General features: G+C 68.2%; 421 protein-coding genes, 5 tRNA genes and 7 pseudogenes (2 of these 433 running past the window's edge). 147 read left to right on the forward strand and 286 right to left on the reverse strand.

The genetic code is table 11. The annotated features are described in order from the left end of the window. The 4 genes from ACQCSX_RS09370 to hemE form a co-directional block, all read right to left on the reverse strand. Positions 1–927 carry the 5' portion of a ferrochelatase gene (locus tag ACQCSX_RS09370; RefSeq protein ID WP_427018714.1) on the reverse strand. The gene continues 300 nt to the left of window position 1, outside the view, so 927 of the gene's 1,227 nt are visible here — the first part of the coding sequence; its start codon is at positions 925–927; its stop codon lies off the left edge, out of view. Beyond that, entirely contained in the window at positions 924–1,646 is a 723-nt protein-coding gene (gene hemQ / locus ACQCSX_RS09375; protein ID WP_427018715.1) for a hydrogen peroxide-dependent heme synthase, read from the reverse strand. The genes ACQCSX_RS09370 and hemQ overlap by 4 nt, the downstream gene beginning before the upstream one ends. 84 nt (positions 1,647–1,730) lie before the next feature. Then, complete coding sequence (locus ACQCSX_RS09380; RefSeq protein WP_427018716.1) at positions 1,731–3,269, reverse strand: protoporphyrinogen/coproporphyrinogen oxidase; 1,539 nt, start codon at positions 3,267–3,269, stop codon at positions 1,731–1,733. A 31-nt stretch (positions 3,270–3,300) separates the two neighbouring features. Further along, positions 3,301–4,362, reverse strand: coding sequence for a uroporphyrinogen decarboxylase (gene hemE, locus ACQCSX_RS09385; RefSeq protein WP_427018717.1), 1,062 nt, complete (start codon positions 4,360–4,362; stop codon positions 3,301–3,303). A 151-nt stretch (positions 4,363–4,513) separates the two neighbouring features. On the opposite strand from hemE, the gene ACQCSX_RS09390 reads away from it, so the two are divergent. Then, positions 4,514–5,860: a glutamyl-tRNA reductase gene (locus ACQCSX_RS09390; protein ID WP_427018718.1), complete on the forward strand. Its 1,347-nt coding sequence runs from the start codon at positions 4,514–4,516 to the stop codon at positions 5,858–5,860. A 246-nt stretch (positions 5,861–6,106) separates the two neighbouring features. On the opposite strand, the gene ACQCSX_RS09395 is transcribed toward ACQCSX_RS09390, so the two are convergent. After that, positions 6,107–7,099, reverse strand: a complete 993-nt coding sequence (locus ACQCSX_RS09395) for an SDR family NAD(P)-dependent oxidoreductase (protein WP_427018719.1) — start codon at positions 7,097–7,099, stop codon at positions 6,107–6,109. Between the two features lie 108 nt (positions 7,100–7,207). Further along, positions 7,208–8,443, reverse strand: coding sequence for a molybdopterin-synthase adenylyltransferase MoeB (gene moeB, locus ACQCSX_RS09400; RefSeq protein ID WP_427018720.1), 1,236 nt, complete (start codon positions 8,441–8,443; stop codon positions 7,208–7,210). A 100-nt stretch (positions 8,444–8,543) separates the two neighbouring features. Between moeB and ACQCSX_RS09405 the strand changes: the two genes are divergently transcribed. The 3 genes from ACQCSX_RS09405 (at position 8,544) to ACQCSX_RS09415 (ending at position 9,817) form a co-directional block, all read left to right on the forward strand. Next, on the forward strand, positions 8,544–9,173 hold the full coding sequence (locus tag ACQCSX_RS09405; RefSeq protein WP_427018721.1) for a TetR/AcrR family transcriptional regulator: 630 nt from the start codon (positions 8,544–8,546) through the stop codon (positions 9,171–9,173). 65 nt (positions 9,174–9,238) lie between these two features. Then, positions 9,239–9,463 (forward strand): DUF3107 domain-containing protein, encoded by a 225-nt coding sequence (locus ACQCSX_RS09410; protein ID WP_427018722.1) that lies wholly within the window; start codon positions 9,239–9,241, stop codon positions 9,461–9,463. A gap of 48 nt (positions 9,464–9,511) precedes the next feature. Further along, positions 9,512–9,817 carry a hypothetical protein gene (locus ACQCSX_RS09415; RefSeq protein ID WP_427018723.1) on the forward strand — a complete coding sequence of 102 codons (306 nt, stop codon included), beginning with the start codon at positions 9,512–9,514 and terminating at the stop codon, positions 9,815–9,817. Positions 9,818–9,844: 27 nt separating this feature from the next. Here the strand turns inward: ACQCSX_RS09415 and ACQCSX_RS09420 are convergent, their stop codons facing one another. The 4 genes from ACQCSX_RS09420 to thiO are packed head-to-tail and all read right to left on the reverse strand — an operon-like array spanning position 9,845 to position 12,899. Continuing rightward, positions 9,845–10,510, reverse strand: a complete 666-nt coding sequence (locus ACQCSX_RS09420; RefSeq protein WP_427018724.1) for a 4a-hydroxytetrahydrobiopterin dehydratase — start codon at positions 10,508–10,510, stop codon at positions 9,845–9,847. 31 nt (positions 10,511–10,541) lie between these two features. Next, on the reverse strand, positions 10,542–11,348 hold the full coding sequence (locus tag ACQCSX_RS09425) for a thiazole synthase (RefSeq protein ID WP_427018725.1): 807 nt from the start codon (positions 11,346–11,348) through the stop codon (positions 10,542–10,544). 16 nt (positions 11,349–11,364) lie between these two features. Continuing rightward, positions 11,365–11,604, reverse strand: coding sequence for a sulfur carrier protein ThiS (thiS, locus tag ACQCSX_RS09430; RefSeq protein ID WP_427018726.1), 240 nt, complete (start codon positions 11,602–11,604; stop codon positions 11,365–11,367). Then, a complete protein-coding gene (gene thiO / locus ACQCSX_RS09435) occupies positions 11,601–12,899 on the reverse strand; it encodes a glycine oxidase ThiO (protein WP_427018727.1) in 1,299 nt (432 codons plus the stop codon). Before thiO ends, thiS begins: the two co-directional genes overlap by 4 nt. A 167-nt stretch (positions 12,900–13,066) precedes the next feature. On the opposite strand from thiO, the gene thiE reads away from it, so the two are divergent. Further along, complete coding sequence (gene thiE, locus ACQCSX_RS09440; protein WP_427018728.1) at positions 13,067–13,729, forward strand: thiamine phosphate synthase; 663 nt, start codon at positions 13,067–13,069, stop codon at positions 13,727–13,729. A gap of 153 nt (positions 13,730–13,882) precedes the next feature. Here the strand turns inward: thiE and ACQCSX_RS09445 are convergent, their stop codons facing one another. Both ACQCSX_RS09445 and ACQCSX_RS09450 read right to left on the reverse strand, forming a co-directional pair. After that, positions 13,883–16,501, reverse strand: a complete 2,619-nt coding sequence (locus tag ACQCSX_RS09445; RefSeq protein ID WP_427019019.1) for a PEP/pyruvate-binding domain-containing protein — start codon at positions 16,499–16,501, stop codon at positions 13,883–13,885. 299 nt (positions 16,502–16,800) lie between these two features. Beyond that, the gene (locus ACQCSX_RS09450) at positions 16,801–17,496 is read right to left on the reverse strand and encodes a TetR/AcrR family transcriptional regulator (protein WP_427018729.1); all 696 of its coding nucleotides are present in this window, start codon (positions 17,494–17,496) and stop codon (positions 16,801–16,803) included. A gap of 134 nt (positions 17,497–17,630) precedes the next feature. Here ACQCSX_RS09450 and ACQCSX_RS09455 point away from each other — a divergent pair, with 134 nt between their 5' ends. Together ACQCSX_RS09455 and ACQCSX_RS09460 are read left to right on the forward strand one after the other, a co-directional pair. Then, complete coding sequence (locus ACQCSX_RS09455; protein WP_427018730.1) at positions 17,631–18,566, forward strand: NAD-dependent epimerase/dehydratase family protein; 936 nt, start codon at positions 17,631–17,633, stop codon at positions 18,564–18,566. A 21-nt stretch (positions 18,567–18,587) separates the two neighbouring features. Then, the gene (locus tag ACQCSX_RS09460; protein ID WP_427018731.1) at positions 18,588–19,310 is read left to right on the forward strand and encodes an AAA family ATPase; all 723 of its coding nucleotides are present in this window, start codon (positions 18,588–18,590) and stop codon (positions 19,308–19,310) included. Here the strand turns inward: ACQCSX_RS09460 and ACQCSX_RS09465 are convergent. Next, complete coding sequence (locus ACQCSX_RS09465; RefSeq protein ID WP_427018732.1) at positions 19,307–19,825, reverse strand: MarR family winged helix-turn-helix transcriptional regulator; 519 nt, start codon at positions 19,823–19,825, stop codon at positions 19,307–19,309. The two genes, ACQCSX_RS09460 and ACQCSX_RS09465, sit on opposite strands and share 4 nt — an antisense overlap. A gap of 73 nt (positions 19,826–19,898) precedes the next feature. Between ACQCSX_RS09465 and ACQCSX_RS09470 the strand changes: the two genes are divergently transcribed. After that, entirely contained in the window at positions 19,899–21,062 is a 1,164-nt protein-coding gene (locus tag ACQCSX_RS09470; protein WP_427018733.1) for an FUSC family protein, read from the forward strand. A gap of 90 nt (positions 21,063–21,152) precedes the next feature. On the opposite strand, the gene ACQCSX_RS09475 is transcribed toward ACQCSX_RS09470, so the two are convergent. The 6 genes from ACQCSX_RS09475 to ACQCSX_RS09500 form a co-directional block, all read right to left on the reverse strand. Further along, positions 21,153–22,193 carry a LacI family DNA-binding transcriptional regulator gene (locus ACQCSX_RS09475; RefSeq protein WP_427018734.1) on the reverse strand — a complete coding sequence of 347 codons (1,041 nt, stop codon included), beginning with the start codon at positions 22,191–22,193 and terminating at the stop codon, positions 21,153–21,155. Positions 22,194–22,234: 41 nt separating this feature from the next. Then, positions 22,235–23,119, reverse strand: coding sequence for a glycerophosphodiester phosphodiesterase family protein (locus ACQCSX_RS09480; protein WP_427018735.1), 885 nt, complete (start codon positions 23,117–23,119; stop codon positions 22,235–22,237). 7 nt (positions 23,120–23,126) lie between these two features. Then, the gene (locus ACQCSX_RS09485) at positions 23,127–24,902 is read right to left on the reverse strand and encodes an ABC transporter permease (protein ID WP_427018736.1); all 1,776 of its coding nucleotides are present in this window, start codon (positions 24,900–24,902) and stop codon (positions 23,127–23,129) included. 17 nt (positions 24,903–24,919) lie between these two features. Continuing rightward, entirely contained in the window at positions 24,920–25,996 is a 1,077-nt protein-coding gene (locus ACQCSX_RS09490; RefSeq protein ID WP_427018737.1) for an ABC transporter ATP-binding protein, read from the reverse strand. 70 nt (positions 25,997–26,066) lie between these two features. Continuing rightward, a complete protein-coding gene (locus ACQCSX_RS09495) occupies positions 26,067–27,137 on the reverse strand; it encodes an extracellular solute-binding protein (RefSeq protein ID WP_427018738.1) in 1,071 nt (356 codons plus the stop codon). A gap of 264 nt (positions 27,138–27,401) precedes the next feature. Next, positions 27,402–28,394: an LLM class flavin-dependent oxidoreductase gene (locus ACQCSX_RS09500; protein ID WP_427018739.1), complete on the reverse strand. Its 993-nt coding sequence runs from the start codon at positions 28,392–28,394 to the stop codon at positions 27,402–27,404. Between the two features lie 104 nt (positions 28,395–28,498). Here ACQCSX_RS09500 and ACQCSX_RS09505 point away from each other — a divergent pair, with 104 nt between their 5' ends. Continuing rightward, a complete protein-coding gene (locus ACQCSX_RS09505) occupies positions 28,499–28,810 on the forward strand; it encodes a hypothetical protein (protein ID WP_427018740.1) in 312 nt (103 codons plus the stop codon). 80 nt (positions 28,811–28,890) lie between these two features. Here the strand turns inward: ACQCSX_RS09505 and ACQCSX_RS09510 are convergent, their stop codons facing one another. The 4 genes from ACQCSX_RS09510 to ACQCSX_RS09525 all read right to left on the reverse strand — a co-directional run bounded on the left by ACQCSX_RS09510 (position 28,891) and on the right by ACQCSX_RS09525 (position 32,352). Further along, positions 28,891–29,967: an NAD(P)-binding domain-containing protein gene (locus ACQCSX_RS09510; protein ID WP_427018741.1), complete on the reverse strand. Its 1,077-nt coding sequence runs from the start codon at positions 29,965–29,967 to the stop codon at positions 28,891–28,893. A gap of 174 nt (positions 29,968–30,141) precedes the next feature. After that, positions 30,142–30,579 carry a DUF2809 domain-containing protein gene (locus ACQCSX_RS09515; protein WP_427018742.1) on the reverse strand — a complete coding sequence of 146 codons (438 nt, stop codon included), beginning with the start codon at positions 30,577–30,579 and terminating at the stop codon, positions 30,142–30,144. Positions 30,580–30,700: 121 nt separating this feature from the next. Further along, entirely contained in the window at positions 30,701–30,949 is a 249-nt protein-coding gene (locus ACQCSX_RS09520; RefSeq protein WP_427018743.1) for an SCO4226 family nickel-binding protein, read from the reverse strand. A 140-nt stretch (positions 30,950–31,089) separates the two neighbouring features. After that, entirely contained in the window at positions 31,090–32,352 is a 1,263-nt protein-coding gene (locus ACQCSX_RS09525; RefSeq protein ID WP_427019020.1) for a Y-family DNA polymerase, read from the reverse strand. Positions 32,353–32,521: 169 nt separating this feature from the next. Between ACQCSX_RS09525 and ACQCSX_RS09530 the strand changes: the two are divergent. Further along, positions 32,522–32,776 (forward strand): annotated as a pseudogene (locus ACQCSX_RS09530) (RHS repeat-associated core domain-containing protein); the annotation flags it as partial. A gap of 161 nt (positions 32,777–32,937) precedes the next feature. Here ACQCSX_RS09530 and ACQCSX_RS09535 read toward each other — a convergent pair. From ACQCSX_RS09535 to ACQCSX_RS09555, 5 genes are all read right to left on the reverse strand, one after another. Then, positions 32,938–33,948 (reverse strand): glycoside hydrolase family 68 protein, encoded by a 1,011-nt coding sequence (locus tag ACQCSX_RS09535; RefSeq protein ID WP_427018744.1) that lies wholly within the window; start codon positions 33,946–33,948, stop codon positions 32,938–32,940. 54 nt (positions 33,949–34,002) lie between these two features. Next, a complete protein-coding gene (locus tag ACQCSX_RS09540) occupies positions 34,003–34,842 on the reverse strand; it encodes a carbohydrate ABC transporter permease (RefSeq protein WP_427018745.1) in 840 nt (279 codons plus the stop codon). Positions 34,843–34,886: 44 nt separating this feature from the next. After that, the gene (locus ACQCSX_RS09545) at positions 34,887–35,852 is read right to left on the reverse strand and encodes a carbohydrate ABC transporter permease (RefSeq protein ID WP_427018746.1); all 966 of its coding nucleotides are present in this window, start codon (positions 35,850–35,852) and stop codon (positions 34,887–34,889) included. Between the two features lie 84 nt (positions 35,853–35,936). Then, positions 35,937–37,277, reverse strand: coding sequence for an extracellular solute-binding protein (locus ACQCSX_RS09550; RefSeq protein WP_427018747.1), 1,341 nt, complete (start codon positions 37,275–37,277; stop codon positions 35,937–35,939). Between the two features lie 126 nt (positions 37,278–37,403). Continuing rightward, complete coding sequence (locus ACQCSX_RS09555; RefSeq protein WP_427018748.1) at positions 37,404–38,447, reverse strand: LacI family DNA-binding transcriptional regulator; 1,044 nt, start codon at positions 38,445–38,447, stop codon at positions 37,404–37,406. Between the two features lie 255 nt (positions 38,448–38,702). Here ACQCSX_RS09555 and ACQCSX_RS09560 point away from each other — a divergent pair, with 255 nt between their 5' ends. Then, positions 38,703–39,011, forward strand: coding sequence for a DUF4190 domain-containing protein (locus tag ACQCSX_RS09560; RefSeq protein ID WP_427018749.1), 309 nt, complete (start codon positions 38,703–38,705; stop codon positions 39,009–39,011). 142 nt (positions 39,012–39,153) lie between these two features. On the opposite strand, the gene ACQCSX_RS09565 is transcribed toward ACQCSX_RS09560, so the two are convergent. Together ACQCSX_RS09565 and ACQCSX_RS09570 are read right to left on the reverse strand one after the other, a co-directional pair. After that, the gene (locus tag ACQCSX_RS09565; RefSeq protein ID WP_427018750.1) at positions 39,154–39,291 is read right to left on the reverse strand and encodes a hypothetical protein; all 138 of its coding nucleotides are present in this window, start codon (positions 39,289–39,291) and stop codon (positions 39,154–39,156) included. A 39-nt stretch (positions 39,292–39,330) separates the two neighbouring features. Further along, positions 39,331–39,966 (reverse strand): GntR family transcriptional regulator, encoded by a 636-nt coding sequence (locus ACQCSX_RS09570; RefSeq protein ID WP_427018751.1) that lies wholly within the window; start codon positions 39,964–39,966, stop codon positions 39,331–39,333. Between the two features lie 126 nt (positions 39,967–40,092). On the opposite strand from ACQCSX_RS09570, the gene ACQCSX_RS09575 reads away from it, so the two are divergent. The 4 genes and pseudogenes from ACQCSX_RS09575 to ACQCSX_RS09590 all read left to right on the forward strand — a co-directional run bounded on the left by ACQCSX_RS09575 (position 40,093) and on the right by ACQCSX_RS09590 (position 43,890). Further along, positions 40,093–41,151: a succinylglutamate desuccinylase/aspartoacylase family protein gene (locus tag ACQCSX_RS09575; protein ID WP_427018752.1), complete on the forward strand. Its 1,059-nt coding sequence runs from the start codon at positions 40,093–40,095 to the stop codon at positions 41,149–41,151. A gap of 43 nt (positions 41,152–41,194) precedes the next feature. Next, positions 41,195–42,094, forward strand: coding sequence for an ABC transporter substrate-binding protein (locus ACQCSX_RS09580; protein WP_427018753.1), 900 nt, complete (start codon positions 41,195–41,197; stop codon positions 42,092–42,094). Between the two features lie 44 nt (positions 42,095–42,138). Then, positions 42,139–43,089, forward strand: coding sequence for an amino acid ABC transporter permease (locus ACQCSX_RS09585; protein WP_427015461.1), 951 nt, complete (start codon positions 42,139–42,141; stop codon positions 43,087–43,089). Beyond that, positions 43,086–43,890, forward strand: a pseudogene (locus ACQCSX_RS09590) (amino acid ABC transporter ATP-binding protein). The gene ACQCSX_RS09585 and the pseudogene ACQCSX_RS09590 overlap by 4 nt, the downstream one beginning before the upstream one ends. A 137-nt stretch (positions 43,891–44,027) precedes the next feature. Here the strand turns inward: ACQCSX_RS09590 and ACQCSX_RS09595 are convergent. The 3 genes from ACQCSX_RS09595 to ACQCSX_RS09605 all read right to left on the reverse strand — a co-directional run bounded on the left by ACQCSX_RS09595 (position 44,028) and on the right by ACQCSX_RS09605 (position 47,838). Beyond that, on the reverse strand, positions 44,028–45,086 hold the full coding sequence (locus tag ACQCSX_RS09595) for a tellurite resistance/C4-dicarboxylate transporter family protein (protein WP_427018754.1): 1,059 nt from the start codon (positions 45,084–45,086) through the stop codon (positions 44,028–44,030). Then, entirely contained in the window at positions 45,086–46,810 is a 1,725-nt protein-coding gene (locus ACQCSX_RS09600; RefSeq protein WP_427018755.1) for a molybdopterin-dependent oxidoreductase, read from the reverse strand. The genes ACQCSX_RS09595 and ACQCSX_RS09600 overlap by 1 nt, the downstream gene beginning before the upstream one ends. A 137-nt stretch (positions 46,811–46,947) precedes the next feature. Then, positions 46,948–47,838, reverse strand: coding sequence for a hypothetical protein (locus ACQCSX_RS09605; RefSeq protein WP_427018756.1), 891 nt, complete (start codon positions 47,836–47,838; stop codon positions 46,948–46,950). Positions 47,839–48,016: 178 nt separating this feature from the next. On the opposite strand from ACQCSX_RS09605, the gene ACQCSX_RS09610 reads away from it, so the two are divergent. Continuing rightward, positions 48,017–48,706 carry a helix-turn-helix domain-containing protein gene (locus tag ACQCSX_RS09610; protein WP_427018757.1) on the forward strand — a complete coding sequence of 230 codons (690 nt, stop codon included), beginning with the start codon at positions 48,017–48,019 and terminating at the stop codon, positions 48,704–48,706. Positions 48,707–48,857: 151 nt separating this feature from the next. After that, positions 48,858–49,517 carry a hypothetical protein gene (locus ACQCSX_RS09615; RefSeq protein ID WP_427018758.1) on the forward strand — a complete coding sequence of 220 codons (660 nt, stop codon included), beginning with the start codon at positions 48,858–48,860 and terminating at the stop codon, positions 49,515–49,517. A gap of 100 nt (positions 49,518–49,617) precedes the next feature. Here the strand turns inward: ACQCSX_RS09615 and ACQCSX_RS09620 are convergent, their stop codons facing one another. Then, positions 49,618–50,031, reverse strand: a complete 414-nt coding sequence (locus ACQCSX_RS09620) for a LexA family protein (RefSeq protein WP_427018759.1) — start codon at positions 50,029–50,031, stop codon at positions 49,618–49,620. A gap of 111 nt (positions 50,032–50,142) precedes the next feature. Here ACQCSX_RS09620 and ACQCSX_RS09625 point away from each other — a divergent pair, with 111 nt between their 5' ends. Then, a complete protein-coding gene (locus tag ACQCSX_RS09625; protein WP_427018760.1) occupies positions 50,143–50,667 on the forward strand; it encodes an AAA family ATPase in 525 nt (174 codons plus the stop codon). 42 nt (positions 50,668–50,709) lie between these two features. Here the strand turns inward: ACQCSX_RS09625 and ACQCSX_RS09630 are convergent, their stop codons facing one another. Next, on the reverse strand, positions 50,710–51,135 hold the full coding sequence (locus ACQCSX_RS09630) for an Lrp/AsnC family transcriptional regulator (protein WP_427018761.1): 426 nt from the start codon (positions 51,133–51,135) through the stop codon (positions 50,710–50,712). A 69-nt stretch (positions 51,136–51,204) separates the two neighbouring features. On the opposite strand from ACQCSX_RS09630, the gene ACQCSX_RS09635 reads away from it, so the two are divergent. Beyond that, on the forward strand, positions 51,205–51,828 hold the full coding sequence (locus ACQCSX_RS09635; protein ID WP_427018762.1) for a LysE family transporter: 624 nt from the start codon (positions 51,205–51,207) through the stop codon (positions 51,826–51,828). 42 nt (positions 51,829–51,870) lie between these two features. Here ACQCSX_RS09635 and ACQCSX_RS09640 read toward each other — a convergent pair whose 3' ends face one another. Then, positions 51,871–52,569 carry a ferritin-like fold-containing protein gene (locus ACQCSX_RS09640; protein WP_427018763.1) on the reverse strand — a complete coding sequence of 233 codons (699 nt, stop codon included), beginning with the start codon at positions 52,567–52,569 and terminating at the stop codon, positions 51,871–51,873. A 52-nt stretch (positions 52,570–52,621) separates the two neighbouring features. Here ACQCSX_RS09640 and ACQCSX_RS09645 point away from each other — a divergent pair, with 52 nt between their 5' ends. The 3 genes from ACQCSX_RS09645 (at position 52,622) to ACQCSX_RS09655 (ending at position 57,288) form a co-directional block, all read left to right on the forward strand. After that, positions 52,622–54,190, forward strand: a complete 1,569-nt coding sequence (locus ACQCSX_RS09645) for an RNB domain-containing ribonuclease (protein ID WP_427018764.1) — start codon at positions 52,622–52,624, stop codon at positions 54,188–54,190. 303 nt (positions 54,191–54,493) lie between these two features. Then, the gene (locus ACQCSX_RS09650; protein ID WP_427018765.1) at positions 54,494–56,320 is read left to right on the forward strand and encodes a DEAD/DEAH box helicase; all 1,827 of its coding nucleotides are present in this window, start codon (positions 54,494–54,496) and stop codon (positions 56,318–56,320) included. 20 nt (positions 56,321–56,340) lie between these two features. After that, positions 56,341–57,288 carry a DNA-methyltransferase gene (locus ACQCSX_RS09655; protein ID WP_427018766.1) on the forward strand — a complete coding sequence of 316 codons (948 nt, stop codon included), beginning with the start codon at positions 56,341–56,343 and terminating at the stop codon, positions 57,286–57,288. Between the two features lie 203 nt (positions 57,289–57,491). On the opposite strand, the gene ACQCSX_RS09660 is transcribed toward ACQCSX_RS09655, so the two are convergent. Together ACQCSX_RS09660 and ACQCSX_RS09665 are read right to left on the reverse strand one after the other, a co-directional pair. Then, positions 57,492–58,337 carry a PHP domain-containing protein gene (locus ACQCSX_RS09660; RefSeq protein ID WP_427018767.1) on the reverse strand — a complete coding sequence of 282 codons (846 nt, stop codon included), beginning with the start codon at positions 58,335–58,337 and terminating at the stop codon, positions 57,492–57,494. A 66-nt stretch (positions 58,338–58,403) separates the two neighbouring features. Then, positions 58,404–59,522: an NAD(P)/FAD-dependent oxidoreductase gene (locus ACQCSX_RS09665; RefSeq protein ID WP_427018768.1), complete on the reverse strand. Its 1,119-nt coding sequence runs from the start codon at positions 59,520–59,522 to the stop codon at positions 58,404–58,406. A 148-nt stretch (positions 59,523–59,670) separates the two neighbouring features. Here ACQCSX_RS09665 and ACQCSX_RS09670 point away from each other — a divergent pair, with 148 nt between their 5' ends. Further along, positions 59,671–60,120 carry a MarR family winged helix-turn-helix transcriptional regulator gene (locus ACQCSX_RS09670; RefSeq protein WP_427018769.1) on the forward strand — a complete coding sequence of 150 codons (450 nt, stop codon included), beginning with the start codon at positions 59,671–59,673 and terminating at the stop codon, positions 60,118–60,120. Continuing rightward, positions 60,062–61,735 (forward strand): aminopeptidase P family protein, encoded by a 1,674-nt coding sequence (locus ACQCSX_RS09675; RefSeq protein WP_427018770.1) that lies wholly within the window; start codon positions 60,062–60,064, stop codon positions 61,733–61,735. The genes ACQCSX_RS09670 and ACQCSX_RS09675 overlap by 59 nt, the downstream gene beginning before the upstream one ends. 165 nt (positions 61,736–61,900) lie before the next feature. Here ACQCSX_RS09675 and ACQCSX_RS09680 read toward each other — a convergent pair whose 3' ends face one another. Continuing rightward, complete coding sequence (locus ACQCSX_RS09680) at positions 61,901–62,698, reverse strand: general stress protein (RefSeq protein ID WP_427018771.1); 798 nt, start codon at positions 62,696–62,698, stop codon at positions 61,901–61,903. A gap of 166 nt (positions 62,699–62,864) precedes the next feature. Between ACQCSX_RS09680 and ACQCSX_RS09685 the strand changes: the two genes are divergently transcribed. The 3 genes from ACQCSX_RS09685 to ACQCSX_RS09695 are packed head-to-tail and all read left to right on the forward strand — an operon-like array spanning position 62,865 to position 65,958. After that, on the forward strand, positions 62,865–64,145 hold the full coding sequence (locus tag ACQCSX_RS09685) for a magnesium transporter MgtE N-terminal domain-containing protein (protein ID WP_427018772.1): 1,281 nt from the start codon (positions 62,865–62,867) through the stop codon (positions 64,143–64,145). Continuing rightward, positions 64,138–64,821, forward strand: a complete 684-nt coding sequence (locus ACQCSX_RS09690; RefSeq protein WP_427018773.1) for a DUF1003 domain-containing protein — start codon at positions 64,138–64,140, stop codon at positions 64,819–64,821. The genes ACQCSX_RS09685 and ACQCSX_RS09690 overlap by 8 nt, the downstream gene beginning before the upstream one ends. 9 nt (positions 64,822–64,830) lie before the next feature. After that, positions 64,831–65,958, forward strand: coding sequence for an Mrp/NBP35 family ATP-binding protein (locus tag ACQCSX_RS09695; RefSeq protein WP_427018774.1), 1,128 nt, complete (start codon positions 64,831–64,833; stop codon positions 65,956–65,958). Between the two features lie 60 nt (positions 65,959–66,018). On the opposite strand, the gene ACQCSX_RS09700 is transcribed toward ACQCSX_RS09695, so the two are convergent. From ACQCSX_RS09700 to sigE, 3 genes are all read right to left on the reverse strand, one after another. After that, complete coding sequence (locus tag ACQCSX_RS09700; protein ID WP_427018775.1) at positions 66,019–66,435, reverse strand: twin-arginine translocase TatA/TatE family subunit; 417 nt, start codon at positions 66,433–66,435, stop codon at positions 66,019–66,021. Positions 66,436–66,576: 141 nt separating this feature from the next. Then, a complete protein-coding gene (locus tag ACQCSX_RS09705; protein WP_427018776.1) occupies positions 66,577–67,422 on the reverse strand; it encodes a hypothetical protein in 846 nt (281 codons plus the stop codon). 8 nt (positions 67,423–67,430) lie between these two features. Further along, a complete protein-coding gene (gene sigE / locus ACQCSX_RS09710; RefSeq protein WP_427018777.1) occupies positions 67,431–68,099 on the reverse strand; it encodes an RNA polymerase sigma factor SigE in 669 nt (222 codons plus the stop codon). 176 nt (positions 68,100–68,275) lie between these two features. On the opposite strand from sigE, the gene ACQCSX_RS09715 reads away from it, so the two are divergent. Beyond that, a complete protein-coding gene (locus ACQCSX_RS09715) occupies positions 68,276–68,908 on the forward strand; it encodes an O-methyltransferase (protein WP_427018778.1) in 633 nt (210 codons plus the stop codon). Between the two features lie 65 nt (positions 68,909–68,973). Continuing rightward, on the forward strand, positions 68,974–70,662 hold the full coding sequence (locus tag ACQCSX_RS09720) for a S53 family peptidase (RefSeq protein ID WP_427018779.1): 1,689 nt from the start codon (positions 68,974–68,976) through the stop codon (positions 70,660–70,662). An 80-nt stretch (positions 70,663–70,742) separates the two neighbouring features. On the opposite strand, the gene ACQCSX_RS09725 is transcribed toward ACQCSX_RS09720, so the two are convergent. From ACQCSX_RS09725 to ACQCSX_RS09745, 5 genes are all read right to left on the reverse strand, one after another. Beyond that, complete coding sequence (locus tag ACQCSX_RS09725) at positions 70,743–70,910, reverse strand: DUF3117 domain-containing protein (RefSeq protein ID WP_427018780.1); 168 nt, start codon at positions 70,908–70,910, stop codon at positions 70,743–70,745. 222 nt (positions 70,911–71,132) lie between these two features. Further along, complete coding sequence (locus tag ACQCSX_RS09730) at positions 71,133–72,395, reverse strand: hypothetical protein (protein ID WP_427018781.1); 1,263 nt, start codon at positions 72,393–72,395, stop codon at positions 71,133–71,135. Next, a complete protein-coding gene (locus ACQCSX_RS09735) occupies positions 72,388–72,984 on the reverse strand; it encodes a DNA-3-methyladenine glycosylase I (protein WP_427018782.1) in 597 nt (198 codons plus the stop codon). Before ACQCSX_RS09735 ends, ACQCSX_RS09730 begins: the two co-directional genes overlap by 8 nt. Continuing rightward, on the reverse strand, positions 72,981–73,328 hold the full coding sequence (locus ACQCSX_RS09740; protein WP_427018783.1) for a DivIVA domain-containing protein: 348 nt from the start codon (positions 73,326–73,328) through the stop codon (positions 72,981–72,983). Before ACQCSX_RS09740 ends, ACQCSX_RS09735 begins: the two co-directional genes overlap by 4 nt. 78 nt (positions 73,329–73,406) lie before the next feature. Continuing rightward, on the reverse strand, positions 73,407–74,162 hold the full coding sequence (locus ACQCSX_RS09745) for a TIGR00730 family Rossman fold protein (protein ID WP_427018784.1): 756 nt from the start codon (positions 74,160–74,162) through the stop codon (positions 73,407–73,409). Between the two features lie 185 nt (positions 74,163–74,347). Here ACQCSX_RS09745 and ACQCSX_RS09750 point away from each other — a divergent pair, with 185 nt between their 5' ends. The 4 genes from ACQCSX_RS09750 to ACQCSX_RS09765 all read left to right on the forward strand — a co-directional run bounded on the left by ACQCSX_RS09750 (position 74,348) and on the right by ACQCSX_RS09765 (position 77,622). Then, positions 74,348–75,103 carry an amino acid ABC transporter ATP-binding protein gene (locus ACQCSX_RS09750; RefSeq protein ID WP_427018785.1) on the forward strand — a complete coding sequence of 252 codons (756 nt, stop codon included), beginning with the start codon at positions 74,348–74,350 and terminating at the stop codon, positions 75,101–75,103. A gap of 73 nt (positions 75,104–75,176) precedes the next feature. Beyond that, positions 75,177–76,049, forward strand: a complete 873-nt coding sequence (locus tag ACQCSX_RS09755) for a glutamate ABC transporter substrate-binding protein (RefSeq protein ID WP_427018786.1) — start codon at positions 75,177–75,179, stop codon at positions 76,047–76,049. An 80-nt stretch (positions 76,050–76,129) separates the two neighbouring features. Continuing rightward, positions 76,130–76,780 carry an amino acid ABC transporter permease gene (locus ACQCSX_RS09760; protein ID WP_427018787.1) on the forward strand — a complete coding sequence of 217 codons (651 nt, stop codon included), beginning with the start codon at positions 76,130–76,132 and terminating at the stop codon, positions 76,778–76,780. After that, positions 76,777–77,622, forward strand: a complete 846-nt coding sequence (locus ACQCSX_RS09765; RefSeq protein ID WP_427018788.1) for an amino acid ABC transporter permease — start codon at positions 76,777–76,779, stop codon at positions 77,620–77,622. The genes ACQCSX_RS09760 and ACQCSX_RS09765 overlap by 4 nt, the downstream gene beginning before the upstream one ends. Before the next feature lie 71 nt (positions 77,623–77,693). Here the strand turns inward: ACQCSX_RS09765 and dapE are convergent, their stop codons facing one another. Continuing rightward, positions 77,694–78,767 (reverse strand): succinyl-diaminopimelate desuccinylase, encoded by a 1,074-nt coding sequence (gene dapE / locus ACQCSX_RS09770; RefSeq protein WP_427019021.1) that lies wholly within the window; start codon positions 78,765–78,767, stop codon positions 77,694–77,696. Positions 78,768–79,031: 264 nt separating this feature from the next. Between dapE and ACQCSX_RS09775 the strand changes: the two genes are divergently transcribed. From ACQCSX_RS09775 to ACQCSX_RS09800, 6 genes are all read left to right on the forward strand, one after another. Next, positions 79,032–79,697, forward strand: coding sequence for a fasciclin domain-containing protein (locus ACQCSX_RS09775; RefSeq protein ID WP_427018789.1), 666 nt, complete (start codon positions 79,032–79,034; stop codon positions 79,695–79,697). A 97-nt stretch (positions 79,698–79,794) separates the two neighbouring features. Next, complete coding sequence (gene sigK, locus ACQCSX_RS09780; protein WP_427018790.1) at positions 79,795–80,343, forward strand: ECF RNA polymerase sigma factor SigK; 549 nt, start codon at positions 79,795–79,797, stop codon at positions 80,341–80,343. An 11-nt stretch (positions 80,344–80,354) separates the two neighbouring features. Then, on the forward strand, positions 80,355–81,134 hold the full coding sequence (locus ACQCSX_RS09785; RefSeq protein WP_427018791.1) for an anti-sigma factor: 780 nt from the start codon (positions 80,355–80,357) through the stop codon (positions 81,132–81,134). Positions 81,135–81,173: 39 nt separating this feature from the next. Next, positions 81,174–82,763 (forward strand): molybdopterin-dependent oxidoreductase, encoded by a 1,590-nt coding sequence (locus ACQCSX_RS09790; RefSeq protein WP_427018792.1) that lies wholly within the window; start codon positions 81,174–81,176, stop codon positions 82,761–82,763. A gap of 48 nt (positions 82,764–82,811) precedes the next feature. Beyond that, positions 82,812–83,798: a 2,3,4,5-tetrahydropyridine-2,6-dicarboxylate N-succinyltransferase gene (gene dapD, locus ACQCSX_RS09795; RefSeq protein WP_427018793.1), complete on the forward strand. Its 987-nt coding sequence runs from the start codon at positions 82,812–82,814 to the stop codon at positions 83,796–83,798. A 12-nt stretch (positions 83,799–83,810) separates the two neighbouring features. Then, positions 83,811–84,686: a hypothetical protein gene (locus ACQCSX_RS09800; protein ID WP_427018794.1), complete on the forward strand. Its 876-nt coding sequence runs from the start codon at positions 83,811–83,813 to the stop codon at positions 84,684–84,686. Here the strand turns inward: ACQCSX_RS09800 and ACQCSX_RS09805 are convergent. Beyond that, the gene (locus tag ACQCSX_RS09805; RefSeq protein WP_427018795.1) at positions 84,683–85,294 is read right to left on the reverse strand and encodes a hypothetical protein; all 612 of its coding nucleotides are present in this window, start codon (positions 85,292–85,294) and stop codon (positions 84,683–84,685) included. The genes ACQCSX_RS09800 and ACQCSX_RS09805 overlap by 4 nt on opposite strands. 49 nt (positions 85,295–85,343) lie before the next feature. Further along, positions 85,344–85,973 carry a TetR/AcrR family transcriptional regulator gene (locus tag ACQCSX_RS09810; RefSeq protein ID WP_427018796.1) on the reverse strand — a complete coding sequence of 210 codons (630 nt, stop codon included), beginning with the start codon at positions 85,971–85,973 and terminating at the stop codon, positions 85,344–85,346. 124 nt (positions 85,974–86,097) lie between these two features. Between ACQCSX_RS09810 and galE the strand changes: the two genes are divergently transcribed. Beyond that, positions 86,098–87,129, forward strand: a complete 1,032-nt coding sequence (gene galE / locus ACQCSX_RS09815; protein ID WP_427018797.1) for a UDP-glucose 4-epimerase GalE — start codon at positions 86,098–86,100, stop codon at positions 87,127–87,129. A gap of 265 nt (positions 87,130–87,394) precedes the next feature. Here the strand turns inward: galE and ACQCSX_RS09820 are convergent, their stop codons facing one another. The 3 genes from ACQCSX_RS09820 to fdxA all read right to left on the reverse strand — a co-directional run bounded on the left by ACQCSX_RS09820 (position 87,395) and on the right by fdxA (position 90,376). Next, positions 87,395–88,678, reverse strand: coding sequence for a citrate synthase (locus ACQCSX_RS09820; RefSeq protein WP_427018798.1), 1,284 nt, complete (start codon positions 88,676–88,678; stop codon positions 87,395–87,397). Between the two features lie 204 nt (positions 88,679–88,882). Beyond that, the gene (dapC, locus tag ACQCSX_RS09825) at positions 88,883–90,043 is read right to left on the reverse strand and encodes a succinyldiaminopimelate transaminase (protein ID WP_427018799.1); all 1,161 of its coding nucleotides are present in this window, start codon (positions 90,041–90,043) and stop codon (positions 88,883–88,885) included. Positions 90,044–90,052: 9 nt separating this feature from the next. Continuing rightward, entirely contained in the window at positions 90,053–90,376 is a 324-nt protein-coding gene (fdxA, locus tag ACQCSX_RS09830) for a ferredoxin (RefSeq protein WP_026555626.1), read from the reverse strand. Positions 90,377–90,484: 108 nt separating this feature from the next. On the opposite strand from fdxA, the gene ACQCSX_RS09835 reads away from it, so the two are divergent. Next, positions 90,485–90,721: a hypothetical protein gene (locus ACQCSX_RS09835; protein WP_427018800.1), complete on the forward strand. Its 237-nt coding sequence runs from the start codon at positions 90,485–90,487 to the stop codon at positions 90,719–90,721. Between the two features lie 10 nt (positions 90,722–90,731). Here ACQCSX_RS09835 and ACQCSX_RS09840 read toward each other — a convergent pair whose 3' ends face one another. After that, the gene (locus ACQCSX_RS09840) at positions 90,732–92,006 is read right to left on the reverse strand and encodes an MFS transporter (protein WP_427018801.1); all 1,275 of its coding nucleotides are present in this window, start codon (positions 92,004–92,006) and stop codon (positions 90,732–90,734) included. A gap of 88 nt (positions 92,007–92,094) precedes the next feature. On the opposite strand from ACQCSX_RS09840, the gene ACQCSX_RS09845 reads away from it, so the two are divergent. After that, the gene (locus tag ACQCSX_RS09845; RefSeq protein WP_427018802.1) at positions 92,095–92,637 is read left to right on the forward strand and encodes an ArsR/SmtB family transcription factor; all 543 of its coding nucleotides are present in this window, start codon (positions 92,095–92,097) and stop codon (positions 92,635–92,637) included. On the opposite strand, the gene ACQCSX_RS09850 is transcribed toward ACQCSX_RS09845, so the two are convergent. Both ACQCSX_RS09850 and typA read right to left on the reverse strand, forming a co-directional pair. Next, a complete protein-coding gene (locus tag ACQCSX_RS09850; protein WP_427018803.1) occupies positions 92,634–93,953 on the reverse strand; it encodes a PIG-L family deacetylase in 1,320 nt (439 codons plus the stop codon). The two genes, ACQCSX_RS09845 and ACQCSX_RS09850, sit on opposite strands and share 4 nt — an antisense overlap. An 84-nt stretch (positions 93,954–94,037) precedes the next feature. Beyond that, positions 94,038–95,954, reverse strand: coding sequence for a translational GTPase TypA (typA, locus tag ACQCSX_RS09855; protein ID WP_427018804.1), 1,917 nt, complete (start codon positions 95,952–95,954; stop codon positions 94,038–94,040). 289 nt (positions 95,955–96,243) lie between these two features. Here typA and ACQCSX_RS09860 point away from each other — a divergent pair, with 289 nt between their 5' ends. Next, entirely contained in the window at positions 96,244–97,167 is a 924-nt protein-coding gene (locus tag ACQCSX_RS09860; protein ID WP_427018805.1) for an SGNH/GDSL hydrolase family protein, read from the forward strand. Positions 97,168–97,254: 87 nt separating this feature from the next. Here ACQCSX_RS09860 and ACQCSX_RS09865 read toward each other — a convergent pair whose 3' ends face one another. The 5 genes from ACQCSX_RS09865 to ACQCSX_RS09885 form a co-directional block, all read right to left on the reverse strand. Beyond that, positions 97,255–98,982 carry a dipeptide ABC transporter ATP-binding protein gene (locus ACQCSX_RS09865; RefSeq protein ID WP_427018806.1) on the reverse strand — a complete coding sequence of 576 codons (1,728 nt, stop codon included), beginning with the start codon at positions 98,980–98,982 and terminating at the stop codon, positions 97,255–97,257. Continuing rightward, positions 98,979–99,938, reverse strand: a complete 960-nt coding sequence (locus ACQCSX_RS09870; RefSeq protein ID WP_427018807.1) for an ABC transporter permease — start codon at positions 99,936–99,938, stop codon at positions 98,979–98,981. The genes ACQCSX_RS09865 and ACQCSX_RS09870 overlap by 4 nt, the downstream gene beginning before the upstream one ends. Beyond that, on the reverse strand, positions 99,931–100,857 hold the full coding sequence (locus tag ACQCSX_RS09875) for an ABC transporter permease (protein ID WP_427018808.1): 927 nt from the start codon (positions 100,855–100,857) through the stop codon (positions 99,931–99,933). The genes ACQCSX_RS09870 and ACQCSX_RS09875 overlap by 8 nt, the downstream gene beginning before the upstream one ends. A gap of 125 nt (positions 100,858–100,982) precedes the next feature. Next, a complete protein-coding gene (locus ACQCSX_RS09880) occupies positions 100,983–102,632 on the reverse strand; it encodes a peptide ABC transporter substrate-binding protein (protein WP_427018809.1) in 1,650 nt (549 codons plus the stop codon). A 260-nt stretch (positions 102,633–102,892) separates the two neighbouring features. Then, positions 102,893–104,752: an ABC transporter ATP-binding protein gene (locus tag ACQCSX_RS09885; protein WP_427018810.1), complete on the reverse strand. Its 1,860-nt coding sequence runs from the start codon at positions 104,750–104,752 to the stop codon at positions 102,893–102,895. Positions 104,753–104,836: 84 nt separating this feature from the next. On the opposite strand from ACQCSX_RS09885, the gene ACQCSX_RS09890 reads away from it, so the two are divergent. Next, on the forward strand, positions 104,837–105,469 hold the full coding sequence (locus tag ACQCSX_RS09890) for a PH domain-containing protein (RefSeq protein WP_427018811.1): 633 nt from the start codon (positions 104,837–104,839) through the stop codon (positions 105,467–105,469). 27 nt (positions 105,470–105,496) lie between these two features. Here the strand turns inward: ACQCSX_RS09890 and ACQCSX_RS09895 are convergent, their stop codons facing one another. From ACQCSX_RS09895 to ACQCSX_RS09925, 7 genes are all read right to left on the reverse strand, one after another. Continuing rightward, positions 105,497–106,603 (reverse strand): ABC transporter permease, encoded by a 1,107-nt coding sequence (locus ACQCSX_RS09895; protein WP_427018812.1) that lies wholly within the window; start codon positions 106,601–106,603, stop codon positions 105,497–105,499. Beyond that, positions 106,603–108,141, reverse strand: coding sequence for an ABC transporter permease (locus tag ACQCSX_RS09900; protein WP_427018813.1), 1,539 nt, complete (start codon positions 108,139–108,141; stop codon positions 106,603–106,605). The genes ACQCSX_RS09895 and ACQCSX_RS09900 overlap by 1 nt, the downstream gene beginning before the upstream one ends. 196 nt (positions 108,142–108,337) lie before the next feature. Then, positions 108,338–110,110, reverse strand: coding sequence for an ABC transporter family substrate-binding protein (locus ACQCSX_RS09905; RefSeq protein WP_427018814.1), 1,773 nt, complete (start codon positions 110,108–110,110; stop codon positions 108,338–108,340). 212 nt (positions 110,111–110,322) lie between these two features. Beyond that, complete coding sequence (locus ACQCSX_RS09910) at positions 110,323–110,853, reverse strand: DinB family protein (RefSeq protein ID WP_427018815.1); 531 nt, start codon at positions 110,851–110,853, stop codon at positions 110,323–110,325. Positions 110,854–111,164: 311 nt separating this feature from the next. Next, complete coding sequence (locus ACQCSX_RS09915; RefSeq protein WP_427018816.1) at positions 111,165–111,566, reverse strand: hypothetical protein; 402 nt, start codon at positions 111,564–111,566, stop codon at positions 111,165–111,167. Then, complete coding sequence (locus tag ACQCSX_RS09920) at positions 111,563–112,186, reverse strand: nucleotidyltransferase domain-containing protein (protein ID WP_427018817.1); 624 nt, start codon at positions 112,184–112,186, stop codon at positions 111,563–111,565. Before ACQCSX_RS09920 ends, ACQCSX_RS09915 begins: the two co-directional genes overlap by 4 nt. Positions 112,187–112,414: 228 nt before the next feature. Further along, on the reverse strand, positions 112,415–112,765 hold the full coding sequence (locus ACQCSX_RS09925; protein WP_427018818.1) for a hypothetical protein: 351 nt from the start codon (positions 112,763–112,765) through the stop codon (positions 112,415–112,417). Between the two features lie 217 nt (positions 112,766–112,982). On the opposite strand from ACQCSX_RS09925, the gene ACQCSX_RS09930 reads away from it, so the two are divergent. Together ACQCSX_RS09930 and ACQCSX_RS09935 are read left to right on the forward strand one after the other, a co-directional pair. Next, a protein-coding gene (locus tag ACQCSX_RS09930; RefSeq protein WP_427018933.1) for an IS5 family transposase occupies positions 112,983–113,826 on the forward strand; the annotation gives its coding sequence in 2 pieces (ribosomal slippage) (positions 112,983–113,288 and positions 113,290–113,826; 843 coding nt in all). A gap of 397 nt (positions 113,827–114,223) precedes the next feature. Then, positions 114,224–115,315 carry an IS630 family transposase gene (locus ACQCSX_RS09935; protein ID WP_427018819.1) on the forward strand — a complete coding sequence of 364 codons (1,092 nt, stop codon included), beginning with the start codon at positions 114,224–114,226 and terminating at the stop codon, positions 115,313–115,315. 539 nt (positions 115,316–115,854) lie between these two features. Here the strand turns inward: ACQCSX_RS09935 and ychF are convergent. After that, positions 115,855–116,940 (reverse strand): redox-regulated ATPase YchF, encoded by a 1,086-nt coding sequence (ychF, locus tag ACQCSX_RS09940; protein ID WP_427018820.1) that lies wholly within the window; start codon positions 116,938–116,940, stop codon positions 115,855–115,857. 212 nt (positions 116,941–117,152) lie between these two features. Between ychF and ACQCSX_RS09945 the strand changes: the two genes are divergently transcribed. Continuing rightward, complete coding sequence (locus ACQCSX_RS09945; RefSeq protein ID WP_427018821.1) at positions 117,153–118,412, forward strand: DNA recombination protein RmuC; 1,260 nt, start codon at positions 117,153–117,155, stop codon at positions 118,410–118,412. Positions 118,413–118,444: 32 nt separating this feature from the next. Here ACQCSX_RS09945 and ACQCSX_RS09950 read toward each other — a convergent pair whose 3' ends face one another. The 4 genes from ACQCSX_RS09950 to ACQCSX_RS09965 all read right to left on the reverse strand — a co-directional run bounded on the left by ACQCSX_RS09950 (position 118,445) and on the right by ACQCSX_RS09965 (position 122,177). Beyond that, entirely contained in the window at positions 118,445–118,723 is a 279-nt protein-coding gene (locus tag ACQCSX_RS09950; RefSeq protein WP_427018822.1) for a hypothetical protein, read from the reverse strand. Between the two features lie 40 nt (positions 118,724–118,763). Continuing rightward, positions 118,764–120,203, reverse strand: coding sequence for an amidase (locus ACQCSX_RS09955; RefSeq protein WP_427018823.1), 1,440 nt, complete (start codon positions 120,201–120,203; stop codon positions 118,764–118,766). Positions 120,204–120,272: 69 nt separating this feature from the next. After that, entirely contained in the window at positions 120,273–121,358 is a 1,086-nt protein-coding gene (locus ACQCSX_RS09960; protein ID WP_427018824.1) for a 4-hydroxy-3-methylbut-2-enyl diphosphate reductase, read from the reverse strand. A 9-nt stretch (positions 121,359–121,367) separates the two neighbouring features. Then, a complete protein-coding gene (locus ACQCSX_RS09965; protein ID WP_427018825.1) occupies positions 121,368–122,177 on the reverse strand; it encodes a hypothetical protein in 810 nt (269 codons plus the stop codon). A 238-nt stretch (positions 122,178–122,415) separates the two neighbouring features. On the opposite strand from ACQCSX_RS09965, the gene xseA reads away from it, so the two are divergent. Further along, positions 122,416–123,660 (forward strand): exodeoxyribonuclease VII large subunit, encoded by a 1,245-nt coding sequence (gene xseA / locus ACQCSX_RS09970; RefSeq protein WP_427019022.1) that lies wholly within the window; start codon positions 122,416–122,418, stop codon positions 123,658–123,660. A gap of 46 nt (positions 123,661–123,706) precedes the next feature. Continuing rightward, positions 123,707–123,934, forward strand: a complete 228-nt coding sequence (locus ACQCSX_RS09975; RefSeq protein WP_427018826.1) for an exodeoxyribonuclease VII small subunit — start codon at positions 123,707–123,709, stop codon at positions 123,932–123,934. 15 nt (positions 123,935–123,949) lie between these two features. Here the strand turns inward: ACQCSX_RS09975 and ACQCSX_RS09980 are convergent, their stop codons facing one another. The 4 genes from ACQCSX_RS09980 to ACQCSX_RS09995 form a co-directional block, all read right to left on the reverse strand. Next, positions 123,950–124,804, reverse strand: a complete 855-nt coding sequence (locus tag ACQCSX_RS09980; protein ID WP_427018827.1) for a polyphosphate kinase 2 family protein — start codon at positions 124,802–124,804, stop codon at positions 123,950–123,952. A 116-nt stretch (positions 124,805–124,920) separates the two neighbouring features. Beyond that, complete coding sequence (locus ACQCSX_RS09985) at positions 124,921–126,138, reverse strand: pyridoxal phosphate-dependent aminotransferase (RefSeq protein WP_427018828.1); 1,218 nt, start codon at positions 126,136–126,138, stop codon at positions 124,921–124,923. Between the two features lie 83 nt (positions 126,139–126,221). Then, positions 126,222–127,187 (reverse strand): ABC transporter substrate-binding protein, encoded by a 966-nt coding sequence (locus tag ACQCSX_RS09990; RefSeq protein WP_427018829.1) that lies wholly within the window; start codon positions 127,185–127,187, stop codon positions 126,222–126,224. A 29-nt stretch (positions 127,188–127,216) separates the two neighbouring features. After that, entirely contained in the window at positions 127,217–129,079 is a 1,863-nt protein-coding gene (locus ACQCSX_RS09995; protein ID WP_427018830.1) for a glycoside hydrolase family 35 protein, read from the reverse strand. 217 nt (positions 129,080–129,296) lie between these two features. Between ACQCSX_RS09995 and ACQCSX_RS10000 the strand changes: the two genes are divergently transcribed. Further along, a complete protein-coding gene (locus tag ACQCSX_RS10000) occupies positions 129,297–130,316 on the forward strand; it encodes a LacI family DNA-binding transcriptional regulator (protein ID WP_427018831.1) in 1,020 nt (339 codons plus the stop codon). Positions 130,317–130,378: 62 nt separating this feature from the next. On the opposite strand, the gene ACQCSX_RS10005 is transcribed toward ACQCSX_RS10000, so the two are convergent. Further along, entirely contained in the window at positions 130,379–131,308 is a 930-nt protein-coding gene (locus ACQCSX_RS10005) for an N-acetylglucosamine kinase (RefSeq protein ID WP_427018832.1), read from the reverse strand. A 17-nt stretch (positions 131,309–131,325) separates the two neighbouring features. Between ACQCSX_RS10005 and ACQCSX_RS10010 the strand changes: the two genes are divergently transcribed. After that, positions 131,326–132,333: a nitronate monooxygenase gene (locus ACQCSX_RS10010; RefSeq protein ID WP_427018833.1), complete on the forward strand. Its 1,008-nt coding sequence runs from the start codon at positions 131,326–131,328 to the stop codon at positions 132,331–132,333. Between the two features lie 9 nt (positions 132,334–132,342). Here ACQCSX_RS10010 and ACQCSX_RS10015 read toward each other — a convergent pair whose 3' ends face one another. Beyond that, positions 132,343–133,308: a LysR family transcriptional regulator gene (locus tag ACQCSX_RS10015; RefSeq protein ID WP_427018834.1), complete on the reverse strand. Its 966-nt coding sequence runs from the start codon at positions 133,306–133,308 to the stop codon at positions 132,343–132,345. 102 nt (positions 133,309–133,410) lie between these two features. Between ACQCSX_RS10015 and ACQCSX_RS10020 the strand changes: the two genes are divergently transcribed. Beyond that, on the forward strand, positions 133,411–134,667 hold the full coding sequence (locus ACQCSX_RS10020) for an MFS transporter (RefSeq protein WP_427018835.1): 1,257 nt from the start codon (positions 133,411–133,413) through the stop codon (positions 134,665–134,667). Here ACQCSX_RS10020 and ACQCSX_RS10025 read toward each other — a convergent pair. Beyond that, positions 134,659–135,822 carry a trans-sulfuration enzyme family protein gene (locus ACQCSX_RS10025; RefSeq protein ID WP_427018836.1) on the reverse strand — a complete coding sequence of 388 codons (1,164 nt, stop codon included), beginning with the start codon at positions 135,820–135,822 and terminating at the stop codon, positions 134,659–134,661. The two genes, ACQCSX_RS10020 and ACQCSX_RS10025, sit on opposite strands and share 9 nt — an antisense overlap. Before the next feature lie 167 nt (positions 135,823–135,989). Here ACQCSX_RS10025 and ACQCSX_RS10030 point away from each other — a divergent pair, with 167 nt between their 5' ends. Further along, complete coding sequence (locus tag ACQCSX_RS10030) at positions 135,990–136,508, forward strand: Lrp/AsnC family transcriptional regulator (RefSeq protein WP_427018837.1); 519 nt, start codon at positions 135,990–135,992, stop codon at positions 136,506–136,508. A gap of 87 nt (positions 136,509–136,595) precedes the next feature. Here ACQCSX_RS10030 and ACQCSX_RS10035 read toward each other — a convergent pair whose 3' ends face one another. The 3 genes from ACQCSX_RS10035 to ACQCSX_RS10045 all read right to left on the reverse strand — a co-directional run bounded on the left by ACQCSX_RS10035 (position 136,596) and on the right by ACQCSX_RS10045 (position 138,812). Beyond that, on the reverse strand, positions 136,596–136,793 hold the full coding sequence (locus ACQCSX_RS10035; RefSeq protein ID WP_427018838.1) for a hypothetical protein: 198 nt from the start codon (positions 136,791–136,793) through the stop codon (positions 136,596–136,598). Continuing rightward, on the reverse strand, positions 136,790–137,455 hold the full coding sequence (locus tag ACQCSX_RS10040) for an ArsR family transcriptional regulator (RefSeq protein WP_427018839.1): 666 nt from the start codon (positions 137,453–137,455) through the stop codon (positions 136,790–136,792). The genes ACQCSX_RS10035 and ACQCSX_RS10040 overlap by 4 nt, the downstream gene beginning before the upstream one ends. Before the next feature lie 124 nt (positions 137,456–137,579). Then, positions 137,580–138,812 carry an MFS transporter gene (locus ACQCSX_RS10045; RefSeq protein WP_427018840.1) on the reverse strand — a complete coding sequence of 411 codons (1,233 nt, stop codon included), beginning with the start codon at positions 138,810–138,812 and terminating at the stop codon, positions 137,580–137,582. A 216-nt stretch (positions 138,813–139,028) separates the two neighbouring features. Between ACQCSX_RS10045 and ACQCSX_RS10050 the strand changes: the two genes are divergently transcribed. The 3 genes from ACQCSX_RS10050 to ACQCSX_RS10060 all read left to right on the forward strand — a co-directional run bounded on the left by ACQCSX_RS10050 (position 139,029) and on the right by ACQCSX_RS10060 (position 141,531). Beyond that, the gene (locus tag ACQCSX_RS10050) at positions 139,029–139,493 is read left to right on the forward strand and encodes an Lrp/AsnC family transcriptional regulator (protein WP_427018841.1); all 465 of its coding nucleotides are present in this window, start codon (positions 139,029–139,031) and stop codon (positions 139,491–139,493) included. A 22-nt stretch (positions 139,494–139,515) separates the two neighbouring features. Next, complete coding sequence (gene corA / locus ACQCSX_RS10055; RefSeq protein WP_427018842.1) at positions 139,516–140,511, forward strand: magnesium/cobalt transporter CorA; 996 nt, start codon at positions 139,516–139,518, stop codon at positions 140,509–140,511. Positions 140,512–140,730: 219 nt separating this feature from the next. Continuing rightward, positions 140,731–141,531 carry an aldo/keto reductase gene (locus ACQCSX_RS10060; protein ID WP_427019023.1) on the forward strand — a complete coding sequence of 267 codons (801 nt, stop codon included), beginning with the start codon at positions 140,731–140,733 and terminating at the stop codon, positions 141,529–141,531. A 126-nt stretch (positions 141,532–141,657) separates the two neighbouring features. Here ACQCSX_RS10060 and ACQCSX_RS10065 read toward each other — a convergent pair whose 3' ends face one another. The 3 genes from ACQCSX_RS10065 to ACQCSX_RS10075 all read right to left on the reverse strand — a co-directional run bounded on the left by ACQCSX_RS10065 (position 141,658) and on the right by ACQCSX_RS10075 (position 145,522). Further along, entirely contained in the window at positions 141,658–142,959 is a 1,302-nt protein-coding gene (locus ACQCSX_RS10065) for an ATP-binding protein (protein WP_427018843.1), read from the reverse strand. Between the two features lie 125 nt (positions 142,960–143,084). Further along, positions 143,085–144,506, reverse strand: a complete 1,422-nt coding sequence (locus ACQCSX_RS10070; protein WP_427018844.1) for an MFS transporter — start codon at positions 144,504–144,506, stop codon at positions 143,085–143,087. Positions 144,507–144,544: 38 nt separating this feature from the next. After that, positions 144,545–145,522 (reverse strand): aldo/keto reductase, encoded by a 978-nt coding sequence (locus ACQCSX_RS10075; protein ID WP_427018845.1) that lies wholly within the window; start codon positions 145,520–145,522, stop codon positions 144,545–144,547. A 160-nt stretch (positions 145,523–145,682) separates the two neighbouring features. Here ACQCSX_RS10075 and ACQCSX_RS10080 point away from each other — a divergent pair, with 160 nt between their 5' ends. From ACQCSX_RS10080 to ACQCSX_RS10095, 4 genes are all read left to right on the forward strand, one after another. Beyond that, a complete protein-coding gene (locus ACQCSX_RS10080) occupies positions 145,683–146,033 on the forward strand; it encodes an ArsR/SmtB family transcription factor (protein ID WP_427018846.1) in 351 nt (116 codons plus the stop codon). Next, entirely contained in the window at positions 146,030–146,491 is a 462-nt protein-coding gene (locus ACQCSX_RS10085; protein WP_427018847.1) for an SRPBCC family protein, read from the forward strand. Before ACQCSX_RS10080 ends, ACQCSX_RS10085 begins: the two co-directional genes overlap by 4 nt. Positions 146,492–146,617: 126 nt before the next feature. Continuing rightward, positions 146,618–147,247, forward strand: a complete 630-nt coding sequence (locus ACQCSX_RS10090) for a malonic semialdehyde reductase (protein WP_427018848.1) — start codon at positions 146,618–146,620, stop codon at positions 147,245–147,247. Between the two features lie 912 nt (positions 147,248–148,159). After that, positions 148,160–149,230: a fibronectin type III domain-containing protein gene (locus tag ACQCSX_RS10095; protein ID WP_427018849.1), complete on the forward strand. Its 1,071-nt coding sequence runs from the start codon at positions 148,160–148,162 to the stop codon at positions 149,228–149,230. A gap of 507 nt (positions 149,231–149,737) precedes the next feature. On the opposite strand, the gene ACQCSX_RS10100 is transcribed toward ACQCSX_RS10095, so the two are convergent. The 5 genes from ACQCSX_RS10100 to ACQCSX_RS10120 all read right to left on the reverse strand — a co-directional run bounded on the left by ACQCSX_RS10100 (position 149,738) and on the right by ACQCSX_RS10120 (position 154,511). After that, positions 149,738–150,091, reverse strand: coding sequence for a zinc ribbon domain-containing protein YjdM (locus ACQCSX_RS10100; protein ID WP_427018850.1), 354 nt, complete (start codon positions 150,089–150,091; stop codon positions 149,738–149,740). Between the two features lie 130 nt (positions 150,092–150,221). Then, on the reverse strand, positions 150,222–151,424 hold the full coding sequence (locus ACQCSX_RS10105) for an acetyl-CoA C-acetyltransferase (protein WP_427018851.1): 1,203 nt from the start codon (positions 151,422–151,424) through the stop codon (positions 150,222–150,224). A gap of 27 nt (positions 151,425–151,451) precedes the next feature. Further along, the gene (locus ACQCSX_RS10110) at positions 151,452–152,696 is read right to left on the reverse strand and encodes an acyl-CoA dehydrogenase family protein (protein ID WP_427018852.1); all 1,245 of its coding nucleotides are present in this window, start codon (positions 152,694–152,696) and stop codon (positions 151,452–151,454) included. An 89-nt stretch (positions 152,697–152,785) separates the two neighbouring features. Next, positions 152,786–153,544: a TetR/AcrR family transcriptional regulator gene (locus ACQCSX_RS10115; RefSeq protein ID WP_427018853.1), complete on the reverse strand. Its 759-nt coding sequence runs from the start codon at positions 153,542–153,544 to the stop codon at positions 152,786–152,788. 67 nt (positions 153,545–153,611) lie between these two features. Continuing rightward, positions 153,612–154,511: a LysM peptidoglycan-binding domain-containing protein gene (locus ACQCSX_RS10120; protein WP_427018854.1), complete on the reverse strand. Its 900-nt coding sequence runs from the start codon at positions 154,509–154,511 to the stop codon at positions 153,612–153,614. On the opposite strand from ACQCSX_RS10120, the gene ACQCSX_RS10125 reads away from it, so the two are divergent. After that, on the forward strand, positions 154,501–154,644 hold the full coding sequence (locus ACQCSX_RS10125) for a hypothetical protein (RefSeq protein WP_427018855.1): 144 nt from the start codon (positions 154,501–154,503) through the stop codon (positions 154,642–154,644). The genes ACQCSX_RS10120 and ACQCSX_RS10125 overlap by 11 nt on opposite strands. A 109-nt stretch (positions 154,645–154,753) precedes the next feature. Here ACQCSX_RS10125 and ACQCSX_RS10130 read toward each other — a convergent pair whose 3' ends face one another. From ACQCSX_RS10130 to ACQCSX_RS10170, 9 genes are all read right to left on the reverse strand, one after another. Further along, positions 154,754–155,731 carry a matrixin family metalloprotease gene (locus ACQCSX_RS10130; RefSeq protein ID WP_427018856.1) on the reverse strand — a complete coding sequence of 326 codons (978 nt, stop codon included), beginning with the start codon at positions 155,729–155,731 and terminating at the stop codon, positions 154,754–154,756. A gap of 273 nt (positions 155,732–156,004) precedes the next feature. After that, complete coding sequence (locus ACQCSX_RS10135; protein WP_427018857.1) at positions 156,005–156,652, reverse strand: dihydrofolate reductase family protein; 648 nt, start codon at positions 156,650–156,652, stop codon at positions 156,005–156,007. A gap of 54 nt (positions 156,653–156,706) precedes the next feature. Continuing rightward, positions 156,707–157,477 (reverse strand): alpha/beta fold hydrolase, encoded by a 771-nt coding sequence (locus tag ACQCSX_RS10140; RefSeq protein WP_427018858.1) that lies wholly within the window; start codon positions 157,475–157,477, stop codon positions 156,707–156,709. Positions 157,478–157,543: 66 nt separating this feature from the next. Then, positions 157,544–158,104, reverse strand: coding sequence for a dihydrofolate reductase family protein (locus ACQCSX_RS10145; RefSeq protein WP_427018859.1), 561 nt, complete (start codon positions 158,102–158,104; stop codon positions 157,544–157,546). Positions 158,105–158,214: 110 nt separating this feature from the next. After that, positions 158,215–159,810: an ABC-F family ATP-binding cassette domain-containing protein gene (locus ACQCSX_RS10150; RefSeq protein ID WP_427018860.1), complete on the reverse strand. Its 1,596-nt coding sequence runs from the start codon at positions 159,808–159,810 to the stop codon at positions 158,215–158,217. Positions 159,811–159,922: 112 nt separating this feature from the next. Continuing rightward, the gene (locus tag ACQCSX_RS10155; RefSeq protein ID WP_427018861.1) at positions 159,923–160,954 is read right to left on the reverse strand and encodes a methyltransferase; all 1,032 of its coding nucleotides are present in this window, start codon (positions 160,952–160,954) and stop codon (positions 159,923–159,925) included. 233 nt (positions 160,955–161,187) lie between these two features. Then, entirely contained in the window at positions 161,188–162,384 is a 1,197-nt protein-coding gene (locus ACQCSX_RS10160; RefSeq protein ID WP_427018862.1) for a CynX/NimT family MFS transporter, read from the reverse strand. 158 nt (positions 162,385–162,542) lie between these two features. Then, a protein-coding gene (locus tag ACQCSX_RS10165) for an IS5 family transposase (RefSeq protein WP_427018933.1) occupies positions 162,543–163,386 on the reverse strand; the annotation gives its coding sequence in 2 pieces (ribosomal slippage) (positions 162,543–163,079 and positions 163,081–163,386; 843 coding nt in all). Positions 163,387–163,489: 103 nt separating this feature from the next. Next, a protein-coding gene (locus ACQCSX_RS10170) for an IS5 family transposase (protein WP_427018933.1) occupies positions 163,490–164,333 on the reverse strand; the annotation gives its coding sequence in 2 pieces (ribosomal slippage) (positions 163,490–164,026 and positions 164,028–164,333; 843 coding nt in all). Between the two features lie 210 nt (positions 164,334–164,543). Here ACQCSX_RS10170 and ACQCSX_RS10175 point away from each other — a divergent pair. Together ACQCSX_RS10175 and ACQCSX_RS10180 are read left to right on the forward strand one after the other, a co-directional pair. Continuing rightward, complete coding sequence (locus ACQCSX_RS10175; RefSeq protein ID WP_427018863.1) at positions 164,544–164,900, forward strand: VOC family protein; 357 nt, start codon at positions 164,544–164,546, stop codon at positions 164,898–164,900. A 128-nt stretch (positions 164,901–165,028) separates the two neighbouring features. Then, positions 165,029–167,431: an ATP-binding cassette domain-containing protein gene (locus ACQCSX_RS10180; protein WP_427018864.1), complete on the forward strand. Its 2,403-nt coding sequence runs from the start codon at positions 165,029–165,031 to the stop codon at positions 167,429–167,431. A gap of 101 nt (positions 167,432–167,532) precedes the next feature. On the opposite strand, the pseudogene ACQCSX_RS10185 reads toward ACQCSX_RS10180, so the two are convergent. The 5 genes and pseudogenes from ACQCSX_RS10185 to ACQCSX_RS10205 all read right to left on the reverse strand — a co-directional run bounded on the left by ACQCSX_RS10185 (position 167,533) and on the right by ACQCSX_RS10205 (position 174,179). After that, a pseudogene (locus ACQCSX_RS10185) lies at positions 167,533–168,134 on the reverse strand (NADPH-dependent FMN reductase). A gap of 197 nt (positions 168,135–168,331) precedes the next feature. After that, positions 168,332–170,716 carry a phosphoenolpyruvate synthase gene (gene ppsA / locus ACQCSX_RS10190; RefSeq protein ID WP_427018865.1) on the reverse strand — a complete coding sequence of 795 codons (2,385 nt, stop codon included), beginning with the start codon at positions 170,714–170,716 and terminating at the stop codon, positions 168,332–168,334. 142 nt (positions 170,717–170,858) lie between these two features. Beyond that, positions 170,859–171,674 (reverse strand): pyruvate, water dikinase regulatory protein, encoded by an 816-nt coding sequence (locus ACQCSX_RS10195; RefSeq protein WP_427018866.1) that lies wholly within the window; start codon positions 171,672–171,674, stop codon positions 170,859–170,861. A gap of 127 nt (positions 171,675–171,801) precedes the next feature. Next, positions 171,802–172,800: an agmatinase gene (gene speB / locus ACQCSX_RS10200; protein ID WP_427018867.1), complete on the reverse strand. Its 999-nt coding sequence runs from the start codon at positions 172,798–172,800 to the stop codon at positions 171,802–171,804. Then, positions 172,797–174,179, reverse strand: coding sequence for an MFS transporter (locus ACQCSX_RS10205; protein WP_427018868.1), 1,383 nt, complete (start codon positions 174,177–174,179; stop codon positions 172,797–172,799). The genes speB and ACQCSX_RS10205 overlap by 4 nt, the downstream gene beginning before the upstream one ends. Positions 174,180–174,353: 174 nt before the next feature. Here ACQCSX_RS10205 and ACQCSX_RS10210 point away from each other — a divergent pair, with 174 nt between their 5' ends. After that, positions 174,354–175,880, forward strand: coding sequence for a PucR family transcriptional regulator (locus ACQCSX_RS10210; protein WP_427018869.1), 1,527 nt, complete (start codon positions 174,354–174,356; stop codon positions 175,878–175,880). Positions 175,881–175,907: 27 nt separating this feature from the next. Here ACQCSX_RS10210 and ACQCSX_RS10215 read toward each other — a convergent pair whose 3' ends face one another. Next, positions 175,908–176,612, reverse strand: coding sequence for an alpha/beta fold hydrolase (locus ACQCSX_RS10215; RefSeq protein ID WP_427018870.1), 705 nt, complete (start codon positions 176,610–176,612; stop codon positions 175,908–175,910). Between the two features lie 98 nt (positions 176,613–176,710). Beyond that, positions 176,711–177,103 carry a nuclear transport factor 2 family protein gene (locus tag ACQCSX_RS10220; protein WP_427018871.1) on the reverse strand — a complete coding sequence of 131 codons (393 nt, stop codon included), beginning with the start codon at positions 177,101–177,103 and terminating at the stop codon, positions 176,711–176,713. A 182-nt stretch (positions 177,104–177,285) separates the two neighbouring features. Between ACQCSX_RS10220 and ACQCSX_RS10225 the strand changes: the two genes are divergently transcribed. Both ACQCSX_RS10225 and ACQCSX_RS10230 read left to right on the forward strand, forming a co-directional pair. Then, positions 177,286–177,885, forward strand: a complete 600-nt coding sequence (locus tag ACQCSX_RS10225) for a TetR/AcrR family transcriptional regulator (RefSeq protein ID WP_427018872.1) — start codon at positions 177,286–177,288, stop codon at positions 177,883–177,885. Beyond that, positions 177,882–178,850: a DMT family transporter gene (locus tag ACQCSX_RS10230; protein ID WP_427018873.1), complete on the forward strand. Its 969-nt coding sequence runs from the start codon at positions 177,882–177,884 to the stop codon at positions 178,848–178,850. Before ACQCSX_RS10225 ends, ACQCSX_RS10230 begins: the two co-directional genes overlap by 4 nt. Before the next feature lie 24 nt (positions 178,851–178,874). On the opposite strand, the gene ACQCSX_RS10235 is transcribed toward ACQCSX_RS10230, so the two are convergent. The 5 genes from ACQCSX_RS10235 to galU form a co-directional block, all read right to left on the reverse strand. Next, positions 178,875–178,947, reverse strand: a tRNA-Ala gene (locus ACQCSX_RS10235). 80 nt (positions 178,948–179,027) lie between these two features. Further along, on the reverse strand, positions 179,028–179,807 hold the full coding sequence (locus ACQCSX_RS10240) for an SDR family oxidoreductase (protein ID WP_427018874.1): 780 nt from the start codon (positions 179,805–179,807) through the stop codon (positions 179,028–179,030). A 38-nt stretch (positions 179,808–179,845) separates the two neighbouring features. Next, complete coding sequence (locus ACQCSX_RS10245) at positions 179,846–180,841, reverse strand: hypothetical protein (RefSeq protein ID WP_427018875.1); 996 nt, start codon at positions 180,839–180,841, stop codon at positions 179,846–179,848. 88 nt (positions 180,842–180,929) lie between these two features. Further along, entirely contained in the window at positions 180,930–181,529 is a 600-nt protein-coding gene (locus ACQCSX_RS10250) for a GNAT family N-acetyltransferase (RefSeq protein ID WP_427018876.1), read from the reverse strand. 19 nt (positions 181,530–181,548) lie between these two features. After that, a complete protein-coding gene (gene galU / locus ACQCSX_RS10255; protein ID WP_427018877.1) occupies positions 181,549–182,451 on the reverse strand; it encodes a UTP--glucose-1-phosphate uridylyltransferase GalU in 903 nt (300 codons plus the stop codon). 97 nt (positions 182,452–182,548) lie between these two features. On the opposite strand from galU, the gene ACQCSX_RS10260 reads away from it, so the two are divergent. From ACQCSX_RS10260 to ACQCSX_RS10270, 3 genes are all read left to right on the forward strand, one after another. Beyond that, positions 182,549–183,160, forward strand: a complete 612-nt coding sequence (locus ACQCSX_RS10260; RefSeq protein WP_427018878.1) for a 5-formyltetrahydrofolate cyclo-ligase — start codon at positions 182,549–182,551, stop codon at positions 183,158–183,160. A gap of 92 nt (positions 183,161–183,252) precedes the next feature. Beyond that, entirely contained in the window at positions 183,253–183,540 is a 288-nt protein-coding gene (locus ACQCSX_RS10265; protein WP_427018879.1) for an FmdB family zinc ribbon protein, read from the forward strand. Between the two features lie 112 nt (positions 183,541–183,652). Beyond that, positions 183,653–184,420: an RcpC/CpaB family pilus assembly protein gene (locus ACQCSX_RS10270; RefSeq protein ID WP_427018880.1), complete on the forward strand. Its 768-nt coding sequence runs from the start codon at positions 183,653–183,655 to the stop codon at positions 184,418–184,420. 7 nt (positions 184,421–184,427) lie between these two features. Here ACQCSX_RS10270 and ACQCSX_RS10275 read toward each other — a convergent pair whose 3' ends face one another. The 7 genes from ACQCSX_RS10275 to ACQCSX_RS10305 form a co-directional block, all read right to left on the reverse strand. Then, complete coding sequence (locus ACQCSX_RS10275) at positions 184,428–188,447, reverse strand: DUF4011 domain-containing protein (protein WP_427018881.1); 4,020 nt, start codon at positions 188,445–188,447, stop codon at positions 184,428–184,430. Between the two features lie 109 nt (positions 188,448–188,556). After that, positions 188,557–190,146, reverse strand: coding sequence for a glutamine-hydrolyzing GMP synthase (gene guaA, locus ACQCSX_RS10280; protein WP_427018882.1), 1,590 nt, complete (start codon positions 190,144–190,146; stop codon positions 188,557–188,559). Positions 190,147–190,221: 75 nt separating this feature from the next. Next, positions 190,222–190,698, reverse strand: a complete 477-nt coding sequence (locus ACQCSX_RS10285; RefSeq protein ID WP_427018883.1) for a DUF3817 domain-containing protein — start codon at positions 190,696–190,698, stop codon at positions 190,222–190,224. Beyond that, positions 190,699–191,586 (reverse strand): SURF1 family protein, encoded by an 888-nt coding sequence (locus ACQCSX_RS10290; protein ID WP_427018884.1) that lies wholly within the window; start codon positions 191,584–191,586, stop codon positions 190,699–190,701. It lies immediately after the preceding gene. A gap of 52 nt (positions 191,587–191,638) precedes the next feature. Continuing rightward, the gene (locus ACQCSX_RS10295; RefSeq protein ID WP_427018885.1) at positions 191,639–192,130 is read right to left on the reverse strand and encodes a PTS sugar transporter subunit IIA; all 492 of its coding nucleotides are present in this window, start codon (positions 192,128–192,130) and stop codon (positions 191,639–191,641) included. Positions 192,131–192,181: 51 nt separating this feature from the next. Next, positions 192,182–193,921, reverse strand: coding sequence for a glycerol-3-phosphate dehydrogenase/oxidase (locus ACQCSX_RS10300; RefSeq protein ID WP_427018886.1), 1,740 nt, complete (start codon positions 193,919–193,921; stop codon positions 192,182–192,184). Between the two features lie 114 nt (positions 193,922–194,035). Further along, positions 194,036–195,160: a GuaB3 family IMP dehydrogenase-related protein gene (locus ACQCSX_RS10305; RefSeq protein WP_427018887.1), complete on the reverse strand. Its 1,125-nt coding sequence runs from the start codon at positions 195,158–195,160 to the stop codon at positions 194,036–194,038. A 230-nt stretch (positions 195,161–195,390) separates the two neighbouring features. Here ACQCSX_RS10305 and ACQCSX_RS10310 point away from each other — a divergent pair, with 230 nt between their 5' ends. Further along, entirely contained in the window at positions 195,391–196,965 is a 1,575-nt protein-coding gene (locus tag ACQCSX_RS10310) for an IS1182 family transposase (RefSeq protein WP_427015623.1), read from the forward strand. 198 nt (positions 196,966–197,163) lie between these two features. Here ACQCSX_RS10310 and ACQCSX_RS10315 read toward each other — a convergent pair whose 3' ends face one another. After that, positions 197,164–198,198 (reverse strand): BtrH N-terminal domain-containing protein, encoded by a 1,035-nt coding sequence (locus tag ACQCSX_RS10315; protein WP_427018888.1) that lies wholly within the window; start codon positions 198,196–198,198, stop codon positions 197,164–197,166. 9 nt (positions 198,199–198,207) lie between these two features. Then, a complete protein-coding gene (locus tag ACQCSX_RS10320) occupies positions 198,208–199,140 on the reverse strand; it encodes a DMT family transporter (RefSeq protein ID WP_427018889.1) in 933 nt (310 codons plus the stop codon). Between the two features lie 72 nt (positions 199,141–199,212). Between ACQCSX_RS10320 and ACQCSX_RS10325 the strand changes: the two genes are divergently transcribed. Further along, positions 199,213–200,157 carry a LysR family transcriptional regulator gene (locus ACQCSX_RS10325; protein WP_427018890.1) on the forward strand — a complete coding sequence of 315 codons (945 nt, stop codon included), beginning with the start codon at positions 199,213–199,215 and terminating at the stop codon, positions 200,155–200,157. A gap of 126 nt (positions 200,158–200,283) precedes the next feature. On the opposite strand, the gene guaB is transcribed toward ACQCSX_RS10325, so the two are convergent. The 3 genes from guaB to ACQCSX_RS10340 all read right to left on the reverse strand — a co-directional run bounded on the left by guaB (position 200,284) and on the right by ACQCSX_RS10340 (position 206,130). After that, the gene (gene guaB, locus ACQCSX_RS10330) at positions 200,284–201,798 is read right to left on the reverse strand and encodes an IMP dehydrogenase (RefSeq protein ID WP_427018891.1); all 1,515 of its coding nucleotides are present in this window, start codon (positions 201,796–201,798) and stop codon (positions 200,284–200,286) included. Between the two features lie 152 nt (positions 201,799–201,950). Beyond that, positions 201,951–204,050, reverse strand: coding sequence for an acyltransferase family protein (locus tag ACQCSX_RS10335; protein WP_427018892.1), 2,100 nt, complete (start codon positions 204,048–204,050; stop codon positions 201,951–201,953). 1 nt (position 204,051) lies between these two features. Next, positions 204,052–206,130: an acyltransferase family protein gene (locus ACQCSX_RS10340; RefSeq protein ID WP_427018893.1), complete on the reverse strand. Its 2,079-nt coding sequence runs from the start codon at positions 206,128–206,130 to the stop codon at positions 204,052–204,054. A gap of 279 nt (positions 206,131–206,409) precedes the next feature. Between ACQCSX_RS10340 and ACQCSX_RS10345 the strand changes: the two genes are divergently transcribed. Further along, entirely contained in the window at positions 206,410–206,625 is a 216-nt protein-coding gene (locus ACQCSX_RS10345) for a hypothetical protein (RefSeq protein ID WP_427018894.1), read from the forward strand. Next, positions 206,622–207,386 (forward strand): DUF389 domain-containing protein, encoded by a 765-nt coding sequence (locus ACQCSX_RS10350; protein ID WP_427018895.1) that lies wholly within the window; start codon positions 206,622–206,624, stop codon positions 207,384–207,386. The genes ACQCSX_RS10345 and ACQCSX_RS10350 overlap by 4 nt, the downstream gene beginning before the upstream one ends. Before the next feature lie 55 nt (positions 207,387–207,441). Here the strand turns inward: ACQCSX_RS10350 and groL are convergent, their stop codons facing one another. The 3 genes from groL to ACQCSX_RS10365 all read right to left on the reverse strand — a co-directional run bounded on the left by groL (position 207,442) and on the right by ACQCSX_RS10365 (position 210,803). Next, the gene (gene groL / locus ACQCSX_RS10355) at positions 207,442–209,055 is read right to left on the reverse strand and encodes a chaperonin GroEL (protein ID WP_427018896.1); all 1,614 of its coding nucleotides are present in this window, start codon (positions 209,053–209,055) and stop codon (positions 207,442–207,444) included. Between the two features lie 81 nt (positions 209,056–209,136). After that, positions 209,137–209,433: a co-chaperone GroES gene (groES, locus tag ACQCSX_RS10360; protein ID WP_427018897.1), complete on the reverse strand. Its 297-nt coding sequence runs from the start codon at positions 209,431–209,433 to the stop codon at positions 209,137–209,139. A 248-nt stretch (positions 209,434–209,681) separates the two neighbouring features. After that, complete coding sequence (locus ACQCSX_RS10365; RefSeq protein WP_427018898.1) at positions 209,682–210,803, reverse strand: hypothetical protein; 1,122 nt, start codon at positions 210,801–210,803, stop codon at positions 209,682–209,684. Positions 210,804–210,885: 82 nt separating this feature from the next. Between ACQCSX_RS10365 and ACQCSX_RS10370 the strand changes: the two genes are divergently transcribed. Then, positions 210,886–212,106 carry a THUMP-like domain-containing protein gene (locus ACQCSX_RS10370; RefSeq protein ID WP_427018899.1) on the forward strand — a complete coding sequence of 407 codons (1,221 nt, stop codon included), beginning with the start codon at positions 210,886–210,888 and terminating at the stop codon, positions 212,104–212,106. A 78-nt stretch (positions 212,107–212,184) separates the two neighbouring features. Here the strand turns inward: ACQCSX_RS10370 and ACQCSX_RS10375 are convergent, their stop codons facing one another. Then, the gene (locus ACQCSX_RS10375; protein WP_427018900.1) at positions 212,185–212,997 is read right to left on the reverse strand and encodes a shikimate 5-dehydrogenase; all 813 of its coding nucleotides are present in this window, start codon (positions 212,995–212,997) and stop codon (positions 212,185–212,187) included. 180 nt (positions 212,998–213,177) lie between these two features. On the opposite strand from ACQCSX_RS10375, the gene ACQCSX_RS10380 reads away from it, so the two are divergent. Then, positions 213,178–214,329 carry a glutamate--cysteine ligase gene (locus tag ACQCSX_RS10380; RefSeq protein ID WP_427018901.1) on the forward strand — a complete coding sequence of 384 codons (1,152 nt, stop codon included), beginning with the start codon at positions 213,178–213,180 and terminating at the stop codon, positions 214,327–214,329. A 109-nt stretch (positions 214,330–214,438) separates the two neighbouring features. On the opposite strand, the gene tsaD is transcribed toward ACQCSX_RS10380, so the two are convergent. From tsaD to alr, 5 genes are read right to left on the reverse strand one after another with little or no spacing between them, the layout of a single operon-like run. Next, the gene (gene tsaD, locus ACQCSX_RS10385; protein WP_427018902.1) at positions 214,439–215,527 is read right to left on the reverse strand and encodes a tRNA (adenosine(37)-N6)-threonylcarbamoyltransferase complex transferase subunit TsaD; all 1,089 of its coding nucleotides are present in this window, start codon (positions 215,525–215,527) and stop codon (positions 214,439–214,441) included. Continuing rightward, the gene (gene rimI, locus ACQCSX_RS10390) at positions 215,524–215,985 is read right to left on the reverse strand and encodes a ribosomal protein S18-alanine N-acetyltransferase (RefSeq protein ID WP_427019024.1); all 462 of its coding nucleotides are present in this window, start codon (positions 215,983–215,985) and stop codon (positions 215,524–215,526) included. Before rimI ends, tsaD begins: the two co-directional genes overlap by 4 nt. 23 nt (positions 215,986–216,008) lie before the next feature. Beyond that, complete coding sequence (gene tsaB, locus ACQCSX_RS10395) at positions 216,009–216,737, reverse strand: tRNA (adenosine(37)-N6)-threonylcarbamoyltransferase complex dimerization subunit type 1 TsaB (RefSeq protein WP_427018903.1); 729 nt, start codon at positions 216,735–216,737, stop codon at positions 216,009–216,011. A 9-nt stretch (positions 216,738–216,746) separates the two neighbouring features. Further along, on the reverse strand, positions 216,747–217,352 hold the full coding sequence (gene tsaE, locus ACQCSX_RS10400; protein ID WP_427018904.1) for a tRNA (adenosine(37)-N6)-threonylcarbamoyltransferase complex ATPase subunit type 1 TsaE: 606 nt from the start codon (positions 217,350–217,352) through the stop codon (positions 216,747–216,749). Continuing rightward, entirely contained in the window at positions 217,349–218,494 is a 1,146-nt protein-coding gene (alr, locus tag ACQCSX_RS10405; protein ID WP_427019025.1) for an alanine racemase, read from the reverse strand. Before alr ends, tsaE begins: the two co-directional genes overlap by 4 nt. A 205-nt stretch (positions 218,495–218,699) precedes the next feature. On the opposite strand from alr, the gene mshA reads away from it, so the two are divergent. Beyond that, positions 218,700–219,959, forward strand: coding sequence for a D-inositol-3-phosphate glycosyltransferase (gene mshA / locus ACQCSX_RS10410; RefSeq protein WP_427018905.1), 1,260 nt, complete (start codon positions 218,700–218,702; stop codon positions 219,957–219,959). Between the two features lie 29 nt (positions 219,960–219,988). On the opposite strand, the gene ACQCSX_RS10415 is transcribed toward mshA, so the two are convergent. Continuing rightward, complete coding sequence (locus tag ACQCSX_RS10415) at positions 219,989–221,143, reverse strand: ROK family protein (protein WP_427018906.1); 1,155 nt, start codon at positions 221,141–221,143, stop codon at positions 219,989–219,991. Between the two features lie 127 nt (positions 221,144–221,270). On the opposite strand from ACQCSX_RS10415, the gene ACQCSX_RS10420 reads away from it, so the two are divergent. From ACQCSX_RS10420 to ACQCSX_RS10435, 4 genes are read left to right on the forward strand one after another with little or no spacing between them, the layout of a single operon-like run. Beyond that, a complete protein-coding gene (locus ACQCSX_RS10420) occupies positions 221,271–223,460 on the forward strand; it encodes an alpha-galactosidase (RefSeq protein WP_427018907.1) in 2,190 nt (729 codons plus the stop codon). Between the two features lies 1 nt (position 223,461). After that, on the forward strand, positions 223,462–224,751 hold the full coding sequence (locus ACQCSX_RS10425) for an ABC transporter substrate-binding protein (protein WP_427018908.1): 1,290 nt from the start codon (positions 223,462–223,464) through the stop codon (positions 224,749–224,751). Between the two features lie 2 nt (positions 224,752–224,753). Continuing rightward, positions 224,754–225,692: a carbohydrate ABC transporter permease gene (locus tag ACQCSX_RS10430; RefSeq protein WP_427018909.1), complete on the forward strand. Its 939-nt coding sequence runs from the start codon at positions 224,754–224,756 to the stop codon at positions 225,690–225,692. After that, positions 225,692–226,585, forward strand: a complete 894-nt coding sequence (locus tag ACQCSX_RS10435; protein WP_427018910.1) for a carbohydrate ABC transporter permease — start codon at positions 225,692–225,694, stop codon at positions 226,583–226,585. Before ACQCSX_RS10430 ends, ACQCSX_RS10435 begins: the two co-directional genes overlap by 1 nt. Before the next feature lie 67 nt (positions 226,586–226,652). On the opposite strand, the gene ACQCSX_RS10440 is transcribed toward ACQCSX_RS10435, so the two are convergent. The 6 genes from ACQCSX_RS10440 to glmS all read right to left on the reverse strand — a co-directional run bounded on the left by ACQCSX_RS10440 (position 226,653) and on the right by glmS (position 235,321). Next, entirely contained in the window at positions 226,653–227,738 is a 1,086-nt protein-coding gene (locus ACQCSX_RS10440) for an inositol-3-phosphate synthase (protein WP_427018911.1), read from the reverse strand. 171 nt (positions 227,739–227,909) lie between these two features. Further along, positions 227,910–228,944 carry an L-glyceraldehyde 3-phosphate reductase gene (mgrA, locus tag ACQCSX_RS10445; RefSeq protein WP_427018912.1) on the reverse strand — a complete coding sequence of 345 codons (1,035 nt, stop codon included), beginning with the start codon at positions 228,942–228,944 and terminating at the stop codon, positions 227,910–227,912. Between the two features lie 61 nt (positions 228,945–229,005). Beyond that, the gene (glgX, locus tag ACQCSX_RS10450) at positions 229,006–231,159 is read right to left on the reverse strand and encodes a glycogen debranching protein GlgX (protein WP_427018913.1); all 2,154 of its coding nucleotides are present in this window, start codon (positions 231,157–231,159) and stop codon (positions 229,006–229,008) included. Between the two features lie 62 nt (positions 231,160–231,221). Next, positions 231,222–232,769 (reverse strand): NAD(P)H-hydrate epimerase, encoded by a 1,548-nt coding sequence (locus ACQCSX_RS10455; RefSeq protein ID WP_427018914.1) that lies wholly within the window; start codon positions 232,767–232,769, stop codon positions 231,222–231,224. A gap of 1 nt (position 232,770) precedes the next feature. Next, positions 232,771–233,118, reverse strand: coding sequence for a holo-ACP synthase (locus ACQCSX_RS10460; protein ID WP_427018915.1), 348 nt, complete (start codon positions 233,116–233,118; stop codon positions 232,771–232,773). A gap of 301 nt (positions 233,119–233,419) precedes the next feature. Next, a complete protein-coding gene (glmS, locus tag ACQCSX_RS10465) occupies positions 233,420–235,321 on the reverse strand; it encodes a glutamine--fructose-6-phosphate transaminase (isomerizing) (protein ID WP_427018916.1) in 1,902 nt (633 codons plus the stop codon). A 140-nt stretch (positions 235,322–235,461) separates the two neighbouring features. On the opposite strand from glmS, the gene coaA reads away from it, so the two are divergent. Both coaA and mscL read left to right on the forward strand, forming a co-directional pair. Beyond that, positions 235,462–236,433: a type I pantothenate kinase gene (coaA, locus tag ACQCSX_RS10470; protein WP_427018917.1), complete on the forward strand. Its 972-nt coding sequence runs from the start codon at positions 235,462–235,464 to the stop codon at positions 236,431–236,433. A gap of 137 nt (positions 236,434–236,570) precedes the next feature. After that, a complete protein-coding gene (gene mscL / locus ACQCSX_RS10475; protein ID WP_427018918.1) occupies positions 236,571–236,960 on the forward strand; it encodes a large conductance mechanosensitive channel protein MscL in 390 nt (129 codons plus the stop codon). Positions 236,961–237,052: 92 nt separating this feature from the next. On the opposite strand, the gene glmM is transcribed toward mscL, so the two are convergent. The 13 genes from glmM to ACQCSX_RS10540 all read right to left on the reverse strand — a co-directional run bounded on the left by glmM (position 237,053) and on the right by ACQCSX_RS10540 (position 248,144). After that, positions 237,053–238,405, reverse strand: coding sequence for a phosphoglucosamine mutase (glmM, locus tag ACQCSX_RS10480; protein ID WP_427018919.1), 1,353 nt, complete (start codon positions 238,403–238,405; stop codon positions 237,053–237,055). 235 nt (positions 238,406–238,640) lie between these two features. Continuing rightward, the gene (rpsI, locus tag ACQCSX_RS10485; protein WP_026555750.1) at positions 238,641–239,156 is read right to left on the reverse strand and encodes a 30S ribosomal protein S9; all 516 of its coding nucleotides are present in this window, start codon (positions 239,154–239,156) and stop codon (positions 238,641–238,643) included. Positions 239,157–239,193: 37 nt separating this feature from the next. Continuing rightward, positions 239,194–239,637: a 50S ribosomal protein L13 gene (rplM, locus tag ACQCSX_RS10490; RefSeq protein ID WP_427018920.1), complete on the reverse strand. Its 444-nt coding sequence runs from the start codon at positions 239,635–239,637 to the stop codon at positions 239,194–239,196. A 300-nt stretch (positions 239,638–239,937) separates the two neighbouring features. Then, positions 239,938–240,828, reverse strand: a complete 891-nt coding sequence (gene truA / locus ACQCSX_RS10495) for a tRNA pseudouridine(38-40) synthase TruA (RefSeq protein WP_427018921.1) — start codon at positions 240,826–240,828, stop codon at positions 239,938–239,940. A gap of 47 nt (positions 240,829–240,875) precedes the next feature. Further along, entirely contained in the window at positions 240,876–241,385 is a 510-nt protein-coding gene (rplQ, locus tag ACQCSX_RS10500; RefSeq protein ID WP_427018922.1) for a 50S ribosomal protein L17, read from the reverse strand. Between the two features lie 83 nt (positions 241,386–241,468). Beyond that, positions 241,469–242,479, reverse strand: coding sequence for a DNA-directed RNA polymerase subunit alpha (locus tag ACQCSX_RS10505; RefSeq protein ID WP_026555754.1), 1,011 nt, complete (start codon positions 242,477–242,479; stop codon positions 241,469–241,471). A 154-nt stretch (positions 242,480–242,633) separates the two neighbouring features. After that, entirely contained in the window at positions 242,634–243,035 is a 402-nt protein-coding gene (gene rpsK, locus ACQCSX_RS10510; RefSeq protein WP_014922380.1) for a 30S ribosomal protein S11, read from the reverse strand. Between the two features lie 40 nt (positions 243,036–243,075). Continuing rightward, complete coding sequence (gene rpsM, locus ACQCSX_RS10515) at positions 243,076–243,453, reverse strand: 30S ribosomal protein S13 (protein ID WP_026555756.1); 378 nt, start codon at positions 243,451–243,453, stop codon at positions 243,076–243,078. 183 nt (positions 243,454–243,636) lie between these two features. Then, positions 243,637–243,750, reverse strand: coding sequence for a 50S ribosomal protein L36 (rpmJ, locus tag ACQCSX_RS10520; protein ID WP_011775570.1), 114 nt, complete (start codon positions 243,748–243,750; stop codon positions 243,637–243,639). Between the two features lie 29 nt (positions 243,751–243,779). Further along, positions 243,780–244,001: a translation initiation factor IF-1 gene (gene infA, locus ACQCSX_RS10525; RefSeq protein ID WP_009358723.1), complete on the reverse strand. Its 222-nt coding sequence runs from the start codon at positions 243,999–244,001 to the stop codon at positions 243,780–243,782. 266 nt (positions 244,002–244,267) lie between these two features. Then, positions 244,268–245,251, reverse strand: a complete 984-nt coding sequence (locus ACQCSX_RS10530) for a P1 family peptidase (RefSeq protein ID WP_427018923.1) — start codon at positions 245,249–245,251, stop codon at positions 244,268–244,270. A 40-nt stretch (positions 245,252–245,291) separates the two neighbouring features. Then, on the reverse strand, positions 245,292–246,521 hold the full coding sequence (locus tag ACQCSX_RS10535) for an ABC transporter substrate-binding protein (RefSeq protein WP_427015285.1): 1,230 nt from the start codon (positions 246,519–246,521) through the stop codon (positions 245,292–245,294). Positions 246,522–246,734: 213 nt separating this feature from the next. Then, a complete protein-coding gene (locus ACQCSX_RS10540; protein ID WP_427015286.1) occupies positions 246,735–248,144 on the reverse strand; it encodes an ABC transporter permease subunit in 1,410 nt (469 codons plus the stop codon). Here ACQCSX_RS10540 and ACQCSX_RS10545 point away from each other — a divergent pair. From ACQCSX_RS10545 to ACQCSX_RS10555, 3 genes are all read left to right on the forward strand, one after another. Beyond that, positions 248,100–249,401 (forward strand): transposase, encoded by a 1,302-nt coding sequence (locus ACQCSX_RS10545; RefSeq protein ID WP_427015287.1) that lies wholly within the window; start codon positions 248,100–248,102, stop codon positions 249,399–249,401. The genes ACQCSX_RS10540 and ACQCSX_RS10545 overlap by 45 nt on opposite strands. 107 nt (positions 249,402–249,508) lie before the next feature. Beyond that, on the forward strand, positions 249,509–249,991 hold the full coding sequence (locus ACQCSX_RS10550) for a helix-turn-helix domain-containing protein (RefSeq protein ID WP_427015288.1): 483 nt from the start codon (positions 249,509–249,511) through the stop codon (positions 249,989–249,991). After that, positions 249,880–250,662 (forward strand): IS630 family transposase, encoded by a 783-nt coding sequence (locus ACQCSX_RS10555; protein ID WP_427015289.1) that lies wholly within the window; start codon positions 249,880–249,882, stop codon positions 250,660–250,662. Before ACQCSX_RS10550 ends, ACQCSX_RS10555 begins: the two co-directional genes overlap by 112 nt. Before the next feature lie 246 nt (positions 250,663–250,908). On the opposite strand, the gene map is transcribed toward ACQCSX_RS10555, so the two are convergent. The 29 genes from map to rpoB all read right to left on the reverse strand — a co-directional run bounded on the left by map (position 250,909) and on the right by rpoB (position 277,057). Continuing rightward, the gene (map, locus tag ACQCSX_RS10560; protein ID WP_427015290.1) at positions 250,909–251,745 is read right to left on the reverse strand and encodes a type I methionyl aminopeptidase; all 837 of its coding nucleotides are present in this window, start codon (positions 251,743–251,745) and stop codon (positions 250,909–250,911) included. A 145-nt stretch (positions 251,746–251,890) separates the two neighbouring features. Next, the gene (locus tag ACQCSX_RS10565) at positions 251,891–252,460 is read right to left on the reverse strand and encodes an adenylate kinase (RefSeq protein WP_427019026.1); all 570 of its coding nucleotides are present in this window, start codon (positions 252,458–252,460) and stop codon (positions 251,891–251,893) included. A gap of 5 nt (positions 252,461–252,465) precedes the next feature. Then, positions 252,466–253,791: a preprotein translocase subunit SecY gene (gene secY, locus ACQCSX_RS10570; RefSeq protein WP_427015291.1), complete on the reverse strand. Its 1,326-nt coding sequence runs from the start codon at positions 253,789–253,791 to the stop codon at positions 252,466–252,468. A 204-nt stretch (positions 253,792–253,995) separates the two neighbouring features. Beyond that, positions 253,996–254,478: a 50S ribosomal protein L15 gene (gene rplO, locus ACQCSX_RS10575; RefSeq protein ID WP_427015292.1), complete on the reverse strand. Its 483-nt coding sequence runs from the start codon at positions 254,476–254,478 to the stop codon at positions 253,996–253,998. Positions 254,479–254,480: 2 nt separating this feature from the next. Then, positions 254,481–254,693 (reverse strand): 50S ribosomal protein L30, encoded by a 213-nt coding sequence (gene rpmD, locus ACQCSX_RS10580; protein WP_427015293.1) that lies wholly within the window; start codon positions 254,691–254,693, stop codon positions 254,481–254,483. After that, positions 254,693–255,382 (reverse strand): 30S ribosomal protein S5, encoded by a 690-nt coding sequence (gene rpsE / locus ACQCSX_RS10585; RefSeq protein WP_427015294.1) that lies wholly within the window; start codon positions 255,380–255,382, stop codon positions 254,693–254,695. The genes rpmD and rpsE overlap by 1 nt, the downstream gene beginning before the upstream one ends. A gap of 26 nt (positions 255,383–255,408) precedes the next feature. After that, positions 255,409–255,780: a 50S ribosomal protein L18 gene (gene rplR, locus ACQCSX_RS10590; protein WP_427015295.1), complete on the reverse strand. Its 372-nt coding sequence runs from the start codon at positions 255,778–255,780 to the stop codon at positions 255,409–255,411. 2 nt (positions 255,781–255,782) lie between these two features. Next, complete coding sequence (rplF, locus tag ACQCSX_RS10595) at positions 255,783–256,319, reverse strand: 50S ribosomal protein L6 (protein ID WP_427015296.1); 537 nt, start codon at positions 256,317–256,319, stop codon at positions 255,783–255,785. Positions 256,320–256,337: 18 nt separating this feature from the next. Then, complete coding sequence (gene rpsH / locus ACQCSX_RS10600) at positions 256,338–256,736, reverse strand: 30S ribosomal protein S8 (RefSeq protein WP_427015297.1); 399 nt, start codon at positions 256,734–256,736, stop codon at positions 256,338–256,340. A 59-nt stretch (positions 256,737–256,795) separates the two neighbouring features. Next, positions 256,796–257,377: a 50S ribosomal protein L5 gene (rplE, locus tag ACQCSX_RS10605; protein WP_427015298.1), complete on the reverse strand. Its 582-nt coding sequence runs from the start codon at positions 257,375–257,377 to the stop codon at positions 256,796–256,798. After that, a complete protein-coding gene (rplX, locus tag ACQCSX_RS10610) occupies positions 257,377–257,736 on the reverse strand; it encodes a 50S ribosomal protein L24 (RefSeq protein ID WP_427015299.1) in 360 nt (119 codons plus the stop codon). The genes rplE and rplX overlap by 1 nt, the downstream gene beginning before the upstream one ends. Before the next feature lie 3 nt (positions 257,737–257,739). Further along, complete coding sequence (gene rplN, locus ACQCSX_RS10615; protein ID WP_005267743.1) at positions 257,740–258,108, reverse strand: 50S ribosomal protein L14; 369 nt, start codon at positions 258,106–258,108, stop codon at positions 257,740–257,742. A 402-nt stretch (positions 258,109–258,510) separates the two neighbouring features. Continuing rightward, the gene (rpsQ, locus tag ACQCSX_RS10620; RefSeq protein ID WP_427015300.1) at positions 258,511–258,798 is read right to left on the reverse strand and encodes a 30S ribosomal protein S17; all 288 of its coding nucleotides are present in this window, start codon (positions 258,796–258,798) and stop codon (positions 258,511–258,513) included. Next, positions 258,795–259,121: a 50S ribosomal protein L29 gene (gene rpmC, locus ACQCSX_RS10625; RefSeq protein ID WP_427015301.1), complete on the reverse strand. Its 327-nt coding sequence runs from the start codon at positions 259,119–259,121 to the stop codon at positions 258,795–258,797. Before rpmC ends, rpsQ begins: the two co-directional genes overlap by 4 nt. A gap of 2 nt (positions 259,122–259,123) precedes the next feature. Beyond that, complete coding sequence (gene rplP, locus ACQCSX_RS10630) at positions 259,124–259,540, reverse strand: 50S ribosomal protein L16 (protein ID WP_427015302.1); 417 nt, start codon at positions 259,538–259,540, stop codon at positions 259,124–259,126. Then, positions 259,541–260,377, reverse strand: coding sequence for a 30S ribosomal protein S3 (gene rpsC, locus ACQCSX_RS10635; protein WP_427015303.1), 837 nt, complete (start codon positions 260,375–260,377; stop codon positions 259,541–259,543). After that, positions 260,378–260,743, reverse strand: a complete 366-nt coding sequence (gene rplV, locus ACQCSX_RS10640) for a 50S ribosomal protein L22 (RefSeq protein ID WP_427015304.1) — start codon at positions 260,741–260,743, stop codon at positions 260,378–260,380. It lies immediately after the preceding gene. A gap of 38 nt (positions 260,744–260,781) precedes the next feature. Continuing rightward, positions 260,782–261,063: a 30S ribosomal protein S19 gene (rpsS, locus tag ACQCSX_RS10645; RefSeq protein WP_003803803.1), complete on the reverse strand. Its 282-nt coding sequence runs from the start codon at positions 261,061–261,063 to the stop codon at positions 260,782–260,784. Positions 261,064–261,075: 12 nt separating this feature from the next. Further along, positions 261,076–261,915, reverse strand: coding sequence for a 50S ribosomal protein L2 (gene rplB / locus ACQCSX_RS10650; protein ID WP_427015305.1), 840 nt, complete (start codon positions 261,913–261,915; stop codon positions 261,076–261,078). Between the two features lie 30 nt (positions 261,916–261,945). Beyond that, positions 261,946–262,251, reverse strand: a complete 306-nt coding sequence (gene rplW / locus ACQCSX_RS10655) for a 50S ribosomal protein L23 (RefSeq protein WP_026555775.1) — start codon at positions 262,249–262,251, stop codon at positions 261,946–261,948. Beyond that, positions 262,248–263,081 (reverse strand): 50S ribosomal protein L4, encoded by an 834-nt coding sequence (gene rplD, locus ACQCSX_RS10660; RefSeq protein ID WP_427015306.1) that lies wholly within the window; start codon positions 263,079–263,081, stop codon positions 262,248–262,250. Before rplD ends, rplW begins: the two co-directional genes overlap by 4 nt. Positions 263,082–263,085: 4 nt before the next feature. Then, positions 263,086–263,736: a 50S ribosomal protein L3 gene (gene rplC / locus ACQCSX_RS10665; protein WP_427015307.1), complete on the reverse strand. Its 651-nt coding sequence runs from the start codon at positions 263,734–263,736 to the stop codon at positions 263,086–263,088. Positions 263,737–263,754: 18 nt separating this feature from the next. Further along, entirely contained in the window at positions 263,755–264,063 is a 309-nt protein-coding gene (gene rpsJ / locus ACQCSX_RS10670) for a 30S ribosomal protein S10 (RefSeq protein ID WP_003803825.1), read from the reverse strand. Between the two features lie 627 nt (positions 264,064–264,690). Next, positions 264,691–265,881 (reverse strand): elongation factor Tu, encoded by a 1,191-nt coding sequence (tuf, locus tag ACQCSX_RS10675; RefSeq protein ID WP_427015308.1) that lies wholly within the window; start codon positions 265,879–265,881, stop codon positions 264,691–264,693. A gap of 158 nt (positions 265,882–266,039) precedes the next feature. Beyond that, positions 266,040–268,154, reverse strand: a complete 2,115-nt coding sequence (gene fusA / locus ACQCSX_RS10680) for an elongation factor G (RefSeq protein WP_427015309.1) — start codon at positions 268,152–268,154, stop codon at positions 266,040–266,042. 66 nt (positions 268,155–268,220) lie between these two features. Then, complete coding sequence (gene rpsG, locus ACQCSX_RS10685; protein WP_427015310.1) at positions 268,221–268,691, reverse strand: 30S ribosomal protein S7; 471 nt, start codon at positions 268,689–268,691, stop codon at positions 268,221–268,223. A gap of 1 nt (position 268,692) precedes the next feature. After that, a complete protein-coding gene (gene rpsL, locus ACQCSX_RS10690) occupies positions 268,693–269,067 on the reverse strand; it encodes a 30S ribosomal protein S12 (protein WP_011692814.1) in 375 nt (124 codons plus the stop codon). Between the two features lie 409 nt (positions 269,068–269,476). Then, complete coding sequence (locus tag ACQCSX_RS10695) at positions 269,477–273,379, reverse strand: DNA-directed RNA polymerase subunit beta' (RefSeq protein ID WP_427015311.1); 3,903 nt, start codon at positions 273,377–273,379, stop codon at positions 269,477–269,479. A 159-nt stretch (positions 273,380–273,538) separates the two neighbouring features. Continuing rightward, positions 273,539–277,057, reverse strand: coding sequence for a DNA-directed RNA polymerase subunit beta (gene rpoB, locus ACQCSX_RS10700; RefSeq protein ID WP_427015312.1), 3,519 nt, complete (start codon positions 277,055–277,057; stop codon positions 273,539–273,541). A gap of 438 nt (positions 277,058–277,495) precedes the next feature. Between rpoB and ACQCSX_RS10705 the strand changes: the two genes are divergently transcribed. Both ACQCSX_RS10705 and ACQCSX_RS10710 read left to right on the forward strand, forming a co-directional pair. Then, the gene (locus ACQCSX_RS10705) at positions 277,496–278,689 is read left to right on the forward strand and encodes an acetyl-CoA C-acetyltransferase (protein WP_427015313.1); all 1,194 of its coding nucleotides are present in this window, start codon (positions 277,496–277,498) and stop codon (positions 278,687–278,689) included. A gap of 3 nt (positions 278,690–278,692) precedes the next feature. After that, positions 278,693–279,181 (forward strand): aminoacyl-tRNA deacylase, encoded by a 489-nt coding sequence (locus ACQCSX_RS10710; RefSeq protein WP_427015314.1) that lies wholly within the window; start codon positions 278,693–278,695, stop codon positions 279,179–279,181. A 55-nt stretch (positions 279,182–279,236) separates the two neighbouring features. Here ACQCSX_RS10710 and ACQCSX_RS10715 read toward each other — a convergent pair whose 3' ends face one another. The 11 genes from ACQCSX_RS10715 to ACQCSX_RS10765 form a co-directional block, all read right to left on the reverse strand. After that, a complete protein-coding gene (locus ACQCSX_RS10715) occupies positions 279,237–280,175 on the reverse strand; it encodes a hypothetical protein (RefSeq protein ID WP_427015315.1) in 939 nt (312 codons plus the stop codon). 190 nt (positions 280,176–280,365) lie between these two features. Next, entirely contained in the window at positions 280,366–280,740 is a 375-nt protein-coding gene (gene rplL / locus ACQCSX_RS10720) for a 50S ribosomal protein L7/L12 (RefSeq protein ID WP_427015316.1), read from the reverse strand. Between the two features lie 159 nt (positions 280,741–280,899). After that, positions 280,900–281,493 carry a 50S ribosomal protein L10 gene (gene rplJ, locus ACQCSX_RS10725; protein WP_427015317.1) on the reverse strand — a complete coding sequence of 198 codons (594 nt, stop codon included), beginning with the start codon at positions 281,491–281,493 and terminating at the stop codon, positions 280,900–280,902. Positions 281,494–281,839: 346 nt separating this feature from the next. Then, the gene (locus tag ACQCSX_RS10730; protein ID WP_427015318.1) at positions 281,840–282,931 is read right to left on the reverse strand and encodes a GNAT family N-acetyltransferase; all 1,092 of its coding nucleotides are present in this window, start codon (positions 282,929–282,931) and stop codon (positions 281,840–281,842) included. After that, entirely contained in the window at positions 282,928–284,034 is a 1,107-nt protein-coding gene (locus ACQCSX_RS10735; RefSeq protein WP_427015319.1) for a GNAT family N-acetyltransferase, read from the reverse strand. Before ACQCSX_RS10735 ends, ACQCSX_RS10730 begins: the two co-directional genes overlap by 4 nt. Before the next feature lie 11 nt (positions 284,035–284,045). Next, positions 284,046–284,588 carry a GNAT family N-acetyltransferase gene (locus ACQCSX_RS10740; RefSeq protein ID WP_427015320.1) on the reverse strand — a complete coding sequence of 181 codons (543 nt, stop codon included), beginning with the start codon at positions 284,586–284,588 and terminating at the stop codon, positions 284,046–284,048. A 114-nt stretch (positions 284,589–284,702) separates the two neighbouring features. Continuing rightward, positions 284,703–285,410 carry a 50S ribosomal protein L1 gene (gene rplA, locus ACQCSX_RS10745; protein WP_427015321.1) on the reverse strand — a complete coding sequence of 236 codons (708 nt, stop codon included), beginning with the start codon at positions 285,408–285,410 and terminating at the stop codon, positions 284,703–284,705. A gap of 159 nt (positions 285,411–285,569) precedes the next feature. Next, positions 285,570–286,001 carry a 50S ribosomal protein L11 gene (gene rplK / locus ACQCSX_RS10750; protein WP_427015322.1) on the reverse strand — a complete coding sequence of 144 codons (432 nt, stop codon included), beginning with the start codon at positions 285,999–286,001 and terminating at the stop codon, positions 285,570–285,572. Positions 286,002–286,133: 132 nt separating this feature from the next. Next, entirely contained in the window at positions 286,134–286,937 is an 804-nt protein-coding gene (gene nusG / locus ACQCSX_RS10755; RefSeq protein ID WP_427015323.1) for a transcription termination/antitermination protein NusG, read from the reverse strand. An 88-nt stretch (positions 286,938–287,025) separates the two neighbouring features. Continuing rightward, positions 287,026–287,304 (reverse strand): preprotein translocase subunit SecE, encoded by a 279-nt coding sequence (secE, locus tag ACQCSX_RS10760; RefSeq protein ID WP_427015324.1) that lies wholly within the window; start codon positions 287,302–287,304, stop codon positions 287,026–287,028. A 177-nt stretch (positions 287,305–287,481) separates the two neighbouring features. Continuing rightward, a tRNA-Trp gene (locus ACQCSX_RS10765) sits at positions 287,482–287,554 on the reverse strand. 217 nt (positions 287,555–287,771) lie between these two features. Here ACQCSX_RS10765 and ACQCSX_RS10770 point away from each other — a divergent pair. Continuing rightward, positions 287,772–289,004 (forward strand): pyridoxal phosphate-dependent aminotransferase, encoded by a 1,233-nt coding sequence (locus tag ACQCSX_RS10770; protein ID WP_427015325.1) that lies wholly within the window; start codon positions 287,772–287,774, stop codon positions 289,002–289,004. Between the two features lie 125 nt (positions 289,005–289,129). On the opposite strand, the gene ACQCSX_RS10775 is transcribed toward ACQCSX_RS10770, so the two are convergent. Together ACQCSX_RS10775 and ACQCSX_RS10780 are read right to left on the reverse strand one after the other, a co-directional pair. Beyond that, positions 289,130–289,810 carry a LuxR C-terminal-related transcriptional regulator gene (locus ACQCSX_RS10775; protein ID WP_427015326.1) on the reverse strand — a complete coding sequence of 227 codons (681 nt, stop codon included), beginning with the start codon at positions 289,808–289,810 and terminating at the stop codon, positions 289,130–289,132. Continuing rightward, entirely contained in the window at positions 289,803–291,173 is a 1,371-nt protein-coding gene (locus tag ACQCSX_RS10780) for a PspC domain-containing protein (protein WP_427015327.1), read from the reverse strand. Before ACQCSX_RS10780 ends, ACQCSX_RS10775 begins: the two co-directional genes overlap by 8 nt. Positions 291,174–291,297: 124 nt before the next feature. On the opposite strand from ACQCSX_RS10780, the gene ACQCSX_RS10785 reads away from it, so the two are divergent. The 4 genes from ACQCSX_RS10785 (at position 291,298) to ACQCSX_RS10800 (ending at position 295,179) form a co-directional block, all read left to right on the forward strand. Beyond that, a complete protein-coding gene (locus ACQCSX_RS10785) occupies positions 291,298–292,803 on the forward strand; it encodes a PspC domain-containing protein (protein WP_427015328.1) in 1,506 nt (501 codons plus the stop codon). Further along, on the forward strand, positions 292,800–293,150 hold the full coding sequence (locus tag ACQCSX_RS10790; protein ID WP_427015329.1) for a hypothetical protein: 351 nt from the start codon (positions 292,800–292,802) through the stop codon (positions 293,148–293,150). Before ACQCSX_RS10785 ends, ACQCSX_RS10790 begins: the two co-directional genes overlap by 4 nt. A gap of 211 nt (positions 293,151–293,361) precedes the next feature. Next, the gene (locus ACQCSX_RS10795) at positions 293,362–294,387 is read left to right on the forward strand and encodes a 6-phosphofructokinase (RefSeq protein ID WP_427015330.1); all 1,026 of its coding nucleotides are present in this window, start codon (positions 293,362–293,364) and stop codon (positions 294,385–294,387) included. Between the two features lie 93 nt (positions 294,388–294,480). Further along, positions 294,481–295,179: a GNAT family N-acetyltransferase gene (locus ACQCSX_RS10800; protein ID WP_427015331.1), complete on the forward strand. Its 699-nt coding sequence runs from the start codon at positions 294,481–294,483 to the stop codon at positions 295,177–295,179. Here the strand turns inward: ACQCSX_RS10800 and ACQCSX_RS10805 are convergent. The 4 genes from ACQCSX_RS10805 to ACQCSX_RS10820 form a co-directional block, all read right to left on the reverse strand. Continuing rightward, positions 295,139–296,683, reverse strand: a complete 1,545-nt coding sequence (locus tag ACQCSX_RS10805; RefSeq protein ID WP_427015332.1) for a DHA2 family efflux MFS transporter permease subunit — start codon at positions 296,681–296,683, stop codon at positions 295,139–295,141. The genes ACQCSX_RS10800 and ACQCSX_RS10805 overlap by 41 nt on opposite strands. Positions 296,684–296,732: 49 nt before the next feature. Continuing rightward, positions 296,733–297,830, reverse strand: coding sequence for a YgfZ/GcvT domain-containing protein (locus ACQCSX_RS10810; RefSeq protein WP_427015333.1), 1,098 nt, complete (start codon positions 297,828–297,830; stop codon positions 296,733–296,735). 114 nt (positions 297,831–297,944) lie between these two features. Further along, the gene (locus ACQCSX_RS10815; protein ID WP_427015334.1) at positions 297,945–298,544 is read right to left on the reverse strand and encodes an FABP family protein; all 600 of its coding nucleotides are present in this window, start codon (positions 298,542–298,544) and stop codon (positions 297,945–297,947) included. Positions 298,545–298,733: 189 nt separating this feature from the next. Beyond that, on the reverse strand, positions 298,734–299,468 hold the full coding sequence (locus ACQCSX_RS10820; RefSeq protein ID WP_427015335.1) for a permease: 735 nt from the start codon (positions 299,466–299,468) through the stop codon (positions 298,734–298,736). A 160-nt stretch (positions 299,469–299,628) separates the two neighbouring features. Between ACQCSX_RS10820 and ACQCSX_RS10825 the strand changes: the two genes are divergently transcribed. The 8 genes from ACQCSX_RS10825 to asd all read left to right on the forward strand — a co-directional run bounded on the left by ACQCSX_RS10825 (position 299,629) and on the right by asd (position 309,384). Next, a complete protein-coding gene (locus ACQCSX_RS10825; protein ID WP_427015336.1) occupies positions 299,629–300,327 on the forward strand; it encodes a winged helix-turn-helix transcriptional regulator in 699 nt (232 codons plus the stop codon). Positions 300,328–300,669: 342 nt separating this feature from the next. Continuing rightward, entirely contained in the window at positions 300,670–301,656 is a 987-nt protein-coding gene (mshD, locus tag ACQCSX_RS10830; RefSeq protein WP_427015337.1) for a mycothiol synthase, read from the forward strand. A gap of 57 nt (positions 301,657–301,713) precedes the next feature. Continuing rightward, the gene (locus ACQCSX_RS10835; protein WP_427015338.1) at positions 301,714–303,957 is read left to right on the forward strand and encodes an RNA degradosome polyphosphate kinase; all 2,244 of its coding nucleotides are present in this window, start codon (positions 301,714–301,716) and stop codon (positions 303,955–303,957) included. After that, complete coding sequence (locus ACQCSX_RS10840; protein WP_427015339.1) at positions 303,957–304,937, forward strand: NUDIX hydrolase; 981 nt, start codon at positions 303,957–303,959, stop codon at positions 304,935–304,937. The genes ACQCSX_RS10835 and ACQCSX_RS10840 overlap by 1 nt, the downstream gene beginning before the upstream one ends. Before the next feature lie 41 nt (positions 304,938–304,978). Then, entirely contained in the window at positions 304,979–306,709 is a 1,731-nt protein-coding gene (locus ACQCSX_RS10845; protein ID WP_427015340.1) for a hypothetical protein, read from the forward strand. A 70-nt stretch (positions 306,710–306,779) separates the two neighbouring features. Continuing rightward, positions 306,780–307,601 (forward strand): thymidylate synthase, encoded by an 822-nt coding sequence (locus tag ACQCSX_RS10850; protein WP_427015341.1) that lies wholly within the window; start codon positions 306,780–306,782, stop codon positions 307,599–307,601. Then, on the forward strand, positions 307,598–308,188 hold the full coding sequence (locus ACQCSX_RS10855; protein WP_427015342.1) for a dihydrofolate reductase: 591 nt from the start codon (positions 307,598–307,600) through the stop codon (positions 308,186–308,188). Before ACQCSX_RS10850 ends, ACQCSX_RS10855 begins: the two co-directional genes overlap by 4 nt. 53 nt (positions 308,189–308,241) lie before the next feature. Continuing rightward, a complete protein-coding gene (asd, locus tag ACQCSX_RS10860) occupies positions 308,242–309,384 on the forward strand; it encodes an aspartate-semialdehyde dehydrogenase (RefSeq protein WP_427015343.1) in 1,143 nt (380 codons plus the stop codon). Between the two features lie 88 nt (positions 309,385–309,472). Here asd and ACQCSX_RS10865 read toward each other — a convergent pair whose 3' ends face one another. From ACQCSX_RS10865 to ACQCSX_RS10895, 7 genes are all read right to left on the reverse strand, one after another. Then, positions 309,473–310,567, reverse strand: a complete 1,095-nt coding sequence (locus ACQCSX_RS10865) for a winged helix DNA-binding domain-containing protein (protein ID WP_427015344.1) — start codon at positions 310,565–310,567, stop codon at positions 309,473–309,475. Positions 310,568–310,777: 210 nt separating this feature from the next. Beyond that, complete coding sequence (locus ACQCSX_RS10870) at positions 310,778–311,875, reverse strand: fatty acid desaturase family protein (protein WP_427015345.1); 1,098 nt, start codon at positions 311,873–311,875, stop codon at positions 310,778–310,780. 115 nt (positions 311,876–311,990) lie between these two features. After that, positions 311,991–313,061, reverse strand: coding sequence for a UDP-N-acetylmuramate dehydrogenase (locus ACQCSX_RS10875; RefSeq protein WP_427015346.1), 1,071 nt, complete (start codon positions 313,059–313,061; stop codon positions 311,991–311,993). 9 nt (positions 313,062–313,070) lie between these two features. Next, a complete protein-coding gene (locus tag ACQCSX_RS10880) occupies positions 313,071–314,360 on the reverse strand; it encodes an MFS transporter (protein ID WP_427015347.1) in 1,290 nt (429 codons plus the stop codon). Next, positions 314,357–314,782 (reverse strand): MaoC family dehydratase, encoded by a 426-nt coding sequence (locus ACQCSX_RS10885; protein WP_427015348.1) that lies wholly within the window; start codon positions 314,780–314,782, stop codon positions 314,357–314,359. Before ACQCSX_RS10885 ends, ACQCSX_RS10880 begins: the two co-directional genes overlap by 4 nt. Continuing rightward, positions 314,782–315,231, reverse strand: a complete 450-nt coding sequence (locus ACQCSX_RS10890; protein WP_427015349.1) for an FAS1-like dehydratase domain-containing protein — start codon at positions 315,229–315,231, stop codon at positions 314,782–314,784. The genes ACQCSX_RS10885 and ACQCSX_RS10890 overlap by 1 nt, the downstream gene beginning before the upstream one ends. 36 nt (positions 315,232–315,267) lie before the next feature. Then, on the reverse strand, positions 315,268–315,819 hold the full coding sequence (locus ACQCSX_RS10895) for a TetR family transcriptional regulator (RefSeq protein WP_427015350.1): 552 nt from the start codon (positions 315,817–315,819) through the stop codon (positions 315,268–315,270). 126 nt (positions 315,820–315,945) lie between these two features. On the opposite strand from ACQCSX_RS10895, the gene ACQCSX_RS10900 reads away from it, so the two are divergent. Together ACQCSX_RS10900 and ACQCSX_RS10905 are read left to right on the forward strand one after the other, a co-directional pair. Further along, entirely contained in the window at positions 315,946–317,484 is a 1,539-nt protein-coding gene (locus ACQCSX_RS10900; protein WP_427015351.1) for an MFS transporter, read from the forward strand. 47 nt (positions 317,485–317,531) lie between these two features. After that, complete coding sequence (locus tag ACQCSX_RS10905; protein ID WP_427015352.1) at positions 317,532–318,485, forward strand: endonuclease/exonuclease/phosphatase family protein; 954 nt, start codon at positions 317,532–317,534, stop codon at positions 318,483–318,485. A gap of 205 nt (positions 318,486–318,690) precedes the next feature. Here ACQCSX_RS10905 and ACQCSX_RS10910 read toward each other — a convergent pair whose 3' ends face one another. Genes ACQCSX_RS10910 through ACQCSX_RS10925 form a run of 4 tightly spaced genes read right to left on the reverse strand, consistent with a single transcriptional unit; the run spans position 318,691 to position 323,914 of the window. Further along, positions 318,691–318,918 (reverse strand): DUF3188 domain-containing protein, encoded by a 228-nt coding sequence (locus ACQCSX_RS10910; protein WP_427015353.1) that lies wholly within the window; start codon positions 318,916–318,918, stop codon positions 318,691–318,693. 32 nt (positions 318,919–318,950) lie between these two features. After that, positions 318,951–319,865: a DUF2797 domain-containing protein gene (locus ACQCSX_RS10915; protein WP_427015354.1), complete on the reverse strand. Its 915-nt coding sequence runs from the start codon at positions 319,863–319,865 to the stop codon at positions 318,951–318,953. An 8-nt stretch (positions 319,866–319,873) separates the two neighbouring features. Then, on the reverse strand, positions 319,874–320,743 hold the full coding sequence (locus tag ACQCSX_RS10920) for an HpcH/HpaI aldolase/citrate lyase family protein (RefSeq protein WP_427015355.1): 870 nt from the start codon (positions 320,741–320,743) through the stop codon (positions 319,874–319,876). Between the two features lie 57 nt (positions 320,744–320,800). Continuing rightward, positions 320,801–323,914, reverse strand: coding sequence for a hypothetical protein (locus tag ACQCSX_RS10925; RefSeq protein ID WP_427015356.1), 3,114 nt, complete (start codon positions 323,912–323,914; stop codon positions 320,801–320,803). A gap of 751 nt (positions 323,915–324,665) precedes the next feature. Between ACQCSX_RS10925 and ACQCSX_RS10930 the strand changes: the two genes are divergently transcribed. Beyond that, a complete protein-coding gene (locus ACQCSX_RS10930) occupies positions 324,666–324,950 on the forward strand; it encodes a BBE domain-containing protein (RefSeq protein ID WP_427015357.1) in 285 nt (94 codons plus the stop codon). Here the strand turns inward: ACQCSX_RS10930 and ACQCSX_RS10935 are convergent. Next, entirely contained in the window at positions 324,947–326,392 is a 1,446-nt protein-coding gene (locus tag ACQCSX_RS10935) for an aldehyde dehydrogenase family protein (protein ID WP_354217968.1), read from the reverse strand. The genes ACQCSX_RS10930 and ACQCSX_RS10935 overlap by 4 nt on opposite strands. Before the next feature lie 485 nt (positions 326,393–326,877). Between ACQCSX_RS10935 and ACQCSX_RS10940 the strand changes: the two genes are divergently transcribed. The 11 genes and pseudogenes from ACQCSX_RS10940 (at position 326,878) to ACQCSX_RS10990 (ending at position 336,934) form a co-directional block, all read left to right on the forward strand. Next, positions 326,878–327,465 (forward strand): recombinase family protein, encoded by a 588-nt coding sequence (locus tag ACQCSX_RS10940; protein WP_427015358.1) that lies wholly within the window; start codon positions 326,878–326,880, stop codon positions 327,463–327,465. After that, positions 327,462–328,913, forward strand: coding sequence for a Mu transposase C-terminal domain-containing protein (locus ACQCSX_RS10945; protein ID WP_427015359.1), 1,452 nt, complete (start codon positions 327,462–327,464; stop codon positions 328,911–328,913). Before ACQCSX_RS10940 ends, ACQCSX_RS10945 begins: the two co-directional genes overlap by 4 nt. Positions 328,914–328,931: 18 nt before the next feature. Beyond that, entirely contained in the window at positions 328,932–329,822 is an 891-nt protein-coding gene (locus ACQCSX_RS10950; protein WP_427015360.1) for an AAA family ATPase, read from the forward strand. 149 nt (positions 329,823–329,971) lie between these two features. Next, positions 329,972–331,030, forward strand: coding sequence for an ABC transporter substrate-binding protein (locus ACQCSX_RS10955; protein ID WP_427015361.1), 1,059 nt, complete (start codon positions 329,972–329,974; stop codon positions 331,028–331,030). Between the two features lie 2 nt (positions 331,031–331,032). Then, positions 331,033–331,765 (forward strand): annotated as a pseudogene (locus ACQCSX_RS10960) (ABC transporter ATP-binding protein). Next, a complete protein-coding gene (locus ACQCSX_RS10965; RefSeq protein ID WP_427015362.1) occupies positions 331,765–332,664 on the forward strand; it encodes an ABC transporter permease in 900 nt (299 codons plus the stop codon). The pseudogene ACQCSX_RS10960 and the gene ACQCSX_RS10965 overlap by 1 nt, the downstream one beginning before the upstream one ends. Before the next feature lie 45 nt (positions 332,665–332,709). Further along, positions 332,710–333,263 (forward strand): annotated as a pseudogene (locus ACQCSX_RS10970) (TauD/TfdA dioxygenase family protein); the annotation flags it as partial. 10 nt (positions 333,264–333,273) lie between these two features. Beyond that, positions 333,274–334,560, forward strand: a complete 1,287-nt coding sequence (locus ACQCSX_RS10975) for an NtaA/DmoA family FMN-dependent monooxygenase (RefSeq protein WP_427015363.1) — start codon at positions 333,274–333,276, stop codon at positions 334,558–334,560. Positions 334,561–334,593: 33 nt separating this feature from the next. Further along, on the forward strand, positions 334,594–335,247 hold the full coding sequence (locus tag ACQCSX_RS10980) for a dihydrofolate reductase family protein (RefSeq protein ID WP_427015364.1): 654 nt from the start codon (positions 334,594–334,596) through the stop codon (positions 335,245–335,247). 440 nt (positions 335,248–335,687) lie between these two features. Beyond that, entirely contained in the window at positions 335,688–336,149 is a 462-nt protein-coding gene (locus tag ACQCSX_RS10985) for an NAD(P)-binding domain-containing protein (RefSeq protein WP_427015365.1), read from the forward strand. Further along, positions 336,146–336,934, forward strand: a complete 789-nt coding sequence (locus tag ACQCSX_RS10990) for a hypothetical protein (RefSeq protein ID WP_427015366.1) — start codon at positions 336,146–336,148, stop codon at positions 336,932–336,934. Before ACQCSX_RS10985 ends, ACQCSX_RS10990 begins: the two co-directional genes overlap by 4 nt. Positions 336,935–336,996: 62 nt before the next feature. Here the strand turns inward: ACQCSX_RS10990 and ACQCSX_RS10995 are convergent, their stop codons facing one another. Beyond that, a complete protein-coding gene (locus tag ACQCSX_RS10995) occupies positions 336,997–337,185 on the reverse strand; it encodes a universal stress protein (protein ID WP_427015367.1) in 189 nt (62 codons plus the stop codon). A 267-nt stretch (positions 337,186–337,452) separates the two neighbouring features. Further along, on the reverse strand, positions 337,453–338,559 hold the full coding sequence (locus ACQCSX_RS11000; RefSeq protein ID WP_427015368.1) for a YeiH family protein: 1,107 nt from the start codon (positions 338,557–338,559) through the stop codon (positions 337,453–337,455). 108 nt (positions 338,560–338,667) lie between these two features. Between ACQCSX_RS11000 and ACQCSX_RS11005 the strand changes: the two genes are divergently transcribed. After that, positions 338,668–339,636, forward strand: coding sequence for a LysR substrate-binding domain-containing protein (locus ACQCSX_RS11005; protein ID WP_427015369.1), 969 nt, complete (start codon positions 338,668–338,670; stop codon positions 339,634–339,636). Positions 339,637–340,248: 612 nt separating this feature from the next. Here the strand turns inward: ACQCSX_RS11005 and ACQCSX_RS11010 are convergent. Both ACQCSX_RS11010 and ACQCSX_RS11015 read right to left on the reverse strand, forming a co-directional pair. Beyond that, positions 340,249–341,164: pseudogene (locus tag ACQCSX_RS11010) on the reverse strand (aldo/keto reductase). Between the two features lie 98 nt (positions 341,165–341,262). Then, entirely contained in the window at positions 341,263–342,921 is a 1,659-nt protein-coding gene (locus ACQCSX_RS11015; RefSeq protein ID WP_427019027.1) for a glycoside hydrolase family 13 protein, read from the reverse strand. A gap of 151 nt (positions 342,922–343,072) precedes the next feature. On the opposite strand from ACQCSX_RS11015, the gene ACQCSX_RS11020 reads away from it, so the two are divergent. Continuing rightward, a complete protein-coding gene (locus tag ACQCSX_RS11020) occupies positions 343,073–344,260 on the forward strand; it encodes an ROK family protein (RefSeq protein WP_427015370.1) in 1,188 nt (395 codons plus the stop codon). A gap of 136 nt (positions 344,261–344,396) precedes the next feature. Here ACQCSX_RS11020 and ACQCSX_RS11025 read toward each other — a convergent pair whose 3' ends face one another. From ACQCSX_RS11025 to ACQCSX_RS11055, 7 genes are all read right to left on the reverse strand, one after another. Continuing rightward, positions 344,397–345,968 carry a Na+/H+ antiporter gene (locus ACQCSX_RS11025; RefSeq protein ID WP_427015371.1) on the reverse strand — a complete coding sequence of 524 codons (1,572 nt, stop codon included), beginning with the start codon at positions 345,966–345,968 and terminating at the stop codon, positions 344,397–344,399. Between the two features lie 175 nt (positions 345,969–346,143). Beyond that, a complete protein-coding gene (locus ACQCSX_RS11030; RefSeq protein ID WP_427015372.1) occupies positions 346,144–347,757 on the reverse strand; it encodes an amidohydrolase in 1,614 nt (537 codons plus the stop codon). 48 nt (positions 347,758–347,805) lie between these two features. Then, entirely contained in the window at positions 347,806–349,158 is a 1,353-nt protein-coding gene (locus ACQCSX_RS11035; protein WP_427015373.1) for an aldehyde dehydrogenase family protein, read from the reverse strand. Then, positions 349,158–350,825, reverse strand: a complete 1,668-nt coding sequence (locus ACQCSX_RS11040) for a thiamine pyrophosphate-binding protein (protein ID WP_427015374.1) — start codon at positions 350,823–350,825, stop codon at positions 349,158–349,160. The genes ACQCSX_RS11035 and ACQCSX_RS11040 overlap by 1 nt, the downstream gene beginning before the upstream one ends. 71 nt (positions 350,826–350,896) lie before the next feature. Continuing rightward, the gene (locus ACQCSX_RS11045; protein WP_427015375.1) at positions 350,897–351,655 is read right to left on the reverse strand and encodes an amino acid ABC transporter ATP-binding protein; all 759 of its coding nucleotides are present in this window, start codon (positions 351,653–351,655) and stop codon (positions 350,897–350,899) included. Beyond that, the gene (locus ACQCSX_RS11050; RefSeq protein WP_427015376.1) at positions 351,655–352,557 is read right to left on the reverse strand and encodes an amino acid ABC transporter permease; all 903 of its coding nucleotides are present in this window, start codon (positions 352,555–352,557) and stop codon (positions 351,655–351,657) included. The genes ACQCSX_RS11045 and ACQCSX_RS11050 overlap by 1 nt, the downstream gene beginning before the upstream one ends. After that, positions 352,554–353,486 (reverse strand): ABC transporter substrate-binding protein, encoded by a 933-nt coding sequence (locus ACQCSX_RS11055; protein WP_427015377.1) that lies wholly within the window; start codon positions 353,484–353,486, stop codon positions 352,554–352,556. Before ACQCSX_RS11055 ends, ACQCSX_RS11050 begins: the two co-directional genes overlap by 4 nt. 165 nt (positions 353,487–353,651) lie before the next feature. On the opposite strand from ACQCSX_RS11055, the gene ACQCSX_RS11060 reads away from it, so the two are divergent. The 3 genes from ACQCSX_RS11060 (at position 353,652) to ACQCSX_RS11070 (ending at position 356,997) form a co-directional block, all read left to right on the forward strand. Continuing rightward, positions 353,652–354,332: a TetR/AcrR family transcriptional regulator gene (locus ACQCSX_RS11060; protein ID WP_427015378.1), complete on the forward strand. Its 681-nt coding sequence runs from the start codon at positions 353,652–353,654 to the stop codon at positions 354,330–354,332. 19 nt (positions 354,333–354,351) lie between these two features. Further along, positions 354,352–355,671, forward strand: a complete 1,320-nt coding sequence (locus ACQCSX_RS11065; RefSeq protein WP_427015379.1) for a M20/M25/M40 family metallo-hydrolase — start codon at positions 354,352–354,354, stop codon at positions 355,669–355,671. A gap of 99 nt (positions 355,672–355,770) precedes the next feature. After that, on the forward strand, positions 355,771–356,997 hold the full coding sequence (locus tag ACQCSX_RS11070; RefSeq protein WP_427015380.1) for a PLP-dependent aminotransferase family protein: 1,227 nt from the start codon (positions 355,771–355,773) through the stop codon (positions 356,995–356,997). An 82-nt stretch (positions 356,998–357,079) separates the two neighbouring features. On the opposite strand, the gene ACQCSX_RS11075 is transcribed toward ACQCSX_RS11070, so the two are convergent. The 5 genes from ACQCSX_RS11075 to ACQCSX_RS11095 all read right to left on the reverse strand — a co-directional run bounded on the left by ACQCSX_RS11075 (position 357,080) and on the right by ACQCSX_RS11095 (position 362,330). Then, entirely contained in the window at positions 357,080–358,756 is a 1,677-nt protein-coding gene (locus ACQCSX_RS11075; protein WP_427015381.1) for an amidohydrolase, read from the reverse strand. A 46-nt stretch (positions 358,757–358,802) separates the two neighbouring features. Further along, complete coding sequence (locus ACQCSX_RS11080) at positions 358,803–359,849, reverse strand: C-terminal binding protein (RefSeq protein ID WP_427015382.1); 1,047 nt, start codon at positions 359,847–359,849, stop codon at positions 358,803–358,805. 10 nt (positions 359,850–359,859) lie between these two features. Next, positions 359,860–360,669, reverse strand: a complete 810-nt coding sequence (locus ACQCSX_RS11085) for an amino acid ABC transporter ATP-binding protein (RefSeq protein ID WP_427015383.1) — start codon at positions 360,667–360,669, stop codon at positions 359,860–359,862. Continuing rightward, complete coding sequence (locus ACQCSX_RS11090; RefSeq protein WP_427015384.1) at positions 360,666–361,400, reverse strand: amino acid ABC transporter permease; 735 nt, start codon at positions 361,398–361,400, stop codon at positions 360,666–360,668. The genes ACQCSX_RS11085 and ACQCSX_RS11090 overlap by 4 nt, the downstream gene beginning before the upstream one ends. 66 nt (positions 361,401–361,466) lie before the next feature. After that, positions 361,467–362,330, reverse strand: coding sequence for a transporter substrate-binding domain-containing protein (locus ACQCSX_RS11095; protein WP_427015385.1), 864 nt, complete (start codon positions 362,328–362,330; stop codon positions 361,467–361,469). A 287-nt stretch (positions 362,331–362,617) separates the two neighbouring features. Here ACQCSX_RS11095 and ACQCSX_RS11100 point away from each other — a divergent pair, with 287 nt between their 5' ends. After that, positions 362,618–363,529 (forward strand): Lrp/AsnC family transcriptional regulator, encoded by a 912-nt coding sequence (locus tag ACQCSX_RS11100; protein WP_427019028.1) that lies wholly within the window; start codon positions 362,618–362,620, stop codon positions 363,527–363,529. 93 nt (positions 363,530–363,622) lie between these two features. Here ACQCSX_RS11100 and ACQCSX_RS11105 read toward each other — a convergent pair whose 3' ends face one another. The 14 genes from ACQCSX_RS11105 to ACQCSX_RS11170 form a co-directional block, all read right to left on the reverse strand. Further along, positions 363,623–364,273, reverse strand: coding sequence for an SDR family oxidoreductase (locus ACQCSX_RS11105; protein ID WP_427015386.1), 651 nt, complete (start codon positions 364,271–364,273; stop codon positions 363,623–363,625). Between the two features lie 130 nt (positions 364,274–364,403). After that, positions 364,404–364,477: transfer RNA gene (locus tag ACQCSX_RS11110), tRNA-Met, on the reverse strand. A 62-nt stretch (positions 364,478–364,539) separates the two neighbouring features. Beyond that, positions 364,540–364,611, reverse strand: a tRNA-Thr gene (locus ACQCSX_RS11115). Positions 364,612–365,238: 627 nt separating this feature from the next. Next, a complete protein-coding gene (locus ACQCSX_RS11120; protein WP_427015387.1) occupies positions 365,239–367,281 on the reverse strand; it encodes a DEAD/DEAH box helicase in 2,043 nt (680 codons plus the stop codon). Positions 367,282–367,668: 387 nt separating this feature from the next. Continuing rightward, positions 367,669–368,319, reverse strand: a complete 651-nt coding sequence (locus ACQCSX_RS11125) for an MOSC domain-containing protein (RefSeq protein WP_427015388.1) — start codon at positions 368,317–368,319, stop codon at positions 367,669–367,671. Between the two features lie 96 nt (positions 368,320–368,415). After that, complete coding sequence (locus ACQCSX_RS11130; protein ID WP_427015389.1) at positions 368,416–369,885, reverse strand: MFS transporter; 1,470 nt, start codon at positions 369,883–369,885, stop codon at positions 368,416–368,418. Beyond that, a complete protein-coding gene (locus ACQCSX_RS11135) occupies positions 369,882–370,502 on the reverse strand; it encodes a PadR family transcriptional regulator (RefSeq protein ID WP_427015390.1) in 621 nt (206 codons plus the stop codon). Before ACQCSX_RS11135 ends, ACQCSX_RS11130 begins: the two co-directional genes overlap by 4 nt. 61 nt (positions 370,503–370,563) lie before the next feature. After that, a complete protein-coding gene (locus ACQCSX_RS11140; RefSeq protein WP_427015391.1) occupies positions 370,564–371,241 on the reverse strand; it encodes a response regulator in 678 nt (225 codons plus the stop codon). Further along, the gene (locus ACQCSX_RS11145) at positions 371,238–373,823 is read right to left on the reverse strand and encodes a DUF4118 domain-containing protein (RefSeq protein ID WP_427015392.1); all 2,586 of its coding nucleotides are present in this window, start codon (positions 373,821–373,823) and stop codon (positions 371,238–371,240) included. The genes ACQCSX_RS11140 and ACQCSX_RS11145 overlap by 4 nt, the downstream gene beginning before the upstream one ends. Before the next feature lie 346 nt (positions 373,824–374,169). Further along, positions 374,170–374,793 (reverse strand): potassium-transporting ATPase subunit C, encoded by a 624-nt coding sequence (locus ACQCSX_RS11150; RefSeq protein ID WP_427015393.1) that lies wholly within the window; start codon positions 374,791–374,793, stop codon positions 374,170–374,172. Positions 374,794–374,813: 20 nt separating this feature from the next. After that, complete coding sequence (gene kdpB, locus ACQCSX_RS11155; protein ID WP_427015394.1) at positions 374,814–376,889, reverse strand: potassium-transporting ATPase subunit KdpB; 2,076 nt, start codon at positions 376,887–376,889, stop codon at positions 374,814–374,816. Further along, positions 376,886–378,529, reverse strand: a complete 1,644-nt coding sequence (gene kdpA / locus ACQCSX_RS11160) for a potassium-transporting ATPase subunit KdpA (protein ID WP_427019029.1) — start codon at positions 378,527–378,529, stop codon at positions 376,886–376,888. The genes kdpB and kdpA overlap by 4 nt, the downstream gene beginning before the upstream one ends. A 13-nt stretch (positions 378,530–378,542) precedes the next feature. After that, positions 378,543–378,647, reverse strand: a complete 105-nt coding sequence (kdpF, locus tag ACQCSX_RS11165; RefSeq protein WP_427015395.1) for a K(+)-transporting ATPase subunit F — start codon at positions 378,645–378,647, stop codon at positions 378,543–378,545. A gap of 279 nt (positions 378,648–378,926) precedes the next feature. Continuing rightward, positions 378,927–379,664 (reverse strand): SDR family oxidoreductase, encoded by a 738-nt coding sequence (locus ACQCSX_RS11170; protein WP_427015396.1) that lies wholly within the window; start codon positions 379,662–379,664, stop codon positions 378,927–378,929. A gap of 148 nt (positions 379,665–379,812) precedes the next feature. Here ACQCSX_RS11170 and ACQCSX_RS11175 point away from each other — a divergent pair, with 148 nt between their 5' ends. Continuing rightward, positions 379,813–381,027 (forward strand): amidohydrolase family protein, encoded by a 1,215-nt coding sequence (locus ACQCSX_RS11175; protein WP_427015397.1) that lies wholly within the window; start codon positions 379,813–379,815, stop codon positions 381,025–381,027. Positions 381,028–381,105: 78 nt separating this feature from the next. On the opposite strand, the gene ACQCSX_RS11180 is transcribed toward ACQCSX_RS11175, so the two are convergent. The 4 genes from ACQCSX_RS11180 to ACQCSX_RS11195 form a co-directional block, all read right to left on the reverse strand. After that, positions 381,106–381,510, reverse strand: a complete 405-nt coding sequence (locus tag ACQCSX_RS11180; protein WP_427015398.1) for a hypothetical protein — start codon at positions 381,508–381,510, stop codon at positions 381,106–381,108. Positions 381,511–381,806: 296 nt separating this feature from the next. Further along, a complete protein-coding gene (locus ACQCSX_RS11185) occupies positions 381,807–382,985 on the reverse strand; it encodes a cystathionine gamma-synthase (RefSeq protein ID WP_427015399.1) in 1,179 nt (392 codons plus the stop codon). A gap of 91 nt (positions 382,986–383,076) precedes the next feature. Further along, the gene (locus tag ACQCSX_RS11190) at positions 383,077–384,462 is read right to left on the reverse strand and encodes a cystathionine beta-synthase (protein ID WP_427015400.1); all 1,386 of its coding nucleotides are present in this window, start codon (positions 384,460–384,462) and stop codon (positions 383,077–383,079) included. A gap of 189 nt (positions 384,463–384,651) precedes the next feature. Beyond that, entirely contained in the window at positions 384,652–388,086 is a 3,435-nt protein-coding gene (locus ACQCSX_RS11195; RefSeq protein ID WP_427015401.1) for a proline dehydrogenase family protein, read from the reverse strand. Between the two features lie 155 nt (positions 388,087–388,241). Here ACQCSX_RS11195 and ACQCSX_RS11200 point away from each other — a divergent pair, with 155 nt between their 5' ends. The 4 genes from ACQCSX_RS11200 (at position 388,242) to ACQCSX_RS11215 (ending at position 391,648) form a co-directional block, all read left to right on the forward strand. After that, a complete protein-coding gene (locus ACQCSX_RS11200) occupies positions 388,242–389,180 on the forward strand; it encodes a LysR family transcriptional regulator (protein ID WP_427019030.1) in 939 nt (312 codons plus the stop codon). A gap of 142 nt (positions 389,181–389,322) precedes the next feature. Further along, positions 389,323–390,282, forward strand: coding sequence for a DNA-3-methyladenine glycosylase family protein (locus tag ACQCSX_RS11205; protein ID WP_427015402.1), 960 nt, complete (start codon positions 389,323–389,325; stop codon positions 390,280–390,282). A gap of 57 nt (positions 390,283–390,339) precedes the next feature. Next, complete coding sequence (locus ACQCSX_RS11210; RefSeq protein ID WP_427015403.1) at positions 390,340–390,618, forward strand: putative quinol monooxygenase; 279 nt, start codon at positions 390,340–390,342, stop codon at positions 390,616–390,618. A 186-nt stretch (positions 390,619–390,804) separates the two neighbouring features. Beyond that, positions 390,805–391,648, forward strand: a protein-coding gene (locus ACQCSX_RS11215) for an IS5 family transposase (protein WP_427018933.1) whose coding sequence is annotated in 2 segments (ribosomal slippage) — positions 390,805–391,110 and positions 391,112–391,648 — 843 coding nt in all. Because the reading frame shifts where the segments join, the coding sequence is not laid out codon by codon here. Here ACQCSX_RS11215 and ACQCSX_RS11220 read toward each other — a convergent pair. The 3 genes from ACQCSX_RS11220 to ACQCSX_RS11230 form a co-directional block, all read right to left on the reverse strand. After that, positions 391,645–392,016, reverse strand: a complete 372-nt coding sequence (locus tag ACQCSX_RS11220; protein WP_427015404.1) for a thioredoxin family protein — start codon at positions 392,014–392,016, stop codon at positions 391,645–391,647. The two genes, ACQCSX_RS11215 and ACQCSX_RS11220, sit on opposite strands and share 4 nt — an antisense overlap. 63 nt (positions 392,017–392,079) lie before the next feature. After that, positions 392,080–393,297: an MFS transporter gene (locus tag ACQCSX_RS11225; protein ID WP_427019031.1), complete on the reverse strand. Its 1,218-nt coding sequence runs from the start codon at positions 393,295–393,297 to the stop codon at positions 392,080–392,082. An 81-nt stretch (positions 393,298–393,378) separates the two neighbouring features. Next, positions 393,379–393,816 carry a MarR family winged helix-turn-helix transcriptional regulator gene (locus tag ACQCSX_RS11230; protein WP_427015405.1) on the reverse strand — a complete coding sequence of 146 codons (438 nt, stop codon included), beginning with the start codon at positions 393,814–393,816 and terminating at the stop codon, positions 393,379–393,381. A gap of 175 nt (positions 393,817–393,991) precedes the next feature. On the opposite strand from ACQCSX_RS11230, the gene ACQCSX_RS11235 reads away from it, so the two are divergent. Next, positions 393,992–394,231 carry a hypothetical protein gene (locus ACQCSX_RS11235; RefSeq protein ID WP_427015406.1) on the forward strand — a complete coding sequence of 80 codons (240 nt, stop codon included), beginning with the start codon at positions 393,992–393,994 and terminating at the stop codon, positions 394,229–394,231. 117 nt (positions 394,232–394,348) lie between these two features. On the opposite strand, the gene ACQCSX_RS11240 is transcribed toward ACQCSX_RS11235, so the two are convergent. The 6 genes from ACQCSX_RS11240 to ACQCSX_RS11265 all read right to left on the reverse strand — a co-directional run bounded on the left by ACQCSX_RS11240 (position 394,349) and on the right by ACQCSX_RS11265 (position 397,538). Further along, entirely contained in the window at positions 394,349–395,035 is a 687-nt protein-coding gene (locus ACQCSX_RS11240; protein ID WP_427015407.1) for a hypothetical protein, read from the reverse strand. 99 nt (positions 395,036–395,134) lie between these two features. Next, on the reverse strand, positions 395,135–395,755 hold the full coding sequence (locus ACQCSX_RS11245; protein ID WP_427015408.1) for a hypothetical protein: 621 nt from the start codon (positions 395,753–395,755) through the stop codon (positions 395,135–395,137). Positions 395,756–396,026: 271 nt separating this feature from the next. After that, the gene (locus ACQCSX_RS11250; RefSeq protein WP_427015409.1) at positions 396,027–396,440 is read right to left on the reverse strand and encodes a sigma factor-like helix-turn-helix DNA-binding protein; all 414 of its coding nucleotides are present in this window, start codon (positions 396,438–396,440) and stop codon (positions 396,027–396,029) included. 3 nt (positions 396,441–396,443) lie between these two features. Then, positions 396,444–396,638: a hypothetical protein gene (locus tag ACQCSX_RS11255; RefSeq protein WP_427015410.1), complete on the reverse strand. Its 195-nt coding sequence runs from the start codon at positions 396,636–396,638 to the stop codon at positions 396,444–396,446. A 346-nt stretch (positions 396,639–396,984) separates the two neighbouring features. Beyond that, positions 396,985–397,066, reverse strand: a tRNA-Tyr gene (locus ACQCSX_RS11260). Between the two features lie 121 nt (positions 397,067–397,187). Then, positions 397,188–397,538, reverse strand: coding sequence for a hypothetical protein (locus ACQCSX_RS11265; protein ID WP_427015411.1), 351 nt, complete (start codon positions 397,536–397,538; stop codon positions 397,188–397,190). A 178-nt stretch (positions 397,539–397,716) separates the two neighbouring features. On the opposite strand from ACQCSX_RS11265, the gene ACQCSX_RS11270 reads away from it, so the two are divergent. The 3 genes from ACQCSX_RS11270 (at position 397,717) to ACQCSX_RS11280 (ending at position 399,921) form a co-directional block, all read left to right on the forward strand. After that, a complete protein-coding gene (locus tag ACQCSX_RS11270) occupies positions 397,717–398,205 on the forward strand; it encodes a YajQ family cyclic di-GMP-binding protein (RefSeq protein ID WP_427015412.1) in 489 nt (162 codons plus the stop codon). Positions 398,206–398,279: 74 nt separating this feature from the next. Continuing rightward, complete coding sequence (locus ACQCSX_RS11275; protein WP_427015413.1) at positions 398,280–399,050, forward strand: VOC family protein; 771 nt, start codon at positions 398,280–398,282, stop codon at positions 399,048–399,050. A 79-nt stretch (positions 399,051–399,129) separates the two neighbouring features. After that, a complete protein-coding gene (locus ACQCSX_RS11280; protein ID WP_427015414.1) occupies positions 399,130–399,921 on the forward strand; it encodes a VOC family protein in 792 nt (263 codons plus the stop codon). A gap of 129 nt (positions 399,922–400,050) precedes the next feature. On the opposite strand, the gene ACQCSX_RS11285 is transcribed toward ACQCSX_RS11280, so the two are convergent. From ACQCSX_RS11285 to ACQCSX_RS11305, 5 genes are all read right to left on the reverse strand, one after another. After that, positions 400,051–400,725, reverse strand: a complete 675-nt coding sequence (locus ACQCSX_RS11285; protein WP_427015415.1) for a response regulator — start codon at positions 400,723–400,725, stop codon at positions 400,051–400,053. A 49-nt stretch (positions 400,726–400,774) separates the two neighbouring features. After that, the gene (locus tag ACQCSX_RS11290; RefSeq protein WP_427015416.1) at positions 400,775–402,034 is read right to left on the reverse strand and encodes a sensor histidine kinase; all 1,260 of its coding nucleotides are present in this window, start codon (positions 402,032–402,034) and stop codon (positions 400,775–400,777) included. Beyond that, positions 402,027–402,656 (reverse strand): histidine phosphatase family protein, encoded by a 630-nt coding sequence (locus tag ACQCSX_RS11295; RefSeq protein ID WP_427015417.1) that lies wholly within the window; start codon positions 402,654–402,656, stop codon positions 402,027–402,029. The genes ACQCSX_RS11290 and ACQCSX_RS11295 overlap by 8 nt, the downstream gene beginning before the upstream one ends. Positions 402,657–402,701: 45 nt before the next feature. Beyond that, the gene (htpX, locus tag ACQCSX_RS11300; RefSeq protein ID WP_427015418.1) at positions 402,702–403,571 is read right to left on the reverse strand and encodes a zinc metalloprotease HtpX; all 870 of its coding nucleotides are present in this window, start codon (positions 403,569–403,571) and stop codon (positions 402,702–402,704) included. Positions 403,572–403,668: 97 nt separating this feature from the next. Further along, the gene (locus tag ACQCSX_RS11305) at positions 403,669–404,940 is read right to left on the reverse strand and encodes an MFS transporter (RefSeq protein WP_427015419.1); all 1,272 of its coding nucleotides are present in this window, start codon (positions 404,938–404,940) and stop codon (positions 403,669–403,671) included. Between the two features lie 213 nt (positions 404,941–405,153). Here ACQCSX_RS11305 and ACQCSX_RS11310 point away from each other — a divergent pair, with 213 nt between their 5' ends. From ACQCSX_RS11310 to ACQCSX_RS11320, 3 genes are all read left to right on the forward strand, one after another. After that, on the forward strand, positions 405,154–405,582 hold the full coding sequence (locus ACQCSX_RS11310) for a Fur family transcriptional regulator (protein ID WP_427015420.1): 429 nt from the start codon (positions 405,154–405,156) through the stop codon (positions 405,580–405,582). Positions 405,583–405,677: 95 nt separating this feature from the next. Next, positions 405,678–407,117, forward strand: coding sequence for a catalase (locus ACQCSX_RS11315; RefSeq protein ID WP_427015421.1), 1,440 nt, complete (start codon positions 405,678–405,680; stop codon positions 407,115–407,117). Between the two features lie 231 nt (positions 407,118–407,348). After that, complete coding sequence (locus ACQCSX_RS11320) at positions 407,349–407,984, forward strand: DUF2461 domain-containing protein (RefSeq protein ID WP_427015422.1); 636 nt, start codon at positions 407,349–407,351, stop codon at positions 407,982–407,984. A 76-nt stretch (positions 407,985–408,060) separates the two neighbouring features. On the opposite strand, the gene ACQCSX_RS11325 is transcribed toward ACQCSX_RS11320, so the two are convergent. Together ACQCSX_RS11325 and ACQCSX_RS11330 are read right to left on the reverse strand one after the other, a co-directional pair. Then, positions 408,061–409,599, reverse strand: coding sequence for an APC family permease (locus tag ACQCSX_RS11325; RefSeq protein ID WP_427015423.1), 1,539 nt, complete (start codon positions 409,597–409,599; stop codon positions 408,061–408,063). A gap of 229 nt (positions 409,600–409,828) precedes the next feature. Beyond that, on the reverse strand, positions 409,829–411,256 hold the full coding sequence (locus ACQCSX_RS11330) for an FAD-dependent oxidoreductase (RefSeq protein ID WP_427015424.1): 1,428 nt from the start codon (positions 411,254–411,256) through the stop codon (positions 409,829–409,831). Positions 411,257–411,476: 220 nt separating this feature from the next. Between ACQCSX_RS11330 and rarD the strand changes: the two genes are divergently transcribed. Further along, on the forward strand, positions 411,477–412,457 hold the full coding sequence (gene rarD / locus ACQCSX_RS11335; RefSeq protein ID WP_427015425.1) for an EamA family transporter RarD: 981 nt from the start codon (positions 411,477–411,479) through the stop codon (positions 412,455–412,457). A 167-nt stretch (positions 412,458–412,624) separates the two neighbouring features. Beyond that, positions 412,625–413,872: a dihydrolipoyl dehydrogenase family protein gene (locus tag ACQCSX_RS11340; protein WP_427015426.1), complete on the forward strand. Its 1,248-nt coding sequence runs from the start codon at positions 412,625–412,627 to the stop codon at positions 413,870–413,872. Positions 413,873–414,208: 336 nt separating this feature from the next. On the opposite strand, the gene ACQCSX_RS11345 is transcribed toward ACQCSX_RS11340, so the two are convergent. Beyond that, complete coding sequence (locus ACQCSX_RS11345) at positions 414,209–415,078, reverse strand: universal stress protein (protein ID WP_427015427.1); 870 nt, start codon at positions 415,076–415,078, stop codon at positions 414,209–414,211. A gap of 348 nt (positions 415,079–415,426) precedes the next feature. On the opposite strand from ACQCSX_RS11345, the gene ACQCSX_RS11350 reads away from it, so the two are divergent. Beyond that, the gene (locus ACQCSX_RS11350; RefSeq protein ID WP_427015428.1) at positions 415,427–415,897 is read left to right on the forward strand and encodes a hypothetical protein; all 471 of its coding nucleotides are present in this window, start codon (positions 415,427–415,429) and stop codon (positions 415,895–415,897) included. A 105-nt stretch (positions 415,898–416,002) separates the two neighbouring features. Here ACQCSX_RS11350 and gabT read toward each other — a convergent pair whose 3' ends face one another. Next, positions 416,003–417,367, reverse strand: coding sequence for a 4-aminobutyrate--2-oxoglutarate transaminase (gabT, locus tag ACQCSX_RS11355; protein ID WP_427015429.1), 1,365 nt, complete (start codon positions 417,365–417,367; stop codon positions 416,003–416,005). A gap of 84 nt (positions 417,368–417,451) precedes the next feature. Beyond that, positions 417,452–418,882 carry a gamma-aminobutyraldehyde dehydrogenase gene (locus tag ACQCSX_RS11360; protein WP_427015430.1) on the reverse strand — a complete coding sequence of 477 codons (1,431 nt, stop codon included), beginning with the start codon at positions 418,880–418,882 and terminating at the stop codon, positions 417,452–417,454. Positions 418,883–419,066: 184 nt separating this feature from the next. Here ACQCSX_RS11360 and ACQCSX_RS11365 point away from each other — a divergent pair, with 184 nt between their 5' ends. Next, positions 419,067–420,518 carry a PucR family transcriptional regulator gene (locus tag ACQCSX_RS11365; protein ID WP_427015431.1) on the forward strand — a complete coding sequence of 484 codons (1,452 nt, stop codon included), beginning with the start codon at positions 419,067–419,069 and terminating at the stop codon, positions 420,516–420,518. Between the two features lie 60 nt (positions 420,519–420,578). Here ACQCSX_RS11365 and ACQCSX_RS11370 read toward each other — a convergent pair whose 3' ends face one another. From ACQCSX_RS11370 to ACQCSX_RS11380, 3 genes are read right to left on the reverse strand one after another with little or no spacing between them, the layout of a single operon-like run. Then, positions 420,579–422,180, reverse strand: a complete 1,602-nt coding sequence (locus ACQCSX_RS11370; RefSeq protein WP_427015432.1) for an APC family permease — start codon at positions 422,178–422,180, stop codon at positions 420,579–420,581. Beyond that, on the reverse strand, positions 422,177–423,232 hold the full coding sequence (locus tag ACQCSX_RS11375) for an agmatine deiminase family protein (RefSeq protein WP_427015433.1): 1,056 nt from the start codon (positions 423,230–423,232) through the stop codon (positions 422,177–422,179). The genes ACQCSX_RS11370 and ACQCSX_RS11375 overlap by 4 nt, the downstream gene beginning before the upstream one ends. 11 nt (positions 423,233–423,243) lie before the next feature. Continuing rightward, complete coding sequence (locus tag ACQCSX_RS11380; protein WP_427015434.1) at positions 423,244–424,281, reverse strand: nitrilase-related carbon-nitrogen hydrolase; 1,038 nt, start codon at positions 424,279–424,281, stop codon at positions 423,244–423,246. A 135-nt stretch (positions 424,282–424,416) separates the two neighbouring features. Between ACQCSX_RS11380 and ACQCSX_RS11385 the strand changes: the two genes are divergently transcribed. From ACQCSX_RS11385 to ACQCSX_RS11400, 4 genes and pseudogenes are all read left to right on the forward strand, one after another. Continuing rightward, the gene (locus ACQCSX_RS11385) at positions 424,417–425,025 is read left to right on the forward strand and encodes a TetR/AcrR family transcriptional regulator C-terminal domain-containing protein (RefSeq protein ID WP_427015435.1); all 609 of its coding nucleotides are present in this window, start codon (positions 424,417–424,419) and stop codon (positions 425,023–425,025) included. Between the two features lie 253 nt (positions 425,026–425,278). Then, on the forward strand, positions 425,279–425,860 hold the full coding sequence (locus ACQCSX_RS11390; RefSeq protein WP_427015436.1) for an APC family permease: 582 nt from the start codon (positions 425,279–425,281) through the stop codon (positions 425,858–425,860). Next, positions 425,836–426,696: an APC family permease gene (locus ACQCSX_RS11395; RefSeq protein WP_427015437.1), complete on the forward strand. Its 861-nt coding sequence runs from the start codon at positions 425,836–425,838 to the stop codon at positions 426,694–426,696. Before ACQCSX_RS11390 ends, ACQCSX_RS11395 begins: the two co-directional genes overlap by 25 nt. Then, positions 426,693–427,061 (forward strand): annotated as a pseudogene (locus ACQCSX_RS11400) (RidA family protein); the annotation flags it as partial. The gene ACQCSX_RS11395 and the pseudogene ACQCSX_RS11400, both read left to right, overlap by 4 nt. Before the next feature lie 133 nt (positions 427,062–427,194). On the opposite strand, the gene ACQCSX_RS11405 reads toward ACQCSX_RS11400, so the two are convergent. The 10 genes from ACQCSX_RS11405 to ACQCSX_RS11450 form a co-directional block, all read right to left on the reverse strand. After that, positions 427,195–428,643 carry an FAD-dependent oxidoreductase gene (locus ACQCSX_RS11405; protein WP_427015438.1) on the reverse strand — a complete coding sequence of 483 codons (1,449 nt, stop codon included), beginning with the start codon at positions 428,641–428,643 and terminating at the stop codon, positions 427,195–427,197. A gap of 93 nt (positions 428,644–428,736) precedes the next feature. Then, positions 428,737–430,086 carry a uroporphyrinogen-III C-methyltransferase gene (cobA, locus tag ACQCSX_RS11410; protein WP_427015439.1) on the reverse strand — a complete coding sequence of 450 codons (1,350 nt, stop codon included), beginning with the start codon at positions 430,084–430,086 and terminating at the stop codon, positions 428,737–428,739. Positions 430,087–430,240: 154 nt separating this feature from the next. Further along, complete coding sequence (locus tag ACQCSX_RS11415; RefSeq protein WP_427015440.1) at positions 430,241–431,137, reverse strand: ABC transporter permease; 897 nt, start codon at positions 431,135–431,137, stop codon at positions 430,241–430,243. Continuing rightward, on the reverse strand, positions 431,130–431,975 hold the full coding sequence (locus tag ACQCSX_RS11420; protein ID WP_427015441.1) for an ABC transporter ATP-binding protein: 846 nt from the start codon (positions 431,973–431,975) through the stop codon (positions 431,130–431,132). Before ACQCSX_RS11420 ends, ACQCSX_RS11415 begins: the two co-directional genes overlap by 8 nt. Further along, on the reverse strand, positions 431,972–433,153 hold the full coding sequence (locus ACQCSX_RS11425) for an ABC transporter substrate-binding protein (RefSeq protein WP_427015442.1): 1,182 nt from the start codon (positions 433,151–433,153) through the stop codon (positions 431,972–431,974). The genes ACQCSX_RS11420 and ACQCSX_RS11425 overlap by 4 nt, the downstream gene beginning before the upstream one ends. Before the next feature lie 342 nt (positions 433,154–433,495). Further along, positions 433,496–434,341 carry a sugar phosphate isomerase/epimerase family protein gene (locus tag ACQCSX_RS11430; RefSeq protein ID WP_427015443.1) on the reverse strand — a complete coding sequence of 282 codons (846 nt, stop codon included), beginning with the start codon at positions 434,339–434,341 and terminating at the stop codon, positions 433,496–433,498. Then, on the reverse strand, positions 434,341–435,348 hold the full coding sequence (locus ACQCSX_RS11435) for a hydroxyacid dehydrogenase (protein ID WP_427015444.1): 1,008 nt from the start codon (positions 435,346–435,348) through the stop codon (positions 434,341–434,343). The genes ACQCSX_RS11430 and ACQCSX_RS11435 overlap by 1 nt, the downstream gene beginning before the upstream one ends. 84 nt (positions 435,349–435,432) lie before the next feature. Beyond that, on the reverse strand, positions 435,433–436,353 hold the full coding sequence (locus ACQCSX_RS11440; RefSeq protein WP_427015445.1) for a sugar phosphate isomerase/epimerase family protein: 921 nt from the start codon (positions 436,351–436,353) through the stop codon (positions 435,433–435,435). Continuing rightward, positions 436,350–437,570 carry a dihydrodipicolinate synthase family protein gene (locus ACQCSX_RS11445; RefSeq protein ID WP_427019032.1) on the reverse strand — a complete coding sequence of 407 codons (1,221 nt, stop codon included), beginning with the start codon at positions 437,568–437,570 and terminating at the stop codon, positions 436,350–436,352. Before ACQCSX_RS11445 ends, ACQCSX_RS11440 begins: the two co-directional genes overlap by 4 nt. A gap of 71 nt (positions 437,571–437,641) precedes the next feature. Continuing rightward, the gene (locus ACQCSX_RS11450; RefSeq protein ID WP_427015446.1) at positions 437,642–438,820 is read right to left on the reverse strand and encodes a Gfo/Idh/MocA family protein; all 1,179 of its coding nucleotides are present in this window, start codon (positions 438,818–438,820) and stop codon (positions 437,642–437,644) included. Positions 438,821–438,985: 165 nt separating this feature from the next. Between ACQCSX_RS11450 and ACQCSX_RS11455 the strand changes: the two genes are divergently transcribed. After that, positions 438,986–439,999, forward strand: a complete 1,014-nt coding sequence (locus ACQCSX_RS11455) for a LacI family DNA-binding transcriptional regulator (protein WP_427015447.1) — start codon at positions 438,986–438,988, stop codon at positions 439,997–439,999. A gap of 166 nt (positions 440,000–440,165) precedes the next feature. On the opposite strand, the gene ACQCSX_RS11460 is transcribed toward ACQCSX_RS11455, so the two are convergent. From ACQCSX_RS11460 to ACQCSX_RS11485, 6 genes are all read right to left on the reverse strand, one after another. Beyond that, on the reverse strand, positions 440,166–441,566 hold the full coding sequence (locus ACQCSX_RS11460) for a sulfate adenylyltransferase subunit 1 (protein ID WP_427015448.1): 1,401 nt from the start codon (positions 441,564–441,566) through the stop codon (positions 440,166–440,168). Further along, entirely contained in the window at positions 441,566–442,510 is a 945-nt protein-coding gene (gene cysD, locus ACQCSX_RS11465; protein ID WP_427015449.1) for a sulfate adenylyltransferase subunit CysD, read from the reverse strand. Before cysD ends, ACQCSX_RS11460 begins: the two co-directional genes overlap by 1 nt. Continuing rightward, positions 442,507–443,262, reverse strand: a complete 756-nt coding sequence (locus ACQCSX_RS11470; RefSeq protein ID WP_427015450.1) for a phosphoadenylyl-sulfate reductase — start codon at positions 443,260–443,262, stop codon at positions 442,507–442,509. The genes cysD and ACQCSX_RS11470 overlap by 4 nt, the downstream gene beginning before the upstream one ends. Then, positions 443,259–445,016 (reverse strand): nitrite/sulfite reductase, encoded by a 1,758-nt coding sequence (locus tag ACQCSX_RS11475; RefSeq protein ID WP_427015451.1) that lies wholly within the window; start codon positions 445,014–445,016, stop codon positions 443,259–443,261. Before ACQCSX_RS11475 ends, ACQCSX_RS11470 begins: the two co-directional genes overlap by 4 nt. A gap of 152 nt (positions 445,017–445,168) precedes the next feature. Next, positions 445,169–445,861 carry a sirohydrochlorin chelatase gene (locus ACQCSX_RS11480; protein WP_427015452.1) on the reverse strand — a complete coding sequence of 231 codons (693 nt, stop codon included), beginning with the start codon at positions 445,859–445,861 and terminating at the stop codon, positions 445,169–445,171. Positions 445,862–445,956: 95 nt separating this feature from the next. Beyond that, complete coding sequence (locus tag ACQCSX_RS11485) at positions 445,957–446,211, reverse strand: YegP family protein (protein ID WP_427015453.1); 255 nt, start codon at positions 446,209–446,211, stop codon at positions 445,957–445,959. Between the two features lie 317 nt (positions 446,212–446,528). Here ACQCSX_RS11485 and ACQCSX_RS11490 point away from each other — a divergent pair, with 317 nt between their 5' ends. Beyond that, positions 446,529–447,203 (forward strand): trimeric intracellular cation channel family protein, encoded by a 675-nt coding sequence (locus tag ACQCSX_RS11490; RefSeq protein WP_427015454.1) that lies wholly within the window; start codon positions 446,529–446,531, stop codon positions 447,201–447,203. A gap of 39 nt (positions 447,204–447,242) precedes the next feature. Next, a complete protein-coding gene (locus tag ACQCSX_RS11495; protein WP_427015455.1) occupies positions 447,243–447,662 on the forward strand; it encodes a hypothetical protein in 420 nt (139 codons plus the stop codon). 403 nt (positions 447,663–448,065) lie between these two features. Here the strand turns inward: ACQCSX_RS11495 and ACQCSX_RS11500 are convergent, their stop codons facing one another. Genes ACQCSX_RS11500 through ACQCSX_RS11510 form a run of 3 tightly spaced genes read right to left on the reverse strand, consistent with a single transcriptional unit; the run spans position 448,066 to position 451,265 of the window. Beyond that, positions 448,066–449,169: a polyprenyl synthetase family protein gene (locus ACQCSX_RS11500; protein WP_427015456.1), complete on the reverse strand. Its 1,104-nt coding sequence runs from the start codon at positions 449,167–449,169 to the stop codon at positions 448,066–448,068. Continuing rightward, on the reverse strand, positions 449,166–450,488 hold the full coding sequence (locus ACQCSX_RS11505) for a geranylgeranyl reductase family protein (protein WP_427015457.1): 1,323 nt from the start codon (positions 450,486–450,488) through the stop codon (positions 449,166–449,168). Before ACQCSX_RS11505 ends, ACQCSX_RS11500 begins: the two co-directional genes overlap by 4 nt. Then, the gene (locus ACQCSX_RS11510) at positions 450,489–451,265 is read right to left on the reverse strand and encodes a demethylmenaquinone methyltransferase (protein ID WP_427015458.1); all 777 of its coding nucleotides are present in this window, start codon (positions 451,263–451,265) and stop codon (positions 450,489–450,491) included. A 120-nt stretch (positions 451,266–451,385) separates the two neighbouring features. Here ACQCSX_RS11510 and ACQCSX_RS11515 point away from each other — a divergent pair, with 120 nt between their 5' ends. From ACQCSX_RS11515 to ACQCSX_RS11530, 4 genes are all read left to right on the forward strand, one after another. Next, a complete protein-coding gene (locus ACQCSX_RS11515) occupies positions 451,386–452,756 on the forward strand; it encodes an isochorismate synthase (protein ID WP_427015459.1) in 1,371 nt (456 codons plus the stop codon). Positions 452,757–452,956: 200 nt separating this feature from the next. After that, complete coding sequence (locus ACQCSX_RS11520; protein WP_427015460.1) at positions 452,957–453,886, forward strand: ABC transporter substrate-binding protein; 930 nt, start codon at positions 452,957–452,959, stop codon at positions 453,884–453,886. 44 nt (positions 453,887–453,930) lie between these two features. Next, positions 453,931–454,881 carry an amino acid ABC transporter permease gene (locus ACQCSX_RS11525; protein ID WP_427015461.1) on the forward strand — a complete coding sequence of 317 codons (951 nt, stop codon included), beginning with the start codon at positions 453,931–453,933 and terminating at the stop codon, positions 454,879–454,881. Then, positions 454,878–455,601 carry the 5' portion of an amino acid ABC transporter ATP-binding protein gene (locus ACQCSX_RS11530; RefSeq protein WP_427015462.1) on the forward strand. The gene runs 77 nt beyond the window's last position, so the window shows 724 of its 801 coding nt (coding positions 1–724); it begins with the start codon at positions 454,878–454,880; its stop codon lies beyond the right edge, outside the window. The genes ACQCSX_RS11525 and ACQCSX_RS11530 overlap by 4 nt, the downstream gene beginning before the upstream one ends.

A 455,601-nucleotide genomic window follows, 5' to 3' on the forward strand; every position in this document is an offset into this window, starting at 1 on the left:
CCAGACAACTTCCATGTGGTCGCTGACAAAGCCCAGCGGCACGACGACGACGCCCTTGGTTCCCGATCCGGCCAACTCGGCCATGGCATCGTTGATGTCCGGTTCAAGCCACGGCACATGCGGTGCGCCGGAGCGGGATTGGTACACCAGCGACCAGGCGGCACCGGGGTCAACCTGGCCGATGATGGCATCGGCCGCGGCCAGGTGCTGTGCCACATAGGCGGACTGCTCGGCGAATTCGCGCGGCTCGTCCGCGGAGCGGCCTGCGGCCTCCGCATCCCGGGTGGGGATGGAATGCGTCGCGAAGAGGATGTGCACCGGCGCATCCGGGGTGCCTGCAGCGGCCAGGTCCGCGCGAACCTTGGCCAGTGATGCTGCGGTGCCCTCGATGAACGGCTGCACGAAGCCTGGGTGGTCAAAGTACTGGCGGACCTTATCCACGGCCAGCTTGCCGTCCAAGCCTGTCTCGGTCAGGGCGATGCCAATGTCCTCGCGGTATTGGCGGCAGCTGGAGTAGCAGGAGTACGCACTGGTGGTGACCATCAGCAGGCGGCGGTGGCCGGCGTCGTAGGCGTTCTGCAAGGTCTCGGGGATGTACGGATCCCAGTTGCGGTTGCCCCACAGCACCGGCAGCTCGATGCCGCGTGCGGCGAGTTCTGCCTCCAAGGCGGCCTTGAGTGCGCGGTTCTGGGCGTTGATGGGGCTGATGCCGCCATTGGCGCGGTAGTGGTGGCTGACCTCGTCAAGGCGCTCGTCCGGGATGCCGCGGCCACGGGTGACGTTGCGCAGGAAGGGAAGAACGTCGTCCTGACCCTCGGGGCCGCCAAAGGAGGCGAGCAGAACGGCATCGTACTCGGCCGGGGCCAGGCGCCCGGCCTCGGTGGCGGGGTTCAACTCCGTGGACACAGCGGGGGAACGGGTGCTCAACGCAGGACCTCGGCAACCTCGGTGGCCGTGATGCGGCGGCCGGTGTAGAAGGGGATTTCCTCGCGCACGTGCATGCGTGCGTCGGTGGCGCGCAGGTGGCGCATCAGGTCCACCAGGTCGGCGACGTCGTCGGCCTCCAGGCCCAGGATCCATTCCCAGTCGCCCAGGGCGAAGGAGGAGACGGTGTTGGCCAGCACCTGCGGGAATTCGCGGCCCAGCAGGCCGTGGTCGCGCAGCATCTTGCCGCGCTCCTCGGCGGGCAGGATGTACCACTCGTAGGAGCGGACGAACGGGTAGACGCAGAGCCAGCCCTTGGGCTCGGTGTTGCGCATGTAGGAGGGGATGTGGTTCTTGGCGAACTCGGCCTCGCGGTGCACGCCCATGGCGGACCAGGCGATGGTGGTGTTGGCGTACAGGTCGCTGCGGCGGATGTCGCGGACCGCCTGCTGCAGGCCCTCTGCGGTGGGGCCGGTCAGCCAGACCATGATGTCGGCGTCGGCGCGCATGGCGGAGACATCGTAGGCTCCGCGCAGGGTGACGTTGGTGTCCGCGAAGGACGCCTCCAGTGTCTCGAACCCGGCCACGCTGTGGTCGTTGCCGGCCACGGGAAGCCCGGAACGCTTGAAGACGGTCCAGAGAGTGTAGGGAACCTCGATGGCGTCGCCGGATGAGGCTGCCGGGGAAGTTTTAGTGACAGATTCCGCAGAAGTGTGGCTCATGGTTTCAAGTGTGCACCCTTGCCGCCGGAATCTTAAAACCGAGGAGCTCTACGCAGCGTAGAAACCGTCCGGATGTGGCGAAGATCACATTCCGGTGCCGGTGGCGGTGGCGGCCTTCACCCGGGCGCGGGCATCGGCCACGACGGCGGCCAGACCGTTGCCGGCCAGCCAGCCGCCGAGCAGCAGCAGGCCGGGCTCCTTGGCCGCCAGGGTGCGCAGTTCCGTGATCCGGGCCCGGTGTCCGACGGCGGCAAAGGGCAGGGCCCCGCGCCAGCGCACCACGTCTGCGCCCAGCACGTCCTCGGCGGAGATCTTTTGCCCCAGCAGCTCCGTGGCGTCGGCCAGGGCCGCCTCCAGCAGCGCGGCGTCGGTGGGTTCGGCCTCCGCGGCGCGCACGGCGTCGGCGGCGGCACGGCCGTAGGAGAGCCGCAGCACGTGCGTGCCGGGGCCCGCCTCGTCCGCGAGCCAGTGCCACTTGGCGGTAGCATGCGTGAGCGCCTTGGCCCGGATGCCCGGCGTCTGCGGCGCCACCAGAATGCCTGTGCCGCGGGGGGCAGTGTCCAGCTCGGGCAGGTCCACCACCAGCGTCACCAGCCGCACGTCCGGGCCGGGGGCCGGGGCAAAGGCTGCCAGTGCCGGCACAGCGGGTGCGAGAAGTCCGACGGCGGCGGGGCCGTCCGTGGCAACCACGAGCAGGTCCGCGGGGGCAGTCCAGTCGCCGGCGGCCACGGTCCAGCGCGCGGCACCGCCGCCGTGGCCCGGGGTCCCACCGGTTGCATTCCCGGAGGTCCCGTCGGGCGCTTCGCCGGACGCGCCGCCATCGGGCGCCCCGCCGGCGGTTCGGGAAATGCCCGTCACGGCGCGGCCCGCGTGCAACTCGACGCCGGCCTTGCGGAGGTCGCCGGTGAGCGCGGCCACCAGCACATTCATGCCGCCCGCCAGCGATCCCACGGCGGAGCCGGCCGGAGCCGCCGCACGCTGGGCCGCCACGGCCGCGGCCAGCGAGCCGTGCTCGCGGATGCCCGCGCGCAGGCCCGGGGCCACCATGTCCACATCCAGCAGTTCGGGATCGGCCGAATGCACGCCGCCCACAACGGGGGCCACGAGGGTGTCCAGCACCTTCTGCCCCATCCGCGCCCGCACCAGCTCTGCCACGCTGGAGACCTCGGCAGTGGTGCCCACGCGGGCCGGCAGCCGGGCGTCCAGGCTGGCCCGCAACGAGCCGGCCAGGCCCAGCGCCGCCCGGACCTCCGGAGCCCAGGGGTCCGCCGGAATGCCCAGCACACCAGTCTTCGGCAGCGGGACGGGGCCCGAGGGCAGCCGCACCCAGGCGCCAGCCGGGTTCGGTGACACGATCTTCTCCGCGAGGCCCAACTCGGTGGCCAGGTCCGCGACGGCGGTGCTTCGGGTGGCGAACGACTCGGCTCCGCTGTCCAGCCGCAGCCCGGCCACCTCATGCACGCCCACGCAGCCGCCAAACGAGGCCGAGGCCTCCAGCACCGTCACGCGGAAACCGGCGGCCGCCAGGTCGCGGGCAGCCACCAGGGCGGAGATGCCTCCGCCCACCACCACGGCGGTTCGGGCCGGGCTGGGCTTGTGGTGGCGGCTGGTGCGCTCGTTCATGGCTGTCCCCGTTGCTTGGATTAAGGAGTGGTTACGGTGCGATCGAGTGGATGAGCTCCACCACGCGGGTCAGCACGGTGGGATCGGTGTCCGGCGGCACGCCGTGGCCCAGGTTGAGCACGTGGCCCGGGGCGGCGGAACCGGCGGCGATGACCTCGCGGACGTGGGCCTCCAGCACCTCCCACGGAGCCTCAAGCAGCGCGGGGTCGATGTTGCCCTGCAACGGCACTGTGCCGCCGAGCCGGCGGTTGGCCTCGTCCAGCGGCAGGCGGTAGTCCACGCCCATCACGTCGACGCCCACGCCGTACATGGCGCCGAGCAGTTCCGAGGTGCCGGTGCCGAAGTGCACCAGCGGCGCACCCAATCCGCGGACGTGGTCCAGGGCGCGGGCCGACGACGGCGCCACGTGGTTGGTGTAGTCGGCCAGACCCAGCGAGCCGGCCCAGGAATCGAAGAGCTGGCCGGCGCTGGCGCCGGCCTCCAGCTGGGCACGCAGGAACATGCCGGAGGCGTCAGCGGCCCAGGCGGCCAGGGCCTGCCAGGCCTCAGGGTCCGCGTGCATCATGGTGCGCGGGCCCAGGTGGTCGCGGGAGGGCTTGCCCTCCACCATGTAGGCAGCCAGCGTGAACGGGGCGCCAGCGAAACCGATCAGCGGCTTCTTGCCGAGCTCGGCCACTGTCAGCCGGACGGCCTCGCGGATGGGCTCCAGGGCCTCCTCGGTCAGCGTCGGCAGCGCGGCGACGTCGGCGGCGGTGCGGATCGGCTTCTCCAGCACCGGTCCAATGCCGGGGACGATGTCCACGCCGACACCGGCAAGCTTGAGCGGGATGACGATGTCGGAGAAGAAGATGCCAGCGTCGACGTCGTGCCGGCGCACGGGCTGCAGGGTGATCTCCGCGGCGAGCTCCGGCTTCAGGCAGGAGTCAAGCATGGCGATGCCCTTGCGCAGTTCGCGGTATTCCGGCAGCGAGCGGCCGGCCTGGCGCATGAACCACACCGGGCGGCGGCTGGGCTTGCCCCCGCGGTAGGCGGTGATCAGCGGCGAATCGGCGGTGCGGCCGTCCATCAAGGGGTGCGCGGAACTCAATGTCATGAGACCACCATACCTACAGATACTCGGCGTTCCGGCCGCTTTTGGGGCTGCCCGGGCGCTCTCCGGGGTAAGCAGGATCACCCTTGTTTTGGTGACGCTTTTGCACTACGTGTGTGTAAACCGATCCGTTGGCGGCTACTATAAATACGTTGTGGTTCTCTTTTCTCTTGTTGCCTCGCATGCCGATATAGACCTCGAAACCGTAGCCCGCCTTAGCGCCGGCGCCTCCGAGGTCCCTGTCCGCGTGGTGAAAGGCACCCCCGAAATCGTCGGCGCCATCGCGCTGGCCACCTGCAACCGGTACGAGATCTACGCCGAAGCCCGCAGCGAGGACGACGTCGAGGCGGCCCGCTCCGCCGTCGTCACCTCCATCAGCGAGCACAGCGGCCTGGCCGAGCACACCGTCTCCGCTGCCTTTGAAACCCGCAGCGGCCACGCCGTCACCTCCCACCTCTTTGCCGTCAGCGCCGGACTGGATTCCGCCGTCGTCGGCGAACGCGAAATTGCCGGCCAGGTGCGCCGCGCCCTCAGCGGCGCCCAGCAGGAAGCCAGCGCCAGCCCCGCCCTGGTCCGCCTCTTCCAGGCCGCCTCCAAGACGGCCAAGGATGTGGGCGCACAGACGGCCCTGGGCAGCCGCGGCCTCTCCATCGTCTCCGTGGCCCTCGACCTTGCGTCGGAAATTACAGCGTCCGAAATCACCGGCACGCACCAGGGGCCGCTGGCCAGCACCTACGCGGGCACCAAGGCCGTCATTTTCGGCACGGGCGCCTATGCCGGGGCCACCATGGCCAAGCTGGCCGAACGCGGCTGCACCGACATCTCCGTCTTCTCCTCCTCCGGCCGCGCCGAGGCCTTCGTGGCCAGCCGCAGCGGCACCGCGCTGGACGAGGCTTCGCTGCCGGCGGCCATCGAGGCGGCCGACGTCCTGATCGGCTGCAGCGGCTCGGACAACCGGGTGGACGCGGCGGAAATCGAGCGGTTGCGGCGAAATTCCACCGGTGGCCTGGTGATTCTGGACCTGGCCCTGACGCACGACTTCGACCCGGCAGTGGCGGACCTGGACAACGTGGACCTCCTGACGCTGGAATCCGTCCGGCTGGCCGCACCGGCCGAGCAGGCAAGCTCGCTGGCGGCGGCAAGCATCATCGTGGAGACGGCGGCCCGCAGCTTTGAGCAGGCCCAGTCCTCCCGTGCCATGGATGCCGCCATCGTGGCGCTGCGCCAGCACACCATGGGTGTGCTGGAGACCGAGCTGGAGCGCGTCCGCTCCCAGCACGGCTGCACGGCTGCCGCCGAGGAAATGGAATTTGCCATGCGCCGCATGGTGAAGTCGCTGCTGCACATCCCCACGGTGCGCGCCCGCGAGCTGGCCGCCGCCGGCGACGGCGATGCCTACCTGGCCGGGCTGGAGGCGCTCTTCGGCATCACCGTCGCGGCCCCGGCGCCCGTTGCCGCACCTGCTCCGGCCGCCGACTGCCCCGTGGAGCACACGGCCTGATCCCCCTCCGCCGGTCGAGCGGTCCCGGTGGTCGAGCAAAGCCGGTGGTCGAGCCTGTCGAGACCCCGCTGGTCGAGCGAGGGGCCCACGGCCGCGAGGGACCCACGGCGAGCTTGCGAGCCGTGGGAGCGGCTGGGGACCGAGACCTCCCGCACCCGACGACGGTCGGGGCCACGCCAGCCACACCAGGTTTCGACTCCGCTGCGCTGCGCTCAACCAGCGGGGTATCGCCGGGTTTCGGCAAGCTCAACGAGCGAAGGCGTTGACTCCGGTCATCACGGCGGAGACTTCCCATAGCCGCTGTGCCGCAGCGGGGTCGACTGCGTGGGCGTCGACGCCCACAAAGCGGGCCAGCGGGGAGTCCTTGTCGGTGGGCGCGGCGATGTCGCAGTCCTCGCAATACACCCCGCCCTTGCCCTCCAGCAGCCGTGAGGTGGCGGCCCAGACGGACGTGGCGGCTCCCTGCTCAGGGGTCTTGAACCCTTCCCGGACGTTTCCCGCCTCGTCCATCCAACCAGCGGCCACCATTTCCTCGCGCGGAAGATGGCGCTGGAGCTCGGTCATGATCCCGCCGGGGTGCACCGCAAAGGCCCGCACCCCATGGTCGGCACCGAGGCGGTCCAGTTCGACGGCGAACAGCGCATTGGCCGTCTTGGCCTGTCCATAGGCCCGCCATTTCTCGTAGCCGGCGTCGAAACCGAGATCGTCGAAGTGGATGCCGGAAATCTTGTGCCCGGTGGAGGACAGCGCCACCACCCGTGCACCGCCGTCGGCGGACAAGACCGGCCAGAGCAGATTGGCGAGGGCGTAGTGGCCCAGGTGGTTGGTGGCGAACTGTGCCTCCCAGCCCGGGCCCACGCGGGTCTCGGGGCAGGCCATGATGGCGGCGTTGTTGACCAGGATGTCCAGACCGCGTCCCGAATGCAGGAACCACGTGGCGAAGTCGCTGACGCTTAGCTGGTCGCCCAGATCCAGGGCTCCCACCTCCACGGCCGGTTCCCGCAGCCCCGCGGCATGCAGCACGGCGTGGGCATGGTCCACCCGCCGCGCCGGCACCACCACGTGGGCCCCGGCACTGGCGAGCGCCCGGACGGTTTCCAACCCCAGGCCCGAGTAGCCGCCAGTGACGATGGCCGTCTTCCCGTGGAGGTCGACGCCTGTGAGCACCTCCGCGGCGGTGCTGCCGTGCCCAAAGCCCGATCCGATCGGCTGCTGCGCCGTCCTGATGTATCCGTCCATGCCCTGCACCTTCCGCGTACCCCCGGCCCAGGGGTCCGGCCAAAGTGCACGGACCCCATCGGCAATGTACTCCCCCGGGCAGCGGCCTGTCTCTGGTTCCGGAAGGGTTTAGTAGACCGGCTTCTCCGGCTCCACCTCGCGCACCCAGGAGATGATCCCGCCGCGCAGATGGACGACGTCGTCAAAGCCGGCCGCCTTCAGGCTCGCCATGGCCTGGGCCGAGCGGGCTCCGCCCTTGCAGTGCAGCACCAGCGGAACGTCGCGCGGAAGGGTGGCCAGGGCGGTGCCCGTCTGGATGCCGGCCAGCGGGACCAACCGGGCGCCGGGGATGGAGACGATGGCGAATTCCCCGGGCTCGCGCACGTCGATCAGTTCAAAGCTCTCCGTCCCGGCGTCGCGGGCGGCCAGCCGGGCGGCAAGCTCGACGGCGGAGATCTCGTCCGCGGGCCCCCTGCCTTCGGACCCGGCGGCGGACGTTGCGGACGCCGATGCGGGCGGCAGGCCGCAGAAGAACTCGTAGTCCACCAGTTCGGTGATGGGCGGCGCCTCGGGGTCCTTGGAGATGCGGATTTCGCGCCAGGTCGCGGACAGGGCGTCGAAGACCATCAGCCGGCCGAGCAGGGTCCGGCCCACGCCGGTGACCAGCTTGACGGCCTCCGTGACCATCATGGCGCCGATGGAGGCGCACAGCATGCCGAAGACCCCGCCCTCCGCGCAGGACGGCACGGAACCGGCGCCCGGCGGCTCCGGGTACAGGTCACGGTAGGTGGGCCCGTGCTGCTCCCAGAACACGCTCACCTGGCCGTCGAAGCGCAGGATGGACCCCCACACATACGGCTTGCCCAGCAGGGCGGCGGCGTCGTTCACCAGGTAGCGCGTGGCAAAGTTGTCCGCGCCGTCCACGATGAGGTCGTAGCCGGCAAAGATCTCCAGCGCATTGGCGGCATCCAGCCGGTGAGGATGCAGCACCACATCCACATGCGGGTTCAGGGCGGCGATGGAGTCCCGGGCGGATTCCAACTTGGTCCGTCCCACATCGGCCACCGAGTGGATTACCTGGCGTTGCAGATTGCTCAGGTCCACGACGTCGTCGTCCACGATCCCCAGCGTGCCCACGCCGGCCGCGGCCAGGTACAGCAGGGCCGGCGAGCCCAGCCCGCCGGCGCCGATGACCAGCACGCGGGCGTTTTTCAGCCGCCGCTGGCCCTCCATACCGATCTCCGGAATGATCAGGTGCCGGGAGTATCGTTCTACTTCCTCGCGGCTCAGTTCGGGGCCGGGCTCCACCAAGGGCGGCAGTGAGGTCTGGGCCACGGGGGCCGGAGTGCGCAATGTCGGAAACATAGTGTTAAATCTATGCCCCCTGCATTATTACTGCCCGGTACACTTATGGTGCGCAGCCCCGCCAACGTCTGAGGGGGCCTGCCAAGGAAAGGCGCCCAGCATGAGCACAGATTCCCACAAGGCAAACCGCCGGGCCCCCCTGGCCAGGCTCCCGCGCGACGAACGCAGGGTCCAGCTGCTGTCCGCGGCGCTGGAGGTCTTTGCCGCCAACGGCTACCACGGCGCCGCCATGGACGAGATCGCCGAGGCCGCCCAAGTCAGCAAGCCCGTGCTGTACCAGCATTTCTCCTCCAAGCGCGAGCTCTACCTGGCCCTGCTGGACAGCCACCTGTCGGCGCTCACCGCCCGGCTGCTGGATGCGCTGAGCTCCACCACCGACAACAAGCAGCGCGTGCGGGCCACCATGAAGGCCTATTTCGAGTTCATGGCCGCGGACGACCAGGCGCACCGGCTGGTGTTTGAATCGGACCTGGTCAACGATCCCCAGGTCGCCTCCCGGCTGGAGCTCTTCAACGCCTCCTACGCGGATGCCATCGCCGAGGTCATTGCCGAGGACACCAAACTGCCCCATGTGGAGGCGGTGCTTCTGGGCCGCGCACTGGCCGGCATGGCGCAGGTCAGCGCGCGGTACTGGCTGGAGGCCAACGGAAATCTGGACCTGAATGTGGCCAGCGACCTGATCTACCGTTTAGCTTGGCGCGGAATCTCTCGCTTCCCCAAGGAGTCATAGACTAAACATGAGGGTGGGGCACTGCCCCGCCCATGCACTCAGACGTTTATCAAGGAGACACCGCGTTGGAAATCAAGATCGGCATTCAGAACATTGGCCGCGAGATTGTGCTCGACTCGGCGCAGGACGCGGACGAGGTGGCCGCGGCGGTCTCCAAGGCCATCTCCACCGGCAACGAACTGCGCCTCTCCGACGAGAAGGGACGCATTGTCATTGTCCCCGGCAACGCCTTGGGCTACGTTGAACTCGGCGGCGAGGAAGGCCGCCGCGTGGGCTTCGGCGCCCTCTAGCGCCGGGCCGGACCGGCACCCTCCAAGCACACTTCCAAGGAGATACGCGTGGTTGATCTGATTGTCATTGCCCTGATTTCCGGTGCCTTGGGCGCCATTGCCTGGGCAGCGGACAAGCGCCACACCGGCTACGGCGCCTTCCTGCCGGCGGCGGCGGCCGTAGTGGCCGCCCTGTTGACGTGGATCATCACGGTGGCCGTCGGCCTGGGCTACATGTCCGGCTGGACCTGGGTCCCGTGGATCGCTTCGCTCCTGGTGGGCGGCGCCGCGGCCTTTGCGCTGGCCACCGGGCTGGGGCGCAGCCGCGAGGCCCTGGACGTTGCCGAGCGCACAGCCATCCTGCGCATCCGCTGACAAACGAACGGAGGGTGCGGGACGGACCTACAGGTCCGGCCCGTGCCCTTCTTCCGTGCACAGGCACAGGCGGTTGCCCTGCGCGTCGGTGACCACTACCCAGCGCGGGGCATGTGCGTGGTCCAGCGCGGACCCCTCGGTGGCCGCCACGGCGTCGAGCACCGGCCCCACATCCGTCAGGCTCACGTGGACATCCACGTGCATCCGGTTCGCATTCGGTGTGGCCGTCTGCTGGAACCACAGCCCCGGGCCGCGCCCGTATGGGTCCACCAGATCGCCAAAGCGGCCCATCTTGTAGCCCAGCGCCACCCGCCACGTCTCCGACACCGCCGAGGGATCGTCGGTGTCGATGGCCAGTTCGTAGCTGCGGTTCAGCGCCGGCGCGGCCACGGCGCCCAGCTCGTGGGCCACGGCGGAAATTTGCTTGGCCAGCGTGATGTCCCGGCTGGTCACCTCGGAGCCGGCATCGTGGGAAACCAGCTTCACAAACAGCATGTTGTAGCGCCAGTCCACGTCCGGATGGTGGTTGGCGGCCTCGGCCAGGTCGCCGATCCGGGCCATCAGGTCCAGGGCAATGCGCGACGACGGCGCCTTCAGCGCCGCGGTCAGCGAGCCCAGGCGGTACCGCCATTGGGGCAGCGACTCAAGTTCGACGTCGATCGCTTCCCTGGTCCAAACATCCTTGGCGCCCATGATGCCTCCGTATGGTGTGGAAATGCCGGCTCTACAGGTCCGGACGCCCCTCCATGGCGGAGGACGCCAGTGCGTGCCTGCGCTTGGGGATGCGGCCGGCCTGTGCTGCCAGTCTGCCACCGAGGACGGCATGTTTGAAGGCCTGCGCCATCCGCACCGGATCCTGTGCCCGGGTCACGGCGGTGGCCAGCAGCACGGCGTCGCAGCCGAGCTCCATCGCCAGGGCGGCGTCGGAGGCCGTGCCGATGCCGGCGTCGAGCACCACCGGAACACCGGCGCGGGAGACGATCAGCTCAATGTTGTGCGGGTTCAGGATGCCCAGCCCGGTGCCGATGGGCGCGCCAAGCGGCATCACGGCGACGGCGCCGAGCTGTTCCAGCCGCAGCGCCAGCACGGGATCGTCGTTGGTGTAGGCGAAAACCTTGAAACCGCGGTTGACCAGCTGCTCGGTGGCATCGGCCAATTCGAGGGCATCGGGCAGCAGCGTGTGTTCGTCAGCAATGACTTCCAGCTTCACCCAGTCCGTCTCCAGCGCCTCGCGGGCCAGCTCGGCCGTCATCACTGCCTCGCGGGCGGTGAAGCAACCGGCCGTGTTGGGCAGCACGCGGATGCCGTGCTCCACCAGCAGCTCAAAGAGGCTGGTTCCGCCGCCCGTTGCACCGGCGCCCGAGCCGGTGCTGTACCGGCGCATGGCCACGGTGGTCAGTTCGGTGCCCGACGCCGCCAGCGCGGCGCCCAGTCCGTCCAGGCTGGGGGCGCCGCCGGTGCCCATGATCAGGCGCGAGCCCAGGGCCACGCCGTCGATCACCAACGGGTCAACGATGTGTGTGCTTTCCATAACCGATTCCATCTGTTCAGCCTCCCTGTACTGCAGTGACAATTTCGACGTCGTCGCCGGCGGCAACTTCGGTGGCGGACCACTGGCTGCGCGGGACGATGTCCGCATTCCGGGCCACGGCCACACCCAGCCGGCCCCCGTCCTCCGGCGATCCGTTGGGGCCGATGCGCCGGCCGGTCACCGAGGTGACCAGATCGGCCACGGTGCGCGGCCCGTCGAGGACGTGCGCCGCCCCGTTGAGGGTAATGGTGGTCATGGTGTTTCCGCCTTTCGCGGCTGTTCTGCCGGTGGTGCTATTGCGGCCCGCGCGGGCGGTGCTGCACCCCAAGGGGCCGCGGTGATCAGTGGTGAGAAACGGTCGGGGCGGAAGCGCTCCCAGGCCAGGTCCGTGACGCCGGCCAGCAGCTGGCGGCACACTTGCGCCGCGACGGCTGTCAGCAGGACGCCATGGCGGTAGAAACCTGTGGCGATGATGAGGCCGGGGATGTCCCTGCCGTCCGGCCCTGCCACCCGGCCCAGCAGCGGGGCGTTGTCCGGCGTGCCGGGGCGGGCCCGGGCGGTGGTCTCCAGCAGTTCCAGCTCGGCGACGGCGGGGACCAGCACCTGGGCATCGCGGAGCAACTGGTGCACTCCCCCGGCCGACACCCCGGCGGAGCCATCCTCGCGGGAGGTGGCGCCAATGACCACCGTGCCGTCGTTGCGGGGCACGATGTAGACGGGGATTCCGCGGACCAGTCCGCGCACGGTGGCCGTCAGCAGCGGGCGCAGGTGCTCCGGCACCTTCAGCCGCAGGATGTCGCCGTAGACGGGGCGCAGCGGCAAGATAAGGTTTTCCGGCAGCCCGGCCAGTGAGGCGGCTCCCAGCCCGTTGGCCACAATGACATCGCGCGCATGGACCTCGCGGCCGTCCTCCAGCAGCACGCCCGTCACGCGGGAGGAGCGGTTGTCCAGTTCCTCGTGGAGGAGGTCGACGGCGGTGCGGCGGATGGAGGTCTGCTCCTCGCGCAGCCGGCCGTTCGCCGCCGCCACCACGTTCAATTGCACGCGGATGGCCGTGGCCACCCCGCGCGGATCCACCTGGTGGTCGGCGTCGATCTTGAACGCGCAGCTCAGTTGCGGGCCCAGCATGGGCTCCAGGGCCCGGGCCTCGCGGATGCCCAGCTGGTCCACCTCCAGCCCGTGCGCCCGCTGCACCGCAGCCAGGTCCGCCAGGGCCTTGCGGTCCGCGGGGTCGGCGCCGAGCACCAGGGTGGGCGTCGTCCGGAAACCGGTGTCCGCGTGGCCGGCCTGCACCAGCGGGGCGACAAAGTCCGGCCACAGCTTGGCGGAGGCCAAAGTCAGGTCCAGGAGATCGTCCTCCTGGTAGTGCAGCTCGCTGACCGGAGCCAGCATGCCGGCGGCGGCAAAGGTGGCGCCGGCGGCCGGACTGGGGTCGATGACTGTGACGGAATGGCCGGCGCGCTGGGCCTCCCAGGCGATGCCGAGGCCCACAATGCCGCCGCCAACCACTGCGACATCGGTGGTGATGGGTGGGGACACTGCAGGCGTCATGCGCATTCCTTCCCTACGCCGGTGCTGGCCGGATCAGGTTCACGCCCGCGCCACCATGGCGCAGGGTTGTTCGGTCGGCGCGTGCCGTGCAGTGCGTGTGCAGCTGCACCCGGCGCCCTCTCAGCCAGCTACCCTGGCTCCCGCGGTACTGAACTATTCTATGAGACATGACCTCTCCTGCCGTTTCCGCGACCACATCCCGGACTTCCGCCCTCACATCCGCCCGCCTCTACCTGTGCACCGACGCACGTACCGAGCGCGGCGACTTTGCCGAATTCCTGCACAAGGCCTACGCCGGCGGCGTGGACATCATCCAGCTGCGCGACAAGAAGATCGCGGCCGGCGAGGAGCTGGAACTGCTGGCTGTGCTGCGCTCCGTGGCCGAGGAGCACGGCAAGCTGTGGTCCGTGAACGACCGCGCGGATCTGGCTTCGCTGGCCGGCGCCCCGGTGTTCCACATCGGCCAGCAGGACCTGCCGATCCCGGCGGCCCGGACGCTGCTGGGTCACTCGGTGGCGCTGGGCCTCTCCAGCGGCACCTCGGAGCAGGCCGCCGCCGCTGCCGCCAATCCCGAGACCGACTACTTCTGCGTGGGTCCGCTGTGGGCCACGCCCACCAAGCCGGGGCGGGCCGCCGTCGGGCTGGAAATGGTGGAATACGCGGCGTCGCTCCAGACGGACAAGCCCTGGTTCGCCATTGGCGGGATCGATCTGGGCAATGTGGCCTCCGTGGTGGCGGCGGGTGCGCAGCGCATCGTCGTGGTGCGGGCCATCACCGACGCCGCCGACCCCACCGCCGCCGCCCGCGAGCTCCTGTCCCACCTGCCGTAACGGGCCGGATCTCCACGCGGCCACCGACGGCCTGTGGGCCCACGGCCGCGAGGGACCCGCAGCGAGCTTGCGAGCCGTGGGAGCGGCTGGGGACGATCACCGAGTCCGGTGGTCGACCAAGCGAGCCCTGGCGAGCGCGTGGAGACCCCCGGCTCACCCGGGAATGACTGTCCCGGCGGCGCCGTCGAGGGTGAGGTGGTCGCCGGTGGCAATGCGGAGGGTGGCGTCGGGCACGCCGACAACGGCGGGGATGCCGTATTCGCGCGCGACGACGGCACCGTGGGAGTTGGCTCCGCCCATTTCCATCACCAGCCCGCCGGCCGTCAGGAACAACGGCGTCCAGCCGGGGTCGGTGGAGGGGGCCACCAGGATTTCGCCGGGCTCCAGATGGGCGCCCACCGGATCCAGGATCACCCGGGCCGCAGCGGTGACGGAACCGGCCGACGCCGGGGTGCCCACCAGGGTGCCTTCCGGTGCCGCCGGCCCGGGGCCGGGCAGGGATTCGGGTTCGGTCCCGTCCGAGAGCAGCATCCGCGGGATGTGCCGGCGCCGCAGCTCCAGCGCATAGTCCTCGCGCCGCTGGGCCACGAGGGCGTGCAGGTCGGTCCCGGCCAGGCCGCTGCGGGCCTCCACCAGGTCCAGGAAAAACACGTCGTCCGCCGCACCGATGGCCCCGGCGGCAGCCAATTCCGCCCCCACCATCGCGAGCTGCTCCCGCACCGCGCCCAGCGCCACCACGATGTTGTACTTGGGCAGTTCCCGCAGCCCGGCGAATTGCCGCGTCCGGGCCAGTGCCACCCGGGCGATCCGCCCGTGCAGGGGGCTCTTGTGCGCCGCCTTGGCCACCAGCGCCTCCACCTGGGCCTCGGCGTCGCGGGCGGCCTGCACAAATTGCCTGTCCGGCGCCAGCTCGGGCCGGTCCAGCCGGAGGTAGTTCACCAGCACCCCGACAATGTGCGTAGGATCGTCGGACCAGCGGGGCATGCCCAGGTCGATCTCGGCGATGGCCCGGTGGCCGTAGTGGTCGAGGAATCCGGCCAGGCCAGACTGCGCGGCGGCCGGCAGCGACCCCTCCCGGTAGGCCGCCACCAGCTCCGCCACCGTGCTGCCGCCGAAGGCGCGCCCGGCGTCTTCGGCGCGGATCCGCTGGGCCAGCCGCCAGAGGGCCAGGTCCATCTCGGTGGTCACGTTGTTGGGCAGCCCGCGGATGACTGCCTGCAGCTCCTCCTTGCTGGCCTTCTCCCCCAGCATCTTGCGGACCAGGCCCAGCCCGGCGAATCCGAGGGCTGGCAGCGGGGCAATGGCAGGCAGGAGCTGGAACAGCTCGGTGCTCAGGATCCGTTCCACATGGTCCAGCCGCTGGAGCGCCGTCGCCGCGGCGGGCACCTGGAGGTCGGCATCGAGGCGGCGGCCAACGCCCTCCACCCGGCGCAGGGCCGCGGCGGGGCGGAACATGGCCCGCAAGGCCGTTTCCGGAACCCTGGCGCGGACCAGAACCGGCCCCACATGGCGCAGCAGCGGCAGCCGGGACGTGCTGCGGAGCGAAAACCGCGGATCGTCGAAGAGCCGGCGGAGCAGCACCGCCGAGCGTGCCTCCATCACGTCAAAGACCCTCGGCACGATGTCGCGGCCCACCCGGCTGCGGGCCACAGTGGTCAGGTCGACGAAGAGCCGCTGCCCGGCCTCCGCGTAGGGCGCCGGGCCGTTGCGCGGATTGGGCACCTCGAAGCCGGCCGTGCGCGCAATCGAGGAGGCGATGAGCCGCAGCGCCGCGAGGCCCATCGGCGTGAGGGGCCGGGTGAGGCCCTGGGCGAGGCTGAAGCACAGGTAGACCCGCGCCCCCTCGGCCGGCAGGGACCGCACCGGCTGGGGGTAGAGGGTGGTGATGGGACGGGCCTGCGTCAGCCAAAGGGTCCCGGCGCCGTCGATGGCCCACTCCGTGTCCTGCGGGGACCGGTAATGCGCCTCCACCCGTGCACCCAGCCGGGACAGCGCCTGGATCTGGCTGTCCGCCAGGCACGGCCCGGAGGCCTCCCGCTCGATGGATTCGGTGCCGCCGCCGGGCAGCGGCCGGATGATCAGCCGTTTGTCCCCGATCCGCCGCTCCAAGATCCGGCCGCTCGGACTGTCCACCACATAGTGGTCGGGGTTGACCGCCCCCGACACCACGGCCTCGCCCAGCCCCGGGCTCGCGTCGATGACGGCCTCGCGGCGGCGCCCCGTCACCGGGTTGGCGGTGAACAGCACCCCGGCCGCCACGGCGTCGACCATCACCTGGACGACGACGGCGAGGGCCACGTCTGCGGGGTCGATCCCGTTGGCCGCACGGTAGCTGACCGCACGGTCCGTCCAAAGCGAGGCCCAGCACCGCTGCACGGCCGCCACGACGGCGTCGGCGCCGACGATGTTGAGGTAGGTTTCCTGCTGGCCGGCAAAACTGGCAAACGGCAGGTCCTCGGCCGTCGCGGAGGACCTGACGGCCACGGCAACACCGGATCCGAGCCCGGAGTAGGCGGAGCGCACGGCGCCGGCAATCTCCGGCGGGACCTCGGCGGCCAGGACCAGGGCACGGGCCCGGCCGGCCAGCTGCGCCAGCGCCGCGAGGTCCGTGGGGTCCGTGGTGCCGATGGCCGCCAGCACCTCCCCCAGCCCGGCGGGGGCCATCGCCTGCCGGTATGCCGCGGTGGTCAGGGCGAATCCCCGCGGCACGGGCAGCTGCGCCCGGGCCAGCTCGCCCAGGTTTGCAGCCTTGCCGCCGACCAGCGCAATCATGTCCCCGGCGATCTCCTCGAAGCCGAGGACCAGGTCCTGCCCGGGCCCGGCCGGGAGCTGCACTTCCTCCACCTGGTGCCTCCTTCAGCCATTGACTGCGGGCGCCGGAGCGGTGGCGGCGCGCTGCGGCGCCCCGTCCATCCCGGCCTGTGGCGCCAGACTACCACCGGCCGGTCCGGCCGGGTGTGGGCCCACGGCCGCGAGGGACCCGCGGCGAGCGTGCGAGCTGCGGGAGCGGCGTGGGCCCACGGCCGCGAGGGACCCGCGGCGAGCGTGCGAGCTGCGGGAGCGGCCGGGGATCAGCGAAGGCCGACCATCGCCGCCAGGGCGTCGAGGTGGCATTCGAACAGGGCCGCCGGATCGCTGAACGTGCCCGGACCGTACTGGCCAAAGACCTCAAAGTTCACGGCGCCGAACAGGGCGGCCCAGACCAGCACCCCGCGCGCCAGCACTTCGTCGGGCATGCTGAGCTGCACCTCGGCGCGGATGGCGGCGAGGTCGCCCGCCAGCGCCGGCGTCGAACTCCCCGCCGGCAGGGGTTGAAGCGCACCCGCGCCAAATGCACTTTGGATGATTTCCACGAGCCGGCCGACCACCCGGGTTCCCGGTTCCGTGGTCTGCTCGGCGGGGGCGGCGTAGCCGGGCACCGGGCTGCCAAAGAGCAGGGCGTAGCGGGCGGGTTCGGCCAACCCCCAGACGCGGACCGCACGGCCCAGCGTGCGGAACCGCTCCGCGTGGTCGCCGCCGGGCACCGCCTCCAGGGCGGCGTCGACGGCGTCGCCCAGGGCGTTGTAGCCGTCCACCACCAGCAGGGTCAGGAGATCGTCGCGGCTGGCCACGTATCTGTAGACGGCGCTGGACACCACGCCCAAGTCCCGCGCCACAGCGCGCAGGGACAGCCCCGCGGCACCGTGCACCGCCAGATGGTCGCGGCCGATCCGGGTGATGTCCGCCATCGTCTGGACCCGGGCGCGTTCGCGGGGTGTCTGTGCCATGGGACCACTCTGCCCACTTTTGAGAGCATGGTCAACTTCCGTGAGCAGTGCTCTTGACAATCCGTTGAGACGGGTCCACAGTTGAAACGAGAGCACCGCTCACACAATAATCCACCACCCCAAGCGAGGACACCATGGCAGCCCTGAAGATCGTCACTGGAGCCGGCCCCGTCGGCTGGACCGTCGCCAGCCAATTGGCGGAGCAGGGCCACAAGGTCCGCGTCCTGACCCGCTCCGGCAGCGGTCCGGAGCACCCGCTCATCGAGCGCGTAAAGGCCGACGTTTCCGGCGTGCAGGACCTGGCCGGGCTCTTTGCCGGGGCGGACGCCGCCTTCCACTGCGTCCATGGGTCCGCCTACAGCGCCACGGCCTGGCGGCGGGAGCTCGCCCGCGCCGAGGCCGCCGTGCTGGATGCAGCCGGTGCGGCCGGCGCCGTCGCCGTCTTCCCGGAAAGCTTCTACTCATACAGCCGGCCGGAGGAGCCGCTGGTCGAGGACGGCCCCCGGAACGCCATCGGCGGCAAGCGCGGCATCCGCACCCAGCTGCTGGCGGCCCGCGCCGCGCACCCGACCCCCACGGTCAGCGTGGCGGCGTCGGACTTCTTCGGGCCGCAGGTGCGCAACGCCCACGCCGGCGAGCGCATGGTCCCGAACATGCTGGCTGGCAAGCGGGTGCAGGTGGTGGCCAGCACGTCCACGCCGCACTCCTTCACCTACATTGGCGATCTGGCGGCCGCGATGGTCAAGGCCGCTGCCATGCCGGAGCTGTGGAATTCGGTGCTGCACGCCCCCACCGGGCCGGCGCTGACCCAGGCGGAGCTGGCAGCCGCGTTTGCCCGGGCCGCCGGTGCGCCGAAGCCAAAAGTCGGTGCCATCCCGGCCTGGTTCATCGCGGCAGCAGGTGTGTTTTCGCCGGGGATCCATGAGCTGAACGAAACGCTGTACCAGTTCCGGAACCCTTTCATCGTGGACTCCAGCCACAGCGAGAGACTGCTGGGCCTGTCCCCCACCCCGCTGGCCGAGGCCGCGCTGGCCACTGTCCAGTGGTGGCGCTCCCTCCCCGCGGCCTGACCCCTCCGGCACAATGGGGCCATGGCCTTTGACCGCTACCCTCTCCGCCAGGTTGCCGAGCACCCGCTGAACCCCATGCCCCGCAGATCATGGCCCGCCACCTTGCCCCCGGTGGCACAGCTGCTGGACCAGGGCTTGGAGTTGGGGCCGGCCACGGTGTTCGTGGGCGAGAACGGCTCGGGGAAATCGACCCTCGTGGAGGGCATCGCACTGGCCTTTGGGCTCTCGCCGGAGGGTGGATCCGCGGGCGCCCGGCACAGCACCCGGTCCACGGAATCGCCTCTCTGGGAACACCTCCAGCTGGTCCGCAACGCCGGGTCCGCCAAGCGCGGCTACTTCCTGCGCGCCGAAACCATGCACGGTTTCTTCAGCTATCTTGAGGAGAACCCCAGCACGGTCCGCCCAGACCTTCCCTTCCATGAGATGTCGCATGGGGAGTCATTCCTGGCGCTGGCCGGGGACCGCTTCCGCAGGCCCGGGCTATGGGTGCTGGACGAGCCGGAATCGGCCCTGTCCTTCTCCGGCTGCCTGGCCCTGCTGGGCCTGCTCAAAGACCTGATCGACGACGGCGGCTCGCAGGTGATCTTGTCGACGCACTCGCCGCTGCTGGCGGCGCTGCCCGGTGCGGCCATTTATGAATTGGGCGAGTGGGGCATCCGGACCATGCAGTGGGACCAGCTGGACCTGGTGGCCAACTGGCAATCCTTCCTCGGTGCGCCGGAGCGGTACCTGCGCCGGCTTTAGGGCTCCAGCCGCGCGGAGATCTTGCGCAGCAGGCGGGCGGCGAGCTCGCGCTCGTCGTCGTCCAGCCCCTCCAACAATTCGTGGTCGCGGGCCAGGAAGCGGGGGAACTCGCGTTCCACCAGGGCCCGGCCGGCGTCGGTGAGCTGCAGCAGCACCACCCGGCCGTCCCGCTCCCACGGCAGCCGCTCCAGCAACCCCGCCTTGACCAGCCGGTCGGACTGTTTGGTGGTGGAGGCTCCGCTGAGCATAGTGGCCGCTGTGACCTCGCTGGCACGCAGGGGGCGTTCGCTGCGGGCCAGCGAGCACAGGATGTCGAACTCGGCGCGTGAGATGCCCGACGGCGCAAGGTCCCGTTCCGCCCGGGCAAAGATCTGTGCGCCCAGGCGTGAGAGCCGGCCAATGACCTCGATCGAGGAAACGTCCAGGTCCGGACGCGCCCGGGCCCAGCCGCGGCGGGCCTGGTCAACAAAGTCGCCCTCGGATTCCGTTGCACCATTCTCTGTCGAACCGTTCATAGGACCATCCTAGAGAGTATCCTCACATCCTTCACATCTATTTTACTTATGAAATAGATTGTAGAATGGAGCCATGTCCTCGCCTACCCAGACCACCAGCGCCCCCGGAAGCCGCCTAGCCCACCAGGTCCAGGCCCTGGCCCATCCCTTCTCCGGCCATGCCTGGCGCTCGGCCTTTACCGTGCGTCGCGTCTCCGGCGGCATCGCCCCGGCCGTTCGGGTGGGCATCGCCGCCGGGCTGATGCTGGTGCTCGGCGGATGGGCCGGCCAGCCGCAACTGGCCGGGATCGCGTCACTGGGAGCCTTGGCCTCCGCATTCAGCGGCAGCCAGCCGCTGCCGCTGCGCGCGCGGCATCTGGCACTTGTGGGCACCGCCCTGGTCCTGTCCACCGGGCTCGGGGCCGCCATGGGCGCGCCCGGCCTGCCGCTGGCGGTCCAGGTGGCGGTGCTGTCGTTGCTTGCCGGCGCGGGCGCACTCGTGTTTTCCGCCTTCACCATCACCGGCCCGGGCGCCGTCATCCTGGTCTTTGCCGCGTCCGCCGGTGCCGGCTTCACCCACCAGTCGCACCAGCCCCCGCTGGTGGCATTGGCCGTGGCCGCCGCCGCGCTCGGAGCGGTGGTTGGCTGGCTGGTGGCGATGTCGCCTGCCCTCGCCCGGACACCGCGGCCCGATGAACGGCACCAGGTCTTCAGCGAGGGCCTCGCCAGCCTGCGCAACTGTGGCTTTATCCACCAGGCGATCAGGCTGGCCGGCGCTTCGGCACTGTCGGGCTGGATCGCCGCCGCGGCGGGCCTGGACCACCCGCTGTGGGCCTCGATGGGCGCCGTCGCTGCCCTCCAGAGCCTAAACTTCGCCACCACCGTCCAGCGCAGCATCCAGCGTCTGGTGGGCAATGTGCTGGGCGGACTGGTGGCGGCCGGGCTGATCCTGCTGCAGCTGGATTTCTGGCCCACCGTGGCCCTGGTGGTCCTGTTCCAGATGGCGGCCGAGATCCTCGTGGTGCGCAACTACATCCTCTGCACCCTGGCCGTGACACCGATGGCACTCCTGATGACCGGGCTGGGCAGCCAGCTGGGTCCGAACGCCGCCCTCAGCCGGATGGCCGACACCCTGGTGGGCGTAGTGCTGGGCGTGCTGGTCTGCGCCGTGACAGTGTCGCGCACGGACCGCCACCACGCCCGCCTTCCAGCACCGGCGGGCACGACGCTGGAAAGCACGACGGCGGCCCGGGCCTAGGCTGCCAAACCGGCCAGGTCCGCGCGGCCCGGCAACCTGCCGCCGCCGGGCGCACCGGCAACACCGGAAACACAGGCCGCAGCCGGGTGCCTATCGGGGCGGCGGCGGGGCCAGCGTGCTCCCGGGGACAAAGACACCGGGATAGAGCTCATGGCGCACGGGCGCGGAGCGGTCGCGCATCAAGTCCGCCAGGACCTCCAGCGCCCGGCTGGCCACCGCTTCCACGGGGATGCGGAGCGTTGCCAAACCCAGCAAGTCCAGGCCCAGGCCCGCACCGTCGCAGCCGGTGACCGACACGTCGCCCGGAACATCCAGGGACGCGGCCCGGGCGTGGCGCAGAAAGGCCACGGCCCGCGCGTCGTTGGGGAACATCGCGGCGGTGACCCGGCGCTCCTGCACGAGCCCGACGATGTCCTCGTTTCCCTCGTCGGTGGTGCCGAATTTGTCCGCCGCCACCCGGACCACCTGGATGCCGTGCCCCTCCAGCCGCGCCGCCATGGACGTCCCCCGCCGGTTTTCCGCCGTTGAGACGGCGGATCCCGTCACCAGCACCGCCACCGCCCGGTGGCCAACGGCGGCCACCGCATCGGCAAGGATGGCACCGTTGGTGTCTTCGTCGTAGGACACGCCGTAGATTCCCGGATGGTCCTCCACCCGGCCCACCGACACCACGGGAACGCTCTCCAGGAACGGCTCCAGGTCGCGGGCCTTGATGACTCCGGTGGAGACCAGCAGGCCACCAACCCGCAGCCCCAGCAGCCTCCGCAGCGCCGCCAGTTCATCCTCGGCCGCCTCGGCCCAGTGCGGGACCGCCGTGACCAGCTGCAGTCCCTGCGCGCTCGCCGCGGACTGGATCTGCGAGTGCAGCAGTCCATAGGCCGGGTTCCGCGGATCGCGCAGGAGCAGGCCCACCAGATCCGAGGACCGGGTGGCCAATCCGCGGGCCATCATATTGGGCACATAGCCCAGCTCGCGGACGGCGTTGAACACCTTTTCGCGCGTCGCCGCGGAGACCGGCGGATGGCCCACCAGCACGCGCGACACCGTGGCGCGGGAGACCCGCGCCAGCAGGGCGACGTCGTCCATCCGCACCTTGAGCGGTTCAAGGGTGGCGTGGTCCGGCTCAGCCATGGGAGCCACCGGCGGTCTGTGCACTGTTCACCCGACCCAACCTAGCGTGCCGCCATGGCTGCAGGCGTGCCACGAACTGTCGCGGTGGCGTTCCGGTACGGGACAAGCATCCCCGGCCAGTCCGTCTGGATGATGTCGGCGCCATGGGTGATGAGCCGCCCCCAGCCGGCGTCGGGTCCGGTGAGGACGGATGTTTCATCGTCCCAGCCGCAGAACAGCGGAACGCCATTGCTCAGGTTGATCGCGTTGAGCAGGGCAAAGATGCCGCGGCCATGGAGCCAGCGCACATAGTCCGGCGCGGCGAACTCGTGGTCCGCAGAATCGGGCAGCAGCTCCATGCCCACCGTGTTCACGTCGGCCGCCCCCAGGACCTGCAGGACCTCCGCATGCGAACGCACCATCGGCGCGTAGGGGTATTTCACCCCATGGGCGGCCAGCAGGCCCAGGTACTCCTCGGTGACCGGGGACTTGAGCACCTTGGCCCCCGGCGTCTGGAACCGGTCCAGGTAGGGCAGCAGGCGGGGCCAGAACCACCAGGACCTGTCCACGTTGAAGAGTGCCTCCGGATGGGCCGAAAGCACCTCGGCCAGGGTCGCGACGCCATACGGCTCGCTCCCGCTGGCGGCCCAGCGGTACTGCAGACCCCTGATCTGGGCGCTGTCCATGGTCCGGATGTTCTCCCGGAGGCCAAAGTGCATGCTTTCGTAGCCATCGTGGAAGAGGAAGAACTCACCGTCGGTGGATTCCACCACGTCGATTTCGACCATCTCGGCGCCCTGCCGCAACGCCGCCGTCACCGCCGGCAGGGTGTTTTCCACCACGCATCCGAGTCCGGTTCCCCGGTGCACCGCCACGAGCGGGCGCCGGCCGGTGAATGCCGCGTTGAGCGGGGCATTGATGTCTGCGAACTTCTGCTGTCCAAACATGTCTCTCCTAGACCTTCTGCAATTGCTTTTCGGGTGCGGGCGCCGGTGCGGGCGCCGGCGCCGCCGCGGCCGCCGAATCCCGGGTGCGGGCCTGCTTTTTCTTCCTCTTGCCGGCACCCCGGCCGTAGACCAGCCACATCGTGGTTCCCGTGATGACCATCAACAGCACCGTGTAGACGAACGTCAGCGCCGTGGCGTCGGTGAGCGTGTCCTCGCCGGTGGCGTTCTTGATCACGACGCCGAGCGGCTGGTAGAGGGGATGCGCCAGGAATACGGCGGTGTCGTACTCGTCGAGGAGGTTGTTGAAATTCAGCGCCGCGATCGCCGCCGCCGTCGGCGCCACAATGGGCAGCAGCACGCGGCGGAAGATGGACAGCGGTCTGGCACCCAGGATTGCCGCCGCGTCCTCCAACTGGTCCGGCACGCCGGCAAAGGCGGCCTTGAGCATCCGCAGGGTGAAGGGGATCTTCCCGATGATGTAGGCGATCGCCAGGATCGCCACCGTGCCGGTCAGCACCACATCGCCCACCAGCCACTCGGGATGGTCGAAGGCCACGATCAGCCCCAGCGCAATCAGCGTGGACGGCAGGATCCAGGGAAGGTGCAGCACGTATTCGAGCACCACTGTGATGCGGTTCCTGAACTTTTGCACCATCCGCGCCACGAAGATCAGCCCGGCCACCACCACCACGGAGGCGACGGCGCCGTAGCCAATGCTGACCAGGAACGGCCAGAAGGCGGCGTAGTCGGTGAACACCACGGCATAGTTGCGCAGCGTGAAGCTGTCCCAGCCCAGCGTCCCGCTGGTGATGGCTGAGGCATTGGTGAAGGAAAAGAGGACAATCAGCAGCGGCGGAACCACGTACATGGCCAACAGGGCATAGGCCACGGAATGGACGACGGCGTTGGCCACCTTGTTCTCGATCCGCTGCTTCTGCATCACCGCCGACACCTTGGACACCGCAAAGTAGGTGCCGCCCTTTTCAAGCCGGTTCAGCACGGCCAGCAGGACGATGGTGGACACGCCCAGCACCATGGCCAGCGTGGCCGCGAGATCCCGCGACGACGGCGCGTTGGCGAAGGTGAGGATCAGGGGCGTGATGGTTTGGAAGCTGGTGCCGCCGAGGACCTGAGGCGCGGCCAACGCCCCCAGCCCGCCCAGGAAGGTCAAAATGGTGATCGCAAAGATCATCGGCTTGAGGGTAGGCAGCACCACGCGCCACAGCACCGTCCAGGCGGAGGCGCCCATCATCTTGGCCGCCTCCACGGTGTGGAAGTCCACCCGTGCCAGCGCGTTGCCCAGAAAGAGCAGGTGGTGTCCCGTGCCGGCCAGGGTCATGACAAAGACCACCGCCGCCATCCCGGTGAACCAGGCCCTGTCCATGCCGGGAAACACCCCCGCAAGGGCATTGGTGACGAACCCATGTTCGCCGTAGATGATCTTGTAGCCGGCCACCTGGACGATGCCGCCGTAGACCAGCGTGGTGGCGTAGCCGGTCCACAGCAACTTGGCGCCCTTGACGTCAAAGTAGCGGGTGGCCAGCACAATGAAGATGCCCACAATGTTCACGCTCACGGACAGGACCGCCGCCAACAGGAAGCTGTTGCGCAGCGACGCCATGGCGCGCTCGGAGGATGCCAGCCGTTGGAAGGCGCGCAGCGAGAATCCCGATTCGGGGAAGAACACCGTGCCCAGCAGCCGCAGGTTCGGATAGACCAGGAACGTCGCCGAGAACCAGAGCACCACCAGGGTAACCACCACAAAGAGCGGGGAGCGGAGCATGCGCCGGGCCGAGCCGTTCACAGCCCGGCCCCCGCATACTGCAGGACATCGCTGGAGTCGATGGCCACCTCCACGGCGTCGCCGAGGCCAAAGCCCGGGTGCCCGTGCTCCTGGATGATGCCCTTGAACAAGCCGCCGGCCGCCTCCACCTTGTAGCTGCTGTACACGCCGTGGTACTGCTTCGAGCGGACGACGCCGGGGAGCACCGCCCGCCCGGCGGCCGCGGCAGGTCCGTGCCCGCCGACCCCGGCGGCCGCGGCAGGTCCGTGCCCGCCGGGAACCGTGATGCGGGTCTTTTCGATGCGCACATAGGACTCCCCCTCCGCATCCAGCAAGGCGGCGCCGGCGGACCGCAGCGCCCCGAGGGACCCCGGCGTCAGACGGTTGACCTCGCCAATGAAATTGCAGACAAACTCCGTGGCCGAGGCGTTGTAGACCTCCGCCGGGGTGCCCACCTGCTCGATGCGGCCATGGTTCATGACGGCGATCCTGTCGCTCATGGTGAGGGCTTCGTCCTGGTCGTGGGTGACGTAGACGGTGGTGATGCCAAACTGCTCCTGCAGCTCCTTGAGCTGGATGCGCAGCTGGTGGCGGAGCTTGGCGTCCAGGTTGGACAGCGGCTCGTCCAGCAGCAGGATCTTGGGGCGCAGCACCAATGCCCGGGCGATGGCCACCCGTTGCTGCTGACCGCCGGAGAGCTCGGCCACACCCTTGGCCAACTGGTCAGTGGTCAGGTTCACGGCCGCCGCGATCTCGGCGACGCGGCGGGCCGACTCTACCCTGGCGACGCCGGAGACCTTCAGACCGAAGGCGATGTTGTCCTCCACCGACATGGTGGGGAACAGGGCGTAGTTCTGGAAGACCATGCCGATCTCCCGGCGCCGGCTGGGCAGGTTGGTCACGCGCTTGCCGTCGATCCACACGTCGCCGGCGGCCGGCTGGATGAAGCCGGCCAGGGTGCGCAGGGCGGTGGATTTTCCGCAGCCGGAGGGACCGAGCAGCGTAAAGAACTCGCCCTCCTTGATGGTCAGGTTGAAGCCGGGGAGGGCATGGAAACCGTCAAAAGTGACGTCAATGTTGTCGAAGGTGATCATTTCAATCCTTTGGGGCCGTACGGAACGCTGACACTCGCCACGCCGCTGGGTTGCGGCGCCTCGCGGTTTCCTACTTCCGGTACTCGAGATCGATCTTTTCCACCCAGGCATCAATGTTCTTCGCCACCAGGGCCCAGTCGATGCTTTGCCGGCTGAACGAATCGGTGGCCTTGATGGCATCCTGGTTCGCGGTGGCGGCGGCCTTGGTGTTGGTGGGGGCGGTGAAGAACTTCACCGACCACTGGGCCTGGACGTCGGCGCTGCCAAACCAGTCAATGAACTTCTTGGCGGTTTCGTGCTTCCTGGAGCCCTTGACCAGGGCAACCTGCTGGACCGCGAACGGCACACCGACGAACGGCCGTGCCGCCTCGGTCTGGATCCCGTACTGGGCCTCGCGGCTTGCCTTGCCGGCCAGCCACATTTGGCCCGCATCCACCGTGCCGGCCTTCATCCGGGCATACAGGTCTTCGCCCTTGACGGCGAGGCTGCCGTTGGCGAAGTAGTCCTTGACGGCGGTCCACCCGTCCGCGCTGATGCCCAACTCGCCCTGGGGGTCGGCATAGCGGGACAGGATGCCGGCAAGCACCATCTGCGTCGTGGCGCCACCGAGCGACGTCGGCACCTCGTAGCGGCCCTTGAAGGCATCCTTGCGCCACAGATCCGTCCAGTCCGCGGGGGCCTGGTCGGCGCTGGCATAGGCGCCCTTGTTGAAGACGAGCATGATGGGCTCGCGCACAATCGGCCAGAACTGCTTGTCCGCATCGCCCAGGGACGCGTCCACGTCGCCGGCCCAGGACGGCGTGTAGGCCTCCAGGACCTTCTGGGCCTTGAGCTTCTCGAGGTAGACATTGTTCAGGCCGAAGGTCACGTCGGCGACGGGGTTGTTCTTTTCGGCGGAGAGCCGGTTCATCACATCTCCCCCGCCCAGGTCCACCAGGTTGAGCGTGAAGCCCGCCTCCGAAGCCTTCTGCTTGAGCCACTCGCCGCGCCCGTCGGAGACGGAGTTGCTGTAGATGACCAGCGACTCGTTGGTTCCCGCTGATTGGCCGGCGGGTGAGGTGGCCGGCGGAGTGCAGGCGGAAAGCAGCACGGTGCTGGTCATGGCCAGGGCCATGCCGGAGATGAAATTACGGCGCTTCATGGATGCTCCATCTGGATTCAGGGGCGTGCGCCCTCGCGGCACACGGCTCGATGAACGCGCTTTCATTCCTCGGCGGAGTGGATCCTCGTCCCCTGGAAATCCGTGCCGCAGCGAATGATCGCGCTTTCATTCCGACTGTGGCCCACCGTCATGTCATGGATCAAAACGCCAGATGAACGGCACCCCAACTCTGCCGCCCCGGCAGGGGGCGGCAGAGTTGGGGCGCCGGAGTCAGGGATGCGGGGCTGCCGCGGCGGCCCCGGCCTAGGCGGCAGTGCCCGCCAGCTCCATCGCACCGGCCAGCAGTTCGAAGCTGCGCAGCCAAGCAGTACGCTCGGTGATCTGGGTGGCCACGATGAGCTCGTCGGCCTGGGCCAGCTCGGCAAAGTCCGCCAGGTAGCCGCGCACCGTCTCCGGCGCGCCGACGGCGGCATAGCGCACCATGTTCAGCACCTGCTGGCCCGCCGGGGATTCCAGCAGGAGGTCCGCCTCGGCGTCGGTGAACGTGCGCCCGCCGCCAACCATCGCCGCAACCCGGCGGCGCTTGGCGGCCAGGAACAGCCGCTGCGCCTCCTCGTCGGTGTCGGCGGCAATCACGTTCACGCCGGCGATCACGTACGGCTCGGCCAGATGCGCCGACGGCTGGAAGTCGCGGCGGTAGATCCGCACCGCATCCTCGAGCGCCTGCGGGGCAAAGTGGCTGGCGAAGGAGTACGGCAGGCCCAGCGCCGCGGCCAGCCGCGCGCCGAACAGCGAGGAGCCGAGGATGTACAGCGGCACCTTGGTCCCCTTGCCCGGGTACGCGTTCACGCCCGCGATGCGGGTGTCGCCGTCGAAATAGGCCGCCAGCTCCTGCACATCCTGCGGGAAGGTGTCAGCGGCCATCGGGTCCCGGCGCAGCGCGCGCAGCGTGTTCTGGTCGCTGCCCGGTGCCCGCCCCAGACCCAGGTCGATGCGCCCCGGGTGCAGGGTCGCCAGCGTGCCGAACTGCTCCGCAATCTGCAGCGGCGAGTGGTTGGGCAGCATGATGCCGCCCGCGCCGAGCCGGATGGTCTGGGTGTGGGCGGCCACGTGCGCGATCAGCACGCTGGTGGCCGAGGAGGCGATGGTGGGCATGTTGTGGTGCTCGGCAAACCAGATCCGCCGGTAGCCCCACTGCTCCGCACGCTGCGCCAGCTCCACACTGGCCCGAAAGCTTTCCGCGGGGCCGCCGTCGCCCACGTGGGCCAGGTCAAGGATGGAGAGCGGGAGAGTCATGGGTGTGGCCTTTCAACGCAGAATCCGTGCGACGCTGTGGCGTGCACATTAGGGCCAACCCCGCGGGTGCAGCGGATATTTCCGCCGCTGGCTAGACTTCCACCATGGACTGGCTGTGGACGATCCTGACCATTGCGGGCCTGGTGGCGCTGGCCACCGGCGGCATCGTGCTGATGCAGCGCGGCCTGGACAAGCCCGGCGCGCGCGACAGCATGGGCACGCTGGCCGGTGCCATCACGGGCATCGAGGGCCTGGTCAATCCAGGCGCCGCCAATGCCCGGGCGGAGATCGAGGAGCAGACGCGCCAGCGCGCCCCCATTCCCAGCGCCGGCGACGGCCTCAGAGGTGTGAAGATCACCCTCGACGACGACGGCGTCCCCACCAAAATAGTCATCCCCCCTCCCCCGCCCAACTAGGTGACACTTGTGTCACATTCAGGGGTCGCGAACATGCGATAGCTGTCACCCAGTTGGGCGGGCGCGGCGGCAGCGGAGGGTCAGGCCACGGGTTGCGGCATGGCGGCCAGGCGGCGCATGGCCTCGACGGCGGCGGCCCGGCCGGCGCGGGTGGCGCCCAGCGTCGAGGCGGAGGCGCCGTAGCCCACCAGCAGCAGCCGCGGCTCCTTGGGCACCTTCACCCCGTCCATCAGGATCCCGCCACCGGCCTCGCGCAGCTTCAGCGGCGCCAGGTGGTCCAGCGAGGCCCGGAAGCCCGTGGCCCATAGGATGGCGTCCGCGTCATAGGAAGTCCCGTCGGCGAACACCACCTTGTCCACGTCAAGGTGGTCGATGCCGCCGCGGGAGACCAGGACGCCGCCGTCGATCCCGCGCTGGTATTCCTCGATCAGCGGGATCCCCGTGGCGGCCACGACGCTCAGGGGCGGCAGGCCGGCGGCCGTGCGCTCGTTGACACTGCGCTCCACGTCCCGCCCCCACTCGGGGTCGAACACGCGGGTGGTGAATTCCGGCACCCTCCGGGTGGACCATGCGGTGTCGACGCCGGCAGCGGCCAGCTGCAGCAGGAACTGCACGGCCGACGTGCCAGCGCCCACCACCAGCACGCGCCGGCCGGCAAAATCGGCCACCGAACGGAAGTCGTGGGTGTGCAGCTGCATCCCTGCGAACCCCTGCTGCCCGGGGTAGTGCGGCCAGTACGGCTTGTCCCAGGTGCCGGTGCCGTTGATGACCAGCCTGGTCTCAAAGTCCCCCGCATCCGTCTCCACCACCAGCGCCGATTCGCCGTCGTCCGGATCCAGCGGACGGACGGCGCGCACCTTCACCGGGCGCTGCACGGGGAGGCCGAAGGTGTCCTCATAGCCGCCGTAGTAGCGGGAGACGACGGCGGAGGCCGGCTCGTGCCGGTCCGGCTCGCCCAGCTTCATCCCCGGCAGGTCGTGGACGGCATGGGCGGCGCCGAGGGTGAGCGAGGGCCAGCGGTGCCGCCAGGCCCCGCCGGGACCGGCGTTGACATCGAGCACCACAAAGTCCCGCTCGGGCTCCAGCCCGCGCTGGGCCAGATAATAGGCCGCGGACAGCCCGGACTGGCCGGCACCGATCACCACTGCGTCAAGCACGATTCCTCCTGAACCGGCGCCCGGTCCGGGCGCCATGTACAAGAACTGTTTGCAGCCGCCGCATATTCCGCCGCCCGGCAGCGGCCGGGCGGCGGCGTGGGATCCCGTGCCGTCCAGCGCACCACGGCGTTCGGTGCAGGGGCTACGGGGTGGGCAGCAGCGGGAAGATCGTCATCACAGCCGGTTAGCAAATCCGTTCCGGGCGCGGGACCGGGCCACGCCGTCGGCCGCGACCGCACCTGCCGCCCCGGCGGCATAGGCCACCAGGTCCAGCGCCGAGAACGTGGTGCCCAGCAGCAGGCGGAACGGCGGGAACGCGGCGGCCAGCCCGGCCGGCACCCCGGTGAGCTGGGCCAACTCGATCCCGGCGCTGGCGGCGAAGGCCACCGCACCAAGCACCATGCTCCGCAATCGTGGCCACAGGACGCCCAGCACCACCAACACCATCGCCGGGTAGAGCGCATCGGCGGCAAAATCTGCCACCGGCCCGCGCCCCAGATAGTGCACAGCCAGCCCCGCCGCCAGCACGGCCGCGCCTGCACCGGCCAGCAGCAGCCGGCGCTGCGTTGTCCCCCTCAGGCGCCTCCCCCATGGTGGCCGCCAACCGGCCACCCCCAGCCTACGGGCCAGCCATCTGAGGAGCGCAGCCACTTGGGCACAGCGCGAGGCGGCGGCGGCACCAACAATGGTGCCGCCGCCGCCCTTTACCAGGGATGGGTCTGTGGGTTGGCGCTCAGACGGAGAGCGGGACCGGATGGACTTCGTCAGCGGGGTGTCCGGTGCGCTCGTGGATGCGCCTGACGGCTTCGCCGTCGGGGGCCTCCGAGAGGCAGTACACAATGCCTGACTCGGGGTCGCCCCAAGCCTGCTTGAAGACGACACCTTCTTCGGCCTGGATGGCCACGTCGGCCGCGTGGGCGGCCTTCAAATCATCGGCCGAGATGCCGACCATATTGTGATGCACGTCCATGAATTCGGGCATGACTACCTCCAACTGGAACGCGTGCGGGTAGATACAAGGCCAGCTATACGCCGCCCCTGAAGGGTTGTCAACGGATCGGGCTGTCACAATCGCTGCGGGCTGATCGCCGGTGCATCAGGGCCCGGACGGGGCGCCACGCCCTACGCCCGGACCACCGGCAGCTCGGCCCATTCGGTGGTGTAGCGGGGCGAGGAATGCTCGCGTTTCATGGACCATTGCGGCGGCTCGGCCAGCCCGCCCAGGCCCAGTCCAATGGCCGCGGCACCGAACTTGGTCCGCACGCTGCCCATCAATCCGCCCAGCTCCAGCTTCTCGCGCTCGTCCACGAAGAGGTCCAATGCCTCCTGCCCGGCGGCCGGCTCCAGCCCGCTGAACATGACACCGGCGCGCAGATAGGGGGCGCCGGGGACCGCGTTTTCCCGCACGGCCGCCACCGCTGCACGGGTCAGCAGGATTGGATCCTGCGTGGCCGCCGGCAGGCGCACGGTGACGGAGGGGAAGCTGGCCACGCCGGCCGCGAAGCGGCTGGTCCCGGCGGTGACTGTCATCGCCGTCGTGCGCAGCCCCTCGGCGCTGAGCCGGGCCGCGCCGCGCTGGGCATAGATCGCCATCACCTGCTCCATCCCCTCCACCGTGGTGACGGGCGTGGAGAAGCTGCGCGAGAACATGATCTGCTGCTTGTCCGCGCGCTCCTCGGTGTGCGGGATGCAGGCCGTGCCATTGAGCTCCAGGACGGTGCGCTGGAGCACCACGGAGAACTTCTTGCGGATCAACAATGGATCCGCGGCCTTGAGGTCCGCCACGGTGTCGATGCCCATCGCGGCCAGCCGGTCCCCCGTGCGGCCACCCACGCCCCACAGCCCCGTGGCCGGCACCCGCGACTGGATGGCCGCCACATGACCGGGCGGCATCGAATCCAGCGCGCACACGCCAGCCAGCGCCGGGTTCTGCTTGGCGATCCGGTTGGCGAACTTGGCCAGCGTCTTGGTCGAGGCGATGCCCACGCAGACCGGAACCCCCACATACCGGGCCACCGCCGCGCGGATCTTCGCCCCGGCGTCGCGCAGCTGGGCCTCATCCCCCACCAGCCCCACAAAGGACTCGTCGATGGAGTAGACCTCCTGCCAGGTGCCGAACCGGCCCACCACCTCCATGACGCGGGCGCTCATGTCGCCGTAGAGCTCATAGTTGCTCGAGCGCGCCACCAGCCCCCAGGCCTTGGCCATCGGCGCCACCTGGAACCACGGCGCCCCGGTGGCGATGCCCAGCTCCTTGGCCTCGGCCGAGCGCGCCACCACGCAGCCGTCGTTGTTGGAGAGGACGACGACGGGGCGGCCAGCCAGCCTGGGGTCGAAGACCCGCTCGCAGGAGACGTAGAAGTTGTTCACGTCGACCAGGGCCATGCGGTCCCTGGCGGACGGTGCCGGATCCGTGCCATCCACCGCAGCCACCGCCTAGAACAAAGTTTCGAATGATCCATGCTAGCACCGGCCCTTGGCGCGGCCCGATCCATAGATCCGGGGCGTGAATGCGACCGGGCCACGGGTCGAGCAGATCGACGTGGCTGGGGTCGTGCTGTTCTACCAGCACGACCACTACGGGGCCACCCGCCTCCTCACCCACGCCGCCGGCGCGGTTGCCGCGACCTTCAGGCACGACGCCCACGGCACTCTGACCGGCCACACCAGGGCGCCCGACACCGGCCTGTACTACTTCCGCGCCCGCTGGTACGACCCCCAAACCATCCAATTCATCAGCGCCGACCCCCTCGCCTCCCCCACCCATGCCGTCTACACCTACGCCAACAACCCCATCAACCTGATAGTCCCACTCGGGCTGTGGAGCTGGAACACAATGGACTGGTCTGATCAGGAATGGGACGCTGTCTGGGCCGTCGCCGGAGCAGCAGCTTTCGGAGCCGCCGTTGCGACATTACTGATGACATCAGGGGGTGCGGCTGCCGTGGTTACCCGTGGGCATGGAACTCCTCATGCGTTGGTATGGTCAGGCCCAGTCGTGGGCTCGGCTCCGTTGGCGGTGCTGGTGGTCGGGGCCGTGGTCAGGTGGCCGCGCTCGGGATCCCAGTGGACCGGGAGCGGATCCGAGACGACGCCGTCGAAGGAGCCGTCGCTGTTGGCATCATGGCAGGCCATCATTATCAATTGGCCGGCCCGGTCTTGGATGAGGCGCCCGCTATAGAGCGGCGCCGTCGTGACGACGGCCGCTGATGCGACGTTGTAGGGTCCGCTGATGTGGTCTGTTTCCAGGCTCCAAATCCCGCCGCCGCCGAATCCTTCTGCCTTCCGGGCCGAGAGCGTGTCCACGCCGCAGGAGAACAACAGGACGGTGCGGTCGTCTATAACCGTAGTCTGGGGGACTTCGAGGTGCCCGAAGCCGGCCCCCGGCTGGCTGAGGGGCGGCCGTACCTCCCAGGTTTCCAAATCGGTCGATACGGCGTGGCCGATGACGCCGCGGTTGTCGGCGTCTCCGGTGTTGGCCCTGGCGGTGATCAGCATGTGCCACCCTTCCCCGGCCGGGTCCGCAAACACCCAAGGGTCCCGCCAGGCCTCTTCCGGCCAGGTCGAATCGCCGTATTTTTCATACCAGCGCCCGTCTGCTTCAATCACGAGGGCCGGGTGCTTGGTCCAGGTGTGGAGGTCGGGGGACGTTGCGACGCCGATGGCTTCGATGTTGTGTGTTTCGTAGAATCGGGCCCCCGTGTAGAACATCCGCCAAATTCCGTCGGGACCTTGGAGCACGCTGCCGGTCCAGGTCGAGGTGGCGTCAAAAGCCTCCGGGTCATCGGGCTGAAGGACGACGCCGTGGCAAACCCAGCTACTCAGATCCTGCGAGGTGGCATGCCCGATCCGGGCATTGCGGTGCCGAAGCGCAGGGTCACCCAGACTCTTGGGAGCGTGGAGATAGTACATGTGGAACGTGGAGCCGTCGTCGGCAAGCCAGAAGTCCCATACCCAGGAGTCCTGGAGACTGAAAACCAATGAAATACACCTCTCTGATGGTGGTCATCCGCTCGGGCGGGACCAGGGGTAGTGCTAGCCCTTGATGGCGGAGCTGCTGATGCTGGCGACGAACCAGCGTTGGAAGATCAGGAAGACCGCCAGGACAGGGACGATGAACATCGTTCCGAAGGCCAGTACCTGGCCCCACTCCGGTGGCTGCTGGTTTTGGAAGATGCTGATGGCCAGCGGGAGCGGCCGGACGGTGGGGTCCGAGACCATGAGGACCGGCCAGAGGTAGGATCCCCACTGGGCCAGGAAGGTAAGAATGGCGACAGTGGCAAACGCCGGCTTGGTGATGGGCACCACGACCTGGAAAAACGTCCTAAATGGCCCGGCACCGTCGAGACGTGCCGCCTCTTCGATCTCGCCGGGAACGTCGAGGAAGAAGGTGTAGAACAGGAAGATCGAGAACGCGTTGGCAATGAACGGGATCGCCTGGATGTAGATGGTGTCCCGCTGGCCGGAGAACATATAGTAGAGCGGCAGGGCGACCGCTTCGAACGGGATGATCGTCAGGACAATGACCAGCAGGAAGAGGATCTTTTTCCCGCGCCATTGCATCCGAGCGAAGGAGTAGGCTGCCATCGAGTTCACGACCAGGCTGCCGGCCACGACCGCAGTGGTGACGAGGATTGAGACGGCCGCGAACTGCCCGAAGTAGCCCGTGGCGTCTGAACTGAGGTGGTCGAAGACGCCGGTGTAGTTGTTGAAGGACAGGTTCGTGGGGACGAAGCCGCTGATGCCGCTGAGAACCTCAGCAGAGGGGCGGAAGCTTCCGACGATGAGGTAGTAGACGGGCAGGAAGAAGAACAGCGCGACAACCGTCAACAGCAGGTAGTGGGCAGCGGTTTGCCAGCGTCGTGTGCGTTTCATGCTTCCGCCCCGCCGTCCCGGATTCAAGGTCTTGGACATCGTCATCAGAGGCCTCCTCGTTGGCGCGCCGCGGCGCGTTGAATGATTGCGATCACGGTGATGATCAGCATGAATATGACGGTCATGGCGGCGGCCTGGCCCACGTTGTTGTTGTCGAATCCGATGTTGATGATTTGGGTCATCACGGTCTCGGTCGAACCCCGGTCGACGCTGCCGGAGCGGCTCAGAAGATACACCTGGTCGAAGAGCCGGAAGGAGAAGATGGTGGTGATGAGAGCGACGAAGATCAGCGTGTTTCTGATGCCGGGCACCGTGACGTGGATGAATTGGTCCCATTTGCTGGCACGGTCCAGCGATGCCGCCTCGTAAAGTTCGGTCGGTACGCTTTGCAGCGCCGCAAGAACGATGATCATCTGGAAGCTCACGCTTTGCCAGATCGACATGACAATGATCGATCCGAGGGCGGTGGAGGGGTCCCCGAGCCAGTCGTGGCTGGTGAATGCGCCGCCGCTGAAGAACCCGAGAATGGCGTTGAGGAGCCCTTGGTCTCCCCGGGAGTAGATGAGCCGCCAAATCACCGCTGTTAGGGCCAGCGGGAAGACCAGGGGCATGAAGATGAACGTTCGGAAGATCACCATGCCGCGCAGTTTGCGGTTGACGAGTACAGCCAGCGCCAGTGCGAGTACCGTCTGCACAGGTACGACGATGAGGGCGAATGTGAAGTTGTTCAGCAGTGCATGGCCGAAGGCGGAGGAAAGGTCAGGATCGGTGAACAGGCGGGTGTACTGTTCGAATCCGACGAATCGCGCCGGGCGCGGGCTGTTGAGCTGCACGCGGTAGAAGGAAAGCACGAGCGCGAGCACGAACGGTGCGACAAGGAAGACGGCGAGTCCGAGCAGGGCCGGGCTGGCGAAGAGTGGACCGGCGAACCGGTGTCCGGAAAGACTAGGTGGCAATCGCCGTTTTGCCGGCGCCGTGGTGGTCTTAATCTGTTGCATTTGGGTGGTCATGATGGAGGCTTTCGCTGGGGTCAAGTCCGAAAGGGGCCTGTCCGGCCGCCGACAGTGGCCGGCGACCGAAGACCTGCTGGGGATTTACTTCTTGTATCCGTCGTTGTCGGCGAAGTTCTGGTCGATGGCGCGGGCAGCGGCGCTGAGGGCTTCCTTGGCGTCCTTGCCTGCGTAGATGGCTGCCTCGGCTTTGCCGACCTGATCGGTGACAATGGGGTAGCCCGCGGTCACCGGCCTGGTGACGCTGACGCAGGTGTCGGTGATCTGGTCCTCGGTGCCGCAGGCCTTGCTCAGCTGATCGCCGAGGAGTTCGAGCTGTTTTCCTGGCCCGTAGAGGTCGGATGCGGCCAGTGCCGTCTTGGTGGCGGGCGGGGCGCCGTTGGCGCCGGTGTACATGTGTACGCTTTCATCCGTCATCAGGAAGTCCAAGAACTTCCCGGCCGCGGCGCCGTTCTTTGACTTGGCGCCCATGCCCCAGGCAAAGGTGCCCGAGGCGGTCTTGGTTCCCTTGCCGAAGTTCGGCAGGGGGATCGAGACCAGGTCCGTACCCAGGGCTTTGTACGTCGGGTAGGTCCAGTGCCCGACCCAGCTCAGCGCGACGCGTCCGCTCGTGAATGCCAGCCCGTCCGCGTTCGGATCGGTGTATTTCTTCCAGCTGGCGAACGTTGTCAGGGACTTCACGTTGGCCTCGGAGTCCAACGCGCCGGAGGCCTTATTGTCCTTGAGCATGGTGCCGCCGCCGGACCAGATGACCGGGCCCGCCGAGCAGCAGGTTCCCCATTCGCCGGCAAAACCGTATTGCTCGGAAAGATCCAGCGGCTTGCCGCCCGGGACCACGGCGGCGAGCTTGTCCAGGACGCCTGTGAACTCATCCGCCGTCCAGGCCTTTTCCGGGGTGGTCGGGTAGGCGACGCCGGCGGCATCCAGGAGCTTCTTGTTGCCCCACAGGGCCAGACCGGCATTCATCATGCCCACGCCATAGACGGCATCATCGACAGTGTTCTGTGACTTGATGGAGTCCGTCTGGTTCGACAGCGTCTCCTCGGACACGGAGCCTTTCAGCGGGGCCATCTTGCCGTTGTAGACGAAGCTGGCCAACGTAGGCCCGTCGAAGTCAAGAACATCGGGCAATTCACCCGGTGCGGCAGAGTTCACGGCCTTGGTGTACTGGTCGGAGGGAAAGAGTTTGAGGTTCACTTTGATCTTGCTCTGCGAGCTCTCGAAATTCGAGATGATCTTCTGCAACGCGTCGTTCTCGGCCGCCTGTCCGTCAACGGCCCAAACATTTATGGTGCCTTCGCCGGAGCCTGCCTCAACGGCCGAGCCGGTGCCCCCTGTTCCGGGTCCGCTGCAGGCGCCCAGGCTGCCTGCGAGCGCTGCCGCGGCTATGCTGGTGGCCAGGATCCGTGTGAATCGTTTGTTCATCATGGTCAATCTTTCTGCCGTTTTTGTGGGTGGGTGATTGGTCCGGGATCCTCGAGGGGCGCGGCCGGTGCAACGACCGCGTCCCTCTTCTCTTCGGAAACCGGAGTGAAGTGTTGGTTGGGCTGTCTAAGCTGCTGATGGGCTTGCAAGCAGGCCTCCGCCATCGCGCAGCACAAGCCGTGGCGGAAGCAAGAGGTGCCGGGGCGGCTTCGTTGGATTCGGGGAATCGTCCAACATGGTGCGCATGATCTCGACAATTTTTCCTGCGGCATCTTCCACGGGCTGGGAAATGCTGCTCATGCCTACTGCGGCAGCGACTGGGGTGTCGTCGAAGCCGATAACTGCGGGAGGCCTGTCTGGGAACGCGGCTCTGAATTGTTCCGATGCCCCGAGTGCCAGCGAGTCGCTGGCACAGACGACGGCCGTTGCGCCGTTTGCCAGCAAGGTCAGGGCGCCGGCGGCACCTTCACGAATGCCGTCCGCAACCCCGACGCTCAATGAATCCAGCTCCCGGGCGCCAAGGTAAGGGGAGAGTGCCGTTTGCCAGCCGGCATGACGGTCGCGGCCGGTTTCATGGCCCTCGGGCCAGCCAAGAAAGCCGATCCGGCGGTGGCCCTTTTCGAGCAGGTAGTTTGTTGCCTCGGCCGTCCCTGCACTGCCATCGATATCGACCCAAGGGTAAGGGCAGGCGCCATCGTCGGAACTCCATGGGCGCCCAAGTGTGACAAAGGGGACTCCCCTGTCCATGAGCCAGCCGGTCCGAGGATCATCCTGGCGGGTGTCCGTGAGGATAAATCCGTCAAGATCAGAAGTCTCCAGCAGCTCCCCGTACGTCTCGATTTCGGCATCCACGTCGGGAGCGGCAAAGATCGTGACCCGGTAGTCATACTCCTGCAGCCTCTCGGTGAGGGCATGCAGGAACCGGTCCATGACCGCCCCATTGATGCCGTCCTCTGACGGAAAGAGCCGGAAGCCAAGGTTCCGGGAACGACGTGTGCGCAACTGCCGGGCTGCGGAGTTCGGCCGATACCCGGAAGCACTGATCAGTTCCCTCACCCGTTCGAGTGTCACAGGCCTGACCCGCTCGGGAGCATTGATGGCGTTTGAAACTGTCTGCCGGGACACCCCTAACTGCTCGGCCAGGCTCGCCAGTGTTGGTCTGGAAACCATGGATCCTCCTACTGCTCGGTCGCCCTTGGCCGACTTTGTCTTTTTGCATTTTGATCGATCAAATTCTGCCGTACAACTGTATTTGAACGATCAAATTGGATTTCTCCATGATGCGTTGTGAGATTGGCCACTGTCAAGTCCTGACATGTTTTCCATCCGGGCGCCGGAGAATCCGCCATCAAGTTGCCCGGCAAGTCCACCCCGGCAGGTCCAATGCCCGAAGCAATGTTCCGCAGTCCACGGCCAGGAGCATCCATGAACATTCGGAGGCCTTTCCTCCCTGACCTGAATGCCCTTCTCACCGCGCAGATACCTAATCCGTACACGCCGGTCCAGGCGCGCGCGCCGTTTAGCAAAGCTGCCATCGCGGGTTTCATCATCAGCTGCGTCGGGCTTTTCGTCTTTGCCGTGGCGGGCCCGCTCGGAACCGCCATTTCGGGCATCGGATTCCGGCGGGCCACGGACCGCGGGTTGCGTGGGCGCGGTCTCGCCATCGCTGGCATGATCCTGGGTGTCGTCGATTTTGCGTTCTACCTCGTGGCCAGGTACCTGATTCCCTCGTGAGGCCGGGAAACTCCTGGCCGCTCAGCTGCTGGCGGTGATCCGCACACTCCCAGAGCGAGGGTGGACGACGTGCACCGGCAGGCCCGAGGCCATGGTGAGCTGGGCATGGTTGGCCATTTCGGCACTCGTGGTCAGGTGATACCTACGAAGCGTGGGCGGCATGCACGGAGTTGCTTGAGCGCGTCACCCCGTAGCCATCCTTGTCGGCGAGCACGACGACGGGGCGCCCCGCCAGCCGAGGGTCGAAGACCCGCTCGCAGGAGACGTAGAAATTGTTCACGTCGACCAAGTCCATGCGACCCCGGCGGCCCGGGCGGCGTCAGGCCAGCGGACTGTGGCAGCCGGCCAGCTGTTCGATGAGTTCCTCGGTGCTGCCGGAGCGTGCCAGAGCCAGCAGGCGGCGGTGTTTGGCCACCACGCCGGCGGCCTTGGCACTGTCGTCCCGGTACGAGCGGATGATCCGGCGCTGCACGGGGTTTTCCCAGATGCCCTGCAGGGACGCCAGCAGGTACTTGTTGGGGCACGGCGCAACGAGGGCCAGATGGAAGTCCATGCTGGTGCGGAAAATCGCGTCAAAGTCCCCCGGCGGCACGGATTCGGCCTCGGCCAGCGACATTTCCAGCCGCGCGAGCTCCATGGGCGTATACCTGCCCGCAAACCGCCGGATGGCCAGCGCCTCCACCTCCCGGCGGACCTCGTAGACGTCGGCGATGTCGGCGTCGCTGAGCACCTTCACAAAGTGCCCGCGGCCCGGAATGAAATCCGCCATCCCCTCGTGGACCAGGCGTGCCAGGACATCCCTGACCGGCATGCGGGAGACCCCATACTGGGCCGCCAGCTGGTCCTGGACCAGCTGGGCCCCCGGGGCGATGAGCTCGCTCACGATGTCGTCGCATACCCGCTCGTACACGCGCTCGCTAAGCGGCCGTGCATCGCGGACGTCTCCACTTTTCACACTCTGTTCCTCCTGGCCCTATCCTCGCACGGGGAATTTTCCCGAAACATCTTTTCCAAAAGTGTTGCACTTCACAGTATCCCTTGGATATGTTGTATCCAATCTTACCGATTGGATACAGAGCACATGGCACCCCTCACCCACACGATCGAACGGATCCGCGGCATCGACTTCGCGGCCCGCGGGAAGCAGCTTGGCCACCTGTCGATCGAGCACTCAAACAATGAGTTCGACGGCGCGGTCATCCCCGTGCCCATCGCCCTGCTGGCCGGCTCGGACGGGCCCACCGTCCTGCTGACCGCTGGCACGCACGGCGACGAATACGAGGGCCAGGTCCTGCTCCACGAGCTCATCCGCACGCTGGATCCGGGCAGCATCCGCGGCCGGATCATCGTCCTCCCCTCGCTGAATGTGCTGGCGGTGCGGGAAGGCACCCGGGTTTCCAAGGTCGACGGCGCCAACCTCAACCGCGCGCTGCCGGGCAATGCCGCCGGCGGGCCGACCGAGCAGATCGCCAGGATCCTCGACGCCGGACTGCTGCCGCTGGCGGATTTCGCCCTCGACATCCATTCGGGCGGATCCGTCAACGAGTACGTCCCGTCGGTCTTCGTCTACGCCGGGCCCACCCGGGAGGTGTGGGACCGCAAGGTGGCCGCCGTCGAGGCCTTCGGGCAGCCGTACTGTGTGGTGGTGGAACCCAACTACGTGTCCGGCTCCATCAGCGGCGCTGCGGATAGGGCCGGCGTCCTCATGATCTCCACCGAGCTTGGCGGCCGCGGCACCGTCAACCGCCGGCTGCTCGCCGATGCCCGCACGGGGCTCTACAACCTGCTGGCCCATGTGGGCGTGCTCGACGGCGGCACCCCGCAGTCCGGGGGCGCCACCGGCGGGGACGGCCGGCACCGGAAGGACGTCGCGTACGTCCAATTGGGCGCCGGCGCAGCGGTCATGGCCCGCGCGGGCGGCCTGTTTGAACCCGCCGTCGACCTGGGCCAGAGGGTCGGCGCCGGCGATCTGGTCGGCAGGGTCCACTTCACCGAGGAACTGGACCGGCCGGCCTCTGAATACCGGGCCCACATCGACGGCCTCATTGCCACCCTGCGCCACCCCACCCTTGTACAGACCGGAAGCACCCTGGTGAACATCGCCGTTCCCCTGGCCGCTCCTTCACGATTGGATAACTGACATAGCTTCACCGCACACCTTCCGCCTGGCCCTGGCCACGGCCGTGGCGCTCACCACCCTGCTGGCCGCGACCGGCTGCACCAACGCCTCGCAGAGCCTGGTCGGCACCGGACCAGCCAGTGTTTCGGGCTCGCCCAGCTTCGATCCATCCGCGCTGGCCAAGGATGACGCGCTGGCCGCGCTGGTGCCCGCCGCCATCCGGGACAAGGGCGTCCTGACCATTGGTTCGGACACCTCCTATGCCCCGGCCGAGTTCCTCGGTGCCGACGGACAGACGGCCGTCGGCTACGACGTCGACTTCGCCAAGGCCATCGCGGCAACGTTGGGCATGAAGGCGAAGGTGCAGACCGCCGAGTTCACCGGCATCATTCCGGCGCTGGGCACCAAGTACGACCTGGGCATCTCCTCCTTCACGGTCAACCCGGAACGCCTGAAGGCCGTGAACATGGTCACGTACTTCAACGCCGGTGTCCTGTGGGCCGTGCAGAAGGGCAACCCGAAGAACATCAACCTCGATGACATCTGCGGCAAGTCCGTGGGCGTGCAGACCGGAACCGTGGAAGAGGATCCGGACGTCTCAGGCCGCTCCAAGGCCTGCACCGACGCCGGCAAGCCCGCCATCAACATCGTCACGCTGAAGAACCAGACCGACGTCACCACCCGCCTGGTCAACGGCAGCATCGACGCCATGAGCGCCGACTCGCCGATCATCGGTTACGCCCTCTCCCAGACCGGCGACAAGCTGGAGACCCTGGGCAAGGTCTACGACGCGGCCCCACAGGGCATCATCGTCGCCAAGGACGACACCGCGCTGGCCGAGCTCATCACCAAGGTCATGAACAAGCTCATCACCGACGGCACCTACGGCAAGATCCTTGCGGCCTGGAACAACGCGGACGGTGGCATCGCCAAGTCCGAGCTCAACCCGGCAGCGTCAAGTTGAGCCAGTCCGCCACGCGCAGGGCCGACACCGGCCGGGATGGCGGGGTGGAACGCATCAATGCGGTTCCGGTCCGGCATCCGGGCCGGTGGGTCGCGGCCGCGCTCATCATCCTCGTCCTGGCCGTCGTGGCCCAGTCCCTGGTCACCAACCCGCGCTTCCACTGGGACCTCGTGGGCGCCTACGTCCTGGACACCCTCGTCATCCAGGGCATCGGCTGGACCCTGCTGTTGACGATCACCTCGATGGCCATCGCGATCTCCCTGGCGATCCTGCTGGCCTTCATGCGCCAATCCGAGAACCCGCTCTTCCGCTGGGTCTCCTGGGCCTGGGTCTGGTTCTTCCGCGGCACCCCCGTCTACACCCAGCTCGTCTTCTGGGGCCTGGTCTCCACCCTGTACCCCAAGATCGCCCTCGGGGTCCCGTTCGGCCCCGAGTGGTTCGCCGTGGACACCGACACCGTCATCACCGCCCTCGTCGGGGCGATCGTGGGCCTGGGCCTGAACGAGTCCGCCTACCTTGCCGAGATCTTCCGCGCCGGCCTCAAATCCGTGGACAGCGGCCAGATGGAGGCCGCCGAGGCCCTGGGCATGCGCAGGTCCAAGGTCATGTGGCGCATCATCCTGCCCCAGGCGATGCGCGTCATCGTGCCCCCGACCGGCAACGAAACCATCGGCATGCTCAAAACCACCTCCCTGGTCCTGGCCGTGCCCTTCACCTACGACCTGACGTTCGTGACGAACACGATCGCGAACCGCATCTACCAGCCCATCCCGCTGCTGATCGTGGCCGCGTTCTGGTACCTGGTCATCACCTCGGTGCTGATGGTCGGCCAGTTCTACATCGAACGCCACTTCGGCAAGGGCGTGGACAACCTCACCAAGGCCCCCGTCCAACCCGCCGCCGTCGCCGCGGCCCTCGCCCACGCCCACCACCCCGCCGCCCCGGTAGACCCGGCCCCCGCGGCCCCGAGCAGGAAAGGCGGCACCCCGTCATGACCCCCACCGCCACAGGCACCACCCCCGGCACCGGGACCGCCCCGCTGGTGCGGATCGAGGGCGTGCACAAGTTCTTCGGCGAGCACCACGTGCTGCGCGGCATCGACATGGCCATCAACCCGGGCGAGGTCTCGGTGATCATCGGCCCCTCCGGGTCGGGGAAGTCCACGCTGCTGCGCTGCGTGAACCTGCTCGAGACGATCTCCGCGGGCCGGATCTACGTCCGGGAGGACCTGATCGGCTACAAGGAAGCCAACGGGCGCCTGCACGATTTGTCCACGAAGGCCATCGCGGCCCAGCGCCGGGAAATCGGCATGGTCTTCCAACGCTTCAACCTGTTCCCGCACAAGACCGCGCTTGCGAACATCATGGAGGCCCCCACCCAGGTCAAGCGCCAGTCCCGGAACGCCGCGCGCACCGCGGCCCTGGACCTGCTGGACCGGGTCGGGCTGGCGGACCGGGCGAACCACTACCCGTCCCAGCTCTCCGGTGGGCAGCAGCAGCGCGTCGCGATCGCCCGCGCCCTGGCCATGGAACCGGAACTGATGCTCTTCGACGAACCGACCTCCGCCCTGGACCCCGAACTCGTCGGGGACGTGCTGAACGTGATGAAGGACCTCGCGAAATCGGGCATGACGATGATCGTGGTCACCCACGAGATCGGCTTCGCCCGCGAGGCTGGTCGGGGACACCCTGACGTTCATGGACGGCGGCGTCGTGGTCGAGTCCGGGAACCCACGCGAGATCATCGCCAACCCCCAACACCACCGCACCCGCGAATTCCTCTCCCGCGTGCTCTAACACCCCCCAACTGGGCCGGCCCAACCAGGGCGCGGCAACTGCACGGAATCCCGGGATTCCGTGCAGTTGCCGCGCCCCAGTTGGCGTTTAAGGCCAGGCGCCGTCGCAGCTTCCTGCCCGCATCACGGCGAGCCTGGCTAACCCGCGGAAGCAATGGAACGTACGTAGGCGAGGGCTGTGGACACCATGGCGGCCGCCGTCGCGGTCCAAGCCAGCAGTGCGACGACGGCGGCGGCCCGGCCGATCGTGTCGAGGAAGCCGAGGCCGAGCGCACCGCCCAGCGCCATGCTGGCGACGGCGTACATGCCCAGCGGGAAGACGACGCTCCACAACCCGGACTCGTAGCGCAGCGGCCGGCGTTTGACCACGTGGCGCCAGATCCCGAAGATGACGAGCAGCGGAATCCACCAGGTGCCGAACGCCCAGAGCACGAAGGCCGCGCCGGCCACGAACCCAGCCGTCGCGGCCACCACGGGGAGCGAATGGGGAAGGCCGATGACCCGGGCGGCCACCAGGACCGAAATCGCCGTCGCCCCGGTGAAAATCCAGTAGGCGGGAGTGAAGCTGTCGGGTGTATTGGGGACCGTGAGCAGACGCAAGAGGATCAAGGCCGCGAGGACAAGATAGAGGACGATCCCGACTCCCCAGAGCGCCACGGCCACCGGTGCCGTCCAGGAGCCCAGCGTCGGGGCCAGCACAACGGCCAGGACCGCCACGGACTGGGTTCCGACCACCCACATGAACCAGCTGCCATCGATGTTCGCCGACACGGGATCCTCATGCGGCCGGAGCATCAGGTTGGCGGGCAGCCCGTAGGCAAACAGGGCCCAAAGCGGGACGCTTGCAGCGAAGAGCGCCACGGCCGGCCACGGCGCGTCTTCCGAGTAGAGGGGGGCGCCCAGCACGCCGAGCGCGGCAACGAGGGTGAAGTAGCCGAAGGCCCGTTTGGGGTCGCGTGCGTCTTGGGCGGCGATCGCACGGTGTGCCGCCAAGTGGGCAACGCCGACGACGGCGAGCACCACGAACCCTGCCACCGCCAGCCACGACATGACCAGGGACGGCACGATTGCGCCGCTGTCGGCCAGGGCGGTTGCGACAATCCCGGAAGCCATGACGAACGCGAAGGAGTTCGGCGGCAGGTGTTCCACGGCGCCATGCCACAGCCGGCCTGCGGTGCCCGAGATCTGCCGCGGCATCAAATCGACTGCCGGTAACCGAAGAACTCATGGTCGTTGTTGTAGCCGCCGAGACCGCCGCCGACGTCCTTGAAGTCCGCGACGAACTCGATTCCCTTGATCCACTTGACCATCTTGAAACCGAGTTGGGTTTCGTTCCTCAGCCGCACCGGCGCGCCGTGGTTGAACGGAAGCGGTTCGCCGTTCATATCGAAGGCGAGCATCGTCAACTCGTAGCCCATCTGCTCGATCGCTTGCGCGTCATAGTAGATGCCGTCGTCGGAACCGAGCGCGAACGAGTAGAAGATGACCCATTTCGCCTCCGGCGCCGGCTTCACCACATCGAGGATCGTCTGCATTGAGACGCCACCCCATTGGGCGACGCCGGACCAGCCCTGGATGCAGAAATGCTGGGTGATCTGCTCGTGGCGCGCCAACTGCCTCAACTCGGGGAGGCTGAGCTGGACGGGATTCTCGACCAGCCCGTACACCGACAACTTGTAGTCGGCGAATCCTCCCGCTTGCAGGGACAGGTACTCGTCGCTGTCCGGCACACGCCCGTTGGCCCAGAAATAGGGCGAGACGTCCTTCTCCGTGTACCGCCCGGGCGCCGAATCGATGTGCTCGAACAAACGCTGCACCGGGCCGATCAACGCGAATCCGACACGCTGGACCACCCGCGGGTGGCGGTAGGTGAAAGGGGTCGCTGCAACCCATGCCACGATGACGACGACCATGGAGGCGGCGAAGATCCAAAAGCCCGTCCAGGATTCGGTGTCCTGCGACGCATACATGTGGTTGAGGTTGCGCAGGGCCCCCGTGGTGGCCACGAGGGTGACATGCACGACGATGAAAAGCAGGAACCAGCAGAGGACAAGGAAATGCAGCGAACGGGCAACCTGGATGCTCAACACCTTGCTGATCCGGTGGAAGCGGGTCGACAGCGCCGGTGACATGCCGAGCCCCGTGACCAGTGCGGCGGGAGCAGCGAGAAAGACGGTGGCGAAATAGGCGATCAGCTGCAGGCTGTTGTAGTTCGACCACCCGTTCTCGGTCGGCCAGTCGAGCGAGAGGTATTGGATGGCAGCGGAGACGGCGTTTGGCACCACGTCCCAGTCCAGTGGCACCAGCCGCATCCACTGGCCGGTGCTGAAGAGGAGAACGTAGAAGAGAAGGCCATTGAGCAACCACAGGGTGTCGACCCCGAGGTGCCACCACCGGGCGAGCCCGATGGAATGCCGCCGCCCGGGCAGGCCGACCCCGTTCGGCAATGTGAGCGAATCGGCCTTCGCCGTGTAGCTCGGATCGTCCGGGACCGGCTTCTGCATTCGGTACCACTCGGAACCGGGCGTGGAATGGCGCGTCCAGTACAACCGCGGATGATCCGCAAGGATGGTGATGCCGGATCTGATGATGAAGGCCATCAGAAACAGGTTCAGGAAGTGTTGCCACCCCAGCCATGCCGGGATGCCGGCGGGAGCTCCAGCCGGCAGTTGTGAACCGCCGGGATAGCTGCGCAGGAAGTCCTGCACCAGCGGCAGTTCGCGGAGCCCTTTGGCCACGGCGATCCCGAGAACCAGCAGGGCAAACCCGATCGGCACCAGCCACAGCAAGTTGAACCACTTGCCGCGGCCCACCCTGACCCGGGGCGCCACGCCGTATTGGGCGGGCAGGCCTCCGGCCCACCCCGCACCCACGGTGGAATGCCGGCGCGCGTCCAGCTCGCGGCGGAACGCGGGATCCATTCGTGGTGGCTCCATGGAGCCGTCCCCACCACCGGGCCCCTCCGTTGAGTGCTCCATTGCCACAATGTAGCAACTGGCTGCCGGTGCCAACAGCCCCACCCCATGCCAGCCCGGACGGCGCGGCAGAGCTTGCCCGGCTACGCGAGCATCAGCCGCGAATTCTCGGCGAAGCTCTCCGCCGTGTGCTCGTTGAAGGCGCTGCAGAGCTTGCCGACCAGAACGTCGACGGCGTCCTCGATGCGCTTGGTCTCCGCCGGCTGGCCGGCATGGATCCGGCCGTCCTCCCCCACCAGGATGTAGCCCCATTCATAGAGGGCATCACAGCCCAGCGCACAGATGAGCATGGCGGAACGCTCATGGTCCATGCGCTCCTCCTCGGTGCACTTGCCGCGTGGCTTGATGTGGCCGGCGATCAGCAGCCGGGCCGGCAGGTCCTCGCCGCAGATGGAACAGGGAGCGTTCTGTCGTCCACGCAGCAGGTGCTTGCGCAGATGCGCCTGCTCAACGCGGATGGTTGTCATGCCCGGATCATCATCCTCCACGCCCCAGACGTCGCCCGGGAGCCCCCGCAGGCTGCCCATCGAGGGCTGCGGGAGGCTGACGCCCGCCTCTGCCAGCAGGGCCGCGCCTTCTTCATCGGAGAGCGGGGACAGGTACCTTTGGTGGGCGTTCCCGGCGGGGGTGAAAGGGCCCCTCTGGTGGAAGGCGGTGAGCCCGGCGGCACGGTCCCGATGTATTTGGAGGCCTGTTTCAATGGCAAGGACCCGCACCAGCCAGCCGTCGTCGCCCTCGCCGTCCTGCTTCTCGTAGCCGTGCGGCCGCGGAAAGTCGTGCCATTCCTCGGCGAGGACGCTCACGGCGCGGATGTACGGCCGAAAGTAGTTGAATACGATGTCGCCCGGCGTCATCTCTTTCAGGACGGTCCGGTCCTCGGGCAAGGCACCGTCCGCATCGGGGCAGCTCCACAGCGTGCCCTCTTCGATGGCTGCTTCGTAATTCCGGCCATGACCGGCCCACCAATAACGCATCCCCAGACTCCTTGCGTACAACTGGTCGATTTCCCCGAACAACCAGCCTAACCCTCCCCGCACCGATGCCAACAGGGCACGGCGAAGCTAAAAGTGCCGGCCAGGGGTTGACACTTATTGTTAGACATATAACGGTTAGTGTTTTGACACTATCCGTTAGAAGCGTAACCATTAGCGTATGGAAGCAACCAGAGGCCTGACCGTCGCGGAGGCAGCCGACCGCCTCGGCCGCAGCAGGATGTCCATCCACCGGCTGCTGGGCTCCGGCCAGCTGATCCCGGTCGGGAGGGCAGGGAAAACCATCCTCATCGACAGGTCTTCCGTTGAACGGCTCGCCGCCGGCGGGACCCGCCGCGGCCGGGCTTGGACGGCAAAGACCGCCTGGGCTGCGCTGGCCCTGCTCTCGGGACAAAATCCCACCTGGATCTCCTCCTCGGAGAAGTCCCGGCTGAAATCCAGGCTCCATGAACTGGACGCCGATGCCGTCTGCATTTTGGCCCGGAACAAAGACACGACGATCCGCTTCAGGGTCAGCCCCGACGGACTCGCTGCCCTGAACGATCACCTGATCGCCAGTGGTGCTGCCGCAATGCGCGACCAAAGCACCGCTGCTACCTTCGGCATGTCCGGCGGCAGCGGGATCGCCGAAGGCTACGTCATGGCCGGGGATGCACAAGCCCTGGCCGACGCGTTCGGCATGGTCCAGGATCCCGAAGGCAACGCCATCATCCGTGAGGTGGACCTCGCCGAACCCTTCGCGGAGGGTCGGGCACCGGTGGCCGCCATTGCTGTGGATCTGATGGGCTCTCTCGCCACCCGTGAACGCCGGGCCGGCCAGCGCATCATCACTGGGCTCCTCCATGCCTGAGCCGGGAACGGTCCGGACGGGGCCCGCAGTCGGTGACCGCGAAGTTTGGAACGTCCCTGCCCCGCCGGGCGGCTGGGGGACGCCGTGGCCGCAGTGCGTCGAGTTGGCACGGGCACTCCCCTCCACCCAGTGGACACTAGTCGGCGGCCTCATGGCCCAGCTCCATGCCGCAGCCGCCGGCCTGGCCGTCTCCCGGCCGACAGCCGACGTCGACATCGTTCTCCACATCGAAACAGGCGCGACGTCGACGTCGTCGGTGGTGGCTGTCCTGACCGAACTGGGCTACACGCTCCGGAAGTCCATTGAGGATGACACCCCAGTCCACCGGTTCATCCGCGGGGAGCAGCAGATCGACGTAATGATCGCCGACCACCTGGCCCCGGCCAAGGTCCCCCGCATCGGCGGACGTAAGCCGTTCCAGGTCGCTGGAGGCACCCAGGCCCTACAGCGCACCGTCAACTGCCCGATGACCGCCGATGACGACGGACCCGTGCTCATCAGTATTCCCAACTCCCTTGGCGCGCTGGTTCTCAAAGGCGCCGCTTACCGGGCGGACTCCCGCGACAAGGACCGGCACCTCGACGACACCGTGGTCCTGTGTACGACCATCCGGAACCCGTTGGTGACCGCCGCGCTGATGAAGGGCAGCGACAAGTCCCGCGTCCTGAGTCTGTACAAGGCGCTCTCCGACGCCGGCCACCGGTCCTGGCTGCTGTTGGAACCGGCCGACCGGACCATAGCGGCGGACGCTCTCCGGATCCTGGCCACAAACCACAGCCTCCCGCCGGTGAACAGGCTCAAGAAGGGCTAGACGGCCGCCACGGCAGCGGTGATCACGACTTCGGGCACGACAGCCCGACTGTCGCACCGGGACGGTGGCGCATTGGGAGCGCAATTCCCGATTCCGCGCACTACACGTGGTGCAAACACCGGGTCACGACGCCCCAGATGGTGAGCCCCTCCACCGCCGCAGCCAGCACTTCGGCCCGGGCTCCGCCGTCGGGGCTTTCGGCTTCCAGCGACGCCCCTCCCTGGGCCAGGCGCAGCCGGCGGACCACCAGCTCGCCGTCCAGCACGGCCACCACCACCGAGCGGTCCTTCGGCACCAGGGACCGGTCCACGATGATCTCGTCGCCGTCGCTGATCCCCGCCGCGTCCATGGAGTTCCCCGCGACCCGCATGATGAAGGTGCAGGTCCGGTCCCTGATCAGGTGCCGGTTGAGGTCGATTCCGCCGTCGAAGTAGTCCCGGGCCGGGGAGGCGAAGCCCGTCGGTTCCAGGTCCGGCGCCGGCGCCTGGCCGGCCATCGGCTGGGCAAGGTCCATGCCAAACACCGCAACCACCGCCTAGAACAAAGTTTCGAATGACTCATGGTAGCACCGGGCATTTGTCCTCGGCGGGCCGACGGCCGCCGCACACCGTGCTTTGATGAAGGCGTGGCCGCATTGATTGTCCTGCGCGGAAATTCGGGCTCGGGGAAGAGCACCGTCGCCACCATCCTGCGCCCGTTGGTGGACGGAGCCTGGATCGAGCAGGACCACTTCCGCCGGGTGATCCTCGGCGAGGCCGGTGCCTATTCCCCGCTCAGCGTCGACCTGATCGAGCAGGCTGCCGCAGTCTGTCTGGCCGGCGGCCGCACCGTGATCCTGGATGGCATCTTCAACGCCGCCAAGTACTCCGCCTCGTTGGGAAGGCTGCGCGACGGCCATCCGGGCCCGAGCCTGTTCTACGCGTTCGACCTCAGTTTCGAGGAAACCCTGCGCCGGCACGGACAGCGCCCGGGCAAGTCCTCCGATTTTGGCGAGGAGGAGATGCGCGGGTGGTTCAACGGCTGGGATCCGTTGGAGGGTATCTTGGAGCAGCGCATCACCGCGGCGGAGTCGGCGGAGGGCATTGCGCAGCGGATCCTGGCCGATCTGCGGGGAGGGCCGGACCACCAAGGCAACGACGACGACGGCTGAGCGCCGCCGCGGGCCCAGCCACCATTCCGTCCGGGCACCGGGCTAGCCGTGCCGCAGCGCGATCCGGGTCTGCGTCTGCGCCGCGCCGCCGTCGTGCTTGAGTCGGCGCAGGAAGCCGTCCAGCTCCAGCGGATTGCGCACCTGCACGTGCAGCAGATAGTCGTACGGGCCAGTCAGATGCACGGCGTCGCGGACCTGGGGCAGCGGACGCAGGAACGCCAGAAACGCCTCCCCGTCCGTGGACTCGCGCAGCCGCACGTCGATGAACACCTCCAGGCCGTCGGCCGCGCCAGGGGCATCGACGGCCAGCCGGACGGTGTAACCCAGAATGGTCCCCGCCGCCTCCAACCGCCGGACACGGGCCGCGGCGGCGTTGCTGCTCAGCCCCACCCGGGCTCCCAGCGCACTGAAGGAAATCCTGCCGTCGTGGCCAAGAATCTGCAGGATTTCGCTGTCAGTTGTGTCCATACAGACATACTATCCGTGGAGCAGAGAATCCCGCAGCGGTCCTCCGGTGTGGAATGTACCCTCGATGCCATGACGATCTTTCCCGCGCTGTTGGCGGGCCTGGCGGCTGGGCTCGGCGTCGCCCTGCCCCTGGGCGCCGTGGGGATCCTGATCATCCAGCAGGGCATCTCCGCCGGTTTCCGGTCCGGATCGGCGGCCGCGGCCGGTGTCGCTCTGGTGGACCTCGCCTACTGCGCGGCGGCACTGGCCTTTGGTGCGGCCGTCGCTCCGCTGGTGGCCTCGGCCGGACGGTGGCCGGCCGCCGTCGCCGGTCTGGTGCTCATGGACCTGGGCGCGAACGGGCTGCGCAAAGTGCACACCACCGCCGGTCCGCCGCTCCCGGCCGTGTCCGGCGGCCCGGGAAAGGTGCTTGCGGCCTTCACCTGGCTGACGGCTCTGAACCCCGCCACCGTGCTGTACTTTCTCGCGCTGGCCACCGCCCTGGGGCGCGGCGGCTGGCCCTGGGAAACCGCCGCGGCCTTTACCGCTGGCGTGGGCGTGGCCTCGCTCGGCTGGCAGCTGGTGCTCGCCGCCATCGGCTCGGTGGCGGGGCGGCGCATCACGCCCCGCGGGCGCCGGCTGCTCAGTGCAGGCGGCCATTCCGTGGTGATGGTTTTGGGTGTGGTGGCTCTGGGTGCTGCGCTGCTCTCCTGAAGCTCCGTGCGGCAGCGGGATCGGCCTGCTCCCGGCCGAAACCTAGGCGGTCAGGCCGAGCTGGCTCATCCGCCGGGAATGGTTGCGGGTCAGCGACGCCAGCAGCGAGGAGACCTCGGCGGCGGGCATCTGCTCCGGCGGCAGCAGGCCCATCAGGAAGCTGTGGTCCTTGCCCACGCGCTGCGCCTGGGTCAGGGCCTCCCCCACCAGGCGCCGGCCCCACAGGGCCAGCCGGGAGGAGAGCCGCGGATCCTCGGCCAGCACCGTCTTGAGCCGTGACTGCAGCAGCTGGGACGACTCTTCGGAGGTGCGCACCGCGGCGATGACGGCGCTGGTTTCCGGGTCCAGGAACGCACTGATGGAGTGGTAGAAATCATCGGAGATGGCGTCCACCACGTATGCCTTCATCAGCGACTCGTACCAGTCCGCGGGGCGGGTGCGGTCGTGGAAGGCCTCGATGGAGGTTTGGAACGGGCGCATGGCCAGCTCCACGTCCAGCCCCATGGCGGACAGCCTCGCACTGACCGTTTCGAAGTGCTCGAATTCGCGCACGGCCATCCGGGCCAGCGTGGCCCGGTCGTGCAGCGTGGGCGAGTAGCGGGCATCCGAGGAGAGCCGTTCAAAGGCGGACAGTTCCCCATAGGCCATGACGCCCAGCAGGTCCACCACAAATTTGTCATAACGGGCCGTGAACTCGCCCGGTGACAGGGCGGGCGCGGGGTCGCCCTGCGGAATACTCATGCTCCTAGGTTAGCCCGGGCTCCCCCGCAAAACCGCGCCCATCATCTACGCTATGAGCGTGCCCTACACACACATTGACGTGCATGACAGCGCCGCGCAGCAGCAGCTCTCGCAGGCGCTCGAGGCGTTGAAGACGGAGTTCAAGCTGCCCGGCGAGTTCAGCCCGGAGGTGCTGGCCGAGGTGGCGCAGACCATCGCGGACCACCAGCTGCCGGCAGAGGACCTGACTGACCTGCCGTTTTTGACCATCGATCCCCCGGCCTCCATGGACCTGGACCAGGCGATGTACCTGGAAAAGACGGCCACGGGATATCTGGTGCACTACGCCATTGCCGACGTCCCCTCGTTCGTCCCGGCCGGCGGGGCGCTCGACGCCGAGACCCGGCTGCGCGGGCAGACCTACTACACCCCGGACGGGCGCGTTCCGCTGCACCCGGCCGCCATGAGCGAGGATGCGGCCAGCCTGTTCGCGGGCGAGGACCGGGCGGCCTTTGTCTGGGAGATCGCCCTGGACGGCGACGGCGTCGAGGTTTCCACCATGGTGCGCCGGGCCCGGATCCGCAGCATTGCCAAGCTCGGCTATGAGCAGGCCCAACAGCTGCTCGACGCCGGCGCCACCGAGGCGGCGGACGGCGCCGGTGTGCCGTCCGCCGCGCCGACGCAGCCCGAAGAGCCCGCCACGCGCCTCACCCACCCCGCCGGCGTCGTGCTGGACTCGGTGCTGGCCACGCTCGCACTGCTGAAGGAGATCGGCCTTAAACGGATAGAGCTCGAGCGCGCCCGCGGCGGGGCCAGCCTGAACGTGCCGCAGCAGGAGGTGGAGTTCATTGACGGCAGGTACCGGCTGGCGTTCCGGCCGGCCCTGCCCATCGAGGACTGGAACGCACAGATCTCGCTGCTGACCGGAATGGCCGCCGCCGCCCTGATGCTCAAGGGCAAGGTGGGCATCCTGCGCACCATGCCCGAGCCCGACCAGGGATCGATAACGCATTTCCGGCGGCAGTCCGTGGCACTGGGCAAGCCGTGGCCGGCCGACATGCCGTACGGCGAGTACCTGCGCGCACTGGACACCTCGGACCCCAAGCAGCTGGCCCTGATGCACGCTGCCCGCTCGCTCTTCCGCGGCGCGGGCTACACCCCCTTTGACGGCAAGGTCCCGGGGAAAACCATCCAGGCCGCCGTCGCCCACGAATACGCGCACACCACCGCACCGCTGCGCCGGCTGGTGGACCGCTTTGTCCTGGTCATCTGCGCCGCGCTCTGCGCCGGCGATGAGGTGCCCCAATGGGCGCGCGACGCCCTCCCGGCGCTGCCGGGCATCATGGTGGCCTCGGACCAGCTGGCCAACAAGGTGGACCGTGCCGCCGTGGACACCGTGGAGGCCGCGGTGCTCAGCAGCTACGTCGGCCAGGAGTTCGACGCCGTCGTGCTCTCCGGCCAGAAGACCAATGGCAACGGGAACGGCCACAGGGGGGCAAACGGCCCCATCAGCAGCATCCAGATCCAGGAGCCGGCCGTCGACGCCGATTGCGAGGGCGATCTGGAGCCGGGCGCCACGCTGCGGGTGCGGCTGCTGCGGGCCGACATCGCCACGCGGACGGTGCTGTTTACTGCCGTCTAACCACGGGGAATTGGCCCCACGCGGTAGACTTGGGCATGTAGACATGGATGCCCGGTCGTTGATTGTTCCTTTTCCCATTCAACAAGCCCGCCCATACGCGCTTTTTATGTGCCTGTCTGCGCAGTCGGGCTGCAACTTCACAACGGTTGCCGGCACCGCGGCGCAGGGGCATGCATGTGTTAACCCGCGATCGGCTTCCGTTAGGACGTGCCGCCTTGGCTGGCTCCGTCACCGCCTGTGAAAGGCAGGTGGCGTAGAGCCCAAAGGTGCGGCACCTGTATAGACGAATTGAACGGTATCCAATTGAACACTGAGCACGAATCACACCTGCACGCGGACAACAGCGACGAGGAACTCACGGTTGAGGCCACGCTGACCACCACCGAAGAGCCGCACCACGAGGTGGCAGCCACGTTTGCGGACTTCAACGTCCGGGCCGACATTGTCCAGTCCCTGGCCGAAGCCGGCATCACGCACCCCTTCCCGATCCAGGCCATGACCCTGCCGATCGCCCTCGCCGGCCACGACATCATCGGCCAGGCCAAGACCGGAACGGGCAAGACCCTTGGTTTCGGCATCCCCGCGCTGCAGCGCGTGGTGGGCCCGAAGGATCCCGGGTATGACAAGCTGACGGTCCCCGGCGCCCCGCAGGCCATGGTCATCGTTCCCACCCGCGAGCTCGCCGTCCAGGTCGCCAGCGACCTCGAGGTGGCCTCCCGCCACCGCGGCGCCCGCATCGCCACCATCTACGGAGGCCGTGCCTACGAGCCCCAGATCGAGGCCCTGCAGCGCGGCGTTGAGGTCATCGTCGGCACCCCCGGCCGCCTGATCGACCTCTACAAGCAGAAGCACCTGAACCTGGCGAACGTCCGCATCGTGATCCTCGACGAGGCCGACGAGATGCTGGACCTGGGCTTCCTGCCCGACGTCGAGACCCTGATTGCCGGCACCCCCGCCGTGCGCCAGACCCTGCTGTTCTCCGCCACGATGCCCGGCCCGGTTGTCGCCATGGCCCGCCGCTACATGACGCAGCCGACCCACATCCGCGCCGCCGATCCGGACGACGAGGGCCTGACCAAGCGCGACATCCGCCAGCTGATCTACCGCGCCCACAACCTGGACAAGATCGAGGTGGTGGCCCGCATCCTGCAGGCCCGCGGCCGCGGCCGCACCATCATCTTCACCAAGACCAAGCGCACCGCCGCCAAGGTGGCCGAGGAGCTGGTGGACCGCGGGTTCGCCGCCGCGGCCATCCACGGCGACCTGGGCCAGGGCGCCCGCGAGCAGGCCCTGCGCGCCTTCCGCAACAACAAGGTTGACGTGCTGGTCGCCACCGACGTGGCCGCCCGCGGCATCGACGTCGACGACGTTACGCACGTGATCAACTACCAGTGCGTCGAGGACGAGAAGATCTACCTGCACCGCGTGGGCCGCACCGGCCGCGCCGGCAACAAGGGCACCGCCGTGACCTTCGTTGACTGGGACGACATGCCGCGCTGGTCGCTGGTGAACAAGGCCCTGGGCCTGAGCGTTCCCGAGCCCATCGAGACCTACTCCTCCTCCGCGCACCTGTACGAGGACCTGGACATCCCCGAGGGCACCAAGGGCCGCCTGCCGCGCAACAAGCGCACGCACGCCGGCATCGACGCCGAGGTCCTGGAGGACCTGGGCGAGACCGGCAAGCGCAACGCCCCCACCGGTGGCCGTGATGGCGGTCGTGGCGGGCGCGACGGCGGGCGGGACAGTGGCCGCGAAAGCGGTCGTGGCGGGCGCGATGGTGGCCGTGGCGTACGCAGCAGCGGCGACCGCGGGGGTCGCGGCGCCGGCAGCACCAGCACCAGCACCAGCACCAGCACCAGCACCGACGACGGTGGCAGCAGCACCGAGCGTGACGGCCGCTTTACGCAGCGCACCTCGGAGCGCACCGCCGAGCGCAGCGACGGTGGCAGCCGCCGTCGTACGTCTTCTGCCTCGGCCGAGCACAGCTCCACCGGCCCGGCCGACGCTTCGGCAGCCGACGGCGCCGCGGCCGGCACCGATGGCGCCGCTCGTTCGCGCCGCAACCGCAGCCGCACCCGCCGCCGCAACGGCGAGGTAGTGGCGACGTCGGACGCCCCGGCCGCCGAGTAGAACCGGCTGCCGATCCTTTCATGACGAAAACCCCGTGGCATCCGGAGAGCGCGGGCCCAAATCTGGTGGTCCAAGCGGACAACGCCAAGTTTTTGCCCACGCTCCCGGATGGCGCGTTCACGCTCATCTATGTGGACCCGCCCTTCAACACCGGACGCGCCCAGAAACGCCGGGCCACCACCATGGTCCGCAGCGCCTCGGGCGAGGGCGACCGGGTGGGCTTTGGCGGGCGCAGCTACGAGACCATCAAGGGCGCGCTGCACAGCTACGACGATGCCTTCACCGACTACTGGTCCTTCCTGGAGCCCCGGCTGCTGGAGGCCTGGCGGCTGCTGGCCGACGACGGCACCCTGTACCTGCACCTTGACTACCGCGAGGTGCACTACGCCAAGGTGATGCTCGATGCCATCTTTGGCCGCGAGTGCTTCCTGAACGAGATCATCTGGGCCTACGACTATGGTGCACGCGCCAAGAACCGCTGGCCCACCAAGCACGACAACATTCTGGTGTACGTGAAGAATCCGGCCGCGTACCACTTCGACAACGCCGAGGTGGACCGCGAGCCGTACATGGCCCCGGGGCTGGTGACGCCGGAAAAGCGCGAGCTCGGCAAGCTGCCCACCGATGTCTGGTGGCACACCATCGTCTCGCCCACGGGCAAGGAAAAGACCGGCTACCCGACGCAAAAGCCGGAGGGGCTGCTGCGCCGTGCCGTGGCCGCGTCGTCCCGGCCCGGCGATTGGTGCCTGGACTTCTTCGCCGGCTCGGGCACCCTGGGTGCCGTGGCCGCGGGGCTGGGCCGGAAGTTCATCTGCGTCGACGCCAACCCGCAGGCCATCGAGGTCATGGCGGCGCGTCTTGGCCATCTTGCCGAGATCGTCCCCGAAAAGCCCAAGCGCAAGTCCCGGGCCAAGGTGGCAGCGGACCCCGAGGCTCCCCCGAAGCCCAAGGCAAAACCCGCCGGCTAAGCGGAGGCCCACTGCCGCGAGGGGCCCGCAGCGAGCTTGCGAGCTGTGGGCGCGGCTGGGGACCGAGACCTCCCGAGTCCGACGGCGGCCCCGGTGGTCGAGCGAAGCCGAGACCTCCCGCACCCGGCGGCGGGACTCGGGGACACGCCCGTCGCGCCGGGTTTCGGCTCCGCAGGCTCCGCTCAACCGCCGGGGCCGCGTTCCTAGCGGACGACGGCGGTGCCGGTGCCCAGCGCTTCGATCCTCGCCAGCACCTCCGGCGACGTCAGGTTCTCGCCCAGCACGTTGGACTTTCCCGCCCCGTGGTAGTCCGAGGACCCGGTGACCAGCAGATCGTTCTCGGCGGCCAGCTTGCGCAGGAAGGCCCGGCCCTCCTCCGGGTTGTCCCGGTGGTCGATCTCCAGGCCCAGCAGGCCGGCGTCGATCATGTCATGGAAGGTCTGATCGGCCACCACGCGCCCGCGGGCGGAGGCCACCGGGTGGGCAAAAACCGGCACTCCCCCGGCGGCGCGGACCAGCTGGACCGCCAGCACCGGGTCCGGGGCGTAGTGGCTGACAAAGTAGCGCGAATGCGAGGTGAGGATGTTGGCGAAGGCCTCGCTGCGGTCCTCCACCACACCTGCCGCCACCAGGGCGTCGGCAATGTGCGGCCGGCCCACCGTGGCCCCCGGCGCCACATGCTGGGTGACGTCGTCCCAGTTCAGCGGGTAGTCCTCCGCCAGCCGCTCCACCATGCGTTCGGCGCGGGTCAGCCGCGCGTCCTTGGACTTGGTGATTTCCTCCAGCAGTCCGGCGTCGTGCGGATTGTGCAGATAGGACAGCAGGTGGACGCTGATCCCCTCGCGGGTCTTGCAGGAAATCTCCATCCCCGGCACCAGCGCGACGCCGTGCCGCAGCGCGGCTGCGGTGGCCTCCGCCCAGCCGGCGGTGGAATCGTGGTCCGTCAGGGCAAGCACATCCACCCCCGCGGCCTTGGCCGCGGCCAGCAGCTCCGACGGGGTCTGGGTGCCGTCGGAAATGTTCGAATGCGCATGCAGATCTATCCTCACCCCTCAAGCCTACGTCCGCGCGCCCGCAATGGCTCGGCCCCGGCTGTAGGCCGGGTGCGGGCCGGCTCAGGGCACGCTGGGGTGCAGACTGCCCGGGAGGTTCAGGATCTCGGCGTAGCGGGAAACCATCATGTCCTGGCCCTTGATCCGGGAGATCATCTCCGCACTGGCGATCTCGCCGTTGGGCAATTGCCCCGATCCGCCCGTGGGCCCGAGCGGGAGGATGATGACGGGCGGGGATGGGGTGTACCGGGCCGGCTCTCCGTCGCCGGCGAGCTGGACCAGAATGTTGCCGGCCGCGATGGCCGCCTGCCGGCCGGCGATGCCGGCCTTGTTCGCATCGATGGCCGCAATGTCGCCCAGGGCATAGACGTTCTCGAACCCAACCACCCGGAGCTCGGGGGTGACCTCCAGGTAGCCCTCGGCCGTCCGGGCGGCCAGCAGGTCCCCGGCCACGTAGCCGGTCTGCGGCGCCATCCCGTAGCAGCGGAACCAGATGTCGGCCTCAAGGGTGGTGCCCGCGGCGGTGGAGACGGAAAACGCCGACAGCTCGCCCGCTGCCGGTCCGGGCAGCGCGGTGAGCGGGCTGCCCAGCAGCTGGCCGATCCCCAGCTCCTGCAGCTGCCGGTTGATCTCATCGCGCAGCCGCTGGTCGTAGGGTCCGGGCAGGATCTGCTCCGCCTGGTCCACCAGGACAATCTCCTTCCCCGGCCAGGCCGCGGCGATCTCGCCGGCGAATTCGAGCCCCACGGCGCCGGCGCCGAGCAGCATCACCCGCCCGGCCCGTTCCAGGTTGCGGTGCGCGGCACTGTAGCGCCCGATCGCGGCCGCGGTGTCGACGTCGTCGCTCTTGGCGGGAAACGGGTAGCTGGACCCGGTGGCCAGCACGGTGATGTCCGGCACCAGCCGCCGGCCGGAGGCCAGTTCCACCGTGCGGCCGTCCACCCTCACGGCGCGGTCGCGCACGACGGCGCCGCGGCCAAGCAGGTGGCCGTAGGGAAGGAACATGCGGGGCAGGAAGTCCGGCTGGACCACAGAGCGCAGGGCGGCAATGTTGTGGACGAATGCGTCCTTGGGCTCAACCAGCGTCACGTCGGCATGCCCGTCCAGCGCCTTCGCCAGATTGATGCCGGCATACCCGCCACCGATGACCACAACCGAGGGCTGCAACGCTGAACCGTTCATGGCGTTCCCTTTCCTGGGCGGTGCAGTGGCCCGGGCTGGCTGCCTGCGGGCCATCAACAGGGCCGGAGACCATTCATGCTAGCAGTTCATTGGCAAAGAACAATGATTTTAGAATGCGCATTGTTGGCACACTGGTAGAATTTGCCTGATGAACCCCGCACCAGCACCGGACCAGCTCGGATTCCTCCTGGCGCGCCACGGGCGGACGATGAACGCCGCGCTCCGGCAGGCCCTTGGAGCCGCCGGCCTCAACCCGCGCCACGCCTCCACGCTGGTCCGGCTGCACCATGCCGGGGCCACCAGCCAGCAGGATCTGCTGGACATCCTCTCGATCGATGCCAGCGCCCTGGTGGCGATCCTGAACGATCTGGAACGGGACGGGCTGGCCGAGCGGCGCCGCGACCCCGCCGACCGCCGCCGCCACATCGTGGAGATCACCACGGCCGGCCGGACGGCCGTTGAGGCTGTGGAAGGCTCCATCGCCGCCGTCGAACGCGAGGCCTTTGCCGGATTCTCCCCCGACGAACTCGGCGCGCTGCATGCGCTGCTGTCCAGGATCCACACCGGCCCGCAGGATCTGGACTGCGCCACGGACTGAGCGGTCCCCCGCGAGCCGCCGTTGGCCCCGGCCCCGGTGCAGGTGCGAGACTGGGAGGGTGAATCAGACACAGCCTGCCTCCAATGACCAGCCGATCGAGGACCGCGTGAACAACCGTTCGCAGCGTCCCACCTCGGATGCCTTCAAGACGTTCATGGCCAGCAGCTGGGCACCTTCCAGCACGGAACTGCCCGGCCGCCACGCCGTGGCGGACCACGCCGCACAGCGCCGTCGTGCCATTTCCGCGAAGTTCGCCGGCGAGCGCCTCGTGATCCCGGCCGGCCCGCTGAAGGTGCGCTCCAACGACACCGACTACCGCTTCCGTCCGCATTCGGGCTTTGCGCACCTGACCGGGCTGGGCCTGGACCACGAGCCCGACGCCGCGCTCGTGCTCGAGCCCACCGAGGAGGGGGCCGGCGACGACGGCGGCAACCACCACGCCACGCTGTACTTCCGCCCGCTGGCCGGCCGGGACACCGAGCAGTTCTACGCCGATGCCCGTTCCGGCGAGTTCTGGATCGGCGCCCGCCCCACGCTGGCCGAGTTCAAGGCCCTGCTGGGCCTGGACACCGCCGACATCGCCGAGCTGGAAATCGCCATCACCAAGGACATCGGCGATCCCAAGATCGGCGGCATGTCCGTGCGCCTGGTCCGCAAGGTGGACGAGAACGTGGACGCCCTGGTGGACACCGCCCGCTACAACACGGCGCAGAACCCGGAGGAGCTGGACCTCTCGGAGCTGGACGCGCTGGACGACAAGCTCGCCGAGGCGCTCTCGGAGCTCCGCCTCATCAAGGACGCCTGGGAGATCGAGCAGATGAAGGTGGCCATCGCCGCCACGGCTGCCGGCTTCGAGGAGATCATCAAGGCCCTGCCGCGCGCCGTCGGGCACCGCCGCGGCGAGCGCGTGGTGGAGGGTGCGTTCTTTGCCCGCGCCCGCGAGGAAGGCAACGAGCTCGGCTACGACACCATTGCGGCGGCCGGCAACAACGCCACCATCCTGCACTGGACCCGCAACAACGGCACCGTGGCCGCGGGCGAGCTGATCCTGGTGGACGCCGGGGTGGAGGCGGATTCGCTCTACACCGCCGACATCACCCGCACCCTGCCCATTAACGGCACCTACTCCGAGGTCCAGCGCAAGGTCTACCAGGCCGTGCTGGACGCCGCCGACGCCGCCTTCGCCGTGGCCGTGCCGGGCCGGAAGTTCCGCGACGTCCACACCGCCGCCATGGAGGTGCTGGCCGCCCGCCTTGAGGAGTGGGGCCTGCTGCCCGTCGCCGCCGAGGTGGCACTCTCTGCGGAGGGCCAGCAGCACCGCCGCTGGATGCCGCACGGCACCAGCCACCACCTGGGCCTGGACGTGCACGATTGTGCCCAGGCGCGGCGCGAGCTCTACCTGGACGGTGTCATCACCGAGGGCATGGTCTTCACCATCGAGCCGGGCCTGTACTTCAAGAACGAGGACCTGGCCATCACCGAGGAGTACCGCGGCATCGGCGTGCGGATCGAGGATGACATCCTGATCACCGCCGACGGCCCCGTGAACCTCTCCGCCGGCCTCCCGCGCACGCCCGACGCCGTCGAAGCCTGGATAGCGTCGCTGGCTGGCTAGCCTCCCCGGCGGGAAGCGCTGCCGGCTCGGTCCTGCGCCACTGTTGCACCCGTGGCGCATGACCGGAACGGCGGCGCTTGACCGGTTTGACCGGAACCAAGGCATAAAGAAGAACGACGGCGGAACTGGTGCTCCGCCGTCGTTCTTGCGTTTGGCGCCTGGCTGCTACGGGTTGGCCGGCTCGTCCGGCTTGGCCTCCGGTGCGGACGGTGCGGCGGGTGTGGCCGCTTCGCCGGGCTCCACCCGGATGCCGTACTGCGGGCGCCCGTCCGGCAGGTCGTGGTAGTTGCCGCGCCTGGGCTCGGCCGCGGGCTCGGCTGCCGGGGCTCCGGCAGCGTCAGGGGTGCCGGGTGCGGCGGGGTAGGGATCGTGCCAGCCCTCGGGCCGGGCGGGCGGCTGCTGCGGGGAGGCCGGCGGCTGGTACATCTGGCCCTGGTAGCTGGCCGGGCGGGCGGCCTGCGGGCTCATGGGCAGCTGGGCCAGCATCCGGCGCGCCTCGGAGGCCATCTCCGGGGCCACGATGACATCGTAGCTGGAGGCCAGCACCTGGCTGGTGGAGGTGAAATCGCGCTTTCCGCGCTGGGCGGCGTAGCCCACAATGGCGAACAGCAGCCAGAAGGCGGCACCCATCAGCATGGAGGTGCCCACCGAGAGGTACGGCACGGCACCCGGGGCGCTGGAGCCGAAGAAGGACAGCAGCACGCCGATGAACAGGCCAAACCAGGCACCCGTCAGGGCCCCGGAGAGGGCGACGCGCGGGTAGCTGAGCTTGCCCGTGACGCGCTCCACCATCTTCAGGTCGTTGCCCACGATGGAGACGAACTGGACGGCGAACTTCTGGTCGGCCAGATAGTCCACCGCCTTCTGCGCATCCAGATAGGAGGTGTAAGAACCGATCGTCTCACCGGTGGGAACGGCGCGGGCCTCGTCGAGGGGGCGGGTCCGTCCAAAAAGGTTTGCCATACCCCCATTCTTGCCCATGTTGGTGGGTGCGGGCAGGGTTATCGCTGGCAGTGAACTGGGGGCCGGCCGGCAGGCCCCCAAAGGCCGCGGACACCGCCTTCGATCATCGCCCCGAATACCGCCGGACGGTTACTTGAAACACGCGCGGTGCAAGTAGCCTGTATACGTGAGCACTAATCCCTCACGCGTCTTTGTTGCGCGACTCCTGGGCCTGGACGTTTTCGACCCGCTGGGCGACCGGTTGGGCCGATTGCGTGATGTTGTTGTGCTCGCCCGCGGACTGCGCGCGCCGCACGCCGTGGGCATCGTGGTGGAAGTCCCGGGCAAGAAACGCGTCTTTGTGCCCATGACCCGGCTGACCTCCATGGACCAGAGCCAGATCATCTGCACCGGTCTGGTGAACCTGCGCCGCTTTGAACGCCGCGGCGCCGAGCAGCTGGTGGTGGGCGGGCTCTTTGACCGCAAAGTCACCCTGGCGGACGGCAGCGGCGAGGCCGTCATCGAGGACCTCGCCATGGACCAGCAGCGCAATGGCGACTGGCTGGTCACCAAACTCTTTGTCCGGATGGGCTCCTCCACGTCCCGGCTGCGGGGGCTGCGCCGCGGCCACACCATGCTGGTGGACTGGGCGGATGCGCATCCCAGCTCCGTGGCGGACCCGCAGGGCGCCAGCCACTTTGTGGCCACCCATGAGGACCTCAAGCCCGCCGACTTTGCCGACGCACTGCAGGAAATGTCGGACAAGCGCCGCATCGAGGTGGCCAGCGAGCTCCAGGACGAGCGGCTGGCCGACGTCCTCCAGGAACTTCCCGAGGAGGACCAGGTCAGCCTGCTCTCCGCCCTGGACAACGAGCGCGCCGCCGATGTCCTGGAGGAGATGGACCCGGACGACGCCGCCGACCTGCTGGCGGACCTCCCCACCGCCAAGGCCGAGCAGCTGCTGCAGCTGATGGAGCCGGACGAGGCCGACGACGTCCGCCGCCTCCTGCAGTACGACGAGGACACCGCGGGTGGTCTGATGACGCCCGTGCCCGTGATCCTGCCCCCGGAGGCCACGGTGGCCGAGGCGCTGGCCCATGTGCGCAGCGAGGACCTCTCCCCCGCGCTGGCCTCGGCCATCTTCATCTGCCGCCCGCCGTTGGAGACGCCCACCGGGCGGTTCCTCGGTGTGGTGCACATCCAGCAATTGCTGCGCAGCGCCCCGCCGGAACAGCTGGGCACCATCGTGGACAAGAACCTCGAACCGGTCTCGGACCATGCCAGCGTCAGCGAGGTCAGCCACATCATGGCCTCCTACAACCTCAATTCCCTGCCCGTCGTGAACAGCGACGGCCGTCTGGTGGGGGCGGTGACTGTTGACGACCTCCTGGACCATCTGCTCCCGGACGACTGGCGAACCCACGAAGACGGAGCCCCGATCAGAAAACTAGGAGGCCGCATTGGCTGAAAGGCAGCCCAGCAAGGGCGGCGGCCTGGACACACCCCTGGAGCTGCGGTCGCGCCTGTTCCCGAACTTTGCCGCGGACCCCGACACCTTCGGCCGCTTTGCCGAGCGCTTTGCCCGCTACATGGGCACCGCCAACTTCCTGTTCTACATGACCATCTTTGTCATCGTCTGGGTGGCATTGAATGTCATTGGCCTGTGGGGCCTGAAGTGGGATCCGTACCCGTTCATCCTGCTCAACCTCTTCTTCTCCACCCAGGCCTCCTATGCCGCCCCGCTGATCCTGCTCGCGCAGAACCGCCAGGACGACCGCGACCGCGTCCAGATCGAGCAGGACCGCTCCCGCAACGAGCGCAACCTGGCGGACACCGAGTACCTCACCCGCGAGGTCGCCGCGCTGCGCATTTCGCTGCGCGAGGTGGCTACCCGCGACTTTGTCCGCTCGGAGCTGCGCACGCTGCTGGAGGACCTGCTGGCCGCCAATGACGGCGACTCCGAGCCGGGCGAGCGCCGTGAACCCGGCGAACGCCGCGAGAAGAACAAGGACAAACGGCGCTCCCCGCGGACGCAGCAGATCCCCAGGGTCCGCGCCGGCGACACCGCGCCCGCCATCACCGCGCCCGCCATCACCCCGGCCGGCACCGCCGCCGCGGCCGCCGCCGCCCAGTCCGAAAGCTAGCCTGGACCCATGAGTGTTCCCTCCGCACAAGCCCTGGATGCTGCCCTGGGCACTGTCATCGACCCCGAGCTCCGCCGCCCCGTCACCGAGCTGGGCATGGTGGAATCGGTGGCGTCCGACGGCGCCGGCCGGGTCCGCGCCGTCGTGCTCCTGACCATCGCCGGCTGCCCGCTGCGCGAAACCATCACGGCCGATGCCACCGCGGCGCTGTCCGCCGTCGAGGGCGTCACGGGCGTGGACGTGGAGCTGAAGGTGATGAGCACCGAACAGCGCACCGCGCTGAAGGAACAGCTCAAGGGTGCCGGCGCCGCACGCGGCATCCCGTTCAACGAGCCCGGCTCGCTGACCCGCGTCTACGCCGTCGCCAGCGGCAAGGGCGGCGTCGGGAAGTCCTCCGTCACCGTCAACCTGGCCTGTGCCATGGCGGCCAAGGGGCTGCGCGTGGGCATCGTGGACGCGGACATCTACGGCTTCTCCGTGCCGGCGCTGATGGGCATCACGCAGAGCCCCACCCGGGTGGACGAGATGATCCTGCCCCCGGTGGCCTACGGCGTGAAGGTCATCTCGATCGGCATGTTCGTCACGGGCAACCAGCCGGTGGCCTGGCGCGGGCCCATGCTGCACCGCGCCCTGGAGCAGTTCCTCACGGACGTGTACTTTGGCGACCTGGACGCGCTCTTCCTGGACCTGCCCCCTGGCACGGGCGACGTGGCGATTTCCGTGGCCCAGCTGCTGCCCAAGGCGGAGATCCTGGTGGTCACCACCCCGCAGCCCGCGGCGGCGGACGTGGCCGAACGGGCCGGCGCCATCGCGCTGCAGACGGGTCAGAAGGTGGCGGGGGTGGTGGAGAACATGTCATTCCTGACCCTGCCGGACGGCAGCACCATGGAGCTCTTCGGCTCCGGCGGCGGGGCGATCCTCGCCGGCCGGCTGAGCCAGACCGTGAACGCGCCGGTGGAGCTGCTGGGCCGGATTCCGCTGGATGTGGCCCTGCGCGAGGGCGGCGACACCGGGGCGCCCATCGTTCTTTCGACGCCGGAGTCCCCTGCGGCCCAGGCCCTGATCGGCATTGCCGACAAGCTGGCGGCCCGTCCCCGTGGCCTCGCCGGCCTCAAGCTGGGAATGTCACCGAAATAGCTGGGCCCACGGCCGCGAGGGCCCCATTGCGAGCTTGCGAGCAAAGGGAGCGGCTGGGGATTAGGTGGCCTCAGCGTCGAACGGGGCGGCCTGGCCGGCGGCGAGGCGTTCGATGGTCTTTCCGGGGGCGGCTGGCACCTCGGCGGCGGCGGCGTCCTTGCCGAGCATGGACGCCATGGCTGCGGCCGGTGCGGCCTTGACCGCGGCCAGGGTGGCGACGTCGTCGTCGTCCAGCAATGCCTCGCGGATGATGCGGCGGGGATCGTACTGGCGCGGATCCAGCTTCTTCCAGTCGATCTCGTCGATGTCTACGCCGGCCTCATCCTTGATGGTTTCGCGCGCGCCGGAAGCCATCCTGCGCACTTCGCGGATGAGGTTCTTCAGCTTCTCCACATACTCGGGCAGACGCTGGGGACCGATCACCAGGACCGCCACGACGGCGACGATGATCAGCTCCGGGGTATTGATACCAAACACGTTAGGAAGATTACCCTCTCCGTACCCAAAGCAACGATTCCCCGCTGCCCTGCCTGCTATTTTGACTTATCCGCCCGGCACACCGGCCGCGCCGCCCCTGCGGGCGTGTGTCCGTGTGCGCGCACGGCGCATGCCGGGCCGCTAGCGCATCCCGGAGATCCGCAGGATCCCGCGCAGCACGCGGGCCATCACGGAATCGTCCGCGGCCCCCGGGGACGCCTGCGCACCGGCGTCCGCCGGTGCCTGCGCCGCCGCTTCGATGTCCGCCGCCAGCTGTGCCGTCATCGCCGGGCTGGCCGCGGCATCGCTGGCATCGGCGGCCAGCGAGAGGGTGTAGCTGGCGCCGTCGGCCAGGAAGGCCGCCTGCCAGGCCCCGCCCCGGTGGACCCACATCTGGTGGCCGGACACGTCCATGGGCTCGAACCCGTCGGCGTCGGCACGGTGCCCGGTGATCGCGTTCACCGGGACGGTGGCGGCCCCGGCGGCGGGATGCTGTTCAAAGAGGGTCAGGGTGGTTCCGCCGCGGGCCAGCGTGAGCCGGACCGTGGGCTGGCCGGCCACCATGATGCCGCCGGCGGAGCGCAGCGTGAAGCCCTCCTCGGGCAGCACCGGGCAGGCCCAACCGGCCAGCCGGAGCCGCTGGAGGTCGGGCCCGTCCAGCAGCGCGGTGCGGGTCAGGGCACCGCCGGAGTCCGCGGGCCAGGCCCGGGTCATGTCGGCGGCCGCCGGTTCCCCGCTCCCGCGTGCACCGGGTGCGGCGTGGCCGGGCTGCGGGCCGCCCACCACATATCCGCCGGCGCCCAGCACGACGGCGGCGGCCCCCACCGCGGCGACGGCGGCCAGGGCCATGCGGGCGGCACGGTGGCGCTTAAAGGGAAGGTCCAGTTCCTCGCGGCAGCTGGTCTGCAGCGATTCGGTCATCCGCAGGATCCGCGCGGTGAGCTCGGGCCCGGGAACCGGGTCCGGCTGGCGTCCGGGAACGTCCATGGCGGGCGTCAGCGGGCGCCCATGATGCGCGGGAGCGAGAGCCGCGGCTTCTTCGGGGGGGCCTCGCCCAGCGCGCCGCTGTGCCCCGGTGCCCGGTGCGCCAGCGATTCGCGCAGCATGGTCCGGCCCCGGTGGATCCGCGAACGGACAGTCCCCAGCTTCACGTCCAAGGCCTGGGCCACCTCGTCGTAGGAGAGCCCCTCGAGGTCGCACAGGACGACGGCGGCGCGGAAGTCCGGCGGCAGGGCGTCCAGGGCGGCCTGGACATCCAGGTCGAGGTTGTTGAATTCGAAGGTGCGCTCCGGGCCTGGTTCGTGCCCCGGGATGCGGGACTCGGCGTCCTCGGCCAGCGCGTCGAAGCGGATGCGGGTCTTGCGGCGGGCCTGGTCCAGGAAGAGGTTGGTGGTGATGCGGTGCAGCCAGCCATCCAGCGTACCGGGCTTGAAGTTCGCGAGCGAGCGGAACACCCGGACAAAGACCTCCTGGGTGAGGTCCTCGGCGTCGTACTTGTTGCCGGTCAGGCGGTAGGCCAGGCGGTAGACCTTGGCGGAGTGGTTCGCCACCACTTCCTCCCAGGACGGGGCCACCCACGGCTCGCCGGAATCCAGCAGCGGAACGGTGGCGGGCACGGTGGTCGTCACGGCGGCATGTGTTCGGGCCGGCAGCGTGGAATCCATGGCCGCACCTCTCTTCCGGGTGGTCTGTACGTACTCCATTCTCTCAACCAAAGCTGGGGTTTGGCTGTATGGTTCCCGGATTGGGCCGCCGCCTGGCATTTTCCGGCGTCGGAGGGTGGCTAGGCAGTAGGCTGGAAGCCAGTCCACGCGCCAGAAAGTCAGGAACACAAGAACCCATGAGTGCCGACAAGTCCACCAGCTGGTCCTACACCGAAGGCCTGCCCTCCGAGGACGAGGTGCTCATGCGCGCCCGCGAGCGTTCCCACGAGTTGGGGCTGTTCCCCGTGAGTCCCGGCGTGGGTGCCGCGCTGACCGTGCTGGCGGCCGCTTCCAAGGCCGCCACGGTCGTGGAGATCGGCACGGGCGCCGGCGTTTCGGGCGTCTGCCTGCTGCGCGGCCTGGGCCGGAACTCGGTGCTGACCACCATCGACCCCGACGTCGAACACCTCAAGGCCGCCCGCGAGGCCTTCCTGGAATCCGGCTCCCCCGCCAACCGGACCCGCACCATCTCCGGCCGCGCCCAGGATGTCCTGCCCCGCTTGACGGATGCCGCGTACGACCTGGTGTTCATCGACGCCGACAAGCCGTCCTTCCCCGACTATGTGGACCAGGCCATCCGGCTGCTCAAGCCCGGCGGCCTGCTGATCGTCAACGACGCCCTGGACAAGGACCGCGTCTCCGATCCCGCCATCCGCGAGGCCAGCACCGTGGTGCTGCGCCAGGTGGGGCGGACCGTCCGCGAGCACAACCAGCTCATGACGGCCATGCTGCCCACCGGCGACGGCCTGCTGCTGGCCGTCAAGCGCTAGGCCCTGTCCCGCGGGCGGGGCGGGGCGCTCTGGCCGGTGTCGGCGCGCGGTGGTAGAGATGGTGCATGGACACCAGCGCTTATTCACCTGATCCGGAGCTGCCCGACGTCGACCTGTGCCCGCTGCCCGGCAGCGAGCGTCCGCCGGCGGCGGAATTCGCCCCGGCCACCGCCCGTCCGCTCCATCCAATGGCACCCGTGGAGGCCACGCTGGTGCTGCGCCGCCGCGCCCAGCCCGGGCCCGCGGCGTTCGACGGCGTCCTGGCGCCGGCCGAGCTGGCCAAGCGCTACGGCGCCGCCCCGGCGGACCTGGCACTGGTGGAAGCAACCTTGTCCGCCCTGGGCGCCATAGTGGTGGAGGCCGACGCCGCCAGCCGGCGGGTGAAGGTGTCAGGTTCCGCGGCCCTGCTGGGGCGGATCTTCGGCACCGAGCTGCACGACCGCGGCCCCGGCGGCGCACCGGGCGGCGAGGCCGCCGGCGTGCCGGGGGGCGAGACCGGCGCACCGGGCGCCGACGCCGCTGGCACATCCCTTCCCGCCGCCCATGCCGCACCCGCCGGCACCGGGCGGCGGCACCGCACCGGCGGACTGAGCATCCCGGCCGTGCTGGACGGCGTCGTCACGGCCGTGCTGGGGCTGGACGACCGCCCGCAGTCCCGCGCCCTCTTCCGGATCGCCCCCGCCGCCCTGCGCAGTGCCTCGTACACTCCCGTCGAGCTGGGCGCCCTCTACAATTTCCCGGCGGGGCTGGACGGCAGCGGCACCACCATCGCCATCATCGAGCTCGGCGGCGGCTTCGATCAGGCCGAGCTGGACACCTACTTTGACGGGCTCGGCATCACGCGGGATCCCGTGGAGGCCGTGGGCGTCGACGGCGCGGCCAACGCACCGGAGGGCGATCCCGGCGGGGCCGACGGCGAGGTGCTCCTGGACATCGAGGTGGCCGGCGCACTGGCCCCGGGGGCCCGGATCGTGGTCTATTTTGCCCCCAACACCGATGCCGGCTTCCTCAACGCGCTCAGCACCGCGGCCCATGCCACGCCCACCCCGGCGGCCATCAGCATTTCCTGGGGCCAGAGCGAGGACGGCTGGACACCCCAGGCGCTGGCCGCCATGGACGAGGCGCTGGCGGACGCCGCACTGCTGGGCGTGAGCAGCTGCGCGGCGGCGGGCGACGACGGCAGCACGGACCGCGCCCCGGACGGACTGGTGCATGTGGACTTCCCGGCGTCGAGCCCGCATGCCCTGGCCTGCGGCGGCACCCGGCTGACGGTGCGCGGTGGCAAGGTGGCGGCCGAGACGGTGTGGAACAACGGCGCCGGGGCCGGGGCCACGGGCGGCGGGGTGAGCGGTGCGTTTGGCCTGCCGCCCTGGCAGGACGGCACCCGCGTGCCGCTGCTGCACGGTTCCCCCGGCCGTGGCGTGCCGGATGTCGCGGCCGTGGCCGATCCGCAGACCGGCTACCGGATCCGGGTGGACGGGACGGAGACGGTGCTGGGCGGCACCAGCGCCGTGTCCCCGCTCTGGGCGGCCCTGCTGGCCCGGCTGGCACAGGGCGCCGGGCGCTCGTTCGGGCTGGTCCAGCCCAGGCTCTACGCCACCCCCGGGGCGGGCGAGCCTTCGGGGTTCCGCGATGTGCTCACGGGCAACAACGGCGCCTATGCGGCGGGGCCGGGCTGGGATGCCTGCACGGGTCTCGGCGTCCCGGACGGGGCGGCGCTGCTGGAGATCCTGCGCCGGCGGCGGCAGCGCTAGCCGCGGCACAAAAAACCGGCGGCGCGGCCATAGCCGCCCCGCCGGGGAAAAGATGCTGCCGTGCGGATGCTCCGCGCGGACTATTCGGTGACGCCCACCAGGCATTCGCGCAGGTTGGAGGCCTCGGAGGCGTTCAGCTCAACCACCAGCCGCCCACCGCCCTCCAGAGGCACGCGCATGATCAGGCTGCGGCCCTCCTTGGTAACTTCCATAGGACCGTCACCGGTTCTAGGCTTCATGGCCGCCATAAGGAATCCCCTTTTCTTTGTGCGGACAGGTACCCGCCTGCAGCTTCCCCCAGGCCAGCCTTCCGCGAGTTGACGTCAGCCGCCTCCGGCCGGCCAAAATGCCCGGCTGAAAACGACTGGGACATTTTGTCTGTCCGTGTTCGTTCGCTCACACTATTATCCTGCAGATCCGGCCCAGTAGCGAATCGGGACGCGCCGCCCGCACATGGGGGCTGCGGCGGGCTATGGCGGATAGTCGCCGCCGCCGGGCAGCTGGGCCCAGGACCAGAGCCAGGTCACCCAGACAATCTGGAGCAGCACAAAAAGAACCACCACCGTGCCCCGGTAGGCCTTGGACCGGGAGAGGAACGCTGCCGCCAGGGCCAGCGGGAACAGCGGCAGCAGCATCCGGAAGGTGCTGGTCTGCGGGTGCAGCACGGCCAGCAGGTAGCCCAGATAGGCCGCGCACCACAGGCGCAGGTCGGTGCCGATCCGCCGCACCGCCTCCGAGTTCAGGTACAGCGCGGCCAGGGCCACCAGCAGCAGCGGCGCCAGCGGCCCGGCCACCGGACCCAGCAGGGAGACCCCGGCGTCGAACCAGGGCTTGAACAGCGTCAGGTCCGTGCCCCGCCAGGCCATCTCCGTGTCCGTGTAGGCCTTCATCTCCCCCGTCACGGCCCAGGCGATCAGCGGCCAGGCGAAGGCGGCCACGCCGCTGGCCAGCAGCAGCGCGCCGCTGGCGAGCATCTCGACGCGGGCAAAGCCGTCGCGGCGCCGGTGCCAGAGGCGCAGGCCGATGTGCGCCGCCACCAGCGCGGCAAACGGCACGCCGGCGGGGCGCGAGAGGCACATCAGCACCACCACCGGGATGGCCCAGAGGTAGCGCCGTCGCACCAGCTGGTACAGCGCGGCGGCAATGAGCGCCGTGTTCAGCGATTCCGCGTACGGCACCTGCAAGATGGGGGAAATGGGGAAGGTGGCAAAGAAGACCACGCCCCACAGCGCCGTCGTGCCGGCGGCAAAGTGCCGGAACAGTTTGTAGATGGCCAGCGTGGCGGCCAACCCGCAGAGCAGGGCGACGGTGGGGGCCAGCACCAGCCAGCCCAGTCCTGTCACCGCGCTCAGGCCCATGACCAGCAGCGGGAACAGCGGATAGAAGGCCCACTGGTTCTGCCCGGCCACACCAGCGGCGTCGCGCGGAATCTGCGCCGGATAGCCGTCGGCGAAGATCCGCTGGTACCACTCGCTGTCCCAGATCCCCACAAAGTGCAGGTAGTCCGGGCTCGCCGGCCCCCACGGGCTGGCACCCTGGTGCAGTGCCACCGAGACAAAGATCAGGTACGACACCAGCCGCGCGGCAAAATAGACCAGCGACACCTGCGCCCACCAGGGCAGCCGGCGCAGCGGGGCCAGCCCGCGGCCCAGCGCGGTGTAGAGCCGGTGGTTGATGGTGGCCGGGGCGGGCGTGGCGTCGGCATCCACCCGGGTGCCGAGGTCCTCAGTCATGGCCGGGCTCCGGTGCGGTTCCCGCGGCCCAGCAGCCGGGTGTGTGGTCGTTGACCAGGCCAATGGCCGCCATCATGGCGTAGGCGGTGGTCGGGCCCACGAAAGAGAACCCGCGCTTCTTGAGTTCCTTGGCCAATGCCGCGGATTCGGCCGTCGACGCCGGTGCCGGCTCGCCCGGATCCCGCGGCACGGCGGGGGCGTGGCGGCGAACCAGGCCCTCCAGGGTCTCGCCCGCCGGCAAAGCCAGCAGGGCGCGGGCGTTGGCGATGGTGGCGCGGATCTTGGCGCCGTTGCGCACAATGGCCGCGTCGGCCAGCAGCCGGGCCACGTCGTCGTCGCCGAAGTCCGCGACGGCGGCGGCGTCGAAGTTGGCGAAGGCCGCACGGAAGGCCTCGCGCTTGCGCAGGATGGTGATCCAGCTCAGCCCGGACTGGAAGGCTTCCAGGCTCAGCCGCTCAAAGAACTCGCGTTCACCGTGCGCCGGACGGCCCCACTCGTGGTCGTGGTAGTGCTCGTAGTCCGGGTTCGACTCCATGCCGGCCCAGGCGCAGCGCGCCCGGCCGTCCGCCCCGACAATCAGCTCGCTCATGCGTGCTCCCGCGCCGCGGTGGCATCCCCGGCGGCGGCATCGCCGGTGGCGGCCTCCAGCGCGGCGATCCGCTCATCCTTGGCGGCCAGTTGGTCGCGGAGCCGGTCCAGGACCTCGTCCACCTGGTCCATCCGGTAGCCGCGCAGCCCCAGCGAGAAGCGCAGCCGGTCAACGTCCCCGGGCGCCGGCTCCAGCGGGAGCAGCACCGGCGGCAGGTTGGCCACGGGCTCGGCCAACCCGTCCGGCACGTCCCCGGCATCGTCGGGCCGCTTCTTGAGCCCGGTGACGTACAGGGCCACGGCGCCGGCCAGGAGAACGGCCAGGAACACTAGGAAATAGCTCACCTGTCCATGGTGCCAGAAACCCGGGGGCAGCGGCGGAACCGCCAGGCCGGCCACGTCCGCCGGACCGGCCGGCGCCGGCTAGCGCCGCGGCACCTCGGCCAGCACCAGCTCCACGGCCTCCTCGGCCGTGTCCGCCACCTGGATGATGTCCAGGTCCTCCACGGAGACCAATCCTTCGGCCACCATCGTGGTGCGGATCCACTCCAGCAGCGGGCCCCAGAACTCGGCGCCGATCAGCACGATCGGGAAGGACGTCACCTTGCGGGTCTGCACCAGCACCATGGCCTCGAACAGTTCGTCCAGCGTGCCCAGGCCGCCCGGGAGCACGATGAACCCCTGGGCGTACTTGACGAACATTGTCTTGCGGGCGAAGAAGTAGCGGAAGTTGACGCCCAGGTCGACGTACTCGTTCATGCCCTGCTCGAACGGCAGCTCAATGCCCAGGCCGATGGACAGCCCGCCACCCTCGATGGCGCCGCGGTTGGCGGCCTCCATGGAGCCGGGGCCGCCGCCGGTGATGACAGCGAGCTTGGCCTCGGCCAGCCGCCGGCCCACTTCGACGCCCACCTGGTAGTGGTAGCTGCCGGGTTTGGTGCGGGCGGAGCCAAACACGCTCACGGCCGGACCCACGTTGGCCAGGGCGCCGAAGCCCTCCACGAACTCGCTCTGGATGCGCATCACGCGCCAGGGGTCGGTGTGGGTGAATTCTCCGTTGGCGCGCGTGTCCAGCAGGCGTTCGTCCGACGTCGAGCCCTTGGCAAGGCCCCGGCGCAGGACGATCGGTCCCTCGCGGCGGGACGGGATGGGGCTGGTTGATTCGGTTGGTGCACTCATCCGACAAGGGTATGCCACCGGCGGGGCCGCACTTTGCAAGGCACCGCACCGCCATCCGCTCCATCGTTTTCACAGGATTCCGGCAGCCACTCCCCAGCCGCGCCCAAGGTCTCGTTCGCATCACGATCGAAGATGATGCGCCCCATAGAGTTGATTGCTGCGGCGGTTTGGCTAGATTCGACTCCATGACTAGTCCCGCACAGACGCATGTCCTGGTGGACCTGCAAACGGTCAACAAGCACTACGGTGCGCTCCACGTGCTGCAGAACATCAACCTGCAGGTGAAAAAGGGCCAGGTGGTGGTGGTCATCGGCCCCTCCGGGTCCGGAAAATCCACGCTCTGCCGCGCCATCAACCGGCTGGAGACCATCGACGACGGCACCATCACCATCGATGGGAAGAAGATCCCCTCCGAGGGCAAGGAACTGGCCCGGCTCCGGGCGGATGTGGGCATGGTGTTCCAGTCCTTCAACCTCTTTGCCCACAAGACCATCCTGGAAAACGTCACCCTGGGACCCATCAAGGTCAAGGGCGTCCCCAAGGCGGAGGCCGAAAAGGATGCCATGGCCCTGCTGGAGCGCGTGGGCGTGGGGAAGCAGGCCGGCAAGCTGCCGGCACAGCTCTCCGGTGGCCAGCAGCAGCGCGTGGCCATCGCCCGGGCGTTGGCCATGAAGCCCAAGGTGATGCTCTTCGATGAGCCCACCTCCGCCCTGGACCCGGAAATGATCAACGAGGTCCTGGACGTCATGGTGGGCCTGGCGAAGGACGGCATGACGATGATCGTTGTCACCCACGAGATGGGCTTTGCCCGCAAGGCGGCGGACCGGGTGGTGTTCATGGCCGATGGCCAGATCGTCGAGGACGATACGCCCGACGAGTTCTTCAACCATCCCAAGACCGACCGTGCCAAGGACTTCCTCTCCAAAATCCTCACGCACTAGCCCGACGCCGGGGACACTCCCGGCGGGCCCCAGCACCGGCCACAGCATCTGGGCCGTCTATGAAAGGAAATCCATGTTCAAGAAACCAGCACTGGTGGCCGTCGTCGCGGCCGCTGCCCTCGCCCTGAGCGCCTGTGGCAGCAGCACCCTCGGTGGCGGCTCAACCCCCACCGTAGCCAGCAAACCGACCTTTGCCGCCGGCTCCACCATGGAAAAGCTTTCCCAGGCCGGAAAAATAACCATCGGCACCAAGTTCGACCAGCCGTTGTTCGGCCAAAAGGGTCCGGACGGCAATCCTGTGGGCTTTGACGTGGAGATCGGCAAGATCATCGCCGCCGACCTGGGCATCACGCCGGACAAGATCCAGTGGGTGGAAACCATCTCCGCCAACCGCGAGGAATTCATCAAGCAGGGCAAGGTGGACATCGTCGTGGCCACCTACACGATCAGCGACAAGCGCAAGGAAGTGGTGTCCTTCGCCGGGCCGTACTACGAGGCCGGCCAGGCGCTGATGGTCAACAAGGGCGACACCTCCATCACCAAGCCGGAGGATGTGGCGGGCAAGAAGGTCTGCTCGGTGACGGGTTCGACGCCGGCCGCCACCATCGTGGACAAGTACCAGGCGGTGCTGGTCCCGGTGGGCAAGTACGCCGACTGCCTGGAGCCGCTGCGCAACCACCAGGTGGACGCCGTGACCACCGACAACGTGATCCTGGCCGGCTTCGTGGACAAGGAACCGGATGCCTTCATGCTGGCTTCGGATACGACGTTCACCAAGGAGCCCTACGGCATCGGCCTGAAGAAGGACGACACCGCCTTCCGCAACTGGATCAACGACCAGCTGGAGGCGGCCGAAAAGGGCGGCGCCTACAAGTCCGCCTGGGAGTCCACGGCCGGAAAGGTCATCAAGACCGTCCCGAGCCTGCCGGCCCTCAACCGCTACTAGCGGCACAGGCCCGGGTGCCGGCGGCAGCCGCCGGCACCCGGGCTCCCCTCCGTCCAGCCTGCGAGAGTTGAAGGATCTTCATGGACGTCATCATTGACAACCTCCCGGCGTATTGGGACGGCTTCCTGCGCACACTGTTCCTGGCCGTCGTCTCGGGCATCATTGCACTGGTGGTGGGCACCCTGTTGGCTGCGGCCCGGGTCTCCCCCGTCGCGGCACTGCGCGGATTCAGCACCCTCTATGTGGAGATTGCCCGCAACACCCCGCTGACCATCGTCTTCTTCTTCTGCGCCGTGGTGCTGCCCCGCCTTGGCGTGACGTTCCAGCAGTTCGAACCCGCCGCCATCATCGCCCTGAGCGCCTACACCAGCGCGTTCGTGGCCGAGGCCGTCCGCTCCGGCGTCAACAGCGTCGGCATCGGCCAGGCCGAGGCAGCGCGCAGCATCGGCATGAACTTTGGCCAGACGCTCTCGCTCGTGGTGCTGCCGCAGGCAATCCGGACGGTGATCCCGCCGCTGATCAACATTCTGATCGCGCTGGTCAAGAACTCCTCCATCGCCGGTGGTTTCTATGTCCTGGAACTGTTCGGCACGGGAAAGCAGCTGGCCAACGCCAATGGAAATGCCGTCATGGCTGTCCTGTTCGGCATCGCCTTCTTCTACCTCCTGATCACCGTTCCCCTGGGCCTGCTGGCCAACTACGTTGAACGAAAGGTGGCGATCGCACGATGACGTCGGTTCTGTATGACGTGCCCGGCCCCATTGCCCGGCGCCGTTCCCTGACCGCCAGTGTGGTGGGCACGGTGGTCATCCTGGCCGGTGCCGGCTGGGGTGTCTTCACGCTGGCCCAGCAGGGCCTGTTCGCCGCCAACCGCTGGGACATCTTCAGCCAGGCGGTGGTGTGGAACTTCCTGCTCCAGGGCATCTGGGCCACCGTCTCCGCGGCGGCGATTGCCGCTGTCATCGCCTTCATCGCGGCCTTTGGCCTGGCCCTGATGCGCATGTCCGAACATGCGTGGATCCGCATCCCCACCATGACGGTGATGGAACTGCTGCGCGGCATGCCCGTGGTGTTGATGATGTTCTTCATCCTGCTGGTGTTCGCCTCCAGCCCCTTCATCGCCGTCGTCGCCGGCCTGGCGCTGTACAACGCGGCCATCTTTGCCGAGATCCTGCGGGCCGGCATCCAGTCCCTGCCGCGTGGCCAGCGCGAGGCCGGCCTGGCGATCGGCCTGAGCAGCCTGCGCTCCCGGCTGATCATCGAGCTGCCCCAGGCCATCCGGCGCATGCTGCCGTCCCTGATCGCCCAGCTCGTGGTGCTGCTCAAGGACACCTCGCTGGGGTACATCGTCACGTACGAGGAGCTGCTGCGCAAGGTCAACATCCTCAGCGATTTCTTCGGCTCGAAGTACCTCTTCTCGGTGTTCTTTGTGGGCGCGGCGATCTACATCCTGATCAACCTGGCCGTCTCCCGGCTGGCCATCTGGATCGAGCGCCGCGGCTCGAAGAAGGCCGCCGGCGGAGTGGCCCCGGCGGCCGCCGTCGCGGTCTCGGGCCCCGGCGGCACGGTCTAGCCCCACGCAAAAGCGCACCCCCTCCCGGCCTCGGGAGGGGGTGCGCTTTTGTTGCTGCGGGAACGACGGCGTCAGCCGAGCCAGCGGGTGAGCGCGGCCAGGCAGGTGCGGATGTCCTCCGCCGCCACGTGCTCGTTGTCGGTGTGCGCCAGCAGGGCGTCGCCCGGGCCGAAGTTCACCGCGGGGATGCCCAGCTCGCTCAGCCGGGCGACGTCGGTCCAGCCGTACTTGGGCTTGGGCTCGGCGCCGACGGCTGCCACAAAGCTGGCGGCGGCCGGGGCGTTCAGCCCGGGGCGGGCGCCGGCGGCGGCATCCGTGCGGACGACGTCGAATCCCGCCAGCAGCGCGCGCACGTGGGCCTCGGCGTCGTCGGGGGTCTTGTCCGGGGCAAAGCGGTAGTTGATCTCCACCACGCAGGCATCCGGGATCACGTTCCCGGCGGTGCCGCCGTGGATCTTCACCGCATTGAGCGATTCGCGGTAGTCCAGTCCGTCCACGGTGACGGTGGCGGGCTCGTAGGCGGCCAGCCGCTCCAGGATGGGGGCGGCGGCGTGGATGGCGTTCTCCCCCATCCATGCCCGGGCCGAGTGGGCTGCCTTGCCGCGGGTGGTGGCGTGGAAGCGGCTGGTGCCGTTGCAGCCGCCCTCGACTGTGCCGTTGGTCGGCTCGAGCAGGATGCCGAAATCGGCGCCCAACCAGTCCGCGTGCTCGCGCACCAGCCGGCCCAGCCCGCTCTTGGACGCCTCCACTTCCTCGTGGTCGTAGAAGACGAAGGTGATGTCCTTGGTGGGCTCGGTGAGCGTGGCGGCGAGCGCCAGCTGGACGGCCACGCCGCCCTTCATGTCCGTGGCGCCGCGGCCGTAGAGGACCCCGCCGTCCCAGCTGCTGGGCACGGTGCCGCGGGATCCGGGCGTGCCCGGCAACGGGACAGTGTCCAGGTGGCCGGCCAGGATCACGCGCTCCGCACGGCCCAGGGCGGTGCGCGCCATGATGGCGTCGCCGTTGCGCAGCACTTCCAAGTGCCCCAGCGGGCGCAGGGCGGCCTCGACGGCATCGGCCAGCGGCCCTTCGTTGCCGGAGACGCTTTCGATGTCCATCAGCTGCGCGGTCAGGGTGGCCACGTCCTGGAACAGGTCAAGGACCACGCCTCCCGCCGGCTGGGCGGAGGCGGGCTGGGCTGCGGGGGTGCTGTCGTCGTAGGTCACCGCGCCAGTTTACCGGCGGCCGCACCGCTTTGCCCGGCCGCTTGGCCGGGCAGGCAACGGCCGGCCGGTTTGCCCGGTTGGAAAAACTTCTCCGCCAATCCAATCCGTCCGGACCCGTGGTTCCGAAGTACTCCCTGACAGCCCAGCACGACAGTAGCCGGGACAACCCGGCGGATCCCTCCGCCGACTTTGAAGGAGAACGCCATGCTTCGTCTCACCAACAAGAAGACCGCCGCCCTCGGCGTCATCGCCGTTGCAGCCTTTGCGCTGAGCGCCTGCAGCGGTTCCGGCTCCACCACGGCCACGACCGCCGCCGCTCCGGCCCCGACCAGCTCGATGGCCGCCCCCAGCACGACGCCGGCGATGAACCCGGCCTCCGATCTGGTGGGCCCGGGCTGTGCCGCCTACGCCGCGGCCGTCCCCAGTGGTGCGGGCTCCGTCGCCGGCATGGCTGCCGATCCGGTGGCCACCGCCGCCTCCAACAACCCGCTGCTGACCACCCTGACGGCGGCCATCTCCGGCAAGCTGAACCCGGACGTCAACCTGGTGGATACGCTCAACTCCGGACAGTTCACCGTCTTCGCCCCCGTTGACGATGCCTTCGCCAAGATCCCGGCCGCCACCATCGACGGGCTAAAGACGGACTCCAAGACGCTGACGTCGATCCTGACCTACCACGTGGTTCCGGGCCGGCTCTCCCCCAGCCAGGTCGCCGGCATGCACGCCACGGCCGAGGGTGGCTCGGTCAACGTCACCGGCAGCGGCGACAACCTGATGGTCAATGACGCCAAGGTGATCTGCGGCGGTGTCCAGACGGCCAACGCTACGGTCTACCTGGTCGACTCCGTCCTGATGCCCCCGGCCAAGTAACAGGCCGGCGACATACGGTTCGAAGAGGTGCACGGTGGGCGGTGAACGTGAGAGTGTGGGGACCATGCGCTTACCGTGGTTGAGGTCGGCGGAGCCCATGGCTCCGCCCACCCATGAGGATCTCATCCGCCTCGTCGCCTTGGGCGACGAGGCGGCCTTCGAAGCCCTCTACGACGCCGTCTCTCCCCGGGTCTTCGGTCTGGTCAGGAGGATCGTCCGCGATCCCGCCCAGAGCCAGGAGGTGGCCCAGGAGATCTTCGTGGATGTGTGGCAGCAAGCGGCACGGTTCGACGCCGACCGCGGCCGTGCCATTTCCTGGATCCTGGTCATAGCCCATCGACGGGCCGTGGACAGGGTCCGGGCCAGCCAGGCCAGCACCGAGCGGGACCTGCGCCAGGGGATCAAGGAGTTCCAGGAAAGCTACGACGACGTCGAGGACACCGTTGAGGCGATGCTGGAATCCGAACGGGTCCACAAGGCGCTGGAGTCGCTGACCCCGGCACAACAGGAGGCCATCCGCCTGGCCTACTACGGTGGTTATACGCACCAGGAGGTGGCGGACCTGCTGAAGGTGCCGGTTGGCACCGTGAAAACGCGAATACGCGATGGAATGATCAGACTCAGGGACAGGTTAGGGGTGGCGTGATGGAAGAACAATTGCATCTGTTGACCGGCGCCTACGCCCTGGATGCTGTCAACGATCTGGAACGCGCAGCCGTGGAGCGCCTGGTCCGCACGGACGAGGACACCCGCGAGGAAGTCCGCGAACTCACCGAGACGGCGGCCCTGCTGGCCTCCGGCATTCCCGCCCATGCCCCGCCCGCGGAGCTCAAGGCATCCGTGATGGCCGCCATCCGCAACACCCGGCAGCTCCCGGCGGCCAACGCCGCCGTGGATCCGGCGCTCCGCCGCCGTGCCGGTGCGGCACGCACCGTGGCGGTGCGCCGAAGCGTACTGCGCGGTTTGGCTGCCGCGGCCGCCGTCGTGGCCGTGGCCGCGGCCGGCCTCACCGGTTGGGCCCTGGGGCAGAACAAGGGCGACGCCACCGCCAGCAGCCTTCAATCGCAGCTGGCGGCCGCACAGGCCCAGCAGAACGAATTCCTGACTATTCTGGGCTCCGCCGATGCCAAGGTGGCCACTCAGCGCCTGGGCAACGGCGCCACCATCATGGTTGCGGCGTCAGCCACGGCGGACCGTGCGGCAGTGATGGTGCAGGACATGCCACAACTGCCCGCGGACAAGGTCTACGAATTGTGGTTCATCGCCGGCGACAAGGCAGTCCCCGCGGGCCTCATGGGGGCCCCGGCCGAGGCCGGACCCAGCCTGAGGCTGCTGGATGGGGCCCTCGACGGCGCCAGCCACATCGGCATCACTGTGGAGCCGCACAGCGGATCCGCACAACCAACTACTGACCCGATCCTGCTTCAACAACTGTGATCGGTTCCCTGCGCTGACAGGCGCGGGAGGGAGAGCATCATGGGCACCACAGAGAAACGCCGGCTCGGCCGGCTGGCAGACGTGGGGCCCGGTGCTCTGGCAGGCGTGGTCTCGGCCGCGGTCCTGTTCGGCGTCGCCGAACTGGTGGCGGCGTTCGTGGGCCCGCGGTCCTCACCACTGGTGGCCGTGGGGTCGACGTTCATCGACTTCACGCCGTCGTGGTTGAAGGATTTTGCCGTCGCCACCTTTGGCACCAACGACAAGTTGGTGCTGCTGATCTCCATGGCGGCCGTGGCGGCCGTGGGTGCGGCCCTGGCCGGTGTGCTGGCACGGCGCCGGTTCCCGCTGGGGGCAGCCCTGGTCTTGGGCCTTGCAGTGGTGATGATGGGCTGCGTGCTGACCCGCGCCGGAGCCCGGGTGGTTGACGTCCTGCCCACGCTGGTGGGAACCGCCGCCGGCTTCTGGGCGCTGCTGGCGCTCGTGCGGCGCAGCGCCGATCCCTCCGCCCTTCCATCCCCCGTCCCGGCGCCTTCCCCTGCAGGAACGCCGGATCCAGCGCCCGGGCGCCGCGCCTTCCTGGCGACGGCAGCGGTCCTGGCTGGTGCCGCCGTCGTGCTTGGTGCCGGCGGCAAGGTGCTCAGCGGTGTCCGCAGCGCAGCCTCGAAGGTCCGCGCCGCGCTCAAGCTGCCCACACCGCACCAGGCGGCGGCAGCGCTGCCGGCCGGTGTGCAGGCTCCCGTGGACGGAGTGGGGCCGTTCGTGGTCCCCAATGCCGATTTCTACCGGATCGACACCGCACTGGTGGTGCCGGACATCGATCCCTCCCAGTGGAGCCTGCGCGTGCACGGCATGGTGGAGCAGGAGTTCATGCTCTCCTTCCAGGACTTGTTGGACGCCGAGCTCATCGAGAGCTATGTGACGCTGACCTGTGTCTCCAATGTGGTCGGCGGCAATCTGGCCGGCAATGCCAAGTGGCTCGGCTATCCGCTGCGCGAGGTGCTGGCCCGCGCCAAACCGCTCGCCGGGGCCGACATGGTCCTCTCCACCAGCATCGACGGGTTCAGCGCCTCCACCCCGCTGCCCATCCTCCAGGACGGCCGGGACGCCATCCTGGCGATCGGCATGAACGGCGAACCACTGCCGTTGGAGCACGGCTTCCCCGTCCGGATGGTGGTGCCCGGCCTCTACGGCTACGTCTCCGCCACCAAGTGGGTGGTGGACCTGGAAGTCACCACCTTTGCCGCCAAGACCGGCTACTGGACCACCCGCGGCTGGTCCTCGCACGGCCCGATCAAGACCGCCTCCCGGATCGAGGTGCCCCGCGCCTTGGCCCGGGTGGCCGCCGGCACGGTGGCCGTGGGCGGCACGGCCTGGGCCCAGACGGTGGGCATCTCGGCCGTGCAGGTCCAGCTCGACGGCGGCCCCTGGCAGGACGCCACCCTGGCCGCCGAGGCATCGGTGGACACCTGGCGGCAGTGGTCGCATTCCTTCGACGGCCTCGCCGCGGGCTCGCACAATGTGCGTGTGCGGGCGGTGGATGCCAAGGGCACCCTCCAGACCGAACAGCAGGCCCCGCCGGAGCCGGACGGCTCCACGGGCTGGCACAACATCACCTTCACGGTGGCGTAGCACCCGGGCGTTTTCCTCAGGGCACAGTGGCCTCGATAGACTGGGGGCATGACTGAGACTGCTTCCACAGCCCGCACCGCCCATGGCTTCGGCCTTGCCACCGTCACCGCCGACGGCACCGTACTGGACGTTTGGTTCCCGGCCCCCGCACTGGGCACCGCCGTGGACACCCTCGGACAGGCCCCGGAGGCCGGCACGGAGCTGACCACCCTGGCCGAATCCGGCGCGGATGCCGACCGCGGCACCAGCGCGCAGGTGGTGTTCGCCCAGATCAACCTGGACGCCGCCCCCGAAGACACCGCCGACGCCTACCTGCGCCTGCACCTGCTCTCGCACCGGCTGGTGGCCCCCAACTCGATCAACCTGGACGGCATCTTCGCCAAGCTGCCCAACGTCGTCTGGACCAACTTCGGCCCCGCCGCCGTCGAGGGCTTTGAGCTGGTCCGCGCCAAGCTGCGCCGCCGTGGCACCGTCACCGTCTACGGCGTGGACAAGTTCCCGCGCATGGTGGACTATGTGGTCCCCGCCGGTGTCCGCATCGCCGACGCCGACCGTGTCCGCCTGGGCGCGTACCTGGCCGAGGGCACCACCGTCATGCACGAGGGCTTCGTCAACTTCAACGCCGGCACGCTGGGCGCCTCCATGGTCGAGGGACGCATCTCGGCCGGCGTCGTGGCCGGCGACGGCACCGACGTCGGCGGCGGCGCCTCCATTATGGGCACGCTCTCCGGTGGCGGCAAGGAAAAGATCACCCTGGGCGAGCGCGTCCTCCTGGGCGCCAACTCCGGCGTCGGCATCAGCATCGGCGACGACTCGGTGGTGGAGGCCGGCCTCTACGTCACCGCCGGCACCCGCGTGCGCGTGCACGGCCCCAAGGATGCCAACGGCGAGGACACCTCCGCCATCGTCAAGGCCAGCACGCTCTCCGGCGTTGCCAACCTGCTCTTCCGCCGCAATTCCAGCAACGGCGAGGTGGAGGTGCTGCCGCGCAAGGGGCAGACCGTCGAGCTCAACGCCGCCCTGCACTCCAACTAGGCGGACCTCGGCATGGGCTTCGGACGCCGCTGGCGGGCATTGCTGCTGTGGCTGCTTTGCCTGGTGGCGGTGTCCGCCCTGCTGGTGGCCGGCGGCATCTGGGCCGTCGGCTTCTTCAAACCCTTCGCCGCGCCCCTCGCCGAGGGGTGCCGGGCCATGTCCGGGCAGAGCGGCTTCACCCTCGCCGTCGACCAGACGGAAAACGCCGCGCTGATAACGGCCATCTCCGTGCGCCGCGGCATGCCGGCCCGGGCCGCATCCATTGGGCTGGCGGTGGCGCTGCAGGAGTCCAAGCTGCGCAACATCACCCACGGGGACATGGATTCCCTGGGCTTGTTCCAGCAGCGCCCGTCGCAGGGCTGGGGCACCGAGGCGGAGATCCTCGATCCGCTGCACTCCACCAATGCGTTCTATGACGAGCTGGACACCGTGGCCGGCTATGAGGACATGTCCATCACCGAGGCCGCACAAATCGTCCAGCGCTCCGCATTCCCCGACGCCTACGCCCAGCGGGAGGGCCAAGGCAAGGCGTTTGCCTCCGCCCTGGCCGGCCTCTCCCCGGCATCCCTGGCCTGCACGCTCAAGGACCCTGCTGCCCCCGGCGACCCGGCCGCCGTCGCCGCCGCCCTCGAGCGCGCCTATGGTCCCGTCCAGACCCAGACCGGTCCGGACGGCACGGTGGAGATCACGGCGCCCGCGACCGCCGGCTGGAGCTATGCCCAGTGGGCCGTGGCCAACGCCAATGCGCTCGAACTCACCCAGGTCAGCTTCGAGGGCCAACAGTGGGTCCGCTCAGCCAACGACGGCGGCAAGAACGCAGGCTGGCAGCCGTCCACTGCGGCTCCCGGCCAGGTGGTCCTGACCGTCAACCCCAGCGCCAAGGGCTAGACCAGCAGCTCCACCACCGGCTGCACGAAGCTCAGGAACGTGGGCTCATCTTCCAGCAGATGCTGGCTCATGATCAGCCGGTTGGGCTCGATGAACCACGCGCGCGGCTCGCACAGCGGCATTTCCAGAATGGTCAGCGTGAAATCGCGGGCATTGCGGCCCAGCTCCATCTCGCGGTTCTGCACCAATTCGGCCAGGATCTTCGGCGAGCCCAATGTGTCGCGGCGCGCCGACAACAGCGAGTACTGGCTCTGCTGCTCCCGGGCCCAGCTCAGGGCCGCGCCAAAATGGGCCTGCAGCACCCGCTGGAGTGCGGGCATGGCAGAGAAGGCCGGGAACGACGGCGGCGAGAGCTCCGGTTGCGGGGCGGGATGGCTGGCCAGCAGCGCTGTCCACCACACCTCCCACTGGGCCCGCAGGGCCTCGGTGCCGCCCACATGTGCCGTCAGCTGCTGGTGGTCGGCGGGCCTGATAAGCGGGGAGACATGGCACAAGGAGGGGTTCCCTGCACCACCCAACCCCGTGACATCGCGGATATAAAGTGCCAGAAGCATGGGGCCCGAAGTGTCCATGGTGATGCGCCAGCCCGGACCACCTGTGTGATGCATGATGCTGCCTCCACGGCCGGTGATCGACCACCAGCCACTTCTTAAGAGTTTACTCCGCCGCGGCATCCATGAGGGATTCAAGGTGGGTCCGCAAGGTGGCCAGCGCAGCCTCTCCCCCGGCCCATTCCGGCTGCACCAGCATGTGCAGGCCCAAGCCATCCACCACTGCCATCAGCCGCTCCGCCTCCATCAGCGGGACCAGCGATGCACGGGCGGCGCCGGAATCAAGCAGCCGCAGGATGACGCGGCCCACCGCCGCGGCCGTGCCCCGGTAGCTCTCCTGCCCGGCCGTGTGCAGGTGCGGGTTGGTGCGTGCCGCCAGCGCAAACGACAGCAGCACAGTGGCCTCCTCCTGGCGGACCTCGTCGAGGGGCAGCAGCTGGGCCAGCACGTCCAGGCTGGCGTCAAGCAGCGCCTCCACCGACTCGTACTCGCTCTCCTCCAGCGGAAGCAGCAATTCCTCCACCCGGGCCTGGATGCGGGCCGACACCAGCCGGAACGCAAAGTCCATCAGTTCGGGCTGGTTGGCAAAGTAGTGCCGCACCGAGCCCAGGGCCAGGTCCGCCTCCTTGGCCACGGTGCGCAGCGACGCGGCCGCGAACCCGTCGCGGCGCACCACGCGGAAGAGGGCATCGGCCACGTCTTCGCGGCGCGCATCGGCATCAACAATTTTGGGCATGGTTCTTTCTTAGCATGCCTGTGGCACGGTTCGCCGCCGCGGCATCCCCGTCCGATGGCTCCAACTTGGCTCCCCAAACGTCACTTCGCTCCGTTGGGGCCCCTCGCCAACTAGGCTTGGGGGCATGAAAGTTTTGGTTACCGGAGGAACCGGTTACATCGGCTCGCACACTGTCCTTTGCCTCCTGGAGGCCGGCCACCAGGTGGTGGTTCTCGACAATCTGGTCAACTCCTCCCGGGAGTCAATGGTCCGTGTCCAGGAGCTGACCGGCAAGACCGTCGCCTTCCATGAGGTGGATCTGCTGGACGAGGCCGCCGTGGACTCCGTGTTCGCCGCCCACGAGGCCGACGGCGGGATCGACTCCGTCATCCACTTTGCCGGACTCAAGGCCGTCGGGGAATCCGTGCAGCAGCCGCTGCGCTACTACCACAACAACGTCACCGGAACCATCAACCTGCTCCGCGTGATGGATGCCCGCCAGGTCCGCTCGGTCGTCTTCAGCTCCTCCGCCACGGTCTACGGCGACAGGAACCCCATCCCGTACATCGAGAAGATGGACATTGGCGCCAACAACCCCTACGGGCGCACCAAGGAGCAGATCGAGGACATCCTCTCCGACATCGCCGCCGCGGACCCGCGCTGGCATATCGCCCTGCTGCGCTACTTCAACCCGGTGGGCGCGCACGAGTCCGGCCGCATCGGCGAGGATCCGCTGGGCATCCCCAACAATCTGGTGCCCTTCATCGCCCAGGTCGCCGTGGGCCGGCGCGAAAAGCTGATGGTCTTCGGCGACGACTACGACACACCGGACGGCACCGCGCTGCGCGACTACATCCACGTCATGGACCTCTCCGAGGGCCACGTGGCAGCCGTGGACCACGTGGCCAAGCACGAGGGCGTGTTCCGCTGGAACCTCGGCTCCGGCATCGGATCCTCCGTCTTTGACGTCCTGCACGCCTTTGAGCGCGCCGTGGGACACCCACTGCCCTACGAGGTGGGTCCGCGCCGGGCCGGGGACCTCCCCGCCTTCTGGGCCGATTCATCCTCGGCCCTGGCGGATCTGGGCTGGTCCACCGTCAAGACCCTCGACCAGATGTGCGAGGACCACTGGCGCTGGCAGAAGAACAACCCCGCCGGCTACGCCCCCGCGCCGTAGCCCCGGGCCCGCTGGGCAGTCCGTCCGGGATTTTTCCCGCGACTGTGCCGCGACGGCCGTTGTGCGGCCTGCGGCATCGGGTCGCCGGTTTCAAACGTTCCATGACGCCGCTTCCCGTTTGGGATGCAGTCGTGGACGCATCCCAAACGGGAAGCGGCGTCATGGATGCAGTTGTGCGTCCTGGATCGACCCCCCGAGCAACGTTAAACGGCGGCGGCCGGCCTCCCTTTCGGGAAGCCGGCCGCCGTCGTCGTTGCTGGTCTCGCTAGCGCGAGGGGTACATGCGCTCCGCTTCGCCCGTGTAGAGCTGGCGCGGGCGGCCGATCTTGGTCTGCGGGTCCTTCATCATTTCGCGCCACTGGGCAATCCAGCCCGGCAGGCGGCCGATGGCGAAGAGGACGGTGAACATCTTCTCCGGGAAGCCCATGGCCTTGTAGATCAGGCCGGTGTAGAAGTCCACGTTCGGGTACAGGCGGCGGGAGATGAAGTACTCATCCGTCAGGGCCACCTCTTCCAGACGCATGGCGATGGCCAGCAGCTCATCGTTGCCGCCCAGCTTCTCCAGGATCTCGTGGGCCGTGGCCTTGACGATCTTGGCACGCGGATCGTAGTTCTTGTAGACGCGGTGCCCGAAGCCCATGAGCTTCACACCGGCTTCCTTGTTCTTCACGCGCTCGACGAACTTCTCGACGGGCTCGCCGCTGGCCTGGATCTGGCGCAGCATGTTCAGCACGGCCTCGTTGGCACCGCCGTGCAGCGGGCCAAAGAGGGCGTTGATGCCGGCGGAGACGGAGGCGAACATGTTCGCGTTCGCGCTGCCGACCAGGCGGACGGTGGAGGTGGAGCAGTTCTGCTCGTGGTCCGCGTGCAGGATCAGCAGCAGGTCAAGGGCCTTGACCACCACCGGATCCATTTCGTACGGCTCGGCCGGCAGGCCGAAGCTCAGGCGCAGGAAGTTCTCCACCAGGCTCATGGAGTTGTCCGGGTAGAGCATCGGCTGGCCGATGGACTTCTTGTGCGCGTAGGCCGCGATCACGGGCAGCTTGGCCATCAGGCGGATGGTGGCCATTTCCACCTGCTCGTCGTCGAACGGGTCCAGCGAGTCCTGGTAGAACGTGGACAGCGCCGAGACGGCCGAGGAGAGCACCGGCATCGGGTGCGCGTCGCGCGGGAAGCCGCCGAAGAAGCCCTTCAGGTCCTCGTGCAGCAGCGTGTGGCGGCGGATCCGCTGGTCAAAGGCGGCCAGCTCTGCCGGGGTCGGCAGGTTGCCGTAGATGAGCAGGTAGGACACTTCCAGGAAGCTGGAGTGCTCCGCCAGTTCTTCGATCGGGTATCCGCGGTAGCGCAGGATGCCCGCATCGCCGTCGATGTAGGTGATGGCGGACGTGGTGGCGGCCGTGTTCACAAAACCGGGGTCGAAGGTGACCGCGCCGGTGTCCTTGAGCAGCTTGGAAACGTCGTAGCCGTCATTGCCTTCGGCGGCCTTGATCCGCGGAAGATCCAGCTCTCCGCCGTCGTAGCGCAGGGTGGCGCTCGTCGATTCAGTCATGGAGTCCCCTTCATGAGGTAGCCCTGCCAGTTGGCAGAGACCGTGTTTAGCTCTATGAACGCCTGCCCGGCCGGTCCCCCATCTGCACCGGGCAGTGGGGCGCCGCGGCACAGCAGCGTGCATAGACTTCTATGAATGAAAATACCGCCCCGGGACCCATCTTCACTAATCCGCGGCCCGCACATGACCTGCGGCACAGCGGCGTCAGCGGCCGGCGGCAGCCGCCAGCAGGCGCCCGACGGCGGCATCGATCCGCTCATCCGAGCCGGTCAGCGCCACCCGGATGAAGCCGTTGCCGGCCTCGCCGTAGAAGACGCCCGGACCTGCCACGATGCCCAGCTCCGCCAGGCGGCCGATGATGGTCCAGGTGTCCTCGCCGGCGCTGCACCACAGGTACAGTCCGGCCTCCGAATGTGAAATCTCCAGGCCGAAGGCCTCAAGGGCCGGCACCAGACGGCCACGCCGGGCGCGGTACAGGGCCTTCTGCTCCGACACGTGTGCGTCGTCGGCCAGGGCCACGCGCATGGCCTCCTGCACCGGGAACGGCACGATCATGCCGGCGTGCTTGCGGCTGTTGACCAGGTTGGCCATGATGGCCGAGTCCCCGGCCACAAAGGCGGCGCGGTAGCCGGCCACGTTGGACTGCTTGCTCAGCGAGTACACGGCCAGCAGGTTCTCGGTGGACCCGCCGGAGACCTCCGGGGCCAGGATGCTCGGCACCGGCGATCCGCCGCGCTCGGGGTCCCACTCGCCCCAGCCCAGTTCCGCGTAGCACTCGTCGGAGGCGACGACGGCGCCCACCTCGCGTGCCTGCGCCACCAGGGCCCGCAGGGAGGCGGCGTCGCGCACGATGCCGGTGGGGTTGCCGGGCGAGTTGACCCAGATGAGCCGCACGCGGGCGCGGGTGGCGTCGTCGAGCTCGTCCAGCGAATCCGCCGCAACGGCAGTGGCGCCCACCAGGAGCGCACCGATGTCATAGGTGGGGTAGGCCACCGTGGGGCGGACGACGACGTCGCCGGCGCCCAGTCCCAGCAGCAGCGGCAGCCAGGCCACCAATTCCTTGGAACCTACGGTGGGCATGACGTCGGCCGGGTCCAGCCCGGGCACGCCGCGGCGGCGGGCAAACCAGTCCACAATGGCCTGGCGCAGCGCGGGGGTGCCGTGCGTCGTCGGGTAGCCCGGCGCGTCGGCGGCGGCCACCAGGGCCGCCCGGATGAGCTCCGGGGTGGGATCCACGGGCGTGCCGATGGACAAGTTCACCACACCACCGGGATGCTTGGCGGCGGCGGCCAGGTAAGGGGCCATCGCGTCCCAGGGGTACTCGGGCAGCTGCAGGCCAAAGCCCGCGGTGGTTCCGGCAGTCATGGCGAGGTACTAGTCCTGGTTCTGGGGCGGCAGGGCGGCAATGAAGGCGTGGTCGCGGTGGGTGTTGCCAATCTTGGCCGCACCGCCCGGGGAGCCCAGATCGTCAAAGAACTCGACATTGGCCTTGTAGTACTCCGCCCACTCGTCCGGGGTGTCGTCCTCGTAGTAGATGGCCTCAACCGGGCACACGGGCTCGCAGGCACCGCAGTCCACGCACTCGTCGGGGTGGATGTAGAGGGAGCGCTCACCTTCATAGATACAGTCCACGGGGCATTCCTCAATACATGCCTTGTCCTTGACATCCACGCACGGCTGCGCAATTACATACGTCACGTCCCGACCTTCCTGCTCAGAAATCCTTGCCCTGACACGGGCTGGGCTTAGCATCATTATCCCCCACACCCGGCGCCGCCACGAACATGCAAGACCTAGTATGAACAGGTGAACGAGGCCGTAAAGAGAATCCGCGCCCTGCCGCTGGGCACCCGCGTGGTGGTCCGCTATGCATACGACGGCGGCGCCACCGATGCGCTCGGCGAGCTGCTGGCGGTGGACGGCGCCACGGCCACCGTGCGCACCCGGCGCGGGGACGCCGTCGTGCCCTTGGCCGACGTGCTCCTGGCCAAGGAAGTGCCGCCCGCCCCGGCCCCGCGGGCGCGGCGGATCCCGGAGCCGTAGCCGGCCGGGACTATGCCCGCGCCGGTTCCACCGATTCCGGCAGCTTCTTCATGCCCAGCAGCGGGGAGAACAGCAGGGGCAGCGCCGGCAGCAGCCCGCCGGCCGCGGCCACCCAGAGCGCACCTGAGAGCCCCAGCCAACCGGCCAGCAGCCCGGCCGACAGCGCGGCCAGGGGTATGACGCCGAACACGACGAAGCGGATGGAGGCGTTCATCCGCCCCAGCAGCCGCGGCGGGCAGACCCGCTGGCGCATGGTGACCTGCAGAATGTTGTAGACCAGCGTGGCGAAGCTGGCGATGAACTCGGCCGCCACCAGCAGCGCCAGGGCCGGCCAGCCCGGACCGGCCAGCAGCGTCAGCGGCAGCCCCAGCATGGCGGCGCCCCCGGCGACGGCGGCCAGCGGGATCAGGGTCCCCTCCCCCACCCTGCGGCCCAGCCACGGCGCGGCCAGCGCCCCCAGCAGTCCGCCCACCGACCCCACGGACAGGGCCACGCCCAGCCCGGCCGGGCCCAGGCCGAGCTCGCGCAGCACCAGGACGGGCGTGAGCGTGTAGAGGATGGTGGAGAAGGTGTTGAAGCCTGCGGTGGCCAGCACAATCCGGCTGATCAGCGGATGCCGCACCACAAAGGACAGACCCTCCCTGATCTCGGCGGCCAGCGGTGCCCGGCCTTCCATCGGGACCAGCACCTCACCGACGCGGGTCCTGGCCAGGAAGAGCGCACTGGCCAGATAGCCCAGTGACTCGCCGATGAACAGCAGCGGTGCACTGGCCACGGCCAGCAGCGCCCCGCCCAGGGCCGGGCCGCCGATCCGGGAGATTTGCGCCGTGGTTTCCAGCTTGGCGTTGGCCTCGGCCACCGCCGGCCCCGGGACCAGGATGGGCACGATGCTCTGGTAGGAGACGTCGAAGAACACCGTCGCCACACCCACCACGGCGGCCACCAGATAGAGCTGCCACATCATCAGCACGTCCAGCCACCACAGCAGCGGGATGGCGGCCATGGCCGCCATCCGCACCAGGTCAGCGGCGATCATCACCTTGCGCTTGAGCCAGCGGTCCACCCAGGCACCGGCCGGCAGCCCCACCAGCAGGAATGCCGCGGTGGCGGCCGCGTTCAGCGCCCCCACCTCGAATGCGGTGGCGCCCAGCAGCGACACGGCCAGCACGGGGAACGCCAGCAGGCCCAGCTGGGCACCCAATTGCGAGAGCGTCTGGCCTGACCAAAAGCGCAGGAAGTTTCCGTCGGTGGACAGCGACGGCGCCGTACTGGCGGAGGTGGTCATGGTTCGAGTCTGGGCAAGTCATTGGGTTTTGTCAATCACTTGAGATCGCCCCGGCCCGGTGGCCGCGGCATGGCCCTACACTGGAGCCATGGACGATGCGGAGGCCAGAGCCAGGGCACTGAGTTCTCCGGTGCGCCTGCGGATCCTGCGGCTGTGCCTGCACCAGGGGCGCACCAACAAGGAACTGGCCGATGCCCTGGCCATGAACCCCGCCACCGCGCTGCACCACGTGCGCACGCTGCTGGCCACGGGTTTCCTGGCGGCCGGGGACATGCGCACGGGGCGGCGGGGCGCCCGCGAAATCCCGTACCGGGCCACGCGGCTGTCCTGGAGCACCCCCGTGGAGAACATCTCCCCCGTCCTGGTGGAGACGTTCCTGCAGGAGATCAGCGGGCTGGAGCCCGCCGAGATGGATGTCTCGCGGCTGGGGCTGAAGCTGAACAAGGCGCACCAAAAGCAAATGCAGGACCGCATCGGGGCGCTGCTGCAGGAGTATGCGGACATGCCGGCCGACGCCGACGGCGAGCCCACGTCCATCTTTTTTGTGCACCACCCCGACCGGGCCGGCCAGGCCACCACCGGGCAGGCCGACGGCCGGCATCCGGCCGGGCCGGCACCGGAGGGGCGCTAGAACCGCGCGGCGTCCCGGCGCAGCACGGAGCGGCAGATGAGGGCCGCGATGGGCGTGGCCACGGCGATCCCGTACAGCCAGACATTGCCCTGCAGGTTGGCCACAATCAGGCCCAGCCCGCCGCGCGGAATGGAGAGGATGCCGGCCACCGCGTAGGCGACGGCGCCGACGGCGAGGGACACCCAGATGCGCCGGCCCCACAGCCCGGCCACCAGGGCCAGGCTGAGCAGCAGGAGCAGCGCGGCCGCGGCACCCAGCGGCAGCACGCCACCGCTGGTGTACAGGGCCTGGCCGTGCAGCGCCGTACCCAGCAGGCCGGCCCCCAGGCCGGCGCCCACCGCAGCGGCGGCAGCGCCAGCAGCCGACGGGCGCACCGCCGCACTCCGGTGGGCGGCGGCCGGCCGGTGCGCGGGGGCAGTGTCCGCGTGCGCGGCCGGCACAGCCAACTTTTGAAACTCCTCGGTCCCGCTGATGTCCTTCCAAACATCGTCGGAGAGTGCGTACCGGTCCCCCGCCACGGTGACCTGGGTGCGGTGCGACAGCATGGCCGCCGCCTTGGCCGCCTTGGCCGCCTTGTCGCCGTGCACCGCAATCCGCGCCGCATCCGGGTCCAGCGGACGTTCGGGGCGGTCGCTGACGATCGTGAACACCGAGGAAACCTGCCACGGGGCCAGCAGCCCATCGGGGCCCTCGGCCGCCAGTTCGAGGGCACGGATGGCGAGCTCGTGGGTGCGGATGTGGTCCGGGTGGCCGTAGCCGCCGTCGGCCGCGTAGGTGACGACGGCGTGCGGACGCAGGGCGCGGATGAGCCGGGCGGCATGGGCCGCCACCTCATCCAGCGGGGCCCTGGACAGCGACCCCGCCAGGACGGTGTCCGCGGGCATGGCCCGGCCGTCCGGCCCCCACTGCATGCCGGAGTCCCGGTACAGGGTGTCGGTGCCGTCGCCGGCGGCCCCGGCGCCGAGCCAGTGGTGCTCGTGCACGCCCAGCGCCGCGAGGGCACCGGCCAGTTCGTGTTCGCGTTCGGCGGCCAGGCCCGCTCCGCCGTCGGTGGCCCCCTGGCCCACCTCAAGATGGGCCAGCTCCGGCCCGATCACCTCGCCCAGCTCCCCGCGGGTGCAGGTCAGCAGGGCCACCCGCGCCCCGAGCTGGACGTAGCGGGCCATGGTGGCGCCCGTGACGAGGGTTTCATCGTCCGGATGGGCGTGGATGAACAGCAGCCGGGGCGTCTGGGAGTCCGGCACATGCGCCGGCGGGCGCGTTAACGGCAGCAACCCGCCCCAAGGGTTGCCGGGGGCGGGTTGCGGGTGCGTCATGGATCCATCTTGTCAGGAATGTAGCCACGCAGTGGACAAACCAGTGGACACGACAGATCGAACCAAACGCACTAAGCCGTGGTGCTAGGCCTTGGCGCGGGCGCGGGTGGCCTTGGCGCGCTCGGAAGCGTCCAGGATGAGCTTGCGGATGCGGATGGACTCCGGGGTGACCTCCACGCACTCGTCCTCGCGGGCGAATTCCAGGGACTCTTCCAGGGTCAGGTTCCGCGGCGGGGTCAGGTTCTCGAAGGTGTCCGAGGAAGCGGCACGCATGTTGGTGAGCTTCTTTTCCTTGGTGATGTTCACATCCATGTCATCGGCGCGGGAGTTCTCGCCAACGATCATGCCCTCGTAGACCTCGGAGGTGGGCTGGACGAAGAACGAGCCGCGCTCCTGCAGGTTGATCATGGCGAACGGCGTCACGACGCCGGCGCGGTCGGCCACCATGGAGCCGTTGGTGCGGTACTCGATCGGGCCGGCCCAGGGCTCGTAGCCCTCGGAGATGGAGGCCGCGATGCCGGCACCGCGGGTGTCGGTCAGGAAGCGCGTGCGGAAACCGATCAGGCCACGGGCCGGAACGATGAATTCCATGCGGCACCAGCCGGTGCCGTGGTTGGCCATGTTGGTCATGCGGCCCTTGCGGGCGGCCATCAGCTGGGTCACGGCGCCAAGGTATTCCTCGGGCACGTCGATGGTCATGTGCTCCATCGGCTCGTGGGTCTTGCCATTGATGGTCTTGGTCACAACCTGCGGCTTGCCCACGGTCAGCTCGAAGCCTTCGCGGCGCATCTGCTCCACGAGGATGGCCAGGGCCAGCTCGCCACGGCCCTGGACTTCCCAGGCGTCGGGACGCTCGGTGGGCAGAACCCGAATGGAGACGTTACCGACCAGTTCCTTGTCCAGACGGTCCTTCACCTGGCGTGCGGTGACCTTGGCGCCCTTGACGCGGCCGGCCAGCGGGGAGGTGTTGATACCGATGGTCATGGAGATGGCCGGGTCGTCAACGGTGATCAGCGGCAGCGGCTGCGGGTTTTCGAGGTCCGTCAGGGTCTCACCAATGGTGATGTCCTCGATACCGGCAACGGCGACGATCTCGCCGGGGCCTGCGGACTCGGCCGGCACACGGGTCAGTGCCTGGGTGGCCAGCAGTTCGGTGATCTTGACGGGCTTGATGGAACCGTCGTGGCGGGCCCAGGCAACGGTCTGGCCCTTGCGCAGGGTGCCGTTGAAGATGCGCAGCAGAGCCAGGCGGCCCAGGAACGGGGAGGCGTCCAGGTTGGTCACGTGGGCCTGGAGGACACCGTCCGGGTTGTAGGTGGGGGCCGGGATGTGCTCGATGATGGTCTTGAACAGCGGCTCAAGGTCCTCGTTGTCCGGGGCGGCACCGTTCTCGGGCTGCGTCAGGGAGGCGCGGCCCAGCTTGCCGGAGGCGTAGACAACCGGCACGTTCAGCACGGCGTCCAGGTCCAGGTCCGGAACCTCGTCGGCCATGTCCGAAGCCAGACCCAGCAGCAGGTCCATGGACTCGGCGACAACCTCGTCGATGCGGGCGTCGGGGCGGTCGGTCTTGTTGACCAGCAGGATCACGGGCAGCTTGGCGGCCAGCGCCTTGCGCAGCACGAAGCGGGTCTGCGGCAGCGGGCCCTCGGACGCGTCAACCAGCAGCACGACGCCGTCAACCATGGACAGGCCGCGCTCGACCTCGCCACCGAAGTCGGCGTGGCCCGGGGTGTCGATGACGTTGATGGTCATGACCGTCTCCGGGGAGGAGGGTCCGTTGTAGGCCACGGTGGTGTTCTTGGCCAGAATCGTGATGCCCTTTTCGCGTTCCAGGTCACCGGAGTCCATCACACGCTCTGCAACCACGCCGTGCTCGGCGAAGGAGTGCGTCTGCTTGAGCATGGCGTCCACCAAGGTGGTCTTGCCATGGTCAACGTGCGCCACGATGGCGACATTGCGCAGGTCATTGCGCGAGGCAGTGTTGACGGTGGTTTCAGTCATGCGGAAAGACTCGTTTCAGTATGGTCCTGGCCCGACGGCCCGCAAGGGCCATGGCAGAAACTCACAATAGATGGTGGGCCGCGAATATCGGCAGATAACACCATTCTAGACCGTCAGGCAAAAAATGGCCTAAACACCCTATCCCATCGCGACGAAAAACGCAGCGTGCGGCGCAAGAAGGGTGCCGTTCACCGCATCCGGGCGTGGCTCGCCGCAGCAATGGAGCCGTTGGCAATGTCGGCTGGCTATAGTGTGCGTTGTCAGCACTCCAGCAGTGAAGGAACCCAGCATGGCCGGCGCAAGAACAGTACGCAGTTGGGCGGCTGCCCTGGCGTGTGCCGTGGCGCTGTCGGGCTGCGGGATCGGCGCCGCCGGCCAGCGCCCGCTCGCGGCCGGAACGGCTCCCGAGGCGTCTGCCACGGCCTCCGCCAGCGCCAGCATCCCGCGGGTGGATGAGGTCAACCCCGCGCCCGACGGAATCCGCGCCAAGGGCAACAGTGCGCCGGACGAGGCCGTCACCCCCTGGGACCTCCCCGCCGGCTCGCTCTACCAAAATCCCGCCAGCGGCCGGCGGGAAATCATCGACCCCACGGTGGCCCAATCCGTCGTGCTGATGGGCGATTCCCAGTCCGCGGGTGCGGCGGGGGTCCAGGGTCCGAACACGTGGGTGCAGCGTGCCCTCGCGGCACAGGGCTACAAGGTGCAGTTCTTTGGTGCAGGCGGCACGGGATTCGTCGCGCGGACCACCCTTTCCCCCAACTATCCGGACGCGGTGGAGAGCGGGCGGGCACTCCTCCCCTATGGCAACCCGGCGCTGGTGGTGGTCGAGGGCGGCGGAAACGATGCCGGCCGCGGCGTGACCGACGCCCAGATCCTCGCCAACGCCACACGTCTGGTGAAGGACCTGAAGTCCAGCTACCCGGCGTCGAAGTTCCTGCTCATCGGCACCCTGGCCAAAGGCGCCGCCAACGGCGGCGGCCGGCGCACCCAGATTGATGACCTGCTGGCCGGTTTTGCCCGCAGCAACGGGCTGGCCTTCATCGGCCCCGGAGACTGGGTGACCCGCTACGGCGTGGCCGCCAAGCTGGCCGACGGCGTGCACCTGACCGCCGAGGGGCACCAGGTGCTGGGCGGCGTGCTGGCGGGGCAGTTGAAGGCCCTGGGCCTGAACGGGCCCCCGCCCAAGCAAACGCCCAGCCAACCGCCCAGATAGCCGCACGACGGCGCCGGGCGGGCCCCGGAGGTCCGGAACCCGCCCAGCGGATGGTGCCTGTCCGGCGGCCCGGGCGGCAGCGGGCTCCTAGGCGGCGTCCGAAGCAAGCTCCAGCCGGGAACCCGGGATGGCGTCGAGCAGATCGCGCGTGTACTGCTTGGCCGGGGCGTTGAACACCTCATCGGTGCTGCCGGTCTCCACGATCTTGCCCGTCTCCATGACGCAGACATGGTCGGCAATCTGGCGCACCACGGCAAGGTCGTGCGTGATGAACATGTACGTCAGCCCGAGCTCGGCCTGCAGATCCGCCAGCAGGTTCAAAATCTGCGCCTGGACCAGCACGTCAAGGGCCGAGACGGCTTCATCGCAGATCACCACCTCCGGGTCCAGGGCCAGCGCCCGGGCAATGGCAACCCGCTGGCGCTGGCCGCCGGAGAGTTCATTGGGGAAGCGCGCCATGGAAGAGGCGGGCAGCGCCACCTGGTCCAGGAGCAGGCGGACCTTTGCCTCCCGGCTTTTCCTGTCCCCGATCCCATGGACCCGCAGCGGCTCCTCGATGGTCCTAAAGATGTTGTACATCGGATCCAGGGACCCGTAGGGGTCCTGGAAGATCGGCTGCACCCGCCGGCGGAAGTTGAACAGGGACTTCTTGTCCAGGGCCGTCAGATCCACGCCATCAAAAATGATGTTTCCCCCCGTGGGCTTCTCCAGGTTCAGCACCATCTTGGCCACTGTGGATTTGCCCGAACCGGACTCCCCCACCACTGCCACGGTGGTGCCGCGCTTGATGGTGAAGGAGACATCGTCCACGGCCTTGAACTCCGAGGTCCCCCTGAGCCCGCCGCGCAGCGTGTACACCTTGGTGAGGTTCTTGACCTGGATGATGTCATCGGTGGCGGCCGCCACGGCCGCCGACGGCGCCAACACCTCGGCCGACTCCCGTCCCACGGCCTTCGCCGACTGGATCCGCTTCGAGGCCAGGGACGGCGCGGAGGCCACCAGGCGCTGGGTGTACGGGTGGCGCGGATTGCGCAGGATCTCCAGCGCCGGGCCGGACTCCACCACCGCTCCCTTGTACATCACGACGACCTTTTCGGCGCGTTCGGCCGCGAGGCCCAGATCGTGGGTGATCAGCAGGACGGCGGTGCCCAGCTCGGCCGTCATCGCGTCCAGGTGGTCCAGGATCTGGCGCTGCACCGTCACGTCCAGCGCCGACGTCGGTTCGTCGGCGATCAGGAGCCGGGGGCTGCAGGAGAGCCCGATGGCGATCAGAGCCCGCTGGCGCATGCCGCCGGAAAACTCGTGCGGATACTGCTTCGCCCGGCGGGCGGCGTCGGGCAGCCCGGCGTCGGCCAGCACCTCGGCCACCTGCGCATCGATGTCCTTGCGGGCGAGGTTGTTGGCCTTGAGCGTTTCCTTGACCTGGTAGCCGATTTTCCACACCGGATTCAGATTGGACATGGGATCCTGCGGCACCATGCCGATGGACCGGCCCCGCAGTTCCACGATGCGTTTGCTGTTGGCCTGGGCCAGGTCCTCGCCGTCGAACAGGATCTGGCCGCCGCTGACACGCCCGTTGGCGGGCAGCAGCCCAATGGCGGCCAACGCCGTCGTCGATTTTCCGGAGCCGGATTCGCCCACGATCGCCACGGTTTCACCGGGTATGATGGTCAGGTTGGCGTTCCGCACGGCGGCAACGTCGCCGGATGCGGTGCTGAAGGTGATGGCCAGGTCGCGGATCTCCAGCAGCGGACGCGGTGCACCGCCATCCGTGGCGGAGATGCGAACCGGGGTTAGGAGGGTATCTTCGCTCATCGTTTACGGGCCTTCGGGTCAAGAGCATCACGCACGGCATCGCCCAGCATGATGAAACTCAGTACGGTGATCGACAGGGCCAAGGCTGGCCATAAAAGCGTCGACGGATTGTTGCGCAGTGAGCTCTGCGCCGCGGCGATATCGTTGCCCCACGACATCACGGAGCCCGGCAGGCCGATGCCCAGGAAGGACATGGTCGCCTCCGCCACGATGTAAATGCCCAGCGAAACCGTGGCAATGACAATGACCGGTGACAGCGAGTTCGGGATGACGTGGGTGAGCAGCACCTTGCCCCGGGACACGCCCAGGGACCGGGCCGCCACCACGAAGTCCGCATTGCGGACCTCAATGACTGCCCCGCGGGTAATGCGGGCAATCTGGGGCCAGCCCAGGACCACCAGCGTGATGACGACCGTCCAGACGCTGCGGTTCTCGCGGATGGCCGGCAGTGAATTGATCACGATGGCGCCCAGGATCAGCGGCAAGGCGAAAAAGATGTCACCGATGCGGGCCAGCACCGAATCAATCCAGCCGCCGTAGAAGCCGGCCACGGCACCGGCGGTGCCGCCAATGAGCAGGACGCCCAGGGTGGAGAACACGCCAACGGTCAGCGAGGCCTGGGTTCCGTGGATCAGCCTCGAATAGACGTCGCAGCCCTGCAGGGTGAACCCGAGCGGATGGCCGCTGGCCGGACCGGCGTTGGAGTTGATGAGGTCGCACTCCGTGGGCGAGGCCTGGGCAAACAGACCCGGCAGGAAGGCGACCACGACGACGAGCAGGATCAGCAATGCGGAAACCACAAAGAGGGGCTGGCGGCGGAGGTTCCGCCACGCCTCCGCCCATAGGCTCAGCGGTGCAGCCTGTTCGTTGAGCTGGTCAGTGCCGTGCAGCGGCGTCGCACTAATGTCTGCGACGAAATGTTCAATCACATAGGTGTTTTGGATTTTCTCAGGCATAACGAATCCTTGGGTCTAGCCAGGCATAAAGCAGGTCAACCAACAAATTTGCGAGGACAAACACCAGAACAAGGACGCTGACGATGGAAACCACCATCGGTCCCTCGCCGGCAAGCACCGCCTTGTAAAGCGTATTGCCCACACCGGGAACGTTGAAGATGCCCTCTGTGACAATGGCCCCGCCCATCAGGCCGCCGAGGTCGGCACCCAGAAAAGTGACGACGGGGATCATGGAGTTCCGCAGAATGTGCACGATGATGACCCGGGGCCGCGAGAGGCCCTTGGCCGTGGCCGTGCGCACGTAGTCGGCATTCATGTTTTCCAGCACGCTGGTGCGGGTCAGCCGCAGGACGTAGGCGAACGAAACGAGCCCCAGCACGATGGCGGGAAGCAGCAAATCGCCCCAGTCGGCGGCGCTGCCGACCGTGGGCTTGGCCCAGCCGAGCTTCACGCCAACCACAAACTGCAGCAAGAACCCGAGAACAAAAACGGGGATGGCAATGACCACCAGAGAGGCAATGAGCACTGAGCCATCAAAGAGCTTCCCCTTGCGCAGTCCGGCGATGACGCCGAAGGTGACACCGAAGACTGCCTCAATGGCCAAGGCCAGCACGGCCAGCCGGGCCGTGACGGGGAAGGCCTGGCTCAGGACCGCGGCGATCGGACGGCCGGAGAAGCTGGTGCCCAGATCGAACGTCAGCAGGTTCTTCAGGTAGATGCCGTACTGGACGACGAACGGCTGGTCCAAATGGTATTGGGCCGTCAGCTGGGCCGCGACGGCGGGGCTGATGGGTTTTCCGCCGGACAAGGCGTCGATCGGACTGCCCGACATGGAGAAAACCAGAAAATAGACAAGCAACGTGGCCCCGAAAAATACGGGAATAACATGGAGCGCACGCCGGAGGATAAACCTTTGCATTACAGGATCCTTTTGGAATCGGTGTAACCAAAAGGGGTATGCATAAACACCCTTTTGGCAATGTACAAATACGGACGGCAAGGGGGCCTGGCGGTGGCCGGACCCCATTGCCGCCCGTTACATGGTTATTTGCCCGCGATGTTGTAGTAGAGCGGGACACCATTCCAGCCGAAGTCGACTCCGCTGACGTTGTTGCTCCAGCCACCCGTCTGGGAGGCATACCAGAGCGGGATCACCGGCAGATCCTTGAACAGGATCTCCTGGGCCTGGTTGAGGACCTTGGTGCCGTCCGCGGCACTGCCGGCGGCCAGGCCGGACTTCAGCGCGGCGTCGAACGCGGGGCTCGTGTAGTCGCCGTCGTTCGAACCAGCACCCGTGGCGTACAGTGGGCCGAGGAAGTTGTACAGCGACGGGTAGTCACCCTGCCAGCCGGCGCGAGATGCCCCGGTCAGCGACTTCTTCTTGACGTCGTTGCGCAGTTCCTTGAAGGTCGAGTACGGCTTGCCCTCGGCATTGATGCCCAGTGCGTTCTTGATCTGGTTGGCTGCAGCGTCAACCCATTCCTTGTTTCCGGCGCCGTCGACGTTGTAGGCCAGGGTGAAGGTCGAACCATCCCACGGGGTGATGGCGTTCGCCTGGTCCCAGAGCTTCTTGGCAGCGGCCGCGTCGTACGTGAGCACATCCGACCCCGGGATATCGGCGCTGTAGCCCTCGATGACCGGAGCGGTGAAGTCCTTGGCCGCCTTCTTCGTGTTGTTGAAGATCTTGTCGATGATCAGGTCGCGGTCAATGGACTTGGAGATGGCCTGGCGGCGCAGCTGCCCCGCCTCACCCTGGAAAGCGGGCAGGTAGCTGGGGATGGTCAGCGTGGAGTTGCCCGCATAGGCCTTGACGATGCTGCGATCGCCCAGATCCTGCTGGAAGGACTTGATGCTGCTGGCCGGAATGCCGTCCAGTACGTCCAGGTTGTCGGCCAACAGGTCCTGGTAGGCCGCATCCGGGGTGGTGTAGATCTTGAAGGTCACGCCGGCATTCTTCGCCTTGCGCGGACCCTCGTAGTTCGGGTTCGGCACCAGGTCCAGCTGCGTGTTGTGCTGCCAGTCCTTGAGCAGGTACGGACCGTCGCCAACGGGCTTCTCGCCGTACGCCTTGGGGTCCTTGATCGCGGCGTCCGGCAGCGGGAAGAACGCCGTGTAGCCCAGGCGCAGCGTCCAGTCGGACTCGGCCTGGTTGAGCTTGACCGTGAACGTCGTGTCGTCAACCAGCTTCAGTCCGGACATGGTCGCCGCGGTGGGTGCCGCCGTCTTGCCGTCTGCCGCCATGGCACTGACCGCGTCATAGCCTTCGATGGACTCGAAGAAGTAGGAGTTCAGCTGGGCGTTGGTGCTCAAGGCACCGAAGTTCCAGGCGTCCACGAAGTTCTTGGCCGTGATGGGCGAGCCGTCGCTGAACTTGTGCCCGCTCTTGATCTTGATGGTGTAGTTCTGCGAATCGGTGCTCGAGATCGAGTCTGCCAGTTCGTTCACCGGCTTGCCCGACGCGTCGTAGCTGACCAGTCCACTGAAGAGCAGGTCCATCACGCGGCCGCCGAAGACCTCATTGGTGTTGGCCGGCAGCAGCGGGTTCTGCGGCTCGCCGCCGAACGCCGTGATTACTTTGCTTGAATCTGAGGAACCGCCAGCGGTTCCGGTGCTGCTGCTGCCGCCGCAGGCCGTCAGGGCCAGTGCAACTGCCGCTGCAACTCCTAGAGCTTTGGAAATACGCGAAATACGCACTCCGCCTCCTGTTTCTTGTGCAAGGAAGACCCGGCAATTGATTTTTCGCCGGGGGAAATCGATCACAGGCTTGTGGCCCGGATCACATCCAAGGAACACTAGCGGCAGTCGGCGGTTTAGTGAAATCGATGGTCCATGCAGCGGATCGGCGGAAATTGGAGGCAGTCCGCCGGCCGCCCAACGGCCCGTGGCGGGTCCCGGAAGTCCGGAACCCGCCCAGGCGGATGGTGCGTATTTCCAGGGCCGGTGCGGCCCTGCCCTTAGTCGGTGCCCGTGGCGAGCAGCTGCTCGCGCAGCTCCCGGCGCTCGCGCTGCTTGTCCGGATCCGGCAGCGGCACGGCGGCCAGCAGGCGCTGCGTGTACCCCTCCTGCGGGTTGCGCAGGATCTCATCGCGCGTGCCCTGCTCCACGATGGCACCGCGCTGCATCACCACGATGCGGTCGGCCAGGTAGTCCACCACGGCCAGGTCGTGGGTGACGAACAGGCAGGCGAACTTCAGCTCCTGCTGCAGGCTCTTGAGCAGGTCAAGCACCTTGGCCTGGACCGAGACGTCCAGGGCGGAGGTGGGCTCGTCCGCCACCAGCAGCTGCGGCTTGAGCGAGAGCGCCCGGGCGATGCCCACGCGCTGCTTCTGGCCGCCGGAGAGCTCGTGCGGGTAACGGTTGCGGTAGGAGCGCGGCAGCTCCACCTGGTCCAGCAGCTCCTCGATCCGCTTCTGCAGCGCGGCGCCCTTGGCCACCTTGGCCAGGAACATCGGCTCACCGATGCTCTCGCCCAGCGGCAGCCGCGGGTTCAGTGAGGAGGACGGGTCCTGGAAGACCATGCCCACCTTCTGGCGCAGCGCGCGCAGATCCTTCGGGTGTGCGTTGGTGATGTCCTGGCCCACCACGTGCAGCGTGCCGGCGGCCACCGGCAACAGCCCGACGGCGGCGCGTCCCACGGTGGTCTTGCCCGAGCCGGACTCGCCCACCAGGCCCACCACCTGGCCGGGGTAGATGGTGAGGTTGACGCCCTCCACGGCCCGGAACGCCGGAACCCGCCCCTGCTTGGGGTATTCGATGGCGACGCCGGTCAGCTCCAGCACGGCCGCGCCGTGGACCCTGGTGCCCTCGGCGCGGGCCGCGGCCAGCGCTGCGGCCAGCGCCTGCTCGTTCTTCGCCTCGCGCTGGGCCAACTCCACGGCGCCGACTCCGGCCAGTTCGGCATGCGTCACGGCGGCCAGTGCCGCCGTGACATCCACATCCGCGTCCTTGCCCGAGCCCTGGCCCAGGTGCGGCACGGCGGCCAGCAGCGCCTGGGTGTAGGGGTGCTTCGGGTGGTTGAAGATGTCGTTCGCCGTGCCGGTCTCCACAATGACGCCCTTGCGCATGACGGCGATGCGGTCCGCGAGGTCCGCCACCACGCCCATGTCATGAGTGATCAGCACGATGGCCGAGTCCAGCTTGTTGCGCAGGTTGCGCATCAGGTCAAGGATTTCGGCCTGCACCGTGACGTCCAGCGCCGTCGTCGGCTCATCGGCGATCAGCAGTTTGGGATCGCAGGAGAGCGACTGGGCAATCATGGCGCGCTGGCGCTGGCCACCGGAGAGCTGGTGCGGGTAGGACTTGAACGCCTTCTCCGGATCCGGCAGTTCCACCAGCTCGAGCATCTTGATGGCCCGCTCACGCGCCTCGTCCGGGGAAATGGCGTTGTGCAGGCGCAGGGTCTCCATGATCTGGAAACCGATGGTGTACACCGGGTTCAGGGCCGTCATGGGCTCCTGGAAGATCACCGCCACGTCCTTGCCGCGGATCTGGCGCAGCTTGGCCGGGCCGGCGGCAAGGATTTCCTCGCCGTTGAGCTTCACGGAGCCGGTGACGCGGCTGTTGGAGGGCAGCAGGCCCAGGATGGCCATGGAGCTGGCGCTCTTGCCCGAGCCCGACTCGCCGACGATGGCCAGCACCTCTCCGGCGCGGACCTCATAGTTCAAGCCGATGGCGGCCGGGACCCACGCCTTGTCCACGCCAAAGTCGACGGACAGGTTGGACACCTCCAGCACGGGTGCCCGGCGGCGGGCCCGGAGAGGGGCGGCGTCGATGATTTCTACGTTGTCTTCATTTTCTTCGGGGTTCTTGCTCATCTTGGGTTATTTCCTTCCGCCCGAGGCCAGTCCGGTGGCAGCGATGGTGGTGAACTGGCATGGATTCGATGAAACGATGGGGACATGGATACCGCAAACACTGGCCAGCCCGCTTCCCAGACCGGTGTGTTCCGGCCCCGCACCAGCGTGCTGCTGGCGGGTTTCCTCTGGGTGCTGGCGGCCGTGGCCGCAGCGTCCACACTGGCCAGTGGCCTGGCCGGGCTGCGCGGCATCCCGTTCGCCCTGGGCCTGGCATTTCTTGGCTATTGGCTGTTCTGGTTTCCGACAGTGGTGGTGGCGCCCGACGCCGTCGTGCTGCGCAATCCGCTGCGCACCATCAGCATCCCGTGGGATGCGCTGATCAACGTGGACACCAAGTACGCGCTCACCCTGGCCACCGTGAAGGGCTCCTTCACGGCCTGGGCCGCGCCCGCCCCGGGGGTGCTGGGCACCTACCGGGCCAAGCCCGCCGACGCCAGGGGCCTGCCATACTCCAGCTACGGTGCCGGCGGCGCCATGCGCCCCGGCGATCTGAAGAACTCGGATTCCGGCGCCGCGGCCTATTTGGTCCGCACCCGCTGGGCCGCGCTGGCCGAGGCCGGCACGCTCAATGTGGAGGCGACCGAGACCGCCACGGCCAGCGTCAGGTGCAACTGGGCACTGGTGGGTGCCGCCGTCGTGCTGGCCGTGGCCGTGGCCGCCTCGTTCTCCGTCTAGATGGGCCAGGTTCCGCGGATCCATGGTCTAGGCCTTCGGAGCCGGCTTGGCTTTCTTGGAGTTGAACTTCTTCTGCCGCGGGTCGAACGCATCGCGCAGCCCGTCGCCGATGAAGTTGATGCACAGGCAGATCACCACGATGAACAGGCCCGGCCACCAGAACAACCACGGGCGGGTGGAGAACGCCTCCTGGTTGTTGCTCACCAGCAGGCCCAGCGAGGTGTCCGGTGCCGTCACACCGAAGCCCAGGTAGCTCAGGCCGGCCTCCAGCAGGATGGCCGAGGACATCAGCAGCGTGGTGTTGACAATGATGGTGCCGAACGCGTTGGGCAGGATGTGCTTGAAGATGATCCGGGCGTTCGAAGCACCCGCAATCCGGGCGGCGTCGACAAACTCGCGCTCGCGCAGGGACAGGAACTCCCCGCGCACCAGCCGGGCCAGGCCGGTCCAGATGACCAGCCCCAGAAATGTGCCCAGCAGCACCACGCCAAAGTTGTGCTGTAGCCAGCCGAAGATGGTGTCCATCAGGCTGCGGTCCACTCCCACGCTCCCGTCGGCCTCGATGACCGTGGTGCCGCCGCCGGCGTTGCCGGCCACGCGGCCCATCACGGCCGCCAGCACGATCACCGGGATGATGATGATGACGTCGGTGAAGCGCATCAGCACGGCCTCGACCCAGCCGCGGAAGTAGCCCGCCAGCGCGCCGACGACGACGCCGATCACCGTGCCGATGATGCCGATGGTGAACATCACGAGGATGGACAACTGGGCTCCGCGCATGGTCATCGCGAACATGTCCCGGCCCACGCGGTCCTGGCCGAAGGGATGCTCCCCCCAGGCGAACGGCCCAGTGATGGTGGGGGCGCCGCCGTTGGCGATGGGCAGGACCTGGTCGTAGCTGAACTTCCACCAGCCCGGGATGTTGATCCAGCCCCAGAGCTTGATGCCCTGCGAGCTGAACACGAGGAGGAACACGAGGGCAAAGACCACCATGGCCACCATGGCGCCGGTGTGGCCAAAGAAGCGCTTGCGGATGATCTGGCCCTGGCTGAGGCCCCTGACCTCGTCGGCGTGGTTGCCGGGCTGCTCGGGCGGAAGGTGGGGTGTGGTTTCGGGGGAAACGATGGTAGTCATTACTTCACCTTCACTCGCGGGTCGAGGGCCGAGTAGACCAGGTCGGCCATCAGGTTGAACAGCAGGGCGGTGATGCCAACCACCACGAAGAAGCCCATCACGGGGTTCGGGTCGACCAACAGCAAACCTTGGGCGAACATGGTGCCCATGCCGCTGAAGGAGAAGACCCTCTCGGTGATCACTGCACCTCCGATCAACCCTCCGATGTCGAAGGCCACCACCGTGGCCAGCGGGATCAGCGCGTTGCGGAACGCGTGGCGCATCACCACCGTCCGCTCGGAGAGGCCCTTGGCCCGTGCCGTGCGGATGTAGTCCATGTTCATGATCTCCAGCATGGATCCGCGCGAGTAGCGGGTGTAGGAGGCAATGGAAATCAGGATCAGGGCGATGGTGGGCAGCAGCAGGTGGGTCATCCGGTCCAGCGTGCCGGTCCAGAAATCCCCGTCGAAGTTGGGGGTGCTGGCACCGATGGTCGGGATCGGACGGCCCCGGATCTTGGAGTTGTCGAAGTAGGCCGGCCAGGCCTGCATGAACCTGTCCGCCATGATCAGCACGCCCACCAGGAACGCCGTCAGCGCGGCGGAGCGCATGTTCTGGCCGCGGTCGTAGCCGCCCATCAGCCGGCCCACCAGGATGCCAACCGCCACTGCCACAATGGCCAGCAGGACGATCATCAAGGGAGTGGCCGCAGCCAGCAGGGGCTGGATCGGGAAGTAGAGGACCACGCCGATGCCGGCCGTGATCAGGGCTGAATAGAGCGCCTTCTTGTTCTTCAGCCCGGCGCTGAGGGTGGTGATGCCGAAGGCAAAGCCGACGGCGGTGAGCGCTATGACCACCAGTCCCAGCCCGGGAGTCAGGAACCACTTCGTCATGGAGAGGAGTTCAAGGATGACGGCGGAGGCCACGACCGTGGCACCAAAGGCGATCCAGCGGCGCGTTGCGGCACCGCCGGCAATGGCCATGGCAACCAGCCCCAGCACAATGGCCAGCAGCACCACCACCGGCAGCGGGATGGTGGCGTCCTTGAGGAAGTTGTTGAAGCCAATGGCCCCGTACTCCTTCAACAGCACCGCGGCCCAGAAGATCGGCAGCGAGAAGAAGAGGAAGGCCATGAAGGTCACGCCGTAGTCCAGCGCGCTGTACTGGCGCAGGGCCGTGACAATGCCCAAGGTGACGCCGATCAGGATGGCCAGGATGACGGCCACGGTGACCAGGGAAAGCGTCTGCACCATCGCGATACCGAGCTGCTCGGTGACGGCCTGGCCCGCCAGGTTCTTGCCCAGGTCGCAGGTGTTGGCGAAAGGCACCAGGCAGCCTGCGGCGCCCTTGAGCCAGATGAAGTAGCGCAAGGGCGCGGGCACGTTGAGACTGAGCAAGTCTGTGCGCTGCTGGATCAGCTGCGCTTTGTTGGGTGAGGAGCTGGCCCTCAGTTCCGCCAGGGGATCTCCAGACGCCGCTGTCAGAAGATAGACCAGGAAGGATGCGCCCAACAGGATGAGCACGGCGGTAACGATCCGCCGGACGATATACGTCGCCATGTTCTAGGACCTCGATTGTCGGTTTCCGGGGTTGTCCCGGGTGAAGACTTTTCTTTAGGTGGCGCGGGTGGAGCAGGCCCGCGGCGCGCGGTCCCGGCGGGGGTCTTCGGTCCACCGGGGCGTGCTTACCAGAAAAGCGCTGGGACCGGTTGTGCGGTCCCAGCGCTTTCCCAGATTCTCCATTAGAGCGCGGGGCCTACTTAGAGGTCCAGTCCCAGAAGTTCCACCAAACACCGGTCTGGTTCGACATGAACTTCACGCCGGTGATCTTGTCGCTGTAGGCGTCAACATTCACCGACTGGAACAGCGGCAGTCCGTACTTGGAGTCCCAGATGATCTTGTCGATCTGGGTGTTCAGCTCGTCCTGCTTGGCCTTGTCGGTGGTGACAACGAGCTGGTCCATCAGCTTGTCGGCATCCGGGTTGGAGAAGCCGTTGAAGTTGTTGCCTGCACCGGTCTTGAACAGCTGCGGAACGGAGGATACGCCAACGCCGGAGCTGATCCAGCCGAAGATGGTGGCGTCGTAGGTGCCGTTTCCGAGCGCCTTGGACCAGTCCGACTTGCCCAGGCCGCCGTCGACCAGCTTGAAGCCCGCCTTCGCTGCGTTGGCGGCAATGAGCGTGTAGGCGTCCAGACGGTTGGGGTTGTCCTTGTTGTACATGATGCGCACCGTGGGGGTGGCACCGTTGAGGAGCGTCTTGGCGCCCTCGATGTCAACCGCACCGTATTTGGAAGAGCCGTTGTTCTTCGCGGAGTTCTCGTAGCCGGCCTGCTGCGGGATGAAGATCTGGGAATCCAGGACCTTCGCCTTGTCATCGAGGGGCTTGATGATCTTGTCCAGGATGTCGTGGCGCGGAACGACCTTCATGAACGCCTCGCGGACGTTGGCGTCGGCAAAGACACCGCTGAAGTTCAGGTCCAGGTGGTCGTACGCCAGCTGGGCGCCCTGGTCAACCGTGATGCCCTGGCTCTCCAAGGCCTTGAGCTGGCTGACCGTGTCGGCCGAGGGCTGCGGGGCAATGATGTCGGCCTCGCCGTTCTTCAGTGCCGAGATCGCAGCGGAGGCGTCGCCAATGTAGCGGACGGTAATGGAATCAAGGTGCGATGCCGGGCCCCAGTTGTAGTCGGGGTTCTTCACCAGCGTCATGGACTGCTCGGGCTCCATGGTCTTGGCCATGTAGGCACCGTTGGACAGCGCCAGCGACGGGTCGGGCATGGTCTTGGTGTCGAAGCCGGTGTTCCACAGGTCGGCAACCTTCTTCAGCTCGGGGCTGGCGGCGGCCGGAGCCTCCGGGTTGCCCTTGGGCAGACCCTTGAGGAAGGCGGTGAGTGCATCCGCATCCTTGAAGCCGGTCTTGCTTGCCACCACGTGGGCGGGGATCTCAACCAGGCTGCCGAAAGCGACTTCCCAGTCGGCGAAGGGCTTGGAGTACTTCAGTGTCACGGACTTGCCGTTGTCGCCGATCTCCGGGAAGTCGGTCAGGCCCAGGCCGGTGCTGTCACCGGCGTACTGGAAGTAGCTGGTGCCCGCGCTGCCGTCGGCATTGGCATCATTGTAGTGGGCGGAGTACGCGGCCCACTGGAGGATGAGGTCGTTCGCGTCCACCGGAGCGCCGTCGGACCACTTGACGCCGTCGTTGATGGTGTACTTGATGGTCAACGGATCATCGGAGACCTTCTCGTACTTGCCAAACTTCTCGTTCTTGACCACATTGAGGTTGTTGTCAATGTAGTTGAAGCCGGAGTGGGTCGCGTACGAAATCTTGGAGTTGATGTCCGAGTTGCCATCGGCGGTGTTCGCGTTGAACGAGCTGAAGCCGTTCGTCTCGACGACGGTGGCGCTGCCACCCTCTTTGCCGCCGGCAGCGGACGTGGTGCTGCCGCTGCCCGATGTGCTGGCGCAAGCGCTCAGCGCAAGGGCCGCGATTGCCGCAACGCCCACTGCTTTGGAAATACGTGCGAAACGCATTCCGCCTCCTATGTATGTGCTTTGACGTGGTAACCAGAGGGCTATCCCCCCGGCCCGGCAACCCCAGCCTGTCCGACTGGTGAGCTGCCTCACAGAATTAGAAGCCTAATCAAGTTTTGTTACCGACTGGTAAAAAAGGGCGGCCCGGGCGGTTGTTGTTATGAAGATGCAACCTCGCCGACCCTCTGTGACGGCCCATTGCACCGCCCGGATCAGTAGCCGGTGGATCCGTCGATGGACTCGCGGAGCAGGTCTGCATGCCCCAGATGCCGGGCGTATTCCTCCACCATGTGGGTGTAGACCCACCGCAGGTTCAGGGCCTGGCCGTGCCGCCGTCCCGGCAGCGGCGCGTCGAGGTCGGCCACCGCCGCGGCCTGGGCGCGCGCGGTGGCCAGGGCCGCATGGAACCAGTCCAGGTCCGCCAGGGGGGTGGAGGGGTCCAGGTCGTTGAAGTCGCCGTCGGGATCGTCCCCGCCGTAGAGCGAGGGGGCGTCCTCACCGGCCACAACGTTGGTGAACCAGTAGCGCTCCACCTCGGAGAGGTGCCGGATGATCCCCAGCAGGGTCAGGTCCGACGGCGGAACGGCAGCGGTGCACAGCTGTCCGGGCGTCAGCCCGCCCACCTTGATCGGCAGCGTGGCCCGGTACAGCTCCAGCCAGCTCTCCAGGGACTCGCGGTCCCCGGCCAGGAATGGCGGATCGGTGCGGTCGTCCGGAAGCAACGGCGTCGTCGGCTCACTCATGCCCGTAGCCTACAACGCGAAAACCGCGCCCCGGCTGAGCCGGGGCGCGGTTTTCGCAGGAAGTCGGATTAGACGTTGAAGCGGAACTCCACCACGTTCGGTGGTCGGTCATCTTCTGCTGGAACCGCGGGGCAAAGGGGGCGTCTGCAACCTGCTGGACCACAATCAGAGCAGTGAGCCACCGCGAGGCGTCGGGAGGAAGGAATCTCAAGAGAGATCAAGCCAGGCCAGCTCGCTAATTAGGTGCGCACGATACGCGTTGGAGCCGTTGACGGTAAGGGCACACCCTGTGCCTCTGTGCCAGGCAAAGCCTACAGTGATGCCTTCTCAACCAAAGATCGTGCCGCCCGCTCCGCGCGAGCGAGCTTGGTCTCGCTGATGGGGTCGTGTCCGTAACCGGCCCGGGTCTTCATTCCAAGCAGGACGCTAAGTGAGTTGGAAGCCTGCTTGTCTACCGAGGCGAGCAACGAGACCGCATCCTGGTGGTCTTGGCCTTTGGCATGCTTCCCTAGTGCGCCAGCACAGATTGCATCTGCCGCCGCGATTCCGGCGTGAACGTATAGTGTCACGCAGGCGTCCGCGACGTCCTCTCCGTCGGAGAGTTCCCGGGCGTCATCTGCAACCTGCAGGAACTGTTTGGCTTTGGCAAGTCGGCCTTGCTGGATCGTTTTGTCGGCTGCGACAGTTCTGGTGTTGGCATTCTTCGGGGTCATGCGCGTGCCCTATCTCTTCGGAGTTGTTTGCGAAGCCAGGACGGGTCTCCTGCAATGTCGATGCCGTCCTCGAGGATCGAGTTGAAGATGCTCGCTGGCCGCACTTCTGACCTTCGATAAACGAGGGGGCGCACGTCGTTGCCGGTCCACAGGGTCGTTTGGGCGGCAAGGCGACCCACTGAGTCTTCTACAGCGTCTTCTGTCGCCGAGTCTGGCATGACGATGAGGAGGTCGATGTCGCTGTCTGCCCGCATCTCGTTACGGGCCGCTGAACCGAAGATCTTTACAGTGAGGGGCTGGATCCGCCACTCGGAAATGGTCTGGGTCATCCTGGAAAATAGCTCGCTCTTTGCGTTGGCGATTTGCAAAATAGCGTCCGCCAGCAAATGGTCCAGGTTCAACGCGTAGGCATAGCTTCTGCCGGTGACACGTTCCAGGACTGCACCTTGTTCCACCAGCCGAACCACGGACTTCCGCACACCTTGAGGGGATCCCTCCTCGGGCAGCAGCTGGTGGATCTGGTGAACTGAAAGGTATTGTTCGGTTCGTGCCAGCACCGTAAGCACTTGAGAATCGAGGCCGGTGGTACTGACCGCTGCGAACGGATTTTGCAGGCGCATGTTCGCTCCTCTTGGCGCTCCGGGACACGGGATAGTCTTACACAAAAGTAGACGAGTGTCCACGAAAGTAGACAAACAAATAGATTCGGAAAACTATCCAGCAGACCACAGAAACGAGCTGCCGGGGTTTGCAGGGGCAGTGGAGAACCGGATCTGATGCACACCCACCGGCGTCCCAAATTGCACGTTGAAGCGGAACTCCACCACGCATTCACTCAAGATTTGACGTTATCGTGTTGCGGAGGCCAACTCGAGCATCGCCTCCACCAGGGCACACGCCGACCCTGCAATCTCATCCGCCTTCAGCCATAGATCGATAGCGACGTCTCTCAGCTCGTTCGCCGAGCATCCCATGGGCGACGCACCCATCGCCGAGAAGACACGTTGGTGCGGCACGAAACGAGCGGCTTCGAGTGCAATACGTAGATCAGAAACCGGGACGCGAAGCTTTTCGGCAGCATCCGATTCGCGTGTCCGGAGACTTTCGAGCAGAGCAGACTCCGGAACACCAGAGCCGGGCAGGTAGAGTGCGTCCGCAGATTCGTCCACGTCCCGCTGATCTGCATCCAGAACGGCCACTGCCTTAGGCCGCTGAGAACGCCTGACAACAACTGCGCCGCGGAGTGCTTGATCCTTCCCTCCGCTGTCGATGACATCGAACAGGTCTGCCTTGTCCGGCGCGTATCGAACTAGGGTGTGTCTCCTAATCAGTGGTTTTGCGGTTTGGCATGATTGATGGGTGCCTTCTCGCTATTCCGTGTTGTCCGATGCCCAGTGGGAGTCCATTGCCCCGTTGATGCCCGATTCGTCGGGGAAACCGGGCCGACCCTTCAACGACCACCGGCTGATGACCGAGGGCATCATCTACCGCTACCGGGCAGGGATCCCATGGCGTGATCTCCCTGCCTATTTCGGGTCGTGGAAGACCGTGTGGAAGCACCACCGCCGCAACGCCGCCAACGGGACCTGGGACAAGGTCCTGGCGGCGTTGCTGACCCGCGCGGACACGGCCGGGCTGATCAACTGGGAGGTCTCGATCGACTCCACGGTCAACCGTGCCCACCAGCACGGCACGAACCTGCCCCGCCACACAGGGGGACCTGTCGAATTACAGGAATCTGCTCGACGAGCCTGAGGACCATGCCATCGGCCGGTCCCGCGGCGGGCTGACCACCAAGATCCACGCCCTGGTGGATGGCAACATGCGTCCCCTGGTCCTGCTGCTGGGGCCGGGCCAGGGCGGGGACTCGCCGATGTTTGAGAACCTCATGGAGGCCCTGAAGGTAGAAAGGCCCGGTCCCGGCCGGGCCCGCACCCGCCCGGACCGGGCCATGGCCGACAAGGCCTATTCCTCTAAAGCAATCCGGGCGTACCTGCGCGGGCGGGGCATCGAGTGCGTTATCCCGGAAAAGGACGACCAGAAGGCCAACCGGAAACGCAAGGGCTCCGCCGGGGGACGCCCCGTCAGATACGACAGGGACGCCTACAAACGGCGCAATGTGGTCGAGCGCAGCTTCAACACCCTCAAGCAATGGCGGTCCCTGGCCACCCGCTACGACAAACTGGCCCTCACCTACCGCTCAGCGGCCGTCCTGCACGCCGTCGTCATCTGGAGCGCCGCATTGGGAGACACGCCCTAGCAGGGCTTGAACAATCCGAGATGCCAGGCCATCCTCAACGAACACCAACGCGGAGACAGTAAACCGCTCACGCCCAAGCGCACGAAGCAGTGCCCCCGTTTGCGACACCTCCATGAATGACGCCCTTTCCGGAGTCGGCGTAACTTGCCCAACGAGCGTCGCAGGGAATACGACGACCAACCCTCGTGTCTGAATGCGTCGCAATTATCGTCTGGCATCCTGATTCCAACGTGAGACATGCGATCTCATCGATAAACGCGCGATGACCGGGCTGCGCCAAAAACGATTCCGGTTCATCGATGAGCACGACCTCGTATTGATCGGCGGTACGCAGATGCGCCAGCACCTAGTGGTGTGTCTCCAAAATAGTTAATGACTTTGGGTTTAGGCTGGGATCATGTCGAATCCAGCACCCGCCCTGGCCCTTACCGACGCCCAGCGCACCGTCCTGGAAGCGCTGGCCGCATCCCAGGTGGCCTCCCACCGGGAGGTGCAGCGGGCGCAGGTTCTGCTGATGGCCGCCGAGGGCCTGGCCAACGAGTGGATCGCCCGGGTGGTGGGCATCACCCCGGGCACGGTGCGCTCCTGGCGTACCCGCTTCGCCGAGGAAGGCCTGACCAAGCTCGGGAAGGTGCGTGGCGGGCGGGGACGCAAACCGGTGATCCCGCAGTCGACGATCGACGAAATCGTTGAGCTGACACAGAACTCAAAGCCTGAGGGACACACGCATTGGTCGGTGCGCACCATGGCCGCGAAGACCGGGGTCTCCCCGGCGCAGGTGCAACGCATCTGGTCTGCCCGCGGGTTGAAACCGCATCTGGTGAAGACCTTCAAACTCTCCACGGACCCGAAGTTCGAGGAAAAGCTCATCGACGTGTGCGGACTGTATTTGAACCCACCGGAGAACGCGATCGTGTTCTGCATGGACGAGAAGACCTCCATCCAGGCCCTGGACCGCTCCCAGCCGTCGTCGTTGCCGATGACCAGGGGGCGGGCCGGGACGATGACCCACGACTACAAGCGCAACGGAACCACCACGCTCTTCGCGGCCCTGGAGGTCGCAACCGGAAAGGTCATCGGCTCCTGCGTTCCCAAGCACCGCCACGATGAATTCCTGGTGTTCCTGAAAACCATTGAAAAGGAAGTCCCGGCCGGCCTTCAGATCCACCTGGTCATCGACAACTACGCGACGCACAAGCATGCGAACGTGAAGGCGTGGCTGGCCAAACACCCACGGTTCCACCTGCATTTCACCCCGACCTCATCCTCGTGGTTGAACCTGGTGGAGCGGTGGTTCAGGGAGTTGACGGAGAAGGCGCTACGCCGTGGGGTCTTTCATTCAGTGCCTGATTTGATTGCGAAGATCGAGGAATACATCGAGGTGAACAATGCCGACCCGAAGCCTTTGGTGTGGACCGCGGATGCGGAGTCGATCCTGGAAAAAGTGGCTCGTGGCCGGGTTGCGCTCCAAGCCGTCAAGCAAAACTGAGACACTACACTAGTGCACCCAGAACTCCGAAGCGCACATCGACCACGTATCAATCTTGCGTGAATCGCGAACACCCCGGACGAACGGAAGATCGTTTTCCGATCCGTCAATGCGACCGTACTCCAACGATCGGTATTCGTGACCGGTAATGTCACGCAGAGTCTCGAGTCGTCCTTGTCTTATCCGCGTGAGGTCAACAAGGTCCTCTCCCTCAAGCAGCGCTATGCCCATCTCTTTCGATGGGAAGGTTCATGTTGGATTGCCACCGGGGAAGTCCATCTGCCAACACAGACAGCAGATAGCTCTTCCCCGACCCATGCAAACCAACGAGCGCGGTCAACTGACCAAACCGAATTGAATCCGGCGCGAGCACGGGCGACGCGCGAACGTCGTGCTGCTCTATGAGTCCAGCCTCAACCCGGAGCCGTTCCCAGACTCGCAAACGAGGACCAGAGTCCGAGGTCATCGTGCGTCGCTTTGCTTTTGTCGCTAATCCAGTCGAGCGAATGACCTGCGCCTTAACTTCTTCCCGCCAGAGGCTAGACGTTGAAGCGGAACTCCACCACGTCGCCGTCGACCATCAAATATTCCTTGCCTTCGATGCGGACCTTGCCCTTGGCCTTGGCCTCGGCCATGGAGCCGGCCTCCATGAGGTCGCTGAAGCTGACCACCTCGGCCTTGATGAAGCCGCGCTGGAAATCGGAGTGGATCACGCCGGCGGCCTGCGGGGCGGTGTCGCCCTGGCGGATGGTCCAGGCGCGGGCCTCCTTGGGACCGGCGGTCAGGTAGGTCTGCAGGCCTAGGGTGTGGAAGCCGACGCGGGCCAGCTGGTCCAGGCCGGACTCCTCCTGGCCGTTCATCTCCAGCATTTCGCGGGCCTCGGCCTCGTCCAGCTCCACCAGGTCGGCCTCGAGCTTGGCGTCCAGGAAGATCGCGTCGGCCGGGGCCACCAGGGCACGCAGCTCGGCCTGGCGCTCCGGACTGCCCAGCACGGAGTCGTCGACGTTGAAGACGTAGATGAAGGGCTTGGCGGTCAGCAGCGAGAGCTCGCGCAGGTACTCCAGCTCCAGCTTGTCCGTCTGCACGGAGGCGAAGATGGTGTCCCCGCGCTCCAGGACCGCCTGGGCCTTCAGGACGGCGGCCAGTTCGGCGGCCTCCTTCTGCTTGAGCTTGACGGCCTTCTCCAGGCGCGGGACGGCCTTTTCGATGGTCTGCAGGTCGGCCAGGATCAGCTCGGTGTTGATGGTCTCCATGTCCGAGGACGGGTCCACCTTGCCGTCCACGTGCACCACATCGGGGTCGTCGAAGACGCGGATGACCTGGGCGATGGCCTCGGCCTCGCGGATGTTGGCCAGGAACTTGTTGCCCAGGCCCTCACCCTCGGAGGCGCCCTTGACGATGCCGGCGATGTCCACGAAGGACACCACTGCCGGAAGCAGGCGGGCGGATCCGAAGACCTCGGCCAGCTTGCCCAGCCGCGCGTCGGGCAGGCTGACCACGCCAACGTTGGGCTCGATGGTGGCGAACGGGTAGTTCGCCGCGAGCACGTTGTTGCGGGTCAGCGCGTTGAAAAGGGTTGATTTGCCGACGTTGGGCAGTCCGACGATGCCAATAGTAAGAGCCACGGTATCTAAGCTTACCGGCAGGATCCGCGACCGGCCGCCTGCGGCCGTGCGTGGGAGCCGGGAAGCGTTACCGGCAGGATCCGCGACCGGCCGCCTGCGGCCGGGCGTGGGAGCCGGGAAGCGGGCACCGGTTGCGGCCCCAGTCCCGGTGGCACTGCCCGCACCGGCCCGGCCGGACGGTGTTTGTCGGTGCCCCGTGCCAAGGTGGTGGGATGGACGGATTCTCAATTTTGCTTGCCCTGCTGATGCTCCTGTTGGGCCTGGTCGCGGGAGCGGTGGCAGCCGCCGTGTATTTCCGCCGCCGGCTGGCCACGGTGGAGGGCGATTTCGACGATGCCAGCGCCCGGCTGGGCGAGGTCAGCGCGCAGCTTGCCGGGGCCAACGCGGAGCGGAGGCTGCTGGCCACGCAGAACCAGACGCTCAACGCCCGGCAGTCCTCCGACTCCTCGGTGCTGGCGGCCCTGGGCCCGGTCTCGGAAAAACTGACGGCCGTACAGCGGCAGGTGGCCCTGCTGGAGCGCGACCGCGTGGAGCAGTACTGCCAGCTCGCCCAGCAGCTGCGCGATGCCAAGGACGCCGACGCCGCGCTGCTCTCGACCACCCGCTCGCTGGCCTCCGCACTGAACTCCAACAGCGCCCGCGGCAAGTGGGGCGAGGTCCAGCTGCGCCGCGTGGTGGAGGCCGCGGGCATGCTGGCGCATGTGGACTTTTCCGAGCAGGTGCACCTGAGCACCGCCGACGCCGTGTACCGCCCCGACATGGTGGTCCGGCTGCCCGGCGGCAAGGAACTCGTGCTGGACGCCAAGGTGCCGCTGTCGGCCTATCTGCAGGCGCATGAGGAGGCCGGCGACGGCGGCGCCCCCGCCCCGGCGCTGTTGGCGGGCCATGCCAAGGCGCTCAAGGCCCATGTGGACACGCTGGGCAGCAAGAAGTACTGGGAATCGGCGGCCAACTCCCCCGAGCTGGTGATCTGTTTTGTGCCGGTGGAGTCCATCCTCTCCTCGGCGCTGCTGGCGGATCCGGCCCTCCTGGACTACGCCATGGCCCGCAATGTGGTGCTGGCCTCCCCCATCAGCCTGCTGGCCATCCTGAAGGCCGTGGCGTTCAGCTGGCGCCAGGACGTGCTGACCGAGAGCGCGAAGGAGCTCTTCGAGCTCTCCAGCGCCCTCTACACCCGGCTGGGCACGCTGGGCGAGAACGTGGGCAAGCTGGGCTCCTCGCTCAAGTCCTCGGTGGAACGCTACAACGCCCTGGTGGGCACGCTGGAGGCCCGGGTGCTGCCCACGGCGCGCAAGCTCAACTCGATGGATGTGGACTCGCTGGCGGCACCGGCCACGGTGGAGGTGGCCCCGCGGTCGCTGGCTGCGCCGGAATTGGCCTGGGAGGAACCCGTGCTGCCGTGGGAGGAGCCGGTGCGCCCGGCCATGCCGTCCATGCCGCCGTCGTCGGCCGTGCGGGATCTGGCAGGCTAGCCGCCGGCCGGGCCCCGCGTCCCAGGCGCACGCTAGGCGACGTGGAATTCGTAGCTGTCCACCTCGCCCAAGGGAACGGAGGTGGGTGCGGGCATCCCCGCGCTGGCTACGAGCCCGGCAAAGCCGGGACCTTGGCTGAAACGCTCAAAGGTTGCGCGGTCCGGGCAGGTGTCGTAGACCGAGATGCCCGTCGCGGTGGCCAGGCAAAAGTGGATCTGCAGAACGCCGGGCGGCAGCAGCCCCACCATCCGCCTGTGGCCCGCGAGCAGTTCTGCCGTGTCTCCGGTGAAGTGGTAGACGCCCATGAACATTGCTTTCTCCTTCAGTTGCGGCGGCAGCCCGGGGGCGGCTTCACGGCGAAGCCTCCAGCGCCCGGGCAAGGGCGTCCGGCCTCCGGCCGGCCCACGGCCGGGCCCGTTCAAGCTGGCCGGCCAGCCGGAAGAGCACTGCTTCTTCGCCAAACCGGCCCAGGAAATGCATGCCGACGGGCAGTCCCGCCGAATCCACGCCGACGGGCACGGACATGGCCGGATTGCCCGTGATGTTGGCGTATTCGCCATTGAACATCAGGAAACGGCCGGCCTCGCGTTCCCCCCGCAGCGGCTCCTCGCCGGTCCCGCTCAAGGTGCCCAAGGGCAGCGGCGGCCAGCCCACCGTGGGCGTCAGCCAGAGGTCAAAGTCCCCGAAGAACCCGGCCGTCTGCCGGCTGAACCGTTGCAGTTCCTCAAGGCCCGCGAGGTACTGCCCAGCGGTGACGGCACGCGGGCGTCCAAAGACCGCTGCCGTGTAGGGCTCAACCTCCCCCGGATTCGGAGGCCGGCCGATCCTGCGCGTCCAATACGCTTCAATCCATGCCGCCGCACCGGCATAGACGGCCTTGATGGCATGGTGTCCGGACCGGTCGAGCGGCTCGGGATGGGCCTCTTTGACCTCATGGCCCAGCTCCGCCAGCAGTTCCACGGTTTCCTCAAACACCCGCACATAATCCGGATGCACCGCCTGGCCCGCATTCGGTGCCGCCGTGGCCGCGATGCGCAGTCGTCCCGGCGGCGCGGCAACTTCCAGCAGGAACGGGCGCTGCTGCTGTGGCGCCCAGTAGGGATCCCCCGGCGATGGACCGGCCGTTGCGTCCAGCAAGGCAGCGGAATCGCGCACGCTTCGCGTCAGGGCGTGTTCGACGGCGAATCCACTGGCCACATCGCCATATTCGGGCCCCATCGGCACCCGGCCGCGCGTCGGTTTGAGGCCGAAGACGCCGCACCATGCCGCGGGATAGCGCAGCGAGCCGCCCAGGTCGTTGCCGTGGGCCATCGGAACCATGCCCGCGGCGACGGCGGCGGCCGACCCTCCGCTGGAGCCGCTCGTTGAGCGGCCCAGATCCCAGGGGTTGCGCGTGGGTCCGTGCAGCGCCGGTTCGCAATGCGGGCTCAGGCCGAATTCGGGCGTATTGGTCTTCCCCAGGATGGCCAGGCCCGCACGGCGGTACCGGCGCACGAGCTCCTGGTCGTGGCCGGAAATGTTGCCCTGCAACCATCGCGACCCCTCGGAGAACGGAGTCCCGGCGATCTCCAGGGCCAGGTCCTTGACCAGGAAGGGGACTCCCGGGAACGGCGAGCCGGCGTCCGGCTCCATGGCAGGGACATCGAGATGCCCAACGATGCAGTGGAGGATTGGGTCAATGGCCCCGATGCGTTCCCGCGCGGCGTCCAGCAGCTCCCGCGGCGAGACCAAGCCCTGCCGGACCAGATCCGCCTGCCCGACGGCGTCCATGCAGCGAAGCTCCTCGTCCATGGCTCAGTCTAGAGCCCGGGCCCGAGGGGCCACCAGTGTCCGCGCCGGGCAGGGTTGGCCGGCGCGGCCCTAGCTGGTGGGACGGGTGCCGCGCCCGCCCAGGGCGCGGGTGGAATCCCCAGCGGCCTTGAGCGTGGCGCGCAGCTCCTTGGGCAGCGAGAACAGCAGGTCCTCCTCGGCCGTGACCACCTCTGCCACATCCGCGTAGCCGTAGTCGGCCAGCAGCCGCAGCACGTCCTGGACCAGGATCTCCGGCACCGAGGCGCCGCTGGTGACACCCACGGTGGCTACGCCCTCAAACCAGGCCTCGTCCACCTCGTTGGCGAAGTCCACCCGGTAGGAGGCCTTGGCACCGTATTCCAGCGCCACCTCCACCAGCCGGACGGAGTTGGAGGAGTTGGCCGAGCCCACCACGATCACCAGATCGGCCTGCGGGGCAATCTTCTTGATGGCCACCTGGCGGTTGGTGGTGGCGTAGCAGATGTCGTCGCTGGGCGGATCCTGCAGCGTGGGGAACCGGTCCTTGAGCAGGCGCACCGTCTCCATGGTCTCGTCCACGCTCAACGTGGTCTGGGAGAGCCAGATGACCTTTTCCGGATCGCGCACGGTGACCTTGTCCACCTCGTGCGGACCGTTGACAATCTGGATGTGCTCCGGGGCCTCGCCGGCGGTGCCTTCAACCTCCTCGTGGCCCTCGTGGCCGATGAGCAGGATGTCGAAATCGTCCTTGGCAAAACGCACGGCCTCGCGGTGGACCTTGGTCACCAGCGGGCAGGTGGCATCGATGGTGCGCAGGCCCCGGTCCTCGGCGGACTGGACCACTGCCGGGGAGACGCCGTGGGCGGAGAAGATCACCAGCGCACCCTCGGGAACCTCCTCGTTTTCCTCGACGAAGATGGCACCCTTGGCCTCCAGCGAGCTGACCACGTGGACGTTGTGAACAATCTGCTTGCGCACGTAGACGGGCGGGCCGTAGTGCTCCAGCGCCTTTTCCACGGCAATGACGGCACGGTCGACACCGGCGCAGTAGCCGCGCGGGGCCGCCAGCAGCACCTTCTTGGGGCCGGCCACGGGGGCCGCGGCCGCCACGTCTGCCGGGGTCCTGCGCCGGCGCGGGACGGAGGGCATCGGAACGGAAACTGCTGAGGGGCTCATGGGTCCATCCTACGTGGCCCGGCGGTGCACCAGCCTGGCCAGGCCGCCGGCCAGCACCAGCACCGCAGCGCACAGCGCTCCGGCCAGGATCCAGCCGTCCAGGCTCGCCGTGGCGGCCAGCACAAACCTGTCCTTGAACAATTGCGCCATCGGATTGCCGGTGTCCATCGCCTCCACGGCGCCCGCCGCCAAGGTGGCCGCCCCCTTCCACACGGCCACGACGACGGCCAGGCCCAGTCCGGCGGACAGCACCGTGGTGGACCGCCGTCGTGCCAGGGCCAGGCCCAGGGCCAGCGCGGCGGCGGCGCCTACGGCCAGCCACCAGCCCACCGGACCCGCCTGCGTGAGCCGGGAGACCACCTCGCGGTTGGCGGGGGTGCCCAGCGGAATCTGCATGGTCGCCGGCGGGGTGATCTCCGCTCCCACCGAGGCCGCCAGCCGGTTGACCACCAGGCCCAGCAGCGGTGCCACGTCCAGCACCAGGGTGTCAGGCTGCCCCGCGGCGCCCGGGGCGGACACCGACAGCCGGTGGGTGCGGGCCAGGGTCTCGGTCCACGCCGCCGGGTAGGCCGGGTCGGTGTTCAGCGCCGCTGCCGCCGTGGTGACCAGCGGGGCCACCAGCCCCGCCAGCCCCGGCGGCAGGTCCAGCGACGTCGACGCCGCGGTGCCGGCGGCGCTGGAGAGCGCCGCCTGGAACTCGGCGTCCTCCCCCAGCGGCGCGGCCAGCGCCACAAAACCGCGCTCCTGCACCACATTGGCGTCCAGCCACAGGGCCGGGACGGCCGCGGCGGCCAACAACAGGGAGGCCAGAATGGCCATCGCTGATCCAATGGTTCGCATGCATCTCCAGAAATCGGGTCCTTGGGCTGTCCACAATACCGGCCTGCACGGACCAAACGTCGGTGCCCACCGCCATCATGTAGATAGAGTGGAATGCGCGGACGCACCGGCACGGCGCGCCGGCACCAGGCAAGTGGAGGTACATCCGGTGGCAGAGACAACCCAGGCACGCTCCGGCGACGGCGAGTCCGGCACCGGGCTGGCCGCAGGCGATGCCCTGCTGGGCTCGGCCCCGGCCCAGACCGCCATCCCCGCCACCGCGGGCGAGACGTCCGCGGAGAACCCGTGGCCGCTGCACCTGCTCTCCGAAAAACTCAAGGCGCACATCGAGCGCGCCCCCGCGGCCTGGGTGGAAGGGCAGGTCATTGAGCTGAACAAGCGGGCCAATGTCAGCTACCTGACCCTGCGCGACATCGACGCCGAGGTCTCCCTCAGCGTGACCGTCTGGGGCTCGGTGCTGGCGTCCATGGCGACCCCGCTGGAGCGCGGGGCCCGCGTGGTGGCCCAGCTCAAGCCGGACTTCTGGCTCAAGACCGGACGGCTGTCCATGCAGGGCCGGGACATCCGCCCGGTGGGACTGGGCGATCTCCTGATGCGCATCGAGGCATTGCGCCAGGCGCTGGCCGCCGAGGGCCTGTTCGATGCCGACCGCAAGAAAAAGCTTCCCCTGCTGCCGCACCGGATCGGACTGATCACGGGACGGAACTCGGACGCCATGAAGGATGTGCTCCGCAACGCAGCCCTGCGCTGGCCCGCCGTGGAGTTCGAGGTCCGCGAGGTGGCGGTCCAGGGCGTCAACGCCGTGGCCCAGGTCAGCGCCGCCCTGGCCGAGCTGGACGCGGACCCGGACGTGGATGTGATCGTGATTGCCCGCGGCGGCGGTTCGATGGAGGACCTGCTGCCCTTCAGCCACGAATCCCTGGTGCGTGCCGTGGCCGCCGCCCACACGCCGGTGGTCAGCGCCATCGGCCACGAGGCGGACCGGCCGCTGCTGGACGAGGTGGCGGATCTGCGCGCCTCCACCCCCACCGACGCGGCCAAGCGGATTGTGCCGGACGTGGTCGAGGAGCTGCGGCGCGTGGAACAGGCCCGCGGCCAGCTCAACCGGCGCATCAACGCCCTGGTGGAGCGGGAGGCGGAGCGGATCGCCGCCCTGCGCTCGCGCCCGTCCATGGCGTACCCGGAGGACATGGTCACCGCCCGTGCGCAGGACATCGAGCGGCTGGCCGGACGGGCACTGTCCGCCGTCGGCTCCGCCGTCGCACGGCATATGGACCAGGTCACCCACCTGCGCGCCCAGGTGCGCGCGCTGTCCCCGCAAAAGACCCTGGACCGCGGCTATGCGGTGGTCCAATTGCCCGACGGCGCAGTGGTGCGGGACCCCGCCCAGGCGCCCGACGGCACCACACTGCGCGTGCGCGTGGCGGCCGGGGAATTCGCCGCCACCGCCGGCAGCCGCTGACCGCTACACCCCAGACAATGCCCCACCACCGGACAGGACAGAACCCATGGCAGAGAAGAAAACACCCGCCAACGCCGATGTGGCGGCACTGAACTACGAGCAGGCGCGCGAGCAGCTGGTGGCAGTGGTCGGCCAGCTCGAGGCCGGCGGCGCCAGCCTCGAGGAATCGCTGGCCCTGTGGGAGCGCGGGGAGGCGTTGGCGCAGCGCTGCGAGGAATGGCTGGCCGGGGCCAAGGCCCGCCTCGACGCCGCCCGCGCCGCCGCCGAGGCGTAGCCGCCGAGGCGTGGCTCAGCAGGCGGCGACGCGGGCCTGCTCCGCGGCGAGGTCGAAGTCGCCCTTGGGCCACTGCAGGTTGAGCTTGGACAGGGCCTCGACCACGATTTCCTGGACGGCCAGCCGGGCGTACCATTTCTTGTCCGCGGGCACCACATGCCAGGGGGCCGCCGGGGTGCTGGTCTGCTCGAACGCGGCCTGGTAGGCGTCCATGTACTTGGGCCAGTAGGCGCGCTCGTCCAGGTCGCTGGTGCTGTACTTCCAGTGCTTGCTCGGGTCCGCCAGGCGGGCGGTGAGGCGTGCCTTCTGCTCCTCTGGGCTGATGTTCAGCATCACCTTCACCACGGTGGTGCCGTTGGCCACCAGCTCCGCCTCGAAGTCATTGATGGCCGCATACCGGCGCTCCAGCTCGGCGGCGTCGGCCCAGCCGTGCACGCGGTGGATCAGCACGTCCTCGTAGTGCGAGCGGTCAAAGACGCCAAACATGCCCGCCGCGGGCACGGCCTTGCGGATGCGCCAGAGGAAATCGTGCGACTTTTCCTCGTCGGTGGGCGCCTTGAAGGCCTTCAGCGCGACGCCCTGCGGATCCACCGAGCCCACCACATGGCCCACAATCCCGCCCTTGCCGGCGGTGTCCATGGCCTGGAGCACCAGCAGGACGGACTTGGTGCCGCCATAGCGGCTTTCGGCAAAGAGCTGTTCCTGCAGCACGGAAAGCACCCCGGAGCGCGCGGCCAGGGCGGTGCCGCCGTCGCTCTTTCCGCCTGAAAACCCGGGTGCGGCATTGGTGGGCTGGTCCGCGAGGCGGAACCCCTCCCCCACCCGCAACAGCCCGGCCGGATTCTGTGCAAAGAGCTTCTTGTCCGCCATGGGGTTCCTTGCCTGTCGGGGTCAACGGGTTAAACAACTACCCCGCAGTCAACGCCACTGCCTTGGTCAAAGCAAGCGTTGGCCGCGGGGCAGTTGCACCGTGTCCCGGCTCCGGGTCAGGGCCTGTAGCTGCCCAGGAACTCGCCGATCCGACCGATGGCCTCCGAGAGGTCCTTCACCGACGGCAGCGTCACCAGACGGAAATGGTCCGGCCGCACCCAGTTGAACGCCGTGCCGTGGGAGATCAGGATCTTCTGCTGCGTGAGCAGGTCCAGGGCGAACTTCTCGTCGCTCTTGATCGGGTACGCCTCGGGGTCAAGCTTGGGGAACAGGTACAGCGCGCCCTTGGCCTGGTTCACCGAGACGCCGGGGATCTCGTTGAGCATCTTGTACGCGATGTCGCGCTGCTCGCGCAGCCGGCCGCCGGGCAGGATCAAATCCTCGATGCTCTGGTGCCCGCCCAGCGCCGTCTGGATGGCGTGCTGGCCCGGTGCATTGGCGCACAGGCGCATGTTGGCGAGCAGGTTGATGCCCTCCAGGTAGTCCGCCGCGGCCGCCTTGGGCCCGGAAATGGCCAGCCAGCCGGAGCGGTAGCCGCAGATGCGGTAGGCCTTGGACAGGCCGGAGAAGGTCATGCAGAGCACGTCGTCGCCGGTGAGGGTGGCGGTGTTGATGTGCTCGGCCTCGTCGTAGAGGATCTTCTCGTAGATCTCGTCGGAGAAGACGACCAGCCCGTGCTTGCGGGCCAGGTCCACCATGGCCTGGACAATGTGGCGGGGATAGACGGCGCCGGTGGGGTTGTTGGGGTTGATGATCACGATGCCCTTGGTCTTGGGCGTGATCTTCGCTTCCAAATCCTCCAGGTCCGGCCACCACTCGTTGTCCTCATCGCAGAGGTAGTGCACCGGGCGGCCGCCGGCCAGCGAGACCGAGGCGGTCCACAGCGGGTAGTCCGGGGTGGGCACCAAGATCTCGTCGCCGTTGTTCAGCAGCGCCATCAGCGAGAGCGTGATGAGCTCGCTGACGCCGTTGCCGAGGTAGACGTCGTCGACGTGGATGTTGTGGATGCCGCGTGTCTGGTAGTACTGCACGACGGCGGTACGGGCGGAGAAAATGCCGCGCGAATCCGTGTAGCCCTGGGCATGGGGCAGGTGGCGGATCATGTCCACCAGGATGGCGTCGGGGGCCTCGAAACCGAACGGGGCGGGGTTGCCGATGTTCAGCTTGAGGATGCGGTGGCCCTCGGCTTCCATTGCCTGCGCCTTCGCCAACAGCGGTCCACGGATGTCATAGAGGACGTTGTGGAGCTTGGTGGACTGCTTGAATTCTGCCATTTACCAAATATTGCACAACGCGGCACCCCGCCGCGGACATGGCGGCCGCGGGCGGCGGTCCAATGGGCAAAAAGTGGCCTGCGTCAGCCCTGCTTCTTGGCCAGTCCCTTGTCCACGAGCCACTGCGCCGCGGCCTGGGCCGGGCCCACGGCCTGGCTGCCGGCCATCAGCCGGTTCAGGGCGATGAGGTCCTCCGTGGTGAGCATCCCGGAGACCTTGTTGAGCACGTCCCGGGCCGGCTGCTGCACGGCGGCGGCATTGACCAGCGGAAGGACGTGGTCCTCGCGCCATGCCTTCTTGTTGTCGTCCAGGACCACCAGGTCATTCTGGCTGATCGCCGGCGAGCTGGTGTGGATGTCCGCGGCCAGCACATTGTCGCGCAGCAGGGCCACCACCAACGCCCCGCCGGTGCTCTCCAGGGTGGAGAAGGACAGCGGGTTGCAGTCGTAGCGCGCCCTCAGCGCGGGGAGCCCATCGGGCCGGGTGGCAAAGTCCGCGGAGGCACCGATCGCGATCTGGCCGCAGACCTTGGCCAAATCCTCGATGGTCTTCAGCGAATATTTCTGCGCGGTGACCTTTGTGACAACCAGGGCATCGCTGTCGGCGGCCTTGGCGGCGTCCAGGGCGGCCAGCCCGGCCGGAAGCTTGGCGGCCACGGCCTTGGGCACATCGGCCGTCGAGACAATGCTGGCCGGGTCCAGCTGGGCCAGCAGGCTGGCCGCGTAGTCGGGCACGACGTCGACGGCGGCCGTCTCCAGGGCGCCGATGGCCGCCGTCCGGGAGGCACTGGCGGCGGCGGTCGTGGCGGGGATCCCTGCGGCGTTCAGCGCCCCGGCGTAGAGCTCGGCCAGCACGGCGCCCTCGCCCGGGTTTGCATGGTCGGGGACGATGCCGCCGCCCACCACCAGCGGCACGGCGGCCGTGGTGGCGGGCGTGGCGGTGGAGGAAATGGGGGCGGGAGGGGGCGTGGTGGCCGTGCAGGCAGCCAGCAATGGCGCCGACAGCGCCAGAGCTGCCGCTACGGCCCGGGCCGGAATCCACTTGGTCATCACACCCCCAATCCTACCCAGCCGGGGGTTTAGCCCAGGCTTTCCACATGGTGAGCTGCGGCACCCAGCTCCGGGGCGCCGCGCAGTTCCAGCGCCTCGCCGCGGTGCTCAAGCTCCAGCACGGTGATGGTGTTCACCCCGGGGTCCAGCAGCGGAGCCGGCAGGTACAGCGTGACCTGCGGGCCGATTTCCCAGTAGCGCCCCAGCAGGAAGCCGTTGATCCAGACAAAGCCCTTGCCGAATCCAGGCAAGGCCAGATACGCATCGGCCGGCTCGGCCACCGTGAGCTCGGCATGGGCAAAGCCCGGCCCGGCGGCGGCCGGCGATTGCGCGGCGGCTGCCGCACCGGCAGCGGCGGCGGCCAGCAGCTCCGCGATGGGCCGTTCCAGCTCCACCGGGCGCTGTTCCCAGTGGAAGACGTAGCGCTGGTTGACCAGCACGCCGTCCAGGATGCCCTTGCCCTGGCCGAACAGCGGGCCGTAGTTGATGCGGCCCTGGTTCTCCACCAGGATTTCCAGCGTCACGGCCACGCCGCGGCCGGGCACCTTGATGCCGTCGGCGCCGGCGCCGTCGTCGAGCACGCCGGCCAGCACGCCGTCCACCCAGAGGTAGGCGCGGTCGTGCAGGCCGCGGATCTTGATGGTGGCCTCGGCATCGGGCAGGACGGCCGTGGCCGTGTAGTGCACCAGGCCGCGGTCCAGGCCCAGCTGCTCGAAGCTGAGCGGCTTGACGCTGGCCACCGGCGCTCCGGCGCGGACCAGCTCCAGCAGGCCGGTGCCCGGCGTGGCCGGGATGCGCTGCGCCGGGAGCGGGCGCACCGGCTCCAGCAGTGCGGCCGGGATCGGGGTGGGCTCCGTGCCCGCGGCGGCGAAGAAGGCCGCACGCATGGCGTGGAACTTCTCGGTGAGCGTGCCGTCCTCGGCAATGGGCGCGTCGGAATCGTAGCTGGTGACGGTGGGCTGGATGACCTTGTCGTGGTTGGCGCCACTGGTCAGGCCAAAGTTGGTGCCGCCGTGCGCCATGTACAGGCAGATGGAACCGTCCAGGTCCAGGATGGTGCGGACCTCGCCGGCGGCGTCGCCGGCCGCGCGGGTGTGGTGCTGCTCGTTCCAGTGGTCAAACCAGCCGTTCCAGAACTCCACGTTGAAGAACGGGTCCTGCGGGCGGCGGCGCTTCCAGACCTCCACTGCCTCCTCCCCGCGGCTGCCCAGCGTTGCCGCGGCCCAGGTGTCCTCCAGCGCGCCGCCGTCCAGAAAGTAGTCGGTGCCGCCGTCGGCGGTGAACAACAGCTCGGTGATGCCACGCTCGGCCAGCGCGGTGCGGTTCCAGCGCAGGTAGTCCTTGTCGTCGCCGTAGCTGCCGTATTCGTTTTCCACCTGCACCGCCACCACGGGACCGCCCTGGCTGGCCTGCAGCGGCGCCAGGATCGGCACCAGGGCGTCGAACCAGGCCTCGATGGGAGCGGTGAAGGCCGGGTCGGAGGAACGCAGCGCCACCCCGGGCGTGGACGTGGCCCAGGCCGGGAAGCCGGCGTTGTCCCATTCGGCGCAGATGTACGGGCCGGGGCGCACAATGACGTCCAGCCCGGCGTCGCCGGCCAGCGTGATGAACCGGGCCAGATCGCGCCAGCCATCGAACGACGGTGCCGTGTCCTGCCGGGGCTGGTGGAAGTTCCAGGCGACATAGGTGTCAAGCGTGTTGGCACCGATGGCCACCAGGCGGGCGATCCTGTCCTCCCACTGGTCCGGATGCACGCGGAAGTAGTGGATGGCTCCGGCGAGGATCCGGTGCGGCTCACCATGGCGGCGCAGTTGCCCGCCATGGATGCTCAGGACACTGCCGGCGGATTCGCCCTCACCGGACAACGTGGGAGTGGACAGCTGCGCTTCCAAAGTGATCGTGCTCCTTCGCGTTGTGGCCGCGGGGACGGGCGGCCGGCGGACCACCCGGCGGCCGGGTTTCACCGGCTCCCGCTGGCGTGGGACGGACAAATGGTCTGTTATCGATAACAAGACTAGTCCCATTCGCCGGGGCGCGTCCATCGCGGGACAAACAGGGCATAAATGTTAGTGTTGTTACAGCCAACATTGACCCGATCGAAGGAGAAGAATGCACAAGCGGCAGTCCAACCGCGCCCCGGCCATGCGCGACGTCGCGCAGGCTGCGGGGGTGTCCGCCCAGACCGTTTCGCGCGTGCTCAGCGACCACCCCAACGTCCAGGAGCACACCAAGCGCCGCGTCCTGGCCGCCGTGGAGGAGCTGGGCTACCGCCGCAACAACACCGCCCGCGCCCTGGTGACGGGATTGAGCCGCACCATCGGTGTCGTCACCCTGGCCACCAACAACTACTCCCGGTCCTCGATGGCACTGGGCGTGGAGCTGGCCGCGCGCGAGGCGGGCTACGCCGTCAACTCCGTCACCTCCGACCTCAGCACCCAGAGCCTGACCGAGGCCGTGGGCCGGCTGGTGCTGCAGGGCGTGGACGGCCTGATCATTGCCGCCCCGCTGCTGGAGGCCGCCCGCCGGGTCCGCGAACTCACCGCGCGGATCCCCACCGTCACCACCGACGGCTCCTCCGGCATGAGCGACGATCTGGTCGGCGTCGACCAGGATGCCGCCGTCGTTCTGGCCACCAACCATCTGCTCGGGCTGGGCCACCGGACCGTCTGGCACATTTCCGGACCGCCGGAGTGGTCCGATGCCGCCAGCCGGCTGGAGAGCTGGCGCCGGGTCCTGCAGGAGGCCGGCCGCGAGGTTCCGCCGGCACTGCACGGGGACTGGAGCCCGGAATCGGGCTACCGCAACGGACTGATCCTGGGCCGCATGCCGGATGTGACGGCCGTGCTGGTCGCCAGCGACGAAATGGCCTTCGGCGTCATTCGGGCCCTGACCGAGCTGGGCCGGCGCATCCCGGAGGACATCTCCGTGGTGGGCATCGATGACATCGACCTGGCAGCCTATGCCACCCCGCCGCTGACCACGGTGCGCCAATCCTTCGAGGACACCGGCCGCCGCGCCGTGGCCCACCTGCTGGCGCAGATCGAAAACCCCGACGCCGGGCAGCACCACGAGGTGGTCGAGCCGGAGCTGATCGTGCGCCAGAGCACCGCCCCGCCGCCCACTTCCTGACGGTTCCCAACTAGGGCGCAGTTACCGTCGAAAATCCGCGGATTTTCGACGGTAACTGCGCCCTAGTTGTTTCCGACGAGCGAGGGGACGCCGAAGATCGGATCCTTGTCCAGGATGCGCACCTCGCCCAGCCCCTGGGCCGCGGCGTGCGTGCGGAAGGCCTCCTGCAGGGCCGGCTGGTTGCTGCCCAGCCCGCTGCCCAGCACGATCGGGCCGGTGATGCCCAGCCGGTGCGCGCAGGTGGCAGCCAGCGTGGCCAGGTCGGCGCCGGCCTCCTCGATCAGGGCGAGGCTGTGCGCATGCCCTGCCGCGGCGGCGTCGAACACCACGGGCGAGGTGGCCGCCCAGTAGCGGCGGGTTTCCTGGTGGAAATGCGCGATCAGCTCGCGGGGATGGGCAAGTCCGCAGTGCGCCAGCAGCATCGTGGTGAGCCCGTCCGGCGCCTCCCCCCGGTCCATCCGTTGCAGGCTGTACCGCACGGCCTCGCGGCCCAACCAGTAGCCGCTGCCCTCATCGCCCAGCAGGTATCCCCAGCCGCCGGCCCGGGCGGCGGCGCCGTCGTCATTGGTCCCCCAGGCGGCGGACCCCGTCCCGGAAATCACCGCCACCCCGGTGTCCGTCCCGCCAGCGGCCAACAGCAGCCGGGTGTCGTGCACCACGGTGATTGCGGCCGACGGCGCGTGCGGGCGGATCAGCGCCTCCAGCGCCGCCGCGTCCTCGGGCGTGTCGATGCCGCCCGCGCCGGCGAAGACCGCCCGCGGGGCCAGGCCCGGCGACGCGGCGTCGAGCGCGGCGAAGAGCTCGGCCAGATGTTCCGCCGCCACCTCGGGGCTGACGTTTTGCACATTGGCGCTGCCGGCCACGGCGTCGGCCACGACCACGCCGTCGCGCCAGGCAATGCCGCGCGTCTTGGACCCGCCAATGTCCAGTCCAACTATTGTTCCCGGCGGGGCGGCCGGCGGGGCGTTCTGCGTCTGGGGGTTCGGATGCACCCACCTAGACTAGTGGCATGTTTGGATCCCCGTTGATTGTTGCGCCCATGGCCGGTGGCACCTCCACCCCGGCCCTGGTCCGGGCCGCGGCCGGTGCCGGAACCCTCGGATTCCTGGCCGCCGGCTATCTGGCGGTGGATGCGCTCGCGGCCCAGATCGCCGCGGTGCGCGGCACCGGCCCGTTCGGCGTGAACGTCTTTGTGCCGCAGCCCGGCGACGGCGGCGTGCCGGCGGGTCTGGACGCCTACCGCACCGTCCTGGAGGCCGAGGCCCTCGCCTATGGAACCCCCCTGCCCGCGCTGCCGGACCGGTTGGATGACGGGTGGCAGGAGAAGCTCGAGCTGCTGTGCGCCGACCCCGTTCCCTACGCCAGCTTTACCTTTGGGCTGGCCCCGCGGGAGGTGGTCCGGCGCCTGCAGCGTGCCGGGACGGTGGTGCTGGCCAGCGTCACCAGCCCGGCCGAGGCCCTGGCCGCACAGGAATCGGGGGTGGACGCCCTGGTGGTCCAGCATGCCAATGCCGGCGCCCACACCGCTGCTTTCCTGCCCGCGCCCGCCGGAGCCGGCTTTGCCTCGGTGGCGGAGCTGGTGGCGGCCGTTGCCGCCGTGTCGAACCTTCTGCTGGTCGGTACCGGCGGAATCGGCGACGGCGCCGCGGCCCGGGCCGTGCTGGCCGCTGGTGCACAGGCCGTCCAGCTGGGCACCGCACTGCTCAGGACGCCGGAAAGCGGGGCGCGGGAACTGCACAAGGCGGCGCTGGCCGATCCGCTGTTCACCGGCACGGCCCTCACCCGGGCCTTCACGGGCAAGCCCGCCCGGGCCCTGGTCAACCGCTTTGTCCGCGAGCATTCGGAGCAGGCCCCCGACGCCTATCCGCACGTGCATTTCCTGACCTCCGGCATCCGCGCGGCCGCGGCGGCCGCCGGCGACGCCCAGGCGCTGAACCTGTGGGCCGGAACCGCCTGGCGGCAGGCCGAGGCGCTTCCGGCATCGGAGGTCCTGGCCGGATTCTTGGCTGGCCTCTAGAGGAGTTTCCTAGCTAACGGTTCCAAGCCCCAGCGATTCGCGCAGCAGCTCGATCCCCTCCCCCAGCACCATGGTGCGGAAGTGGCGCACCTGCGCGGGCTCATCGCTGCGCGGGCGCCACGCCAGCCCGATCTTGCGCGTTGCCACCGGCGCCTCGATCTCCACCTCCACCCAGCCCAGGGCGCTGCGGGCCGGGGTCAGATGGTCCGGGCCCGACGGCGGGAGCACGCTGACGCCCAGGCCCGCGGACACCAGCCCGCGCACGGTGTGCGAATCCTGCCCCTCAAAGGCCACCCGCGGCCTGAATCCGGCCGCCTTGCACAGTGCCTCCACGATGGAGCGCATGCCGTAGCCGTGCCCCAGCAGCACAAAGCCCTCGGCGCGGGCCTCCTCAAGGCGCACGCTGCGCCGCGAGGCCAGCCAATGGCCGGCCGGGACCACCAGCCGCAGCGGTTCGGAGTACAGCAACCGCGATTCCACGCTGCGGCCCGGCGCCGGCGGCGGGGCCACGATGGCCAGGTCCGCCGTTCCCGAGGCCAGCGCATCGAGGGCAAACGCGCGGCTGCCCTGGTGCAGCTCGAAGCTGACGCCCGGATGGCCGGCGGCGAAGCGCTGGATCAGCAGCGGCAGCGTGGCCTCGCCAAAGGTGTGCTGGAAGGCCACGGTGATCCGCCCATGGCTGCGCCCGGCCTCCTCGCGCGCCGCCGCGAGCGCCCCGCTGATCTCGGCCAGGGCTGCGGTGATGCGCGGGATCAGCACCAGCGCCGCCGGGCTCAGCCGGATGCCGCGCCCCTCGCGGATGGTCAGCGGCGTGCCGACGACGGCGGAGGCACGGGCCAGCGCGCGGCTGACAGTGGGCTGCGGGATGCCCAGGATCTCCGCGGTGGCCGTGATGTGGCCCTGCTCCCCCAGCTGGGCCAGGATGGGCAGCACCGGCAGCAGCGTCGCCAGATCCGCGTAGTCGCCGTGGTCCATGGCCCCTCCTGTCCGCGGAGCCGCCGGCCACCGCAGAAGTGAATGAATAATGCCCTAATTATGCATTGGACGCATGGGTTTTGCGGACCTAGCGTGGATTCCATGACCACAGCAATGCACCCCCCGGCTCCGGCCTGGGCCGGACACGCTCCCGGATCCACGGGCTACCGGCGGATCATGGCCGCACTGGCCTGCGCCGGTGTCGCCACGTTCGCCCAGTTGTATTCGCTGCAGGGGGTGCTGCCGCTGCTCGCCGCGGACCTGCGCGTCACGGCCGCCCAAGCCTCGCTGGCGGTCTCCGCCGCCACCATCGGCCTGGCCCTGGCAGTGGTTCCATGGTCCTTCGCCGGCGACAGGCTGGGACGGGTGCGCGCCATGGGGCTGGCCATCGTGCTGGCCACGGTGGCCGGGCTGGCGGTGCCGGCGGCACCCAGCTTTGAGGTGCTCATCGCGCTGCGGTTGGCCGAGGGTGCGGCGCTGGGCGGCATCCCCGCCCTGGCCATTGCGTATCTGGGCGAGGAGGTCAGCGCCCGGCACGCCACCGCCGCGGCGGGCGCCTACGTGGCGGGCACCAGCCTGGGCGGGCTGTCCGGGCGGCTGCTGGCGGGCCCGGTGGCGGACGTGGCGGGCTGGCGGGCAGCCACGCTCACGGTCTCCAGCGCCGCCGCGCTGGCGGCGGTGGCCTTCCTGCTGCTGGCCCCGGCCGTCCGCGGCTTTGCCCCGGTCCGGGGCGGCGGGCTGGGCACGGTCCTGGCCCGGTTGGCCCCGCAGCTGCGCAGCAGGCCGCTGGCCGGGCTTTACATCCAGGCCTTCAGCCTGATGGGCGCCTTCGTCAGCGTATACAACTACCTCGGCTTCCGGCTGGCGGCCCCGCCCTACCTGATGCCGGCCGGCGCTGTCGGGCTGCTGTTCCTGGCCTACCTCTCCGGCACCGTGTCCTCGCGGGCCTCCGCGGCGCTGGCCGCCGCCGTCGGACGCCGGGCGGCCCTGCTGGGCAGCACGGGCGCGATGCTGGCCGGGCTGGCCATCACGCTGGACGGCCGGGTGCCGGTGATCCTGGCCGGACTGGTGTTGTTCACCGCGGGCTTCTTTGGCGCCCACGCCATTGCCTCCGGCTGGACCGGTGCCATCGCCGTGGACGGGGGGCGGGCCCAGGCCGCCTCGCTCTACAACCTCAGCTACTACGCCGGCTCCTCCGTCCTGGGCTGGGCCATGGGCCTGCTCTTCCAGTCCCTGGGCTGGCCGGCCCTCGTGGCGGCGTTGTCCGCCGTGCTTGTGGCCGCCGCCACCGCCGCGCTCCTGCTGCTGCCGGTCCGCCGCCCCACCCAAGGCAGGACGGCGGATCCGCGCCTAGCGTGAGGCTTCGATGGCTGCCACCAGGTCGGCCAGGATGTCCGCCGGGTCCTCCAACCCGATGGAGACCCGCAGCATCGCCGCATGCGGCTTGGCCTCGGCGGCCACGGGCCGGTGGGTCAGCCCCGCCGGGTGCTGGATCAGCGTGTCGATGCCGCCCAGCGATACGGCGTGGGTGATGAGCGAGACGGCGCCGGGCACGCGCTCGGCATGCTCGGCCGAGGCCAACTCAAAGGACAGCAGGGAGCCGGGGCCGGCCATCTGCGAGCCCACCAGGCCCAGTGGATCGCACTCGGGCAGTCCGGGGTACAGCACCCGTTCCACCAGCTCGTGCCCGGCCAGGGTGCCGGCGATCTTGTTGGCGCTCTCCTGCTGGGCGCGCACGCGCACCGGCATCGTGGCCAGCCCGCGGTGCAGCAGATAGGCCGGCCACGGCGTCAGCAGCCCACCCGTCACGGCCCGGACCTGGCGCAGCCGAGCGGCCCAGGCGGCATCGGTGGCCACCACGCCGCCCATGGCATCGCCATGCCCGCCAATGAACTTCGTGGCGCTGTGCAGCACCAGCGTGGCACCATGCTCCACCGGGCGCTGCAGCACAGGCGTGGCAAAGGTGTTGTCAATGAGCACCAGCACGCCGTCGGCCTCGCGGACCAACGCGGCAATGTCCAGCAGCCGCAGGTCCGGGTTGGCCGGCGTCTCCGCGATCACCAGCCCGGTGTCGGGTCGCAGTGCGGCCCGGACCTCGGCGGGCTGGACAAAGGTGACGGTGGTGCCCAGCAGCGCGGTGGCCAGCAGGTGGTCCGAACCGCCGTACAGCGGGCGGACGGCCACCACGTGCCCCTTGCCGGCGGCGACGGCGGCCAGCAGCACGGCGCTCAGGGCGGCCATTCCGGTGGCGAAGGACACGGCCTGCTCGGCCCGCTCCAGCTGTGCCAGGCCCTCCTCGAACCGCGCCACCGTGGGGTTCCACAGCCGCTGGTAAACGGTGCTCTGGCCCTCCTCCGGCGTGCCGCCGGTGGCCAGGCGTTCGTAGGCGGCGCCGCCGTCGTGCACATTGGGCAGCGGCGCAGTGGTGGACAGGTCCAGCGGAACCGCATGGACGCCCAGCGCGGTCAGGCCCGCCCTCCCGGCATGGACCGCCGTTGTATCAGGACCAAACATGATTTCCTGCCCCTCAGCCCCGGAACGGAGCATCATCACAAACCAATTGCCAATGGATATCAGATGGGGCAAGTATGGTGCATAAATTCGCGATTTTGATAGGATATCGAACAAAGCGGCAATCATTCAGACAAAACGCAAAGGTCTGACCATTCCAGGAGGAAACAATGGCGTCACCGGCGAAGAATGTTCGGCGCGAACCGGCCCTGCTCGGGCAGCATCCCGAACAGCTCGATGGCGTGGACCGGCAGATCATCGACGCTCTGGTGTCCGATGCCCGGATGACCAACCGCGACCTGGCCGATGCCGTGGGCATTGCGCCCTCCACGGCACTGATGCGGACCCGGTCCCTGTTGGAGCGAGGCGCCATCGAGGGCTTCGAGGCCAAGCTGAACCTGGCCGCCATCGGCCGCTCGGTCCAGGCCCTCATCGCCGTCCGGCTGCGCGCCCACGACCGCGACCAGATCGACCGCTTCACGGCCCGCGTGCCGCTGCTGCCGGAGGTGCTCTCCACCTTCCACACCTCGGGTTCGGTGGACTACCTGCTGCACATCGCCGTCGCCAACACCGACGCCCTGCGCGACTGGGTGCTGGACAACCTGACCACCGATCCCGTGGTGGGCCACACCGAAACCACCCTGGTATTCAAGCACATCCCCGGCCACTCCGGCCCGCTCGCGCAGTAGCGCCGGGCCCGGGGCACGGCGACGGCGGCGGAGGACATCCTCCGCCGCCGTCCGCGTTGTTTGCCGCCCCCGGAGCGAGCCTTGCGGTTAGCGCAGCAGCCCGTCGTGCAGGGCGCCGGTCTGGGCGTCCAGCCGGTTGCTGAGCCGTTCCTGGAACTGCAGGGACTCCACCGTGGCCGCCTCGCGGCGGGCCGCCCAGTTCTGCAGCGCCACGCCCGCATGGCTGGCCAGCGAGGACATGATTCCGGGCCGGCGGCGGGGCAGGCGTGCGGAGTTGTTGCTCATTGTTCTTTTCCCTTCGTGTGGTTCTGGGAGTTGCCCTCCCTGGGGATGGACCTTTCGGCTTCCCGGGAGACCAGGGGGAAGGCGTTGAAGTGCACCTGGACCGGGCGTGCGCCCGGCTGGACCCCTGCGTCCTTGAGTTCGGCCAGCAGCCTGGCCGAGAAATCGTCCACCTGGCGCGAGAAGTCGGCCAGCTGGGCCGCCGTCAGCCGCGCGTGCGCCGTCGTCAGTGTGGCGGCCTCCTGCCACTCGGCGGGGAGCCTGTCATGGCCGCAGGCTACAAACTCCTCCAGTGCCGCCGAGCGCGAGCGTTCGATCTCACGTGCCACAACGCGCGTTGCATCGGTGGCGGCGGTGCCGTCGTCCGGTCCCGCGGCGCCCAGCACAATCGCGCCCCGGGAGCGTTCCCACCACCGTTCACGCGCGGTCCCCTTGCCTTGGACCTCGTGCACAAACTCGTACTTGGCCAGCTGGCGCAGGTGGTAGCTGGTGGAGCCGCTGGACTCGTTGAGCATTTCGCCGAGCCCGCAGGCGGTCTGTGCACCGTAGTTGGCCAGCGCCTCGAGGATCTGGACGCGCAGCGGATGCGCCAAGGCTTTCATGGCCGCGACATCCAAGATCCGCGCCGCGGGGGCGCCGGAGGATGGTTCCTGTGGGGTGGTCATGCCACCATTTTAGGATTGCAAAGAAGTCCTTGCTTGCATTGACAACGCGGGCGACGGCGTGCCCGGAGTGCCGCCGTCGCCCGCACGGGGCACGTTGGGCACACCGGGCACGCCGTCAGGCTTGTTAGGTGCGGGAGGCGCGCACCGCGGCGGCGGCGAGCGCGGCGCAGGCCGCCACGGCCAGCACGGCAAAGCCGTCGACGGCGGCGGGCAGCCCCCACACCGTGGCGGCGGCCCCCATGCCGAGCACGGGCACGGCGCTGCCGAGGTAGGTGATGACGTACACGGCGCTGATGATCTGCGCGTGCCGGGCCGGCTCCACGCTCGACGCCACCGTGTTGAAGACCTCGCGAAACGCCAGCCCTTGACCGGCGCCGGCGCCCACGCAGGCCAGCACCAGCAGTGCTCCGCCGCCCGTCGCGCCCGCCACGGCAATCAGCGCCACGGAGACGCCCAGCAGGCCCAGTCCCAGCGGCACCACGTGACGGCCGCGGACGGTGAGCAGCTGGCTCAGCGCCGAGCTGCCCAGGGTCAGTGCGGCCAGCACTCCCACCACCGGGCGGGCGTCGGTGTGCATGACGGAGGCAAAGTAGCCCGGGGCCAGCGAGAGGCAGAAGCCGAACACGGAGAAGCTGAGGAAGCCCACCAGCGAGGCCAGCCAGAACGCCCCCCGGGCGTCCGCCGAGACGGAGGGCCGGCGCGGGCGCAGGGTGGCAAGTGCCGTCCCCTGCGGCGCCGGCTTGATGGCCGGGCGGGCCTTGAGCGCCAGCAGGATGCCCAGCAGCAGGATCAGGGCCACGGACTGGACCAGGAAGGGCGTCCGGGTCGGGTCGGGCAGCAGGGACAGCAGGCCGCCCAGCACGGGGCCGGCCGCGACGCCGCCCGCGGAGGCCAGCAGCGTGAAGCGCGAGGCCCAGTCCGGGCGGGTGGGCAGCAGGTCGCGCAGGGCGGCGGAACTGGCGCCGGTCGCCAGCGCCACGGCCAGCCCCTGCAGCACACGCCCACCGGCCAGCATGGCCAGGCTGGAGGCGTTGGCAAAGACGATCCCGCCGGCCACGCCAATCAGCACCGCGAGCACCAGTGCGGCACGCCGGCCGATGTAGTCGGACCAGTGCCCGGCCAGCAACAGCCCGCCGATCAGGGCCAGCACATAGCTGGCGAAGGCCACCGTGACGCCGAGCGAGTCCAGCCCCAGCCGGTGGGCCAGCAGCCCGTAAAGCGGAGTGGCCATATTGGCGCCCACCAGGAGCGTAAAGATCACCGCGCCGGCCAGCACCAGGCGTCCGGTGACCGAGGCATCCCAGCCCCAGCGCTGGAGGAGGGCGGGTCGCATTTGCAGCTCGCGCAAAACTGTCACGGGGTGGCTCCTTGGTCCGGCCCCGGCGTCGTGTGCCGCGGCTCTGCTGCCCGGCCGTGGTGGGGCCGGATGCCGGTGGAAAGTGGCCTCGTGGGCCGGTTTCCACTCAATTTCATCTATAGGATGAAGCAACGGCGACCAATGCGGCAGATTATTCGCCATGAACTGATCATCGTGATCAGATTTGGCCGCCAGACTGACACCGGAGTGAGACGCATGAGCACCTTGGACCCCCTCGACCTGAAGCTGCTGCTGGCCCTGGTGGCCGATCCCCGGGCGCAGATCGGCGAGCTCGGGGAGCAGGTGGGCGCGGCCCGGAACACCGTGCAGGCTCATCTGCGCCGGCTGCTGCGCTCCGGCGCCCTGCGCGATGGCGGCCGCGAGGTGGACCTGGCCGCCATCGGCTACGACGTCGTCGCCTTCGTGACTCTGGAGGTCACCCACCGCGAGCTCGACGGCGTGATAGCGGCCCTGCGCAAGCAGCCGGCGGTGCTGGAGGTCTACGAGATCTCCGGCCGGGGCGATGTCTGGTGCCGGATTGCGGCACGCGATGTGCCCAGCCTGCATGTGGCCCTGCGCTCCGTCCTGCGCATCCGCGGCGTGATCCGCTCCGAGACGTCCCTGGCCCTGCACGAGCACATTCCCTACCGTGTCCAGCCCCTGTTGGACGGACTGCTATAGGCCCTGTGCCGATAATGGGACTGTGACCATCATTGACAACGCCGTGTACGTCGACGGCGTGCGCACCGCCGACCCCGTCAGCTTGGAACAGACCTACGAGACCCTGGCCGAACGCGGCGGCATGGCGTGGATCGGCCTGTACCGCCCCACGATGGCGGAGCTGACCTCCGTGGCGGCGGAGTTTGGCCTGCACGAGCTGGCGGTGGAGGATGCCATCAGCGCCCACCAGCGGCCCAAGCTGGAGCGCTACGACGACAACCTCTTCACCGTGCTGCGCCCCGCGCGCTACATCGATGCGGAGGAGGTGGTGGAGTTTGGCGAGCTGCACATCTTCACCGGCAAGGACTTCGTCATCACCATCCGCCAGGCCGACACCCCCGGCCTGGCCCGGACGCGGCACCGGCTCGAAAGCAGGCCGGAGCTGCTGGCCCTGGGACCGGAGGCGGTGCTCTACGCCATCCTGGACCAGGTGGTGGACGACTACGCCCCGGTGGTGGCCGGGCTGGAAAACGACATCGACGAGATCGAGGACCAGCTCTTTGCCGGCGACCCCACCGTGTCCCGGCGCATCTATGAGCTCTCCCGTGAGGTCATCCAGTTCCAGCGCGCCATCCACCCCCTGGCGGACATGCTGGACCAGCTCAAGCACGGCTTTGCCAAGTACGGCGTGGACATCGAACTCCAGCGCTACCTGCGCGACGTCGAGGACCACGTCCAATCCGTCACCACCCGGGCCGATTCCTTCCGCCAGCTGCTGCAGAACGCGCTGACGGTGGACGGGACGCTGACCACCAACCGGCAGAACGAGACCAGCGTGGCCCAGAACGAGGAGGTCAAGAAGATCTCCTCCTGGGCGGCCATCTTCTTCGCACCGTCGTTCGTGGCCTCGGTGTACGGGATGAACTTTGAGGTGATGCCGGAGCTCAAATGGCTCTACGGCTACCCCTTTGCCGTGGGCCTGATGGTCGTGCTCTGCGGTTTGATGTACCTGATCTTCAAACGGAAGAAATGGCTTTAGGCGTCATCGAGGTGCGCTCGGCGTGGGGCAGCCCGGCTGCCATCCGGCCTCGCTGGCGCCCAACCGCGCGCTGGCCATGCTAACCCGCGGCATTCCGTAGAGTACGGAATATAGTTCCCGCGGCCCCGGTTGCCGCCCATGGAAGAGAAAACCAATGAGGAGATTTTCGTGACTGAGCAGACTTTGTCCACCGCAGTGATCCTGAACAACGGCGTGGAGATGCCGCAGCTGGGCTTCGGCGTCTGGCAGGTGCCCAACGAGGAATCGGCCGCGGCCGTCACAGCGGCGCTGGATGCCGGCTACCGCAGCATCGACACCGCCGCGATCTACGGCAACGAGGAGGGCGTGGGCGAGGCCATCGCCGAGTTCCTGGCCCGCACCGGCACCGACCGCTCCGAGCTGTTCATCACCACCAAGCTCTGGAATTCGGAGCAGGGCTACGAGACGGCGCTGGCCGCCTTTGACGAGAGCCTGCGCAAGCTGGGCCTGGACTACGTGGACCTGTACCTGATCCACTGGTCCACCCCGGACCGCGACCTCTACCTGGACACCTGGAAGGCCTTCGAGGAGATCGCCGCCTCCGGCCGGGCCAAGGCCATCGGCGTCTCCAACTTCGAGCCCGAGCACCTGCAGCGCATCATCGACCTGGGCGGCACCGTCCCGGCCGTGAACCAGGTGGAGACCCACCCGCTGCTGGCCCAGAAGGCACTCAAGGAGTTCGAGGACGCCAACGGCATCGCCCACGAGTCCTGGAGCCCGTTGGCCCAGGGACAGCTGCTGGAGAACGCGGACATCGTGGCCATCGCCACGGCCCACGGCAAGAGCCCGGCCCAGGTGATCATCCGCTGGCACCTGCAGAGCGGGAACATCGTGATCCCCAAGTCCGTCACGCCGGAGCGCATCGCCGCCAACTTCGACGTCTTCGACTTCGAGCTCACTCACGCCGACATGGCCGCGATCGACGCCCTGGACAACGACGGCCGCGTGGGCCCGCACCCGAACGAGTTCCACGTCGCCTAACGGTCCCCGTCCCGGGGTCTCGCTCCCCAGCCGCTCCCACAGCTCGCAGGCTCGCTGCGGGTCCCTTGCGGCCGTGGGCCCAGGCTCGACCACCGGTGGTCGAGCCTGGGCCCACGGAGTCAGGCGCTAGGTCCGGGCCAGGGCGTCGATGTCCTCCAGGAAGGCGTCGCGCACCTCGGCACTGACAGTGGCGCGGGTGTCGGCAATCGTTTCCAGATAATCCAGCGTCGCCGGCCCCCGCCGGCCGGCGCCGTTGGCACTGGCGGCGCCGCCGGCGTCGTACACGGCCTTTTCCAACGCCCGCTGGGACGCGCTGCGGGCCGCAAACTCGATGTCCGCCGGCGAGAATCCCTCGCTGCGCTCCACCAGCGCCGCCACATCCACCACGTCCAGCACGCTGGCGGGGATGAACCGCTGCCACATGGCCGTGCGGGCCTGAGTGTCGGGCAGCCCGATGGGGATCACGTAGTCGAACCGGCCGTGGCGCAGGAAGGCCGAGTCCAGGGACCGGATGAAGTTGGTGGCGCACACCAGCAGGCGCCCGGGCTGGTCGCGGAAGGCCGGGATGATCTTCAGCAGCTCGTTGGTCACACCCTGCAGCGGCGACGGCGGCTCCCCCGAGCGCTGGGAGGCGATCTCCTCCACCTCGTCGATGAACACCACCGCGTGCTCCAGCTCCGCGATTTCCAGGAACGTCTCGCGCAGCGCCCCCGCCAGCCCCGCGGGGTCGGCGGCCAGCCGCGAGGGGAAGACCTCCACGAACGGCCATTCCAGCCGCGAGGCGATCGCCTTGGCAAAGGTGGTCTTGCCCGTCCCGGGCGGGCCGAACAGCACCACGGCACGCGGGGGCACCACGCCGAATTCCTCCGCCAGCTCCGACTGCGCCAGCGGCAGCACCAGTCGCCGCTCCAGCAGCTGCTTCTCCAGGGCCATGCCCGCGACGTTTTCCCAGAGGTTGCGCGGCAGGATCCGCCCGCCCAGCTGCTCCAGGGCACCGAGCTCGGCGCGCTGGACGGGAATGCGTCGCTCAAAGTAGCGCAGGTCCGCCTTGACCTCGAACCCGCGGTTCAGGAACGCCTCCACGCGCGTCTCGCTGGTGGGCATCAGGGCGGAGAGCTTGTCCAGCCCCAGGTGGCCCATCCTTTGTTCGACGGCGGCCAGCAGCGAGGTGCCAATCCCCTGCCCGCGCCACGGCTGCAGGGTGGCCAGGAAGACGATCCACCCCTGGTCGTGGGCGGCGCGGCCGACGGCGGCACCCACCAGCGTCTCACCCTGGACGGCCACCACGGCATGGTCCTTTTCGCAGGAGGCCAGCACCTCGGCGAGATCGTAGACGGGCTTCACATTGGAGGCCTTCAGGGACTCCCACAGGTGCAGGATCCCCTCCAGATCGGAGGGATGGAAATCCCGAATCTTCCAGGTAGACATCGTCGTCGTTCCTTTCCCTTGGAGTGCGGCCATCATGGCACGGAGCGCTCACGGCCAGTGAATGTGACCGGGAAATGTGACCGCGGACTGCGGCCGTCCACTGCCATCGTCGGCGGCGGCCCGGTTCAGCGGGCGCGCACGGCCTCACCGGCATGGGCCGGCATCCGCACCGCTTCCAGCACGGGATAGAGCATCAGCAGCGCCAACACGGCAAAGGTCCACTGGTAGCCCGCCACCTCGGGTGCGTCCGGCGCGGCGGTGGCGAGGATGGCCTGTGCCGCGCGCAGCACCAGCGCGCCCACTGCCACACCCAGCCCCGTGGCCACCTGGGCAATGGTCGAGGACAGGGTGTTGGCACCCGACATCTTCGGCGCGGGCACGTCGGCAAACTGGACGGTGTTGTACGCGCTGAACCCGATGGACCGCAGCACGCCGCTGGCAAAGAGCACGACGGCGGTCACCGCCAGCGGCGTCGAGGGGTTCAGGAGCGCGCAGAGCACCAGCACCGCGGCGCCGCCAGCATTGCTTAGGATCAGCACCGCACGGAAGCCAAATCGCCTGATCAGCGGTGTGGTGGCAGGTTTGATGAGCACATTGCCGGCAAAGACCGCCATCACCATCAGCCCCGCCTCAAACGCGCTCCAGCCGAATCCCAGCTGGAACATCAGCGGCAGCAGGAACGGCACGGCGTTGATGACGAGCCGGTAGAGCCCGCCGCCGGCGTTTCCGGCCCGGAAGGTGGGGATCCGCAGCGCGGCCAGATCCAGCAGCGGATGCCGGGCAAGGCGGAACCGCAGCAGCGCCAGCACCCCGGCCAGCACCGCCACCGCCAGGAGCGCGGCGACGGCGGCCCAATCGGTGGGAGCCGATCCCACCTGTTCCATGCCCAGGACCAGCGCCGCCAGCGAAATGCCGCACAGGAGAAAACCCAGCCAGTCCGGCGGCGGAACATGCTGGGCCCGGACGGCCGGCACCACAAACCAGGCCAGCACGAAGCCCGCCGCGCCCAGGGGCACGTTCAGCAGGAAGATCCAGTGCCAGCTGGCATAGGTGGTCAACAGCCCGCCCAGCGCCGGCGCCACCACCGGGGCGATCAGCGCCGGCCAGGTCAGGTAGGCGATGGCCTCCAGGAACTGCTTCCGGTCCGTGTTCCGCAACACCACCAGCCGCCCCACCGGGACCATCATGGCACCGCCCAGGCCCTGGAGCATCCGGGCCAGGCACAGGGTGGTGAGGGTGGGGCTGGCGGCGCAGAGCACCGAGGCAACCGTGAACACCGCAATGGCGACGGCAAAGACCCGGCGCGCACCGAACCGCTCGGCCAGCCAGCCGCTGATTGGGATCCCCACGGCCAGCGTGATCAGGTAGCTGGTCATGGCGGCGTTGATGTCCACCGGCCGGACGTGGAGGTCCTGTGCCATGGCGGCGGCCGCCGTCGAGATGATGGTGCCGTCCAGGATCTCCATGAAATAGGTCCCCGCCACCAGCAGCGCCAGCGTGCGGCTGAAGGACCCCGTGGCGGGCGGGGCCTGTTCCGTTTGTGCCATGGTGGAATGCTACCGGCCCGGCGGCAACCGGTTGGATTCTAGCGGTTGAGCGGCGTCATATCCGCGTACCGCTCGCCCACCGGCGCCGGCAGGTTGTCCAGCGCCGCCAGCTGGGCGGCGGAGAGGGTGATGCCCTCGGCCGCGGCATTCTCCTCCAGATAGCTGGTCCGCTTGGTCCCGGGGATGGGCACGATGTCCTCCCCCTGGGCCAGCAGCCAGGCCAGCGCCACCTGGCCGGGCGTGGCCCCCAGCTCGGCGGCGACGGCGTCGACCTTTTCCACGATGCCGATGTTGGCCGCCAGGTTCTCCCCCTCAAAGCGCGGGCTGTGCCGGCGGAAATCCTTCGCCTCCAGCTGCTCCAGCGAGCGGATGGTCCCGGTGAGGAACCCGCGCCCCAGCGGGGAGTAGGGCACAAAGCCGATGCCCAGCTCGCGCAGCGTGGGCAGGATCTCGGCCTCCGGGTCCCGCGACCAGAGCGAGTATTCCGTCTGCACCGCCGCCACCGGGTGCACGGCATGGGCCCGGCGGATGGTGGCCGGCGCCGCCTCCGACAGTCCGTAGTGGCGGATCTTGCCCTCGGCTATGAGCTCCGCGAGCACCCCCGCCGTTTCCTCAATGGGCGTGCCGGGATCCATCCGGTGCTGGTAGTACAGGTCGATGTGGTCAGTGTTGAGCCGCTTCAGCGAGCCTTCAACGGACAGCCGCACGTTGTCCGCACTGCCGTCCATTCCCCGGGAGCCGTCCGAACGGTGCCGGATGGTGCCGAACTTGGTGGCCACCACAGCCTCGTCCCGCCGTCCGGCCAGGGCCTTGGCCAGCAATTCCTCATTGAGGTAGGGCCCGTAGATTTCCGCCGTGTCGAAAAACGTGATGCCCAGCTCCAGCGCCCGGTGGATGGTGCGGATGGACTCGGCCTCGTCCCGGCCGGCGCCCGAGTAGAACGCGGACATGCCCATGCAGCCCAACCCCAGCCTCGAAACGGCCAACCCGGCCTGGCCCAATTCTGTCTTCTTCATCGCATTCCCTCGTCCGCCGTCGTCTGCCGTCATCTGAACTGTCCCCACCGCAACGGTAGGACGTGGAGTGCACCCCAGGTCAAGGGCACGGGGAAGATCCGCGGAAAGTTGGTGGAGCCGGCCTCTTGACTTCGTGAATCCACCGGCAATACTTAAGAATGTGCTTAAGTATTCGAGCGGACTGGACGCCATCTTCCAAGCCCTGGCCGACCCCTCCAGGCGGGCCATCCTTGAGCGGCTCACACAGGGACCGGCCAGCGTCAGCGCGTTGGCCCAGCCGCTGGCCATGTCATTGCCGGCGGTGGTCCAGCATCTGGCCGTGCTCGAGAACGCACAGCTCATCACCACCCAAAAGATCGGCCGAGTGCGCACCTGCACTCTGGGCAGCACCGCCCTGCGCACGGCCGAAGCCTGGCTCACCGAGCGCCGCACCCCCGCGGAGCACCACCTTGACCGGCTGGCGGATTATCTCGCCAGCCACCCCGAACAACCGACAAAGGACATGCCATGAGCACGCAATCCACCACCCACGCCAGCTTCACCCTCGAGCGCCACTTCCCCGCCTCGCCCGAGCACGTCTACGCCGCCTTCGCCACCGAGGAGGGCAAGCACGCCTGGTTCGTCGGACCTGCCGAATGGGAGCAGACCGAATGGGAGCTTGACTTCCGCGAGGGCGGCACGGAGATCAACACCGGCGGCCCGGTCGGCGGGCCGGTCTCGCGCTTCGTAGCCCAGTACCACGACATCGTCCCCAACGAGCGGATCGTCTACAGCTACAAGATGACCGTCGACGGCAAGAACCTCTCCGCCTCCGTGGCCAGCATTGAGCTCGAGCCCGGCACCGACGGCGGCACGCACCTCACCATGACCGAGCAGGGCGTCTACCTGGACAACATGGACAACCCTGCCCAGCGTGAACAGGGCACCCGCGACCTGCTGGACGCGCTGGCGGCGTCGCTGGCCGGCTGACCCGGCGTCGTCGTCGGGATCCGGCCCGGGCGGACTGTGGCCAACGCCACAGTCCGCCCGGGAATCACCGCAGCACATTCCACGCTGATCTACACAACACCAAAAGTAGATGAAAAGGCATGGAATATGAGCATCGACGTTGCACTGCAGACCACCCTTGACGACCAGCTGGTTCTGGACGGAACCGTGGCCGATACCCTGTTCCGCGAGGCCCGCACGGCGAACTCCTTCGCCGCCGAGGAGATCAGCGACGAGACCCTGCAGGCGGTCTACGCCCTGGCCAAGATGGGCCCCACGGCCATGAACATCCAGCCGCTGCGCATCACCTGGGTCCGTTCTTCCGAGGCCCGTGAGCGGCTGGTGGCCCACATGATGGACGGCAACAAGGACAAGACGCGCAACGCGCCCATGACGGCCATCTTGAGCTTCGACGGCGACTGGCACGAACTGCTGCCGACCGTGTTCCCGCCCGCCGCCGCCCGCCGGGACATGTTTGCCGAGAACGAGGGCATCCGCACGGCCATGGGCAACAACAACAGCCACCTCCAGGCTGGATACTTCATCCTTGCCGCCCGTGCCGCCGGCCTGGCCGCCGGCCCCATGACCGGCTTTGACGCCGCCGGCGTCGACGCCGAATTCAACACCGAGTCCGGCCACACCGCCTTCATGGTGGTCAACCTGGGCAAGCCCGGCGCCGCGGCGGCCCACCCCCGGCTGCCGCGCCTGGAGTATGACGCGGCAACCACCACGATCTAACGCACACCAAGCAAGACAGCCCGTCCCCCACAGCAGTGGAGGACGGGCTGTTTTGCTGTCGTCGCCGTCGTCCTGTGACCGTTCCGTTGCCCGGCACCACCTGCGCAGAGGGCCCTGCCGTGCCCGGCACCCCGGGCGGCCGTGGTGCAGAAATCAAGTAGCCCCCCGGCGGCCAAAGGGGAAATCCAAGTACTACACACTCATCCGGTGGCCAGTGGTGGACCCTAGACTCCGCAGGGAGCCTGCACGTGGACTCTTTGTCCAGTCGGAATGCAGAGCAATCATTCCGAGGTCTCGGTGCAGTGGCCCGTTCCGACGCGGCCCGATGAAGAAAGTGGCAGCTGGTCGGCTGGGGCGGGGGGGAATTCGTCCTGCGGCGATCATCGCAAGTGTTGGCGTTCAAGCCTGCTGCCCTAACGACGAGCCGAGCGGACGATCGAGATGGGCTTTCTGGCAGACCGGCGCAATTCCACACGAGCTGTACGCTGCGGGACACCGGGTCCAGGCATTCCCGGCCACAATGGAACGCACTGGAGCGCGGTCGGATGCGTCATTGCCATGCTGGCGGCACTGGTGCTCACCGGCATTGTCACCGCTCCCGTCCGGGCAGCCGGGCGAACCTATCCGGTCCACACAAACATCGTCTCCACCACGTTCTAGGTCGGCGAAGTTTTCAACGCAAACGCTTCAGACGGCTCGCAGATCTGCTCAACCTACGATGCACAGTGGGCCCTGAGCCACACCGGGGTCGCCAAGGGACTCATGCCGTCGTCGGCCAATGGCTGCCCCGGATCGCCCTGGGGCGGGTGCGACGGTGTCAGCAACCAAGGCCCAACGTATGCCACGTTCACCTGTGCCACGGAGGCCAGGACCGCAGCGGCACACTACTTCCCGACGCAGCAGCCACGACCCTTGCAGAATCCGTTCTACATCACCTTGCCCTACGACGACCTCAACGATTCGATCGCCTTCGCTAACCGGTGCACCAACGTCCCCTGGGCCAATGACCCGGGTTACGCAGGGCACTGCACCGATCAGGCCTTCAGCTACATGAAGAACCGCTGGGTGGCAATCACCGGACCGAACGGCAGCACCTGCTACGGCCAGATCGAGGACGCCGGCCCGTCCAGTGGCAGCCTTTACCACGACTCCGTCTATGTCTTCGGTGCCACCAACGCCCGCCCGGTGAACAAGATGTTCTCCGGCGATCCGACCCAAGGCGCCGGCATGGATGTGTCCCCGGCACTCAACGGCTGCCTCGGGTACGCCGACCTCGATGGCGACAACGACCACGTCAGCTGGCACTTCGTGGACGCTATCGATGTACCCGCCGGACCGTGGACGGAGATCGTCACCACCAGCCCTGTCGTACTTGAGGTCGGCACCGCCCCGGCCGCGCCCACCGGCGTGAACGCCACCGCCGGCAATGCCACCGCCACCCTCACCTGGACCGCCCCGCCCAACGGCGGCTCCCCCATCACCTCCTACACCATCACCCCCCACACCGGCGCAACCAACCTCACCCCCACCACCATCACCGGCACCCCGCCCGCGACCAGCACCAGCATCCCCGGGCTGACCAACGGCACCGCCTACAGCGGCACCCGATCGGCCCGGCTGGGCCTGAACACCGGAACCGAACCCCTCGGCGACAGCACCCTCGCCCAAACCATCAACGTCCCCGCCACCGGCACCTCCACGCTCACTTTCTGGTACCAGCCCCACAGCGCCGACACCGGATGCAGCGGCGCGTCATGCAGCCGGGACTGGATGGAGGGGCAGATCCGCAGCACCACCGGCACCACCTTGGCCAGCCTGTTCAAACTCAACAGCAACACCGGCGCCTGGACCCAGGTCACCGCCAACCTCGCCGCCTACAAGGGCCAGACCATCACCCTCTGGTTCAACGTCCACCTCAACGGGCCCAACCCCACCGACGACACCTGGATGTACCTCGACGACGTCGCACTCACCACCGGTTAGGACTGCGAAAGCCAGACAGCGGAGCGCGGCGGGCATGCTCGGAGGTTTACATTCCGGCAGGAAATAGACACTGCAGGACAAGGTCCGGTTCTTCGTTGTGCTCGGCAGGGGCGTAACGTCACGTCCGCGGCCGCCGTTCTCGGCCTGGACGGGACGGCGCGCCATCGGCACGGGCCCGGTTGCGGGGATGCAGCCTGGGACTGGACCGGGGCATGGCATGGCACATCGGGTCAGGCCACGAGATGCCGTACTCCATGCCGACGGCGGGGCCGGGATCTGGTCAGCACAGACAACCCTTGCAGCCGTTGGCCGCAGGCACCGCGGCACTCGTGGATGCGGTGTCGCCGCGGCGGATCGTCCGGCGGTTCCAGACAACGGTGCGGGCGTACAGGATCGCCAGCTTGTAACTCAACGGCGCCGGGTTGGCCCAGTTAAACTCATGGGGCTGCAACCCCTCGGGCCGACTCCCGCTGACAACCCACTTGCCGCGCTTCAGTTGCCTTGCCGCTAGATCTTCTTGACCACGCTGGACTTGAGCTGCATCGGGCCGACACCGTCCACCTTGCAATCGATGTCATGGTCACCCACACCATCCACCAGACGGATGTTGCGCACCTTGGTGCCAACCTTGATGACCGTGGAGCTTCCCTTGATCTTGAGGTCCTTGACCACCGTCACGGTGTCGCCGTCGGCCAGGACATTGCCCACGGCATCCTTGATGACTGCCGGGCCGGTGTCCTCAACCGAAACATCCGAGGCCGGCTCCCATTCGTGTGCGCATTCGGGGCAGACCAGCAGCGAACCCATCTCGTAGGTGTATTCGCTGGAGCATTCGGGGCACGGCGGCACGGTCTCATTCACCCCGCCATTCTATCGAGGGCCGGCCGGCGCATCGAGACAACGACAGCCACAGCGTCAGACAGGCTCCGAGTCAGACCACCCTGGCCCCCACCTCAATCATTACTGACAGGATCGACCAGCGGGACCGGTCCTAGGCCTTGAGGATCAGCGCGTCACCTTGCCCGCCTCCGCCGCACAGCGCCACCACTCCCACACCGCCGCCGCGCCGCTTGAGCGCCAGTGCCTGGTGCAGCACCAGCCGCGCGCCGGAGGCACCCACCGGATGGCCCAGCGCAATGGCCCCGCCCTCGGCATTGATGCGGTCCGTGTCTATGCCCAGATCCTCCGCGGACTGGACCACCACCGAGGCAAAGGCCTCGTTGATCTCGATCAAATCCAACGCCTCCCCCGACAGGCCCTCGCGCCGCAGCGCAGCCTCGATGGCCCGCGACGGCTGCGAGTGCAGCGATCCGTCCGGCCCGGCCGTCTGCCCGTGCGCGCCAATCTCGGCAATCCATGCCAGACCCAGCGCGTGTGCGGCGCCCTTGCTGGCAACCACCAGTGCCGCGGCACCGTCGGAGAGCGGTGAGGACGAGCCGGCGGTGATGGTGGCCTGCTCCCCCTTCGCGAAGGCGGGCTTCAGCGCGGCCAGCGACTGCGCCGTCGTGCCCGGACGGATGCCCTCGCCGTCGGTGACGACGACGGCGTCCCCGCGCCGCTGCACAATGGTCACCGGCGCGATCTCCTCCGACAGCACCCCCGCAGCCCGGGCGGCCTCGGCCCGTTGGTGCGACAGGGCAGCAACGGCATCCTGCTTTTCACGGGTGATCCCGCGTGCCGCGTTCCCGGCGTCGGTGGCACTGCCCATGAGCTCACCGCTGACCGGATCCTGCAGGCCGTCGTGGTTGAGCGAATCCAGCATCGGGGTGTCGCCAATGGTGATGCCGGCGCGCAGCCCCTTGACCAGGTGCGGGGCGTTGGTCATGGACTCCTGGCCCGCGGCCACGATGAAGTCCGCCTCGCCGGCCCGGATCATCCGCGCGGCATCGATCACGGCCGTGAGCCCTGAGAGGCACAACTTGTTCACTGTCACCGTGGGCACGTCCCAGCCGATGCCCGCGGCCAGGCTGGCCTGCCGGGCCGGACCCTGGCCGGCGCCGGCCTGGATCACCTGGCCCACGATCACGGCGTCGATCCTCTCCGCCGGCACGCCCGTGCGCTCCAGCGCGGCCCTGATGGCGTGCGCGCCCAGCTCGCTGGCGGACAGCGGGGCCAGCGCGCCGCGGAACCGGCCGAACGGCGTGCGGGCGCCGCCCAGGATCACGGGGGTGAGGTCGTCTGCAGTCATGGACATGCCTTTCGGAGACAAGGAAACAATGGATCAGGCGAAGGCGGAGATGCCGGTGATGGAGCGGCCGATGATCAGCGCCTGCACCGTCTCCGTGCCCTCGTAGGTGTGGATGGCCTCGATGTCCGCCAAGTGCCGCGCGATGCGGTTCTGCAGCAGGATGCCGTTGCCGCCGAGCATGTCGCGGGCGTTGGCGGCGATTCCCCGGGCCGCGCGGGTGCAGGTGTACTTGGCCAGCGAGGCCTGCACCGGCGTCAACGCACCCGCCTCGTCCAGCCTGGTCATCTGCGCCACCATCAGCTGCATCGTGGCCAGCTCGGAGTGCATGCGGGCCAGCCGCTCCTGGATGATCGCCGACGCCGCCAGCGGCCGGCCGAATTGCCGGCGCTGCGCCGCGTACTGCACGGCTGTCTCGTAGCAGGCCGTGGCATGCCCGACGGCGGACCAGGCCACGCCCAGCCGGGTCGCCAGCAGCACGCGGCCGGCATCCTTGAAGGTGCGCGCCCCGGGGAGCACATTCTCCGCGGGCGCAAAGACATTCTCCAGCCGGATGTGCGCCTGACAGATGGCCCGCAGCGACGCCTTGCCCTCGATGGTGGTGGCCGTGTAGCCGGGAGAATCCTGCGGCACCAGGTAGCCGTGCACGGCACCGTCGCCGCCGCGCGCCCACACCACCGTGACCCCGCCGATGGAGCCGTTGCCGATCCACTTCTTCTCGCCGTTGAGCAGGAATCCGCCCTCGACGGCGGTGGCGGTGGTCTCCAGCGCCACCGAGTCCGAGCCGTGCGTCGGCTCCGTCAAAGCGAACGCCCCGTACTCCTCGCCCCGGGAGAGCGGCGGCAGCCAGCGGGCTTGTTGCTCGGCCGAGCCGCATTCGGCAATGGAACGCAGTGCCAGTCCGCCCTGGACGGCGATGACAGTACCAATGGAGCCGTCGCCCCGGCTGACCTCCATGGTGACCAGGCCGGCGGCCGTCTTGCTCATGGCGGGGAAGCCGTCGACGTCGATGCCGTCGCGCAGCAAATCCAGCTCGCCCAGCCGCTTCACCAGGTGCAGAGGGTACTCCCCGCGCTCCCAATAACCGGCAATGACGGGCAGCACCTCGCCCTGGACAAAGGCCCGGGCCCGGGCCCAGTACGCCTGGTCCGCGGCGCTGATGTCCCGGAAGACCGACGCCGGATCCGGATCCAGCGCCTCCGTCAGCACATACTCCGGCTCCACCGTGCCCTGTGGGAAGGGGGTGTCCAGCTGGTGCGGGTCGGTTGCGGTGGAGGTCATTGGCCGGTCCTTGCGTCTGCGGGAGAGTGCTCGTGGTTCCACCATGCTGTGGAACTGAGTCTCATGTCAAGGAATTGAGTTCCATTCCCCTATTCGAGGGCACTCCGGACCGCCTGCAGGATCTCTTCCGTTCCGGCGCTCCGGTCAAGGACGGTGACGACGACGGCGGGACGCCCGGCCGCCGGTGCGGCCGGACGCCGGCCCGCTGGAGCACCTGCCACGGGCCGAAAGCGGTCAGCGAGCTCGTGCAGGTCCGTCGCCAGTTCCGCGGCCAGGCAAGTCCCGGTGCTTTCGGTGGAGTTTTCGCCGGCGTTTTCACCGGCGGACGACGCCTCGGCCGGCTTGTGCGCCTCGGCACGCAACCACCCGCGCAGGGCGCTGTTGTGCACCGCCACCACGCCCGCGGCGAAGGCGACGGCTGCCGCACCACCGGGGACGGCCCCCGGGAGTTGCAGATGCTTCCGGAAGGCCCGTTCGTAGCGGTGCGTCATCACCAGCTCGCGGTCGCGCAGGGCCGGAACCTGCCGCAGCAGTTCGTGCCGCAGCAGCGCCGTCGCCTGGTTGCGCAGATGGTGGTCGAAGACGAGAAGTGCCGCATCCACCACCGCGTCCAACGGATCCCCGCCGCGGTGTGTCAGGAAGTCCTGCACCCGGGCCAGGATCCGGTCGTGGTCCGCGAAGACGATGTCCTCTTTGGACCCGAACTTGCGGAAAAAGGTGCTCCGGCTGATGCCGGCGGCATCGGCCAGCTCGTCCACAGTGGTTGCGTCATAGCCGCGGCGCACCAGCAGCTCGATGGCTGCCGCCACGGCCGGGCCCGGATCCGGGGTTGTGGTGTTGTTGACCATAGGCGGCAATCTAACACGCCGGACCGCGCCCGAATGGTCCGGCCATCAGGTCCCGGCCCGGGGAATCCTATTTGTTGGCCAGAGGCCCCCGGATCGAAAACTCGGTGCTGAGGCTGATGGTTTGCCCCGGCACCAATTCACGATTCGATGCATCAGTGTATTGAAACCAGTCCATGCCGCCACGGCTTGAACCGGAATTGGCCATCCGCAATTCGGAGCGCTCAAGTCCGAAGCGGGCGGCGATCTGCGAGTCAACGTCGCCCGGAGCGGTGGTGTAGGTCAACGGGATCCCGCGGGCGTCGGCTGTGAAGGTGCCGGCCGCGCCCGGAATCGTCCTGGCATTGGGCATCAGCGTGACCCTGGTGCCGGCGGGTATGGGGGCATCGACCGCCAGCTGCGGATTGTCCTTGAGCAGCTGCGCCGCGGGGCGCCGGAACTGGTAGCCCAGGCTGTCGATGGAGTCGCCGTCGACGGCGGTGTAGTAGATGGCCCGGCCCACGGAGTTGCTGATGGTCTGGCCCCGGCCTGAACGGCTGTCCACCGGTTTTTTCTGCAGCTCGATGGTGGTGCCGGCTATCAGAAAGTAGTCAATGCCAACGCTCTGCACGAGAGTGGCCTTGTTGGCCTCGGCCAGCTGGTCCTGTGCCATGCCAAACCGATAGCTGATGCCCTCGATGTTGTCACCCGTCGCCACCGTGTAGGTCACGGGGATGCCGCGGTTGTCCAGCTCGGCCTCTCCCCTGGCCCCATTGTCCGGACCGGGCGGCGGAAGGAGCCGCAGCTTTGTGCCGGGCGCCAGCGGGGTTCCCTGCGCCAGCGCATTGAACATCTCAAGCCTGCCCAGCGAGATCTTGAACACCTGCGCCAGCGTAGCCGCCTCGTCGCCGGCCACCGTCGTATAGAAGAGGACGTTTCCGAAGGAATCCTTGACCGTCTCCCCTGCCGGCAAGGCGGGCGTGGGAGACACCGCCGGAGCGCCCGCCGAGGCCGGTGCCGGGGTGGCCGTACTGGTCCTGGCCTGGATGTCGGCAGCGGGTGCGGCGGTGCACCCGGCCCCGGCCAAGACCAGCAACGATAGGGCAGCCGCGATGGCAGGCTAGCGCATGGATTCCCCCAATGGTGCAACTGGCTGCCGCGCGGGCCGCCGGATCTTCGGTCCGAGCCTAGCAGCGCTCCCGCTGCAGAACCGTTCCGGGCCGGCGGGTGCACTCACAGCTGGGGAACGCACGGCCCCCTGCCCAGCTGCGCCAACCCGGCACGATCCCCCGGCCCGAACCCCATCCTCGCCGGTCCAGCTTCCGGATACATCAGCTGGGCCGGGTCGGCCACATGGTCCAGGCCCACCAGGTGCCCGAGCTCGTGTTCGACCACTGCGGTGACCAGCGAGGACTCGGCGGGATGGGCCATCATGGTTCCCAGCTGCTTGGCATCGAGCTGCACCTGCCCTGTGGCATAGACGGGCGCACCGCCATCAATCTGCATAGTTTGGCTGCCAGCCTCGCCCACCCGGCTAGCGGCAAAGCCGGGATTCTCTTCGTCCGTCTCCCAGGCAACAAGCACGGGCGCCCAGCGGTCGCCGTAGCGGTCGGGTTGGAAGGGTTCGCGCCGGCGCGAGGGAGCTTCGTCCGTGGCGCCGTCGTAGACAAACGCCAGGCCGGTGGCGGCGGAAACATGGGCAAAGGCCCGGACCAGCAGCTGCTGTCCACCGGCAGGCTGGTTCCGCTCCCTGACCACGTAGTGGATCGGGCGGCAGGGGTCATAGGCCACCGGAGCGCCGTCGCCGTTGGTCACGAGAAAGCGGTATGATCCGTTCTTTGCCGCCACCTCCGGCGGCGTGCCCAAGGGGCTCGGCGACGATTCGTGGCCGGGCGTCGGCCGGCCGGGATGGCTGTCGGCGGCGGCAGCAACGCCGGCAAAGGGGCTACCGATGAGCCGGCCGGAAAAGGTGCCGTAGACGATGAGGCCGAAGAACAGCACGCCCACCAACAGCCGGAAGGCGGAACCGGGATTCCGCCGGCCCCGCGGCCGCCGGCGTTTGGGCCGTTGCCAGCCTCGGCCGGGCCGCGGCTGGCCAGGCGGCGGATTCGCGGCGGCCAACCGTTCGTCGATGACCCATTGCGGGATGCGACCGGTGGGCGACGTGGGCAGGTCCCGGCCGGCGGCACCAGGTGCGTGCGGTGTGTCCAATCGTTGCCCCCAACTTCAGATCCACTGTGCAGCTGTGAGCCGAGGCTAACAAGATAACCGGAATTAGAGAAGCAGCGGCACAATATCGGCGCCGAAGCGAAGGCCAGCTTCGGCCGCACCGGCGTCCGAGAACGTCCACTCGGACGGCGCGCTTCTTGGATAGGGGCAATTAACGAATCTGGCCGGGAACCGCCATGGGTTCCCGGCCAGCCTTTTTTCCTGCAATTTACTGCCTGGCATTCCCGGCTCCCGGGCCGGACGGAGGCAGGTCGGCTACGCGGTCCGTTCAAACACCGCGTGCGCAACACCGTCGGAGGCGGCGAACTCAACCAGCGCCATCCCGGCCGGACCGCCGTCGAGGTGGTCAAAGAGCCGTTCGCCGCTGCCCAGCAGGATGGGCACCATCGCCACGTGCAGGTGGTCCACCAACCCGGCCCGCAGGTATGCCTGGACGGTGGCGGCCCCGCCGCCCAGCCGGACGTCCGCCCCGGCCGCCGCGTCCATCGCCTGGTCGAGGGCCGCTTCAATCCCCTCCGTCACGAAATTGAACGTGGTCCCGCCCTCCATGCTGAACGGGGCGCGGGGATACCGGGTGAGGACGAACACCGGGTGGTGGTACGGCGGATTCTCGCCCCACCAGCCCTTCCACTTCTCGTTGGTCCACGGCCCGCGGATGGGTCCGAACATATTGCGCCCCATGATGGTGGCGCCGATGCCGTGGTCGGCGCGTTCCAGGAAGTCGTTGTCGATGCCGGACAGGCCGCCGTCGCCGCCCACCATGCGGCGCCCCGCGGCGGTGGAAAACACCCATTCATGCAAGCGCTCCCCACCCACACCCAACGGATGGTTGATGTCCTGGTGGGGGCCGGCGGCGTAGCCGTCCAATGACATGGCAAAGTTGTGGACCCGCAGTTTCGGCATCGGCCGGCCTTTCTGTCGCGGCCGCCGCCGATCCGCGGCGGCCCTGGATGTGCTCTACCCGAGGAAGTCCAACAGGATCGGTGCGATGGCCTCATGGGGCACCGCATGGGTCGCCTCCGGAACCTCCTGCTGCCGCCCGTCCTGGACGGATGCGGCCACCGCTGCCGCCGATGCCTCGGCCCACGCCGGACTGGCGCCGCCGTACAGGGCCAGCACCGGCGCCCCGATGCGGGAGAACCGCTGGGTCGGCACCATGCCGTCGGCCGCGAGCGTCAGGTCGTAGGGAAGCGTGGGCGCCAGCGCCACCAGCGCCGGCCACCAGGGGGCCTGCGCCATCGCGGGGTCGAAGTCCGCGCCCGTGTGCCGGATGAACGCCTCCACGGCCTTCCCGCCGTCGCCGCCGTCCGCCAGGGACCGCACGCTGTCCACGAAGTCCCGCCAGGACTCGTCAGCTCCCCCGCGGGTCAAATACGGCGGCTCGTAGGCCGCCACCTTGTCCACGGGCACGCCCGAGGCGGCCGCCTCCAGCGACAGGATGGCGCCGGAGGAGTGTCCGTACAGCTGCACGGCCCCGCCCGCTGCCTTAGCGAGCGCGCGCAGGTCCTCGATTTCGCGTTCGACGGCGTACGGCGGCGTATCGGAGCTGTCCCCGCGCCCGCGGCGGTCGTAGGTGATGACGGTGAAGGCGTCCGCCAGCAGCGGCACCAGCCCGGCCGCGGACTGGCGATTGTTCAGGGCCCCGCCCACGATGATGAGCGGCACCCCGCTGCCGTTGCGCTCGTAGGCAATGCTGGTTCCGTCGGCGGATTGGACGGTGTGGACCATAGGGTTCTCCTGGCATGGGCGGGCCGATGGTGGCAGTACCTTTCCTACGCCCCTGCGGGCGCCGGTTCAAGGGATGCTGCCGTACCGCAAGTACACCACGCCATTGCCGAAGCGGCGTTCGTCCAGCAGCTCCAGGTCCAGGCGGACCCCCTCGGGCAGGAACGGAGTGCCGCCGCCCACCACCACGGGCGCAATGAACTGGTGGAACTCATCCACCAGGTTGGCCCTGATCGCCGCCGTGGCAAGACCGGGGCCGCCCACCACGAGGTCCCGGCCGGCCGAGGCCTTCAGCGCAGCGACGGCACCGGCGTCGAACTCCCTCTCGATCCGCGTCCTGGCGCTGGCCACCGATTCCAGCGTGGTCGAGTAGACCACCTTGTCGACATCGTGCCAGATGTCCGCGAAATCGCGCATGACGGGAGACAGGTCCGGCTGGCCGTACAGCGTCTCCCAGGCGGCCATCACCTGGTACATCCGGCGGCCGTACAGGTGGGTTCCGGCCGGGCGGAGCAGGTCATTGACGAAGGCGTGCACTTCCTCGTCCGGCGCGCTCCAATCGAAATTGCCGTCCGCGTCGGCCACATACCCGTCCAGGGACGTGGTGGCTGAATAGTTCAGTTTGGCCATGCCGGGCCTCGATCCGGGTCGGGGCTGCACCGTGCAGCTGCCTCGACGGTAGCCCCGCAGCGGCCCCGGATCAACCGGCCGGCGCCGTCAGGCGGCGCGGCGTGCGGCCGTCAGGCGGCGCGGACCTCGATTTCGCCGGCGTTCGCGCCGTCGACGCCGAACACCAGCTGGCGGTTGGCGATCTTCTCGGTGAAGAAGCGGTCGTGGCTGACCACCACCACGGCGCCGGGGAAGTGCAGCAGCGCCCGTTCCATCACCTGCGTGCTGGACATGTCCAGGTGGTTGGTGGGCTCATCGAGCAGCAGCACCGAGGCGCCGGAGAGCAGGCACTGCGCCATGGCCACGCGCGCCCGCTGCCCACCGGACAGGTTCCCGATCTTCTGCTTCAAATCCGCCTCGGAGAACTGGAACATGGCCAGGAACCTGTTCACGGACTTCTTGGTCGCGGTGAGCGCGAGGCTGCCGGGCATGGCGTTGACGGCGTGGCTGACGGTGTCGTCCACGTCCAGGTCGTCCAGCATCTGGTTGTAGGAGACGACGCCGGCGCCCTTCGCCCAGGCGACCTCGCCGCCGTCGGCCTTTTCATCCCCGGTCAGCACCTTGAGCAGGGTCGACTTGCCGCTGCCGTTGGAGCCGAGCACAGCAATCCGGTTACCGCGCCGGATCTCAAAGCTCAGGTCCGTGAACAGCGTCTTCTCGCCGAACGATTTGTCCAGGGATTCCACCCGGCACAGCACATCCTTCACGTGCAGGCCGCCGTAGATTTCGGTGATGATCTGATCCACCGGCCGCGGCGTGCGGGACTTCTTGATCTTGGCCAGCTGGTTCCCCAGGCCCTTGCTGGCGGCCTTCGCGGCCTCGCGGCGGTCGGCAATGCCCTCGGCCTCGAAAGCCAGCAGCTCGGATTCGTGCACAAACTGCGCCTCGAGGGTCTTGAGGCGGAACTGCTTGGCCACCACATACTCGGCAAAGTTGCCCGGGTACTCGTGCAGGTGGAAGTTCTCCACCTCGATGATCCGCGTGACGACGGCGTCCAGGAACTTCCTGTCGTGCGAGACGATGATCGCCGCTCCCCGGAAGTCCCGGAACCAGCTCTCCAGCCATTCGACGCCGGCCACGTCAAGGAAGTTGGTGGGCTCGTCCAGCAGCAGCACGTCGGGGCCCTCGAGCAGGATCTTCGCCAGGGCCGCGCGGTTGCGCCAGCCGCCGGAGAGCTTGTCGATCGGGCACGTCCGGTGGGCCTCGTCGAAGCCCAGGGTGGTGAGCACCTTGTCGATGCGCCGCGGGTAGTCCCAGCCGTCCAGCCGGTCCATGTCCTCGAACAGTTCGGACTGGCGGTGGATCAACCGCTCCAGCTCCGCTCCGTCGGCGGGGTCCGCGGCGATGGCCGTGTCGATCGCGGCCAGCTCGGCCTCGACGGCCTTGATCTCGGTGAACAGGCCGTCCAGCACCTCGGTGATGGTGGCCTCGCCGTTCAGCTCGGAGAACTGGGAGAAGTAGCCCACCTTGGTCCCCAGTTCCAGGGCCACGGTCCCGGCGTCGGGCTCCACTTGGCCCAGGACCAGCTTGAGCAGCGTGGACTTGCCGGAGCCGTTCTTGCCGATCAGCCCCACCCGGTCCCCCGGCTCAAGGCGGAAGAAGGTCTCGCGCAGGATCTGCGTGTTCTCGAAGCGGACGCTGACATCGTTCAGCCGGATCAGGCTCATGGGTGGTTCTCTCTCAAAGCAGGGTGGGTGGGCCCGGGAGGGCAGGGCGCGCCACGACGGCGGCGCCAGGGGCGGACGCTCAATTCAGGCGTCCGGTGTCGGGCGTCAGCGGTCAGGCGTCGGGTGCGCGGGGAACGAGCCGCCACAGGGAGGTGACCTCGGCGGCGCGGGCGGCGAACAGCGGATCGTTCGGATCCGAGGCCTTCGGGTGCGCCGGCCGGGTGTCCAGCCGGTCGATGACCTCCAGGCCGGCGGCGTCGATGGCATTGAGCAGGTCTTCCCGCGAGCGCAGGCCCAGGTGCTCGGCCAGGTCCGACAGGACAAGCCAGCCTTCCCCGCCCGGCTCCAGGTGCTCGGGGAGCTCGTCCAGGAAGCGGAACAGCATCCGGCTGCCCGGGTCGTAGACGGCGCTGTCCAGGGAGGAGTGCGGTGTGGCCGGAATCCACGGCGGGTTGCAGACCACCAGCGGCGCGCGGCCGGCCGGGAACATGTCGTCCAGGACGGCCTCGGCCCGGTCATCGACGCCGAGGGTGCGGAAGTTCTCCGCGGCACAGGCGATGGCGCGCGGCTCATTGTCCGTCGCGATGACGCGCTGGACGCCGCGGCGGGCCAGCACGGCCGCGAGCACCCCGGTGCCGGTGCCGACGTCGAACGCCAGCGGCAGGGGCGGCAGTTCCACCTCGGCCAAGAGGTCCACATACTCGCTGCGGGTCGGGAAGAAGGTGCCGTAGTGCGGGTGAATGCGGTCAGCCAAAGCCTCGACGTAGACGCCGTTCTTGCGCCATTCGTGGGCACCGATGGCCCCCACCAGCTCGTGCAGCGACACCACCGAGGGCTCATCAACGTCGCCGTAGGCACCCGTGGCCGCCTCCTTGATGTCCGGCGCGCGGCGCAGCGGCACCACGGGACCGGGATCCAGCGGAACCAGGACCAGGCCCAGGATGCGGGCCCGGTGCGAGCGGGACTGGCGGTGCCGGTAGAACTCGTCCGCCGGGTCCTTGGCCGCCTTCTTCTTCCCGTTGGCCAGCCGGCGGTCCATGGCATTGAGGATCTGCCGCGCATTGTGGAAGTCGCCCTGCCAGAGCATCGCGATGCCCTGCGACGCCATCCGGTTCGCCTCATCCGCCGTCAGGGAATCGTCCACCACCTCAACGCGCTTGGGTGCCGGCCGGTCGTTGGCCGAACGCCAGCGTGCGGTCCGGCTCCCGCCGTCGTCCGCGGTCCAGACGACGACGGCGGGAGCCTCCGCCGCGGTGCGGAACGGATCGGGGGTGGGTGCGTTGCTAGTGATGGGAGGTCCGTTCGAGGGGGTCTGGGAGGGTGGTGGGCGGCCGGCAGCGCCGTGCGACCCGCCCTTTCAGGATACAGGGGGCGCCATCAGCGCCGCTGCGGCTCCTTCGGCACGGACAGCGTGGTGCCGAAGATGAACACGGCCACGGAGCCCAGGATCACCAGCAGCGGCGCGGTCCACGAGCCCGAGACGCCGTGCACATAGCCCACCACCGTGGGGGCCAGCGCGGCGAAGCAATAGCCGACGCCCTGGACGACGGCGGACATCCGCCCGGCCGTGGCCTGGTCGCGGGCCAGCTTGATGACAGCAATGAAGATGACGGTGATGCCACCGCCCTGGGCAATGCCGCCGAACGCCGACCACAGCCACCACAGCCCGGGCACGAACAGCAGGCCCAGCGGCACGGCAAGCCACAACGCCCCCAGGGTGAGGGCCACGGTCCGCGTGCTGGCAAACCTGGCGAGCATCGGGACGCCTAGTCCCCCGACGATGGCCAGAATCTGGAAGATCGACGATCCGGCGCCGGCCGCGGCCGGCGCCATGGACAGCTCGTCGGCCAGGAAGCTGGGCAGCCAGGCCGTGACGCCGTAGTAGGAAAACGCCTGGCCTGCGAACCCCGCGGCCAGCCCGGCCGTGATCCATGCGGATTCCCGGCCGCCGGACACTGCCGTGGCACCCGGGGCCGGTACGGAGGCCGGCACAAAGGACCGCCGCCACCCCACGGCCCCGGTCCAGGCAACCATCGCCGCCACCGCGAAGACCGCGCAGGACGCCAGGGCCAGCCGCCAGCCCACACGCCCGGCCAGGGGCGCCATGGCGACGGACGTCAGGAAGGAGCCAATGTTCAGGGCCGCCGTGTACACGCCCATGGCAGTCCCCTGCTGGCGCGGGGAAAAGTCCCGCCGGATGATCAGCGGCACGGCAATGTTGCCGATGGTGATGGCGATGCCGATGATGGCCGTCCCCAGCAGCACCAGTCCCGCGCCGCCCAGCGAGCGGACCACCACGCCGGCCAGCACACCAAACAGGGTCAGCGTGATGGCGAACTCCGCCCCAAACCTGCGGCCCGCCAGGGACGCCAGCGGGGACGCCAGCGAGAAGCACAGCACCGGAATGCCTGTCAGCAGGCCCAGCTGAACCGGCGAGAAACCGAGTTCCAGTTCCATGGGACCCACCACGGGGGCCACCGCAACAAAGGATCCGCGCATGTTCAGTGCGATGAGCCCAATGCAGGCCAACAGCACCGCACTGCGCGGGAGTCTGGACAGAAGAGTGGCGGTCATGGCGTGGGCTGCCGGCAATTGGCAGAACGGAAGATCGGTTTCACCTTTCCACGGTACTGCCCGGGCACCGGGGGTCCGTGCCGGGTCTGCCGTCGTGCGTGGAGCAACAGGTGGGCGGACCGAGCAGGATTCGAGAAGCTTGGGGCGCCGAGCCGCTGCTAGGGCGTGTCTCCCAATGCGGCGCTCCAGATGACGACGGCGTGCAGGACGGCCGCTGAGCGGTAGGTGAGGGCCAGTTTGTCGTAGCGGGTGGCCAGGGACCGCCATTGCTTGAGGGTGTTGAAGCTGCGCTCGACCACATTGCGCCGTTTGTAGGCGTCCCTGTCGTATCTGACGGGGCGTCCCCCGGCGGAGCCCTTGCGTTTCCGGTTGGCCTTCTGGTCGTCCTTTTCCGGGATAACGCACTCGATGCCCCGCCCGCGCAGGTACGCCCGGATTGCTTTGGAGGAATAGGCCTTGTCGGCCATGGCCCGGTCCGGGCGGGTGCGGGCCCGGCCGGGACCGGGCCTTTCTACCTTCAGGGCCTCCATGAGGTTCTCAAACATCGGCGAGTCCCCGCCCTGGCCCGGCCCCAGCAGCAGGACCAGGGGACGCATGTTGCCATCCACCAGGGCGTGGATCTTGGTGGTCAGCCCGCCGCGGGACCGGCCGATGGCATGGTCCTCAGGCTCGTCGAGCAGATTCCTGTAATTCGACAGGTCCCCCTGTGTGGCGGGGCAGGTTCGTGCCGTGCTGGTGGGCACGGTTGACCGTGGAGTCGATCGAGACCTCCCAGTTGATCAGCCCGGCCGTGTCCGCGCGGGTCAGCAACGCCGCCAGGACCTTGTCCCAGGTCCCGTTGGCGGCGTTGCGGCGGTGGTGCTTCCACACGGTCTTCCACGACCCGAAATAGGCAGGGAGATCACGCCATGGGATCCCTGCCCGGTAGCGGTAGATGATGCCCTCGGTCATCAGCCGGTGGTCGTTGAAGGGTCGGCCCGGTTTCCCCGACGAATCGGGCATCAACGGGGCAATGGACTCCCACTGGGCATCGGACAACACGGAATAGCGAGAAGGCACCCATCAATCATGCCAAACCGCAAAACCACTGATTAGGAGACACACCCTAGGGCGTGTCTCCCAATGCGGCGCTCCAGATGACGACGGCGTGCAGGACGGCCGCTGAGCGGTAGGTGAGGGCCAGTTTGTCGTAGCGGGTGGCCAGGGACCGCCATTGCTTGAGGGTGTTGAAGCTGCGCTCGACCACATTGCGCCGTTTGTAGGCGTCCCTGTCGTATCTGACGGGGCGTCCCCCGGCGGAGCCCTTGCGTTTCCGGTTGGCCTTCTGGTCGTCCTTTTCCGGGATAACGCACTCGATGCCCCGCCCGCGCAGGTACGCCCGGATTGCTTTGGAGGAATAGGCCTTGTCGGCCATGGCCCGGTCCGGGCGGGTGCGGGCCCGGCCGGGACCGGGCCTTTCTACCTTCAGGGCCTCCATGAGGTTCTCAAACATCGGCGAGTCCCCGCCCTGGCCCGGCCCCAGCAGCAGGACCAGGGGACGCATGTTGCCATCCACCAGGGCGTGGATCTTGGTGGTCAGCCCGCCGCGGGACCGGCCGATGGCATGGTCCTCAGGCTCGTCGAGCAGATTCCTGTAATTCGACAGGTCCCCCTGTGTGGCGGGGCAGGTTCGTGCCGTGCTGGTGGGCACGGTTGACCGTGGAGTCGATCGAGACCTCCCAGTTGATCAGCCCGGCCGTGTCCGCGCGGGTCAGCAACGCCGCCAGGACCTTGTCCCAGGTCCCGTTGGCGGCGTTGCGGCGGTGGTGCTTCCACACGGTCTTCCACGACCCGAAATAGGCAGGGAGATCACGCCATGGGATCCCTGCCCGGTAGCGGTAGATGATGCCCTCGGTCATCAGCCGGTGGTCGTTGAAGGGTCGGCCCGGTTTCCCCGACGAATCGGGCATCAACGGGGCAATGGACTCCCACTGGGCATCGGACAACACGGAATAGCGAGAAGGCACCCATCAATCATGCCAAACCGCAAAACCACTGATTAGGAGACACACCCTAGTGTGGCCGCCATGGACACCACCGTCCGTGCGGGCTTCCTCCCGCACAACGGCGCTGCCGGGAATCCCGCCGGGCCGATGCGGCCCACACCCCCAGGAGCGACCATGACCGGCTCTTCCACCCAGGGCATCAAGACAATCCTGCATCCCGTCTCCAACTTGGCGGGGGCCAAGGCTGTGTACGCGGCCCTGCTCGGCGTCCCGCCGCAGACCGACGAGTCCTACTACGTCGGTTTCGAGGCCGCGGGCCAGCACATTGGGCTGGTGCCGCGCGGTGGACCGCAGGGCATGGCCTCCCCCGTGGCCTACTGGCATGTGCCGGACATCGAGGGGAAGCTGGCCGAGGTGACCGCCGCGGGTGCCACCGGAAAGGAGCGGGTGCACGACGTCGGCGGCGGCCGCCTGGTGGCCACCGTCACCGACCTTGACGGCAACGTCCTCGGGCTGCTCCAGGACCGCTGAGTGCGGGCCGCCGGGCCGTTCGGCCGGGCCCTGTGCAACGCCCCGGCCGACACCGCCGGTAAGGATAATGTAGACAGCGACGCCGGTGGAGACCGCGGTTGCGGCCCCTCCCAACAGATGGAGACACGATGAGCACGAACCCGCCCCTTGTCATATCGTCCGACACTCAGGCGCCCGGGCTGCACGCTGCCGACAGCCACGATTTGATCCGCGTGCATGGCGCGCGCGTGAACAACCTCAAGGACATCAGCGTCGAGATCCCCAAGCGCCGGCTGACGGTGTTCACCGGGGTCTCCGGCTCGGGCAAGAGCTCGCTCGTCTTCGGCACGATCGCCGCCGAATCGCAGCGGATGATCAACGAGACCTACAGCGCCTTCGTGCAGGGCTTCATGCCGACGCTGGCACGGCCCGACGTCGACGTCCTCGACGGGCTGACGACGGCGATCCTGGTCGATCAGGAGCGGATGGGCGCCAACCCCCGCTCCACCGTCGGCACCGTCACCGACGCCAACGCCATGCTGCGCATCGTCTTCAGTCGGCTCGCCCAGCCGCACATCGGCTCGCCGCAGGCCTATTCGTTCAATGTCGCCTCGATCAGCGGAGCCGGTGCCGTCTCCATCGAGCGCGGCGGACAGACCGTCAAGGAGCGCCGCAGCTTCAGCATCACCGGCGGCATGTGTCCACGCTGCGAGGGCCGCGGATCGGTCACCGACTTCGACCTGACCGCGCTGTACGACGCCGACAAGTCGCTGGCCGGGGGCGCGCTCACGATCCCCGGCTACAGCATGGATGGCTGGTACGGCCGCATCTTCTCCGGCTCCGGCTTCTTCGACATGGACAAGAAGATCGGCAAGTTCACCAAGAAGGAATTGCACGACCTGCTCTACAAGGAGCCGACCAAGATCAAGGTCGACGGCATCAACCTGACGTACGAGGGCGTGATCCCGAAAATGCAGAAGTCGTTCCTGGCCAAGGACGTCGATGCGCTGCAGCCGCACATCCGCGCCTTCGTCGAGCGCGCCGTCGCGTTCACCACCTGCCCCGAGTGCGGCGGCACGCGGCTGGCCGAGCACGCCCGCTCGTCGAAGATCAAGGGGCTCAACATCGCCGACGCCTGCGCGATGCAGATCAGCGACCTCGCCGGGTGGGTGCGCGGCCTGGATGAACCGTCGGTGGCGCCGCTGCTTGCGGCACTGGGCGACACCCTCGAATCGTTCGTCGAGATTGGGCTCGGCTACCTCAGCCTCGACCGCCCCTCGGGCACGCTCTCGGGCGGCGAGGCCCAGCGGACCAAGATGATCCGCCATCTCGGCTCCTCGCTCACCGACGTCACCTACGTCTTCGACGAACCGACGATCGGGCTGCACCCCCATGACATCGCGCGGATGAACGTCCTGCTGCTGCAACTGCGCGACAAGGGCAACACCGTGCTGGTCGTGGAGCACAAGCCGGAGGCGATCGCCATCGCCGACCACGTCATCGACCTTGGCCCGCGCGCCGGCACCGCGGGCGGCGAGGTGGTGTTCGAGGGCACCGTCGAGGGGCTGCGGGCCAGCGGCACGCTCACCGGACGGCACCTGGACGACCGTGCCGCCCTGAAGGAAAAGGTGCGCACCGCCTCCGGGGCGATGGAGGTGCGCGGCGCCAACGCCAACAACCTCAAGGACGTCGACGTCGACATCCCGCTCGGCGTCCTGACCGTCGTCACCGGGGTCGCGGGCTCGGGCAAGAGCTCGCTGATCCACGGCTCGGTGTCCGGGCGCGACGGTGTGGTGACCGTTGACCAGGGTGCAATCCGCGGCTCGCGGCGGAGCAACCCGGCGACGTACACCGGGCTGCTCGAGCCGATCCGCAAGGCGTTCGCGAAGGCCAATGGCGTGAAGCCGGCACTGTTCAGCCCCAACTCCGAGGGCGCCTGCCCCACCTGCAACGGTGCCGGCGTCATCTACACCGACCTGGGCATGATGGCAGGTGTCGCCACCGTCTGCGAGCAGTGCGATGGCAAGCGGTTCGAGGCATCGGTGCTTGACTACCACCTCGGTGGCCGCGACATCAGCGAGGTGCTCGCGATGCCGGTGGCCGAGGCCGAGGAGTTCTTCGGCGCCGGCGAGGCGCGCATCCCTGCCGCACACAAGATCCTCACCCGGCTCGCCGACGTCGGGCTCGGCTACCTCAGCCTCGGCCAGCCTCTCACCACGCTGTCCGGCGGCGAGCGGCAGCGGCTGAAACTGGCCAGCCAGATGGCCGAAAAGGGCAGCGTCTACGTCCTCGATGAGCCGACCAGCGGCCTGCACCTTGCCGACGTCGAGAACCTTCTCGGCCTGCTCGACCGGCTCGTCGACTCCGGCAAATCCGTCATCGTGATCGAGCACCACCAGGCGGTCATGGCACACGCCGACTGGATCATTGACATTGGTCCCGGCGCCGGCCACGACGGCGGCCGGATCGGGTTCGAGGGCACACCGGCCGACCTTGTCGCCGCCCGTTCCACCCTCACCGGTGAGCACCTCGCGGCCTACGTCGGCGCCTGACCGCTGTCCTCGCGGAAGAGCACAGGCAAAAGCGTTCCAGCTGCACCGGCAATGAGTGGCCTGCCGTCCGGTGCAGCTGGAACGCTGCGGACCTCAGCGCATCACTTCGCCGAGTCGGGGTCCGAGTCGCCAATATGGCCCGGCGCCGTGGCGGCCAGGACGCGCTGCACGAAGGCGGAGTACTCCTCCATGTAGTGGCCCAGGAACGTCGCTGTCGCTGCGTCCTTGACCTCGCCGTCGTCGCCGTACGCCTTGGCATCAAACCTGACGTAGGCCTCTGGGGCATTGAGCTGGGGCGCGTCAAGTAAGCTCAGGACGCTGCGCATGGAGGATTGCATCACGGCCGTGCCGATACCCCGGGCGAGGCGCCGATAATGCCGGTGGGCTTGCGCGCGAACGAGTTGGTGCCCCAGGGGCGGGACCCCCAGTCAATGGCGTTCTTCAGCGCCCCGGGGATCGACCGGTTGTACTCGGGGGAAATGAACAGCAGGCCATCGGAGGCCGCGATGGCATCCTTCAGGGCCTGCCCCACGGCCGGGAAGTCGGCGTCGTAGTCGGAGCTGTACAGCGGGAGGTCCTTGATGGGGATCTCGGTGAATTCCAGCTCCGCCGGGGCGAGCTTGATCAGGGCCTTGGAGAAGGTGCGGTTGATGGAGCCGCTGGCCAGGCTCCCGATGAGGTATCCGATCTTGTACGTTGCCATGATTGTCTTCCTTTCCCGATGGCCGGGCCTCTCCGGTCATCATCGGTGTGCACGAGGGCAGTGAAAGAGACAAACACCGTTCCAAGTTGAGCACAATGCGCCGGAGAGGACTAGGCCTGTGCGCAATCATCAGGCGCCAAAACAGTGGTGGCCCCGTTCCATGAACGGGGCCACCACTGTTTTGGCTTTGGACCGTTTTAGACCGCGGGGGCCATGGCCGCGAGCTGCAGCCAGGTATCCACCACCGTGTCCGGATTCAGCGAGATGGAATCGATGCCCTCGGCCACCAGCCACTCGGCCAGATCAAGGTGGTCGCTGGGCCCCTGCCCACAAATGCCGACGTACTTTCCCTTGGCCTTGCAGGCCCGGATGGCCATGCTGAGCAGTTTCTTGACGGCGGCGTTCCGCTCGTCAAAGCTGGCCGCCACAATGGCCGAATCCCGGTCCAACCCGAGGGTCAACTGGGTCAGGTCGTTGGAGCCAATGGAGAAGCCGTCGAAGATCTCCAGGAACTCATCCGCCAACAGGGCGTTGGACGGCAGCTCGCACATCATCACCACTTCCAGGCCATTTTCGCCGCGGCGAAGGCCATTTTGGGCCAGCAGGTCGATGACGCCCCGGCCTTCCTCCAGCGTGCGGACAAAGGGGATCATCAGCTTGACGTTGGTCAGGCCCATCTCGTTGCGCACATAGGCCAGGGCCTGGCACTCCAGATCAAAGCAGTCCCGGAATGACGGTTCAAGGTAGCGCGAGGCACCCCTGAAGCCGAGCATCGGGTTTTCCTCGTGCGGCTCATAGGCCGGGCCGCCAATAAGGTTTGCGTACTCATTGGATTTGAAGTCGGACATGCGCACGATCACGGGCTCCGGGGCGAAGGCCGCGGCAATCGTGGCGACACCTTCGGCCAGGCGCTTGACGTAGTAGTCCAGCGGACCGTCGTAGGCGGCGATCCGCTCGTGGATGATCTCCGCGACGTCGGCGGGCTGGTCCGCCAGGTTCAGCAGCGCCTTGGGGTGGATGCCGATCTGCCGGTTGATGATGAACTCAAGCCGAGCCAGCCCCACGCCATGGTTGGGCAATTGGGCGAACGTGAACGCCTGTTCGGGGGTTCCGACGTTCATCATGACCTTCACGGGCGCTTCCGGCAGGCTGTCCAGCTCGGTCTCCTCCACCCGGAACTCCAGCAACCCCTCGTAGATGAAGCCGGCCTCCCCCTCGGCGCAGGAGACCGTCACGTTGGTCCCCTCGGCCAGTGCCAGGCTGGCATCGCCGGTGCCCACCACCGCCGGAATGCCCAGCTCCCGGGCTATGATCGCCGCGTGGCAGGTCCGCCCGCCACGGTTGGTGACAATGGCGGAGGCTCGCTTCATGATCGGTTCCCAGTCGGGGTCCGTCATGTCCGCCACCAGTACGTCGCCGGTCTTGAATTCCGCCATCTGGTCGATGGAGGCCAGGATGCGCACAGGTCCCGAGCCGATCCGCTGGCCGATCGCCCGGCCTTCCGCGAGCACGGACCCGGTCCCCTCCAGCCGGTAGCGCGAGAGCGTTCCCGCCGACTTGCGGGACTCCACCGTTTCGGGCCGGGCCTGGAGGATGTAGAGCTCGCCGTCCAGGCCGTCCTTGCCCCACTCGATGTCCATGGGACGACCGTAGTGCTCCTCGATCGCCAGGGCATGGCGAGCCAGCTGCTGGACGTCGTCGTCGGTGATGCTGAAACGGCCGCGCAGCTTGGGATCGGTGGGGACCAGTTCAATGGTGTGGCCGACTTCCTGGCTGTCCGCGTAGACCATGGTCAACGCCTTGCCGCCCAAACCGCGCTTGAGGATCGCCGGCCGGCCGGCCGCTAGCGCCTTCTTGTAGACGTAGAACTCGTCCGGGTTCACGGCGCCCTGGACCACTGCCTCGCCGAGGCCGTAGGAGGAGGTGACAAACACCGCGTCCTGGAAGCCGGACTCGGTGTCCATGGTGAACATGACACCGGATGCGCCCACGTCCGAGCGGACCATCCGCTGGATCCCCGCCGACAGGGCGACGTCCAGGTGTTCGAACTTGTGGTGCACCCGGTAGGCGATGGCGCGGTCGTTGTAGAGCGAGGCAAAAACGTCCTTGACCGCCGCCAGGATGTTCTCGATGCCGCGGACGTTCAGGAAGGTCTCCTGCTGCCCGGCAAAGGATGCGTCCGGCAGGTCCTCGGCGGTGGCGCTGGAGCGGACCGCCCAGGACAGTTCGGCGGATCCGCCGTGTTTTGCCACGAGCGCCTCGTAGGCGGCACGCAGCTGCGCCTCAAGATCCACCGGAAAGGGTGTGTCCACAATGGCGTTGCGGATGGCGGACCCGGCCTCGGCCAGGGCCCTGACGTCGTCGGTGTCCAGATCCTGCAAGATTGCGGCAATCTTCGCTTCGACGCCGGTTTCACGCAGGAACCGCCGGTAGGCATCCGCCGTCGTGGCAAATCCGTCCGGCACCTTTACCCCGGCGCTGGTCAGGTTCCCGACCATCTCTCCGAGGGAAGCGTTTTTGCCGCCAACCCGGTCCAGGTCCTTGAGGCCAAGCTCGGAAAACCAGAGGATGTCTGTCGTCATTGTCAGTGCTCCTAGAAGTCAAGTCATGGCTGTTGGCAGCCACGTCAATACATCGTCGCAGGGCAGGGGCCGACTTGCTATGTTGGCTACGTCACACTTCCGGGCGTTCCCGGCGGACGTTCCGACCTGCTCTGCACAACAATTAGTGCCGCAGCCCCATCCGCTCAAGGACCACTGCCGAGATCTCCTCCACTGACATGCTGGCGGAATTCACGTGGGGGATGTCGTGCGCCACGTACATGCGCTCCGCGCTGCGCAGTTCGATTCCGCATTGCCGCAGGGAGGCATACTCCGATCCCGGACGACGCTCGGCCCGGACCTGGCTCAAGCGCATGGGATTGGAGGTCAGGCCAAAACACTTGGCCCGGTAGGGCTGCAGGGGCACCGGCAGGGAGTCGCTGGGAAAGTCCTCGTCCACCAGGGGGAAATTGGCCGCATAGACCCCATGCTGAAGTGCCAAATACATGGTGCTGGGGGTCTTGCCGCAGCGCGAGGGGGCAATGAGGATCACCTCGGCCTTTTCCAGTGCACGCAGGCTCTGGCCGTCGTCGTGCTCCATCGCGTACTCGACGGCCATCATCCGCGACTGGTACCGCAGGGCGTTGCCGAGGCCGTGGGCCTGGCCGGCCTGGTGGCTGGCCTTGGTGCGGAGCGCCTCCTCCAGCAGCTGCACATGTGCGCCGATCAGATCCACCAGGACGCCGTTGCACTTGGCCAGCTCGTTGCGGATTTCCTCATTGACGGCCGTGGAGAAGACCAGCGGCGGTTCGCCACGCAGCGCCACCTGGTCGATCTCGTTGACCACCGACCGGGCCTTGGCAGTGGTCGAGATGAACGGCACAGTGGTGCGGTAAAAGCGGCCCTGGGGAAACTGGGTCAGCAGCGTGCTGCCCAGGGTCTCAGCAGTGATGCCTGTCCCATCGGAGAGAAAATATACATGGCGAAGGCCATCTGGCATGGTCACGCTCCTCTACGGAAACTTGTTGTCACATCCTAACCGTCCGGTGGCCAGCCGCAGTTGCTGGTGCACCGAGGCACAGTAGTGGGCCCGCGGAAGGTCCGCGGGCCCACAACAACAGCCAGGATTAGACGGCTGACACTTCCAGATCCCGTTCGCCGGCAAAGGAAGCGCCCTTGCTGCGGTTGACCATCAGCCCCAGCAGGTCGAAGACCAGCGTTGCCGCGGCAATGGAGGTGATGTCGGCATGGTCGTAGGCCGGGGCGACCTCGACGACGTCGGCCCCGACAATGTTGATCCCGTCCAGTCCGCGCAGCAGCGCCAGCAGCTCGCGGGAGTGCAGCCCGCCCATTTCCGGCGTCCCGGTGCCTGGTGCGTACGACGGGTCAAGGACATCGATGTCGATGGAGACGTAGACAGGGGTGTCGCCCAGGCGGTCCTTGACGCGCTTGATGGCGGCGGGAACGCCGATGACGTCCAGATCGGAGCAGCGGATGATCTGGAAACCAAATTCGTGGTCGCGCACAAAGTCCTCGCGGTCATAGACCGGGCCGCGGATGCCCACATGCATGGAGCTGTCCTGGACCAGCAGCCCTTCCTCAAAGGCGCGGCGGAAAATCGTCCCGTGCGTGACGGGCTGGTCGAAGTAGGTGTCCCAGGTGTCCAGATGCGCATCGAAGTGCAGCAGGGCAACGGGGCCGTGGACCTTGGTGAGCGCCCGAAGCATGGGCAGGGCAATGGTGTGGTCGCCGCCGATGGCGATCACCCGTTTGTCCTCCCCCATTAGCGGCCGGGCTTGCTCCTCTATTTCCGCGATGGCACGCGTGATGTCGTAGGGGGTGCAGGCAAGGTCTCCGGCGTCCACCACCTGTGCTTCGTTCACGGGCTCGACGTCGAGCTCCACGTGGTAGCCGGGGCGCAGCAGCCGGGAGGCTTCACGGACGGCTGCCGGGCCGAACCGGGCACCCGGGCGGTAGGAGGTTCCGCCGTCGAACGGAACACCGACAATGGCGATGTCATAGTCGGGGACCTGGTCGATCTGCGGCAGCTTGGCAAAGGTGGCCAGGCCGGCGAAGCGGGGGACTTTGGTCGCGTCGACGGGGCCGACGGGCTTGTGCGAGGTCATGGCAGGGATCCTTCGGTTACTTTGGCGGCTGCCGGCTTGGCAGGCTTGCTTTTGGTGGTGAGTTCGTGGAGCGTCTTGTTGGCTGTCTCCGGGGCGAGGACGAACGTTGCCACCAGCCCGACCAGGGAAATTCCTGCGCCGATCAGCAGGGAGCCCGCGGCGCCAAAACTGAGGATGGCGGCGGGCATCAGGTAGGTGCTGGCTGCCGATCCCACGCGGCTGATGGCCGTGCCAAAGCCAACGGCTGTGGCCCGGATTTCGGTGGGGAACAATTCATTGGGGTAGACGACTTCAAGGAAGCTGGAGGCTCCCGACGCCAAGGCGAAGATGGCGAGGGCGATGAACAGCGGCGCGGCCTGCACATCGGGGATGAAGGCTGGGATGGCCAGTGCCACGACGATGACGCCGAAGCTCCACAGCAGCAGTTTGCGGCGGCCGATCCTTTCCACCAACCACAGGCCGGGGATGCCGCCGATGACAAACAGCATCGAGATCAGCAGCGAGCCCCCGTACAGGTTCGCGTCACCGGTCAGCCCGAAGGAGGACAGCAGGTCCGGGGCAAACGTGTAGACGGCGAAGAGCGGAATGACTTGGGCGGTCCAAAAGATGGAGACGAATAGTGTCCGCTTCCAGAGGTGGCCCTTAAAGATATCGGTGAACTTGGCCGGCTTGGTGTTGGCGTCGGAGTCGGATGAGATGTCACTGAGGTCATATTGCTGCCCGTACACCTGCTTGATCACGGCCCGGGCTTCATCCCTGCGGCCCCGGGATAGGAGCCATCGGGGTGATTCAGGCGTGCCCAACCGGCACAGCAGCGTAATGATGGCGAAAATGGCGGGGCTGGCCACCATGATGCGCCAGGCATCCGGCCCAACATCGCGCAGCAGGTAGCCGACCGCGAAGGCGGCGGCTGCGCCCACCGCCCACACCACAAAGGTGGCACCCAGCAGTCGCCCGCGATACTTCTTTGGCAGGAATTCGGCCAGCAGCGATGTGGCGATCGGATAGTCGGCTCCAATGGCCATGCCGAGCAAAAACCGGCACAGGACGACCTGCCACACTTCCGTCGCGAATCCGTTCAGGAGGGAGAAGACAGCAAGTGCTATCAGATCCGCAATGTACATCTTGTGGCGGCCGATCTTGTCGGTGAGCCACCCGAAGATGGCACCCCCGAAGAAGATACCCACCAAACTTGCCGCACCAATCATCCCAATTTCGGCCGTGGACAGTTTCAATGCCGGTGTCATGGTGATCAGCGCGATGCCGATGATTGACAGTGCATAGCCGTCGATGAATGGACCGCCCGAGGAGAAGACGGTTAGTTTCTTGTGGAACCTGGTGAGCGGGGCGTCATCAATGAGGTTGCTCGTTGCACTCATTGCAAACCCTCTTTCGTGAATGCTCATCGCTGAGCGGGATATTCGTTCCTCAATCATTGGTGATCCACGTCACGAAACCCATTCGCACATTGACTACAAAAAGCGATGGCTCTTATACATTTGTCTAAGCGGCCGGGGACGGCCCTGCCGCGACACCAATGAAGGAGCGATGGCGTGGCGATTACTGTTGCGGAGCTGTTGGCCGAGCCCCAGCTTGGGTTGACCCTCATGGCGGGCTCCAACGGTTTGGAGAACCGCATCTCATGGGCGCACACGTCCGACCTGCCGCGGCTGTGGGAATGGGTCACCGGCGGCGAGATCATGATGACCAATGGCTTGTCCATCCCGCCGGATGCCGCCGGGCAGGTGGAGTTGGCGAAATCCCTGGTCAAGGCTGGAGCCAGCGCCCTGGCCATCGGGGAGAAGATGCACGCCCCGGAGCTTCAACCCGGCTTCCTGGCTGCCTGCGACTCGCTGGCCCTGCCGCTGATCAATGTCCCCTATCCCCTGCCGTTCATTGCCATCGCCCGGACCGTTGCCGAGGCCTCCTTGCTGGAGGAATCCCGCAGGCTGCGCCAGACGGCCAGGATCTACGACCTCCTCAAGATGCCGGAGACGTCCGGAAATCCATGGCAAAGCCTGCTGGACGGCGTCGCCGCCGAGGTGGGCTCAAAGTTGTTCGTGGTGGACAGGAGGTGCCTGCATCCCTGGCATCCCGACGGCGAGGCGCTGCCCGGGCCACTGCTCGCCGGCATCGAACCGCTGGCCATCAACCGGTCCAGCAGCACCAAAACGTTCCAGTGGCATATGGTCGGCAGCCAGCACATGTTGATGGTGGACATCCCGACACACACCAATGCGCTGCTGGTGGTGCTGCCCGAATCCCAGCCGCACCCCGACGCCGTCGTGCTGCTCCATGCCGCCACGGTCTTGGGCCTGGAACTGTCCCGGACGGTCCTGGCCTTGGAAGGCCAGCGGCGCATGGGTGCCGAGTTCCTGCTGCAGGCGTTCGAAGACCGGTACGGCATAGCAGAAATGGAAAGCCGCCTGTCCAGCTTCGGCATCCCGGCACGAAAGTTCCTGGTGCTTTCCATGTCCAGCGACGACGAAGACCAGCTGGCGGATGTCCATCTGGAACTGTGGCGCCACGGATTCCCGGCCGTATGCGTCCGCAGGTCCACCAAGCTCCACGCCATTGTCTCCGCAGCGTGCCCCATGGACATGCTGCGCCACGCGGTCCGGCCGGACGCCAGGATTGGGGTGAGCGCACCCTCCACTGCCAACGATCTCAAGCAGGCCTTGCAGGAATCCCTGTGGGCACTGGGAACGGCCGGAAACGGCACCGATCAACTGGTGCGCTACGCCGACGGCCCGTCGTGGCTGGGGCTGACCAGCCATGAGCAGGGAGCGGCGATAGTCCAACGCCTGCTGGGCCCGATCCTCGACTACGAGCAGGGCCGGCAACCCGATCTCCTTCTCACCCTGAAGACCTACCTCGAACTCCAACGCTCATGGGCCAAGACGGCCGCGGCCCTCTTCACGCATCGGCAGACCATCATCTACCGGATCCGGAAGATCGGCGAGCTGACCGGCCTGGACATGGCCGAAACGTCCACTGTGGCACAGCTCTGGTTTGCCCTGCAGATCCATGACGCCATGGACGGCCAGGGCGGGTTGGGAAAGTCGCCGCTGCCGCAATGACCACCGCCGCTGCGGTGCCGGAACCGCCTATCCCGTACGGTCGACGGCGGCAAGAATGGCCGCGCCAAGCTCAGCCGGCCGGGTGAACTGGGGCCAGTGCCCCGTCGGCAGGTCCACGTACTCGACGTCGCGGATGCGGGCGAGTTCGGCCACGAACGGGTGGCCGGCCTCGATCCATTCGGTGAGCATGGACGACGGGAACTCACACGCGATGACCGTGGCCGGAACCTCGTAGCGGCGCTCGTCGTGCAGGTGCTGCCGGTCGTAGGCTACGCCCCGCGGCTGCGGAATGGCGCGCGCCCGGAACGCGGCGCGCAGCCCGTCGTCCAGGTCCACGAGGTCCTCCGCCTCGAAGCCTTCCCACGGTGGGAGCGGCACGTCGTCGCCCTCGGCCGGCAGCTGGTCATTGATCGCGCCGCCCTCGCCGAGCGGACCACTGTCCACGTACACGGCGCGGGCAATCCTGTCCGGGCGCGCATCAACCACGCCGTGGATGATGGCCCCACCGCCGGAGTGGCCAACGAGGACCACCGGCCCGTCCACAGCGTCAACCGCCCCGACGACGGCATCGATGTGGTCACGCAGCCCGATGCCGGCGCGCGGGGCGTCAAGGGACTCCAGCCCTGGCAGCGTCAGAGGGTGGACCGCGTGCCCCGCGGCAACGAGCGGCGGGGTGGCCTGGGACCACGACGACGCGTCCAGCCAGAACCCGGGAACCAAGATGATGTCCATGCCGGTACCCTACGCCGCCGCCTGCGCGCCTGCAGTGATCCGGCGCCGGATCTCACGCCGCATGGTCGGCGGGCGCCAACGGCACGTCCGGCCCACGGCTACTCCCAGAAAGCATCGCCGTTCGCCGTGTTGTCGAAGAACTCCCGGCCCTCGGTGATCTTGCCGTTGCTCACCTTGAAGGCGAGTGCGCCGTCGGTGTCCAGGGTCTTGCCATTGTTCTCGGCGTGGTTGTGCTGGAGCGCGACCACGCGGGTCTCCCCGCCGAAGACCTCGTCGAGGGCCACGTTCAGGCTGCCGCCGGAGCGCGTCCCCAGCTCGCCGAAGTACGCCAGGATCGCGTCACGGCCCTCCTTGGCCCCCGACAGCACGCCGCCGCCGGCAACATGCCAGACGGCGTCGTCCGTGAACAGTTCGCCCAGCGTCGCCAGGTCGCCTGCGATGAAGGCCTCGTATCCGCGCCGGACCAGTTCAACATTTTCCTCGGTTGCCATCTCGGGCACCTCTCCGTCATTATCGTCGCGTCAATAGGGACGGTTTAAGGCTATTCCCGGCCTCAGGGCTTGTCGATGGCTCCCGGACGGCCTGCGCCGAACGGTCATCGGAGGGTGGCCTTGCGGCAAATTTTAGGTAGACTTGTCTACCTAGTATTGATGGAAGAAGCGAGGAACCCCCGATGGGCCAAAAGACGACGGCGCCGACACCCCGGCACAGGCCCGCCCGCGATCGGATCCTTGAGGCGGCGGCGCGCCTGTTCTATGCCGACGGCATGGGCGCGACGGGCATCGACACCATCACCGCCGAAGCCGGCGTAGCAAAGATGAGCCTCTACAACAACTTTTCCTCGAAGGCCGATCTGGTGGCGGCCTATCTCCAGGCGCGGCACGAGGAATGGCTGGGGCTGTACCGTGCGCGGCTGGAGCAGGCATCCACTCCACGCGGGCGGGGGCTGGCCGTCTTCGACGCCTATGCCGACCATGCCGGACTGGCCTACGAGCACGGCTTCCGCGGCTGCGGGCTGCTGAACGCCGCGGCCGAGCTGCCCGCCGGCGATCCGGGGCGGGCGGTGGTCCGCCGACACAAGGAGGACGTTGAACAGCTGCTCGCGGACCACCTGGCCGAGCTGCTGCCCGGCCACCCGGACAGGGCACGCGCCGTGGCCGAGCATCTTTCCCTTGTGCTGGAGGGATCGATGGCCCGCGCCGGATTGGAGGGCGACAGCCGGCTGCTGCAGCGCGCACGGCGGATCGCCGCGGACCTGCTGGAGAACGTGTGAACGGGACCCGTCTGGCGGGCGCGGGATGGGGCGCGTTCTTTGTGCTGGCTGCATCGGTCCTGTGGGGCACCACCGGCACCGCGGCGACGTTTGCGCCCGGCGTCGGGCCGCTGGCGATTGGCGCCGCGGCGATGGGCCTGGGCGGGCTGCTCCAGGCCCTCACCGCCGCACGCTCGATAGCCAGCGCCCGTCCGGCCCTGCGCGCACAATGGCCCGTCGTGGCCCTCGGTGCGGCCGCCGTCGCGCTGTATCCGCTGGCCTTCTACTCCTCGATGCATCTGGCAGGCGTGGCCGTGGGGACAGTTGTCTCCATCGGCTCGGCACCCCTGGCCTCGGCCGTGGTCGAACGGATCGTTGACGGGCACAGGCTCACCGTCCGCTGGGCGGTTGGCGCAGGGCTCGGGCTGGCGGGCACGGGCCTGCTCTGCCTGGCGGAGGCTGGCGACGGCGGCACCGGGGCCGGAATCCGGAGCGTGGGGTCGACGACGGCGGGGATCGGCCTGGGCCTGGTGGCCGGGTTCACCTACGCGCTCTATTCCTGGGCCGCGCACCGCCTGATGAACCGGGGCATTGAGTCCCGGGCCGCCATGGGCGCCGTCTTCGGCCTCGGCGGCCTGCTGCTGATGCCGGTGCTCGCGGCCACCGGCGCCCCGCTGCTGGCCTCGTGGTCCAACGCAGCGGTTGGCGGCTACATGGCCCTCGTGCCCATGTTCGCCGGGTATGTGTTGTTTGGCTGGGGGCTGGCGCGGGTGCGTGCAAGTACGGCCACGACACTCTCGCTGGTGGAACCTGTCGTCGCGTCGGCGCTGGCCGTCGCCGTCGTGGGCGAACACCTGCCCGCCCTGGGCTGGGTGGGTGCAGGGCTGGTGGTCGGCAGCCTGGTGGTCCTGACGGTCCCCGTGCGGTTCCGCAATGAAAATGCCACCGCTTCCGCATTCCGCCCCCGGTACAGCGGGCGCAGATAGCGGAAGCGGTGGCAGAAACCGCGGTGGAGCTAAGGGGATTCGAACCCCTGACCTCTTCGATGCGAACGAAGCGCGCTACCAACTGCGCCATAGCCCCGCGGCAACTGTGTCGCCGGTCTCATTAGCCTATAACTTTCAACGTTTGCGTGTCCAAACGGCGCGCCCGCACCGGCGCTGCTAGCGCGATTGCGTCAGCCAGTCGGTGAATCCGAGGGTCCCGACGGCGTGGTTGGGCACCAGGTTGCGGCCCTCGCGGAGGAAGCGGCCAAAGGCGCCGGGAAGCGGGAGCGGGACCACCAGGCCCCGGCGCCCGGTGGCGGCCTTCCACTGCCGGGCCAGCTCGGCCATGGTCGCGACGGCGGGTCCGCCGGCGACGACGCGGGAGGCCACGGCGGCGGGGGCCAGGGCGGCATCCACCAGCACCCGCGCCACGTCCGCCGTCGCAATGGGCTGGAAGGAGACACCGCGGAAGGCGGGGACCAAGCCCACCGTGGCGCCGGCGGCGAAGATCCCGGCCACCAGGTTGTGGAACTGCGTAGCGAAGACCACCGTGGCGGGCAGAGCGGCGGAGGCATACAGCGCGGCCCGGGCTGCCTGTGCCTGGTAGTAGGACATGGCGCACTGGTCGGCATTGACGATGGAGAGCAGCACGGCCCGCTGCACGCCCGCGGACGCGGCCAGCAGGGCGGAGGTGGTGGCCGGCAGGGCCTTGAGCGCCGCGCCCGAGCGGGCATCGAGGGTCTCAATGAGAACATCGACGCCGGCCAGGGCCTCGGCCAACCCCTCCCCCGTGGACACATCGGCCCGGGCATAGGCGGCTCCGGCCACAAAGCGCGGGGACGATGCCGGGGGGATGTGCCTGCTGATGACCCGCACCTCCAGGCCGCGGCCAAGGCATTCGGCGGCAACGGCCCGGCCGGCGGTGCCGGTTCCCCCGGCCACGGCGATCAAGACCATGGGAACTCCCTGCGACGGTGCGGCGGTGGGATCAAGCCTTAGACGCGGCGGCGCTGCAGCACGTCGTCGAGGTTGCTCAGGCCGTGGGCCGGGCGGGCCTTGCCGGCCGGAGGCAGCGGCGCGGAGGAGGTGGAGGCCACCACAACCTTCTTGGCCGTGGGGTCGTCGGCTCCGGCGCCAACGCCGGCGAGGTCGGCCTTGATGGAGGTGACGGCGGTGGCCTTCGGGGCCTCCGGCAGTTCCAGCGGGGCGGGCTCGGGGCGGTCGGCCTTGGGTGCGGCCACGTAGCCGGGGGCCGGGATCTCAATGGGCTCCCAGGCAACGGTCTCGGTGTGCGCCAACTTGGCATCGGCGGTACCCTTGGCCGCAACGGCCAAGGCGGCCTGGCGGAGGTCGGCCGCGGTCAGCGGCTTGGGCGCCGGCTCGGCGGGCGCGGCCACGGTGTCGGCGCCGTCAAAGACGGTGGTTGCGGGTTTGGCCGCGGGGGTGGACGCCGGCGCAGCGGCGGCCGGTGCCGCCGTCGTCGTGGATCCCATCGCGTCCTGGAAGGCGCGGGAGAGCCTGCGGCGGCGGTCGCGCACGGCCAGGGCACGCAGCACAAAGAGCGTGCCGGCAAACAGGATGAAGGCGCCCAGCGGTACCAGGCCGGACACGGCGCCCAGCAGGCGTCCAATGCCGGTGATGGCGGCTGTGGGCAGGGCGAGCAGCCCCACCAGGGCCAGAGCGGTGCGGCCGTAGCGGATCTTCAGCGGAGCGGGGCGCAGCAGATCCGGCACCGGTGCGTCGTCGGAAACGCCGGCGCCGTGGGCGGAGGAGGTGTTGCGTTCCATCGTTTTCTCCTGCAACTGCATCGACTCCATGGCCATCGCGCCGTGCATGCGCGGGGCAGGTGCGGCGGCCGGAGCCGCCACGGGTTCAGCAAAGGACACGGCGCCGTCCGTTGCCAGGTGGTCCCGGCGGCGGCGCAGCGCCATGGGCGCCACCCAAACCAGCCACAGGGCGACAGCAATCAGCACGATCACTGAGGTATTCAAGGGCGCGTCCACGGTTCAACCCTAAAGGTGATTCATGCCGCGTAGGGCATTAGTTCGCGGTGTGTCGCGAGGTACACCGGGAATTGCGTCAGCGGTTGCGCAGCCAGCGGTCCAAAAGGCCTCCAGGGACCTCCTCCGCGGTGAGCGCAAAGCTCTCGTGGTCCGCCCAGGCACCATTGATGTGCAGGAACCGCGGGCGCCGGCATTCATGGCGGAAACCCAGCTTTTCCACCACCCGCAGGCTGGGCGCATTCTCCGGCCGGATGTTGATTTCCATCCGGTGCAGGCCCAGGGTGCGGAAGCAGTGGTCCGTGGCCATGGCGACGGCGGTCGGGGCGATCCCCCGGCCGGCCCGGTCCTGGTCCACCCAATAGCCCAGGGTGGCCATCATGGCCGAGCCCCAGACGATGGAGGAAACCGTCAGCTGGCCCACCAGCCGGGGCTTGGCCTCGGTGGGGATGCGCTCGGTGATGACAAACGGCAGCGCTGTGGCGGCCCGGGCCTGCTCATTGAGCGCCCGGACCATCCCACCAAAGGTGGGCAGCCCACCGCCGGGGCTGGGGTTGCTTGCCTCCCACGGTGCCAGCCACGCGGCATTTCGGCCGCGGACTTCGGTCCAGGCCGACTTGTCGCGGCGCCTGATGGGGCGCAGCACCAGGTCCCCGCACTCCAGCGTCACAGGCCACATGGGCAGCCCCGCCACCGCGCTACTTGGGCAGCTGTGCGGTGAACTCGCCCAGCCAGCTGCGCAGGTCCGAGCCCAGTTCCTCGTTCTCGCAGGCCAGGGTCACCACTGCCTTGAGGTAGCTGAGCTTGTCGCCGGTGTCGTAGCGGCGGCCGCGGAAGACGACCCCGTACACGCCGCCGCCCTCGCCCTCCCGGGTGGCGAGGGTCTGCAAGGCATCGGTCAGCTGGATCTCGTTGCCGCGTCCCGGCGGCGTGTTTTCGAGGACCTCGAAGACGGAGGGGTGCAGCACGTAGCGGCCGATGACGGCCAAGTTGGAGGGCGCTTCCTCAATCGAGGGCTTCTCCACCAGCTGGTTGACGCGGACGTAGCCCTCGCCGTCGATGGCGGTGATGTCCGCGCAGCCGTACGAGGAGATCTGGGACGGCTCCACCTCGATCAGGGCCACCACCGATCCGCCGGTCTTGGCCTGGACCTCGATCATGGTGGTCAGGAGGGGATCGCGCTCGTCGATGAGGTCATCGCCCAGCAGCACGGCGAAGGGCTCGTTGCCCACGTGGGTCTTGGCGCGCAGCACTGCGTGGCCCAGGCCCTTGGGGTCGCCCTGGCGGACGTAGTGGATCTCGCCGAGGTCGGTGGCGTGCTGGACGGCGGCGAGGCGCTCGTCGTCGCCCTTCGCCTCGAGCAGCTGCTCCGTGACCGGCACCCGGTCAAAGTGGTCCTCGAGGGCGCGCTTGTTGCGTCCGGTGATCATCAGGACATCCTCCAGGCCGGCACTGACGGCCTCCTGGACGACATACTGGATGGCAGGCTTGTCAACGACGGGCAGCATTTCCTTCGGCATCGCCTTGGTGGCGGGCAGGAATCTGGTCCCCAGCCCGGCGGCAGGAATTACGGCCTTGCGTACACGTGGTGCGGAAGTCATTGTCCTAGGCTACTTGACATAGAGCACACTCTCGCTGAGGCGTGGGCTGAACGAACCACGGCATTTCGTGCCTACCCCGGCGCGCAAGGAGAATTTCATGCTGACCAAAGCCGAACTGCGCCGCCAATTGCGGGCGCGCCGGGCGTTGATGGACGACGGCGAACGCTCGCTCGCCGGCGAGGCCCTGGCCGCACGGGGGCTCGCCTGGGCCAAAGCGCTGCCTGCCCACGGTGCCCGCCCGGCGGTGTGCGCCTTCATCTCCATGGGTGCAGAGCCTCCCACCTCACCCCTGCTCCACCGGCTGCACACCGAGGGATTCCGGGTGCTGGTCCCGGTGTGCGAGCCGGGATTTGCACTGAGCTGGGTCCATTGGCGCCCGGGCATTGCCCTGGCACGCAGTCCGCTGGCCCCGGTCAACGAGCCCGCGGGGCACCGCACCCTGTTCGCGCACCTGGACGGCGTTGCGGGCATCCTGCTCCCGGCACTGGCCACGGACCGCGCGGGCAACCGGCTGGGCCAGGGCGGCGGCTACTACGACCGGTTCATGGCCACCTTCGGGCACGGCACCAGCCGCCCCGCCACAGCGGCCCTGGTCTATTCACATGAGGTGCTGGCACCGGGGAAGCTGGCCCACGATGCCCTGGACCGCCCGGTGGACGGGGCACTGACGCCGGACGGCTGGCTGATCGCTGCCAGAGAACAGCTTTAAGCAGATGGTAGAATTGGCACTCTGGGCCTTGGACTGCTAACGAACGCCTGTTGCAGACATCGCCCTGATGCGCGCTCCCAGGAGGAAAACCAGTGCCAACCTACGCATACGCCTGCAAGGACTGCAGCCACGCCTTTGACATCGTGCAGCAGTTCAGCGACAACTCCCTGACGGTCTGCCCCGAATGCGAGGGTGCACTGCGCAAGAAGTTCAACTCCGTGGGTGTGGTCTTCAAGGGCTCCGGTTTCTACCGCACGGATTCGCGCGACGGCAAGGGCGGCGCCGTATCGGCCGCTGCGCCGGCCGCTGCGCCGGCCACCGCGCCGGCCGCTGCACCCGCCCCGGCCAAGGCTCCGGCCACCGCCGCCGCAGCCAGCTAGACTCCCCCGGCCGCCCACCGCGGCCCCCTGCACAGCCGCTGCACACCGGCGGCTGCCGCACATTCCCCACCCCCCTGTGGCTGGCCCGCGCCCCGGCGCCTAGCCTCGCTGCATGGGACTCTTTGGCCGGCCACCCCGGCAGACCGGTTGGCAGCACACGCCGATGCTTCCGGGCGGGCTGTCAATGCGCGGCGCCCCTCCCCTGCACCGGGTGGGGCGCCTGCTGCGACGCCGCCGCAGGCTTGCGGCGGCCCTGCTGCTCTGTGCCGCCGCCGCGCTCACTGTGGCCCAGCTGACCCCTTCCCCTTTGGACCTCTCCACCGTGCTGGTGGCGTCCAGGGACCTCGGTGCCGGGACCGTCTTGGCGGCCGCCGATCTGGTGCCGGCCAACATTCCGCCGCATGCCGTGCCGGACGCCGCCTTCACCACACCCCAGGCACTGGTGGGCAAACAGCTGGCGGGGCCGGTGCGCCGCGGGCAGATCCTGACGGATGCCTCATTGCTGGGCGCCGGACTGCTGGTGGGGACTCCGCCCGGCAGCCAGGCCGTTCCGGTGCGGCTGGCCGATCCGGCAACAATACGGCTCCTCGCCCGCGGGCAATTGGTGAACCTGGTGCTCAGCAGCACCAGCGGGGCCTTGGATACGGCCGCCAACGAGCTGCTGGCGCAATCCGTGCCGGTACTGTGGACAGCCGGGACGGAGCCGCCGGCGTCAGCGCTGGTGCCCGCCCAGGAGGCGGAAGGGCTGCTCGTGGTGGCGGCAGGACCGGAGGCGGCCCTGCGGCTGGCCGGCGCGTCGGCACGGGGAAAGATCTTCCTGGTACTGGTGGACGCGCCGCCGGCCCAGCCCCTGCCGGACCGCGGCGAAACCGGTGGCTAGGCCCCGGTCAGCCCCAGTGCGGCGGTTTCTGCTCGCGCAGCCATTCGTCGTGGTTGCCCTCCGGGCTGTCGCCCCACTGCTGGGGGTCGTCCTCGGCCGCCACCTTGGGCAGCACGGGTGCGGGATCACTGGCGGGGGTCTCTGGGGTGGTGCCCACAGCGGGTACTTCCTCTTCTACTGCTTCGGGGTGGTGCTCAGGCGCCGGGACCACGGGCCTGGACGTGGTGTCCAGCGGCGTGCCCAGCAGGGACGGTGCCTCGTTGTCGGCCAGGGCCGGGGACAGCCCCAGATAGCCGCCAATCTGGTCCGCACAGGTGGAGGGATCGGTGAAGACCTCGATGGTCCACAGCGGCATGTAGCGCCAGCCCAGCTTCTCGAGCATCTGCGGGCGCAGCCGGCTGCGTTCGCGCACGCTCATCAGGCGGTACTTGGCCGATCCATCCGACTCGACGGCCACGGGGGCAGGGATTTCATGGTCCGCCCGGCCGAGGTTGGACACGGGGTCCGGCGCGGCCACGATGTCCAGGGCGCCGTCGTAATGGTGCCAGACCCGGGCGCCGCGGGCGCGCAGGCGCTCGGCCAGATCGGCCACCAGCGGATCCTCGCCCTCGGCGGCCTCGCTGGCCGCTGCGCGGGAGGCGGTGGTGCCCAGCAACGAGTTGCCGGCCAGCTCGCGGTCCAGCAACTCGTAGAAGTCCACGGCGCCGTAGCTCAAGCGGGTGGGATCCAGATCCTCGGGGCGGAAGCAGGTCAACACATGCAGGTGGTTCCGGGCGCGGGTCATGGCCAGGGCGAATTTGGCCCGGCCATCGGGCTCGGAGAGCGGGCCGAATCCGTGCAGGGCGCGCCCGTGCGGGGTGCGGCCGAAGCCCAGCGAGAAGATGACGTGGTCGCGCACCAGGCCCGCGGCGCGGTCGATGGTGACCACCCGGAAGGACTCCGGGCCGGACTCGAAGAAGTCGCCCAGCAGCGGATGGTTGGGCATCTGCATGCGGATGGCCTGGGCCACGCGCACGGCGTGGCGTTCGCTGGCGGTGATGACCACCAGGGACTGGCGGGGGCGGACCCGGGCGTGTTCAAAGACGAGGTCCACCACGCGGTTGACCTCGGCCACGACGGACTCCACACCGTCGGTCCCGGTGCCGGGCAGGCCGGTGCCGTCGGGCAGGTAGTCCACCACGAGGGAGCGTTCCAGACCGGTGACCACGCGGCCGTCCGGCAGGCGCTCCAGCTGGCCGTCGTAGAAGCCGCTGCTCAGCTGCAGGACCAGGTCCTCGTCCACGGCCCGGTAGGACACCGTGAGGCGGTGGCGCGGCAGCACGCGGGACAGGGCGCCAAAGATGCTCTCCAGCGGCTGCTCCAGCCCGGGGGCCGGGGCAGCGGTGGAGACGGTGAAGGCGCGCGGGCAGGCCGTCTGCTCGTCGCCGAAGGCCACCACCTGGCCGGCGCGGGCCAGAGCCGGCAGCGCCGCCTGCAGGGACGTCGATTCCGCATCCAGCAGGACCACTGCGTCAAAGCGGTGGCCGTCGGGAATGACGGAGGGCAGCACCAGCGGGCTGGCGGTGAAGACGGGCACCAGGTTGGCCAGCAGGTCCGGCGTCTGCAGCGCCAGTGCCTCCAGCGTCACCCGGCCATCCTTGAGCAGCACGCGCAGGTGCTCGGCCTGGCGGTTGCGGCCGCCGACAATGGCGTTCCATTCCCGGGCCAGCTTCCAGCGGATCCGGGCGGAGCCACTGGCGACATGGGCCTGGTCGGCCAGGCGGAATTCCGCCTCCAGCCGGCGCAGGCTCTCGCCGTCGGACATGGCCAGATAGTCATCGCCGCTGATCATCGCTTCCAGTGCGGACTGCCACCAGGCCAGCTCCAGCTCGGTGCGCGTTTCGGCCGGGCCAACCTCGCGGCTGGCCAGATCGTCCAGCAGCTCGCCGAGGCCGTGCTCGCGCATGCTTTCCAGCAGCAGCGTGCGCTCCGGCAGCGTCTCCAGCGTCTCCTTGTCGGCGGCCAGGGCCGCAAGCCGGGCGGTCAGTTCGGGGTGGATGGTCTCGGCCAGGCGTCCGCCGTCGGCCGTGCGGGCCAGCGCCGTGCCCAGGGCGGCCAGGTCGGCGCCCAGCTCCTTGTACGTCTGGTTCAATTCGGCCAGCCCGGACGGGACGGCCGGGTGGCGCTGGGTGGTGGCGAAATCGGCCCACTGGGCGCGCTGCTCCTGCACCATCGACAGGGATACGTGCAGATCCGATATGTGCACGCCGGGGCGCACATATTCCTTGGCCACGCGGCGCAGCCGGGAGCGCTGCATGGCGGGCATTTCCAGGTTCTTCTCCCGCCGCCAGGTGGAACTGGCCGTGGCGGAGATCAGGTCCGTCACCGGGCGGTCGAAGATGTCCGGGGTGAACTTGTCCAGGCTTTCGCGTACCGCCACCAACAGCGTGAGCTGCTCGCCCCACTGGGCGAAGGTGGTGCCGCGGCGGATCTCGGCGTAGTCGGCCACGGCGTCCATCTTCTGGATGAATGCCGGCAGCCTCTCCAGCAGGCCCTGGGCCAGTGCCCAGGCCTCCTCGGTTTCCTTGCGGGTCAGCAGCCGGGCCCCGTGCCAGGGGCTGGAGGTGGCGGCATGGCTGAAGCTGCCCAGCTCCGCGGCACGGCGCAGGCGCCCGGCCAGCTCGTCGCGGTCCCCGATGCTGTCCAGCACGCTGCGTTTGAGCCGCACGGTGGTGGCCGGTGCCGGGTGGATGGAGGTCAGCTCGGCCAGCGACTGCATGGCCTGGTACGGCGAGCAGCCCCAGCGGTCGCGGACGTTGTGCAGGCTGGCCACGTGGTCCACCAGCTGGTGCCGGTGGTCGCTGAGGGTGCGGTGCAGATTGGTCAGCGCCGGCTCGGTGGCCTTCTCATTGCGCATGATGGAGCGCACCAGCTGGGATTTGATCTGCTGCGGCCCGGTCTGGGCACTGAGCTGGAGCAGCAGCGAATCCAGGCCGAGGCCGGAATAGCGCTGGGCGAACTCGTTCAGGGTGGCACGGCGCTCCCCCACCACCAGCACTGTCTTGCCGTCATGGACCAGCGCGGCGACGGCGTTGATGGCCGTCTGCGTCTGGCCGGTGCCGGGCGGGGTGGAGACCAGCACGGATTCGCCGGCACGGATCAGGTCCAGCACGTACTGCTGCTGGGGGTCGGCGTCCACCACCAGCAGTTCCTCGGCCGGGGTGCGCTTGTCCAGGCCGGTGAAGCGCTCGGCGTCGGCCGTGAGCTCCACCGGCAGGACCTCGCCGGCACCGCTGCGGCGCAGCGCCTCGATGAGCTCGTTGCCGGCCATCAGGGCCGGATCGTTCAGGTTTTCGGCCAGGTCGGCAAAGGTGGAGACCAGCAGCTGGTGCTCCACGGTGGCCTGCGGGACGCCGGCCAGCAGCACGCGCAGCCGCTCCAGCACGGGTGCCGGGTCAAAGCGGGCGGTGCTGTAGGCCAGCCGGGCCATGGCCGGGCCGTCCACGGTGACGTTGTGGGCACGGTCCAGGTGGCGGACCAGGGCGGGGTTGATCCGGGCCTGTTCGGTGAGCTGGAGTTCGTAGTCGTCCTGTCCGGGACGGGCGGTGAGCGTGACGGCGGTCAGCAGCACCGGGGCGCTGATGCCGTCGTTGGCACCGCGGGAGGTGCCGGGCCAGCTGACGACGCCGGCCGCCAGGTAGCCGACGTCGATGCCCCGGTCGGTGCTCAATTCGAAGATTTTGGTGCGCAGTGTGCCCGCGGCGCGCAGCGCGGCACTGTAGTGGCCGGCGTCGCGGATCAGCGTGGACAAGCGCGTGCGCCGTCCGGTCAGCAGCTGGGCCAGTCCGGAAGGGTGCGCGTGGGTGAGGTCAATGGTGCCCTTCACCGTGGGGGTGAACGCCAGCAGCGTGTCGGGGCCGGCGTAGGCATCCAATCCGGCCAGCCATGTGCGAAGCTCCGCAGAGCCTTCTTTCTGGCTGACTTCCTCGGGCACTTGAGCCTTCTTCTCTACGCTGCTTGAGCGGAACGAACGGGACCATACGGGCATGCTTTCCAAGCTATCCCGCCGGTGGGAAAATGCCGAAACGGCACACTGGGGAGCCGCAAAAAACGTCCAAATCGGGCGATCATTGCGGACTCCCCAGCGGCCTAGGCTGCTACTCCCACTCGATGGTTCCCGGGGGCTTGGACGTGACGTCCAGAACAACCCGGTTGACGCCGTCCACTTCGTTGGTGATGCGGTTGGAAATGCGGGCCAGCAGATCGTACGGCAGACGTGACCAGTCGGCCGTCATGGCGTCCTCGCTGGAGACCGGGCGGAGCACGATCGGGTGGCCGTAGGTGCGGCCATCGCCCTGCACGCCCACGCTGCGGACATCGGCCAGCAGCACCACAGGCATCTGCCAGACCTCGTTGTCGAGGCCGGCCGCGGTGAGCTCGGCGCGCGCAATGGCGTCGGCCTTGCGCAGCAGCTCCAGCCGCTCGCCGGTGATCTCCCCGACGATGCGGATGCCCAGGCCGGGTCCGGGGAACGGCTGGCGTCCCACGATCTCGGCGGGCAGGCCCAGCTGGGCGCCCACGGCACGGACCTCGTCCTTGAACAGTGCGCGCAGCGGCTCAACGAGCTCGAAGCGCAGGTCCTCGGGGAGGCCGCCCACGTTGTGGTGGCTCTTGATGTTGGCAGCACCCTCGCCGCCGCCGGACTCGACGACGTCCGGGTACAGCGTGCCCTGGACCAGGTACTTGATCTCCTCGCCCTCCGCAGCGGCGGCGGCCATGATGGCGCGCTCGGCCTCTTCGAAGGCGCGGATGAACTCGCGGCCGATGATCTTGCGCTTGGTCTCCGGGTCGGAGACGCCGGCCAGGGCGGACAGGAAGCGTTCCTGCTCGTTGGCCACGTACAGCTTGGCACCGGTGGCGGCGACGAAGTCGCGCTCCACCTGCTCGGCCTCGCCCTCGCGCAGCAGCCCGTGGTTGACGAACACGCAGGTCAGCTGGTCGCCGACGGCGCGCTGGACCAGGGCGGCGGCGACGGCGGAGTCAACGCCGCCGGAGAGGCCGCAAATGACCTTGGCGTCGCCGATCTGCTCGCGGATGCGGGCAACCTGCTCCTCGAGGATGTTGCCGGTGGTCCAGTTGGGCGAGAGCTTGGCGCCCTTGAAGAGGAAGTTCTCCAGCACGGCCTGGCCGTCGGTGGAGTGCTTGACCTCGGGGTGCCACTGCACACCGTAGAGGCCCTTTTCCTCGTTGGCGAAGGCTGCCACGGGGGCGCCATCGGTGCTGGCCAGGACGTCAAAGCCGGCCGGGGCCTGCTGGACGGAATCGCCGTGGCTCATCCAGGCGATCTGGTGGTCGGACGTGCCGGCCAGGATGGACCGGACCTCCCCCACCATGGAGACCTCGGTGGCGCCGTATTCGCGCAGCCCGGTCTCGGCGACGGTTCCGCCCATGGCCGCGGCCATGGCCTGGAAACCGTAGCAGATGCCGAAGACCGGCACACCGGCCTCGAAGAGGTCGGCACCGACGGACGGGGCACCCTCGGCGTAGACGCTGGAGGGTCCGCCGGAGAGGATGATGGCAGCTGGGTTCTTAGCCAGCAGCTGCTCGGTGGTAAAGGTATGCGGCACGATTTCCGAGTACACATTGGCCTCGCGCACACGGCGCGCAATCAACTGGGCGTACTGGGCTCCGTAGTCCACAACCAGGACGGGCTTCTGCGAAGTCTGGGCCGTAGCGGGGGTAGTCACCCTTCAATGTTAACCCAAGCGGCCACCGCACTGCTGTGCGGTGGCCGAGGTCACGTTGCTGGCTTCCGGTGGCGCTCAGTAGCGCTTGGTCGCCTGCGGGTGTGCTGCCAGCTCGGCCAGCGCCTGCTTGTGGATGCGGCCCTCCAGGAAGAAGGAGAGCAGCGGCACCACACCGCCCAGGGCGATCAGGATGAACTTGCCGAACGGCCAGCGCATCAGGGACCACAGGCGGAAGTCCGCAATCAGGTACACCACGTACATCCAGCCGTGCACAATCAGCACGGTGGTGGAGATGTTGAGCCCGCCGGTGACCAGGGCGGCGCCGTCCTGGAGGTGGACCAGGCCGAAGCCGTGCGCGGCACCGGTCAGGGTGTCGGTGCCGCCGGCGATCAGGACCGAATTGAAGGCGTAGCGGACCACCAGTTCGATGGTCAGCAGCAGCAGCATGGAGCCGGTGGCGTAGGCCAGCACCTTGTAGAAACTCAGGGCGGACTGGATCTGTGCCGGGGTGCCGGCAAACCGGCGCTTGGCGGCCTTGGGGGTGGTGGTCACTTAGCTTGCCTCGTTGCTTTCCTTGGTGGCGGGGATGCCGGGGGTTTCGGGGTCGGGGTCCGGCGCATCGCCGCCGGAGCCGCTGGCGCCGCCGGAGCCGAGCGCGTCGAGCGCGTCCTGGGCGTCTTCCTGTCTGCGGCGGTAGTCATCGCCCACCAGGCGCCACCAGAGGAAGACGGCGAATCCGGCGAAGACCACCCATTCGATGGAGTAGAAGATGTTCAGCCAGTTGACCTGGACGCCGTCCGGCTGGGCCGTCACGGTGATCTTCTTCAGAGCACCGGAGCCTGCTCCGACGTCGGTGCCGTTGGCGGTGACGGAGTTGGCCACGACAAAGGCCGGGTAGCTGCTGGTCTGCCAGAGGTTCACCAGCTCGGCCGTGGACAGGGCCGACACCTGCCCCGCGGGCAGGTCCGGTGTGGCGGTGGGCGCCTCGGCGGGGATCAGCCGGCCGCCCAGGGTGAGCGGGCCCGACGGCGGGGCGCTGGCCTGGGCGGGGTCGGCGACCCAGCCGCGGGCCACCGGGATGACCATCGCGGCGCTGGCGCCCTGGCCGGTGAGGACCGGAGCACCGTCCACCACGAACGCCGTGACCACCCAGAAGCCAAGCACCTTGTCCTGCAGCCGGGACTGGACGATGACCTGCTTTCCGGCATCGAAATGGCCGGTGGCGGTAACCAGCTGGTCCGCGGCGGTGGCGGGCAGCGGCACGCCGGGCTTGAGCGTGGCGGTGAGTGGTTTGACGGTTTCCGTCACGGCGGGAGGAGTCACATCCTGCTCGACGGAGCGGGAAAACTGCCACTGGCTCAGGAGCACAAAGACCCCGGATACGGCCAGTGCAAGGACCAGCGCGGCTATCCAACGAAGCTTCAGGGCGGTTTTCAACACCCCTTAAGGGTACTTCTCCCGGCTGTAGAACTCCCAATGCCTGCCACGGGGCCTAGTGGTCGAAGAAGACCAGAGTCGAATTGATGAGCTCCGCAATGACCTCGGCGTCGTGGGCGCGGCGCAGGGATTCACGGAAATTCTCCTTCGACAGGGAACGTGCCAGTGTGGCCAACACCTCAAGGTGCTCGGAGAAGGAACCGGCCGGGGTGGCGATCAGCAGGATCACTGTGGCCGGCCCGTCCATGGCGCCAAAGTCCAGGCTGTGGCCGAATTTGGTGATGCCCACGGCGATGGAGGTTTCCTTGACGTAGTCGCTGCGGGCGTGCGGCAGGCCGATGCCGCCGGGCAGGCCGGTGGCCAGCTGGTGCTCGCGGGCGTTGACGTGGCGCAGGAAGCCGTCCAGATCGGTGACGCGGCCGGAGTCGAACAGCCGCTTGGCCAACTGGGCCGAGGCATCCTCCCTGGATTCGGCCTCCATTTCCAGGATCACCAGATCGGGTGTGGTCAGCTCGGTGTCGTAGCGTTTCAGTGAATCCGGTGCCATGGATGCCTTTCGGGCGTGGTTGTGTGCCGGTGGAACCGGATGCGGGCCGCGCTAGCGCAGCGGGACGATGTCCGGCGCGCCCAGCCGGGCGGCGTCGGCCGATTCGTCGTCGGGCTGCTGCTGGCTCAAGCGTTCGGCCTCCACCCGGGCCAGGTAGTTTGCCACTTCGTTTTCCTGCTGCTCGGCACTCCAGCCCAGAATGCCACCCATCAGTCTAGCGACAACGGGTGCCGCGGCGACGCCGCGGTCCCAGGATTCGATGGAGATCCGGGTGCGCCGGGTCAGCACATCCTGCACGTGCAGGGCGCCCTCGTGCGAGGTCGCGTAGACCACCTCGGCCTCGAGGTAGTCGTCGGCGCCCGGCAGCGGGTTGCCCAGGGCGGCGTCGGCCTCGATCAGCCCCAGCACCTCGTCGGCCAGCGATCCGTACCGGTTGAGCAGGTGCTCCACCCGGGCCACATGGATCCCGGCGTCCTCCGCCGTCCTGTTGCGCCTGTTCCAGGCCGCCTTGAAGCCCTCGGCGCCCAGGAGCGGGATGGTCTCGGTGCAGCTGGCCGGGACCTTTTCGTCAAGGGTCCTGGTGGCCTCGTCGATGGCGTCCTTGGCCATGACCCGGTAGGTGGTGAACTTTCCCCCGGCCACCACCACCAGGCCGGGCACCGGATGCGCCACCACATGCTCGCGCGAGAGCTTCGCGGTGGAATCGTTCTCCCCCGCCAGCAGCGGGCGCAGTCCGGCGTAGACGCCCTCCACGTCCTCGCGGGTGAGCGGGCGCTTGAGCACCTTGTTCACATGCTCGAGCACGTAGTCGATGTCCTGGCTGGAGGCCGCGGGATGGGCCTTGTCCAGCTTCCAGTCCGTATCCGTGGTGCCGATGATCCAGTGCCGCCCCCACGGGATGACAAAGAGCACCGACTTTTCGGTGCGCAGGATCAGGCCCACCGTGGACTGGAAACGGTCCCGCGGCACCACGAGGTGGATGCCCTTGGAGGCGCGGACCTTCAACTGCCCGCGGTCGGTGACCATCGCCTGGGTTTCATCCGTCCAGACGCCTGTGGCATTGACCACCTGCTTGGCGCGGATCTCGAACTGGCTGCCGTCCTCCTGGTTGTGCACCCTCGCACCCACCACGCGCTCGCCCGCCCGCAGGAAGTCCACCACCTTGACCCGGTTCACGGCATGGGCCCCGTAGCCGGCGGCCGTGCGGACCACATTGGCCACCAACCGCGCGTCGTCCACCTGGGCGTCGTAGTAGCGGATGGACCCGATCATGGCGTCATCCTTGAGGCTGGGTGCCGCACGCAGGGTCCCGCGCCGGCTCAAATGCTTGTGCATGGGCACACCGCGGCTGTTGCCACTGGTCATGCCCAGAGTGTCGTAGAGCAGGATGCCGGCGCCGATATAGGGCCGTTCGATATAGCGCTTGCTCAGCGGATAAAGGAAGGGCACGGGGCGGACCAGGTGCGGGGCGATGCGTTGGATCAGCAGCCCGCGTTCCTGCAGCGCCTCGGTGACAAGGGCAAAGTCAAGCATTTCCAGATAGCGCAGGCCACCGTGGATGAGCTTGGAGGAGCGCGACGACGTGCCCGCCGCCCAGTCGTTGGCCTCCACGATGCCCACGCTCAATCCGCGGGTGACGGCGTCCAGCGCGGCACCGGCACCCACCACGCCGCCGCCCACGATCAGGACGTCAAGTTCGGCGCCGGGCTCGGAGGTGGCCTTCAGGGCGGCCAGTGATGCGGCCCGCGCTTCGGGTCCCAGAACGGATGAGGGGCGGGACGTGGGCAGCATGGTGGACCTCCAAAGAAGTGCAACGTAGTGGTGTGAAAACCATACGTCCTCCTCTCCCCGAACGGGAGGGGCACCTTCGGTGGAGGCCACCGGCGGGGCCTGCGCCCCTGCGGCCTACTTGGAGACGACAACCTCCACGCGCTGGAATTCCTTGAGGTCGGAGTATCCGGTGGTGGCCATGGCCCGGCGCAGCGCGCCGATCAGGTTGGCGCTGCCGTCGGCCTGGTGGGCCGGTCCAAAGAGGACCTCCTCCAGCGAGCCCACGGTGCCCATCTTGACCCGGTCGCCGCGGGGCAGCTCCGGGTGGTGCGCCTCGGCGCCCCAGTGCCAGCCGCGCCCCGGGGCCTCCTCGGCACGGGCCAGGGTGGCACCGAGCATGACGGCGTCGGCGCCCATGGCGATGGCCTTGATGATGTCGCCGCTGGAGCCCAGGCCGCCGTCGGCGATCACGTGCACATAGCGTCCGCCGGACTCGTCCATGTAGTCGCGGCGGGCCGCGGCGACGTCGGAGATGGCACTGGCCATGGGCGAGCGGATGCCCAGGGCGCGGCGCGTGGTGGTGGAGGCGCCGCCGCCGAAGCCGACCAGGACACCGGCAGCACCGGTGCGCATCAGGTGCAGGGCCGGGGTGTAGCCGGCCGCGCCGCCCACGATGACGGGGACATCGAGCTCGTAGATGAACTGCTTGAGGTTCAGCGGCTCGGTGGTCTTGGAGACGTGCTCGGCGGAGACGGTGGTGCCGCGGATGACAAAGATGTCCACGCCGGCGGCGACAACGGTCTTGTAGAACTCCTGCGTGCGCTGCGGAGTCAGCGAACCGGCCACCGTGACGCCGGAGGCGCGGATCTCGGCCAGACGGGAGGTGATGAGCTCGGCCTGGATGGGGGCCTCGTAGAGCTCCTGCATCCGGCGGGTGGCGGAAGGATCCTCGGCGGAGCCCTTCAGCGCGGCGAGCTCGTCCAGCACCGGCTGCGGGTCCTCGTAGCGGGTCCACAGACCCTCGAGGTCGAGCACGCCCAGGCAGCCCAGCTGGCCCAGCGCAATGGCCGTGGCCGGGGACATGACGGAGTCCATCGGGGCACCGATAACCGGGGTCTCGAACTGGTAGGCGTCGATCTGCCACTTGACGGATACATCGTTGTGGTCGCGCGTACGGCGCGAGGGGACAATCGCAATGTCATCCAGGGTGTACGCGCGGCGTCCGCGCTTGGCGCGGCCAATCTCAATCTCGTAAGTCACTGCACTAGCCTATCCCAGCGGCCGCCGGCTCTCCCAAGCCGTGTCGACGGGCAGTGGGGCGGGCGGCGGGGCACGGGGTCGGATCGGCGCCGCCGGGATCCTAGCCCAGCAGCGCGGTGGGCGCACGGGGTGGGATCGCCGCCGCAGGGATCCTAGGACTGTGCTGAACAATTTGGGTGGTTTAAGGCGCGCCTGCTGGACTTCGGGTCCTGGTCCTTAAGACTGGATGCATGCAAGGAATTGAAGAGGCCCAGCGCGGGTATTTGGATGTGGAGGCGCTGGCCGGGGAGCTGTTGGCCCCGGGGAGTGCCTACGCGTTTCTGGCCGGGCACCGCTCGGAGCTTTTCCCGGACTCGATGATGGAGGACCTGTTTCCCTCCACCCGGGGCAGGCCCTCGATCCCGGCCGCGGTCATCGGCACCGTCCTGGTCCTGCAGGCCCTGGAGGGTCTCTCGGACCGGGCCGCCGCCGAAGCCTTGACCTTTGACCTGCGGTGGAAGGCCGCCTGCGGGTACGGGCTGACCGAGACCGCGTTCCATCCCACGGCGCTGGTGCATTGGCGCAACCGCCTGCGCGGCAGCAGCAACCCGCACCGCATCACCGAAGCCGTCGCCCAGGTCATCACCGCGACCGGTGTCCTCACCGGCCGGCACCGCCGGGCGGTGGATTCGACCGTGTTCGCCGATGCGGTGGCCCGGCAGGACACCATCACCCAGCTGATTGCCGTGATCCGCCGTTTCGGCAGGGCCATGGAGCACGGGGCCACGCTCATGGCGGTCCATGCCACCTCCTACGATTACTCGCACGTGGGCAAGCCGGACATCGCCTGGGACGACAAGGAAGCGAAGGACGCCCTGGTCTCGGGGCTGGTCACCGACGCCCTGGCCCTGCTTGGCGCGGTGGATCCCGACACCCTGGAAGAAGACTCGCCGCAGGCGCAGGCCTACGTGCTGCTGGCGTTGGTTTCGGGCCAGGACGTGGAGCCGGCCGAGGGTTCCGACGGCACCGACGGGCGGTGGCGGATCGCCCGGAAGGTCGCCCGGGACCGGATGGTCTCCATCGTGGATCCCGAGGCCAGGCACGCGCACAAGTCCCGCTCGGTGATGATGGACGGGTTCAAGGGACACATCATTGCCGAACCGGAAACCGGGCTCTACACCAGCGCCGTGATGACCCGGGCCGCCGGCCCCGGTTCCAGCGACGCGGAGGCCGGAATCGGGCTGGCCGCCGCCGATCCGACCATGAAGGATACGGAGGTTGACTACCAAATGCTTGGCGATTCGGCCTACGGCTCCGGGCCCATGCTCGAACACCTCGACGGGGCCGGGCACCAGGGGCTGGTCAAGCCCAGGCCGCTGCGCCCGGCAGTGCCCGGCGGCTACGACCTGGACGACTTCACCCACGACGAAGCAAAGAACACGCTCACCTGCCCCAAAGGTGAGGTGCGCACCATCAGCGCCAGAGGCAACGTGAACTTCGGCACCGCCTGCAAGGCCTGCCCGCTGCGGGAGAAATGCACCACGGCCAAGGGCGGGCGCAAGGTCGTCATCACCGTCCACCACGCCCGCCAGCGCGCCCACCGGGCCGCCGCCCTCGAGCCCGGGTTCCGGCACGACTACCGGGCCCACCGGCCCCTGGTGGAACGGTCCATCGGCTGGCTGGTCGCCGGAGGCAACCGGGCCCTGAGATACCGGGGAGTTGAAAAGAACAACGCCTGGCTGCAGGTCCGCACCGCCGCGCTGAACCTCCGGCGACTCCTGAAACTGGGCCTCACCCGCCACAACGGGGCCTGGGCCCTGGGATAAGACCCGGAAAGGGCCCCCACCCCGGTCCTGGGCCAAATCCCAGCCGCGGGGAGCCACGAACGGAGGTACAAGGCCCGCAAAAATCACGAACCAGATCTCCGGCGATCAGAAAGGAGACCCCCAGCGGGCCGCCAAAGGCCCCGGAAAGGTGCGACAGCCAAACCCGCGGCCCCGAATTGCCCCTTGTTCAGCGCCCTCCTAGCCCAGCAGCGCGCTGGCGGCGCGGCGTTCGGCGTTGATGATTCCGCCCAGTGCCTCGGCCATGGCGGTGAAGTCCGTACCGTCCTGCGCCTCGGCCAGCTGCGCCAGCACATCCCAGCGGGGACCCCGCCCGGCATAGAGCTCCGCGGCCCGCTGCCAGGCCTGGTTTCCGGCCTCGTGCAGGAATTGTGCATACAACGGGCGCAGTGCCCCGGGTCCGCTGAACACGTTTCCGGCCAATTGCGCATGCAGCATCGCCAGAGCGCCCCGGTGCCGCCCGGGGTCGGCAAGGACGGCCGGCCAGCCGTCCCTGGTCCGGGTGTCCAGCAGCCGGGAGCGCCAGGTCTCCATGCCCCGGATGCCAAAATTCTTCGCGTAGCCGGCGGGGATTCCGGCCGGGGCCGTGTCGCTGAGCAGGGCTTGGGCCGTCTCGCGCACCGCGTCGGCGACGACGGCTGGCGTCAGGGGTGCCCCGGGCACGGGGCCGACGTGGGCCTGCCAGTGTTTGTCGGCCTTCCGGCGGGCGCGGACCGCGGCCAGCTCCGCCGCGCCAAGGTGCCGGAGCGCTCCCCCGCCGTCGTCCACCAGATAGCCGCCGCCGTCCGGGGCGGCCACCACAAGGTCCGCAGACCCCGACTCGGCCAGCAGGCCGGTCTCCACCCACGGCAGCTCCGCCGCCACCACCCGGACTGCCGCCGGGCGGCCGGTGTCCAGGGCGGCGTCCAGCCGTGCCTGGGCCAGCCGCGGGCTGGAGGTCTGGTGCACCTCGACGGCGGCGCCGGAGCATTCCAGCATGTTTGCCACGAACGGCCCGGGGTGGAAGCGCATGACCACCGAGGCGGTGGTCACCTCCTTGTAGGCAAAGGTGAAGACCATGAAGCCGATGCCGCCGCCCAGCCCCGCCAACATGGCCTCGGTGAAGGGCCGGCCCGTGAGCGGGTTGGTGCACCCGGAGGCGGCGAGCGCGCGGCTCCACAGGCCCGAATCACGGTGCTGGACCACGGTGGCGGCGTCGTAGCGGGGATGGTTCATGGCTCGATGCTACGCGGCGGCACCGCCGGGACCCGGCTGCACGGCATCTGCGTCGGCAGTGGCGGCGGCAGTGGCGGCGGCAGGCTTCCGGCGGCCGAAGCGGCCGCCGACCAGCACCACCCCGGCGATCACCACCAGCCCGCCCAGCAGCTCGGCGGCATAGGGCAGCTCGCCCAGCCAGAGGAACGCCACCAGGACGGCGACGGGCGAGACCAGGTACAGCAGCGACGTCGAGACGGCCATGGGCAGCCGTGCCACCGCGTAGCCCCAGAGGACAAACCCCAGGGCGGAGGGCAGCACGCCCAAGTACACGGCACCGGCCCAGGCGCCGGGGGTTGCGGTGGCGAGCTCGTGCAGCCCCCACGGCAGGGTGGGCAGCAGCATCGCCAGTCCGGCCACCATGGCGTACGTCGCCACCTCCATCCCGGTGTACTTCTTCAGCAGCGGCTTGGTCAGTGGGTGGTAGATGCCCTGCACCAGCATGGCGCCGACCACGATCCAGACGGGTCCGCTGATCTGCAGCCCCGAGCGCGCCACGCACACCAGCACCACGCCGGCGAGCGCCACCAGGCTGCCGGCGACCTTCCATCCGCTCAGCCGCTCGCCAAACGCCCCGACGGCGATGGCCACGCTGACCAGCGGCGCGGCAGCCACCACGATGCTGGCGGTCCCGGCGGGCACGTAGAGCTCACCCCAGTTCAGCAGGATCTGGTAGGCCGCCATGCCGAAGAACCCGCAGGCCGCGATCAGCGGCAGGTCGCGGACAGCGGGCCGGCGCACACCCAGGAAGGGTGCCAGCAGCAGCCCGGCCGCGACGGCGAGCCGGACCACGGAGAGTCCGATGGCGCCCATGGCGGGCGCGGCCACCTGGATGGCGGGGAAGGCGCTGGCCCAGAGAAGGACGACGGCGAGGCCAGCGAGGAGAACGCGGGGGTGGGTCATGGATCCAGCGTAGAAGCGGATACACCAAATAACTACTTACTTTTCCATTGGGTTTAAGTAAGGATTATTGATGTGTTGGATATCCGGAAACTGCGCATGCTCACCGAACTGGACCGGCTGGGGACCCTGTCGGCCGTGGCCGCCGCCCTGCACCTGAGCGCCCCGGGCGTCTCCATGCAGATTGCCGCGCTGGAGCGTGAAACAGGCCTGCCGCTGACCGAACGCCAGGGCCGCAATGTGGTGCTCACGCCCGCCGGCAAGCTGCTGGCCGACCACGGCCGGGACATCCTGGACCAGCTCGCCGTGGCCGGGATGGAGGCCGAGGCGTTGAAGCAGGGCTCATCGGGCGTGTACCGGCTGGCCGCCTTTGCCTCGGCGGCGCGGACGGTGGTGGCACGGGCCTATGCCCGGATCTTGGGCAGCACCGAGGCCTATCCCACGCTCCGGCTGGTGGAGCTGGAACCGCAGGATGCCCTGCCGGCACTGGCGGCCGGCGAGGTGGACGCGGCGATCACCCACGCCTACTCCAACACCATCCCGGCACTGCCCGCCGGGGTCTTCACCGTGCTGCTGGGCACCGAGCCGGTGCTGCTGGCCGCCCGCGCGGACCACCCGGCGCCGCCCGCCGGTGCGGGCCCCGTGGACCTGGGTCTGCTGGCCCGCTCGGACTGGATCATCCCGAACCGCCAATGGGCCTGCTACGACATGGTGGAGCGGGCCTGCAGCTTGGCCGGGTACGTCCCGCGCCCGGTGGCCGAGGCCACGGATTTCGCCACCCAGCTCGCCTTGGTGTCCGCAGGCGTCGGCGTTGCCCTGGTGCCGGCCCTGGCGGTGGCCAGCCTGCCGTCCAATGTGCTGCTGCGTCCGCTGGCACAGCCGGTGCGCCGGAGCCTGTACCTGGCCAGGCGCACCAGCGCCCGGGCCGACGCCGGCAGCGCACGGCTGGCAGAACTGCTGGCCGACGCCGCGCAGGAGGCCATTAGCGCAGCCGTTAACGCAGTTGCCCCGCAGCCATAAGGCGTGCGGGGCAACTTTTCAGTTCTCTGGGCCCACAAGCGCGAGGGCCCCGCCGCGAGCGTGCGAGCGCCGGGAGCGCTCTGGGCCCACAAGTGCGAGCGCCGGGAGCGCTTGGGGATCAGCAGGTTATTTGGAGCCGTAGTTGGGGGCTTCCACCGTCATCTGGATGTCGTGCGGGTGCGATTCCTTCAGGCCGGCGGCGGTGATGCGGACAAACTTGCCCTTCGCCTTCAGGTCCGGGATCGTGGGCGCACCAACGTAGAACATGGTCTGGCGCAGGCCGCCCACCAGCTGGTAGGCCACGGAGGACAGCGGGCCACGGTAGGCCACCCGGCCCTCGATGCCCTCGGGGATGAGCTTGTCATCGCCGGAGACGTCGGCCTGGAAGTAGCGGTCCTTGGAGAAGGACGTGTTCTTGCCGCGGGACTGCATGGCCCCAAGGGAGCCCATGCCGCGGTAGGTCTTGAACTGCTTGCCGTTGACGAAGATCAGCTCACCCGGAGCCTCTTCGGTGCCGGCCAGCAGCGAGCCGAGCATCACGGTGTCGGCGCCGGCAACCAGCGCCTTGCCGATGTCGCCGGAGTACTGCAGACCGCCGTCGGCGATCAGCGGCACGCCGGCCGGGATGGCGGCCTTGGCGGACTCGTAGATGGCAGTGATCTGCGGCACGCCCACGCCTGCCACCACGCGCGTGGTGCAGATGGAGCCCGGGCCCACGCCCACCTTGATGCCGTCGGCACCGGCGTCGATCAGGGCCTGGGCACCCTCGCGGGTGGCGGCCTGGCCGCCGATGATGTCCACGTGCTTGACGGCGGGATCGCTCTTGAGGCGGCGGATCATGTCCAGTACGCCCTGGCTGTGGCCGTTGGCGGTGTCCACGAACAGTGCGTCGACGCCGGCGTCCACCAGGCGCATCGCGCGCTCCCAGCCGTCGCCGAAGAAGCCGATGGCTGCACCCACGCGCAGGCGGCCGGCCTCATCCTTGGTGGCCAGCGGGTACTGCTCGGCCTTGGCGAAGTCCTTGACGGTGATCAGGCCGCGGAGGTAGCCGCCGTCGTCCACCAGGGGCAGCTTTTCGATCTTGTGCTTGGCCAGCAGCGCTGAGGCGTCCTCGCGGCTGATGCCGACCCGGCCGGTGACCAGCGGCATGGAGGTCATGACCTCGCTGACGCGGCGGCCGGGGTACTCGCTCTCCGGAATAAACACGGTGTCGCGGTTGGTGACGATGCCCACCAGCCGGCCGTCGACATCCACCACGGGCAGGCCGGAGACGCGGTAGCGGGAACACAGTTCGTCCAGCTCGGCCAGCGTGGCCTCGGGGTGGACCGTGACCGGCTTGGTGATCATGCCGGACTCGCTGCGCTTGACCAGGTCAACTTGCTCGGCCTGGTCGTCGATGGAAAGGTTGCGGTGCACCACGCCCAGGCCGCCCTCGCGGGCCATGGCGATCGCCATCCGGGACTCGGTGACGGTGTCCATGGCCGCGGAGAGCAGCGGGGTCGCCACTGTGATGCGCTTGGAGATGCGCGAGCTGGTGTCGGCCTCGGAGGGGATGACGTCCGTGTGGCCGGGCAGCAGCAGGACGTCGTCGTAGGTCAGTCCTACGAAGGCGAAGGGGTCATGGATTTCGGGCTGGGTCACGAGTGCTCCTCGGCGGTGGGACCGGGTGGTGGTTGCAACCAACGGCTGGCACCGTGATTACGGAGCATGCCTGTGCGTTTGATACATCCTAAAACGAAAGCGGGCGCCGCCCTATTCCGCGTACCGCCCTCCGGGCCCCGTTGTGGGCGAACTCACGGCACCCACCCGGTGGCGGCGAGCAGGCGCGCTTCGAACATCGGGGCCATCGATTGGGTGTACGTCTTGGTCAGATGGTTGTCGTCCTTGTACACGTACACGTTGCCCACCACGGCCGGGCAGACGCCGCCGACGCAGATGTAGTCGCTCATGTCCATCAGGAACAGGTTGGGCACCTTGCCCGCGTAGGCATCCTGCGGGGACTGCTCCGCCAGGGAGTCCGACAACGGCGGGTTGCAGGCCGGGTCCGCGGGCCCCTTGGTGCCGGCACAGTCGGCCATGTTGGTGGTGAAGCGCGGGTTGTCGCGCATGCCGATGACCTGGATGCCGGCGTCGGTGAACGGGGTGATGCCGTCCAGATAGCCGGGCACCTCCTTCTCAAACGGAGCATTCTCCAGGGTCAGCGTGGACAGGGTGAAGACGGCATCGGGCTTGAGGTCCAGGATGTACTGACGGTCCGCCGCGTTGAACTCGTTGCAGTCCGCCGCACGGCTGGGGTCATCGGCCCCGTAGCGGCAGCCGGACTTGACCATCATGACAATCTGCCAGTTGTACTTGGTGGCCAGCTCGTCCCAGTCCGGCAGCCACTGCTGCGAGTGCGAGTCGCCCAGCACCACGATGGTCTTGGTCGGCGTGCCGGTGGGCTGGTTGGCATGGCAGACCTGGGCCAGCAGGGCCGACGCCGGGACCAGCGCGCCGGTGCAGTCGCCGTCGATGGTGGCGAACTCGTTCTTTAGCTGGGCCGGGGCCGGGCTGACCTTGGCGCTGGGCGACGGCTCCCCCGTGTAGCCCGGTTCCAGTGCGGCCGCGCCGGGGTTGTCTGCCGCCGGCTGGGCGGCGACGGCCGCGTCGTAGGCGTTGATGCTGGACTGCCACAGCGCCACCGGACCGGCCAGCAGCGCCGCACAGGCGGCAATGACGACGGCGGAGCGCCAGGCACGCACTTGCGGCCAGCGCCAGTCGCGCAGCGGGGTCTCAACATATTTGGTGGTCAGCCAGGCCAGCAGCAGCGCTGTGCCGATGATCCCCAGACCCTGGAGCAGGCTCACCGAGCTTTGGCCCGCGGCGACCAGGAACACCACCAGCAGCGGCCAGTGCCACAGGTACAGGGCATAGGAGATGCCGCCGAGGGCAACCAGCGGCTTGGCCGAGAGCATCCGGTCGGCACCGGCGCGGCTCCCGGAGGCACCGGCCAGAATCACCAGCGAGGCCGCCAGCGTGGGCCAGAGGGCGATGTAGCCGGGGAACTGCTGGTCCACGGTGAGGATCAGCCCGCAGCCGAGCATGGCGGCCAGTCCAAGCCACCCCATCAGGACGCGGGCGAGCCGCGGCAGCCGGATGTACGGCAGGGCCAGGGCCAGCAGCGAGCCGAGCGCAAACTCCCACAGCCGTGCCCGGGTGTCGAAGTAGGCATAGGCCTGGTTGGTGGCTGTCTCATGGATGGAGAAGGCCAGCGAGAAGGCAAAGATGGCAGAGAACACGGCGCCGAGGATGGCACGGTAGCCCAGCCACGGGGCCAGCGCCGGATATCTGCGCGGCAGGCCGCTGGCCCGGAGCAGGCGCAGCAGCACGGCGGCGGCGGCAAAGACCAGCGGCCAGAGGAGAAAGACCTGGCCCTGGATGGAGAGCGACCAGAAATGCTGCAGCGGACTGGCGCCGGAGTGGTCCACGGCGTAGTAGTCCACGGCGGTGTCGGCCAGCAGCCAGTTCTGCGTGTAGAGCAGCGAGGCCCAGGCCTGGTCCAGGATGTCCGGCCAGCGCCGCGGCGGCAGCACCGCCCACGTCAGGCCCAGCACCGCCACGAGCACCACGACGGCGGCGGGCAGGAGCCGCTTGAACAGGTGCAGCCAGTGCCGCAGCAGGCTTAGCGGCTTGCCGGCCTCCACCTTGGCGGTGAACTGGCGGGTCATCAGGAACGCCGAGACCAGCAGGAACACGTCCACGCCGCCGGACACCCGGCCGAGCCAGACATGGTAGGCCACCACCATGAGCACGGCCAGCGCCCGCAGGCCCTGGACCTCGGGCAGGAATTTGCGCGCCGCCGACGGCGTGCCGGGCCCGGGCCGGGCGGACGTTGCTTTCATCGTTGCAGCCATGTCACCACCCCACCGCGTCATGGAATTCCTGTTCGACGACGGGTGTCATCGTGTGCATGTAGGTGGTTGTCACGTGGCTACCGTCCTTGTACACCACCACATTGCCGATGGCTGCGGGGCAGTTGTTGTTCGGGCAGAAATACGCGGTGAAGTCCAGGAATTTCACCCCATGGAGGTCCGCCCGCAGGGCGTCGGTGGGCGCCTCGTCCGAGAAGTTCTGGTTGAAGCTGGTGCTGCAGGCCGCCGGATCGGTGGGGTGCTTCGCCAGGCACTCCGGTCCCGACTCAAGCGGCGTCTGGTCGAATCTGGGCGTATCGCGGATCGCGACCACGGGGATGCCGGCGTCGGACACCTTGGAGATGAGCGGAGCCCACGACGGGTCCATGTACTCCGTGGTGGTGAAGTTGTAGGCCGCGCGCGTGCTGGTGGTGATGACGGCGTCGGGCTTCAGGGCAAGGGCCGAATCGATCGAGTTGGCGACAAAATCGGTGCAGCCGGCCGGAACAGTGGTGTCGGTGCCATCGGTGATGGGGCAGAATCCCGCCGTGAAGGCCACCACGCGCCAGTTGTTTTTCTTCGCCAGGTCAAGGAACGGTGTGCTCCAGACCAGCGCGTGCGAACTGCCCACAACGACAATCGTCTTGGCGGGGTTGGTGTCGATTCCGTTGTCGCAGCGCGTCCTGGACTCGTCCGCCGGATCCAAGACCTGGCAGCCGCCGTCCCAGACCGGCCATTGGTCGGCCACATCCGTCAGGGCGGGCACCAGTGGCGCTCCGGCCTCCGCGTCTTTGCGGACATAGCCGGGGAACAGGGCCGCCGCCCCCGGGTTGGCGGCCGTCGACCCCAGGCTGGGCTTGGGGGCATCGATGATCATCTTCAGCTGGATGCCGCCCAGCGGGACGGCCACCAGCAGGGCACAGGCCACCATGACGACGGCGGCACGCCGCGTGCTTGACTCGGCCCACTTCCAGTTCCGGATGGGCTTTTCCACCAGCCGTGTGCTCAGGATGGCCAGCGCTATCGACACCAGGATGATGGCCGTGCCGGCGAGCGGCCCCGGCCGTTCCTTGTCGGCGACGGCGAGATAAACCACCAGGATGGGCCAGTGCCACAGGTAGAGGCCATAGGAGTTGTCCCCCATGTACACCAGGGGCTTGGAGCTGAGGAAGCGGTCGGCGCCAAAGCGGTGGTCCGTCTTCCCGGCAATGATGATCATGGCGGCCGCAAGCGTCGGCCACAGGGCGACAAAGCCAGGGAACTCCTGCTGGACCGTCAGCACTATCCCGCAGCTGACCATGGCGGCAATGCCAAACCAGCCCAGGACCACCCGCGCCGCCCGTGGCAGGTCCAGCCAGGGCAGGGCCAGGGCGAGCAGGGATCCCAGGGCAAATTCCCACAGCCTGGCGCGGGTGTCGAAGTAGGCAAAGGCCTGGTTGGTTGCCGTTTCCTGGATGGAGAAGGCCAGCGAGAGGGCAAAGATGGCCCCGAAGATGTACGCCAACAGCACGCGGTACCGGAGCTTGAACATCTTGGCGAGGACGGCGGCAACGGCAAAGACCAGCGGCCACAGGATAAAGACCTGGCCCTGGATCGACAGCGACCAGAAATGCTGGAGGGGGCTTGAATCGCTCGGGCCGGTGGCGCCGTAGGTGACCGAGCTCGCGGCCAGGGCCCAGTTCTCGAAATATCCCAGCGACGCCCAGCTTTGGGCATAGATGCTCCGCCAGATGGTCTGTGGAAGCCACAGATGCGTTGCACCGAGCACGGCCAGAAGCACCACGGCGGCGATGGGCAGCAGCCGTTTGAACAGGTGCAGCCAATGCCTTAGCAGCCGCAACGGCGCACCCTGTTCAACTTTTCGGGTGAACTGGCGGGTCATCAGGAAGGCCGAAATGAGCAGGAAAATGTCCACCCCACCGGACACCCGGCCCAGCCAGACGTGGTAGACCACCACCATCAAAACCGCCAACGACCGCAGCCCCTGGACCTCTGCCAGGAACTTGCGCTGGGGAGGGGGTTCAGGGAGCCGGCGCGAGAAGTGGGTGCCCCGCAGATTCCGGGGCAGGGTTCCAAGCGTCATACAAAAATCACCTTAAAATCATCAACCATCCCTATACACGCTACTGGGACTGCATTTGCCTCAACGACTTCTGTGATTTCCATCACTTAAATCCGGCGCAGCATGCACCGTGGTCCGGAGCGGCCCACCACGGCGGTGCGTGGGCCGCCGCGGCCGTCTTCCGTTCCAGTGTGCCGACCACCGCTGGACGGGCCGTAGGCGGATGCTGTGCGCGGGCTGTGAATGCCCCAAACGGCACGTAGTAGTCTCGGCCCCAGGCCCCACGGAAGGAAGCGTTCGATGACCTTGCAGGTTCGGGTGGTGGTGCCCGGCACGCTCACCGCCAGGGTTGTTGCCGAGGCGGAAGCTATTCCCGGCGTCTCGGAAATTGCGGTGCTGGCCGGGGCCTCGGTGCGCCCGGCCGGGGACATTGTCACGCTGGATGCCGACCGCAAGTGCATCGATGACCTGCTGGCCGCCTGCGCGGCCTCGACGTGGCCACTGTCGGCTCGGTGAGCATCAACGCCCCCGAGTTGGTGATCTCCGCACGGGCCCAGGAAGCCGTCGCCCTAGCCCCCGGAGAAGGGGCCGATGCCATCATCTGGGACGAGGTGGAGACCAACACCAGCGAGGAATCCAAACTCAGCTGGAGCTTCCTGGCGTTCCTGGTCATCGCCGTCCAATTGGCGGGCATTGGCATCGTCACCGATTCCACCATCGCCATCGTGGGCGCCATGGTGGTGGGGCCCGAATTCGGCCCGCTGGCCGGGCTGGCCGTGGCCCTGGTGGACCGCCGCTGGGCGCTGGCCCGGCGTGCGGCGCTGGCCCTGGGCGTCGGCTTCCCGGTTGCCATGGGTGTGGCGGCACTGGCCACCTGGCTGTCCATCCAGCTGGGTCTGGTGGATCCCGGATTCCTGGACCACGGCGACCCCGCCACGGAATTCATCTACCACCCCGGCTGGTACTCGTTCATCGTCGCCGCATTGCCCGGCGCCGCAGGGATGCTGTCCCTGATCGGGCGCAAGCCGGCCGTCCTGGTGGGCGCCTTCATCTCCGTCACCACCGTCCCGGCCGCCGGCTTTGTCGCCGTCGCCCTTGTCCTTGGCCAACCGGAGAAGGCGGCAGGCTCCGCGCTGCAGCTGCTGTTGAACCTGATGGGCATCATCGTCTCGGCCTCCGCTGTCCTCCTCTTCTACCGGCTGCTGCGCCGGCGCCGCCCCACCGGAGTGTCCCGGTACTCCGCCAACCCCTTTAAACGCCAACTGCCCCGCAGATAACGTCGGCTTGGGCGTCCAAGCTAGCGTTAAGTGCGGGGCAGTTGGTTAGGGATGCCTAGTGCTGGTGGCCAGCGTGGCTGTCCTCGTCCTCGGCCGGCTTCTCCGTCACCAGTGCCTCCGTGGTGAGCACCAGGGCGGCGATGGAGGCCGCGTTGCGCAGGGCGGAACGCGTCACCTTCACGGGGTCGATGATGCCGGCGGCAACCAGGTCGCCGTACTCGCCGGTCGCGGCGTTGAAGCCGAAGCCATCTTCCAGCTCGCCCACCTTGTGGACGACGACGTAGCCGTCGTGGCCGGCGTTCTGGGCGATCCAGCGCAGCGGCTGGGCCACGGCGCGGCGGACCAGCTCGACGGCGGTGGCCGCGTCGCCGGTCAGCTGGCGCACGTTGCGGTCCTCGTCCAGGGCCTTGGCAGCCTGGACCAGTGCGGAACCGCCACCGGCCACGATGCCCTCTTCCAGAGCGGCACGCGTGGAGGACACGGCGTCCTCGATGCGGTGCTTCTTTTCCTTCAGCTCAACCTCGGTGGCGGCGCCAACCTTGATCACGCCGATGCCTCCGGCCAACTTGGCCAGACGCTCCTGGAGCTTTTCCTTGTCCCAATCGGAGTCGGTGCGCTCCAGCTCGGCACGCAGCTGGGACACGCGGTCCTTCACGTCACCGACGGTGCCGGCACCGTCGACGATGGTGGTGGAATCCTTGGTCACGGTGATCCGGCGGGCGGTGCCCAGGACCTCGAGGCCAACCTGGTCCAGCGACAGGCCGATCTCCGGGGAGACAACCTGGGCGCCGGTCAGGATCGCGATGTCCTGCAGCATCGCCTTGCGGCGGTCGCCGAAGCCCGGAGCCTTGACGGCAACCACGTTCAGGGTGCCGCGCATCTTGTTGACGATCAGCGTGGACAGAGCCTCGCCGTCAACATCCTCGGCAATGATGAACAGCGGCTTGGAGGCCTGCAGGGCCTTCTCCAGCAGCGGCAGGAAGTCCGCGATGGAGGAGATCTTGCCCTGGTTGATCAGGATCAGTGCGTCTTCCAGCACTGCTTCCTGGCGCTCAACGTCGGTGACGAAGTACGGGGACAGGTAGCCCTTGTCGAACTGCATGCCCTCGGTGAGGACCAGCTCGGTCTGCGTGGTGGAGGACTCCTCGATGGTGATCACACCATCCTTGCCCACCTTCTCGAAGGCCTCGGCCAGCAGATCGCCAATCTCCGTGCTCTGCGCGGAGATGGCGGCAACCTCTGCCACCTGGCGGCCCTGGACCTCGCGGGCGTTGGTCAGCAGGCGCTTGGAGATGGCTTCGACAGCCACCTCGATGCCGTGCTTGAGGTCGCCGGGGGCGGCGCCAGCAGCAACGTTGCGCAGGCCTTCCTTGACCAGCGCCTGTGCCAGCACCGTCGCCGTCGTCGTGCCGTCACCGGCCACGTCGTTGGTCTTGGTGGCAACTTCCTTCGCCAGCTGGGCACCCAGGTTTTCGTACGGGTCGTCCAGCTCAATCTCACGGGCGATGGTCACGCCGTCGTTCGTGATGGTGGGGGCGCCCCACTTCTTGTCCAGCACAACGTTGCGGCCGCGCGGGCCCAGGGTCACCTTGACGGTGTTGGCCAGCTTGTCTATGCCGGCCTCCAGGCTGCGGCGGGCAGCGTCGTTGAATTCAAGCTGCTTTGCCATGGTTCAGGTCCTTTCACGCAAAGGCCCCACGCCATCGATCCAGACAGGCTCGATCGGCGGCGCGGGGCATTGCTTTGGGTGCTACTTTACGATGATGGCCAGCACGTCGCGGGCAGAGAGCACGAGCAGCTCTTCGCCGCCGGTCTTGATCTCGGTTCCACCGTACTTGGAGTAGATGACAACGTCGCCAACTGCTACATCGACGGGAACGCGGTTGCCCTTGTCGTCAATGCGGCCGGGGCCCACTGCCACAACTTCGCCCTCCTGGGGCTTCTCCTTGGCGGTGTCCGGGATGACCAGGCCGGATGCAGTGGTCAGCTCAGCTTCGAGCTGGCGGACAACAATACGATCCTCAAGAGGCTTAATAGAGACCGACACTCGGACCTCTCCTTCACAAGAGTAAAAATCTTCGGATGAGTCAAGAAGCACGGGCCAGACCTGCGCTGCCAACGTCGTCGCGGTGCCGCCGGCAGGTGGTGTCTGAGGCTTCTCCAATTAGCACCCTCATGGTGAGAGTGCTAACCCCGACTCTATTGACTCGGTTAGCACTCGGTCAAGGCGAGTGCCAGCCGTGGCCGACGCCGAAGGGTGGTTTTCGCTGCCAGCGCACCGCCGCCTCTCTGGATCTATCGCATGGTCCCGCGCGTGCGTTCACCCAGCATCCGGTACAGCTCATCGGTTTTGGGGGCGAAGGACTCCACGGCGGAGAGCAAAAGGTTCAACCAGCCGTGGGCGATCCAATTCGGCTCAGCGAGTTTTTCAACCACTGCTTCATACGTCCAGGGAATCTCTTCAATGGTCCGGTTTTCGAACTTGTCCTGGGCCGTGCCCAACCGCCGGGCATTGAGGATCTGCGCGGCCGTAATGCCGGTGTTCCTGAGATTGACATGGCCCAGAAGCCCGAGCTGGTACCGCCGGACATCCAGCATGGCCGTGTGGAAATGGACAAACCGGCTCTCCACGTCAATGCCGAGTTCTTCCTTCATGCCGCGGGCCAGCCCCCGGTGCGGGTCCAATGCCCCCTTGGCGTTCCGGTCCTCCGGAAGCATGCCCTCGTTGACGGAAATGTGGTAGCCATTGCGGCCACTGCTGGTGAGCTCGGACCGGCGGACAAGAATGAGCCTGTCATCGTCCGTGACGACTGTCGCGTTCAGCCCAATCGCATGGATCATGCCCGGCGCAATGTGGGCGAGACGGTCCCCATCGCTCCCGAGGTCGATGTTGCCGGCGTCGAACTCTTCCATCCATGCACGGCCGCACACCTTGGCCGAGGCATGGTCGCTGTGCCACACCGACAAGTTCAGGACGGGCCGCTCGTGTTCGCGTGTTCTGCTCAGGGCATTGAGCCCATCGACTGCCAGCGAGGCACCGTTCCACTCGCCATCGGGAAATCCCTGCAGGCGCTGCCGTTCACTGGCAATCTCTGCCACAAGGCGTGCGGGATCCAGGGCGACCAGCGCCCCCGGCACGCGGGCCAGCTCGGTTTCGAGCTCCGGTGCCGGCCGTTCCGCAATGACGATGTCCTGTGGACGCCATCCGCCGGGAACGAATTGGAGAACGTAGAGGGCCTCATTGCCGCGCCTGACCAGTTCATCGCCCCTGCCAAAGCGGACAAGCCGTTGCAGCGCCCTGCGTTTGAAGAATTTCCGGGCAATGAGGCCCCACGCCCGCCCCGTCGTCGCCTCAAGCACCATCGTCAGGATGACGCCAAGAACCAGCGGACCAAAGAAGGCGAAGACAGAATCCAATGAATGCCCCAATTTCCCCAGCTGCGATCGACTAAACCGTTCCCGGCACGAGTCTATTCTGCGGCGGCGCTAGGGTTGTTCCATGGCCGAATCTGCAATCGCACCCCTGTTGACCTCCGAGGGATGGGCTCTGCTGAACTCGCTGGGCCCCTATGACGACAAGGACGCCTTCGCGCTGAACAACACGCTGCGCAAGGCCGGCCACTCCCCCGAGCTCGTGGCGGCGGTGCTGACCCAGTCGCGCCTGCGCACCAAGGCGGAGGCCAAGTTCGCCGAGTTTGCCCGGCAGATGATCTTCACCCAGGCCGGGCTGGAGCAGGCCACCCGCCTGGGCATTGCGGCCCTGCACGCCCAGCGCTTTGCCGCCGCCGGCATCAAGCATGTGGCCGACCTGGGCTGCGGCATCGGTGCCGATTCCCTGGCGATGGCCAGCCTGGACCTGCAGGTGACGGCCGTGGAGATGGATGAGACCACGGCGGCCTGCGCCACCATCAACCTGATGCCCTTCCCCTCCGCCACGGTGCGCCAGGGGCTGGCCGAGGAGGCCAACCTCGACGGCGTCGACGGCGTCTGGCTGGACCCGGCCCGCCGCACCACCTCCACCAGCGGCACCACCCGGCTCTTCGACCCGGAGGCGTTTTCGCCGCCGCTGTCCTTCGTGGAGTCGCTGGCCGCACGGGGCCTGGCCGTGGGCGTGAAGATGGGCCCGGGCATTCCGCACGAGTCCATCCCGGCCGGCTGCGAGACCCAATGGGTGTCGGTGGACGGCGATGTGGTGGAGGCGGCCCTGTACTTCAATGCCCTGGCGCGCGAGGGCGTCGTCCGCGCCGCCGCCGTGATCGGCAGCCATGGCATGGCCGAGCTCACCAGCCCGGTGGCCTACGACCCTTCCGGCCAGGACGTGCGGATCGGCCCGGTGGCCGGCTACCTGTACGAGCCCGACGGCGCCGTGATCCGGGCCGGGCTGGTGGCGGACCTGGCCCGGCGCCTGGATGCGCATCTGCTGGACGAGCACATCGCCTACATTTGCTCGCCGCATTTGGTGTCCACGCCCTTTGCCCGCGCCTACAAGGTGCTGGAGGTCAAGCCGTACAACGTCAAGGCGCTCAAGGCCTGGGTCAAGGCCAACCGGATCGGCGTGCTGGACATCAAGAAGCGCGGCATGGCCGTCACGCCGGAGGAACTGCGCCGCCAGCTGCTCACCGGCTCCGGCAAGGGCCCCAACAAGGCCACGCTGGTGCTGACCCGGATCGGCGAGGACCGCGTGGCCATCGTCGTCGAACCCGTCAGCGTCTCCGGCTAGGTGCACCCGGCACGGCGCAGGTGGCAGTCCGGCATTTTTCCGGCGACTGTGCCGCCTGTTCTGCTGCCGGCCCTCGCTCTACTGCCGGGAGAACTCGCTGGCTTCGCGCACCTGCTCGGGCGTGGGGCGCACACCGGTGTAGAGCACGAATTGTTCCTCGGCCTGGATGGCAATGACCTCGGCGCCGGTGATGACGGGCTTGCCGGCGGCGCGTGCGGCGCGGACCAGCGGCGTCTCCGAGGGCAGGGCGACGACGTCGAACACCACCGCGGCGGCAGCCACCGTGGCGTCCTCGAAGGACTGCACCTGAGCGTCGGCACCGGCCATGCCCAGCGGCGTGACGTTGACCAGCAGGTCCGCCGTCGCGGCCCCCACCTCGGGCAGCCAGCCGAAACCGTACAGTCCGGCCAGGGTGCGGCCGGAGCCCTCGTTGCGGGCCACGATGGTCACGGCGGTGAAGCCGGCATCGCGCAGGGCGGCGGCCACGGCCTTGGCCATGCCGCCGGAACCGCGCAGCAGCACGCTCAACGCCGGGTCAACGCGGTGTTCGGCGAGCAGCCGGGCGATGGCCAGGTAGTCGGTGTTGTAGGCGGTCAGCACGCCACCGTCGTTCACGATGGTGTTCACGGAATCGATGGCACTGGCTGAGGGATCCATCACATCCACCAGCTCGATGACGGCCTCCTTGTACGGCATGGAGACGGCCGCACCGCGGATGCCCAGCCCCCGGATGCCGGCCACGGCCTGGCCCAGATCCACCGGCGCAAAGGCCTTGTAGATGTAGTTCAGGCCCAGCTGGTCGTACAGGTAGTTGTGGAAGCGCGTTCCAATGTTGCTCGGCCGCGCGGCCAGCGAGATGCACAGGGTCATGTCTTTGTTCAGAATCGGCACCCCTCCATTGTGCCCCCGGCGGCGGCCGGACGCCCGGAGATCGCCGGTGGTGCGTCATGGTCCAGTCACATGCCGCCATATTCCGGTGGGGCGCGGCATCGGGCTGCATTAGAATTGGCGTAGATCCGGGTGCGCTGCGCATCTGGCACATTTGAGAAAATTACAGCCTGGGGAGCGCGCTTGAAGATCGATTTCGCCTCATCAGAGCAGTCGACGCTGGGCGTCGAATGGGAGCTGGCCCTGGTGGATTCCACCACCGGCGAGCTGGTGCCCGCCGCGAGCCAGGTGCTGGCCGCCGTCGCCGAGGCACACCCCGAGCTGGCCGCCGATGCCGAGCACCCGCACATCAAGCAGGAACTGCTGCTGAACACCGTGGAACTGGTGACGGGCATCTGCCACACCGCCGCCGAGGCCAAGGCGGACCTGGCCCGCAATCTGGCCACCCTGCGCGAGGCCACCGATCCGCTGGGCATCGACCTGCTCAGCGCCGGGACGCACCCCTTCAGCCACCCGCGCCAGCAGGCGGTCACGGACAAGGAACGCTACGCCAAACTGATCGACCGCACCCAGTGGTGGGGCAACCAGATGGTCATCTACGGCGTCCACGTCCACGTCGGCCTGGACCACGTGGCCAAGGCGATGCCGGTGCTGGACGGACTGGTGAACTACTTCCCGCATTTCCAGGCCCTCTCGGCGTCCTCGCCCTATTGGGACGGCGAGGACACCGGATACGCCTCCCAGCGGGCCCTGCTCTTCCAGCAGCTGCCCACCGCCGGCCTGCCGTTCCAGTTTCCGGACTGGAACGCCTACGAGGCCTATGTCCAGGACATGTTCACCACCGGTGTCATCGACGCCACCTCCGAGATCCGCTGGGACATCCGCCCGGTCGGCAACCTGGGCACCATCGAGATGCGCATCTGCGACGGCCTGTCCACGTTGGAGGAGATCGGCGCCATTGCCGCGCTCACCCAGTGCCTGGTGGACGATTTTTCCACCACGCTGGACAACGGCGGCACCATCCCCACCATGCCGCCGTGGCATGTGCAGGAGAACAAGTGGCGCGCGGCCCGCTACGGCCTGGACGCCATCATCATCTTGGACGCGGCCGGCAACGAGCAGCTGGTCACCGAGAACACGCTGGAGCTGCTGAACAAGCTGGAGCCCGTGGCGGCGCGGCTGGGCTGTTCCAATGAGCTGGCGGACGTGGAGAAGATCATCGCCAACGGGGCCGGCTACCAGCGCCAGCGCGCCGTGGCCGCCGCGAACGGCGGCGATCTGCGCGCCGTGGTGGCCGACCTGGTGGCGCGCATGCGCACCAACACGCTCCCGTAGCCAAGGAAGCACCCGTACCCAAGCACTCCGGAACGACGGCGGCACGCCCGTGCCGCCGTCGTTCCTGCGTTGGCCGGTGCTGGCCGGTGCTGGCCGGTGCTGGCCGGTGCTAGCCGGCCACGCTGATGCTTGTCACAGGCAGCGAGGAATCGGGGGCAAAGCCGATGCCGCTGGGGGCCACCCCGCGCATCGCCAGCTGGGCGCCCAGGGCCGCCACCATGGCACCGTTGTCCGTGCACAGGCCCAGTGCGGGCACCAACAAGGTGATGCCGGCGGCCTGCGTGCGCTCGGCCAGCAGGGCCCGCAGCCGCGAGTTGGCGGCCACGCCCCCACCCAGCAGCAAGGTGCCGATGCCCTGTTCGCGGCAGGCCAGCACGGCCTTGGCCGTGACCACGTCCAGCACGGCCTCCTGGAAGCTGGCGGCGATGTCCGCCAGGGGCGGCGCCTCGCCGCGGGCCTCGTACTGCTCCACGCAGCGGGCCACGGCGGTCTTGAGCCCGGAGAAGGAGAAATCGTAGCGGTGCGGCCCCGGGGCCTCGGCGGTGCCCATGTACTTGGGCACTGTGAGCCCGCGCGGGAACTTGATGGCCTTCGGGTTGCCCTCGCGGGCCAATTTGTCGATGGCGGGGCCGCCGGGGTAGCTGAGCCCCAGCAGCCGGGCCACCTTGTCAAAGGCCTCGCCGGCGGCGTCGTCGATGGTGGCGCCGAGCAGCTCGACGTCGTCGGCGATGCTGCGCACGCGCAGGATTTCGGTGTGGCCGCCGGAGACCAGCAGCGCGCCCAGGTTCGCCGGCAGGGCGCCGTCCGTGCCGGCGGCGATGGCCTCGTCCAGCAGCGCCACGCCCACGTGGGCCACCAGATGGTTGATCGCGTACAGCCCCTTGCCCGTGGCCAGCGCCAGCGCCTTGGCCGCGCTGACACCCACCATCAGGGCGCCGGCCAGGCCGGGCCCGGCGGTGACGGCGATGGCGTCGATGTCCGCCAGCTCGACGCCGGCCTCCCCAAGCGCCGCCGCCAGCGTGGGGACAAAAGCATCCAGGTGCGCGCGCGAGGCGATCTCCGGGATGACGCCGCCAAAGCGCACGTGCTCGGCCATCGAGGAGGAGACGGTGTTCGCCAGCAGGGTGGTGCCGCGGACGATGCCCACGCCCGTCTCGTCGCAGGAGGATTCAATGCCCAGAATCAGGGGTGCTTTCATGGCCGGTCCTCGGTGGTGGTTGCGTTGGGCTCTTCGTGAAGCCTCAGCCGCATGATCAGGGCGTCGCTGCCGTCCTTGTAGTAGCGCGGCCGCTGGTGGATCTGTTCAAAGCCGTAGCGGCGGTAGAGGTCCTGGGCGCGCGGATTGGCGGCACTGACCTCCAGCATCACGTCCTCGGCCCCGCGCCGGCGGGACTCCTCGATCAGCTCGGTGAGCATGGCCCGGGCGGTGCCGCGGCCCTGGAACTGCGGGAGCACGCCAATGGTCTGGATGTCCGCGATGGGCCGGATGCACATCAGCCCGGCATAGCCGACGACGGCGCCGTCCTGCTCGGCCACCACGTAGCGCCGGGTCTCCGGCTGGGCGAGCTCGTCCACGAACATCTGGCGCGGCCAGCAATCGGCGGCGAAGAGCTGGCGGTCCAGCTCGGTGATGAGGTCGATGTCCGCCGCCACCATGTCCCGCAGGACCACCGGGCCGCTCACAGGGCGCGCTTCCGCGGGCCGGGGACCTTGGCGTCGGATTCGCGCAGGTACAGCGGGGTGCTGTCCAGCAGCGGGCGGCCCAGAAGCAGGTTCCCCATGGCCATCAGGCCCAACGATTCCGCCCTGGGCTGGGCGGCGGCAAAGGCCGGGTCAACCGTGGCGCCGTTGGCCTCCAGCACCTCCTTGTAGATGCCGGCCCCCATGCCGTAGACCGGCAGCGGCGGCACCTCGGACGCGGGCCCGACGTGCGGACCCTCCAGCAGCGTGGCGTCCCAGGAGTAGCGGGCCCAGTAGACCTCCTTGCGCCGGGCGTCGGTGGCGATGACGAAGTCCCGGTCCGGATGGAGTTGCCCGGTACTGAGGTCCTCGACCTGGTAGCCGGCGCCGAGCACGTCCTTGGCCAGTGCGTCCAGGCTCATCATGCCGTGCAGCGGCACACCCCAGACAAAACTGAGGGTGCGGGCCATCGCGATGCCGGAGCGCAGCCCGGTGAAGGGGCCCGGGCCCACGCCCACCACGATGGCGTCCAGCGCGGGCCCCTCCACCAGCGGGTCGGCAAACAGGGCAGCGATCCCCGGGGCCAGCACCTCGGCATGGCTGCGGGTGTCCTCGGTCGCGAAGCTGGCGTCCACGGTGATGCCGGCGCCCGGGCGGCCCTCGTGGGGCACGGCGGAAACCAGGGCCGCGCTGGCAATGGCGGAGGTGTCAATGGAAAGAATGCGCACGTTTGAAGCCTATTCCACGCCGCTGGGGCGTTCGGTGGAGTCCGCGGCGGCACCGTCGGCGAGCGCGGCGAGGTCCACGTCCGCCCAGCGCGGTCCGACGGCGCGGATGCGCAGGATCCGGGCCTCGTCGTCGTCGCCGTCGTCCTCGCTGAAGTCCAGCTCCAGATCCGCTCCGGTGGCCGCGGCGGCCGCCTGGTCCGCGCCGGTGGCACGCACCAGTTCGATCTCCAGCCGGCTCTCGGCCAGGTGCTCCACCCGGTCCTGCCCCCACTCCACCACCGTCACGGCGGAGTCCAGGGTGTTTTCCAGGTCGATGTCGTCCACTTCCGCCGCGGATCCGAGCCGGTAGGCGTCAACATGCACCAGGTCCGGCCCGCCGGGGTTGTGGCCGGCGGGCTCGTTGGGGTGGATGCGGACCAGCACAAAAGTGGGCGAAATGATCCCGGGGCGCACGCCCAGCCCGTGGCCCAGCCCCTGGGTGAAGGTGGTCTTTCCGGCGCCCAGGCCGCCGCTGAGGACCAGCAGGTCCCCGGCGCGCAGCAGTGCGCCCAGCCGGTAGGCAATGGCCTGCGTTTGTGCGGCGGAGGTGGTGGAAAGTTCGACGGCGTGGCTCATGCCCCGGCCTCAGGTCCGGCCGGCGCGGCGTCGGAGTCGATGTACACCCGCGGCACGCGCCCGCTGATCCGGGTCACCACCTCGTAGTTGATGGTGCCGGCCGCCGCCGCCCATTCCTCCACGGCGGGCGCACCGGCCGCGGGGTCGCCAAAGAGCACCGCCTCGGCACCGAGCAGGGACGCGCCCGTGGCCGGCGAGGCCTCGGGGCCCAGGTCCACCACCATCTGGTCCATGGCAATCCGGCCCACTACGGGATAGCTGCGGCCGCCGATCAGCACCGGTCCGCCGGTGGCGATGCGCGGCACGCCGTCGGCATAGCCCAGCGGCACCAAACCCAGCGTGGTGGGCCGGTCCGTGACATGGTGCAGCCCGTAGGACACGCCCTGGCCGGCCGGCACATCCTTGCAGGAGGCGAGGCGGGTTTGCAGCGTCATGGCCGGGTGCAGCCCCAGCGCCGCGGAGCTCTGGTCCTCGAACGGCGAGAGCCCATACAGGGCCAACCCGGCACGGACCAGGTCGAAGTGGGTGTCGGGCCGGGACAGGATGGCCGGGGTGTTGGCCAAATGCCGCACCTCAAGGTCGGCTCCGGCGTCCTCGGCGAGGGCCACCGCCTCGCGGAAACGCTCCAGCTGCTCATCCGTTTCCATCCGCAGCGGCTCGTCCGCCACCGCCAGATGGGTGAACACGCCCACCACACGCAGCAGGCCCTCGTCCTGGTAGGAGATCGCCTCGGCCACGAACGTGTCCCAGGCGGCGGCGGTGCTGCCGTTGCGGCCCAGGCCGGTGTCGATCTTCAGGTGCACGCGGGCCGGACGCTCCAGGGCCCGGGCCGCTGCGACCACATGCGCCAGTTCCCAGCCGGAAACGCCCAGATCGATGCCGGCCTCCACGGCGGCCGCGAAATCGCTCGACGGCGTGTGCAGCCAAGCCAGCAAGGGGGCCTCGATGCCCGCCGCGCGCAGGGCCAGGGCCTCGGAAATGTGGGCCACGCCCAGCCAGCTGGCGCCGGCGTCCAGGGCGGCCCGTGCCACCGGGACGGCTCCATGGCCATAGGCGTCGGCCTTAACCACTGCCATCACCTGGGCCGGGGAGGCAACCGCGAGCAGCCGGCGCACATTGTGCCGGATGGCGGCCAGATCGATGACCGCCGCGCGCTCGGGCCAGAAGCCGTCGGCGGGGGTGGGGGTGGGCTGCGGTTGGGGGTGCTGCGGGGCAGGAATCACCCTCCCATTTTAGCCGTGGCCGGGCGGGGCCCGCCGCAGCGGCCGATGGTGGGAGAATCTACCGTGTGCACTTTGCGGTGCACGGCAGAAATGTATTCGTTCCAGTCCAGGCCTAGGAGTACCGGTGCACCAGGTGCGGCGCGTTGCCATGTTGTCCCTGCACACCTCCCCGCTGGACCAGCCCGGCGGCGGCGACGCGGGCGGCATGAACGTCTATGTCCGCGCCCTGGCCCTGGAATTGGCCGCTTCCGGTGTGGCCGTGGAGATCTTCACCCGCCGCGTCGATCCCGGCCAGCCCGACGCTGTCGAGCTGGGCCCCGGCGTGCTGGTGCACCACGTCACCGCTGGCCCGGCGCACAAGGTGTCCAAGGAAAGGCTGCCGCTGCTGGTTCCCCAGCTGGCCGACGCCGTCTCCGCCGTCATCGCCGCGTCGCCGGCCGGCCATTTTGACGTGCTGCATTCGCACTACTGGGTCTCCGGCATGGCCGGGCTGCAGCTCGCCGCCCAGTGGGGGCTGCCGCTGGTGCACACCATGCACACCATGGCCCGGGTGAAGAACAAGCACCTGCCGGACGGGCAGACGGCCGAGCCCACCATCCGCGAGGACGGCGAGCAGCACATCGTGGCCGCCGCCACCCGGCTGATCGCCAACACCACGGCCGAGGCCACCGAGCTCGAGCGCCACTACAACGGCTGCGAGACGCGGATCGACGTCGTATCCCCCGGCGTCGACCTGAAGGTCTACAAGCCCGCCTTCCGCGACAGGTCCCGGACCCGGTTGGGCATCGCCGCGGGCGTCTTCCACGTGGTCTTTGCCGGCCGGCTCCAGCGGCTCAAGGGCCCGCATGTGCTGGTCAAGGCCGCCGCCCTGCTGCGCCGCACGCGCCCCGAGATCCCGCTGCAGGTCAGCATTCTCGGTGCCAGCAGCGGCAGCGACAAATATGATCTTCCGCAGCTGATCGCCGACGCCGGCCTGGCAGGCACCGTCTCGGTCCTGCCGCCTGTCTCCGCCGAGCTGCTGGCGGACTGGTACCGGGCGGCGGATGTGGTGGCCATGCCCTCCTCGAGCGAATCCTTTGGCCTGGTGGCCATCGAAGCCCAGGCCTGCGGCACACCGGTGGTGGCCACCAATGTGGGCGGACTGCCGCGGGCCGTCAGCGATGGACGCACCGGGCTACTGGTGGACGGCCGCGATGCCCACCACTGGGCCGATGCCCTCGCCTCGCTGCACGATTTCCCGCAAACCCGCACGGACATGGGCCGGGCGGCCTCCGTCTACGCCGAATCCTTCGGCTGGGCGCACACGGCGGAGCTCACCACCGCCAGCTACGACCGCGCCCTGGCCACCGCCACGGCTCATGCCGAATCCGCCGTCGGCGCCTAGTCGATTGCCGGCGCCCAGGTGCCGGCCGGTTAGGCGAATGCCTGCTGCTGGATGGCAATAGCCGAGGCGCCGCGGGCCCATTCATCAAACTCCGCCGACGCCACCACCAGTTCGACCGGATCGGCGTCGGGATCGCGGTCGGCCGCCAGCGCCGCCTGGACAGTGGGTTCGATCTGCGCAAAAATGTCGATGCCTTCCCCGGCCAGCACAACCGTGTTGACCATCGCCAGGTTGGCCGCGGCGGCCACCATGCGGCCCAGCGCCCGGCCGGCCGCTTCCACCACCGCCAATGCCGCCGGGTGGCCGGCGGCGGCGAGGTCAAGCACCTCGGCATAGTCCACCGGCCGCGCCAGCGCCGTGGACACCTGCGTGCAGATGGAGGGGATGGACAGCATGGCGGTGGAGCAGCCGCGGTGTCCATCGATGCACAGCGGGCCGTTGGGATCCAGTGGAAAGTGCCCGCCCAGGCCCAGCCCCGCGTCACGGGTGCGGACCACCTGGTTGTTGATCGCAATCCCGTAGCCAACACCGGCGCCGATGGTCAGCACGGCAAAGTTGGCTGCCGTCCGCCCGGCGCCAAACCACTGCTCGGCCGCGGCCAGGGCGATGACGTCGTTTTCCACGGCGACCGGCAGGCCCAGCCGTTGGGCCAGCAGCCGGCGCAGCGGGACGTGGCGCCAGCCCAGGAAAGGCGCCCGGAGCACCACACCGTCGGTGTCGACGTTGCCGCCGATGGATATGCCCACGGCAGTGAGCACACCGGAGCCCTTCCCCCGCAGCCGTTCCACCAGCTCGGCGATGGCCTCTACCACCGTCTCGACGGCGCCATCGGCCAAGTCCAGCTCGTCCGTGGCCAGGTCCCGGGCCCGCAGGTCCGTCAGAGCACCCAGTACGGCGGTCCCCGTGACCTTGATGCCCACAAAGTTCTGGACGGAGGCGTGCACATCCAGCAGACGCACGGGCCGCCCCACCGAACCATCTGCCACAAGGTCGCCTTCCACCAGCACGCCGGCATCCAGCAGGGGCTTGCTGAGCCTGGTCAAGCTGGCGGTGCTCAGGCCCACCCGGCTGGCCAGCTCGCCCCGCGAGAGCGGCCCATGGACCAGGACGGTGCGTGCCAGTTCGAGTGCCGAGTCGGTCAGGTGGTGAGGATCTCCGGCGGCAGGGGTGCTAAGGGTGGCCATGGCCATAGTTTATTGCATCGCAAAGTAAACTCAACCAAGAATGCTCCACGATGGCCACATTCCAGGCGAACTTCACGCATTTCAGTGACCCTTGACACCACAATTAGTTTTGCGGTAAAAATAACTCATGCCTGCTTCTCCCACTTCCCTTGCCGCCGCCGCCGAGGTTCCACACCCGGCCGTTGCGCCATTCATCCAGCTCCACCGGGGCGGCACCACCGTCATTGTGGACACCCGCACCAGCGGACTGCCCACCATCGTGCACTGGGGACCGGCCACCGGAGTCCTGTCGGCCGCCGAGCTGGCCTCGCTCGCCGTCGCCGCCGAACCCCAGCGCGTGTCCGGCGGCATCGACAACCCGGCGCGGCTGACCCTGCTCCCCCAGGAGGCCTTCGGCTGGCAGCACTCCCCCGCCCTCCAGGGCCACCGCAGCGGCGCCGCCTGGGCCAGCGCCCTGGCCACGACGGCGGTGCTCGCCACCGATGCCGGCGCCACCATCACCGCCACCGATCCGGCCGCGTCCCTGGCACTGGCCACCGAGCTGGACCTCACGGCCCACGGCGTCCTGCGCCAGCGCCACACCCTGACCAACACCGGCACGGACCGCTACGAGCTCGCACAGCTGGCCACCGTCTTCCCGCTGCCGGCCACGGCCGCCACCATTTTGGACACCACGGGCCGCCACCTCAAGGAGCGCACACCGCAGCGCCGGCCGTTGACCGTTGGCGCCCATGTCCGCGAGAGCCGGCGCGGGCGCCCCGGCGCGGATGCCTCGCTGCTGATGCTGGCCGGCACCGAGGGCTTCGGCTACCGCAGCGGACTGGTCCACGGCGTGCACCTGGCCTGGAGCGGCAACCACCGGCTCAGCGCCGAGCGCACCATCAACTCCGACAACTTCCTCACCGCCGGCGAGCTGCTGGCCCCGGGCGAGGTCAGCCTGGCCCCCGGCGAGAGCTACAGCACCCCCTGGGCCCTGGGCTCGTGGGGCACCGGCCTGGACCAGCTGGCCGCCCGGTTCCACGAGGATCTGCGCGGACGCGGCAACCACCCGGCCTCGGACCGCCCCGTCACCCTGAACACCTGGGAGGCCGTCTACTTTGACCACGACCTGGGCACGCTGAAGGCCCTGGCTGACAAGGCCGCCGCGGTAGGCGTGGAGCGCTTTGTCCTCGACGACGGCTGGTTCGCCGGGCGCCGCGACGACACCGCCGGACTGGGCGACTGGTTCGTGGACACCGCCGTCTGGCCCGATGGCCTTGGGCCGCTGGCCAACCATGTGCGCGGCCTGGGCATGGAATTTGGCCTCTGGTTCGAGCCGGAAATGGTCAGCCCCGACAGCGAGCTGGCCCGCACCCACCCGGAGTGGATTCTGCACACCGACGGGCGCTGGCCGCTGCCCGGCCGCCAGCAGCAGGTGCTCAACCTGGCCCACCCGGACTGCTTTGCCTACCTGCTGGAGCGCATCGACGCACTCCTGTCCGAATACCCCATCGGCTACATCAAGTGGGACCACAACCGGGACCTGATGGATGCCTCCGACCCCCGCACCGGCCGCCCCGCCGTCCATGCGACCACCGCGGCCCTCTACCGGCTGCTGGCCGAGCTCAAGGCCCGCCACCCCGGGCTGGAGATCGAAAGCTGCGCCTCCGGTGGCGCCCGCGTGGACCTGGGCATCCTGGAACTCACCGACCGCGTCTGGACCAGCGACTGCATCGACCCCATCGAGCGGCTGGACAACCAGGCCTTCACCGGCCTGCTGGTCCCCTACGAGCTGATGGGCGCCCACATCGGCGGACCGAAGTCGCATTCCACCCACCGCCAGCACAGCCTGGGCTTCATGGCCCGCACGGCCATCTTCGGCCACCTGGGCATCGAGTGGAGCATCAGCACCATCGACGACGCCCAGACGGCGGAGCTGCGCCAGTGGGTGGAGTTCTACAAGGAGCACCGCCGGCTCTTCCACACCGGGGTGAGCGTCCACGCGGACTCCACCGATCCCGCCATCGACATCCGCGGCGTGGTCTCCACCGATGCCCGCCGCGCCGTCTTCTCCGTCACCCAGCGCGAGGCCTCCACCACCTACCCCACGGGCCGCTTTACGCTCCCGGGCCTGGATGCGGACGCACTGTACGCCGTGCGCCTGTCCGAGCCGCTCACCGGGGACGTCGGCAACGGCCAATCGCCGCTGGCCTGGGCGAACACCGATGTCGTCTTCTCCGGGCGGACGCTGGCCACGATTGGCCTGCAGGCCCCCGTCCTCTTCCCCGAACACGCGGTGCTGGTCATGGTGGACCAGTTGCCCGGCCAAGGAGCCTGAGATGAACACCCGAATGCCGGCGCGCCGGCACGCCCTCGTGGGTGCCGCCGCCGCCATCGCCCTGGCCGCCGCCCTCAGTGGCTGTTCCGCGTCCGACCACGGAAAAGTCACCCTGGACTTCTTCCAGTTCAAACCCGAGGCGGTGCAGAATTTCAAGACCATCGTGGCGGACTTCGAGGCGGCCAACCCCAACATCAAGGTGGTCATCAACACCGTTCCGGATCCCGACACGGCCATCCGGACCCTGCTGGTGAAGGACAAGACCCCGGATGTGCTCACGCTCAACGGCAACGGCAACTTTGCCGATCTGGCCTCCGCCTGCGTCTTTGCCGACCTCTCGGACCTGCCCTCGGCCGCCCGGGCCAAGCCCCAGGTGCAGAGCATCCTCAACTCCCTGGGCACCTGCCACGGGGACGAGACCAATGGGCTGCCGTTCGCCAACAATGCCAGCGGCGTCCTGTACAACCCGGAGATCTTCGCCAAGTACTCCGTCAAGGTGCCGCAGACCTGGGACGAGCTGATCGCCGCGGCCGAGACCTTCAAGGCCAACGGCGTCAACCCGTTCTACTTCACGCTCAAGGACGCCTGGACCATCTCGCCGCCCTTCGTGAACCTGGCGGGCAACCTGACGCCGCCGGACTTCTTCGCCAACATCCGCTCCGCGGGCTGGACCCCGGCGGCCGGGACCGACGGCTTCGCCAAGGACGGTGCCGAAGCGGCGCAAAAGCTCAAGCAGCTCTTCAGCTACGCCCAGCCCGGCGCCGAAAGCGCCGGCTACAACGACGGCAATGCCGCCTTCGCCGCAGGCAAGTCCGCCATGTACCTGCAGGGCAGCTACGCCGTTCCGGCCATCCGGGCCGCCAACCCCGATGCCAAGGTGGCGTCCTTCCCCTACCCCACCACCAACGACCCGGCCAAGAACACGCTGGTCTCCGGCGTCGACGTCACGCTGGCCATGGGGCGCAACACCAAGCACCCGGTGGAGGCGAAGAAGTTCATCGAATACATGATGAGCACCCCGGTGCTGGATGCCTATTCCGCCTCCCAGTCCTCCCTCACCCCCGTGGCGGATGCGGCACCCAGCGCCGACCCGGCGCTGGCCGGCATCCAGGGCTACTTCAACGATGGGCGCGTGATCGGCTTCTTCGACCACCATGTCCCCGCCAGCATCCCCCTGACCGCCATTTTGCAGCAATACATCCTGGACGGTAAGGAAAACGACTTCCTCGCCAAGATGGACAATGAGTTTGCCAAGCTCGCTGCCCGCACCTCATCGAACGGAGGGCAGTAACCATGGCAACACTGGCATCTGCCAAGACCACCGGAAAGACCCTTGGACGGCGCAACGCCGCGTCCGGGCTCTCGCGCCGGCCCAAGGTTGACCGCACCTTCTACTGGATGGTGGTGCCGGCGCTCGTCCTGTTCGTCGTGCTGCACACCGTCCCCACCGTGACGGGCATGTTCTTCAGCCTGACCAACTACGCCGGCTACGGCGAATGGCACTTCGTCGGCCTGGAGAACTACGTCAACCTGTTCAAGGACGACAGGGTGCTCTCCTCCTACGGCTTCACGTTCCTGTTCGCCGTCACCACCACCATTGTGGTCAACGTCTTCTCCTTGTTCATCGCCATCGTGCTCAATGCGAAGATCAAGTTCCAGACGGCCTTCCGGGGCATCTTCTTCATCCCGAACATCCTCTCGGTGCTCATCGTCGGCTATGTGTTCAACTACCTGCTCTCGAACAACCTGCCGCTGATCGGCAAGGCGCTGGGCATCGATTGGCTCTCCACCTCCATCCTGGCCAACCCGAATCTGGCCTGGCTGGGCATCGTCGGGGTCACGTCCTGGCAGGCCATCGCCTTCAGCGTCATCATCTACCTGGCCGGCCTGCAGACGGTGCCCGGGGAGCTGTACGAGGCCGCCAGCATCGACGGCGCGTCCCCGTGGCGGCAGTTCCGCTCCATCACCTTCCCGATGATCTCCAGCTTCTTCACCATCAACATGGTGCTGGCGCTCAAGGGCTTCCTGCAGGCCTTCGACCAGATCGTAGCCCTGACCGGCGGCGGTCCGGGTACGTCCACCGAATCCGTGGCCATGGTCATCTACCGCGGTGGTTTCCAGGGCGGCGAGTACGGCTACCAGATGGCCAACTCCGTGGTGTACCTGGTTGTGATTGTGGTCCTGTCCCTGCTCCAAATGCGCACGCTCCAACGCAAGGAGGCTGACTTCTAATGTCTGCCATCACCGATTCCCCGGCCGCTGCGGCGCCCACGGCCCCGCAGCCAACCACCCGCAGGCGCACCGGCCGGCGCGACGGCGCGAACTGGCCGCTGACCGCACTCGTCGCCGTCCTGTCGCTGACAGTCCTCATTCCGCTGTACTTCACCATCGTCACGGCGCTCAAGAGCCCGGACCAGCTCGGCGGCACCGGCTTCGAGCTGCCCACCAGCGTCCATTTGGAAAACTTCTCCACGGCGTGGAACCTCACCAATTTCCCGCATGCGCTGCTGATCTCCGCCGTGGTGACGGTCTGCGCCGTCGTGCTGACCATCCTGACGAACTCGCTGGTGGCCTACGCGATCGCCCGCAATATGCACCGGCCCTTCTTCAAGGCGCTGTACTACTTCTTCATCGCCGCCCTGTTTGTGCCGTTCCCGATCATCATGCTGCCCGTGACCAAAGAGACGGCGCTGCTGGGCCTGGACAACCCGGTGGGCCTGTTCCTGCTCTATGCGGTGTACGGGCTCAGCTTCAATGTGTTCGTCTACACGGCCTTCATCAAGTCCATCCCGGCCGAGCTGGAGGAGGCGGCCATCATGGACGGCGCCTCGGTCTGGACCTCCTTCCGGAAGATCATCTTCCCGCTGCTGACCCCGATGAACGCCACGGTGGGCATCCTGACCTGCCTGTGGGCCTGGAACGATTTCCTGCTCCCGCTGGTGATCCTCTCCAACCCCGACACCCGCACGCTGCCCCTGGTCCAGTACGTCTTCCAGAGCCAGTTCAACACCGACTATGCGACGGCGTTCGCCTCCTATCTGATGGCGCTGGCACCGCTGCTGCTGGTGTACCTCTTCGCTCAGCGCTGGGTGATCTCCGGCGTCATGCGCGGCTCCATCAAGTAGGCTCCCGCATGCAAAAGGGCCCGGCCCCTGCCATTGGCAGGGGCCGGGCCCTTTGTGCGTGTGGTTTCTAGCGCTCCACGTCGCCGCGGATGAAGGCCTCGACCTTTTCACGGGCGATGTCGTCGTTGAACTGCTCCGGCGGGGACTTCATGAAGTAGCTGGAGGCGGAGAGCAGGGGTCCGCCCACGCCGCGGTCCAGGCCGATCTTGGCCGCACGGATGGCATCAATGATGACGCCGGCGGAGTTGGGGGAATCCCAGACCTCCAGCTTGTACTCCAGGGACACCGGAGCGTCGCCAAAGTTGCGGCCCTCCAGGCGGACGAAGGCCCACTTGCGGTCGTCCAGCCAGGCCACGTAGTCGGACGGGCCGATGTGGACGTCGTCGGCGTGCAGCACGGCCTCGACGTTGGAGGTGACGGCCTGGGTCTTGGAGATCTTCTTGGACTCCAGGCGGTCGCGCTCCAGCATGTTCTTGAAGTCCATGTTGCCGCCCACGTTCAGCTGGTACGTGCGGTCCAGGGTGACGCCGCGGTCTTCGAAGAGCTTGGCCATGACGCGGTGCGTGATGGTGGCGCCGATCTGGCTCTTGATGTCGTCGCCGACAATCGGCACGCCGGCGGCGGTGAACTTGTCGGCCCACTCCTTGGTCCCGGCAATGAACACCGGCAGGGCGTTGACGAACGCCACACCGGCGTCGATGGCAGCCTGGGCGTAGAAGTGGGCTGCGTCCTCGGAACCGACGGGCAGGTAGCAGACCATCACGTCGACGGCGGCCTCGCGCAGCGCGGCAACAATGTCCACGGGCTCGGCGTCGGACTCCACGATGGTCTCGCGGTAGTACTTGCCCAGGCCGTCAAGGGTGTGTCCGCGCTGGACGGAAACGCCCAGGTTGGGCACATCGGCGATCTTGATGGTGTTGTTTTCGCTGGCGCCGATGGCGTCGGAGAGGTCAAGGCCAACCTTCTTGCTGTCCACGTCGAACGCGGCCACAAAGGTCACGTCATTGACGTGGTACTGGCCAAACTCAACATGCATCAGGCCGGGCACCGTGGCCGCCGGGTCCGCGTTCTGGTAGTACTGGACGCCCTGCACCAGCGAGGCGGCGCAGTTTCCCACACCAACAATGGCAACCCGAATTGGATGGTTCGACACGGAACTCCTTCTAAATCATGCGCAAGGGCCCGGACAGCGTCGAAGCCTCGAGCGCCGGAGCGCGCGGCATGGCCACCGGACCTGGCGCCCGACTGGCGCCCTACGTTCATTCTAGCCAACAGCACCGGGGGCCCAATTGTTCCCCCGGTGCCGTAGATCACATGGCCCGGATCACTGGGCCCAGAGGTTGATGTCCGATTCCACGGCAAACTCGTCGATGGCAGCGAGCTCGTCGGCCGTGAAGGCGAGGTTGTTGATGGCCGCCAGGTTGTTCTCCAGCTGGGCCACGCTTGACGCGCCAACCAGAGCGGAGGTCACGGGGCTGCCCTTGGGCTGGTCGCGCAGGATCCAGGCGATGGCCAGCTGCGCCAGCGACTGGCCGCGCCCCGCCGCAATGGCGTTGAGCCCGTGCACCCGGGCCATCGATTCCTCGGTGAGGTTGGAGTCGGAGAGGAAGCGGGCCTTGGCCGCGCGGGAATCGGCCGGCACACCCTTGAGGTACCGGTCCGTCAGCATGCCCTGCGCCAGCGGGGAGAACGCGATGGATCCGGCGCCCACGGTCTCCAGCGCCTCGTAGAGGTTCGGCTCGCCGTTCTCGGTCCAGCGGTTCAGCAGCGAGTAGGAGGGCTGGTGGATCAGCAGCGGCGTGCCCAGTTCCTTCAGGATCCGGGCGGCCTCGAGGGTCTGCGCCGGGGTGTAGGAGGAGATGCCCGCGTACAGGGCCTTGCCCGAGCGCACGGCATGGTCCAGGGCGCCCATGGTCTCCTCCAGCGGAGTTTCCGGGTCCGGCCGGTGGCTGTAGAAGATGTCAACGTAGTCCAGGCCCATCCGTCCCAGCGACTGGTCCAGGCTGGCCAGCAGGTTCTTGCGGGAGCCCCACTCGCCATACGGGCCCGGCCACATGTAGTAGCCGGCCTTGGTGGAGATCACGAGCTCGTCGCGGTACGGGGCGAAATCGTCCTTGAGGTGGCGGCCAAAGTTGGTCTCGGCGGATCCGTCCGGCGGGCCGTAGTTGTTGGCCAGGTCAAAGTGGGTCACGCCCAGGTCGAAGGCACGGCGCAGGATGTCGCGCTGCTCCTCAAAGCGCTTGTCGTCGCCAAAGTTGTGCCACAGCCCCAGCGAGACGGCCGGCAGCTTCAGCCCGCTGCGCCCCACTCGGCGGTAGGGCATGGTTTCATAGCGGTTGTCCGCGGCATGGTAGGTCATGGCTCCAGTTTGCCAGTTCGACGGCGGCGCCCGGCCGTGTGTCCCCATGTGTCCGAAATTGTTACACCGTGTCCGCAATTGTTCCGGGAGTGTCCTCGTGCGACGCGGCGAGGACCAGCGACGATCTCGCCGGCAGCGGCACCACCGCTCCGGCCCCGTACACTCTGGTGCCGGCCCCGACGCCGTCGTCCGAGGTGTCCACCAGCACCTCCCAGCGGGGCGAATAGGTGTGGTCGGGCAGCGTGCACTCCACGGTGGCGTCGTGGGCGTTGAAGTAGAGCAGGAAGTTCGCATCCGTGACCGGCCGGCCGTGCTCGTCCGGGCCGGGGATGCCGTCGCCGTTGAGGTAGGCGCCGATGGTCCGCCCGAAGCCGCTCCCCCAGTCCGCGCCGGTCATGGCCGAACCGTCGGGCCGCAGCCAGACAATGTCCGCCAGCTCGTCGCCGTCGGCCTGCTCCACCGGCACCCCGTCAAAGAAGCGCCGGCGCCGGAACACCGGGTGCTCCGCGCGCAGGCGCCCCAGCCGGGCGGTGAAGTCCAGCAGCCCGGCATCCGCCTGGCCCCAATCGATCCAGCTCAGCTCGTTGTCCTGGCAGTAGGCGTTGTTGTTGCCGTGCTGCGAGCGCCCGAGCTCGTCGCCGGCCAGCAGCATCGGCACGCCCTGGGAGAGCAGCAGCGTGGTGAGGATGTTGCGCTGCTGGCGTCCGCGCAGCGCCAGGATGGCCGGATCATCGGTGGGGCCCTCCACCCCGCAGTTCCAGGAGCGGTTGGTGGATTCGCCGTCGTTGTTGCCCTCGCCGTTGGCCTCGTTGTGCTTGGCGTTGTAGGCGACCAGGTCCGCCAGCGGGAAGCCGTCGTGGGCCGTGGCGAAGTTGATCGAGGCCACGGGCCGGCGGCCGGAATGGGCGTAGAGGTCGCTCGAGCCGGTGAGCCGGGAGGCAAATTCGGCCAGCGTTGCCGGTTCCCCGCGCCAGAAATCGCGCACCGTGTCGCGGAATTTGCCGTTCCATTCACTCCACTGCGGCGGGAAGTTGCCCACCTGGTAGCCGCCCGGCCCCAGGTCCCAGGGCTCGGCAATCAGCTTCACCCCCGAGACCACCGGATCCTGCGCGACCATGTCGAAGAAGGTGGAGAGCTTGTCGACGTCGTAGAACTCGCGGGCCAGCTCCGCGGCGAGGTCGAAGCGGAAGCCGTCCACATGCATCTCGGCCACCCAGTACCGCAGCGAGTCCATCAGCATCGCCAGCGGGGCGGCATTGCGGACGTTGAGCGAGTTCCCGGTGCCGGTGTAGTCCACGTAGCGGGACCTGTCGGCGTCCTCCAGGCGGTAGTAGGCGTCGTTGTCGATCCCGCGGAAGGACAGGGTGGGGCCCTGGTGGTTTCCCTCCGCCGTGTGGTTGTAGACCACGTCCAGGATGACCTCCAGCCCGGCGGCGTGCAGGGCCCGCACCATGTCCTTGAATTCGCGCACCTGGGCGAATCCGCCGTCCCGGCCGCCGGTGGACGAGTACCCGTTGTGCGGGGCAAAGAAGCCGATGGTGTTGTAGCCCCAGTAATTGCTCAGCCCCCTCTCCAGCAGTGTGCCATCGTGGACAAACTGGTGGACGGGCATCAGCTCCACCGCCGTCACGCCCAGCCTCACCAGGTGGGCCACCACGGCGGAGTGCCCGACGGCGGCATAGCTGCCGCGCTGGTGCCCGGGCACGTCCGGGTGGAGCTGGGTGAGCCCCTTGACGTGGGCCTCGTAGATGACGGTGCGGTGGTAGGGCGTGCGCGGAGGCTCGTCGCCGCGCCAATCGTAGCCGGGGTCGACCACCACAGAGCGCGGCACGTGGGCCGCCGAGTCGGCGTCGTTGCGCTCGTCCGGGCGGTCCGGCAGTTGGCCCAACACGGACGGGTCCCAGTCCACGGTGCCGGCGATGGCCCGGGCGTAGGGGTCCAGCAGTAGCTTGGCGGCGTTGAAGCGCAAGCCGTTGGCCGGGTCCCACGGCCCGTCCACCCGGTAGCCGTAGTGCTGCCCCGGGCCAATGCCCGGCAGGTAGGCGTGCCAGATGCAGGCGTCCACCTCGGTCAGCCCGACGGCGGCCTCGGCACCAACGGCGTCGAACAGGGCGAGCGTGACGGCCGTGGCGCCGTCGCTGTACAGGGCAAAGTTGGTGCCTGCCCCGTCCCAACTGGCACCCAGTGGACGCGCGCGCCCGGGCCAAACCTCCATGCTGGCTCCTTTCCGGTGGGCTGCCGGCATCGTTGGGGCCGGGACGGGTGTGGTGCGGCTTCCTAGCCGCCGGCGGCCCGCCAGGCCGCCGGAATGGCGGCGGCCAGCGCCGAGGCCTGCAGCGGACCTCCCGCCGCAACGGCGGCGCGGCCGTGCAGGCTGGCGGCCAGCGCGGCGATTCCCGCCCACCGGGCAGCGGCGGGAATGCCCAGGGCAGTGAAGGGGCCGGGGGTGTCCGCGAGGGCGGCCAGCAGTGCCCCCAGCATGCCGGCCAGGACATCGCCGCTGCCGGCGGTGGCCAGCCACCCGGTCCCGTCCGCCTGGCTGAACACGGTGCCGTCCGGGCCGGCCACCACCGTGGTGGCCCCCTTCAGCAGCACTGTGGCCCCGGTCAGCGCGGCGGCCCGGGTGGCACAGCTGTGCGGCGCGGCCTCGACCTCGGCGCGGGAGGCCGGCGCATCCAGCCGGGACAGCAGCACGGCCAGCTCGCCGGCATGCGGGGTCAGGATGGTGCTGGCGGGATGGCCCGTCCCCACCAGGGGCAGGGCGCCGGCGTCGACCACCACGGGGAGCGGACCGGCCAGTGCGGCCCGGGCGTGGTCTTCCTGCCGCCGGTCGCCGTCGATCCCGGGTCCGGCCAGCCAGGCCTGCACATGGGACTCGGCTACGCTGCCCTGGGCCGCCACCACCTCGGGGTGCGCCTGCTGGACCCTGGCGGCCACCTCGGCCGGCCCCAGGTAGCGGACCATGCCCACCCCGGTGGACACCGCGGCACCGGCGCACAGGGCGGCGGCTCCGGGGTACCGGGCCGACCCGGCGATGATGCCGAGCACGCCGCGGCTGTACTTGTGGCTGGTCCGGGTTGGCACGGGCAGCAGGGCGGCCAGGTCGGCGGTCTCCAGCCGGCGCAGCAGCGGGGCGCCCAGCCGTTGCGCGATGCCGATGTCCACCTCCACGACACGGCCGGCATGGGACTCCCCCGGCGAAAGCAGCAGGCCAGCCTTGGCGGCGCCGAACGTGACAGTCAGTTCCGCCGCCAGCACGGGGCCGGCGGCGGCGCCGGTGTCGGCATCCACGCCACTGGGAAGGTCAACGGCCACCACCAGCGGACCGGGCAGGGCCGCCAGGGACCGCAGCAGGGAGGCCGCGGGTTCGCGGACTCCGCCGCGGCCGCCCGTGCCCAGGATCCCGTCCAGCAGCACGTCCGCGGCCGCAGCCTCGGCAAGGAATCCGGCGGTGCCACCGCCGGCAGTGGGTGGCGGGCCGCTGTCGCCCAGGGCGCCGTCGAGGGCAAAGATCCGCCCGCCGGCGGCGAGGAAGGCGGCCAGCGCCTCCGGATGGGTCCGCGCCGAGGTGAGAACGGCGGCCACCCGGGCCCCGCGGCCGGCCAGCTCCGCCGCTGCATAGAGTGCGTCGCCGCCGTTGTTCCCGGCCCCGGCAAGGACCGCCACGCGGGAGCCGTACACGCGGCGTCCGGCGGAGCGCAGCAGCCGGCCCACCTCGACGGCGAGGCCGTGGGCGGCGCGCCGCATCAGGGCCGGCCCCTGGCCGGCAGCCAGGAGCGGCTCCTCGGCCGCCCGGACCGCGGAGCCGGTGTAGGCGTGGATCACCTTAGCCCTCGGCGATCACCATGGCGGTGGAAATGCCGCCGTCGTGGCTCATGGACAGATGCCAGCGCTTGACGCCCTTGGCCTTGGCCACCGCGGCGACCGTCCCCGTGACCTGGATGGTGGGGCCGTGCTCGTCCAGTCCGATCCAGCAGTCCTGCCAGTTCATTCCGGCCGGCGCACCCAGGACCTTGGCGACGGATTCCTTGGCGGCAAACCGGGCCGCCAGGGAACGCGTGTTCAGGTTCCGCTCGGCCGGCACAAACAGCCTGTCGCGCAGCCCGGGGGTGCGCTCCAGCTGCCCGCCGAAACGCTCAATGTCCACCACATCTACACCGATGCCAATAATCATGGTCCCCAGCCTAGTGCCCGCGGGGCCCCAATGGAGCGAAGCGAGATTGGGGAGGGCGCGACGGCGCTAGTGCCCGCGGGGCCCCAATGGAGCGAAGCGAGATTGGGGAGGGCGCGACGGCGCTAGTGCCCGCGGGGCCCCAATGGAGCGAAGCGAGATTGGGGAGGGCGCGACGGCGCTAGCCGCTGGCCAGGGGCGCGCCCGGCTGGTGCGCAAAAGCCGCGGCGCCGGGCCCGAAGGCCCGGCGCCGCGGCCGAAGGCCCGGCGCCGCGGCCGGGATCATGCTGTATGTGAGCCGGCGCTACTCGACGGTGACCGACTTGGCCAGGTTGCGCGGCTGGTCCACGTCGTAGCCCTTGGCCGTGGCCAGCTCGCAGGCAAACAGCTGCAGCGGCACGGTGGTGAGCAGCGGCGCCAGCAGCGGGGTGGTCTGGGGAATGTAGAAGACGTGCTCGGCGTACGCCAGCACGGCGTCGTCGCCCTCTTCGGCAATGACGATGGTCTTGGCGCCGCGGGCACGGATCTCCTGGATGTTGGAGACCACCTTTGCATGGAGCGAGTCGCGGCCGCGCGGGGAGGGTACGACGACGAACACCGGCTGGCCCTCCTCGATCAGCGCGATGGGTCCGTGCTTGAGCTCGCCGGCGGCAAAACCCTCCGCGTGGATGTAGGCCAGCTCCTTGAGCTTGAGCGCACCTTCCATGGCCACGGGGAAGCCGACATGGCGGCCCAGGAACAGCACGGACTTGGTGTCGGCCATCTCGCGGGCCAGCGCCTTGATGTCACCCGAGTTGTCCAGAATCTGCTGGATCTTGGCCGGCATCTTGGCCAGGTCCGCCAGGATGTCCTTGATCTCGCCCTGGAACAGGTTTCCGCGCAACTGTGCCAAATACAGCCCCAGCAGGTAGGCGGCGGTGATCTGGGCCAGGAAAGCCTTGGTGGAGGCCACGGCAATTTCCGGGCCCGCGTGGGTGTACAGCACGGCATCGGATTCGCGCGGGATGGTGGAGCCATTGGTGTTGCAGATGGCCAACGTCTTGGCGCCCTGCTCGCGGGCATACCGGACAGCCATCAGCGTGTCCATGGTTTCCCCGGACTGCGAGATGGAGACAATCAGGGTGGTGTCGGTGACGATGGGGTCGCGGTACCGGAACTCGTGCGAGAGCTCCACCTCGGTGGGGATCCGGCACCAGCGCTCGATGGCGTATTTGGCCACCTGGCCGGCGTAGGCCGAGGTCCCGCAGGCCAGCACGATGATCTTGTCGATGCCCTTGAGCAGTTCGGGGTCGATGCGCAGCTCGTTGAGCGTCAGCATCCCGTGCTCGTCCGAGCGGCCCAACAGGGTCTGGGCGACGGCGTCGGGCTGGTCATTGATCTCCTTCTCCATGAAGGAGGGGTAGCCGCCCTTTTCGGCGGCTGCAGCATCCCAGTCCACCAGATATTCCTTGCCCTGGGCAGGGGCGCCGTGGAAGTCGATGATGTCCACCGAATCCGGGGTGATGGTGACGATCTGGTCCTGGCCCAGTTCCACCGCGCGGCGGGTGTAGTCGATGAACCCCGAGACGTCCGAGCCCAGGAAGTTCTCGCCGTCACCCAATCCCACCACTAGGGGCGAGTTGCGCCGGGCCGCCACCACCATGCCCGGGGCATCGGCGTGGATGGCCAGCAGGGTGAAGGCACCCTCCAGCTGCTGGCAGGCCAGCTCCATGGCCTTGGTCAGCGCCCCGTCCCTCTGGCCGGCGTCGACGAGCGTGCGGTAGATGTCGCCCAGCAGCGCAGCGGCCACCTCGGTGTCGGTGTCGGAGGCGAAGACGTGCCCCTTGCGCACCAGGGCGGCCTTCAGCTCGGCGAAGTTTTCGATGATGCCATTGTGGATCAGTGCCAGCTGTCCGCCGTCGGCAAGGTGCGGATGGGCGTTCTGGTCCGTAGGCCCGCCGTGCGTGGCCCAGCGGGTGTGTCCAATGCCCGTCAGGGCGGCCGGCAGCGGATCCGCCTCGAGTTCGACCAGCAGATTGGCCAGCTTGCCCGATTTCTTCCGCGAGGAGATCCGGTGGTCCTCCAGCACGGCGACGCCCGCGGAATCGTATCCACGGTACTCAAGCCGGCGCAGTCCTTCCAGCACTACATCCAGGGCACCATGCGCGTGAAGCGCGCCGTTGCCGTTAACAGTTCCACGGCCTACATAGCCAACAATTCCACACATGCCTCAAGAGTAACGTGCACCCTAGAGGGAGGATGTAGGATCTTATCCCGCAGAGAGGTGCATAGGAAAAGGCCAACGGCCAAAAACTGCCCGTATTTCGCGAAGGTTCGCAGACGGTTCGCAGACAAGGCAGAATCACTATGGTGACTTCGCAACGAAACGAGTCCGCGAACGGCGAGGGAGTCTCCCCCTTTGTGGAACTGGACCGCACCACCTGGTCCCGGCTCTCCGACACCATCGAGCAACCCCTCAACGAGGAAGATATTGCCCGGCTGCGGGGTTTGGGCGAAAAGCTGAACATGAAGGAGATCCGCGAGGTCTATCTTCCGCTCTCACGTCTGCTCAACCTCTACGTGGGCGCCGCCGGCCAACTGCACGCTGCCACCACCACCTTCCTGGGCGAAAAGACCCGCCGCACTCCCTTCGTGATCGGCGTCGCCGGCTCGGTGGCCGTGGGCAAATCCACTACGGCACGCGTGCTGCGCGAGATGCTGCGCCGCTGGCCGGACACCCCCAATGTGGAACTTGTCACAACTGACGGGTTCCTCTACCCGAACGCAGAGTTGGCACGGCGCGGGCTGATGGAACGCAAGGGCTTCCCCGAGTCCTATGACCAGCGCGCCCTACTGCGCTTCGTCAGCGAGGTCAAGGGCGGAGCCGAAGAGGTCCGTGCGCCCTGGTACTCGCATCTGACCTATGACATTGTCCCGGGCCGGGAAGTGGTGGTCCGCCGCCCCGACGTGCTGATCGTGGAGGGGCTCAATGTGCTGGCCCCGGCGCGCCCGCGGCACGACGGCCGCTCGGGGCTGGCCGTCAGCGATTTCTTTGATTTCTCCATTTACGTGGATGCAAAGACCTCTTACATTGAGCAATGGTATGTCGATAGGTTCCGGTCGCTGCGGACCCGCTCATTCAGCAATCCGGAATCCTATTTCAGGCGCTACGCGGAACTCTCCGACACCGAGGCCGTGGAAACCGCGCTGGGCATCTGGAAACGGATCAACGAGCCGAACCTGGTCGAGAATGTCATTCCCACCCGGGGACGGGCCCAACTGGTGCTGACCAAGGAGGCGGACCACTCCATCCGCCGCATGCTGCTGCGGAAAACCTGACCACCGCAATTTCGGATGGCGGCGAATGGATCCTCCGCCGCCAGCATTTGCGCCACGCCGGCATGGTTCACGGACACGTTAGCCATTTGTCACCAAAGGGTGGCGCCAATGCCACGCTATTGGGGTATTTTGGGGGCATGCTCAAAGGATTCAAGGAATTCATTTCCCACGGAAACGCTATTGACCTCGCTGTTGGTGTCATTATCGGCGCCGCGTTCAGCGCCGTTGTCACCGCTCTCGTCAACGGCATCATTACGCCGTTGATTGCCGCCATCTTTGGCAAACCGGACATTTCCCATGTGGGCAATTTTATCCTCAACGGCGCCGAGTTCTCGGTGGGCTCCGTGCTCCAGGCACTGCTGAACTTCGCGCTGGTTGCCATTGCCCTGTACTTCGCCATTGTGCTCCCCATCAACCACCTGAAGGCACGCGCTACCGCACGGAGGCCCGTCGAGGAGATTGTTGCGGAGGTCGACGAGCAGACCGTCCTCCTGACCGAAATCCGCGACGCCCTGCGCCGCGGCTGACCACCGGCTTAAACGCCGAGGGCGACGGCTCCCGATGGGAGCCGTCGCCCTCGGCGTTTAAGCACCACCGCTCCGGTTTCCCGGCGGCGCGCCTAGCGCTGGAGGCCGAGCCTGTCGCGGACGACGCCGGCAAGCTCGGTGCAGATGCGGGTGGCCGTTTCCATGTCGGCGGCTTCCACCATGACCCGTACCAGTGCCTCGGTGCCCGAGGGGCGCAGCAGCACGCGGCCGGTGTCGCCGAGCTCGCGCTCGGCCGCTGCGACGGCGGCCGTGACGCCGGTGTCGAACGAGGCCCGGCTCTTGTCCACATCGGGGACGTTGATCATCAGCTGGGGCAGCTTGGCCATGACCTGGGCAAGCTCCTTGAGCCTCTTGCCGGTGCGGACCACCTGGGCGGCCAGCTGCAGGCCGGTCAGCACGCCGTCGCCCGTGGTGGCGTACTCGGAGAAAATGACGTGCCCGGACTGCTCGCCGCCGAGGCTGTAGCCGCCGCGGCGCATTTCCTCCAGCACGTAGCGGTCGCCGACGGCGGTTTCCCGGATGCTGATGCCCGCGTTGCGCAGGGCGATCTTCAACCCAAGGTTGCTCATCACGGTGGCCACCAGGACATCATCCTTGAGCTCGCCGGATTCCTTCAGCGCCACAGCCAGGATGGCCATGATCTGGTCCCCGTCGATGACGGTGCCCTCGTGGTCCACGGCCAGGCAGCGGTCCGCGTCGCCGTCGTGGGCAATGCCCAGATCGGCGCCGTGCTCAAGGACGGCGGCCTGGAGCTTCCCCAGATGGGTGGATCCCACGCCGTCGTTGATGTTCAATCCGTCGGGCTCGGCTCCGATCACCACGATCTGGGCGCCGGCGTCGGCAAACACATGCGGGGAACAGCCGCTGGCAGCACCATGGGCGCAATCGAGCACCACCTTGATGCCATCCAGGCGGTTGGGCAGCGTGGAAAGCAGGTGGACGATGTAGCGGTCCTCGGCGTCGGCAAAGCGCTGGATCCGGCCGACGTCGATGCCCACCGGGCGGAAGACCTCATTCGCCAGCCGCGCCTCGATGGCGTCCTCGACCTCGTCGGGCAGCTTGTGGCCCCCGCGGGCGAAGAACTTGATGCCGTTGTCGGGTGCCGGGTTGTGCGAGGCAGAGATCATCACGCCAAAGTCCGCGCCCAGATCCGCGATCAGGAAGGCAGCGGCGGGGGTGGGCAGCACGCCGGCATCGTAGACGTCCACGCCGGCACTGGCCAGCCCGGCTTCCACCGCGGCGGCAATGAACTCGCCGCTGGCCCGCGGGTCGCGTGCGACGACGGCGCGCGGTCGTTTACCCTCCGCCATCTGCTCGTGGCCAAGGACCACGGCCGCAGCCTGGGCAAGGGAAAGGGCAAGCTCTGCGGTCAGCAGACCGTTGGCCAGCCCGCGGACACCGTCGGTTCCAAATAATCTAGACATCCGTATCAGTTTAGGGCACCAATACCCGCCCCGGGCCGCCCGGCGCGGCGACACGGCCCGGCACCTGCGCTGCGGCGCGGCCGTCCGGCGCAGAGCAGCGGGCCAACTCCGCGCAGGAGCCGCCCCTGCGCACAGTTGGATCCAGCCACCGCGCAGAACGGCACGGAGCCGCCGCCTTAAACGCCGAAAAGGCCGGTCGCAGAGCGACCGGCCTTTTTGGCGCCTCGCGCGAAATTTAGCGCTTGGAGTACTGGGGTGCCTTGCGGGCCTTCTTGAGACCAGCCTTCTTGCGCTCGATGACGCGGGCGTCACGAGTCAGGAAGCCGGCCTTCTTCAGGGTCGCGCGGTTGTTCTCGGTGTCGATCTCGTTCAAGGAACGAGCAACGCCCAGACGCAGTGCGCCGGCCTGGCCGGAGGGGCCACCACCGTGGATGCGGGCGATGACGTCGTAGGCGCCATCCAGATCCAGGATGCGGAAGGGCTCGTTGACTTCCTGCTGGTGCAGCTTGTTCGGGAAGTAGTCGGACAGCTCGCGGCCGTTCACGATCCACTTGCCGGAACCCGGGACAACGCGGACGCGGGCGATGGCCTGCTTGCGGCGGCCAACGGCTGCGCCGGCAACCGTCAGGGCCGGGCGCTCCTTCTTGGGGGCAGCGTCACCGGCCGGAGCGGACTCCGAGGTGTAGCTGGTCAGTACTTCTTCCTCAGCCACAACGGCCTCGGTGTTCAGCTCTTCAGTGTTCTGAGCCACGATTCTCCTTGATAAATATTTGGGTTGGTGGCCAGGACTACTGGGCGACCTGGGTGATTTCGAAGGCCTTCGGCTGCTGGGCAGCGTGCGGGTGCTCTGCACCCTTGTAGACCTTCAGCTTGCCGATCTGCTGTGCGGCAAGGGAGTTCTTCGGGAGCATGCCACGGATGGCCTTCTCTACAGCGCGGACCGGGTTCTTCTCCAGCAGTTCTGCATAGTTGACGCTGGACAGGCCGCCCGGGTACCCGGAGTGGCGGTAAGCGCGCTTCTGCTCAAGCTTGGCACCGGTCAGGGCAACCTTCTCGGCGTTGACGATGATGACAAAGTCGCCCATGTCCATGTGGGACGCAAAGGTCGGCTTGTGCTTTCCGCGCAGCAGGATTGCGGTCTGGCTGGCGAGACGGCCGAGGACAACGTCGGTGGCGTCAATGACGTGCCACTGGCGGTTGATGTCGCCGGGCTTCGGGGTGTACGTACGCACGGTTTCTGCCTTCGTTTCTTGTTCTTAGGTGGCGTCACTAGATGGTTACGCCTGCTATCTATGCGTTACCGGAACAGAGGTGAGGGCTCTACGACCAGTTATCCATAATCGTCCCGATGGCACCCGACCGAATCCATGGTCCTGCAACCGGACCTTCAGCGGGCGTGGATTATCGAGATAGGACACGCACAACGACTACCAACGATAGCCTGACCGGAGGCCCTAGGTCAAAGCGGGGCTTTAACACACTCCTGCGCATTGGCAAAGTGTGCCGTGGCTCTCCCTCGAGCGGCGTCTCCGCTATTCGCGTCGCGCCCGGGTCAGCTCCGCCCGCTCGCCCATGGCGGCGGGATCCGGGTAGCTGACCTCCTCAAAGACCAGCGGATGCGGCGCCGCGAGGACCGACTTGGCATCCCGGACGCCCGCAGTGAGGCGTTCATGCATCCAGCCCGGATGCTCCAGCCCCTCCCCCACCCGCATGGCGGCCCCGGTCAGGGCCCGCACCATGTTGTGGCAGAAGGCATCGGCCTGGATGTTCAGGGTGATGATGCCGTCAGCGCCACGGGTGAAGTCGATGCGCTGCAGTTCGCGGATGGTGGTGGACCCCTCGCGCGGCTTGGCGAAGGCGCGGAAATCCTGCACGCCCAGCAGCTCCTGGGCGGCGCTGTGCATCAGCTCCGCGTCCAGCGCCGCCTTGTGCCAGAGCGTGTAGTAACGCGCCAGCGGGTCCCAGTGCCGGGGGTTGTCGGCAATGCGGTAGCTGTAGCGCCGGTGGAGCGCCGAGAACCGCGCGTCAAAGCCCGCGGGGGCCACGACGGCGCTGTGCACCAGCACGGCACCGTGCAGGTCGCCCAGCACGCGGTTCAAGGCCCCGCGCAGGCGCCGCAGCAGCGCCGCCGCCGGATCCAAGTCATGGCCGCGGCAGATCCCGTCCCATTCGGCCACCGTAAGGTCAAGGTGGACCACCTGGCCCCGGGCGTGGACCCCGGCGTCGGTGCGCCCGGCAACCGTGACCCGGACCAGCCGGCGGAGCATCAGCGCCAGGGCCTCCTCGAGGATGCCCTGGACGGTCCTGCGGCCGGGTTGGATCGCCCACCCGCTGAACGCGGCGCCGTCGTACGCCAGATCCAGCCGGATACGAAGAAACCCGCCATTCCGTTCGACGGGAATGGCGGGTTTCTGCGAAGTCATGCCTCTACGTTACTTTGCAGAGGGCATGGCCTGCCAATGGGGCAAATTTACTTTGCTTCCTCGGCGGTCTCGGCCTCGACAACCTCAGCCTCAACGGCTGCGGTCTCTTCGGCCTCTACGACTGCGGGTGCAACCTCAACGGGAGCAGCCTTGGCAGCGGCAGCGGTGGCTTCCTTGACGACGGCCTGCTTGGCGCTGACCGGCTCAAGAACCAGTTCGATGACGGCCATGGGAGCGTTGTCGCCCTTGCGGTTGCCAATCTTGGTGATGCGGGTGTAGCCGCCTTCGCGGTTCTCGACTGCCTTGGCGACGTCGGTGAACAGCTCGTGGACAACGCCCTTGTTGCTGATCAGGGACAGCACGCGGCGGCGAGAGGACAGGTCTCCGCGCTTGGCGAAGGTGACCAGGCGCTCGGCGTACGGGCTCAGGCGCTTGGCCTTGGTGAGCGTCGTGGTGATGCGCTTGTGCTCGAACAGGGCGCCGGCCAGGTTCGCGAGCATCAGACGCTCGTGAGCCGGACCGCCTCCGAGGCGCGGGCCCTTAGTGGGGGTAGGCATGGTGTTTTCTCCTCAAGTGTTGGCCTAGCGGCTGGAATCCGGTGTCCCGGTCCGGCCGCGCAGCCGAAGTAAGTTGTTCGTCTTTAGAGCTCGTCGTCGCCGAAGGCGTCGTCGTTCTCATCAATGGCTGCGGCGCGTGCTGCGAGATCGAATCCTGGAGGGGAATCCTTCAGGGAAAGACCGAGCTCGACGAGCTTCGCCTTGACCTCGTCGATGGACTTGGCACCGAAGTTGCGGATGTCCATCAGGTCAGCCTCGGAGCGAGCAACGAGTTCACCCACGGAGTGGATGCCCTCACGCTTGAGGCAGTTGTAGGAACGGACGGTGAGGTCCAGATCCTCGATCGGCAGGGCCATGTCGGCAGCCAGAGCGGCGTCCGTCGGGGACGGGCCAATCTCGATGCCTTCGGCAGCGGTGTTCAGCTCGCGGGCCAGACCGAACAGTTCAACCAAGGTGGTACCGGCGGAGGCAATGGCATCGCGCGGGGCGATGGCCTGCTTGGTCTCCACGTCAACCACCAGGCGGTCGAAGTCGGTGCGCTGCTCAACACGGGTGGCTTCCACACGGAAAGTCACCTTCAGGACTGGCGAGTAGATGGAGTCAACCGGAATGCGGCCAATCTCCTGGTCACCGGACTTGTTCTGGGCAGCGGAAACGTAGCCGCGGCCGCGCTCGATGGTCAGTTCGAGCTCGAACTTGCCCTTCGAGTTCAGCGTGGCAATGTGCAGATCCGGGTTGTGGAACTCCACACCGGCCGGCGGAGCAATGTCCGCAGCGGTGACGACGCCGGGGCCCTGCTTGCGCAGGTAGGCCACGACGGGCTCGTCGTGCTCGGAGGACACCGAGAGGTTCTTGATGTTCAGGATGATCTCAGTGACATCTTCCTTGATACCGGGAACCGTGGTGAACTCGTGCAGCACGCCATCGATCCGGATGCTGGTGACAGCGGCGCCGGGGATGGAGGACAACAGGGTCCGACGGAGGGAGTTACCCAGGGTGTAACCAAAACCGGGCTCCAGCGGCTCAATGACGAACCGGGAGCGGTTTTCGGATACTACTTCTTCAGACAGGGTGGGGCGCTGTGCAATGAGCACTTGGTTTTCCTTTCAGCGAGCATCCGCTATATGACGCAACACAGGTAGTGGAAATGGCGGTCTAGAACTTAACGCGGCTTGAGTTGGCCCTCCCGCGGGGCCCGGATCACTCCGGACCCGCACTCGGGAGGGCCAACTCGCGCAGCGTTAGGCGTTAGACGCGGCGGCGCTTCGGGGGACGGCAGCCGTTGTGGGCGCTGGGGGTGACGTCCTGAATGGAGCCAACCTCAAGACCAGCAGCCTGCAGCGAACGGATCGCCGTCTCGCGACCGGAACCCGGTCCCTTTACAAACACGTCAACCTTGCGCAGGCCGTGCTCCTGGGCGCGCTTTGCAGCGGCCTCGGCAGCCATCTGGGCAGCGAAGGGAGTGGACTTGCGTGAGCCCTTGAAGCCAACCTCACCGGCGGATGCCCAGGAGATGACTGCACCATTGGGGTCCGTGATGGACACGATGGTGTTGTTAAAGGTGCTCTTGATGTGCGCCTGGCCAAGCGCGATATTCTTCTTATCCTTGCGACGCGGCTTACGAACCGCTCCACGAGTCTTCGGGGGCATTATTTCTCCTACAGAAAGTTATTGGGTGAAGCGACCGTTATTAACGGCCGGCCTTCTTCTTGCCAGCAACCGTGCGCTTCGGGCCCTTGCGGGTGCGAGCGTTGGTCTTGGTGCGCTGGCCGTGTACGGGCATGCCACGACGGTGGCGAATACCCTGGTAGCTGCCGATCTCGACCTTGCGGCGGATGTCGGCTGCAACCTCGCGGCGAAGGTCACCCTCAACCTTGTAGTTACCCTCGATGTAGTCACGCAGCTGAACCAGTTCAGCGTCGGTGAGGTCCTTGACGCGGACGTCCGGGGAGATCCCCGTGTCGGCCAGGACTTCGTGTGCACGGGTCTTGCCCACGCCGTAGATGTATGTAAGCGCTACTTCCAACCGCTTTTCGCGGGGAAGGTCTACGCCAGCGAGACGTGCCATATTGGCTGTGCTCCTTGTGTAAACCGGAGGTCGTAGGCAGTACACCCACACAATCCGTGTGGCCCCGGCCTCCGACCAGGGGTCCACTGGGCCCGTTGCGGAATTTCTTCCGCCGTCTCCCAGCTTGTGCTGCCTTTAATTACTGACGTGAGCAGTTGCCCGGGGTTTCCTCAGGAGAGGAAATTAGCCCTGGCGCTGCTTGTGGCGCGGGTTCTCGCAGATCACCATGACTCGACCGTTGCGGCGAATCACCTTGCACTTATCGCAGATCTGCTTGACGCTCGGCTTGACCTTCATGGCGTTCCTTTGCGTGTTTTGCAGGTGGGTTATTTGTAGCGGTAGACAATACGACCACGGGTGAGGTCGTAAGGGCTTAGCTCCACCACTACTCGGTCCTCAGGAAGGATACGAATGTAGTGCTGGCGCATTTTTCCTGAGATATGGGCAAGAACGATGTGCTTGTTGGTCAACTCAACGCGAAACATCGCGTTTGGCAGAGCCTCGGTCACAACGCCCTCGATCTCAATGACCCCGTCTTTCTTGGCCATATCCTCCGCTAACTTTGTTCGGCCGCCACCGGTGCGCATCCATGTCGGAAACGCATGCTGACAGCTACGATTTGGTACTGATTTGTTGGTGGTCCGGTGTACACAATAAAAGCATTCACCACGCAATCCGTGGCCGATCCGCAAGCAGATCGGCAGCAGAGGGCGGGTGGATGCACCTGGGCGCAGACAACCAACAACCAACTCTACGCTACAGCGCGGATTAAGTTAAATCGCCGGCCCCGGCCAGCACCCAAGTGCTGTATCCTCTAGGGTTCGCCTGCGCCAAAAGGGGCAAGTGTTCCGGCGGGGGTTTCGACGGCGGCGGCACTGGCCACGCCGTCGGCGATGGCCAGCCGAAGCGCCTCCGCCGCCGCGCTCTGCAGCTCGATCATGGCCGCCACAGGCCCGAAGGCCGAGGCATCCAGCACGGCCGACCCCGTGGCCAGCGTGAAGACGGTGTCACCGTCGGCGAGCGTGTGGACCGGCTCAAGTGCACGGGCCATGCCGGCGTGCGCCGCCGTGGCGGTCCGGGTGGCCTCGGCCGGCGTCAGGGCCGCATTGGTGGCCACCACCGCCAGCGTGGTGTTCAGCACCTCCCCTGCACCGCCAAAGATTTCGCCGATCCGGCCGGCCCGGCCGCCGGCACCGTTTGGTCCGGCCCAGGGCAGCCCCGCGGCGTTGACCACGGCCAGGGCCCCGACGACGACGCCGGCGTTGGCGCCGGTGAGCCGGACGGACGCCGTGCCCACGCCGCCCTTGAACCGACCAGCGCCGATGGCTGCACCGGTGCCCGCCCCGGCATTGCCGCGGTCCACGCCGGCCCCCTCGGCGCTCGCCCCGGCCGCCGCGGCCGCCGCATAGCCCATGGACTCGCCCGGGCGGGCGGCAAAATCGCCGCCCCTCCCGAGGTCAAAGATCGCCGCTGCCGGCACAATCGGCACCACGCCGCCCGGGACGAGAAAGCCCCTCCCCTGTTCCTCGCACCAGCGCTGGACCCCGCCGGCCGCCGCCAGCCCAAAGGCACTGCCGCCGGTAAGGACGACGGCGTCCACGGTGGACACCAAGGTGGTGGGCGAGAGGGCATCGGTCTCATGGGTGCCCGGGCCGCCACCGCGCACATCCACACCGCCGATGGTCCCCGGCGGCGGCAATACCACTGTGACACCGCTGAGCCAGCCGCCCCCCAACCGGTTCACCTGGCCAACCTTGATGCCGGGGACGTCGGTGATGGAACCTGCAGGGATCGTCATCCGTCCAACCTATCGGCCCCGTGCCGGCTGCGGAACACTTCTACTTCAGGTACGGCTTCACGTTGTCCGCATAGGACTTGGCGATTGATGCCGAGGCGGTCGCGAACGACTCGGCCGGGTCCGCCTGCTTGAGCATGATCTTCTCCAGTGCCGTGGTCAGGTCCTTGTCGCCGTTCGGGACGAAGACGCGGCCCCAGTCCTGGACCCGGGTGGTGGCCAACTGGTCCACGGCCGTGCGGAACTGCGGCGTCTTTTGGTACACGGCCGCCATGGCCTCGCCGTTGGCCGCCGAGGTGCGCACCGGCATGTAGCCGGTGTTGGAGGAGAAGCAGGCAGTGTTCTCGGTGCTGGTGAGGAACTTCAGCAACATCGCCGCGGCCAGTTGCTGTTCCGGGGTGCGGCTGGCGGGGATGGCCAGGCCGGTGCCGCCGGTGGGGCAGGCAGGTCCGTGGGGGCCCTCGGGGAGGAACCCGGTGCCGACCTCAAACTTTGCCGCCTTCAGGAGGCCGGAGAGGCTGCCGGTTGAACCGATGATGCTGCCGGTGAGGCCGGTGCCGAAGTCGGCCACCTGGTCGCTCGCCGCAACGGCTGCGGTCTTGTCCGTGTAGATCAGCTTCTGCAGGTAGCCGGCCGCGGCCAATGCCTCTGGCGTGTCCAGGGTCATCGTCCAGTCCTTGGAGTACGCGCCACCACGGCCCCAGAGCATGTTGCAGAACCACCAGGCGGCCCACGAGGAGCCCTTGCCCAGGCCCAGCGGCATGACGGGGCCGGCTGCGGCTATCTTGGGCGCCCACTCATCAAACTCGTCCCAGGTCTTGGGTGCGCGGTCGGGCAGGCCGGCCGCGGTCCAGACCGCCTTGTTGTAGTAGAACAGCGGCGTGGAGCGGGCATAGGGAACGGCCCAGTGGGAGTCGGTGAACTTGTAGTCATCGTAAAGCGTGGTGTTGAAGTCAGCCGTGTCGAACGAGAGGTGCTTGGCCAGCGCGTCGAGCGGGATGATCTGGCCATTGACCATGTAGCGGAACCACCAGACATCGCCGGCGATGACGAGGTCGGGCAGATTGTTGGAACCGGCCGCGGCCTGGAACTTCTGGGCCACCTCGTCGTAGTTGGCACCCGCCGTCACCAGGTTCACCGTGATGCCGGTCTCGGCCGTGAACCGCTTGATGATGTCTTCCTCAAAGGCCTTGGAGGTGCCGGGGTGGTTGCTCCACCAGGTGATCTCCTTCGCCGCCACCACGGCGGACCAGTCCTGGCCCTTGGTTTCCACGGCACCGCCGGCTTCGCCGACGGCCGGGCCGCCGCAGGCAGCCAGGCGCCCGCACCACCCATCAGGGCGGCCAACTGGAGCAGCTGCCGGCGGTTGATGCTGGTTGGGGACTTCGCGTACATCGTTTCTCCTTGGTGGGGTTGCCGCCAGCCACTCTGAAGAAGGCTGGCGCACTGTTGGTGGATCGGTGGTGTGGAAGGAAAGGGGCGGCGGTCAGCCGGTGACTGCGCCGGTGGTCAGGCCGTCGACAATGCGGCGCTGGAGGATGAAGAAGGCCACCAGCATAGGCAGCGTCACCAGCACCGTTCCTGCCATCAGGACGCCCCAGTTGGTGACGCCGTCGTTGTTTTGCAGCAGGGTCAGGCCCACCGGCAGCGTCATCATGTCCGCCCGGTCCACGACCAGCAGCGGCCAGAGGTATTCGTTCCACTCGGAGACGATGGAGACCAGGGCGACGGCGGAGATGGTGGGTCCGGAGATGGGCACCACGAAGCGCCAGAGCCGCGTCCAGTGGCTGGCGCCGTCCAGCGCCGCGGCTTCCAGAATGGACACCGGCAGTGTCAGGAAGTGCTGGCGGAACAAGAAGGTGCCAAACGCGCTGGCCAGGCCGGGAACGATCATGCCCTGGTAGGTGTTGATCCAGCCCAGCTCGGACACGAGCGTGTAGTTGGGAATGACGACAATCTGCTGCGGCACCAGCAAGGCAAAGACCACTAGGGAAAAGATGAACTTCTTGAACGGGAAGTCCAGAAAGACAACGGCGTAGGCGGTGGGCAGGCCCAGCATGATCTTCAGCCCGGCGCCCGCCACAGTGGTGATGACCGAGTTGGCAAAGAAATGGCCAAAGGGCACGGCGGCCAGGGCCGCGGAATAGTTGGACAGATCGAAGCTGGCCGGCAGCCACTGGATCGGGACCGTGTAGATCTCATCGCGGTCCTTGAAGCTGGCCAGGAACATCCACACCAGTGGCAGCACCGTGGCGATGGCCGAAGAGTAGCCCGCCCGCCCCGTCTGGAACCCCTCCTGGTAGATCTGGTACATCATCGTGGTGGTGCCTTCCAGCGGGCCACCCTTGGTCATGGCCTGGATGATGTCGAAGGATTGCAGCGAGCTGAGCAGGGTGGTCACGCCCAGGAAGAAGGTGGTGGGTCCCAGCAGCGGCAGGACGATCCTCCGGAACGCCTGCGGCGGTGTGGCACCATCCAGGGTGGCCGCTTCCAGCAGGTCCTTCGGAACGGCCTGCAGGGCCGCCAAATAGACCAGGGCCACGTAGCCGACGTTCTTCCAGAGGTAGACGATGATGATCATCGCCAGCGCCCACTGCGGGTCGTTGTACCAGTCGGGCGCGGCAGCGCCAAAGGCCTTCAGCAGCGCCGAGGTGACACCGAAGTTCGGGTCGAAGACAAAGAGCCACAACAGGCCAACTGCGACGCCGGAGAGGACGAACGGCGCCACCACGATGGTCCGCCCCACGCCGCGGCCGCGCAGCCGCCGGTTCAGGAGGGTGGCCAGGTACAGGCCGATCAGCATCCCGCCGCCCACGGTGGCCAGCGTAAAGATGGCGGTGACCATCACGATGTGCCCGGTGTCGGGGTCCGTGAACCAGTCACGGACCTGGCCCACCTGTCCCTGGAGCCCGAGCACCACCGCGGGTACGGGGCCCTGTACGACGCGATCAACCACGGCCGGATCGACCTCGACGCACTCAAATCCCACCTCGGGGCAGTGCCCGTGGCCACAATGCCCGGTCCCGACGGACGGGGCCGTATCGTGCTGGCGGTCGACGTGTCGAACTGGCTGCGCCCTGACGCCGCGACCAGCCCCGAGCGAGCCTTCTGCCACACCTATGCCCGCAACGGGCAGGCACAAATGATCCCGGGCTGGCCCTACTCCTTCGTCGCCGCCCTGGAACCGGGGGCCACATCCTGGACCGCATTGCTGGACGTGGTGCGGCTGCGTCCCGGGGACGACGCCACCGCGGTGACGGCCACCCAACTGCGCGAGGTGGCGGACCGGCTCATCACCACCGGGCAGCAACAGGCCTCGGACCCCGAGATCCTGGTGGTCATGGACGCCGGATACGACGTGGCCCGGCTGGCCTGGCTGCTACGGGACCTTCCAGTGACCCTGGTGGCCCGGATCCGTTCGGACCGGGTGTTCTACGCCCCGGCCGGGGAACGACGCGGCCCGACCATGGGCCGCCCACCGCGCCACGGGGACAGGCTGGTGCTGCGCGACCCGGCCACGCATCCGGCATCGGCGTGCGCCACGGAACATGAACTGGACCGGTACGGCACGGTGCAAGCCGTCGCGTTCGAACGCATGCACCCCAAGCTGGAATCCCGCGGCGGCTTCACGGACCACCAGGGACCCCCGCCCCTGATCGAGGGCACCGTGGTCGGGCTGAACGCCGGGCACCTGCCGGAAAACCGCGACCCCAAGCCCCTGTGGCTGTGGGTGTCGAAACCGGCTCCCGACGGCGGGCGGGAGATGGATCACTGGTGGTCGATGTACCTTCGCCGCTTCGATATCGAACACACCTTCCGCTTCCTGAAGCAGAACCTGGGATGGACCCGGCCCCACCTGCGGGAACCGGCCGCGGCCGATCGCTGGACCTGGATCGTGCTGGCCGCCCACACGCTGCTGCGCCTGGTACGGCCGATGGCCGTTGAGTGCCGCTTGCCGTGGCAACAGCCAACGCCACCGGCAAAGCTCACCCCGGCACGGGTGCGTGCGACCTATCGCCGCGCCTGCCAGGACACGGCGCATCCGGCCAACCCGCCGTTAGCTTCCACGGCCGGCCCGGGACGCCCCAAAGGCCGCATCAACCGGAACAAACCCGTGATCCAGCCCGTTGGATTGGCCCACTACAAGGGTTAAATGCCAAGCTTAGAAGACTAGTAGATCGTCGTGGCTAAGGTGCGCAGTTGGAGGGATGATGTTCCTGGCGGGTTCTTCCCCGACCGACCGCCGGGAGCGAGACCACGATGTCCAGGACGAAGTCGCGGCCGGTGGCGCTCAGCCCGGCGGAGCGGCAGCTGCTGACGGCTCTGACCCGCACGGGCTCGCATCCGGCCCAGCAGGTTCGCCGGGCCAGGATCCTGCTCGAGCTGGACGAGAACAGCCCCGGCCGCCAGGGGCCGGTTCCCGCCCAGACGGTGGTGGCCGAGCGGGCCGGCGTTGCCGTTGACACGGTCGTTAAGGTCTCCAAGGCCTACGCCGACCGGGGCGGCGACGTCGTCGCCACGATCACCCGGAAGAAGCGGGCCACGCCGCCGGTGGAACCGACCGTCACCGGCGAGGTCGAAGCCCGCCTGATCGCGCTGGCCTGTTCCGCCCCTCCCGAGGGCAAGGACCGGTGGAGCCTGCGCCTGCTCGAGAAGCACGTCGCGCTCATCGAGGACATCCCCGACCTGGACCACTCCACCATCGGGCGGGTCTTAAAAAAACGGAACTTCGCCCCCACCTGAAACAGTGCTGGACCATCCCGCCGCACGCCAACGGGGAGTTCGCCGCCCGGATGGAAGACGTCCTGGACATCTACGCCACGCCCTTCGACCCGGATCGGCCGGTGGTGTGCATGGACGAGAAGCCCTACCAGCTCCTCGCCCACGCCCGGGACCCGATCCCGGCCGCGCCCGGGCGCGACCGCAAGGAGGACTCGGAGTACGTCCGGTGCGGGACGTGTTCGATCTTCGTGTGGGTCGAGCCCCTGGCCGGCTGGCGGCACGTGGACGCCCAATCCCGCCGCACCATGCTCGACTGGGCCCACCAGGTCGAGCGCCTGCTCACCGTCGACTACCCCGACGCCGGGAAGGTCGTGCTGGTGATGGACAACCTCAACACCCACACGATCGGCTCGCTCTACGAGACGTTCGCACCGGCCAAGGCCCACGCCCTGGCCCAGCGACTCGAGATCCACCACACCCCCAAGCACGGGTCCTGGCTGAACATCGCCGAGATCGAACTCTCCGCCCTCACCCGCCAATGCCTGGACAGGCGCATCGACGACCTCGACGTACTTAACCACGAACTGGCCGCCTGGCAAGCCAGCACCAACGCCGACCAGCGGCAGGTGAACTGGCACTTCACCACCAGCGACGCCCGCACCAAGCTCCGCCACCTATACCCCGAATATTAGAGACGACGATCTACTAGGGCGGCATTCACGGGGTATTTGGCCAAATCGGGGCTGGCGGAACAGATGTCAGGGACTGTTCGCCGGGCAGCGGTTCGGTGTTTGGGCAGACGTTGCTTCGGGCGTGATAGGGCGCATCCGGGGGCATTCCGGGCCCGCGGGTGGAGACAAAAACGCGCCCCACTCCGCGTTTGGCAGGGTGGGGCGCGTTTGTTCTTCGGGTGCCGGGGCGGTGCCCCAGCGAAGGCCTCAGCCCAGGGGCACGGGGACGACGCCGAGCGGGGCCAGTTTCGCGGCACCGCCGTCGGCGGCCGTCAGCACCCAGATGCCGCCGTCGTGGATCGCCACGGAGTGTTCCCAGTGGGCCGCACGGGCCTTGTCGGCCGTCACCACCGTCCAGTCATCGGAGAGCGTGACAGTGTCCAGGCCGCCGCGCACCAGCATCGGCTCGATGGCCAGGCACAGGCCCGGACGCAGTTTGGGCCCGCGGTGCTTGGAACGGTAGTTCAGCACGTCGGGTGCCATGTGCATCTCGGTGCCGATGCCGTGACCCACATAGTCCTCCAGGATGCCCAGGCGTTTGCCGGGCTGGGCGCTGACGTAGTCGTCGATGGCGCAGCCGATGTCGCCGACAAACTTGCCGGTGGCCATCGCCGCGATCCCCCGCCACATGGACTCCTCGGTGATGTCCGAGAGCCGGCGGTCGGCCGGGTCCGCATCGGTGGGGCCGCCGACGATCACGGACCTGGCGGAATCGGAGTGCCATCCGTCCACCACGGCGCCGCCGTCGACGGAGAGCACATCTCCTGCCACCAGGGCGCGGGCGCCGGGGATCCCGTGCACCACTTCCTCGTTCACCGAGGTGCAGATGGTGCCCGGGTAGCCGTGGTAGCCGAGGAAGTTCGACGTCGCCCCGGCCGCCGCCAGCGCGGCGGCAAAGACTGCATCCAGCTCACCGGTGGTGACGCCCGGGGACGCGGCCGCCAGCACCTGGCCCAGGGCGTCGTCGAGGATCAGCCCGGCCTGGTGCATGGTGCGCATCTGCGCGGTGGTCTTGTATTCAATCCGTGGCTGGCCAAATGCCATGGCGGTGTCCCTTCGGTGGTTGAGCTGCAATGCCGTGCACGCCCGGTGCGGTGTCCTGCGGATGGTCCGCGGATGCGGCTGGAAAACGCCAGGGCCCCTCCCCCGGAGGGAAGGAGCCCTGGCAAAAACATGCGGTGGACCAGGGCTAGGCGCCCTGGGCCTCCTTGATCGCGCCCATGACGCGCTCGGTGACCTCGTCGATGCCGCCGATGCCGTCAACCCGGCTCAAGATGCCGCGCTCCGCATAGCGGGCGACAACAGCCTCGGTCTGCTCGTGGTACAGATCCAGGCGGTGGCGGATGACGCCCTCATTGTCATCGCTGCGGCCCGTCTCCAGGGCACGGCCCAGCAGGCGCGCAACCAGTTCCTCGTCGTCGGCGGTCAGCTGGACAACAACGTCCAGCTTGGCGTCGGCCTCGGCGAGGATGTCATCGAGCTCGTCAACCTGCGCGGTGGTGCGCGGGTAGCCGTCGAGCAGGAAGCCGTGTTCAACGTCCGCTTCCCGCAGACGGTCGCGGACCATCTTGTTGGTCACGGAGTCCGGCACGAAGTCACCGTTGTCGATGTACTTCTTGGCTTCCAGGCCCAGCGGAGTCTCGCCCTTGACGTTTGCGCGGAAGATGTCCCCGGTGGAGATGGCAACAACGCCCAGGCGCTCGGAAATCCGCTCGGCCTGTGTGCCCTTGCCCGACCCGGGGGGGCCAATAATCAGCATTCTCGTCATCGCAATAACCCTTCGTAGTGGCGCTGTTGAAGCTGCGCATCAATCTGCTTGACCGTCTCCAACCCCACGCCAACAATAATCAGCAGCGACGTGCCGCCGAACGGAAAGTTCTGGTTGGCCTGGATCAGCACCAGGGCAATCAACGGGATCAAAGCCACAAAGCCAAGGTAGAAGGCTCCCGGCAGAGTGATGCGCGAAATTACGTACTGGAGGTAGTCCGCAGTGGGCCTACCGGCACGGATGCCCGGGATGAACCCGCCGTACTTCTTCATGTTGTCAGAAACTTCCTCGGGGTTGAAAGTGATTGCGACATAGAAGTACGTGAAGAAAACGATCAACAGGAAGTACATCACCATGTAGATCGGGTGGTCGCCCTTGGTCAGATTCGCCGTTATCCACTGGACCCAGCCGGGAATTTCACTGCCGTCGTGGGGTGTTGCGAACTGCGCCAACAGCGCCGGGAGGTACAGCATGGATGAGGCGAAGATCACAGGGATGACGCCGGCCATGTTGACTTTGATGGGGATGTAGGTGCTGGTGCCGCCCATCGTCCGGCGGCCCACCATGCGTTTGGCGTACTGGACCGGGATGCGGCGCTGGGACTGCTCCACGAAGACCACCAGGGCCACCGTCACCAGACCGATCAGCAGGACAGTGGCGAACACGCCCCAGCCCTTGGTCTTGATGATGGCGCCCAGCGAGGTGGGGAACTGCGCGGCGATGGCGGTGAAGATCAGCAGGGACATGCCGTTGCCGACACCCTTTTCGGTGACGAGCTCACCCATCCACATGATCAGGCCGGTGCCGGCGGTCAGGGTGATGATCAGCAGGATCGTGGTGATCAGGCTGTCGTTGGGGATGATGGCGTTGGCGCTGCCGGAGGCTCCACAGTTGCCCAGCAACTGCCCGGAGCGGGCCAGCGTGATCAAGGTGGTGGCGTTGAGCAGGCCCAGGGCGATGGTCAGGTAGCGCGTGTACTGCGTCAGCTGTCCCTGGCCCTGGGCACCTTCGAGGTGCAGCTCCTGGAAGCGGGGAATGACCACGCGCAGAAGCTGGATGATGATGCTCGCCGTGATGTAGGGCATGATGCCCAACGCGAAGATGGAAACCTGGAGCAAGGCGCCACCGCTGAAGAGGTTAACCAGCTGGTAGATGCCCTGGTTGGTGTCAGCGGCGTTCACGCATGCCTGGACGTTGCGGTAGTTCACACCCGGCGAGGGAATGAATGCACCCAGGCGGAAGATGGCGATGATTCCCAGCGTGAACAACAACTTGCGTCGCAGATCAGGCGTGCGAAAGGCGCGGCCAAATGCGGTAAGCAAGCGTCCTCCTGAAATGTAGTGAGTCATGAAGGCGCCAGGAATTGACGCCTAGGAATTGAGTCTAGTAGGTGACGCACCTCGCATCGAAACTGTGACCGGTGCGCAGGAACAATCAGAATGCACCCAGAAAATGCAAAAGACTCTTGGTGGACGGGAAATCCCGTCCACCAAGAGTCTAATCGCTGGGTGGAGCCACGCGGGAACTTAGAGTTCCGTGGTGCTTCCGCCGGCAGCGGCGATCTTCTCAGCAGCGCTGGAGGAGAAAGCGTGGACCGTGACGTCAACCTTGACGGTGATGTCGCCGGTGCCGAGCACCTTCACGGGCTGGTTCTTGCGAACGGCACCCTTCTCGACCAGGTTCTCCACGGTGACAACGCCACCCTCGGGGAACAGCTCGTTGAGCTTCTCCAGGTTCACAACCTGGAACTCAACGCGGAACGGGTTCTTGAAGCCGCGCAGCTTCGGCAGGCGCATGTGCAGCGGCAGCTGGCCGCCGGCAAAGCCAGCCTTGATCTGGTAGCGAGCCTTGGTACCCTTGGTACCGCGACCTGCGGTCTTACCCTTGGAACCCTCACCGCGGCCAACGCGGGTCTTAGCCGTCTTGGCACCCGGAGCGGGACGCAGGTGGTGGACCTTGAGCGCGACCTGCTTCTCAGCAGCTGCTTCAGTGTTCTTTTCAGTGGCCATGATTACTTCGCCTCCTCAACCTTTACAAGGTGCGGAACCGTGTTGATCATGCCAACGGTCACTGCGTCAGCCGTACGGACAACGGTGTGTCCGATGTGCTTGAGGCCCAATGAGCGAAGGGTGTCCTTCTGGTTCTGCTTGCCACCAATGGTGGACTTGATCTGAGTAATTTCCAGCTTCGCGTCGGAAGCCTTGATGTTCTTAGGTGTAGCCATTACGCACCTGCCTTCTGCTTCTGCATGTTGCGCAGCAGCACAGCCGGGGCAACCTCGGACAGGGGCAGGCCACGGCGGGCTGCCACTGCGTTGGGGTCTTCCAGGCGCTTCAGAGCATCAACGGTTGCGTGAACAATGTTGATGGCGTTCGAGGAACCGAGGGACTTGGAGAGCACGTCGTGCACGCCAACGCATTCCAGTACGGCGCGAACCGGACCACCGGCGATAACACCGGTACCGGCGGAAGCCGGACGCAGCATGACAACGCCTGCAGCGGCCTCGCCCTGTACGCGGTGAGGAACCGTGGTGCCCACCAGGGGAACCTTGAAGAAGGACTTCTTGGCCTCTTCAACGCCCTTGGCGATAGCTGCCGGAACTTCCTTGGCCTTACCGTAGCCAACGCCAACCATGCCGTTGCCATCGCCGACGACGACGAGGGCGGTGAAGCTGAAGCGACGACCACCCTTGACGACCTTGGCGACGCGGTTGATGTTTACAACGCGCTCAACGAACTGGTTCTTCTCGGCCTCGCGGCCACCGTCACGGCCGCCACGGCCGCCATCACGGCCGCCACGGCCGCCATCACGGCCGCCGCGGGCGCCACGCTCGCCGCGGGCGCCGCGGCGGTCCTCGGTTGCAGCAGCTGCGGTCTCGGTGGTGGCGGTGTCGGCTGCAGTTGCTTCAGACACAGTGTTCTCCTTGTTAACGTTTTCGCTCACAGTGCCAGACCACCTTCGCGTGCGCCGTCAGCGACGGCTGCGATGCGGCCGTGGTACCGGTTGCCACCGCGGTCGAAGACAACGGCGTCGATTCCGGCCTTCTTTGCGCGCTCGGCAACGAGCTCGCCAACGCGCTTGGCCTTGGCGGTCTTGTCACCATCGAATGCGCGCAGGTCGGCTTCGAGGGTCGAGGCTGAAGCCACGGTTACACCCTGGCTGTCGTCAACTACCTGAACGAAGATGTGGCGTGCGGAGCGGTTGACCACCAGGCGCGGACGAACCGCGGTACCGGTGATGCGCTTGCGGACGCGCAGGTGGCGACGGCCGCGTGCGGCCTGCTTGGACTTGCCTTTAATGGACAGTGCCATGGTTACTTACCAGCCTTTCCGACCTTGCGGCGGATGATCTCGCCAGCGTAGCGAACGCCCTTACCCTTGTACGGGTCGGGCTTGCGCAGCTTGCGGATGTTGGCAGCAACTTCGCCCACCTGCTGCTTGTCGATACCCGAAACAGAGAGCTTAGTGGGGCCCTCTACCGTCAGGATGATGCCTTCCGGAGCCTTAACGGCAACCGGGTGGCTGTAGCCCAGGGCGAACTCGAGGTCCGAGCCCTTGGCCTGTACGCGGTAACCGGTACCAACGATTTCGAGCTTCTTCTCGTACCCTGCGGTTACGCCAACGATGAGGTTGGAGATCAGGGTGCGGGTGAGGCCGTGGAGCGAACGCGAAGCGCGCTCGTCGTTGGGGCGGGTAACGCTGATGATGCCGTCTTCAAGTGCAACCGCGATCGGGCTGGCAACAGTGTGCACCAGCTCGCCCTTGGGGCCCTTGACGGAGACAACGCTGCCATCAATCTTGACCTCAACGCCGGCAGGCACAGAGATGGGGAGACGTCCAATACGTGACATTTTTCTTTCCCTTCCCTACTACCAGACGTAGGCGAGGACTTCCCCACCCACGCCCTTCTTATAGGCCTGACGGTCGGTCAGCAGACCGGAGGACGTCGACAGGATGGCGATGCCCAGACCACCGAGCACGTGCGGCAGGTTGGTGGACTTTGCGTAAACGCGCAGACCGGGCTTGGAGATGCGGCGGATGCCGGCGATGGAGCGCTGGCGCTCCGGGCCAAACTTCAGGTCGATGGTCAGCTTCTTGCCAACCTCAGCGTCTTCGACCTTCCAGGCTGCGATGTAACCCTCAGCCTTGAGGATGTCGGCGACGTGGCCCTTGAGCTTGCTGAACGGCATGGTCACGGTGTCGTGGTATGCCGAGTTTGCGTTGCGCAGACGCGTAAGCATGTCTGCGACAGGATCTGTCATGGTCATTGGGCTCTAGCCCTTCCTCATAACGGTTTCCGGAAAACCCGGACCTATTACGTAGCTAATTAATCTTCGGTCTTGAACGGGAAACCAAGCGCCTTCAACAGCGCGCGGCCCTCGTCATTGGTCTTGGCAGTCGTCACAACCGTGATGTCCATGCCGCGGACGCGGTCGATGGAATCCTGGTCGATCTCGTGGAACATAACCTGCTCGGTCAGACCGAAGGTGTAGTTTCCGTTGCCATCGAACTGCTTGCCGTTGAGGCCGCGGAAGTCGCGGATACGCGGCAGAGCCAGCGACACCAGACGGTCCACGAATTCCCACATACGGTCTCCACGCATCGTGGCGTGGCAACCGATCGGCATGCCTTCGCGCAGCTTGAACTGTGCGATCGACTTGCGGGCCTTGGTGACCTGCGGCTTCTGGCCGGTGATCAGGGTCAGATCGCGGACAGCGCCGTCGATCAGCTTGGAGTCCTTGGCGGCATCTCCAACACCCATGTTCACAACAACCTTGACCAAGCGCGGAACCTGGTTGACGTTTTCGTAACCGAATTCGTCTTGCAGGGTCTTCTTGATCTCCGCTGCGTAGCGGGCCTTCAGGCGAGGCATGATCTTGGGAGCGTTCTCTGCAGTTACAGCACTCATTACAGATCCTTCCCGGAGCTCTTGGCGAAGCGTACGCGAACCTCGCGCGCCTTGCCGTCACGCTCTACAGTCTCGGTGCGGTAGCCGACACGGGTCGGCTTCTTGGTGGACGGGTCCACCACAGCAACGTTGGAGATGTGGATCGGAGCCTCAACGGTCTCGATGCCACCGGTAGTGGTGCCGCGTTCCGTCTGGCCAGCCTTGGTGTGCTTGGTGACGCGGTTGACGCCTTCCACCAGGACACGGTTGGTCTCGGGGAACACGCGCAGAACCTTGCCCTGCTTGCCACGGTCGCCGCCGCGCTCAGCCTTGGCGCCGGTGATGACCTGAACCAGGTCACCCTTCTTGATCTTTGCCATAAGTTACAGCACCTCCGGAGCCAACGAGATGATCTTCATGAACTTCTTGTCACGAAGCTCGCGGCCCACGGGGCCGAAGATACGGGTACCGCGGGGGTCCCCGTCGTTCTTGAGAATCACTGCTGCGTTCTCATCGAACTTGATGTAGGAACCATCCGCACGGCGGCGTTCCTTCTTGGTACGAACGATGACAGCCTTGACGACGTCACCCTTCTTGACGTTTCCGCCAGGGATAGCATCCTTGACGGTGGCAACGATGACGTCACCGATGCCTGCGTAGCGGCGCCCAGATCCACCGAGAACGCGGATGGTCAAGATTTCCTTGGCCCCCGTGTTGTCGGCGACCTTAAGCCGCGACTCCTGCTGAATCACTTATTTCTCCTGTTCGTCGCGCCGGTTCTTAGCCATAACCATCTATGGACAAGCCTTGCGGAACGGATTGTTCGGGATGTCTCTCGGCCTGCCTGGATTTTGCCAGAACGGGCCTAAATTGCCGTGCCAACTGCACTTTCCGAACGGTGTGGTGCGAAGCGGGCTTCGCGACGCGTGCGGCAGTTTGTAGTGGCACGAAAATTTACGAGGTTTACGCGCGCCAACTGCCGCCACCGTAATTGGTCAGGCGGAAATGGCGCAGCAACTCACAATCTTAGCACGGATGGACTTCGACTCCGGCCAGTGGTAGGTTGCAGGCCGCCTTAACGCCCGGAGGGCCCGCTGCCATTGCTGGCAGCGGGCCCTCCACGCTTTAGCGCTACAGACTCGTAGTGCTAAGGACTACTTGGCCTTCTCGAGGATCTCGACCAGGCGCCACCGCTTGGTCGCGGAGAGCGGCCGGGTTTCGCTGATCAGGACCAGGTCACCGATGCCGGCGGTGTTCGCCTCATCGTGGACCTTGACCTTGGAGGTGCGGCGGATGACCTTGCCGTACAGGGCGTGCTTTACGCGGTCTTCGACCTGGACAACGATGGTCTTGTCCATCTTGTCCGAGACGACGTAGCCGCGCAGCTTCTTGCGCTCGCCGCGCACGGCAGCCTCGTCATTGTTGTTTACAACATCACTCACTTGGCATCCTCCTCGGACTGCTCAGCCTTCTTGGAGACCTTCTTGGCTTCCTTTTCGGCCTTCTTATCCGACTTCGCTTCTACCACCGGTGCGGCAACGACGTTCGGGCGAATGCCCAGCTCGCGCTCACGCAGAATGGTGTAGATCCGGGCGATGTCGCGCTTTACAGCACGAAGACGGCCATGGTTTTCCAGCTGACCAGTGGCGGACTGGAAACGGAGGTTGAACAGCTCCTCCTTAGCTTTACGGAGTTCTTCAACGAGACGCTCGTTGTCGAATCCGTCAAGCTGTGCAGGTGCCAAATCCTTGGACCCAACTGCCATGTCTACTCACCACCTTCGCGACGCACAATGCGTGCTTTCAACGGCAGCTTGTGGATTGCCAGGCGCAGGGCCTCGCGAGCTACCTCTTCATTGACACCGGCGAGTTCAAAGAGAACACGACCCGGCTTGACGTTGGCGACCCACCACTCGGGGGAACCCTTACCGGAACCCATGCGGGTTTCGGCCGGCTTCTTGGTCAGCGGACGGTCGGGGTAGATGTTGATCCACACCTTTCCACCACGCTTGATGTGGCGCGTCATGGCGATACGAGCGGACTCGATCTGACGGTTGGTCACGTAGGCCGGAGTAAGGGCCTGAATGCCCCACTCGCCAAAGCTAACCGTGGTGCCGCCAGTAGCCTGACCGGAACGACCCGGGTGGTGCTGCTTGCGGAACTTTACTCGACGTGGGATAAGCATTTAAGCCTGTCCTCCTTCTGCTGCCGGCACGCCGGCCTCTGCGGCTGCGGGAGCCTCAGTGGCAGCCGGAGCATCGGTGCGGTCGGTGCGACGACGATCGCCACGAGCCGCGCCACGGGGGCCACGGTCGTCGCCATCGCGACGGGGAGCACGGCCACGGGAAGGAGCAGCAGCTGCCTGGGCAGCCAGTTCCTTGCTCGTGACGTCACCCTTGTAGATCCAGACCTTGACACCAATGCGGCCGAACACGGTCTTGGCTTCGAAGAAGCCGTAGTCGATGTTGGCGCGCAGGGTGTGCAGGGGCACACGACCTTCGCGGTAGAACTCGGTGCGGGACATTTCTGCCCCACCCAGACGGCCTGCACAAGCGACACGGATGCCCTTGACGCTGCCGGTCCGCTGTGCGGACTGCATGGCCTTCTTCATCGCACGGCGGAAAGCCACGCGGGAAGTCAGCTGCTCGGCGATGCCCTGGGCAACAAGCTGAGCGTCTGCTTCCGGGTTCTTTACTTCCAGGATGTTCAGCTGGACCTGCTTGCCGGTCAGCTTCTCCAGCTCGCCGCGGATGCGGTCTGCTTCGGCGCCGCGGCGGCCGATCACGATGCCCGGACGTGCAGTGTGGATATCCACACGGACACGGTCGCGGGTGCGCTCGATCTCAACCTTGGAAATTCCAGCGCGCTCCATGCCCGTGGACATCAGTGCACGGATCTGAATGTCCTCGCGGACAAAATCCTTGTAGCGCTGTCCGGGCTTGTTGCTGTCCGCGAACCAGTGCGAAACGTGGTCCGTGGTGATCCCGAGACGGAACCCGTGCGGGTTTACTTTCTGTCCCACTTAGCGAGCCTCCTCTTTCTTCGGGGTCGCGACAACCACAGTGATGTGGCTGGTGCGCTTCTTGATCTGGAATGCGCGACCCTGTGCACGCGGCTGGAACCGCTTCATCGTGGGGCCCTCATCAACGAATGCCTCGCTGATGTACAGATCGCCTTCGCTGAAAGCGACGCTGTCGCGGTCTGCCAGAACGCGGGCGTTTGCCATCGCGGACTGAACTACCTTGAATACCGGCTCCGAAGCTGCCTGGGGGGCAAACTTCAGAATCGCCAATGCCTCATTCGCCTGCTTGCCACGAATCAGGTTGACGACGCGCCGGGCCTTCATAGGCGTTACGCGAATATGACGCGCAATTGCCTTGGCTTCCATTGCTATCCTTCTCTCGTCTTAGCCGTAAGAAGCAGCGCCTAGCGGCGCTTGCCCTTGCGGTCGTCCTTGACATGGCCGCGGAAAGTCCGCGTGGGGGCGAATTCGCCGAGCTTGTGCCCGACCATCGACTCGGTCACAAACACGGGAATGTGCTTGCGGCCATCGTGCACGGCGATCGTGTGACCCAGCATGTCCGGGATGATCATCGAGCGGCGGGACCAGGTCTTAATGACGTTCTTGGTGCCCTTTTCGTTTTCCCGAGCTACCTTGACAAAGAGGTGCTGGTCAACGAAGGGACCCTTTTTCAGGCTGCGTGGCATGTCTCCAGGCTCCTATCGCTTGTTCTTGCCAGTACGGCGGCGACGAACAATAAGCTTGTCGCTCTCTTTGTTGGGCCGGCGGGTGCGGCCCTCAGGCTTACCGTTCGGGTTGACGGGGTGACGTCCACCGGAAGTCTTACCCTCACCACCACCGTGCGGGTGGTCGACCGGGTTCATAGCCACACCACGCACGGTCGGGCGGACGCCCTTCCAGCGCATACGGCCGGCCTTACCCCAGTTGATGTTCGACTGCTCGGCGTTGCCGACCTCGCCGACCGTCGCGCGGCAGCGGACGTCAACGTTGCGGATTTCGCCGGAGGGCAGACGCAGCTGGGCGAAACGGCCTTCCTTGGCGACGAGCTGAACAGATGCACCAGCGGAACGGGCCATCTTGGCACCGCCACCGGGACGCAGCTCCACAGCGTGGATGACAGTACCCACGGGGATGTTGCGCAGCGGCAGGTTGTTGCCAGGCTTGATGTCCGCTTCCGGACCGGCCTCGACAAAGTCACCCTGCTTGAGCTTGTTCGGTGCAACGATGTAGCGCTTGGTGCCATCAACGTAGTGCAGCAGAGCAATGCGGGCGGTGCGGTTCGGATCGTATTCGATCTCGGCAACGCGGGCGTTGACGCCATCCTTGTCGTGGCGACGGAAGTCAATCAGGCGGTACTGGCGCTTGTGGCCACCACCCTTGTGACGCGTCGTGATACGACCGGTGTTGTTACGGCCACCCTTTTTCGGGAGCGGACGGACCAGAGACTTCTCCGGCGTCGACCGCGTGATTTCGGTGAAGTCGGCAACGCTCGAGCCGCGACGGCCCGGGGTTGTCGGCTTGTATTTACGGATTCCCATGTTTTATTTCCTCGTTAAAGTGGTCTCCGCTTAGGAAAGCGGACCGCCGAAGATGTCGATTGTGCCTTCTTTGAGGGAGACAATGGCGCGCTTGGTGTTCTTGCGCTGTCCCCACCCGAATTTGGTCCGCTTGCGCTTACCGGCACGGTTGATGGTGTTGATCGAGTCGACCTTGACGGAGAAAATCTTCTCCACGGCCAGCTTGATCTCGGTCTTGTTCGAGCGGGGGTCGACCAGGAAGGTGTACTTACCTTCGTCGATCAGGCCGTAGCTCTTTTCCGAAACGACGGGTGCAATGACGACGTCGCGCGGATCCTTGATGGTGGCTGCGCTCACTTGGCGTCCTCCTCAATAGTCTGGGCTGCCTCGCCACCGGCGGGAACAAAGCCAGCGGCCTTGGCTTCCTCGACCGTTGCGAACCAGACCTCGGCCACGGTGGCGTCATACCAACGGGAGCCGGGAACGTGGTACTTCATGGAGTCCTTGTTGCCCTTGATGGTGCCTTCGGCAGCCTCGGTGGCGACAATCTCAACGTCTTCTTCGAGCAGGATGCTGGAAGCGAAAGCCTCGGCAGCAGCGTTGCCGGAGACAAATGCCTCGTAGGCAGCCTCGGTGAAGATGACGTCGTCGGAAACCAGCACGTCGTAGGTGTTCAGCTGATCGACGTACAGCACATGTACCTCGGGCAGGTTGCGAACAGACAGTGCTGCAACATCGGCGGCGCGGTCCAGGACAACCAGCAGGTTCTTGCGGTCGGAAACCGAACGCAGAGCCGTATAGGCAGCCTTGGTGGACGGCGTGGTGCCGGCAACGATCTCGGCGAGAACGTGGATGCGGCCGTTGCGTGCCCGGTCGGACAGGGCGCCGCGCAGGGCAGCAGCCTTCATCTTCTTGGGGGTGCGCTGGCTGTAGTCACGCGGGGTCGGACCGTGGACAACGCCACCGCCGGTCATGTGAGGAGCACGGATGGAACCCTGACGGGCGCGGCCGGTGCCCTTCTGCTTGAACGGCTTGCGGCCTGCACCGGAAACCTCGGCGCGGGTCTTGGTCTTGTGGGTACCCTGGCGTGCAGCAGCGAGCTGAGCAACGACGACCTGGTGCAGCAGCGGCACGTTGGTCTGTACGTCGAAGATCTCTGCAGGCAGTTCAACCTTTACAGTAGCCATTTACTTATGCTCCCTTCACGGCGGTGCGCACGAGGACGACCTGGCCGCGGGCGCCGGGGACGGCACCCTTGATGAGCAGCAGCGACTTCGCAGCGTCGACGCCGTGAACCGTGAGGTTCAGCGTGGTGTGGCGTTCGCCACCCATGCGGCCGGCCATGCGCACACCCTTGAAGACGCGGCTGGGGGTGGATGCGCCACCGATGGAACCGGGCTTACGGTGGTTCTTGTGGGCACCGTGCGAGGCACCAACACCGTGGAAGCCGTGGCGCTTCATAACACCGGCGAAACCCTTACCCTTTGAAGTGCCGACGACGTCGACCTTCTGGCCGGCTTCGAAGATCTCAACGGAGAGCTCCTGGCCGAGGGCGTAGGTGTCGGCGTCTGCAGTGCGCAGCTCGACGACGTGGCGGCGGGGGGTGACACCAGCCTTCTCGAAGTGACCAGCCAGCGGCTTGGTGACCTTGCGAGGATCGATCTGGCCGTAGCCGATCTGAACAGCGGTGTATCCATCAACAGCGGCGTTGCGCAGCTGGGTGATGACGTTGGAATCTGCCTGGACGACAGTCACGGGAACAAGCTTGTTGTTCTCGTCCCAAACCTGGGTCATGCCGAGCTTCGTGCCCAGGATGCCCTTAACGTTGCGGGTAGCGGTCATAGTTTTCTCGTCCCTCCCCTACAGCTTGATTTCGATGTTCACGTCGGCGGGGAGGTCGAGGCGCATAAGCGAGTCAACTGCCTTCGGCGTGGGGTCGATGATGTCGATCAGACGCTTGTGCGTGCGCATTTCAAAGTGCTCGCGGCTGTCCTTGTACTTGTGGGGAGAACGGATAACGCAGTACACGTTCTTCTCGGTGGGCAGCGGCACCGGGCCGACTACCGTTGCGCCTGCGCGCGTGACCGTCTCAACGATCTTCCGGGCTGATACGTCAATGACCTCGTGGTCATACGACTTCAGCCGGATGCGGATTTTTTGTCCCGCCATGGCGTCGTGACTCTCTTTCCTGACATAGCGCCCATACGTAGCAGCACTGTTGACGTAAACGCTGTTTACTTTCCTTTAGCTGTGGCTCTTTCAGCCACGCTCCCAACGAACTGAATCCGGACATTTCCGGGTTCCTCAATCCGCCGAAGCTCCGACCCCCGCGGTCGGGCGTGTCGCGATAAAATCACGCACGTACCCGCTCGTTTGCGGTGGTGGGTTATGTTTGGTCTTCAACTTGGACCCTGCATCGAGCATTATCTCGACCGGGACACGGAGAAGCACTTGAACAACTCATCTAGTATGCCGGATGGGGCGGGAAATAGCCAATCCGGCCCCGCGGGGATGCCTGCCGGAGGGGCTCCGGCGCCTCCCTCCCCCGCGGCGGACGCCGCCGGCCCAGCGGCCGCGGCGAGTCCACTCCCCCAGCCGGGGCGCATCGCCGGCTCCCTGGCCGCCCTGCGGGGCTCCCGGGCCCGCTGGCACGCGACTGTGCGGCAGCCAACGCCGCCTCCGGGCGCCATGCCGGCGGCTGCTGCCATCTGGAGAAGGGGCGGGGGCCGGTCCGGGCACAAAAGAAAACCCCCGGCCGAAGCCGGGGGTTTTCTTCAGAACTACAAGAAGCAGATGCTACTTGATGATCTTGGTGACACGGCCCGAACCAACGGTGCGGCCGCCTTCACGGATAGCGAAGCCGAGGCCCTCTTCCATGGCGATGGGCTGGATCAGCGCAACGGTCATCTCGGTGTTGTCACCGGGCATAACCATTTCCGTGCCCTCGGGCAGGGTGATAACGCCGGTCACGTCCGTCGTACGGAAGTAGAACTGCGGGCGGTAGTTCGAGTAGAACGGGTTGTGGCGTCCACCCTCATCCTTGGCCAGGATGTAGACGTTGGCCTCGAAATCGGTGTGCGGGGTGATGGAACCCGGCTTGACGATAACCTGGCCACGCTCTACGTCTTCGCGCTTGATGCCGCGGAGCAGCAGACCACAGTTCTCGCCGGCCCAAGCCTCGTCGAGCTGCTTGTGGAACATCTCGATACCGGTAACCGTGGTCTTCTGGACCGGACGGATGCCGACGATCTCGACCTCGGAGTTGATGGCGAGGGTTCCACGCTCGGCGCGGCCCGTCACAACAGTTCCACGACCGGTGATGGTGAAGACATCTTCAACCGGCATCAGGAACGGCTTGTCCTTGTCGCGGATGGGGTCCGGGACGTGCTCGTCCACAGCGTCCATCAGGTCCTCGACGGTCTTGACCCAAACGGGGTCGCCTTCGAGAGCCTTCAGGCCGGAGACGCGGACGACAGGTGCTTCGTCGCCGTCGAAGCCCTGCGAGCTGAGCAGCTCGCGAACTTCCATCTCCACGAGGTCGAGGAGCTCTTCGTCGTCAACCATGTCGGACTTGTTCAGGGCGACCAGCAGGTAGGGAACACCAACCTGGCGGGCCAGCAGAACGTGCTCACGGGTCTGGGCCATCGGACCATCCGTAGCAGCAACCACCAGGATAGCGCCGTCCATCTGGGCAGCACCGGTGATCATGTTCTTGATGTAGTCAGCGTGACCGGGGGCGTCAACGTGTGCGTAGTGACGCTTCTCGGTCTGGTACTCAACGTGGGAGATGTTGATCGTGATACCGCGCTGCTTCTCCTCGGGAGCCGAGTCGATGGAAGCGAAGTCTCGCTGCTCGTTGAGTGCCGGGTACTTGTCGTACAGTACCTTGGAAATGGCAGCCGTCAACGTGGTCTTACCATGGTCAACGTGACCGATGGTGCCGATGTTAACGTGCGGCTTAGTCCGCTCGAACTTTGCCTTCGCCACGGGTTCCTCCTAGAACGTGTTCAGATGACTTGCTCTCAGCGACGCTTTTCGTCACTGAATCTGCAGCAAGTCTACTGGGGGCTTTTGATTTGGTGAAATTACCTGCTGCTCTCGCCTCTGCCAGCTTAGTGCCGGCCGAGGCGAGAGCATAAGTGCGACTATTCGCCGCGGGACTTCTGGATGATCTCGTCGGCAACTGCCTTCGGGACCTCGGCGTAGCTGTCGAACTGCATCGAGTACACTGCGCGACCCTGGGTCTTGGACCGCAGATCGCCAATGTAGCCGAACATGCCGGACAGCGGGACCAGGGCACGAATGACCTTGACGCCGCTGGCATCCTCCATGGACTGCATCTGGCCGCGGCGGGAGTTGAGGTCACCAATTACTTCACCCATGTATTCCTCAGGGGTGCGGACCTCAACGTCCATCAGCGGTTCGAGCAGAATCGGGTTGGCCATCCGAGCGGCTTCCTTGAACGCCATGCGACCGGCGATCTTGAAGGCCATTTCGGAGGAGTCAACATCGTGGGCAGCGCCGTCAAGCAGCGTGGCCTTGATGCCAACAACCGGGTAGCCGGCCAGCACGCCATCGTTGAGTGCGGACTGGATGCCCTGGTCAACGCTGGGGATGTACTCGCGGGGAACACGGCCACCAGTGACCTTGTTCTCGAACTCGTACATCACACCGTCGGCGGTGTCCATGGGCTCGATCGCAATCTGGATCTTTGCGAACTGGCCGGAACCACCGGTCTGCTTCTTGTGCGTGTAATCGTGCTTGGCCACAGCGCGCTTGATCGTCTCGCGGTAGGCAACCTGGGGCTTGCCCACGTTTGCCTCGACGCGGAACTCGCGGCGCATGCGGTCAACCAGGATGTCCAGGTGCAGCTCGCCCATACCGGCGATGATGGTCTGGCCAGTGTCCTCGTTGAGGGAGACCTGGAAGGTCGGGTCCTCGGCGGAGAGCTTCTGGATAGCCGTCGACAGCTTCTCCTGGTCACCCTTGGTCTTGGGCTCGATGGCAACCGAGATCACGGGCTCCGGGAAGCTCATGGACTCGAGCACGATCTGGGCGTTGCTGTCGCAGAGGGTGTCACCGGTGGTGGTGTCCTTCAGGCCGATGGCAGCGTAGATGTGGCCGGCAAGGGCTTCCTCAACGGGCATTTCCTTGTTGGCGTGCATCTGGAACAGCTTGCCGATGCGCTCCTTCTTGCCCTTCGTGGAGTTGACCACACCGGTGCCGGCGGAAATCTGGCCGGAGTACACGCGGATGAAGGTCAGCTGGCCGAAGAACGGGTGCGTGGCAACCTTGAACGCGAGAGCCGAGAACGGCTCCTCGGTGCTCGGCTTGCGCGTCAGCTCGATCTCCTCGTTGCGGGGATCGTGGCCGATCATCGGCGGCACGTCCATCGGCGACGGCAGGAAGTCGATGACGGCGTCGAGCATCGGCTGGACACCGCGGTTCTTGAAGGCGGAGCCACACAGAACCGGGTACAGCTCGGAGTTGATCGTCATCTTGCGGATGCCGGCCTTCAGTTCCGCGACGGTGATTTCTTCACCCTCGAGGTACTTCTCCATGAGCTCTTCGGAGGACTCTGCAACGGTCTCCACCAGAGCGGCGCGGTATTCCTTCGCCTTTTCCAGCAGGTCCGCGGGGATCTCCTGGACTTCGTAGGCGGCACCCATGGTGACGTCACCCTTGGAGTCGCCGGCCCAGACCAGTGCACGCATCTGGAGCAGGTCGACAACGCCAACGAAATCGTTCTCTGCACCGATGGGCAGCTGGAGGACCAGCGGCTTGGCGCCGAGGCGGTTGATGATGGTGTCTACGGTGAAGTAGAAGTCAGCGCCCAGCTTGTCCATCTTGTTGACGAAGCAGATGCGGGGAACTTCGTACTTGTCAGCCTGGCGCCAGACAGTCTCGGACTGCGGCTCCACGCCTTCCTTGCCATCGAAGACGGCAACGGCGCCATCGAGGACGCGCAGGGAGCGCTCAACCTCGACGGTGAAGTCGACGTGGCCCGGGGTGTCAATGATGTTGATCTGGTTCTTGTCCCAGAAGCAGGTCACGGCGGCGCTCGTGATGGTGATGCCGCGTTCCTTTTCCTGTTCCATCCAGTCGGTCGTCGAAGCGCCGTCGTGCGTTTCGCCGATCTTGTGGTTCACACCCGTGTAGAACAGGATGCGCTCAGTAGTGGTGGTCTTGCCGGCGTCAATGTGGGCCATGATGCCGATGTTGCGGACCTTGTTGAGGTCGGTAAGCACGTCCTGTGCCACGATTTCTCCCTATCTAGGTGAGGCAAGGGACGACGGCGGCGGGCCGCCGCCGTCCCTAAGGCTCTGTTACCAGCGGTAGTGTGCGAAGGCCTTGTTGGACTCGGCCATCTTGTGGGTGTCTTCGCGACGCTTGACAGCGGCACCGAGGCCGTTGGAGGCATCCAAGATTTCATTGCGCAGACGCTCGGTCATGGTCTTCTCGCGGCGGGCCTTGGAGTAGCCAACCAGCCAGCGCAGGGCCAGTGCAGTTGCACGGCCCGGCTTGACCTCAACCGGAACCTGGTAGGTGGCGCCACCGACGCGGCGGGACTTAACTTCAAGGCTCGGCTTGATGTTTTCCATTGCCTTCTTCAGAGCTGCAACGGGGTCGCCGCCGCTCTTCTCGCGGGCACCTTCGAGGGCACCGTAAACGATGCGCTCTGCGGTGGACTTCTTGCCGTCAACGAGAACCTTGTTGATCAGCTGAGTGACCAACGGGGAGCCGTATACGGGATCTACAACGAGCGGCCGCTTGGGGGCCGGACCCTTGCGAGGCATATTACTTCTTCTCCATCTTTGCACCGTAGCGGCTGCGAGCCTGCTTGCGGTTCTTGACGCCCTGGGTATCCAGTGCGCCGCGGACAATCTTGTAACGGACACCGGGAAGGTCCTTCACACGGCCTCCACGCACGAGCACAATGGAGTGCTCCTGGAGGTTGTGGCCAACACCGGGGATGTAGGCGGTAACTTCCACGCCACCGTTGAGGCGCACACGTGCAACCTTGCGCAGAGCCGAGTTCGGCTTCTTCGGGGTGGTGGTGTAAACGCGCGTGCAAACGCCGCGACGCATCGGGCTGCCGTTAAGCGCGGGAGCCTTGGTCTTCTTGACCTTGGGTGTCCGGCCCTTTCGGACCAGCTGGTTAATCGTAGGCACTTTCGTGTTCTCCGTTTTTTCTCGAGAAGGTTCTCGTGTTGCTTTCCCCTGCCGGCCGGCCACGGTGAACCGTGGCCGCAGCGGCGGCGGGGTCAGCCCTTTACTGGTAGTCGCACACTTGGCGACTTCACAGCGCCTAGGCATGCAAAAATGTGGCATTCGTTGTACAAGAACCGTACAAACCGGAAACGGCTCCCCTGGATCCCCGGAAACCGGTGGTCCAGGCAGCTTCATCCACTGCCACACTAACAATTACTGTCCACTTTAGCATGGGAGGCCTCCATCCCTTAAACCACGCGGATTTGGGGGCACTCCCCCGCCCTGCGGCGGCGCGGAACGGGGCGGAAACGACGTCCGGCCCGCCAGCCCATTGACGGGGCCGGCGGGCCGGACGTTGGTGCATCAGAGGCTAGCCGCTGAAGTTGGTTCCGAGGTCGTAGTCATCCAAGGGGATGGCGTGGAACTCCGGAGCCAGGTCTCCGCCTACGTTGGTGTAGTCGAAGTCGCTGAACGCGCTCGGGCCGGTGAACAGATTGGCCTTGGCCTCTTCCGTCGGCTCCACCGTGACGTTGGTGTAGCGCGGCAGACCGGTGCCGGCCGGGATCAGCTTACCGATGATCACGTTTTCCTTCAGGCCCAGCAGCGGGTCGGACTTGCCCTCCATGGCCGCCTGCGTCAGAACGCGGGTGGTCTCCTGGAAGGATGCGGCCGACAGCCACGACTCGGTGGCCAGCGAGGCCTTCGTGATACCCATGAGCTCGTTACGGCCCGAAGCCGGCTTCTTGCCCTCGGAGACCACGCGGCGGTTCTCGGTCTCGAAACGGCCGCGCTCGGCGAGCTCGCCGGGCAGCAGGTTCGACTCACCGGACTCGATGACCGTGACGCGGCGCAGCATCTGGCGGACGATAACCTCGACGTGCTTGTCGTGGATACCTACACCCTGGCTGCGGTACACGCGCTGGACTTCCTCCACCAGGTGCTTCTGGGCGGCACGCGGGCCGAGGATGCGCAGAACCTGCTTCGGGTCAACGGCACCCACAACCAGCTTCTGGCCAACCTCTACGTGGTCGCCATCGGCAACCTGCAGACGTGCACGGCGCAGAACCGGGTACGCGATTTCCTCGCTGCCGTCGTCCGGAGTCAGCACCAGGCGCATCTGCCGCTCGGTCTCCTCGATGGTGATGCGTCCGGCCGCTTCAGCGATCGGGGCAACACCCTTCGGGGTACGGGCTTCGAAGAGCTCCTGGATACGGGGCAGACCCTGGGTGATGTCCTCGCCACGGCTGGCGGACACGGCACCACCGGTGTGGAAGGTACGCATGGTCAGCTGGGTACCGGGCTCACCGATGGACTGTGCGGCGATGATGCCCACGGCCTCACCAATGTCCACGAGCTTGCCGGTGGCCAGCGAACGGCCGTAGCACAGGGCACAGGTTCCAACCGCGGACTCACAGGTGAGCACGGAGCGGATCTTGATCTCGGTGATGCCCGCGGCGAAGAGCTCGCCGATCAGGACGTCTCCGACGTCGGCGCCGGCCTCGGCCAGCACCGTGCCCTTGGAATCAACCACCTGGGTGGCCAGAGTACGGGCGTAAACGCTGTTCTCGACCTCCTCGTGCAGGTGCAGCTCGCCGTTGGCGTCGGCCACGGCGATCGGCAGCGTCAGGCCGCGCTCGGTGCCACAGTCGTCTTCGCGAACGATGACGTCCTGGGACACGTCCACCAGACGACGGGTCAGGTAACCCGAGTTGGCGGTACGCAGAGCGGTGTCGGCCAGACCCTTGCGGGCACCGTGCGTGGCGATGAAGTACTCCAACACCGACAGGCCCTCGCGGTAGGAGGACTTGATCGGGCGAGGGATGATCTCACCCTTCGGGTTGGCCACCAGGCCACGGATACCGGCAATCTGGCGAACCTGCATCCAGTTACCACGGGCACCGGAGGAAACCATCCGGTTAATGGTGTTGGAGGCAGACATCGACTGGCGCATGGCGTCGGCGATGTCGTTGGTTGCCTGGTTCCAGATGTCGATGAGCTCCTGGCGGCGCTCGTCGTCGGCGATCAGACCCTTCTCGAACTGCGACTGGACCTTGGCGGCCTTGGCCTCGTAGCCCTCGAGGATGGCCGGCTTGGATGCCGGAACCTCGATGTCGGAGATGGCGACGGTAATGCCCGAGCGGGTGGCCCAGTAGAAACCGGAGGCCTTCAGGTTGTCCAGCGTTGCGGCAACAACAACCTTCGGGTACCGCTCGGCCAGATCGTTGACGATCTCGGAAAGAGTGCCCTTGTCGGCAACCTTCTCAACCCACGGGTAGTCCTCGGGCAGGGTCTCGTTGAAGAGGACCTGGCCCAGCGAGGTGGCAACGATGGCCGGCTGTCCGGGCTCCCAACCCTCGGGAGCTTCCCACTCGGCGTTCGGGATGAAGTTGTCCAGACGGATCTTCACCTGCGAGTTCAGGTGCAGCGCTCCGGCGTCGTGGGCCATGATGGCCTCGGCGGGGGTGGAGAAGCTGCGGCCTTCGCCGGCGGAACCGACGCGCTTGGTGGTCAGGTGGTACAGGCCGATGATCATATCCTGCGAGGGCAGGGTGACCGGACGGCCGTCCGAGGGCTTGAGGATGTTGTTCGAGGACAGCATCAGAATGCGGGCCTCGGCCTGTGCCTCCGGGCTCAGCGGCAGGTGCACTGCCATCTGGTCACCGTCGAAGTCGGCGTTGAACGCGCCACACACCAGCGGGTGCAGCTGGATGGCCTTGCCTTCAACCAGCTGGGGCTCGAACGCCTGGATGCCCAGACGGTGCAGGGTGGGTGCACGGTTGAGCAGCACCGGGTGTTCGGTGATGATCTCTTCCAGAACATCCCAAACCTGCGGGCGGAAACGCTCCACCATCCGCTTGGCGCTCTTGATGTTTTGTGCGTGGTTGAGGTCAACCAGGCGCTTCATCACGAACGGCTTGAAGAGCTCCAGGGCCATCTGCTTGGGCAGACCACACTGGTGCAGCTTCAGCTGCGGGCCAACCACGATGACCGAACGGCCCGAGTAGTCAACGCGCTTGCCGAGCAGGTTCTGGCGGAACCGGCCCTGCTTGCCCTTGAGCATGTCGGAGAGGGACTTCAACGGACGGTTGCCCGGTCCGGTGACCGGACGGCCGCGGCGGCCGTTGTCGAACAGCGAGTCAACGGCTTCCTGAAGCATGCGCTTCTCGTTGTTGACGATGATCTCCGGAGCACCCAGGTCAAGCAGGCGCTTGAGGCGGTTGTTGCGGTTGATCACGCGGCGGTAGAGATCGTTCAGGTCGGAGGTGGCGAAACGGCCACCGTCGAGCTGGACCATCGGGCGCAGTTCCGGCGGGATGACCGGGACGGCGTCCAGGACCATGCCCAGCGGGCTGTTGTTGGTGGTCAGGAACGCGTTGACAACCTTCAGGCGCTTCAGGGCACGCGTCTTGCGCTGGCCCTTGCCGTTCTGGATGATGTCGCGCAGCAGCTCGGCCTCGCCGGGCATGTCGAAGTTCTCAAGACGCTTCTTGATGGCCTCGGCACCCATGGAGCCCTCGAAGAACATGCCGTAGCGGTCACGCAGTTCGCGGTACAGAGCCTCGTCGCCCTCAAGGTCGGCGACCTTGAGGCCCTTGAAGCGGTCCCAGACCTGCTCGAGGCGCTCGATGTCGGCATCCGCGCGCTTGCGGATGTTGGCCATCTGGCGGTCGGCGGAGTCGCGGGCCTTCTTCTTCTCGGCAGCCTTGGCACCCTCGCCCTCGAGGCGGGCAATCTCGCCCTCGAGGTCGCGGGCCACGGTGGCGATGTCGGAGTCGCGGGAGTCGACCATCTGCTTCTTCTCCAGGTCATGCTCGACCTGGAGGTTCGGCAGCTCTTCGTGGCGGGCAGCCTCGTCGACGCTGGTGATCATGTAGGCAGCGAAGTAGATGACCTTCTCAAGGTCCTTCGGGGCCAGGTCCAGCAGGTAGCCCAGACGGGACGGAACGCCCTTGAAGTACCAGATGTGGGTGACGGGTGCTGCAAGCTCAATGTGGCCCATGCGCTCGCGGCGCACCTTGGCACGGGTGACCTCAACGCCACAACGCTCGCAGATGATGCCCTTGAAGCGGACGCGCTTGTACTTGCCGCAGTAGCACTCCCAGTCGCGGGACGGGCCGAAGATCTTCTCGCAGAAGAGGCCGTCCTTCTCGGGCTTGAGCGTGCGGTAGTTGATGGTTTCCGGCTTCTTGACTTCACCGTGCGACCAGTCACGGATGTCTTGTGCAGTGGCCAGGCCGATCTGCATGAGGCCGAAGGAGGATTCGCTGGACATATGGTCCCTGTTCTCTCTTGTTCTCTAAATTCTGAATGTCTACTGGTCCGCGGGTCTCGACTCGGTTATTGAGCCTGTCGAAATACGACCACCGGACCTCCGGGTTACGGAAAGAGGGAGCTGGTCCGGCGGGCCGTGCGGCCCGCCGGACTAAAGCTGCTAGACCTCTTCGACGGAACTCGGCTCGGCCCGTGACAGGTCGATGCCCAGTTCCTCCGCGGCCCGGAAGACTTCTTCATCCGAGTCACGCATCTCAATCGTCGTACCGTCGGTGGAGAGGACCTCCACGTTCAGGCACAGCGACTGCATTTCCTTGATCAGAACCTTGAAGGATTCCGGGATGCCCGGCTCCGGGATGTTCTCACCCTTGACGATGGCCTCGTAGACCTTCACGCGGCCATGGATGTCATCGGACTTGATCGTCAGCAGTTCCTGCAGGGTGTAGGCGGCACCGTAGGCCTCCAGGGCCCACACTTCCATCTCACCAAAGCGCTGGCCACCGAACTGTGCCTTACCACCCAGCGGCTGCTGGGTGATCATGGAGTACGGGCCGGTGGAGCGGGCGTGGATCTTGTCGTCCACCAGGTGGTGGAGCTTCAGGATGTACATGTAGCCCACGGAGATCGGGTCCGGGAACGGCTCGCCGGAGCGGCCGTCGAACAGACGGGTCTTTCCAGAGGAGTTGATCAGGCGTTCGCCGTCGCGGGTCACGTTGGTGGAGTCCAGCAGACCGGTGATTTCCTCTTCACGGGCACCATCGAACACCGGGGTGGCGACGGTGGTCTGGCCGGTCTCGCGCGGCAGGTTGGGCAGGTTCTTGACCCACTCCGGCTCGCCCTCGATCTTCCAGCCGGTCTTGGCAACCCAGCCGAGGTGCGTTTCCAGCACCTGGCCAACGTTCATTCGACCGGGCACACCCAGCGGGTTCAGCACGATGTCGACGGGGGTTCCGTCGGCCATGAACGGCATGTCCTCGATCGGCAGGATCTTGGAGATGACGCCCTTGTTTCCGTGGCGGCCGGCCAGCTTGTCACCATCGGTGATCTTGCGCTTGTTGGCCACGTAGACGCGGACCAGCTGGTTCACGCCGGGGGGCAGCTCGTCGTCGGAGTCGCGGTCGAAGACGCGCACACCGATGACCGTGCCGGACTCGCCGTGGGGAACCTTCAGGGAGGTGTCGCGGACTTCGCGGCTCTTCTCACCGAAGATGGCACGCAGCAGGCGCTCCTCCGGGGTCAGCTCGGTTTCACCCTTCGGGGTGACCTTTCCGACCAGGATGTCGCCGGCTTCAACCTCGGCACCGATGTGGATGATGCCGCGCTCGTCCAGGCCGGCCAGGATTTCCTCGGAGACGTTCGGGATGTCCCGGGTGATCTCCTCGGCACCAAGCTTGGTGTCGCGGGCGTCGATCTCGTGCTCTTCGATGTGGATCGAGGACAGCACGTCCTCGGCCACGATGCGCTGGGAGAGGATGATCGCATCCTCGTAGTTGTGGCCTTCCCAGGACATGAAGGCAACCAGCAGGTTCTTGCCCAGGGCCAGCTCGCCCTGGTCCGTTGCCGGACCGTCGGCGATGATGCCGCCCACTTCCAGGCGCTGGCCCTCGGAAGCCAGGACGCGCTGGTTGTAGGAGTTGCCCTGGTTGGAGCGCTGGTACTTGTGGATCGGGTAGTTGGTCTCCGTGCCGTCGTCGTTGAGCATGACGACGAGGTCGGCGGACACCTCGGTGACCACACCGGCCTTCTTGGCGATGACCACGTCACCTGCGTCGACGGCGGCGGCGCGCTCCATGCCGGTGCCCACGAAGGGGGCCTCGGAACGGACCAGCGGCACAGCCTGGCGCTGCATGTTCGCACCCATGAGGGCGCGGTTGGCGTCATCGTGCTCCAGGAACGGAATCAGGGCGGTTGCCACAGACACCATCTGGCGCGGGGAGACGTCCATGTACTCGACCTCGTCGGCCGGGATCAGGACGGGCTCGCCTCCACCACCACGGGCACGGACGAGGACGGTCTCCTCGGCGAAGTGGCTGTTCTCATCCAGCGGCGCGTTGGCCTGGGCGATGACAACCTCGACCTCGTCGTCGGCGGTCAGGTAGTCGACCTCGTCGGAGACGACACCCTCGGACACACGGCGGTACGGCGTCTCGATGAAGCCGAACGGGTTGATGCGGCCATAGGACGCCAGCGAACCGATCAGACCAATGTTCGGGCCTTCAGGGGTTTCGATGGGGCACATGCGGCCGTAGTGGGACGGGTGGACGTCTCGGACTTCCATGCCTGCGCGGTCACGGGAGAGACCACCCGGGCCCAGCGCGGAGAGACGACGCTTGTGCGTCAAACCGGCCAGCGGGTTGTTCTGGTCCATGAACTGGGACAGCTGGGAGGTTCCGAAGAACTCCTTGATGGCTGCCACCACGGGACGGATGTTGATCAGCGTCTGCGGCGTAATGGCCTCGACGTCCTGGGTGGTCATCCGCTCGCGGACAACGCGCTCCATGCGGGACAGGCCGGTGCGGACCTGGTTCTCGATGAGCTCGCCGACGGCGCGGATGCGGCGGTTGCCGAAGTGGTCGATGTCGTCGACGTCGACGCGCAGGTCAACCTCGCCGCCGTCGCGCTTGCCCTTGAGGGTCTTCTCGCCGGCGTGCAGGCTGACCAGGTACTTGATCATGGCGACGATGTCGTCGATGTCCAGCACGGAGGCATCGGGGGCCGAGAGCGGCTTGTCGATGCCCAGCTTGCGGTTGATCTTGTACCGGCCGACCTTGGCCAGGTCGTAGCGCTTCGGGTTGAAGTACAGGTTGTGCAGCAGCGCATCGGCGGCCTCAACCGTCGGCGGCTCGCCCGGTCGCAGCTTCCGGTAGATGTCAAGCAACGCGTCTTCGCGGGTGGACGTGGCGTCCTTTTCCAGCGTGGCGCGGATGGAGTCGAAGTGGCCGAACTCCTCGAGGATCTGGCCCTCGGTCCAGCCCAGGGCCTTCAGCAGCACCGTGACGGACTGCTTGCGCTTGCGGTCGAGGCGGACGCCGACCTGGTCGCGCTTGTCGATCTCCAGCTCAAACCATGCACCGCGGGAGGGGATGATCTTGGCGGTGAAGATGTCCTTGTCGCTGGTCTTGTCGGCGGTGCGCTCAAAGTAGGCGCCCGGGGAACGGACCAGCTGGGAGACGACGACGCGCTCGGTGCCGTTGATGACGAAGGTGCCCTTGTCGGTCATCAGCGGGAAGTCGCCCATGAACACCGTCTGCTGCTTGATTTCGCCAGTGGTGTTGTTCATGAACTCGGCCTTGACGTACAGCGGGGCCGAGTACGTGGCGTCGCGGTCCTTGCATTCGGCCATGGTGTACTTCGGGTCGGCAAACTCCGGATCCGAGAAGGACAGGGACATGGTGCCCTGGAAATCCTCGATCGGGGAGATCTCTTCGAAGATGTCGGAGAGGCCGGACGTGGTGGCGACGCTGTCGTCCCCCGCGTCGACGGCGTTCTGCATCCGGGACTGCCAGCGTCCGTTGCCGACGAGCCAGTCAAAGCTCTCGGTCTGGAGGGCGAGCAGATTCGGAACGTCAAGCGGCTCGTGAATCTTGGCGAAAGAGAGGCGGCGCGTGGCACCGTCCGTGCTGTTTGCGTCGATAGCGGTTTCGGCGTTGTTTACATTAGAGGTGCTCGAGGCGACCAAGAGGGATCCTTCCACAGACCTTCAGGCTTGTTCAGCGACCCCGTACCTGATCCAGACCCCGCCGAATGGCAGAATTTGGACGCCGTACCACCACCCTGCATTCGGCGAACGCAAGACGATGAATGGCAAAGCCTACCGCTATATGAAGGCTGAAGGTAAAGAGGGGATACGCAAAGATCTACTCTATAGGCAAATGGCCCCACGTGTCTACCCCAGAGTTGCGATTTGTGCAAGTGCCTTAATTTTCCGCGGCCAACACGGGCCCCGCAGCCGCCCTTCGGTGCCGCGATCCGGGCCCGGAGCCGGGATTGGGCCGGCGCGCCCCGCAGGGGAACGTGATGGAAATAACACGGCGGCCAAAGCTGTTAGATTCTTAGGTAGCGCGGCGCATCAATGGAGATGCGTCGCCGCAGCAGAGTGAATGAGGAGCGCACGCCCATGACCGCACAACCCAATGATGTCGTGATTCTGGCCGGGGCCCGCACACCGCAGGGCCGCCTGAACGGGCAGCTGGCCGGCTTCACCGCCGTCGAACTGGGCGCCAAGGCCATTGCCGGGGCGCTGGAGCGCTCGCACGTCGCCGCCGCGGACGTGGACCAGGTCATCATGGGCCACGTGCTGCAGGCCGGCGTGGGGCAGAACCCTGCCCGCCAGGCCGCCATCGCCGCCGGGATCGGCTGGAGTGTGCCGGCCCTGACCATCAACAAGGTCTGCCTGTCCGGGCTCACCGCCATCATCGACGCCGCCCGGCTGATCCGCGCCGGCGAGGCCTCGGTGGTGGTGGCCGGCGGCCAGGAATCCATGACGCGTGCCCCGCACGTGATGCCGGGATCGCGCCAGGGCTGGGCCTACGGCGCCGTCCAGGTGCTGGACGTGGCCGCCCACGACGGCCTGACGGACGCCTTCGACGGCGATTCCATGGGCCTGTCCACCGAGCGGGGCAACATCAAGCTCGGCATCGACCGCCGGGTCCAGGACGAGGTGGCGGCGGCCTCGCACCAGCGGGCCGCCGCAGCTGCCGCCGCCGGAGTGTTCGACGCCGAGATCGTCCCGGTGAGCGTGCCCCAACGCAAGGGCGAGCCGGTGGTGCTCACCGCCGACGAGGGCGTGCGGCCGGCGACCACCGTGGAGACCCTGGCGCCGCTGCGCCCGGCATTCTCCAGCGACGGGACCATCACCGCCGGCAACTCCTCCCCGCTCAGTGACGGCGCTGCCGCCGTCGTGCTCGCCAGCCGCGCCTACGCCCAGGAGCACGGCCTGGACTACCTCGCCGTCGTCGGCGCCCCCGGACAGGTGGCGGGCCCGGACAACTCGCTGCACGCCCAACCGTCCAACGCCATCGCCAGCGCGCTGGCCAAGGCCGGCTGGAGCACCGAGGACCTGGACTTCATCGAGATCAACGAGGCCTTCGCCTCCGTGGCCGTGCAATCGCTGCGCGAGCTCGGCTACGACGGCGCAAAGTGCAACATCCACGGCGGGGCCATCGCCCTGGGCCATCCGATCGGCGCGTCGGGCGCGCGGCTGGCCCTGCATGCGGCCAACGAACTGGCCCGGCGCGGCGGCGGCAAGGCGGCCGTGGCCCTGTGCGGCGGCGGCGGCCAGGGTGAGGCCCTGCTGCTCTACAAGGACTGACCGGTGGCTCCCGAGGCAGGCGCCCCGGCCGGGCGCGAACGGGTGGCGGCCGATGCCGCCGCCCGCGGCCTGGCGGTTGAGATCTTTCCCCGGCAGAACGCCGGATCACTGGCCGAGGCCGCCCAGATCCTGGGCATCCGGCCGGCGGACATCGTCAAGTCCCTGGTGGTCAAGCGGTCCGGGGAGGCCTTCCTCTTTGCGCTGATCCCCGGCGACCGGCAGATCTCCTGGCCCAAGCTGCGCGCCGTCGTCGGCGTCAACAAGCTGGCCATGCCGCCCGCGGAGGTGGCCCTGGCCGCCACGGGGTACGCCCGCGGCACCATCACCCCGCTGGGCAGCACCACGGCGTGGCCGGTCTACGCGGACGAGTGCATCGTGGGCCAGAAGGTGGCCATGGGTGCCGGCGAGCACGGCTACAGCCTGTTCGTCGACGGCGATGCCCTCATTGCCGCCCTCGGCGCCACCGTCGCGGACATCTCCGCCCCGGCCTAAGCCTCATCTGTGCGACAGCAAACGCTGCTCTGACGCTCCATAGCAGCGTTTGCTGTCACACAGATGGCTTCCAGCCGCGGGAGCCCAGTGCCCGGCGGACCTTGGCCACGGCCGCCCGGGCTTCATGTTCCATATGCCGCTTGGCGATGCGCACCTGGATCCAGCCGGCGCCGGCGTAGTCCTCCTCGCGGGCAATGTCCCGCGCCACCTGCTCCGGGTCAGAATGCCCTGCGCCCTCGTACTCCACGGCCACCCGGTACCGGGCAAAGGACTGGTCGGGCGTCCGCCGGGCGCCGCTGGCCAGATCGACGGCGGTGTTGAGCACCGGTTCGGGCCTGCCTGCACGGACAATGGCAAGCCGCAGCCTCGTCTCCGGTGCCGAATCGCTGCCCACCCGCGCGTGCTCGAGTGCCAGGCGGGCCTTGCGGATGCCGGGTGTGCCCCGGTGCCGCCCCAAGAGGGCCACCAGCTCCTCGACGGTGGCGTACGGGGCCGAACGGGCCTCGAACTCCGGGCGGGGAATGCGCAGCAGATGGTCCGCCACCACCGTGAGCTCGTCAACGCTCATCCGGCGGGCGCAGTCCAGCCAGGTCCGGATCCGGGTGGTGATCCATAGCCCGGCCAGGCATTCGACCTCATCGTCCCCGAGATGAGTCCGGTGCCCCGTGACGCCAGTGCGGCGCGGAATGCCATGCGGAAACTGCCTGGCGATGTGGATGGTCTTCCCACGCGCCCCGGGCAGGAAGCCCGGAAAGTCCCAAATGGCGAAGGCCGTGGCGTGGGATGCGGCCGAGTACCCGGTGACCACGCTGTAGGGGCGGACCAGCAGCGCAAGCTCGGTGTCGCCGTCGTCGGCGGCCTTGGCGATCCCACGGCAGAGGTGGACGATCTCGCTGTGCCGCAGCTTGCCGGGGCTCACTCCGGCCACCCGTGCCTCGGCCACGGTGAATGGCGCAGATGCCAGATGGGGCGGGAGCTGGGTGGGCCGGCGCATCTGTCCATTCTGGCAACCCGGCTGGTTCCCCGCAGAAGTTATCCACAGCCGCCCTTGGAAGGACTCATCTGTGCGACAGCAAACGCTGCTCTGACGCTCCAGAGCAGCGTTTGCTGTCGCACAGATGCAGGACGCAAAGAAGCCCCGCACCGTGACGGTGCGGGGCTTCTTCGAAAGAAAGACGCAGTTGTTACTTGACGGTAACGGTCGCGCCGGCTTCTTCGAGCTGAGCCTTTGCCTTGTCTGCAGCTTCCTTGGTGACGCCTTCGAGGACAGCCTTGGGGGCGGAGTCCACAACGTCCTTAGCCTCCTTCAGGCCGAGGGACGTGATAGCGCGCACCTCCTTGATGACTGCAATCTTCTTGTCGCCAGCGGCTTCGAGGATGACGTCGAACTCGGTCTGCTCTTCCTCAGCCTCGGCAGCGGCGCCGGCCGGGCCTGCAACTGCAACAGCAGCAGCGGTAACTTCGAAGGTCTCTTCGAACTGCTTGACGAACTCGGAGAGCTCGATGATGGTCAGTTCCTTGAAAGCTGCGATGAGCTCGTCATTGGTGAGCTTAGCCATGAGTGGCGCTCCTTCTATTTCTTGGCCTTGCGGCCGGGTCTATAACCTAAAGTCCTCGTGGAGTTCAGGGTGGAACCAGGGAATCAACCCTGTGAGGGGGCCCACGCTTGCCAGATTCCCGAAAATCGCGTCAGTGATTATCGGGCCGGTAAGTGGGGACTAGGCCTCGGTGGTCTCAGCTTCGGCTGCGGGTGCTTCGACAGCTGCCTCTTCGGCCGGAGCCTCAACAGCGGCTTCTTCAGCAGCGGCTTCCTCGGCCGGAGCCTCGGTGCCTTCGGCCAGCTTGGCGCGCAGGGCCTCGATGGTGCGCGCAGCGGCGGCCATCGGAGCCTTCAGGACGCCAGCAACACGTGCGAGCTGGAGTTCGCGGGACTCAAGGGCAGCCAGGGCTGCAACCCCGGACGCGTCCAGAGCCTTGCCTTCGAACAGACCGGTCTTGATGACCAGCTGCTTGTTGGCCTTTGCAAAATCCGTCAGGCTCTTTGCTGCCGCAACAGCGTCACCCTTGATGAACGCGATTGCGGTGGGGCCGGCGAGCTGGCCTTCGAATGCGCCAACACCAGCTTCCTTGGCCGCAATGGCGGTCAGGGTGTTCTTGACGACCGAGAACTTGGTGTCCTGGCCGAGAGAAACACGCAGCTGCTTGAGCTGTGCAACGGTGAGCCCACGGTATTCGGTTAGGACTGCAGCGTTGGATTCCTTGAAATCGTTGGTGATCTCTGCAACTGCTGCCACCTTGCTAGGCGTTGCCATAACACTCCTTCCGGGAAATTAATGCCGGTCGCTTCGTGTCCGGCGCCGTTTTCACAGCGCAAAGAAAAACGCCCCGCGCAGATGCACGGGGCGTTGGACCAATGGAGTTCCGGATTGCTCCGGACATCTCACACGGTCAAGCTTCGTTCACCTGCGCCGGTCGCCTTCAGTGAAGGACTTTCGGATGGAAACCTGCCCGCTTCCCGGCTCAGGGACACATGATGCGTCCGCGGCTGGGGGGAGGATTTCCATCGACCGACGGTCTTTGGTTCTTCAAGTCTACGGGGTGGGACAGCCGGCGGCCAAATCGGCGCCGGCGAGGGCCGGTGCCGGGCGCCGGCGGCGCCTACTTGTTGAAGATGAAGTCCTTGTGCCACTGGCCGGTGATGCCCGCGGGGACGAACCCCAGCTTGGCGTTCACGCCGAGCATATAGGTGTTGTCCGGGGCGTTCCAGGTGTAGACCGTGCGCACATGCGGGAACTGGTGCGCGAGCAGCTCGAGGTTGGCCACCTTGATCAGCATCCCAACGTCGCGCCCGCGGTGCTCCTGGAGCACCACCGTGTCGTCCTGGAACGCCACGTCCTCGCGGTGGCCCAGCACGGAGATGGAAGTGAACCCGATGACGTGGCCGGTGTGGATGTCCTCGGCGGCGCTGACCAGCGTGTGCCGTCCGCCCGCCGCGGCCAGCGCCTCGCTTTCGCGGATCCGCTCCCCGGTCCAGGCCTCCTCGGCCGTGCCGTCGTCGCCGGCCACACTGGCGACAGTCGATTCCAGCCGCACGATGTCCGCCAGCCACTGGTCCGGGCAGCGGTCCATCCACTGGTGCAGCGTGTATTGCCCGTCCTGCCCGGACAGCGCCTCCGCCCGGAGCCTGTCGGCGTCGGCCTGCGGCAGCGGCAGCGAGCACGCGCTGAACTGCTCCACCTGCTGGAGCTGGTAGCCGGCGCTGCTGGCAAAGCGGACCTCGCGGCTGCTCAGCGGCAGGTACCCGGCCCCGGTGGCGGCCTCCAGCCGTTCCCCGCCGTCCCAGTCCAGCGTGGTGGCGGGGTGGTTGGTTTCGACCATCACGATGCGGCGGTTCTCGCCCAGCACGAACTGTTCCGCGGCCTCGAGCAGTTCACGTCCGACGCCGTGGCCCTGGGCGCTGGGCAGGATGTCCAGGGTGACGTGGGCCAGGTCGGTGGAATCGGCCAGCGGCATGGCGATGCCCGCCCGGCCGACAATCTCGCCGTCGACCCGGGCCAGCAGCACCACGTACCACTCGTACGGGTCGTGGCAGGTGGCCAGCAGTTCGCTGGCGGTGTAGGCCAGATCGTCGTTGCCCCAGGTGTCCACACGCACGCGCCGGGAGACCTCGACGGCGGCATGCAGGTCAGCGGCGTCCTCGCCCTCCAGCGACTCCGGCACGTGCAATTGCTCGATGGCAATGGTTGTCATGATTCCCCGATCGGCGCGCCGTGAGGCGCAGCCAGCTTCTTTTGCCAGGTGGCCGCGGTCCCGGCGCGGATGAACCCCATGGCGATGTTGATCGCCAGCATGTTCGTGTTTTCCTCGGCGTTGAAAGTATAGATGCGTTCCACCGTGGGCCAGTCCCGCGCGGCCGCGGCAAGGTTGGCGTCCTTCATCCGCCGCCCCAATCCATGGCCACGGTGCTCCGGGAGGACCAGCGTGTCGTTTTGGAAGGCGACGGCGGGCTGTGCCGGGTTGAATTCGAGCACCGTGTGCCCGGCGAGCCGGCCGGTGGCCCCGTGGCGCGCCACGGTGACCAGCACGGTTTCACCTTTGCGGGCAATGGCCTCCTCCTCGATGCGCACCCGCTCCCCGTCCCAGGCCTCCTCACGGGCGTCCAGCCCGCCGAGGGGCACCTCGGTGCTCATGCTCCGGCGCAGCGCGGCATAGGGGTCCAGCAGTCCGTCGGGGCAGTGCGGCCCCCAGGACACCAGTTCGTAGCCGCCCGTCCCATGACCTGCCGCAGCGGGCGCCCCCTGCGCCAGGTGCAGCACGCTGATCTTTTCCGCCTGCTCCAGAACGAACCCGTGGGCCCGGGCAAATCCGGCGGCGGGCGAGTTGGCCGGCACGCGCCCGCTGCCGGTGGTGGGCACCACGACATCCCAGGCCGCGCCGGTGCCGGCCCCGGAGAGCGTGTGGTCGCTCCAGCCGCTCAGGACGCTGCGCTGCGCACCGGCGGCCAGCGCCTGGAGCCGTTCCAGCAGGGCCGTCCCGACGCCGGCGCGCCGGTGGGCGGGGGCAACCTGGACGTTGATGTTGGCCAGATGGGTGTTGTCGCGCCGGGGCAGTGACATGGTGGCCCGGCCGGCCAGCACTCCCCCGCGGCGTGCGACCAGCAGGACGTGGCGGGTGTAGGCGTCATCCCGGCCCTGCACGAGCTGGACCAGGGGCGTGGCGGCAAAGTCGTCATGGCCCTGGCATTCGCGTTCGACGGCGTTGGCCAAGGCGGCGGCGGCCAGGAACGGGCCGGCGCCGGGCGAGTCCAGGGCGTCGGGAAGCGCCAGCTGTTCGATCTCCACGTTTGTGTCCATGCTGACACCGCCTAATCCGCCGGGCGCACCATCACGAAATCGTGTTCCAGGCGCGCACCCAGCATGAATGTTTTGGTTCCGGCCTTGGCAAAGCCGCTCTTTTGGTAGAACCGGATGGCCCGGGCGTTCTCATCGTTCACGCCCAGCCAGATGGACTCCGCCCCGTTCCGGATGCCGTGGGCCACCGACTCGGCCATCAGTGCCGCGGCCAATCCGCCACCGTGGTGGTCAGGATGAACATAGCACTTGCTCAGCTCAAGTGTGGGCTGGGCCGCCGTGGCAGCGAGCACCGCCGCGACGTCCGGATCCGCCGGCGGGGTGGAGACCAGCAGGCTGTAGCCTGCCAGTACGCCGCCGTCGTCGGCCACCAGCACCGTCCTGGCGGGATCGGCCAGATACCCGCGAAAGCACTCCACCGTCAGGTTCGCCGCAATGTAGTCCTCGATGTCCTCCGGCCGGCTCGACGGCGGACAGGCCAGCGGAAAGGTCAGCGTGGCCAGTTCGGCCAGCTCTTGCGCATCCGCAGCCGCCGCCTGGCGGATTGTTGCGCCCATCGGTGTACTCCCCTCCCCTTGCCAGTTCTCCCCCGTGGGGCTTCCCCCAGCTTACAAAGAAAGGGGCCGGCACAGCAGATGCTGTACCGGCCCCTTTCACAGAAAGCTAAATGCTTAGCCCTCGATCAGGACCTTGGTGACGTTCGGGTCCACGGCGATGCCGGGGCCGAACGTGGTGCTGATGGTGGCCTTCTGCATGTAGCGGCCCTTGGCGGCGGAGGGCTTCAAACGAAGCACCTCTTCCAGAGCTGCTGCGTAGTTTTCGCCCAGCTTGACGGCGTCGAAGGACACCTTGCCGATGATGAAGTGCAGGTTGGAGTGCTTGTCGACGCGGAAGTCGATCTTTCCACCCTTGATGTCCACAACGGCCTTGGCGACGTCGTTGGTGACGGTGCCGGTCTTCGGGTTCGGCATCAGGTTGCGCGGGCCCAGGACCTTGCCCAGACGACCGACCTTGCCCATCAGGTCCGGGGTGGCCACGGCTGCGTCGAAGTCGGTCCAGCCGCCCTGGATCTTTTCGATCAGGTCGTCGGAGCCAACGAAGTCGGCGCCGGCTGCGATGGCGGCCTCGGCGCGCTCACCCGTTGCGAACACGAGGACGCGGGCGGTCTTGCCGGTACCGTGCGGCAGGATGACCGTTCCGCGGACCATCTGGTCGGCCTTGCGGGGGTCTACACCCAGGCGGAAGGCAACCTCAACGGTGGCGTCGAACTTGGACGGGTTAGTGTCCTTGGCGAGGGTGATGGCCTCGAACGGCGCGTAGAACTTCTCCGCGTCGATCTTGGCGGCCGCTGCCTCATATGCTTTGCTGCGCTTTGCCATGCTGCTTGTTTCTCCTTGTGCAGTTGTGGTCTTTAGGACCGCGCGGGGCCCTGCCACTGCGACGGCGCGATGCCGTCAATTGATGTTCTTGGTGTGGTGGTCCCGACAGGCGGGGCCACCGGTTGCTGGCCTCGACAGGCTCGGCCAGCGGCGTGAGACCTAGGCCTCGGTGGTGATGCCCATGGAGCGGGCGGTGCCGGCGATGATCTTCTCGGCGCCCTCGATGCTGGTGGCGTTGAGGTCAACCAGCTTCTGGGTGGCGATCTCGGTGACCTGTGCCTTGGTCAGGTGAGCAACCTTCACGGTGTGAGGGGTAGCGGAACCCTTGGCAACGCCTGCAGCCTTCTTGATGAGCTCGGCAGCCGGCGGGGTCTTGGTGATGAAGGTGAAGGAACGGTCCTCGTAGACCGTGATTTCAACCGGGATAACGTTTCCACGCTGGGATTCCGTGGCAGCGTTGTACGCCTTGCAGAATTCCATGATGTTGACACCGTGCTGGCCAAGCGCCGGACCGATGGGCGGGGCCGGGTTGGCGGCGCCTGCCTGGATCTGCAGCTTGATAAGGCCGGTGACCTTTTTCTTGGGAGCCAATGTAGGGTCCTTCTCTCAATATCTTTCCCAAAGCGACGGAGCGCGCCCTGGGGATTTTGGCCGGATGGCGTCCGGCCGCCGCGTCGGCAACGGCTAAGCGGGCCGTGTCGACGCGAAATTCGTGGCGGACAACTAGATCTTGGTGACCTGGTTGAACGCGAGCGTGACGGGGGTTTCGCGCTCGAAGATGGACACCAGCACCACCAGGGTCTGGGATTCCGGCTTGATCTCGGAGATCGTGGCGGGCAGGGTCTCGAACGGCCCCTCCTTCACGATGACGGACTCGCCAACCTCGAAGTCGATCTCGGCGTCGGCCGGGTTGTGGCGCAGCGGCACGCCGGTCTCGGCGGCCTTCTCCTCTTCGAAGACCGGAGCCAGCATGGAGAAGACTTCCTCCAGGCGCAGCGGCACCGGGTTGTGGGCGTTGCCCACGAAGCCGGTCACGCCGGGCGTGTGGCGAACGACGCCCCAGGAGGCGTCCGTCAGGTCCATGCGCACCAGCACGTAGCCGGGGATGCGGACGCGGTTGACGATCTTGCGCTGAGCGTTCTTGATCTCAACGACTTCTTCCATCGGCACCTGGGTCTCGAAGATGTAATCTTCCATGTTCAGGGACTGGGCGCGGGTCTCAAGGTTGGCCTTGACCCGGTTTTCGTAGCCGGCGTAGGAGTGGATGACGTACCAGTCACCCTCCTGGCGGCGCAGCTTGGCCTTGAATTCTGCGGCGTGATCAACCACGGCAACGGGCTCGGCGGCTTCCTCGGCAGCGGCGGCCTCGTCGGCGTCGTCCTCTGCCTCTACAGCGTCCTGAACCTCATCCTCATCGGCCTCGGGTGCAACAAAATCGGCGTCGTCGGCGACTACCGCCGCGTTGACGCCTTCGTCCAGCGCACTCTCGGTTACTTCGAGCTCCTGCTCAGCCTCGTGCTCAGACATGTATTTCCTGCTTTCCTAATCCGAACTTAAATGGCTCAACCGACCCCACGCAATCTCTTGCGTTGAGGGCCGGCACTGTTGAGCGTCCCTACTGCTCCAAGTTTCCGGCTCCGCCGAAGATCCACAGCACGCTCTTGCCAAAGGCAAGATCCAAGACGGTCACCAGCGCCATCATGATGATCACGAACACCAGAACGACCAAGGTGTAGTTGATCAGCTCTTTACGGGTCGGTGTGACAACCTTCTTCAGCTCACCGAGTACCTGACGAACGAACAAACCGATGCGGGCAAAGAGTCCGGCCTTCGAAGGCTTGGTGCCCTTCTTCGCGCGGCGGCTCTGGGAGCTGCTGGCAGCAGTATCGGACACCTAATGCCTCACTCATCTGATCTCGATGCGGACACTGGCTCGGATACCGAGCCGTGCTTGATGCGTTCGCCTGTGTATCTTTTGGTATCTGTGTCTAGCTGGTTGATCGCTGCACCGGCACGGCTACCGGGTCCCCGGTATCAACCCGGAACCCGGCCCGCCGTACTCGGCTATGCGCAGGGCAGACAGGACTCGAACCTGCAACCTGCGGTTTTGGAGACCGCTGCGCTACCAATTGCGCCACTACCCTATGGAGTCGTTTACGACCCACACTATGTTCGCACACTTTGCGCCGATTCTCATATTCGAGGACCGCCACATGGCGCGAACCATCATGGTGATTTCAACCACCGGAAAACAAGTCTACGCAATCGAAGGCGCTACGTCGAACCGGACCCCCAAACCCTCTAAAGTGGACAGGGACATCCCTTGTTTTTTCAGGCTGAACCCCTCACGAAAGATTGATCATGTCTGCCGAACTGCCCGCTGTCCGTACCGCCCAGGCCCGCGTTTCTGCACGAATTGGCGCCATTGCCGAGTCAGCAACCTTGGCCGTTGATGCCAAGGCCAAGGCTCTGAAGGCCGCCGGCCGGCCCGTGATCGGTTTTGGTGCCGGCGAGCCGGACTTCCCCACCCCGGACTACATCGTCGCGGCGGCCATCGAGGCGGCCCGCCAGCCCAAGTTCCACCGCTACTCCCCCGCGGCCGGCCTGCCCGAACTCAAGGCGGCCATCGCGGCCAAGACGCTGCGCGATTCCGGCTATGCGGTCGACCCGGCCCAGGTGCTGGTCACCAACGGCGGCAAGCAGGCCGTGTACCAGTCCTTCGCCACGCTGCTGGATCCGGGCGACGAGGTCCTGGTCCCGACCCCGTTCTGGACCACCTACCCTGAGGCCATCCGCCTGGCCGGCGGTGTTCCGGTTGAGGTCTTTGCCGGTCCCGAGCAGGGCTACCTGGTGACTGTCGAGCAGCTCGAGGCGGCCACGACCGAGCGCACCAAGGTGCTGCTGTTCGTCTCCCCGTCCAACCCGACCGGCGCCGTCTACTCCCCCGAGCAGACCCGGGAAATCGGCCAGTGGGCCGCCGCCAAGGGCCTGTGGGTCATCACCGACGAAATCTACGAGCACCTGACCTACGACGGCGTGCCGTTCACCTCCATCGCCACCGCCGTCCCGGAGCTGGGCGACCGCGTGGTGATCCTGAACGGCGTCGCCAAGACCTATGCGATGACCGGCTGGCGCGTGGGATGGATGGTCGGCCCCGCCGATGTCATCAAGGCCGCCACCAACCTGCAGTCGCACGCGACGTCGAACGTCTCCAACATCTCCCAGATGGCCGCACTGGCCGCCGTCGCCGGCCCGCTGACGGCCGTGGATGAGATGAAGGTGGCCTTCGACCGCCGCCGCAAGGCCATGGTGGCCGGACTGAACGCCATCGAGGGCATCGACTGCCCCACCCCGCACGGCGCGTTCTACGCCTACGCCGACGTCCGCGGCCTGCTGGGCAAGGAGCTGGGCGGCATCCGCCCGGCAACCTCCGCCGAGCTGGCGGCGCTGATCCTGGACAAGGTGGAGGTGGCAGTGGTGCCGGGCGAGGCGTTTGGCCCCAGCGGCTATATCCGCCTGTCCTACGCACTCGGTGACGCCGACCTGGCCGAGGGCGTTGCCCGCCTCCAGGAGTTCCTGGGCACCGCGAAATAGTCCCCAACCGCACCCTCGCCTCGCACGCTCGGCCAGGGAACCCTGCGGCCGTGGGCCCTAAATCTGTGGCGCGGCACTTGCTCGAATGACGCATCTTTCGAGCAAGTGCCGCGCCACAGTTGTTTCTAGAGAAGGCGGCGGTCGGCGGCCCAGCGGGTGAGTTCGTGCCGGGAGGAGAGCTGGAGCTTGCGCAGCACCGCAGAGACGTGCGTTTCCACCGTCTTGACGGAGATGAACAGCTCCTTGGCCACCTCCTTGTAGCTGTAGCCGCGGGCGATCAGCCGCATGACCTCCAGCTCCCGGGCCGACAGCCTGTCCAACTCGTCCTCCACCGCCACATCCGCCGTGCCGAAGGCGTCCAGCACAAAGCCCGCCAGCCGGGGCGAGAAGACGGCGTCGCCCCCGGCCACCCGGCGGATGGCGTCCGAGATCCCGTCGCCGGAAATGGTCTTGGTGACATAGCCCCGGGCTCCGGCACGGATCACTGAGACCACATCCTCGGCGGCGTCGGAGACGCTCAGGGCCAGGAACCGGGTGCCGCCCAGCAGCGCCGCGCAGCCGGCAATGACCTCACGCCCGCCGCCGCCGCGCCCGCCGGGCAGGTGCACGTCCAGCAGCACCACGTCCGGGGCCAGCGCTGTGACGGCGGCGATGGCCTCCTCCACCGTCCCGGCCTCCCCCACCACGGCGATGCCGGCGTCGAGGTCGGCCTTGATGCCGGAGCGGAAGATCGCGTGGTCGTCCACCACCACGATCCGGATGGGTCCAGTGGCGCCGGTCTGTGCCGGGGCGGAGGGTTCAGTCATGGTCGGGTGTTCCTTCGTTCTGGTGCTTGGTGGCGGGGAGCTTCAGCCGGACCTCTGTGCCGTCGGGCGAGCTGAGGATCTCGGCGGTGCCGCCGATGCGCGCCATCCGGCCGGTGATGGATTCCCGGATGCCCAGCCGGTCCGGGGCGACGGCGGCGGGGTCGAAGCCGGCCCCACGGTCCTTGATGAAGATTTCGACGGCATCGGCCCGGGCCTCGAGGTAGACCGAGACCGGGGTGCCGGCATGGCGGACGGCGTTGAGCACCGCCTCCCGGGTGGCCTGGACCAGCGGCTGCGAGCGTTCGGTCAGCACGGCGTCGCCCACGGCCACCACCTCCACGGCCGTCCCGTGAAGGTCCTCCAGCTCGGCGCAGACGTCCCGCACGGCAGTGCCCAGCTTGCCCGGCGACCGGGCGGCGTCCTGGTAGATCCATTCACGCAGCTCGCGCTCCTGCGCCCGTGCCAGCCGGGTGACGTCCTGCGGGGAGCCGGCGCGCTTTTGGATCAGGGCCAGGGTCTGCAGCACGGAGTCGTGCAGATGGGCGCCGATCTCGGCGCGCTCGGCCTCGCGGATGCGCCCGGCGCGCTCCTGCTGGAGGTCGTGCCAGAACCTGAGCACCCACGGTGCCAGGACCAGCCCGACGCCGGCCAGCACGCCCAGGGAGGCCAGCAGGGCCGGGGCCAGCTGGTCCCATGAGCCCGATCCGGCGACGATGATCAACACCCCCACGACGACGAGGACGATCCCGGCGGCAAAGCGCAGGACGCCCCAGGGCCGGTCCGCACCGGCCACGTTGAGCAGCCCGGCCCGCCGGGTGGCGTCCAGCTGCATCCACGCGAGCACCGCGCCGGCACCGATGACGGCCAGCGGAATGATGGTGCCCAGCGGCAGGTCCAGGCCCAGCTGGTTGCCCACCAGCAGGCTGGCGGCCACCAGCATCGCCGCACCGGCCAGCAGCTCGCGCACGCCCAGCGCCAGCCGTTGCCCCGCGGCATCGGCGATGCCGGCGTCGGGCCCGGGCCGCTCCGGGCCCGGCACCGGGGTGCCCGGGGTGCCCGGGGTGCCCGGGGTGCCCGCCGTGCCGCCCACTGCAGAAGTGTCCGCGGGTCCGCCCGCCGGAGCGGGGCGGAAAAGCTTGAGCCGGGGCTCGGCCGCGGTGCCCCCGGAGTCGACTGCGCCTTCGCCCCTGACCGGGACCAGCACCCACAGCCATGCGTAGAACAGGATCCCGGCGCCGAAGAAGAAGCTGCCGCCGACCAAAATGGCGCGCACCAGGCCCACGCGCAGGCCGAGGTGCTCGGCCAGTCCGGCACACACCCCGGCGATGATGCGCTCGGAGGAGCGGTAGAGTTTGGCGGCCATGCCACCATCCAAACACGATTCGCCCCTGCCGGCGGGCCCCGCGGACCGGGACCGGGGGTTGTTCAGGGTTGTTTCAGGGGAACCCCCGATACCCCGACGGCCCGGCGGTGGACAGGATGGAGGCATGGACAACAGCGTTGGCGGCCCGCAGGTGCCGCAGGACCCCCAGAAGATGTACGACGGCGGACCGGGCACCATGCCGGCTCCCCCGCCGCGGCCCGCCGCCGGCGGCTCCCGCTTCTTCACCTGGCTGCGCTCCCTGGGCGTGCGCCGCGGCGAGGAGCGCTGGATCGGCGGCGTTGCCAGCGGCCTGGCCGAGCGCTGGGGCATCGACCCCGTGATTGTGCGCGGGCTGGTGGTGGTGCTCTCGCTCTTCTTCGGCATCGGGGTGCTGGCGTACGGGCTCGCCTGGGCCCTGCTGCCCGAACCCGACGGGCGCATCCATGCCGAAGAGGCAGGGCACGGGCGCTGGAGCACGGGCATGACCGGCGCCGTGGTGTTCACCGCGCTGGGCCTGGCCAGCCCTGGCCGCGGTGTGGTGTTCGGCGCCCACGACGGTTGGTTCCCGTGGGGGCTGCTGTGGATTGGCGCCGTGGTGTGGCTGGTGGTCTGGGCCGTGAACCGGGACAAGCGCAGGAACGCCCCCGGTCCGGTCCCGCCGACGCCGCCGTACGCCGCCCCCTTCGCCGCGCCTGCCGCCGGGACCGCCGACTTCACGGCACCCTACGCCGCCCCCGCCGGGCCGTCAGCTGCCGGACCGCAGGGCGGACCGTGGGGCGGACCGTGGGGCCCGCCGCAGGGCCGGCCGCAGGATCCCGCCGCGCTGCCGTGGAACGGAACCGAGGCGTTCACCGCCACGGCCGGGCGCGTAGGGGCCGGCGTCACCGACTGGAGCAAGCACACGCTGGGCCCCGAGGGCCCGCTCGGGCCCAACGGGCCGCTGGCACAGCGCCGCCATCCGCGCTGGGGCGCGGGCACCGTCGCCCTGGCCCTGGGGCTGGCGCTGCTGGCCGGCGCCACGGTCCTGCTGCTGGACTCCGCCGCCATGCTGCGGCTGGGCGGCTACGGCCTGGCCACGGCTCTGGCCGCGTCGGCCGGCGTGCTGGGGCTGTGCGTGGTGGTTGCCGGGTTCCTGGGCCGGCGCTCCGGCCTGCCGGGGTTCCTGGCCGTGCTGGCATTGGCCGCCGCCGTGGCGCTCAGTGTGGTGCCGGCGTCGGGCAGCTGGACACTGGCCCGCAGCCAGACCTGGCAGCCGGTGGGCATCGTGGCCGCGGAGAATGGCTTCACCGCCGCCGCCTCCCACGCCACGGTGGACCTGACCCGGCTGGGCAGCGCCCCGCTGGCCCAGGAGGTCTCGGTCCCCGTCACGCTGGCGGCCTCCGAGGTGGACATCGTGGTCCCCGCCAACGTGCCGGTGACCATCGAGAGCCAGCTGGTGGCCAGCAGCATTTCCTACAACGGCCAAAAGAGCCAGAGCCTGGCCCCGGGCGCCGCCAGCATTTCCCTGAACCCGCAGGCCACCGGGCACCGGTTGACCATTGTGCTCCGGGGCGCCGCCGGGTCCATCACCGTCACCACGTCCGGGGCCGGTGCCCCCGCCAGCCCCACCGCGATTGGAGTCCTGAAATGACCACCCCCGAGTCCGACGGCACCACCCTCCCGTTCCCCGGCTCCGCGCCGGCGGCCCCCGCCACGGAGCCGGTTCCCGCCCCGGCGCCCGGATCCGGGGCTCCCGCACCCATGGCTCCCGGCTCCAAGGATCCCGCCCCCGGGGACCCCGCGGACCGGAAGCCGCTGCCACTGGTGGGCACCGTGGTCTGGGGGCTGGTCCTGGCGTTCCTGGCCCTGCTGACCATCGTGGTGCGGCAGAGCGGGATCGTGCTGGACCTCGGACAGACACTGATCTGGCTGTTGCTGGGCGCCGGCCTGGCGATGGTGGTCGGCGGCGCCCTGAGCCTGGGGCGCCGGAAACGGTAGCGGCGACGGCGGCCGGCTGCGGGACCCGGACGGGCCCGGCGGCCGGCCGCCGTCGTGCCCGGAAGTGTCCGGAAGCGTCAGGAAGTGTCCACCCAACGGGCACGGGTTGCCCGGATCACATGAGGGTCTAAAATCACTAGGGGAGCTCAATGGGGTGCTCTGGCCAAGATCGATCAATTGACTACACACATCCCAGAAGGACCCTCTTGCCATGAAAATTGGAATTCTCACCAGCGGCGGCGACTGCCCCGGACTCAATGCCGTGATCCGCGGAGCCGTGCTCAAGGGCATCAAGGTCCACGGGCAGGAGTTTGTGGGCTTCCGCGACGGCTGGCGCGGCGTGGTGGAGGGCGACATCATGGACCTGCCCCGCCAGAGCGTCCGCGGCATTTCCAAGCAGGGCGGCACCATCCTGGGCACCTCGCGCACCAACCCGTTCGAGGGCAACGGCGGCCCCGGGGTCATCAAGGCGCACATGGACCGCCTCGGCATCGACGCCATCATCGCCATCGGCGGCGAGGGCACCCTGGCCGCCGCCCAGCGCCTCACCGACGCCGGCCTGAAGATCGTGGGCGTGCCCAAGACGGTGGACAACGACCTGGACGCCACCGACTACACCTTCGGCTTCGACACCGCCGTCCAGATCGCCACCGAGGCCATCGACCGGCTGCGGACCACCGGCGAATCCCACCACCGTTGCATGATCGCGGAGGTCATGGGCCGCCACGTGGGCTGGATTGCCCTGCACTCCGGCATGGCCACCGGCGCCCACGCCATCCTCATCCCGGAGCAGAAGACGTCCCTGGAACAGATCGCCACCTGGGTCAACGAGGCGCATGAGCGCGGCCGCGCGCCCCTGGTGGTCGTCGCCGAGGGCTTCGTGCCGGACCACCAGGATTCGGCCCACTCCGAACGCGGCCTGGATGCCTTCGGCCGCCCGCGCCTGGGCGGCATCGGCGAGCAGCTGGCCCCGCTGATCGAGGAAATGACGGGCATCGAGACCCGGGCCACGGTGCTGGGCCACATCCAGCGCGGCGGCGTGCCGAGCGCCTTCGACCGCGTGCTGGCCACCCGCCTGGGCATGGCCGCCGTGGATTCGGTGGTGGAATCCCGCTGGGGCACCATGGTGTCGCTCAACGGCACCGAGATCGAGCATGTGCCCTTTGCGGAGGCGCTGGGCAACCTCAAGACCGTCCCACAGCACCGCTACGACGAGGCCGCCATCCTGTTCGGCTGACCCCGTTCGGCCGCGGCCGCAGGCCGTCTCCTCCGCTGCCGCCTGGTCCGGGCCCCTTTGTGGGGCCACAAGGCCAGGCGGTAGCGTTGTTTCATGACCTTTGACCCGCGCAGTGCCGCCATTGTCCACCTGGCCTGGGAGCGGGCGCTGGGGCTCGACGACGGCGTGCTGGCCGCCGCCGATGGCCGGCGGGTGTGCCACGCCGTCGAGGACGCCAGGTCCGTGACATTCGTGCGGCTGTGGGGGCAGTCGGCGCTGGTGGGCCCGCCGGCCGTGCTGGCGGCCGCGGCGTCCCTGGAGGACGCCGACCTCACCGACCATGCCACGCTGCTGGCCCTGACCCGCGGGCTGGGCGGCACGGGCCTGGGCACGTCCTCGATCTACGTGGCGGACGATCTGCCGCTGCTCCAGCCCGCCGCCGAGATCACCGTCAGCCACGGCAATCCCGAGGCCGTGGAGCTGGAGTCCCTCTGCCCGCCCGACGACGCCAACGAGGTCCACCTCTCGGCCCTGGAGCACAAGTTCACGGTGATGGTCGACGGCGGACCGGCCGCCTGCGGCGCCTACACCGAGTGGGGCGGCTTTCTGGCCGCCCTGGGCGTGCTCGTGGCACCCCCCTGGCGGCACCAGGGCCTGGGCCTGCTGGCCGCCTCGATCGCGGCCCACGAGGCCCTCGCCGCCGGGCTGGTGCTCCAGTGGCGGGCGGACATGTCCAACACCGCCGCCAATGCCCTGGCCCGCTCGCTGGGGCTCAGCTGGGCCGGGACCCAGACGTCGGTGCGTCTGGGCTGACTGCCCCGCCGGGCATGGTGGCGGGAACGTTGACGGCCACGTCGGTGGCCTGCTCCACCGGACGCGGCTTGACGAAGAACACCGCGGCGGCCGCACCCAGCAGCACCACGGCCGCCGGCAGCAGGATTGACTGGCCCATCGCGGTGGAGAACCCTTCATGCAGCGCCGCTGGCAGTGCGCCCGCGAACTCCATGCCGTGGGTTCCTGATGCCGAGGGGCCGGCCGGCAGCTCCGCGGCCAGCCTCGACTGGATCAGGGCGGCGATGGCGGCGCTGCCGAGCACCGAACCGATCAGCCGGGTGGTGTTGTAGACACCGGCTCCGGCACCGGCCTCGTGCGGAGACAGGTTTCGGGTGGCAGTGGTGGCCAGCGGCGCCCAGATCCCGGAGGAGGCAATGCCCGTCAGCGCACTGGGCAGCAGGAACAGCCAGATGGGGGTGTCCGGGGTGATCAACATCGAGTTCCAGGCCAGCGAGAGCGCCATCAGCAGCAGCCCGGTGGTGGCGATGTAGCGGGGGTTGACCCGGTCCACCAGCTTGCCCACGAAGGGTGCCAGCACGCCGGCCAGCACCGCCATGGGAACCAGCATCAGGGCGGACTGGGTGGGGGTCAATCCGCGCACCAGTTGGTAGTAGAACACCAGCGGCAGCGCCATCCCCGTCATGGTGAAACCGACGGTGGTGATGGCGGCGTTGGCGAGGGAGAAGTTGCGGTCCCGGAACAGGTGCAGCGGCAGCAGCGGCTCGCCCTTGTTGCGCGTCTGCCAGAAGAGAAAGAGCCCCAGCACCACAACACCGGCAATGATCAACCCCGGCACGGTGATGGGGCCGGTGATGGTGCCCCAGTCATAGGTGGCGCCCTCCTGCAGGCCGAACACCAGCAGGAACATGCCAATGGCGCTCAGGACTACGCCGAGGATATCGAACTTGTGCGGGTGGGTGCTCAGGGTCGGCACCAGGCGCCAGGCCAAGAGAAAGCCAACAATGCCCACCGGCACGTTGACGAAGAAGATCCATTCCCAGCCCAGCGAATCCACCAGCACGCCGCCCAGGATGGGGCCCACCAGCATGGCGACGCCGGCCGTGGCGCCCCAGAGGCCCATGGCCGGACCGCGCTTGTCGGCCGGGAAGATGCGGGTGATCACTGCCATGGTCTGCGGCGTCATCAGGGCCGCGCCAAAGCCTTGGACGGCGCGGGCCGCGATCAGGGTGCCGATGTCGCCGGAGAACCCGCACCACAGCGAGGCCAGGGTGAAGATGACCAGGCCGGCAAGGTAAAGCCGTTTGGGGCCGAACCTGTCCCCCAGCCGCCCCGTGATCAGCAGCGGCACGGCGTATGCCAGCAGATAGGCGCTGGTCACCCAGATGACCGCGTTGATGTCTGTCTTCAGGCCCTCCATGATTTTGGGGTTGGCCACCGAGACGATGGTGGTGTCGATCAGGATCATGAAGAATCCGACCACCAGCGACCAGAGGGCGGGCCAAGGCTTTGCGATGTGTTCCATGCTGTTCCTTTTTCTCTGGTGGAAATCCGGTGGAACCTTGGGTGGATCCCTAGCGTGGGGCGCGGAGGAACCCGGTGGCGCGCCCCACCACCTGGCCGGCGTCGGGAGCCACAATGACCTCCTGGGCGGCCACGTACAGCTCGCCGCCGTCGTCCACCGTCAGCTCGGCCGCCGGATCGACGGTGCGCTTGATGACGGCCAAGGCGATGGGACCCATTTCGTAATGCTGGGCCACGGAGGTCACTGTGCCCACGGTGCGGCCGCCGGCGGAAACGCTGCTGCCGGGGGCCGGCAGGGTGTGCTGGGAGCCGTCCAGCTGCAGGAACACGAGCCGGCGCGGCGGGTGGCCTAGGTTGTGCACGCGGGCGATGGTCTCCTGGCCCTTGTAGCACCCCTTGGCCAGGTGCACGGCGGTGCGCAGCAGGTCCAGCTCGTGCGGGATGGTCTTCTCGTCCGTCTCGGCGCCGCGGCGGGGACGCCAGGCGGCGATGCGCAGGGCCTCGGCGGCCCAGACACCGGCCAGCGGGCGATCGCCGACGGTGGCCGCCAGCTCGGCGGCGGGCACCAGGTACTCGAACCAGGTGCGGTCGCGGCCGGGGTGGCCGTCTTCGGGGACCACGGCATAGCTGTAGCCGCCCGCCGACACCGCGGGCCACGGATCCTTCCAGCGCAGCAGCGAGTCCCATTCGGGCACCTCGTGGGCGCTGCCCAACACGGCGAAGGCGTCCGACACATCGGCCACTTCCACGCGCAGCATGAACTTCATCGAGGCCAGCCAGGCGGCCAGCGGTGCGGCCTCCTCGTGCTCGACGATCAGCCAGGTGGTTTCGCCGTCGTCCACCACGCGGGCGTCGTATTCGATCCGGCCCTGGATGGTGAGCAGCAGCAGCTCGGTGCCCACGCCGGGTGCCAGGGTGGTGAGCTGCTGGGAGGAGAGGGTGTTTAGCCAGCTGAGCCGGTCCGGCCCGGTGACGGTGACCACGCCGCGGTGCGAGAGGTCGACGACGGCGGTGCCGGCGGCTCCGTGGACACCGGCCAACAGGCGCTGCTCGCGGATGGGATCGGAGTAGTGCGCGGCGACGCCGGCATCCAGGCCGCCGGCCTCGACGGCTCCGTGGCGGGACAACAGCGGGCTGGTGTAGGTCATAGCGATGCCAACGTCTCTTCGGTAGGGCGTATTCCCGCCCGCCGCGGCAGGCGCGCGCAGCGCCGTGCCGGGAGCGTGCCGGAGCGGCGCCGGCCCGGTGGCCGGCGCCGGGTGCTAGGGCGCCTTGGCCAGCGCGGCCGAGGCGTGTGCGGCCAGTTCCTTGCCGTTGGCCGCCACATCCCAGCGCCAGTACAGGTCGCCATTGACCAGGCCGAAGATGCGGGTGGCCGCGGTGTAGTCCTTGGAGCCGGCGCCGCGCATGACGGCATCGGTGGCCAGCTGGATCTGCGGCCCCTTGATCTGGCCGTAATAGAGTTCGGCGATGCCGCCGGGGTGCACGATGGTGGCCGTGATGTCGAAGCCGCCGTCGGCATTGCGCAGCTTCTCGACGTCGTCGGCCGTGGTCAGCGCGGGGACGATGCCGGCCGGGATCAGGCCCGGACCGCCGTCGGCGTCGTTGAGCTTGCGGTCCAGCGCCCAGAAGCCCGTCTCGATGGAGAGCGGGCGCAGCACAGTGCCCTCGCCGTCCGTCAGCCAGCTCTCCGCGGTGTAGTGCAGGAACGGCTGGCCGTTGGTGGTGAAGGTGACGAGCTGCTCGAAGTGCTCGTCCTCGGCCTCGCCGGAACCCAGCCGGCCACTGCCGCGCCAGCTGCCCAGCAGCCAGGACAGCGGGACGAGCTCGGGGGTCAGATCCGTGGGGATTTCAATAGGCATGGTGTGGCCTCAGGCGTGCAGAGTGACGGTGCGCGGCGGCAGCGTCTACTTCTGGCCCTTGAACAGGCGCCAGACAACCAGGCCGGCGAACCACGCCATGGAGAGGCTGGCAACAACCAGCAGGCAAATGAAGAAGATTTCCAACCCAAGTACTGACATGTCGCCATCCTATCGTGATCTGTTGCGGCGTTAGGTGATCAACAGCTTATCGACGAAATACACCAGTGCGCCCAACGAGGCGACGGGTGCGACGCCCATGGCCAGCGCGCCCGGGACCGAGCGCGGTGCACCGGCCAGGGTGCCCAGCCGGCGGAAGGCCAGCACGACGGCGGCCACCACCAGCCCGACGATGGCCGCCGGAACCACCTGGATCTCTGAAAACAGCAGGGCCGCGAGCGGACCGGCCAGCGCCGCCAGCACCAGTCCCAGCGGTGTCACCACGCGGTCAGGCCAGCGGATCAGGCCCACCAGCAGCGCCACCAGGGCCGCGGCCCCCGTGACCAAGGTCATAGCGCCGTCGCCGGTGAAGCGGTGGGCGGCAATCCAGCCCGAGCCCAACGCGGACATGGCCACCCCGGCCCCGGCGCCCAGCGTGGACTCCAGCCGGTGGACCTGCCCGGTGCCGCGGACCAGCTGGACCACAAAGACCGAGCCCAGACCCAGTGCAATGAAGATCGGGACATGGACCAGGAAACCGGGGCCCTCGGTGAGCGCTGCGGCCACGGCCGAGCCGGTGCCGGCGAGCGCGATGATGGTGCCCAGCGTCTTCTTCGCCGGAATGCCCAGGTAGTACGGCCAGCCGAGGCCGAAGATGGCGGCCAGCAGCACGCCGACGCCCACCCGCAGGCCGAGCGCGCTGTAGGAGCTGGCAATGACGGCGGCCAGGGCCACAATCGGGGCTAGGCCCGTAATCCATGACTTCACGCATCCAATCCTGCCTTAATGATTGCCGTCGCTGGGGAGGGTATGCCGGTACACTGTGGAACAACCCCTCCAGCGGGTCTCCCGCGGGTTTTCCTGTTCGGGAGGCGTGTCGGTGGGGGATGACGCTCAAAGACGCGCACCACGCTCTTTGGAGGAACACATGTCGCAGATTCTGTTATTGACCAACAGCCCGGGGTCATCGGTTGAGATCCTGCCCGCGCTTGAGCTGCTGAGCCACCGCGTCCACATCCTGGCCGCCCAGCCCACGGCGCTGCTTGAGGCGGACCCCTGCGATGTGGTTATGCTCGATGCCCGCAAGGACCTGGTGGGCGCCCGGTCGCTGACCCAATTGCTCCGTGCCACCGGCGTCGGCGCCCCGTTGATCCTGATCCTCACCGAGGGCGGCATGGCGGCCATCTCCGCCAACTGGGCCGCGGACGACATCATCCTGGATTCCGCGGGGCCCGCGGAGGTTGAGGCCCGGCTGCGGCTGGCCATGACGCGCAAGAGCCCGGCCGCGGACGAGACCAGCCACGAGATCCAGGCCGCCGGCGTGGTGATCGACGAGGGCAGCTACACGGCCCGCGTCAACGGCGAGATCCTGAACCTGACCTATAAGGAATTCGAGCTGCTGAAGTACCTGGCCCAGCACCCGGGCCGCGTGTTCACCCGCGCCCAGCTGCTCAACGAGGTCTGGGGCTACGACTACTACGGGGGCACGCGCACGGTGGACGTCCACGTGCGGCGGTTGCGGGCCAAGCTGGGCTCGGACCACGAGCACCTGATCAGCACGGTGCGCAATGTGGGCTACCGGCTCACCATCACCCGCGTCCCCGACGACGAACTCACCGACGCCTGACCCTTCATCTGTGCGACAGTAGTTGCTTCATCCAGGCGCGTGGGCCCACAGCGGCGAGGGGCCGAAGCGAGCTTGCGAGCTTTGGGAGCCGCTGGGGAGCAACTACTGGTGCACAGATATTAACGCAGAAGGCCCGCTCCAGGTGGAGCGGGCCTTCTGCGTTGGTGGAGGACATACGGGTTGAACGTATCGCGGGCACCCCGGTGGTGCATCCCCCTCGACTGCGGAATCCCTTGCGGGCCCCGAAGCTGCGTTCCACTCTAGGCCACCGGCCGCCGGGGATGCAAACCGCTGGCGCGGGAGGCGGTGGCCGACGGCGGTGGCTGCCGATAGGCTGTGGCCATGAGCCCCGCGAAGAGTGAGAACTGGCCGGTAGTGGTGTGCGACGGCGCCCCGGATCCCCAGCTGCGCCGCGACATCGACGCCCTGGTGGCGGCCGCGGCGGAGTCCGACGGCAATCCGCCCCTGTCCGAGCAGACCCTGGTGGAGCTGCGCGGCGCCGGGGACGGCACCGCTGACGTGCTGACGCTGGCCACCTACGCCCCGGAGGAGCATTCGCACCCCGCCACCGCCGCCGACCTGGCCGGCGTCGCCGTCGTTATCTCGCACGGGGACGCGGGCGTGCTGGAGGTGGTGGTGCACCCCACGTACCGCAACCAGGGCGTGGGCGCACAGCTGGTGGACAAGCTCAAGGCGCACCGCGGCCTGCAATCGTTGACGGCGTGGTCGCACGGCAACCACGAGGCCGCCGCGGACCTCGCGGCCCGCTACGGTTTCGCCTCCATCCGCGAGCTCTGGCGGATGCGCCTGGTCCGGCCGGCGCAGGGGCATGCACCGCTGCCGGAACCGGCCCTGCCGGCGGGCGTCACCCTGCGCGCCTTTGTGCCGGGCCAAGACGAGGATGCCTGGCTGGCGGCCAATGCGGCAGCCTTCGCCCACCACCCCGAACAGGGCGCGATGACCGCCGCGGACCTGCACGCCCGGATGGCCGAGCCCTGGTTTGATCCGGCGGGCTTCTTCCTGGCCACCGACACCACCGAGGCGGGCGCCGGGCGCGTCCTGGGCTTCCACTGGACCAAGGTGCACCCGGCCATGGGTCCGCACCCGGCCATGGGCGAGGTCTACGTGGTGGGCGTTGCCCCCGAGGCCCAGGGCGCCGGGCTCGGCAAGGCCCTGACCATTGCCGGCATCACGCACCTGCAGCAGGCCGGGCTGGCCGCCATCATGCTCTACGTGGACGCGGACAATGCCGCCGCCGTCGCGCTCTACAAAAAGCTCGGCTTCACCCGCTGGGACGCCGATGTCATGTACGGGCCGATCCAGTCCTGATCGGCGCGGAACGATTGTAGGGTTGGTTCCGGACGTATTTTCTACAAGGGAGCCCCCATGAAACCCGAATCCGCCGGTCCGTCGCAGATTGCTGCGTCGCTGGGAGCTGAGCGCTTTGGCTCCTCGGAGGTTCCGGCGGCGCGCGCCACCGAGGACCGCATCGACATCCCCGAGTTCGCCCCGAACCTCGTCCCGGCCGGCGATGTCACCCCGGACCGCTTCCTGGACCGCGAGCTGAGCTGGCTGGCCTTCAACTCCCGCGTGCTCGAACTCGCCGAAGATCCGGACCTGGCGCTGCTTGAACGGGTGAACTTCCTGTCCATCTTCGCCTCCAACCTCGATGAGTTCTTCATGGTGCGCGTGGCCGGCCTCAAGCGCCGCATCGCCGCCGGCCTGGCCGTCCCCTCCCCCGCCGGGCTGAGCCCCATGGAGGTGCTGGACCAGATCAGCGAGGCCGCCCACGAGCTCCAGGCGCGGCATGCCCACGTCTTTGCCGACCAGATCCGGCCCGCCCTGGCCTACGAGCACATCCATCTGGTCCACTGGGACGAGCTGGACGAGGGCGCCAAGGAAGCACTGGGCATCATGTTCCGGGAAAAGGTCTTCCCGATTCTGACGCCGCTGGCCGTGGACCCGGCCCACCCCTTCCCCTACATTTCCGGGCTGTCCCTGAACCTCGCCGTCGTCGTCCGCAACCCGGTCAGCGACAAGGAGCTCTTTGCCCGCCTGAAGGTGCCGGACCAGCTGCCGCGGCTGGTGTCGGTTGACGGCCCGCGCGCCGGGACAGTGCCGGGGCGCGTGGCCCGCTTCATCCCGCTCGAAGAGGTCATCGCCGAGCACCTGGACAGGCTCTTCCCCGGCATGGAGGTCCTCGAGCACCACACCTTCCGGGTGACCCGCAACGAGGACCTCGAGGTGGAAGAGGACGACGCCGAGAACCTGCTGCAGGCGCTGGAGAAGGAACTGCTGCGCCGCCGGTTTGGCCCGCCCGTCCGCCTCGAGGTGACCACCGACATCAACCCCAACATCCGCGCCCTGCTGGTGCGCGAGCTGGACATTGAGGAATCCGAGGTCTACGCGCTGCCGGCGCCGCTGGACCTGCGCGGCCTTTCCGTCATCGGCGGGATCGACCGCAACGACCTGCGCTACCCCAAGCATGTGGCGCACACGTCCCGGTACCTGAACGAGTCCGAGACGGCCAAGGCTGCCAACGTCTTTGCCGCCATGCGCCGCCGCGACATCCTGCTGCACCACCCCTACGATTCCTTCTCCACCTCGGTCCAGGCGTTCCTGGAGCAGGCCGCGGCGGACCCCAAGGTCCAGGCCATCAAACAGACCCTGTACCGCACCTCCGGCGACTCCCCCATCGTGGACGCGCTGGTGGATGCGGCCGAGGCCGGCAAGCAGGTGCTGGCGCTGGTGGAGATCAAGGCCCGCTTTGACGAGCAGGCCAACATCTCCTGGGCCCGGAAGCTGGAGCAGGCCGGCGTGCACGTGGTGTATGGCATCGTGGGCTTGAAGACGCACTGCAAGCTCTCCCTGGTGGTGCGCCAGGAGCAGGACGGCCTGCGCCGCTACTGCCACATCGGCACCGGAAACTACCACCCCCGCACGGCCCGCTACTACGAGGACCTGGGCCTGCTGACGGCGGACAACCAGGTGGGCGAGGACCTGTCCAAGCTGTTCAACCAGCTCTCCGGCTACGCCCCCAAGTCCACGTTCAAGCGGCTGCTGGTGGCCCCGCGGTCGGTCCGCTCCGGCCTGATCGACCGGATCGAACGCGAAATCACCAACAAGAAGGCCGGGCTGCCAGCGCGCGTGCGGATCAAGGTCAACTCCATGGTGGACGAGGCGATCATCGATTCCCTGTACCGGGCCTCGCAGGCAGGCGTGCAGGTGGACGTCATTGTCCGCGGCATCTGCTCGCTGCGCCCGGGCGTGCCGGGGCTCAGCGAGAACATCACCGTCCGCTCGGTCCTGGGCCGGTTCCTGGAGCACTCGCGCGTCTTCACCTTCACCAACGGCGGGGACTACGTGGTCTACATTGGCTCCGCCGACATGATGCACCGCAACCTGGACCGCCGGGTGGAAGCCCTGGTGCAGCTGGGCAACGCCGAGGACATCGCCGAGGTCAACGCCCTGCTGGACCGCTACATGGACAACGGCACCGCCAGCTGGCACCTCGACAACGAGGGCCTGTGGACCCGGCACCACCTCTCCGAAGAGGGCACCGCGCTCAACGACGTCCAGTCGTGGCTGCTCTCCAGCCGTTCCCGGCAACGGACCGCCATCCGCCGCTGATGATTGAGACTGCAACGACGGGTCCCCTGGCCGTGGACGGCGACGGCGGCGGTGGCGGCACCATTGCGGTGCGTGCCGCCGGCGCCCTGTGCTGGCGCGTGAAGCGCAAACAGCTGGAGGTGCTGCTGATCCACCGCCCCCGCTACGACGATTGGTCCTGGCCCAAGGGCAAGCTGGACGCCGGGGAGACCATGCCCGAGTGTGCCGTGCGCGAGGTCCGGGAGGAAGTGGGGCTGGCCATCACCCTGGGCATCCCTCTGCCCGCCATCACCTATCCGGTGAAATCCGGCACCAAGGAGGTCCACTACTGGGCCGCCGAGACGGACGACCTCCCGCCCCTGCCCGACGGCAAAGAGGTGGACAGCGTCCTGTGGTGCCCGCCGGAGAAGGCCATGAAGCTGCTCTCCAGCGACTCCGACAGGCGCCCGCTCGAGGCGCTCGTGGCGGCCTTCATGGCCGGCACGCTGGCCACCTGGCCGCTGCTGGTCCTGCGCCATGCCAAGGCCAAGCCCCGCAGCGGCTGGACCCGCGCCGAGGGTGACCGCCCGCTGGCCGCCACCGGCCAGCGCCAGGCCCTTGCCGCTGCCCGGCTGCTGATGGTCTGGCATCCGGTGCGGGTGGTGACCAGCCCCTGGCTACGCTGCATTGCCACCGTCTCCCCGTACATCAAGGCCACCCGGGCCAAGGTGAAGGTCTTTGATGCCCTGACCGAGGCCAACCACGCCCGGCATCCGGGGAAGACGGCTGCGGTCATCGAGGCACTGGTCACCAAGCGCACCGCGGTGGTGCTGTGTACGCACCGGCCCGTGCTGCCGACGGTGCTGGCCAGCCTGGCCGGGCATATGGTGCCGGAGTTGGCGGCCACATTGCCCACCGAAGATCCGTACCTGGCCCCGGGCGAGGCCATCGTCTGCCAGGTCAGTGCGGGCGACAACCCCCGGATCGTCTCCGTGGAACGGCACAGACCCTACGACGACTAGGTCCTTGACTCGGGCATCGTTGTGCCAAACACTGGGTGGCAATGTGCGCAAAGTCGTTGGGGGACGCGGTGTTGGGGATCAATTGGTACGAAATGCTCATTTTGCTGGCGGCGGTGGGCGCCGTGGTGCTGTTTCTACTCACCCGCAGCGTCAGGGCGCCGGCCACCTGTCCGGGCTCGGCGGCCACGGCGGCCAAGCACTCGCTCCGGGTGGGCGTGGTGGCGTGGATGCTGAGCAGCCTCCAGGGCGCGGCCAAGGCCGGCACCCTCGACGCACCGCCGCTTCCCGGCGCCACCCCGGCACTGCCCCCGGGCGCCGTTCCGCTGGCCAGCCAGCTGGACCTGGCGGCCATCTTTTTCCCGGTCCTGGCGGTGCTCGCCGTCCACGCGCTGGGGCAGCTGCCCTGGCGGGCACCGGCGCACGGACCCCGGCGGGCGGCCCCGGAGCCGCGGCGGCGCGGCGATGTTGTCGAACCGGCCTTGGCCACGGTGGTGGCGGCAGTCTTCGCCCTGTCGGCGGGGTTCATCGCCTGGATCACCTTCCTGCCGGGATTCGCGGCCCGGGCAAATCCCTACGCCGGACCGCCAAACCCTGGGCCGGTGTCACCGGGGCGCGTCCCCGGCTGGCAGCTGGCCCTGCCGCTGGGGACAGCGCTGCTGGTGCTGGCCGCCGGCACCCTCCTGGTGCTGTGGCTGGTGGCGCGGCGGCAGCAGCGCGCGGGCCTGTCCGCGGCGCAGAACCGGGCCGTGCGGCGGATCGGCAGCAACCGCCTGCTGCGGGTCAGCGCCACTGTCGCGTCCGGACTGGGCGTGGTGGCCGGCAACTACGCCGCCATCCCGGTCCCCGGCAGCAGCCCCGGGAGCACCATCTACCCCGCGGCGATCGCCAATGTGGCAGTGCTGGTGGCGATGCTGGTGTGGAAGCCGCCAGCCCTGGATTCTTCCCTGGCGGACGATGTGCACGTCCGCCCGTCCGGCGGCACCGGCCCGGCTTTCCCGGATGCGGGCTTGGGCCCGGCCTTCCCGGCCGCGGGCTTGGGCGCCGCCGCAAAACCGCGCGACGACGGCCCGGCCGCGGCCGCAAGGAGCTCCTCCGCGGCTCCCACGCTGGTCGCGGCCGGGGCCTCCGGCACCTTCGCCGGGCTGGCCCTTCTCCCCGCCGTGGGCCCCACCGGACCCATCGTGCTGGCCGCCCTGGCCCTGCTGGGCGCGCTGGCGGTGCAGGAAACCGTGCTGCGGCGCGACTATGCCCGCCACGGGGCGCGCCCCGCACGGCTTGCCCGTCCGGTGCGCTGGCCGCTGCTCACCGTGCTGGCCGCCGTCGGCGTGCTGGTGGCCGCCGCCACCGTTGCCGGCCCCGCCCTGGCCGGCCTGTATGGACCGCCACAGGCCTGGCAGAGGCAGGGGTTCGGCGCGCTGGTGGTGCTGGCCGCCGTCGCCGGGTACACGGCGCTGGTGCTGGGGCGCCCACGCCTCCGCCACGCCACCGCGGCGCTGGATGACCTGCTGCGGCGCCGCTCGCTGTTCCGCGGGGCGCGCACCGCGGCGGCGGCGTTGCTGGCCCTGCTGGGCTCCCAGCTGGTCCAGCTGCCCGTCACCCTCGGCGGGCTGCCGTCCACGGACAGGGACCTCGTCAACGCCCTGGGCATCGTCGCGTTTGCCGCGGCGGCCGCGGTCATCGCCATTCCGGTCCGGTCTATTCCGGCCGAGTACTTTCCGCGGCACCCGGACCAGCTGCTGCCCCACCCGCCGGGCCCGCGGGAGGGGCGGTGAGCGCCAGGACCGGGCTGGGACCGGACGGAGCCGACCGGGGCCCGGCGAACGTGCCCAGTAGACTGGGTCCGTGAGCATTCCTACCCCGTATGAAGACCTGCTGCGCGACGTGCTGGCCCACGGCGCCGCCAAATCTGACCGCACCGGCACCGGGACGCGCAGCGTCTTTGGGCGCCAGATCCGCTTCGATCTGGCCGAGGGCTTCCCCCTCATCACCACCAAGCGCGTGCACTTCAAATCCGTGGCGCTGGAGCTGCTCTGGTTCCTGCGCGGGGACTCGAACGTGAAGTGGCTGCAGGAGCGCGGGGTCAAGATCTGGAACGAGTGGGCCGACGATGACGGCGAGCTCGGCCCGGTCTACGGCGTCCAGTGGCGCTCCTGGCCCACCCCGGATGGCGGGCACATCGACCAGATCGCCGCGCTGATGGAGTCCCTGGCGAGCAACCCGGATTCGCGACGGCACATTGTCTCCGCCTGGAACGTGGCCGAGGTGTCCACCATGGCCCTGCCGCCGTGCCACGCCCTGTTCCAGTTCTACGTTGCGCCCGGCGCGGACGGCCGACCGGGCAAACTCTCCTGCCAGCTCTACCAGCGCAGCGCGGACATGTTCCTGGGCGTCCCCTTCAACATTGCCTCCTATGCGCTGCTGACCATGATGGTGGCCCAGCAGCTGGGGTTGGAGCCGGGCGAGTTCATCTGGACCGGCGGCGACGTGCACATCTACGACGACCACGTGGAGCAGGTCACCGAGCAGCTCTCGCGCGAGCCGTACCCCTATCCCAAGCTGGCCTTCACCCGCCGCCCGGAGTCCATCTTCGACTATGATCTTGAGGATTTCGAGCTGGTGGACTACCAGCACCACCCGAGCATTAAGGCCCCGATCGCCGTATGAGCACCGAACCCGCCGCCGCGCCCACCCAGTACACGTTCAGCGCCCCGATCATCGGCATGGTGTGGGCGCAGACCACCGGGGGCGTGATCGGGCGGGACGGCGGCATGCCCTGGCACCTGCCGGAGGACCTGGCCCACTTCAAGAAGCTCACGCTCGGCCACCCGGTGGTCATGGGCCGCAAGACCTGGGAGTCCTTCCCCGAAAAGTACCGCCCGCTGCCGGGCCGGACCAACATCGTCATCAGCCGCCAGGCGGACTGGGCGTCCACTCCCGCGGCGGCCGGCGCCGTCGTCGTTCCTTCGGTGGAGGAGGCCCTGGTGGAGGCGCAGTTCTCCCCCGGCGGCAACGAGGTCTGGGTCATTGGCGGCGGCCAGGTCTTTGACCAGGTGCTCCAGGAGACCAACGTCGCCGTCGTCACGGTGATCAATTCCGACGCCGACGGCGACACCATGGCCCCCGCGCTGGGGCCGGAATGGTCCTTCCGCGGCGCCACCCCGGTGGAGGGCTGGCACACCAGCACCAACGGCACCGAATACCGCTTCACGCTCTGGGCCAAGGGCGAGTCGGAGTTCCAGGCGCCGGAGTAGGCCGCCGTCATGAAATTCGGGTGCGTGCGCTCAGCTGGCCTAAACTTGGGTCCATGACCTTGAACAGTGTTCCTTCCGTCGGCCTGGTGGGCTGGCGTGGCATGGTTGGCTCCGTCCTGATGCAGCGCATGCAGGAAGAGGGCGACTTCGCCAACATCAACCCCGTCTTCTTCTCCACCTCCAATTCCGGAGGTGCCGCCCCGTCCTTGACCGGTCCTGTCTCAGGGGAGACGGGCAAGCTGGAGGACGCGTTCGACGTCGAAACACTGAAAAAGCTGCCGATCATTGTCACCGCCCAGGGCGGGGACTACACCAAGCGGGTGCACACCGAGCTGCGCTCCGCCGGCTGGGACGGCCTGTGGATCGATGCCGCCTCCACGCTGCGCATGAACGACGATTCCATCATCGTGCTGGACCCGATCAACCGCTCCGTCATCGACGCCGGCCTGGCCGGCGGCACCAAGGACTTCATCGGCGGCAACTGCACCGTCTCCTGCATGCTCATGGGCCTGGGCGGGCTGTTCAAGAACGGCCTGGTCGAGTGGGGCACCTCCATGACCTACCAGGCGGCCTCCGGCGGCGGCGCCCGGCACATGCGCGAGCTCCTGACCCAGTTCGGCACGCTCAACAGCGAGGTCGCCACGGAACTGGACGACCCGGCGTCGGCCATCCTGGACATCGACCGCAAGGTGCTGGCCCACCAGCGCGGCGGCGTGGATGCCACCCAGTTCGGCGTGCCGCTGGCCGGCTCCCTGATCCCCTGGATCGACGCGGACCTGGGCAATGGCCAGTCCAAGGAGGAGTGGAAGGCCGGGGTGGAGACCAACAAGATCCTGGGCACCACCGCCGAGAACCAGATCATCATGGACGGCCTGTGCGTGCGCATCGGCGCCATGCGCTCGCACTCCCAGGCCTTGACGCTGAAGCTGCGCGAGGACCTGCCCGTGGCGGAGATCGAATCGCTGCTGGCCAATGACAACGAGTGGGCCAAGGTGGTGCCGAACACCAAGGAGGCCTCCATGGCCGACCTGACCCCGGTGGCCGCCTCCGGCACACTGGACATCCCGGTGGGCCGCATCCGCAAGCTGGAGATGGGCCCGGAGTACATCAGCGCCTTCACCGTGGGCGACCAGCTCCTCTGGGGCGCCGCCGAGCCGCTGCGCCGCATGCTGAACATCGCCACGGGAACCCTCTAGGGTCCCTGCCGCCGCGGCTTGTCCGCGAAACCGTGCCTTGCCCGCTTGGACGTTGTTGCCCGACGACGTTTAAGCGGGCAACGCACGTTTAAGTGGCCAAAAAGGTGGCGTAGGCGGCCGATGCCCGCTCCAGCCCCCGGCTCTGCGCACCGGTCAGCTCCGCAAAGGGTACGGGCACGACGGCGGCCCCGGCCTTTGCCGTCTGTGCCGCCTTGGTCCACGTTCCGGCAACCCGGCCGCCGGCGACGATGGTGGACCGGAACATCCCGTTGCCGCCCGGGACGATGGCCTGGGCGTGCTCGGGGGCGAGGGCGGCGCTGCGGTCCGCGTAGCCGAGCAGGAATTCGTCAAAGCCCGGCAGCAGCAGCAACGATTGCGCGCCCGGGACGTCCTTGGCGGCGAGCAGCTCCGCCGTCCCCGGGGACATCCAGGCGCTGGTGCCGTCCAGCTGGACCTCCACCAATGAGGACCGCACCGCGTCCAGACCGGCGCGGGCATCCGTGAGGGTGAGCTTTGTCCACCAGGCAAAGTCCTTGCATGTGGCCGGGCCGTGGCTGCGGAAATAGCGCAGCGCCAGCTCGGCCAGCGCCTCCCCGCGTTCCAGCACCCGGGGTGCGGTGATCCACCGGTCCATCAGCATGAACTTCTGCCCGGTGCCGTGGCTGGGGCCCTGCACCAGCGTGCCGGTGAGGCTCAGCAGCCAGATGAGGTGGATGCCGCGCTGCCCCGTGGTCTCCTGCCCCGCGGCCCGGAACGCGGCCATGATCTCGTCCCGGGAGGCCTCCCCCTGCCGCTCCAGCAGGGCGTGGGCGCCCTCCCGGGCCAGCTCGACGTCGCGGTCCGCAATGCCCAGCTGGCGGTGTCGAGCGGCCTGGCCGGTGACCATCCGCTCGCTCGTCAGGGCCAGGATCCAGCCCATGTCCTCCGCGGCGGCCAGGTGCAGGGTGCCGCGCATGGGCCATGACCTGACGATCTCCCCGGAATCCAGCGCGGCCGCGATATCGGAGCGCCCGGCCCCGGGCACGCGCAGCCCCACGGACCAGAGTGCGCCCGGGAGATCCTGGCCCTGCATGGCCGTCATCCAGCGCACGGCCTCGACGGGCTTGGTGAAACTGCTGCCCAGCAGCCGTTGGCTGGCCAGCCGCAGCCGGGCCACTGAAGCGAGCGTCAGGCGGGAGTCCATGGCCCTAATCTAAACGAAAACCGCGCCCCTTCGTCCCAGCCGCTCCCATTGCTCGCAGGTCCCCGGCCGTTCCCGCCGCTCGCAAGCTCGCGCCGGGTCCCTCACGGCCGTGGGCCCACGCAACGGGGCCCTCGCGACTGTGGGCCCATTCGCACCGGTTATCCGGCTGCGGATGGACCCACAGAGTTCGTTCTTGGAAGGAGGAGGAAGCTACCGGGTGCGGAGCTGGGCGGTGACGGGGCACTCGAAGGGATCGCGCTGGCCCAGGCCCACGCGGTTCAGGTAGCGCATCACGATCATGTAGGACTGGGCCAGGGTGGTCTCCGTGTACGGGATGCTGCGCTCGGCGCAGTAGGCACGGACCATCGGCTGGACCAGCTTGAGGTTCCTGGAGGACATCGTCGGGAACAGGTGGTGCTCGATCTGGTAGTTCAGGCCGCCCATGCCCACGTCCACCAGCCAACCGCCGGAAATGTTGCGGCTCATCAGCGTCTGGCGGCGCATGAAGTCGATCTTGACGTCCTTGGGCACCAGCGGCATGCCCTTGTGGTTCGGGGCGAAGGAGCCGCCAAAGTACAGCCCCAGCGCCAGTTCCTGGACGATGAGGAAGGCGGTGCCAAACACCGGGCCAAGGAACAGCAGGACAGCGATGGGGAATGCGATCAGGCGCACCACCAGCAGGGCGATCTCCACGCCGCGGTGCGGCATGGCGTGCGTGGTGTCCAGGACGCGGCGCAGGGAGCCGACGTGCAGGTCCAGCGCGGCCAGGGTCAGCAGCGGGAAGAAGAAGGCGCCCTGGCGTGCGGCGAACCACTTGGCAAACCCGGTCCGCTTGGCCGCGGACTCGGGGTCGAAGACCAGTGCCCCGGCCTCGATGTCAAGGTCGACGCCGATCTTGTTGGGGTTGGCGTGGTGCTTGCCGTGCTTGTTCATCCACCAGCCGTGGCTCAGCCCGACAAACAGGTTGCCGGTGATCAGGGCCGTCCAGGCGTTGGCCTTGGTGGAGGCGAAGATCTGCCGGTGGGCGGCGTCGTGCGAGAGGAAGCCCGTCAGGGCGCACATGATGGCGAAGAGGACGGCCGTGGCCAGCTGCCACCAACTCTGCCCGAGCATCACGAACATCACGCCGACGGCGGTGAAGCCCAGGCCCAGGCGGACCATCCGGCCCACGTACCAGGCAATCTCACGCTTCATCAGGCCGGCGGCACGAACCTCGTCGGTGAGCTGGATGAAGTCCGTAACGTGCCTGTCCCGGGCGGGCCGCGTGCGGCCGGCCGATGCGGGTCTGGACAGTGTTGCGGATGACATGAGAGCCCCTTCGTTGACGATTCCCCAATCTTCCATCAACGCTACGGAGCCCGGCCATCTGGCACATCACACCCCGGAACCGTCCTGGACCCCTACCGGGGTATGGGGTGGGGCGTCAGAGCGTGCAGCCGACCAGCACCGGTTCCGGGTGCAGGGTGATCCCAAAGGCGTCCTCGACGCCGGAGCGGACGGTGCGGGCCACGGCCAGCACGTCCTCGGCGGTGGCTCCGCCGCGGTTGGTGATGGCGAGGGTGTGCTTGGTGGAGAGCGACGCACGGCCGCCGGCCACGCCGTCGGGCTCCAGCCCAAAGCCCTTGGCAAAACCCGACCGCTCGATCAGCCAGGCCGCGCTGAGCTTGGCCTCGCCGTCGCTGCCGGCGGGGTAGCGCGGTGCGTCGGCCGGCAGCGTGGCGGCAACCCCGGCCGGCACGATCGGGTTGGTGAAGAAGGAGCCGGTGGAGAAGGTGTCCCGGTCCGCCGCGTCCAGCACCATCCCCTTGGCGGCGCGCAGGGCCAGCACCTCGCGGCGGACGTCCAGGGCGTAGGCGCGCTGGCCGACCTCCACACCCAGGGCCCGGGCCAGCTCGGCGTAGCGGATGGGGGCGCCCATCCGGCCCAGCAGCAGCTGGAACTCCACGGTGAGCACCACGTAGCGCGGCGAGCCGTTGTCGGTGGTGGCCTTGATGATCGAATCCCGGTAGCCGAACTTCAGCTCCGAGCTGGTGAAGGTCCGCACGGCGTTGCGGTCTCGGTCCCAGACACGCACGGCGGCGATGGTCTGCGAGACATCCGCCCCGTACGCCCCCACGTTCTGCACGGGCGTGGCGCCGGTGGAGCCGGGGATGCCGGAGAGGGCCTCCAGCCCGCTCCAGGCGTGCAGCACGCTCTGGTGCACAAAGTCGTCCCAGTTGTGGCCGGCCTGCACCACCACAGCGGCGCCGCCGCAGCTGTCCTCGGCGTTGACCGTGTATCCGGAACTGGCGATGTGCAGGACGGTGCCGTCGAAGCCGCCGTCGCCGACCACCAGGTTGGATCCGCCGGCCACAATCAGCAGCGGCGTGCCGGCGTCGTCGGCCTCCCGGACGGCGGCAATGGTCTCCGCCTCGGACTCCGCGCGGACATAGCCGGCGGCGGGTCCGCCCACGCCGAGGGTGGTCAGGGAACTCAGGAGGGTCTGCGCAGTCACCCCTCCAGACTACCGGTCGGCGTCCTGCGGGACGCTGGCCGCGGGCGTGCGGGGGTGGTGGACGTAGGGGGTGAGGATGAAGCCGACGGCCAGCATCACCAGCACGGCCAGCAGCGAATGCAGCACGCCCACGTGCTCGGCCAGCAGGCCCAGCAGCGGTGGTCCGCACAGGAAGGCGCCGTAGCCGATGGTGGAGACCACCGAGACGCGGGCCGCGGCGTTCTCCGGATCGTCGGAGGCCGCGGACATGCCCACCGGGAAGCCCAGCGAGGAGCCCAGGCCCCAGAGCACCAGGGCGCCCAGCGCCACCCACTGGTTGGGCGCAAAGACAAAGAGCGCCAGGCCGGCGATGGCGGTGCCGGCGCAGAAGCGCAGCACTGCCACCCGGCCGTACCTGTCCAGCAGCACGGTGCCGGCGAAGCGGCCCAGCGTCATGGCCGAGACGAACAGGCCGTAGCCCAGGGCGCCGATGGCATTGGTGGAGCCGTAGCCGTCGGCCATGGCCAGGGCCACCCAGTCCCCCGCGGCGCCCTCGGCCAGCGAGAGGCCCAGCACCAGCACGCCCAGCAGGAGTGTGCGCTTGTCCCGCCAGGCCGCCTTGATCCGGGCCTTGCCGTCCAAGGTTGGCACGGGGCCGTCCACGAGGGGGCTGTCCACGAGAGGGATGGGCCCGGTGGCGGGATCGGCGTTCAGGTCCGCCACCGTGTCCACCAGTTCCGGCCCGGCAGTGGTCCGCTCCGACTGGTAGTAGCCGGCCGCGATCCAGACCGAGGCGAGGACGACGGCGGCGGCGGCGGCAAAATGCCACAGCACCGGCAGGTGGATGGCCGCGGCCCCGGCGCCGAGCCCCGCGCCGAGCACTGTGCCCAGGCTGAAGGAGCCGTGCAGGCGCGGCATGATGTGCCGGCCCAGGGCGCGTTCGACGGCGGCACCCTCCACATTGGAGGCGGTGTTCCAGCTCGCCGTGCCCAGTCCAATGATGGCCAGTCCGGCGCCCACCACGCCCGCCTGGCCCAGCACCGTGGCACCCACGCCGGCCAGGCAGACGCCCACGGCAAACATGAGTGCACCCACGCGGGTGGTGCGGCGCGGCCCCAGCCGCAGGACAATGAGCCCCGACGCCGAGACGGAGGCAAACGCCCCCACCGTCATGCACATCAGCAGGATGCCGACGCTGCCCGGGCTCAGTGCGAGATCGTCCCGGATGGCGGGGATGCGCGAGACCCAGGAGGCAAACGCGACACCCGACGCCCCGTAGGTGGCGGCAACGGCATTGCGCCAGGACAGGACTCCGCTCACGCCATTTTGACGGTGGCTTGCGCCTTCATGAGGACCTTCTGGCCGCCGGCTGTGACGGTGAGGTCGATGCGGGCAGTGGAGTTTTCGGCGTCCAGGGCCCCGACGACGCCGGCCACCTCGATGACGGCGCCGGGCTCCAGGTCGGTGTCCTGCACCGGAACGGGCTTGGTGAAGCGGGTCTGGTAGCCGGTGACGGCGCCGGGGTCGCCGGCCCAGTCGGTGACCAGCTGCACGGCCGCACCCATGGTGAACATGCCGTGCGCGATGACGCCGGGCAGTTCCACGGAGGTGGCGAAGCGCTCGTTCCAGTGGATCGGGTTGAAATCGCCGGAGGCGCCGGCGTACTTCACCAGGTCCGCACGGGTCACCTCGATGGTGCTGGTGCCGATCTGCTGGCCTACGGAAAGTTCGGAGAATTCCACTACTGCCCCTCTCCACGGACCAGGATGGCCGAGATGGTGGTGGCCACCGGTTCCCCGGCCGCCGTCGAAATTTCTGCGCGGGTGGTGATCATGGCCCCGCCGCCCATGCCGCGGACCGAGTCCACGTGGAGCTCGGCCACCAGGGCGTCGCCGGCGATGATGGGGCGGTGGTGCGTGAAGCGCTGCTCGGCGTGCACCACGCGGGAGAAATCAATGCCGGACTCCGGGTCCTCGATCAGCTGGGCATCCGCGCGCTGCGCCACGATGATGGCGAACGTGGGCGGTGCCACGAGGTCGGCATGGCCCAGGGCGCGGGCGGCCTCGACGTCGAAATGCGCCGGGTGCGTGGCCTTGACGGCCCGGGCGAATTCGCGGATCTTTTCACGGCCGACGTCGTACGTCGCGCCCTTGGGGTAGCTGCGCCCCTGCAGCTCGGGATTGATACTCATGCCCCCAGCCTATCGTTCGGCTGCGGGGCCCCGCAGCTAGCGGCGGCCCAGTGACTTGAGGGCGGCGACGACGTCGAGCAGCGCCTGGACCTCGCCCTGCTGGGAGCCGTGGGGCGGCAGCCCAAAGAGCGCGGCGTTGTAGTACAGTCCGTCTCCGATGAGCATGATGGCCCGGGCGATGGCGGGGTCTCCGACGTCGGCCAGCACCAGGCCCAGCCACCTCTTGTGGAGTTCCTCGAAGGCGGCCCGGACGGAGTCGTCCTCACCCTGGGCCAGGCGCATGGCCGCCACGATGGTCCTGTCGAAGGCGGTGCTCTCGGTAAAGACGGACGTCCTCACGTAGTAGTCAGCTCCGCCGCGCGGGTCCGCCCCCATGAAGGCAAAGTCCTTTTCGGCCAGCTCGCGCAATTTGGCCACCAGTCCCGCCGTCAGCGCCTCGCGGCTCTTGAAGTGGTACAGCAGCCCGCCCTTGGAGACTCCGGCGGCGGCCGCCACGGCATCCAGGGTGGCCGCCCGCTCGCCGTCGCGGATGAGCAGGTCTTCAAAGGCCAGCAGCACCCGGTCGCGCGCCGTCGGTTGTGTAGTCATGCGTTCAAGCTTAGCGACAATTTTCACTGTACCGTCCAGACGGTTTACTGTACCGGCTGGACGGTATAGTATGAAGGGGACGGCCATTCGCCGCCGCTACCCTCCCCGAGTCCAAGGACAGCAGAAATGACCAGCCTCTCCGCCCCCACGGCACTTTCGGCAACCACGGCACCGCCGCGCGCCGGCCGCCGAGAGTGGAGCGCCCTTGCGGTGCTGATGCTCCCGGTGCTGCTGGTGGCCATTGACGGCACGGTGCTGGATTTTGCCATTCCGTCCATGTCCATGGCGCTAAAGCCCAGCGCCAACGAGCTGCTCTGGATCATTGACGTTTACCCGCTGGTCCTGGCCGGCCTGCTGGTGTCCATGGGCAGCCTGGCCGACCGGATCGGCCGGCGCCGGCTGCTGCTCATCGGCAGCCTGGGCTTCACCATTGTGTCGGTCTTCGCCGCCTTCGCCCCGACGGCTGGCGCCCTGATCACGGCCCGGGCCCTGCTGGGCTTCTTCGGCGCCATGCTGATGCCCTCCACCCTCTCGCTCCTGCGCAACACCTTTGCCGACGCCACCCAGCGCCGCACCGCCGTGGCCATCTGGGCGGCCTGCTTCTCCGGCGGCGCCGCCCTGGGCCCGATCGTGGGCGGATTCCTGCTGGAAAACTTCTGGTGGGGCTCTGTCTTCCTGCTCTCCGTGCCGGTGCTGATTCCGTTGCTGGTGCTGGGCCCGATCTTTCTCCGCGAGTCCAAGGACCCCAACCCGGGCCGCATCGACCCGGTCAGCATCGTCCTGTCCTTCGCCGCCATGGTGCCGGCCGTCTTCGCCATCAAGATGCTGGCCCAGGAGGGGTTCACCGTCACGGGCCTGGCCATGCTGGTGGGCGGCCTGGCCCTGGGTGTGCTCTTTGTCCGGCGCCAGCTGCGCCGCAGCTCCCCCATGCTTGACGTGCGGCTGTTCCACAACCCCGTCTTCAGCGGTGCCGTGCTGGTGAACCTGCTGAGCGTGTTCTCGCTGGTCGGCTTCCTGTACTACGTCTCCCAGCACCTGCAGCTGGTGGCGGGCCAGTCCCCCACCCAGGCGGCCTTCACCCTGGTCCCCGGCCTGGTCATCTCCATCGTCACCGGCCTGCTCGCAGCGCCGCTGTCCCGCAGGATCCGGCCCGCCTCCCTGGTAGCCGCCGGCCTGTCGCTCAACGCCCTCGGTTTCGGAGCGGTCATGTTCAACAGCTCCGGCTCCGTGGCCGGGCTGATGGTGGCCTTCGCCCTCCTGGGCGCCGGCGTCGGCATGGCCGAGACCATTTCCAACGACCTCATCCTCTCGGCGGCCCCGCCGGCCAAGGCGGGAGCGGCGTCGGCCATCTCGGAAACGGCGTACGAGGTGGGCGTCGTGCTGGGCACGGCGGTGTTGGGCAGCCTGTTGGCTGCCGCCTACCGGGCCAACGTGGTGCTGCCCGATGCCCTCACCGGCGCGGACCGCGAGTCCGCCGGCCAGACGTTGGGCGGCGCGATCGATGCCGCCTCGACGCTGCCGGCCGGGCCTGCCGAGGCGCTCATTGCATCCGCCAAGCATGCGTTCGACTCCGGCTCCGGCGTCGTGGCGGCGGTGGGCGTGGTCCTGATGGTGCTGACGGCCATCATGTCCCTGGCGACCCTGCGCAAGGTCAAGGCCGCCTGACGCCCCGCACCCAGATGGCGCCCAGACTTCTTTGCGAGGCTTGGGCGATGCGCCCCTCCCTTTTGCCAGTCTCCGCGCCCCGGCGCCGCCGCGGATTGGGCTGGACGACGGCGGCCCTCGCCCTTGCGCTGGCCCTCGCGTTGGCGGGGTACCGGTTCCTCCCCGAACGCGGCGATGCCAGCTTCCTGCTCGGCAGCGCGCTGCCCTGGCTGGGCCTGGGCGTGCCGGTGCTGGCCCTTGCAGCCTGGCGGGCACGGTCCTGGCCGGCGGGCGGCACGGTGGCTGCGGCCCTGGCGGCCTGGCTGGCCGTCAGTTCGGGCTGGCTGCTCCCGGCGCCGGCCGTCCAGGCCTCCGGTGCCACCGCGCCGCAATTCCGCGTGGCCAGCCAGAACCTGGAGGCGGGGAACACCGAAGCCCCCGCCCTGCTGGACCGGCTGGCCGGTTCCGGGGCCGACGTCGTCGCCCTCCAGGAGGTGACGGGGTCCACCGACACCGGGGCGGGCACCAGCATTGGCGCGGCCTACCCCTACCAGGCCCGCGTGGGCACCGTGGCGCTGCTGAGCAAGCTGCCGATCGAGGGGGTGCAACCGCTGTCCCTGGGGCTGGGCTGGAAGCGGGCACTGAATGCGACGCTGACGGTGGCAGGGCACGAGGTCAGCGTGTACGTGGTGCACGCGGCGTCCGCGCGGCCCAACGAGCATGCGGACCGCGACGCCATGCTGGACAACCTGGCGCAGACCATCGCCACCGACACGGCCGGCAAGGTGGTGGCGCTGGGCGATTTCAACGCCGGCAGCGACGAGAACATCCTGGCCGGAATCAAGGGGCAGCTCACCGAGCCGGCCGGCGCAGGGCCCGGTCCGGGCTTCAGCTGGCCCGCGGCATTCCCCGTAGCCCGGCCCGACCACATCTTCGCCCGCGGCCTCACCGGACTCTCCAGCGCCGTCGTCGATTCCATCGGCAGCGACCACAAGGGCGTCACCGCAGACTTCGCCGTGTAGGAGCCCGGTGGTTGAGCCTGCCGAAACCACCGGTGTCGGCACGCCGGGTCTCGACGAGCTCGACCAGCGAAGCGGGCCAACGGAACCAGACGGCAGAGCCGGCATTTTTTGTAGGCGACGTCAAAGGACGCAGGCCGCCTGCGGCCGTCGCGGCCTAGTCGCCGGAAAAATGCCGGGCTGCCGGCAGCCGTGGGAACAGGAGGGGCTATTTGCCCTTGAGGCGCTGGCGCATGATGCGGCCGCGGACCATGAGGGAGCCGATGTGGCCCAGCATGCCGGCGCCGATGACGGCCAGGCCGGTGAAGGTCAGCACGGGAATGCCCACGGCGGCCGCCACAATCACCAGCAGGATGCCCAGTGCCGTGAGCCCCATGGCACCAAAGACCATCCACTTGTACAGCGGCGGGGCGGTTTCGAAGAAGTCGTTGAGCACCTCCCCAGTCTACCGGGGGCGCGGCCGGACGCTTAGAACAGCGATTCCTGCACGGAGGGGACCTCGGTGGACCAGCCGCCGGGGCGCACGACACGGCCCTTCAGCGCCGACAGGTCCGCCAGGAAGTCCAGCTCCGAGCCGTCCAGCCGCACCAGCGCGTACGGCCCCAGCAGCGAGGTGAGTTGCAGCCCATGGACACCGGCATCCAGCGGCTGGGGGTAGGGATGCCGCTCCCCCGGGCCGCACACGGCGTCGGCCAGGGCCGGCCGCTGCCAGGCTTCCTCGACGACGTCGAACCCCGTCACAGCGGTGCCGGCCAGAAAAGTGCGGACAGCCGCGGCGTGCCCAGCGTTGATGGCGGCCAGCTCCGCACCGGGCCGCGGGGCCAGCAGGGCGCGGGCCTTGGTGGCTGAGCGGACAAATTGGGTCAGCCCCAGCCGCTCGGTGGCGAGGTCTTCGAGCAGGCGCACCACGCGCCCGTCCACGGCATGGGCCACATATGACGCCGCCACGGCGCCCTGCTCGGCCAGCCGGGAAAACTTGCTGCGGTTCGAGGCCGTGCCCACCTTGGTGGTGCCGTCGGCAAAGGTGGCGATGTAGAGCCAGTGCTCCTGCGCCAGATAGAGCTTGAGCCCGGGCGGGGCGATGCCGCTGCGGTGGAAATCGTGCATGTAGCGGAAATCGTCGCGGGCAAAGCAGGGCCCGCACTGGTAGCCGCGGGCCGCCTCCGCGGCGTCCGGGCAGCTGTGGCGCTCGACGCCGTCGGGCCCTGACACGGCCGAGAACCCCAGGCAGCGGCGTGCCCCAGCTGCCACGGAAAAGCGCAGCCATTGGCCGGCCTGCAACGGAAGCCGGCCCGCGCCGTCGTCCGTGGTGAACGACAGCGACGGGCCGGAACTGCTCCAGGCGACGCCGTGGATGAGCGCGGCGCCGGGAACCACATCCACCGGAATGGTTAGTGGGCGGGCTGGACGCCGTAGGCGATGGCCAGCTTCATGATCTTCTCGGCACGGCCCAGGCGCGGCAGGTCGGAACCGTCGCGGATGACGCCGCCGCGGGCGTTGAAGTCGTCCATGAAGTCGGTGGCCCAGGCGACGTCGGTCGGCGTGGGGCTGATGACTTCGTTGATGATCGTGGTCTGGTCGATGGCCAGCGCCAGCTTGCCGGTCATGCCCATGGAGACGGTGATGGCCGACTGCTCGCGCAGCACGGGGTGGTTGGTGCCCACGGTGGGGCCATCGATGGGGCCCGGCAGGTTGCCGACGCGGCTGGCGACCACCAGCTTGGCGCGCGGGTAGGCCATGGCCTCGCGGTCCGCGCTCATGCCGGTGTCGCGGCGGAAGTCGCCGGAACCGAAGGCCAGACGGAAGGCGCCCTCGGCCTTGGCAATGTTGTTGGCCTCTTCGATGCCGACGGCGGACTCCACCAGGGCCAGCACGCGGGTTTTGCCGTCCAGGCGGTGGTAGGTCTCCTTGACCTGCTCCGCGTTTTCGGTCTTGGCCAGCATGACGCCCAACAGGCCGGGGTTGTTGCGCAGCTCGGCAACGTCGTTGGCCCAGAAATCGGAGTACACATCGTTGATGCGGACCCAGGCCTTGCCGCCGTTGTTCATCCAATCGATGACTCCGGCGCGGGCGGAGGCCTTGTTCATCGGGTCAACGGCGTCCTCAATGTCCAGCACGATCGCATCGGCGCGCGAGGCGGCGGCGTCGTCGAAGGTCTCCGGCTTGGTGGCGGGGACCAGCAACCAGGACCGGGCGATTTCGGCCGGGATGTTGCGGGTGCGGGCGGGCTTGGCGGCGTCGTTGCCAGTGGAAAGTGACATGCTTCTAGCGTATACGGGCCAGGCACCCGGTTGCCATCCGGGCCGCCACAAGTGGGATTATTCACCCGCCAGCAGCGCCAACAGCGCACCGAACCGCGGCCCCGACTCCACGGTGCCGCCGGCAGCAGCCTCCGCCGCCATCGCCGCGGCCAGCCGGTCCCGGCTCATCTGGGACAGCGACCACCCCAGCGGGGCGTCCAGGGCCGGCGTGCTGGCCGGGGCGACGACGACGGCGGACCGCCCCTTGAGCGTGCCGCGCACCACCGCGCTGGCCAGCTGGCAGCCGCTCGCCGGCTCCGCCGTCGGGCAGGCATCGGAGGAATCATCGAGGCGCTGGAGCCAGGCCGCGGCCCCGGATTGGAGCGCCCTGGCATTGATCCCCACCAGCGGCACGGCGAGCTCGCCGGCGGCCTTGGGCGGCGGCGCCACCCGGTCCGCGCCCGGGGAATTCTGCAGGAACACCACCACGGGGACCACATAGTCGTTGACGGCGGGCGGCGCGGCCCCGCCGGCGTCGGCGGCCGCCTGGACGGCGGCATTGTGGCTCTGCACGGCCGCCCGGACGGCGGGCATGAGGTCGCTCAGCGTGCCCAGCGCCGACCCTTCCGAATACCCGCCGTCGATCGCCTGGTACGCGTTGACCGTGCTGCAGCCGCCCGCAGTTGGGGTGGGCACCCGGCCGGCGGGGGAAATGATGGGAAAGCGCGAGGAGAGCATGGCGGCGGTGGACCAGCGCAGCCCCAGGGTGCAGTACGGCGTCTGCGGACCGGTGGCGCTCTGGTGGGCCAGCAGGTCGATCGAGAGCGGAAACCCGCGCCCGTCCAGGCAGCCGCCCCCGGAGGCGCCCGCGGCGCCGGCGGCGTCCGCCGGTCCGGCCACCATCCCCGACGGCACCTCCACCTGGCTGATGAGCAGCCGGCAGCCCAGCCCCGCCGCCGTGGAATTGAGCACCAGCGCCCCGGCGGGTCCGCGCACCGTGCCGTCAAAGCGGTCCTTGAGCTGCGGCGCCGCCTGCTCCCAGGCTGACTCCATGAGGGCCGCCCTGTCGTTCCAGCCGCGCACCCCGTCCGTCCAGCTGGGAATCAGCAGCCCGGTTCCACCGGCCAGGTCGTCCCCCACGGCGGCACCGGAGACAGCCACCGCGAGCGCCTGCGGATCGGCCGCCTGGGCGGCCGCCTCCCGGGCGGCGTCGGCGGGTCGGGCCTTCGTGGCAGACGTTGTGGTCAGGGCCAGCCCGAGCGAGCCGCCGCTGACCCCGCTGGAAAGCAGCACGGCAGTGGCCCCGCACAGCCGGGCGGCCTTCTGCACAGCGGTTTCCGGCGCCTGCGGTGCGTCCGGTGCCATCCGCGCCAAGGCCTGCACCGCCCACTCGGTGGCGCGGATCCCGCCGCCCTCGGCGGCCACCAGCAGCATGGGGCGCACCCCCGGGCCGCCGGTATCGGGCCCGTCTCGGTGGCAGGCGGCACTGGCGGCCAGCCAGTGGTCGAAGCGGGCCTGGATGCTGTCCCTGGCCACCACCTCGGGTGGCAGCTGCCGGATGGCATGGATCCGCCCGTCGCCGCCGTTGAGCGAACCGACCGCCAGCAGCACCGCAACCACAGACAGGATGGGGTTGGCCCGCAGGCCCAGCCGGGCGAAAATGGGCAGTGGGCGCTGCTCCTGCAGCCCCACAATGAGGAAGCCGAACACCATGGCCCACGCGGCGACGCCGGCGATGGCCGTGGCCGGGACACCCGCCCATCCCGTGGTCCAGACCGGGGCAAAGGTCAGGAGCACCAGCACGGCAAAGCCGGCACCCAGCCCCCACCACGACACTTTCCGCGCCAGCGACTGGTTCTTGATCCGCGGATCCAGCAGGCCCTTCGGGGAAGCTGCCGAGGCCACCGGGATTGCCTCCCCGGGAGCCGGATCGAGCCAAAACCGCGCCACCAGCCATGCGCCCCCGGGGAAGGCCGCGGCCACCGTCAGCCAGCCCAGGCCGAACAGCACCACCGATCCCGCCAGGACGCCAGCCTCCACGTGGACTCCCGGCGCGGCGATGGCCAGGGCCAGCGGCGCCGTGAACGTGCGGACCAGGGCCATCCCGCCCACCGCGGCAAACAGCATGGCCAGGACATCGCCGCACCGCCAGATGTCCACGGCGCGCTGCGGGTCAAAGGCCGCCGGCACCGGCGCCGGGCCCTGCGGGACCAGCCAGGAAATGAATGACAGGAGCAGCAGGGCCACGGGCAGGAGGATGAACAGCCAAAATTGCCCCTCCAGGGCGGCCAGCGGCCCGCCGGTCAGCACCACCAGGGCCACCGCCACCAGCAGCACCGCGGGCCCGTAGAACCACCACACCACCGACGCCGGCAGCTTTGCCACGGGCGGGTCCGTGGCATACACGTCCCACGCCAGCTCGCTGCGCCGGCGCCCCAGCGCGGCCAGCCCCACGCAGACGGCAGCCACCGCCACCGTCGTCACCCCATACTGGATAGCACCGGCCGCGCTGCCCGCCCAGGCCCGCTCGGCGTCGGGCATTTGGTCGCTCACGCCCGGCAGCGGCAGCAGGGACAGCGCCGCAATGACCACTATCACGGCCAGCGACAACCGCTGGAAAAACACCGCCTTGACCCCACGCCACAGCGCCGCGGCGAGCTGCTGCCGGAGCGCCTTGGTGAGGAACACGGCGGCGACCAGGGCGGCGGCGGCCAACCATTTGAACTCGGAGAACACGGGGAGCACGTGGACGGCGCCAAGGAGCTGCCCCTCCCGCAACCCCGCGGCGGCCCAGATCTGGGCGGCGGCCTCGCCGGCCTCGCCCAGCGCGAGCAGCCCCAGCAGGATGCGCGGCAGCCACCGGGGGCCGAAGAACCGCCACAGCAGGGCGATGTACAGGATGGGAAAAAGTATGTCCAGCACCGCGTAGATGGTCAGCAGGCTTGCCACGGTCCCACGGCCGCCGGGGTCGAGCTCGGCCCAGTGCCCCCACAACGCCGGCCCGGCCGCGGGGTCCGAGGCCTGCAGGGCGCCGGCCGGGCCGCCCAGCCCCGCGGGTGTGCGGGCGTCCGAGACCAGCCGGTCCACCTCCGCCATGGCAATCCAGGTGGCCACCGCGAGCACCGCCAGCATCCCGGTGGCCCAGCGGTCGAAGCCGCGGGTGGTCCGCTCGACGATGGGGGACTTTTTCACTCCGCCTGCCACCGTGTACTCCGAAAGCACCCAAACCATTCCGGCTCCGATCCTCCCGTTCGCCACGGGATTGCTCGCTGGACCTGCGGACCGCACTGGAACAAGTGCACACCCGGCCCCGGGTGCCGTCAAGGATCGTCATGTCCGGACGCAATCGCAGCCACCGCTGCGGCGCCCAATGGCGTGCTGCCTTGACACCGGCGCCTCCAGTGCGCTCCGGCCGGGCCGCCCGAGGCCCTTTCCGGCGCCCCCGGCGCCCTCGCATGGCGTCCGACGGCGTCGGCCCGCGTCCCGGCGCGACGGCACGCGACAGTGAGTGACGGCAGGTGACGGCGCGTGGCACCGCGGGTTTCATACGGCGCAGCAGGGCGTCACATGAGAAAGGTTTCCCCGTATTTCGCCCGGTTTCCTTGGGTTGTGACTCGCAGCGGTAACCGGCGGTCTTTTTACAGCGCTATTTGTCACCGTGCAGCCCGCAAGAGGACCCCTCGCCGGACGTCAAGGGCGGCCGCTGACGGAGTCGTTCATCCTTTTGCTGAGGGCAAACAGGGAAGACCGGCACCACTTGGTAGTTTCGACGTAGTCAATCCGTCTTCCCTGTTTAATATCCTCAGCTTCGGCGCTGCGGGTTTCCGTCCCGCCGCCCCTACGCCGGCCCGACACTGATTCATCCTGCGCCTGGCCTGTTCCAGCTCGCCGCGGCGGAGGAGCTTGTACCGCTGGGTATCCGCGTTCCCCCCGCTACAGCGAGGTGATAGCCGACGGTGGAGGCGGGCGCTCCGGTCAGCGCAGCGATCCATGTCAGGTCAGCCTATGGAGACCAAAATACGAACGGCTGACCGGCATCAAGACCGAATGGGATCCGGAGAACATGTTCCGCTACAACGCCAACATCCGCCCCGGGACCGTGGGCGCGGACCACGACGGTGGTCTTCTTCCTGACAACGCCTGGAATTCTTCTTTGAGAGTCAGGAAGCGTGGCATGGCCAGCCCCTTGGGCAGATTGCCGGATCGCAGGCTTTGCCCGCCGCCCTAACGGACAGGGTGGACGTAAGTCTTGTATTCCTGGAACTCCTCGAGGGCTCGAGGTCCTCTGAGGCGGCCCAGGCCGCTTTGCTTGAACCCGCCCTCCTCGAACTGGTCGGCCATGACAACCCAGGAGTTGGTCCACACGGTTCCGGCCAGGAGCCGTCGGGCCACCCTAAGGGGCCGATCGACGTCCCGACTCCAGATCGCCGCGGAGAGCCCATAGCGGGTGCCATTGGCCAATGCAACGGCCTCATCCTCGCTGTCGAAGACCTCAAACGTCGCCACGGGGCCAAAGACCTCCTCTTGGACGAGTTCGCTCTCCACGCGGTCGACCTCGAGGAGACTCGGGCGGTAGAAGGCGCTGCCGTCGGCGACGACGCCGCCACGGACCAATGGCTTCGCCCCCGCATCGATGGCCCTGCGTACGAACCCGTCGACACGGCGGGCACTGGCCTCGTCGATCAGGGGGCCCATGTCGCTGGCTGGATCGTCGCCGGGACCCACCACCACGGCCTCGAGGGCCGCGGTGAGCCGTTCCCGAAGCTTGCCGCTGACGCCGCGCTGCGCGAGGACCCGGCTCCCCGTCATGCAGAACTGCCCGGAAAAGACCGTCACGCCCTTCGTCAGGACAGGCACGGCAGCATCCAGGTCGGCGTCGTCAAATACGATCATGGGTGTCTTCCCGCCGAGCTCGAGCAAGACCCGCTTGAGCGAGGGCGCAGCGCCCGCCATGATCTCACGGCCCACGCGCGTGCTTCCGGTGTACGAGAGCGCGCCGACGAGCGGCGACGCGACAAGCTCCCGTGCGAGCAGGTCCCCGGACTCGGTCAGCGAGCTGAGGACACCCGGTGGGAGACCGGGCGTCTCGGCATAGATCTCGTGGAGGATGCCATTCACTAGCCCTGTTTGCGAGGGCATCTTCACCACCGCGGTGCAGCCGGCGGACAGCGCCGGGGCAAATGAACGGACCGAGAGGATGACCGGCGAATTCCAAGGGACGATGACCCCTGCAACCCCGACCGGTTCAGGCACCGAGGTCACGTGAACGCCTGCGCGGACCTCTGCCGCGCGTCCGGTCGAGGTCAGGGCCAGCGCGGCGCAGTAGCGGAGCGTCGCGGGCGCCCCTCCCACCTCGCCGCGGGCCTCCCCGACGAGCTTTCCGTTCTCCCGCGAGAGCATCTTCGTTAGCTCCGGGCTGCGACCCTCAATACGGTCCGCGAGCTGATTGAGCACTTTGTGCCGGAGCTGCCTGTCGGATGCCCAGTCGGTCTCGTCAAACGTCCTGCGGGCGCCCGAAAGCGCGGCCTGCACCTGCGCCGTGTCGGCTTCGGTGTAGGTTCCCAGAACGGACCCGTCCGCCGGCGACCGCGACACGCTCCCCTCGGAGCCGACGATGAGTTCACCGTCGACGAAGTTCCCCGCTTCTGCCCTGCGCGTCCCGATGGTCATGCCCGTCTCCTCACGGTGTGGCGCACCTGCACGCCGGGAGCCGCCTACGCCGCAGGCACGCGCAACCGGGAAACTGGTCGGTAGTGCCAAGAGGACTCGCAGATCGGGGGTGGTTAGAAACCGATGCTACTGCCACACCGACCTCACCACCAGACCTCCCGTCCAGACCCAGCCCGGAGCGGGCAAACACCCCCTACACACGGCCGGGACTTCGCCACGGGTTCAACGCCAGGACGGGCCAAATGAAGGTTCTCTCACCAGCGTCCGCCGCCCGCGGAGGCATCAGACGACGAGGAGTGCCCGCACTCCGCCCCAGACCCGACGCCAGTCCTGAAAATCTACAGGTTTTCAAGACACGGACGCCGTGTCGTACAGGGTCGACGGAACCGGCGTCCTTCCGGGCCGCCCCGTGTCTTGGAAAGATGTCTCACCGTGAATCGTCTCAGGGGGGTGCCGGTCGGGGGTTTCTGAGGCACAATGGCCGGGTGAGACATCTCGGGTATACGCGTGTGAGTACGTCGGGCCAGGACGCGAAGTTGCAGCTCGACGCCCTCGTCGACGCCGGGGTGCAGAAACGCGACGTGTTCGCCGACGTCACCTCCGGAAGCAAGGCCGCTATTGAGCGGCCCGGGATGAAGAAGCTCCTCGCGTACGTGGAGTCTGGCGACACCGTCGTCGTCTGGCGGGTGGACAGGCTCGGCCGATCCTTGATCGATGTCCTGAACACGGTGAACCTGCTACGCGACCGCGGCGTGCACTTGAGGTCCATCTCGGACGGCATCGACCCGGCGACCTCGACCGGGCGGATGATGCTGAACATGCTTGCGACCCTGGCTGAGTATGAGCGGGAGTTGATCGTCGAACGCGTGAACGCGGGCATCGCCGCGGCGCGGCAGGGCGGCACCCGCTTCGGCCGGCCGTTATCCGACCCGCTCGTCATCGCTGACAAGCTCGCGATCGCGTCGGACGCCCGCGCGAAAGGACGCTCCGCTGAGGACGCGGCACGGCTCGTCGGTTGGAGCCGCGCGACGCTCTACCGCCACCGGCAGGCGGCCGAAGACCGCCGGTCATGAAGCATCGGCTGTCGGCCGAAGAGCGTGCGGCACTGCTCCGGCAGCACCTCGATGACGGTGTTCCCCTCGCCAGGATCTCCGGTCAGGCCGGCATCCCTCTTCGCACGCTGCAACGGTGGACGGCGGGATTCCGGGCCGGGGGCTCGGTCGCGGCCCTGGGCCGCCAGCCACGCTCGGACCGCGGGAGCCATTCGATCCCGCCAGAAATCGTTGGCGCGATCGAAGGCCTCGCGCTCCGCCGCCCGGCGCCGACCATCGCGTTTATCCACCGACGGATCGGGGCCGTCGCGGTCGACCGCGGCATCCCTGCCCCCGGGTACTCGACGGTCCGGGCGGTCGTTGCCGCCATCGATCCCGGACTGCGCACCATCGCTCTCGAAGGCGACGCCGCGTACCGGGAGCGGTTCGAGCTGGTCTACCGGCGCACCGCCAGCCGCGCGAACGAGCAGTGGCAGTGCGACCACACAGAGCTGGACATCCAGATCCTCGACGCCGCCGGCGCCCCCGCACGCCCGTGGCTGACCGTCGTACTCGATGACTACTCCCGCGCCATCGCCGGCTACACCGTCTTCACCGGTGCACCGACCGCGCTCCAGACCGCCCTTGCCCTTCACCAGGCCGTGCAGCGCAAGAAGCATCCGGGCTGGCCCGTCATGGGCCTGCCCGATCTCCTCTACAGCGATCACGGCGCCGATTTCACCAGCACCCACCTTGAACGGGTCTGCCTTGACACCCACATCCGGCTCATCCATTCCCTCCCCGGCGTGCCGCAGGGCCGCGGGAAGATTGAGCGGTTCTACCGCACCGTCACCGACGGGCTCCTGCCGCATCTGCCAGGTTTCATCCCGCACGGCACCCGCGGGACCCCGGTGACTGCACCGACGATGACTCTCGAGCAGCTCGACACCGCGCTCGAGCGGTTCATCGTTGACGAATACAACCACCGCACGCACTCCGAAACCGGAGAGATCCCCGCAGCACGCTGGCAGGCCGGCGGCTGGATCCCCAGAATGCCGGCCCGGCCCGAGGACCTTGACCTCCTGCTCCTGACCGTTGCACACCAGCGCATCGTCCACCGCGACGGCATCTACTTCAACGGCCTGCGCTACCTGGACCTCACACTTTCCGCCTTTGTCGGCGAAGCCGTCACCATCCGCTACGACCCCCGGGACATGGCCGAGATCCGCGTCTGGCACCAGGACACCTTCCTCTGCCGTGCCATCACCCCGGAACTCGCCGCCGGAACCATCACCTTCAAGCAGCTCAAGGCGGCCAGATCCGCACGCCGGAACGAACTGAAGAAACAGCTGCGTACCAAACTCAGCCTCGCCGATGCTCTCCCTGCCGACGACCGCTACGCGCCGCCGGCACCCGTCGAACCGACAAGGGCCGGCCAGCAACCTATGGATGAAAAGCAGCATCAGCTTCGCATCTACGCCGAAGACTGACCCATGAGAGGAACGCCCATGACCGCCAAGGATGAAAATGACGACGGACGCCGCTTCCTCTTCAACAATCTCGGCGAGATTTCCGCCGCCCCGCCACCGGTCCCGCCGGACACGCCGCCATTTCTTATCACCAAGGAGCATCGGCGCTTCACGGAGTTCGCCACCGCGGTGCGCACCAACCGCCACATCGGCGTCTGCTACGGCCCGCCCGGCGTCGGTAAAACCCTCTCCGCACGCGCCTACGCCGGCGCGACCGAATGGGAACAATGGCAACGGACCGGTCAAACCAACACCGAGCCCGTCCCTGCCCGCGTGCTTGAGGCCAGAACAGCATTCTGGACCCCCACCGTGACCATCAGCCCCCGGGAGATCGACCGCGAACTACCCCGGACCTGCCAAAGAATCTCCTGGGCAGCCGAATACGCCCGGGATGGCAACATCGACGTCTTCGAGCACCGCGACTCCCGGTCCTCCGGCCTGACCGAACTCCTCATCATCGACGAGGCCGACCGGCTCAAACCTCCAGCCCTCGAACAGGTCCGGGACTACTACGATCGCCACACCATGGGCGTCATCCTTATCGGCATGCCCGGCATCGAAAAGCGCCTCGCCCGCTACCCCCAGCTCTACAGCCGCATCGGCTTCGCCCACCACTACCGGACCCTCAGCACCGAGGAACTCACCTTCGTCCTCACGAACCGCTGGCAGGAACTCGGCCTAAGTATCGACCCCAAGGACTTCACCGACGCCGAAGCCATCGCCGCCGTCGCCCGCATCACCAACGGCAACTTCCGGCTCATCCAACTCCTCTTCACCCAGATCACGCGCATCCGCGACATCAACCAGCTCAACAGCATCACCAAAGAAGTCGTCGAAGCAGCCCGCGAAACCCTGCTCATCGGCACTTGACCGCGCCAAATACCGCCGCTAAATACACGCCAAATACCGCGGAGAATTACAGTGAAACGGCGCTTTAATGCCGCCGGATTTTCCTGTTGCATCGTTCCCACCACCGGCGGCGGATCGCCCGGCACCGGCCAACGAACAGGAAGAAAACCATGAAACGATACCTGCCACTCTTGACCGTGACGGCCGCCGTCGTGATCACCCTGGCGGTGTCGGCCTGCGGCGGCCCCGCCACGGCCGGCGGCGGTGCAAGCCCCGGAAACCAGGTCAAAGTGGTCCGCTACCAGGGTTCGGCCAACAACGTCAGCCTGCTGGAGGTGGCGCAGGATCTGGGCTATCTGGGCGACGTGAAGCTCAAATGGGTGGGCACCACCATCTCCGGCCCGCAGGACATCCAATCGGTGGCCACCAACCAGACGGACATCGGCGGCGCGTTCGCCGGTGCGGTGGGCAAGCTGATCGATGCCGGCGCGGCGGTGAAAGGCATGGTCAACTACTACGGCGAGGACGCCAAGACCTTCATCGGGCTCTACACCCTGGACGGCAGCCCCATCCACTCCGCAAAGGACTTCATTGGCAAGAAGATTGCCGTCAACACCCTCGGCGCCCATGCCGACGCGGTGATCCACAGCTACCTGCAGAAGAACGGTCTCACCGAGGACGAGATCAACGCGGTCCAATTGGTGGTCCTGCCGCCCAACGACACCGAAGAGGCCATCCGCCGCGGCCAGGTGGACATCGGCGCGCTCTCCGGCGTGCTGCAGGACCATGCCATTGCCGCCGGCGGGCTGCGGTCCATCTTCAGCGACTACGACCTCTACGGGGCCTTTGCCGGCGGGCAGCTGGTGCTGCGCAATGTGTTTGCCGCGCAAAACCCCGACACTGCCACCACCCTCGCCACCGGCGTCGCGAAGGCGATCGACTGGGAAACCACCACGCCGCGCGATGAGGTCATTGCCCGCTTCACCAAGATCATCACCGACCGCAACCGCGGCGAAAGCACCGCCAACCTCAAGTTCTTCAAGAGCGTGGGCGTGCCCAACTCCGGCATCATCACGGCCGAGGACTTCAGCCGCTGGTCCTCGTGGCTGCTGGACACCGGGATCACCACCGGCACCCTGGACCCGTCCAAGTACTACACCAACCAGTACAACCAGCTGGTCCAAAAGGCCACCTCCTCCTCCGGCGCCACCGCGCCCTCGAAGGGATAGCCATGAGTGCAAAGATTTCCCTGGCGCACGTGCACCAGGAGTTCACCGTTCGCCCCGGCCGGGGCGCGAAGTCCTCGGCCGGCCCTGCCACCTTGGTGGCCCTGGACGACCTCAACCTGGACGTTGCCACCGGTGAGTTCCTGACCCTGGTGGGCCCCAGCGGATCGGGCAAGACCACCCTGCTGGACCTGCCGGCAGGCCTGACCCGGCCGACGTCGGGCCGCGAAGGCCCGCGAATACCTGGCGCTGGTGGGGCTGGAGGGCTTTGAGGACCGCTACCCGCACGAGCTCTCCGGCGGGATGAAGCAGCGCGTGGCGATTGCCCGCAGCCTGGCCTACGAACCGGACATCCTGCTGATGGATGAGCCCTTTGCCGCCCTGGACGCCCAGACGCGCGAGCAGCTCCAGGACGAGCTCCTGCGCATCTGGAAGGCCACCGGCAAGACCAACATCTTCATCACCCACGGCATCGACGAGGCCGTCTACCTGGGCCAGCGCGTGGCGGTCCTCAGCTCGCGCCCCGGCCGGCTCAAGGCCATCGTCGACGTCGATCTGGGCGACCGCAGCGCGGAAGCGGACGTGCGCTCCAGCGCCGCCTTCGTCTCCCACCGCCACGAGGTCTGGTCCCTGCTCCACGACGAGGTCCAACGGGCCCAGGACGCCGGACACCGCAAGATCCTGCCCGATGGCACCGCGCCGGACGAGCACGTTTCCCCGGAAAGGAGCGCAGCCTGATGAGCACCCTTGCCACCCACCGCCCCGCCACCGACGGCGCACCGGCACTGCCGTCCCACACGGCACCGCCGTCCCCATCCCCCGCTGTGAAGGCGCGCACGACGGCGCCCGGCTGGCTCGGGCGGGCCGCCGCCACGGCGGGCGCCTGGGCCTGGAAGTCCGCGGCCATAGCCCTGTTCCTGGCGCTGTGGGAGTTTGGCCCCACCTATCTGGCCAGTGCCTCCACCCGGGTGTTCCTGCCGCCGCGGCACGAGGTGCTGGCCGCCGGGGCCGACCCCGTGCGCACGGGCCAGCTGCAGAACCATCTGCTGGCCAGCATCACCCGGTCGGCGGCCGGCTTCGGCATCGCCGTCGTGCTGGGCGTTGCGCTGGGACTGGTGATCGCCTGGTACCGGCCGCTGAATTCCTTCCTGAACCCGCTGTTGGAACTGTTCCACAACACCGCAGCCCTGGCCCTGCTGCCGGTCTTCACGCTGCTGCTGGGGATCGGCGAGGAATCCAAGATCACGATCGTGGCCTACGCGGCGTTCTTCCCCGTGCTGCTGAACACCGTGGCAGGCGTCCGCACCGTGGACCAGCTGCTGGTGCGGGCCGCCAAATCCCTGGGCCTGAACAGTTTCTCGCTCTTTCAGAAGGTCATCCTGCCCTCCGCCGTCCCCACCATCTTCACCGGCATCCGGATGGGCGGCACCGCCTCCATCCTGGTGCTGATCGCGGCGGAGATGGTGGGGGCCAAGGCCGGCCTGGGCTACCTGATCATCAACGCCCAGAGCAGCTTCCTGATCCCGCAGATGTATGCCGGGATCCTGGCCGTCTCGCTGCTGGGGCTGCTCGTCAACACAGCCCTGGTGGCCGCCGAGCGCCACTTCTCCCGCTGGCGCGTGGCCATCACCGCCTAGCACCCCCGCATTTCCTCCACTCCACCCACAGCAAAGGACACCGAAATGACCACCGTCACCGAAAACCACACCGCTTCCACCACCCTCACCTTCACCAAGCTCGGCGCCGAAATCCGCGGCCTGGACCTGCGCGGCGAGCTCTCCGCCGACGTCGTGGCTTCCATCCGCGCCGCCCTCAACGAGCACAAGGCCCTCGTCTTCCGCGAGGCCAACATCCACACCGACGAGGAGCAGGTCCGCTGCGCACGTTTGCGGACTCGCTCTGGGCCGTCCACACCAACGACTACGACTACTCCGTGCCGAAGAACCTCGAACACGCCAACGCCGCCGAGCGCCGCAAGGAGTTCACCCGGCAGAAGTTCGAGACGGTCCACCCGGTGGTCCGCGTCCACCCGCTGACCGGCGAGCGCGGGCTCTTCATTGGCGGCTTTGCCCAGCGGCTGCAGATTGTGGGGCTCTCCAACACCGAGTCCAAGGACATCATCCGGCTGCTCCAGGCCTATGTGGTCCGGCCGGAGAACGTGGTGCGGGTCAACTGGGAGCCCAACCAGCTGGTGCTCTTCGACAACCGGATCACCCAGCACTACGCCCCGGACAACGCTGGATTCGGTGTTCCTGGCCGACGGCCGGGCCGGCTGGAACATCGTCACCTCCACCGGAGCGGGCGAGGCGCGGAACTTCAACCTGCAGGAGTGCCCCAGCCACGCCACCCGGTACGAGCGTGCCGCCGAGTTTGTCCAGACGGCCACGGCGCTGTGGGACAGCTGGGACGACGACGCCGTGGTGGCGGACCAGGCCGGTGGCATCTACGCCGATGCGGCGAAGATCCGCCCCATCGAGCACGACGGAAAGCACTTCCAGGTGCGGGGTCCGCTGAACCTGCCGCGCCCTCCCCAGGGGCATCCGCTGCTGGTCCAGGCCGGCTCCAGCGAGGCCGGGAAGGACTTTGCGGCCCGGCATGCGGAAGCCGTCTTCACCGCGCACCTGAGCGTGGAATCGGCCCGGGAGTTCTATGCGGACCTGAAGGGGAGGCTGAGCGCCTATGGCCGGTCGCCGGAGGAACTGAAGATCCTGCCCGGGATCAGCCCGTACATTGGGCGCACGGCGGAGGAAGCCCGGAGCAAGTACGAGCGCCTGAATTCGCTGGTGAATCCGGAATACGGTGTCCGCCAGCTCTCCGCCATGCTGGACGTGGACCTGTCCGGCCATCCGCTGGACGGTCCGCTGCCCGAACTGCCGGAGGGCACCGAGGGCATGCAGAGCCGCAAGGCGCTGGTGGTGGAGCTGGCGTGGCGGGAATCGCTAACCATCCGGCAGGTCACCGGGCGGATTGCGGGCGCCCGCGGCCACTACACCTTCATTGGCACCCCGGAGCAGGTGGCGGACGAGATCGAGCTCTGGTCCAGCACCGGCGCGGCGGACGGCTTCAACATCATGCCGCCCACCTTCCCCGGCGGACTGGATGATTTTGTCGACCTGGTGGTGCCGATCCTGCAGCGGCGCGGCCTCTTCCGGACGGAATACACCGGGCCGCACCCTGCGCGGACACTACGGCCTGGCGCGGCCGCAGGCGCGGCCCGCCACTGCGGGGGACGGTCCGCTGGCGGACAGCCCATTGGGGGACGGTCCGCTGGCGGAGCCCGCCGGGCTGATGACCGTCTAGCCAGGCCAGCCAACGCAGAAGCAGCCCACCATTGGCACGGCTCGCCGCCCGGAATGGATCCATCCGGCGCGGCCGCCGCAACGGTGGGCTGCTTCAGTGGCAGGGCCTCCGCCGGACAGGCCCCGTTGGGACATGCGCGGGGCGCTGGTGCTTGCCATCGACCCGAGCCACACAGAGATTCACGGTTCCACCGCATCCACTCCTTGACTGGGTCTTCTCCCCAACTACAGTGAGTGCATAGTGCAACCACCCTTGAGGGAGAAGCGATGACCGTCCGCGCCGACCTGAACATCTCCCTCGACGGGTACGCCACCACCACCGATCAAACCCCCGAGCATCCGTTCGGCCACGACTGGGGCCGGCTCGTCGATGCCTACGTTGGGACCCGCACGTTCCGTGAGCGGGTGCTTCACGATGACAGCGGCGAGGGGACGACCGGCGTCGACGACCGCTACGCGCAGGCCTACTTCGCCGAGGTTGGCGCCGAGATCATGGGCGCCGGGATGTTTGGACTCCACAGCTTCCCCGACGATCCCAACTGGCGCGGCTGGTGGGGGGATGAGCCGCCATTCCGGGTGCCCGTCTTCGTCCTCACGCACTCAGAGCGACCGCCGATCGAGATGGCAGGCGGCACCACGTTCGAGTTCCTCTCCGCGACACCTGTCGACGTGCTCGCACGGGCACGGGATGCGGCCGGCGGCAAGGATGTGCGGATCGGCGGTGGCGCCACGGTGGTTCGTGACTTCCTCAAAGCCGGACTCATTGACCAACTCCACGTTGCAATCACCTCCATCCTGCTGGGCCGGGGCATCCGCCTCTGGGACGACCTCCGGGAACTCGAGTCCGGCTACGCCGTCGGTTCCGAGGTCGCGGAGAGCGGCATCATCCATGTCACTTTCCAACGCAGATCACGAACTTAGCGTCCTGTAACCAATCTGTCTCATATCCCATGGGATACGAGACACAGAGGTTTCGAGACACCGAGTCGGATGGGGAGAAGGAGTCGGTGTCGTTTTTCTCTATGGCGGTTGCACGGAATGTTCGAAGTCGCCAGCACCGCCGCCGTGCCCGTATGGGGAAGCTCTTGCGGCGCAACTGGGGCGGTGCCAGTGTGGGAACCAAGCCTCGGGCGCTCCGCCAGCTGAATGCAGCACCCCGTCCCGGGCTCGGGAGGTCCTTCCTTGAGTAAGCAGATCCTCACCATCACGAGCGCTGAGGTACCGGTCGAACGGGCCGGAGAAGTCGTGTCGGCGTACCACGCAATCCTGGCGTAGAATTTCCCGGACGGGCTCTTGCGTACACACCTCGTGCATGACGGTCAAGGCAGTTGGGCGATCCACACCGCCGAAGCAACCTCGACGTGAGCGGGGAGGCGATGTCGGAGCACGTGAACACGGTCGTCATCGGAGCCGGGCAGGCTGGCCTCGCCGTCAGTCGCGAACTCGGGGTTCACGGCGTCGAGCATGTGGTTCTTGAGCGGTCGCGGGTCGCGCAGGCGTGGCGTGATCGATGGGACAGCTTCGCGTTGGTGACACCTAACTGGACCATGGACCTGCCGGGGATTCCGTACGCCGGCCCGGCCCCCGAAGGCCACGTGTCGCGCGACGAGATCATCAGCTACCTCGAGAACTATCGCTCGACCTGGGACGCGCCGGTCCGGGAGGGAGTGGCCGTCAACTCGCTGCGGGCCGCGAGCGGTTCGCGTTTTGAACTGGCCACATCGATTGGCCGGATCGCCGCGGACAACGTCGTCGTCTGCACCGGTTCGTTCCAGAAGCCGTACCGGCCCCCGCCGGCGTACTGCCGCCCGGGGTGCCAGTGATCGACGCGCTTGAGTATCGCAACCCCGCTGAACTCCCAGCAGGCAAAGTCTTGGTGATCGGGAGCGGGCAGACCGGCTCCCAACTGGCCGAGGAACTCTTCCTCGCCGGGCGCGAGGTGTTCTTATCCTGCGGTCGCGCGCCCTGGCTGCCCAGGCGACTGGATGACGTTGACACGGTCACGTGGCTTGCCCGCGTTGGCTTCTTCGACCAGCCGCTCAACGCCTTGCCCTCACCCGCGGGCCGACTGCTGGCGAACCCGCAGACCACGGGCGCTGCCGGTGGTCACGACCTCCACTTCCGCACGTTGCAACGGCTCGGCGTCGTTCTGCTGGGGCGCCTGGCAGGCGTCGACGGGCACCGCGCGTCGGTCGTCGACGACCTGGACGCGTCGGTGGCCTTTGGCGACGCGCGCTGGGCCGAGTGGCGCGCCCTCCTCGCCAGCGAACTCCCGACACGGGGGTACGCCGTGCCCGAGTTGCCGATTGCGGACCCGTTCCACTACGGTCCGGTGACGGAGGTCGACCTCCACGACATCGGGGTGGTCATCCACACCACGGGCTTCAGACCGGACTACCGATGGATCGAGCTCCCGGTGTGTGACGACGTGGGCTTTCCGATCACCGACGCCGGAACGAGTCCCATTCCCGGACTGTTCTTCTGCGGCGTGCACTTCATGCGGGTCCGGCGTTCGGCGCTCATGTTCGGAGTGGGCCTCGACGCCGCAATCGTGGCGACATCGGTCGCGTGGTCCGCCGCCCGAGAGATGCCTGGACACCGCCACTGACCGGTGATGAGCCGGCTCATTTGTAGCGGAAACGGTCGTATGTGGCACGGGTAGAGGCGAGTTCATTCCAACCCCCGGTTTGCGGCCGTTTCTGGTGCCGGGTTCTGGGGTATGAGGAGGACGGGGCAGGGGGATTGGTGGGTGATCTGGTCGCTGATGCTGGTGCCAAGGTAGGCCATCCAGGCGTGGTGGTGGCGGGATCCGAGGATGATGAGCTGGTCCGGGCGTCGGCGTCCACCAGGTCCGCCCATGCGGTGATCCCGGCTTCGGTCAGGGTCAGCAGGACGTGGTTGACCTTGTCTTGGGCCGTGGGCTGGTCCTCCATGGTCAGGTCCTGGCCTTCGATCCACTCGTGGCCGTTGAATTGGATGAGTTCAATGGAAGCGCCGGTCGCGACGGCAAGGTCGCGTGCCTGCTCCAGGATGGCTTCTCTGTGGGTGTGGTGTCGATAGCGACGAGGATTCGGAAAAGCGTGGTCTCTCCTGGGTGGAAGGGTAGGGCCGGTTCGGAGAGGTTGGTTAGTTCAGTCCGGTGGCGTATTGGAGTCCGAGACTGGTCGGGGTGACGATGATCCACAGCAACGCGCCCAGGAGCAGGGGCTTCGCCCCTGCTCGGCGGAATCCGCCCAGATCCGTGGACAGACCGATGGCCGACAGGGCGACGGTGATCAGGAACACCGAGAGTGTGCTCAGCCCGGTGTAGGCGGCGGCGGGGATCAGGCCGAGTGTGTTGATGGCGGCGACGAGGAGGAACCCGACCAGGAACCAGGGCACGAGGCGGAACACGTTCACCCGGGCCCGGGGAGCCGGTCCTGTTTCGGCAACCTCGCCGGCGCGGAGCCGGTTCCCGGCTTTCAGGCGGTGCCCGGCCCAAGCGGCGAGTCCAAGGCAGATGGGGATGATCATCAGGGTACGGACAAGTTTGACGACGACGGCGAAGTTGGTAGCGGCCCTGCCGTAGGTCGTGGCGGTCGCGACGACGGAGGACATGTCATTCACGGCAGTGCCGGCAAAGAGTCCGAAGGCATGCTGGCTCATTCCCAGCAGGTGCCCGATCAGAGGGAAGGCGAGGACGGCGGCGATGTTGAACAGGAAGATCGTGGAGATCGCATAGGCGACATCAACGCTGACGGCGCCGATCACCGGGGTCACCGCGGCGATCGCGGAGGCACCGCAGATACCGGTGCCGACGCCGATGAGGGTGCGCAGGTCCCCAATGATCCCCAACCAACGGCCCAGCAGGTAAGCCGCGATCAGGCAAACCACCAGGGTGCCGAGCATGACGGGCAGGGATTCCAGACCAACCTGGGCGATCTGGGCCAGGGACAGCTGGGAACCGAGCACGACGACGGAGAGCTGCAGAATGAACTTGCCCGCGGTTGTAATGCCCGGCCGCAGCCGGTCTCCGGGTTTGATGAGCGCGGCCAGTGCCACGCCGATGACGATGGCGGTGACCGGTCCACCCACCAGAGGAACGAAACGGCCGATCACGGTCGCGACCACGGCGACGCCCACGGCCAGGGCAAGTCCCGGGATCCTGGCCGTGGTTCCCGAACGCAGGCGGTGAAGCCTTCCCGTCCCGGGATGAGGGTTGCGTGCGGTTTCTGTTGCGGTGGGTGAATGCATGGTATCCACCCTCGCGTTCCCGCAGTGCCGGCAGCAGGGGGCATACACTTGTGGGGCTACAAGTCCCGCTTGTGTGAGCGAGTGTCTGCGAAGGAGGGAGGACCGCCCGTGCTGAGTCCGCGAATGCCGGAACTTTCGGCGTTGGAGATGCTGGTCACCGTCCAGGACTTGGGAAGCCTGTCGGCCGCCGCTGCCCTGCTTGGACTGTCCCAGCAGGGCGTGTCCTCACGGATGAGGGCACTGGAGGCACAGATCGGATCCCCACTGCTGAACAGATCCCCGCGCGGGTCAAACCTGACGGACATTGGTGTGCTGATCGCGGGCTGGGCCGCCGAGGTCCTGGCCGCGGCCGAACGTCTGGACACCGGGATCGCTTCCATCCGCTCGGAGAGCGCCCGGCATCTGCATGTGGCGGCCAGCCAGACCATTGCCGAACATCTGCTCCCGCAGTGGCTGGTGAGGTTGCGCCGTCAGCAGCAGGCCCTGGGCCAGGCCCCGGCCCGGGTAAGACTGAGCGTGACGAACAGCGCCGAAGCAGCTGCCATGGTCCGTTCGGGGGCAGCCGAGTTGGGTTTCATTGAAAGTCCCAACCTTCCCCATGACCTTGCGACGCAAACCGTGCAATACGACAACATGGTCCTCGTCGCCGCCCCGGACCACCCCTGGGCCCGTCGCCGCAGCAAGGTCAGCCCCGCCGATTTAACCCGCACAGCGCTGGTGACTCGGGAACCGGGCAGCGGCACTCGCGAAGCCCTAGAACACCTTCTCCACGCTGCGACGGCAGAACCGATGCCCGCTCCGGCAGTGGAGCTGTCCACCACCGCAGCCGTCCGGACAGCCATAGCGGCAGGAACCGGCCCCGGCGTCCTCTCGACCCTGGCCGTACGTGATGACCTCCTCCTGCACCGGCTGGTAGCCGTACCCCTGTCCGGAATCACACTCCGCCGACCCCTGACCGCGATCTGGGCCTCAGGCGCCACACCCCCCGCAGGACCAGCCCGCGACCTCGTCACCATCGCCGCCACTCCCCAAACCAGCAAGCCCCTCCAAACTAGACCAGACCAAAACAGCCGATAACCCGGTAAACCACCCGGGGCCGCCAACAAGACCGGAACCGAACCACCCAGACGACAAACGGTTCCTCGGAACCGCCAATCTGAGCTGCGAATTAACCGCCAATCCGAAGGCCCTGGCACGAATTTCGTGACTCGGGGACTGGTATCCGCGGTCCGGCGCCAGTAGCGGCTGTGCGCCCGCAGCGGCGATCCGTCACCATTCACGAAATTCGGGCCAGAACCCGCTAAATGGCATGGAAGTCGCAGTGGTATTAGGCGTCAGCCGTCTTATCTGGAGATTGCTGGTGAACGCCGCGCCATGCGGCTAATGCGGCACCGGAGCCCACCGGTCGCCGTGGGCGGCCCGTTGCCATGCCTGCCGCAGGCCCTCCGATTCGCGTGCGACGTCCGTGAGCCAGATCGTACAGTCGGGGTCCCATCCGGCGATGACCGTTGCCGTTTCAGCGTCCACATCGAGTGGGTGTCAACTGCAACTTGGAACTGACCACTGTCTGCAGTTTGATTTGACCACTGTCTGCAGTTTGATTTGACCGGTGGCTGCAATGGGCTGACCGTTGGCGGCAAGTATTTTTTGACCGCCCGGCGGATTCCAGGCCCCGCCGCCGTGCTTTGATTACGGGATCGGTCCGCCCCGGGCGCTGAGGTAGAGCGAGTACCACTCGGTGGTGCCCATCAGCCGGGCCTGTTCCGCGGCATCGGCGCAGGCGGCAATCCGTGCGGGGTTGGCGGAGCCGATGACCGGGGAGATGCCGGCCGGGTGGCGCATCAGCCAGCCCAGGACCACTGCCTCGGGCATGGTGCCTTTCCGCCCGGCAAGCGCGCCGACCAGTTCCGCCGTGGCCCGCTCCGCGTCCGTGTGCTCCCCCCCGGGCGCCGGAATACACGCCCTGGCCCAAGGCACCCCAGGCCTGGAGGCGGACGCCGTGTTGCCGGCAGTGCTCCAGCGTGCCGTGCGGGAACGGGTACTCGGCCGCCTCGGGATGGTTGACCAGCACGCCGCTCTCCAGCCACGCCCGCTGGCGCAGGCTCATTTCCAGCTGGTTGGCCTCGATGGGCAGCTCCAGCCGCTCCTGCAGCAGGGCGATCTGGGCGCCGGACATATTGGACACGCCAACCCCACGGATCCTGCCCTCGGCATGCAGCACGGTGAGCGCCGCCGCCACCTCGTCCGGGTCCAGCAGTGGATCGGGGCGGTGGAGGATCAGCAGGTCCACGTAGTCGGTGCGCAGCCGGGCCAGGCTGGCTTCCACGCGTTCGAGGATCGCGTCCCGGCCCAGATCGTAGTAGGCGTCCAGCCCGCCCTCGCCGAGCCGGATGCCGCATTTGGTCTGGATCCGGATCTGCCCACGCAGGCCGGGGTTTCCGGCCAGCACCTCGCCGAAGACGGCCTCGGATTTGCCCCCGCGGTAGATGTCCGCGTGGTCAAAGACCGTGATGCCAATCCCCAGGGCGGCGTCGACGGCGGCCGCGGCCTCCTCGACCTCCCCGGCGCCGTAGCCCGGGTCCTCCCACGGGCCGCCAAGGCCCATGCAGCCGTATATCAGTTCCCCGGCACGTGCCACGGGTGCTCCTTCGTTAACGGCGCGGAACCCCGGCACTGTGCCGGGGTTCCGCGCTGGATGTGTGCTTAGACCAGCCAGGCCGTGGTGTTGGCCGGCAGCTTGCCGCCAACCAGCGGGGCGCTGGAGAGCACCACCGTGCCGGCGGGCAGGTCAACGGGCTCGCTGGAGAAGTTGGTCACGGACTGCCAGCCGCCGGGGCGGGTGAAGTGCAGGACGTCGGCCGGGGACGTGACCCACTCCTGCGTCTCGGCGCTCTGCAGCTCGTGGCGCAGCTCCAGCGCGCGGCGGTAGAACTCCAGCGTGGAGCCGTCCACGCCGTTCTGGGCCGAGGCGGCGTACTCCGCGAACCACTCGGGCTGGGGCAGGTGGGCCCCGCCGTCGCCGAACCCGAAGGAGGTGCCCTCGGCGGTCCAGGGCAGCGGCACGCGGCAGCCGTCGCGGCCGATGTCCACGCCCGGATTGCGGAAGAAGGCCGGGTCCTGGCGCTCGGACTCGGGGATCTCCCCCGCCTCCTGCAGGCCCAGCTCCTCGCCGTTGTACAGGTAGGCGGAACCCGGCAGGGCCAGCAGCAGGGCGGTGGCGGCGCGGGCCCGGGCCAGGCCCAGCTCCACGTCCACCTCGCCCGGCTTGCCGCCGGCGAGCAGCCAGGCCTTGCCGTCCTGGCCCAGCCCCGGCTTGATGTTGCCGGCCTCGGCAGCCGACGGCAGGCCGTAGCGGGTGGCGTGGCGGACGACGTCGTGGTTGGAGAACACCCAGGTGGAGGAGGCGCCGGTGGCCTGGGCCTCGGCCAGGTTCTTGGTGATGATGGTGCGGAACTGGCCGGCGTCGAAATCGGCCTGCAGCAGGTCGAAGTTGAAGGCCTGGCCCAGGCCGTCCGGGCTGGCGTAGCGGGCGCGGCGGGAGGCGTGCACCCAGGCCTCGGCGACGGCGGTGCGGGGGGGCGTGTACTGGTTGAAGAGCTTGCGCCACTCGGCGTAGATGCCGTGCACCTCGTCGCGGTCCCAGAACGGGTGGCTGCCGTCCAGCAGCTGGCCCTCCACGCCCAGCTCTGCCGTCATCGGCAGCGGCTCGGAGAGGTCCTTGCTCAGGGCGTGGGCCACGTCGATGCGGAAGCCGTCCACGCCGCGGTCCGACCAGAACTTCAGCGTCGTCAGGAAGTCTTCGCGGACCTCGGGGTTGTCCCAGTTCAGGTCCGGCTGCTCCTTGGCGAAGATGTGCATGTACCACTGGCCGGGGGTGCCGTCGGCCTCGGTGGTGCGCTCCCAGGCCGGGCCGCCAAAGACGGAGGTCCAGTCGGCCGGCGGCAGCTCGCCGTTCTCGCCCTTGCCGTCGCGGAAGATGTAGCGCGCCCGGGCGGCTGAACCCTTCGGCGACGCCAAGGCTTCCTTGAACCACTCGTGCCGGTTGGAGGAGTGGTTGGGGACGATGTCGGCGATCAGCTTGATGCCGGCGGCGTGCAGCGCGGCGGTCATCTCGTCGAAGTCGGCCAGCGTGCCCAGCTTCGGGTCCACGTTGCGGTAGTCGTCCACGTCGTAGCCGCCGTCGGCCAGGGCCGAGGGGTAGAACGGGCTCAACCACACGGCGTCGATGCCCAGCGCCTGCAGGTAGGGCACCTTGGCGGTGATGCCCTTGAGGTCGCCGATGCCGTCGCCGTTGGAATCGGAGAAGCTGCGCGGATAGATCTGGTAGACGGCCGCCTGGCGCCACCAGGTGGGGTCGGTCATGCGCTGTGACAGGGTCAGATCGGTGTGCGAGGCGGTGGTCAAGAACGTGGTCCTTTGCAAGGTTGGGTGGGTTGCCATCATTTTAGATAGAATCTAAATTTAGGTACTGCACCAGCATGCGCCTCCACCGAAGCGAAGGTCAAGTCTCGCCATGGAACTTACTCCCGCCACCCCGGCCTACCTGCGCCGCGTCAATGCCGCAGCCGTCCTGGCGGCCATGCGCACGGACACGGTCCTGACCGGCACGGCCCTGATTGCGGCCACCGGGCTGACGCGTGCCACGGTGATGGCCGTCTGCGACGAGCTGCTGACCGCCGGCTGGATCCTGGAGCTGGAGAGCGTGCGGAACACCCCCGGCAAGGGCCGCCCGGCGCGCTGCTTCGAACTTAACGCCGACGCCGGCGCCGTGCTCGGGCTCGACCTGGGCGCCAGGACGACGACGGCGGTGGTGGTCGACCTGCGCGGTGCGGTCCGCGGCCGTGCCGTGGTGCCCTCCCCCATGGTGGACCTCCCGGCTGCCGAGCGCGTGGACCTGGTCAGCGGCACCTCCCTGGCCGCCCTCACCGCGGCAGGCATGGAACCGCAGCAGGTCCTGGCGGTGGGCATTGGCGTCCCGGCCCCGATCGACCGGAACGGCAACATCCACGCAGGTCCGCCGTTCTGGGCACTCTTCGACGTCGGCCTGCGCGAGGCCCTCAAGGAGCGCCACGGCTGGAACGTCTTCCTCGAGAACGACGCCAACCTGGCGGCGCTGGCCGAGCGTTGGTGCGGCACGGCCCGGGGCGTGGACGACCTCGCCGTCCTGCTGGCGGGCGAGCGCATCGGTGCGGGGCTGATGGATTCGGGCCGGCTGCTCCACGGCAACGCCGGCAGCGCCGGTGAAATGGACCTGCTGAAAATGGTGGAGGGTGTGGGCAGCGCGGACGGCATTGCCGCCGTCGCCCGCCGCTGGGGGCAGCAGGCCGTCGACGGCGGCGGTGCCCCGGTGCTGGCGGCCCTGGCCGCGGGCGGGCCCGTCGGGGCGGAGCTAGTCTTTGCCGCCGCGCACGACGGCGACCCGGTGTCGCTGGCCCTGCTGGACCGGCTGGCGGAGCGGATGGCGCGGGTCATTGCGGCGCTGGGGTCGCTGGCCAACCCGGAGCTGGTGGTCATTGCCGGCGCGGTGGCCCCGTCGGCCGCGGCGCTGCTGGCCGGCATCGAGGAGCGTCTGCCGTCCCTGACCGTGGCTCCGCCGCGGGTGGCGGTCTCGACGCTGGGCACGGACGTGGTGGCGATGGGTGCGGCGCGTCATGCGCTGGACTACGTCGAGGCCCAGGCGCCGGAGCTGGAACTGAACTAGCCGGCCGGCAGCTACGGAAATTGCCTGCCCTGCCAACCGACACCGATTCCCGTTCAGGATGCCGTAGTGGTCGTGTCATGAACGGGAAGCGGCGTCATGGATGCAGTTGTGCGTCCTGGATGGACGCAGCGGATCCTTAGTCGGGCATCATCATGGTGCGCAGGTCGAGCTGGCGCAGGACGCGGTCGGCCACTTCGGGGTCGGTGTCCGGCTCGTTGCGGGCGGCGACAATCTCCTGCCGCGCGGCGTCCAGGGCGATGGTCTGGACGGTGATGGCCAGTTCGCGGCCGCGCTCGCGCATCTGCGCCGCCGACTCGTTCTTGTTTGTGCCGTCCAACAGCTCGGCATGGAGCCTGCGCATCTTTTCCTTCACCACGGCCACGCGCTCTGGCGGAAGCTGGCGCATCAGTTCCGTCTCCTTGAGCGCGGCGACCGCGGCAGCCTGGGCCCGGGCGGCGAGGACCTTGGCCGCGGCCCGCTCCTCGGTGCCGTCGTCGGCGGCCTTGAGCACCCGCATCAACCACGGAAGCGTGAGCCCGGGCAGCACCAGGGTGGCCAGCAGCACGGCGCAGGCAATCACGATGATCTCGTGCCGGGCCGGGAAGTCGGTGCCATCGGCCAGCGTCACCGGCAGGGCCAGCGCGAGCGCCAGCGTGGCCAGCCCGCGCATGCCGCACCAGGTCAGGATCACCACGTCCTTGAACGAGGTGGGCGGGAGGTCGCCGTCGCGCATGCGCCCCAGCACGGCCATCAGGGCCAGCCAGCCGAAACGGACGGCAAAGACCAGCACGCAGACCACCACTGCCAACCCCACCATGCCGAAGATGGCACTGCCCTCCTCGGCAATGACCTGGCGGATTTCCAGCCCCACGAGGCCAAACGCCAGGCCCGTCACCAGCAGTTCCACCACATCCCAGAAGGCGGTGCGGGTGATCCGCTCGGCGGCGTCCTGTGGCCGGGAATGCCGTTTCATCTCCAAGGCCGTGACGACGACGGCGATGACACCGGAGGCGTGCACCTCTTCGGCGAGGATGTATGCGGCAAACGGCACCACCAGGGTCACGGCGCTGCGGGCCACCATGGAGGTGACCAGGCGGGTGATCAACCCGGTCAGCCAACCCATCAGGATGCCCACCAGGACAGCCACCGCGGCGCCGATGGCAAACTTGAGGACCACTCCGCCGCCGATATTGGTTCCGCCCACGGCGCTCGCAACGGCCGCCTGGAAGACCACAATGGCGGCGGCGTCGTTGAACAGGCCTTCACTTTGGAGCACAGTGATCAGCCGCCGCGGCATGTGCACGCGCCCGGCCACCGATTCAACGGCCACCGGGTCCGGCGGGGCCACCATGGCGCCCAGGGCGATGGCCGCAGGGATGCCGATGGAGGGGATCATCAGCCACGCGGCGCCGGCCACCACGGCGGTGGAGAGCACCACCAGGGCCACGGCCAGCAGGATAATGGTCCGCCACCGGATCCGGAACACTGACCAGGAACTGCGCTGTGCGGTGGCAAAGAGCAGGGGCGGCAGGAAGATGGGCAGGATCAGCTCGGGGCTGATGCGCAGGTCGGGGAACCCGGGGATGAATGTCAGCCCCGCGGCCAGGAGGAGCATCAGCACCGGATAGGGCAGCCGGAGCCTGTCACCCAGGCCGACCGCCACCACCGTGGCAAAGAGAAGTCCAATGATCAATGCCAGCTGCTCCACGGGCCCACTTTCGTCTCGGGGTGCTCTTGTGCGGCGGACCCCTGCCTGCCGGACCCCGCCGTGTCCACGGTATCGGCTGGGCGCCGGAGCCGGTAGCCGGCCCCGAAACGTGCAACGGCCCGGGAACGTCGATCGTTCCCGGGCCGTTGCCTGGCTCAAGGTGCCGGTGCCGGTGCTACTGTCCGGCGGCGGTGTTCCACGGCTCCTCGGACACCGGGATCCACCAGCGACGCTCATCGCCCGCGCCGATGTACTCCGGCCAGCGGAAGTCCGTGGGCGCGCTGAACCCGGCCGGCAGCAGCGGTGCCACGGAGCCGCGGCGGACCTTCTCGGCCTCGAACTCCGCCTTGGCCTCGGCCAGGGTCTCCGGGGAGGTGAGCAGGTCCAGCACCATCCCTGCCACCATCTTGGAGGTGGCGATGATGGTGGGGTCGATGGTCTCCGGGATGCCGCCCATTGCCGTCATGGCCCAGCCCGGGTAGGCGGTGCCGTTGCCGTCCGGGGCCAGCGTTGGCCGGGCGGTGTAGAAGCGGATGGTGGGCGCGTACCAGCTCATCTCCACGTAGTCGTCGCTGGTCCAGTTCAGCTGGGTGGCCGGCAGGTGGCGGCGCAGCTCGGCCTCGGCGTCCTGGGGGCTGATCAGCGCCTCGGTGGCCGGGTGGAAGGGGTTCTCCATCGGCTCCACACCGCAGGAGGCCTGGATCTCCCGGCCGATCTCCCGCGCCCGATCGGAGAGCTGTGGGGCTCCGACGGCGGCAATGTTCTCCCACGCCACCTGGGCGACGGTGTGGTTGGCGATGCCGGGGCGGTTGCGGGCCACCCAGCGGGTGCTGACGGTGCAGTGCGACGCCGCCGCGGCCAGCTCGGCGTTGCGGTCCAGCACGGCCAGCACGGCATCGGCCTCCGCGATGCTGGCGCAGCGCCAGGAGTACTGGATCTGGGCCAGCCCGGCCGGCTGGTTGTCCGCCGTCGCCTGTCCGGCACTGAGGATCGCTTCGGAGAGCGACCAGCCACCGGCTTGCGGCAGCATCGAGTCCTGCGTGGTCTTGGTCAGCGAGAACATGGTGAACAGCGCCGCATCGGCACCCGGAGCGCGGGCGGCCGAGTGCGAAGACGGGATCGGGCTGTCGCCGTAGGTGTTGCCCCAGCCCTCGGGGTCATCGCAGGTGAAGGTGTAGACCTTGGAATAGTACGAGCCGCAATGCGTGTCCCAGCGGGCGGTGTTGCACAGCGGCATCATGTAGAACGGGTGGTAGGAGATGATCGCGTCAAGGTTGTCGTAGTAGCCGCGCAGGCCGTGGACCACCTTGGAGCCCTGCACCTTTTCCGCCGGCTCGCCGGTGTAGACCAGCGTGCCGGGGATGTTGTGCGTTTCCATGGCGTTCTTGGCGGCCAGGAAGCCGGCCAGGGTGGAAATGCCCAGTGCCGAGTGCGGGTCGGTGTGCCCCGGGGCAAACCGGGACATGCCGATGCGCGGCTCGCGCTTGGTGGAGGCGGCCTGGCAGTTGCCCGGGATGGCGTCGTATTCTGCGTACCCCAGGATCCGGGCGCCCGGACCGGCCGGGCTGGTCCACTCGGCGGCGAAAGCGGTGGGCATGCCGCCGCTGCCCTCCTCCACGGTGAAGCCGTGCTCGCGCAGGGTCTGCACGTACCAGGCGCAGGATTCATACTCGCGCCAGGCCGGCTCGGCCAGTTCCCAGATGGTGGTGTGCCAGGCGGACAGGTCCTCCTGGCGGCCCTCGACCCAGCTCCAGGCGGTGTTCTTCAGTGATTCATTCTTGATGCCCACGACAAGCTCTTTCTCGAGGATGCGGAAAATGGTTGGTGCGGTGCGCCGCTAGCGGACCACAAGCTTTCTGTTGGCGAACTCGTCCAGACCCAGCTGGCCCAGTTCGCGGCCGACGCCGGAGCGCTTGACCCCGCCAAAGGGCAAGGACGCGTCCGACGGCGGGAGCTGGTTCACGCTGACCATGCCGACGTCCAACCGCGCGGCCAGCCGGTCCGCCCGGTCCGGATCGCCGGTGAAGATGGTGGCGCCCAGGCCGAAGGGGGAATCGTTGGCGAGCCGCACGGCGTCGTCGTCGTCCACCACCTGGTAGACCACCGCCACCGGGCCGAACAGCTCCTCGCTGTAGGCGCGCATGCCCGGGACGACGCCGGTCAGCAGCACCGGCGCCACAAACTCCGCCCCGTCCGCCGTCCCGGCGCCGCCGCAGTGCAGCCGGGCGCCGGCGTCGACGGCGTCGCCGATCTGGGCCAGCAGCTCGCGGGCTGCGGCGGCGGAGAACATCGGCGCCAGCGTCGTCGCCGGATCCAGCGGATCCCCCGGGACGAACCCGCGCAGCCGTGCGGCAAGCTTCTCCACGAAGTCCGCGTACAGCGGCTCGGCCACCAGGAAGCGTTTGGGCGAGTTGCAGGCCTGCCCGCAGTTCTCCATCCGGGCCGCCGCGGCCAGGTCCACCACGGCGTCCAGGTCCTCGGTGTCGAGCACGATGAATGAATCGGACCCGCCCAATTCCAGCACGTGCTTCTTCAGCGCCGCACCGGCGAGCGCGCCGACGGCGATGCCGGCCCGTTCGCTGCCCGTCAGCGAGACCCCGTGGATCCGTGGATCGCCGATCAGCGCCGCCGTGTCCGCGACGGAGGCCAGCACTGTCGAGTAGGTGCCGGGTGCCACCCCGGCTTCGAGCAGCAATTCCTGAAGCGCCCGCGCCGAGCCGGCACAGGCCGGGGCCGGCTTGATCAGCACGGCGTTGCCCAGCAGCAGGTTGGGGGCGGCCAGCCGGGTGATCTGGTAGTACGGGTAGTTCCACGGCATGATGCCCAGGATGGTCCCCAGCGGACGGCGCACGATGCTGGCTCCGGCGAAGGGCAGCGGTTCCGCGGCCAGGAAGCCGGGGCCGGACTCCGCGTAGAAGGTGAAGATCTGCGCGCACAACTCCACCTCGCCGATGGCCTCGGCGAGCAGCTTGCCGGTTTCCGCCGTGGCCAGGCGGGCCAGCTGTTCCTTGCGCTCAAGCAGCAGTCCCGCGGCCCGGTGCAGCGCGGCGACGCGCTCCCACAGTGCCGTGGCGGACCAGAGCGCGAAGCCCTGCCCGGCGGCGGCGACGGCGGCCTCCACCTCGGCCGCGGTGGCCTCGGCAAAGGCGGCCGGAGCGGAGGCCGCGCGCTCCAGGGTTGCGGCCGGCATCAGATGGCCACGTGGATCAGGCTCGGGCCCCGCACGGCCATGGCCTTGGTGACGGTGGTGCCGAGCTCGTCCAGGTTGTCCACGGCGAAGGCGGCCAGGCCGAAGCCCTCGGCCAGCTTCACCCAGTCCGGCTGGGCCAGGTCCACGCCCACCGGGGCAATGCCGCGGTCGGCCATGTTGGCCTTGATCTCCCCGTAGCCGCCGTTGTTGACGCAGATGATGGGCAGGTCCACGCCCTGCTCCACGGCGGTGATGAACTCCTGCACCGCAAACATCAGCGCGCCGTCGCCCAGCAGGCAGACCACCGGGCGGTCCGGGGCCGCCACCTTGGCGCCGATGGAGGCCGGCAGGCCGTAGCCCAGGGTGGCATAGCAGGGCGTGTAGAGCAGCTGGTGGGCGGAGTCCATCGGGAAGAAGGACGCGGTGCCGAAGTACGTCACCTGCGAGGAGTCCCCGCCAATGACGGTGTCGGCGGGCAGCACCCCGGCCAGGATCTCGTTGATGCGGGCCAGCACCGGGGACATCTCCCGTGCCTCGTCCTGCAGCTGGGCCTTCAGCACGGAGACGTCGGCCTGCGCGGCCGCAATGTGGCCGGCCAGCCCGGCCAGCAGGGCCGGGACGACGGCGGCGGCGTTGCCGGCCAGCTCGATGTCCGCGGACAGGTTGACCGCCAGTTGGCCGGGATCGATGTCGATGCGGATGCAGCTGCCCTGCGGCACGATCGCCCCGCCCCACAGCTCCGATTCGCCCACCTTAGACCCGATGACCAGCAGGGCGTCGGCGCCGTTGCAGAGGTCCTGGGCGGCGGAGAGGCGGATGTCCGAGCCCAGCGAGAGCGGGTGGGACTCCGGGATGGCACCCTTGCCGTTGAGCGTGGTGACCACCGGCGCCTGCAGCAGTTCGGCCAGCTCCAGCAGGGCGGAGCCGGCGCGCAGGGATCCGCCGCCGGCCAGGATCACCGGGTTGGCGGCCCGGGCCAGCACCGACACCGCGGCGGCGAGGGCACCGGCGTCGGCGTTCCTGGCCGGACCCAGGCCGCGGGCGGCGCACAGGGAAGGATCGACGTCGTTGGCCGATTCCAGCAGGTCCAGCGGGATCTCGATGTGCACGGGGCGCGGGCGGCCGTGGGCAAAGAGGTCAAAGGCCTCATGGATCAGTTCCACTGCCTCGGCACCGCTGGACACCCGGGTGCTGCGCCCGATCAGCGCGCGCACGGCTCCGGTGGGGTCGCGGGTCTCGTGCAGCGAGCCGATGTCGGAGAACTCGCTGCCGCGCGGCGCTCCCGGGGAGAGGATGATCAGCGGGCGGGACTCGCAGTAGGCGGTGGCCGCCGCGGACATGGCATTGAGCAGTCCGGGGCCGGAGGTGGTGATGACGACGCCGGGGAGCCCGGTCAGCTGGCTCCAGCCGTCGGCGCCGTAGCCGGCACCCTGTTCGTGGCGGCTGGTCACCGGGTGGATGCCAAGCGGCGCCAGATGGCGGTAGAACTCCAGGTTGTGGGTTCCGGGGATGCCGAAGATGGTGTCGATCCCGTAGTTGCGCAGGGTGGTCATCACGGCCAGGCCGATGTTGTCCGCGGGGATTCCGGCCTCCGCGGGGGCGGAAATCTCGACGGAAATCTCGGCGGAAATCTCGGTGGGAATCTCGGTGGGGAGGGTGGTGCTCATGGGGAAATCCTTTGCATGTATGGGGGTGGGGGCGGTCCGGGCGCAGCGGCGGGACCGGCGCGGGTGCGGCTCTAGAGAACCTTGGACAGGAATGCTTGCGTGCGCTCGTGCCGGGGCCGGCTGATGATCTCGTTGGGGTCCCCGGCCTCCACGATGACGCCGCCGTCCATGAAAGCCACGACGTCGGCCACCTCGCGCGCGAAGCCCATCTCGTGGGTGACGACGATCATCGTCATGCCGTCCCGGGCCAGGGCCTTCATGACGTCCAGGACCTCACCCACCAGCTCCGGGTCCAGGGCCGACGTCGGCTCGTCGAAGAGCATCAAGTCCGGCTTCATGGACAGCGCCCGGGCGATGGCCACGCGCTGCTGCTGGCCGCCGGAGAGTTGGGCCGGGTAGTGTCCGGTGCGGTCCGACAGGCCCACCTTGGCCAGCAGCTCCCGGGCCTCCGCCTCGGCCTGGGCCTTGGAGACCTTGAGCAGCTTCAGCGGGCCCATCATCACGTTCTCCAGGGCCGTCATGTGGCCAAAGAGGTTGAAGGACTGGAACACCATGCCGATGCGGGAACGGCGCTTGTTGATCTCCCTGGCGTGGGCCTCGATGAGGCGGTCGCCGTGCACCTCGTAGCCGATCATCCGGCCATCGACCATGATGGCGCCGGAGGTGGTGGTCTCCAGATGGTTGACGCAGCGCAGCAGGGTGGACTTGCCCGAGCCGGAGGGGCCGATCAGGCAGGCCACCTGGCCCGAGTCCACGGTGAAGTTGATGCCCTTGAGCACCTCCATGGCGCCAAAGCTCTTGTGCACATTCAGGAATCTGACTTCGGACATCAGGAGCGCACCTTTCCGGTTTGGAGGGCGTTGCCCCGGGAGTACCGCTTCTCGATCCGGGACTGGATGACCGAGAGGATGGAGGTGAGCAGGATGTACCACAGGCTCGCCACGATCAGCAGCGGAATCTGCTGCAGGTTGCGGGCGTAGATCTGCTGGGCGTTGTAGAGCAGGTCCCCGACGCCGATGACTATCACCAGGGAGGTGGTCTTGAGCATGGAGATGGTTTCGTTGCCCACCGGCGGCAGGATGATCTTCATGGCCTGCGGGATGACCACGTAGCGCAGGGTCTCCATCTTGCTGAACCCCATGGCGTGCGAGGCCTCGGACTGGCCGGCGGGGATGCCCAGCAGGCCGGCGCGGACGATCTCGGCCATGTAGGCGCCCTCGTTCAGGCCCAGGCCCAGGATGCCGGCGACGAAGAGCGGCAGGACATCATTGGTGTTCCACTCCACCAGCATCGGCCCACCCGGGATGCCGATCCCGATGGTGGGGAAGAGCACCGCGGCGAAGCCCCAGAACAGCATCTGGACCAGCAGCGGCGTGCCGCGGAAGAACCAGATGTAGGCCCCGGCCACCCCGCGCAGCAGCGCATTCTCCGACATCCGCATGACGGCCACCAGCAGGCCGATGGCAAAGCCAATGATCATCGCAATGACCGTCAGCTCGATGGTGGTCAGCAGGCCCGTCATGATGCGGATGTCGAAAATGTATTTGGCCACGGTGCCCCAGCCGAACCCCGGGTTGGTGAAGATGATGTAGACACCCATGATCGCCAGCAGCCCCACCAGCACCATGGCGGCCCATTGTCCGGGCTTCTTCCGCTTCAGGATGGGCCGGGTGGAGAGCGCCAGGAAGTCGGGAGGCACCGGTGCGGTCTCCGTGCGCCCGGCCACCGTCATGACCCCACCGTCGGGTTCAGCTCGGACTTGTCCACCGTGCCGGAGCTCATGTTCCAGGACTCCATGATCTTGGCGTAGGTGCCGTCCGCCATGAGCGACTGGATCCCGGCCTGGAAGGCCTTGGCCAGTCCGCCGTCGTCCTGTGCGGTGACCACGCCCACCAGGGACGGATCCACCAGGATGGCGTCGACGGAGGTGAAGGCATCGGGCTGGAGCTTGGCGTAGTAGCCCACCAGCGCGTTGTCGGCCAGCAGGGCCTGCGCCCGGCCGGAGGCGACGGCCTGGTTGACGTTGTCCTGCTGGGGCAGCAGCAGCGACGTCGGCTTGTCCTTGCCCGCCTGTGCGCACTCCTGCTCAAAGGACGGCAACACATTCAAGGCCTGCGTGGTTCCGGTCTGGGCGGCAACCGTCTTGCCGCACAGGTCCAGGACGGCCTGGACCTGGGCTGCGTTGCCCTTCTTGACCAGCACGGAGGTTCCGCCGCGCATGTAGCTGACCATGGAGACCTTCTGCTCCCGCTCCGCCGTAATGGAGAAAGCGGCCCACGAGGCGTCATAGCGCTTGGCCTCGATGCCGGCCAGGATCCCGTTGAAATCGGCCTTGTCGATGGTGATGGTGACGCCCATCTTCTTGGCCACGGCCAGCGCCAGGTCCGGCTCCAGGCCCACAATGTTGCCCTGCTCGTCGGTGAAATCGATGGGCGCGTAGGTGGGGTCGGTGACCAGCTTCAGCGCGCCCTTGGCCTTCACGGCCGCCGGCACCAGGGCCTGGACGGCCGCATCGGCCTGGACGGCCTGCGCCAGCTCGTGCCCGCTCGCCCCGCCGGCGGCCGTGTTCGATCCGGTGGCACCGCCCCCTTCAACATTGGTGCAGGCAGAGGTCAGCGCCAGGAGGGAAACCAGGGCCGCCGCCAGGAGGGATCTCTTCACGCCATTGTGCTTCACGATGGATCTCCAGTTCGGATGTTGAAATAATAATATGTGTAACTTATTGTGAGATGGACAACACTCGCTGTCAAGGCACCATGGCAACATCGTGGGTAGATGACAGAAGCTGCCCACAAGGCGCGCAAGCAACGTTGGAGGAAGATCGGCATGAGCGAGGCAAAGGCTGTACGCCGCACCCGGAGCGTCACGACGGAGGCCATGGCGGAGCGCCGGGAGAGCATCCTGCAGTACGCCTCCCAGGTGATTTCCCGCAGCGGCGTGGAGGGCTGCTCCTTCGGTGAGCTCTCGGAGGTGTCGGGGTTCAGCGTCGGCATGATCCAGCACTACTTCCGCCACCGGGACCGGCTGATCAGCGCCACCGTCGAATACCGCATCGCCGGCGCACTGGCGGAATGGGAGCGCATCTACGACCGCGGGAACAATGCGCTTGAGCGCATCCACGACCTGCTCACGTTTTCGGTGGAGGGCGAGATCCCGTTCGCGGAGGCCTGGGGGTTTTGGCTGGAGATCTATGCGGCCGCCCACAAGAATCTTCAGATCAGGGAATCCGTGGCCACCGTGCTGTCCTCGTGGCGGACGCTGTTTGTCCGGGCCCTCCAGGAGGCCAGCGAGGAGAATCTGCTCAACCCGGCCGCCGACGTCGGCGAGCTGGCAACGCTGTTCACGGCCGTCATCGATGGGCTGGCCATCCAATCGCTGAACAACATCTACAAATCCACCCCGGAAAAGATGATCGAGACCCTGCACCGGTTTGCGGCGCGGGAACTGGGCATCGACCCCGAAGAATTCGCCCGCTACAAGCGTTCCAAGCTGGTGGCGGCGCGCTAGAGACAAGGACACAGCTGCGATGGTGGACAACCACTCACCCATGGCCGAGGAGGCCGTGGAGTTCTGCAGTGATCTGATCAGGATTGATTCCACCAACACCGGCGATCCGGCGACCACCGGCGACGGCGAGTCCCGCTGCGCGGACTACATCAGGGCCTTGCTCGAGGACGCCGGCCTGGCCACCGAATGGTACGAAAAGGCGCCCGGGCGCGGAAACCTGGTGCTCCGGATCAGGGGCAGCAATCCCGCGCTCCCGGCGCTGCTGGTCCATGGCCACACCGACGTCGTGGCGGCCACCACCGGCGGCTGGACGGTGGACCCCTTTGCCGGGCTCATCAAGGACGGCTGCGTCTGGGGCCGCGGCGCGGTGGACATGAAGGACATGCTGGCCATGACCGTCGCCACTCTGCGCCAGATGGCCAGGGACTCCTTCACGCCCCAGCGCGACATCGTGGTGGCCTTTGTGGCCGATGAAGAGGTCGACGGCGGCCACGGCGCGCAGTTCCTGGTGGACGAGCATCCGGAGCTCTTCCGCGGCGTCTCCGAGGCCATCGGCGAAATCGGCGGATTCTCCCTCGAATTGGACCCGGACCGGCGCCTGTACCTGCTGGGCACCGCGGAAAAGGGCGTCGCCTGGGCCACGCTGTCCGCCGCCGGCACCACCGGCCACGGGTCCATCGTGCCCAATGCCGAGAACGCCGTCGCGCGCCTGGCCCAGGCCGTGGCCCGGATCGCCGCGCACGAGTGGCCCATCGTCTGGAGCGAGTCCATCACGGCACTGGTGGACGCCCTCGGGGACGCCATCGGCCGGCCGCTGGACACCTCCCGGATCGAGGCGGAGCTGGACGCCCTCGGGCCGCTGGCCGCCATGCTCTTGCCCGGGCTGCGGACCACCACCGCCCCCACCCAATTCCAGGCCGGCTACAAGACCAATGTGGTGCCCGGCGGCGCCACCGCCACGGTGGACTGCCGGATTGCCCCGGGCGCGGACGAGGCGTTCAAGGCCGCGTTTCTTCAGCTGGTGGGCCCGGGCATCGACGTCGCCTGGGAGGAGGCCCCCTCGCTGGAGGCGCCCGCCAACGCCGGGATCCTGGCCGGCATGCGGGCCGCCATCGCCGCCGTCGACCCCGGCGGCACGGGCATCCCCTTCGTCATCTCCGGTGCCACCGACGCCAAGGCGTTCACCCGGCTGGGCATCCACTGCTACGGCTTCTCACCCCTGCGGCTGCCCGCCGGCTACGACTTCGCGGCCATGTTCCACGGCATCGACGAGCGCGTACCCCTCGACGCGCTGCGCGCCGGCACCCGGATCCTGCACCGCTTCCTCACCTCCCAATAGCCCCACACCGCCCGTCTCACCACTCGACCCACCACCCACAACCGCCCGCACGGCCCGGCGCACCGACGCGCCGGCACAGGGCCCCGATGAAGGAATCACATGACAATGACCGCAGAACTCTCCCACGTCGCACGGATGGCCGACCGGGCCGCGGGGTTCCAGCCCTCCCCCGTGCGCGCCGTCTTTGACGTCTCCATGCAGCCCGGGATGATTTCCCTGGCCGGCGGCAACCCCTACCTCGCCGCCCTGCCGATGGAGAAGATTGCCGCCATGGTCGGCGACGTCGTCGCGGCGCGCGGGCTGGACGCCCTGCAGTACGGCTCCGGCGCCGGCACCGAGGAGCTGGCGGAACTGATCTGCCGCGTCATGGAGCTGGAGGGCATCTCCGCCTCGCCGGAAAACGTGCAGATCACCGCGGGCTCGCAGATGGGGCTGGAGCTGGTGACCAAGCTCTTCTGCAACCCCGGGGACGTGGTGATCGCCGAGGGCCCCACCTATGTGGGCGCCCTGGGCGTCTTCGAGGGCTTCCAGGCCGAGGTGGCCCACGTCGCCATGGACGAGGACGGCGTGGTGCCCGAGACGCTGCAGGCCACCATTTCCGCGCTCAAGGCGGCCGGAAAGACCATCAAGTTCTTCTATACGATCCCCAACTTCAACAACCCCTCCGGCATCAGCCTCTCGCTGGAGCGCCGCCAACAGGTGGTGGACATCTGCCGCGCCGAGGGCGTCGCCATCGTCGAAGACAACCCCTACGGCCTGCTCAGCTTCGACGGCGACCTCAAGCCGGCGCTGCACACCCTGGACCCGGACAACGTCTTCTACCTGGGCTCCTTCTCAAAGATCTTTGCCCCGGGCCTGCGCACCGGCTGGGTGGTGGCGCCCAAGGAGGTGCGCGGGCGGCTGCAGATCGCTTCCGAGGCCACCACCATCTGCCCCTCGGTGCTCAGCCAGATGGTGGTGGAGCAGTACATCACCGGCTTCGACTGGCGCGGCCAGATCGATACCTTCAGCGCGGTCTACGCCGCGCGCTGCCATGCCACCCTGGCCGCCCTGGCCGAGCACATGCCCGAGGGCACGCACTGGACCACCCCGACCGGCGGCTTCTTCACCTGGGTCACCCTCCCCGAGGGCTGCGACACGGACCAGGTGCTGGCCGTGGCCATCGAGGCCGGCGTCGTGTTCGTGCCGGGCAGCGCCTTCTACGCCGACGGCGGCGGCCGCAACCAGCTGCGCATCGCCTTTTCCTACGCCCCCGCTGACCAGCTCGCCGAGGGCGTGAAGCGCCTGGCCGAGGCCATCAAGGCGGCACTCGGGCAGGCGTCCTGATCCGGCCCTGAGGCCAAAGACCTGGCACACAGAAGGGCGGCTCCCCACCGGGGAGCCGCCCTTCCGTGTGCCGCTCGTTGTACTACTGGGCGCTGTAGGCCTGCACGCCGTTGACCCACGTCGCCAGCACGGAGATGGAGCTGATCTCGCCCTCCGGCGCCCGCAGCGGGTCGGCAGCCAGGAGCACGAAGTCGGCCAGCTTGCCGGCCTCCAGCGAACCCAGCTCCTGCTCGCGGCCCATGGCCCGGGCGCCGTTGATGGTGTGTGCCCGCAGCGCCGCGACGGCGTCGATCTTGAGACCGTCGCCGCCCAGCTGCACACCGGAACGGGTCTTGCGGGTGACGGAGGTCTGGATCGCCTCCAGCGGGCGGGGCTCGGCCACCGGGGCATCGGAGCTCATGGTGACCGGCACGGAGGCCGCCACAAACTCGCCCAGCGGGTTGAACCGCTCCCCCGGCGAGCCGATGGCATCCAGCACGCCGGGGCCCCAGTTGTAGTAGTGCTGCGGCTGGTTCACCGGCAGGATGCCCAGCTCGGCCATCTCCACGATCTGCGCGGGCGTCGGCAGGCCGCAGTGCTCGATCCGGTGCCGGTGGTCCGCGCGCGGGCTGGCCGCCACGGCCTCCTTGACGGCGTCGATCACCAGCTGGATCGCCGTCGGCGACTGCGCGTGGGTGGCCGTCTGCAGGCCGGCGCTGTGCGCCCGGGCCACCAGCGAGCGGTATTCGGCGGGCTCGTGGTAGAGCGAGCCGGTGCGGCAGGGATCGTCCCGGTAGCCCTCCGGGAAGTAGGCCGTCCAGCCGCCCAGGGTGCCGTCGGCGTAGAGCTTGATGCCGGCGAAGGAGAGCAGCGAGTCGCCAAACTTGTCCACCAGGCCCAGCTCCAGCACCTCCTCGAGCAGGCTCGAGAGGAAGTAGGCGTTGATGCGCGTGACCAGCTCGCCGCGCTCCACCAGGTCGAGGTAGGCGGAGAATTCGCGCCGGGTCACCTGGCAATCGCCAATGGTGGTGACGCCGTTGGCGAGGAAGTTGCGCTGGGCGTGCAGCAGCTGCGACCGGTGCTGGTCCTTGCTGTCGGCGAGGTGGAAGTTCGGACCGTGGTGGCCCAGCTTCACGCCGTCAGCTCCGGTGAGGATGTCGCAGGCGGCATCGGAGAGTTCGCCGGTCAGCGAACCCTGCGCATCGCGGAAGAACGTGCCGCCGTCCGGATTGGGGGTGGCGTCGGTGACGCCGGCCTGGGCCAGCGTGAAGGAGTTCACGACGCCGCCGTGGCCGCTGGCGTTCATCACGTAGACCTCGCGGTCGGTGGAGACGGTGTCCAGCTCATGGCGGGTGGGGTGGCGCTGCTCGGCCAGGTTGCGGTGCTCGTAGCCGTAGCCGCGGACGGGGGTTCCCGCCGGCAGCTGGGCCGCTGCGGCAGCCAGCAGGGACAGCATGGTGGGGATGTCCGGTGCCGCCTCGGGGCCGCAGTCGACCCAGGAGAGCAGCTGGCCGTACATCAGCGGATGGGCGTGCGGGTCGGTGAACCCGGGGACCATGGTGCGGCCCTGCAGGTCAATCTCCGCCACGGCGGCGGTGCTCAGCCGGGCGGCCTCGGCACGGCAGTGTGCCTGGGAGCCGACGGCGGCGATGCGGTTGCCGATCACCAGGATGGCCTCGGCCACCGAGTCCGCAGCATCAACCGTGCGGATGGTGCCGCCGAAGAACAGGGTGGCCGCCGGGGCGACGACGGAGGTTTGGTGGGAAGAACGGGTTGTCATGGCAATGGCCTTTGCAGCTAGGAAAGAGGGTGGTTCGGAGCGGCGGTCAGCCGGCCGGTTCCAACACGAACAGGGGCGTATCCGGCGTGCCGGTTGCCGCGTGCGAGAGGACATTCTGGGCCTGGACCCGGATGTACTCGGCGAGCGTGTGCTCGGACAGGAAACCCACGTGCGGGGTGATGAGGATGCGCGGGTGGCCCATCAGCGGGTGGTCCGCCGGGGCGGGCTCGACGTCGAGCACGTCCAGCGCGGCACCGCGCAGGTGGCCGGCGTCGATGGCGTCCCGCAGGGCCTCGTTGTCGACAAGCTGGCCGCGGCTGACGTTGACCAGGTAGCTGCCCGGGCGCATGGAACGAAGCGTTTCGGCGTTGATGAGGTGGTGGGTGTCCTCGGTCAACGGCACATGCAGCGAGACCACTGCCGAAGTGGTGAGAACTTCCTCGAGGCTGGTCCGCCGGATGCCGGCGTCCGCCAGCATGGCCCGGGTGTCCTCGGTGTCGGGCAGGAAGGGATCGTAGCCGATGACCTCGCCGAACATCCGGGAGGCCAGCTCGCCCAGCTTGGTGCCGATCCGGCCCAGTCCCACCAGGCCCAGGCGCTGCTGGCTCAGCCGGAACACGGCCGAGTCGGGGCGGGAGTTCCAGTCGCCGGCGGCCACACGCTCTTGGAAATAGGGGATCTCGCGGACCACGGCAAGCGCCAGGGCCAGCGCATGCGAGGCGACCTCCTCGGTGGCCACGCCGGGGAGGTTGGTCACCCAGATCCCCCGCGCCTTGGCGGCCTCGAGTTCGATGTTGTCAAAGCCCATGGACAGCAGGGCAATGATCTTCAGCCCCGGGATGGCATCCATGACCTCTGCCGTGATGGATGCGTACCCCACCAGGAGCGCCTCGGCGCCAGTGGCCTCGGCGGCGATGGTGGCCGGGTCCTGGGTGCCCAGGTAGCGGACCTCGTAGCCGTGCTGCTCCAGCAGGGCGATGCCGGAGGCGTGGTCGATGTCCTCCATGTCCGTATAGATAGCCAGGGGGCGGACGGGGCGCAGCGGGCGGATGCCCCCAACCGGGGACGCACGCGGGGTCGATCGCGGAGACACAGGGAGCTGGTTAGTGGACATGGCTGAGGAACTTCCTGGTGCGTTCGTGCTGGGGGTTGTCAAAGAATTCATCCGGAGAGGCCTGCTCCACGATGATGCCGCTGTCGAACAGCGTCACCTCGTCGGCCACGCGCCGGGCGAAGCGGACTTCGTGGGTCACCACGATCATGGTCATGCCGTCATTGGCCAGACCCTCCATCACGTCCAGCACCTCGCCCACCAGTTCGGGGTCAAGGGCGGAGGTGGGCTCGTCAAAGAGCAGGACCGTCGGGTTCAGCACCAGGGCCCGGGCGATGGCCACGCGCTGCTGCTGGCCGCCGGAGAGCTCGGACGGGTAGTGGCCGGCGCGGTGGCCGAGGCCCACGCGCTCCAGCATGGCCATGGCCTGGGCCTCGGCCTCCCTGTGCGGGACGTTCTGCACGCTGGTCAGGCCCAGCATCACGTTCTTGCAGGCCGACAGGTGCGGAAAGAGGTTGAACTTCTGGAACACCATGCCGATGTTCGCCCGTTCCTTGGCCAGCTCGCGCTCGGGCAGGGCTATCGTTGCCCCGCCGCGCTCGCGGACGCCGATCCGCCGTCCGCGCAGGCGGATGTCGCCGTCGTCGGCCGGTTCCAGCAGCGCCATCAGGCGCAACATGGTGGACTTGCCGGAGCCCGAGGGGCCCAGCACGGCCTTGACCTGGCCCTGGTGGATGTCGAACTCGACACCCTTGAGGACCTGCTGGTCCGAGTAGGCCTTGTGCAGGTTGCGCACCTGCAGGACGGGCTGGCTCTCGTTCCACACGGCACCGGGTGCGGGGGCGGTGATCTCGTTGGTCATGCCACCACTCCTTGGGCGACGGGTGCCGGTGTCGAGGGCTTCTTGGATTTTGTACGCGATGTCCATAGGAACTTCTTTTCCACGTAGCTCTGCAGCAGGGTCAGCAGGCTGACAATGATCAGGTAGTAGACGATGGCGGCGGCGTAGTACTCGGCGTAGCGGAAGGTGATGTTCACACCCACCTGTGCCGTGGTCAGCAGCTCCTGCAGGGAGATGACCGAGGCCAGCGAGGAGAACTTCACCAGGCCAATGAATTCGTTGCCGGCGGGGGGAAGCGCAATGCGCACCGCCTGGGGCAGCACCACCTTGGTCATCACCTTCCACGGAGACATGCCCAGTGCACGGCCGGCCAGGCCCTGGCCCTCGTCGATGCTGATCAGCGCCGAGCGGATGATCTCGGCCATGAAGGCTGCCTCGACGACGCCGAGGCCAATGAAGGCGGCGATGAACGGTGAGAACCAATCCTGGCGCAGCACCGGGAACAGCTGCGGCAGGGCGTTCCAGATGATCAGCAGCACCAACAGGGCGGGGATGGCCCGGAAGAACCAGATGTAGAGGCCGGAGACCCCCTGGAACGTCTTGTTCTTGGAGGTCCGGCCCAACGCCAGGAGAAACCCGAGGACGGTGGCCAGGATCAGCGCGAGGACGGCGACAGCCACGGAGAGGAACGCGCCGGTCATGTAGTCCGGGTTGATGAGCTGTTGGACAAAGATGCCGAGATCAAACTCCATCGGATCTTTCCTTATCTCTTGGGGAGGACGGGCGCCCGCAGCGGTGCGGGCGCCCGTCCACAATGGCTATTTGACGTCGACGATGGTGGCGTCGAGCTTGTTGTCCTGGGCGATCTTGGCCAGGGTGCCGTCGGCGTGCAGGGCCTTGAGTGCCTCGGCGATGGCCGGGGAGGTCTCCGAGCCCTTGCGGCTGAAGACGCCGAAGGTGGTGTCGGTGGCGAACACCTTCGGTGCGACTTCCAGCTTCCCCTGGTTCTGCGAGGCCATGTAGGCGGCCGCAACGTTGGTCTCGATGAGGGCGTCGGACTTGCCGTTGATCACGGCCAGGACGGTCTCGGCGGTCTTGGGGTATTCGGTGAGCTTGGGTTCCGGCTTGCCCGCGGCCTTGCACTCGTCCTTGAGCGTGGTGATGCGGGCGGCGTTGGAGGAGGCGCTCTGGGCGGCGACGGACTGCCCGCACAGGTCCAGCGGCTCCTTGATCTTCGCGGCGTTGCCGGGGCTGGCCAGGATGGACGGGCCGGCATTCATGACGGGTGCGGCGTCGGCCACGGCCAGGCGTGCCTCGCTCATGTAAAGCCCACCGAAGATGGCATCGCAGCGCTTGCTCTGCAGGCCCGGCATCAGGCCATCAAAGGTGGTGACCTCGAACTTGGCTTCCAGGCCCCAGTGTCCGGCCAGGGCGCGGGCGGCGTCGGCGTCGAAGCCGCTGATCGGACCACTGGAGCCATTGGCGTAGTACTCCAGCGGGGCGTACTCGGGGTCGATGCAGAGCGTGAGCTTGCCGGCGTTGACCAGGCCGGCAGGAGCCGCCGCCGCTGCGGCACCATTGCCGGCGGTGGTGGCGGATCCGGTGGAGGCAGTGGCGGAACAGCCACTCAGGAACAGGGCCGCGGTGGCAACGGCCATGGCGGTCTTGGTGAACTTGTGCATTGCAGGTCTCCAATGGGGAACGGTTCGCAGGAGCGCGAAGGATGTGGAGCTCGCCAGTGTGGCGCCGATCACTACAGTAGCCAGAATGCGACAGAAAGGGAAACAATTTTTCTGTCACTACTGCTTCTGACGCGTAATTTGCAGGCCTGTTACGACAAAACCATTCATAGTTGCGGTTCTGGCGCTCTACGATGGAGATATTGACAGCGAACCGGCCGGCCATGGCGCGCCCGGCGGTTGGGTCTGGATCCAGGGCACATTGACGGCAGGCGATTATTGTGAAGACCATGCACAACCTTGATGGCCGGCTGGTGCGCCTGCTGCAGACCGACGGCCGGGCGTCCTTCAGCGATCTCGCCAAGCAACTCGGCGTCACCCGCTCGGCGGTCACGGCCAGGTTCAATGAGCTTGCCGCGTCCGGTGAACTGCGCATCGTGGCCGCCATCCACCCGCGGGTGCTGGGCCTGAACGCCGTGGCCCACCTCTCCATCCAACTGCGCGGATCGGCCGAAGCCGTCCTGGCCAAGCTGGCCAGCCTCGACGGTGCCGTCTTCGCCTCGCTGACCACCGGCCACTATGGCATCATCACCGAGCTGCGGCTGCCCACCGTGGCCGAGCTCTACGAACAGGTGGATGCCATCCGCGCGACACCCGGCGTCGCCGCCGTCGACGTCCTCATGTACAAAGAGGTGGTGCGCAGCCTCTTCCTGGACAAGGAACCGCTCCAACAAGGACTGGAGCTGGACGGCGTGGACCTGCGGATCATGGGCGAACTGCAGAAGGACGGACGCCTGGGCTTCGAGGCGCTGGGCGAGTGCGTCGGCCTGTCCGCCAGTGCCGCCCGGACCCGGGTGCTGCGCCTGCTGGAATCCCGGGTCATGCAGATCGGCCCGATCCTCAGCCGGACGGGCTCATCGTGCTCCATGGCCTTCGGCTTCGGCATCACCACCGTCTCCGGCACGGAGGAAGCCGTCGAGTTCTTCTCCAACACCCCCGGCGTGGAGTTCATCGCCAGCTGCTTCGGCCGCCATGACCTCGTGGCCACGGTGGGCGTCAGCTCGCTGGATGAGCTCAACACCATCCTGGACCAGCTGCGGAACCTGGACTCGGTGGCCTCCGCCGATTCCTGGCTGCATCTGCGCATCCTGCAGGAGCGCTACGAGAAGCCGCTGGACAACCTGGTCGCCGCCAAGGCCTGAGGGGCCGCCTATCTCTCAGCTGTCCCGCACTTATGGTTCGCTTGGACGTCCAAGCGAGCGATAAGTGCGGGACAGTTGCCTATGTCTGGGGCGTCAGGGCCCGCCGAGGGCCTCGGCAATGGGCACCTCGCCGTCGGTGAACGCGATGGTCTTCCGGGAAGTTTCGGGGAGTTCCAGCACCGCCGCTGCAACCAATACCACAGAGGCGCGGGAGGTCCGGGTATCGGACCCCGAGGGAGACGGGTTGATGCGCCCGATGGACGGCTCATCGGTCAGGGCGCCGGGTGCGAGGATGGTCCAGTCCAGACCCGTGCCGCGCAGGTGCTCGTCGGCGGCCGCCTTGGACTGGGCATAGGCAAAGAACCCATGGCCCTCGGGGATGCCATGGTCCGCCCGCGCGCCCAGATAGGACACCATCACATAGCGCCGCACGCCCGCCGCTGCTGCCGCATCCATGGACCGGATGGCCGCGTCCCTGTCCACGGCATAGGTGCGCTCTGGGTTCCCGCCGCCGGCTCCTGCCGACCAGACGACGGCGTCGTGGCCGGCCATGGCCGCGGCCAGCTCGGTCTGGGTGGAGGTTTCAACATCCAGGACCAGCGGACGTGCGCCGGTTTCGGCCACGCGGTCGCTCTGCTCGTTCTTGCGGATCACGGAGGTGACCTGGTGCCCGGCCCCGCTGAGGATCCCTGCCAACTGGAGTGCGATCTTTCCGTGGCCGCCAATGATCAGGACTCGCTGCATGGGTGCTCCTCGGTGGTGCGGGTGGGCTTGGCGCCCACGTTAGCCCACGGCGCCGTCCGGAGACAGCCTTGCACCGACGCTTAAACGAAAAGCGGGCCGGAAGCTGGTGCTTCCGGCCCGCTCTTTTTTGTAGCGGCGGGGAGGCTCGATCTCCCGACCTCACGATTATGAGTCGTGCGCTCTAACCAACTGAGCTACGCCGCCATAAATGGGAATAGCCCGCGCCAGCCGGCCAAAACCGTCTTGACACGAGCCTACCCATTCAGAGCCCCCCACCGGAATCGATCCGGTGACCTCGTTCTTACCAAGAACGCGCTCTACCACTGAGCTAGGGGGGCAACGAGAAAATACTTTACCAGTGGTTTTGCCGGATGCGAAATCGGGGCCAGTCGGGGTCCCCTGGCAGGCCATAAACCCCGGAATTCCGCGGATTTTCGGCCGTCTCGGCGGGCCGCACAAGGGCGGGCGCACCGCACTTTCCGTCAAACTTTCCTTGTGACCTTGGCCACAATCGGCCATCGGTGGCGGCCGGTCTCCCGCTGCCGTTGTGGTCATGCGCCGCAGGTGCACAGGGGGCCGAAGACTCAAACGGCAACGGAAGACCCGAACCGCACCGCGCATGGTCCCGGCGCGGGCACTGCACGGTTGCAACGACGGCCCCGGACAGCCCGGGGAGGGCCGGAACCGCCGACTGCGCCCGCGATACCCCAGGGCCTCCCCACGGGGCCGTCCACAGCCTCCCTGGAGCCTTCCACTGCCTTCCTGGGGCGCCCTGCGGGATCCACACGGCCATCGGCTGGCCCGGCGTCGGCGGGTGGCGGGCGGCGCGCCAGGCCGTTTCCTGCCGCCGCTGCCCTGCGGGATCCCCAGGCAAGAAAAGAGGGGCCGTTCCAGTCTGCTGACTGGAACGGCCCCTCTTTAGCAATGCCTGTTTAGTTAGGCCTGAGGCTGGTGGACCCTAGGGCCTACCACTTGCCCTTGCGGTTGAAGTCCTTGGCGCCGATGCCGGCGCCTGCGTCCTTGCCGTGGCGGGGACGACGGTCGCCGCCGCCGGTGCCCGTGTGGCCCTGGCCGCGCTCGCCGCGGTCGTTGCTGTAGCCGCCACCCTGGTAGCCGCCGCGCTCGCCGCCACCCTGGTAGCCGCCGCGCTCGCCGCCACCCTGGTAGCCGCCGCGGTCGGAGCTGCCCTGGTAGCCGCCACGGTCGCCTTCGAACTTCTTCTTGAAGCCGCCCTGGCCGCGGTCGCCACGGTCCTCACGGCCGCGGAATCCGCCGCCACCGGTGCTGGCACCATCGGTGGCCGGACGGCGTCCGTTGTCCAGCTCGAGGTGGATGAGCTCGCCGCCGATGCGGGTCTTGCTCAGGGCGCGCCACTGGTCCTTGCTCAGCTCGGCCGGCAGCTCCACGAGGGTGTGGTCGGCACGGATGTCGATGCCACCGATCTGCGAGGAGGACAGGCCACCCTCGTTGGCGATGGCGCCCACGATGGAGCCGGGCATCACGCGCTGGCGACGGCCCACCGCAATGCGGTAGGTGGCGTTGCCCTCGGTGAGGGTGCGTGTCGGGCCACGGGAGCCGAAGCCGTCCTTGGCACGGTCCTTCTTCTGGAAGTCCGGTGCGGCCGGCAGGTCGTTGACCAGCAGCGGCTGTCCGCCCTGGGCCATGACGGCCAGGGCTGCGGCGATCTCCGAGGCGGGCACGTCGTGCTCCTGCTCGTAGCTGGCGATGAGGTCGCGGAACTTCGCGACGTCCTCGGACGCCAGGGTCTCGGTGATCCGCTCGGCGAACTTGCCCAGGCGCAGGGAGTTGATGGTCTCCGCGCTGGGCAGGTGCATCTGGTCCACCGGCTGGCGGGTGGCCTTCTCGATGGCGCGCAGCAGGTACTTCTCGCGCGGGGTCATGAACAGGATCGCGTCGCCGGAGCGGCCGGCGCGGCCCGTACGGCCGATGCGGTGCACATAGGACTCGGTGTCGTGCGGGATGTCGTAGTTGATGACGTGGGTGATGCGCTCCACGTCCAGGCCACGGGCGGCGACGTCGGTGGCCACCAGGATGTCGATCTTGCCCTCGCGCAGCGCCTCGATGGTGCGCTCGCGCTGCTGCTGCGGGATGTCACCGTTGATGGCGGCGGCTAGGAAACCGCGCGAGCGCAGCTTGTCGGCCAGGTCTTCGGTGGCCATCTTGGTGCGCACGAAGGCGATGACGCCGTCGAACTCTTCGACCTCAAGCACACGGGTCAGAGCGTCCATCTTGTGCGGGCCCATGACCTGCAGGAAGCGCTGGCGGGTGTTGGCGCCGGTGGTGGTCTTGGACTTGACCGTGACCTCGGCGGGGTTGTTCAGGTACTGCTTGGAGATGCGGCGGATCGCGCCGGGCATCGTCGCGGAGAACAGTGCCACCTGCTTGGTGTCAGGGGTCTTGGACAGGATCTGCTCGACGTCCTCGGCGAAGCCCATGCGCAGCATCTCGTCGGCCTCGTCCAGCACCAGATACTGGAGGTTGGACAGGTCCAGGGAGCCCTTGGACAGGTGGTCGATCACACGACCGGGCGTGCCGACAACAACCTGGGCGCCGCGGCGCAGGCCGGCCAGCTGCGGGCCGTAGGCGGATCCACCGTAGACCGGCAGGACGGAGAAGTCGGGCATGTGGGCCGCGTAGGAGGAGAATGCCTCGGCAACCTGCAGGGCCAGCTCGCGGGTGGGGGCCAGGACCAGGATCTGGGTGTCCTTGGTGGGGCCGTTGAGGTCCATCAGCTCGGCCATGCGGGACAGGGCCGGGATGGCGAACGCGGCGGTCTTGCCGGTACCGGTCTGCGCCAGGCCGACGACGTCGCGGCCTTCGAGCAGCAGCGGGATGGTGGCGGCCTGGATGGGCGAGGGCTTCTCGTAGCCGACGTCGCTCAGGGCAGCCAGGACACGGCCGTCGATGCCAAGGTCCGTGAAGAGAATCTGGGGCTCTTCGACGGTGGCGTCTTCGGTGATGTTTTCTTCGATGGTGTTTTCGGGCATGGAAACTAGTCCTCATTCATAGGGCCAAGCGGCGAGGGTGCCGCATTACAAAGAAATCCAGCCGCCAAAACCATCCCTGGCAGGACCTCTCGCCATAGCTGCGCGCCGCTTTCGCGGCCACGGGTGGCAGCCTTCGCTGACACCGTATGGCGTTTTCTTTGCCGGCGATCCCCTATGAACGTTCATGCCCGCCAATGATGTGCGGGCCCCATACACTTCAGGCTCCTGCCTCAAAAATTGGGCAGAAAAAAATAAAGGGAATACCGGAGTGGGGGATATTTAAATTGTAGGGCATACGCTACCCACCCGGTACCGCCCATGTCGATGGGGTGCCGTGAGTTTGGGCACACGCCGCCGAGCGGCGGGCCGGGTGGCTGCCGGGGACCGCTAGCTGTGTCCGCGCAAAACCCGCTCAAAGTAGGGCCAGTAGGACTCCGCGAGGTCAAGTTTGCCGGCCTCTGCAAGGCGCCACAGGGCGGTGACATCGTGCACCGTCGGAGCCGAAAAATATTTGCCGATGGTGATCCCATGCTCCGGCCGGTGCTCCACGGCGATGGTGTCCCCGGCCGCGATGGTGCCCTTGGCCAGCACCCGCAGATAGGTGCCCACCCGGCCGGCGTCGGTGAACCGCTTGACCCACCGCTCCTCCCCCATCCGGCGGCCAAACGTGGCGCAGGGAACCCGCGGCGCCGTCACCTCGAGCAGCACATCGGCCCCGATCCGCCAGCGTTCGCCGATCACGGCGCCGGTGGCCTCCACCCCATCGATGCGCAGGTTCTCGCCGAAGAGCCCGGGCGGAACCTCCCGGCCCAGCTCGGCGGCCCAGTAGTCGGCGTCGTCCTGCGAATAGGCGTAGACGGCCTGGTCGGGCCCGCCGTGATGCTTCCGGTCCGCCTGGACATCGGCATGGACGCCCAGCCGGCCCACCTTCACCGGCCCGTCCACGGCCCGTTTGTCGATGGCAGTGACGCCCACGTTCCCGGCGTCGGGAAGCAATTGGTGGACGCGGCAGACGGCAAGCACTTTCCCCAGTTCCATGGCACCCAATGTACGTCTTAAAAGCACATTGAGGCGTGGGCTGATGCCCTTTAGATCGTTCCAAAAGGGCATCAGCCCACGCCTCAACGAAGGTTGCTAGGCGGTTTCGAGCACCGGTTCCGCAGCGGAGAGCTCGGCCTCGGAGGCCCAGCGGGGCAGGAAACTGGCGGCGACGGCGGCCAGCACCATGCCGCCGGCCATGAGCCACATGGTGGAGGAGAAGCCCTCAATGAACACGGCCGACTTGCTGTGCGCGGTGCTGCCCTCCAGCCCGTTGAAGAACAGCGTGCCCACGATGGCTACGCCCAGCGCTCCGGAGAGCTGGCTGGTGGTGTTGAACAGCCCCGATGCGGCCCCGGCGGACTTCACCGGGACCTCTGACAGGACGAAGATGCCCACGGGCGCCACCACCATGCCGAAGCCGGCGCCGCTGAGCGCCAGCCCGGCGAGCAGGTGCCACGGCGTAACGCCTCCGCCGGCCGCCTGGACGGTGAAGATCAGCACCACAAAGCCAATGGCAATCACCAGCGGACCGAGCTGGAGCACCACGCGGCCAATCTTCTTGGCCAGAATGGCGGCGGACAGACCCGCCAGGATGGGCACCATCAGGGAGAACGGGATCATGGTCAGGCCCGCCCGCAGGATGGGATAGTCCAGGCCCAGCTGCAGGAACAGCGTCTGGATCAGGAAGAAGCCGTTCATCGGAATGAAGAACAGGAACATCATCACGATGCCCGCGGCAAAGGAGCGGCTCTTGAACAGCGACACCGGCACCAGCGGCTCTCCGCCGTGCTTCTCTTCGCGGTGCTGCAGCAGGACAAAGCCCACCAGCACCAGCAGCCCGGCCGCCATGCAGAGGTACGTCCACAGCGGCCAGCCTTCCTCGCGGCCCATGGTGAGCGGGTACAGGATGGCGAACATGCCCACGGCCAGGACCACGACGCCGGAGAGGTCCAGCTTGTGCCGCTTGGGCGCCACGGATTCCGGCACGAACTTCAGGGCGCAGATGACCGCGAAGATGCCCACGGGGATGTTGACGAAGAAGATCGTGCGCCAGCCCCAGCCAAAGAGGTTGGCGTCGGTCAGGATGGCGCCCAGGATGGGGCCGGAGACGGCGGCCACGCCGGCGAGGGCGGAAAAGCCGGCCATGGCGCCGGCACGCTCGGCCGGCTTGTACATGACCTGCAGGCTGGAGAGCACCTGCGGGATCATGGCAGCGGAGGCGAAGCCCTGCAAGGCGCGGGAGGCGATCAGCATCTCCGGGTTCATGGCCATGCCGCACAGCACCGAGGACAGGGTGAAGACCACCAGGCCGATGACAAAGAGCTTCTTGCGGCCGTAGATGTCGCCCAGCCGGGAGCCGGTGATCAGGCCGATGGCCAGGGCCAGCGTGTAGGAGGCCACCATCCACTGGAGTTCGGCGTTTTGGGCGTCCAGCGACGTCTCGATCTGGGGCAGGGCCACGTTGACAATGGTCGCGTCCAACAGCTCCATGAAGGAGGCCAGGAACAGTGAGATGAGCGCGATGGAACGTGCCCTGCCGGTGGGCACGGCGTGCGTTTTCATGATGAAAGGTCCTCGGGGTTGTGGGGATGGTGAATGGCGCCAAAGGCCGCCACTGACTCGTGGCTCCAGGCAATGGTGCCGTTGTCGAGATCGGCCAACAGGCCTGTGATCCAGCGCAACTCGGTGCGCCGCATTTCAAGAATGAGTTCGGTGTCCAGCAGGAACAGCCGCGGCAGCCAGTCCTTCACCTCGTCCATGCCCGCCTCAAGGCGGGCGACGTCGGCCGCAACGCTGGCGGCCCGCACCCGCAGGCACTGGGCCGTCTGCTCCGGCTCGATCATCGGCAGATGGGCCAGGGCCGCAGTGAATTCGGGGTAGTCCGGGCGCGGGGCGGTGAGCATCTCCCGCATCCAGGCCTGTGCGGCATCGCGGCCGGCGCTGGTGGCCTCGTAGACCGAGCGCTCGGGCCGCTGGCCCTCGCGGCTGGTTTCCATCAGCTGCACCAACCCGTCGCGGACAAGCCGGTCGATGGTGTTGTAGAGGCTGGCCCGCTGCGTGACGTTGATGACCTCGTCCTTGCCCCGCTCGGTGATCAGCTGCCGCATCCGGTACGGGTGCATGGGCGCCTCCACCAGCAGGGCGAGCACGGCGAGCGCGAGGGGGGATCGTTTGGACATGGATCCAGAGTAGTAGTCATTTTATGACTAATCAAGATTGACTAGATGTGGAATGGCCCACTCAGGGCTCGAAGCGGTACCCCATGCCGGCCTCGGTGAGCAGGTGCCGCGGCACGGCCGGGTCCGGCTCCAGCTTGCGCCGCAGCTGGGCCATGTAGACGCGCAGGTAGTGGGTCTCCCCGGCATAGGCCGGCCCCCAGACCTGGGTCAGGATCTGCTGCTGGCTGACCAGCCGGCGCGGGCTGCGGACCAGCACCTCCAGGATCTTCCACTCCGTGGGCGTCAGCCGGACATCCCCGTCCGCGCGGGTGACCCGCTTCTGTGCCAGGTCCACCACAAAGTCCGCGGTGGCCATGGTGGGCGCCTCTTCGGGGTTGCTGGTCGCCCGCCGGGAGGCCGCGCGCAGCCGGGCCAGAAGCTCGTCCAGGCCAAAGGGCTTGGTCACGTAATCGTCCGCCCCGGCGTCGAGCGCCAGCACCTTGTCCTCGGAGCCGTGCCGGGCCGAGAGCACGATGATGGGCACGGACGTCCAGCCGCGCAGCCCCTCGATCACCTGCACGCCGTCCATGTCCGGCAGGCCCAGGTCCAGCACCACCACATCCAGCGGGTGCTTCTGCGCGGCCAGCAGCGCCGAGGCGCCGTCGTGCGCGGCAATCACCTGGTACCCGTGGGCGTGCAGATTGATCTGCAGCGCGCGCAGGATCTGGGGTTCGTCGTCGACAATCAGGACCCAGCTCATACGTTCCTCCTTCGGCTCACGCCGGTTGAAATGGGCAGCCTGACCACCATGGTCAACCCGCCGCCGGGGGTTTGCTCGGCCTCGAGCACGCCGCCCATGGTCTCCATGAAGCCCTTGGCCACGGCCAGGCCCAGCCCGACGCCGGTGCCGCCCGCCGCGCCGTATGAGACGTCGTCGAGGCGCTGGAACGGCTGGAACATGGCGACGACGGCGTCGGCCGGCACGCCCCTGCCGCGGTCGATGATGCGCAGCTCGCTGGCCGGCTGGCCCTCGATCGTGGCCCAGCCGGCACCGCCGACCGCCCCGACAATGAGGATCTCCGAGTCCGGAGCGTACTTGAGCGCATTCTCGACAATGTTCGCCAGCACCCGCTCCAGCATGCCGGCGTCCGCATCCACGGGCGGCATGTTGGCCGGCAGCTGCAGCAGGACGCGCCCGGCCGGGACCCCGCGCAGGGCCTCGGGCAGGACATCGCGCCAGCTCACCGGCTCCAGCAGCGGGGTCACGGTGTCGGCGCTCAGCCGCGACATGTCCAGCAGGTTGCCCACCAGCCCGTCCAGCCGGTCCGAATAGTTCTCGATGGTGGCCAGCAGCTCCGCCTCCTCCTCGGGGGCGAACGTCACCTCGCTCTGGCGCAGGCTGCTCACCGCCAGCTTGATCCCCGCCAGCGGGGTGCGCAGATCGTGCGAGACGGCGCGCAGGACGGCGGTGCGCATCTTGTTGCCCTCCGCCAGGCGCACATTGGCCTTGCGGGACTCGCTGAGTTCATCGCGCTGCTCCATGGCCATCAGGTGCGCGCCGAACGCCCCCAGCAGCCGCCTGTCGCTGGCCGGCAGAGTCCGCCCGTTCAGGGCCAGCACCAGCGTGGCGGAGACCTCCTCCACGTTGTCGGCGTCGCCGGGTTCCGACGGCGGTGCCGACCCCACGCTGGCGGCCAGCGCCCAGCCGGACACCGGCACCCGGGCCGGGCCGCCGCCGTCGTCCGTGCGGGCGGACTCCCGGCGGAACAGTGCCACGGTGGACACCTGGAAGTATTCACGGACCTGCTCCAGGAACACCTGCACGGTGTCCGGGGAGGCCAGCACGCCGCGGGCCAGCTCGCTGAGCGTGGCGGCCTCGGCGCCGGCCACCGCCGCCTCCCGGGAGCGCCGGGCGGACCTGTCCACCACCACGGCCACGGCGGCGGAGACGGCCAGGAAGATGGCCAGGGCCAGCAGGTTCTGTGGATCGCTGATGGTCAGCGTCCCCACCGGATCCGCGGAAAAGAAGTTCAGCAGCAACGAGCTCCACGCGGCGGCCACGACGGCAGGCCACAACCCGCCCACCAGGGCCACGGCAATGGCTGCCGTGAACTGGATCAGCATGATGGTGGCAAAATTCGCGTTCTGCGAGTAGCCCAGCAGCCACTGGACCAGCGCCGGCAGCAGCACCGCCAGGGCAAAGCCGATGGCCACCCGGCGCCGGCCGAGCCTGCCGCGGACGGCCCCCGACACGCCGCGCCCGCCGAGCGGGTGGGAGACCATATGGACGTCGATGTCGCCGGAATCGCGCACCACCCGGGTGCCCACGCCCGCGCCGCGGAACAGCGCGCTGCGTGCCCGGCGGCGGGAGGTGCCCACCACCAGCTGGGTGGCATCGACGCTGCGGGCAAACGCCAGCAGCGCCTGGGCGGGATCGTCCCCGCCCACGGAGTGGTAGGTCCCGCCCAGGTCCGTGACCAGCTGGCGCTGCACCTCCAGCTCCTGCGGGGACTCCCCCGCCACGCCGTCCGAGCGCCGCACGTGCACGGCCAACAGCTCGCCGCCGCTGACCCGGCTGAGGATGCGTGCGGCCCGCCGGATCAGCACCTGCCCCTCCGGGCCACCCGTCAGCCCGACGACGACGCGCTCGCGGGTGGGCCAGCTGGCCTCGATGCCGTGCGTGGCCCGGTAGGCGGCCAGTCCCTCCTCCACCCGGTCGGCCAGCCACAGCAGGGCCAGTTCGCGCAGCGCCGTCAGGTTGCCCAGCCGGAAATAGTTGGCCAGCGCCGCATCCACCTTGTCCGGGGAATAGACCAGCCCGGCGCCCATCCGCTGGCGCAGCAGTTCCGGCGGGATGTCCACCAGTTCGATCTGGTCCGCCCGCCGCACCGCGTCGTCCGGGACGGTTTCCTGCTGGCGGACGCCGGTGATGCTGTGCACGACGTCGCCGAGGGAGGCCAGATGCTGGACGTTGACCGTGGACATGACGTCGATGCCGGCGGCCAGCAGCTCCTCGATGTCCTGCCAGCGCTTGGCGTGGCCGGTGCCGGGGATGTTGGAATGCGCGTACTCATCCACGAGGGCGACGGCGGGCTTGCGGGCCAGGACGGCGGCCACGTCCATCTCCTCGAACTGCGCGCCGCGGTAGTCCAGGGCCAGCGTGGGCACCTGCTCGAGCCCGTCGGCGAGCTTTCGTGTCGGCGCGCGGCCGTGGTCCAGGACGATCCCGACGACGACGTCGGTGCCGGCGGCCATGAGCGTTTGGCCGGCCTCCAGCATGGAGTAGGTTTTGCCGACGCCGGGGGCCGCGCCCAGGAAGATTCTCAAGATGCCGCGTGCCATGGGTTGATTCTCTCAGTACTTGTCTCTTGCGCTGCCTACACCCTGCTTATGCCCCGGCCGCGGCTGAGCTGGGAGGCTTCCCGGCGCTTAGACACGGTCCGGGAGCGTCGTTCGCTCGCGGGGCGAGCTTCCGCCGCGCCCGGCCGCGATGCGCGCCTATGGAAGCCTCCCAGCTCAGCAACTCGACTCAGGGCGTCTGTTCGGTTCGCGACGGTGGTTCGCACTGCCGCTGTGGCCGGGGCAACAGCCCGTGGCGGGTCCGGCACAGGGGGCTGGCGGCCGGGGTGCCGTCGGGCTTCTCATTGGCTGTCTTTCTCGCGACCCCCATCGAACGATGCGGTGGCAGCTATTTCCCCAGGGCGGCAATTGCGGCGTTGAGGGTGGTGGTGTTGACGGCGGGCTGGCCGAGGAAGGATTCCAGGGGGCCGGTGGTGTTTTGGCTGACCAGCTCCCTGACCTGGGCCTCGCTGATCCCGTTGGCCTTGGCCACGCGGGGAGCCTGCAGGGCGGCGTAGGCCGGGGAGATGTCCGGGTCCAGGCCGGAGCCGCTGGCCGTCACGGCATCAATGGGCACAGCCACCGGGTCCACGTTTTCGCGGGCGGCCACCTCGGCACGGTTCGTGGCGATGGCCTCGGCCAGCGCCGGGGAGTTGGGGCCCAGGTTGCTGGCGGAGGAGGACGCCGGATCCCAGGCCACGGCGGACGGGCGGGGGTGGAAGAATTTCTCCCCGTCCACGGGCTGGGCCAGCAGCGCGGAGCCGACGGCGCGCGCGCCGGAGCCGCCGCCGTCGGACACCCCGGCTGCTGCCACCCCGGCGGAGACCTCGCGGATGATGGAACCGTTCGCCTGGGCCGGCGCCACCACCTGGCCGGCGCCGAAGACGGCCAGCGGATAGAGGACGCCCAGGACGAGGGTGGCCAGGAGCAGGAAGCGCACGGCGGTGAGCAGTTGGCGCAGATAGGAAGTCATGGCGATCAGCTTTCGTTGGGCTAGCCCAGGGCCGGGATGAGGGAGATGAGCAGGTCGATGAGTTTGATGCCGATGAACGGGGCGATGACGCCGCCCAGCCCATAGACGAGCAGGTTCCTTGACAGCGCGGAGGCCGCGGAAACGGCCCGATATTTCACGCCGCGCAGGGCCAGGGGCACCAGCAGCACGATCACCACAGCGTTGAAGATGACGGCGGAGAGGATGGCACTGGAGGGCGAGGCAAGCCCCATGATGTTCAGCAGCCCCAGCCCGGGGAACGCCGCCGCAAAAAGTGCTGGGACGATGGCGAAATACTTGGCGACGTCGTTGGCCACCGAGAACGTGGTCAGCGATCCGCGGGTGATCAGCAGCTGTTTGCCGATGCCCACGATGTCGATCAGCTTGGTGGGGTCCGAGTCCAGATCCACCATGTTGGCGGCCTCTTTGGCGGCGCTGGTGCCGCTGTTCATGGCCACGCCGACGTCGGCCGCGGCCAGGGCCGGTGCATCGTTGGTGCCATCTCCGGTCATCGCCACCAGCCGTCCGGCGTCCTGCTCGCACTTGATCACCGCCAGCTTGTCCTCCGGCGTCGCCTCGGCCACGAAGTCGTCCACACCGGCCTCGGCCGCGATGGCCCCGGCGGTGATCTTGTTGTCGCCGGTGATCATGATGGTGCGGATGCCCATCGCCCGGAGCTGCGCAAAGCGCTCCTTCATGCCGGGCTTGACGACGTCGGCCAGGTGGATCACGCCCAGCACCTCGGCCCGCGGCCCCTCCACGCTGGCCACCAGCAGCGGGGTGCCGCCCTGGGCAGAGATCTCCGCCACAGCGCTTTCGATCTCCTGCGGCACGTAGCCGCCCCGCTCGCCCACATAGGCGGCGACGGCGGACGCCGCACCCTTGCGGATGGCCCGCGGCCCGGAGCCGGCCGTCCCGGCCATGACCAGGTCCAGGCCGCTCATCCGCGTGGTGGCGCTGAACTCCACCACTGTGAGCCCGCCGGCGCGCCGGCCCAGCTCCTCCAGGCTGGGCTCCTGCACACCCTGCTCGGCGGCCAGGTCAATGATGGAACGGCCTTCCGGAGTCTCGTCGGCCAGGCTGGAGAGCCGGGCCACCTCCACCAGCCGCGAGCTCTCGACGCCGTCGGCGGGCAGGAACGCGACGGCGCGGCGGTTGCCGAAGGTGATGGTGCCCGTCTTGTCCAGCAGCAGCGTGGTGATGTCGCCGGCCGTCTCCACGGCCCGGCCGGAGGTGGCCAGCACATTGCGCTGCACCAGCCGGTCCATGCCGGCGATGCCGATGGCCGGCACCAGAGCGCCGATCGTCGTCGGAATCAGGCAGACCAGCAGCGCCACCAGCACGATGGGCGTGGGCAATGCGTGGGCGAAGGCGGCCATCGGGACCAGGGCCAGGATGGCGACCAGGAACACGATGGTCAGGCTGGCGAGGAGCACGTTGAGCGCAATCTCGTTGGGAGTTTTCTGACGCGTGGCACCCTCCACCAGGGCGATCATCCGGTCCAGGAAGGTCTGGCCGCTGGCCGCGGTGATGCGCACGACGATCCGGTCCGAGAGCACTGTGGTGCCGCCCGTGACGGAGCTGCGGTCCCCGCCGGACTCGCGGATCACCGGGGCCGATTCGCCCGTGATGGCGGATTCGTCCACGCTGGCCAGGCCCTCCACCACCTCGCCGTCGGAGGGGATCACATCGCCGGCCTCGCAGACCACCAGGTCACCCACCCGCAGCTCGATGCCCGGCACGCGCTCCTCGCGGAAGGTGCCGTTGCCGCCGTCGAGCCAGCGGCGGGCCAGCACGGAGGTCCGGGTGGCGCGAAGGCTGTCGGCCTGGGCCTTGCCCCGGCCCTCGGCGATGGCCTCGGAGACGTTGCCAAAGAGCACCGTCAGCCAGAGCCAAAACGTCACGGCCACGGAGAACCACACCATGGCGGAACCCTGGAGGATCTGGACGGCTGTGACCAGGGTGCACACGATGGATCCCACCAGCACCGTGAACATCACGGGCGAATGGACCAGATAGTGCGGGGAGAGTTTGCGCAGAGCCAGCGGGATGGCCGCGCTGAGTGCAGAAACGTTCATTTCACGAGTCCTTCGGCGGCCGGCCCCAGGGCAAGGGCCGGGAAGTAGGTGAGGGCGGTCAGGATCAGCGAGACGCCGCCGAGCATGGTGGCGAAGAGCGCCCCGTGGGTGTGCACGGTGCCAGACGTGACGGGGATCTTGCGCTGTTCGGCCAGCGAGCCGGCCAGCGCCAGCACCAGCACGATGGGCAGCATCCGGCCCAGCAGCATGGCCAGCGCCAGCAGCGTCGCCAGGCCCGGTCCGGACGTGGTGATCCCGCCAAAGGCCGAGCCATTGTTGTTGGCGGCGGAGGTGAAGGCGTAGAGGATCTCGCTGAATCCGTGCGGGCCGGTGGCCGGTGCCGCGGCGGACAGCTCCGGCAGCGCCACCGTGATGGCCGTGCCCGCCAGGACCAGGACCGGGGTCACCAGGATGTAGAGGGCCACCAGCTTCATCTGCCGGGCGCCGACCTTCTTGCCCAGGATTTCCGGGGTGCGGCCCACCATCAGCCCGGCGATGAACACCGTGACGATGGCCAGCACCAGCATGCCGTACAGGCCCGAGCCGACACCGCCCGGGGCCACCTCGCCGGTCATCATGTTCAGCATCAGCAGCCCGCCCGCCAGGGGCGGCAGGGAATCGTGGGCCACATTGACAGCGCCAGTGGACGTCAGCGTGGTGGCGGTGGCGAAGATGCTGCTCGGGGCCACGCCCAGGCGCTGCTCGAAGCCCTCGCCCAGGCCGGTGCCTGCGCCGGCCGCCGCCGCCCAGGCCATCAGGGCCGAGGAGATGAGCCAGAAGGCGCCCATCACGGTCAGCACCGTGTAGCCCTGGCGTTTGTCGCCCACCATCCGGCCGTACATGGCCGGCAGGGCGGAGGGGACCAGCAGGAGAAGGAAGACCTCAAAGAGGCTGGTGAAAACGTTGGGGTTCTCGAACGGGTGGGCGGAGTTGGCGTTGAAGTATCCGCCGCCGTTGGTGCCCAGCAGCTTGATCGCCTCCTGCGAGGCCACCGGTCCGCCCGGCACCGTCTGTGCCGCCTGGCCGGCAAGGGTGGTGATGTCCGTCGAGGTGAAGTTCTGCACCACGCCGCCAATGACCAGCACGACGGCGGCCAGCACGCTCAGCAGCAGCAGCACCCGCAGGGATGTCCGGGCCATGTCCACCCAGAAGTTGCCCAGCTGGCTGGTCTGCGAGCGCGTGATGCCGCGGATGAGGGCCACGGCCACACAGATGCCGGCGGCGGCGGAAAGGAAGTTCTGCACGGCCAGCAGCAGCATCTGGACGCCGAAGCCCAGCGTGGCCTCGGGTGCGTACGTCTGCCAGTTGGTGTTGGTGGCGAAGGAGACGGCGGTGTTCATCGCCACCCACGGGTCCACGCCGGCCATGCCCTGGCTGAAGGGCAGCACGCCCTGCAGGCGCTGGAGCAGGTAGACCACCAGGATGGAGACAGCGGTGAAGGCGATCACGGAGCGCAGGTACACCGTCCAGCGCTGGTCCGCCCGGGCGTCCACGCCGGCCAGCCGGTAGAAGCCCCGCTCAACCGCCAGATCGCGGTGGCCGGTGAAGGTGCGGGCCAGATACGCGCCCAACGGCTGGTGCAGCACGGCGAGGGCCACCAGCAGGATGCCCATTTGGGTGATGAAGGAGAGCATGTTCAGTTGCACGGCGGCGTCACCACTTTTCCGGGCGGACCAGGGCGGCGAACAGATAGACCAGCAACGCCAGCCCCACCGCCAGCAGCACCACCGCGAGCACCACGTCCAGAACGCCGCTCACAGCTTTTCCACCACCCTGGCGAACCAGATGACAGCGCCGAGCGCCACCAGCAGCACGGCCACACAGACCACGTCAGCCATTTCCAAGACCTCTTTCCAGCGGAGTTTGATGTACTTCCTTCATCGAACTCCGCTGGAACGGCCCCGGCGGCCCCCTTGACGATTCCTTGATGCGGCGGACCCCAGCCTTGACGATCCCCTGACGCCCGCGGTTGAGATGGACGTTCTTTCGGTTTTCAGCGCGGCAAAGCGCAAAGAGCGTCCATCTCAACGGTGGCAGCTACGCCGAGAAGCCGCCGTCGGCCTTGATCAGCTGGCCGTTGACCCAGCGGCCGGCCGGGGAGAGCAGGAAGGCGGCGACGCCGGCGACGTCCGCCGGGGTGCCGAGCCGGCCGGTGGGCTGGTGCGCGGCGAGCCCTGCGCGGAGGGCGTCGTCCATCCAGCCCGTGTCCACCGGCCCGGGGTTGAGCACATTGGCACTGATGCCCAGACGCCCCAGCTCCCGCGCGGCCGCAATGACAATCCGGTCCAGCGCCCCCTTGGATGCCCCGTAGGGCAGGTTGTGCGCGGTGTGGTCGGAGGTCAGCGCGACGATGGCCCCGCCGTCGCCGCCGATCTGCCGGGCGAAGGCGGTGATCAGCTGCCAGCTGGCGCGGGTGTTGACGGCAAAGTGCCGCTCGAAGCTCTCCAGCGTGGTGTCCAGGATGGCCGAATCCACCGATTCGCAGTGCGAGAGCACCAGGCCCGCCAGCGGTCCGGCGGCCGCCGCGATCCGGGCCATGAGCGCATCCACCGTGTGCGGGTCGGCCAGGTCGGCGGGAAAGGACTGGACGTGCGCGCCGGCGGCCTCGAGCTCGGCGGCGAGGGCGGCGACGTCGCCGGGCTGGACGCCCCACGGCATCCGCGCGTCGTACTCCTGCCAATAGGTGAGCACCAGATCCCAGCCGTCCGCGGCGAGTGCCCGGGCGATCCCGGCGCCGATGCCCACCGTGCGGCCCACCCCTGTGACCAATGCCATCCTTCGCTCCATGCGGCCAGCCTACGCGTTGGGATGGACGCCCGTGGCGGTTCGGTGCCCGCCAACCGGCCTGAGCGTCCAGCTCATCCACGGCCGGGGCGGGTACGGTGGAACCACACAATCCCCCGCTTTCGAGGAAAGGGTTACCATGACCGCCGCCTCCCCCGCTGCCCGCAACAGGACCCGCGTCCGCACGACGCTGGCCATCACCAACGCCATGGTCGTCCCGATCGACGCCGACCCGTTCGAGGGCACGGTGGTGGTGAAGGGCGGGAAGATCTTCGCACTGGGGCCCAAGGCCAAGGTGCCCGCCGGTGCCGAGGTGCTCGACGCCGAGGGCCAGTGGCTGCTGCCCGGCTTCATCGATGCCCATGTGCACCTGGGCATGCACCCGGAGGGCGAGGTGGCCGCCACCAGCGACGTCAACGAGATGACGGATCCGGTGACAGCCGCGGTGCGGGCCATCGACGCCGTCGACCCCTTTGACCCCGGCTTCAACGATGCCCTGGCCGGCGGCGTCACGGCGGTGAACGTGAACCCGGGCTCCGGCAACCCGATCGGCGGGCTGGCCGTGGCCATGCACACGCACGGTCGGTACATCGAGGAAATGGTGCTGCGCTCCCCCAGTGGGCTCAAGTCGGCCCTGGGCGAGAATCCCAAGACCGTCTACAGCGGCAAGAAGGCGATGCCGTCCACCCGGCTGGGCACGGCGATGGTGATCCGCAAGGCGTTCATCGACGCGCAGAACTACATGGCCAAGGCCGACCCCGAGGCACGGGATCCGAAGATGGAGGCGCTCGCCATGGTGCTCCGGCGCGAGATCCCCTGGCGCCAGCACTGCCACCGGGCCGACGACATTGCCACGGCCCTGCGGCTGGCGGACGAGTTCGGCTACGAGCTGGTGCTGGACCATGGCACCGAGGCCCACATCCTCGGCGACGTGCTGGCCGAGCGCGGCGTGCCCGTGTTGATCGGACCGCTGTTCACCACCAAGTCCAAGGTGGAGCTGCGCGGGCGCTCGCTGGCGAACCCGGGCAAGCTGGCCGCGGCCGGCGTCGAAATTTCCATCATCACCGACCACCCCGTGGTGCCCATCAACTTCCTGATCCACCAGTGCACGCTGGCCGTCAAGGAAGGGCTGGACCGGTCGACGGCGCTGCGGGCGGTGACCATCAACCCCGCCAAGGTGCTGGGGCTGGCGGACCGCATCGGCTCGCTGGCCGTGGGCAAGGATGCGGACCTGGTGCTCTGGAGCGGGGATCCGCTCGATGTCATGCAGCGGGCGCTGAAGGTGTGGATCGGCGGCAAGCCCGTGTACCACTACGACGCCGACACCCGCGAGGGTGTTGTCGCCGCCCGGTAGGCGCGCGCCCACTGGCAAAAATGAAGACGATTCCCGTTGATGACCATGCGTACGCGTGTTCATCAACGGGAATCGTCTTCATTTTTGGTGCCGGCGATGCCGGTCGAGGCGGAGCGCCTGCAGCACCAGCGCCGCCATGATGCCCATCAACCCGGCAAAGAAGGCCGGGACGGTGAACGGCTGGACGAAGTAGTAGTTCGGCATACCGCCCATTGAGGTGGCCTGGGAGCTGTACTCGCCAAGGTCGGACTGGACGGCCATGGCCGTTGCCAGGATCGACAAGGCCACGAGCACGGCCCCCAGGACGGCCAGGGCCGTGATGTACGGATTCCAGGCCGGGCGGGCCGCTGTGGCGGACCTGCCGGGTTCCCGGCTGGCTGGAACCGCCGCGCTTCCGTCCGGCGCCAGCTCGCGGATGGTGACGGGCGGCACCTGGGCAAAGGAGGCGTCGTCGGACTGCCTGTCCTGGTGCTGGTCTGCCATGGAGTCCACCTTCCCCTGGGTGGCAGCCAGCCTACTCCCCAGCCGCACCCACAGCTCGCAAGCTCGCTGCGGGTCCCTCGCGGCCGTGGGTCCCTGCACGCCGGGGTACCGCTGGTTGAGCCTGCCGAAACCCGGTGCGGCGGGCGTGTCCCCGGGTGCCGCCGTCGACCGCGGGAGATCCGGCGCGGTCTCGCTCCCCGCCCGCACCCTAACCTCGCTGCGCTCGGCCAGGGAACCCTGCGGGCGTGGCCCCAGGCTCGACCAGCGGGTGGGCGGGGCTAGCAGCCGCCCCGGGCCTAGAGCTCCACCTGGTGGTGGCGCTCGCCCCAGGCCTTGGCGAAGGCGTGCTCGAGGTCCGCGAGCAGGTCCTCCACGTCCTCGATGCCCACCGACAGCCGGATCAGGTTCACCGGAACCGCAAGATCGGTGCCCTTGACCGAGGCGTGCGTCATCTCGGACGGGTAGTTCATCAGCGACTCGATGCCGCCCAGCGATTCGGCCAGCGTGAACAGCTGCGTGGACTCGGCCACCTTGCGTGCCGCGGCCTCGCCGCCCTTGAACTGGACGGAGATCATGCCGCCAAATTTTTTCATCTGCCGGGCGGCCAGCTCGTGTCCGGGGTGCTCGGGCAGCCCGGGGTAGAGCACGCGCTCCACCTCGGGCCGGGTCTGCAGCCATTCGGCAATCTTCTGCGCATTCTCGGAGTGCCGGTCCATCCGCACGCCCAGCGTCTTGAGCCCGCGCGTCGTCAGCCACGCCTCCATCGGTGCGGAGACGGCGCCGGCGGCGAACTGGATGAACCCGATCTTCTCCGCCATGGCGTCGTCGTCGAGCACAATTGCCCCGCCGCTGGCATCGGAGTGGCCGCCGATGTACTTGGTGGTGGAGTGCACCACGATGTCCGCGCCGAGGGCCAGCGGCGTCTGCAGGTACGGGGAGGCGAAGGTGTTGTCGACCACCAGCAGCGCACCGGCCGCCCTGGCCACCTCGGCCAGGGCCGCGATGTCGGTGATCTTCATCATCGGGTTGGACGGCGTCTCCACCCAGATCATCTTCGTGTTCCCGGCCGACACGGCGGCCGCCACGGCACCGGCGTCGGACATGTCCACGGCGGCATTGGTGATGCCCCAGGGTGCCAGCACCCGGTTGATCAGCCGGTACGTGCCGCCGTAGACGTCGTTGCCCATCACGATGTGGTCGCCCGGCGCCAGCAGAGCGCGGATCAGGGCGTCCTCGGCCGCCAGCCCGGAGGCGAAGCTGAAGCCGTGCTTGCCGCCCTCCAATGCCGCCAGCTGGGTCTGCAGGGAATCGCGCGTCGGGTTGGTGCCGCGGCCGTACTCGTAGCCGTGGCGCAGCCCGCCGATGCCGTCCTGGGCAAAGGTGGAGGTCTGGTACAGCGGCGGCACCACCGATCCGGTGGTGGGGTCCGGCTCCTGGCCGGCGTGCACGGCGCGAGTGTTGAATCCCTGGCTCATGGCGGTTCTCCTTTGGGTTGCGCGGTCTCGACGGCTCGGCCGCCTGGTGCAAGCACGACCACCGTGGGCGGGCTCGACCGTACGAACGGGTCTAGTCGTTAAGGTAGTTCAGCAGATCGTGGCGCGTCAGCACGCCCACCGGCGCGCCGACAAAGGTGACCATCAGCGCGTCCACATCCTGCAGCTTGGCCCGCGCGGCGGAAATCGGTTCCAGCGAGCCGATGATCGGCAGCGGCGGCTGCATGTGCTCGGTGATCTTGTCGGTCAGCTTCGCCTCACCGCGGAACAATTTGCCCGTCAGCGTGCGCTCGTCCACGGAACCGATCACCTCGCCCATCACCACGGGCGGCTCCTGCGTCAGCACCGGAATCTGCGAAACGCCGTATTCGCTCATCAGCGAGATCACATCGCGCACCGTCTCGTTCGGGTGGATGTGCACCAGATCCGGCAGCTGCCCGGTCTTGGACTTGAGGACGTCGCCGATGGCCGGCTCGTCCGTGGCCTTGAGGAAGCCGTAGGAGTGCATCCACTTGTCGTTGAAGATCTTGGCCAGGTAGCCGCGGCCGCTGTCCGGCAGGAGCACGACGACGACGGCCTCCGGTCCCAGCCCCCGGGCCGCTTCCAGCGCCGCCACCACGGCCATGCCCGAGGAGCCGCCCACGAGCAATCCCTCCTCGCGGGCCAGCCGGCGGGTCATGGCGAAGCTGTCGTTGTCCGTGACGGCAATGATCCGGTGCGGGACGGCGGGATCGTAGGATTCCGGCCAGATGTCCTCGCCCACGCCCTCCACCAGGTAGGGGCGCCCGGTGCCGCCGGAATAGACGGAACCCTCGGGGTCCGCGCCGATGATCTGGACCTCGCCGCCGTCGGCCCCGGGGCGGGTGGCGGAGGCCTCGCGCAGGAACCGGCCGGTGCCGGTGATGGTGCCGCCGGTGCCCACGCCGGCCACAAAGTGGGTGACCTTGCCATCGGTGTCGCGCCAGATTTCGGGGCCGGTGGTTTCGTAGTGGCTCAGCGGGCCGTTCTGGTTGGAGAACTGGTCCGGCTTGTACGCCCCGGGGATCTCGGTGACCAGCCGGTCCGAGACGCCGTAGTAGGACTGCGGGCTGTCGGCGGCCACCGCCGTCGGCGTCACCACCACCTCGGCGCCGTAGGCCTGCAGGACGGCGCGCTTGTCCTCGCCCACCTTGTCGGGCACCACGAACACGCAGTGGTAGCCGCGCTGCTGTGCCACCATGGCCATGGCCACCCCGGTGTTGCCGCTGGTGGGCTCGACGACGGTGCCGCCGGGGGCGATCAGGCCCGCCTTGGCGGCCTCGTCCAGCATCTTCACCGCGATCCGGTCCTTGGCCGAGCCGCCCGGATTCATGTACTCAAGCTTGACCAGGATGGTGGCGGCAAGGCCGTCCGTCACCTTGTTCAGCTTGACCAGGGGTGTGTTGCCGATCAGGTCCAAAACGGAGTTGGCGTACTTCATGGCTTAAACCTAGCGGCCCTGCCCAGCAACCGAAGACAACTCGCCCCTTAAAGCCCAACTAGGTAACAGTTATCGCACGTTCCGATGCCGGAAACGGGGCCACGGCCGCGAGGGACCCGGAGCGAGCTTGCGAGCTCTGGGAGCGGCTGGGGAGCGATAACTGTCACCTAGTTGGGTGGGTGGGGCGGGCTAGATCAGCGCGTCCGAGAGGTGGTTCGGCGTGCCGAAGCGGTGCGCGGTGATGCTGACCGCCTGCTCGTGCAGGAACGGCAGCATCTCCACCCGGCCTGCCTCGGTGACCTCGCCGGCGTAGATGGCCACGTCCGGGCGGCCGTTGGTGGCAGCGTAGAGGGCGCTGGCGTCGCCGCCAATGAGGCGGATGCGGCCCGCGCCGCGGCGGCCGGCGGCGGCCAGGAAGGCGCCGTCGTTCTCCACGGTGGCCGTGATGCCCAGGCCCAGCAGCAGCAACTGCACGGCATCCGGAAGGGCGACGGCGGTGGAGACCGTCGGGCGCGAGCCTGCCAGCAGGGCCGCGGCCAGCACGCGCAGCAGCTTGGCCACGGGCTCACCCTCGGACAGGCGGACGGCGGCGTCCATCGGCAGGTAGCGGAACACATTGCGCTCGGCGCTCAGGTCCGAGACGTCCTTGGCCGCGCCGAACTCGGCGGCCCAGGCGGCGGCGTCGGACCGCAGTGCCCGTTCCAGACTGGAGTGCTCCTCGGCGCAGAGCGCACCGGAGGCGGCGGCCAGCAGCTGCGCCGGGGTCCCCTGCACAGCCGCTGTGGCGGTGGAGGGGGCGGCGGTCCAGTTGCCCAGGCCCACCAGGTAGTTCGGGCCGCCGGCCTTGGTGCCCGCGCCGACGGCGGACTTCTTCCAGCCGCCGAACGGCTGGCGCTGCACGATGGCACCGGTGATGCCGCGGTTCACGTACAGGTTGCCTGCCTCGATGGTGTCCAGCCAAGTGCCGATCTCGGCGGAGTCCAGCGAATGCAGGCCCGAGGTCAGACCGTACTCGATCTGGTTGGTGATGGCGATGGCCTCTTCCAGCGTCCCAGCGGTCATGACGCCCAGCACGGGGCCAAAGAACTCGGTGAGGTGGAAGTAGCTGCCGCGGGCGACGCCGGTGCGCACGCCCGGGCTCCACAGCCGGCCCTCGGTGTCCAGCTTCTGCGGCTGCACGGCCCAGGACTCGCCCTCGGCCAGGGTGGTGAGGGCCTGCAGCAGCTTGCCGCGGGCCGGCTCGATGACCGGGCCCATCTGGGTGGTGGCCTGTGCCGGGAAGCCCACGGTCAGGGACTTCGCGGCGTCCAGGAGCTGGTTGCGGAAGCGGGCGGACTTCGCCACGGAGCCGACCATGATCACCAGCGAGGCGGCGGAGCACTTCTGGCCGGCGTGGCCGAAGGCGGAATTGATGACGTCCTTGGCGGCCAGGTCCAGGTCGGCGCTGGGGGTGACGATGATGGCGTTCTTGCCGGACGTCTCGGCCAGCAGCGGCAGGTCGGTGCGGAAGCTGCGGAACAGCTCGGCGGTCTCGTAGCCGCCGGTCAGGATCACGCGGTCGACGCTGGGGTGCGCCACCAGGGTCTGGCCCAGTTCGCGCTCCTCGAGCTGGACCAGGGCCAGCACCTCGCGCGGCACGCCGGCCTCCCACAGGGCGTCCACCATGACGGAGCCGCTGCGCCGGGCCTGGGTGGCGGGCTTGATGACGACGGCGGAGCCGGCGGCGAGCGCTGCCAGCGTGGAGCCGGCGGGGATGGCCACCGGGAAGTTCCACGGCGGGGTGACGACGGTCAGGCCGGCGGGGGTGAAGCTGGCGCCGTCGACGGTGTCCAGGTCCTTGGCGCGCTCGGCGTAGTAGTGCGCAAAGTCGATCGCCTCGCTGATCTCGGGATCGGACTGGTCCAGGGTCTTGCCCGTCTCGGAGGCCATGACCTCCATGAGCTCGGCCCGGCGGGACTCCAGCACGTCTCCTGCGCGGTGCAGGATGGCGGCGCGCTCGGCACCGGAGCGGGCGCCCCACGCCTTGCCGGCCTCAAGCGCTGCGGCGATGGTGGACTCCAGCACTGCCGGGTCGCTGATCCGGGTGGCGTCGACCAGATCGTCGCCCAGCGTGGAGGTGGGGATCTTGGCGAGGATTTCCCGGCCCCAGGCGCGGTTGGCGGCCAGCGCGGGGTCCGTGTCGGGGGTGTTGGTGAAGCCGTCCAGCGGTGCGGGGGCGGCCGGCTGGCGGCGGTCCTGCCGGCGGTTGGCGGCCGGAACAGCGTCGTCGAGCTCGGCCAGCGAGGCGAGGAAGCGCTGCTCCTCGCGCTTGAACAGGGCCAGGTTTTCGGGGGCGTTGCCCCCAAGCTCGAACACGGCGGACATGAAGTTGTCCTGGCTGGCGCCCTCTTCCAGCCGGCGGATCAGGTAGGCGATGGCGACGTCGAACTCGCCCGGGTGCACCACCGGCGTGTACAGCAGCAGGGAGCCGACGTCCTTGCGGACGGCCGTGGCCTGGCCCGTGGCCATGCCCAGCAGCATCTCGAACTCGATGCCGGACACCACGCCGCGCTGCTTGGCCAGCAGCCAAGCGTAGGCGACGTCGAAGAGGTTGTGGCCGGCGACGCCGATGCGCACGGCATCCACGCGCTCCGGGGTCAGCGCATAGTTGATGACGCGCTTGTAGTTGGTGTCCGAATCCTGCTTGGTGCCCCAGGTGGCCAGCGGCCAGTCGTGCAGCGAGGCCTCAACCTGCTCCATGGGCAGGTTGGCGCCCTTGACCACGCGGACCTTGATGGCGGCGCCACCGGTGGCGCGGCGGGCGGTGGCCCACTCCTGCAGATCCATCATGGCGGCCAGGGCGTCGGGCAGGTAGGCCTGCAGCACAATGCCGGCTTCAAGGTTCTTGAACGCGGGCATGTCCAGGATGCGCTTGAACACGGCAATGGTCATGCCGAGGTCCTTGTACTCCTCCATGTCCAGGTTGATGAACTTGGGCTTGGCGAAGGACGCGGCCAGCTTGTACAGCGGCAGCAGCTTCTCCACGATGTGGTCCACGGCCTCATCGAAGGCCCACGGGGAGTGCGGGGCCACGGTGGAGGATTCCTTGATGGAGACGTAATCGACGTCCGCGCGCGCCAGCAGCTTCAGCGTGCCCTCCATGCGGCGGGCGGCCTCGTGCTCACCCAGCACGGCCTCGCCCAGCAGGTTCACGTTCAGGTTCACGCCGTCCTGGCGGATCTTGGCGATGGCCGGGCCCAGCTTGGCGTCGGTGGCATCGACAATCAGGTGGCCCACCATCTCGCGGAGCACCTTGCGGGCGATCGGGATGACCACCTGCGGCAGCACGGGGGCCATGACGCCGCCCAGGCGCACTGCGGAGCGCATGTACCAGGGCAGGAAGGCGGGCACCTTCGGGGCCAGCCGGGCCAGGTTGCGCCCGGCGACGGCCAGGTCCTCGGGGCGGACGACGCCGTCCACGAAGCCGACCGTGAAGTCCAGACCGTTGGGGTCCTTCAGGACGCCGGCCAGGCGCTGCGCTGACACGTCCACGGGGACCTTGGCGGCCTCGGTCAGCCAGTGGCGGACCAGTGCTACGGCCTCGGCGGCAAGTTCATCGGTGTGTACTGCTGGGGTGGAAGTCATCGCTGCCTTCTCGGAGGTGCTGGTCATGGAGAGGTGTCGTCGCTTTTCTGCTGGTGGGCGGGAAGTTTTCTCCAGTATGGAACTACAATCCAATTAGCAAAAGCGATCTTTTTTGATGAATATCAGTTAGTTCAACTTACGTTTGGAGAATGGCCGTGCTGGACGTCCGCAGGCTGCGCCTGCTGCGCGAATTGAAGATCCGCGGCACCCTCGCCGAGGTGGCCCAGGCACTGGCCTACACGCCGTCGGCGGTGTCCCAGCAGCTGGCCCTGCTGGAGAAGGAGGCAGGCGTCGAACTGCTGCGCAAGTCCGGCCGGCGGGTCCAGCTGACGCCGCAGGCGGAGATCCTGGTGGCGCACACCTCGCAGATCCTCGAATCGCTCGAACGGGCCGAGGCCGACCTGGCCACGAGCCTGACCACGGTGACGGGGACCGTCCGGTTGGCGGTCTTCCAGTCCGCCGCGCTGGCCCTGCTGCCCGGCACGCTGAGCATCATGGCGCGCGAGTTTCCGGAGGTGCGGATCGAGATGACCCAGCGCGAGCCCGAAACGGCCCTGTACGAAACCTGGGCCCGGGACTTCGACCTGGTCGTGGCGGAGCAGTATCCGGGCCATGCGGCCCCGCACCACCCCGAGCTGGACCGCGCCACGCTGACCACCGACGCCATCCGGCTGGCCGTGCCCGCGCCCGGGCTCGAGGGCTCCCCCGCCAGCCCGGCCGGCGCACCCCTGGCCTCGCTCGAGGACACCGCCATGCTGCCCTGGGTGATGGAACCGCGTGGCGCGGCCTCCCGGCACTGGGCCGAGCAGGCCTGCCGGCAGGCCGGGTTCGAGCCGGACGTCCGCTACGAAACGGCCGACCTGCAGGCGCAGATCCGGCTGATCGAATCCGGCAACGCGGTGGCGCTGATGCCGGATCTGGTCTGGACCGGCCGGCCGCAGACCGTCACCCTGCTGGACCTGCCCGGACTCCCGCGGCGCACCGTCTTCACCTCCGCCCGGCGCGCCAGCCGCCGCCGGCCGGCCATCATGGCCTGCCGCGACGTCCTGGCCCGCACCGCCGGGGCCGTGGCCGCCGGTGCGGAGGTCCGGTGAGCCGGCCCGCCGGATCCGCCGCCCCGCGGGTGTCTTCCGGCGCCGTGCTGCTCCCGCTGCCGGCGCTGGCCCTCCGGACTTCGTGGAGCCGGTGGCCGGGGCCCCTGGCCCGGCCGTCGGCGCCGCGTGGGAGCATTGGAGGATGACGACGACGGCGGGTGCCGGCACGGCCGTGCTCCTCTGGGAGGCGGGTGCGCCCTACGACCTCGCGGGCACGCTGGGCATCCTGCCGCGCGGCCCCCGCGACCCCTGTGCCCGCGTGGCCCACGGCTCGGCCTGGTTCGCCTTCAACACCCCGGACGGCCCCGCCACGCTCCACCTCGGCATGGCCACTGCCACAGCGGTGCGGGTCCAGGCCTGGGGCCCGGGCGCGGAGCATGCGCTGGCAGGCGCCCCGGCATTGCTCGGCGGGCGCGATGATTGGTCGGGCTTCGACGAGCCGGCGTTCCAGTCGACACTCCCCCGCCTCGCCGCGGAGGCCCGCCGTCGCCACCCGGGGCTGCGCCTGCCCGCCTCCGGACGGATGGTGGACGCGCTCATTCCGGCAGTGCTGGAGCAGAAGGTCACGGTGATCGAGGCGCACCGCGGCTACCGGTACCTGGTGGCAACGTTTGGCACCCCGGCCCCGGGGATCGGCCCGGACTCCCCCGTGTTGGCGGATCTGGTGGTGGCGCCGACGCCCGCCGGCTGGGCCCGGATCCCGTCCTGGGAGTGGCACAAGGCCGGCGTCGGACCCCAGCGCTCGGCCACCGTCATGCGGCTGCTGCGCTCCGCCGCGGCGCTGGAACGGCTGGCCGGGCTGGACGCCGTCGAGGCCGCGGCCAAGCTGGCGACCATTCCGGGGATCGGCATCTGGACCGCCGCCGAGGCCACCCAGCGCACCCATGGCGACGCCGACGCCGTCGCCGTGGGCGACTACCACCTGGCCAAATACGTGGGCTGGGCGCTGGCGGGCAAGCCGGTGGACGACGCCGGCATGCTGGAGCTGCTGGAGCCCTGGCGCGGGCACCGGCAGCGGGTGGTGCGGATGCTGATGCTCAGCGGCTTCCGCAAGCCCAAGTTCGGCCCGCGGATGGCCATCCAGGACCACCGCCGGCACTGACGTTCACAGTGTGGGCACCGCGCGGAGTTGGCGTGCCCCTTCCCCTAGGCTTGGACCATGAGTGAACCCATCAACCTCCAAGCAACCTTCATCCCCAACGAGGGCGAGTTCTTCCGCGTGAAACTGGCCCTTGAAATTGCCATCGAACAGGTTGTGGCCGAGCCCGGATGCCTGCGCTATGAAATCACCGAGGAATCCGAGGACAAGATTGTCCTCACCGAGCAGTGGGCCACGCAGGCCGATCTCGACCGGCATGCCAAGGGCATCGCGGTCCAGGACCTGGACGAGTCCCTCTCCGCCCTGCTGGCCACGCCCGTGGAACTCGCAACCGTCTAAACCAACGCAAAAAAGGCCGCGCCCCTCCTGAGTGGAGGGGCGCGGCCTTTGTGTGTGCGTGGGGCTGCGTGTATGGGGGCTAGGGTGTGTCTCCTAATCAGTGGTTTTGCGGTTTGGCATGATTGATGGGTGCCTTCTCGCTATTCCGTGTTGTCCGATGCCCAGTGGGAGTCCATTGCCCCGTTGATGCCCGATTCGTCGGGGAAACCGGGCCGACCCTTCAACGACCACCGGCTGATGACCGAGGGCATCATCTACCGCTACCGGGCAGGGATCCCATGGCGTGATCTCCCTGCCTATTTCGGGTCGTGGAAGACCGTGTGGAAGCACCACCGCCGCAACGCCGCCAACGGGACCTGGGACAAGGTCCTGGCGGCGTTGCTGACCCGCGCGGACACGGCCGGGCTGATCAACTGGGAGGTCTCGATCGACTCCACGGTCAACCGTGCCCACCAGCACGGCACGAACCTGCCCCGCCACACAGGGGGACCTGTCGAATTACAGGAATCTGCTCGACGAGCCTGAGGACCATGCCATCGGCCGGTCCCGCGGCGGGCTGACCACCAAGATCCACGCCCTGGTGGATGGCAACATGCGTCCCCTGGTCCTGCTGCTGGGGCCGGGCCAGGGCGGGGACTCGCCGATGTTTGAGAACCTCATGGAGGCCCTGAAGGTAGAAAGGCCCGGTCCCGGCCGGGCCCGCACCCGCCCGGACCGGGCCATGGCCGACAAGGCCTATTCCTCCAAAGCAATCCGGGCGTACCTGCGCGGGCGGGGCATCGAGTGCGTTATCCCGGAAAAGGACGACCAGAAGGCCAACCGGAAACGCAAGGGCTCCGCCGGGGGACGCCCCGTCAGATACGACAGGGACGCCTACAAACGGCGCAATGTGGTCGAGCGCAGCTTCAACACCCTCAAGCAATGGCGGTCCCTGGCCACCCGCTACGACAAACTGGCCCTCACCTACCGCTCAGCGGCCGTCCTGCACGCCGTCGTCATCTGGAGCGCCGCATTGGGAGACACGCCCTAGTTGGCCTCGGCCTGCTGCTTGGCGACCTGGGCGTGGACGTCGGCCATGTCCAGGCCCTTGACGGCGGCCAGGACCTCGTCCAGCTGCGAGGCATTCAGCGCGCCGGGCTGGGCGAACACCAGCACCTTTTCGCGGAAGGCCATCAGCGTCGGGATGGAGGTGATGTTGGCCTCGGCGGCGAGCTGCTGCTCGGCCTCGGTGTCCACCTTGGCGAACACGACGTCGTCGTGCTTTTCCGACGCGGCCTCAAAGGTGGGCGCGAAGCGGACGCAGGGCTGGCACCAGGAGGCCCAGAAATCCACCAGAACGATGTCGTTGTTCTCGATGGTGGGGCCAAAGGATTCTGCGGTGATATTGACTGTAGCCATGCTTCCACCGTACGTGACGGGGCTCAAGCATGGCCACAGGTTTCGCTCAGCGCGTGAGCAGGATTAGACGCCGTGAGGCGCGTGCTCCGTGAGGTACTTGCGCCCGCCCACCACGACGACGGCGCCCACCAGCACCGCCGCGGCGGCCACGTAGAACGTCACCGGGGCGCTGAAGTGCTCGGCCAGCTTGGCCGCCAGGAACGGGGCGATGGCCCCGCCCATCCAGCGCACAAAGTTGTAGCCGGCGCTGGCCACCGGCCGCGGCGAATCCGAGACGCCCATGGCCAGTTCGGTGTAGAGGGTGTTGTTGATGCCCAGCAGGGCGCCGGAGACGATGACCAGCACGACGACGGCGGGAACCGAGTGCCCGGCGGCCAGGCCCATGCCCACGAGCACCAGCATGAGCAGCACCAGCGTGCCGGTCAGTGAGGCCGTGGCGCCAAAGCGGCGCTGGACGACGGGGGCCACGAAGACGGAGAAGACGGCCACCATGACGCCCCAGCCGAAGAAGACGGCGCCAATCCCGTAGGCGTCGAAGTGCAGGATGAACGGGGTGAACGCCAGGATGGTGAAGAAGCCGTAGTTGTAGAACAGCGCGCTGGCTGCCGTGGTGCGCAGGCCCTTGTGGCCCAGGGCGATCAGCGGATCGCGCAGCCGGGTCTTTGCGGCCGGCGTCGGCGTCTTGGGCAGCAGCGCGATCAGCGCGATGAAGGCGATGGCCATGGCCGTCGCGGTGCCGAAGAACGGCGCCCGCCACTGCCAGCCGCCCAGCAGCGCACCCATCAGCGGGCCGAGCGAGAGGCCCAGGCCGAGGGCGGCCTCGTAGAGGATGATCGCCGTCGCGGTTCCACCGGAGGCCACGGCCACCATGACGGCCAGCGCCGTCGCCACGAATAGGGCGTTGCCCAGGCCCCAGCCGGCGCGGAAGCCCACCAGTTCGCCGACGGTGTTGGAGGTGCCGGAGAGCGAGGCGAACAGCACGATCAGGCCGAGCCCGATGAGCAGCGTCTTCTTGCCGCCGATGCGGGAGGAGACAAATCCGGTCACCAGCATGGCCACCGCGGTCACCATGAAGTAGCTCGTGAACAGCAGCGAAACCTCGCTCGGCGTGGCCTGCAGGTTCTCCGCGATGGCCGGCAGGATCGGGTCGACCAGGCCGATGCCCATGAAGGCAAAGACCGACGCGAGCGCCACGGCCCACACCGCCTTGGGCTGCTTGAGCATGGAGGCCTTCTCGGCCTTCACCGTTTCTTCAATGGTGTGGGCAGTTCCCTCTGCCATGTTGGCCTTCACGGGCCCTCCTTGAGGTTTGTGGTGGTGGGATCCGCCGCCCCGCCGACGGGGCGGTGGCACGTCCTGCCGCTATTGGGCGGACAGGGCGGCGTTGAGCTTGGCGATCGCCGGAATGGCGGCGTCGATGGCGGCCCGCTCGGCGTCGGTCAGCGCCGCCAAGGCCTTCGCGATGATGCCGTTGCGGAACGCGTTGGCCTCGGCCAGGGCGGCACGCCCAGCGGGGGTGAGTGCCACCAGCACCACGCGGGCATCGTTCGGATCCACGCTGCGTTCCACCAGGCCGGCAGTTTCGAGCTTGATCACCTGCTCGGTGGCGCTGGGCACGCGGATGCCGGAGTTGCGCGCAATGTCGCTGACCCGGGCGGGGGCGTTCGCCACCATGTTCAGGGTGCTGACGTGCCCGGTGCTGAGCTGGCCTTCGGCGTCCAGCGAGCGGACCAGGTACACCGCGTGCCGCAGGATCTCCCGGTACCGTCCGGCCATGGCCGTCAATTCATTCTCGTTCATAGTTAAGCAGCCTAACAGTTAGGTTGCCTAACAGTCAAGAGATCCGCACCACAGCGGCCCCTGCGTCCACAGCGAATTCACCGCCGGTTCACATCCGGCGTGCACCATCGCCTTGTTGGCTGGAGCTGGACAACCGGCCGCAGAACCAACGCACATCGTGGAAGTGGAGGACAGCATGAGCATGCGCATCACCCGTCGGAGCTGGCACCCGGCCAGCGGAGAACTGTGGCCCGCCCTGGAGCCGGAGCAGCACGTGGCTCTGGTCAATTCCACCGGCTGGCGCCTGAGCGGCCGCGTGGACGCCGTGACCCCGGACCACAGCTGCCTGTGGATCCAGCTCGACGGCGGCATGGGCCGCCAGCTCATCCACCACCAGGACGGCTTCGAGCTCGTGGACGGCGTCCAGCACGGCTGACCCGCCCCGCAGCATCGCCCGGGACGTCCGATCCCGTCCAGGACGCCGCCACGGACGCATCCCGGACGGGAGTGGACGTCCCCGGCGCAAAACGGCGTCCCCGGCGGGGGAAGGCCCCTACGCCTCGGGGTGGATGAGCTCCACGAACGCTGCGGCCTCGGCCTCGCTGGCCTCCGAGTGGGCCAGCAGCAGCCCCTTGGCGCCGTCACGGTCCCCCGAGAGCGCCATGGCCTTGACCTGGGCCACGATCTCCTCATTCAGCCGCGTGCTGACAATCTCGCGCACATCGTCGCCGTGCGCGATGATCGCGCGGAAGCGGTAGCCGCTGACCGGGCGCGCCGGTGCGGCCGGTGCGGCGTCCGGTGCCGGTGCCGGTGCCGGCATGGCAGGTTCCGGCACAGTTGCCTTCGGCGCGGCCGGTTCGACAGGCGCAGCCGGTTCGGCGCCGGCAATCCACTGCGGCTCCGGCGTCGGCTGCGGAAAACGGGACAGCGCGGACGTGGCCTGGGCCGCCTCGCGCAGCGAGCAGCCGGTGGCGGCCCGGTACGCCTTGACCGCGCCCACGGGATTCTGCTGGGCGATCATCGAATACACGCTGCGGTGCTGCTCCGGGGTCAGCCGGGCGCTCGCCTCCGCCGCCAGCCCGCGCGCCGCCTCCTCGTTCTGTGCGCCGCCCTGCCCCGCCGGCCCACGGTCCGGCCCACGGCCCGCCCCGCCACGCCCACGGCGGCCCAGGATCCGGACCGCCACCGCCACCAGAAGCACGGCGGCCACGACAATGAGCAGGGGGACGATGAATTCCATGCTCCAACTCTAAGGCGCCCGCCGGGCGCGGCCGCAACGTCCCGGACATGCGAATGGTGCCCACAGCCAACGGGACCATTCGCGCGGACGGCGGCGGGCCTAGATCTTGGACCTGCGGTATCCGGCCTGCCGGGCCGCGGTCTCAGTGGCGAAGCAGATTTCCGGATTGGTCCTGGTGTAGAACCGCTGGCCGGGCAGGTGGTAGATGTGGCTGGACGCGTTGCCCTTGATCGGCGCCCAGGCAGGGCAGGTGGTGCGGTTGATGGGCTGGGCGGAGGTGCGCGGGAGCACCTGCACATACTTCTGCGCCGAGACGGAAGCCTTCACGGCCGGGGATCCGGCCACGCGGGCCGACCATCGTCCGGACACCGCTGCGGTGACGGACGCCGTGAAATGGCCGGCCGCATTGCTCTTGATGCTGCGGACCTTTGCGTTGGGCTTGGCCCCATCGGGGTCGAAGTACACGTCCAGGGCCACCGTCGAGGTCGGCACCCAGCTGCGCCCGGACTGCCGCTGTACCTGGCCCTGGACGGTGATGGCATTGCCGGCGGTCACCGCGGCGGGGCCGGCACTGAAGCTGGCCACCCGGGTTGTGCCTACGCCGGCGGAGTGGGCCTGCTGCGCCGCTCCTGCCACGGATGCCATGGCGAGAAGCAGGGTGGCGGCAAGCGCCATCCCCAGGCGAACAGCGGAAAACGGGCGGGACGTACTGCTGAACATAAGGATCTCCCCCAGGAGGCGCCAGTGAGCTGTGGACAAAGACACATCATGGCATGCAAAAACACCCCGGTTCCCATCGGAACCGGGGTGTTTCAGTGGTCCAAGGACCTCTGTGGCAGATGAGGGATTCGAACCCCCGTGGGCGTTGCCAGCTGATTTACGGCCTGTGGGCCGGCCGCCGCCCCGCACACCGGTGGCCGGCCAGAGCTTGTCTTTGACGAACGGGACACCCCACTCAGGCCCTGCGAACTCGTCCGTGCCACGGGCGTGTCTAGTGGCTGACGAGGCGACGTTCGCTGCCCTTCTTTTTGCCCTTGGTTTCGATCTGGTTGACGCGGCCGGCGCTGATGCCGAGGATGGCCGCGACCTCCCGTGTGGTGTAGCCATCGCCGCGGAGCTGGCTCACGGCGCGCTGATTGGCCTCGGCCGCCACCTTGGATGCTTCCTCGGCGGTAGCCAGCTTCCCCTGGGCCTCGGCAACGATGGCTTGTTCCGCGGGGGACAGCTCAACTTCGAGAACGACCTCGATGCTGGACCCATCGATTTCGAGGAGGTCGGCAACGACGGACCGAGCCATTTCTTCGACCTCGTTGAGGCGGCGGGCCTGGGTGAAGGCGCCCTTCACTTCGGGGACCGTGACGACCCAGAACTTGCCATCGCGTTCCGCCTGGGCTGTGATTCGCATTTTCTACTTTCCTTCGGCTAGTTTGATGATTTTCTTGGCGAGAATCTCGGAGATTTCGTTGTGGCGCGGGACCGGGGCGGTGTTTTCGCCGATCGTGACGACCGCATGGTTGCCACCTTCGCGGATCACCATGTCTTCGCCTTCAGCCTTGGCGATCTGCTCATGCTTTTTCATCAGGTCCCGGCGCTTCATCATCACACCATCAGTATAGCCCGGTAGACATTTAGCGTTTAGTGGGGTAAACAAAATCAGATCAACCTTCAACGAGGCCCGAAGTGGCGGGAGGCGCAGCATCGAGGCCGCAGCGGAGATGATTGGCGCCCGCCGCAATGGATAGGCTTGTTAGTGGCCCGTTGAATGGTCATGAGCAGGCCGCGGCGCTGCTCCCTCGGCGCTCACGGACTGAGGCAGGCTCAGAAAAGCAGTTCCACCAAAGCTCTAACGTTTGGCCGCTTTTCCGCCTAGCACGGTCGATTGTTCCACCAACGAAAAGAAGCCCGGAACCTGCGATTTCTCGCTAGATTCCGGGCTTCTTTCGTACCTGTGGCAGATGAGGGATTCGAACCCCCGTAGGCGTTGCCAGCTGATTTACAGTCAGCCCCCTTTGGCCGCTCGGGTAATCTGCCGCAGCCAGCCAAACCGCGCAGCGCAAAACACTGTCCGGCTCAACTTTCGCCCCCAGCAAGTGGGAGCAGTAAAACAATACAAGGGATTTGCCAAAGAATCGAATCGAGCGGATTTTGGCCCTTAAGCGCCGCTCTGGATGCGGCCCACCAGGCGCCGTTCGAAGAGCGCCGCCTGGTCCTTGGTGACCTGCTTAAGTGCGACGGCGCGGGCCAGGTCCGCCTGGACGCCGGCGATCCTGCTGGCCGCGTCCGACGGTGCGCTCCAAGACACGCGCTGCGCCGACGACGCTGGACGGGCTGCGGTGGCGGAAGCGGCCGAGCGTGATGCGCTGGCTGCCGGGGAGGCCGACGACGGTGCCGCGGCGGGTGCGGAAAAGGCGGTCACGGCGGCCAGTGCGGCCGCGGCCACCACTGTGCCGGCGGAGGCCTTGGCCGCCTTGACGATGTATTTCGGTGTGCGTCCGTTGTCCATGGGTCACTCCTCAAAGTTGGTTCCTGCTGCAGCCAACTCTTCCGGGCGCACATGTGCGCCGGCTCCGCCCAACCTTGGAGCAAACTGAGAGCCGCCGCCAAACCGTCCGGCCAGCCCCGTTCCGGCTAGGCTAGTAGGCAGGAATCCGTGGCACTACGCACCAACAACTGGAGGAAACATGGCCAGCGACTCAACATTCGATGTCGTCAGCAAGGTGGACAAGCAAGAGGTCGCCAATGCACTCAACCAGGCCCAGAAGGAACTGGTCCAGCGCTACGACTTCAAGGGCGTCGGCGCAGAGGTCGATTTTAGCGGCGAAAAGATCCTAATGAAGGCCAACTCCGAGGAGCGCGTGCTGGCAGTCCTGGATGTGCTCGAGTCCAAGCTGATCAAGCGCGGCATCTCGTTGAAGTCCCTGGACAAGGGCGAGCCCTACGCCTCGGGCAAGGAATACCGGCTGGAGGCCTCCATCAAGGAAGGCATCGAGCAGGATGTGGCCAAGAAGATCAACAAGCTGATCCGCGACGAGGGCCCCAAGGGCGTCAAGTCCCAGATCCAGGGCGATGAACTGCGCGTCAGCTCCAAGAGCCGCGACGACCTGCAGGCCACCATGGCCCTGCTGAAGACCTTCGAGGACGCAGACCTGCAGTTCGTGAACTTCCGCTAGGGCATTGATCCCTTGGAGCGGGCGGGCATACAGTCGGCCGTATCGGCCCCGCCCACCCGCTCCAGGAGCATCCCATGTCCAGCTTCAGCATTGCCCCGGGCGATCCCTGTTGGATCGATCTGGTCACCGCGGACCCGCAGCGGTCCAAGGAGTTCTACGCCGCACTTTTCGGTTGGTCGTACGACGGCTGGGATGAGCAGGCCGTGGACGGCTACATCATGGCCTTCAAGGACGGCGGCACCGTTGCCGGCATGGTGGAGAACGGCGGGGGCAGCGGCTACCCGGACAGCTGGACCACCTACCTGCGTGCCGATGGCATCGCCGCGGTGGCGGCCGCCGTCCCCGGCCATGGCGGCCGCGTGCTGATCGGGCCAATGGTGGTCTCGGCGCAGGGCAGCATGGCCCTGGTGGCCGATCCCTCCGGCGCCACCGTGGGCCTGTGGCAGCCCGGGCTCCATCCCGGCTTCGGCGTGCATGGCCTCCCCGGATCCGCCGTGCGGCACCAACTGCTGGCCAGCGACTACGACGCCTCGGTGGCCTTCTACAACAATGCCTTCGGCTGGGAAACCCAGGCGGGCAACGGCCCTGACGGCCAGCGCCGGGCCACGCTCGGTGCCGGCCCGCACGCCACGGCGGCGATTATCGATGCCTCCGCAGATCTGCCCGCGCAGGCACCCGGCCACTGGCAGGTGGCCTTCGGCGTGGACGACGCCGATGCCGCCGCGGCCGCCGCAGCCGCCCTGGGCGCCAGGGTCCTCTCCCCCGTCGGGGAGGACGGACATGGCCGGAGTGCCACCCTGGCCGACCCCACCGGCGCCGTGTTCCAGATCGCCCAGCTGCCATAGCGGGGGCACCATTGATCCTGTCGGTGGCTGCGCATAGAGTCGCAGATGTTCGCTTCCCACCCCACCGCAGGAGCCAGCCATGCCCACACCCAACATCACCCCCGGATCCCCGTGCTGGATCGATTTGATGACCAGCGATCCGGCCAAGGCCCAGGATTTCTACACCCAACTGTTCGGGTGGACCTACGAAACCGGCGATGAAGAGAAATACGGCGGCTACATCGTCGCCTCCAAGGACGGCAAGATGGTGGCCGGCCTGATGAAGAATGACAGCCAGTCCGGCTACCCGGACGTGTGGTCCACCTACCTTCGCGTTGAGGACATCAATGCCGCATCCGAGGCCGCGGCTGCCAACGGCGGCCAGGTCTACCTGCCGCCCATGGAGGTCCCGGAGCAGGGATACATGGGCATGCTGGGCGATGCCTCCGGCGCCGCCGTTGGCCTGTGGCAGTTTGGCGGCCACACCGGCTTCCAGGTGCACGGTGAACCCGGCACCGCGGCGTGGCATGAGCTCCACACCCGCGGCTATGATGCCGCGGTGAAGTTCTACCAGGACGTGTTCGGCTGGCAGACCGAGGTGCTCAGCGACACCCCGGAGTTCCGCTATTCCACGTTGGGTTCCGGCGACGACGCCGTGGCCGGGATCTTAGATGCCTCCGCCGACCTGCCCGAGGGCGCGCCCTCCAATTGGCAGGTCTACTTTGGCGTGGACGACGCCGATGCCACGGTGGCCCAGGCCCTCGCCCTGGGCGGGCAGGTGGTGCGGGAGGCCGAGGACACCCCCTACGGCCGGCTGGCGTCGATGACCGACCCCACGGGAGCGATGTTCACGATCATGCAGCAGCCGGCCGCGGCGGCCCCGGGGGCCTAGCCGGCACCCGCCGGCACGGCACAAAGCGCACGGCGCAACGCACAAGGCACGGCGCAACGGCCGGCCGCACAGGGGTGCCGGGCCGGGCCGTCATCCTGTCCAGGGGTGCCGGGCCGGCCGCCGCCGTCCTCAGCCGGCCGGCTCCACCAGCCCGGTGTCGTAGGCCAGCACCACCGCCTGCACCCGGTCGCGCAGATCCAGCTTGCCCAGGATCTTGCTGACATGGGTCTTCACTGTCTGCTCGGCGATGAACAGCTCCGCGGCGATCTCCTGGTTGGACCGCCCCCGCCCCACCAGCGCCATGACCTCGCGCTCGCGCTCCGTCAACGCCGCCAGCCGGTCCGAGGACGGCGCGGCGCGGGGCCGGCTCTTGGCGAATTGCTCGATCAACCGCTTGGTCACCGACGGTGCCAGCAGCGCCTCGCCGGCCGCCACGATCCGCACCGCCGACACCAGCTCGTCCGCCATGGCGTCCTTGAGCAAAAAGCCGCTGGCACCCAGCCGCAGGGCGTCGTAGACGTAATCGTCCACGTCGAAGGTCGTCAGCATCAGCACGTGCGTGGCGGGGCCGCCGTCGTCGGACTGGGCGGCGAGGATCAGCTCCGCCGCGGCCAGCCCGTCCATCACGGGCATGCGCACATCCATCAGCACCACATCCGGGCGGTGCGCCGCGGCCATGGCCACGCCCTGTGCACCGTCCTCCGCCTGCCCCACCACCTCGATGTCCGGCTGCGCACCCAGCAGGGCGGCGAATCCAGCCCGCACCATGGCCTGGTCGTCCACTACTAGGACTCGAATGGTCACTGCCGTCCCTCGCCTCGGTTGCCGGGTCCGCCCCGGCGGGTGGTTGCGTTCACGCGGTGCCGCCATTGCCGGGTTCGGCCAGCGGCAGCAGCGCGCCCACCATGAACCCGCCGTCGGGAGTTGGCTCGCAGACCACACTGCCACCCACGATGGAGGCCCGCTCGCGCATGCCCACCAGACCGTGCCCGGAGGCGTGGCCGCGGTCCAGCTGCGCCATCACAGCACCCACCGCGGAGGGTCCGTTGGCCACCTCCACCGCCAGGCTGCCGCCGCGGATCGCCAGGCCCACCTGGGCCGAGGCGCCGGGAGCATGGCGGATGACGTTGCTCAGCGCCTCCTGCACAATCCGGTAGGCGGTCAGCGCAATGACCTCGCCCACGCCGTCGGGATCCAGCCGGTCCAGTCCGGTGATGCTGGCCGAAATCCCGGCCTTGGTGGCCGCGGCCACCAGCGGGCCCAGGTCCGCGAGCCCTGGCTGGGGACCCAGCTCCGGACCGGCGTCGGCATTGCGCAGGGCGCCCAGCATCGCGCGCATCTCGGACATGGCCCTGCGGGAACTGGCCGCGATGTCCTCAAACTCCGCCGCAACCTCTGGTGGCATGCCGGGGTGCCGGAAGGGCGCCGTCGTCGCCTGGACCACCACGGAGGACATACCGTGCGCCACCACATCGTGCAGCTCGCGGGCAATGCGCGTGCGCTCCTCCGCCAGCCGGCGCCGGGATTGCTCCTCGGCGCTGAGGGTGCGCTCGGCCGTCAGCTGCACCCTGATGTTCTGCCATTGCTGGGTGATCACGGAGGCCACCATCAGCCCGCCCGAGACGGCGGCGAAGACCACCACGTTGGTCTCGGTGCCCGCCGTTGCCGCGCCCGCGGTGCTGCGGTAGATGACGGCCGTCCCCACGGCCACGCTGAGCAGCCAGCCGACGGCGGCCAGCATCGCCCTGCTGCGCAGCCCTGTCATGCAGACCACCAGCACCTGCGTCACCATGGCCACCACGCTGAAGGGCATCGGGGCGGCGCCCACCGGGGTGGACACCAGCGGCATCACGGCCAGCGGCAGCAGCGAGAGCAGCATGCCCGTGGCCGGGCGCACAGCCGTCAGGGCCAGGGCCGCGGTGTGCGCGATGGCCAGCCCCAGCCCGAACCCCAGCGGCATTTGGTAGAGCGTAACGTTCAGCGGCGCCCCCACCGCCAGCAGCGCCAGGCAGGCGGCGACAAAACCCAGCCACGCCCAGCTCGTCACTTTCAACCGCGGCCGCGGCAGGGCGTTCAATTGGGCGGTGAGCTGGACCCTGCGGCTCTCAGGCATCCAGTGTCCCGTGCCCGGTCCAGTCGAGGATCTTCCACTCGCCGCCGGGAACGGGGGTGTCCATGGTGCCCTCGAGCACCACAAAGCCGGTGTTCTCCAGCATGTAGTAACGCTTGTCGGACCAATCGATGTTGGCGGAGCGGCAGCCGGCCCAGACGCGGATCATGGCGCCGTGGCTGACCATGGCCACCGTGCCGCCGTCGGCCGCTTCCTCGGCCTCGCGGACCACCTCGTCAAAGCGGGCCAGGACCTCCGCGCCGGTGTCGGCGCCGTCCATCCGGACCTCGAGGTCGCCCTGCAACCACTGGCGCACCGTGGCCAGGTAGCCCATCATGGCATCGAGGTCGCCCCGCATCTCCAGCGCGCCGGCGGCAATCTCGCGCAGCCCCGGGCGGACCTGCACCGCCAGGCCCAGGGCCTTGGCCAGCGGCGCGGCGGTCAGCTGGGTGCGGGTCAGCGTGGACGCGTACAGGGCGGTGATGCCCTCCTGCGCCAGCACGGCGGGCACCGCCTCGGCCTGCCGGAGGCCCATCGGGGTCAATTCGGCGCCGGGAAAGGCGGTGTCCAGGACGTTTTCGACGTTGGACGGCGTCTGGCCGTGCCGGATGAGGATCAATCGCATGGACCCATTCTCCCTTCCCCGTCCAGCCCGTTGCTCCCAGTTGCCTCAGGACAGCGGCCGGCCGGCCATCTTCTCCAGCCGGGCGATGCGCTTGGCCATCGGCGGGTGGGTGGCGAACAGCTTCGCGGCGCCGCCGGCCATGAACGGGTTGGCGATCATCAGGTGCGAGGTATTCACCAGGTTCTGCTCCTGCGGCAGCGGCGCGCGCTGGACCCCGCGCTCCAGCTTGGCCAGGGCCGAGGCGAGCGCCAGCGGATCGCCGGTCAGCTTCGCCCCGTCCTCGTCGGCGTCGTACTCCCGGGTCCGGCTGATGGCCAGCTGGATCATCGAGGCCGCGAGCGGGGCCAGCAGGGCCATGGCAATCATGGCGATCGGGTTGGCGTTGCGCCTGTCCCCGCCGCCAAAGAACAGCATCATCTGCGCCACCGAGGTGATCACGCCGGCGACCGCGGCCGCCACGGAGGAGGTGAGGATGTCGCGGTTGTAGACGTGCATGAGCTCGTGCCCCAACACCCCGCGCAGTTCGCGCTCGTTCAGGATGCCCAGGATGCCCACGGTGCAGCAGACGGCGGCGTTTTGCGGGTTGCGGCCGGTGGCGAAGGCGTTCGGGGCCTGCGTGGGCGAGATGTAGATGGCCGGCATGGGCTGCTTGGCCCGGGTCGAGAGCTCGCGCACGATGGCGTAGATGGCAGGGGCCTGGGCCTCGGTCACGGGGTACGCCTGCATGGACCGGATGGCGATGTTGCCCGAATTCCAGTAGCCGTACGCGGTGGTGCCGACGCCGATCAGGGCGAAGATCCACAGCGGCGCGGCGCTGGAGGTGCTGTTGGCAATGATGCCGCCGATCCCCAGCAGCACCGCCCAGAGCACGCCAAAAAGGGCCGCCGTCTTCAAGCCGTTGTAATGCTGGTGCACCGTTCCTGCTCTCCTTACCCACACCCCGCTGCGGGGTTACTAGGGAAACGTCTAGGCCGCCACAGGTGTTCCCGGGGCGGCGTTGGTCCATGCTGGGCTAGGGGACGGGGTGCCGCGCGTCGTAGTGCAGGAACCCGGGCTGCAGCCGGGCCATCACCCAGACCGCCACAATGCACAGGGCACCCCCGACGACGGCGGCCATCCCCTCGCCGAGCCACTGGCCGGTGCCGCCGGAGTACAGGTCGCCGAGCCGCGGGCCGCCGGCCACCACCACGATGAAGATGCCCTGCAGGCGTCCACGCAGGTGGTCAGGGGTGGCCGATTGCAGGATGGTCGAGCGGAACACGGCGCTGACGGAATCGGCGACGCCGGCCACCACCAGGGCGGCCACAGCACCGACAATCCAGGGCGAGACGCCGCCGTCGTTCTGCTGCCCGCCGGCCAGCACGGCCCCGCCCATGGCCGAAATGGCCGCGCCCCACAGGGTGATGCTCCAGACCACGGCCAGCCCCTGCCGGCGCACGCTCCCCAGCGGACCGGAGAACAGCGCGGCCAGAAAGGAACCCGCCGCGATCGCCGCCAGCAGGATGCCCGCGGTGGAGGCGCCACCGCCCAGCCACACCGCGCCGATGGCCGGCAGCAGGGCCCGGGGCATGGCAAAGACCATGGCGCACAGGTCCACCAGGAAGGTCATCCGCACGTTCTTGCGCGTGCCCAGGAACCGGAAGCCCTCCAGTACCGAGCGCAGCCCGGCCTTGTGCACCGCCCCCTCCGGCGGCATGGGCGGCAGCTTCAGCAGCGCCCAGAGCGAGGCCATGAAGGTCAGCACGTCCACCGTGTAGGTCCAGCCGTAGCCGATGCCTGCCACGAGCACGCCCGCCAGCAGGGGGCCCAGCGTGGTGCCCAGGCCAAAGACGATCATGCTCAGCGCGTTGGCCGCGGGCAGCAGCTCCTTGCGCACCAGACGCGGAATGATGGCGCTGCGGGCGGACTGGTTGATGCCCCCGGCCCCGGACTGGATGGCCACCAGTACGTACAGCAGCCAAATGTTGTCCAGCCCCAGCCAGGCCTGGACGGCGATCACGATGGTCACCAGCCAGAGCACCAGAGAACTGGCCAGGGCCACCGTGCGGCGGTCGCGGGCGTCCACCACCGAGCCGCCGTACAGGCCCGCCACCACCAGCGGCACCAGGGCGAAGATGCCCAACAGGCCCACGGACCAGGTGGACTGGCTCAGGTGGTAGATCTGCAGGCTGACGGCGACGACGGTGAGCTGGGTGCCGATCGATGACAGCGCCGTCCCCAGCCACATCCGCCGGAAGTCGGGGCTTTCGCGCAGCGGGGTGGTGTCAGCCAGGAGTTTTTGCACCGCCCCAGCCTATCGGGGCTGCACCGGCGCCCGACGGCGGGACCGCCACCTCCGCGGACGCGCCGGGCGGGGCCGGCAATCTGTAGCGCAGCTCGCGTGGCCTTGGTCCACTGAAGGTCGCGGCATCTGCGCCGCAGATGGCCGCCGCGCGCCGACACGCCGCTTAGGCCGCCCTTATTGTGAATTACTCAGGATAAATGGTTGACTGGTGCCATGACCACCATGGAGCACACCGAGGCAGGCTGGGCGGCGCAGTTGCACTCCCACGACCGCCGGGTGACCAAGCAGCGCCTGGCGGTGCTTGACGCCGTCGAGCACCTCCCGCACGCCACGGCCGACGCCGTCGCCGAGGCCGCCCGCGGCCAGCTGCCGGCGCTGACCCTCCAGTCCGTCTACGTGGTCCTGTCCGACCTCACCGAGCTGGGCATGCTGCGCCGGATCGAGCCGCCCAACTCCCCCGCCCGGTACGAGACGCGTACCGGGGACAACCACCACCACGCCGTCTGCACCGGCTGCGGAAAGATCGAGGACGTGGACTGCGCCGTCGGCCACGCCCCCTGCCTGACGCCCAGCAGCTCCACCATGACCATCAAGGTTGCCGACGTCCTGTACCAGGGCATCTGCAGCGACTGCGCCCCCTAGATTTCCGCCGGCGCGGCACGGGGCCTCCCCTGCCGCCGCCGTCGGACCGCCCCTTGCGGGCACCACCAGCCAAGAAACCCAACAACAGGAGAATCATGACTGCCCATTCCACAACCCAGTCCGGTGCCCCCGTCACCTCAGACGCCCACTCCCAGTCCACCGGTGCCGACGGAGCCATCGCACTGACTGACCACTACCTGGTGGAGAAGTTGGCCCAGTTCAACCGCGAGCGCGTGCCGGAGCGCGTAGTGCACGCCAAGGGTGGCGGCGCGTTCGGTACCTTCAAGACCAGCGCCGACGTCTCCGCGTACACCAAGGCAGCGCTGTTCCAGCCCGGCACCGAGACCGACATGCTGATCCGCTTCTCCTCCGTGGCCGGCGAGCAGGGCTCCCCCGACACCTGGCGCGATCCCCGCGGTTTCGCCGTGAAGTTCTACACCTCCGAGGGCAACTACGACCTCGTCGGCAACAACACCCCGGTGTTCTTCATCCGCGACGGCATCAAGTTCCCGGACTTCATCCACTCGCAGAAGCGCCTGCCGGGCTCCAACCTGCGCGACGCCGACATGCAGTGGGACTTCTGGACCCTCTCCCCCGAGTCCGCCCACCAGGTCACTTGGCTGATGGGCGACCGCGGCCTGCCGGCCTCCTGGCGCGAGATGCAGGGCTACGGCTCGCACACCTACCAGTGGATCAACGCCGCCGGCGAGCGCTTCTGGGTCAAGTACCACTTCCACACCAACCAGGGCGTGAAGGCCATGAGCGGCGAAGAGGCAGAGACCCTGGCCGGCTCCGACGCCGACTACTACATCCGCGACCTCTACACGAACATCGAGGCCGGCAACTTCCCGTCCTGGGAGCTGCACGTGCAGGTCATGCCGTACGAGGATGCCAAGGAGTACCGCTTCAACCCGTTCGACCTGACCAAGGTCTGGCCCAAGGCGGACTACCCGCTGATCCATGTGGGCACCATGACCCTGGACAAGAACCCGGAGAACTACTTCGCGCAGATCGAGCAGGCCACCTTTGCGCCGTCGAACTTCGTCCCCGGCATCGCCGCCTCCCCGGACAAGATGCTGCAGGCCCGCATCTTCTCCTACGCCGACGCACACCGCTACCGCGTGGGCACCAACCACGCCCAGCTGCCGGTGAACGCCCCGCAGAACGAGGTGCACAACTACAGCCAGAACGGCCAGGGACGCTACCACTTCAACTCCGCGTCCACCCCGGTCTACGCACCCAACTCCAAGGGCGGCGCCGCTGCCGTTGAGCCCACCACCCCCGGTGGCGGCTGGGAGAACGACGGCGCCCTGACGCTGTCCGCGCACTCCCTGCACGCCGAGGACAGCGACTTCGGCCAGGCCGGCACGCTGTACCGCGAGGTGTACGACGACGGCGCCCGCGCCCGCTTCCTGGACACCATCACCGGTGCCGTCGGCGGCGTGCAGGATGCCGACATCAAGGAGCGCGCCATCGCGTACTGGACCAACGTTGACGCCGAGCTCGGCGCCAAGCTGCGGGCCAACCTGGGCTAATCCCCAACAGGGTTTCGGCTTCGCTCAACCACCGCGGTGGTTGAGCGAAGCCGAAACCCTCGGTGCTTAAGGCCGCAACCGTACCGTTCTGCGCACCGCCAGCCTCCAGCGCTGCGCACGGGCAGCTCCTGCGCACAGTTCGCGCCGAACTCTGAGCAGCGCGGTCCGGGCGTTGTCCACAGATCCCCGGCGCCGCTGGCCTGGGGGCTGCACGCTCCGTAGGATCCATCCATGGACACATTTTCCGGGATCCCCGCAGCCGCCATCGCGTTCTATGCCGAGCTGGAGGAGAACAACAACCGGCCCTGGTGGCTGGAGCACAAGGCCGTCTACGACACCGCCGTGCGGGCGCCGTTGGAGGCCCTGTTTGCCGAGGTGGAGCCGGAGTTCGGCCCGGCGAAGATCTTCCGACCCAACCGCGACGTCCGCTTTTCGGCGGACAAGTCCCCGTACAAGACCACCCAGGGCGCCTTTGCCGCATCCCACGAGGGGCTGGGCTACTACCTGCAGATCAGCGCCGACGGCCTGCTGGTGGGCGGCGGCTACCACTCGTACTCCCCGGCGCAGCTGGCCCGGTACCGCGCCGCCGTCGACGCCCCCGCCAGCGGTGCCGCCCTGGCGGACATCGTGGCCGCCGTCGCCGGCGCCGGCTTCGGCATCGAGGGCGAGACCCTCAAGACCGTCCCCCGCGGCTTCGACAAGGACCACCCGCGCGCGGAGCTGCTCAAGCACAAATCGCTCTCCGCCTCCGTGCTGCTGGGCCAGCCGGAGTGGATGGACACTCCTGAAGCCAAGGACGAGATCGCCGCACTCTGGGTGCAGCTGCATCCATTGGTTGACTGGGTGGCAGAGCACGCGGCTCTTTAACCCAAACTGCCCCGCATCTAACGTTCGCTTGGCGGCCCAAGCGGACGTTAACTGCGGGGCAGTTGCGGGTTGAACGCTAGACGGAGTCCAGCTCCCGGACTTGGGGCTCGGAAGCGGCCGTGGCGACAGCGTCGAGCCGCGACTGGTCCTCTTCCTTGCGCAGGCGGGAGTTCCGGTAGCCGTAGGCGAAGTAGAACGCCAGGCCCGCGGCCAGCCAGATGCCGAAGAACAGCCAGGTCAGCGTAGCCAGGTTGAACATCAGGTACAGGCACAGTGCGGCGGAGAGCACCGGGATGACCGGGCCGAAAGGCACCTTGAAGGCCGGCTTGAGGTCCGGGCGCTTGCGGCGAAGCACTAGGATGCCGACGCTGACCATCACGAACGCCGACAGCGTGCCGATGTTGATCATCTCGCCCAGCAGCTCCACCGGGGTGAAGCCTGCCACCACTGCCACCACCACGCCGCAGATGATCTGCAGGCGGGCAGGGGTGCTGCGCTTGTCGCTGGTCTTGCTCAGCGAACGCGGCAGCAGGCCGTCGCGGCTCATGGCCATGGTCACGCGGGCCAGGCCCATCAGCAGCACCATGATCACCGTGGTCAGGCCGATGAGCGAGCCCAGGGAGATCACGACGACGGCCCAGTCGGCGCCGACCAAGTGGAAGGCCGTCGCCAGGGACGGGTCCTTGGTGGCCGCAAGGTCGGTGTAGGGGACCATGCCGGTGACGGCCAGCGTCACCAGGATGTACAGCACCGTGACCACGGCGAGGCCGGCGAAGATGCCGCGGGGCAGCGTCTTCTTGGGGTTCTTGACCTCCTCGGCGCTGGTGGCCACGACGTCGAATCCGATGAAGGCGAAGAACACCAGAGCGGCACCGGAGATCAGGCCGGAGAAGCCGTAGATGGAGGGGTTGGCACCGCTGAGGAAGGACAGGAACGGCTGCTCGGTCCAGGCCACGCCGGTGTTCACAGCCGGCTGCGAGGCCGGGATGAACGGCGTGTAGTTCTGGGCCTTGACGAAGAAGAAGCCCACCACAATCACAAAGAGCACGATGGCGATCTTGATGATGGTGAAGACGTTGTTGATGCGGGCCGAGAGCTTGGTGCCCAGCACCAGCACGGTGGTGAAGACCGCGACGACGATCAACGGTCCCCAGTAGACGGTCACCGGTCCCAGTGCAACCTCGGCGGGCACGTTGATGTTCACGGCCTGCAGGAAGTTGCTCAGGTATACACCCCAGTACTTGGCAATCACCGACGCTGCCATCAGCAGTTCCAGCACCAGGTTCCAGCCGATGATCCAGGCCAGGAGCTCGCCCATGGTGGCGTACGTGAAGACGTAGGCGCTGCCGGCCACCGGGATGGCCGTGGCAAATTCGGCGTAGCACATGATGGCCAGTGCACAGGTGACGGCGGCCAGCACGAACGAGATGGTGACGGCCGGGCCGGCGTTGAAGGCGGCAGCCTTGGCGCCCACGGAGAAGATTCCGGCTCCGACGGCCACGGCAATGCCCATGATCATCAGATCCCAGGTGCTCAGCGTCCGCTTGAGGGTACGTCCGGGCTCGTCCGCATCAGCGATGGAACGTTCGATGGATTTGGTGCGCAACAGGTTCATGGATTCCACTCGGCAGGGACAAGAAACTAACCCATAAACCGTAGCCGCGGGCCGTATCCGCCGTCAGCGCCGCCCAGCGAATCGTCTTACATGCTGAGACGATCAGCGCTTAATTTTTGACATCATTGTTTCCGTGCCCGTTAATTCGCAGGGTTCTGCCCCGGCGGCCGCGCGCAGACCATGCGCGCCCCGGCCCCGGACCGGGGGCCGTCGGGGCGGCCGCGCGCGCTTAGCCCCGCGAAACCTCGACCATGCCCTCACGCGGAACCACCTTCACGCGCTCGCGCACCGGTCCGCCGTCGTGCTCCGCGGTCCACGCGGTGCCGAGGGACTTTTCGTGCTCGTCCAGCTTCAGCCAGCCCTCCCACGTGGTGTAGTCCACGCCGCGGGATTCGAGCAGCTTGATGACCTCGTCCTCGTCCGGGCGCTCGGCGGCGGGCAGGCTGAGCCGGTCCTCCAGCAGGCAGCCAATGGTCTCCAGGGCATCGCCCTTGGTGTGGCCGATCAGGCCCACCGGGCCGCGCTTGATCCAGCCGGTGGCGTAGATGCCCGGCACCGGGTTGCCGTCGGCGTCGAGCACGCGGCCGGCGACGTTGGGCACCACGCCGCGCTTGGCGTCGAACTCGAGCTCGGGCAGCTCGGAGCCGAAGTAGCCGATCGAGCGGTAGACGGCCTGGACCGGGTAGTCCACAAACTCGCCGGTGCCGCGGACGTTGCCCGTGCCGTCGAGTTCATTGCGCTCAAAGCGCATGCCCGTGACCTTGCCGTCGTCGCCGGTGATCTCCACCGGCGTGTGCAGGAAGTGCAGGTGCAGCCGGCGGGAGGACGTGCCGTGCGGCGAATCCGAATGGTGTTCGGGCTGCTCCACCAGCCAGTTGGTCAGCGTGTTGACCATCGTCTTGACCTGGTTGTTGGTCCGGATCGCCTCGTCCGAGGCAGCATCGAACTCGAAGTCCTCCGGGTACAGGACGATGTCGACATCGTTGGAGTGGCTCAGCTCGCGCAGCTCCAGCGGGGTGAACTTCACCTGGGCGGGGCCTCGGCGGCCAAAGACGTGCACATCCGTCACCGGAGACTTCTTGAGCCCGGCGTAGACGTTGTCCGGAATCTCGGTGACGAGTAGGTCATCGGCATGCTTGGAGAGCATGCGGGCCACGTCCAGGGCCACGTTGCCGTTGCCGATCACGGCGATTTCCTGGGCCTCCAGCGGCCACTCGCGCGAAACGTCCGGGTGCCCGTCGTACCAGGAGACGAAGTCCGCGCCGCCGTAGGAGCCGTCCAGCTCGACGCCCGGAATGTCCAGGTTCGCATCCTTGATGGCGCCGGTGGCGAAGATGACGGCGTCGTAGAAGGAGCGGATGTCGCTCAGGCTGAGGTCGCGCCCGAACGTGACGTTGCCCAGAAAGCGGATGTCGCCGCGGTCCAGCACCTTGTGCAGGGCGTTCACGATGCCCTTGATGCGCGGGTGGTCCGGGGCCACACCGTAGCGGATCAGGCCGTACGGGGCGGGGTAGGACTCAAACAGGTCAATGCTGACCTCAACGTCGCCGCCCGCCACCTCTTGCGATTTGGTCAGGATGTCGGCGGCATAGACGCCGGCGGGACCAGAGCCAATGATGGCAACGCGGAACGGGCGGGCGGATGTCGAGCTAGACAAGGGGGAGTCCTTCCGAACTGTTGGGTCCCGGCGCAGCGCCGGGGCCAAATCAGATGCGCCGCGGGGTTTGGCCTGCGGCACCAGCACCCAGTCTAGATTGTCTGTCCGGACCCGCGCCAAGCACGGCGGGAATCCATCCGGCCACTCCGGCGCCGGAACAAGCACAAACGTGCCACTCCTCACAGGGTGGCTCTGGAATAGCCCTCTTGCCGGTGCTGTTATGTTTCGTGTGTCGACCAGCGAAAAAGCCCTAGCAACCACATCCCTCAAACCAGCCAAGGGTCCGCGCAGCGAATCCAGCACGGGGGTGCTCTACGGCATCGGCGCCTACGGCATCTGGGGCCTGCTGCCCATCTACTTTGCCCTGCTGATCCCCGCCACTGCCGTGGAGATCGTCGCCAACCGTGTGGTCTTCTCGCTGGTCTTCTGTGCCCTGTTGCTCACCGCCACCCGCGGCTGGCGCAAGTTTGCCGACGCCGTCCGGGACCCCAAGGTGCTCGGCGTCCTCGCCCTGGCCGCGGTGCTGATCGCCATCAACTGGCTCACCTACACCTATGGCATCACCACCGGGCACGCCATTGAGGCCTCACTGGGCTACTTCATCAATCCGCTGGTCTCCGTGCTGCTGGGCGTGCTGGTCCTGAAGGAAAAGCTCCGCCCGCTGCAGTGGGCCGCCATGGCCACCGGCTTCACCGCCGTCGTCGTGCTCACCATCGGCTACGGCCAGCTGCCCTGGATCGCTCTGGTGCTGGCCTTCAGCTTTGGCCTCTACGGCTTCGTGAAGAAGAAGGTGGGTTCCAAGGTGGACGCCACCTCCAGCCTGAGCATTGAGACGGCTGTCCTGGCCCCGTTCGCCGCCGTGACCATGGTGGCCATGGGCGCCACCGGCGTGGCCACCCTGGGTGCCGAGGGGCCTGGCCACTTCTGGCTGATGGTCTCCTCCGGCGTGATCACCGCCGTGCCGCTGGTTTGGTTCGGCGCTTCCGCCAGCCGGCTGCCGATGACCACCCTCGGCCTGCTGCAGTACTTTGCCCCGGTGCTGCAGTTCATCATCGCCATCACCATCTTGGGCGAGCACATGGGCTTTGAGCAGTGGGTGGGCTTCTTCATCGTCTGGCTGGCCCTGGCCCTGCTGACCCTCGACATGCTGCGCGGCTTCCGCCGGACGGTTTTGCTGCGCCGGGCCGCCGTTCCGGCCTAGCGCCGTCGCGTTCTCCCCCCACGTCGCTGCGCTCGATTGGGGCCCCTCGGGCGCTAGCGCCGTTGCACCCTCCCCAATCTCGCTGCGCTCGATTGGGGCCCCTCGGGCGCTAGGCTGAGGCGCACCGGTCCATGCGGTCCGGCTCCCGGATGTGTAAGGACCTTGGCATGAGCGTCGAAGACTTTGATCTGTTGGTGGTCGGTGGCGGCAACGCCGGGAAGTCGCTGGCGATGGACCTGGCCGCCGCCGGGCAGTCCGTGGCGATGGTGGAGCGCGGCATGATCGGCGGCACCTGCATCAACGTCGCCTGCATCCCCACCAAGACGGTGGTCAACAGCGCCCGCCTGCGCGCCACCATGCGCCGCGCCGCCTCCTTCGGGATCACCGGGGCCGACGCTCCTGCGGTTGACGTGGATCTGCTGCGCGCCCGCAAGGAGGACGTGGTGGGCACCATGGTGGCCGGGCAGCGCAAATCCTTCCTGGCCTCGGGCATGGATCTGGTCATTGGCACGGCCCGTTTTGTGGCTGAAAAGACCGTGGAGGTGGAGCTCGACGACGGCGGCCGGCGCACGCTGCGCGGCACCAACGTGGTGGTCAACACCGGCATGGTCCCGTTCCACCCGCCCATCCCCGGGCTCGCCGAGGCCAAGGTGCTCGACAGCAACACCATCCTGGCCCTGCGATCGCTGCTGGCCACCATGGGCGTTTCAGTCACCGTCATCCAGCGCGGGTCCTCGCTACTCCCCCGTGAGGATGCCGACGTGGCGCAGGCGGTGGAGGATGGTTTCCGCGCCGCCGGCATCGAGGTGCTGCTGGGCGAGGAGGCGGTGGCCGTGGCCCGCGCCGCCGATGGCACCGTGACAGCCACGCTGGCCTCCGGCCGCACGGCCACGCCGGATGAATTGCTGGTGGCGGTGGGCCGGACCCCCGCAACAGCGGACCTGGGCCCGGCGGCGGCGGGCATTGGCCTGGACGCCCGCGGCTTCATCGAGGTTGACGAGCACCTGCGTGCCACCGCCGACGGCGTCTGGGCTGCCGGCGATGTGGCGGGCACCGCGCAGTTCACCCACGCCTCCTGGAACGACTACCGCATCCTCAAGGCGAACCTGGCCGGCGGATCGCTGAGCACCCGGGACCGGCTGATCCCCTATTGCGTCTTCACCACCCCCGAGCTGGGCCGCGTGGGCCTGTCCGAGGCCCAGGCCCGGGATGCGGGGCTGGACATCCGCGTGGCGAAGATGCCCGTGGCCGCCATCCCGCGGGCCCGCACCGTCGGGGAGCTCGACGGCGTCTGGAAGGCCGTCGTCGAACGCGGCACGGACAAGATCCTGGGCGCCGCGCTGCTGGGCCACGAATCCAGCGAGGCCATCGCCGTCGTGCAGATGGCCATGCTGGGCGGGCTGGCCTACCACTAGGTGCGTGACGCCGTCATCAGCCACCCCACCATGGCCGAGGGCCTGCAGCTGCTCTTCAGCGACGCCTTCCTCCAGGCCTAGGCGCACCGTTCTGCGCAACGCCGGCCGGCAACGGTGCGCAGGGCAGCCCCTGCGCACCGTTGCCGCCGAACTCCGCGCGGGGCGGTCTGGGCCCACGGCCGCGAGGGCCCCGGCACGAGCCTGCGAATGGCGGGGCGGTCTGGGCCCACGGCCGCGAGGGCCCCGGCACGAGCCTGCGAATGGCGGGGCGGTCTGGGCCCACGGCCGCGAGGGCCCCGGCACGAGCCTGCGAATGGCGGGAGCGGCCGGGGAGTCTCAGTCGTCGAGCTGCTCGTAGTCCCGCGGAACCACCACCATCGGCACCGGCAGTGCGCGCAGGATCTTGTTCGCCGTCGGGCCCAGGAAGATCTTGTTGTTCTCCGCCAGCCGGCTGGAGCCTACGATCACCAGCTCGCCGGCCTTCCAGCCGATGGAATCGATGGCCTCCTCGATGCTGCGCCCGTGTGCCACTGCGACTGTGCCGACACCCTCCGGCAGCGTGGCGGCCGCCTCGGCCAGGGCGGTTTTGGCGTGTTGGCGGGCCGGGCTGAGCGGATTGTCGAGGTCGTACTCGTCCTGTTCCAGCTGGTCGAGTTCCAGGATGGACACCAGCCGGAGCGGCACATGGCGCCGGCCGGCCGAATGCACGCCCACCTTGACCACTGCCCGCCAACCCTCGCGCGTGCCAGTCATGACCGTCAGCCGGCTCAGCGCGCCCTTGCGGTTGTAGCCGCGCGGGGCCAGGGCCACCGGCACCGGAGACGCATGCAGCAGTGCGTTGGCCACGCTGCCCACAGTGAAGCGTTTGAACAGTCCGTGCCGCGAGGCACCCACCACGATCAGGCCGGCGGAGAACTCCGTGGCGGCCGCGATCAGACCGGATGCCAGGGAATCGGCCTCGCGCACATGGAAGGTGGCGTCCACGCCGAGCGGTACGAGCCGCAGGGCCTCGGCCTTGGCACTCTCGACACGCTGTTTGGCGGCTTCAATCCTGGTCAGGTCCGGGTTCATGGACGCATGGGGTGCGTTCTTGGCGACGACATGGACCACGTCCAGGGTGGCCCCTTGGGTCTTGGCTATCACGGCTGCGAGGGCAATCGCGTCCGCACCGCGCTCATCATGCCTGAATCCAACTACGTATCGCATATCTTCAACCCTTCTTCGGGTTCGAGGCTGCACGCCGAGACCACCGTGCTGCAGCGCTGGAGCATTGGTAGCTCAGACTCTACAGCCGCCTTCCCGGGCCGTCTAAGGTCCCGGTGCCCGGATCGCTTGACTCCCCGGGCGCGGGAGGCCCCAGCTCCGCTCGACCAGCGTCCTCGGTGATCGACCAAGGCCGCTTGCGGCCGCGCGGAGATCCGGCAGTGTGGAGATCCGGGCGGGCCGGCCATGTCCCCGGCCCCGCCGTCGGGCTTAAGATCGAAGCAGCATCGGCGCGGGGCGGGCGGCGGACGCACCGCCGGCGGCCGGCCGCAGACTGGCAGGAGAGAGCCCATGGGCGACGAAGCCGACGTCCGGCAGCAGCTGTCCGCACGCGTCGCAGCGCGCCGGGCAAACCTTTCGGCATTCCTCAAACGCGCCAGGCCCCGGCGGAACCGCTTGGCCAACCTCAGTGTTGCCGGCAGCGCCGTCGCCGCCGTGATGACGGCCGGGCCGGCGCTGGGTGGAAAGTCATTCACTGCCACCGTGCAGGGCAGCCTCGGCATCGAGGACAGCTCCACGGTGTGGCGGGTCCTCTGCCTGGTGGCGCTGCTGGTGTCGGTGGCAGCGGCCGTGGCCACCAACCTCAGCAAATCCCGCGATCTGGACGGGCGCGTCACAGCCGCCGAGACCTGCAACGCGGAGCTGGAGGGGTTGGAAACCATGCTGGAGTTCGGGCAGCTGCCGCTCCAGGACGCCGTCAAGCTCTACCAGCAGTACGTCGCCAAGGTCCCCTTCGTGGACGAGGCAGCCCCTGCCGGCTGACGGGCCGGACAAAACCCGCGGGGGCTGGACACAAAACGACCCCGCCGCACGGACCAGCAGCGGGCAGCATCTGGTCCGTGCGGCGGGGCCGCAGTATGGGGGGTGTTACTTGACGGCGGCGCGGATGGCGTCGCAGAGCACGTCCAGGCCGTCGTTGAGCAGCTCGTCGGAGATGACCAGCGGGGGCAGCAGGCGGACCACGTTGCCGTAGGTGCCGCAGGTCAGGATGATGACGCCGGCCCCGAGGCAGGCGGCCGCGATGGCCTTGGTGTCCTCGGCGTTGGCTTCCTTGGTGGTGGCAGCCGTGCCCGGCTTGACCAGCTCGATGGCCACCATGGCGCCGCGGCCGCGGAACTCGCCGATGATGTTGTTCTCGCCCAGCTCCTCGGCGAGGGCCGCCATGCGGTCGCCCACGATCTTCTCGATGTTCTGCGCACGGGCGTTCAGGTCGAACTCGCGCATCGAGGTGATCGCGGCCAGCGCGGCGGCGCAGGCCACCGGGTTGCCACCGTAGGTCCCGCCCAGGCCGCCCGGGTGGACGGCGTCGAGCAGGTCGGCGCGGCCCGTGATGGCCGAGAGCGGCATGCCGCCACCGATGCCCTTGGCCATGGTGATGATGTCCGGAACAACGCCCTCGTGCTCGGAGGCGAACCAGGCGCCGGTGCGGCAGAAGCCGGACTGGACCTCGTCGGCGATGAAGACGACGCCGTTGTCCTTGGCCCAGGCGGCCAGGGTCGGCAGGAAGCCCTCGGCCGGGACGATGAAGCCGCCCTCGCCCTGGATCGGTTCGATCACGATGGCGGCCACGGACTCGGAACCGATCTGCTTCTCAATCATGGTGATGGCGCGCTGGGCGGCCTCTTCACCCTTGATCTCGGTGGCTTCGCGGAAGGGGTAGCTCATCGGCACGCGGTAGATCTCCGGTGCGAACGGGCCGAAGTTGGTCTTGTACGGCATGGCCTTGGCGGTCAGTGCCATGGTCAGGTTGGTGCGGCCGTGGTAGGCGTGGTCGAAGGCGACGATGGCGTCGCGGTCGGTGGCCAGGCGGGCCACCTTGATGGCGTTCTCCACGGCCTCGGCGCCTGAGTTGAACAGCACCGTGCGCTTCTCGTGGTCGCCCGGGGTGAGCTGGTTCAGCTCCTCGGCGACGGCGATGTAGCCCTCGTACGGGGTGACCATGAAGCAGGTGTGGGTGAAGTGCGCGGCCTGCTCCTGCACGGCGGCGACGACGGCGGCGTCGGAGGCGCCGACGCTGGTCACGGCAATGCCCGAACCCAGGTCGATGAAGGAGTTGCCGTCAACGTCCTTGATGATGCCGCCGTCGGCGTCCTGGACGTACACCGGCACGGAGGAGGCCACGCCGCCGGCGACCACCGACTTGCGGCGCTCGTTCAGAGCCGCGGACTTCGGACCCGGGAACGCCCCGAGGATCGCCCGCTTCTGCTCGAGACGGTACTGGATTTCTGCCATGGTTCTACCTTTCAAAAATGCTGTGTGGGGGGCCGCGCCGGGGCCGGAGCCCTGGCGCAAGTGTTGTGGAGTGGGGGCCGGCGCCTACGCGTCCAGCGAGCTCATCACGTGCTTGATGCGGGTGTAGTCCTCGACGCCGTACATCGAGAGGTCCTTGCCGTAGCCGGACTGCTTGAAACCGCCGTGCGGCATCTCGGCGGTCAGCATGATGTGGGTGTTGATCCACACCGCACCGAAGTCCAGGTCGCGGGAGACGCGCATGGCCACACCGTGGTTGGCGGTCCAGACGCTGGAAGCGAGCGCGTATTCGACGTCGTTGGCCATTTCCACGGCCTCTTCCTCGGTCTTGAACGTCTGCACGGTCAGGACCGGGCCGAAGGTCTCGTCCTGGACGATGGAGTCCGTCTGCTTCACGCCGTCGACAATGGTGGGCTCGAAGAAGAAGCCCTTGTCGCCGGCGCGGTGGCCGCCGGTGACCACCGTGGCGTACTCGGGGATGTTCTCCACCACCTTGCAGACCTGGTTGAAGTGGTTGATGTTGTTCAGCGGGCCAAAGTAGTTCTGGCTGTCGTCCTGGTGGCCGGTCTCCAGCCCCTTGGCGGCGGTGGCCAGTGCTGCCACGAGCTCGTCGTGGGCGGATTCCTCCACCAGCACGCGGGTGATAGCGGTGCAGTCCTGGCCGGCGTTGAAGAACGCGAACTCGGCGATGGACTGGGCCGTCTTGCCCAGGTCCGCGTCGGCGAACACGATGGCCGGGGCCTTGCCGCCCAGCTCCAGGTGCGCACGCTTGAGGCCCTCGGCGGCACCCTTGGCGACGGCGATGCCGGCCCGGACGGAGCCGGTGATGGACACCATGGAGGGGACCTTGTGCGCCACCATGGCGGCACCGGTGCCGCCGTTGCCCAGGATCACGTTCAGCACGCCGGCGGGCAGGATGTCCTTGGCGATGTCGGCCAGCACCAGGGTGCTTTCCGGCGTGGTGTCGGAGGGCTTGAGCACAATGGTGTTGCCCGCGGCCAGCGCCGGGCCGATCTTCCAGATGCCCATCAGGAACGGGTAGTTCCAGGGCGCAACCTGGGCGATGACGCCCACGGGTTCGCGGCGGATGTAGGAGGTAAAGCCGTCCATGTACTCGCCGGCGGACTTGCCCTCGAACAGCCGGGCGGCACCGGCAAAGAAGCGCAGCTGGTCAGCCCCGGCGGCAACTTCCTCGCTGGCAATCATGGCCTTGACCTGTCCGGTGTTGCGGTGCTGGGCCTCAACGAGTTCATCGCTGCGGGCCTCGATGGCGTCGGCCAGTTTCAGCAGCATCGCCTGGCGGTCCCGGGGCGTGACGCGCTTGAAGGTCTTGAAGGCGGCGGCAGCGGCGGCCATGGCAGCGTCAATGTCGCCCTGGCTGGAGATGGGCGCCTTTGCCACAACCTCGCCATTGGTGGGATTGACGATGTCCAGCGACTCGGTCCCGGTGGCGGGGACGAACTCGCCGTTGATGAAATTCTGCAGGGTCTGGACCACTGTGGACGTTCCTCTCCAATTGATTGTTGCTGTACCTGGCGCCGCCGTCATGGCATCGAAAGTGCCGTGCCGCCATGCAAGGACGTTTGGGTCTCTGCTGAGCCTAGGCCACGGGCCAGCCTCTGGAGAATGGCCGTATGCACCACTGCACCGCATGGCATTAGTGCGTTTGTATAGTTGAACCATGGCAATTTCCCTGGCGGACCTGCTGGCCACGCCGCAGCTGAATTTGAAGAACCTGGGCTCCTCGCGCTCCACCCTCACCACCCCCATCGATTGGGTGGCCGTGACGGAACTGGAAAACCCGCAGCCCTTCCTCAGCGGCGGTGAGCTGGTCCTCACCATCGGCGCCCGGCAGCTGACGGCCGACACGCAGCGGGGCTTTGTCCGCCAGATCAGGCGGGCCGGCGCCGTCGGGATCGGCTTTGGCGTCGGGTTCGGCCACGACGCCGTGCCCCCGGCCCTGGTGGCCGAGGCGAACCGGTGGAGCGTGCCGGTCATCGAGGTCCCCTACGGCACGCCCTTCATCGCCATCGGCAAGCTGGTGGCGGATTCGCGCAGCGCCGACCACTACGCCAAGCTCGAGCGCCTGCTCAGCCAGCACCAGGTGCTGGCGCGCGCCCTGCTTTCCGGCGGCGGCCTGCCGCTGCTGCTGCGCAAGCTCGCCGGCATGGTCGGCACGGACCTGGTGCTCACCCAATTTGGCAGCGACCTCTTTTCCACCGTGCCGGGGATGGCCGTGAACGACGACGACTGGCTGCCGGTGGCGCTGGCCACGGGCAAGCGGGACGCCAGCACGCTCTGGCTGCTCAAGCCGTACGTCGACGACGGCATCGTGGACTACGCCAAGGGCCTGATCAGCGTGGAATTGAACAACCTGGTCCAGCGCCGCCGCACCGCCCGCCAGATTGCCGGCCAGGTGCTCGGCGACGTGGTGCGCGGGGCGCTTGAGGCGCCGGTGGCCGACGCCCGGCTGCACGGGCTGCAGATCGACCCCGCCGCCAAGAACCAGATCCTGCTGGTGCAGGCCTCCGCCGCCTCCTTTGCCACGCTGTCCACGATGGCGCTGCCGACGGAGCTGGAGTCCGCCGTCGCGGCCGTGCTCAGCACCGGCGAGGTGCACGAGCTCCTGGTGGTGGTGCCCCCGCAGCTGGGCAACCCGGCAACGATGGCTCGGGCCTTGGCCCGGCAGATGCACCAGGTGGGCGTGTCCGGCTCCGTGGGCGTGGGCGGCGCCTACACCCAGGCCAACGGCCTGCGCTGGAGCTACTACGAGGCGCGCGAGGCCGCCTCGCGCGGGCAGGAGGTGAACCTGCCCGAGCGGCTCAGCCTGACATCCCTGCTGCTGGCCAGCGAGGACGTGCCGATGACCGACATGGCCGCCGAGGCGCTGGGCCCGCTGGTGGACTTCGACGCCGCGCACTCGGCCGAGCTGGTGAACACGCTGGAGGTGTACCTGCGGCTCAACGGCTCGGTGGCCTCGGTGGCGGAGGCGCTGACCCTGCACCGGAACACGGTGCGCTACCGGTTGACGCAGATTGCCGAGCTCACCGGCTACGATCCCGCCGTCACGGCGGACCGGGTGCAGCTCTGGCTGGCCCTGGCCGTGCGCCGCCTCTCCCGCCCCACCGGCTGACGTCCCGCAGTGGCACCGCGAAATCCGCGCCTCCTGGGAAGGGGCGCGGTTTTCGCTGTGTCACTCCGGGACCACGAGTGCGGGGGTGTCCTTCCTCAGGGTTTCGCCGCGGAAGAAGCCGGGGCGGCGCCAGTAGGTCAGCATCATGACCACCAGGCCGAGGGCCAGCAGGCCGATGCCAATGAGGAAGACCAGGCCAATGCCGAACAGCTGGGATCCGCTGCCAAAGTCCGGGTTCCAGCTGTCCACCGCCGTCTGGAGGAAGACCACCGTCAGCAGCACGCCGCCGAGCATCGGGCAGAGCAGCCGCAGGAAGAAATTGCGGACGCTGGCGAAGATGCTGTGCCGGAAGTACCAGGTGCAGGCAAAGGCGGTCAGGGCGTAGTAGAAGCAGATCATCAGGCCCAGCGCCAGGATGGTGTCGTTGAGGACGCTTTCGCTGACGATCTTCATCACCGCATAGAACCCGCCGGAGATGGCGCCGGCAGCGATGGTGGCATAGCCGGGGGAACCGAAGCGCTTGCTGACCGTGGCATAGCGGGGCGGCAGCGCACCGTAGTGGCTCATCGACAGCAGGCTGCGGGCCGGGGAGGCCATGGTGGACTGCAGCGAGGAGGCGGTGCCGGCCAGCACGGCCAGCGACATCAGCACCGCCAGCGGCCCCATCACCGGGGAGGCCAGTGCGGCAAAGACGTTGGACTGGTTGTCCGGGTTGTTCAGCCCGATGCCCGTTTCGCCAATGCCGGCCACCATCATGGTGCCCACGATGACCAGCAGGTACAGGCCCAGCACGGCAATCGCCGTCGTCGTCCCGGCCTTGCCGGCGGTGCCCTTGCCGCCCTTGGTCTCCTCGTTGACCGTCAGGCAGACGTCCCAGCCCCAGTAGACAAAGACCGCCAGGGACATGCCGGAGGCAAACTGGGCGAAGCTGGTGATCTTGGTGGGGTCGAACCAATCCCAGCTGAAGGCGAGCGCCGTGCCGGAGTTCTCCGCGCTTGCGTGCACCACGGCCATGACCGTGAACAGGACCAGCACCAGGATCTGGAAGGCGACCATGGAGTACTGGACGAGTTTGGTGGCGTGGAGCCCGCGGTAGCTGACCCAGACGGCCAGTGCCACGAACGCCAGGCAGGTGGCGATGTTCAGCGCCTTGTTGTTGGTCAGGTCCGCCAGGTCCGGGTTGGAGAAAATCTCGCCCAGGAACAGATAGAAGAAATCCACCGCGACGCCGGCCAGGTTCGACAGGACGATGATGTTGGCCGCCAGCAGCCCCCAGCCACCCATCCAGCCGACAAACGGACCGAACGCCTTGGTGGTCCAGGTGAAGGTGGTGCCGCTGTCCGGGGAATCGGCGTTGAGCTCCCGGTAGGCGAAGGCCACCAGGATCATCGGGATGAAGGCCACGATGAAGATGGCCGGCAGCTGCACGCCGACGGCGTTGACCGTCGGGCCCAGCGAGCTGGTCAGGCTGTAGGCCGGCGCCACCGAGGAAATGCCCAGCACGACGACGGCCAGCAGCCCCAGTTGGCCACCCTTGAGGCCCTTGCCGGTGATGCCGTGTTTGGTGCCGGCAGCGTCATGGGCCTCGACTCCGTGGGCGTGCGGGACGTGCTTGGACGACGACGTCCCCGGCGTCGGCTCGTTGCGGATCGTTTGGCTCATGGCCGGGGCCTTTCACGTGGAACCGAGGGTTGCTGTTGGGTGATGCAGTGGATGCCGCCACCGCGGGCAAAGAGCTCGCGGGCGTCAACGCTGACGACGCGGCGGCCGGGGTAGGCCTCGGCCAGGATGCCGGCGGCCTTGGCGTCCATGGGATCGTCGAAGGAGCAGGCGAGAACGCCGCCGTTGAGGACCAGGTGGTTGATGTAGCTGTAGTCCACGGGCCCCTCCTCGTCCATCAGGGTTTCCGGCGCCGGGACCTCGATGATGGTCCACTTCCGGTCCTTGGCGTCGGTGGTGCCGGCCAGGAACGCGATGATGTCCCGGGTGATGCCAAAGTCCGGGTGGGCGGGGTTCTGCTGGCTGTGCACCAGCAGCGTGCCGGGACTGGGGATGGCGGCGACGATGTCCACGTGGCCGCGGGTGCCGAAGCGCTGGGCGTCGCGGGCCAGGCCGCGGGGCAGCCAGATGACCTTGGTGGCGCCGATGGTGCGGGCCAGCTCGACCTCCACCTCCGCCTTGGTGGCGCCGGGGTTGCGTTCCGGGTCCAGCTGCACCGTCTCGGTGACCAGCACCGTCCCCTCGCCGTCGACGTGGATGCCGCCGCCCTCGTTCACCAGCGGTGAGCGGACGACGCCGGCGCCGGACCAGGCGCCCACGGTGGCACCGATCTTGGCGTCGTGGTCCCAGCAGGCCCAGTCCTGGGCGCCCCAGCCGTTGAACACCCAGTCCACGGCCCCCAGCCGCGGCCGGCCGCCGGCGTCCCCGCCGCCGTCGCCGTCGTCCAGGACAAAGGTGGGGCCGATGTCGCGCATCCAGGCGTCGTCCAGCTCGGCGGTGCGCAGCTCGACCCGGGGGTCCAGGTACTCCCGGGCCACGTCCTCCCCGCCCGGGGCCACCACCATGGTGACGGGTTCAAAATCGACGGCGGCATTGGCCACCGCGGCCCAGGTGCTCCGCGCGGCATGCTGCTCCGCGGCGGTGTCCCCCAGCGTGTAGCGCCCGGACGGGAAGGCCATCCAGATGCGGTCCTGCGGGGCCGTCTCGGCGGGCATCAGCCAGCCCATCAGTGCACCCGGCTTCCGGTGGACGGGGCGCCGGCGGCGGCAGGGGCGGTGGCCAGCGGGGCGTCTTCGCCGCCGTACGGGGCGTCCTTGCGCACCGGGTCCAGCAGCCGGCCGTAGGTGTCGGGGCGGCGGGTGGCCAGGAACGGGAAGAGCTCCAGCCAGTCGGCCCGCTGGGCAAGGTCCAGATCGGCCACCAGCACGGCGGACTCGCCGCGCGGGGCCTGGAGAAGGATGCGGCCGTAGGGGTCCGAGATGAACGAGGAGCCGTAGAACTCCACCGTCCCCTCGTGGCCCGTGCGGTTGGGGACCACCATGAACAGGCCGTTGGCGATGCCGTTGCCGACGATCACCTGCTGCCAGAGCGGCTGCGTGTCGAAGTCCGGGAAGGAGGGCTCGGAGCCGATCGCCGTCGGGTAGACCAGCAGCTCGGCGCCGCCGAGGGAATACATCCGGGCCACCTCGGGGAACCATTCGTCCCAGCAGGTCGGCATGCCCAGCCGGGCGCCGCCGAGTTCGGCGGGTGCGTGGACCTCGTAGGCGTCAGCGGCGGCCGGGCCCTCGCGGAAGAACTTGTCCTCGTAGTAGCCGTCGGTGCGCGGGATGTGCAGCTTGTGCGTGCGGCCCAGCAGCTCGCCGGCCGGGGAAACCAGGATGGCGGTGTTCAGGCCCAGGCCGTCATCGCCGTCAGGCCCGTCCGCGCGCTGGTAGAGCGAGGCATGGACCGTGACGTTGAAATCCCGGGCGGCCGCGGCGGCGAAGGTGAAGGTGGGGCCGGTGAGCAGGTCCTCGGCGATGGCGTTCGGCGTGCCCTGCGGCAGCGTGTCGGCCGGGTAGCGGGAGAGCGTGAGCTCGGGCAGGAACACCACAGTGGCTCCGTGGCCGGCGGCGCGTTCGATGCCCTCGCGCAGTTCGGCGGCGACGGCGGCGGCATCGAGCTGCCAGCGGTGCTGGACCACGCCCACCCGCAACGGGGCGCGTCCGGTGTCGTCCACCCGGGCCCAGGAACGGGGCTGGGCGAAGTTGGTCAGTTCAATCATGGTCTTACTCCTGCGAGATCTGCATCACATAAAATGAATGGCGTTCGTTTATTATGGAGTGCCGGATCCCCGTGGCGCAAGGGGTAAAACGAATTTAGTTCGTTAAAATGGGAGGAACCGTCCAGGAGGTCCCGCATGGCACGCCCGCTGAGCCCGAAGCTCTCCCCCGATCTGATCGCCAACGCCGCGCTGGACCTGGTCGACCTGCGGGGCGAATTCACCATCCCGGAGCTGGCCAAAAAGCTCAACGTCAGCCCCTCCTCGCTCTACAACCACGTCGCGGGCAAGGACGACATCATCGAGCTGATGCGCGGGGCGGCCGTAGCGGCCATCACCCTGCCCGGCCCCGGCCTGGACTGGGTGGCGGCGGTGCGTGACATCGCCGTCAAGTACCGGAATTCCTACGCCCGCCACCCCCGCCTCATTCCACTGCTGACCGCCTATGCCGTCCGCGACGAAACCACCATACGGATGTACAACGTGCTGGCGGAGCTGTTCACCGGGGCGGGATTTTCCCCGCGGCGCGTACTGGAGGCCATCACCGTGCTGGACAGCTATGTCCTCGGTTCGGCGCTGGACGTGGCCGCACCCCAGAACGTCTGGGATCCGGGCGAGCTGGCCGCCGATGCACTGCGCGATGCCCTCGCCGACAGCCTGGGCCGGCCCGAGCGCGCCGACGACGCCTTCAGCTTCGGCCTGGATCTGATCGTCAACGGCCTGGCGGCGCACGCACCAACGGCGTAACAAAGGCACAGAATCAACATTCTGTTGACGCTTGCCCGCCACGCCGAAGCGTCCCGGCGGGCGGCGCACACGACACCATAATCGTTGCATCCATGGGGATGCGGTGGGATTTTCCGCGCCCGAAAGCACCCGGGCTCCTTCGCTGCGCTCAACCGGCGGTTGATGGATTTTCAAAAATCAATTGACATCTTCCGACGGGCCGTCAGGATATCTAACACAACGTTGAAGATGTGACCTGAACCACCTGTAGCCAGTGAACCGGCGGCGCCCCGCGGCGCATCCGCAGCGAAAGGACACCAGTGACCTCCCACAGCAGCCCAGCCAACACGTCCCTCAACCAGGACAACCTCAAGCGCACCATCACCACGCCCAAGCCCTGGGCATCTCGTTCCACCAGATCGTCGGTGGCGGCGTGGTCTCGCTCACCGGTGTCGCCATTGCGATGACCGGCGGCGGCGTGCCGATCGCCTACATCCTGGCCGCCGTGGCCATCATGCTCGTCTCGCTTCCCATCGCCTATCTGGGCGCGGCCATGCCGGTCGCCGGCGGCAACTACACCTACGCCACCAAGCTCCTGCACCCGCTGGCAGGCTTCGCCAACCTGTTGTTCTTTGTCCTCCTGATGGCCAGCCTGAGCCTGTACGGACTCACCGCGGGCACCTACCTGAACAGCCTCAACCCGTGGTTCGACCCCACGGTGGTGGCCGTATCGCGGATCACCATCTTTGCCGTGGCCAACCTGATGGGCGCGGCGTTCTCCTCCAAGCTGGGCATCTACATGGCGTTTGTGATGCTGGCGGCCTGCCCGGCATGCTCCAGGCCTCCGCACTGCTGACCTTCGCCACCGGCGGCGCCACAGTGGTGGCCGAGCTCGGACGCGAGATGAAGACCCCGGGCCGCACCATCCCGCTGGCCATTGTGGGCGGCACCATCTTCGCCGCCCTGTTGTACGTGCTGATCGCCATCCCGGCCGCCGGAGTCCTGCCCATCGCCGAGGTGGCCGGCCAGCCGCTCTCCGTCGTGGCCCAGTCGTTCATGCCGCACGGCATGTGGCTCTTCTTCATCCTCGGCGGCGCCGTGCTGGCCGTCATCGGCACCATGAATGCCCAGCTGCTGTGGGGCTCCAAGTCCATCCTGGCCGCCGTCGACGACGGCTGGTTCCCGGCCAAGCTGGGCACCGTCAGCAAGCGCTTCGGCACCCCGCACTACCTGATCGGCATCCTGTACCTGGTGGGCATCGTCCCGGCCCTCTTCCACATCAGCATCACCGTCATCGCCAGCGCGGCCTCGGTGATGGGCCAGCTGATGTTCATGATCGTGGTGTTCGCCTCGCTGCGGATGCGCTACCTCCACCCGGAGACGGCCCGGACCGCACCCTTCAAGATCGGCCTGAAGCTGCACTGGGTGCTGACCGTCCTCGGTGCTGGCGTGCTGGTCTACCAGACCTACCTCCTCTCCAGCCACCTCACCTCCGACGTCGTGACGGCCATCGGCGTCTGGCTGGCGGTCGGCGCCCTCTGCGGTGCCGTCCGCTCCCCAAGGTCAAGGCGATCCTGGCCGCCCGGGCCGCCGCCCAGACGTCCGCCGTCGGCGTCGATGCCGACGAGCCGGACGCGCTGGAACCCCAGACCGTCTAGTTTCCACCCTCGATTCCCAAGGAGCACCACATGAGGACCACCGCCATCACCAAGGCCCCCTTCCGCGCAGTCCGCCGGTCCGGCAACCTGCTCTTCGTCAGCGGCCAGCTGCCCCTGGTGGACGGGCTGGTCAGCAGCCCGGGCACCGTGGGCGCCGGCGTCACCGTGGCGCAGGCCCAGGAAGCCGCGCGGATTGCCGCGCGCAACGCACTGGCCGCCATTGCGGCGGAGCTGGGCTCGCTGGAGAACGTGGAGGCTGTGCTGAAATTGAACGGCTACATTGCCTGCATCCCCGGGTTCACCGAGCAGTCGGTGGTGATGAATGCTGCCTCGGAGCTGTTCGTCGAGGAGCTCGGCGAGGCCGGGGAGCACGCCCGCCTGGCCATCGGCGTCGCGGCCCTGCCGCAGGGGGGCGCCGGTGGAGATCGAGGTCATCGTGGCCGTCCGCTGACGGCACCGCTGACGGCAGGGCACGCACAAGGGCTGTCCATCCCATACGGGATGGACAGCCCTTGTGCTTTGCGTTCCTGTATCAGACCACTGCTGCGGCGCCGCGGGAGACCTCCACCATGTCCTGGCGGGGCACCACCTTCACGCGCTCGCGCACCACGGCGCCGTCGTGCCCGGCCGTCCAGGCCTCGCCGAGGGCTTTCTCGTGGGCGTCCAGCTCGATCCAGCCCTCCCAGCTCGTGTGCTCAACGCCGCGCGCATCCAGCAGCTCCACGATCGCGGCAGCCTCCGGGCGGGCGGCGGCGGGCAGCCCGGTGCGGTCCGTGAGCAGGTGCGTGATGGTCTCCAGGGCATCACCCTTGGTGTGGCCGATCAGGCCCACCGGTCCGCGCTTGATCCAGCCGGTGGAGTACAGGCCGGGCACGTGGGTGCCGTCGGCGTCCAGCACGCGCCCGCCGTCGTTCACCACCACACCGCGCTGGTGGTCGAACTCCACGTCCGGCAGCGTCGAGCCGAAGTAGCCGATCGAGCGGTAGACGGCCTGGACCGGGTAGTCCACAAACTCGCCGGTGCCGCGGGCGTTGCCGGTGCCGTCCAGCTCGGTGCGCTCGAACTGGATGCCGGCGACCTTGCCGTCGGCTCCGGTGACCTCCACCGGGTTGTGCAGGAAGTGCAGGTGCAGGCGGCGGCTCGCGGTGAGCGGCTTGTCGTCCTGCTCCACCAGCCAGTTGGTCAGCGTGTTGACCATGGTCTTGACCTGGTTGTTGGTCCGGATCGCCTCGTCCGAGGCAGCATCGAACTCGAAGTCCTCCGGGTACAGCACGATGTCCACATCCTTGGAGTGGCTCAGCTCGCGCAGCTCCAGCGGGGTGAACTTCACCTGGGCCGGGCCGCGGCGGCCAAAGACGTGCACGTCGGTGACGGGGGAAGCCTTCAACCCGGCGTAGACGTTGTCCGGAATCTCGGTGACCAGCAGGTCATCGGCATGCTTGGAGAGCACGCGGGCCACGTCCAGGGCCACGTTGCCGTTGCCGAGCACCGCAATCTCCTTGGCCTCCAGCGGCCACTCGCGCGAAACGTCCGGGTGCCCGTCGTACCAGGAGACGAAGTCCGCGCCGCCGTAGGAGCCGTCCAGCTCGATGCCCGGGATGTTCAGGTCCGCATCCTTGATGGCGCCGGTGGCGAAGATGACGGCGTCGTAGTGCGACTGCAGGTCCTCCAGGGACAGGTCGGTGCCGTAGTCCACGTTGCCGAAGAAGCGGATGTCGCCGCGGTCCAGCACCTTGTGCAGGGCGTTCACTATGCCCTTGATGCGCGGGTGGTCCGGGGCCACACCGTAGCGGATCAGGCCGTACGGGGCCGGGTAGCGGTCAAAGAGGTCGATGCTGACCACCAGGCCATTGCGCACCTCCTCGGACTTGGTCAGGATGTCGGCGGCGTACACGCCGGCGGGGCCGGAGCCGATCACGGCCACGCGCAGCGGGCGGTCCTCGGTGCCAATTTCAGCGGTTGCGGGGGTCTTCGGTGACACGGCTGTGCTCGTTTCTGTGGGTGGGTTCCAACTGGGTGACAGTTATGTCGCATTCCGGGGGTCCGAACGTGCGATACCTGTCACCTGGTTGGGTCAGGGGTGGGTCAGGGTCTTGGGTTTGGTGCCGTAGTGGCCGGTGGCCAGTTCGGGCGGGGCCAGCGGGCTGACCCGGACCACGTCGCCGACGACGACGACGGCCGGGTTGGCGACGCGGACGGCCGCCGCCTGGGCGGCGATGGTGCCCAGCGTGCCGATGGTGACGCGCTGGTTGGGGGCGTAGCCGTTCTCGATAATGGCCACCGGGCAATCGACTCCACGACCGGCCGCGGCCAGCGTCTTCACCGACTGGTTCAGCGTGCCGATGCCCATAAGGATCACCACCGTGTGGTCGCTGCCGGCGGGGACCTGGTCCAGGTCCTCGTGGCCGCTGATCAGGGTGAAGGCTTTGGCCAGCCCGCGGTGGGTCAGCGGGATGCCGGCGGCGGCGGGCACGGAGACGGCACTGGTCACGCCCGGCACCACCTCCACCTCCACTCCGTGCTCGCGGCAGTGGATGGCCTCCTCGCCGCCGCGGCCCAGGATGTAGGGGTCCCCGCCCTTGAGCCGGACCACGCGGTGGCCGGCCTGGGCCTCGCGGACCAGAATCTGGTTGATCTCCTCCTGCGGCACCGGGTGGTGGCCGGGGGTCTTGCCGACCTCGATGATGCGCACGTCCTCGTCCAGCTCGGCCAGCAGGGAGCGCGGGCCCAGCCGGTCCACGACGACGACGTCGGCCTCGGCCAGCAGGCGGCGGCCGCGGACGGTGATCAGCCCGGCGTCGCCGGGTCCGCCGCCCACCAGGGCCACGGAACCGGCTGCGGGCAGGGGGGCAGGGGTCTCGCTCCCCAGCCGCTCCCGGGTCTCGACAAGCTCGACCAGCGGGTCCCTCGCGGCCGTGGCCCCAAGCTCGACCAGCGGGTCACGGCGGCTGCGGCGCAGCGGGAGGCTGCCGCTCTCCAAAGCGGTGGCGACGGCGTTGCGCAGGGCCTGCGCGCGGCGGGAATCGCCGCCGGCGTTGACGGCAATCTTGACGTCATCCACCACGGCCACGGCGGGCATCCAGGCGGAGGAGGCTGCGGTGTCGGAGGCATTGACGCACCACAGGCGCGCGGCCTCGGCGTCGGCGGCCACCTGCGCGTCCACGGACCGGTGCCCGGTGGCGGCGTGGACAAACCAGACGCCGTCGACGTCGGAGGAACGGTAGGGGCGGGGTTCCCAGGAGAGCAGCCCGGCCACGTGCAGTGCGGCCAGCGGCGCCGAGAGCGCCGGGGCCACCACCGTGACCAGGGCGCCGGCGTCCAGCAGGCCCTTGGCCCGGCGCGCGGCGTGTTCGCCGCCGCCCACCACCAGGACGGCGCGGCCGAGGAGCCGCAGCGAGGTGGGGTAAATATCGACATGTGCCATGAGTAGACCTTAGAGAAGGCGTAATAAAGGGATCAATGGCTCCGAAACACCCGTTAACGCAGAGTCACGGGAGGACACATTCGCACCCCCGGCGCCAGCCTAGTTGGCGAGGGGCCCCAAAGGAGCGAAGCGAGGTTGGGGAGCCAACTTGGCGCTAGCGGGTGCTGCCCGAGAGCAGGCCGCGGCCGCGCAGCAGCCGCTTTTCGACGGGCGCGAACACCAGCAGTTCCACCACGATGCCCACCGCCAGGATCAGCAGGATGGCCGAGAACACCGTGCCCATGTCGGACAGGGTGCGGCCCTGGTCCAGCAGCGAGCCCAGGCCAAAGCCCATGCTGCCGCCGACGGTAATGATTTCCGCGGCCATCAGCGAGCGCCAGGAGAAGGCCCAGCCCTGCTTCAGTCCGGAGACGTAGCCGGGCAGCGCGGCCGGCAGCACCACCTGCAGCGCCATCTGCAGGCGCGAGGCTCCCAGCACATGCCCAACCCGGCGGTACTGCGGCGGGATCTGGTCCACGCCGGCAATCAGGCCATTGACAATGGAGGGGATGGCCCCCATGAGCACCACAAAGTAGACGGTGCCGTCGGTGAGCCCGAACCACAGAATGGCGGCGGGCACCCAGGCCACTGAAGGCAGCACCTGGAGCCCGGAGATCAGCGGCCCAAATGCCCGGCGCAGGAGCTTGACCTGCGCCAGCAACAGCCCCAGCGGGGTGGCCACCGCGACGCTGATGGCAAAACCCACCACGCCGCGCTGCAATGAGGTCCAGATGGCCTGCTGGACCGACCCCTCGCCCCAGAGCGTGCCGAGCGAGCCCAGGACATCCAGCGGTCCCGGGACGATGTCGCGGCGCCGGAAGCCGAGGGAGACATAGACCTGCCAGCCAACCAGGAGCACCAGAAAGGCCGCCAGCGGCAGCAGGACGCGGGTCCAGTCGATGCCGTGCTTGGTTTGGGCCTCGGACTGCAGCGAGTCCAGCCCGGCCTCGAGTTGGCGGAATTCGTCAGGTGTCCCCTGTTTGAGCACCGGGGCGGTAATGGTCTCAGGCATGTCGGCGGATCTCCTCGCGCAGGCGGGACGTGATGGCCCCTGTCAGTTCGCCGGCCTTGCCGGCATTGGTGCGGTGCTCCTCGGAGACTTCCCACTGGGCCACCACGCGGCCGGGGCGGGAGGAGAGCAGCAGGACCCGTTGGCCCAGCCGCACCGCCTCGCGCACATTGTGCGTGACAAAGATGATGGTGCGGCCGGTTTCCTTCCAGATCCGCTCCAGCTCGTCGTGCAGCAGGTCCCGGGTGATGGCGTCCAGCGCGGCAAAGGGCTCGTCCATCAGCAGCAGCGGACGGTCCTGGGCCAGCGCCCGGGCCAGCGACACGCGCTGGCGCATGCCGCCGGAGAGCTCGTGCGGACGCTTGTCCGCGGCCTCGCCCAGATGGACCAGCTCCAGCAGTTCCATGGCCCGGGCGCGGCGTTCGGCCTTGCCCACGCCGCGCAGCTTCAGTGCCAGCTCAACGTTGCCCCGCGCGGAGATCCACGGGAACAGCGCCGAGTCCTGGAACATGAACGCCGCACCCTCGCTGGGCACCTCGAGCGCGCCGGTGCTGGGCGGCTCGAGGCCGGCAATGATGTTCAGCAGCGTGGACTTTCCGCAGCCCGAGGCCCCCAGCAGGGCCACAAACTCGCCCTGGCCAATGGTGGCGTTGACGTCATCAAGCACCGGGGCTCCGGCGGCAAAGCGCTTGCCCAGGTTTTCCAGCACGACGGCGGTCTCCCGTTCCGGCCGACCAGATGCCGGGGGCTGCTGGCCGCTGGCCTGCTGCCCGTCGTCCAGGGGGGATTCGGCGGATGGTGCCGCCACATGTTCCCCCACGGAAGCCGCCGTCGTACTCATTCTGTTCCCAATCCTGCGGCTGGAACCGCGCTCTTGCCGGCGCCCTTGAGCACCGCATTCAGCGGAGCGAGGTCAAAGATGCCGTTGATGTCGGCCTGCTTGGTGACCCCGGCGGTGACGCCGTGGTCCAGCAGTTCCTTGTACGTGGACGCCAGCGGATCGGCCGTGAAGGCCAGGGAGCCCAGCGAACGTGCCAGCACGTCGGTGGGCAGGGTGGCCCCCGCAGCTTCCTTGAGGCCAGCATTGATGACGTCTGGGGCCTTGTCCTTGTTGTCGTTGATCCACTGGACCGACTCGACATGGCCCTTGAGCAGTTCCTTGACGGCGTCCGGGTGCGCCTGCAGGTAGGAGGTGTTCACGATCAGGATGGTGGTGGTGAACTGGCCCTTGTCCCAGAGGTCCTTCTCATCGACCAGCACCTTGGCACCGGCCTGCAGCACCAGTCGCGATGCCCAGGGCTCGGGCAGCCAGGCGCCGTCCAGCTTGCCGTCCTGGAACAACTTCAGGGTCTGGGCGTTTTCCGTCGGGTTGATGGTCACGTCGCCGCCGCCGTCGGGCATGGTCTTCAGGCCCTGCGATGCCAGCCAGGAGCGCAGGGCAACATCCTGCGTGCCGCCCAGCTGCGGGCTGGCCAGCACCTTGCCCTTGAGGTCTGCGGCCGAGGCAATGGAGGGCTTGACCACCAGCTGGGCGCCGCCGGAGGCAGCGCCGGCAATGATCCGGATGGACTCGCCCTTGCTCTTGACGAAGGAGTTGATGGCCGGGTTCGGGCCGAGGTAGGCGGCGTCGATGGCACCGGCATTGAGCGCCTCGATGGCTGCGGGGCCGGCGTTGAAGACCTGCGTGCTGAGCTTGGTGGCGCCCAGCTCCTTCTGGAAGAACCCCTCCTGCAGGCCAACGAGCGCCGGGGCGTGGGTGACATTGCCGAAGTAGCCCAGCTTGAGGTCCGTGGCCGGGCCCGCTGCGGTCGTGGGCGCGGCGGCCGGCTTGTTCTGGTTGCCCAGCGTCACGGAGGCGACGGCGGCACCGGCACCGATGAGGACGACCAACCCGGCGACCAATGAGATCTCCAGGGCGCGGCGGCGGTTCTTGGGCTTTTCACCGGCCACGATGCGAGTGGTGGTGGGTTTCTTCTGGCGCTGCGGGTCTGTGCTTGATGAATCTGGGGTGGATGACATGCGAACTGCTCCTAGGCTCTGCGGAAGGTGATGGTGGCGGGCGTGGTTACGCCGGGCGACATCGCCGCATTCGCAGGCCGGAGCGGGGCTGCCGGGGTGCGGGCAGGGCGGTCCGTGGACGCAGTTCGGTGGTGGTCATTCCTCAACGGTAGGGAATGCCCAGCGGGCCTTCAATGGCGGGGAAACGCCAGGTCACGCAGGGTCATCCGGCGTCACATTCCCGGCGGCATGGATGGGATGTTCCACCCGGGATTTTCCGGCGACTGGGGCACCAGACGGCAAGCGGCCTCGGGCCCCTTGACGTTCGCCTGCAAAAATCCCGGGCTGCACATCCCACGCTCGTCAGCGCGCGGCGAACCAGTCCTTGAGCCCGGCGAGGGCAGTGTCCAGATCGGGGATGTCGGGGTGCCAGGCCTTCTCCCATTCCAGCGACAGCCAGCCGTCGGCGCCGTCGCGGGCGGCCAGCAGGGCGGCGATCTCCGCGACGGGCATGTCACCCTCCCCCACCAGCTCCGGATGCCCGGCGGCGGTGGCGTCCTTGATCTGGGCGTAGGCCAGCCAGGGGTCCAGGGCCGCCAGCGTGTCCGCCGGGGCCTCCCCCGCGCGGGCCGGATGCACCATGTCCCAGATGGCCCGCACGCCATGTCCGGGCTCGACGGCATCCAGGGCGGCCAGCACCCGCGCCAGGTCCGCGCCCCGCGGATGCGAGTCGTGGGTTTCCAGCAGGATCGCCGGGGTCCCGGAACCGGTCCCGGCACCGGCGCCGGACCGCAGGGACCGGGCCGCGGCGGCCAGCCGGCGGACCATCCGCTCGTCCGCGGCAGCCCGGTGCACGGCAATGTCCATGCCCTCCGCGGGCGCACCCGCCCCGGGGAACACCCGCACGCCGCCGGCGCCCAGGTCCCGGGCCAGCGCCAGTTCCGCCGCCAGCGCCGCCAGCACCTCGGCGTCGTCCACCGAGGGATCGCCGATGCGCACATAGGAGGCCACGCCGAGCACCACCAGCCCGGCCTCAGCCAGCGCGGCACGCAGCAAAGCCCGCTCATCGGCTGGCATCCCGGTGCGCACCAGCTGGCCCTCGCCCGAGCGCAGCTCCAGGCCCGTGGCACCATGCGTGGCGGCCAGGTCGAGCACCTCGGCCAGCGAGGCCCCCGGGCAGCCCAGGGTGGAAAATGCAAGCTTCGCCATCAGGCGGTCCTTCCCAATGCGTTCTCGTTCAATCCGTACAGCAGTTCCTCGCCGCGGGCGGCGCGTCCTGCCTCAGCCAGCGCCGTGTCCGCCAGCCGGGCCAGCTCCACCCCCAGCGAGCCTGCCACATGCGGTGTCAGCAGCACATTGGGGTGGTCGTAGAAGGGATGGTCCGGGTCCAGCAGCTCCGGAGTGGTCACATCCAGGACGGCGTAGAGGTCCCCCCGCTGGATCCGGCGCACCAGCGCGTCCTGGTCCACCAGGGCGCCGCGGGAGGTGTTGATGAATGTCGCGCCGGGCCGCAGCAGCGACAGCCCGCGGGCATCGATGAGGTGCCGGGTTTCGGGCAGATCGGGGGCATGGAGCGAGACGATGTCGGAAGTGGACAGCAGCTCATCAAGCCCGACGGCGGTCACCTCCAGCTCCGCGGCGTCGGCCCCGGACAGGAACGGATCAAAGACCACCACGTCAAAGGCAAAGGGCTTCAGCAGCCCAATCACGGCCCGGCCGATCTTCGACGCGCCCACCACCCCGATCCGCTGCCCGTAGTTGCCCATCGAGGGGTAGAGCTCGTCCAATGGCACCACGTTGCGCGTGCTTTTCAGTGCCGCCGCCAGCTGCAGGACCTTCTTGTTGGCCAGCAGGATCATGGCCAGTGTGTACTCCGCCACCGGGATGGCATTGGCGGCCGCCGCCGTGCTGACCCTGATGCCCCTGTCCCAGACGGCGTCGCCCACATGCGCCCTCACCGAGCCGGCGGCATGCAGCACGAAGCGCAGGTTCGGGGCCAGCGCCAGCACCTGGGCGGTGAGCGGCGGGCAGCCCCAGCCGGTGACCAGGGCATCCGTCCGGGCAAGGACCGCCGCGGCCTGAGGGGACGCGAAGTCCACCAGCGGCCGCGGCGAGAGCAGCACCAGCTCCGGGCCGAGGGCGGCCAGGCGCTCCGCGGGGAACATCCGCTCCGCCACGTCCTGGGCCATCGCCAGGGCGATGTTCAGCGCTGCCATCGTGCCTCCTTCGGCCCCGGAAGGCCATCATGTCCACTGCTTGCTGCTGCCTTGCCATTGCGGTGGAGCACCGTGCCGGAGCCGCTACGGGACCGGCACTGCCCCCAGACTAAGCGACGGCGCCACCACGGCGACCCAACGCTCCTTGACCGTCTCGACCACGTGCGATGCCAGGGCGTCCCAGATCTCCTGGTTGAAGATCTCCACCTCCACCACGCCGTCGTAGCCGGCCGCCGACACCCACTCGCCGATCGGCGCAAAGTCGATCACGCCGTCGCCCATGAACCCGCGGGAGAGCAGGGCATCGGCGGCGATGGGCAGGTTGAAATCGCACACCTGGTAGGAGGCAATGCGCCCCTCGCGCCCGGCGCGGGCAATCTGCTCCTCCAGCGCCGGGTCCCACCAGACGTGGAAGGTGTCGACGACGACGCCGACGGCCTCCACCGGGTGGGGAGCGGCCAGATCCAGGGCCTGGCCCAGGGTGGAGACGACGGCGCGGTCCGCGGCGTACATCGGGTGCAGCGGCTCGATCACCAGGCGCACCCCGTGTTCCAGGGCGAAGGGCACCAGCTCGGCCAGCCGGTCGGCCACATTGGCGCGGGCGGCCAGCAGGTCCTTGCCGCCGGCGGCCGGGGCGGCCGCCGTTCCGCCGTCGACGGCGCCCGGAGCCACGCTGAAGGCGGGCAGGCCGCCCACCACCATGATCAGCTCCGTAGTGCCCAGCGCCTTGGCCTCCAGGATGGCCGCCCGGTTGTCGGCCAGCGCCGCAGCCGCACCGGCCGGGTCCGCCGCCGTCAGGAAGCCGCCGCGGCACAGGCTGGACACGGACAGGCCGGAGGCCTCCACCATCTCCACCGCGCGGTCCAGGCCCACCTCGGCCACCTTGTCCCGCCAGAGTCCGATGTGGCCCAGGCCCGCGGCCCGGCACAGCTCCAGCGCCTCGGCCAGCGAGGCCTTCTTGATGGTGGCCGTGTTCAGCGAGAGCCGGTCGAACACCGCGCTCACAGGGATGCCGCGTTTCCGTTGGTGCCGTTGATGCCGGCGCCGGCCAGATAGGTGGCCATCCGCTCGGCGGCAAGGGCCGGTTCCAGCAGGAGCCCGGCGCCGTCGGCCAGCCGGAACAGCTGGACCAGGTGGGCCACGCTCCGCCCGGAGTGCAGTCCCCCGACCATGGCAAAGCCGGGCTGGAAGCCGTTGAGCCAGGCCAGGAAGGCGATGCCCGTCTTGTAGTAGTACGTGGGCGCCTCGAAGATGTGCAGCCCCAGGTCCCGGGTGGAGTCCAGGATGGCACGGGCCCGCACGGGGTCGCCGGCGTCGTAGGCCTGCAGCGCGGTGGAGGCGGCGGGTGCGATGGCCGCGAAGATGCCCAGCAGGGCATCCGAGTGGCGCATGCCGTCGCCGTCGATCAGCTCCGGGTAGTTGAAGTCGTCACCGGTGTAGAGGCGCACCCCGGCCGGCAGCGCGGCGCGCAGCCGGACCTCGTGGGCGGCATCCAGCAGGGACACCTTCACCCCGTCCACCTTGTCCGTGTGCGCCGCAATGAGCGCCAGGAAGATCTCGGTGGCCGCGTCGACGTCGGCGCTCCCCCAGTAGCCGTCCAGCGCCGGGTCAAACATGGTGCCCAGCCAGTGCAGCACCACCGGTTCGCGGACCTCGGCCAGCAGCGTGGAGTACACGTGCAGATAGTCGGCCGGGCCGGTGGCCACGCGGGCCAGGGCACGGGAGGCCATCAGGATCACCTTGGCGCCGGATTCCTCCACCACGGCGATCTGCTCGCGGTAGGCGGCCAGCACGGCCTGAAGCCCGGCGGTTCCGGGTTCGACGGCGGCCGGATCCAGCTGGTCCGTGCCCGCACCACAGGCCAACAGGTCGCGGAGCGTGCGCTCTTCCGTGGCAATCCCCGCGGCCTCGGCGGCGCTGCGGCGGATGAGCTGCTGGGTGGCAGGCCAGTCCAGGCCCATGCCGCGCTGGGCGGTGTCCATGGCGTCGGCGATGCCCACGCCCCAGCTCCACAGCTCGTGCCGGAAGGCCAGCGTGGCGTCCCAGTCGATGTCCGCCGGGGCGCCGGGGGTGTTGCGGCCCAGCACCTTCGGGGCCACATGGGCGGCGGCGTACACCTTGCGGGAGGTGATCAGCGCATCCGGCTTGGTCCACGGGCCGGGCCGGTTCAGCACCAATTCTTCAAGCACGACGGCGCCGGCGGCGTCCGTGCCGGCCGGCAGCAGGACGCTGGGCCGGGTGGTGGCGTCGACTGCCGTCGTGGCGGTGTCTGTCTGTGCTTCCAGTTGGGTTGTCACAGCGCGATCTCCGGGATGTCCAGGGTGCGGCGCTCGGCGGAGGACTGCAGGCCCAGCTCGGCCAGCTGCACGCCGCGGGCGGCGGAGAGCAGGCCAAAGCGGTGCTCGCGGCCGGCTACGACATCGCGCAGGAACTCTTCCCACTGCAGCTTGAAGCCATTGTCCAGCTCGGCATTGGCGGGGACCTCGGCCCACTGCTCGCGGAAGGACTCCGTGACGGGCAGGTCCGGGTTCCAGACCGGCTTGGGCGTGTTGCCGCGCTGCTGCGAGACGCACTTGCGCAGGCCGGCGACGGCGGAACCGTGCGTGCCGTCCACCTGGAACTCCACCAGCTCGTCGCGGTACACGCGCACGGCCCAGGAGGAGTTGATCTGGCCCACCACGGCGTCGCCGGCGGGGGTCTCAAGGTCGAAGATGCCGTAGGAGGCGTCGTCGGCCGTGGCCTTGTACTCGTTGCCGGCCTCGTCCCAGCGGGCCGGGATGTGGGTGGCGGTCTTGGCGTTGACGGTCAAAACCCGGCCGATGATGCCCTCAAGCACGTAGTTCCAGTGGCAGAACATGTCGGTGGTCATGCCGCCGCCATCTTCCTTGCGGTAGTTCCAGGACGGGCGCTGGGCGGGCTGGATGTCGCCCTCGAACACCCAGTAGCCAAACTCGCCGCGGATGGAGAGGATGCGGCCGAAGAAGCCCTCGTCCACCAGGCGGCGCAGCTTCACCAGACCGGGCAGGTAGAGCTTGTCGTGCACCACGCCGGCGGTGACGCCGGCATCGCGGCCGATGCGGGCCAGCTCGATGGCCTCCTCCAGCGTCTCCGCCGTGGGCTTTTCGGTGTAGATGTGCTTGCCGGCGGCCATGGCCTTCTTCAGGGTGGCGGCGCGCAGGCTGGTCATGGAGGCGTCAAAGACGACGTCCACGGACGGGTCGTTGATGACGGCGTCCAGATCGGTGGACCACTCGTCCACATTGTGCAGCTTGGCCAGCTCGCGGACCTTCTCCTCATTGCGGCCCACCAGGATCGGCTCGATGGCGATCTTGGTGCCGTCCTCCAGGATCAGGCCGGAATCGCGCAGCGGCAGGATGGAGCGCAGCAGGTGCTGGCGGTATCCCATCCGTCCCGTGATGCCGTTCATGGCAATGCGGAGCACTGTGGGCCGCGGCGAAGTTTGCTCAGTCATGGGTTCTCCTTGGAGGTTGTATGCAAATCGGAAAGCGCTTTCCACGGTAGACTGAAACCACCGCCGCCGTCAATGCCATTTCACGAACCCGTGTCAAGAATGGTGCAATGGCCGTGCACTGCACGTCCGTCCCGCCAGCAGTTTCCGCCAGCAAAGGAGCCCGAAGTGGCCGTCACCCTCAGCGAAGTGGCCCGCCGGGCCGGAGTGTCCCTGGCCACCGCCTCACGGGTGCTCAATGGCTCGGACCGCACCCCCGCCGCCGGCATTGCCGACCGCGTCAAGGCCGCCGCCGTGGAGCTGGGCTATGTGGCCAACGCCCAGGCCCAGGCGCTGGCCCGCTCCGCCACCCGCCTGATGGGCCTGGTGGTGCACGACATCGCCGACCCGTATTTTTCCACCGTGGCCCGTGGCGTGCAGTTGGCCGCCGGGGAACGCGGCCGCCAGGTGCTGTTGGCCAGTTCGGACCACAGCCCCGGGGCGGAGCTCGACGCCGTGACGGCCTTCATCTCATACCGCACGGATGCCATCATCCTGGCGGGATCCCGCAGCGAAACGGCGGATCCGGCCCTGGCCGCACTGCTGGCCGGCTACATCGCCGGCGGTGGGCGCGTGGTCACCCTGGGCGCCACGGACGTGCCCGGCGCGCAGCATCTGGACCTCGCCAACGAGGCCGGGGCCTTCGAGCTGGCCAGTGCACTCATCGCGCGGGGCACCACGCGTTTCGCCATCCTGGCCGGCCCGGGCACGCTCACCACGGCCCGCCAGCGAGCATCGGGGTTTGCCCGCGCCCTGGCCGCCGCGCAGCTGGCCCCAATCGCCGTCGTCGAGGGCACCTTCACCCGGGAGGGCGGGTACGACACCGCCCTGGAATGCCGCGGGCTGCTGGAACAGGGGGCTGGGCCGGAATCGGCGCCACTGTGCCTGCTGGCCGCCAACGACGTCATGGCACTGGGCGCCATGACGGCCATGCGCAGCCTGGGCCTGCGGGTTCCCCAGGACGTGCAGATTGCCGGTTTTGACGACATCCCCACACTGCGCGACCACTCCCCCTCGCTGACCACCTACCGGCTGCCGCTGGAGCAGATCGGCCGTCTGGCCGCGGAACTCGCCCTGGCCGAGGACCCGCAAGGTCCAATCCGGGTGGACGGCGAAGTCGTGCTCCGAGAGAGCGCCGGCTGAGCCATTCCGCTAGCGTCCAGCCAGGACGCACAACTGCATTTGGGATGCCGTTTCCCTTCTGGGACGCGACCACTTCTGCGTCCCGGACGGGATCCCGCGTCGGCGCCGGCCGGGAAAACGCAAAGGTCGACGGTGGCAGTGCCCGTTAGAGCGGTCCCAAAGAGCGCTAGATGACGTAGCGCTCGTCTTCGTGGTCGCCGGGGTGGTCTTTGACCAGGCCCGCGGCCAGCGTGTTGCCGTCCTGCGGGTCGATGACCAGGAACGCACCCGTGCGGCGGTGTCCGGCGTAGTTCTCCACCGGCAGCGGGGAGGCCAGCCGGATCTGCGCGGAGCCGATGTCGTTCAGGTCCAGGCCCGACGCCGGTTCCTCGCGGAAGGTGTCCAGGTCCAGCTTGCCGGACACGGCCCGGATCAGGCCCTGCACCGTGCGGCTGCCGTGCTTGATCAGCACCTTGGACCCTTCGCGCAGCGGCTTGGGCGAGAGCCAGCACAGCTCCGCATACAGGTCCTGGGTGGCCTCGGCGAACGTGCCGGAGGCCGCGATCAGGTCCCCGCGGGCAATGTCGATCTCATCGGCCAGGCGCAGCGAGACGGACTGCGGCGCCACCGCCTTCTCCAGCTCCACGCCGGCAAAATCGATGCCCGCCACTGTGGTGGTCCGCCCCGAGGGCAGCACCGTGATGGCGTCGCCCACGGCCACGGAGCCGGAGGCCACCTGGCCCGCATAGGCGCGGTAGTCGCGGAAGGAGTCGCCGGCGTCGTCCGCGGCGGCCAGCTCGGGGGCCAGCGCCCCCTGCGGACGGACCACCAGCTGCACCGGGAAGCGGAAGGGCTCCAGCCCGCGCTCCAGGTCGTCGGTGGAGGGCAGGGTTTCCAGGATGTCCAGCAGGCTGGGCCCGGTGTACCAAGGCGTGTTGGTGGAGCGGTCCACCACGTTGTCGCCCTCCAGCGCGGAGACCGGGACCACCAGAACGTCGGTCAGTCCCAGCTCGGCACCCACGCGCTGGACATCGGCGGCGATGGTGGTGAAGATGTCCTCGCTGAACTCGACCAGGTCGATCTTGTTCACGGCCACCACCACGTGCGGGACGCGCAGCAGGCGCAGCACGGACATGTGCCGGCGGGTCTGCTCCAGCACCCCCTTGCGGGCGTCGATGAGCACGACGACGGCGTCGGCCGTGGACGCGCCGGTCACCGTGTTCTTGGTGTACTGCACGTGCCCGGGGCAGTCCGCCAAGATGAAGCTGCGGCGGTCCGTGGCGAAGTAGCGGTAGGCGACGTCGATGGTGATGCCCTGCTCGCGCTCGGCACGCAGGCCGTCGGTCAGCAGTGCCAGGTCGATCTTCTGCACGCCCTCGGCACCCTCGCCGCCGAAGCCGCGGTCCGCTGAGGTGCGGGCGACGGCGTCGAGGGTGTCGGCCAGGATCGCCTTGGAATCGTGCAGCAGGCGGCCCACCAGGGTGGACTTGCCGTCGTCGACGGAGCCGGCGGTGGCAAAGCGGAACAGGGTGGAGGAACTGAAATCGGCTTCGAAGGTCTCGACCACAGTGGAATTGGAAATGCTCATTAGAAGTAGCCGTCCTTCTTGCGGTCTTCCATGGCGGCCTCGGAGATCCGGTCATCGGCCCGGGTGGCGCCACGTTCGGTGAGGGTGGAGGCTGCGACCTCGCGGACAACGTCGTGCACTGTGGCGGCGTCGGAGGCGACGGCGCCGGTGCAGGACATGTCGCCCACGGTCCGGTAGCGGACCGTCTTGGTGATGACGGTTTCCTCGGGGCGCGGCTCGGAGACCGGGCCCACCGCACGCCACATGCCGTCACGGGCATAGACCTCGCGGTCGTGGGCGTAGTACAGGCCGGGCAGCTCGATGCCCTCGCGGGCGATGTAGCGCCATACGTCCAGCTCGGTCCAGTTGCTGATGGGGAATGCCCGCACGTGCTGGCCCACCGTGTGGCGGCCGTTGTACAGGTTCCACAGCTCGGGGCGCTGGTTGCGCGGATCCCACTGGCCGAATTCGTCGCGCAGGCTCAGGATCCGCTCCTTGGCGCGGGCCTTGTCCTCGTCGCGGCGGCCGCCGCCGAAGACGGCGTCGAACTTGTTCTTGGCAATGGCGTCCAGCAGCGGCACCGTCTGCAGCGGGTTGCGGGTGCCGTCGGCACGCTCGGCCAGCTCGCCGCGGTCGATGAACTCCTGCACGGAGCCGACCACCAGCTTCAGGCCCAGGCGCTCCACGGTGCGGTCGCGGAAGTCGATGACCTCCGGGAAGTTGTGCCCGGTGTCCACATGCAGCACCGGGAACGGCACCTTGCCGGGCCAGAAGGCCTTGGTGGCCAGGTGCAGCATGACCACCGAGTCCTTGCCGCCGGAGAACAGCAGCGCCGGGCGCTCAAATTCCGCCACCACCTCACGGATGATGTGGATGGCCTCGGACTCGAGGAGGTCCAGCGAGTTCAGGCGCGTGTCAGTGCTCAAGGTCGGATCTGCCGTCGGAATCTCTGTTTGGGTGCTCATACGTGAAGTCCGCATTCTGTCTTGGAGGTGCCAGCCCAGCGGCCGGAACGGGGATCTTCGCCAGGGGCGACTTTCTTGGTGCAGGGGAAACATCCGATGGATGGGTAGCCCTGGGCCAGCAGCGGATTCACCGGCAGGAGGTTCTCATCCGAGTACTCCACCAGGTCATCAAACGTCCAGGTGGCCACGGGATTGACCTTGACCAGGCCATTGTTGGCATCCCATGTCACCAGCGGCGTGTTGGTGCGGGTGGGGGCCTCGTCGCGGCGCACGCCGGTGAACCAGAGCTCGTAGCCGGACAGCGACTTCTTCAGCGGCCCCACCTTGCGCAGTGCACAGCACTGGGCGGGGTCCCGGGCAAAGAGGTCCTTGCCGAGCAGCGAATCCTGCTCGGCCACGGTGTTCTCCGGCAGGACGTCGACGACGTTCACGCGCAGGTTGGCCGCGACCTCGTTGCGCGTGGCGTGCGTTTCCGGAAAGTGGTAGCCGGTCTCCAGGAACAGCACGTCGACGCCGGGCAGCTGGTCGGCCACCAGGGCCGGCAGCACGGCGTCGGCCATGGAGCAGGCGACGGCGACGGCGGGGGTGGCAAAGTTGCGCGCCACCCAGGCGATGACTTCCTGCGCGGTGGCGTCCCAGCCGAGCTCGGCGGCACCGGCCTCGGCGATGGCCTGGAGCTCCTCATGCGTGCGGAGGGGCGGCTGGAGGGCTGGAGCCAGCGCTGCCGCCCCGGCTTTCAGCTCCGCACTCATTGCAGCAGCCCTTCGTCGGCGCGGTGGGCGAACTCGGCGAAGGTCTCGCCGGATTCGCGGTGGGCGATGTAGACGCGGATGACGCGCTCGACGTAGTCGGGCAGGTCGGCGGCGGTGACCTTCAGGCCGCGGATGGTGCGGCCCAGGCCTGCCTCGGCGCGGTTGTCGGTGGCCAGGCCACCGCCCAGGTGGACCTGGAAGCCGGGGGCCGTGCCGCCGTCGTCGGTCGGGAGCATCATGCCCTTGAGGCCGATGTCCGCCGTCTGGATGCGGGCGCAGGAGTTGGGGCAGCCGTTGATGTTCAGCGCGATGGGCTGTGTGAGCTCGCCGCTGTCCACCAGGTCCGCCAGCCGGCGCTCCAGTTCGGTGATGGCGTGGGCCGCGGTGTCCTTGGTGTTCACGATGGCCAGCTTGCAGTACTCGATGCCGGTGCAGGCGATGGTGGAGCGGCGGAACAGCGACGGGCGAGCGCTCAGGCCGAGCGCGTCCATCGCCACGATGAGCGGTTCCACCTCGTCCTTGGGCACATCCAGGATCACCAGCTTCTGGTGCGGCGTGGTGCGCAGCCGGTAGGATCCGTGCGCCTCCAGGGTGTCGGCCAGCTTGGAGAGGATGGTGCCGGAGACCCGCCCCACTGTCGGTGCGACGCCGATGAAGAACTTGCCGTCCTTCTGCTCGTGCACGCCGATGTGGTCACCCGGAGACGTCGGCTTCGGGGCGGCATCGCCGTCGGGCAGCTTGTGGCCCAGGTACTCGTCCTCGAGGATCTGGCGGAACTTGGCCGTTCCCCAGTCGTTGAGCAGGAACTTCAGGCGGGCCTTGGTGCGCATGCGGCGGTAGCCGTAGTCGCGGAAGATGCTGGTGACGCCCAGCCACACCTCAGCGGCAATGTCCGGGGAGACAAAGACGCCCAGGCGCTCGGCCAGCCGGGGGTTGGTGGAGAGTCCGCCACCCACCCAGAGGTCGTAGCCGGCACCCAGCTCGGGGTGCACCACGCCCACCAGGGCGAAGTCGTTGATCTCGTGCACCACGTCCTGGGACGGGTGGCCGGTGATGGCCGTCTTGTACTTGCGCGGCAGGTTGGCCAGCTCGGGATCGCCGATGAACCGGGCACTGAGCTCGTGGATCAGCGGGGTGGGGTCGATGATCTCGTCCTTGGCAATGCCCGCCACCGGGCTGCCGAGGATGACGCGCGGCACGTCGCCGCAGGCCTCGGTGGTGGACAGGCCGGCGGCCTCCAGGCGGTTCCAAATCTCCGGAACGTCCTCCACGCGCACCCAGTGCAGCTGGACGTTCTGGCGGTCCGTCAGGTCAGCGCTGTCGCGGCCGAATTCGGTGGAGAGCTGGCCGATGACGCGCAGCTGCTCGGTGGTGAGCGCGCCGCCGTCGATCCGGACGCGGAGCATGAAGTACTTGTCCTCAAGCTCATGCGGCTCCAAGGTGGCGGTCTTGCCGCCGTCGATGCCCTGCTTGCGCTGGGTGTACAGGCCCCACCAGCGGAAGCGTCCGTGCAGGTCGGTGCCCTCGATGGAGTCGAAGCCCTGCTTGGAGTAGATGTTCTCGATCCGCTCACGGACGCTCAGGCCGCCGTCATCCTGCTTCCACGCCTCATTGGCGTTCAGCGGGGCGGTGCCGTCGATCTTCCACTGGCCGTGCGGCTTCGCTGCCGGGCGGGTGCGGGCGGGTCGGGCCGGAGCTGCGCCGTGCGCATCAGTGGTGTCGGTGGCTGCTCCGGCTAGAGCTGTCTGTGTCATGAATCGAGGTTAGGTCGATGGCTCCGTGTGACGCAGCGCGGTCGCAATGAAGGGTCACCGAGAGCAATATTTCGTCACACGGCCCCGTTCCGGCAGCGGCTGTGCAGCCCAGGCGTGCCGCATGCATCATGCCGCAGGAAGCGGACCGGGCCTCAGCCGACGGCTGCGTCGAACCGCTCCAGCGCCAGCTCGGCCATGAGCGGGGACGGCAGCAGCGGCGCCGACACCAGATCCGCCCCGGCCAGGCCCAGCTGGTCGTGGAAATAGCCCGGGGCCAGCAGGTACGAGGCAATGGCAACGTGGGTGCACCCGCGCTCCCGCAGTGCCGCCACGGCGTCGGGCACCGACGGCTGGGCACTGGCGCCGTAGCCGGCCAGCACCGGTTCGCTCCGCAGGCCCCGCAGATCTTCGGCAAGGGCCTCCACGCTGCCGGCCGCCTCGGGGTTGGAGGACCCGGCGGCGGCCAGCACTATCCCCCACTCCTCCCCGGTCACGGCCGAACCGCCCAGGGTGCCCAGCCGCTCATGGAGCAGCCGGGCGAGCCTGGGGTCAGGTCCCAGAGGATCGGCCGCGAGCAGCCCGGGCCGGGAGGCGACGGCCTCGGCGATGTCGACACGCACGTGGTAGCCCACGGACAGCAGCAGCGGAACCACGACGGCGGCCGCCCCCTCGGGCAGCGAGCCGACGACGTCGGGCAATGCAGGATCCTGGACGTCCACATAGGCTTCCAGCACATCCAGACCCGGCCGCAGCGCGGCAATCTCCGCGCGGACCTGGTTGATGCGCGCCCGGCCGTCGGCGTTGTTGGTTCCGTGGGCACAGGCGATGAGGACTGGATTTGGCATGGCGACAGCGTATGCGCTTCGTGCCGCCGTCCGGGCCCTGCGCGTCATACAACGCCGCGATCGGCGGCCACGCCGGGACCTGCCCGGTGCGGACTTTAGGTGGAGTGGCCGGGGCTGCTGGTCCGATCCACAATGAATCCTGTCGCAGCATTTTCACGGACAGCATTGATCCCGGCGACCACTGCCTTGATATTGGGGAACTCCGGCGACACGGCAACGATGGATCCATCACTGCCCGTCAGCCGGAAACGGAACGAGTTCCCTGATTCCCTCACGATTTCGAATGCCCCAGCCATTGGCGCCCTGCCTTCCCAATAAGAGATGCCACGTTGCATCTGGATACCATGCATCCGGCCCTCCCCCAGAGCGACCAAACCGCCTTGAGCCTATCGCTCGGGCCGCCCATTTTTCACGCTACCTGCCAGTAATGTGTCTCCAATTTCGGACTGCCGAAATGTGATGCATATCATTAGTCCAGCCTGCCGGAGTGGTGTAGGTTACACCCTCCGGCCGCCGCGCTGCCCTCGCCGATGTCCCTCGGCACCCGCCCGGTGTGGGCGTAGTCATAGGCACAGACCAGCGAATGCCCCGCTCCGGCGGCCCCACGGCGCACACGCCCGCGTACGCTGGAATGTACACTTTTGCGGCCCCAGCACGGAGACCCTTCATGACCTTTGACATCGCCCTGGCCCTTGACCTGCTGGGCGTTTTCTTCTTTGCCGTCTCAGGTTCCCTGCTGGCGGCCCGGAAGGGCTTCGACCTGGTCGGGTCGCTGCTGCTGGGCTCCATGGTGGGCCTGGGCGGCGGTGTGGTCCGCGACGTCATCATCAACGACGGCGTCCCGGCGTCGTTCCAGCACCCCGTCTACCTGCTGGCCCCGCTCACGGCCGCACTGCTGGTCTATCTGCTGCCCCGGTACGCCGAGCGCGGCGGGCGCCTGCTGCTGGCGTTCGACGCCGGCGGGCTGGCCCTGTTCTGCATTACCGGCACGCTCAAGGCCCTGGGCGCCGGCATGAACCCGGTAGCGGCCATCCTGCTCGGCGTCACCACGGCGGTGGGCGGCGGCATCCTGCGCGACATCACGGCCAACAAGGTGCCCCGACTGTTCGACCCCAAGGACCTGTACGCCATCCCCGCGTTTTTCGGCGCCGGGCTGACCGCGCTGCTGTGGCACTTGGATGTGCTGAACCTGGCCACCGGCACTGTGGTGGCGGCGGGCGTCTTTGCCTTCCGGATGCTGAGCCTGGAGTTCGGCTGGCATGCCCCGCTGGCCGCCCGCAGCTGGCAGCCCAGGCCGTGGCGGCCCAGGGGCAGTGACCGTAACGACACACGCCACGGCTAGGATTGACAACAGATCCGCCACCGATTTCTGGAGAGACGAATGAGCGATATTTTCCTGGAGAAGTTCCGCGGCCTGGTGCCGTTGTACCTGGACGAGCCATGGCAGGAATCGGACGGCCTGCCGCTGGACGACCTTAACGAAGCCCTGGCCGAACACCCCTTCCCAGTCCCGCTGGTGCTGCGCGAATTCCTGCATGCCGTGGGCGGTTGCGAGGAGCTGATGGAGGCGTACCACTTCTTCTGGGATCCGGACGAGCTGGAGGTCCAGGACGGTTTCCTGTGCTTCCTGGAGGATGAGGAAGAGGAATACACCTGGGGCATGAAGGTGGACCAGCTGGATGTGCCGGACCCCATCGTGTGGCGGAGGAACAATGCCCGCGGCACCTGGGTGAGCGAAGAAGGCACCTTCAGCGAATTCGTCCTGGACCTCCTGGACTTCTCCTTCTCCGAAGACGACTGACCCCCCTCCTCGTCTACAGCGTCGGCCGGCAGTCTTGGATTTTTCCGGCGGCTAGGGCCGCGACGGCCGCAGGCGGCCTGCGTCCTTTTACGCCGCCTACGAAAAATCCAAGCCCGCCACCCCGGCGGGCCCCGGCCTATCGGCCGAGGCGCCCGCGGCCGATAGGCCGGGGCGGGTGGCCCGGAAGCCCGGGATTTTTGTAGGCGAACGTCAAGCAGCACGAGGCCGCTTGCGGCCAGGTGCTGCAGCCGCCGGAAAAATCCCGGGCTGCAGGGCCGGCGGGCTGCAGGGCCGGCGGGCTGCAGGACCGGCGGAGGTCAGGCACAGGCAGCGGCACGGCAGACACAGCGACGGCGCGTCCCCGAGGTGGGGGACGCGCCGTCGCTGTTTTGCTTGGGTCGGGTTAGACGTCGCGGGAGACGACGGCGAGGGCGAAGGCGCTCAGCGCCGTCTTCACCACGCCCTCGGGCAGCGGATCCAGCGCGGCGACGGCGTCGTCGGCCCACTGGCGGGCCACGGTCCAGGACTCGGCGGTCACGGGGTGGGAACGCAGCGCGGCCACGGCCTCGGCCAGGGCGTCGTCGCCGGCCAGGTCGCCGTCCACCAGCGCCAGCACCTCCGCCGCGGAGGCGTCGCCGGCGGCGGCGGCCTTGCGCAGCAGCAGTACGGGCAGCGTGGGGACACCCTCGCGCAGGTCGGTGCCCGGGGACTTGCCGGATTTGACCTTCGCACCGGTGACGTCAATGACGTCGTCGGCGAGCTGGAAGGCAACGCCCACCTTTTCGCCGTACTGCAGCAGCACGTTCTGGAACTCGCGGCTCGCGCCGGCAAAGATCGCACCCAGCTGGCCGGAGGCGGCCACCAGGGACCCGGTCTTGTCCGCGATGACGGAGAGGTAGTGCTCCACCGGATCCTCGTCCGGACGCGGGCCCACCGTCTCGTGCAGCTGGCCCAGGCACAGCCGCTCGAAGGTGCGCGCCTGGATGCCCAGGGCCTCGCCGCCGAGCTCGGAGACGAGGATGGAGGCTCGGGCGAAGATCAGGTCGCCGGTGAGGATGGCAACGCTGTTGCCCCAGACCTCATGGGCCGTGGGTGCCCCGCGGCGGAACGGCGCGGAGTCCATGACGTCGTCGTGGTACAGCGTGGCCAGGTGGGTCAGTTCCACCACGACGGCGGCCTGGATCACCTCTGCACGGGTGGCGTCGCCCAGGTGGGCGGCCAGCAGGGTCAGCAGCGGACGGATCCGCTTGCCCCCGGCTTCCACCAGATGGCGGCTCGTGGCGTCGGCCAGCGGATCGGAGTTGGCAATGGCCTCGCGCAGCTGCTTCTCCACCTTGGCCAGGCTCATCGAGATGGCGGGGCCCAGGTCATCGTCCTCGGCAATGGCGGCAAACCCCTTGGGGAGCTTCAATGCTGTGGCGATGGCCATGGTGGTTGGATCAGGCTCGGCGGAGTCTGGCAGGCCGTGCCCGGCGTGGGTCCAGCTGTGGTCTGCGGAAGTAGTCACTGCTTAACACTAACTATTGAAGGGGAATGTTGCTCATTTGCCGCGGATCGGCCCTGATTTGTGGTGGCGGGGACCAGTTTTTCCAGCAGCGCGAGAACCCGGTCCTCGAATCCGCGCCCGCCGTTGTCCGTGAGGTTGGCCATCATCCGGACCACAAAACGCATCAACAGCGGCACCGGCATGCCGGTGCGCAGCGCCAGTTTCATGATCGCCGGCTTGCCGATCAGCTGGGCGAACACCCGGCCCAGGGTGAAGTGGCTGCCCCATTGGTCCCGGATGTAGCCGCTGTAGCTGGAGAGTGCATGGTCCGCCGCCAGCGTGGAGTTGGCCCCGGCCGCGCGGTCGATGAATTCGGCCGCAAAGCGGGCCGATTCCATCGCGTAGGAGATGCCCTCGCCGTTGAACGGGCTCACCATGCCGCCGGCGTCGCCGAGCAGCAGGAGCCCGGGCGAGTAGTGCGGTGTCCGGTTGAAGCCCATCGGAAGCGCAGCGCCGCGGATCTCGCCCACCTGGTTCTCCGGGGTGAAGCCCCATTCGGCGGGCATGCCCGCGGTCCAGTCGCGCAGCACTTGGCGGTAGTCCAGCTTGCCGAACTCCTTGGAGGAGTTCAGGATGCCCAGGCCCACATTGGAGGTGCCGTCGCCCACGCCGAACACCCAGCCGTAGCCCGGCAGCGGGTTGCCGTTCCTGTCCGGCAATTCCAGCCAGCCCTCCATCCAGTCGTCCTGGTGGCGGGGGCTGGTGAAGTAGGTCCGGTAGGCCACGCCCAGCGGACGGTCGTCGCGCTTGTGCAGGCCCAGCGAGACGGCGGTGCGGGTGGAGTTGCCGTCGGCGGCCAGCACCACGTCGGCGGAAAAGGTGCGGCTCTCGCCCGTCTTCTTGCCGGCGTCGTCCAGCAGCGCAGTGGTTACGCCGGTGACGCGGCCGGTGACGTCGGCCACGGCGGCGTTCACGCTGTGCCGTTCAAGCACGACGGCGCCCGCGGCCTGGGCGTGCCGGGCCAGGGCCTCGTCGAAGCCCAGCCGGGTGCGGATAAGTCCGTAGTCCGGGAAGTCGCTGAGTTCGGGCCAGGGCACCTCGACGGTGCGCCCGCCGGCCTTCAGCCGCAGGCCCTTGTTGCGCCGCCAGCCCTCGGCCTCCTCGTGCGGCAGGCCAAGCTTCTGGATCTCCCGGACGGCACGCGGCGTCAGGCCGTCGCCGCACACCTTTTCGCGCGGGAACGCCGTCTTTTCCAGGACCGTGACCTCGATCCCGGCCCGGGCCAGGTGGTAGGCCGCCGTGGAACCGGCGGGGCCGGCACCAACAATGAGAACCTTCATTTAGCTCTTGGCCCGCGTGATCTTCCGGCGCTTGGTGGCGGCGGCCGTGCCCTGGGAACCTGCAGGCACTTCATGGACGGGCGCCAGCGGCTTGGTGGCCCGGTGGATGGCCACGATGCCGCCGCTGAGGTTGCGGTAGGCCACGCCCTCCCAGCCGGCCTCGGTGAGCCAGGCGGAGAGGTGGTCCTGGTCCGGCCAGGCCCGGATGGACTCGGCCAGGTAGACGTAGGCATCCGGGTTCGAGGCCACCTTGGTGGCGATGGCGGGCAGGGCGCGCATCAGGTACTCGGTGTACATGGTCCGCCACAGCGGGACGGTGGGGTGCGAGAACTCGGCCACCACCAGCTTGCCGCCGGGCTTGGTGACGCGCAGCATCTCCGCCAGGCCCTTCTTGGCGTCGGTGACGTTGCGCAGGCCGAAGGAAATGGTACTGGCATCGAAGCTGTTGTCCGCGAACGGCAGGTTGGTGGCGTCGCCGGCGATGAAGTCGATGTCCGGGCGGCGGCGCTTGCCCACCTTGAGCATGCCCACGGAGAAATCGCAGGCCACCACGGAAATGCCGGCGTCGGCGTACGGCTCGGAGGAGGTGCCGGTTCCCGCAGCCAGGTCAAGGACGCGCTGGCCGGGGAGGGCGCCGACGGCCTCCACCACTATCTTGCGCCAGCGGCGGGTCTGCCCCATGGACAAAATGTCATTGACGATGTCGTATTTGGGCGCAACGTCGTCAAACATTGCGGCAACTTCTTCCGGACGCTTCTCCAACGATGCACGGTTCACCGGTTAAGTGTCTCAAACTTTGTCCCGGGACGCCTGCCGGGCCTTCCCTGGACCTTCCCATCGGGGACTGCCTGCCCCCTGCGGGCCGGAGCATGGCCCGCGGAGTAATCTTGGATCATCATGACTGCGTCCCTGACCACCCTGACCACGGCCCTCGATGCCGGCGCGCTGGGGGAATTCCATTCCACAGCCCTGGCCGATTTCCTGCACATCCCCGGGGCGCTTTGCTGGATCCGCCGCGGCGAGGGCCTGGTGGCCTTCGGCGAGGTGGCGCGCTTTCACGGCACGGGGCCGGACCGCTTCTCCGACGCCGAGGACTGGTGGAAGGCGCTGCTGGCCGGGGCATCCTCCACCGGCCCCACCGGGATTCCGGGCACGGGCCCGCTGGCCTTTGGCAGCTTTGCCTTCTCCAAGACCTCCACCCACCCCTCCGAACTGGTGGTCCCCCGGCTGGTGCTGGGCCGGCGCGACGGCGGCCTCTGGCTGACCCAGCTCAGCATGGATTCCACCCGGCCCACCGCCGCGTCGGCGCACCGCGAGCTGGCGGAACTGCTGGCCGCGGCATCCGCCACGCCGGCCGCTGAACCGCCGGCACCGGTGGCACCGGTGGCACCGTCAACGACGTCGTCCCGGCACTGGGACGGCAACGGCAACGGAACGCGGCTGGACACCGGCTCGCTCAGCGAGGCCGAATGGATGGACTCCGTGGCGGCCGGCGTGCGCGCCATTGCCTCCTCGGGGCTGGACAAGGTGGTGCTGGCCCGCGACGTCGTGGCCCGGTTCGAGGCACCCGTCTCGCGCAGCGCCATCCTGCGGACCTTGGCCGAGCGCTACAGCGAGTGCTGGACGTACGGGGTGGGCCCGCTGGTGGGCGCCACGCCGGAAATGCTGATCAAGGTCGAGGGCACCCGCGCCCAGGCCCGGGTGCTGGCCGGCACGCTGGACCGCAACGACGCCCCCGACGGCGCCACCAACTTTGCGCACGACGTCCTGGCCGGGTCGGCCAAGCAGCGCCAGGAGCATGATTTCGCCGTCCGCTCGCTGACGCGCCAGCTGGCCCCGTTTGCCACGGACCTCAGCGTGCCCGCGGAGCCCTTCATCCTGGAACTGCCCAATGTGTGGCATCTGGCCAGCGATGTCAGCGCCGAGCTCGCCCGCACCGGCTCCCACCTGCCCACCTCATTGGCACTGGTCGAGGCGCTGCACCCCACCGCCGCCGTCTGCGGCACCCCGCGCGAGGCCGCCGGGGAGCTGATCCTTGAGCTCGAACGGATGGACCGCGGCCCGTACGCCGGCCCCGTCGGCTGGCTGGACGGCGCCGGGAACGGCGAGTGGGGCATCGCCCTGCGCGGGGCCGTCGTGGAAGATCCACACACCGTCCGGCTGTACGCCGGGGCGGGCATCGTGGAGGCCTCCGACCCGGCAGCCGAGCTGGCGGAGACGTGGGCCAAGTTCCGGCCCATGCTGCAGGCACTGGGCCTGCACGCCTAGGCAGCACCCCAAAAAACCGGCGAACCGGCCACCACCGCGGAGCTGTCTGGAATTTCGGACACAAGCACCGCGAAAGCCCTTGCGCATCCCCCGGTAAAGTTGTCCAATAGTGAAACACTGTTTACCGTGATGCACATCACAAGTGGTCGTACACTAATTACCTAGTAACTTGCACCGTCCCATGACACAAAGGGTAAAAAATGCCTCTCTCAACCAAACTGAGTGTTCGTTTGGCAGCCGTCGCCGCCATCGCCGCACTGGCGCTGACCGGCTGCACCAACGCATCCCAGACGGGCGGCAACTCCGGCTCCTCCGGCGCTGCAACCTTTGACCCCGCCTCCGTGGCCAAGGATGATGCGCTGGCCGCGATGCTGCCGGACTCGCTCAAGGGCAAGGACACCATCACGGTCGGCTCGGACACCTCCTACGCCCCGGCCGAGTTCCTCGGTGCCGACGGACAGACGGCCGTCGGCTACGACGTCGACTTCGCCAAGGCCATCGCGGCAACGTTGGGCATGAAGGCGAAGGTGCAGACCGCCGAGTTCACCGGCATCATTCCGGCGCTGGGCACCAAGTACGACCTGGGCATCTCCTCCTTCACGGTCAACCCGGAACGCCTGAAGGCCGTGAACATGGTCACGTACTTCAACGCCGGTGTCCTGTGGGCCGTGCAGAAGGGCAACCCGAAGAACATCAACCTCGATGACATCTGCGGCAAGTCCGTGGGCGTGCAGACCGGAACCGTGGAAGAGGATCCGGACGTCTCAGGCCGCTCCAAGGCCTGCACCGACGCCGGCAAGCCCGCCATCAACATCGTCACGCTGAAGAACCAGACCGACGTCACCACCCGCCTGGTCAACGGCAGCATCGACGCCATGAGCGCCGACTCGCCGATCATCGGTTACGCCCTCTCCCAGACCGGCGACAAGCTGGAGACCCTGGGCAAGGTCTACGACGCGGCCCCACAGGGCATCATCGTCGCCAAGGACGACACCGCGCTGGCCGAGCTCATCACCAAGGTCATGAACAAGCTCATCACCGACGGCACCTACGGCAAGATCCTTGCGGCCTGGAACAACGCGGACGGTGGCATCGCCAAGTCCGAGCTCAACCCGGCAGCGTCAAGTTGAGCCAGTCCGCCACGCGCAGGGCCGACACCGGCCGGGATGGCGGGGTGGAACGCATCAATGCGGTTCCGGTCCGGCATCCGGGCCGGTGGGTCGCGGCCGCGCTCATCATCCTCGTCCTGGCCGTCGTGGCCCAGTCCCTGGTCACCAACCCGCGCTTCCACTGGGACCTCGTGGGCGCCTACGTCCTGGACACCCTCGTCATCCAGGGCATCGGCTGGACCCTGCTGTTGACGATCACCTCGATGGCCATCGCGATCTCCCTGGCGATCCTGCTGGCCTTCATGCGCCAATCCGAGAACCCGCTCTTCCGCTGGGTCTCCTGGGCCTGGGTCTGGTTCTTCCGCGGCACCCCCGTCTACACCCAGCTCGTCTTCTGGGGCCTGGTCTCCACCCTGTACCCCAAGATCGCCCTCGGGGTCCCGTTCGGCCCCGAGTGGTTCGCCGTGGACACCGACACCGTCATCACCGCCCTCGTCGGGGCGATCGTGGGCCTGGGCCTGAACGAGTCCGCCTACCTTGCCGAGATCTTCCGCGCCGGCCTCAAATCCGTGGACAGCGGCCAGATGGAGGCCGCCGAGGCCCTGGGCATGCGCAGGTCCAAGGTCATGTGGCGCATCATCCTGCCCCAGGCGATGCGCGTCATCGTGCCCCCGACCGGCAACGAAACCATCGGCATGCTCAAAACCACCTCCCTGGTCCTGGCCGTGCCCTTCACCTACGACCTGACGTTCGTGACGAACACGATCGCGAACCGCATCTACCAGCCCATCCCGCTGCTGATCGTGGCCGCGTTCTGGTACCTGGTCATCACCTCGGTGCTGATGGTCGGCCAGTTCTACATCGAACGCCACTTCGGCAAGGGCGTGGACAACCTCACCAAGGCCCCCGTCCAACCCGCCGCCGTCGCCGCGGCCCTCGCCCACGCCCACCACCCCGCCGCCCCGGTAGACCCGGCCCCCGCGGCCCCGAGCAGGAAAGGCGGCACCCCGTCATGACCCCCACCGCCACAGGCACCACCCCCGGCACCGGGACCGCCCCGCTGGTGCGGATCGAGGGCGTGCACAAGTTCTTCGGCGAGCACCACGTGCTGCGCGGCATCGACATGGCCATCAACCCGGGCGAGGTCTCGGTGATCATCGGCCCCTCCGGGTCGGGGAAGTCCACGCTGCTGCGCTGCGTGAACCTGCTCGAGACGATCTCCGCGGGCCGGATCTACGTCCGGGAGGACCTGATCGGCTACAAGGAAGCCAACGGGCGCCTGCACGATTTGTCCACGAAGGCCATCGCGGCCCAGCGCCGGGAAATCGGCATGGTCTTCCAACGCTTCAACCTGTTCCCGCACAAGACCGCGCTTGCGAACATCATGGAGGCCCCCACCCAGGTCAAGCGCCAGTCCCGGAACGCCGCGCGCACCGCGGCCCTGGACCTGCTGGACCGGGTCGGGCTGGCGGACCGGGCGAACCACTACCCGTCCCAGCTCTCCGGCGGGCAGCAGCAGCGCGTCGCGATCGCCCGCGCCCTGGCCATGGAACCGGAACTGATGCTCTTCGACGAACCGACCTCCGCCCTGGACCCCGAACTCGTCGGGGACGTGCTGAACGTGATGAAGGACCTCGCGAAATCGGGCATGACGATGATCGTGGTCACCCACGAGATCGGCTTCGCCCGCGAGGTCGGGGACACCCTGACGTTCATGGACGGCGGCGTCGTGGTCG

Origin of the sequence: Pseudarthrobacter sp. P1, from assembly GCF_050156935.1 — a bacterium.
GTDB lineage: Bacteria > Actinomycetota > Actinomycetes > Actinomycetales > Micrococcaceae > Specibacter.

Coding starts and splice junctions, on each gene's coding strand:
- hemQ (WP_427018715.1), bottom strand. CDS start 1,646: ATGAGCCACACTTCTGCGGAATCTGTCACTAAAACTTCCCCGGCAGCC.
- ACQCSX_RS09380 (WP_427018716.1), bottom strand. CDS start 3,269: ATGAACGAGCGCACCAGCCGCCACCACAAGCCCAGCCCGGCCCGAACC.
- hemE (WP_427018717.1), bottom strand. CDS start 4,362: ATGACATTGAGTTCCGCGCACCCCTTGATGGACGGCCGCACCGCCGAT.
- ACQCSX_RS09395 (WP_427018719.1), bottom strand. CDS start 7,099: ATGGACGGATACATCAGGACGGCGCAGCAGCCGATCGGATCGGGCTTT.
- moeB (WP_427018720.1), bottom strand. CDS start 8,443: ATGTTTCCGACATTGCGCACTCCGGCCCCCGTGGCCCAGACCTCACTG.
- ACQCSX_RS09405 (WP_427018721.1), top strand. CDS start 8,544: ATGAGCACAGATTCCCACAAGGCAAACCGCCGGGCCCCCCTGGCCAGG.
- ACQCSX_RS09420 (WP_427018724.1), bottom strand. CDS start 10,510: ATGGGCGCCAAGGATGTTTGGACCAGGGAAGCGATCGACGTCGAACTT.
- ACQCSX_RS09425 (WP_427018725.1), bottom strand. CDS start 11,348: ATGGAAAGCACACACATCGTTGACCCGTTGGTGATCGACGGCGTGGCC.
- thiS (WP_427018726.1), bottom strand. CDS start 11,604: ATGACCACCATTACCCTCAACGGGGCGGCGCACGTCCTCGACGGGCCG.
- thiO (WP_427018727.1), bottom strand. CDS start 12,899: ATGACGCCTGCAGTGTCCCCACCCATCACCACCGATGTCGCAGTGGTT.
- thiE (WP_427018728.1), top strand. CDS start 13,067: ATGACCTCTCCTGCCGTTTCCGCGACCACATCCCGGACTTCCGCCCTC.
- ACQCSX_RS09445 (WP_427019019.1), bottom strand. CDS start 16,501: ATGATTGCGCTGGTCGGCGGCAAGGCTGCAAACCTGGGCGAGCTGGCC.
- ACQCSX_RS09450 (WP_427018729.1), bottom strand. CDS start 17,496: ATGGCACAGACACCCCGCGAACGCGCCCGGGTCCAGACGATGGCGGAC.
- ACQCSX_RS09455 (WP_427018730.1), top strand. CDS start 17,631: ATGGCAGCCCTGAAGATCGTCACTGGAGCCGGCCCCGTCGGCTGGACC.
- ACQCSX_RS09460 (WP_427018731.1), top strand. CDS start 18,588: ATGGCCTTTGACCGCTACCCTCTCCGCCAGGTTGCCGAGCACCCGCTG.
- ACQCSX_RS09465 (WP_427018732.1), bottom strand. CDS start 19,825: ATGAACGGTTCGACAGAGAATGGTGCAACGGAATCCGAGGGCGACTTT.
- ACQCSX_RS09470 (WP_427018733.1), top strand. CDS start 19,899: ATGTCCTCGCCTACCCAGACCACCAGCGCCCCCGGAAGCCGCCTAGCC.
- ACQCSX_RS09475 (WP_427018734.1), bottom strand. CDS start 22,193: ATGGCTGAGCCGGACCACGCCACCCTTGAACCGCTCAAGGTGCGGATG.
- ACQCSX_RS09480 (WP_427018735.1), bottom strand. CDS start 23,119: ATGTTTGGACAGCAGAAGTTCGCAGACATCAATGCCCCGCTCAACGCG.
- ACQCSX_RS09485 (WP_427018736.1), bottom strand. CDS start 24,902: ATGCTCCGCTCCCCGCTCTTTGTGGTGGTTACCCTGGTGGTGCTCTGG.
- ACQCSX_RS09490 (WP_427018737.1), bottom strand. CDS start 25,996: ATGATCACCTTCGACAACATTGACGTCACTTTTGACGGTTTCCATGCC.
- ACQCSX_RS09495 (WP_427018738.1), bottom strand. CDS start 27,137: ATGAAGCGCCGTAATTTCATCTCCGGCATGGCCCTGGCCATGACCAGC.
- ACQCSX_RS09500 (WP_427018739.1), bottom strand. CDS start 28,394: ATGACTCTCCCGCTCTCCATCCTTGACCTGGCCCACGTGGGCGACGGC.
- ACQCSX_RS09505 (WP_427018740.1), top strand. CDS start 28,499: ATGGACTGGCTGTGGACGATCCTGACCATTGCGGGCCTGGTGGCGCTG.
- ACQCSX_RS09520 (WP_427018743.1), bottom strand. CDS start 30,949: ATGCCCGAATTCATGGACGTGCATCACAATATGGTCGGCATCTCGGCC.
- ACQCSX_RS09525 (WP_427019020.1), bottom strand. CDS start 32,352: ATGGCCCTGGTCGACGTGAACAACTTCTACGTCTCCTGCGAGCGGGTC.
- ACQCSX_RS09540 (WP_427018745.1), bottom strand. CDS start 34,842: ATGAAACGCACACGACGCTGGCAAACCGCTGCCCACTACCTGCTGTTG.
- ACQCSX_RS09545 (WP_427018746.1), bottom strand. CDS start 35,852: ATGACCACCCAAATGCAACAGATTAAGACCACCACGGCGCCGGCAAAA.
- ACQCSX_RS09550 (WP_427018747.1), bottom strand. CDS start 37,277: ATGAACAAACGATTCACACGGATCCTGGCCACCAGCATAGCCGCGGCA.
- ACQCSX_RS09555 (WP_427018748.1), bottom strand. CDS start 38,447: ATGGTTTCCAGACCAACACTGGCGAGCCTGGCCGAGCAGTTAGGGGTG.
- ACQCSX_RS09560 (WP_427018749.1), top strand. CDS start 38,703: ATGAACATTCGGAGGCCTTTCCTCCCTGACCTGAATGCCCTTCTCACC.
- ACQCSX_RS09575 (WP_427018752.1), top strand. CDS start 40,093: ATGGCACCCCTCACCCACACGATCGAACGGATCCGCGGCATCGACTTC.
- ACQCSX_RS09595 (WP_427018754.1), bottom strand. CDS start 45,086: ATGCCGCGGCAGATCTCGGGCACCGCAGGCCGGCTGTGGCATGGCGCC.
- ACQCSX_RS09600 (WP_427018755.1), bottom strand. CDS start 46,810: ATGGATCCCGCGTTCCGCCGCGAGCTGGACGCGCGCCGGCATTCCACC.
- ACQCSX_RS09605 (WP_427018756.1), bottom strand. CDS start 47,838: ATGCGTTATTGGTGGGCCGGTCATGGCCGGAATTACGAAGCAGCCATC.
- ACQCSX_RS09610 (WP_427018757.1), top strand. CDS start 48,017: ATGGAAGCAACCAGAGGCCTGACCGTCGCGGAGGCAGCCGACCGCCTC.
- ACQCSX_RS09615 (WP_427018758.1), top strand. CDS start 48,858: ATGGCCCAGCTCCATGCCGCAGCCGCCGGCCTGGCCGTCTCCCGGCCG.
- ACQCSX_RS09620 (WP_427018759.1), bottom strand. CDS start 50,031: ATGGACCTTGCCCAGCCGATGGCCGGCCAGGCGCCGGCGCCGGACCTG.
- ACQCSX_RS09630 (WP_427018761.1), bottom strand. CDS start 51,135: ATGGACACAACTGACAGCGAAATCCTGCAGATTCTTGGCCACGACGGC.
- ACQCSX_RS09635 (WP_427018762.1), top strand. CDS start 51,205: ATGACGATCTTTCCCGCGCTGTTGGCGGGCCTGGCGGCTGGGCTCGGC.
- ACQCSX_RS09640 (WP_427018763.1), bottom strand. CDS start 52,569: ATGAGTATTCCGCAGGGCGACCCCGCGCCCGCCCTGTCACCGGGCGAG.
- ACQCSX_RS09645 (WP_427018764.1), top strand. CDS start 52,622: ATGAGCGTGCCCTACACACACATTGACGTGCATGACAGCGCCGCGCAG.
- ACQCSX_RS09655 (WP_427018766.1), top strand. CDS start 56,341: ATGACGAAAACCCCGTGGCATCCGGAGAGCGCGGGCCCAAATCTGGTG.
- ACQCSX_RS09665 (WP_427018768.1), bottom strand. CDS start 59,522: ATGAACGGTTCAGCGTTGCAGCCCTCGGTTGTGGTCATCGGTGGCGGG.
- ACQCSX_RS09670 (WP_427018769.1), top strand. CDS start 59,671: ATGAACCCCGCACCAGCACCGGACCAGCTCGGATTCCTCCTGGCGCGC.
- ACQCSX_RS09675 (WP_427018770.1), top strand. CDS start 60,062: ATGCGCTGCTGTCCAGGATCCACACCGGCCCGCAGGATCTGGACTGCG.
- ACQCSX_RS09680 (WP_427018771.1), bottom strand. CDS start 62,698: ATGGCAAACCTTTTTGGACGGACCCGCCCCCTCGACGAGGCCCGCGCC.
- ACQCSX_RS09695 (WP_427018774.1), top strand. CDS start 64,831: ATGAGTGTTCCCTCCGCACAAGCCCTGGATGCTGCCCTGGGCACTGTC.
- ACQCSX_RS09705 (WP_427018776.1), bottom strand. CDS start 67,422: ATGGACGTTCCCGGACGCCAGCCGGACCCGGTTCCCGGGCCCGAGCTC.
- sigE (WP_427018777.1), bottom strand. CDS start 68,099: ATGGATTCCACGCTGCCGGCCCGAACACATGCCGCCGTGACGACCACC.
- ACQCSX_RS09715 (WP_427018778.1), top strand. CDS start 68,276: ATGAGTGCCGACAAGTCCACCAGCTGGTCCTACACCGAAGGCCTGCCC.
- ACQCSX_RS09720 (WP_427018779.1), top strand. CDS start 68,974: ATGGACACCAGCGCTTATTCACCTGATCCGGAGCTGCCCGACGTCGAC.
- ACQCSX_RS09725 (WP_427018780.1), bottom strand. CDS start 70,910: ATGGCGGCCATGAAGCCTAGAACCGGTGACGGTCCTATGGAAGTTACC.
- ACQCSX_RS09730 (WP_427018781.1), bottom strand. CDS start 72,395: ATGACTGAGGACCTCGGCACCCGGGTGGATGCCGACGCCACGCCCGCC.
- ACQCSX_RS09735 (WP_427018782.1), bottom strand. CDS start 72,984: ATGAGCGAGCTGATTGTCGGGGCGGACGGCCGGGCGCGCTGCGCCTGG.
- ACQCSX_RS09745 (WP_427018784.1), bottom strand. CDS start 74,162: ATGAGTGCACCAACCGAATCAACCAGCCCCATCCCGTCCCGCCGCGAG.
- ACQCSX_RS09750 (WP_427018785.1), top strand. CDS start 74,348: ATGACTAGTCCCGCACAGACGCATGTCCTGGTGGACCTGCAAACGGTC.
- ACQCSX_RS09755 (WP_427018786.1), top strand. CDS start 75,177: ATGTTCAAGAAACCAGCACTGGTGGCCGTCGTCGCGGCCGCTGCCCTC.
- ACQCSX_RS09760 (WP_427018787.1), top strand. CDS start 76,130: ATGGACGTCATCATTGACAACCTCCCGGCGTATTGGGACGGCTTCCTG.
- ACQCSX_RS09765 (WP_427018788.1), top strand. CDS start 76,777: ATGACGTCGGTTCTGTATGACGTGCCCGGCCCCATTGCCCGGCGCCGT.
- ACQCSX_RS09775 (WP_427018789.1), top strand. CDS start 79,032: ATGCTTCGTCTCACCAACAAGAAGACCGCCGCCCTCGGCGTCATCGCC.
- sigK (WP_427018790.1), top strand. CDS start 79,795: ATGGCTCCGCCCACCCATGAGGATCTCATCCGCCTCGTCGCCTTGGGC.
- ACQCSX_RS09790 (WP_427018792.1), top strand. CDS start 81,174: ATGGGCACCACAGAGAAACGCCGGCTCGGCCGGCTGGCAGACGTGGGG.
- dapD (WP_427018793.1), top strand. CDS start 82,812: ATGACTGAGACTGCTTCCACAGCCCGCACCGCCCATGGCTTCGGCCTT.
- ACQCSX_RS09800 (WP_427018794.1), top strand. CDS start 83,811: ATGGGCTTCGGACGCCGCTGGCGGGCATTGCTGCTGTGGCTGCTTTGC.
- ACQCSX_RS09805 (WP_427018795.1), bottom strand. CDS start 85,294: ATGCATCACACAGGTGGTCCGGGCTGGCGCATCACCATGGACACTTCG.
- ACQCSX_RS09810 (WP_427018796.1), bottom strand. CDS start 85,973: ATGCCCAAAATTGTTGATGCCGATGCGCGCCGCGAAGACGTGGCCGAT.
- galE (WP_427018797.1), top strand. CDS start 86,098: ATGAAAGTTTTGGTTACCGGAGGAACCGGTTACATCGGCTCGCACACT.
- ACQCSX_RS09820 (WP_427018798.1), bottom strand. CDS start 88,678: ATGACTGAATCGACGAGCGCCACCCTGCGCTACGACGGCGGAGAGCTG.
- dapC (WP_427018799.1), bottom strand. CDS start 90,043: ATGACTGCCGGAACCACCGCGGGCTTTGGCCTGCAGCTGCCCGAGTAC.
- ACQCSX_RS09840 (WP_427018801.1), bottom strand. CDS start 92,006: ATGACCACCTCCGCCAGTACGGCGCCGTCGCTGTCCACCGACGGAAAC.
- ACQCSX_RS09845 (WP_427018802.1), top strand. CDS start 92,095: ATGGACGATGCGGAGGCCAGAGCCAGGGCACTGAGTTCTCCGGTGCGC.
- ACQCSX_RS09850 (WP_427018803.1), bottom strand. CDS start 93,953: ATGACGCACCCGCAACCCGCCCCCGGCAACCCTTGGGGCGGGTTGCTG.
- typA (WP_427018804.1), bottom strand. CDS start 95,954: ATGACTGAAACCACCGTCAACACTGCCTCGCGCAATGACCTGCGCAAT.
- ACQCSX_RS09860 (WP_427018805.1), top strand. CDS start 96,244: ATGGCCGGCGCAAGAACAGTACGCAGTTGGGCGGCTGCCCTGGCGTGT.
- ACQCSX_RS09865 (WP_427018806.1), bottom strand. CDS start 98,982: ATGAGCGAAGATACCCTCCTAACCCCGGTTCGCATCTCCGCCACGGAT.
- ACQCSX_RS09870 (WP_427018807.1), bottom strand. CDS start 99,938: ATGCCTGAGAAAATCCAAAACACCTATGTGATTGAACATTTCGTCGCA.
- ACQCSX_RS09875 (WP_427018808.1), bottom strand. CDS start 100,857: ATGCAAAGGTTTATCCTCCGGCGTGCGCTCCATGTTATTCCCGTATTT.
- ACQCSX_RS09885 (WP_427018810.1), bottom strand. CDS start 104,752: ATGAGCAAGAACCCCGAAGAAAATGAAGACAACGTAGAAATCATCGAC.
- ACQCSX_RS09890 (WP_427018811.1), top strand. CDS start 104,837: ATGGATACCGCAAACACTGGCCAGCCCGCTTCCCAGACCGGTGTGTTC.
- ACQCSX_RS09895 (WP_427018812.1), bottom strand. CDS start 106,603: ATGACTACCATCGTTTCCCCCGAAACCACACCCCACCTTCCGCCCGAG.
- ACQCSX_RS09900 (WP_427018813.1), bottom strand. CDS start 108,141: ATGGCGACGTATATCGTCCGGCGGATCGTTACCGCCGTGCTCATCCTG.
- ACQCSX_RS09905 (WP_427018814.1), bottom strand. CDS start 110,110: ATGCGTTTCGCACGTATTTCCAAAGCAGTGGGCGTTGCGGCAATCGCG.
- ACQCSX_RS09910 (WP_427018815.1), bottom strand. CDS start 110,853: ATGAGTGAGCCGACGACGCCGTTGCTTCCGGACGACCGCACCGATCCG.
- ACQCSX_RS09915 (WP_427018816.1), bottom strand. CDS start 111,566: ATGACCCCGAAGAATGCCAACACCAGAACTGTCGCAGCCGACAAAACG.
- ACQCSX_RS09920 (WP_427018817.1), bottom strand. CDS start 112,186: ATGCGCCTGCAAAATCCGTTCGCAGCGGTCAGTACCACCGGCCTCGAT.
- ACQCSX_RS09935 (WP_427018819.1), top strand. CDS start 114,224: ATGTCGAATCCAGCACCCGCCCTGGCCCTTACCGACGCCCAGCGCACC.
- ACQCSX_RS09945 (WP_427018821.1), top strand. CDS start 117,153: ATGGACGGATTCTCAATTTTGCTTGCCCTGCTGATGCTCCTGTTGGGC.
- ACQCSX_RS09950 (WP_427018822.1), bottom strand. CDS start 118,723: ATGTTCATGGGCGTCTACCACTTCACCGGAGACACGGCAGAACTGCTC.
- ACQCSX_RS09955 (WP_427018823.1), bottom strand. CDS start 120,203: ATGGACGAGGAGCTTCGCTGCATGGACGCCGTCGGGCAGGCGGATCTG.
- ACQCSX_RS09960 (WP_427018824.1), bottom strand. CDS start 121,358: ATGAGCCCCTCAGCAGTTTCCGTTCCGATGCCCTCCGTCCCGCGCCGG.
- ACQCSX_RS09965 (WP_427018825.1), bottom strand. CDS start 122,177: ATGGCCATTCTGGCCTCCCTGTTGTTGGCCGCCGCGGCCGTCCCGGCC.
- ACQCSX_RS09975 (WP_427018826.1), top strand. CDS start 123,707: ATGGCAGAGAAGAAAACACCCGCCAACGCCGATGTGGCGGCACTGAAC.
- ACQCSX_RS09980 (WP_427018827.1), bottom strand. CDS start 124,804: ATGGCGGACAAGAAGCTCTTTGCACAGAATCCGGCCGGGCTGTTGCGG.
- ACQCSX_RS09985 (WP_427018828.1), bottom strand. CDS start 126,138: ATGGCAGAATTCAAGCAGTCCACCAAGCTCCACAACGTCCTCTATGAC.
- ACQCSX_RS09990 (WP_427018829.1), bottom strand. CDS start 127,187: ATGACCAAGTGGATTCCGGCCCGGGCCGTAGCGGCAGCTCTGGCGCTG.
- ACQCSX_RS10000 (WP_427018831.1), top strand. CDS start 129,297: ATGCACAAGCGGCAGTCCAACCGCGCCCCGGCCATGCGCGACGTCGCG.
- ACQCSX_RS10010 (WP_427018833.1), top strand. CDS start 131,326: ATGTTTGGATCCCCGTTGATTGTTGCGCCCATGGCCGGTGGCACCTCC.
- ACQCSX_RS10015 (WP_427018834.1), bottom strand. CDS start 133,308: ATGGACCACGGCGACTACGCGGATCTGGCGACGCTGCTGCCGGTGCTG.
- ACQCSX_RS10020 (WP_427018835.1), top strand. CDS start 133,411: ATGACCACAGCAATGCACCCCCCGGCTCCGGCCTGGGCCGGACACGCT.
- ACQCSX_RS10025 (WP_427018836.1), bottom strand. CDS start 135,822: ATGTTTGGTCCTGATACAACGGCGGTCCATGCCGGGAGGGCGGGCCTG.
- ACQCSX_RS10030 (WP_427018837.1), top strand. CDS start 135,990: ATGGCGTCACCGGCGAAGAATGTTCGGCGCGAACCGGCCCTGCTCGGG.
- ACQCSX_RS10035 (WP_427018838.1), bottom strand. CDS start 136,793: ATGAGCAACAACTCCGCACGCCTGCCCCGCCGCCGGCCCGGAATCATG.
- ACQCSX_RS10040 (WP_427018839.1), bottom strand. CDS start 137,455: ATGACCACCCCACAGGAACCATCCTCCGGCGCCCCCGCGGCGCGGATC.
- ACQCSX_RS10050 (WP_427018841.1), top strand. CDS start 139,029: ATGAGCACCTTGGACCCCCTCGACCTGAAGCTGCTGCTGGCCCTGGTG.
- ACQCSX_RS10060 (WP_427019023.1), top strand. CDS start 140,731: ATGCCGCAGCTGGGCTTCGGCGTCTGGCAGGTGCCCAACGAGGAATCG.
- ACQCSX_RS10065 (WP_427018843.1), bottom strand. CDS start 142,959: ATGTCTACCTGGAAGATTCGGGATTTCCATCCCTCCGATCTGGAGGGG.
- ACQCSX_RS10070 (WP_427018844.1), bottom strand. CDS start 144,506: ATGGCACAAACGGAACAGGCCCCGCCCGCCACGGGGTCCTTCAGCCGC.
- ACQCSX_RS10075 (WP_427018845.1), bottom strand. CDS start 145,522: ATGAAGAAGACAGAATTGGGCCAGGCCGGGTTGGCCGTTTCGAGGCTG.
- ACQCSX_RS10085 (WP_427018847.1), top strand. CDS start 146,030: ATGAGCACGCAATCCACCACCCACGCCAGCTTCACCCTCGAGCGCCAC.
- ACQCSX_RS10090 (WP_427018848.1), top strand. CDS start 146,618: ATGAGCATCGACGTTGCACTGCAGACCACCCTTGACGACCAGCTGGTT.
- ACQCSX_RS10105 (WP_427018851.1), bottom strand. CDS start 151,424: ATGTCCATGACTGCAGACGACCTCACCCCCGTGATCCTGGGCGGCGCC.
- ACQCSX_RS10110 (WP_427018852.1), bottom strand. CDS start 152,696: ATGACCTCCACCGCAACCGACCCGCACCAGCTGGACACCCCCTTCCCA.
- ACQCSX_RS10115 (WP_427018853.1), bottom strand. CDS start 153,544: ATGGTCAACAACACCACAACCCCGGATCCGGGCCCGGCCGTGGCGGCA.
- ACQCSX_RS10135 (WP_427018857.1), bottom strand. CDS start 156,652: ATGCCGAAACTGCGGGTCCACAACTTTGCCATGTCATTGGACGGCTAC.
- ACQCSX_RS10140 (WP_427018858.1), bottom strand. CDS start 157,477: ATGGTCCACACCGTCCAATCCGCCGACGGAACCAGCATTGCCTACGAG.
- ACQCSX_RS10145 (WP_427018859.1), bottom strand. CDS start 158,104: ATGGCCAAACTGAACTATTCAGCCACCACGTCCCTGGACGGGTATGTG.
- ACQCSX_RS10150 (WP_427018860.1), bottom strand. CDS start 159,810: ATGAGCCTGATCCGGCTGAACGATGTCAGCGTCCGCTTCGAGAACACG.
- ACQCSX_RS10160 (WP_427018862.1), bottom strand. CDS start 162,384: ATGACCGCCACTCTTCTGTCCAGACTCCCGCGCAGTGCGGTGCTGTTG.
- ACQCSX_RS10175 (WP_427018863.1), top strand. CDS start 164,544: ATGACCGGCTCTTCCACCCAGGGCATCAAGACAATCCTGCATCCCGTC.
- ACQCSX_RS10180 (WP_427018864.1), top strand. CDS start 165,029: ATGAGCACGAACCCGCCCCTTGTCATATCGTCCGACACTCAGGCGCCC.
- ppsA (WP_427018865.1), bottom strand. CDS start 170,716: ATGACGACAGACATCCTCTGGTTTTCCGAGCTTGGCCTCAAGGACCTG.
- ACQCSX_RS10195 (WP_427018866.1), bottom strand. CDS start 171,674: ATGCCAGATGGCCTTCGCCATGTATATTTTCTCTCCGATGGGACAGGC.
- speB (WP_427018867.1), bottom strand. CDS start 172,800: ATGACCTCGCACAAGCCCGTCGGCCCCGTCGACGCGACCAAAGTCCCC.
- ACQCSX_RS10205 (WP_427018868.1), bottom strand. CDS start 174,179: ATGAGTGCAACGAGCAACCTCATTGATGACGCCCCGCTCACCAGGTTC.
- ACQCSX_RS10215 (WP_427018870.1), bottom strand. CDS start 176,612: ATGGACATCATCTTGGTTCCCGGGTTCTGGCTGGACGCGTCGTCGTGG.
- ACQCSX_RS10220 (WP_427018871.1), bottom strand. CDS start 177,103: ATGGCAACCGAGGAAAATGTTGAACTGGTCCGGCGCGGATACGAGGCC.
- ACQCSX_RS10225 (WP_427018872.1), top strand. CDS start 177,286: ATGGGCCAAAAGACGACGGCGCCGACACCCCGGCACAGGCCCGCCCGC.
- ACQCSX_RS10240 (WP_427018874.1), bottom strand. CDS start 179,807: ATGGTCTTGATCGCCGTGGCCGGGGGAACCGGCACCGCCGGCCGGGCC.
- ACQCSX_RS10250 (WP_427018876.1), bottom strand. CDS start 181,529: ATGTGGCCTGTGACGCTGGAGTGCGGGGACCTGGTGCTGCGCCCCATC.
- galU (WP_427018877.1), bottom strand. CDS start 182,451: ATGACTTCCGCACCACGTGTACGCAAGGCCGTAATTCCTGCCGCCGGG.
- ACQCSX_RS10260 (WP_427018878.1), top strand. CDS start 182,549: ATGCTGACCAAAGCCGAACTGCGCCGCCAATTGCGGGCGCGCCGGGCG.
- ACQCSX_RS10270 (WP_427018880.1), top strand. CDS start 183,653: ATGGGACTCTTTGGCCGGCCACCCCGGCAGACCGGTTGGCAGCACACG.
- ACQCSX_RS10275 (WP_427018881.1), bottom strand. CDS start 188,447: ATGCCCGTATGGTCCCGTTCGTTCCGCTCAAGCAGCGTAGAGAAGAAG.
- ACQCSX_RS10295 (WP_427018885.1), bottom strand. CDS start 192,130: ATGGCACCGGATTCACTGAAACGCTACGACACCGAGCTGACCACACCC.
- ACQCSX_RS10300 (WP_427018886.1), bottom strand. CDS start 193,921: ATGCTGCCCACGTCCCGCCCCTCATCCGTTCTGGGACCCGAAGCGCGG.
- ACQCSX_RS10310 (WP_427015623.1), top strand. CDS start 195,391: ATGCAAGGAATTGAAGAGGCCCAGCGCGGGTATTTGGATGTGGAGGCG.
- ACQCSX_RS10315 (WP_427018888.1), bottom strand. CDS start 198,198: ATGAACCATCCCCGCTACGACGCCGCCACCGTGGTCCAGCACCGTGAT.
- ACQCSX_RS10320 (WP_427018889.1), bottom strand. CDS start 199,140: ATGACCCACCCCCGCGTTCTCCTCGCTGGCCTCGCCGTCGTCCTTCTC.
- ACQCSX_RS10335 (WP_427018892.1), bottom strand. CDS start 204,050: ATGGCTGCAACGATGAAAGCAACGTCCGCCCGGCCCGGGCCCGGCACG.
- ACQCSX_RS10340 (WP_427018893.1), bottom strand. CDS start 206,130: ATGACGCTTGGAACCCTGCCCCGGAATCTGCGGGGCACCCACTTCTCG.
- ACQCSX_RS10345 (WP_427018894.1), top strand. CDS start 206,410: ATGACCTTGCAGGTTCGGGTGGTGGTGCCCGGCACGCTCACCGCCAGG.
- groL (WP_427018896.1), bottom strand. CDS start 209,055: ATGGCAAAGCAGCTTGAATTCAACGACGCTGCCCGCCGCAGCCTGGAG.
- ACQCSX_RS10370 (WP_427018899.1), top strand. CDS start 210,886: ATGGCCGAATCTGCAATCGCACCCCTGTTGACCTCCGAGGGATGGGCT.
- tsaD (WP_427018902.1), bottom strand. CDS start 215,527: ATGAAAGCACCCCTGATTCTGGGCATTGAATCCTCCTGCGACGAGACG.
- rimI (WP_427019024.1), bottom strand. CDS start 215,985: ATGGTGGCGGCGGACATCGACCTCATCACCGAGCTGGACCGCCAGCTC.
- tsaE (WP_427018904.1), bottom strand. CDS start 217,352: ATGAGCCACGCCGTCGAACTTTCCACCACCTCCGCCGCACAAACGCAG.
- ACQCSX_RS10415 (WP_427018906.1), bottom strand. CDS start 221,143: ATGGCCACCCTTAGCACCCCTGCCGCCGGAGATCCTCACCACCTGACC.
- ACQCSX_RS10420 (WP_427018907.1), top strand. CDS start 221,271: ATGCCTGCTTCTCCCACTTCCCTTGCCGCCGCCGCCGAGGTTCCACAC.
- ACQCSX_RS10425 (WP_427018908.1), top strand. CDS start 223,462: ATGAACACCCGAATGCCGGCGCGCCGGCACGCCCTCGTGGGTGCCGCC.
- ACQCSX_RS10430 (WP_427018909.1), top strand. CDS start 224,754: ATGGCAACACTGGCATCTGCCAAGACCACCGGAAAGACCCTTGGACGG.
- ACQCSX_RS10435 (WP_427018910.1), top strand. CDS start 225,692: ATGTCTGCCATCACCGATTCCCCGGCCGCTGCGGCGCCCACGGCCCCG.
- mgrA (WP_427018912.1), bottom strand. CDS start 228,944: ATGACCTACCATGCCGCGGACAACCGCTATGAAACCATGCCCTACCGC.
- glgX (WP_427018913.1), bottom strand. CDS start 231,159: ATGGAGGTTTGGCCCGGGCGCGCGCGTCCACTGGGTGCCAGTTGGGAC.
- ACQCSX_RS10460 (WP_427018915.1), bottom strand. CDS start 233,118: ATGATTATTGGCATCGGTGTAGATGTGGTGGACATTGAGCGTTTCGGC.
- glmS (WP_427018916.1), bottom strand. CDS start 235,321: ATGTGTGGAATTGTTGGCTATGTAGGCCGTGGAACTGTTAACGGCAAC.
- coaA (WP_427018917.1), top strand. CDS start 235,462: ATGGTGACTTCGCAACGAAACGAGTCCGCGAACGGCGAGGGAGTCTCC.
- mscL (WP_427018918.1), top strand. CDS start 236,571: ATGCTCAAAGGATTCAAGGAATTCATTTCCCACGGAAACGCTATTGAC.
- glmM (WP_427018919.1), bottom strand. CDS start 238,405: ATGTCTAGATTATTTGGAACCGACGGTGTCCGCGGGCTGGCCAACGGT.
- truA (WP_427018921.1), bottom strand. CDS start 240,828: ATGACTTCGCAGAAACCCGCCATTCCCGTCGAACGGAATGGCGGGTTT.
- rplQ (WP_427018922.1), bottom strand. CDS start 241,385: ATGCCTACCCCCACTAAGGGCCCGCGCCTCGGAGGCGGTCCGGCTCAC.
- rpsK (WP_014922380.1), bottom strand. CDS start 243,035: ATGCCCCCGAAGACTCGTGGAGCGGTTCGTAAGCCGCGTCGCAAGGAT.
- rpsM (WP_026555756.1), bottom strand. CDS start 243,453: ATGGCACGTCTCGCTGGCGTAGACCTTCCCCGCGAAAAGCGGTTGGAA.
- rpmJ (WP_011775570.1), bottom strand. CDS start 243,750: ATGAAGGTCAAGCCGAGCGTCAAGCAGATCTGCGATAAGTGCAAGGTG.
- infA (WP_009358723.1), bottom strand. CDS start 244,001: ATGGCCAAGAAAGACGGGGTCATTGAGATCGAGGGCGTTGTGACCGAG.
- ACQCSX_RS10530 (WP_427018923.1), bottom strand. CDS start 245,251: ATGACGATCCCTGCAGGTTCCATCACCGACGTCCCCGGCATCAAGGTT.
- ACQCSX_RS10550 (WP_427015288.1), top strand. CDS start 249,509: ATGTCCAGGACGAAGTCGCGGCCGGTGGCGCTCAGCCCGGCGGAGCGG.
- map (WP_427015290.1), bottom strand. CDS start 251,745: ATGGCATTTGGCCAGCCACGGATTGAATACAAGACCACCGCGCAGATG.
- ACQCSX_RS10565 (WP_427019026.1), bottom strand. CDS start 252,460: ATGCTGATTATTGGCCCCCCCGGGTCGGGCAAGGGCACACAGGCCGAG.
- rplO (WP_427015292.1), bottom strand. CDS start 254,478: ATGGCCACTGAAAAGAACACTGAAGCAGCTGCTGAGAAGCAGGTCGCG.
- rpmD (WP_427015293.1), bottom strand. CDS start 254,693: ATGGCTACACCTAAGAACATCAAGGCTTCCGACGCGAAGCTGGAAATT.
- rplR (WP_427015295.1), bottom strand. CDS start 255,780: ATGGCACTGTCCATTAAAGGCAAGTCCAAGCAGGCCGCACGCGGCCGT.
- rplF (WP_427015296.1), bottom strand. CDS start 256,319: ATGTCACGTATTGGACGTCTCCCCATCTCTGTGCCTGCCGGCGTTGAG.
- rpsH (WP_427015297.1), bottom strand. CDS start 256,736: ATGACCATGACAGATCCTGTCGCAGACATGCTTACGCGTCTGCGCAAC.
- rplE (WP_427015298.1), bottom strand. CDS start 257,377: ATGAGTGCTGTAACTGCAGAGAACGCTCCCAAGATCATGCCTCGCCTG.
- rplX (WP_427015299.1), bottom strand. CDS start 257,736: ATGGCAAAGATCAAGAAGGGTGACCTGGTTCAGGTCATCACCGGCGCC.
- rpmC (WP_427015301.1), bottom strand. CDS start 259,121: ATGGCAGTTGGGTCCAAGGATTTGGCACCTGCACAGCTTGACGGATTC.
- rplP (WP_427015302.1), bottom strand. CDS start 259,540: ATGCTTATCCCACGTCGAGTAAAGTTCCGCAAGCAGCACCACCCGGGT.
- rplV (WP_427015304.1), bottom strand. CDS start 260,743: ATGGAAGCCAAGGCAATTGCGCGTCATATTCGCGTAACGCCTATGAAG.
- rpsS (WP_003803803.1), bottom strand. CDS start 261,063: ATGCCACGCAGCCTGAAAAAGGGTCCCTTCGTTGACCAGCACCTCTTT.
- rplB (WP_427015305.1), bottom strand. CDS start 261,915: ATGGGAATCCGTAAATACAAGCCGACAACCCCGGGCCGTCGCGGCTCG.
- rplD (WP_427015306.1), bottom strand. CDS start 263,081: ATGGCTACTGTAAAGGTTGAACTGCCTGCAGAGATCTTCGACGTACAG.
- rplC (WP_427015307.1), bottom strand. CDS start 263,736: ATGACCGCTACCCGCAACGTTAAGGGCATCCTGGGCACGAAGCTCGGC.
- rpsJ (WP_003803825.1), bottom strand. CDS start 264,063: ATGGCGGGACAAAAAATCCGCATCCGGCTGAAGTCGTATGACCACGAG.
- rpsG (WP_427015310.1), bottom strand. CDS start 268,691: ATGCCTCGCAAGGGTCCGGCCCCCAAGCGGCCGCTCGTTGTAGATCCC.
- ACQCSX_RS10695 (WP_427015311.1), bottom strand. CDS start 273,379: ATGTCCAGCGAATCCTCCTTCGGCCTCATGCAGATCGGCCTGGCCACT.
- ACQCSX_RS10705 (WP_427015313.1), top strand. CDS start 277,496: ATGACCGCACAACCCAATGATGTCGTGATTCTGGCCGGGGCCCGCACA.
- ACQCSX_RS10715 (WP_427015315.1), bottom strand. CDS start 280,175: ATGCGCCGGCCCACCCAGCTCCCGCCCCATCTGGCATCTGCGCCATTC.
- rplL (WP_427015316.1), bottom strand. CDS start 280,740: ATGGCTAAGCTCACCAATGACGAGCTCATCGCAGCTTTCAAGGAACTG.
- rplJ (WP_427015317.1), bottom strand. CDS start 281,493: ATGGCAACGCCTAGCAAGGTGGCAGCAGTTGCAGAGATCACCAACGAT.
- ACQCSX_RS10730 (WP_427015318.1), bottom strand. CDS start 282,931: ATGACAACCATTGCCATCGAGCAATTGCACGTGCCGGAGTCGCTGGAG.
- ACQCSX_RS10735 (WP_427015319.1), bottom strand. CDS start 284,034: ATGGACACAAACGTGGAGATCGAACAGCTGGCGCTTCCCGACGCCCTG.
- ACQCSX_RS10740 (WP_427015320.1), bottom strand. CDS start 284,588: ATGGGCGCAACAATCCGCCAGGCGGCGGCTGCGGATGCGCAAGAGCTG.
- rplA (WP_427015321.1), bottom strand. CDS start 285,410: ATGGCAAAGCGCAGCAAAGCATATGAGGCAGCGGCCGCCAAGATCGAC.
- nusG (WP_427015323.1), bottom strand. CDS start 286,937: ATGTCTGAGCACGAGGCTGAGCAGGAGCTCGAAGTAACCGAGAGTGCG.
- ACQCSX_RS10770 (WP_427015325.1), top strand. CDS start 287,772: ATGTCTGCCGAACTGCCCGCTGTCCGTACCGCCCAGGCCCGCGTTTCT.
- ACQCSX_RS10775 (WP_427015326.1), bottom strand. CDS start 289,810: ATGACTGAACCCTCCGCCCCGGCACAGACCGGCGCCACTGGACCCATC.
- ACQCSX_RS10780 (WP_427015327.1), bottom strand. CDS start 291,173: ATGGCCGCCAAACTCTACCGCTCCTCCGAGCGCATCATCGCCGGGGTG.
- ACQCSX_RS10785 (WP_427015328.1), top strand. CDS start 291,298: ATGGACAACAGCGTTGGCGGCCCGCAGGTGCCGCAGGACCCCCAGAAG.
- ACQCSX_RS10790 (WP_427015329.1), top strand. CDS start 292,800: ATGACCACCCCCGAGTCCGACGGCACCACCCTCCCGTTCCCCGGCTCC.
- ACQCSX_RS10795 (WP_427015330.1), top strand. CDS start 293,362: ATGAAAATTGGAATTCTCACCAGCGGCGGCGACTGCCCCGGACTCAAT.
- ACQCSX_RS10800 (WP_427015331.1), top strand. CDS start 294,481: ATGACCTTTGACCCGCGCAGTGCCGCCATTGTCCACCTGGCCTGGGAG.
- ACQCSX_RS10805 (WP_427015332.1), bottom strand. CDS start 296,683: ATGGAACACATCGCAAAGCCTTGGCCCGCCCTCTGGTCGCTGGTGGTC.
- ACQCSX_RS10810 (WP_427015333.1), bottom strand. CDS start 297,830: ATGACCTACACCAGCCCGCTGTTGTCCCGCCACGGAGCCGTCGAGGCC.
- ACQCSX_RS10815 (WP_427015334.1), bottom strand. CDS start 298,544: ATGCCTATTGAAATCCCCACGGATCTGACCCCCGAGCTCGTCCCGCTG.
- ACQCSX_RS10825 (WP_427015336.1), top strand. CDS start 299,629: ATGTCGCAGATTCTGTTATTGACCAACAGCCCGGGGTCATCGGTTGAG.
- mshD (WP_427015337.1), top strand. CDS start 300,670: ATGAGCCCCGCGAAGAGTGAGAACTGGCCGGTAGTGGTGTGCGACGGC.
- ACQCSX_RS10835 (WP_427015338.1), top strand. CDS start 301,714: ATGAAACCCGAATCCGCCGGTCCGTCGCAGATTGCTGCGTCGCTGGGA.
- ACQCSX_RS10840 (WP_427015339.1), top strand. CDS start 303,957: ATGATTGAGACTGCAACGACGGGTCCCCTGGCCGTGGACGGCGACGGC.
- ACQCSX_RS10845 (WP_427015340.1), top strand. CDS start 304,979: ATGTGCGCAAAGTCGTTGGGGGACGCGGTGTTGGGGATCAATTGGTAC.
- ACQCSX_RS10855 (WP_427015342.1), top strand. CDS start 307,598: ATGAGCACCGAACCCGCCGCCGCGCCCACCCAGTACACGTTCAGCGCC.
- asd (WP_427015343.1), top strand. CDS start 308,242: ATGACCTTGAACAGTGTTCCTTCCGTCGGCCTGGTGGGCTGGCGTGGC.
- ACQCSX_RS10865 (WP_427015344.1), bottom strand. CDS start 310,567: ATGGACTCCCGCCTGACGCTCGCTTCAGTGGCCCGGCTGCGGCTGGCC.
- ACQCSX_RS10870 (WP_427015345.1), bottom strand. CDS start 311,875: ATGTCATCCGCAACACTGTCCAGACCCGCATCGGCCGGCCGCACGCGG.
- ACQCSX_RS10890 (WP_427015349.1), bottom strand. CDS start 315,231: ATGAGTATCAATCCCGAGCTGCAGGGGCGCAGCTACCCCAAGGGCGCG.
- ACQCSX_RS10895 (WP_427015350.1), bottom strand. CDS start 315,819: ATGACTACACAACCGACGGCGCGCGACCGGGTGCTGCTGGCCTTTGAA.
- ACQCSX_RS10900 (WP_427015351.1), top strand. CDS start 315,946: ATGACCAGCCTCTCCGCCCCCACGGCACTTTCGGCAACCACGGCACCG.
- ACQCSX_RS10905 (WP_427015352.1), top strand. CDS start 317,532: ATGCGCCCCTCCCTTTTGCCAGTCTCCGCGCCCCGGCGCCGCCGCGGA.
- ACQCSX_RS10920 (WP_427015355.1), bottom strand. CDS start 320,743: ATGTCACTTTCCACTGGCAACGACGCCGCCAAGCCCGCCCGCACCCGC.
- ACQCSX_RS10935 (WP_354217968.1), bottom strand. CDS start 326,392: ATGACCATCGGGACGCGCAGGGCAGAAGCGGGGAACTTCGTCGACGGT.
- ACQCSX_RS10945 (WP_427015359.1), top strand. CDS start 327,462: ATGAAGCATCGGCTGTCGGCCGAAGAGCGTGCGGCACTGCTCCGGCAG.
- ACQCSX_RS10950 (WP_427015360.1), top strand. CDS start 328,932: ATGACCGCCAAGGATGAAAATGACGACGGACGCCGCTTCCTCTTCAAC.
- ACQCSX_RS10955 (WP_427015361.1), top strand. CDS start 329,972: ATGAAACGATACCTGCCACTCTTGACCGTGACGGCCGCCGTCGTGATC.
- ACQCSX_RS10965 (WP_427015362.1), top strand. CDS start 331,765: ATGAGCACCCTTGCCACCCACCGCCCCGCCACCGACGGCGCACCGGCA.
- ACQCSX_RS10980 (WP_427015364.1), top strand. CDS start 334,594: ATGACCGTCCGCGCCGACCTGAACATCTCCCTCGACGGGTACGCCACC.
- ACQCSX_RS10995 (WP_427015367.1), bottom strand. CDS start 337,185: ATGGGCGGACCTGGTGGACGCCGACGCCCGGACCAGCTCATCATCCTC.
- ACQCSX_RS11000 (WP_427015368.1), bottom strand. CDS start 338,559: ATGCATTCACCCACCGCAACAGAAACCGCACGCAACCCTCATCCCGGG.
- ACQCSX_RS11015 (WP_427019027.1), bottom strand. CDS start 342,921: ATGACCGACCCCACCTGGTGGCGCCAGGCGGCCGTCTACCAGATCTAT.
- ACQCSX_RS11020 (WP_427015370.1), top strand. CDS start 343,073: ATGGAACTTACTCCCGCCACCCCGGCCTACCTGCGCCGCGTCAATGCC.
- ACQCSX_RS11035 (WP_427015373.1), bottom strand. CDS start 349,158: ATGCCGGCCGCAACCCTGGAGCGCGCGGCCTCCGCTCCGGCCGCCTTT.
- ACQCSX_RS11040 (WP_427015374.1), bottom strand. CDS start 350,825: ATGAGCACCACCCTCCCCACCGAGATTCCCACCGAGATTTCCGCCGAG.
- ACQCSX_RS11045 (WP_427015375.1), bottom strand. CDS start 351,655: ATGTCCGAAGTCAGATTCCTGAATGTGCACAAGAGCTTTGGCGCCATG.
- ACQCSX_RS11050 (WP_427015376.1), bottom strand. CDS start 352,557: ATGACGGTGGCCGGGCGCACGGAGACCGCACCGGTGCCTCCCGACTTC.
- ACQCSX_RS11060 (WP_427015378.1), top strand. CDS start 353,652: ATGAGCGAGGCAAAGGCTGTACGCCGCACCCGGAGCGTCACGACGGAG.
- ACQCSX_RS11065 (WP_427015379.1), top strand. CDS start 354,352: ATGGTGGACAACCACTCACCCATGGCCGAGGAGGCCGTGGAGTTCTGC.
- ACQCSX_RS11070 (WP_427015380.1), top strand. CDS start 355,771: ATGACAATGACCGCAGAACTCTCCCACGTCGCACGGATGGCCGACCGG.
- ACQCSX_RS11075 (WP_427015381.1), bottom strand. CDS start 358,756: ATGACAACCCGTTCTTCCCACCAAACCTCCGTCGTCGCCCCGGCGGCC.
- ACQCSX_RS11085 (WP_427015383.1), bottom strand. CDS start 360,669: ATGACCAACGAGATCACCGCCCCCGCACCCGGTGCCGTGTGGAACGAG.
- ACQCSX_RS11090 (WP_427015384.1), bottom strand. CDS start 361,400: ATGGAGTTTGATCTCGGCATCTTTGTCCAACAGCTCATCAACCCGGAC.
- ACQCSX_RS11095 (WP_427015385.1), bottom strand. CDS start 362,330: ATGCACAAGTTCACCAAGACCGCCATGGCCGTTGCCACCGCGGCCCTG.
- ACQCSX_RS11100 (WP_427019028.1), top strand. CDS start 362,618: ATGCACAACCTTGATGGCCGGCTGGTGCGCCTGCTGCAGACCGACGGC.
- ACQCSX_RS11105 (WP_427015386.1), bottom strand. CDS start 364,273: ATGCAGCGAGTCCTGATCATTGGCGGCCACGGAAAGATCGCACTCCAG.
- ACQCSX_RS11120 (WP_427015387.1), bottom strand. CDS start 367,281: ATGCCCGAAAACACCATCGAAGAAAACATCACCGAAGACGCCACCGTC.
- ACQCSX_RS11125 (WP_427015388.1), bottom strand. CDS start 368,319: ATGGAACTGGGGAAAGTGCTTGCCGTCTGCCGCGTCCACCAATTGCTT.
- ACQCSX_RS11130 (WP_427015389.1), bottom strand. CDS start 369,885: ATGAAAACGCACGCCGTGCCCACCGGCAGGGCACGTTCCATCGCGCTC.
- ACQCSX_RS11135 (WP_427015390.1), bottom strand. CDS start 370,502: ATGTCCAAACGATCCCCCCTCGCGCTCGCCGTGCTCGCCCTGCTGGTG.
- ACQCSX_RS11140 (WP_427015391.1), bottom strand. CDS start 371,241: ATGAGCTGGGTCCTGATTGTCGACGACGAACCCCAGATCCTGCGCGCG.
- ACQCSX_RS11145 (WP_427015392.1), bottom strand. CDS start 373,823: ATGGCACGCGGCATCTTGAGAATCTTCCTGGGCGCGGCCCCCGGCGTC.
- ACQCSX_RS11150 (WP_427015393.1), bottom strand. CDS start 374,793: ATGACTTCCTATCTGCGCCAACTGCTCACCGCCGTGCGCTTCCTGCTC.
- kdpB (WP_427015394.1), bottom strand. CDS start 376,889: ATGAACGTTTCTGCACTCAGCGCGGCCATCCCGCTGGCTCTGCGCAAA.
- ACQCSX_RS11170 (WP_427015396.1), bottom strand. CDS start 379,664: ATGGCATTGGTCACAGGGGTGGGCCGCACGGTGGGCATCGGCGCCGGG.
- ACQCSX_RS11175 (WP_427015397.1), top strand. CDS start 379,813: ATGACCGCCGCCTCCCCCGCTGCCCGCAACAGGACCCGCGTCCGCACG.
- ACQCSX_RS11180 (WP_427015398.1), bottom strand. CDS start 381,510: ATGGCAGACCAGCACCAGGACAGGCAGTCCGACGACGCCTCCTTTGCC.
- ACQCSX_RS11185 (WP_427015399.1), bottom strand. CDS start 382,985: ATGAGCCAGGGATTCAACACTCGCGCCGTGCACGCCGGCCAGGAGCCG.
- ACQCSX_RS11190 (WP_427015400.1), bottom strand. CDS start 384,462: ATGAAGTACGCCAACTCCGTTTTGGACCTGATCGGCAACACACCCCTG.
- ACQCSX_RS11195 (WP_427015401.1), bottom strand. CDS start 388,086: ATGACTTCCACCCCAGCAGTACACACCGATGAACTTGCCGCCGAGGCC.
- ACQCSX_RS11205 (WP_427015402.1), top strand. CDS start 389,323: ATGACGACGACGGCGGGTGCCGGCACGGCCGTGCTCCTCTGGGAGGCG.
- ACQCSX_RS11210 (WP_427015403.1), top strand. CDS start 390,340: ATGAGTGAACCCATCAACCTCCAAGCAACCTTCATCCCCAACGAGGGC.
- ACQCSX_RS11220 (WP_427015404.1), bottom strand. CDS start 392,016: ATGGCTACAGTCAATATCACCGCAGAATCCTTTGGCCCCACCATCGAG.
- ACQCSX_RS11225 (WP_427019031.1), bottom strand. CDS start 393,297: ATGGCAGAGGGAACTGCCCACACCATTGAAGAAACGGTGAAGGCCGAG.
- ACQCSX_RS11230 (WP_427015405.1), bottom strand. CDS start 393,816: ATGAACGAGAATGAATTGACGGCCATGGCCGGACGGTACCGGGAGATC.
- ACQCSX_RS11235 (WP_427015406.1), top strand. CDS start 393,992: ATGAGCATGCGCATCACCCGTCGGAGCTGGCACCCGGCCAGCGGAGAA.
- ACQCSX_RS11240 (WP_427015407.1), bottom strand. CDS start 395,035: ATGGAATTCATCGTCCCCCTGCTCATTGTCGTGGCCGCCGTGCTTCTG.
- ACQCSX_RS11245 (WP_427015408.1), bottom strand. CDS start 395,755: ATGTTCAGCAGTACGTCCCGCCCGTTTTCCGCTGTTCGCCTGGGGATG.
- ACQCSX_RS11250 (WP_427015409.1), bottom strand. CDS start 396,440: ATGCGAATCACAGCCCAGGCGGAACGCGATGGCAAGTTCTGGGTCGTC.
- ACQCSX_RS11265 (WP_427015411.1), bottom strand. CDS start 397,538: ATGGACAACGGACGCACACCGAAATACATCGTCAAGGCGGCCAAGGCC.
- ACQCSX_RS11270 (WP_427015412.1), top strand. CDS start 397,717: ATGGCCAGCGACTCAACATTCGATGTCGTCAGCAAGGTGGACAAGCAA.
- ACQCSX_RS11275 (WP_427015413.1), top strand. CDS start 398,280: ATGTCCAGCTTCAGCATTGCCCCGGGCGATCCCTGTTGGATCGATCTG.
- ACQCSX_RS11280 (WP_427015414.1), top strand. CDS start 399,130: ATGCCCACACCCAACATCACCCCCGGATCCCCGTGCTGGATCGATTTG.
- ACQCSX_RS11290 (WP_427015416.1), bottom strand. CDS start 402,034: ATGCCTGAGAGCCGCAGGGTCCAGCTCACCGCCCAATTGAACGCCCTG.
- ACQCSX_RS11295 (WP_427015417.1), bottom strand. CDS start 402,656: ATGCGATTGATCCTCATCCGGCACGGCCAGACGCCGTCCAACGTCGAA.
- ACQCSX_RS11310 (WP_427015420.1), top strand. CDS start 405,154: ATGACCACCATGGAGCACACCGAGGCAGGCTGGGCGGCGCAGTTGCAC.
- ACQCSX_RS11315 (WP_427015421.1), top strand. CDS start 405,678: ATGACTGCCCATTCCACAACCCAGTCCGGTGCCCCCGTCACCTCAGAC.
- ACQCSX_RS11320 (WP_427015422.1), top strand. CDS start 407,349: ATGGACACATTTTCCGGGATCCCCGCAGCCGCCATCGCGTTCTATGCC.
- ACQCSX_RS11325 (WP_427015423.1), bottom strand. CDS start 409,599: ATGAACCTGTTGCGCACCAAATCCATCGAACGTTCCATCGCTGATGCG.
- rarD (WP_427015425.1), top strand. CDS start 411,477: ATGTTTCGTGTGTCGACCAGCGAAAAAGCCCTAGCAACCACATCCCTC.
- ACQCSX_RS11340 (WP_427015426.1), top strand. CDS start 412,625: ATGAGCGTCGAAGACTTTGATCTGTTGGTGGTCGGTGGCGGCAACGCC.
- ACQCSX_RS11345 (WP_427015427.1), bottom strand. CDS start 415,078: ATGCGATACGTAGTTGGATTCAGGCATGATGAGCGCGGTGCGGACGCG.
- ACQCSX_RS11350 (WP_427015428.1), top strand. CDS start 415,427: ATGGGCGACGAAGCCGACGTCCGGCAGCAGCTGTCCGCACGCGTCGCA.
- gabT (WP_427015429.1), bottom strand. CDS start 417,367: ATGGCAGAAATCCAGTACCGTCTCGAGCAGAAGCGGGCGATCCTCGGG.
- ACQCSX_RS11365 (WP_427015431.1), top strand. CDS start 419,067: ATGGCAATTTCCCTGGCGGACCTGCTGGCCACGCCGCAGCTGAATTTG.
- ACQCSX_RS11370 (WP_427015432.1), bottom strand. CDS start 422,180: ATGAGCCAAACGATCCGCAACGAGCCGACGCCGGGGACGTCGTCGTCC.
- ACQCSX_RS11375 (WP_427015433.1), bottom strand. CDS start 423,232: ATGCCCGCCGAGACGGCCCCGCAGGACCGCATCTGGATGGCCTTCCCG.
- ACQCSX_RS11380 (WP_427015434.1), bottom strand. CDS start 424,281: ATGATTGAACTGACCAACTTCGCCCAGCCCCGTTCCTGGGCCCGGGTG.
- ACQCSX_RS11385 (WP_427015435.1), top strand. CDS start 424,417: ATGGCACGCCCGCTGAGCCCGAAGCTCTCCCCCGATCTGATCGCCAAC.
- ACQCSX_RS11395 (WP_427015437.1), top strand. CDS start 425,836: ATGCTCCAGGCCTCCGCACTGCTGACCTTCGCCACCGGCGGCGCCACA.
- cobA (WP_427015439.1), bottom strand. CDS start 430,086: ATGGCACATGTCGATATTTACCCCACCTCGCTGCGGCTCCTCGGCCGC.
- ACQCSX_RS11415 (WP_427015440.1), bottom strand. CDS start 431,137: ATGCCTGAGACCATTACCGCCCCGGTGCTCAAACAGGGGACACCTGAC.
- ACQCSX_RS11420 (WP_427015441.1), bottom strand. CDS start 431,975: ATGAGTACGACGGCGGCTTCCGTGGGGGAACATGTGGCGGCACCATCC.
- ACQCSX_RS11425 (WP_427015442.1), bottom strand. CDS start 433,153: ATGTCATCCACCCCAGATTCATCAAGCACAGACCCGCAGCGCCAGAAG.
- ACQCSX_RS11430 (WP_427015443.1), bottom strand. CDS start 434,341: ATGGCGAAGCTTGCATTTTCCACCCTGGGCTGCCCGGGGGCCTCGCTG.
- ACQCSX_RS11435 (WP_427015444.1), bottom strand. CDS start 435,348: ATGGCAGCGCTGAACATCGCCCTGGCGATGGCCCAGGACGTGGCGGAG.
- ACQCSX_RS11450 (WP_427015446.1), bottom strand. CDS start 438,820: ATGACTGAGCAAACTTCGCCGCGGCCCACAGTGCTCCGCATTGCCATG.
- ACQCSX_RS11460 (WP_427015448.1), bottom strand. CDS start 441,566: ATGAGCATTTCCAATTCCACTGTGGTCGAGACCTTCGAAGCCGATTTC.
- cysD (WP_427015449.1), bottom strand. CDS start 442,510: ATGAGCACCCAAACAGAGATTCCGACGGCAGATCCGACCTTGAGCACT.
- ACQCSX_RS11470 (WP_427015450.1), bottom strand. CDS start 443,262: ATGAGTGCGGAGCTGAAAGCCGGGGCGGCAGCGCTGGCTCCAGCCCTC.
- ACQCSX_RS11475 (WP_427015451.1), bottom strand. CDS start 445,016: ATGACACAGACAGCTCTAGCCGGAGCAGCCACCGACACCACTGATGCG.
- ACQCSX_RS11480 (WP_427015452.1), bottom strand. CDS start 445,861: ATGCCAAATCCAGTCCTCATCGCCTGTGCCCACGGAACCAACAACGCC.
- ACQCSX_RS11485 (WP_427015453.1), bottom strand. CDS start 446,211: ATGCATGGTATCCAGATGCAACGTGGCATCTCTTATTGGGAAGGCAGG.
- ACQCSX_RS11490 (WP_427015454.1), top strand. CDS start 446,529: ATGACCTTTGACATCGCCCTGGCCCTTGACCTGCTGGGCGTTTTCTTC.
- ACQCSX_RS11495 (WP_427015455.1), top strand. CDS start 447,243: ATGAGCGATATTTTCCTGGAGAAGTTCCGCGGCCTGGTGCCGTTGTAC.
- ACQCSX_RS11505 (WP_427015457.1), bottom strand. CDS start 450,488: ATGAAGGTTCTCATTGTTGGTGCCGGCCCCGCCGGTTCCACGGCGGCC.
- ACQCSX_RS11515 (WP_427015459.1), top strand. CDS start 451,386: ATGACTGCGTCCCTGACCACCCTGACCACGGCCCTCGATGCCGGCGCG.
- ACQCSX_RS11520 (WP_427015460.1), top strand. CDS start 452,957: ATGCCTCTCTCAACCAAACTGAGTGTTCGTTTGGCAGCCGTCGCCGCC.